Annotated in this window: 376 protein-coding genes and 19 pseudogenes (1 of these 395 only partly in view); 193 read left to right on the forward strand and 202 right to left on the reverse strand. The window is 70.1% G+C overall.

What is annotated here, in order from left to right:
- Positions 1-105: 105 nt before the first annotated feature.
- Together OHS59_RS01025 and recA are read left to right on the forward strand one after the other, a co-directional pair.
- On the forward strand, positions 106-879 hold the full coding sequence (locus OHS59_RS01025) for an alpha/beta fold hydrolase (RefSeq protein ID WP_328491473.1): 774 nt from the start codon (positions 106-108) through the stop codon (positions 877-879).
- Between the two features lie 646 nt (positions 880-1,525).
- Positions 1,526-2,602: a recombinase RecA gene (recA, locus tag OHS59_RS01030; protein ID WP_328491474.1), complete on the forward strand. Its 1,077-nt coding sequence runs from the start codon at positions 1,526-1,528 to the stop codon at positions 2,600-2,602.
- A gap of 133 nt (positions 2,603-2,735) precedes the next feature.
- On the opposite strand, the pseudogene OHS59_RS44425 reads toward recA, so the two are convergent.
- Positions 2,736-2,975, reverse strand: a pseudogene (locus OHS59_RS44425) (IS5/IS1182 family transposase); the annotation flags it as partial.
- 360 nt (positions 2,976-3,335) lie between these two features.
- On the opposite strand from OHS59_RS44425, the gene OHS59_RS01040 reads away from it, so the two are divergent.
- The 3 genes from OHS59_RS01040 (at position 3,336) to OHS59_RS01050 (ending at position 4,726) form a co-directional block, all read left to right on the forward strand.
- On the forward strand, positions 3,336-3,656 hold the full coding sequence (locus OHS59_RS01040) for a hypothetical protein (RefSeq protein ID WP_328491475.1): 321 nt from the start codon (positions 3,336-3,338) through the stop codon (positions 3,654-3,656).
- Positions 3,657-3,683: 27 nt separating this feature from the next.
- Positions 3,684-4,025 (forward strand): hypothetical protein, encoded by a 342-nt coding sequence (locus tag OHS59_RS01045; protein WP_328491476.1) that lies wholly within the window; start codon positions 3,684-3,686, stop codon positions 4,023-4,025.
- Positions 4,026-4,090: 65 nt separating this feature from the next.
- A complete protein-coding gene (locus tag OHS59_RS01050; RefSeq protein WP_328491477.1) occupies positions 4,091-4,726 on the forward strand; it encodes a DUF6461 domain-containing protein in 636 nt (211 codons plus the stop codon).
- 255 nt (positions 4,727-4,981) lie between these two features.
- On the opposite strand, the gene OHS59_RS01055 is transcribed toward OHS59_RS01050, so the two are convergent.
- Positions 4,982-5,485, reverse strand: coding sequence for a hypothetical protein (locus tag OHS59_RS01055; protein WP_328491478.1), 504 nt, complete (start codon positions 5,483-5,485; stop codon positions 4,982-4,984).
- Between the two features lie 829 nt (positions 5,486-6,314).
- On the opposite strand from OHS59_RS01055, the gene OHS59_RS01060 reads away from it, so the two are divergent.
- Positions 6,315-7,244, forward strand: a complete 930-nt coding sequence (locus tag OHS59_RS01060; RefSeq protein WP_328491479.1) for a LysR family transcriptional regulator — start codon at positions 6,315-6,317, stop codon at positions 7,242-7,244.
- 627 nt (positions 7,245-7,871) lie between these two features.
- On the opposite strand, the gene OHS59_RS01065 is transcribed toward OHS59_RS01060, so the two are convergent.
- Positions 7,872-9,032, reverse strand: a complete 1,161-nt coding sequence (locus OHS59_RS01065; RefSeq protein ID WP_328491480.1) for a serine hydrolase domain-containing protein — start codon at positions 9,030-9,032, stop codon at positions 7,872-7,874.
- A gap of 85 nt (positions 9,033-9,117) precedes the next feature.
- On the opposite strand from OHS59_RS01065, the gene OHS59_RS01070 reads away from it, so the two are divergent.
- Positions 9,118-9,654 (forward strand): helix-turn-helix domain-containing protein, encoded by a 537-nt coding sequence (locus OHS59_RS01070; RefSeq protein ID WP_328491481.1) that lies wholly within the window; start codon positions 9,118-9,120, stop codon positions 9,652-9,654.
- A 440-nt stretch (positions 9,655-10,094) separates the two neighbouring features.
- Here the strand turns inward: OHS59_RS01070 and OHS59_RS01075 are convergent, their stop codons facing one another.
- Positions 10,095-12,479: an Orn/Lys/Arg decarboxylase N-terminal domain-containing protein gene (locus OHS59_RS01075; RefSeq protein ID WP_328491482.1), complete on the reverse strand. Its 2,385-nt coding sequence runs from the start codon at positions 12,477-12,479 to the stop codon at positions 10,095-10,097.
- Positions 12,480-13,329: 850 nt separating this feature from the next.
- Positions 13,330-13,779 carry a winged helix-turn-helix transcriptional regulator gene (locus tag OHS59_RS01080; protein ID WP_328498995.1) on the reverse strand — a complete coding sequence of 150 codons (450 nt, stop codon included), beginning with the start codon at positions 13,777-13,779 and terminating at the stop codon, positions 13,330-13,332.
- 94 nt (positions 13,780-13,873) lie between these two features.
- On the opposite strand from OHS59_RS01080, the pseudogene OHS59_RS01085 reads away from it, so the two are divergent.
- Positions 13,874-15,155, forward strand: a pseudogene (locus tag OHS59_RS01085) (MFS transporter).
- Positions 15,156-15,455: 300 nt separating this feature from the next.
- On the opposite strand, the gene OHS59_RS01090 reads toward OHS59_RS01085, so the two are convergent.
- Entirely contained in the window at positions 15,456-15,992 is a 537-nt protein-coding gene (locus OHS59_RS01090; protein ID WP_328491483.1) for a TetR/AcrR family transcriptional regulator, read from the reverse strand.
- Between the two features lie 75 nt (positions 15,993-16,067).
- On the opposite strand from OHS59_RS01090, the gene OHS59_RS01095 reads away from it, so the two are divergent.
- From OHS59_RS01095 to OHS59_RS01105, 3 genes are read left to right on the forward strand one after another with little or no spacing between them, the layout of a single operon-like run.
- A complete protein-coding gene (locus tag OHS59_RS01095; protein WP_328491484.1) occupies positions 16,068-17,117 on the forward strand; it encodes an aldo/keto reductase in 1,050 nt (349 codons plus the stop codon).
- Positions 17,114-17,833, forward strand: coding sequence for a DUF998 domain-containing protein (locus tag OHS59_RS01100; RefSeq protein ID WP_328491485.1), 720 nt, complete (start codon positions 17,114-17,116; stop codon positions 17,831-17,833). The genes OHS59_RS01095 and OHS59_RS01100 overlap by 4 nt, the downstream gene beginning before the upstream one ends.
- Positions 17,834-17,843: 10 nt before the next feature.
- Entirely contained in the window at positions 17,844-18,878 is a 1,035-nt protein-coding gene (locus tag OHS59_RS01105) for an NAD-dependent epimerase/dehydratase family protein (protein ID WP_328491486.1), read from the forward strand.
- Between the two features lie 120 nt (positions 18,879-18,998).
- Here the strand turns inward: OHS59_RS01105 and OHS59_RS01110 are convergent, their stop codons facing one another.
- Positions 18,999-19,679 (reverse strand): TetR/AcrR family transcriptional regulator, encoded by a 681-nt coding sequence (locus OHS59_RS01110; RefSeq protein ID WP_328491487.1) that lies wholly within the window; start codon positions 19,677-19,679, stop codon positions 18,999-19,001.
- 108 nt (positions 19,680-19,787) lie between these two features.
- Between OHS59_RS01110 and OHS59_RS01115 the strand changes: the two genes are divergently transcribed.
- A complete protein-coding gene (locus OHS59_RS01115; protein WP_328491488.1) occupies positions 19,788-20,753 on the forward strand; it encodes an NAD(P)-dependent alcohol dehydrogenase in 966 nt (321 codons plus the stop codon).
- Between the two features lie 21 nt (positions 20,754-20,774).
- Here the strand turns inward: OHS59_RS01115 and OHS59_RS01120 are convergent, their stop codons facing one another.
- The 3 genes and pseudogenes from OHS59_RS01120 to OHS59_RS01130 all read right to left on the reverse strand — a co-directional run bounded on the left by OHS59_RS01120 (position 20,775) and on the right by OHS59_RS01130 (position 22,022).
- Positions 20,775-20,960 carry a hypothetical protein gene (locus OHS59_RS01120; RefSeq protein ID WP_328491489.1) on the reverse strand — a complete coding sequence of 62 codons (186 nt, stop codon included), beginning with the start codon at positions 20,958-20,960 and terminating at the stop codon, positions 20,775-20,777.
- Positions 20,917-21,085, reverse strand: a pseudogene (locus tag OHS59_RS44430) (IS5 family transposase); the annotation flags it as partial. The gene OHS59_RS01120 and the pseudogene OHS59_RS44430, both read right to left, overlap by 44 nt.
- Before the next feature lie 256 nt (positions 21,086-21,341).
- On the reverse strand, positions 21,342-22,022 hold the full coding sequence (locus tag OHS59_RS01130) for an NAD(P)H oxidoreductase (protein WP_328491490.1): 681 nt from the start codon (positions 22,020-22,022) through the stop codon (positions 21,342-21,344).
- A gap of 110 nt (positions 22,023-22,132) precedes the next feature.
- On the opposite strand from OHS59_RS01130, the gene OHS59_RS01135 reads away from it, so the two are divergent.
- Positions 22,133-23,062, forward strand: coding sequence for an AraC family transcriptional regulator (locus OHS59_RS01135; RefSeq protein ID WP_328491491.1), 930 nt, complete (start codon positions 22,133-22,135; stop codon positions 23,060-23,062).
- A gap of 372 nt (positions 23,063-23,434) precedes the next feature.
- On the opposite strand, the gene OHS59_RS01140 is transcribed toward OHS59_RS01135, so the two are convergent.
- The gene (locus tag OHS59_RS01140) at positions 23,435-23,995 is read right to left on the reverse strand and encodes a TetR/AcrR family transcriptional regulator (protein WP_328491492.1); all 561 of its coding nucleotides are present in this window, start codon (positions 23,993-23,995) and stop codon (positions 23,435-23,437) included.
- A 95-nt stretch (positions 23,996-24,090) separates the two neighbouring features.
- Here OHS59_RS01140 and OHS59_RS01145 point away from each other — a divergent pair, with 95 nt between their 5' ends.
- From OHS59_RS01145 to thpR, 3 genes are all read left to right on the forward strand, one after another.
- On the forward strand, positions 24,091-24,834 hold the full coding sequence (locus OHS59_RS01145) for an SDR family oxidoreductase (protein ID WP_328491493.1): 744 nt from the start codon (positions 24,091-24,093) through the stop codon (positions 24,832-24,834).
- 258 nt (positions 24,835-25,092) lie between these two features.
- Positions 25,093-25,233 carry a hypothetical protein gene (locus tag OHS59_RS01150; RefSeq protein WP_328491494.1) on the forward strand — a complete coding sequence of 47 codons (141 nt, stop codon included), beginning with the start codon at positions 25,093-25,095 and terminating at the stop codon, positions 25,231-25,233.
- Between the two features lie 412 nt (positions 25,234-25,645).
- On the forward strand, positions 25,646-26,242 hold the full coding sequence (gene thpR, locus OHS59_RS01155) for an RNA 2',3'-cyclic phosphodiesterase (RefSeq protein WP_328491495.1): 597 nt from the start codon (positions 25,646-25,648) through the stop codon (positions 26,240-26,242).
- A 91-nt stretch (positions 26,243-26,333) separates the two neighbouring features.
- On the opposite strand, the pseudogene OHS59_RS44435 reads toward thpR, so the two are convergent.
- Positions 26,334-26,466 (reverse strand): annotated as a pseudogene (locus OHS59_RS44435) (IS701 family transposase); the annotation flags it as partial.
- 157 nt (positions 26,467-26,623) lie between these two features.
- Here OHS59_RS44435 and OHS59_RS01165 point away from each other — a divergent pair.
- Positions 26,624-27,028: a type II toxin-antitoxin system PemK/MazF family toxin gene (locus OHS59_RS01165; protein ID WP_328491496.1), complete on the forward strand. Its 405-nt coding sequence runs from the start codon at positions 26,624-26,626 to the stop codon at positions 27,026-27,028.
- A gap of 122 nt (positions 27,029-27,150) precedes the next feature.
- On the opposite strand, the pseudogene OHS59_RS01170 reads toward OHS59_RS01165, so the two are convergent.
- Positions 27,151-27,568, reverse strand: a pseudogene (locus OHS59_RS01170) (hypothetical protein); the annotation flags it as partial.
- A gap of 977 nt (positions 27,569-28,545) precedes the next feature.
- On the opposite strand from OHS59_RS01170, the gene OHS59_RS01175 reads away from it, so the two are divergent.
- On the forward strand, positions 28,546-28,716 hold the full coding sequence (locus OHS59_RS01175; RefSeq protein ID WP_328499586.1) for a hypothetical protein: 171 nt from the start codon (positions 28,546-28,548) through the stop codon (positions 28,714-28,716).
- A 78-nt stretch (positions 28,717-28,794) separates the two neighbouring features.
- On the opposite strand, the gene OHS59_RS44440 is transcribed toward OHS59_RS01175, so the two are convergent.
- The gene (locus tag OHS59_RS44440; protein WP_443061362.1) at positions 28,795-29,205 is read right to left on the reverse strand and encodes a transposase; all 411 of its coding nucleotides are present in this window, start codon (positions 29,203-29,205) and stop codon (positions 28,795-28,797) included.
- Between the two features lie 1,112 nt (positions 29,206-30,317).
- On the opposite strand from OHS59_RS44440, the gene OHS59_RS01185 reads away from it, so the two are divergent.
- A complete protein-coding gene (locus tag OHS59_RS01185) occupies positions 30,318-30,653 on the forward strand; it encodes a hypothetical protein (RefSeq protein ID WP_328491497.1) in 336 nt (111 codons plus the stop codon).
- 384 nt (positions 30,654-31,037) lie between these two features.
- Here the strand turns inward: OHS59_RS01185 and OHS59_RS01190 are convergent, their stop codons facing one another.
- Together OHS59_RS01190 and OHS59_RS01195 are read right to left on the reverse strand one after the other, a co-directional pair.
- Complete coding sequence (locus tag OHS59_RS01190) at positions 31,038-32,300, reverse strand: DUF6357 family protein (protein ID WP_328491498.1); 1,263 nt, start codon at positions 32,298-32,300, stop codon at positions 31,038-31,040.
- Between the two features lie 251 nt (positions 32,301-32,551).
- The gene (locus OHS59_RS01195) at positions 32,552-33,205 is read right to left on the reverse strand and encodes a TetR-like C-terminal domain-containing protein (protein ID WP_328491499.1); all 654 of its coding nucleotides are present in this window, start codon (positions 33,203-33,205) and stop codon (positions 32,552-32,554) included.
- Between the two features lie 290 nt (positions 33,206-33,495).
- Between OHS59_RS01195 and OHS59_RS01200 the strand changes: the two genes are divergently transcribed.
- Positions 33,496-34,419 carry an NmrA family NAD(P)-binding protein gene (locus tag OHS59_RS01200; RefSeq protein WP_328491500.1) on the forward strand — a complete coding sequence of 308 codons (924 nt, stop codon included), beginning with the start codon at positions 33,496-33,498 and terminating at the stop codon, positions 34,417-34,419.
- 606 nt (positions 34,420-35,025) lie between these two features.
- Positions 35,026-35,761, forward strand: a pseudogene (locus tag OHS59_RS01205) (transposase family protein); the annotation flags it as partial.
- Between the two features lie 271 nt (positions 35,762-36,032).
- Here the strand turns inward: OHS59_RS01205 and OHS59_RS01210 are convergent.
- A complete protein-coding gene (locus tag OHS59_RS01210) occupies positions 36,033-36,641 on the reverse strand; it encodes a hypothetical protein (RefSeq protein ID WP_328491501.1) in 609 nt (202 codons plus the stop codon).
- Between the two features lie 610 nt (positions 36,642-37,251).
- Between OHS59_RS01210 and OHS59_RS01215 the strand changes: the two genes are divergently transcribed.
- The 4 genes from OHS59_RS01215 (at position 37,252) to OHS59_RS01230 (ending at position 39,421) form a co-directional block, all read left to right on the forward strand.
- Complete coding sequence (locus tag OHS59_RS01215; protein ID WP_328491502.1) at positions 37,252-37,656, forward strand: FKBP-type peptidyl-prolyl cis-trans isomerase; 405 nt, start codon at positions 37,252-37,254, stop codon at positions 37,654-37,656.
- Between the two features lie 233 nt (positions 37,657-37,889).
- On the forward strand, positions 37,890-38,111 hold the full coding sequence (locus OHS59_RS01220) for a hypothetical protein (RefSeq protein WP_328491503.1): 222 nt from the start codon (positions 37,890-37,892) through the stop codon (positions 38,109-38,111).
- A 404-nt stretch (positions 38,112-38,515) separates the two neighbouring features.
- On the forward strand, positions 38,516-38,890 hold the full coding sequence (locus tag OHS59_RS01225; RefSeq protein ID WP_328491504.1) for a hypothetical protein: 375 nt from the start codon (positions 38,516-38,518) through the stop codon (positions 38,888-38,890).
- A 165-nt stretch (positions 38,891-39,055) separates the two neighbouring features.
- Complete coding sequence (locus OHS59_RS01230; protein ID WP_328491505.1) at positions 39,056-39,421, forward strand: ArsR/SmtB family transcription factor; 366 nt, start codon at positions 39,056-39,058, stop codon at positions 39,419-39,421.
- A gap of 129 nt (positions 39,422-39,550) precedes the next feature.
- On the opposite strand, the pseudogene OHS59_RS01235 reads toward OHS59_RS01230, so the two are convergent.
- A pseudogene (locus tag OHS59_RS01235) lies at positions 39,551-39,898 on the reverse strand (FadR/GntR family transcriptional regulator); the annotation flags it as partial.
- Between OHS59_RS01235 and OHS59_RS44445 the strand changes: the two are divergent.
- Complete coding sequence (locus OHS59_RS44445) at positions 39,898-41,322, forward strand: IS5 family transposase (protein WP_443061363.1); 1,425 nt, start codon at positions 39,898-39,900, stop codon at positions 41,320-41,322. The pseudogene OHS59_RS01235 and the gene OHS59_RS44445 overlap by 1 nt on opposite strands.
- Positions 41,323-41,412: 90 nt before the next feature.
- Here the strand turns inward: OHS59_RS44445 and OHS59_RS01250 are convergent, their stop codons facing one another.
- From OHS59_RS01250 to OHS59_RS01260, 3 genes are all read right to left on the reverse strand, one after another.
- A complete protein-coding gene (locus OHS59_RS01250) occupies positions 41,413-41,853 on the reverse strand; it encodes a hypothetical protein (protein ID WP_328491506.1) in 441 nt (146 codons plus the stop codon).
- A gap of 360 nt (positions 41,854-42,213) precedes the next feature.
- Positions 42,214-42,975: an alpha/beta fold hydrolase gene (locus OHS59_RS01255; RefSeq protein WP_328491507.1), complete on the reverse strand. Its 762-nt coding sequence runs from the start codon at positions 42,973-42,975 to the stop codon at positions 42,214-42,216.
- A 311-nt stretch (positions 42,976-43,286) separates the two neighbouring features.
- Positions 43,287-43,895, reverse strand: coding sequence for an NAD(P)-dependent oxidoreductase (locus tag OHS59_RS01260; RefSeq protein ID WP_328491508.1), 609 nt, complete (start codon positions 43,893-43,895; stop codon positions 43,287-43,289).
- A gap of 54 nt (positions 43,896-43,949) precedes the next feature.
- Between OHS59_RS01260 and OHS59_RS01265 the strand changes: the two genes are divergently transcribed.
- Both OHS59_RS01265 and OHS59_RS01270 read left to right on the forward strand, forming a co-directional pair.
- A complete protein-coding gene (locus OHS59_RS01265; RefSeq protein WP_328491509.1) occupies positions 43,950-44,309 on the forward strand; it encodes a Tn3 family transposase in 360 nt (119 codons plus the stop codon).
- A gap of 7 nt (positions 44,310-44,316) precedes the next feature.
- On the forward strand, positions 44,317-44,463 hold the full coding sequence (locus OHS59_RS01270) for a hypothetical protein (RefSeq protein WP_328491510.1): 147 nt from the start codon (positions 44,317-44,319) through the stop codon (positions 44,461-44,463).
- Between the two features lie 156 nt (positions 44,464-44,619).
- Here OHS59_RS01270 and OHS59_RS01275 read toward each other — a convergent pair.
- Positions 44,620-45,151 (reverse strand): annotated as a pseudogene (locus tag OHS59_RS01275) (FadR/GntR family transcriptional regulator); the annotation flags it as partial.
- Between OHS59_RS01275 and OHS59_RS01280 the strand changes: the two are divergent.
- The 3 genes and pseudogenes from OHS59_RS01280 to OHS59_RS01290 all read left to right on the forward strand — a co-directional run.
- Positions 45,132-45,794, forward strand: a pseudogene (locus OHS59_RS01280) (IS5 family transposase); the annotation flags it as partial. The pseudogenes OHS59_RS01275 and OHS59_RS01280 overlap by 20 nt on opposite strands.
- Before the next feature lie 110 nt (positions 45,795-45,904).
- Entirely contained in the window at positions 45,905-46,780 is an 876-nt protein-coding gene (locus OHS59_RS01285) for a GNAT family N-acetyltransferase (RefSeq protein WP_328491511.1), read from the forward strand.
- Between the two features lie 334 nt (positions 46,781-47,114).
- Entirely contained in the window at positions 47,115-47,954 is an 840-nt protein-coding gene (locus tag OHS59_RS01290) for an IS5 family transposase (RefSeq protein WP_328491512.1), read from the forward strand.
- Between the two features lie 273 nt (positions 47,955-48,227).
- Here OHS59_RS01290 and OHS59_RS01295 read toward each other — a convergent pair whose 3' ends face one another.
- A complete protein-coding gene (locus OHS59_RS01295) occupies positions 48,228-49,361 on the reverse strand; it encodes a hypothetical protein (RefSeq protein ID WP_328491513.1) in 1,134 nt (377 codons plus the stop codon).
- Between the two features lie 2 nt (positions 49,362-49,363).
- Between OHS59_RS01295 and OHS59_RS44450 the strand changes: the two genes are divergently transcribed.
- Positions 49,364-49,972: a DUF1931 family protein gene (locus tag OHS59_RS44450; protein WP_443061364.1), complete on the forward strand. Its 609-nt coding sequence runs from the start codon at positions 49,364-49,366 to the stop codon at positions 49,970-49,972.
- A gap of 368 nt (positions 49,973-50,340) precedes the next feature.
- On the opposite strand, the gene OHS59_RS01305 is transcribed toward OHS59_RS44450, so the two are convergent.
- The 9 genes from OHS59_RS01305 to dnaK all read right to left on the reverse strand — a co-directional run bounded on the left by OHS59_RS01305 (position 50,341) and on the right by dnaK (position 60,449).
- Positions 50,341-51,324, reverse strand: coding sequence for an AraC family transcriptional regulator (locus OHS59_RS01305; RefSeq protein WP_328491514.1), 984 nt, complete (start codon positions 51,322-51,324; stop codon positions 50,341-50,343).
- Between the two features lie 150 nt (positions 51,325-51,474).
- Positions 51,475-53,256: an FAD-dependent oxidoreductase gene (locus tag OHS59_RS01310; RefSeq protein WP_328491515.1), complete on the reverse strand. Its 1,782-nt coding sequence runs from the start codon at positions 53,254-53,256 to the stop codon at positions 51,475-51,477.
- Positions 53,256-53,516, reverse strand: coding sequence for a UBP-type zinc finger domain-containing protein (locus tag OHS59_RS01315; protein ID WP_328491516.1), 261 nt, complete (start codon positions 53,514-53,516; stop codon positions 53,256-53,258). Before OHS59_RS01315 ends, OHS59_RS01310 begins: the two co-directional genes overlap by 1 nt.
- Positions 53,513-53,980 (reverse strand): thioredoxin, encoded by a 468-nt coding sequence (gene trxA, locus OHS59_RS01320; RefSeq protein ID WP_328491517.1) that lies wholly within the window; start codon positions 53,978-53,980, stop codon positions 53,513-53,515. Before trxA ends, OHS59_RS01315 begins: the two co-directional genes overlap by 4 nt.
- The gene (gene clpB, locus OHS59_RS01325) at positions 53,977-56,616 is read right to left on the reverse strand and encodes an ATP-dependent chaperone ClpB (protein ID WP_328491518.1); all 2,640 of its coding nucleotides are present in this window, start codon (positions 56,614-56,616) and stop codon (positions 53,977-53,979) included. Before clpB ends, trxA begins: the two co-directional genes overlap by 4 nt.
- Positions 56,607-56,975 (reverse strand): chaperone modulator CbpM, encoded by a 369-nt coding sequence (locus OHS59_RS01330; RefSeq protein WP_328491519.1) that lies wholly within the window; start codon positions 56,973-56,975, stop codon positions 56,607-56,609. Before OHS59_RS01330 ends, clpB begins: the two co-directional genes overlap by 10 nt.
- Positions 56,975-57,934, reverse strand: a complete 960-nt coding sequence (locus OHS59_RS01335) for a J domain-containing protein (protein WP_328491520.1) — start codon at positions 57,932-57,934, stop codon at positions 56,975-56,977. Before OHS59_RS01335 ends, OHS59_RS01330 begins: the two co-directional genes overlap by 1 nt.
- Before the next feature lie 6 nt (positions 57,935-57,940).
- Positions 57,941-58,522: a nucleotide exchange factor GrpE gene (locus tag OHS59_RS01340; protein ID WP_328491521.1), complete on the reverse strand. Its 582-nt coding sequence runs from the start codon at positions 58,520-58,522 to the stop codon at positions 57,941-57,943.
- A 10-nt stretch (positions 58,523-58,532) separates the two neighbouring features.
- The gene (gene dnaK / locus OHS59_RS01345; RefSeq protein WP_328491522.1) at positions 58,533-60,449 is read right to left on the reverse strand and encodes a molecular chaperone DnaK; all 1,917 of its coding nucleotides are present in this window, start codon (positions 60,447-60,449) and stop codon (positions 58,533-58,535) included.
- A gap of 458 nt (positions 60,450-60,907) precedes the next feature.
- Here dnaK and OHS59_RS01350 point away from each other — a divergent pair, with 458 nt between their 5' ends.
- A complete protein-coding gene (locus OHS59_RS01350) occupies positions 60,908-62,668 on the forward strand; it encodes a PucR family transcriptional regulator (protein ID WP_328491523.1) in 1,761 nt (586 codons plus the stop codon).
- 94 nt (positions 62,669-62,762) lie between these two features.
- On the forward strand, positions 62,763-62,903 hold the full coding sequence (locus OHS59_RS01355) for a hypothetical protein (RefSeq protein ID WP_328491524.1): 141 nt from the start codon (positions 62,763-62,765) through the stop codon (positions 62,901-62,903).
- A 99-nt stretch (positions 62,904-63,002) separates the two neighbouring features.
- Here OHS59_RS01355 and OHS59_RS01360 read toward each other — a convergent pair whose 3' ends face one another.
- Complete coding sequence (locus tag OHS59_RS01360) at positions 63,003-64,121, reverse strand: acetate/propionate family kinase (protein ID WP_328491525.1); 1,119 nt, start codon at positions 64,119-64,121, stop codon at positions 63,003-63,005.
- A gap of 512 nt (positions 64,122-64,633) precedes the next feature.
- Here OHS59_RS01360 and OHS59_RS01365 point away from each other — a divergent pair.
- Positions 64,634-64,957, forward strand: coding sequence for a hypothetical protein (locus tag OHS59_RS01365; protein WP_328491526.1), 324 nt, complete (start codon positions 64,634-64,636; stop codon positions 64,955-64,957).
- Between the two features lie 287 nt (positions 64,958-65,244).
- On the opposite strand, the gene OHS59_RS01370 is transcribed toward OHS59_RS01365, so the two are convergent.
- Both OHS59_RS01370 and OHS59_RS01375 read right to left on the reverse strand, forming a co-directional pair.
- Positions 65,245-65,706, reverse strand: coding sequence for a mycothiol transferase (locus OHS59_RS01370; protein WP_328498999.1), 462 nt, complete (start codon positions 65,704-65,706; stop codon positions 65,245-65,247).
- 22 nt (positions 65,707-65,728) lie between these two features.
- The gene (locus tag OHS59_RS01375) at positions 65,729-66,406 is read right to left on the reverse strand and encodes a TetR family transcriptional regulator (RefSeq protein WP_328491527.1); all 678 of its coding nucleotides are present in this window, start codon (positions 66,404-66,406) and stop codon (positions 65,729-65,731) included.
- Between the two features lie 210 nt (positions 66,407-66,616).
- On the opposite strand from OHS59_RS01375, the gene OHS59_RS01380 reads away from it, so the two are divergent.
- From OHS59_RS01380 to OHS59_RS01390, 3 genes are all read left to right on the forward strand, one after another.
- The gene (locus OHS59_RS01380; protein ID WP_328499000.1) at positions 66,617-67,519 is read left to right on the forward strand and encodes a quinone oxidoreductase family protein; all 903 of its coding nucleotides are present in this window, start codon (positions 66,617-66,619) and stop codon (positions 67,517-67,519) included.
- Between the two features lie 2 nt (positions 67,520-67,521).
- Entirely contained in the window at positions 67,522-67,827 is a 306-nt protein-coding gene (locus tag OHS59_RS01385; protein WP_328491528.1) for a hypothetical protein, read from the forward strand.
- A 131-nt stretch (positions 67,828-67,958) separates the two neighbouring features.
- Positions 67,959-68,873: a transposase family protein gene (locus tag OHS59_RS01390; RefSeq protein ID WP_328499001.1), complete on the forward strand. Its 915-nt coding sequence runs from the start codon at positions 67,959-67,961 to the stop codon at positions 68,871-68,873.
- Between the two features lie 66 nt (positions 68,874-68,939).
- Here OHS59_RS01390 and OHS59_RS01395 read toward each other — a convergent pair.
- Positions 68,940-69,739, reverse strand: a protein-coding gene (locus OHS59_RS01395) for an IS5 family transposase (protein ID WP_328499002.1) whose coding sequence is annotated in 2 segments (ribosomal slippage) — positions 68,940-69,401 and positions 69,404-69,739 — 798 coding nt in all. Because the reading frame shifts where the segments join, the coding sequence is not laid out codon by codon here.
- 107 nt (positions 69,740-69,846) lie between these two features.
- Here OHS59_RS01395 and OHS59_RS01400 point away from each other — a divergent pair.
- The 3 genes from OHS59_RS01400 (at position 69,847) to OHS59_RS01410 (ending at position 72,893) form a co-directional block, all read left to right on the forward strand.
- Complete coding sequence (locus OHS59_RS01400; protein WP_328491529.1) at positions 69,847-70,038, forward strand: hypothetical protein; 192 nt, start codon at positions 69,847-69,849, stop codon at positions 70,036-70,038.
- Between the two features lie 71 nt (positions 70,039-70,109).
- Complete coding sequence (locus OHS59_RS01405; protein WP_328491530.1) at positions 70,110-70,340, forward strand: hypothetical protein; 231 nt, start codon at positions 70,110-70,112, stop codon at positions 70,338-70,340.
- Between the two features lie 60 nt (positions 70,341-70,400).
- Positions 70,401-72,893: a DEAD/DEAH box helicase gene (locus tag OHS59_RS01410; protein WP_328499003.1), complete on the forward strand. Its 2,493-nt coding sequence runs from the start codon at positions 70,401-70,403 to the stop codon at positions 72,891-72,893.
- Between the two features lie 15 nt (positions 72,894-72,908).
- On the opposite strand, the gene OHS59_RS01415 is transcribed toward OHS59_RS01410, so the two are convergent.
- Entirely contained in the window at positions 72,909-73,382 is a 474-nt protein-coding gene (locus OHS59_RS01415) for an ATP-binding protein (RefSeq protein WP_443061365.1), read from the reverse strand.
- Positions 73,383-73,544: 162 nt separating this feature from the next.
- On the opposite strand from OHS59_RS01415, the gene OHS59_RS01420 reads away from it, so the two are divergent.
- The 3 genes from OHS59_RS01420 to OHS59_RS01430 all read left to right on the forward strand — a co-directional run bounded on the left by OHS59_RS01420 (position 73,545) and on the right by OHS59_RS01430 (position 75,438).
- Positions 73,545-73,910 (forward strand): STAS domain-containing protein, encoded by a 366-nt coding sequence (locus tag OHS59_RS01420; protein ID WP_328491531.1) that lies wholly within the window; start codon positions 73,545-73,547, stop codon positions 73,908-73,910.
- A gap of 59 nt (positions 73,911-73,969) precedes the next feature.
- Positions 73,970-74,284 (forward strand): hypothetical protein, encoded by a 315-nt coding sequence (locus OHS59_RS01425; protein ID WP_328491532.1) that lies wholly within the window; start codon positions 73,970-73,972, stop codon positions 74,282-74,284.
- Positions 74,285-74,739: 455 nt separating this feature from the next.
- Positions 74,740-75,438 carry a tectonin domain-containing protein gene (locus OHS59_RS01430; protein WP_328491533.1) on the forward strand — a complete coding sequence of 233 codons (699 nt, stop codon included), beginning with the start codon at positions 74,740-74,742 and terminating at the stop codon, positions 75,436-75,438.
- Between the two features lie 251 nt (positions 75,439-75,689).
- Here OHS59_RS01430 and OHS59_RS01435 read toward each other — a convergent pair whose 3' ends face one another.
- The gene (locus OHS59_RS01435; protein ID WP_328491534.1) at positions 75,690-76,547 is read right to left on the reverse strand and encodes an SDR family oxidoreductase; all 858 of its coding nucleotides are present in this window, start codon (positions 76,545-76,547) and stop codon (positions 75,690-75,692) included.
- A 92-nt stretch (positions 76,548-76,639) separates the two neighbouring features.
- On the opposite strand from OHS59_RS01435, the gene OHS59_RS01440 reads away from it, so the two are divergent.
- Positions 76,640-77,104 carry a winged helix-turn-helix transcriptional regulator gene (locus tag OHS59_RS01440; RefSeq protein ID WP_328491535.1) on the forward strand — a complete coding sequence of 155 codons (465 nt, stop codon included), beginning with the start codon at positions 76,640-76,642 and terminating at the stop codon, positions 77,102-77,104.
- A gap of 672 nt (positions 77,105-77,776) precedes the next feature.
- On the opposite strand, the gene OHS59_RS01445 is transcribed toward OHS59_RS01440, so the two are convergent.
- A complete protein-coding gene (locus OHS59_RS01445) occupies positions 77,777-79,021 on the reverse strand; it encodes an esterase/lipase family protein (RefSeq protein ID WP_328491536.1) in 1,245 nt (414 codons plus the stop codon).
- 287 nt (positions 79,022-79,308) lie between these two features.
- Here OHS59_RS01445 and OHS59_RS44455 point away from each other — a divergent pair.
- A pseudogene (locus OHS59_RS44455) lies at positions 79,309-79,420 on the forward strand (IS5/IS1182 family transposase); the annotation flags it as partial.
- A gap of 72 nt (positions 79,421-79,492) precedes the next feature.
- Here OHS59_RS44455 and OHS59_RS01455 read toward each other — a convergent pair.
- The 5 genes and pseudogenes from OHS59_RS01455 to OHS59_RS01475 form a co-directional block, all read right to left on the reverse strand.
- Positions 79,493-79,828: an ankyrin repeat domain-containing protein gene (locus OHS59_RS01455; protein ID WP_328491537.1), complete on the reverse strand. Its 336-nt coding sequence runs from the start codon at positions 79,826-79,828 to the stop codon at positions 79,493-79,495.
- Positions 79,829-79,957: 129 nt separating this feature from the next.
- Positions 79,958-81,361 carry a sensor histidine kinase gene (locus tag OHS59_RS01460; protein WP_328491538.1) on the reverse strand — a complete coding sequence of 468 codons (1,404 nt, stop codon included), beginning with the start codon at positions 81,359-81,361 and terminating at the stop codon, positions 79,958-79,960.
- Complete coding sequence (locus OHS59_RS01465; protein ID WP_328491539.1) at positions 81,358-82,044, reverse strand: response regulator transcription factor; 687 nt, start codon at positions 82,042-82,044, stop codon at positions 81,358-81,360. Before OHS59_RS01465 ends, OHS59_RS01460 begins: the two co-directional genes overlap by 4 nt.
- A gap of 466 nt (positions 82,045-82,510) precedes the next feature.
- The gene (locus OHS59_RS01470) at positions 82,511-85,291 is read right to left on the reverse strand and encodes a DUF6493 family protein (protein ID WP_328491540.1); all 2,781 of its coding nucleotides are present in this window, start codon (positions 85,289-85,291) and stop codon (positions 82,511-82,513) included.
- Positions 85,292-85,350: 59 nt separating this feature from the next.
- A pseudogene (locus OHS59_RS01475) lies at positions 85,351-85,605 on the reverse strand (SWIM zinc finger family protein); the annotation flags it as partial.
- 849 nt (positions 85,606-86,454) lie between these two features.
- Here OHS59_RS01475 and OHS59_RS01480 point away from each other — a divergent pair.
- Complete coding sequence (locus tag OHS59_RS01480; RefSeq protein WP_328491541.1) at positions 86,455-86,631, forward strand: hypothetical protein; 177 nt, start codon at positions 86,455-86,457, stop codon at positions 86,629-86,631.
- Positions 86,632-87,152: 521 nt separating this feature from the next.
- Here OHS59_RS01480 and OHS59_RS01485 read toward each other — a convergent pair.
- On the reverse strand, positions 87,153-88,676 hold the full coding sequence (locus OHS59_RS01485; RefSeq protein ID WP_328491542.1) for a carboxylesterase/lipase family protein: 1,524 nt from the start codon (positions 88,674-88,676) through the stop codon (positions 87,153-87,155).
- Positions 88,677-88,697: 21 nt separating this feature from the next.
- Positions 88,698-89,612 carry an MBL fold metallo-hydrolase gene (locus OHS59_RS01490; RefSeq protein WP_328491543.1) on the reverse strand — a complete coding sequence of 305 codons (915 nt, stop codon included), beginning with the start codon at positions 89,610-89,612 and terminating at the stop codon, positions 88,698-88,700.
- 502 nt (positions 89,613-90,114) lie between these two features.
- Between OHS59_RS01490 and OHS59_RS01495 the strand changes: the two genes are divergently transcribed.
- The gene (locus tag OHS59_RS01495; RefSeq protein WP_328491544.1) at positions 90,115-91,002 is read left to right on the forward strand and encodes a helix-turn-helix domain-containing protein; all 888 of its coding nucleotides are present in this window, start codon (positions 90,115-90,117) and stop codon (positions 91,000-91,002) included.
- Between the two features lie 137 nt (positions 91,003-91,139).
- Here the strand turns inward: OHS59_RS01495 and OHS59_RS01500 are convergent, their stop codons facing one another.
- On the reverse strand, positions 91,140-92,471 hold the full coding sequence (locus OHS59_RS01500; protein WP_328491545.1) for an MFS transporter: 1,332 nt from the start codon (positions 92,469-92,471) through the stop codon (positions 91,140-91,142).
- Between the two features lie 55 nt (positions 92,472-92,526).
- Between OHS59_RS01500 and OHS59_RS01505 the strand changes: the two genes are divergently transcribed.
- The gene (locus OHS59_RS01505) at positions 92,527-93,288 is read left to right on the forward strand and encodes a helix-turn-helix transcriptional regulator (protein WP_328491546.1); all 762 of its coding nucleotides are present in this window, start codon (positions 92,527-92,529) and stop codon (positions 93,286-93,288) included.
- Positions 93,289-93,528: 240 nt separating this feature from the next.
- Here OHS59_RS01505 and OHS59_RS01510 read toward each other — a convergent pair whose 3' ends face one another.
- Positions 93,529-94,275, reverse strand: a complete 747-nt coding sequence (locus OHS59_RS01510; protein ID WP_328499005.1) for a sulfite exporter TauE/SafE family protein — start codon at positions 94,273-94,275, stop codon at positions 93,529-93,531.
- A 558-nt stretch (positions 94,276-94,833) separates the two neighbouring features.
- Here OHS59_RS01510 and OHS59_RS01515 point away from each other — a divergent pair.
- The 3 genes from OHS59_RS01515 (at position 94,834) to OHS59_RS01525 (ending at position 97,099) form a co-directional block, all read left to right on the forward strand.
- Entirely contained in the window at positions 94,834-95,472 is a 639-nt protein-coding gene (locus tag OHS59_RS01515; RefSeq protein WP_328491547.1) for a hypothetical protein, read from the forward strand.
- A 211-nt stretch (positions 95,473-95,683) separates the two neighbouring features.
- A complete protein-coding gene (locus OHS59_RS01520; protein ID WP_328491548.1) occupies positions 95,684-96,883 on the forward strand; it encodes a cytochrome P450 in 1,200 nt (399 codons plus the stop codon).
- 12 nt (positions 96,884-96,895) lie between these two features.
- Entirely contained in the window at positions 96,896-97,099 is a 204-nt protein-coding gene (locus OHS59_RS01525) for a ferredoxin (RefSeq protein WP_328491549.1), read from the forward strand.
- Between the two features lie 86 nt (positions 97,100-97,185).
- On the opposite strand, the gene OHS59_RS01530 is transcribed toward OHS59_RS01525, so the two are convergent.
- From OHS59_RS01530 to OHS59_RS01540, 3 genes are all read right to left on the reverse strand, one after another.
- Positions 97,186-97,968, reverse strand: a complete 783-nt coding sequence (locus OHS59_RS01530; RefSeq protein ID WP_328491550.1) for an HD domain-containing protein — start codon at positions 97,966-97,968, stop codon at positions 97,186-97,188.
- 293 nt (positions 97,969-98,261) lie between these two features.
- Positions 98,262-100,130 (reverse strand): leucine-rich repeat domain-containing protein, encoded by a 1,869-nt coding sequence (locus OHS59_RS01535; protein ID WP_328491551.1) that lies wholly within the window; start codon positions 100,128-100,130, stop codon positions 98,262-98,264.
- Positions 100,131-100,586: 456 nt separating this feature from the next.
- Positions 100,587-101,084 carry a peptidoglycan-binding domain-containing protein gene (locus OHS59_RS01540; protein WP_328491552.1) on the reverse strand — a complete coding sequence of 166 codons (498 nt, stop codon included), beginning with the start codon at positions 101,082-101,084 and terminating at the stop codon, positions 100,587-100,589.
- A 301-nt stretch (positions 101,085-101,385) separates the two neighbouring features.
- On the opposite strand from OHS59_RS01540, the gene OHS59_RS01545 reads away from it, so the two are divergent.
- Positions 101,386-102,354: a helix-turn-helix domain-containing protein gene (locus OHS59_RS01545; protein ID WP_328491553.1), complete on the forward strand. Its 969-nt coding sequence runs from the start codon at positions 101,386-101,388 to the stop codon at positions 102,352-102,354.
- Between the two features lie 71 nt (positions 102,355-102,425).
- On the opposite strand, the gene OHS59_RS01550 is transcribed toward OHS59_RS01545, so the two are convergent.
- Both OHS59_RS01550 and OHS59_RS01555 read right to left on the reverse strand, forming a co-directional pair.
- Entirely contained in the window at positions 102,426-103,127 is a 702-nt protein-coding gene (locus OHS59_RS01550) for a response regulator transcription factor (RefSeq protein WP_328491554.1), read from the reverse strand.
- On the reverse strand, positions 103,124-104,302 hold the full coding sequence (locus tag OHS59_RS01555) for a sensor histidine kinase (protein WP_328499006.1): 1,179 nt from the start codon (positions 104,300-104,302) through the stop codon (positions 103,124-103,126). The genes OHS59_RS01550 and OHS59_RS01555 overlap by 4 nt, the downstream gene beginning before the upstream one ends.
- A gap of 200 nt (positions 104,303-104,502) precedes the next feature.
- Here OHS59_RS01555 and OHS59_RS01560 point away from each other — a divergent pair, with 200 nt between their 5' ends.
- Entirely contained in the window at positions 104,503-106,008 is a 1,506-nt protein-coding gene (locus tag OHS59_RS01560; RefSeq protein WP_328491555.1) for an alpha/beta hydrolase, read from the forward strand.
- 12 nt (positions 106,009-106,020) lie between these two features.
- A complete protein-coding gene (locus OHS59_RS01565; RefSeq protein ID WP_328491556.1) occupies positions 106,021-106,674 on the forward strand; it encodes a hypothetical protein in 654 nt (217 codons plus the stop codon).
- A 288-nt stretch (positions 106,675-106,962) separates the two neighbouring features.
- Here the strand turns inward: OHS59_RS01565 and OHS59_RS01575 are convergent, their stop codons facing one another.
- Entirely contained in the window at positions 106,963-107,784 is an 822-nt protein-coding gene (locus OHS59_RS01575; RefSeq protein WP_328491557.1) for an APH(3'') family aminoglycoside O-phosphotransferase, read from the reverse strand.
- 307 nt (positions 107,785-108,091) lie between these two features.
- Here OHS59_RS01575 and OHS59_RS01580 point away from each other — a divergent pair, with 307 nt between their 5' ends.
- A complete protein-coding gene (locus OHS59_RS01580; RefSeq protein WP_328491558.1) occupies positions 108,092-108,358 on the forward strand; it encodes a hypothetical protein in 267 nt (88 codons plus the stop codon).
- 528 nt (positions 108,359-108,886) lie between these two features.
- Here the strand turns inward: OHS59_RS01580 and OHS59_RS01585 are convergent.
- Entirely contained in the window at positions 108,887-109,474 is a 588-nt protein-coding gene (locus tag OHS59_RS01585; RefSeq protein ID WP_328491559.1) for a TetR/AcrR family transcriptional regulator, read from the reverse strand.
- Positions 109,475-109,548: 74 nt separating this feature from the next.
- Here OHS59_RS01585 and OHS59_RS01590 point away from each other — a divergent pair, with 74 nt between their 5' ends.
- Complete coding sequence (locus OHS59_RS01590) at positions 109,549-110,595, forward strand: aldo/keto reductase (RefSeq protein WP_328491560.1); 1,047 nt, start codon at positions 109,549-109,551, stop codon at positions 110,593-110,595.
- Positions 110,596-111,498: 903 nt separating this feature from the next.
- On the opposite strand, the gene OHS59_RS01595 is transcribed toward OHS59_RS01590, so the two are convergent.
- Positions 111,499-112,446, reverse strand: coding sequence for a LysR family transcriptional regulator (locus OHS59_RS01595; protein WP_328491561.1), 948 nt, complete (start codon positions 112,444-112,446; stop codon positions 111,499-111,501).
- 88 nt (positions 112,447-112,534) lie between these two features.
- Between OHS59_RS01595 and OHS59_RS01600 the strand changes: the two genes are divergently transcribed.
- Positions 112,535-113,863, forward strand: a complete 1,329-nt coding sequence (locus tag OHS59_RS01600) for an aspartate aminotransferase family protein (protein ID WP_328491562.1) — start codon at positions 112,535-112,537, stop codon at positions 113,861-113,863.
- Positions 113,864-113,953: 90 nt separating this feature from the next.
- Here the strand turns inward: OHS59_RS01600 and OHS59_RS01605 are convergent, their stop codons facing one another.
- Complete coding sequence (locus tag OHS59_RS01605) at positions 113,954-114,976, reverse strand: hypothetical protein (protein WP_328491563.1); 1,023 nt, start codon at positions 114,974-114,976, stop codon at positions 113,954-113,956.
- Positions 114,977-115,093: 117 nt separating this feature from the next.
- Between OHS59_RS01605 and OHS59_RS01610 the strand changes: the two are divergent.
- Positions 115,094-115,681 (forward strand): annotated as a pseudogene (locus OHS59_RS01610) (GlxA family transcriptional regulator); the annotation flags it as partial.
- A 131-nt stretch (positions 115,682-115,812) separates the two neighbouring features.
- Here the strand turns inward: OHS59_RS01610 and OHS59_RS01615 are convergent.
- The 3 genes from OHS59_RS01615 to OHS59_RS01625 form a co-directional block, all read right to left on the reverse strand.
- Positions 115,813-116,922, reverse strand: coding sequence for a hypothetical protein (locus OHS59_RS01615; protein ID WP_328491564.1), 1,110 nt, complete (start codon positions 116,920-116,922; stop codon positions 115,813-115,815).
- A 264-nt stretch (positions 116,923-117,186) separates the two neighbouring features.
- The gene (locus tag OHS59_RS01620) at positions 117,187-117,909 is read right to left on the reverse strand and encodes an alpha/beta fold hydrolase (RefSeq protein WP_328491565.1); all 723 of its coding nucleotides are present in this window, start codon (positions 117,907-117,909) and stop codon (positions 117,187-117,189) included.
- 115 nt (positions 117,910-118,024) lie between these two features.
- Complete coding sequence (locus tag OHS59_RS01625) at positions 118,025-118,996, reverse strand: alpha/beta hydrolase (RefSeq protein WP_328491566.1); 972 nt, start codon at positions 118,994-118,996, stop codon at positions 118,025-118,027.
- A 299-nt stretch (positions 118,997-119,295) separates the two neighbouring features.
- Between OHS59_RS01625 and OHS59_RS01630 the strand changes: the two genes are divergently transcribed.
- Positions 119,296-120,912, forward strand: a complete 1,617-nt coding sequence (locus OHS59_RS01630; RefSeq protein ID WP_328491567.1) for an MFS transporter — start codon at positions 119,296-119,298, stop codon at positions 120,910-120,912.
- Positions 120,913-120,947: 35 nt separating this feature from the next.
- Here OHS59_RS01630 and OHS59_RS01635 read toward each other — a convergent pair whose 3' ends face one another.
- From OHS59_RS01635 to OHS59_RS01665, 7 genes are all read right to left on the reverse strand, one after another.
- Entirely contained in the window at positions 120,948-121,412 is a 465-nt protein-coding gene (locus tag OHS59_RS01635; RefSeq protein WP_328491568.1) for a DUF5709 domain-containing protein, read from the reverse strand.
- A gap of 170 nt (positions 121,413-121,582) precedes the next feature.
- Positions 121,583-122,554 (reverse strand): helix-turn-helix domain-containing protein, encoded by a 972-nt coding sequence (locus tag OHS59_RS01640; protein WP_328491569.1) that lies wholly within the window; start codon positions 122,552-122,554, stop codon positions 121,583-121,585.
- Positions 122,548-123,576: a helix-turn-helix domain-containing protein gene (locus OHS59_RS01645; RefSeq protein WP_328491570.1), complete on the reverse strand. Its 1,029-nt coding sequence runs from the start codon at positions 123,574-123,576 to the stop codon at positions 122,548-122,550. The genes OHS59_RS01640 and OHS59_RS01645 overlap by 7 nt, the downstream gene beginning before the upstream one ends.
- Before the next feature lie 79 nt (positions 123,577-123,655).
- A complete protein-coding gene (locus tag OHS59_RS01650) occupies positions 123,656-124,624 on the reverse strand; it encodes an alpha/beta hydrolase (protein WP_328491571.1) in 969 nt (322 codons plus the stop codon).
- Positions 124,625-124,658: 34 nt separating this feature from the next.
- Entirely contained in the window at positions 124,659-127,499 is a 2,841-nt protein-coding gene (locus tag OHS59_RS01655; protein ID WP_328491572.1) for a helix-turn-helix transcriptional regulator, read from the reverse strand.
- 296 nt (positions 127,500-127,795) lie between these two features.
- Positions 127,796-128,533: a dienelactone hydrolase family protein gene (locus OHS59_RS01660; protein ID WP_328491573.1), complete on the reverse strand. Its 738-nt coding sequence runs from the start codon at positions 128,531-128,533 to the stop codon at positions 127,796-127,798.
- A gap of 167 nt (positions 128,534-128,700) precedes the next feature.
- Positions 128,701-129,495 carry a leucine-rich repeat domain-containing protein gene (locus OHS59_RS01665; protein ID WP_328491574.1) on the reverse strand — a complete coding sequence of 265 codons (795 nt, stop codon included), beginning with the start codon at positions 129,493-129,495 and terminating at the stop codon, positions 128,701-128,703.
- Positions 129,496-129,535: 40 nt separating this feature from the next.
- Between OHS59_RS01665 and OHS59_RS01670 the strand changes: the two genes are divergently transcribed.
- Positions 129,536-129,820: a hypothetical protein gene (locus OHS59_RS01670; protein WP_328491575.1), complete on the forward strand. Its 285-nt coding sequence runs from the start codon at positions 129,536-129,538 to the stop codon at positions 129,818-129,820.
- Here the strand turns inward: OHS59_RS01670 and OHS59_RS01675 are convergent.
- The 3 genes from OHS59_RS01675 to OHS59_RS01685 all read right to left on the reverse strand — a co-directional run bounded on the left by OHS59_RS01675 (position 129,776) and on the right by OHS59_RS01685 (position 132,195).
- A complete protein-coding gene (locus tag OHS59_RS01675; protein WP_328491576.1) occupies positions 129,776-130,159 on the reverse strand; it encodes a hypothetical protein in 384 nt (127 codons plus the stop codon). The genes OHS59_RS01670 and OHS59_RS01675 overlap by 45 nt on opposite strands.
- 447 nt (positions 130,160-130,606) lie before the next feature.
- A complete protein-coding gene (locus OHS59_RS01680) occupies positions 130,607-131,509 on the reverse strand; it encodes a hypothetical protein (protein WP_328491577.1) in 903 nt (300 codons plus the stop codon).
- A 182-nt stretch (positions 131,510-131,691) separates the two neighbouring features.
- Positions 131,692-132,195 (reverse strand): peptidase inhibitor family I36 protein, encoded by a 504-nt coding sequence (locus OHS59_RS01685; RefSeq protein ID WP_328491578.1) that lies wholly within the window; start codon positions 132,193-132,195, stop codon positions 131,692-131,694.
- A 155-nt stretch (positions 132,196-132,350) separates the two neighbouring features.
- Between OHS59_RS01685 and OHS59_RS01690 the strand changes: the two genes are divergently transcribed.
- Positions 132,351-133,295: an ArsR/SmtB family transcription factor gene (locus tag OHS59_RS01690; RefSeq protein WP_328491579.1), complete on the forward strand. Its 945-nt coding sequence runs from the start codon at positions 132,351-132,353 to the stop codon at positions 133,293-133,295.
- 29 nt (positions 133,296-133,324) lie between these two features.
- Here OHS59_RS01690 and OHS59_RS01695 read toward each other — a convergent pair whose 3' ends face one another.
- Positions 133,325-133,990, reverse strand: coding sequence for a TetR/AcrR family transcriptional regulator (locus OHS59_RS01695; RefSeq protein WP_328491580.1), 666 nt, complete (start codon positions 133,988-133,990; stop codon positions 133,325-133,327).
- Between the two features lie 110 nt (positions 133,991-134,100).
- Between OHS59_RS01695 and OHS59_RS01700 the strand changes: the two genes are divergently transcribed.
- Positions 134,101-135,072, forward strand: coding sequence for an SDR family NAD(P)-dependent oxidoreductase (locus tag OHS59_RS01700; RefSeq protein WP_328491581.1), 972 nt, complete (start codon positions 134,101-134,103; stop codon positions 135,070-135,072).
- A gap of 78 nt (positions 135,073-135,150) precedes the next feature.
- On the opposite strand, the gene OHS59_RS01705 is transcribed toward OHS59_RS01700, so the two are convergent.
- Positions 135,151-135,597, reverse strand: a complete 447-nt coding sequence (locus tag OHS59_RS01705; protein WP_328491582.1) for a MarR family winged helix-turn-helix transcriptional regulator — start codon at positions 135,595-135,597, stop codon at positions 135,151-135,153.
- Positions 135,598-135,721: 124 nt separating this feature from the next.
- Between OHS59_RS01705 and OHS59_RS01710 the strand changes: the two genes are divergently transcribed.
- Positions 135,722-136,711, forward strand: coding sequence for an NAD-dependent epimerase/dehydratase family protein (locus OHS59_RS01710; protein WP_328491583.1), 990 nt, complete (start codon positions 135,722-135,724; stop codon positions 136,709-136,711).
- 70 nt (positions 136,712-136,781) lie between these two features.
- On the opposite strand, the gene OHS59_RS01715 is transcribed toward OHS59_RS01710, so the two are convergent.
- From OHS59_RS01715 to OHS59_RS01805, 19 genes are all read right to left on the reverse strand, one after another.
- Positions 136,782-137,609 carry an ABC transporter ATP-binding protein gene (locus OHS59_RS01715; protein WP_328491584.1) on the reverse strand — a complete coding sequence of 276 codons (828 nt, stop codon included), beginning with the start codon at positions 137,607-137,609 and terminating at the stop codon, positions 136,782-136,784.
- A 4-nt stretch (positions 137,610-137,613) separates the two neighbouring features.
- Positions 137,614-138,579 carry a FecCD family ABC transporter permease gene (locus OHS59_RS01720; protein ID WP_328491585.1) on the reverse strand — a complete coding sequence of 322 codons (966 nt, stop codon included), beginning with the start codon at positions 138,577-138,579 and terminating at the stop codon, positions 137,614-137,616.
- Between the two features lie 65 nt (positions 138,580-138,644).
- Positions 138,645-139,685, reverse strand: coding sequence for an ABC transporter substrate-binding protein (locus OHS59_RS01725; RefSeq protein WP_328491586.1), 1,041 nt, complete (start codon positions 139,683-139,685; stop codon positions 138,645-138,647).
- A gap of 93 nt (positions 139,686-139,778) precedes the next feature.
- Complete coding sequence (locus OHS59_RS01730) at positions 139,779-144,185, reverse strand: amino acid adenylation domain-containing protein (protein WP_328491587.1); 4,407 nt, start codon at positions 144,183-144,185, stop codon at positions 139,779-139,781.
- Positions 144,172-144,429, reverse strand: coding sequence for a phosphopantetheine-binding protein (locus tag OHS59_RS01735; protein WP_328491588.1), 258 nt, complete (start codon positions 144,427-144,429; stop codon positions 144,172-144,174). The genes OHS59_RS01730 and OHS59_RS01735 overlap by 14 nt, the downstream gene beginning before the upstream one ends.
- Before the next feature lie 62 nt (positions 144,430-144,491).
- Positions 144,492-146,087 carry a long-chain-fatty-acid--CoA ligase gene (locus tag OHS59_RS01740; RefSeq protein ID WP_328491589.1) on the reverse strand — a complete coding sequence of 532 codons (1,596 nt, stop codon included), beginning with the start codon at positions 146,085-146,087 and terminating at the stop codon, positions 144,492-144,494.
- 30 nt (positions 146,088-146,117) lie between these two features.
- A complete protein-coding gene (scoD, locus tag OHS59_RS01745; protein WP_443061366.1) occupies positions 146,118-146,666 on the reverse strand; it encodes a (2E)-enoyl-ACP glycyltransferase in 549 nt (182 codons plus the stop codon).
- Complete coding sequence (gene scoE, locus OHS59_RS01750) at positions 146,663-147,553, reverse strand: (3R)-3-[(carboxymethyl)amino]fatty acid oxygenase/decarboxylase (protein WP_328491590.1); 891 nt, start codon at positions 147,551-147,553, stop codon at positions 146,663-146,665. Before scoE ends, scoD begins: the two co-directional genes overlap by 4 nt.
- Positions 147,554-147,625: 72 nt before the next feature.
- Positions 147,626-147,865, reverse strand: a complete 240-nt coding sequence (locus OHS59_RS01755) for an acyl carrier protein (RefSeq protein ID WP_328491591.1) — start codon at positions 147,863-147,865, stop codon at positions 147,626-147,628.
- On the reverse strand, positions 147,862-149,031 hold the full coding sequence (locus tag OHS59_RS01760; RefSeq protein WP_328491592.1) for a beta-ketoacyl-ACP synthase III: 1,170 nt from the start codon (positions 149,029-149,031) through the stop codon (positions 147,862-147,864). The genes OHS59_RS01755 and OHS59_RS01760 overlap by 4 nt, the downstream gene beginning before the upstream one ends.
- Before the next feature lie 142 nt (positions 149,032-149,173).
- Positions 149,174-150,538, reverse strand: coding sequence for an MFS transporter (locus OHS59_RS01765; RefSeq protein WP_328491593.1), 1,365 nt, complete (start codon positions 150,536-150,538; stop codon positions 149,174-149,176).
- 207 nt (positions 150,539-150,745) lie between these two features.
- Positions 150,746-151,498: an aspartyl/asparaginyl beta-hydroxylase domain-containing protein gene (locus tag OHS59_RS01770; RefSeq protein WP_328491594.1), complete on the reverse strand. Its 753-nt coding sequence runs from the start codon at positions 151,496-151,498 to the stop codon at positions 150,746-150,748.
- 143 nt (positions 151,499-151,641) lie between these two features.
- Complete coding sequence (locus tag OHS59_RS01775) at positions 151,642-152,181, reverse strand: copper chaperone PCu(A)C (protein ID WP_328491595.1); 540 nt, start codon at positions 152,179-152,181, stop codon at positions 151,642-151,644.
- Positions 152,178-154,472, reverse strand: coding sequence for a heavy metal translocating P-type ATPase (locus OHS59_RS01780; protein ID WP_328491596.1), 2,295 nt, complete (start codon positions 154,470-154,472; stop codon positions 152,178-152,180). The genes OHS59_RS01775 and OHS59_RS01780 overlap by 4 nt, the downstream gene beginning before the upstream one ends.
- Complete coding sequence (locus OHS59_RS01785; RefSeq protein WP_328491597.1) at positions 154,472-154,723, reverse strand: hypothetical protein; 252 nt, start codon at positions 154,721-154,723, stop codon at positions 154,472-154,474. The genes OHS59_RS01780 and OHS59_RS01785 overlap by 1 nt, the downstream gene beginning before the upstream one ends.
- Before the next feature lie 276 nt (positions 154,724-154,999).
- A complete protein-coding gene (locus OHS59_RS01790; protein WP_443061367.1) occupies positions 155,000-155,734 on the reverse strand; it encodes a DUF1775 domain-containing protein in 735 nt (244 codons plus the stop codon).
- A 135-nt stretch (positions 155,735-155,869) separates the two neighbouring features.
- Positions 155,870-156,094: a heavy-metal-associated domain-containing protein gene (locus tag OHS59_RS01795; protein WP_328491598.1), complete on the reverse strand. Its 225-nt coding sequence runs from the start codon at positions 156,092-156,094 to the stop codon at positions 155,870-155,872.
- A gap of 225 nt (positions 156,095-156,319) precedes the next feature.
- Positions 156,320-156,613, reverse strand: a complete 294-nt coding sequence (locus OHS59_RS01800; protein WP_328491599.1) for an RNA polymerase sigma factor — start codon at positions 156,611-156,613, stop codon at positions 156,320-156,322.
- Between the two features lie 181 nt (positions 156,614-156,794).
- Positions 156,795-157,529 carry a hypothetical protein gene (locus OHS59_RS01805; RefSeq protein WP_328491600.1) on the reverse strand — a complete coding sequence of 245 codons (735 nt, stop codon included), beginning with the start codon at positions 157,527-157,529 and terminating at the stop codon, positions 156,795-156,797.
- A gap of 466 nt (positions 157,530-157,995) precedes the next feature.
- Between OHS59_RS01805 and OHS59_RS01810 the strand changes: the two genes are divergently transcribed.
- The 5 genes from OHS59_RS01810 (at position 157,996) to OHS59_RS01830 (ending at position 162,553) form a co-directional block, all read left to right on the forward strand.
- Positions 157,996-158,403, forward strand: coding sequence for a hypothetical protein (locus OHS59_RS01810; RefSeq protein WP_328491601.1), 408 nt, complete (start codon positions 157,996-157,998; stop codon positions 158,401-158,403).
- A gap of 294 nt (positions 158,404-158,697) precedes the next feature.
- Positions 158,698-159,726, forward strand: a complete 1,029-nt coding sequence (locus OHS59_RS01815; protein WP_328491602.1) for a S66 family peptidase — start codon at positions 158,698-158,700, stop codon at positions 159,724-159,726.
- Positions 159,727-160,542: 816 nt separating this feature from the next.
- A complete protein-coding gene (locus tag OHS59_RS01820) occupies positions 160,543-161,043 on the forward strand; it encodes a lamin tail domain-containing protein (protein ID WP_443061368.1) in 501 nt (166 codons plus the stop codon).
- A 447-nt stretch (positions 161,044-161,490) separates the two neighbouring features.
- Complete coding sequence (locus tag OHS59_RS01825; RefSeq protein WP_328491603.1) at positions 161,491-161,904, forward strand: DUF6086 family protein; 414 nt, start codon at positions 161,491-161,493, stop codon at positions 161,902-161,904.
- Between the two features lie 109 nt (positions 161,905-162,013).
- Positions 162,014-162,553 (forward strand): hypothetical protein, encoded by a 540-nt coding sequence (locus tag OHS59_RS01830; RefSeq protein WP_328491604.1) that lies wholly within the window; start codon positions 162,014-162,016, stop codon positions 162,551-162,553.
- Positions 162,554-162,912: 359 nt separating this feature from the next.
- Here the strand turns inward: OHS59_RS01830 and OHS59_RS01835 are convergent, their stop codons facing one another.
- Positions 162,913-163,368, reverse strand: coding sequence for a MarR family transcriptional regulator (locus OHS59_RS01835; protein WP_328499010.1), 456 nt, complete (start codon positions 163,366-163,368; stop codon positions 162,913-162,915).
- A 147-nt stretch (positions 163,369-163,515) separates the two neighbouring features.
- On the opposite strand from OHS59_RS01835, the gene OHS59_RS01840 reads away from it, so the two are divergent.
- The gene (locus OHS59_RS01840; protein WP_328491605.1) at positions 163,516-163,878 is read left to right on the forward strand and encodes an HGxxPAAW family protein; all 363 of its coding nucleotides are present in this window, start codon (positions 163,516-163,518) and stop codon (positions 163,876-163,878) included.
- Positions 163,879-164,124: 246 nt separating this feature from the next.
- On the opposite strand, the gene OHS59_RS01845 is transcribed toward OHS59_RS01840, so the two are convergent.
- Together OHS59_RS01845 and OHS59_RS01850 are read right to left on the reverse strand one after the other, a co-directional pair.
- The gene (locus OHS59_RS01845) at positions 164,125-165,105 is read right to left on the reverse strand and encodes a helix-turn-helix domain-containing protein (RefSeq protein WP_328491606.1); all 981 of its coding nucleotides are present in this window, start codon (positions 165,103-165,105) and stop codon (positions 164,125-164,127) included.
- A gap of 802 nt (positions 165,106-165,907) precedes the next feature.
- Entirely contained in the window at positions 165,908-166,375 is a 468-nt protein-coding gene (locus tag OHS59_RS01850) for a hypothetical protein (protein ID WP_328491607.1), read from the reverse strand.
- Positions 166,376-166,805: 430 nt separating this feature from the next.
- Between OHS59_RS01850 and OHS59_RS01855 the strand changes: the two genes are divergently transcribed.
- Together OHS59_RS01855 and OHS59_RS01860 are read left to right on the forward strand one after the other, a co-directional pair.
- Complete coding sequence (locus OHS59_RS01855) at positions 166,806-167,498, forward strand: TetR/AcrR family transcriptional regulator (RefSeq protein WP_328491608.1); 693 nt, start codon at positions 166,806-166,808, stop codon at positions 167,496-167,498.
- A 55-nt stretch (positions 167,499-167,553) separates the two neighbouring features.
- The gene (locus tag OHS59_RS01860) at positions 167,554-169,077 is read left to right on the forward strand and encodes an FAD-dependent monooxygenase (RefSeq protein WP_328491609.1); all 1,524 of its coding nucleotides are present in this window, start codon (positions 167,554-167,556) and stop codon (positions 169,075-169,077) included.
- A gap of 512 nt (positions 169,078-169,589) precedes the next feature.
- Here the strand turns inward: OHS59_RS01860 and OHS59_RS01865 are convergent.
- From OHS59_RS01865 to OHS59_RS01890, 6 genes are all read right to left on the reverse strand, one after another.
- Positions 169,590-169,964, reverse strand: a complete 375-nt coding sequence (locus OHS59_RS01865) for a hypothetical protein (RefSeq protein WP_328491610.1) — start codon at positions 169,962-169,964, stop codon at positions 169,590-169,592.
- An 81-nt stretch (positions 169,965-170,045) separates the two neighbouring features.
- Positions 170,046-171,161: a hypothetical protein gene (locus OHS59_RS01870; RefSeq protein ID WP_443061369.1), complete on the reverse strand. Its 1,116-nt coding sequence runs from the start codon at positions 171,159-171,161 to the stop codon at positions 170,046-170,048.
- Positions 171,162-171,216: 55 nt separating this feature from the next.
- Positions 171,217-171,669, reverse strand: a complete 453-nt coding sequence (locus OHS59_RS01875; protein WP_328491611.1) for a hypothetical protein — start codon at positions 171,667-171,669, stop codon at positions 171,217-171,219.
- 629 nt (positions 171,670-172,298) lie between these two features.
- Entirely contained in the window at positions 172,299-172,955 is a 657-nt protein-coding gene (locus OHS59_RS01880) for a hypothetical protein (protein WP_328491612.1), read from the reverse strand.
- 101 nt (positions 172,956-173,056) lie between these two features.
- Positions 173,057-173,452 carry a hypothetical protein gene (locus OHS59_RS01885; RefSeq protein ID WP_328491613.1) on the reverse strand — a complete coding sequence of 132 codons (396 nt, stop codon included), beginning with the start codon at positions 173,450-173,452 and terminating at the stop codon, positions 173,057-173,059.
- Positions 173,453-173,673: 221 nt separating this feature from the next.
- Entirely contained in the window at positions 173,674-174,249 is a 576-nt protein-coding gene (locus OHS59_RS01890) for a hypothetical protein (RefSeq protein ID WP_328491614.1), read from the reverse strand.
- A 1,018-nt stretch (positions 174,250-175,267) separates the two neighbouring features.
- Between OHS59_RS01890 and OHS59_RS01895 the strand changes: the two are divergent.
- The 4 genes and pseudogenes from OHS59_RS01895 to OHS59_RS01910 all read left to right on the forward strand — a co-directional run.
- Positions 175,268-176,131, forward strand: a pseudogene (locus tag OHS59_RS01895) (chitinase); the annotation flags it as partial.
- A 36-nt stretch (positions 176,132-176,167) separates the two neighbouring features.
- A complete protein-coding gene (locus OHS59_RS01900; RefSeq protein ID WP_443061370.1) occupies positions 176,168-176,944 on the forward strand; it encodes a polysaccharide lyase family 7 protein in 777 nt (258 codons plus the stop codon).
- A 502-nt stretch (positions 176,945-177,446) separates the two neighbouring features.
- Complete coding sequence (locus tag OHS59_RS01905) at positions 177,447-178,094, forward strand: dihydrofolate reductase family protein (protein WP_328491615.1); 648 nt, start codon at positions 177,447-177,449, stop codon at positions 178,092-178,094.
- Between the two features lie 90 nt (positions 178,095-178,184).
- Positions 178,185-178,547, forward strand: coding sequence for a cadmium resistance transporter (locus tag OHS59_RS01910; RefSeq protein ID WP_328499013.1), 363 nt, complete (start codon positions 178,185-178,187; stop codon positions 178,545-178,547).
- Positions 178,548-178,734: 187 nt separating this feature from the next.
- Here the strand turns inward: OHS59_RS01910 and OHS59_RS01915 are convergent, their stop codons facing one another.
- A complete protein-coding gene (locus OHS59_RS01915) occupies positions 178,735-180,198 on the reverse strand; it encodes a sensor histidine kinase (protein WP_328491616.1) in 1,464 nt (487 codons plus the stop codon).
- The gene (locus OHS59_RS01920; protein WP_328491617.1) at positions 180,185-180,865 is read right to left on the reverse strand and encodes a response regulator transcription factor; all 681 of its coding nucleotides are present in this window, start codon (positions 180,863-180,865) and stop codon (positions 180,185-180,187) included. Before OHS59_RS01920 ends, OHS59_RS01915 begins: the two co-directional genes overlap by 14 nt.
- A gap of 311 nt (positions 180,866-181,176) precedes the next feature.
- On the opposite strand from OHS59_RS01920, the gene OHS59_RS01925 reads away from it, so the two are divergent.
- On the forward strand, positions 181,177-182,544 hold the full coding sequence (locus OHS59_RS01925; RefSeq protein ID WP_328491618.1) for a glycosyltransferase family 39 protein: 1,368 nt from the start codon (positions 181,177-181,179) through the stop codon (positions 182,542-182,544).
- 92 nt (positions 182,545-182,636) lie between these two features.
- Here the strand turns inward: OHS59_RS01925 and OHS59_RS01930 are convergent, their stop codons facing one another.
- Positions 182,637-183,581: an alpha/beta fold hydrolase gene (locus tag OHS59_RS01930; RefSeq protein WP_328491619.1), complete on the reverse strand. Its 945-nt coding sequence runs from the start codon at positions 183,579-183,581 to the stop codon at positions 182,637-182,639.
- A gap of 89 nt (positions 183,582-183,670) precedes the next feature.
- On the opposite strand from OHS59_RS01930, the gene OHS59_RS01935 reads away from it, so the two are divergent.
- Positions 183,671-184,261 (forward strand): TetR/AcrR family transcriptional regulator, encoded by a 591-nt coding sequence (locus tag OHS59_RS01935; RefSeq protein WP_328491620.1) that lies wholly within the window; start codon positions 183,671-183,673, stop codon positions 184,259-184,261.
- 184 nt (positions 184,262-184,445) lie between these two features.
- On the opposite strand, the gene OHS59_RS01940 is transcribed toward OHS59_RS01935, so the two are convergent.
- Positions 184,446-184,871: a Rid family hydrolase gene (locus tag OHS59_RS01940; RefSeq protein ID WP_328491621.1), complete on the reverse strand. Its 426-nt coding sequence runs from the start codon at positions 184,869-184,871 to the stop codon at positions 184,446-184,448.
- Between the two features lie 128 nt (positions 184,872-184,999).
- Between OHS59_RS01940 and OHS59_RS01945 the strand changes: the two genes are divergently transcribed.
- Both OHS59_RS01945 and OHS59_RS01950 read left to right on the forward strand, forming a co-directional pair.
- On the forward strand, positions 185,000-185,509 hold the full coding sequence (locus tag OHS59_RS01945; RefSeq protein ID WP_328491622.1) for a MarR family winged helix-turn-helix transcriptional regulator: 510 nt from the start codon (positions 185,000-185,002) through the stop codon (positions 185,507-185,509).
- 215 nt (positions 185,510-185,724) lie between these two features.
- The gene (locus OHS59_RS01950) at positions 185,725-186,192 is read left to right on the forward strand and encodes a hypothetical protein (protein WP_328491623.1); all 468 of its coding nucleotides are present in this window, start codon (positions 185,725-185,727) and stop codon (positions 186,190-186,192) included.
- Between the two features lie 61 nt (positions 186,193-186,253).
- Here the strand turns inward: OHS59_RS01950 and OHS59_RS01955 are convergent, their stop codons facing one another.
- Positions 186,254-187,117 carry an SDR family NAD(P)-dependent oxidoreductase gene (locus OHS59_RS01955; RefSeq protein WP_328491624.1) on the reverse strand — a complete coding sequence of 288 codons (864 nt, stop codon included), beginning with the start codon at positions 187,115-187,117 and terminating at the stop codon, positions 186,254-186,256.
- Positions 187,118-187,132: 15 nt separating this feature from the next.
- Positions 187,133-187,861: a dioxygenase family protein gene (locus OHS59_RS01960; protein WP_328491625.1), complete on the reverse strand. Its 729-nt coding sequence runs from the start codon at positions 187,859-187,861 to the stop codon at positions 187,133-187,135.
- A 110-nt stretch (positions 187,862-187,971) separates the two neighbouring features.
- Here OHS59_RS01960 and OHS59_RS01965 point away from each other — a divergent pair, with 110 nt between their 5' ends.
- Entirely contained in the window at positions 187,972-188,418 is a 447-nt protein-coding gene (locus OHS59_RS01965; RefSeq protein WP_328491626.1) for a MarR family winged helix-turn-helix transcriptional regulator, read from the forward strand.
- A gap of 411 nt (positions 188,419-188,829) precedes the next feature.
- Here the strand turns inward: OHS59_RS01965 and OHS59_RS01970 are convergent, their stop codons facing one another.
- The 5 genes from OHS59_RS01970 to OHS59_RS01990 form a co-directional block, all read right to left on the reverse strand.
- A complete protein-coding gene (locus OHS59_RS01970) occupies positions 188,830-189,591 on the reverse strand; it encodes an isocitrate lyase/PEP mutase family protein (protein WP_328491627.1) in 762 nt (253 codons plus the stop codon).
- A gap of 107 nt (positions 189,592-189,698) precedes the next feature.
- Positions 189,699-191,030: a glycoside hydrolase family 125 protein gene (locus OHS59_RS01975; RefSeq protein ID WP_328491628.1), complete on the reverse strand. Its 1,332-nt coding sequence runs from the start codon at positions 191,028-191,030 to the stop codon at positions 189,699-189,701.
- A gap of 60 nt (positions 191,031-191,090) precedes the next feature.
- Positions 191,091-192,134 carry a LacI family DNA-binding transcriptional regulator gene (locus OHS59_RS01980; protein ID WP_328491629.1) on the reverse strand — a complete coding sequence of 348 codons (1,044 nt, stop codon included), beginning with the start codon at positions 192,132-192,134 and terminating at the stop codon, positions 191,091-191,093.
- 55 nt (positions 192,135-192,189) lie between these two features.
- A complete protein-coding gene (locus OHS59_RS01985) occupies positions 192,190-193,113 on the reverse strand; it encodes an ROK family protein (RefSeq protein WP_328491630.1) in 924 nt (307 codons plus the stop codon).
- Between the two features lie 26 nt (positions 193,114-193,139).
- Positions 193,140-194,861, reverse strand: a complete 1,722-nt coding sequence (locus tag OHS59_RS01990) for a class I mannose-6-phosphate isomerase (RefSeq protein WP_328491631.1) — start codon at positions 194,859-194,861, stop codon at positions 193,140-193,142.
- 292 nt (positions 194,862-195,153) lie between these two features.
- On the opposite strand from OHS59_RS01990, the gene OHS59_RS01995 reads away from it, so the two are divergent.
- The 5 genes from OHS59_RS01995 (at position 195,154) to OHS59_RS02015 (ending at position 202,797) form a co-directional block, all read left to right on the forward strand.
- Positions 195,154-196,467 carry an ABC transporter substrate-binding protein gene (locus OHS59_RS01995; RefSeq protein ID WP_328491632.1) on the forward strand — a complete coding sequence of 438 codons (1,314 nt, stop codon included), beginning with the start codon at positions 195,154-195,156 and terminating at the stop codon, positions 196,465-196,467.
- On the forward strand, positions 196,464-197,420 hold the full coding sequence (locus OHS59_RS02000; RefSeq protein ID WP_328491633.1) for a carbohydrate ABC transporter permease: 957 nt from the start codon (positions 196,464-196,466) through the stop codon (positions 197,418-197,420). Before OHS59_RS01995 ends, OHS59_RS02000 begins: the two co-directional genes overlap by 4 nt.
- Positions 197,417-198,238: a carbohydrate ABC transporter permease gene (locus tag OHS59_RS02005; RefSeq protein WP_328491634.1), complete on the forward strand. Its 822-nt coding sequence runs from the start codon at positions 197,417-197,419 to the stop codon at positions 198,236-198,238. Before OHS59_RS02000 ends, OHS59_RS02005 begins: the two co-directional genes overlap by 4 nt.
- Before the next feature lie 44 nt (positions 198,239-198,282).
- Positions 198,283-199,506: a glycoside hydrolase family 76 protein gene (locus OHS59_RS02010; protein ID WP_328491635.1), complete on the forward strand. Its 1,224-nt coding sequence runs from the start codon at positions 198,283-198,285 to the stop codon at positions 199,504-199,506.
- Between the two features lie 90 nt (positions 199,507-199,596).
- Positions 199,597-202,797 carry a glycoside hydrolase family 38 C-terminal domain-containing protein gene (locus OHS59_RS02015; protein WP_328491636.1) on the forward strand — a complete coding sequence of 1,067 codons (3,201 nt, stop codon included), beginning with the start codon at positions 199,597-199,599 and terminating at the stop codon, positions 202,795-202,797.
- A 94-nt stretch (positions 202,798-202,891) separates the two neighbouring features.
- Here the strand turns inward: OHS59_RS02015 and OHS59_RS02020 are convergent, their stop codons facing one another.
- Complete coding sequence (locus OHS59_RS02020) at positions 202,892-203,695, reverse strand: siderophore-interacting protein (RefSeq protein ID WP_443061606.1); 804 nt, start codon at positions 203,693-203,695, stop codon at positions 202,892-202,894.
- 178 nt (positions 203,696-203,873) lie between these two features.
- Between OHS59_RS02020 and denD the strand changes: the two genes are divergently transcribed.
- Positions 203,874-204,896 (forward strand): D-erythronate dehydrogenase, encoded by a 1,023-nt coding sequence (gene denD / locus OHS59_RS02025; protein ID WP_328491638.1) that lies wholly within the window; start codon positions 203,874-203,876, stop codon positions 204,894-204,896.
- A gap of 373 nt (positions 204,897-205,269) precedes the next feature.
- On the opposite strand, the gene OHS59_RS02030 is transcribed toward denD, so the two are convergent.
- A complete protein-coding gene (locus OHS59_RS02030; RefSeq protein WP_328491639.1) occupies positions 205,270-206,094 on the reverse strand; it encodes an SDR family oxidoreductase in 825 nt (274 codons plus the stop codon).
- A gap of 411 nt (positions 206,095-206,505) precedes the next feature.
- On the opposite strand from OHS59_RS02030, the gene OHS59_RS02035 reads away from it, so the two are divergent.
- The 3 genes from OHS59_RS02035 to OHS59_RS02045 all read left to right on the forward strand — a co-directional run bounded on the left by OHS59_RS02035 (position 206,506) and on the right by OHS59_RS02045 (position 210,850).
- Positions 206,506-208,086 (forward strand): flavin-containing monooxygenase, encoded by a 1,581-nt coding sequence (locus OHS59_RS02035; protein WP_328491640.1) that lies wholly within the window; start codon positions 206,506-206,508, stop codon positions 208,084-208,086.
- A 138-nt stretch (positions 208,087-208,224) separates the two neighbouring features.
- The gene (locus tag OHS59_RS02040) at positions 208,225-209,193 is read left to right on the forward strand and encodes an AurF N-oxygenase family protein (RefSeq protein ID WP_328491641.1); all 969 of its coding nucleotides are present in this window, start codon (positions 208,225-208,227) and stop codon (positions 209,191-209,193) included.
- Positions 209,194-209,242: 49 nt separating this feature from the next.
- The gene (locus OHS59_RS02045; protein ID WP_328491642.1) at positions 209,243-210,850 is read left to right on the forward strand and encodes an FAD-dependent oxidoreductase; all 1,608 of its coding nucleotides are present in this window, start codon (positions 209,243-209,245) and stop codon (positions 210,848-210,850) included.
- A gap of 48 nt (positions 210,851-210,898) precedes the next feature.
- Here OHS59_RS02045 and OHS59_RS02050 read toward each other — a convergent pair whose 3' ends face one another.
- Entirely contained in the window at positions 210,899-211,579 is a 681-nt protein-coding gene (locus OHS59_RS02050) for a TetR/AcrR family transcriptional regulator (RefSeq protein ID WP_328491643.1), read from the reverse strand.
- A gap of 181 nt (positions 211,580-211,760) precedes the next feature.
- Between OHS59_RS02050 and OHS59_RS02055 the strand changes: the two genes are divergently transcribed.
- The 3 genes and pseudogenes from OHS59_RS02055 to OHS59_RS02065 all read left to right on the forward strand — a co-directional run bounded on the left by OHS59_RS02055 (position 211,761) and on the right by OHS59_RS02065 (position 213,980).
- Positions 211,761-212,396 (forward strand): GNAT family N-acetyltransferase, encoded by a 636-nt coding sequence (locus OHS59_RS02055; RefSeq protein WP_328491644.1) that lies wholly within the window; start codon positions 211,761-211,763, stop codon positions 212,394-212,396.
- Between the two features lie 40 nt (positions 212,397-212,436).
- Positions 212,437-213,349: pseudogene (locus OHS59_RS02060) on the forward strand (IS5 family transposase).
- Between the two features lie 61 nt (positions 213,350-213,410).
- Complete coding sequence (locus tag OHS59_RS02065) at positions 213,411-213,980, forward strand: hypothetical protein (RefSeq protein WP_328491645.1); 570 nt, start codon at positions 213,411-213,413, stop codon at positions 213,978-213,980.
- A gap of 105 nt (positions 213,981-214,085) precedes the next feature.
- On the opposite strand, the gene OHS59_RS02070 is transcribed toward OHS59_RS02065, so the two are convergent.
- Entirely contained in the window at positions 214,086-214,316 is a 231-nt protein-coding gene (locus tag OHS59_RS02070) for an e9imm peptide (protein WP_328491646.1), read from the reverse strand.
- A 151-nt stretch (positions 214,317-214,467) separates the two neighbouring features.
- On the opposite strand from OHS59_RS02070, the gene OHS59_RS02075 reads away from it, so the two are divergent.
- Positions 214,468-214,905 carry a hypothetical protein gene (locus tag OHS59_RS02075; RefSeq protein ID WP_328491647.1) on the forward strand — a complete coding sequence of 146 codons (438 nt, stop codon included), beginning with the start codon at positions 214,468-214,470 and terminating at the stop codon, positions 214,903-214,905.
- Positions 214,906-214,948: 43 nt separating this feature from the next.
- Here the strand turns inward: OHS59_RS02075 and OHS59_RS02080 are convergent, their stop codons facing one another.
- The 3 genes from OHS59_RS02080 to OHS59_RS02090 form a co-directional block, all read right to left on the reverse strand.
- The gene (locus OHS59_RS02080; RefSeq protein WP_328491648.1) at positions 214,949-215,299 is read right to left on the reverse strand and encodes a hypothetical protein; all 351 of its coding nucleotides are present in this window, start codon (positions 215,297-215,299) and stop codon (positions 214,949-214,951) included.
- Positions 215,300-215,485: 186 nt separating this feature from the next.
- Positions 215,486-215,893: a hypothetical protein gene (locus OHS59_RS02085; protein ID WP_328491649.1), complete on the reverse strand. Its 408-nt coding sequence runs from the start codon at positions 215,891-215,893 to the stop codon at positions 215,486-215,488.
- Between the two features lie 945 nt (positions 215,894-216,838).
- Positions 216,839-217,645, reverse strand: coding sequence for a MerR family transcriptional regulator (locus OHS59_RS02090; protein ID WP_328491650.1), 807 nt, complete (start codon positions 217,643-217,645; stop codon positions 216,839-216,841).
- A gap of 219 nt (positions 217,646-217,864) precedes the next feature.
- On the opposite strand from OHS59_RS02090, the gene OHS59_RS02095 reads away from it, so the two are divergent.
- The 9 genes and pseudogenes from OHS59_RS02095 to OHS59_RS02135 all read left to right on the forward strand — a co-directional run bounded on the left by OHS59_RS02095 (position 217,865) and on the right by OHS59_RS02135 (position 227,448).
- On the forward strand, positions 217,865-218,920 hold the full coding sequence (locus tag OHS59_RS02095; protein WP_328491651.1) for an aldo/keto reductase: 1,056 nt from the start codon (positions 217,865-217,867) through the stop codon (positions 218,918-218,920).
- Between the two features lie 211 nt (positions 218,921-219,131).
- On the forward strand, positions 219,132-219,878 hold the full coding sequence (locus OHS59_RS02100; protein WP_328491652.1) for an SDR family oxidoreductase: 747 nt from the start codon (positions 219,132-219,134) through the stop codon (positions 219,876-219,878).
- A gap of 66 nt (positions 219,879-219,944) precedes the next feature.
- Positions 219,945-220,757: a leucine-rich repeat domain-containing protein gene (locus OHS59_RS02105; RefSeq protein WP_328491653.1), complete on the forward strand. Its 813-nt coding sequence runs from the start codon at positions 219,945-219,947 to the stop codon at positions 220,755-220,757.
- Between the two features lie 350 nt (positions 220,758-221,107).
- Positions 221,108-221,488, forward strand: a pseudogene (locus OHS59_RS02110) (MFS transporter); the annotation flags it as partial.
- Positions 221,489-221,590: 102 nt separating this feature from the next.
- Positions 221,591-222,442: an aldo/keto reductase gene (locus OHS59_RS02115; protein WP_328499014.1), complete on the forward strand. Its 852-nt coding sequence runs from the start codon at positions 221,591-221,593 to the stop codon at positions 222,440-222,442.
- 226 nt (positions 222,443-222,668) lie between these two features.
- Positions 222,669-223,295 (forward strand): flavodoxin, encoded by a 627-nt coding sequence (locus OHS59_RS02120; protein ID WP_328491654.1) that lies wholly within the window; start codon positions 222,669-222,671, stop codon positions 223,293-223,295.
- A gap of 320 nt (positions 223,296-223,615) precedes the next feature.
- Positions 223,616-224,260: a (2Fe-2S)-binding protein gene (locus tag OHS59_RS02125; protein WP_328491655.1), complete on the forward strand. Its 645-nt coding sequence runs from the start codon at positions 223,616-223,618 to the stop codon at positions 224,258-224,260.
- 6 nt (positions 224,261-224,266) lie between these two features.
- Positions 224,267-225,247 (forward strand): FAD binding domain-containing protein, encoded by a 981-nt coding sequence (locus OHS59_RS02130; RefSeq protein ID WP_328491656.1) that lies wholly within the window; start codon positions 224,267-224,269, stop codon positions 225,245-225,247.
- Positions 225,244-227,448, forward strand: a complete 2,205-nt coding sequence (locus OHS59_RS02135; protein ID WP_328491657.1) for a xanthine dehydrogenase family protein molybdopterin-binding subunit — start codon at positions 225,244-225,246, stop codon at positions 227,446-227,448. The genes OHS59_RS02130 and OHS59_RS02135 overlap by 4 nt, the downstream gene beginning before the upstream one ends.
- Before the next feature lie 96 nt (positions 227,449-227,544).
- Here the strand turns inward: OHS59_RS02135 and OHS59_RS02140 are convergent, their stop codons facing one another.
- The 4 genes from OHS59_RS02140 to OHS59_RS02155 form a co-directional block, all read right to left on the reverse strand.
- On the reverse strand, positions 227,545-228,456 hold the full coding sequence (locus tag OHS59_RS02140) for a helix-turn-helix transcriptional regulator (protein ID WP_328491658.1): 912 nt from the start codon (positions 228,454-228,456) through the stop codon (positions 227,545-227,547).
- A 200-nt stretch (positions 228,457-228,656) separates the two neighbouring features.
- Positions 228,657-229,532: a SigB/SigF/SigG family RNA polymerase sigma factor gene (locus tag OHS59_RS02145; RefSeq protein WP_328491659.1), complete on the reverse strand. Its 876-nt coding sequence runs from the start codon at positions 229,530-229,532 to the stop codon at positions 228,657-228,659.
- A gap of 194 nt (positions 229,533-229,726) precedes the next feature.
- Positions 229,727-230,161, reverse strand: coding sequence for a DUF2267 domain-containing protein (locus tag OHS59_RS02150; RefSeq protein ID WP_328491660.1), 435 nt, complete (start codon positions 230,159-230,161; stop codon positions 229,727-229,729).
- A gap of 96 nt (positions 230,162-230,257) precedes the next feature.
- Positions 230,258-230,692 carry an Hsp20/alpha crystallin family protein gene (locus OHS59_RS02155; RefSeq protein WP_328491661.1) on the reverse strand — a complete coding sequence of 145 codons (435 nt, stop codon included), beginning with the start codon at positions 230,690-230,692 and terminating at the stop codon, positions 230,258-230,260.
- Between the two features lie 130 nt (positions 230,693-230,822).
- On the opposite strand from OHS59_RS02155, the gene OHS59_RS02160 reads away from it, so the two are divergent.
- The 3 genes from OHS59_RS02160 to OHS59_RS02170 all read left to right on the forward strand — a co-directional run bounded on the left by OHS59_RS02160 (position 230,823) and on the right by OHS59_RS02170 (position 232,728).
- Positions 230,823-231,497: a type III effector protein gene (locus OHS59_RS02160; protein WP_443061371.1), complete on the forward strand. Its 675-nt coding sequence runs from the start codon at positions 230,823-230,825 to the stop codon at positions 231,495-231,497.
- Between the two features lie 245 nt (positions 231,498-231,742).
- Entirely contained in the window at positions 231,743-231,961 is a 219-nt protein-coding gene (locus OHS59_RS02165; RefSeq protein WP_328491662.1) for a hypothetical protein, read from the forward strand.
- 110 nt (positions 231,962-232,071) lie between these two features.
- Entirely contained in the window at positions 232,072-232,728 is a 657-nt protein-coding gene (locus tag OHS59_RS02170) for a uridine kinase family protein (RefSeq protein WP_328491663.1), read from the forward strand.
- 195 nt (positions 232,729-232,923) lie between these two features.
- On the opposite strand, the gene OHS59_RS02175 is transcribed toward OHS59_RS02170, so the two are convergent.
- The 3 genes from OHS59_RS02175 to OHS59_RS02185 all read right to left on the reverse strand — a co-directional run bounded on the left by OHS59_RS02175 (position 232,924) and on the right by OHS59_RS02185 (position 235,467).
- Positions 232,924-233,496, reverse strand: coding sequence for a helix-turn-helix domain-containing protein (locus OHS59_RS02175; protein ID WP_328491664.1), 573 nt, complete (start codon positions 233,494-233,496; stop codon positions 232,924-232,926).
- A 103-nt stretch (positions 233,497-233,599) separates the two neighbouring features.
- Entirely contained in the window at positions 233,600-235,165 is a 1,566-nt protein-coding gene (locus tag OHS59_RS02180) for a helix-turn-helix transcriptional regulator (RefSeq protein ID WP_328491665.1), read from the reverse strand.
- Complete coding sequence (locus OHS59_RS02185; RefSeq protein WP_328499016.1) at positions 235,165-235,467, reverse strand: helix-turn-helix domain-containing protein; 303 nt, start codon at positions 235,465-235,467, stop codon at positions 235,165-235,167. Before OHS59_RS02185 ends, OHS59_RS02180 begins: the two co-directional genes overlap by 1 nt.
- A gap of 342 nt (positions 235,468-235,809) precedes the next feature.
- Between OHS59_RS02185 and OHS59_RS02190 the strand changes: the two genes are divergently transcribed.
- From OHS59_RS02190 to OHS59_RS02215, 6 genes are all read left to right on the forward strand, one after another.
- Positions 235,810-236,262, forward strand: a complete 453-nt coding sequence (locus tag OHS59_RS02190) for an NUDIX hydrolase (protein ID WP_328491666.1) — start codon at positions 235,810-235,812, stop codon at positions 236,260-236,262.
- A gap of 180 nt (positions 236,263-236,442) precedes the next feature.
- A complete protein-coding gene (locus OHS59_RS02195; protein ID WP_328491667.1) occupies positions 236,443-236,622 on the forward strand; it encodes a DUF6480 family protein in 180 nt (59 codons plus the stop codon).
- A 183-nt stretch (positions 236,623-236,805) separates the two neighbouring features.
- Positions 236,806-237,246 (forward strand): hypothetical protein, encoded by a 441-nt coding sequence (locus tag OHS59_RS02200; RefSeq protein ID WP_328491668.1) that lies wholly within the window; start codon positions 236,806-236,808, stop codon positions 237,244-237,246.
- Between the two features lie 331 nt (positions 237,247-237,577).
- Positions 237,578-237,919: a hypothetical protein gene (locus OHS59_RS02205; RefSeq protein WP_328491669.1), complete on the forward strand. Its 342-nt coding sequence runs from the start codon at positions 237,578-237,580 to the stop codon at positions 237,917-237,919.
- Positions 237,920-238,247: 328 nt separating this feature from the next.
- Positions 238,248-238,496, forward strand: coding sequence for an antitoxin MazE7 (locus OHS59_RS02210; RefSeq protein ID WP_328491670.1), 249 nt, complete (start codon positions 238,248-238,250; stop codon positions 238,494-238,496).
- Positions 238,497-238,498: 2 nt separating this feature from the next.
- The gene (locus OHS59_RS02215; protein ID WP_328491671.1) at positions 238,499-238,882 is read left to right on the forward strand and encodes a toxin Doc; all 384 of its coding nucleotides are present in this window, start codon (positions 238,499-238,501) and stop codon (positions 238,880-238,882) included.
- A 12-nt stretch (positions 238,883-238,894) separates the two neighbouring features.
- Here the strand turns inward: OHS59_RS02215 and OHS59_RS02220 are convergent.
- Positions 238,895-239,032 (reverse strand): annotated as a pseudogene (locus OHS59_RS02220) (IS630 family transposase); the annotation flags it as partial.
- A 708-nt stretch (positions 239,033-239,740) separates the two neighbouring features.
- On the opposite strand from OHS59_RS02220, the gene OHS59_RS02225 reads away from it, so the two are divergent.
- The 5 genes from OHS59_RS02225 (at position 239,741) to OHS59_RS02245 (ending at position 245,842) form a co-directional block, all read left to right on the forward strand.
- Entirely contained in the window at positions 239,741-240,643 is a 903-nt protein-coding gene (locus tag OHS59_RS02225) for a TIGR03619 family F420-dependent LLM class oxidoreductase (protein ID WP_328491672.1), read from the forward strand.
- A gap of 721 nt (positions 240,644-241,364) precedes the next feature.
- The gene (locus OHS59_RS02230; RefSeq protein WP_328491673.1) at positions 241,365-242,456 is read left to right on the forward strand and encodes a sugar ABC transporter substrate-binding protein; all 1,092 of its coding nucleotides are present in this window, start codon (positions 241,365-241,367) and stop codon (positions 242,454-242,456) included.
- A gap of 113 nt (positions 242,457-242,569) precedes the next feature.
- Entirely contained in the window at positions 242,570-243,346 is a 777-nt protein-coding gene (locus OHS59_RS02235; protein ID WP_328491674.1) for an ATP-binding cassette domain-containing protein, read from the forward strand.
- A complete protein-coding gene (locus tag OHS59_RS02240; protein WP_328491675.1) occupies positions 243,343-244,623 on the forward strand; it encodes a sugar ABC transporter permease in 1,281 nt (426 codons plus the stop codon). The genes OHS59_RS02235 and OHS59_RS02240 overlap by 4 nt, the downstream gene beginning before the upstream one ends.
- Positions 244,624-244,636: 13 nt before the next feature.
- Complete coding sequence (locus tag OHS59_RS02245) at positions 244,637-245,842, forward strand: ROK family transcriptional regulator (protein ID WP_328491676.1); 1,206 nt, start codon at positions 244,637-244,639, stop codon at positions 245,840-245,842.
- 145 nt (positions 245,843-245,987) lie between these two features.
- Here the strand turns inward: OHS59_RS02245 and OHS59_RS02250 are convergent, their stop codons facing one another.
- Positions 245,988-246,731, reverse strand: coding sequence for a FadR/GntR family transcriptional regulator (locus tag OHS59_RS02250; protein WP_328491677.1), 744 nt, complete (start codon positions 246,729-246,731; stop codon positions 245,988-245,990).
- Between the two features lie 102 nt (positions 246,732-246,833).
- On the opposite strand from OHS59_RS02250, the gene OHS59_RS02255 reads away from it, so the two are divergent.
- Both OHS59_RS02255 and OHS59_RS02260 read left to right on the forward strand, forming a co-directional pair.
- Positions 246,834-248,570, forward strand: a complete 1,737-nt coding sequence (locus OHS59_RS02255) for an IlvD/Edd family dehydratase (RefSeq protein WP_328491678.1) — start codon at positions 246,834-246,836, stop codon at positions 248,568-248,570.
- 52 nt (positions 248,571-248,622) lie between these two features.
- On the forward strand, positions 248,623-249,810 hold the full coding sequence (locus OHS59_RS02260; protein ID WP_328491679.1) for a fumarylacetoacetate hydrolase family protein: 1,188 nt from the start codon (positions 248,623-248,625) through the stop codon (positions 249,808-249,810).
- Positions 249,811-249,894: 84 nt separating this feature from the next.
- Here the strand turns inward: OHS59_RS02260 and OHS59_RS02265 are convergent, their stop codons facing one another.
- The 4 genes from OHS59_RS02265 to OHS59_RS02280 form a co-directional block, all read right to left on the reverse strand.
- Complete coding sequence (locus OHS59_RS02265) at positions 249,895-252,276, reverse strand: glycoside hydrolase family 3 N-terminal domain-containing protein (protein WP_328491680.1); 2,382 nt, start codon at positions 252,274-252,276, stop codon at positions 249,895-249,897.
- Between the two features lie 109 nt (positions 252,277-252,385).
- On the reverse strand, positions 252,386-253,282 hold the full coding sequence (locus tag OHS59_RS02270; protein WP_328491681.1) for a carbohydrate ABC transporter permease: 897 nt from the start codon (positions 253,280-253,282) through the stop codon (positions 252,386-252,388).
- A 1-nt stretch (position 253,283) separates the two neighbouring features.
- Positions 253,284-254,186, reverse strand: coding sequence for a carbohydrate ABC transporter permease (locus OHS59_RS02275; RefSeq protein WP_328491682.1), 903 nt, complete (start codon positions 254,184-254,186; stop codon positions 253,284-253,286).
- Positions 254,183-255,493 carry an extracellular solute-binding protein gene (locus OHS59_RS02280; protein ID WP_328491683.1) on the reverse strand — a complete coding sequence of 437 codons (1,311 nt, stop codon included), beginning with the start codon at positions 255,491-255,493 and terminating at the stop codon, positions 254,183-254,185. Before OHS59_RS02280 ends, OHS59_RS02275 begins: the two co-directional genes overlap by 4 nt.
- A 474-nt stretch (positions 255,494-255,967) precedes the next feature.
- On the opposite strand from OHS59_RS02280, the gene OHS59_RS02285 reads away from it, so the two are divergent.
- The gene (locus tag OHS59_RS02285) at positions 255,968-256,975 is read left to right on the forward strand and encodes a LacI family DNA-binding transcriptional regulator (protein ID WP_328491684.1); all 1,008 of its coding nucleotides are present in this window, start codon (positions 255,968-255,970) and stop codon (positions 256,973-256,975) included.
- 113 nt (positions 256,976-257,088) lie between these two features.
- On the opposite strand, the gene OHS59_RS02290 is transcribed toward OHS59_RS02285, so the two are convergent.
- Positions 257,089-258,042: a hypothetical protein gene (locus OHS59_RS02290; protein ID WP_328491685.1), complete on the reverse strand. Its 954-nt coding sequence runs from the start codon at positions 258,040-258,042 to the stop codon at positions 257,089-257,091.
- A gap of 459 nt (positions 258,043-258,501) precedes the next feature.
- On the opposite strand from OHS59_RS02290, the gene OHS59_RS02295 reads away from it, so the two are divergent.
- The gene (locus OHS59_RS02295; protein WP_328491686.1) at positions 258,502-259,143 is read left to right on the forward strand and encodes a hypothetical protein; all 642 of its coding nucleotides are present in this window, start codon (positions 258,502-258,504) and stop codon (positions 259,141-259,143) included.
- A gap of 503 nt (positions 259,144-259,646) precedes the next feature.
- Positions 259,647-260,006, forward strand: coding sequence for a VOC family protein (locus OHS59_RS02300; protein WP_328491687.1), 360 nt, complete (start codon positions 259,647-259,649; stop codon positions 260,004-260,006).
- A gap of 65 nt (positions 260,007-260,071) precedes the next feature.
- On the opposite strand, the pseudogene OHS59_RS02305 reads toward OHS59_RS02300, so the two are convergent.
- The 3 genes and pseudogenes from OHS59_RS02305 to OHS59_RS02315 form a co-directional block, all read right to left on the reverse strand.
- Positions 260,072-260,206: pseudogene (locus tag OHS59_RS02305) on the reverse strand (response regulator transcription factor); the annotation flags it as partial.
- A gap of 159 nt (positions 260,207-260,365) precedes the next feature.
- Positions 260,366-261,355 carry a hypothetical protein gene (locus OHS59_RS02310; RefSeq protein ID WP_328491688.1) on the reverse strand — a complete coding sequence of 330 codons (990 nt, stop codon included), beginning with the start codon at positions 261,353-261,355 and terminating at the stop codon, positions 260,366-260,368.
- A 90-nt stretch (positions 261,356-261,445) separates the two neighbouring features.
- Positions 261,446-261,895: a hypothetical protein gene (locus OHS59_RS02315; protein ID WP_328491689.1), complete on the reverse strand. Its 450-nt coding sequence runs from the start codon at positions 261,893-261,895 to the stop codon at positions 261,446-261,448.
- 256 nt (positions 261,896-262,151) lie between these two features.
- Between OHS59_RS02315 and OHS59_RS02320 the strand changes: the two genes are divergently transcribed.
- The 4 genes from OHS59_RS02320 (at position 262,152) to OHS59_RS02335 (ending at position 266,480) form a co-directional block, all read left to right on the forward strand.
- Positions 262,152-262,703 (forward strand): hypothetical protein, encoded by a 552-nt coding sequence (locus tag OHS59_RS02320; protein ID WP_328491690.1) that lies wholly within the window; start codon positions 262,152-262,154, stop codon positions 262,701-262,703.
- A 36-nt stretch (positions 262,704-262,739) separates the two neighbouring features.
- Positions 262,740-263,279, forward strand: a complete 540-nt coding sequence (locus OHS59_RS02325; protein ID WP_328491691.1) for a hypothetical protein — start codon at positions 262,740-262,742, stop codon at positions 263,277-263,279.
- 328 nt (positions 263,280-263,607) lie between these two features.
- Entirely contained in the window at positions 263,608-264,126 is a 519-nt protein-coding gene (locus OHS59_RS02330; protein WP_328491692.1) for an SRPBCC family protein, read from the forward strand.
- 38 nt (positions 264,127-264,164) lie between these two features.
- Positions 264,165-266,480: an FdhF/YdeP family oxidoreductase gene (locus OHS59_RS02335; RefSeq protein WP_328499017.1), complete on the forward strand. Its 2,316-nt coding sequence runs from the start codon at positions 264,165-264,167 to the stop codon at positions 266,478-266,480.
- Between the two features lie 65 nt (positions 266,481-266,545).
- Here the strand turns inward: OHS59_RS02335 and OHS59_RS02340 are convergent, their stop codons facing one another.
- The 7 genes from OHS59_RS02340 to OHS59_RS02370 form a co-directional block, all read right to left on the reverse strand.
- On the reverse strand, positions 266,546-267,058 hold the full coding sequence (locus OHS59_RS02340; protein ID WP_328491693.1) for a GNAT family N-acetyltransferase: 513 nt from the start codon (positions 267,056-267,058) through the stop codon (positions 266,546-266,548).
- 82 nt (positions 267,059-267,140) lie between these two features.
- A complete protein-coding gene (locus tag OHS59_RS02345; protein ID WP_328491694.1) occupies positions 267,141-267,344 on the reverse strand; it encodes an MbtH family protein in 204 nt (67 codons plus the stop codon).
- A 107-nt stretch (positions 267,345-267,451) separates the two neighbouring features.
- The gene (locus OHS59_RS02350; RefSeq protein ID WP_328491695.1) at positions 267,452-288,064 is read right to left on the reverse strand and encodes a non-ribosomal peptide synthase/polyketide synthase; all 20,613 of its coding nucleotides are present in this window, start codon (positions 288,062-288,064) and stop codon (positions 267,452-267,454) included.
- 13 nt (positions 288,065-288,077) lie between these two features.
- On the reverse strand, positions 288,078-307,082 hold the full coding sequence (locus OHS59_RS02355; protein ID WP_328491696.1) for a non-ribosomal peptide synthetase: 19,005 nt from the start codon (positions 307,080-307,082) through the stop codon (positions 288,078-288,080).
- 121 nt (positions 307,083-307,203) lie between these two features.
- Positions 307,204-308,493 (reverse strand): serine hydrolase domain-containing protein, encoded by a 1,290-nt coding sequence (locus OHS59_RS02360; RefSeq protein WP_328491697.1) that lies wholly within the window; start codon positions 308,491-308,493, stop codon positions 307,204-307,206.
- Between the two features lie 189 nt (positions 308,494-308,682).
- Positions 308,683-309,816: a cytochrome P450 gene (locus OHS59_RS02365; RefSeq protein ID WP_328491698.1), complete on the reverse strand. Its 1,134-nt coding sequence runs from the start codon at positions 309,814-309,816 to the stop codon at positions 308,683-308,685.
- A 1,066-nt stretch (positions 309,817-310,882) separates the two neighbouring features.
- Positions 310,883-311,245 carry a DoxX family protein gene (locus tag OHS59_RS02370; RefSeq protein WP_328499018.1) on the reverse strand — a complete coding sequence of 121 codons (363 nt, stop codon included), beginning with the start codon at positions 311,243-311,245 and terminating at the stop codon, positions 310,883-310,885.
- Between the two features lie 25 nt (positions 311,246-311,270).
- Between OHS59_RS02370 and OHS59_RS02375 the strand changes: the two genes are divergently transcribed.
- Positions 311,271-311,585: a MarR family winged helix-turn-helix transcriptional regulator gene (locus tag OHS59_RS02375; RefSeq protein WP_328491699.1), complete on the forward strand. Its 315-nt coding sequence runs from the start codon at positions 311,271-311,273 to the stop codon at positions 311,583-311,585.
- Positions 311,586-311,650: 65 nt separating this feature from the next.
- On the opposite strand, the gene pgm is transcribed toward OHS59_RS02375, so the two are convergent.
- Positions 311,651-313,291, reverse strand: a complete 1,641-nt coding sequence (pgm, locus tag OHS59_RS02380) for a phosphoglucomutase (alpha-D-glucose-1,6-bisphosphate-dependent) (protein ID WP_328491700.1) — start codon at positions 313,289-313,291, stop codon at positions 311,651-311,653.
- Between the two features lie 171 nt (positions 313,292-313,462).
- Positions 313,463-314,092, reverse strand: coding sequence for a CHRD domain-containing protein (locus OHS59_RS02385; RefSeq protein WP_328491701.1), 630 nt, complete (start codon positions 314,090-314,092; stop codon positions 313,463-313,465).
- Between the two features lie 233 nt (positions 314,093-314,325).
- Between OHS59_RS02385 and OHS59_RS02390 the strand changes: the two genes are divergently transcribed.
- Positions 314,326-315,192 (forward strand): outer membrane protein assembly factor BamB family protein, encoded by an 867-nt coding sequence (locus OHS59_RS02390; protein WP_328491702.1) that lies wholly within the window; start codon positions 314,326-314,328, stop codon positions 315,190-315,192.
- Positions 315,193-315,287: 95 nt separating this feature from the next.
- Here OHS59_RS02390 and OHS59_RS02395 read toward each other — a convergent pair whose 3' ends face one another.
- Both OHS59_RS02395 and OHS59_RS02400 read right to left on the reverse strand, forming a co-directional pair.
- The gene (locus OHS59_RS02395; RefSeq protein ID WP_328491703.1) at positions 315,288-315,821 is read right to left on the reverse strand and encodes an RNA polymerase sigma factor; all 534 of its coding nucleotides are present in this window, start codon (positions 315,819-315,821) and stop codon (positions 315,288-315,290) included.
- Between the two features lie 53 nt (positions 315,822-315,874).
- Positions 315,875-317,071: a DUF4185 domain-containing protein gene (locus OHS59_RS02400; protein ID WP_328491704.1), complete on the reverse strand. Its 1,197-nt coding sequence runs from the start codon at positions 317,069-317,071 to the stop codon at positions 315,875-315,877.
- A 290-nt stretch (positions 317,072-317,361) separates the two neighbouring features.
- Between OHS59_RS02400 and OHS59_RS02405 the strand changes: the two genes are divergently transcribed.
- A complete protein-coding gene (locus tag OHS59_RS02405) occupies positions 317,362-320,370 on the forward strand; it encodes an nSTAND1 domain-containing NTPase (protein ID WP_328491705.1) in 3,009 nt (1,002 codons plus the stop codon).
- Between the two features lie 87 nt (positions 320,371-320,457).
- Here the strand turns inward: OHS59_RS02405 and OHS59_RS02410 are convergent, their stop codons facing one another.
- From OHS59_RS02410 to OHS59_RS02420, 3 genes are all read right to left on the reverse strand, one after another.
- The gene (locus OHS59_RS02410; protein WP_328491706.1) at positions 320,458-320,739 is read right to left on the reverse strand and encodes a hypothetical protein; all 282 of its coding nucleotides are present in this window, start codon (positions 320,737-320,739) and stop codon (positions 320,458-320,460) included.
- Positions 320,740-320,829: 90 nt separating this feature from the next.
- Complete coding sequence (locus OHS59_RS02415) at positions 320,830-322,344, reverse strand: family 43 glycosylhydrolase (protein ID WP_328491707.1); 1,515 nt, start codon at positions 322,342-322,344, stop codon at positions 320,830-320,832.
- 365 nt (positions 322,345-322,709) lie between these two features.
- Entirely contained in the window at positions 322,710-323,288 is a 579-nt protein-coding gene (locus OHS59_RS02420) for a TetR/AcrR family transcriptional regulator (protein WP_328491708.1), read from the reverse strand.
- 175 nt (positions 323,289-323,463) lie between these two features.
- Between OHS59_RS02420 and OHS59_RS02425 the strand changes: the two genes are divergently transcribed.
- The 3 genes from OHS59_RS02425 to OHS59_RS02435 all read left to right on the forward strand — a co-directional run bounded on the left by OHS59_RS02425 (position 323,464) and on the right by OHS59_RS02435 (position 326,918).
- Positions 323,464-324,960 carry an MFS transporter gene (locus OHS59_RS02425; RefSeq protein ID WP_328491709.1) on the forward strand — a complete coding sequence of 499 codons (1,497 nt, stop codon included), beginning with the start codon at positions 323,464-323,466 and terminating at the stop codon, positions 324,958-324,960.
- A gap of 202 nt (positions 324,961-325,162) precedes the next feature.
- A complete protein-coding gene (locus OHS59_RS02430) occupies positions 325,163-326,056 on the forward strand; it encodes an SDR family oxidoreductase (RefSeq protein ID WP_328491710.1) in 894 nt (297 codons plus the stop codon).
- Between the two features lie 196 nt (positions 326,057-326,252).
- Complete coding sequence (locus OHS59_RS02435) at positions 326,253-326,918, forward strand: O-methyltransferase (protein ID WP_328491711.1); 666 nt, start codon at positions 326,253-326,255, stop codon at positions 326,916-326,918.
- A 136-nt stretch (positions 326,919-327,054) separates the two neighbouring features.
- On the opposite strand, the gene OHS59_RS02440 is transcribed toward OHS59_RS02435, so the two are convergent.
- Both OHS59_RS02440 and OHS59_RS02445 read right to left on the reverse strand, forming a co-directional pair.
- Positions 327,055-327,585, reverse strand: coding sequence for a DinB family protein (locus OHS59_RS02440; protein ID WP_328491712.1), 531 nt, complete (start codon positions 327,583-327,585; stop codon positions 327,055-327,057).
- Positions 327,586-327,794: 209 nt separating this feature from the next.
- Positions 327,795-328,448: a class I SAM-dependent methyltransferase gene (locus OHS59_RS02445; protein WP_328491713.1), complete on the reverse strand. Its 654-nt coding sequence runs from the start codon at positions 328,446-328,448 to the stop codon at positions 327,795-327,797.
- Positions 328,449-329,096: 648 nt separating this feature from the next.
- Between OHS59_RS02445 and OHS59_RS02450 the strand changes: the two genes are divergently transcribed.
- Positions 329,097-332,381 (forward strand): GH92 family glycosyl hydrolase, encoded by a 3,285-nt coding sequence (locus OHS59_RS02450; protein ID WP_328491714.1) that lies wholly within the window; start codon positions 329,097-329,099, stop codon positions 332,379-332,381.
- 230 nt (positions 332,382-332,611) lie between these two features.
- Here the strand turns inward: OHS59_RS02450 and OHS59_RS02455 are convergent, their stop codons facing one another.
- Positions 332,612-333,307, reverse strand: a complete 696-nt coding sequence (locus OHS59_RS02455) for an alpha/beta hydrolase (RefSeq protein ID WP_328491715.1) — start codon at positions 333,305-333,307, stop codon at positions 332,612-332,614.
- 76 nt (positions 333,308-333,383) lie between these two features.
- Here OHS59_RS02455 and OHS59_RS02460 point away from each other — a divergent pair, with 76 nt between their 5' ends.
- The 5 genes from OHS59_RS02460 to OHS59_RS02480 all read left to right on the forward strand — a co-directional run bounded on the left by OHS59_RS02460 (position 333,384) and on the right by OHS59_RS02480 (position 337,051).
- Positions 333,384-334,034, forward strand: coding sequence for a TetR/AcrR family transcriptional regulator (locus OHS59_RS02460; RefSeq protein ID WP_328491716.1), 651 nt, complete (start codon positions 333,384-333,386; stop codon positions 334,032-334,034).
- A 40-nt stretch (positions 334,035-334,074) separates the two neighbouring features.
- Positions 334,075-334,563, forward strand: a complete 489-nt coding sequence (locus OHS59_RS02465; protein ID WP_328491717.1) for a MarR family winged helix-turn-helix transcriptional regulator — start codon at positions 334,075-334,077, stop codon at positions 334,561-334,563.
- Positions 334,560-335,864: an MFS transporter gene (locus tag OHS59_RS02470; protein ID WP_328491718.1), complete on the forward strand. Its 1,305-nt coding sequence runs from the start codon at positions 334,560-334,562 to the stop codon at positions 335,862-335,864. Before OHS59_RS02465 ends, OHS59_RS02470 begins: the two co-directional genes overlap by 4 nt.
- A gap of 101 nt (positions 335,865-335,965) precedes the next feature.
- Entirely contained in the window at positions 335,966-336,808 is an 843-nt protein-coding gene (locus tag OHS59_RS02475; protein WP_328491719.1) for a DUF3626 domain-containing protein, read from the forward strand.
- Between the two features lie 27 nt (positions 336,809-336,835).
- Positions 336,836-337,051: a hypothetical protein gene (locus OHS59_RS02480; RefSeq protein ID WP_328491720.1), complete on the forward strand. Its 216-nt coding sequence runs from the start codon at positions 336,836-336,838 to the stop codon at positions 337,049-337,051.
- A 136-nt stretch (positions 337,052-337,187) separates the two neighbouring features.
- On the opposite strand, the gene OHS59_RS02485 is transcribed toward OHS59_RS02480, so the two are convergent.
- Complete coding sequence (locus OHS59_RS02485; protein ID WP_328491721.1) at positions 337,188-337,982, reverse strand: hypothetical protein; 795 nt, start codon at positions 337,980-337,982, stop codon at positions 337,188-337,190.
- Positions 337,983-338,355: 373 nt separating this feature from the next.
- On the opposite strand from OHS59_RS02485, the gene OHS59_RS02490 reads away from it, so the two are divergent.
- From OHS59_RS02490 to OHS59_RS02500, 3 genes are all read left to right on the forward strand, one after another.
- Positions 338,356-339,636: an MFS transporter gene (locus tag OHS59_RS02490; protein WP_328491722.1), complete on the forward strand. Its 1,281-nt coding sequence runs from the start codon at positions 338,356-338,358 to the stop codon at positions 339,634-339,636.
- Positions 339,637-339,842: 206 nt separating this feature from the next.
- A complete protein-coding gene (locus OHS59_RS02495; protein ID WP_328491723.1) occupies positions 339,843-340,379 on the forward strand; it encodes a hypothetical protein in 537 nt (178 codons plus the stop codon).
- Positions 340,380-340,462: 83 nt separating this feature from the next.
- Positions 340,463-340,882: an MmcQ/YjbR family DNA-binding protein gene (locus OHS59_RS02500; RefSeq protein WP_328491724.1), complete on the forward strand. Its 420-nt coding sequence runs from the start codon at positions 340,463-340,465 to the stop codon at positions 340,880-340,882.
- 189 nt (positions 340,883-341,071) lie between these two features.
- Here OHS59_RS02500 and OHS59_RS02505 read toward each other — a convergent pair whose 3' ends face one another.
- The 3 genes from OHS59_RS02505 to OHS59_RS02515 form a co-directional block, all read right to left on the reverse strand.
- Entirely contained in the window at positions 341,072-341,530 is a 459-nt protein-coding gene (locus tag OHS59_RS02505) for a PaaI family thioesterase (RefSeq protein WP_328499019.1), read from the reverse strand.
- Between the two features lie 161 nt (positions 341,531-341,691).
- Positions 341,692-342,105: a hypothetical protein gene (locus OHS59_RS02510; protein ID WP_328491725.1), complete on the reverse strand. Its 414-nt coding sequence runs from the start codon at positions 342,103-342,105 to the stop codon at positions 341,692-341,694.
- Positions 342,102-342,998: a sensor histidine kinase gene (locus OHS59_RS02515; protein WP_328491726.1), complete on the reverse strand. Its 897-nt coding sequence runs from the start codon at positions 342,996-342,998 to the stop codon at positions 342,102-342,104. Before OHS59_RS02515 ends, OHS59_RS02510 begins: the two co-directional genes overlap by 4 nt.
- A gap of 143 nt (positions 342,999-343,141) precedes the next feature.
- Here OHS59_RS02515 and OHS59_RS02520 point away from each other — a divergent pair.
- Positions 343,142-343,618 (forward strand): annotated as a pseudogene (locus tag OHS59_RS02520) (ABC transporter permease); the annotation flags it as partial.
- 116 nt (positions 343,619-343,734) lie between these two features.
- The gene (locus tag OHS59_RS02525; RefSeq protein WP_328491727.1) at positions 343,735-344,349 is read left to right on the forward strand and encodes a hypothetical protein; all 615 of its coding nucleotides are present in this window, start codon (positions 343,735-343,737) and stop codon (positions 344,347-344,349) included.
- Between the two features lie 69 nt (positions 344,350-344,418).
- On the opposite strand, the gene OHS59_RS02530 is transcribed toward OHS59_RS02525, so the two are convergent.
- Positions 344,419-345,045, reverse strand: coding sequence for a TetR/AcrR family transcriptional regulator (locus OHS59_RS02530; RefSeq protein ID WP_328491728.1), 627 nt, complete (start codon positions 345,043-345,045; stop codon positions 344,419-344,421).
- A gap of 107 nt (positions 345,046-345,152) precedes the next feature.
- Between OHS59_RS02530 and OHS59_RS02535 the strand changes: the two genes are divergently transcribed.
- Positions 345,153-345,713 carry a TetR/AcrR family transcriptional regulator gene (locus tag OHS59_RS02535; RefSeq protein WP_328491729.1) on the forward strand — a complete coding sequence of 187 codons (561 nt, stop codon included), beginning with the start codon at positions 345,153-345,155 and terminating at the stop codon, positions 345,711-345,713.
- A gap of 45 nt (positions 345,714-345,758) precedes the next feature.
- Here OHS59_RS02535 and OHS59_RS02540 read toward each other — a convergent pair whose 3' ends face one another.
- A complete protein-coding gene (locus tag OHS59_RS02540; RefSeq protein ID WP_328491730.1) occupies positions 345,759-346,229 on the reverse strand; it encodes an MSMEG_6728 family protein in 471 nt (156 codons plus the stop codon).
- Positions 346,230-346,494: 265 nt separating this feature from the next.
- On the opposite strand from OHS59_RS02540, the gene OHS59_RS02545 reads away from it, so the two are divergent.
- Positions 346,495-347,769 (forward strand): NAD(P)/FAD-dependent oxidoreductase, encoded by a 1,275-nt coding sequence (locus OHS59_RS02545; protein ID WP_328491731.1) that lies wholly within the window; start codon positions 346,495-346,497, stop codon positions 347,767-347,769.
- 56 nt (positions 347,770-347,825) lie between these two features.
- Here OHS59_RS02545 and OHS59_RS02550 read toward each other — a convergent pair whose 3' ends face one another.
- Positions 347,826-349,844 (reverse strand): ATP-binding protein, encoded by a 2,019-nt coding sequence (locus OHS59_RS02550; protein WP_328491732.1) that lies wholly within the window; start codon positions 349,842-349,844, stop codon positions 347,826-347,828.
- A 145-nt stretch (positions 349,845-349,989) separates the two neighbouring features.
- On the opposite strand from OHS59_RS02550, the gene OHS59_RS02555 reads away from it, so the two are divergent.
- Entirely contained in the window at positions 349,990-351,138 is a 1,149-nt protein-coding gene (locus tag OHS59_RS02555; RefSeq protein WP_328491733.1) for a P1 family peptidase, read from the forward strand.
- A gap of 57 nt (positions 351,139-351,195) precedes the next feature.
- On the opposite strand, the gene OHS59_RS02560 is transcribed toward OHS59_RS02555, so the two are convergent.
- Together OHS59_RS02560 and OHS59_RS02565 are read right to left on the reverse strand one after the other, a co-directional pair.
- Entirely contained in the window at positions 351,196-353,175 is a 1,980-nt protein-coding gene (locus tag OHS59_RS02560) for an FHA domain-containing protein (RefSeq protein WP_328491734.1), read from the reverse strand.
- 291 nt (positions 353,176-353,466) lie between these two features.
- Positions 353,467-355,491, reverse strand: coding sequence for a serine/threonine-protein kinase (locus OHS59_RS02565; protein ID WP_328491735.1), 2,025 nt, complete (start codon positions 355,489-355,491; stop codon positions 353,467-353,469).
- 663 nt (positions 355,492-356,154) lie between these two features.
- Between OHS59_RS02565 and OHS59_RS02570 the strand changes: the two genes are divergently transcribed.
- From OHS59_RS02570 to OHS59_RS02580, 3 genes are all read left to right on the forward strand, one after another.
- Positions 356,155-357,381: an MFS transporter gene (locus OHS59_RS02570; protein ID WP_328491736.1), complete on the forward strand. Its 1,227-nt coding sequence runs from the start codon at positions 356,155-356,157 to the stop codon at positions 357,379-357,381.
- A 215-nt stretch (positions 357,382-357,596) separates the two neighbouring features.
- Entirely contained in the window at positions 357,597-358,442 is an 846-nt protein-coding gene (locus tag OHS59_RS02575) for a phosphotransferase (protein ID WP_328491737.1), read from the forward strand.
- Positions 358,443-358,568: 126 nt separating this feature from the next.
- Positions 358,569-359,246, forward strand: a complete 678-nt coding sequence (locus tag OHS59_RS02580; protein ID WP_328499020.1) for a 2-phosphosulfolactate phosphatase — start codon at positions 358,569-358,571, stop codon at positions 359,244-359,246.
- A gap of 54 nt (positions 359,247-359,300) precedes the next feature.
- Here OHS59_RS02580 and OHS59_RS02585 read toward each other — a convergent pair whose 3' ends face one another.
- Positions 359,301-360,788: an FG-GAP and VCBS repeat-containing protein gene (locus tag OHS59_RS02585; RefSeq protein ID WP_328491738.1), complete on the reverse strand. Its 1,488-nt coding sequence runs from the start codon at positions 360,786-360,788 to the stop codon at positions 359,301-359,303.
- 420 nt (positions 360,789-361,208) lie between these two features.
- On the opposite strand from OHS59_RS02585, the gene OHS59_RS02590 reads away from it, so the two are divergent.
- A complete protein-coding gene (locus OHS59_RS02590; RefSeq protein ID WP_328491739.1) occupies positions 361,209-362,183 on the forward strand; it encodes an aldo/keto reductase in 975 nt (324 codons plus the stop codon).
- A gap of 158 nt (positions 362,184-362,341) precedes the next feature.
- On the opposite strand, the gene OHS59_RS02595 is transcribed toward OHS59_RS02590, so the two are convergent.
- The 5 genes from OHS59_RS02595 to OHS59_RS02615 all read right to left on the reverse strand — a co-directional run bounded on the left by OHS59_RS02595 (position 362,342) and on the right by OHS59_RS02615 (position 366,339).
- Complete coding sequence (locus OHS59_RS02595) at positions 362,342-362,545, reverse strand: cold-shock protein (protein ID WP_107014587.1); 204 nt, start codon at positions 362,543-362,545, stop codon at positions 362,342-362,344.
- A gap of 228 nt (positions 362,546-362,773) precedes the next feature.
- The gene (locus OHS59_RS02600; RefSeq protein WP_328491740.1) at positions 362,774-363,169 is read right to left on the reverse strand and encodes a hypothetical protein; all 396 of its coding nucleotides are present in this window, start codon (positions 363,167-363,169) and stop codon (positions 362,774-362,776) included.
- Positions 363,170-363,399: 230 nt separating this feature from the next.
- Positions 363,400-364,218, reverse strand: coding sequence for a hypothetical protein (locus OHS59_RS02605; RefSeq protein ID WP_328491741.1), 819 nt, complete (start codon positions 364,216-364,218; stop codon positions 363,400-363,402).
- Between the two features lie 92 nt (positions 364,219-364,310).
- Complete coding sequence (locus tag OHS59_RS02610; protein ID WP_443061372.1) at positions 364,311-365,138, reverse strand: S1 RNA-binding domain-containing protein; 828 nt, start codon at positions 365,136-365,138, stop codon at positions 364,311-364,313.
- A 205-nt stretch (positions 365,139-365,343) separates the two neighbouring features.
- Positions 365,344-366,339 carry an aldo/keto reductase gene (locus OHS59_RS02615; RefSeq protein WP_328499021.1) on the reverse strand — a complete coding sequence of 332 codons (996 nt, stop codon included), beginning with the start codon at positions 366,337-366,339 and terminating at the stop codon, positions 365,344-365,346.
- Positions 366,340-366,477: 138 nt separating this feature from the next.
- Here OHS59_RS02615 and OHS59_RS02620 point away from each other — a divergent pair, with 138 nt between their 5' ends.
- From OHS59_RS02620 to OHS59_RS02670, 11 genes are all read left to right on the forward strand, one after another.
- Positions 366,478-367,338, forward strand: coding sequence for a helix-turn-helix transcriptional regulator (locus OHS59_RS02620; protein ID WP_328491743.1), 861 nt, complete (start codon positions 366,478-366,480; stop codon positions 367,336-367,338).
- A 148-nt stretch (positions 367,339-367,486) separates the two neighbouring features.
- Entirely contained in the window at positions 367,487-367,828 is a 342-nt protein-coding gene (locus OHS59_RS02625) for a PadR family transcriptional regulator (RefSeq protein WP_443061373.1), read from the forward strand.
- Positions 367,825-368,727, forward strand: coding sequence for a hypothetical protein (locus OHS59_RS02630; RefSeq protein ID WP_328491744.1), 903 nt, complete (start codon positions 367,825-367,827; stop codon positions 368,725-368,727). The genes OHS59_RS02625 and OHS59_RS02630 overlap by 4 nt, the downstream gene beginning before the upstream one ends.
- 150 nt (positions 368,728-368,877) lie before the next feature.
- On the forward strand, positions 368,878-369,744 hold the full coding sequence (locus tag OHS59_RS02635; protein WP_328491745.1) for a DUF4184 family protein: 867 nt from the start codon (positions 368,878-368,880) through the stop codon (positions 369,742-369,744).
- A 174-nt stretch (positions 369,745-369,918) separates the two neighbouring features.
- Complete coding sequence (locus OHS59_RS02640; protein ID WP_328491746.1) at positions 369,919-370,413, forward strand: lamin tail domain-containing protein; 495 nt, start codon at positions 369,919-369,921, stop codon at positions 370,411-370,413.
- 117 nt (positions 370,414-370,530) lie between these two features.
- A complete protein-coding gene (locus tag OHS59_RS02645; protein WP_328491747.1) occupies positions 370,531-371,490 on the forward strand; it encodes a bile acid:sodium symporter family protein in 960 nt (319 codons plus the stop codon).
- Positions 371,491-371,708: 218 nt separating this feature from the next.
- The gene (locus tag OHS59_RS02650) at positions 371,709-372,803 is read left to right on the forward strand and encodes a helix-turn-helix domain-containing protein (RefSeq protein WP_328491748.1); all 1,095 of its coding nucleotides are present in this window, start codon (positions 371,709-371,711) and stop codon (positions 372,801-372,803) included.
- A 235-nt stretch (positions 372,804-373,038) separates the two neighbouring features.
- Positions 373,039-373,419: a VOC family protein gene (locus OHS59_RS02655; RefSeq protein ID WP_328491749.1), complete on the forward strand. Its 381-nt coding sequence runs from the start codon at positions 373,039-373,041 to the stop codon at positions 373,417-373,419.
- A gap of 49 nt (positions 373,420-373,468) precedes the next feature.
- Positions 373,469-374,248: a DUF1963 domain-containing protein gene (locus tag OHS59_RS02660; protein ID WP_328491750.1), complete on the forward strand. Its 780-nt coding sequence runs from the start codon at positions 373,469-373,471 to the stop codon at positions 374,246-374,248.
- A gap of 171 nt (positions 374,249-374,419) precedes the next feature.
- Positions 374,420-374,731: a hypothetical protein gene (locus tag OHS59_RS02665; RefSeq protein WP_328491751.1), complete on the forward strand. Its 312-nt coding sequence runs from the start codon at positions 374,420-374,422 to the stop codon at positions 374,729-374,731.
- A gap of 589 nt (positions 374,732-375,320) precedes the next feature.
- Positions 375,321-375,449: an LPFR motif small protein gene (locus OHS59_RS02670; RefSeq protein WP_263973004.1), complete on the forward strand. Its 129-nt coding sequence runs from the start codon at positions 375,321-375,323 to the stop codon at positions 375,447-375,449.
- Between the two features lie 249 nt (positions 375,450-375,698).
- Here OHS59_RS02670 and OHS59_RS02675 read toward each other — a convergent pair whose 3' ends face one another.
- From OHS59_RS02675 to OHS59_RS02685, 3 genes are all read right to left on the reverse strand, one after another.
- Positions 375,699-377,048, reverse strand: a complete 1,350-nt coding sequence (locus OHS59_RS02675; RefSeq protein ID WP_328491752.1) for a hypothetical protein — start codon at positions 377,046-377,048, stop codon at positions 375,699-375,701.
- A 186-nt stretch (positions 377,049-377,234) separates the two neighbouring features.
- Entirely contained in the window at positions 377,235-378,467 is a 1,233-nt protein-coding gene (locus tag OHS59_RS02680; RefSeq protein WP_328491753.1) for a sensor histidine kinase, read from the reverse strand.
- Between the two features lie 255 nt (positions 378,468-378,722).
- Entirely contained in the window at positions 378,723-379,592 is an 870-nt protein-coding gene (locus tag OHS59_RS02685) for a helix-turn-helix transcriptional regulator (protein WP_443061374.1), read from the reverse strand.
- Positions 379,593-379,785: 193 nt separating this feature from the next.
- Here OHS59_RS02685 and OHS59_RS02690 point away from each other — a divergent pair, with 193 nt between their 5' ends.
- Positions 379,786-379,995 (forward strand): tautomerase family protein, encoded by a 210-nt coding sequence (locus OHS59_RS02690; RefSeq protein WP_328491755.1) that lies wholly within the window; start codon positions 379,786-379,788, stop codon positions 379,993-379,995.
- Positions 379,996-380,161: 166 nt separating this feature from the next.
- On the opposite strand, the gene OHS59_RS02695 is transcribed toward OHS59_RS02690, so the two are convergent.
- Both OHS59_RS02695 and OHS59_RS02700 read right to left on the reverse strand, forming a co-directional pair.
- Positions 380,162-381,133: a phosphotransferase family protein gene (locus OHS59_RS02695; RefSeq protein WP_328499023.1), complete on the reverse strand. Its 972-nt coding sequence runs from the start codon at positions 381,131-381,133 to the stop codon at positions 380,162-380,164.
- 148 nt (positions 381,134-381,281) lie between these two features.
- Entirely contained in the window at positions 381,282-381,557 is a 276-nt protein-coding gene (locus OHS59_RS02700; protein ID WP_328491756.1) for a hypothetical protein, read from the reverse strand.
- Between the two features lie 204 nt (positions 381,558-381,761).
- Here OHS59_RS02700 and OHS59_RS02705 point away from each other — a divergent pair, with 204 nt between their 5' ends.
- The 3 genes and pseudogenes from OHS59_RS02705 to OHS59_RS02715 all read left to right on the forward strand — a co-directional run bounded on the left by OHS59_RS02705 (position 381,762) and on the right by OHS59_RS02715 (position 383,977).
- On the forward strand, positions 381,762-382,961 hold the full coding sequence (locus OHS59_RS02705; RefSeq protein ID WP_328491757.1) for a cytochrome P450: 1,200 nt from the start codon (positions 381,762-381,764) through the stop codon (positions 382,959-382,961).
- A gap of 40 nt (positions 382,962-383,001) precedes the next feature.
- A pseudogene (locus OHS59_RS02710) lies at positions 383,002-383,094 on the forward strand (hydrophobic protein); the annotation flags it as partial.
- A 433-nt stretch (positions 383,095-383,527) separates the two neighbouring features.
- Positions 383,528-383,977, forward strand: a complete 450-nt coding sequence (locus OHS59_RS02715) for a spore-associated protein (RefSeq protein ID WP_328491758.1) — start codon at positions 383,528-383,530, stop codon at positions 383,975-383,977.
- Positions 383,978-384,020: 43 nt separating this feature from the next.
- Here OHS59_RS02715 and OHS59_RS02720 read toward each other — a convergent pair whose 3' ends face one another.
- Both OHS59_RS02720 and OHS59_RS02725 read right to left on the reverse strand, forming a co-directional pair.
- The gene (locus OHS59_RS02720; RefSeq protein WP_328491759.1) at positions 384,021-384,440 is read right to left on the reverse strand and encodes an SRPBCC family protein; all 420 of its coding nucleotides are present in this window, start codon (positions 384,438-384,440) and stop codon (positions 384,021-384,023) included.
- Positions 384,441-384,470: 30 nt separating this feature from the next.
- Positions 384,471-385,481, reverse strand: a complete 1,011-nt coding sequence (locus tag OHS59_RS02725; protein WP_328491760.1) for an aldo/keto reductase — start codon at positions 385,479-385,481, stop codon at positions 384,471-384,473.
- A gap of 143 nt (positions 385,482-385,624) precedes the next feature.
- Between OHS59_RS02725 and OHS59_RS02730 the strand changes: the two genes are divergently transcribed.
- Positions 385,625-386,533 (forward strand): LysR substrate-binding domain-containing protein, encoded by a 909-nt coding sequence (locus tag OHS59_RS02730; protein ID WP_328491761.1) that lies wholly within the window; start codon positions 385,625-385,627, stop codon positions 386,531-386,533.
- A gap of 81 nt (positions 386,534-386,614) precedes the next feature.
- Here OHS59_RS02730 and OHS59_RS02735 read toward each other — a convergent pair whose 3' ends face one another.
- Both OHS59_RS02735 and OHS59_RS02740 read right to left on the reverse strand, forming a co-directional pair.
- On the reverse strand, positions 386,615-386,785 hold the full coding sequence (locus tag OHS59_RS02735) for a hypothetical protein (protein ID WP_328491762.1): 171 nt from the start codon (positions 386,783-386,785) through the stop codon (positions 386,615-386,617).
- 27 nt (positions 386,786-386,812) lie between these two features.
- On the reverse strand, positions 386,813-387,169 hold the full coding sequence (locus tag OHS59_RS02740; protein ID WP_328499024.1) for a PRC-barrel domain-containing protein: 357 nt from the start codon (positions 387,167-387,169) through the stop codon (positions 386,813-386,815).
- Positions 387,170-387,353: 184 nt separating this feature from the next.
- Between OHS59_RS02740 and OHS59_RS02745 the strand changes: the two genes are divergently transcribed.
- From OHS59_RS02745 to OHS59_RS02770, 6 genes are all read left to right on the forward strand, one after another.
- Positions 387,354-387,866 (forward strand): NUDIX hydrolase, encoded by a 513-nt coding sequence (locus OHS59_RS02745; RefSeq protein WP_328491763.1) that lies wholly within the window; start codon positions 387,354-387,356, stop codon positions 387,864-387,866.
- A gap of 220 nt (positions 387,867-388,086) precedes the next feature.
- Positions 388,087-389,058, forward strand: a complete 972-nt coding sequence (locus tag OHS59_RS02750) for a pectate lyase family protein (RefSeq protein WP_328491764.1) — start codon at positions 388,087-388,089, stop codon at positions 389,056-389,058.
- 148 nt (positions 389,059-389,206) lie between these two features.
- Positions 389,207-392,770: a substrate-binding domain-containing protein gene (locus OHS59_RS02755; RefSeq protein ID WP_328491765.1), complete on the forward strand. Its 3,564-nt coding sequence runs from the start codon at positions 389,207-389,209 to the stop codon at positions 392,768-392,770.
- Between the two features lie 685 nt (positions 392,771-393,455).
- A complete protein-coding gene (locus OHS59_RS02760; protein WP_328491766.1) occupies positions 393,456-397,436 on the forward strand; it encodes a non-ribosomal peptide synthetase in 3,981 nt (1,326 codons plus the stop codon).
- Positions 397,436-407,125, forward strand: a complete 9,690-nt coding sequence (locus OHS59_RS02765) for a non-ribosomal peptide synthetase (protein WP_328491767.1) — start codon at positions 397,436-397,438, stop codon at positions 407,123-407,125. The genes OHS59_RS02760 and OHS59_RS02765 overlap by 1 nt, the downstream gene beginning before the upstream one ends.
- A gap of 103 nt (positions 407,126-407,228) precedes the next feature.
- Positions 407,229-408,107 carry a TauD/TfdA dioxygenase family protein gene (locus OHS59_RS02770; protein ID WP_328491768.1) on the forward strand — a complete coding sequence of 293 codons (879 nt, stop codon included), beginning with the start codon at positions 407,229-407,231 and terminating at the stop codon, positions 408,105-408,107.
- Positions 408,108-408,251: 144 nt separating this feature from the next.
- Here the strand turns inward: OHS59_RS02770 and OHS59_RS02775 are convergent, their stop codons facing one another.
- The 4 genes from OHS59_RS02775 to OHS59_RS02790 all read right to left on the reverse strand — a co-directional run bounded on the left by OHS59_RS02775 (position 408,252) and on the right by OHS59_RS02790 (position 413,465).
- Complete coding sequence (locus tag OHS59_RS02775; RefSeq protein WP_328491769.1) at positions 408,252-409,838, reverse strand: alpha-1,2-mannosidase; 1,587 nt, start codon at positions 409,836-409,838, stop codon at positions 408,252-408,254.
- Between the two features lie 196 nt (positions 409,839-410,034).
- Positions 410,035-410,739 (reverse strand): ABC transporter ATP-binding protein, encoded by a 705-nt coding sequence (locus OHS59_RS02780; protein WP_328491770.1) that lies wholly within the window; start codon positions 410,737-410,739, stop codon positions 410,035-410,037.
- 7 nt (positions 410,740-410,746) lie between these two features.
- The gene (locus OHS59_RS02785) at positions 410,747-412,132 is read right to left on the reverse strand and encodes an ABC transporter permease (RefSeq protein ID WP_328491771.1); all 1,386 of its coding nucleotides are present in this window, start codon (positions 412,130-412,132) and stop codon (positions 410,747-410,749) included.
- A gap of 31 nt (positions 412,133-412,163) precedes the next feature.
- Complete coding sequence (locus OHS59_RS02790; protein WP_328491772.1) at positions 412,164-413,465, reverse strand: ABC transporter permease; 1,302 nt, start codon at positions 413,463-413,465, stop codon at positions 412,164-412,166.
- 138 nt (positions 413,466-413,603) lie between these two features.
- Here OHS59_RS02790 and OHS59_RS02795 point away from each other — a divergent pair, with 138 nt between their 5' ends.
- Positions 413,604-414,266, forward strand: coding sequence for a response regulator transcription factor (locus OHS59_RS02795; protein WP_328491773.1), 663 nt, complete (start codon positions 413,604-413,606; stop codon positions 414,264-414,266).
- Positions 414,257-415,450 carry an ATP-binding protein gene (locus OHS59_RS02800; RefSeq protein ID WP_328491774.1) on the forward strand — a complete coding sequence of 398 codons (1,194 nt, stop codon included), beginning with the start codon at positions 414,257-414,259 and terminating at the stop codon, positions 415,448-415,450. The genes OHS59_RS02795 and OHS59_RS02800 overlap by 10 nt, the downstream gene beginning before the upstream one ends.
- Positions 415,451-415,520: 70 nt before the next feature.
- Here OHS59_RS02800 and OHS59_RS02805 read toward each other — a convergent pair whose 3' ends face one another.
- The 5 genes from OHS59_RS02805 to OHS59_RS02825 all read right to left on the reverse strand — a co-directional run bounded on the left by OHS59_RS02805 (position 415,521) and on the right by OHS59_RS02825 (position 420,205).
- Positions 415,521-417,038: a gamma-glutamyltransferase gene (locus OHS59_RS02805; protein ID WP_328491775.1), complete on the reverse strand. Its 1,518-nt coding sequence runs from the start codon at positions 417,036-417,038 to the stop codon at positions 415,521-415,523.
- 2 nt (positions 417,039-417,040) lie between these two features.
- On the reverse strand, positions 417,041-417,400 hold the full coding sequence (locus OHS59_RS02810) for a cyclase family protein (RefSeq protein WP_328491776.1): 360 nt from the start codon (positions 417,398-417,400) through the stop codon (positions 417,041-417,043).
- An 89-nt stretch (positions 417,401-417,489) separates the two neighbouring features.
- Positions 417,490-418,047, reverse strand: a complete 558-nt coding sequence (locus tag OHS59_RS02815; protein WP_328491777.1) for a hypothetical protein — start codon at positions 418,045-418,047, stop codon at positions 417,490-417,492.
- A 303-nt stretch (positions 418,048-418,350) separates the two neighbouring features.
- A complete protein-coding gene (locus tag OHS59_RS02820) occupies positions 418,351-419,100 on the reverse strand; it encodes an SDR family oxidoreductase (protein ID WP_328491778.1) in 750 nt (249 codons plus the stop codon).
- Between the two features lie 199 nt (positions 419,101-419,299).
- Positions 419,300-420,205 carry an AraC family transcriptional regulator gene (locus OHS59_RS02825; RefSeq protein ID WP_328491779.1) on the reverse strand — a complete coding sequence of 302 codons (906 nt, stop codon included), beginning with the start codon at positions 420,203-420,205 and terminating at the stop codon, positions 419,300-419,302.
- A gap of 144 nt (positions 420,206-420,349) precedes the next feature.
- Between OHS59_RS02825 and OHS59_RS02830 the strand changes: the two genes are divergently transcribed.
- The 4 genes from OHS59_RS02830 (at position 420,350) to OHS59_RS02845 (ending at position 425,014) form a co-directional block, all read left to right on the forward strand.
- Positions 420,350-420,667 carry a putative quinol monooxygenase gene (locus tag OHS59_RS02830; RefSeq protein WP_328491780.1) on the forward strand — a complete coding sequence of 106 codons (318 nt, stop codon included), beginning with the start codon at positions 420,350-420,352 and terminating at the stop codon, positions 420,665-420,667.
- A gap of 60 nt (positions 420,668-420,727) precedes the next feature.
- Positions 420,728-421,774: an alpha/beta hydrolase fold domain-containing protein gene (locus OHS59_RS02835; RefSeq protein ID WP_328491781.1), complete on the forward strand. Its 1,047-nt coding sequence runs from the start codon at positions 420,728-420,730 to the stop codon at positions 421,772-421,774.
- Between the two features lie 374 nt (positions 421,775-422,148).
- Positions 422,149-424,422: a M4 family metallopeptidase gene (locus OHS59_RS02840; RefSeq protein WP_328491782.1), complete on the forward strand. Its 2,274-nt coding sequence runs from the start codon at positions 422,149-422,151 to the stop codon at positions 424,420-424,422.
- A 223-nt stretch (positions 424,423-424,645) separates the two neighbouring features.
- A complete protein-coding gene (locus tag OHS59_RS02845) occupies positions 424,646-425,014 on the forward strand; it encodes a hypothetical protein (protein WP_328491783.1) in 369 nt (122 codons plus the stop codon).
- 51 nt (positions 425,015-425,065) lie between these two features.
- Here OHS59_RS02845 and OHS59_RS02850 read toward each other — a convergent pair whose 3' ends face one another.
- From OHS59_RS02850 to OHS59_RS02860, 3 genes are read right to left on the reverse strand one after another with little or no spacing between them, the layout of a single operon-like run.
- On the reverse strand, positions 425,066-426,037 hold the full coding sequence (locus tag OHS59_RS02850) for an alpha/beta fold hydrolase (protein WP_328491784.1): 972 nt from the start codon (positions 426,035-426,037) through the stop codon (positions 425,066-425,068).
- Positions 426,037-426,270, reverse strand: coding sequence for an acyl carrier protein (locus tag OHS59_RS02855; RefSeq protein ID WP_328491785.1), 234 nt, complete (start codon positions 426,268-426,270; stop codon positions 426,037-426,039). The genes OHS59_RS02850 and OHS59_RS02855 overlap by 1 nt, the downstream gene beginning before the upstream one ends.
- Before the next feature lie 37 nt (positions 426,271-426,307).
- Positions 426,308-427,348 (reverse strand): beta-ketoacyl-ACP synthase III, encoded by a 1,041-nt coding sequence (locus OHS59_RS02860; RefSeq protein WP_328491786.1) that lies wholly within the window; start codon positions 427,346-427,348, stop codon positions 426,308-426,310.
- Between the two features lie 158 nt (positions 427,349-427,506).
- Between OHS59_RS02860 and OHS59_RS02865 the strand changes: the two genes are divergently transcribed.
- Entirely contained in the window at positions 427,507-428,769 is a 1,263-nt protein-coding gene (locus OHS59_RS02865; protein WP_328491787.1) for a hypothetical protein, read from the forward strand.
- A gap of 40 nt (positions 428,770-428,809) precedes the next feature.
- On the opposite strand, the gene OHS59_RS02870 is transcribed toward OHS59_RS02865, so the two are convergent.
- A complete protein-coding gene (locus OHS59_RS02870) occupies positions 428,810-429,661 on the reverse strand; it encodes an HD domain-containing protein (protein WP_328491788.1) in 852 nt (283 codons plus the stop codon).
- A 110-nt stretch (positions 429,662-429,771) separates the two neighbouring features.
- Positions 429,772-430,515 (reverse strand): TetR/AcrR family transcriptional regulator, encoded by a 744-nt coding sequence (locus OHS59_RS02875; protein WP_328491789.1) that lies wholly within the window; start codon positions 430,513-430,515, stop codon positions 429,772-429,774.
- 244 nt (positions 430,516-430,759) lie between these two features.
- On the opposite strand from OHS59_RS02875, the gene OHS59_RS02880 reads away from it, so the two are divergent.
- A complete protein-coding gene (locus tag OHS59_RS02880) occupies positions 430,760-432,997 on the forward strand; it encodes an MMPL family transporter (RefSeq protein WP_328491790.1) in 2,238 nt (745 codons plus the stop codon).
- A 111-nt stretch (positions 432,998-433,108) separates the two neighbouring features.
- On the opposite strand, the gene OHS59_RS02885 is transcribed toward OHS59_RS02880, so the two are convergent.
- Together OHS59_RS02885 and OHS59_RS02890 are read right to left on the reverse strand one after the other, a co-directional pair.
- On the reverse strand, positions 433,109-434,257 hold the full coding sequence (locus OHS59_RS02885) for an RNA polymerase sigma factor (RefSeq protein WP_328499025.1): 1,149 nt from the start codon (positions 434,255-434,257) through the stop codon (positions 433,109-433,111).
- A 6-nt stretch (positions 434,258-434,263) separates the two neighbouring features.
- Positions 434,264-434,671, reverse strand: coding sequence for a YciI family protein (locus tag OHS59_RS02890; protein ID WP_328499026.1), 408 nt, complete (start codon positions 434,669-434,671; stop codon positions 434,264-434,266).
- A gap of 211 nt (positions 434,672-434,882) precedes the next feature.
- Between OHS59_RS02890 and OHS59_RS02895 the strand changes: the two genes are divergently transcribed.
- The 3 genes from OHS59_RS02895 to OHS59_RS02905 are packed head-to-tail and all read left to right on the forward strand — an operon-like array spanning position 434,883 to position 438,372.
- On the forward strand, positions 434,883-436,085 hold the full coding sequence (locus OHS59_RS02895) for a lycopene cyclase family protein (protein WP_328491791.1): 1,203 nt from the start codon (positions 434,883-434,885) through the stop codon (positions 436,083-436,085).
- A complete protein-coding gene (locus tag OHS59_RS02900; protein ID WP_328491792.1) occupies positions 436,082-436,810 on the forward strand; it encodes a class I SAM-dependent methyltransferase in 729 nt (242 codons plus the stop codon). The genes OHS59_RS02895 and OHS59_RS02900 overlap by 4 nt, the downstream gene beginning before the upstream one ends.
- A complete protein-coding gene (locus OHS59_RS02905; protein WP_328491793.1) occupies positions 436,807-438,372 on the forward strand; it encodes an FAD-dependent oxidoreductase in 1,566 nt (521 codons plus the stop codon). The genes OHS59_RS02900 and OHS59_RS02905 overlap by 4 nt, the downstream gene beginning before the upstream one ends.
- A gap of 36 nt (positions 438,373-438,408) precedes the next feature.
- Here OHS59_RS02905 and OHS59_RS02910 read toward each other — a convergent pair whose 3' ends face one another.
- Genes OHS59_RS02910 through OHS59_RS02925 form a run of 4 tightly spaced genes read right to left on the reverse strand, consistent with a single transcriptional unit; the run spans position 438,409 to position 443,271 of the window.
- Positions 438,409-439,428, reverse strand: a complete 1,020-nt coding sequence (locus OHS59_RS02910; RefSeq protein WP_328491794.1) for a DUF5914 domain-containing protein — start codon at positions 439,426-439,428, stop codon at positions 438,409-438,411.
- Positions 439,425-440,459, reverse strand: coding sequence for a phytoene/squalene synthase family protein (locus OHS59_RS02915; RefSeq protein ID WP_328491795.1), 1,035 nt, complete (start codon positions 440,457-440,459; stop codon positions 439,425-439,427). The genes OHS59_RS02910 and OHS59_RS02915 overlap by 4 nt, the downstream gene beginning before the upstream one ends.
- Positions 440,456-441,988, reverse strand: a complete 1,533-nt coding sequence (locus OHS59_RS02920) for a phytoene desaturase (protein WP_328491796.1) — start codon at positions 441,986-441,988, stop codon at positions 440,456-440,458. The genes OHS59_RS02915 and OHS59_RS02920 overlap by 4 nt, the downstream gene beginning before the upstream one ends.
- The gene (locus OHS59_RS02925) at positions 441,985-443,271 is read right to left on the reverse strand and encodes a polyprenyl synthetase family protein (protein WP_443061375.1); all 1,287 of its coding nucleotides are present in this window, start codon (positions 443,269-443,271) and stop codon (positions 441,985-441,987) included. The genes OHS59_RS02920 and OHS59_RS02925 overlap by 4 nt, the downstream gene beginning before the upstream one ends.
- 429 nt (positions 443,272-443,700) lie before the next feature.
- On the opposite strand from OHS59_RS02925, the gene OHS59_RS02930 reads away from it, so the two are divergent.
- On the forward strand, positions 443,701-445,980 hold the full coding sequence (locus OHS59_RS02930) for a catalase (RefSeq protein ID WP_443061376.1): 2,280 nt from the start codon (positions 443,701-443,703) through the stop codon (positions 445,978-445,980).
- Positions 445,981-446,079: 99 nt separating this feature from the next.
- On the opposite strand, the gene OHS59_RS02935 is transcribed toward OHS59_RS02930, so the two are convergent.
- The 6 genes from OHS59_RS02935 to OHS59_RS02960 all read right to left on the reverse strand — a co-directional run bounded on the left by OHS59_RS02935 (position 446,080) and on the right by OHS59_RS02960 (position 450,691).
- On the reverse strand, positions 446,080-446,646 hold the full coding sequence (locus OHS59_RS02935) for a DJ-1/PfpI/YhbO family deglycase/protease (RefSeq protein ID WP_328491797.1): 567 nt from the start codon (positions 446,644-446,646) through the stop codon (positions 446,080-446,082).
- A gap of 46 nt (positions 446,647-446,692) precedes the next feature.
- Positions 446,693-447,253, reverse strand: a complete 561-nt coding sequence (gene dps, locus OHS59_RS02940; RefSeq protein WP_328491798.1) for a DNA starvation/stationary phase protection protein Dps — start codon at positions 447,251-447,253, stop codon at positions 446,693-446,695.
- Between the two features lie 207 nt (positions 447,254-447,460).
- On the reverse strand, positions 447,461-448,252 hold the full coding sequence (locus OHS59_RS02945) for a glycosyltransferase (protein WP_328491799.1): 792 nt from the start codon (positions 448,250-448,252) through the stop codon (positions 447,461-447,463).
- The gene (locus OHS59_RS02950) at positions 448,249-448,863 is read right to left on the reverse strand and encodes a class I SAM-dependent methyltransferase (protein ID WP_328491800.1); all 615 of its coding nucleotides are present in this window, start codon (positions 448,861-448,863) and stop codon (positions 448,249-448,251) included. Before OHS59_RS02950 ends, OHS59_RS02945 begins: the two co-directional genes overlap by 4 nt.
- Complete coding sequence (locus OHS59_RS02955; RefSeq protein ID WP_328491801.1) at positions 448,860-449,648, reverse strand: PIG-L deacetylase family protein; 789 nt, start codon at positions 449,646-449,648, stop codon at positions 448,860-448,862. Before OHS59_RS02955 ends, OHS59_RS02950 begins: the two co-directional genes overlap by 4 nt.
- Positions 449,645-450,691: an acyl-CoA dehydrogenase family protein gene (locus tag OHS59_RS02960; RefSeq protein WP_328491802.1), complete on the reverse strand. Its 1,047-nt coding sequence runs from the start codon at positions 450,689-450,691 to the stop codon at positions 449,645-449,647. Before OHS59_RS02960 ends, OHS59_RS02955 begins: the two co-directional genes overlap by 4 nt.
- A gap of 380 nt (positions 450,692-451,071) precedes the next feature.
- Here OHS59_RS02960 and OHS59_RS02965 point away from each other — a divergent pair, with 380 nt between their 5' ends.
- The 9 genes from OHS59_RS02965 to OHS59_RS03005 form a co-directional block, all read left to right on the forward strand.
- Positions 451,072-451,983, forward strand: coding sequence for a formylglycine-generating enzyme family protein (locus OHS59_RS02965; protein WP_328499029.1), 912 nt, complete (start codon positions 451,072-451,074; stop codon positions 451,981-451,983).
- A gap of 196 nt (positions 451,984-452,179) precedes the next feature.
- The gene (locus tag OHS59_RS02970; RefSeq protein WP_328491803.1) at positions 452,180-453,412 is read left to right on the forward strand and encodes an ROK family protein; all 1,233 of its coding nucleotides are present in this window, start codon (positions 452,180-452,182) and stop codon (positions 453,410-453,412) included.
- 31 nt (positions 453,413-453,443) lie between these two features.
- On the forward strand, positions 453,444-454,250 hold the full coding sequence (locus OHS59_RS02975; protein ID WP_328491804.1) for an ABC transporter permease: 807 nt from the start codon (positions 453,444-453,446) through the stop codon (positions 454,248-454,250).
- Complete coding sequence (locus OHS59_RS02980) at positions 454,232-455,125, forward strand: ABC transporter ATP-binding protein (protein ID WP_443061607.1); 894 nt, start codon at positions 454,232-454,234, stop codon at positions 455,123-455,125. Before OHS59_RS02975 ends, OHS59_RS02980 begins: the two co-directional genes overlap by 19 nt.
- A gap of 149 nt (positions 455,126-455,274) precedes the next feature.
- On the forward strand, positions 455,275-456,258 hold the full coding sequence (locus OHS59_RS02985; protein WP_328491805.1) for an aliphatic sulfonate ABC transporter substrate-binding protein: 984 nt from the start codon (positions 455,275-455,277) through the stop codon (positions 456,256-456,258).
- Entirely contained in the window at positions 456,255-457,736 is a 1,482-nt protein-coding gene (locus tag OHS59_RS02990) for a sulfatase-like hydrolase/transferase (RefSeq protein WP_328491806.1), read from the forward strand. The genes OHS59_RS02985 and OHS59_RS02990 overlap by 4 nt, the downstream gene beginning before the upstream one ends.
- Positions 457,737-457,741: 5 nt before the next feature.
- Entirely contained in the window at positions 457,742-460,069 is a 2,328-nt protein-coding gene (locus OHS59_RS02995; RefSeq protein ID WP_328491807.1) for a family 43 glycosylhydrolase, read from the forward strand.
- Between the two features lie 106 nt (positions 460,070-460,175).
- The gene (locus OHS59_RS03000; protein WP_328491808.1) at positions 460,176-460,769 is read left to right on the forward strand and encodes a TetR/AcrR family transcriptional regulator; all 594 of its coding nucleotides are present in this window, start codon (positions 460,176-460,178) and stop codon (positions 460,767-460,769) included.
- Positions 460,770-460,902: 133 nt separating this feature from the next.
- Positions 460,903-461,373: the 5' portion of a type 1 glutamine amidotransferase domain-containing protein gene (locus tag OHS59_RS03005; RefSeq protein ID WP_328491809.1), read on the forward strand. The gene runs 219 nt beyond the window's last position; only the first 471 of its 690 coding nucleotides appear in the window; it begins with the start codon at positions 460,903-460,905; its stop codon lies beyond the right edge, outside the window.

The raw sequence follows: 461,373 nt of genomic DNA on the forward strand, positions 1-461,373 counted from the left end.
CGTAGGCATACCGGGAACGCCCTTCTCATTCGCACGGCAAACACGTTGCACGTTCACCCGGCAAACACGTTGCACGCGCAGGCCGCCGTCCTCCAGGCTCGGACCATGCGGATCACCAGCAGTGACGGACTGACGATCGGGTTCGAGACCGTGGGCCGCGGACATCCACTGGTACTGCTGCACGGTTTTTTCGGAGACCGCACCACCTGGCACTCCGCCGGTCACGTCGAAGCACTCACCGAGGACTTTCGTCTCGTCCTGATCGACGCTCGCGGGCACGGCGAAAGCGAAGCGCCCCATGACTCAGGCAGCTATGCGATCAGCCGTCAGGTCGACGACGTCCTCTCCGTGCTCGACACACTCGACATCGGCCAAGCGGCCATGTGGGGCGCCTCGATGGGCGGCATCATCGGCCTGCATCTCCTCGCCAGTCACCCCGAGCGGCTGACCACTCTCATCGTGGGCGGTGCCCACGCCGGCCCGATCACCGTCGAGCAGGCTGCCGCCGAGGCGGAAGCCGCCGTGTTCCGGACCCAGGGCACCGCACCGTTCATTGAGGCGCTGGACCGTCAGGGACCGCTCCCCGCATGGATGCGCACCGTGATGCAAGCCGCCGACCCCAATGCCCTGGCAGCATTGACCCTCGCTCTGGACAACCGCGACAGCGTCCTGGACGCGCTGGCTTCCTCCGCCGTCCCGCTGCTCCTGCTCGCCGGAGACCGTGACCCCCGACTTCCTGCGATTCGGGAGACCGCCGACCGAATACGCAGCTCTACCTTCGCGGAACTGCCCGGCTGCGGGCATCTGGACACTTTCCTGAGGACGGATCTCACCTTGCCCGTGGTCCGGGCGTTCCTTACCGCCCAAAAGGCTCTCTGAACTCCGCTTCGATGAGGCGCGACCAATTCAACGGGCCGAGACACCGGTAGTGATGAACAAGCTGAGAGTTTGCAGCATGACGCCTCAGCGGCCCGGCCCCGGCTGACCACACGTGCGTAAGAATCAGTCAAACCTGGAGGACGTTCACCGCCGTGAGCCAGGCCCGCCTCCGGGTAGGCGTAGCAGTCGACTGCGGTGTCCCGGCCGCGGCCATGAATGCGCCCACGAAACCGCACCCGCACCCGGCAATGCCGTCGGTCTTGGCGCCCTGCCGAGCGGAGGCGAAGGGGTACCGGCAGGTTCTGGCTGTTCTGCAGGTACACAGCTGTCGTCGCATAGTCCATCTGCTCAACTCGTTCGGCGGGGGAACAGGTCGAGCACACCACCAAAGCAGCAGGACTGCGTGACTACGACTTCGCGATCGGCAGTGCTACCCGAGTACGCCTTCAGGGAGGGGAAATGGGTGATGGCGCGATCCGCGTCCGGTGCGCGGCCCGTCCTCTCCCCTCGGCTTGGTACCTTTCACAGGACACGTAAATCGATCGGATGTTCGTTTGCTGGGATCTCCGAGACGTCCGTTGTCGGCAGTAGGCGCTCACGTCCTCCGACGTGCGGCATGCCACTCAATCGGACCGGGTGAAAGCTCATGGCAGGTACGGACCACGAAAAGGCGCTGGACACGGCGCTCGCACAGATCGAGCGGAAATTCGGCAGGGGTGCTGTGATGCGCCTCGGCGAGCGGCCCAATGAACCCATCGAGGTGATTCCCACCGGCTCGACGGCACTCGACGTCGCACTCGGTGTCGGCGGCCTGCCGCGTGGCCGGGTGGTGGAGGTGTACGGGCCGGAGTCCTCCGGCAAGACGACCCTGACCCTGCACGCCGTGGCGAACGCGCAGAAGGCCGGCGGCTCGGTGGCGTTCGTCGACGCGGAGCACGCTCTGGACCCGGAGTACGCGAAGAAGCTCGGCGTCGACATCGACAACCTCATCCTGTCGCAGCCGGACAACGGGGAACAGGCACTGGAGATCGTCGACATCCTGATCCGCTCCGGCGCGCTCGACCTCATCGTCATCGACTCCGTCGCCGCTCTGGTCCCACGGGCCGAGATCGAGGGCGAGATGGGCGACTCCCACATGGGTCTGCAGGCCCGCCTGATGAGCCAGGCGCTCCGCAAGATCGCTGGTGCGCTCAACCAGTCGAAGACCACCGCGATCTTCATCAACCAGCTCCGCGAGAAGATCGGTGTGATGTTCGGCTCGCCGGAGACCACGACCGGTGGCCGGGCGCTGAAGTTCTACGCCTCGGTGCGCCTCGACATCCGTCGTATCGAGACCCTGAAGGACGGCACCGACGCGGTCGGCAACCGCACCCGCGTGAAGGTCGTCAAGAACAAGGTCGCACCGCCCTTCAAGCAGGCCGAGTTCGACATCCTCTACGGGCAGGGCATCAGCCGTGAGGGCGGCCTGATCGACATGGGCGTGGAGAACGGCTTCGTCCGCAAGGCCGGCGCCTGGTACACGTACGAGGGCGACCAGCTCGGCCAGGGCAAGGAGAACGCGCGCAACTTCCTGAAGGACAACCCCGACCTGGCCAACGAGATCGAGAAGAAGATCCTGGAGAAGCTCGGAATCCGGACACCGGCGAAGGCCGTGGTCGCCGAGGACACAGGCGCCGTCCCGGTCCCCGATGCCACCCGGACCCCGGCGGGAAACGCCATCTGACGGGCACAGGCGCGGCCCGGTCGGGAGGGCTGGGAGGGGCCGACTTCCGGGCTTACGACATGTTCGGTATCGCGGCATGTTCCACGGCCCCTGTTCGTTCGCTTGCCTGTTTCTTGCCGAGAACCTGCTGACCTCACCGTCCGTGCCGCGGCTTTCCGTGCGCCGACGTCGCGTCCTGACTCTCGCCAGCATCGATCGCTCGGAAATTCTTGAGGCGGTTGATGGGACATTCGACTTCGTTGCGGCGGCGGTAGTTCGTCATGTCGAACCATGCGGGGCGGCCGCCCCGGCTGCCGCGGCGTCGGCGGGCGGCTCGCTGGTCCCTCGGCTCGGGGATCATGTGCCTGATCTGGCGTCTGCGCAGGTGACGCCGGTTTCGGCTGCGCGGCGCCTCCCCCACTGGCCGGGCGTGATGACAAACCCGAGCCGGCGGCACCCACCTTGCCCGGTGAGGTAGATCTTGCATGTGGGCCGCCCCGCGAGCGCCCGAGAGCCTCATCGGAGCGGTGGCGTGCCGGGCTCTTCCGCCGCCCCGAGATCTTCGGGTCATGAGTGGGGGCGCCTGCCGCGTGCTGATGAGCGCGGGTGGTCGTGGAATCAACGCTGGCCATGCTCCAGTCGATCCGGCCTTCCGCATCGGCGTCGACTCATCAGTTCCTCGCTTTCGGAACCCACTTCGATGCCCCGGCGTCCAACTCCATGACGGACAGCTGCGGATCACCCAGGAGAACGCATGGCGAAGAAGGACCAGACGACGGACGCGGCGCGGGAGAAGGACCGCGAGAAGTGGATGGCACGTTTCCAGGTACGGCTGGCCATGCAGCCGGGCGTTGACCGGGCAGTCGTCCTCCAGGCGGTCAAGGAGGTCACGACGCACTGCGCGGATACGGGAGAGCACCCGCGGACTGCCTTCGGCGACCCGGACGACTACGCCGTGCAGACCGCGGCGCGGCTGGTGCCGGCGGACCGGGCAGCGCGCGCGAGACGGCACGACGGCGTGGTGGACAAGCTGGGCTCCGCTCTGAAAAGGGCCGGGGACGTCGCCGGTCTGTGACCGGTTTAAGAAGCGGAGGCTGAACAGTTGGCGCGCAGGGTCTACCTCGGCCTGCGCGCGGGTTCGCTCGACCCACAGGACGTGGTCGGCCTCGCCTGCGAACCGCTCGACTGGTTCCACTGCGCCGACGCCTTCCTGGAGGTTGTCGAGCGGAACCCGGCCGAGGTGCCGCGGGCGGAGATGACTGCCCTGGCCTGGCGCGCCCTGGACAACGTCGGCTTCGATCCCGGCTTCGACCTCGGCCCCCGAGCGTGTGGGAGACGTTGCGCCCCGTGCTGCGGATCATCGCTCGCGATCTGCCCACACAGCGGACACATCCTGGCACCCGTGGGTGAACTCGCGCATGCTCTCGGCCGCCTCCCCAGGTAAGACCGACGGTGCGGCACGGTGTGAAGACCGGCGGCACGCGGCGGCACGGATCACGAAGGCGGAACATGGCAGCAAACGAGGACACACCCTCGCTCGACTGGGCGACGGCCTGGATGTGCGTCACCTTCACCCGGGACCTGACCGCCGAGGAGGTGTTCACCCGGTACGGGGCCGACGCGTCCCGCTCCCGTCTCCTCGACGCGGACCAGGCGTCCGAACTGCCCACGGGTCAACTCGCCGACAGGGCGGTCTCACTGCAGCGGTCCGGCAGTCTCGGCGACTGGACCTTCTGCTTCGAGGAGGACGGCGTCATCGGCTCCTGGGCCGAACCGCTCGCAGCACTGTCCCGGGGCACCGAGACATACAGCATGCTGACCACCGACGGTCTTGATGTCTTCCAGCACTGGCGCGACGGCGAGTGTGTCGAGAACTTCGAGCCGGGCATGCCGGACACCGAGCCCACCGGCCCCTGGCAGGACCGGGTCGAGACGGCAGTCGCCGCGCACGAGGGCGAGAGCGCCGGGATGGCACCAGTGGTGGCCCTCGTACTCGACCACCTCGGCATCACCCTGGACGACGACGCCGTCGCCGGCCCCTGGCCCAGCCTGACCCTCTCCGAAGACGATGCACCGTCGGCCCCGCGCGGCCACACCTACGCGGGTGAGGGCCCGGTCCCACCCCAATCTCCGACCGGGAACTGAGCACGGTGCAGGTCGCCTACACCCGTGTACCGGTATGGTCCGCGACCGCCCGCCGTTGCCTCACCACTCGACCAGGCCTCAACCGCACACTCGCCGACCGCGTAACTGCCGTCCCTGGAGGGACCGCCACGGTGTATGTGCGAAACGGTGCCGTGCTGTACGGCCTTCGGCTGGACGCTGAGAAGGCTTGCGGCCAACTCCCCATCCCATACGTCAGTGCCTTGTGAGGACAGGTGCGACTTTCCTGCCGGTGGCCTACCACCAGGGGGTGCACGTGATGCTGGTCTGTGTGGCGATACTGGTCAACTGCGCGCAGACACGGAAGGCCCGGCTTGCCGAACTGCTGGTCGGGTAGGCCGGGGTCGTGATCCTGACTCCGGCCGAACTCACTGGGAAGGGGCCGCACTGGATCCACGACTGCTTGTTGTCGTTGGTGACATCCATCCAGAGCCATCCCGTTGCAGTGGGGCCAAAAATGCTGGCGCTGGTGCTCAGGACGCCCCACCCCATCGATGTGCCGCCGACGTTGCCGGTCTGCATCGCGTACGAGACGACGGCGGGGGGAGTGCTTATCGACAGCGCTCCTGCCCCCGCCACCCCCTGGCCGCTGAGGCTGTCGGGGATGTCGGTGAAACCGGCCCTGCCTTCGATGCAGTCCGACGCCGCCGCCTGAGCCGTGCCGGAAGACCCGGCCATAAGCCCTGCCCCGAGGATGAGTGCGGCCGCTCCCATACTGAACTTCCGGCGGTTACTGTGCATGTCTTCTCCTTGGTCGAAGGGCTGACGACTCCCGCGGGTCGGCGACCGCGAGCTGACGCAGCCCGGGGTTGGTCTGGCCTTTTTGCTGACGGGTGCCTTTTAGGGCTGGCCGGGCGGCATACCGCAGCAGGCAACGGTCTGGTTTTGGTCGGAGTTGGCAAGCGGTGCTGCAGCGAGCACGGCTGCCAGGGCTACAAACAGTCCAAGTACGGCTTTGCGCATAGCTGTCTCCTGGCGGGGGCGAGATCGGGTGACGTTCGAAGCGGTGTCTGGTTCACGCGCGTGGCAAGGGAAGTCAGAACCGGTGTTCTTGATTTCCTTGTCTGGTGGGCCGGCGGTACTCCTGCACGTTGAGCGGTGCCCGGGACGAAGCTGTGTGTCCGGGGCTGGGACGCGAAGGCCGGGACATCCACGTTCTGTGGTGAGGTAAGGCCCCTTCGAGTGTGGTTGAGGTACGTGATCCGCCAGGCATCCAGCTCGACGCGCAGGGACCCGCGCCCGACGGGTGCTACGTGCTACCCGCGCCTGTCCGGGCGTGAGTGGGCGCAGCGGACGTCATCGCGGTCAGAACGGTCTGCGAACCCGCCAGGACGAGACTGCGTCGGGTCATCAGGGTCCCGGCTCCGCTGTGCTTTCGGCTCTCGTCTTTCCGCAGGAACATGCTGTGCCTTTCGGGGCCCCTGGGCCGGGAGGAAGATCATGTGTGGCGGTCCGTCGACTATCACACGGCCCGCGCGGGGATGTCATCGATCCGAGGACGCGTGATGCCTGCTGGTTGATAACTTCCTTGTTATCGCAGCAGGTCGAACGATGGATGGGGGATTCTTTCGTGGGGGCGTCCGTATCGAGGGAACCGAGCATTCATCAGCTTCGGCTCTATCTCACGCTGTGCGAGGAACTCCATTTCGGACGCGCCGCCGCACGCTTGTTCATCACGCAGCCGGCACTGAGTCAGCAGATCAGAGAGCTGGAGAAACGCCTGGGGGTGCGCGTGGTGGAACGCCAGGGCCGGACCATCACACTGACCGAGGCAGGGCAGGCATTGCTGACCGAAGCCCGAGCGGCGGTCGCGGCGATCGACCGGCTGCGGCGCGTCGCCGACGCACAGCTGCGGCAGGAATCCGGACGACTTGTCGTGGGAACCATGGGAGCCGAAGCGTCCATGGCACACACCCGTGCCGTACTCGGACTGCTGCAAGACCGGCACCCCGGGACGACCGTGCAACTGGTCAACCTCGGCTTCGGCGATCACATGGCCGCCCTGGCGCAACAGGAGGCCGACGTGGTCTTCCTGCGCCCGCCGGTGACGGACGACATCGAACTGCACCACCTGGCCACCGAGCCGCGAGTGGCCTGCCTCTGCGCCGATCACCCCTTGGCGAGTCGACCCCAACTCACCCTGGCCCAGCTCTCCGGCATCCCGGTGGTCGACATGCCCACGCAGGTTCCGCGGCTGTGGTGGGACTTCTGGGCGGCTGATCCCCGCCCCGACGGCAGCCGCGTTCGCTACGGGCCGGTCGTCACCGACATGGAGTCGTTGCTGCACACGGTGGCCGCCGGCGAAGCGATGTGCTTTCTGCCGACGGCCGCCCGCGAGTACTTTCCACGCCCGGGCATCAGATACATCGATGTGGTCGACCTCAGCCCCTCCACGTCCGCCCTCGCCTGGTTGCGGCGCAGACGTTCCGAAGCCACCATCCAAGCCATCCGGCACGCCGCACGTGAAGCCACGAGCCGAGACTTCGGCGTCGCGATGTGACGTATCCGGGGTTCTCGCGTCGGGGTGGCGCGACTTCTGCAGATGGGTGCGGTTCGTTCGATGGATGGCATGCGGCACCCCGACGGGAGTGGTCTGTGGCTGCGCGGACGAATCCTTGGCGGTGAAGTGTGCACGGCCCGATGACGCACATTTGGTCAGGCGCGGCCGGCTTCCGTCTGATCACCGTTCCGAATGAGAAGAAGGGCCCGCCAACGAGTGGACTGACGGGCCCTACTACAAGATTGAGCTAGCGAGGTGCCCTTTACGGGTGGCCGGGCATGCCGCCGCAGCAGGCGATGGTCTGGGTCTGGTCTGCGTTGGCGAGCGGTGCCACTGCAAGTACCGCCGCTAGTGCAATGAGCAGTCCGAGCACGGTTTTGCGCATGTCGTCTCCTTCGGGAGAGGGGGCGGGTCCGGCTCTATCGCTGGCGGGTGCCTCTTACGGCTGGCCGGGCGTACCACCGCAGCAAGCGGCGGTCTCGGTCTGGCCGGCGGTTGCGAGCGGTGCTACCGCGAGCACGACCGCCAAGGCGACGAACAGACCCATCAGGGCTTTGCGCACTGTCTCCTCCCTTCCTCTATTCCTCTATGTGACGCGGTCCGGTCCCGCTTGATGCGGTCACTGGTTCAGCGGTCCTCGGCGCGGACGCGGTCGGCGATGCCCTGTGTCAGCTCCTCCGCCTGGTCCTCCAGGTTCCACTTGCCGTCCTGGTAGGCGTGGTTGCTCACCCAGAAGGCCAGGACGCCGTCGCGCAGCGACCTGGTGAGATAGGCCAGCGACCAGTCGTTGCCGCCGTTGTGCCAGACGGTCCGTCCGTCGGGGGTTTCGCGGACGGCCCAGCCGTATCCGTACGAGCCGTCCAGCCCGGGTACCCGTACGCGCGGTGCGAACAGTTTCTGCCTGGCCTGCTCCGGCAGCACCTCGTCGCCGGAGAGGGCCCGGTGCCAGCGGAGCATGTCCCCGGCGGTGGAGAGCATGCCGCCGTTGCCCCGCAGGTGCCAGTACGGTCCGTCGGCGGCCCAGGGGTGGTCGACGGGTCTGCCCTGGCTGCGCCCCTCGCTGTCGTACTCGACCGCGATCAGGTTCCGCGGCCACCTGGGGAGGACGTATCCCGTGTGTTTCATGCCTACCGGGGTGAACAGGTGCCGGGCCAGGAACGGTTCGTATCCCTCCCCGGACGCCTCCTCGACGATCGCGGCGAGCAGGCTGTACCCGGTGTTCGAGTAGTGGAACTCCTCCCCCGGGGCCGACCGCGGCTTCGATGCCAGTGCCTGCCGCACCAGTTCGTCGCGCGAGACGGGCTGGTAGTCGTCGCCGAGCGCCTCCACGAGACCCGAGGTGTGCGTGAGCAGCTGGTCGATCGTGATGTCGCGCTTGCTCTCGGGCACCGGCCCCAGGAAGCGGCTGATCCGGTCGCTCACCCGCAGTCGTCCCATCACCTCCAGCTTCAGGATCGCGGCGGCGGTGAACTGTTTCGTGATCGACATGACGTCGTACACGGTGCGGCAGCTCGCGGGAGTGCCCAAGGCGCGGTCCGCTGCCCCGAACCCTCCGCAGTACGCGAGTTCGTCGCCGCGTGCGGCGATCACGGTGCCGCCCGTCCCGGCGGGGAGGACACGGTGGAGGAAGTCGGCGACCGACTCCCCGTCGCGTGCCTTCGAGGCAGCCGCCGCGGACCCGGTGGCCGGCCGGCCGGCATCGCCCTCCTCGGCGCACGCGCCCAGCATCATCAGGGCGACCAGAGCGGTGGCGGTGGTACGGGTGCGACGGCAGCGGGGCAGACCCATATGACCTGTGACCTCCAACATCGGGAATCCGCAACGAGGTTGACGGTCGCCACTGCCGTTCTTCAAGCTGTCAGGGTGTTCGAGCTTGTGCGAGCCCGTGTACGTCCAGCTCATCAGGGGGATCACCGTCATGACCGTCGCGCCGCCCACACCGCCGGACACCGACGCGGCCGCCTTCGTGGCAGCGCTGCGTCGGCTCAAGGACTGGTCGGGGCTGAGCTACCGCCGACTGGAACGCCACGCGGCGGACGCGGGCCACTGTCTGCCGTACTCCACGGCGGCGACCATGCTCGGCAGGCAACGGCTTCCCCGTGAGGAACTCGTCGCGGCGTTCGTCGCGGCTTGCGGGATCCAGGGCGACGAGGCGCAGGCATGGCTGGACGCCCGCACCTACATCGCGTGCGGTCCCGCGCCCGCGTCCGCCACGCCTGTGGACGCCGCGCCCACGAACATCGCACCCGTGGTCGCCGCACCGGCGCGCACCAGGCCCTGGCGGACGCGGTGGGCACTCGTCGGCGCGGCGGCACTCGTCACCGCACTCCTCGGCGGGGCGACGGCGTCCGGTGTTTTCACCGACGACGAAGAAGTGGTGCTGGAGACGCCGACGTCGGCCCGCCTGTGACACGTCGCGCGCGAACACACGCGAACCGGCGGCCTGGCCTCGTCGAGGGCGTACGGGACTGTCCGCCCGAGCCTCTCTGCCGCCCGGCGTGGCAACGGCGCAGCTGCGGGAGGGGCCTCGTCCGAGGCCGACCATCACCTCCTTGCCAAGCACCGATCCACGGCGCGTCAACACTTCCCTTCCCGTCACAAGACACAAACCACCATCCAGGCGTAGGCGCCGTTGCATTCGGTGCTGGTGGCGAACCAATCGAGACCGTCAGGGCCTGAGCTTGTTCAGCTGAGGATCGAAGCAGATCAGGCCCATGGACCGCGCAAGGTCAGCTGCGAGGGCGGAGGCCTCTTCAGCCATGCTCCAGCGCATCGGGAAGTAGATCAGTGGGCCACGAGCCTCGCAGATCGACCCGGGACCAAACACGAACCCCAGGTTCAGACGCCCAGTCAGCGCCGATCAGGCTCCGCCACCCGTGACTCCCGCCGTCGCTGCGCCGGCGTCGTGGCGCCGAGGGGACCGTCCTGCTCGTCCGGGCGCAGGCACTCGATCAGATAGTCGCCGGTGTCGGGAGCACGGGTCACCCCGTGCGTCTCGCTGCCGAAGCCGGGGAAGTGACGGTCGAAGTACTCCAGGGCGCCGAGGTAGCGGAGCAGAGGGCCGTCTACCTCTCCGATGCTTTCGCCCGGCATGAGGACCGGGATACCGGGCGGCGTCACCGTGACCATCGCCGCGGCCACCCGGCCGGACGCGTCCGCCAGGGGGATGCGGTCCGTGCCGCCGCGGATCAGGCGCTCGTAGCACAGCTGGGGCGGGGTGACCGGCTCCGGGAGTTGCTGGAAGGCCATGTCGAGCAGTTCGACCAGGCGGGCGTCGCGCAAGTGGGCGTGCATCTCCTGGCACAGGTCGCGCAGGCTCCGTCCTGCGTACCGCCGCGGATGCTCGGCAACCAGGGCCGGCAGCACCCTCTCCAGCGGGATGTCACCGTCGTAGAGGTCCTTGAAGTCCATCAGTGCGTCCAGCAGTGTGCCCCACTTGCCCTTGGTGATGCCCATGGAGAACAGCACCAGCGTGGTGTAGCTGTCGGTCTTCTCCACGACGATGCCGCGCGTGCTCAGATAGGCGGTGAGGATCCGTGCCGGGATGCCCCAGTCGGACATCACACCGGTCGCGTCGACTCCCGGGCAGGTCAGGGTGACCTTGATCGGGTCGAGCATGCAGTAGCCGTCGGCCAAGCCGGAAAAGCCGTGCCAGTCCGCGTCGGGTTCAAGGTGCCAGCAGGACGCCTCGGTCCGCAGCAACTCCGCCGAAGCCTCAGCGAACGGAAGCCGCGTCCCGTTCGCGGGGTCGGTCACCTCGTCCGGCTGCCACACCCCGAAGAACCAGGGCGGCCGGTCCCCGGCGGCCTCGATCCGCCGCCCGATCCGTACCATCTCCTGGCGGAACCGGACCGCTTCCGTCACCGCCTCGTCGACCAGCCACTCCCCTTGCGGACCGTCCATCATCGCCGTGGCCACGTCCAGCGAGGCGATCATCGGATACGACGGCGATGTCGTCCCGTGCATCATCAAGGCCTCGTTGAACCGGTCGTGCTCCACCGGCGCCCGTGGGGCGGGCCGGACGTGCACCATGGCCGACTGTGACAGCGCCGCCAGCAACTTGTGCGTGGACTGGGTCGCGAAGACCGTCGGCCGGTCGGGGCCGGGGAACGCCTCCTCGTCCACGGACATGCCGTAGCGCCCCGCATAGAGCCGATGGAAGCGCGCGTACGCGAACCACGCCTCGTCGAAGTGCAGCCGGGGAGTACTGGCCCCGAAGGCCCGGGCCGCCGCCGACGCGTCGTAACACAGGCCGTCGTACGTCGAGTTGGTGAACACCGCGTACTGGGCACGCGACGACACCGCGCCCGCCGAGAGAGGGTTCCTCGCGATTCTCGCCGCAACCGAGTCCGCCGCGATCTCGGCGGGCGGCAGCGGCCCGGCGAGCCCGTAGCCGTTGCGGGTCGGGACCAGGTACACCGGTCGGGCGCCGGAGACGACCAGGCCGTGCAGGACCGACTTGTGACAGTTGCGGTCCACCAGGGCGATCTCGTCACGCGTCACACTGAAGTGGCCCACCAGACGGTTGCAGGTGGAATCACCGTGCAGGACGAAGTACGTACGGTCGGCGCCGAAGACCCGCGCGGCGTTGCGTTCCGCCTCACCGATCGGCCCGGTGTGCTCGAACAGTGAGCCGAGCTCCTCCACCGAGATCGACAGGTCGCTGCGCAGCAGCCGCTCCCCGAAGTAGTCGTGGAAGGCCCGGCCCACGGGCGACTTGAGGAAGGCGACGCCGCCGGAGTGCGCCGGGGTGTGCCATGAGTACTCGTGCGCGTCGTCGAAGCGCCGCAGCGCTTTGAAGAACGGCGGGAGCAGGGCGTCCTGGTAGGCACGCGCGGCGGTGGTGATCCGCCCCGCGATGAACGCCGGCGTGTCCTCCAGGGGCCACACGTAGCCCACCACCGACTGCGACACCCACAGCGGCAGCTCGCCCAGCCCTTCGTCCGCCATGACCAGGAACACCGGCAGATTCTGGAACCGGCGTCCGATCCTGTGCAGAACGGTCGCGCCACCCGGCCCTTCCTCGGCCCCGGGCGGAAGATCCCAGGCCACCACCGCGGCGGCGAGACCGGCCTCCGTCCTGAGCACCGCCTCGGCGTCCGAGACGCTCACCACCCACCGGACCTGAAGGCCACTCGCCCGGATCCCCTCGGCGATGCGCGTCAACTGCCCGGCGGCAGCGCACCTGTCCTCCGGATGTTCCGTCACCGCCACCAGAACCGTGCCCTCAGCCATGCCGCCCCCTGCCCGATGACCCCGCGCCACCTGCCACCAGTGTTCGCGGCCCGCGTGCGCGAGATTGGGCAACGGCCGGTCAAACGACTCCAAGAGGTGGCAGCGCGGGCCGCTCATTGACGTGTCACCATGGCGGGTCCAGTAGTGCGGTGGAATGGCGTCCCGATGGCTTACCTGGTCAACAGCCTTGGCAGGCACGCGAAGCTGCGAGGCTGCCGCCCGCATCGTGGAGCGCTTGCGCTGGCTAAGGAGCGATTTGCGGCCGTGCGATGAACGACGCGGACGCGCGTCCCGACCCGCCGGCCACAGGCACTTCCCAGGGCCCACTCATCTCGACGACGGACAGTCGATGTCCCGGTCACCGCACCGGACGGCGCGAACCTCACGGGCAGCCAGGAACCTCGCCGCGTTCCCGCACATCGGTCGACAGGGCGTCGCCTTCGGATCGTTGCGTCTCGCAGCCCTTGAGCCGCAGCCGAGGCGTGTGGGAGCACCCGACGGCCTCCGCGGATGCACCCACCCTGCGCTGTGGAAACGGGCGCGAAGAACGTCCGCCGCCACGTCCGTCCACCACTCTGTCTCACGTGAACGGCGCCGCGGATCCGCCCCGCCTTCAACCGCAACCGCCGGCACAGCCGTTGACCGGGACGGACGCCGAACTCGACCGCGACCTCGGCATTCACGGAACGGCGGTCAGGGCCCTGAATCTCCCCGCACGGTGCTCGGGATGTCCTCAGAGTTGCTCGGTTTGATTCCCCGGGTAGGCCCGCGCCAGCCAGTCAGCGGGCAGGCGGCGCAACGGGGATCCCGCTCCAGCGCCATGTCGGCGCCGGATCTCCGCCCCGGATCACTAGGCGGAAATCTTGTGGACGGTGGTGTCGTCGGGGTTCAGCCGTTGCCCGTCCGCAGACAGCACTTCCAGCGGGCGCAGGCGCTGCCCCTGCCGGCGGTCGACCAACTGTGAGTGGGGTTCGCCGGGGGCGAAGAAGTTCTGTTCGCCCCACTGCCGCAGCGCCACGATGACAGGGAAGAGCGCCTTGCCCTTCGGAGTCAGTACGTACTCGCGGTAGGCGCTGCCGTCCGAGGCGGGGACGGATTCAAGAACACCGCCGGCGACCAGAGTGCGCAGTCGCGTGGCGAGGATGTTCTTCGCCACGCCGAGGCTGCGCTGGAACTCCCCGAAGCGCCGGCTTCCGTCGAAGGCGTCCCGCACGATCAGCAGGGACCACCAGTCGCCGATCGCGTCCACCGACCGGGCTACGGGACATTCACTGTCGTCGAAACGCGTCCTGGTCACCATGGCGTCCCTCTTCCTCAGTGGTTGCAACATGCTACCAAAATAGTTACGGTCGCCGCTGGTAGCAACATAAAACCAAATGTGCGGAGGAGCGCTGATGCCCGGCAAAGCCAAGGCCGTGACACAACGGATCGATCACCGAAGCGGGGAAGGTTCCGAGGTCGTCCTGTCCCGCGGCGTCGTCGTACTGTTCGCCGTCGCCTGCGGGGCCGCAGTGGCCAACGTCTACCTCTCCCAGCCGCTCCTGGTGACCATGGGCCACGACCTGGCCATGAGCCCGGCGCTCGTCGGCAGCGTGGTCACCTTCACGCAGGTCGGATACGGGCTGGGACTCTTCTTCCTCGTGCCGCTGGGCGACGTGGCCGACCGCAGGCGGCTCATCGTCGCCCAGCTACTGCTCCTCGTGGCGGCCCTGGCCGTGGTGGCCGCCGCCCACACGGCGGCGATCCTGCTCGCGGGCATGGCCGCGGTGGGAGTTCTGGCGGTCGTCACGCAAGCTCTGGTGGCTTTCGCTGCTTCACTGGCCTCTCCCGCCGAGCGCGGACGGGTCGTCGGTCTGGTCACCAGCGGCGTGGTCATCGGAATCCTGCTCGCCCGCACCGTATCCGGCCTCCTGGCCGATCTCGCGGGCTGGCGCTCCGTCTACCTCGTCTCAGCGTCGCTCACCGCTCTGCTCGCCCTGGTCCTGTACCGGGTACTGCCACACCACAGTGACGCTCCGCCGACGAGCCTGCGCTACAGACAGCTCCTGCGCTCCACGATCACTCTGTTCGCGACAGAACGGCTGCTGCGGCTCCGAGCCCTGTTCGGTTTGCTGATCTTCGCCGCCTTCAGCACTCTGTGGAGCAGCATCGCGCTGCCCCTCAGCGAGGCTCCGTACTTCCTGTCCCACAGCGCGATCGGAGCACTGGGCCTGATCGGTGTCGTCGGCGCCCTGGCCGCGACCGCGGCGGGCCGCCTGAACGACCGCGGACTCTCCCGGCGGACCACCGGCATCGCCCTGGCACTGCTCACCGCCTCGTGGCTCCCCTTGTCCTTCACCCGCGACTCGCTCTGGGCCCTGATCGTCGGGGGGGATCCTTCTCGACCTCGCCGTGCAGGCGGTCCACGTCACCAACCAGACCCTGATCTACGCGCTGCACCCGGACGCGGGCAGCCGACTGATCGGCGGATACATGGTCTTCTACTCGATCGGCAGCGCCACCGGCGCCATTGCCGCGACCTTCCTCTACACGCTGGCCGGCTGGGGCGCGGTATGCGCACTGGGCTCGGCGTTCAGCTGTCTCGGGCTCGCGCTGTGGGCCTTCACTCGACACACCGTCCCGGACCCCGCTGTCGCGGACGCCTCTCGCGGCAACGACCCGCATGCCACCAAGTGAGCGATGCGGCAAGTACCTGACGGACTACCTCGAACAGGGCTCTCCTCAGCTGACTCGCCGATGCCCCGACCCCGACCGGGCCGGCACCCCCGGGCAGGTCACGGCACAGCCCGGCTCCTACCGGTCGCCGGCACCCTACAGGGCATGCAGTGCAAGCTTGACCAATCTGATTCCACAGAAGAGTCGTTCACCTGGCAGGCCTGTTCTCAGGGCCCGGGACCGACTACGTGCCGGAGGACCCCCGGTCGGCCCGAGCGGGGATGGTCGCCGTGCCCTCCGTGCCGGGGTGCTGCACTGCGTCTACCGGTGCGTGCGGAGTCCGTCGAGGATGAGCGCGAGCATGTGGGGTGCCCGGTCCTCGGGGTCGGCCGCGGCGCGCCACAACGCGCCGGTGAGCTGGAGGAAGTCGCCCGGGTCGGCGTCCGGGCGGACGCTTCCGTCTCTCTTGCCGGCGTCGAGGAGTTCCGTGATCGCGGCGATGACCGGCCCGTAGCTCTGCTCACTGATCGCCTGGTGCGCGCCCGGGCCGAGGGCGTCGCCGAGGCCGTGCTTTTTACGCATGCCCTCGACGAGGTCGGTCGTCCAGTGACGGAGTGCTTCCAGCGGCGGCATTCCGGCCAGCAGGTCGGGCACGGAGTCGGTGATACGTGCGACTTCGTCCTGGTAGACGGCCAGGACCAGCGACTCGCGGGTGGGGAAGTTGCGGTACAGGGTGCCCGCGCCGACCCCCGCGCGCTGGGAGATCTGGTTCATCGACGTGCTGCCGTCCGCCGCGAGCGCTTCGCGTGCGGCGGCGAGGATGCGCGCCCTGTTCTCACGGGCGTCCGAGCGGACCACGAGACCTCACCTTGCTAAGTGGAGAACTCTCCACTACGTTATGCGGAGAGCTCTCCACATACTTTAAGGAGCGTCATGCATTACATCAAACTCGGCACGACCGGACTCGACGTATCCCCGATCGCGATCGGCGCGATGACCTACGGCGAGCCCGACCGCGGACACCCCGTCTGGTCCAAGGGCGAACAGGACGCGCGACCGCTCATCAAGCACGCGCTGGAAGCGGGAATCAACTTCTTCGACACCGCGAACATGTACTCCAACGGCTCCAGCGAGGAAATCCTCGGCCGGGCCCTCAAGGACTTCGCCGACCGCGATGCCGTCGTGATCGCCACGAAGCTGCGCCACCCGATGCGGCTGGGACCCAACGGACGGGGACTGTCACGCAAGGCGATCATGACCGAGGTCGACCACTCGCTGCGCCGCCTGGGCACCGACTACATCGACCTTTATCAGGTGCACCGCAACGACCACTCCACCCCGTGGGAGGAGACCCTCGAAGCTCTCAGCGACCTCGTCACGGCAGGCAAGGTGCGCTACCTCGGCGCCTCATCCATGCACGCCTGGGAGTTCGCGAAGGCGCTGCACCTGCAGAGGCTGAACGGCTGGGCGCGGTTCGTGTCGATGCAGGACCATTACAACCTCCTCGCCCGTGAGGAGGAGCGGGAGATGATCCCGCTGTGCCTGGACGAGGGCGTCGGCACGATCATCTGGTCGCCCCTGGCCCGCGGCCGCCTCACCCGCGCGTGGGACGACGCCCGTTCGACGGTGCGCTCCGAGACGGACGGCGCCTACGCGGACCTGCTCTACTCACCCGCCGAGGAGGCATCCAACCACGCGATCATCGACGCGGTCGGGCAGACCGCGGACGCCCACGGCGTCACCCGCGCACAGGTCGCGCTCGCCTGGCTGCGACGCCGGCCGGTGGTCACCGCACCGCTGGTCGGCGCCGGTTCGCTCCGGCAGATCGACGAGGCGGTGGCCTCTCTCGACATCGAGCTCACCGACGATGAGGTGCGCGCCCTGGAAACCCCGTACACCCCCCGGTACGACTGGCAGGGCGTCTCGGACGAAGCCGAGCTGGAGGCCATCCGCAGGCGCGTGCCCGGCATGGCTCTCGCATGAACCCCATCGTCCGCTCCGGCGCCGCTGCCCGCGCCGGAGCCCTCCTCATCCTTCTGGGACCGCTCGTGTCCTGGGTCACCGAGTTCATCACCGCCGCCGCATGGCAGGACCCGCCGTACTCACCCCTGTACAACTGGGTCAGTCACCTCGGCCTGACCGGTCCCCCGCAGACCGCGTTCGGGCAGGTCGCCAACTCCCCCCTCGGTGCCGTCATGGACGCCGGCTGGGTGATCTACGGCAGCCTCTTGATCATCGGCGCATTCCTCGTGTTCGATCCGCGCAAGGGCTCCCGCCCGATCATCATCATGATCCTCGCCGTCCTCGCCGGCGCCGGGGTGTCACTGGTCGGCATCTTCCAGGGCTCCAACGCCAACGTCGACAACGGCCTGATCTCCTTCCACACATTCGGCGCGCAGGGCGTCATGCTCGCCGGCAACATCATGGCGATCGCCGTCGGCGCCGGCGGGACCGGCATCGGTCTCACCAAGGGCCGGTCGATCGCGAGCATCGTTCTCGGCACCGTCGGACTGATCGCGTTCCCCCTGTTCATGACCGACGCCCTCACCGGCTGGATGTGGAACATCGGCCTGTTCGAGCGCGCCGTGATCTACCCGATCATGATCGGCCACGCCCTCCTCGGAAGCAGTGTGGCCGCCGCCCAGCGGCACCGAGCGACGCACCCGCCGGCACCCCTTACCGCACCAGTCGTGAGCTGAGGAGAGACAGATGACCCAAGTACTGGTCACCGGAGGAACCGGATTCGTCGGAAGCTGGTGCATCCAGGCACTGCTCGACGCCGGGCACACCGTACGCACCACGGTCCGCGATCTGCGGCGCGAGCCGGCACTGCGCTCCTGGCTGCACGCGGCCACACCGTTCGACGACGACCGTCTCACCGTCGTGCGCGCCGACCTCGAACACCCCGACGGCTGGGACGCCGCCGTCGCCGACTGCGACTTCGTCCTCCACGTCGCCTCGCCGACGCTGCGCCATACGCCGACGAACGACGACGATCTGGTGGTCCCAGCACGCGAGGGCGTCCTGCGGGTGCTGCGCGCGGCCCGCGACGCCCGCGTGCGCCGGGTCGTCCTGACCAGTGCCTTCGGCGCCGTCGGGATCGGGCACCCCCCGCGCTCGACCCCCTTCACCGAGGAGGACTGGACCGACGTCGACAGCGACATCCCGCCCTACCAGCGGTCAAAGACACTCGCCGAACGCGCGGCCTGGCAGTTCATCCAGGACGAAGGCGGTGGTCTGGAACTGGCAGCGGTCCATCCCGTGGGGGTCCTCGGCCCTCTGCTCGGCCTGGACGACCCGCCATCCCTGCGTCTGGTCCGCCGAATGATCGAGGGGCAGGTTCCTGCATGCCCTCCCTTCGGAATGGGCTTCGTCGACGTGCGCGACGTCGCGGATCTGCACCTGCGCGCGATGACCGATCCGGCAGCCGCCGGCGAACGCTTCCTGGCAATCGCCGGTCACAGCCTGCGTGTCATAGACATCGCGCGCGTTCTGCGTGACCGCCTGGGAGAGCGGGCCGCGAAGGCCCCGACCCGTGAACTGCCCGTGTGGCTCGCCCGCGCACTGGGCAGCGTGAACCCGGAACTGCGACTGCTCAAGCACCAGCTCGGCCGGGATCTCGACGCCACGAGCAGCAAGGCGGAGAAGCTACTCGGATGGCGAGCGCGTCCCATCGAGGACACCATCGCGGAGACCGCCGAGAGTCTCCTCGCCCACGGCATCGGGACAAAGACCGGCTCGTAACCCTCCGACGCGGCAGCCCTACGAGCCGAAGAGGCGCCGGACCGGTGGCGCGGTGCCCCAGGTGTCGCCGGCCCCGGACCCGCTCGGCGTTCGGTCCGGGGCCGCCCGTTCCCCTTCGTATCAGGCTCCGGGGGACCGCTGTCGCTGGGAGCCATCGGCCGCGAGCGGGAGACTGCGCAGCGACAGTGTGCTCGGCGCCGGCAGCGCTCCGTGGGCCGCCTCGGCGCGGAACGACTGGAGCAAGTACGCCACAAGGCGCCGGGACGCCGCACGGTCACCCGGCAATGCGGTGACCAGACCGCAGTGGGACAACAGGGCCACGGCAAAGTCGGAGGGGTGGAAGTCGGCCCGCAGCGCGCCCGCTGCCTGAGCCCTGCGGACCAGGGTCATGAAGTCCCGCTCGGCCTGTTCGCGTACAGACGCGTGTTCTCGCGTACTGTCCGGAAAGGTTGCGACGAACGCGGCCGGGAAGCCCCGTTCCTCCCGTTGCAGTTCGCAGACCGTCTCGACCAGCCGCTGGAAGCCCTGCCACGGATCGGGGTCGGCAAGCGCCTCGGTGAGCGCCCGAGCACAGATGTCCATCTGGTGCGCGAACGCGGCCCGCACCAGGGCGTCCCGCGTCGGGAAACGCCGGTACAGCGTCGCCACGCCGACCCCCGCCCGCCGGGCCACGGTCGCCATGGGCGCGTCGATGCCGTGCTCGGCGAAGACCACGCGGGCAGCCGAGAGGATGCGCCGCCGGTTGCGCCGGGCGTCCGCCCGCAGACTGTCCTGCCCCGCGATCCGAGAGGATTCCCCCACCGCTGTCTCTCACCTCCGCTCAAGTGGACGATCTCGTCCGTTTGCCAGCCTACGCTCGCCGCCAAGGTCCCCTGCACGGCCACTGGTGGCGAAGGTGAGAACGCAACGATGGACGACCGCACGATGAAAGCCGTACTGTTCGACCGCTTCGGCGGCCCCGATGTGCTGTATGTGGGCCGGGTACCGCGTCCCGGGCCGGCACCCGGCGAGGTCCTCGTGCGCGTGCGCGCGTTCAGTGTGAACGGCGGCGAACTGGCGGCCCGTTCCGGTCGGGCCCGCCTCCTCACCGGCCGGAAGTTCCCGCAGCGCATCGGGCTGGACTTCACCGGCGAGATCGCCGCGCTCGGCACCGGTGCGACCGGCGTAGCGGTCGGCGACCGGGTGTGGGGCGTCCTGGGCCGCAGCTCCGGATTCGGCAGCGCCGCCGAGTACGTGACGGTACGGCCTGAGCGGCTCGGCCGGCTCCCTGACGGGCTGGACCTCGTGGCCGCCGCCGCGCTGCCCGTGGCCACCACGGCCGTCACGGCCCTCCGCGACAAGGCCGCACTGCGCCCCGGCGAACGGCTGCTCGTACGGGGCGCGGCGGGCGGCGTCGGAAACGCCGCCGTCCAGCTCGGACAGGCGCACGGCGCCGAGGTCACGGCTCTGGCCCGCGCTGCCAACCTCGACTTCGTCCGCACGCTCGGTGCCCACCACGCCATCGACCACCGGACCGTATCCCCCGCGGAACTGGGACTGTTCGACGTGGTCCTCGACACGGCGGGCACCGACCTGCGTACCGTACGGCGGACGCTGAAGCCTGGCGGACGCATGGTCACCATCGCCTTCGACCTGACTCGACCCGCCGCCTCGCTGGGCTACATCGCGGCCAGCGCCGTCCACGGACGCCGCCGGGTGCGCTTCTTCAGCGGCAACCCCAAACGTGCGCTCTTCGACGACCTCGCCCGCCAGGTGACGGAGGGGAAGCTGCGGCCGGCGGTGGACACGGTCTTCCCGCTGGAGGAGACAGCGGCGGCACACCGGGCGCTGGAGGCGGGCGGGGTGCGGGGCAAGTACGTGGTCAGGGTCGACTAGGGTTTGTTGGGAAGGTGCTGGTCACAGCCACTCGTCGCGGATCGCGACCGACACGGACGCCTCGCGGTGGACGGCGGGTTTCTCGTATCTCGTGGCCACGGCCCGGTGGCGCTTGAGGCGGTTGATCCCGCGCTCGACGGCATGCCGCTCGCGGTAGCCGGCTGCCCCGGGAGCGTCCGGGACCGTGGTCGGCCGGCTCGACGGCAATGCCGCCGGACGGTTCCTTTACAGATCCCCTTTTTCGAGTCCCCGGCAGCGTGCTGGTGGGCCCGGCAGACGGTGGAGTCGACATTCACGTCCCAGGTGATCAGGCCCTTCGCGTCCGCCTGAGCTTGGAACTGACGGAGTCCTATGGCTGAAGGCCTGAGCGGCCGACTCCACCGCTTTGATCGCTTCACCGTACGCTTTGGAGGAATCCCGGTCGTACCCGTACACACTCTTCCAGGCCGTCGCCACATGGCCGGAAGCAGATCTGCTGCTCGGCGTACGTGACATGACGTGGCGAGCGCGCCGCGTCCGCCCTTGCGAGCCGGGCCATCGGATCCCACCCCGACTGCCGCCGTGTCGGCCCGCGGGATCCGGAGGCCGTCAGACCGCGACGAGTTCGTCCGCCAGGAACTCCTCCACGAACTTCCGTGCCCGCCGGTCGAAATCGCTGTACTGCGCCTCCCGCTCGGCGCCGGCGACCGCTTCGCCGACCAGCAGAACGCCCTCGGCGTCGATGCGCTGCGGCCGCTCCTCCGCGTCCAGGAGCAGGCCTACGGTGGAGCGGGAGAAGCCGCAGTAGTAGGCGATCCCGTCGCTCAGGTTGGCTTCGAGGACGGACTGCATCGACTCCACGATGGGGTCGTCGGCGGTGGCGCCGGCCAGGGCCAGCCACAGCATGCGCCTGCCCGCCAGGCGGGGCTTGCTGCGGCCGTAGGCGAACCCGTAGTTCCATACGCGGTCGATCCAGCCCTTGAGGATGGCGGGCACGCTCTGCCAGTACACCGGGAAGACGGCCACGACGACATCGGCGGCCAGGATCCGCCGCATGTGGGCGCGCGTCTCGTCCGAGTACGGCTTCTCCCGGTTGCCCCAGTCCGGCTGGTCCTCCGCGTTCATCCGCGGATCGAACCCCTCGGCGTGCAGGTCGAGCAGGTCGATGCGGTATCCGGCGGCCTCGATCTGGGCGGCCGCGCGGCGGGCGGTGTGGGCGGTGAGGGAATCGCTGCGGTGGTGCGCGACGACCACGAGGGCTGTCCTGGTGTCACTGCTGTGCTGCGGCACGGTGTCTCCCGAGGGCTCGATCTGTGCAGTGAGTCCAGTACAACCGCGGCACCGTAGATGATCCATGGGAGAAACTCTCCCGGACATAGGAGATCGTCTACGATTACGCTGTGGATCCTCTGAGTTCACTGCTGAGCGGCATCCGGGCCGAGGGCTCGGTCGTCAGCCATGCCGTCCTGACCGCACCCTGGAGCATCACCTTCGCCGACGCCGCTCCGCTCACCATGGTCAGCGTGCTGCGCGGTGGCGGCACGCTGCTGCTGTCCGACGGTACCGAGCGGGCGATCGGCGCGGGCGACACCGCCCTCGTCCGGGGCCCCGCACGGTTCCACCTCGCGGACGAGCCTGCCACCGTCCACCGCCCCCATACCGCGTACGAGATCAACTGCTTCGCCCCGGACGCCGCGTGCACCGACCAGGAACTCGACGGCATCCACTGGGGCACGGGCCCGGAGGGAGCGACCGCGCTGATCGTGGGCGCCTACCGCGCCTCGGGGCACCGCCACGAACGGCTCCTGCGCGCCCTGCCGCCCGTCCTGGTCGTCGCCGAGGACGCCGAGGTCTGCGCCTGGCTGGAGAGCTCCGCCGCCGACGCCGCCCGGCTCTCCGCCGGTTCGCAGGCGCTGATGGACCGGCTGCTCGACTGGGCTCTGGTCTGCACGTTGCGCACCTGGTTCGACCGGGCGGGCGCCGACGCGCCCGGCTGGTACCGCGGCCTCGCCGACCCGGTCCTGGCCCCCGCCCTGCACGCCTTCCACGGGCGGCCCGCCGAGAGCTGGACGGTCGCGTCGCTGGCCGCTCAAGCCGGCGTCTCCCGGGCACTGTTCGCCCGGCGCTTCACCGAGCTGATGGGTCGTCCGCCCCTCACCTACCTCACCGAGTGCCGCATGGACGACGCCGTGGCGCTCCTGGCCGACACCGACCTCAGCATCGCCCAGATCGCCAGGACCGTCGGCTACGCCGACGCCTTCGGCTTCAGCGCCGCCTTCAAACGCCACAAGGGCCTCAGCCCCAGCACGTTCCGCACCACGGCGGCGTGAGTCACGGCACGCGGTCGCGGAGACACGTTCCCACGCTCCGGATCGCGGCATGGCGCCGAGACGTCGTGCCGGAGGAACGCGGGGCGCTGACGGCGTACGTCGACGAGCGGGCCGGCAGCGCGCCGGAGGCGATGGCCGAGATGCGCTCGTGCGTCGAGGAGCCGGTGACCGGGCGGATGCGGTGGACCGGACGGATGCGGTGGACCGGGAGATGGCCATGCGCTTGTTACCCGATATGACCCGGGGTGCGCTGAGTCGCTGGTGGAGCAAGCCGGCGGCGCGGCTGGTGCACGGGACGCCGGGCTCGCACACGGTCCACTACTCCCCCCCCCGCCAGTCCTGTGGTGCCGTCGCCATCGGGATCCGCGACCCTCACCGGTCCGCGTCCCTTCGGCGCAGGCCCTCAAGGACGACGTTCATCAGAGGCCGGGCTGTTGTTCCCCATGCGTCTCGGTCCAGTCGGCCGAGGTAGGCGATGAGCAGGAGGACCCCGGGGGCGCCCACGTCCGTGCGGATGGAACCGGCTGCCTTCCCGGCGTCCAGCAGGTGGCCGAGGGCGTCTTCGATGGGGTTCTGGCTGTGGGTGACAAGGTCTTGCCACGCTGCCGGTTCGAGCGCCGCCAGGACGCCGTATTTGACCTCGGCGTAGTCGATCACTCGGTCGAGCCAGTGGCGCAGGGCTTCGACGGGCTCGTGTTCCGCCAGCAGGGTGGAGGCGGCGGTCACGAGTTCATCGACGTCGCGCCGGTAGACCTCGGTGAGCAGCGCTTCACGGTTGGGAAAGTTCCGGTAGAGCGTTCCCTGTCCCACACCGGCGCGCTTGGCGATCTCCTTGAGATGGACGTGGTCGGACTCGGCGAGGGCCGCGCGGGCGGCCTCCACGATGCGGGTCCGGTTGTGTGCCGCGTCCGGACGGCGTGCCGGTGTGCTCATAGGCGTCTCCTGACGATCCATCCATCACAAGTGGACACGAGTCCGGTAGGGTGGGTCATGCACCGGACACGTGTCCACTTTATCTGGAGGCAGCAATGCTCTCTCTTCACGACAAGATCGTCGCGGTCACCGGAGCAAGCGGCGGCATCGGTGAAGCCACCGCCCGTCTCCTCGCCCAGCGCGGCGCCGCAGTCGTCCTCGCGGCGCGCCGCAGTGAGCGCATCGAGGCCATAGCGCAGGACATCCGGGAGGAGGGGGGCCGTGCCGCCACGTGCGTCGTCGACGTCACCCGGGCCGAGGACCTGCAGCGTCTGGTCGCCACCACCATCGATCGCTACGGCCGCATCGACGTCCTGGTGAACAACGCCGGCATCGCCCCGATCAGTCCGCTGGCCGACCTCGACACCGAGAGCTGGTCGGCCATGATCGACGTCAACCTCCGCGGCACACTCAACGGCATCGCCGCCGCGCTGCCCGCCTTCCGCGAGCAGGGGTCGGGCCACCTCGTGAGCATCATCTCCGTGGCCGGCTTGCACGGCGTGTCCCCCACCATGGCCGTCTACGCCGCGACCAAGAACGCGGTGCGCACCGTCCACGAAGGGCTGCGCACGGAGTCCACCGACGGGGTGGTGCGCACGACGGCCATCTCACCGGGATACATCCGCACCGATCTCGCCGACTCCATGGCCGACCCGAACATCCGCGAGCGGACGCGCAAGAACATGGACGCAGTGGGCATCCCTTCGGCGGCGGTCGCCCGCGCGGTGGCCTTCGCCATCGAGCAGCCCAGCGACGTCGAGATCGGCGAGATCAACGTTCGCCCCACCGTCCAGGCATGACACTCGCCGTCACCGGTCAAGTCAACGGCGGATCCCCGCATGACGGATCACCGCACACTGATCGACCTTCCCTCTGGGTACTGCCGTCTGCGATACGGGCAAAGGCGGGGCAGCCACGTGCGGTACGACCATTGCCCTCCCCCAGGGTGATGTCGTGGACGGGGTGTCGGGTTACGCCTGCCGAGGGCCGGCCACGGCACTGCGCAGCCTGCGCCGCGCGCTGAAAGCAGCCTGTGCCGCGCGCTGAAACGTGAACGCGTGATCTTCCGCAACCCCGCACGGGACCTCCCGGTCGGCGACATCGAGGGCATCCCGAAGTCCATCCCCTCCGACATCCTGATGGAGCTGCTCGATCAGGCGGCGACATCGCTCGGCAGGCCGCAGCAAGTGACGGTCTAGGTCTGGTCGGCGCCGGAGAGCGGTGCTACGGCGAGCACAGCCGCCGGCCAGCGCCACGAACAAACCCAACTCGCCTTTTGAAGGGCCCGTAGGCCTGGGGCCGGGCTCCAATTCGCCGTCCAGAAGGCTTTGATGATCGTGTGCGTAGTAGGCGACAGGCGGAGACTCACCCTCCACTCCGACCGGAGGACGTTATCCACTCGCCGGCTTCGACGCTCACCCTTCACATACAGTCATTAGGTGATCTCCGCCGACCTTCAAGGGCGAGCCCTTACCGAGCGAGACCAGTCGGGAGACTTTCCCTCTACACCCGGCACAGTGATTGGGATGGCGAACAGGGACGCGCAGCGGACGTCCTCGTTGCGGGCAGTCAGGCTTCGGCCCTGCAGACGCATGAGGTAGGAAGACATCCGTGACTGAACCGCCCCAGACCGCCACCCAGCACGCGTTTATCGCCCTCGCGCCGCCCGACGATGCGAAGAACGAGCTGGCGCACGCGCTGAGCCCGGCCTACGCCGCCTGTCCCGACCTGCGTTGGAACCGCATCGAGGACTGGCACATCACCCTGGCTTTCCTGGGCGAGCTGCCGGTGCAGGCCGTCCAGCGGCTTCGTTCGCCCCTCGCCGACCTGGCGGCTGCCTGCTCCTCTCTCGAACTGGCGCTGCTCGGTGGTGGGCACTTCGACGAGCGAGTGCTGTGGAGCGGCATCGAGGGTGATCTCGACGGACTGCACGAGCTGGCCGAAGCAGTCCGGGCTCAGGTCAGGGACTGCGGCATCTCCTTCGCCGAACGTCCTCTGCGCCCTCACCTCACACTGGCCCGCGCTCGCCGCTACGACAACACGGCCGTAACAACGGCAGCCGCCTGCCTCGACGGCTTCATCGGGCGCCCTTGGCGGACCGAACGCCTCCACCTGGTCGGCAGCACGGTAAGCGGCCACCCAGGCCCGCGGCGCTACCAGGACATCGCCTCATGGGCCCTGGCCACCTACTCCAGCCGTAGATCGTGATCTTCATGCTTGAGCGGCTTGTCGTCGGTAGCGGCTGGTCTGGGATCGGGCCTGGTGGCAGCGTCGCCAGACGGACCCGCCAAGTCGGTGGCTGGTGCTCGTCCAAGGCCGCCAAGCCCTTGCCTGACTCGAAAAACTCCTCGCCCCCACCTTGGTCCAGCGACGCGCACCAGGGTGGTCAGCGGCCCTGCGGCCGGCAAGTAGCAGCGGTAGTACGCGACTTCGAACGCCTCCTGCCAGTGGGCAGGGTTTACGCTGTGACCTGCGGCCAACGCGTGATCTTCAGTCTTCGCACACCGATGATCAACGGTGGCCGCACCCATCTCCACAGCGCGTCAGGCTCGCGCAGCGTCTGTCCGCCGTCCTGTGTCCGGAGGACTTGTGCAACGAGGCGAAGTCTGGTGGGTCCAGTTCGACGAGCGAAGGTTGGTCGTACTGCTGTCGGGAGACGACGCGTCCGGGATCCGGGTGATGCAGGTCGTCGCTCCGGCGGGCGTCGACATCAGCGGTCTGGGCATCGAAGTGATGGTGGGCGCCGGTGAAGGAGTGCCGCTCGAAGGCGTGCTGCGGCTCGCGTTCCCGCGTCCAGGCTTCACCCCTTGTACGTGGCTGACCACTGTGTCAAGGGACGACCTGATAGAGCGGGCGGCCGTCCTGTCCTCGGCGAAGCTCAGCGAGATTGACGATGCGCTCCGACTCGCTGAGCAAGCGCAGGAGCAGACCCCGGCGACGACCGCGAAGCTCAGCGAGATGAGGGACGCCCTCCGTCTCGGTGAACTCGGGTAGTGGGAGAAGGAGCCGACGACATGGGCGGTCTCGACCAGATGGTCGACGCTGTCCGACTGTCACCTCGGCGCCCCTCACCGTCGAGATCACGATCTACGGCTGCTGGAGTATTAGCCACGTTTGCCGTGTCGCCGTGGTCGGCCACCAGCCGAGCCACGGCTTGGGCACCGTCCCCGCCTCCTCCCGCCTCCCGCCTCCCGCCTCCCGGCCAGACCGTCGTCCAAGGGGACCTCGACGTCGGGGAAATGTTGGAAGCAGCCTGAGACGCCTTCGTTGCGGGCGGCCGTGGCGTCGTACATACGTCCAGGTCGCAGGGCATCAGTGCGTAATGCGCGGCCCCGCCACCCGGTCGCCGAACACCAGCTGGTGGCGGGCTCCGGCGCCCTCGGCCTGCTTGCGGATTCCGCCCCGCGCAGCATGACGGCGGCCTTCGAGGCCAGCCTGCCACGGTGCTGCCAACTCCTCGATCAGGCAAGCGAGATGACGTCGAGAAGTCCCACTGAACAACTGATGCGCCAGCACCATCGCCTGGTTGACCATGCTCGCGCCAGTCGGATTGCCACCGGCTCCGCACGAAGCCTCACCCGCTACCACGCACCATTCGTCAGCGGAGCAAGGGCAAGCTATTTGGCCTGGGTTGAAAGGAGTTGCTCGTACACCAAGCCGACCACAGGATGAAGCCAGATCCGGTCTACAACGGACCGGAACCGTGCTTCTGATTACTTGTGGGGGACCAATGTTAAAGAAGATCATGCAGACGGCAGCTACGTTGGCGCTTGCCGCCAGCGCTGTCACCGGTGCCGCTGCGACCGCGCAAGCCGGCGAACACGCGTCGCGGCAGGCGCCCTCCAGGGCGAGCGCCGGCATCCAGAGCCTGCAGTGGCAGGGGCCGTTCGGCACCTACTCCTCCTGCTTGACCGTTCAGAACGAGTTCCGGCGCTACTACGACATCACAGTCGCGTGCAAGTACTTCGCGTCCTCCGGCTACTACTTCCAGTACGACAACGGCCGTTGAGAGCCCTGTACACGGTAATGCGGTAGCTCTGTGGGCCAGGCCTTCGCGGACCTGGCCGCAGGGCCAACGACAAGTGGCTGACACGGGCCAGCATATGAACTCTCCTGAGCCAGGCATCGAGCAGATCGAGCAAGAGGCCACCGACCGTCTCCTTGTCCAACGATCCGCACTGCGACGTGAGCGTGGATCTGACCGACCACTGGCGGACGGGATGACCCCCCGTCGCGGGCAAATGCTGTCGCTCGACGCCGACCTGGCGACGGGTTGCCGCTGTACGACAGACCCCTCGTCTTCCCGGCGATGTCAGTGCGTCGTGCCAGGCTGACGGTGCCCGGCGGTGTCCATCACCTCGAAGCCGATGCTGCCGCCGGGCACCCCTCGTCCGGCGGCGCGCAGATAGATGACCCTCCCGAGGGCTAGTACACGTCGGCCTAGTCCGCCGCGGAGCGACCGCCGAGGTGGTGGACTTGCCTGCGAAGGAGGGCGGAAGTATCCGTCCGCCGTGGCCTTCGTCATCGTCTTCAGGATCCTCGACGAGCCGACCGGCGAGATGGACCCGCGAGGCGAGCACCGGGTCTTCCACCAGCTCCGGGAGCGCAAACAGGACCGGATCACGGTCTGTCTGGCGTGGTGCGCCGGCGGCCCGAGCCGAGGCACCCGATGCGTTCCATGACCGGCTCGAACTGCGTGCAGTCCGCCCGCTGGCCTGCCGTCAGCAACATTGAAAGCACGCGGCAACGCCCGTCTGCGCTCAGGTGAATCTTGGTGGTGAAGCCTCCTCGGGAGCGACCGAGCGCCTCACCTCCTGAACCACTTCCGCCAGGCGAGCGCACAGTCGCACCCACGGTCTTCCACGGCCCGTAGCGTTCAGGCGGTCACGCCACTGCACCCCGGTTCGCACCCGGTGCAGGATGTCGTTGACAGCCTGACGGTGATCGCGCCACCGCCCGCAGAGATTGTTGCCTGTGGGTAGAAGAGGCTCCAGACGTCGCCACCCCGCCTCTGTCAGATCCCCCCGCCCAGTCACGTAAGAGTCAACGAACCAGTGGGGCACATGGGTACGGTCAGCACCTGCGATGCCACCACGCCGACTCCGGGTCCTCCGTCGGCTCGTGATGCGTTCGCCCGAGGAGCACCGTGTCCAGGCGCTCGACCTGCACACGGAGTTCGCTGGCAGCCCTTGGCGGAAGCATGAACAGGGCGTCCTGCAGCTTGTCCCGGGCCCAGCCCTCGCCGCAGCAGGAGCAGGTGAACCCCGCCTCCCATTGCCCCCACCGGCGCCCCGTGCCGTGGACGCGCACGGACCACACTCTCAGCGCCACCGCCACGATGCCCGGAGACAATCGCTCTCGTTCAAGGACACGGACAGCGGCATTCGCCGCTCCCGACAGGCCTGGGACATCGCGATACCGAATCCAAGGTCTACCCCAGCCGCGTTCCCGCGATCGAAGTGCAGCAGGTGTTCTACGAGGCACGGCCCCTTCGAATGCAAGTCATGGGCGAAAACCTCCCACAGCCCAAGATCGGCCGGACAGAATCTAGGGCTTGCCCAACGTGCCATACGCCATCGCTCTGTCCCTGTCCCGAAAGACTTGGAAGGCGTCCCCCGCTGGCGGGAGCATCGTCCGTGAGTAGCTCGCCGGTCGCCGGTAGAACAGTTGAAAGGGCCCAGTCGAGCGTTCGGGAGATGTGGGAGATCACCTGGACGCGCCAGGGATCATCCGGCCCAGGTCGGCACCAGATGTCGTGAACGCCGAGGGGCGGCACCTCACCCGACGCCCAAGGGCGCAAGCTCCCCGGCGGTCCGCCGCCCACCATTGCCAGCGTGCCAGAACCTGCTGGGCCACGAGCTGGTCACGCCGCAACAGCAGGACGTCCATGTCACCGTGGCTCCGGAAGGGGTGGCCCACCACAAACTCGATCGCGAAGCCTCCGGCTACCCCCCAGTGGGATTCCGGACCGGAGAACATCGCGACCAATTCGCTCAGCGAGGCGGGGTCCCACCTGCCGAACGGATCCCGGAGACGCGGAGCACCGCTCATTCCCTATCGGAACTTCTTCGATTTCCTGTGGGTTCGCGGCAAGAACTGGGATGAGGCAACCGCCAGTCACCTGTGGGACTTTGAAAAACTGGCGATCGGGCAGCGGATCACCCGGATGCTCGCAGAAGGCTCTGAAAGCGGGCCGTGAGGGACAGAGCCTCGCAGGCTGTGGTCCTCAACACCCTGCAGCCCAGGCGGGGAGCGTGGTCCGAGTCGAGAAACTGCGACTTCCGTGAGCGACGACAGTGCCATCATGCTCAGACAACCGGCCGCACCCCTCACCCAAGAGGTTCAGATGCTCTACCAGAGCCCTGCCGACTTCTGCGCCGAGTACGCCAAGGCACACAACCGCAACAAAACCGATGAGTTCGGAGCCGAGTCCACACTGGAAAAAGTGACCGTAGTCAGCCAGACCCCGGACACGGCGCGGGTCGAGGCGCTCTGGTTCACATGCGGCCACGAACCGGATGCCGGGTACTACGACGTTTTTGAGCGCACCGCCTTCGTCCTGGTCAAGCGGCACGACGGGTGGCACCTGCACTCCGAAGAACATCTCGGCTACGAGTGACAACACTCGGTCCCCTCCTCGTACCGAAAAGAAGGGCCCCCAGATGACGGGACTTGCATTCCGGGGAGCCTCGGGCATCTGGTGGGCGATCTGGGCAGAAGGCCAGTTCATCGCTACTCGTCACTGTTCTGGTCATGCCTCTGCCCCGGCTCGGGACAACAATCGGAACCACAGTGGCCGCAGCCGGGGATCCGCTGGGCGTCTGCACCACACCAGCCGCACCACCACCTTGCCCCGCACGGCCGGCCGCACCGTCACCGGTCTGCTCACCCCGACAGACCCCGGGCATCCGTTGACGGGCTGGTCGTTCTCCGCGGGGTGGGGCGCCCGCGAGACGCTGGACGTCACCCTGGTCCGGCCCGAACTGGTGGGCTCCCGCTGGGGCTACCGGGCGTCGCGCCGTCGACGTGCGCGCTCGAACTCGGCGACATCCGATATCCAGGGACCGTGCCGTTCGAGTGCGGCGTAGCCACTGCGGACGAAGACACTCACCAGGTTCCGGTACCCGCTGATCCCGTCGACCAGGCTGTACTCGACCCGGTACTCCGGGTCCGACCCGCCTTCGCCTTGGCGCAGCGTCGTGATCCGGGCGATGGAGTCCGCGTAGAAGTGGAGCTGGATCCCTTCGCCCATCTCCTCGTCCTCGATGGTGAACACTTCGTTGTCGGCGGCAGAGCGATTGCCGACGAACTCCCAGAACTCCGCGGCGGCCGTGCGGGGACTGTCCCGTTGCCACTTCTTCTCGACGCCCTTGTCGTCGGTGAACGACAGGACCGTCTTGCTCGCACTCCCGCCGAAGTCGGAGTGGTGGTCGGCAGTCTCCTCGTCCTCCTCCATGGGTGTGCTCCTGGAGCGGTTCGCCGCTTCCGAGCACATCAGGAAGCTCACGGTACGCACCGCGTCATCGACGAGTTCAGGGTGTGCACGGCGCACGGCCGCTTCGACCGTCGTCTCCATCCGATGCCAGTCGCGCTTGTCCGTGGCGCGGTTTCCCCGTCGCGGATCGCGGCCGATCCGCATCCCGGCGCAAGCCTGCTCCGCCGTGGCAATCACCCGCATGGCCTCGGGCAGCAGCGCGGGGTCGACGGCATCGGGCATCCGCCCCGGAACCGTCGCGCCATGCAGATACTGGCCCGTGTACCTCAGAATCGCGGCGTCGAGTGGACCGAGTACTGCTCCGCGCTCGGCGCGACGGCGGTTCGCCTGGTACTCCTGAGCTCGTTTGCCGTCTGACGTCTCTGTCGCAGCGCGCATCGCCGCGCATACCTGACCGCGTTCAAGCAGACCGATGTCGGCCCCGTGGGCGATGAGCCGGCTCCTGTCCCACCGGATGCGCTGGAAGAGCGCGTCGACGTCCGCGGGCGCGGCGAGGAGGATCGGGTCCAGGAGCGCGGCGGCAGCGTCTTCGTCGAGCCGGCCTCGGGTTCCGGCGGCGTCGCACAGCGGGAGGACCGCACTCCACAGCAGCAGGTGTCTGGTCAGGTCCTCCCGGATCACCGCAAGATGGGCTTCGCTGATCGAGAACGTGAACGTGCGAGGGTCGTGGTTGGCGTCGGCCCCGGCACCGAGCGTCAGCTTCAGCTCGCCGTCCTCTCGGATCACGTTCGGGATCCAGCCGCTCGTGCGCGTGAAAATGATGTCGCTCATAGGACTCAGTCTTTCCTGGAACGGCACGGGCCGGCAGCACTGCGATGTTGCAGCCCAACCCCGCACCATCTGTTCACGACCACCGTACGAACTCGGCGTCGAGGCGCGTGTCGCTACGCACCCGGACTTCGCCACGAGGGAGCCGGAACCGCTTCTGTAACCTCCCGGCCCGCCTCGGTATCGAAAATGGATCCTGGCCTTCATGGGCCGAGCAGGCGCGGTGGGGTATCGAGGAGCCGGCCGGAAGGGTTTCAGCCGGCAGGGGTGCCGCCGATGAGAGGCAGTAGGACCTGGTCCACCAGGCGGGCTATTCCCTCATTGTCGAGAACGTCACCGAGCAGTTCCTTCTGCAGAACCGTCACCCCGATGGCTGCGGCGATCTCCATCCTGCCCGGCGCCAGCAGAAACTCAACCCTCTCCGCGGTGATCTCGCCGCGCTCTTGAGCGCGGCGAAGACAGGCGGCGATCTCCTCGCGCTGCCCGGCGATGGACCGCTCACGAAGGGTGTCGGCGATCTGAGGATGAGAGACGGTGGCGGCGGCCAGCACGGCTGAGAAACGACGCGCTTGAGGCTGTAGGCACACGGAACTGTGGGCCAGCGTGGCGATGAGGTCCTCGCGCAGTGTCCCGGCGGCAGTCACCTCGCCCGGGACAGCAGCGGGGAGCATGAGGCTTTCGAGAGCGTCGGCGACCAGGTCCTCGCGCGAGGCCCAGCGACGGTAGACGGTGGCCTTGGCCACCCCCGCGCGCGCGGCCACCGCGGCCATGGTGAGATCCGCGTAGCCGCTCTCGACGATCAGGTCCAGGACCGCTTCGATGATGCGGGTATTCCGCGTCTCGTCGCGGACGGGCCCGAAGGCACCACTGGGGCGCTGACGTCCGGCAGGGCGGGTCGACCTGGTCATACGCACGACGGTACTGCATTCCCTTCCCCCGCCATCGGGCCCTCCCGGCCTGTCCACGGGAGGCCGCGGACCGGGTCATGGCGCCGTCTGCATACACCGCGGCGTTGAGCAGGGCCCCTCATCCCGCCACCCCGACTCTTGCCGCTCGTGATCCGCGGGCTACCGGTCGACCTCTGCTCGGCCAAGCCATCAACTAGATACACCTAAGACTCGATACTGTACGGTCTCTAGTTGACGGGCCTTCGTGCCCGTAACCGGCAAGACATGACCAACCCAAGGCAAGGCGTGCTATGACACACAACGGCAAGGCGAAAGTGCTGGTCACCGGGGCAACGGGGATGCAGGGCGGCGCCGCCACCCGGGCACTCCTGCGCGCAGGGCACCCCGTGACCGCGTTCGTGCGCAATCCGTCCTCCGCGGCCGCCCAGGCGCTCGCCCGGCAGGGCGTCACCCTCGCGACCGGAGACATGGACGACCTCGCATCCCTTGAGGTGGCCTCCGCCGGACACGACGCGGTCTTCTCCGTGCAGTTGGCGGGCGTCGACCCGGCCGACCCAGGCGCGGAGCAGCGCAAGGCCCGCAATATCGCCACCGCGGCCCAGCGGGCCGGTATCTCTCAGATCATCCACACGTCCGTGTCGGGGACCGGGTGGCGCAGCCAGCACCCGGGCTACGAGCACTCCGACCTGTGGAAGGCGTACTGGGACGAGAAGGAGGCCGCGGAGGACGCCATCCGTCAGGCGGGCCTCGACCACTGGACCATTTTCAAGCCCGCCTTCTACATGGACAACTTCCTCCCGGCCAAGCAAGACCCCATGTTCCCCGCCCTGCCTCAGGGCAAGCTCGTCACCGCCACGAGCCCGCAGACCAAGTTGGCGCTCATCAACTCGGACGACTTCGGAGCAGCCGTTGCCGCCGCCGTGGCCGCGCCCGAAAAGTTCCACGAAGCCGAGATCGAGTTCGCGGGCGACGCGCTGACGCACCCCGAAATCGCAGACACCCTCTCCAAGGCATCCGGCCGCGAGATCACCGCAGTCTCCGTCTCCTGGGAGGAGCAGGAGCAGCGCCTCGGCGCACCCACGGCAGACAGCCAGATCTGGAACAACCTCGTCGGCTACCCCGCACGCCCCCACCACGCCGCCCGCTACGGCCTGACCACGACCACCTTCGAGCAGTGGGCAGCGCAACAGGACTGGACCCTCCCGGCCGCCTGACATCAGGCAGCCCTCCAGCCTCACCAGCGCAGCGGTGAGGCTGGAGTCGTCCTCGCACGGGAACACCGTCTCCCACGCGAGGGCGATCGTGTCCCTACCGGCAGCCCTACCCGCAGCGTGACCTCGAACTGCAGCGAGTCCCCACGCTGCCCTGCAGTCACCACCAATGACATGGGCTTCAGCCAATCTCGGCGCCAACCACGGTTCGAGTGATCTCCGGGGCCGACATCGGTGCCGTTGACCTCCGAGTGGTTGAAGGGACCGCGCAGCCACTGAACACCATGCCGTCGATGGTGACCGTATCGACGAGCTCAAGTCCCCGCAGGAACCGGGAACAGACCCACGAGAACCTGGTTCCGCGGAACGCCGCGTGCCGCTGCATTCGACCGTGCCGAGGAAGTGGGTGCAGCAGGAGGTGGTCGCGGATTACGCGAACGGTCCAGAGGGCCTCGCGCGCCCGGCGTTGTGGTTAGGTCGGGGCCCCGGGGTATCGGGGTCACAGCCTCGGGAAGAGGTAGAGCGCCGTCCGCACCGCCAGGCCGACCCCTCACGCCTCCTCGACCTAAAGGGTGTTGCACAATGCTGCGAACTGGGCACTTCCTCGGCATGGCTGGGGTGTTGAGTGCTGAACGGGTGTGGGTGGAGACGTTCACGGGGCTGCGGTTGACGCCAGTTTTCGCGGTTGCTCAAAGCAGTGCGGGAGCGCGGTGGCAACGGCACGATGCAGGGGCGCCCGTGGAGCCTGCCGCTGGCCGAGCGGGTACTGATCGTCGCGGTCTACTACCGGACGAACCTGACCATGCGGCAACTGGGACCGCTGTTCGGGGTTTCCTCGTCCACCGTGTGCCGGGTGATCCAACGGCTGGGGCCGCTGCTGGTGCTTGAGCCCCTCTCGCGTCCGACCGACGCCGCGGACCGGTTGTGGATCGTGGACGGCACGCTGGTCCCGGTCCGCGACCGCACGATCGGAGCGTCCAGCCGCAACTACCGCTTCTCCGCGAACGTGCAGGTCATCGTCGACGCCGACACCCGCCTCATGATCGCAGCGGCCCGACCGACACTGTGCACCACCGCCGACGCCCACGCCTGGCGTGCCTCCGTACTCGCCGAACACTGTCAGGACGTGACCGTCCTGGGTGACGGCGCCTACCTCAACTGCGGGATGGTCGTGCCGCACCGCAAACGCCCGCGCCGACCCCTGCTGGCCGGCGAGGAAGCCGACAATGCCGCCCACCGCACGGTGCGCGCCCGGGTGGAGCATGTGATCGGCCGCATGAAAGCCCAGACCGAACTGCAGGCCTGGAAGCAGAAACACAACCACTCCCACAAACGAGTCCGCGCCCGCATCGAGCACACCTTCGCCCCGCACGAAGGGTTGGAAGATCATGAAGTGGACGTCATTCGACTACGTCAACACCTTGAGGGCTGTTGCAGAACAACTTCCGGCCTTGATCTTGGTAAGGCAGGCCGTCTCGCAAGGTCATCGAGTGGAAGGGCGCTTTGACGTTCACGAGTTGTCTTCCAACGGCTCCCTGGGCCCCTCAGGGTTCGACCGGGTCCGGCGCATGCGTTCTCGGCGCTTTCCCAGGCCGAGAACGAGAAGTAACGCCGCTTCAGATGGTCGGGGTGTCGTCAACAACCGGCTTGTGAATCTCAACGACCGGCTTCCACCCCGCGGAGAACTCGATGAAGTCCGCACGGGTGGGGTAGGTGTCGATCGCGCGACGGTCACGCTTGGGGGTGTCGCCTCCCTTGCGCCCCCGGGGAATCTGCTCCTCGAAGATGTCGACCTTAACGTCGGGAACCTCCTTGAGGCCCTGGCGCCAGATCTGCACAACATCGGCGCCGAACGCCTGCCGGGCCGCAGCGTAAAGGGCCGTCAGAGCCCCCTTGTCCCCACCAGGGACGAAAAGGGCCAGGTCCAGGACGACACCGGCGGACTGGAGGACCTCGATGGCCACCGAGCCCTTTTCTTCAGCCACGTAGATTCCGGCTTCGTTCTCATCGTCAGGAAGGCAGGAAACCTCTTCCTGGAATACGGTTCTCGCCGTTACCGAGCCGCCCTCAAAATCCTCACCGGACCTGGTCAGAAAAGCAGGGACATAGCAGTCGGGAATCTTGAGTTCTGCCGTGTCGGCAGAAACGAAGATCCTGTCCTTCACGCCAAGCTTCGTCACCTCCTCCAGCGAGAGGCGGCGAGCGGCGATCTTCTCCGTGTTCACGATTTCCCTTTCAGGTTGCACTGTCCCTCCGACCAAGGACGCTACCACGAAACCCTGAGGTCAACTGCCCAGTCAGATCTGGGCACATGACCTCCGATGGCCTGCACGGAAGGATACCGAAGCGAGTGCGAATCGGTTGGGAACGCACATCCGCCAGGCAGTGGCCCTCGCCATGCTGTAGGGGGATCAACCGACGGTTTCATTTCGGTGCGTTGGGTAGCACAGAGGAACTAAAAAAAGTTTACGGTAGATATCACCCATATCCCCTTCAGGGAGGTGGCGGCGCGGTAAGGCGAACCATTCGTCGTGCATCTCGAAGAGCGCAGCGGAAACCAGCCGGGTGGTTCGACAACGCAACAACGGAGACCCTCACCGGCGACAACTGGATAAAGTGCGAACCGGAAGTCGCGCACTGCCGCGCCCTCTTCGGCTGATGCCGGTCCGACACGTCTGCCCTTGACCGCGGGCACCGAGCGGCGTTGCCTGCAACATGGGAAGTGACCGTCAGGCGGAGTCGGCACTCCCGGTAGCGTGTCCATCTGCCGCATGGGTGCCATGTGTCCGGACAGCCCCGTACGGAGGGCATTCGGCAGCGAGCGATGAGGGTGCAATGAGTGGACTGACGAAGCCCGAGGTCGACGTTCCGGAGGGTGACGCGCCTACCGAGTTGACCATCCAGGACATGGTCGTCGGGGACGGGGCCGAGGTGAAGTCGGGCATGGTGGTCAGGGTCCACTACGTCGGCGTGGTCTTCGAGTCCGGGAAGGAGTTCGATGCCTCCTGGGACCGGGGCCAGCCGTTCAAGTTTGCCCTGGGCAGTGGCAGGGTCATCAAGGGCTGGGACCGGGGGGTGAAGGGGATGAAGGTCGGCGGTCGACGCGAGATCATCATTCCCCCACGTCTCGGCTACGGTAATCAGTCGCCATCACCGTTGATCCCGGCGGGCTCAACCCTCCTCTTCGTGGTGGACCTGCTGGACTTGTACTCCAGCACAGCCGGGTGGAGCAACGCCTAGCGCCCACGCGCCCCGGTGCCCCTGCGCACCTGCGCACCTGCGCACCTGCGCACCTGCGCACCTGCGCAAGACTGTGGCATCGATGGCGTCTGGCACTTCGTGAACAGCGTTTTGCCTCTCTTCGCGGCAGTCTGCCTCGGCCTCACCAGCACGGAAGAGACCGTCGATTCCTTCTCGGACGCTCCTTTAGAACCCGCCGAGAGTGGCCGCGCCTGACGGCATGATGCCGAGGTATGTCGCAGCTCTCCGCCATCCCCCGGTTCAGCAGGCCCACCCAGCTGCTGCTGCCAGGCGTGACACCCTGGATGGAACCCACATCGCAGTCGAAGAGGGACACCACCACAGCCGACGCCCCCGTCCACTCAACAGGGCTCACCAGGCCGCGCGGTCCGGCCTCGGCGAAGTCGGTGACCTGCCAGCCGTCCGTCAACACCTTCGTGTCGTCGATGCCGTGAACCGGGTGCCCGCATGGGCTGGTGCACTTCCCCCGTGTACCGGGCCGTCAATGATCCGAGAACGCGGCTCACCGACTCGAAGTTCTTCGATTCCCGCGCCTGTTCCACTCCGCGCACCCCAGCACGGATACCGGGAAACGCACAGGCCCGCCACCCCCGACAGATGAATGACGTCCGTGCGATCCGGACTCACGGACTGCGATGAGCGCAGGACGGGGCGGCCCGGAGCCCCGATACTCCGGACGCTTCCGAAGATAGAACGATCACATACTTTCAATACATATTACCCAGCTGCAATTTCGCTCAACTGTGCATATGCAGCCCCTTCTGACGGTCCTGCTCCTAGCGTGGCTGGCGCAACGGGGCGGGAACAGCCCGGCCCGGCCTGCGAACGGAGAAGAGCCATGGCCGATGTGGACGTCTCGCTCAAAGAGCTGATGGCCGGCGTGGAAGGTGCCTTGGGGGCCGCCGTCGTGGACTACACAAGCGGCCTGGCGCTCGGCGTGCTCGGCGGCGGTAAGGACCTGGACCTCGAGGTGGCCGCCGCCGGCAACACGGATGTCGTCCGCGCACAGATGCGGACCCTGGAGCATCTCGGCCTGGCCAGCCAGATCGAGGACATCCTGATCACTCTCGACCGGCATTACCACGTCATCCGGCTGATGAACGAACGAGGCGGCAACGGCCTCTTCCTGTACCTGGTGCTGGACAAAGCGCGGTCGAATCTGGCGATGGCGCGTCACCAGCTCAAACGAGTGGAGGAAAACCTCGCTGTCTGACCTTCAATTTCGCATGCCCTCGATGTGAAGAGTTCTGCAACTCGCAACATCCACACATGTCCATTCCGCAGATCCCGGCGGGACGAGGTGCGACACACTGATAGCCCGGACGGGAGCCCCGAGCCCCACCCGGCCTCATCGCCCGCGCGTAGGGAGCCAACGGCTATGCAAGTGCCCCTCTACCAGGCCAAAGCCGAATTCTTCCGCATGCTGGGACATCCCGTACGCATCAGGGTTCTCGAACTGCTGCAGCACGGACCGGTCGCGGTCCGGGATCTGCTCGCCGACATCGAGATCGAACCGTCGAGCCTGTCCCAGCAGTTGGGGGTACTGCGCCGGGCGGGCATCATCGTCTCCACCCGCCAGGGCTCCACCGTCATCTACGCCCTCGCCGGAGGTGACATCGCCGACCTTCTGAAGGCCGCGCGCCGCATCCTCACCGAACTCCTCGCCGGCCAGTACGCGATCCTGACCGAGGCCCACGAAACCGAACCCTCTGCCGGTCCCGTACCGGCAGGCACGGAGACCTGACATCGCCTCTCCGAACGAACCCCGTCCGACTGGGACTTACGCGCAAGCGCCTCCCGAACCGGTTCCACGCAGGACGCGAACAGCCGTTGCCCAAGGGAACTCTGCCGGCCTCCAGACGGTCGTTGTGTGTCAGAGGGATTGGGGGTGAGCAAGTGTGTGCTTCAGCTCCACCCTGAGCGTGTGTCCGGCCGTCTCCGCGTCTCCTCTGGCCACGGCGTCCACGAGGGCGGCGTGGGCGTCGTCGCCGTGGTTCGGGTCGGCCGCGCGCAGGTCGAGCAACTCGACCAGGTCGCGCAGTTTTTGCTGCAGGACGGGTACGAACTCGGTGAACAGGCCCGTGAGTACGGGATTGTGCGCGGCGGCGACCACGGCCTCGTGCAGGGCGATGTCGGCGTCGACGAACGCGGCGTCGCTCCCGAGCGCGGCGTCGCGGCGCTTGGCCAGGGCGGCGTGGAGGGCAACGAGGTCGTCGTCCGATGGGGTTCAAGGAGATCGAAGTCGGCTACCCCTCCGCCAGCCAGACCGACTTCGACTTCGTACGACACCTGGCGCACAGCGGTGCGGTGCCCGAGGACGTGACCATCTCGCTCTTCACGGCGGCCCGCCAGGATCTGATCGACCGAACCCTCGCCGCCGCCGAAGGATTGGACCGCGTTGTCGTCCACCTCTACACCGCGACCGCTCCCACCTGGCGCAACGTGGTCCTGGGACGCTCCCGCGCCGAAGTCCACAACCGCGTCCGGGACGCCGCCGCCCACCTGATGCGGCGAGCCGAGGAGCAGCCCGGTACCGACATCCGGTTCGAGTTCTCCCCCGAGGTCTTCAACCTCGCGGAGCCGGACTTCGTGCTGGAGGTGTGCAACAGCCTGACCGAGCTGTGGGACGCGAGCCCGGACCGGCCGGTGATCCACAATCTGCCGGCCACGGTGGAGATCGCCACCTCGAACATGTACGCCGACCAGATCGAGTACATGGACCGGCATCTCGCACGCCGTGAGTACGTGATCCTTTCCGTACATCCGCACAACGACCGCGGGACCGGAGTCGCATGCGCCGAACTCGCCGTCATGGCGGGGGCGCAGCGCGTGGAGGGCTGCCTGTTCGGCAACGGCGAGCGGACCGGGAATGTCGATCTGGTCACTCTGGCCCTCAACCTCTACGCGCAGGGCGTGAACCCGATGATCGACTTCTCGGACATCGACGCGGTGCGCGAGGTGGTCGAGCACTGCAACCGGCTGCCGGTGCACCCACGGCACCCCTACGGCGGCGACCTCGTCCACACCGCCTTCTCCGGCACCCATCAGGACGCCATCGCCAAGGGCCTGGCCCAGCACACCAGGACAGCCGCCGAACTGGGGGGCCAGCCTGCCGTGGCAAAGCCTGCACGCCCGCCTGGTGGAGGTGGTGCGGGAGGTGGGGGCCTTGGCCGCTCGCGCGGCGGCTTCACTACAAAAATCCACCTGAGCGCGGACGGCCGTTGCCGCCCACTTTCCTTGATCGTCACACCCGGTCAGCGGGCGGACTGCACGCGGTTCAGACCGGTGCTGGAGAAGATCCGCGTCCCGAGGTTCGGTCCGGGCAGGCCCCGCAAGAAGTCGGACAGCGTCGCTGCCGACAAGGCATACAGCAACGGACCGTGCCGCGAGTACCTGCGACACCGGGGCATCCGGCACACGATCCCGGAGAAGACCGACAGCCAGGCCGCCCGCCTGCGCAAAGGCTCACACGGCGGGAGGCCACCTGGCTTCGATGAGAGGCGGTACAAGAAACGAAACACCGTCGAACGGGCTATCAACCGGTTGAAGCAGCATCGGGCGGTAGCCACCCGCTACGACAAGCGCCATTACGTCTACCTCGGCACCGCCACTGCGGCAGCTCTCACGATCTGGCTCCGCACATGATCAACGGGAATGCTCCGTATCACTGATCCGGCAAGGTTCCGCGCTGCCGTAGTCGAGGGTCTGTACCTCACAACAGCGATCGAACCGCCGCTATGCGGGGCGGAGAACAGGATCAATCTCTGCCAGGCTCTCGTGCAGCCGACGGGCCCCCTGGGCAACACGATCGTCGGTGTCGCCCGACATCTCGTCGCAGATCCGTAGCGCCTCGTCCAGATCGTCCGAGAAGATGCTGAAGACATCGACGATCGCGGTGTGGATGTAATCGGCGTGGTTGTCGTTGGCGACTGCCAGTGCGGACGCGACTATCGTCAGTCCGACCCTGTCCTTTCGCCGAAGCAAGCCCTCCGCGGTCCGCCGGGTGACGAAGGTGTCACCACGGTCGAGCACAAGGCCCAGCAGTATCTCTACGGCCTCTGGCATCTCGGCGAACCCTGCCAGGCTGTGACCGGCATCCGCCCGGTCACGCCAGTCATCGCTCCGCCCGAGTTCGCCAAGCGTCACGACCACAGCACGCCGCAGGTCACTGTCCACGCATTCGCCCGCTCCTTCCCACAATTCCGGTCAAAGTATCACCGAGGCGTCTTACCAGATGATCGCCAGGACAGGTCCTAGCTGGTGCGCGGGTTTCCGTCTCCACTCATCCTGGATTCTGCGAACCGCGCGCTTCCGCGTTCGACGCGCTGCGCCCACACCCACACCCACACCCACACCCACACCCACACCCACACCCACACCCACAGCATGGGCGTACGAGCGGCACCGGCCCGTACGTGAGGGACTGTTATGTGAGCACCGCGGCTCGAACGCCCTCAGTACCGGCCCGGAACCCTCGACGGCTTGATTGCGGGCGCTGGCCTGGTTCTCGACGAGGCGGCGTCACTTTGACGAGCCCTAGTCCATGAAGAACTTATCGACGCGCGAGACGAACCACTCCGGTTGTGCCAGGTGCGGATAGTGCGTGCGCGTCGGTGCCTGCTCGGCCACGGCGCCGGGGATGCGGTCGGCCAGCCAGTCGGCGTAGTCATCACCGGGGTCCGTTCCGTGCACAGACAGGTACGGGACACCAGGCGGGAGACTCGTTGTCCGTCGGGACCACGCTGCCAGGGTGTCGGCGTCCCAATCGAGCAACGGGGTCCAAAACCCGCTGAACACGTCCTGGTCGAGGGTGCGGCGGCGCTCGATGTCGGCCACGAGCACGGGGTCCAACTCGCCGTACAGCGAGGCGAAAACAGTGCGGACGAAGTCCGCGAAACCCTCTCCCCGCACAGCGGTGGCTATCTCCGCGGGCAGCGGGCCGACCCGTAGCGACTGGTCGACGTTCACCACACCACGGGTCGGATAACGAGCCGCATAGGCAGTCGCGATCACCCCACCAAGGGAATGGCCGACGATGTACGGGGACTGATCCCCGGTCAGGTCCTCGCCCAGGGAGTCGATCAGGTGGTGGATGTCCTCCACCGACTGGTCGATCCCGAACGGCGAGGTCCGAGGCGAGTCCCCGTGGCCACGCAGGTCGACGCGGAGCACGCGGAAGTGCTGCCGCAGGCAGACAGGATCCCAGAAGCTTCGGTTCTCAGTGATGCCGTGGACCGCCACGAGCAGCGGTCCCGTGCCGTTGAGGTCGTGGGCCAACTGATTGCGTTCCTGGCTCATGGGGTGCTCCTGAGTCGATCGAAGTGGATCTGTGGCTTGTCGAAATTTACGTTCATGCAGCGGGACTTGAATCTGTTGACCGTGCTGGACGCCCTGCTCGAAGAGGGCAGCGTATTGGGCGCGGCCGAGCGGCTGCGCCGTCCTCGCCCGCGGTCAGCCGTTACCCGCAGCCGCATGTGGTGATTCGCCGGTGGCGACGATCCACTGCAACTGGCACCAGCGCTACGATTCCGACCCCGCCCACGCCTGGCTCCGCGAGCAGGCCCGGGCCTCGATCGAGGAGATCACCGGCGGCTGACCGCACCGGCCGACTACTGCGCCAGCGGCAGGGCCACGGCGCCGGGACGGCGGGGCGTCTCGGCCTCGTCGAGCATGGCCGCGGCGACCGTCTCCCGGCTGACCTTCGCGCCCAGGTCGAAGGGCGGCCCGGCCTCCAGGCCGACCGTGCGCCGGTGGGGGCTTTCCGGTCCGTCGGCGAGCATCCCGGCGTGGAAGACGGTGCCGCCGGCGGCGAGGACGGTGTCGTCGGCCTCGACCTTGTCCGCGAGCCGGTCGCCCAGCGCCCTGGCGAGCATGTCCGCGCCCTCCCCGGCGACCGCGGCCGATCTGCCGGTGCCGTAGGCGCCGAGCCAGATGACGCGCCGCGGGCCGGCGGCGACCACGGCCCGGGCGCCGGTCAGCAGGATTCCGGCCCGGTCCGTGCCGAGCGCGGACAGGACCACGGAGTCCTTGTCCACGACGGCGGCGATGCCTGCCGCGTCGGTCACGTCGCCCGCCACCTTGCGCAGGTTCGGGGAGTCGGGAAGGTCGATCCGCTCGGGGTCACGCGCGACGGCGGTCACGGTGTGGCCGCGTTCCAGCGCCTGTCGGGTGAGGGCGATTCCGGTCCGGCCGGAGGCCGCGAGGACGGTGAGGTTCATGCCGAGAACGCTAGAGAGTCACCCACTTAACATCAAGTGCAAGTATCTGACTTGATGAGTTACCCAGACGCAATCGACTCGGGAGTGAGGCCCAGAGTAGGCAGTGGGGAACCATCGAGCGCCCAACTTCCGCCTGTCGCCGAGGTTGCAGAACATCGGCAGTATCCGCCTGTACCGCCCGGACGACGCCCCGCCCGACTGACCCCCGGAGGCCCCAAGCACCTCACCGACCAGGCTCTCGAAGAACTCGGCCGCGCCGTGCGGACCATCTTCGCCTGCGACCACCTCGCCGGCCCGGGCCCACACAGGGAGATCCACGGCGGCCTCCAGGTTGCGGAGAACCGGAACAGCGCAAACACCCTGCTGCATTACGGCAAGGACGCCGCCCTGACCGGCCCAGCCCGGCCCGGCTAAGGGACACGTGGAGACCTCGACGCTCGCCCTGCACCTGCACCACTCCGCGCCCATCCACGTCAACGCCCTCCTGGTACAACAGATCCTGGCCGAACCGACCTGGGCGAAGACGCTCAGCGACGAGGACCGGCGCGGCCTGACCGCCCTGTTCTGACGTCGAGATCCCCGAACACCCTCCGCAGGCACTCCCGCCTCGGTCAGCGGTCTCCGATCCTTTACGAGATCGGCTTCCAAGCGGCAGCAACACCCTTGTCCGGAGCCGCATGGAGGTGTTCAGGATCCAGGGTCAAGATTCAGCCGCGGCCGCCCGCTACCCGAACAGGCGCCGCTGGATCTCCCGCCGGTAGTCCTGGAGCGTCCTGTCGAGATGTGCCGACGTGGCCTCGGCCGCCTGATCGGGCCGGCCGTCGCGGATGGCTCGATAGATCGTCCCGTGTTCCTGAACGGCCGACGCAGTGTTCTCGCCAAGCGTGTCGTGGATCCCGATCGCGCTCGACTGCCGCTGAAGCCGTCGTGCGTCGCGCACGGCGCTGACGAGGAAGGTGTTGTGCGAGGGCCGCCGCCACAGCCATGTGAAAGTCCTCGTCCGCCTGGTTGAACTCCTCGACCTGACAGTGGACAAAGCCGTGCCGACACTGCTGCATGGCGACCTCGATGGTCCGCAGCTCGGCGGGCGTGGCGCGGGTTGCCGCCAGACTGCTGGCGGCCATCTCGTGAACCCTGCGGAACTCGAACAGCATCAGTACGTGGTCGATGCCGACGGGACGGAAGAAGCCTCCCCACCGGCTGGTGATGAGCATGCCCTCGTCGTCCGCGACGAACAAATGGCGGGCTTTGCCTGCGGATTTTCCACCATGGGAGACGGTTTACGGGTTCTTCTGGAGGTGGCACCGGGCTGGGGTCGTCACCTACATCCGTGACCAGCTCCGCCGGAGAATCCGTACTGGCAAGGGCCGCTGCCCGCACCCGGTGACGCTGATCGTGGACTCCCAGTCTGTCAAAGGAGCCTCCACCGTCGGCCGGGGCTACGATGCCGCCAAAAACAACGGCCACAAGCGACATATCACCGTGGACACGCTAGGCCTGCCCGTGATGATCACGGTGACGCCCGCCGACATCCAGGACCGCGACGCCGCCCGCGACGTGTTCTGGCGCCTGCGTCTCACCCAGCCGCAGATCACCCAGGTCTGGGCGGACCGTGGCTATGCCGGCGAACTCGTTGATTGGGCCCGCGACCGCCTCTGGCTCACCCTGCGCATCGTCTCCCGGCCCAAAGGCACCAAGGGCTTCGTCGTCCTGCCCCGCCGCTGGAAAGTCGAGCGCACGATCGGCTGGTGCATGAACGCCCGCCGCAACGCACACGACTACGAGCGTCTGCCCCAGCACTCCGAAGCACACCTGAACTGGGCCCTCATCACCATGATGACTCGACGCCTCACCCGCAAGAGCCCCCGCACCAGCCAGTGGACGAGGAACACTCGTGCCTGATCGGCAGCAGTTACGTCACGTGACTGAAAGGCATCGGCCCAGTCGTGGCTCGGTGCATCTCCGCGCAAAGTACTGAACCGAGTCGAGTACATCCGGGATCATGAACCATGCTTCCGGACACCTGGACCCTCACCGAAGACATCGAGGACTTCCTCGCTCGCGCCAGAGACTTTCTCCGTTCGCACCCAGCTCTGCACAACACGCCGCTCACCAGGCTGGAAAAGTGGCGGACCCAACCGGGCGCGTTCACCCCAGGTTCCGTCCTCTTCGGCCGGCTGGAGTCGGCGGGCGAGACCCAAGCGATCTTCTACCGTCCGCCGACCCGTCGGCTGACCCTCACCCCCCTCTCCTCCGAACGGGCCGACGCCCTCGCCCTCCATCTGGCCGGCCTCGGCCACACCCTCGCCGGCGTCACCGCGGACCACGACACCGCCACCGCATTCGCCGAAGCCTGGCGGCGGTACACCGGCGCGACGCCCACACTCCGCGTCCGGATGCACCTCTACCGCCTCGACACCCTCACCCCGCCGAACCCGCACCCAGACGGCCACGGCCGCCCGGTGGGTGAGCAGGACCACGACCACCTCATGCGCTGGTGCCGTGAACTCGCCGTCGACCTCGGCGAGACCGTCACCATCGACGCCGCCTCCTGGGCCAGCACCCGCTTTGCCGAGAAGACCTACACCTTCTGGGAGACGCCCGACGGCACCCCCGTCTCCATGGCAGGTGTGAACCCGATGATCGCAGGCATGGTTCGGGTGGACCCCGTCTACACCCCAGCCGACCTCCGCGGACGCGGCTACGCGGCCGCCGTCACCGCAGAGGTGAGCCGGGCCGCGCGTGCCGCAGGAGCCACAGAGGTCGTGCTCTTCACGGACGCGGGCAACCCCACCAGCAATGCCCTCTACCAACGCCTCGGATACCGCCGGATCGCCGACTGGGCTCCGTACGACTTCGTTTACGCCGCAGCAGAAGCCAGTTGAGAAGCGGGAGCGCGACAGCTACAGACGACACCACACCATCCCCGGACTTCGCACCCAGCCCTGCCGACCTTCCGCGTTCCGTGGGATAGGTAGAAAAACACCTACTGAGAGGGCGTTTTGGCGTCTTTGGCTAGTTGATGGGGTGAATTCTGGCGAGTGTCTGCAGAGTTAGACGCGGCGTTTTGCTGCTTGAGCGGTGGCTGGGGCGAGCGCCTGGTTGTTGCGCCCGCACTGCTCCTGTTTCGTCGCAATGTGCTCCGCTTGGCTCCCAATGCCCCGGGCGACCGGTCCCGCGCCCTGACCGATGCTCCGGCTGCTGGGCTACCCCGGAGACATGAGCGACCGACGCCGCTACCCCAGCGACCTGTCCGACGCCCGCTGGGCGTTGATCGAGCCACTGCTGACCAGCTGGCGGACCGAGCAGGCCCGGCACGGCCTGAACATCGGACATCCACCCCGCCACGACCTGCGCGACATCCTCGACGCCGTGCTCTACGTGGCCCGCACCGGCATTCCCTGGCGCTACCTCCCGCATGACTACCCGCACTGGAACACCGTTTACCAGTACTTCGGCCGCTGGGAGCAGGCCGGCCTCTTCGAGCACCTCAACGATCTGCTGCGGCGCCGCGTCCGAGAGAACGAGGGCCGCCGACCCGAACCGACCGCCATGGTGATCGACGCACAGAGCGTCAAGACCTCCACCAACGTTCCTGCCTCCGACCAGGGCGTCGACGTCGGCAAGAAGATCGTGGGCCGCAAGCGCAGCATCGTGATCGACACGACCGGCCTGCTGCTGACAGCCCTCGTGACCGCGGCGAGCATCCAGGACTCCACCGCGGGCGAGACCCTGATCAACCGGATCGCCTCGGCCCACCCCACCATCCGCAAAGGATGGGCGGACCGCGGCTATCGCGAGTACCTCGTCGACCACGCCGCCCGACTCGGCATCGACCTTGAGATCGTCCGCCGTTCTCCCGGCACTCGGGGCTTTGTCGTGCAACCACGCAGGTGGGCGGTGGAAAGAACGCTCGGCTGGCTCATGCTCCACCGCCGCCTGGCCCGCGACTACGAAGCCCTCCCGGCCCGTTCCACCGCCATGATCTACATTGCGATGATCTCTCTGATGGCCCGCCGCCTCACCAAAGAATCCACTCCCACCTGGCGAGGACTCTGATACCGCATCAAAGCCACATCCCGGGATGAAACATTGAGGGAAAACGCTCTCTCAGCCAGCCCCAGTGGCTCGACGTCGTACTCGGGGCCGGTCCAGGGCGGCCGAGGAAGGTCGCGAAGCGGCTGAAGAAGGGTGACGGACCTGCCCTACCGGGACTCCCCCGCCCCGTCATCGCTGAAGGGCCGCCGCGGAGTGTGAACGCCCGGTACGCCGACCAGCCGGGAGCGGCGATACCGCCCGCGCGGTCCTGGAGCCATCGGTGCCGGTATCGGTTCACTTCGAGGGCGGGTCACCGTCATTGTCTTGGAGGGTGTGACGACGTTCCTGTTCGCGCTTGGAGTAGGCCGCGGCCCGGATCGCCTCGTCGCTCTCCAAGCCTGAGCCCAGCGCGCCGCCCACGGTGGCGACCGAAGCGACGAACCAGGACAACGTCCAGTACTCCGCGGCGTGCAGCGGGGTTCGTGTCGTAGCGGCGAACACTCGGTCGTTGAGGATGAACAGGGCCCACACCAAGTTGATGACCATCAGACCCACGTAGCAGACGAGCACTCCGATTCCCACGGTCACGACCGTCGAGGCGTTGTAGAGCCGCGCCCTCTGCCTCGCCTCCAGCGAGCCCTCTGTTGATCGATGCCACAGCTGCGCGTCCACGATCAGCCAGCCGATCATGATGCCGACCGATCCGACCATGGCGATGACGAGGCGTGGCGCGCTCAGCGCCTCGGCCAGGATCCAGACGGTGGAGTTGACGGTGGCGACTGCTCCCGTGGCGAGTGCGGCCGCCAGGGCTTTGGACAAGCCCGGTACCAACCGCCACGGCCGGTTGGCGCGGACCATGCCGAAGAGCACCCGCAGGTAACCGCGCGGCCCGCTGGTGACGTACCGGAGGTCAGGGGTCTCCTCCTCACCGACCGGGCCCGGCTGGGTGGGCGTGAGGCGACGGGCGAAGGGCCCCAGCAGCGACCGGCTCTGCGGAGATTCTTCAGTTCCGTTGGCCGACAGTCCCGCCAGGCCGAGCACGGCTTCTTCCACGGCCTGCCGGGCCCTCGTCTGCAGCCGCAAGCCCCCCAGGGAAGGAAGAGACAGCAGCGCCAAGCCGTGTTCGTGATTCAGATCCACAACGAGCTTGCGGCCGTGCAGATGCAGCGGAAGGTCGGTGAGGGCCACGACGATGTCCCAGTTCTCCGCACTTCCACGGTCCATGATCCGGCGCATCAGGGTGGGCGGGTCCTCGGCCCCCGCGGTGAACGGCTCACTGATCACCTCGATGTCGAACCGTCGCTCCTGGCCCGACTTGTGGGCGAGCCGAGCAGGAAGTGTCCGGGCCATGCGCTGCGCGATTTCCGTCGGCGCGTCCGGATCCGCCAGGAGAGCCACGACCGTAACGCCCTGAGACGACACCCGCATGAATGGACCTCCTTGTGGCTGCCCCGCGATCCCCAGCGCCCGCAGATGCCACTGAGGGAACGTTGGGCTTCGCAGTCAGCCTGTCCGAAAACGCGGCGCGAACGCATGCGCATGTCGGGCCCGATCGGCCTCCCTGTATTGCCCTGCCAGGCTCAGGCGTCCCACTGCTCCTGGGGAGTCGGACGGGCGCGTGGATCAGCGGCAGGGTGGACACCGCGTCACGGAGTGGCCCCACGCGACGGGTGACCCCGGACGCCGCTGCCCGTGAGGCCGAACGGCGTGGTGGCGAACATGCCTGGAACCGGGAGTCGCCCCGGCGCCCGCAGCCGGAGACTGCCGTCTTGGCCCGGACCCGTGACCTACCCATCACGATAGGCGTGCGGGAGAGCATGCACCACTTCCGGAAGATCGATCAGGAAGCAGAACTCAAGCCGATCCCGGAACAGCTCGCCCCCGCCCCGCCCTGGAACGCACGCCCGGCTGGGAGATCGGGGCGGCCGGTCCGGACACCACCGGCGAACCCGGGCTGGCCCTTGCCCAGAGCTTCGAGATCCTCCGCATCGACCTCGGAATCGTCCAACGCACCCCAGAGTCCAGGGGATTCACGGTAAAGGTCCGGGCCGGCGCCGACTCCGGCCCGGACCTTTACCAATGTCGGTCAGCACACCGCGGCGGGGTCCAGGCCACATGTGCGCTGCCGACCCGTCCGCGGCTGTTGGGGGGTGCCGACGGACGGTGACCGGCCCGACGGAGCGGAGATGGGCCGGCCGATGTCCGCGCGGCGGACCGAACCGGGGAACGCGCGAACACCAGAACCCTAGGGCGCAGGCGTCGTCGCGCACGATCCACTGAGCGCGGCCGTTGTCCGCACAGCGCGGGGCGATGGCGTGGCCAGCCGATCCGCCGCCGCGCGGGCGCCGCGCGTTCACCCGAGGCCGGGGTCACCACGCACAGCGCGGGGCGATGGCGTGGGCCATGGTCACCCGGAACGCAGTGTCTGCGAGGGCAGCTCGCCGAAGCGCGCCCGGTAACGGGACGCGAACCGGCCCAGGTGACCGAAGCTCCAACGATGGGCGACCTCGCTCACGTTCACTTCGCCCGGTGTGCCGCGGCGCAGTTCGTCGTGGGCGCGGGTGAGACGGACGTCGGTGAGGTAGGCCAGCGGGGTCATGCCGACGTACTGCTGGAAGGCTTCTTGCAGTCGCCGCACGCTCACCCCGGCGAGCACGGCCAACTCCCCGACCGTGAAGGGGTGTTGCGGCATGCTGTGCATGGCCTCGACGGCACGCTTGACGGGGCCCGGGCGCAGGGCGGGTTTCGGTCGGTCGAGCTCGTCGCGGTAGCGGTGGCCGGTGGCGAGGAGAAGCCCGGTCAGCAGTGCCTCCTGGATCGGGCGGGCGACCATCGGCCGGGCCAGCAGCCCGCCGGTCTGCATCCCGTCGAACACGGCGCGGATCATCCGTACCCAGCTCTGACCCGCTCCGTGCGCGACGTCGAGTTCGGGCGTGAGGGCGACGGGGGTGCGCAGCGGTCGGCCGAGAAGGCGTTCGAGTTGATCGTTGAGGGCCTTCGAGTCGATCTTCACGGCCAGCATGGAGCAGTCGGTGCTCACTCGCTCCAGGGTCGTGTCGCCGTGCGGCTGGAAGACGGCGGCGTTCGCTGTGGTCGCCACCGCATGGGTGTGCCTTCCTTGACGCCAGGCCAGGTGGCCGTCCAGGGGGATGTCCACGTGGTAGGAGCCGAGTTCCCCGAACTGTATGCGCACCTCCGCGCCGAAAGAGAGCCGTCCGAGTGTGAGCGGGCCGAGTGCGGCGATGTCGTACCGGGCCATGAACTCACTGCTGCCGTCGGGTACGTCGATGAAGTTGGCGTAGAAGCGTTCGTGGATGACCTGCCGGGCCTCGTCCACATCCGTCGTCCGGAACTTCAGCAAATCCTGGCCCTGGTCGGGCGAGTGGTGCATACCGCGATCTCCTGCGCCTTTGGGCCGTACGAGGGATGGTGCAGATCATCGTCACCCATTGTCCGCTGCCACACCCCTGTTTTTCCTTGTCCCGGCTGATCGGGTGGGAACGGGACGTCGCCTCAGGCCGATCTCGTCGCCTGCTGGGTGTCACGCGAGCCAAGCGGACTCTTGGGGACGGGTGTGCGGTGAGGTGTCGGTACCGCCGGGCGTGGCCGTGCGACCCAGGTAGCGGTGCACGAAGTGGATGCTCATCGCGCCCTCGCCGACCGCGGAGGCCACGCGCTTCACCGAGCCGCTGCGGACGTCGCCGACGGCGAAGACGCCGGGCAGACTGGTCTCCAGCGTCAGGCAGTCGCGGCCCAGGCTCCGCCACAGCTCGGGAACGGAGCAGGCTTGAGCCTCCGCTCCGGTGAGCACGTAGCCCCGTGCGTCGAGGGCGAGCGCGCCGGACAGCCACTCGGTGTGAGGGTCGGCGCCGGTGAAGACGAACAGGGCCCGTACCGCGAGGTGGCGGTGCTCGCCCGTACGGTGGTCGACCACGTCGACCGCCTTGAGCGCCTGCTCGCCGAGTACCTCCGTCATCTCGGTGTGCAGCATCACGCGCACCTTCGGGTGGCGCTCGATCTGATCGATCAGGTAGCGGGACATGTGCGCCTCGATGCTCGGCCCACGGATGAGCAGATACACCTGTGGCGCGTACCCGGCCAGGAAGAGCACGGCCTGGCCGGCGGAGTTGCCACCTCCGACCACCGCCACCGGGTCGGCACGGCACTGCTGGGCCTCGTAGAGGGTCGCCGAGTAGTGGACGCTCGTGCCCTCCAACGGCTCGATGCCGGGCACCTGGAGGCGACGGTAGCGGGCGCCGGTGGCCAGGACGACGGTACGGGCGGTGATCTCGCTGCCGTCGGCGAACCCGACGGCGTAGTGGCCGTCCCGCCGTTCGAGCCGGGCCGCCTCCGCGGGGACGCTGATCCGGGCGCCGAACTTTTCCGCCTGCAGCACGGCGCGCTCGGTGAGTTCGGCGCCGGAGATGCCGGCGGGGAAGCCGAAACAGTTCTCGATGCGGGACGATGTCCCGGCCTGGCCGCCGGTCGCCATCGACTCGGCCACGGTCGTGCCGAGGCCCTCCGAGGCGGCGTTCACCGCGGCGGCGAGTCCGGCCGGGCCGGAGCCGACGATCAGGAGATCGTCGCGGCCGTTGCCCGACGGCAGGGGCGGCAAGCCGATCAACCGGGCCAGTTCGGCGTTGCTCGGATTGCGCAGCAGGGTCGTGTCCCGCCAGATCACCAGCGGCGTCTGCTCCGGACCGACCGCGAAGCGGCGCAGCAGCGCCTCGGCCTCCTTGTCCGTCTCCAGATCGATCCAGCGGTGCGGCAGCCGGTTGCGGGCGGCGAACTCGCGCAGCCGCCGGGTGTCGGGCGAGTAGCGCGAGCCGATGATGCGGAAACCGGCGCCCTGCCCGACGAGCAGGGCACGGCGGCCCAGGCAGGCGCGCAGCACCACATCAGCGAGGAGGGAGTCCCGGGTCACCAGGTCACGCAGCTGATCCATGGGCAGGGCGAGGACCTCGCCGGGGTCCCTGACCACGGCGGCGTAGAAGGCCACCTGTCCGTTCAGGAGGCCGAGTTCGCCGATGAAGCGGCCGGGGCCGTGCACCCGCAGCAGGCGTTCATCGGGTGTGCCGTAGCCCTCGACGATGGCGATCGAGCCACTGAGGACGACGTAGAACGTCTCGCACCGCTCCCCCTCCCGGATCAGCACGTCACCGGCGTCGACCGCGCGCCGCCAGCCGTGCTGCGCCAGGCGGGCCGTCTGGTCGTCCGACAGGCGGGGATAGGCGCCGTAGATGTCGGGGGTCTCGAAGGGGACGCTCTCTACCGTCTCGTCCGCCACCGGCGCCGAGCCCGGCCGCGTCTCGTCGCCGGCCATCACACGAGCGCCTCGTGGACGAAGCACCATCGCCAGTCCTCGCCGGGCTCCAGTGACGCCACGATCGGATGGCCGTCGGCGGCGGCGTGACGGCGGGCGTGCCGGTTCGGCGACGAATCGCAGCAGCCGACGTGGCCGCAGGTCAGGCAGAGCCTGAGGTGGACCCAGGGGGAGTTCGTGGCCAGGCATTCCTCGCATCCCGGGGCGCGCGGGGTGACGGGGCGTACGAGGGCGAGGTGGGGGTCGGTCCGTACGGTCATGGCCGTTCATCCTTTCCAGCCGGTTCGCGGCCGGCGATCGACTGCTCCACCCACCGCCGCAGGGCAGGGGCAGGTGCGGCACCCGCCTGTCGGGCGATGGTCCGTCCTTTGTCGAGGATCAGCAGCGTCGGTACGGCCTGGACCTCGAACCGCCGCGCCAGGCCGGGGTTCTTGTCGATATCGACCTTGACCAGCTTGATCGTTCCCGCGAGATCGGCGGCGACCTTCTCCAGCGCGGGGCTCACCATGCGACAGGGGCCGCACCAGGTGGCCCACAGGTCCACGACGACGGGCACGGTGGCCTGCTCGACGACCTCGGTGAAGTCGTCGTCGCCCGCGTCGGCCGTCCACGGCAGCGGCTCCTTGCAGTTGCCGCACCTGGGTCGGCCCCCGGCGGCCGCGGGTACCCGGTTGGCGCGCCCGCAGTGCGGGCAGGTGACGGTGGTGGCCCGCACGGTACTCATGCCGCCTTCGCCCCCTCCACGTCCTCGGGCAGGTCGTAGGCGACCACCAGTTCTCCGTGCTGGGCGTCGACGCGAACCCTCGCGCCCTCCTGGACGTCACCGCGCAGCAGGGCGCGCCCGACCAGAGTCTCGACCTCGTGGGAGATGTAGCGCCGTAGCGGCCGGGCCCCGTACACCGGGTCGTAGCCCTGGTGGGCGATCAGCTCCCGGGCCGCGTCGGTGAGTTCGACGGTGATGCGGCGTTCGGCGAGGCGGCGGCGCAGTTCATCGAACTGCAGTTCCACGATCCGCTCGATCTGCCGCTCTCCGAGCGGCTTGAACAGCACGATGTCGTCGACGCGGTTGAGGAACTCCGGCCGGAAGTGCCCGCGCAGCTCACCCATCACCAGGGCGCGGGCCTCCGGCTTGATCTCCCCCTCCGCGGTGGCTCCGTCGAGGAGGTGGTGCGAGCCGATGTTGGACGTCATGATGATCACGGTGCTGCGGAAGTCGACCGTGCGGCCCTGGGCGTCGGTGACGCGGCCGTCGTCGAGGACCTGCAGCAGGGTGTTGAAGACGTCGGTGTGCGCCTTCTCGATCTCGTCGAACAGCACGACCGAGTACGGCTTGCGGCGCACCGCCTCGGTGAGCTGGCCGCCCTCCTCGTAACCGATGTATCCGGGCGGGGCCCCGAGCAGCCGGCTGACGGTGTGCCGCTCCTGGTACTCACTCATGTCGAGGCGGATCATGTTGTCCTCGGAGTCGAACAGTGCTGCCGCGAGCGTCTTGGCCAGCTCGGTCTTTCCCACGCCGGTAGGGCCGAGGAAGATGAACGAGCCGATGGGCCGGCGCGGGTCGCGGATGCCGGAGCGGGCCCGGATGACGGCGTCGGCCACCAGCTGGACCGCCTCGTCCTGGCCGATGACCCGCTCGCGCAGGATCTCGTCCAGCCGCAGCAGTTTCTCGCGCTCTCCCTCCTGGAGGCGGGCGACGGGGATGCCGGTCCAGGCGGCGACGATCTCGGAGATCTCCTCTTCGGTGACGACTTCCCGCAGCAGCCGGTTCTGGCCCTGTCTGGCGGTCAGTTGCTCCTCCTCGGCGGCCAGTCGGCGCTCAAGGTCCTGCAGCCGGCCGTAGCGCAGTTCGGCCGCGCGGTTGAGGTCGTAGCTGCGCTCGGCCTCCTCCGCCTCGTGACGGACCTGCTCCAGTTCCTTCCGCAGCTCCTGTACGCGCCGAATGCCCTGCCGTTCCGCCTCCCACTGGGCGTGTTTGGCGTCGGCCTCGCCGCGCAGGTCGGCCAGTTCCCTGCGCAGTTCCTCCAGGCGGGCCTTGCTGGCGGGGTCGCTCTCCTTGGACAGGGCCGCCTCCTCGATCTCCAGGCGGGTGACGCGGCGGGTGATCTCGTCGAGTTCGGCGGGCATGGAGTCGATCTCGGTACGCAGCCGGGCGCAGGCCTCGTCGACGAGGTCGATGGCCTTGTCGGGCAGGAAACGGTCGGCTATGTAGCGGTGGGCGAGCGTTGCCGCCGCGACCAGCGAGGTGTCCTGGATCTTGACGCCGTGGAAGACTTCGAGGCGCTCACGCAGGCCGCGCAGGATGGAGATGGTGTCCTCCACGCTGGGTTCGTCGACCACCACCTGCTGGAAGCGGCGTTCGAGGGCGGCGTCCTTCTCGATGTGCATCCGGTACTCGTCCAGGGTGGTCGCACCGATCATGTGCAGCTCGCCGCGCGCCAGCATGGGCTTGAGCATGTTGCCCGCGTCCATGGCTCCCTCGGCGGCGCCCGCTCCGACGACGGTGTGCAACTCGTCGACGAAGAGCAGGATCCGCCCCTCGGCGGCCTTGACCTCGCTCAACACGGCCTTGAGGCGTTCCTCGAACTCGCCGCGGTACTTGGCGCCCGCCACGAGTGAGCCCATGTCGAGGGCGAACACCGTCTTGTCGCGCAGGCCCTCGGGAACGTCACCGCGCACGATGCGCTGGGCCAGGCCCTCCACGATGGCGGTCTTGCCGACGCCGGGGTCGCCGATCAGGACGGGGTTGTTCTTGGTCTTGCGGCTGAGGATCTGGGTGACGCGGCGGATCTCGGCATCCCGGCCGATGACGGGGTCGAGCCGCCCGGACCTGGCCTCGGCGACGAGATCGCGGCCGTACTTCTCCAGGGCCTCGTAGGCCACCTCGGGGTTGGCGGAGGTCACGCGCTGGTTGCCGCGGACCTGGGTGAGCGCGCCGAGGAAGGACTCCCGGGTCACGCCGTGCTCCTTCAGCAGGCGCCCGGCGGCGGTCGCCGAGCCCTCCTCGGCGAGGGCCAGCAGCAGGTGCTCCACGGACACGTACTCGTCCTTGAGGCGTTTGGCCTCACGCTCGGCCGCGTCCAGTAGCCGGGACAGGCGCTGGGTGACGAAGACCTGGCCCGGCGAAGCTCCCGGGCCGGTCACCTTGGGCCGGCGGGAGAGCTCCTCGCGTACGGCCGCGCGCAGCTCCTTGGGCTCGGTGCCCGCCTGCTGCAGCAGGCGCGGGATCAGGCCCTCCTCCTGGTCGAGGAGGGCGAGCAGCAGATGCTCGCCGTCGACCTCGGTGTGGCCCAGGTGGCCGGCGGCACTCTGGGCCTCCTGCATGGCTTCCTGGGACTTCTGGGTCAGGCGGTTCATGTCCATGGTGGAAGATCACTCCTCACGCCCGCACGCCGCAGCGCGGCTTCGAGCAGGCTGATGCGGTCGAGCAGGTCGAGCACCAGACCGATGGATGCGTAGTTCAGGCACAGCCCGGTGCGCAACCGCTGGACGCGAGCCAGGGCGGCCGGGGCGTCGGGGGCGAACACCGGCCGTCCGGAAATGTCACGGCCGGCGTCCACGAGCCCGAGGGTGACGAACTGACGGATGAGGTCGGGATGGAGGCCCGTGCGGCGGGCCACGGTCTCCAGGGAGAGCGCGGGCACGGGCACGATCGCGTACCGGACGCCCACCTCGGTCGTGTGGGCGGGGGACGGGCGGGCCTCGGCCGGTCTGTCGTTCATCAGGTCCTCCTGGGATCGAACGAGGAGACGGCGGCAAGTTCCTCCAGCAGCTCGCGCTCCCGGTCGCTCAGCCGGGGCGGCACCATGATCCGCAGCTCCGCGTACAGGTCTCCGTTCGCGCCGCGCGGATTCGGCATGCCCTCCCCGCGCAGCCGCAGGCGCCGTCCGCTGGAGGATCCGGCGGGCACGGTCACCTTCGCCGTGTCCCCGCCCGGAGTGGGCACCGGCACCGTCGCGCCGAGCGCCGCCTCCCACGGGGTGACCGGGAGCCGCACGTGGACGTCCCGGCCGTCGAGGCGGAACTCGGGGTGCGGCTGGATCCGCACCCTCAGGTACAGGTCCCCGGCGGGGGCGTCGTGTCCGCTCCCGCGGCCGCCCTCCCCGGCCAGCCGGATGCGCTGCCCGTCGGTGGTGCCGGGCGGTACGTCGACCTGGTAGCGCCGCTGCCCGGCCGGCCCGGCGAGGGTGACGGTACGGCGGCCGCCCCGATAGGCCTCGTCGACGGTGAGCGGCAGTTCGGCCTCCTGGTCGGCGCCGGGAACGCGCATACGCCCGGCGCCGCCGAACATCGAGCCGAACAGATCTTCGACGTCGACCCCCTCGCCGTCGAAGCCTGCCGTGGAGTAGCGCACCCGGGGACCGCCGCCGGTGGCCCACCGGAAGCCGCTGCCTGCTCCGGCTCCGGCCCCTGCTCCTGCTCCTGCTCCTGCTCCGACCCGCTCCTCCCAGTCCTCCGGGATCTTCCGGAAGTCCTCGCCGAAGCGGTCGTACTTGGCTCGCTGCTCCGGATCGGACAGGACACTGAAGGCCTCGTTGATCTCCTTGAACCGCTCCTCCGCCTGGGGGTCCTTGTTGACGTCGGGGTGGTGCTTGCGGGCCAGGGTGCGATAGGCCCGTTGAATCTCGTCCCGGTCGGCGGTGCGCGAAACTCCGAGCACCTCGTAGAAGTCGCGTGCCATGGCCGCTCACTCCCGCTTGGCGACGGTCACGGCGGCAGGCCGCAGCTGCCGGTCGGCCTCCCCGTAACCGGGTCGCAGTACCTGGACCACGGTGTTCGGAGCGGCGTCCGGATCCTGGATCACGCCGACCACCTCGTGCCGGGCCGGGTCGAACGACACGCCCCTCTCCGCGTGGCGCGGGTAGCCCAGCTGCTCCAGGACGTTCACGGCCTGGTCACGCACGGCCCGGACGCCTTCGACAATCGCGTCGGGGTCGGCGGCCGCGTGGCTCAGGGCGAGTTCCAGGTTGTCGATGACGGGCAGGAAGGCCGCAGCCGTACGGGCGCGTTCGGCCGCGGCCTCCCGCTGCAGCTCCCTGGCGTGGCGTTTTCGCAGGTTGTCGAGGTCGGCCAGGGCGCGGCGCCAGCGGTCCTCGGCCTCTCGCAGCGCGACGGCGTATTCGTCGTCGGGTGCGGGGGCACCGGTTGCGGCGTCGGGCCCCGGCTCGGCCTCCTCGGTCGGCGGTGGCTGCGCAAGGTCCCCGCGCGGCGGCTGTACGGCGCCTTCCGGCGGCGGGTCGGGCTCCGGGCCCCGGGGTGGGATGGACATGGCCGGCACCTCAGCCCTTGTCGAACTCGGCGTCGATGACATCGTCGTCGCCTCCGTCGCCGCCCGGTGCGGCCCCGCCGGGCGGTGGTCCGTCCGGTGAGCCGGTGCCCGCCGGACCGCCCGCGGCGGCTCCCGCCTCGTGGGCCGCGAGACCCGCGAAGATCTGCTGGAGTTCGGATGTCAGGGGCCGGACCTTGTCCACCCCGGCCTCGTTCTTGACCGCGTCGCGGGCCTCGGCCACCAGCATCTCGGCGCGGGCCTTCTCGTGCGCGGGCGCGGCGTCCCCGAGCTCGCCCAGACGCTTTTCGACCTGGTAGGCGACGGCGTCCAGTTCGTTGCGGGCGTCGACCGCCTCACGCAGGGCCTGGTCCTTGTCTCGGTTGCTGTCGGCCTCCTGGACCATCCGCTCGATCTCGCCGCGGTCGAGGTTGGAGCTCTCGCTGATGGTGATGCTCTGCTCCTTGCCGGTGTCCTTGTCCCGCGCGGTGACGTTGAGGATGCCGTTGGCGTCGACGTCGAAGATGACCTCGACCTGCGGCTCGCCGCGCGGCGCGGGGCGGATGTCGGTGAGCTGGAAGCGACCGAGGACCCGGTTGTCGGCGGCCAGCTCCCGCTCGCCCTGCAGGACGACGACATCGACGGCGGGCTGGTTGTCCTCGGCGGTGGAGAAGGTCTCGGTGCGGCGCACCGGGATGGTGGTGTTCCGCTCGATGATCTTTGTCATCACCCCGCCGCGTGTCTCCACGCCCAGTGACAACGGGGTGACATCGAGCAGCAGGACATCCTTGACCTCGCCCTTGAGGACCCCGGCCTGGATCGCGGCGCCCATCGCCACGACCTCGTCGGGGTTGACGCTCATGTTGGGTTCCTTGCCGCCGGTCAGCTTCCGCACCAGCGCCTGGACGGCGGGAATGCGGGTGGAGCCGCCGACGAGGATGACCTCGTCGATGTCGTTGTCACTGACCTTGGCGTCGTCCATGGTCTGCCGCACCGGGCCGAGGCAGCGCTCCACCAGGTCGCCGGTGATCTGCTCGAACGTGGACCGCATGATCGTCGTGGTCAGGTGCTTGGGCCCGGAGCCGTCGGCCGTGATGAACGGCAGGTTGACCTGCGTCTGGGTCACCGAGCTGAGCTCGGTCTTGGCCTTCTCGCTGGCCTCGAACAGACGTTGCAGGGCCTGCGCGTCCTGACGCAGGTCGATGCCGTTCTCCTTCTGGAAGCCGTCGGCGAGGTGGTCGACCAGTCGGCGGTCGAAGTCGTCGCCGCCCAGATGGCTGTCGCCCGCCGTGGACCGTACCTCCACCACGCCGTCGCCGACGTCGAGGATGCTGACGTCGAAGGTGCCGCCGCCCAGGTCGAAGACGAGCACGGTTTCGTGCTCCTTCTTGTCCATGCCATAGGCCAGAGCGGCCGCGGTCGGCTCGTTGATGATCCGCAGCACTTCCAGGCCGGCGATCCGTCCGGCGTCCTTGGTGGCGGTGCGCTGGGCGTCGTTGAAGTAGGCGGGCACCGTGATGACGGCCTCCGTGACCCGCTCTCCCAATTGCTTGGAGGCATCGTCGGCGAGCTTGCGCAGCACCTGCGCGCTGATCTCCTCCGGCGCGTAGAGCTTGTCGCGCACCTCGAAGCGGGCGGCGCCGCCGTCTCCCTCGACCACGTCGTACGTGACGGCCTTGGCTTCTTCGGAGATCTCGTCGAAGTGCCGGCCGATGAACCGCTTGGCCGAGTAGATGGTGCCCTTGGGGTTGAGGATCGCCTGGCGGCGGGCCAGCTGGCCCACCAGGCGTTCGCCGGTGTCGGTGAAGGCCACCACGGACGGCGTCGTACGGTTGCCCTCGCTGTTGGGTACGACCGTCGGCTCGCCGCCCTCCCAGACGGCGATCACCGAGTTCGTGGTACCCAGGTCGATGCCTACTGCTCTGGCCATGAGGAACTCCTTCCGCGTCGAGCGGTTCCTGTTCGCTCTCGGAGCCGCGCCCGGTATTCCGCACTCGCTCAGATGACTACGGGACCGCCAGGCGGGCACTGTCCTTCCGAGCCTCGCCGCCGGTGCCGGCGCGGGGCCTGCTGCGCAGCCCGGGCGACATCCGGTCCCGCTCGCCGCGCCTTGGGCCTGCTCGTTCGTCAGCCGGTCCCTACTGCCACGGCCACCGGTGCGTCGGTGATTCCCGACGAGCCCACAGTGGCAAGAGAGCAGCGTGCTCCGCCTGCGCCTGGCAGGTCGGAAGTCGGCGCCGTCGGTCGGTCCACGAGAACAAGGCTCAAATACAGACAAGACGGATGTTCCTGCCTAGGCTGGTGCTCACAGGGCTCACCCAGGCGTGGATCCCTCCATTTGATCGATCACCTCGGACGACCGCAGACCGCAGGAACGGAGTGGCCCCTATGGCCCGCCATCCGTCACAGGCGCTGTCCCCCAACGTCTCCGACCAGGAAGTGACCCGTCGTCCGAGCAGCCCCGCGGGCACCGAACGGCCCGATCCCCGTCCGTTCGCGGCGCTGGACCCACACGGGCTGCTGGAGCTGTCCCACACCCTGTTCACCTGCGCGGAGCCGAGGGAGATCCTGCGGTTGGCCATGCGGCACGTCAGTGCCCTCGGTCCCTACCGCGCCGAGGCCGGATACCTCGCCACGGTCGACGGTTTGTCCCGCGTCCCCGGCCACGACGCGGGAGCGCCGACGGTCGACGACGCACGGATGAAGGACCTGGGCGAGGCCGACGGCTCCGTATCCCTTCCGGAGCGGTCCTGGAACTGGGCGTTCGGCCTGCGCCGGGTCGGCTGTCTGCTCGGCTACATCGTGGTCTCCTCCGCCTCCGGGCCCGATGAGCAGGGGTGCTTCCTCCTGTCGACCCTCGTGGGGCTCACATCGGCGGCCCTGCCACTGGCCGCCACGCTCCCCGCACGCCACGACAGCGCCGGCGAACTGCGCCGATCCCGTACCGAACGGGACACCGCACTGCGGCAGTTGGACACCATGCGCTCCGAGCTGTACCAGCAGCAGACCGTGCACGAGACACTCGCCCGTGTCGCCGACCGGGGCGGGGGCGAGAACGCCATCACCCAAGCGCTGTACGAGCTCACCGGGTTGTCGGCGCTCATCGAGGACCGGTTCGGCAACCTGAGGTCCTGGGCCGGTCCCGACCGGCCCGACCCTTATCCGGTGCGGTCCTCGACCCACCAGGAAGAGATGCTGCGGCAGGTCGCGCGCTCGGCGGACCCCGTCAGAGTCAAGGGCCGGCTGATCACCCTGGCCCGTCCGCACGGCGACCTCCTCGGTGTACTGGCCCTCGACGACCCCGAGGCGACGGCCGACGCGCACACCGTGTTCGCCCTGGATCACGCCCAGCGGTTGCTCGCCCAGGAACTCATGCACCTGCGCGAACTCACCGAGGTCGGACTGGGGCTGCGCCGTCGGCTGATCGACGACCTGTTGGAGGGCACTGACGAGACGAGTGCCTACGCCCGGGCCGAGGCCGTCGGCCACGACCTGCGCCGTACCCAGTACGTGGTCGTGGTGTGCTGGCCGTCCAACGCCCCTGACAGCTCCTTCGCCCGTGCCGTCGAGCAAGCGGCGACCGCCACGGTGACCCGTCCTCTGATCACCCGTCGCGGCGACCGGGTGGTCCTGCTGACCGAAGCAAGGCCCAACGACCACGCCGTGCACGCGGCGCTGGCCCATGAGCTCGGGACGCCCGACGGAGCGATCGGGGTGAGCACCCGCTGCGACTCCCCGGACGGCGTTCCCCGCTGCTATCAGGAGGCAGTGCGGGCTCTGGAGGTGCGGCAGAACTCCCGCCGGCACAGCGGGACGACGTTCTTCGACGAACTCGGGCTGTACCGGATCCTGGGGCCCGGCAACGATCTCCGGGAGCTCGAAGGCTTCGTGCGGGAGTGGCTCGGTCAGCTGATCGACTACGACGCGGGGCACGACACGGAGTTGGTCGAGACCCTCTCGCGTTACTTCGACTGCGGAGGCAACTACGACGATGCGGCCGCCGCGCTGACGGTCCACCGCAGCACTCTGCGCTACCGGCTGCAGCGCATCCGTGAGATCAGCGACCACGATCTGACGGATGTGGACACCCGGCTCAATCTGCAGGTGGCAACGCGCGTCTGGAAGATCATCCTGGGCGGGCGGCGCTGACCGCGGCCGCTCGGAGGGCCGGCGCGGAGGGTCGGCCCGGCACTCCGACAGGTCGCCTTCGGCATCTCCGGGCGCCTCGAACCGGTGGAAGTCGATGTCCAACATCCTCGCCCACGCCAAGGGCACCGAACGCTTCCATCACCAAGTCGTCGGCGACCTCACCCTCGACCACGTGGTCCTGACCGTGAAAGCGGGGCCAGCTTCAGTGACGTGGTCCAGCTGGCCAGGAGGCTGATGGCCTCGGCGGAGGGGGAGGCGGGTTCGGAGGTTGGATGACGAAGGTCCGTTCGGGCGCGAACGCGCCGAAGCGCGCGGCGTCAGGCACGGATGCGCCTTACGGGCCACGGAGAAGGTTTCGGGTCTCGTGGTCGATCTGCTGGGCCTCTCCGGTGGGTACGACCACGACCGGGATGTCCGCCCCCGGTCCGCTGACGATCGCGGGACGGCTCACGTCGTCGGGCGTGCGCAGGCCGCCGGTCAGGCCGAGGGTGGTGAGCCGGGTACACACCTCTTCGCGGACCTCGGGCTGGTCCTCGCCGATCTCCCCGGTGAAGACCAGGGCGTCGAGCCGGTCGAGGGACGCGGCCATCGCGGCGATGCCACGGCGACAGTGATGAGTGAAGACGTCCAGGGCGAGAGCGGCGCGCTCGTCGCCCGCTGCCCGGCTGCGGACGAGGTCGCGGGTGTCGTCAAAGGTGCCGGAAAGGCCGAGCAGACCGGAACGGTGATTCAGCACGTCCTCGATTTCGTCAGCGGACAGACGGTGCCGCGTCTGCAGCCAGGTCAGGGCGCCGGGGTCCACACTTCCGCTGCGGCGGCACATCACCAACCCCTCCAGCGGCGTGAAGCCCATGGTGGTGTCGACGCTGGTCCCGTTGCGCACCGCACTGGCGGAGCAGCCGCCACCGAGGTGGGCGATCACCAGGTGGAGCTGCTGGGGGCGCCGACCGAGCAGCTCGGCCGTCCGGCCGAGTGCCCAGGCGTAGGACAGCCCGTGGAAGCCGTAGCGGCGCAACCCGTAGTCCTCGCGCCAGGTGGCGGGCACCGCGTACTCACGGGCGGCGGCGGGCAGGCCGGCGTGGAAGACGGTGTCGAAGCAGGCCGCGTGCGGGATGTCGGGCAGCAGGTTCCGGACGGTGTCCAGGACAGCGAGGGCCGGAGGGACGTGCAGCGGTGCCAGGTCGGCCACGTCCCCGAGGACGGCCCGGACCTCGTCGTCGACCAGGACGTGGCTGCGCAGTGCGGCTCCGCCGTGGACGATGCGGTGACCCACGGCATCGGGCGATGGCGCTTGGGCCAGCAGTTGCCGCAGAGCTTCGGACACGTCTTCGCCGGGTGCGGAGGCGCTGTGGTGTTCGGCCAGGACCTGCCCGTCGTCGCCGAACACGGTCAGCCTCAGGCTGGACGAGCCTGCGTCGGCCACCAGGACTGGGCCGATGTCTCCTGCCGACACGGTGCTCCTTCCCCGCGGTCCCGGACCGCGTCGCACGACTGTGCCCACAACGCCCGCAACGGCTCGGCGTGCGTACCGGGGTCGGACGGGTACCCGTCCGACCTCGCAGGAAACGAAAACACGCACCGGCTGAGCTCGGCATACCGGGAAGGTTCGGTGTACCGGCGGGCGGCCGCCACGTGGCCGCATCAGTGATCTTCCTGCGCGGCGACGTGCTGCTACCGGAGCCGCTGCGGCCGGAACACATCAAGCCGAGGCGCTCGGCCGCTGGGGCTCATGCCCGGGCACCGGCGTACGCGGGCCGACCTCGTGTACCTGCGGAGGCACGGCACGCTCGCGCGGATCGCCGCGCGTCGAGCAGCATCACTCCCCTCCCCGCACGGGCCACGCCTCCCGCCTGCGACGGTGCAGCCGCCTGGTGCCCGTCTCGCTGCGTAAACTGTCGGCTCGCATGCCCGTCTGTGATGGTTGCGCGCGCACTGACGGTTCCCCTCGACCCGAAGGACCGAGCCGTGCCCGACCGACCCGAGATTGTCTGTATCTGCGGCTCTACCCGGTTCGTGGACGAGATGAGTGCGGCGAACCGTGATCTGACCTTCGCAGGTGTCATCGTCGTCGCGCCGGGCGTCTTCCTGCGCGCCGGGGATCACGAAGCAGACGAGTCGATCACCGACGAGCAGAAGAGCGCGCTGAACGCTCTCCACCTGCGCAAGATCGACCTGGCCGACCGGATTCTGGTCGTCAACCCAGGCGGGTACATCGGCGAGTCCACGAGCAGGGAGATCGCATACGCGCACGCCACCGGCAAGCCGGTCTCGTTCACCGATCCCTTCTGACCAGTGGACGCTTCGTGGTGTGCGCGGGCAACGAGTCCCGGTCAGCCATGGAGCGTGTTGCTGGAGGGTCGTCGAATTCGTCGGCGCGGCCTTGTACTTGTGTCGCGTGACGTGATCTCGGATGAGACGTGGGTCGTGCTCGGGCCGTTGTCCCCGGGCGTGAAGGCCACGGGCCGTCCGCCAAGGGCCGGACTTGATCGGCGTCTCCCGGCTCTGCCGGGCGGACTCAGGCCTCGCCGCAGTCTTGCGGGCACTCACGTGTGCAGCAAGGCTTCAAGCAACACACCCTAGGTCAGGACCAACCAGCGCCGGTCATCGATGAGTTCTCGTGCCGCATCGAGATGCCCGGCGTGGCATGCGGTCTCAGTGATGACGTGCGACAGGACGTCCCGCAGGGTGTGCAGATGCGGTTCGCCGAACAGGTCGTGAGGCCACCGACCCAGGACGCCGTCGGCAGGAGTACTGGTGATGACGGCGTCGGAGAGCGCTGCCTCCTGCCGGTATCCGTCCAGCACGTCGACGGCCAACGTTTTCGGAGCCACGTTCCAAGCTTCGTCGCCGCTCGTCAGGCCGCGGATGATCTCCTCGTCCCCGGCGACGACAGCACGGAACCAGAAACGCTCAACGTCCAGGGCAAGGTGCTGGACCAGCCCGAGGCAGTGCCATCCGGATGGCAGCACCGGCCGTCGCAGAGCCTCCGCGTCGAGCCCGTCAAGGACGCCGAGAACAGGTCTGCGCTGCCCGGCCAGGACCCGAAGAAGCGCGCTGACCTCAGTTCACCTCCGGAGTGGGGCCGGCGCCTGGGACGACGACATGCAGACCGACCGCGAGTGCGGTCAGGAGCAGCTTCAGCCGGGGGGCGAAGTCGAACGCGACGTGCCCCCACTCGGGCACTTGCTTGTAGAGCGCGGCGAGGGTGGGCGTCGGGTGTGACACCTGCCAACCGGCCGATGCCAGCGCGAGGGTGGCCGCGAGGAGTCCGCGCAGCTGGTCCGGGGTCATCGAGCTCACGCGGTCGAGATGGTCCACGATCGCGTCGTACGCGGCGAACGACGCGGTCTTGTACCGGCGTGCGCGTTCCATGTCGACGTCGCCCTCCAGCGTCAGCGTGACGTGGGTGAGGAGGTCGCAGAACACCGGCAGCGTGGTGATCGTGTCCGTGACGACGCCGGCGACGTCCTCCGGTCCGAGGCCTGCGCGCGGGGCCACCACCTCGGAGACCGCGGCCCGCCACTGACTCCATCCGCGCTCTGCGAGCTCAAGCAACAGCTCTTCCCGGTTCGCGTAGTACCGGCGTACGCCAGTGCGGTGCAGGCCCGCCCGCTCGGTGACTGCCTGCACGGTGATGAACCGGACGCCGCCTAGTTCCGTCGCCAGTGCCTCGGCGGCACGCAGCAGATCCTCCGACCGTTGCGCCTTGTCCCGCGCGGACCGTGCTCGCTCCTTCATGACAGGAACTATAACGCGCACCGTGATGCGCTAAACGGGTGGCCGTGCTACGTTCGCCGTAACACATCACAAGGTGCGTTAAACCACCAGGCGACAGCCATCCACTGGAGAAGGAAGATCCATGCAGGCAGTACAGGCCACGCAGTTCGGTGACCCGGCCACTCTCGAACTCGTCACCGGTCTCCCGGACCCGACCCCGGGCCCGGAGAGATCGCGATCGACGTCTCGCACTCCGCGGTCGGCCTGATCGACGTGTTCTTCAGGCAGGGCCGGTACAAGGACCAACCCGGCACGCCACAGCCGCCGTTCGTCCCCGGACTTGAAGTCGCCGGTACGGTCCGCGCGCTCGGCGACGGCGTGGTCGGGCCGGCCGTCGGGGAGCAGGTGGTCGCTCTGTCCGCGGGCACCGGCACCGGCGGGTACGCCTCCGTCTACATCGCCCAGGCAGCGCTGACCGTCTCGATCGAGGGGCGCGGTATCGACCCCGCCCTCGCCGTATCGGTGATACCGAATGCCGCCATGGCGCACGTGGCGCTGACGCGGGTCGCGCATCTGGTCGACGGTGAGAGGGTCCTCGTGCATGGCGCTCTCGGCGGCCTGTCCGCAGGTTTCCCGGGCGTCGCGAAGCGGCTCGGCGCGTCCCGCGTCGTCGGCACGGTCCGGCCGGGCAAACTCGCCGCCGCCGAGGCGACGAAGCTTCCCTACGACCGGATCGTGGACTCCACAGACCTGCACGGCGCGCTCGGTGACGAGAAGTTCGACGTGGTCATCGACCCCGTCGGCGGAACACTCCGCACCCAGAGCCTCGACGTGATGGTCCCGGGCGGCCGTCTCATCGCCGCGGGCAACGCGTCCGACGACTGGGGCCACCGAGTGGACACCAACCAGCTCTGGTTCCGCAGTGTCACCGTCAGCGGCTACAACGCCGGCGCGTTCCTGCCCACCCATCCCCAGGTGGTTCCCGCCGCCCTCGCCGCGGCCGTCGAGGCGACCGCCGCCGGCCTGGCGAACACCGACGTCACAGTCCTGCCGTTCGGTCAGGCCGTCACCGCCCACCGGCGTATGGAGAGCCGCGCCCTCGACGGCCGCATCGCGCTCACCCCGGAGGCCTGACCATGACCGCGATCGGACGCCTCGCGGCACGCATGGCCCCGCTCCCGCCCGCGACCTCGCGCCGGGTCCAGGTCGAACGCGGCCTGAAGATACCGATGGACGACGGCGCCACGCTCGTCGCCGACCACAGGGCCCCGCGCGACACCGTGCGGGACGTACTCGGCCCCCGCCATGACGTCGGGTTCCTGAAGGGCCTCGTCTGCACAGGCCGGACGGCGCGGCGGCGCCGCGCCGTCCGGCCTGTGGGCACGCGGATACCGGCCGAGGAAGCCAGGCACCGCACGGCGGGGCTATTTCGCAAGGCATGAACCGTGCCCCCTCCCCCACGGCGGACGGCCCGTTCAATTGGCCCCGCCAGCCGACGACGCTTTACGAGTTGGTGCGTGATAGCGGGTGAGGTGTCGTGCCTGGCTGGTGGCATGATCCGACTGTGGCGATCATGGTCAATCGGGCGGTGCTGGCGCATCAGCTGTTCACGGGGATCTCGCAGGATCATCTGGCCTGTCTGATCGAGGAGTTGGCGGCGCCGTGGCAGGCTGGTCTTGACGGTCGCCGTCATGTTGCGCGGGGCGGGGCCAGGAAGCGGGCCGAGGGCGCTGGCGCCCGCCATCAGCTGGTGTTCGTCGACCGACTGGTGGCCACGCTGATTCATCTACGCCACGACCTGCCGCACGCCGTGCTCGGCCTACTGTTCGGCGTCGACCGCTCCACCATCACCCGCGCGATCACAGAGATACGACCTCTCCTGGCCGCGCGGGGGTGTGCGGTCCCCGACCGTCCCGGTCTGCGGCTGCGGACACTGACAGATGTTTTCGCCTACGCCCAGGCCGAGGGAATCGAGCTGCGGCTGGACGCCACCGAGATCCAGGTTCGCCGGCCACCAGCCGGCCGCAGCGGCCGGCGTGCATTCGTGTCGGGCAAGAAGAAACAGAACACCATGAAAGCCACCGTCATCGCGGACTGGCAGGGTCGCACGTTATGGACCGATGCCCTGCGACCTGGACGGATGCACGACGCCACGGCCGCCCGCAACGAAGGCATCGCCGACTGCTTCCAGCACTTTCCCGACGTCGAGGTTCTCTTGGACGACGGCTACCTCGGCCTGAGCCGCGACCACCGCGGACAAGCCATCACCCCGCCCAGAAAACCGCGTCCCGGAGCACCGCCCAGCAGGGTTGAGCAGTGGGAACGGGACCGTCACTGGCACTCATCCGATCGCATCACCGTCGAACACGCCCTGGCTGATCACAAACGCTGGAAGCAACTGACGCGCTGGACCCACCGCCGTGACCGCCTGCCCGACACCTACCGCGCCATCGCCGGCCTCGTCTCCGACCGCACCAGCACCATCTGAAAATAAGCCATGAGCAGGCCAAACACGCCTCGCCCGCTATCACGCACCAACTCGTTAGAAGTCATCTCATTTGGTGAGTCTGCGGTAGCAAATCAAGGTGCAGGCGATGCTGGTGAAGGCGAGGAAGTGGTCGGCTTTGCGTTCGTAGCGACGGTGCAGGCGTCGGCATCCGGCGAGCCAGGACATCGTGCGCTCCACGGTCCAGCGGTGGCAGCCCAGGCGGGCCGAGGACTCGATGCCCCTGCGGGCGATGCGGTGCCGGATTCCTCGGCTGGATAACCATCGTCGCAGGTGGTTGTAGTCGTAGCCCTTGTCGGCGTGGAGTTTGTGGGGTCTGCGTCGCCGGGGTCCCCGGCGGGAGCGGATCGGCGGTATGCCTTTCACCAGTGGGATCAGTGCCTGGCTGTCATGCGTGTTGGCGCCCGAGATGCCGATGGACAGGGGCAGTCCGGTCCGCTCTGTGATCAAGTGGATCTTTGACCCGTACTTGCCCCGGTCTACAGGATTCGGGCCTGTCAGTTCCCCCTTTTCAGGGCCCGCATGTTGACCGAGTCGATCGCGCACCGGGACCAGTCCAGCTCGCCACGGGATCCGAGCTCGTCGAGGACCAGGCGGTGGAGTTTGGCCCACACCCGGGCCTTCGTCCACTCGGTGAAGCGCCGATGGGCCGTCGCGCCGGACGGGCCGAACGACGCGGTCGGCACCTGCTGCCACGTGCAGCCCGAGGTCGCCACGAAGACGATCGCGGCCAGCACTTCACGGTCGCCGTGCCGACGCCGGCCACCGCCCTGGGGCCGCGACGGTGCGTCGGGCACCACCCGTTGGAACAGCTCCCACAACTCGTCCGGCACCAGCCGCTCAACGATCTTTGACACGCCACAAGTCTAGTCACCCAAATGAGATGGCGTCTTATCCCCCGGCAGACATCCGCACCCTGCTCCGGCTGCTGAGCGCCGGCCGCCATAATGAGGCCGTGGCAGTCAGTCGGCAGTCCTCGCCGCCCGGACCGGACAGGGCAAAGGATCTTGCGCTCTGCCAGGAGAACTTCCGGCGGCGTCTTCCCACCACCCTGGAGGACCTGCACGGACCGGTGACCGGTGTGGTCGAACTCCCCATGCAGGGCGCCTTCCCGGTGCTGGCCGTCCGGGGCCGGTCGGCCGTGTGACGGACATGCCTCAAAGGAGACCTTCCGAGGGCTCAGCCCCCCACACACCGTGTACGGACCCGTACTCGCCTATGAACGACGCCCTGCGCGCCCGGGCCGTCCAACGGGCAGACAGCCTCGCAGCCCGTCTCCTCGAAGGCACCAGCAGTCCGACGCCGACCGACCCGGCCGCCGGCACGACCCGCCCGGCCGAGGCCTCCTTCTTCCTTCTCCTGCCCGCAGAAGCAGGGACACGACGGGTACAACTGGTCCGTACGCAGGACGGCTCCGCCAACGCACCCGCGGCCGCCCGCAAGCAATGACCAACAGCGCTGCACAACTCGTCGTCGGAGCAGAGAACAAGGAGACCAGGCGTGACGCGCATGGAACTACGACCGCATCAGGTCGAAGCCGTCGACGCCGTCCTGCGGCACCTGTCAGCACCTCCCGGTGGCCGCATGCCTCCCGACGGCCTGAGGACTCAGGTAATCGCGGCTACCGGCTCCGGCAAAACCCTGATCGGCGCGGAGTCCGCGCGCCGTCTTGCGGCCCGGCGTGTGCTGGTGTTGGTGCCGACGCTGGATCTGCTGACGCAGATGGCCGCCGCCTGGCGCGGGGCGGGCCGTTCCGGGGCGATGGTCGGGGTGTGCTCGCTGCGGGCGGAGGAGAGCCAGGGGCTGCCGTGCACGACCGACCCGGATGAGCTGGTCGCCTGGATGGCGGGGCTGGAAACAGTCACGGTGTTCGCCACGTACGCGGCTGTCGGCATGGGCGTCTTGCAGCGCGCGCACGTCGCGGGCTTGAGCGTGTGGAGCCTGATGGTCGTGGACGAGGCGCACCGGACCAGCGGCGACGGCTTGAAACCGTGGGCGGCCGTGCACGACCAGGCGCAGTTGCCTGCCGAGCGCCGTCTGTACATGACGGCGACCGCGCGGGTGTGGGAGGCCGAGGGTGAGCGGCCACGGTTGGTGGCGTCCATGGAGGACGGCTCGCCGGTGTTCGGGCCCGTGGCGTATCGGCTGACGCTGTCCGAGGCGATCGGTCGGGGCATCGTGGCGCCGTACCAGGTGCTGTGTCTCGACATCCGCGATCCCGACCTGTACGCGGCGCTGGCCACAGAGGCCACGGGGTCGGACGCGGTGCGTGGGGCGCGGCTCGCGGCCGTGCAGACGGGGCTGATGCACGCGGCCGTGGAAGAGCGGTTCCGTCGGGTGCTGTCGTTCCACAGCCGCGTCAGCGAGGCCGAGGCGATGGCCGTGTCGGTGCCGGCGGTCGCGGCCCGTCTTGCCGAGGACGCCCCCGGCACCTATCCGCCCGCGGAGCAGGTGTGGGCGGACTGGCTCTACGGCGAACACGCCCCCGGACACCGCCGTCAGGTGCTCGATGAATTCGCTTCCGATTTCCTCACGGGGACCGAATTCGAAGGCCGTTCTGTGCGCGCCGAGTTGCGTGTTCTTTCATCGGTTCGGGTTCTCGGTGAGGGTGTCGATACTGCCGAGTGTGACGCGGTGCTTTTCTCGGATGCGCGTGGCTCGATGGTGGACATTGTGCAGATGGTCGGGCGTGCTCTGCGGTTGAAGCCTGATCAGGGGAAACTCGCCACGCTGGTCGTTCCGGTGTTCCTCGGCCCGGGTGAGGATCCGAATGAGTTGCTCACCTCGGATGCCTATACGACCTTGAGCAAGATCCTCACAGCCCTGCGGGCACACGACTCGGACACGATCGACGCGCTCGCGGACCCTCGGCTGCGCAACAGCCCACCCACCACCGACGACGGCAGCGGCGACGACGACGGCCCGCTGGACGATGACGACCACGACCAGGACGACGTCGACCGGGAAGCGGCGCGAATCTCCGAACGAGCCGCAGGAGTGCTGCGGTTCAGCGAGGAACGCGACCCCGCCGCGCTCACGCGTTTCGTGCAGCTGCGCGTCATCGACCCCGAGGGCGCCTACTGGCGGCGCGGCATCGAGGTCGCCACCCGCTGGCTGCGCGAGACCGGTGCCGACGAACTGCGGGTGCCGTTCACCTACGTCACCCCGGACGACTGGGGATCCGCCGGCTCGCATCCCCTGGGGGTCTGGACGGCCGATCAGCGCCGGTACTACACAGCCGGAACACTGGAAGCCTCGCGCGTCGCGGAACTCGAACGGCTGGGCATGGTGTGGTCGGTCCACGCGTCCGCGTGGGACGCCGGCCTCGAAGTAGCCCGCTCGTACGCGGCCGTGCACGGGCACTGCCTGCCCGCCGCGTCGGTCGTCTGGGAGTCGTTTCCGCTGGGGACCTGGATGAAGAATCAACGCGGGGCGGCCCGAAAAGCGGCGGAGAACTCCGCACGGCGCGACGCCGGGGAAACGGGTATCCCTTACGCCGGAGAGTTGTCCGAGGCCCGGCAGGAGGCACTGGCGGAGGTCGATCCGGGATGGTGTCCGGCGTGGGAGATCGGCTGGCAGCGCTGCTACCGGCTCGCCCTCGCCCACGTGAAGGCCGACGGCGCCCTACCTGCCGGGTCGGGCGAGCTGGTCGTGCAGGGCGAGGACCTCGGAACCTGGATCGCCGGGCAGCGCGCCGGATGGGATCGGCTGATGCCCGCGCAGCAGTATCTGCTGGAGACCCTCGGCATCGAACCGCCCGCGGACGGCGAGACGCCAGGGCCGGTACGGCGATCGCAGGACGAGCGGTGGACTGCCAACCTCGCAGCCGCCCGCCAGTTCCACGCGCGGGAGGGGCACCTACGCCCGGCCCGCCAGCACCTCGAACTCGTGAACGGCGAGCCGATCAAACTCGGAGCCTTCCTCGACAACACCCGTCGCCGGGCCGCCAAGCTCGGCCCGGCACGGCGAGCGGCGCTCGATGAGTTGGGGATGCGCTGGTAGCCCTGTCAGTGGTCCTCAGCAATCCTCGCCGGAGTCGTCCAGCAGGGCGATGCGGGCGGTGATGCGTTTGCCGACCGGCTCCTGCTGTATCTCAAAATCCTGGGCGACGGCTTTGACGATCTCCAGGCCGTGCTGCCCGACTCTGCCCGCATCAGCGGCCCGGGCCACCGGCAGGACCGGATCGCTGTCCCACACGGCCACTTCCACCAGATTCCCGGCGATGCGCAGTTGCATCCTGACCGGGCCCGGGGCGTACTTGTATGCGTTGGTGACCAGTTCGCTGACAACCAGCTGGGTCAGGTCCATCGTGCGCGCGGACACCGACAGACCGTGCTCGCCCTGGACGCGGGCAAGGAAGTCGGCCGCGCGGTGACGTGCCTCAGCGATGACGGGCCCTTCGCCGCCCAGGAGGACCGTCTCCTGCATCGGACCGTCGCCGGGCACCGGCATCACGCCGCCCTCCCCCTCTGGTCCCGCAGGCTCCACCATGTGCTCCCTCATCCTCACAGCGCGCGTACCCCGCGCCCTCCCTCGCATGTTCTCTGGGACGCCAACCAAAGGCGAACGGTTGTACCCCACAGCACCTGGGCAGATTCGCGACGCTCTATCGTGTCGATGCCCGACTCCTCAGCGAACGCAGGTGAGAGACCCTTGACAGAGATCCACGGCACAGCGCCGTCCGGCCGACTGTCGATCGACCACGACAGCGTCAACGGCATCCGGGTGGTCACCCTCCACGGCGAGATCGACCACCCCGTCACCCACCGGCTCAGCGACGCCCTGGCCTTCCCCGACGACGCGACGCCGCTGCGGATCGTGGTCGACCTCGGCGATGTCACCTTCATGGACTCAAGCGGCATCAACATCCTCATCACGACCTATCAACGGGCGAACGACACACAGGGATGGCTGCGCATCGCCGGCGCCCAGGAAGCCGTCCAGCGCGTCCTGCACATCGTCGGCGTCGACGAACTCATCGACAGCCACCCCACCCTCGAACAAGCCCTCCACGACTGACCACCCGGCACCTGGCCGTTCAGCCACTCGCCCCGGCGCGTTCTGGAAGAGTGAGCCGCATGGACGATGGAGCCCTCCCGATACTTCACGTCACGGATGCGCCCGGTGCGGTCGCGCGGTACGGCCGGCTGGGTTCCACCAAGCATGCGCAGAGATACGTGATTGTCCTTCTGGTTGTTCCGTTGCTGCTCGTATCCGGGTGCAAGGGCAGATACCAGCAGCAGTACGAGGAGGGCTACGAAGTCGGCCAACACGAATCAACGGTGTGCGTGGAGTACGAGACACGGGACGGAAGGCAACCGTCCCGGCACTGGATGGCAGGCTGTGACGACGCCGCAGCGGGCCGGCCGGCCGATCCACCGAAATCTCGGTGAGGCCGCACCGGGCGACACGATCTTCGCCTTCCGGCGTTCGACAGGCTGCCGAACGCGGCCCGGCACCGTGGCCGGCCGGACAGCAACATCGGTACCCCCCAGACTCCGGACTGTCAGGAAGGCAATTCGAGGTCTTACGCGCCCCTGCACCACGAAGGTGGTCGCCCGTGCTTCGGACGTACCCGACCCTCACGCAGTGCGGTGTGTGCGAAACGACCCGGTAGTTCGAGGATCGGTCAACTTGCAGCCCGCGGTCTTACGTCGTGTGGGTTACGGAGCTTCCGGCCGTCGCGGCGATGCGCTGGCCGCGGGACGCCATGTGCCCGGGGCATGGTCCGGAGTCAAACGACGATTTTCGGATCATTTGCCTATCCTGTTGACTTTCCGTCCCGTTTGATGCCCTTCGGTAGTCGCCAAGTAGCCGGGTGACAGTTCCGAGCGGAAGGACAACAGACATGGCTGACTGGAAGAACATCTCGGGTGGTCTCGCAGCGATCTCCGTGGGCTCCAGAACCCACGTGTGGGGCGTCAACTCGCTGGGACAGATCTATCGATACACCGGCCACGACGCGAATCCGTGGATCGGGATCCCCGGCAAGGCCGTCGACATCGGCGTAGCCGCCGACGGCACGGTCTGGCACGTCAACTCGGGCGGCGGAATCTTCCGCTACACCGGCGACCAGGGCTCCACCGACTGGGTCAGCGTCGCCGGCGGCCTGACCCGCATCTCCGTCGGCTCCAGAACCCACGTGTGGGGCGTCAACTCGCTGGGACAGATCTACCGTTACACCGGCCACGACGCGAATCCGTGGATCGGGATCCCCGGCAAGGCCGTCGACATCGGCGTAGCCGCCGACGGCACGGTCTGGCACGTCAACTCGGGCGGCGGAATCTTCCGCTACACCGGCGACCAGGGCTCCACCGACTGGGTCAGCGTCGCCGGCGGCCTGACCCGCATCTCCGTCGGCTCCCGGACGAACGTCTGGGGTGTCAACGCCTCCGACCAGATCTACCGTTACACCGGCCACGACGCCAACCCCTGGATTGGCATTCCCGGTGCCGCGGTCGACGTCGGCGCGGCTGCGGACGGCACCGTGTGGGTCGTCAACGCCGCGGGCGGCATCTACCGGTACACGGGAGACCAGCCCAGCTGAGTCTCCGCCGTACGGCTGCACGAGCTGCCCCGCTCACTGGGCGGGCGGCACGCGCAGGTACCCCGCACCCACCAGCACGGGTGCGGGGTAACCGCTTGCGGGTGTGCCGACGTCGGCCGCCAAGTGGGCGCTCGAACAACTGCCGCAGTGCTGTCAGGTCACTCGGGGTCCTGAGTTCTGGATGGTGGTGGGTGGTGGCGCTGTGGGGCAGCCCCGTGCGGCCTGAGTCACACGGGGCTGCCCGGTCCGCCTCAGCCGAGTTGTGCTCCTCGGCGATAGGCGGTGATGCTCCGGGCGACCCAGTCGCTGAAGGGACGCGGAGCGCGACCGAGGACTCGTTCCACGTCCGGGCTGATCCGCAGTTCGTCGGGGTTCGGGGCGGAGATGATGTCCAAGGTGTCGTCGGCGAGCTCCGGCGGCACGAACTGGGTCATCGCGGCCTTGGCCTCCTCGCGGGTGAGTTCGTGGAACCGCACCGGTGAGCCGAGCGCCGCGGCGATGACCTCGGCCTGCTGACGGGGTGTGATCACCTCGGGTCCGGTCAGCTCGAAGATTCCGCCGGTGTACCGGTCGTCCAGCAGGCAGGCCGCCGCGACCTCGGCGATGTCCGCCGGGTCCACGATCGGAACCCCGACATCCCCGAAGGGTGCGGCGACCGTCCCTTGCGTGCGGACGGACTCCGCCCACGCCAGGGCGTTGGAGGTGAAGCCGCCGGGTCGCAGGACAGCCCAGTCCAGGCCGGACCCCCTCAACGCGTCCTCCACCGCGCGCATCACGATCCGCGACGGGCCGACCGGCCTGGTCGCCACGCCCTGCGAGGACAGCAGGACGACTCGGCGGACCCCGCCGGCAGCGGCCAGGTCGATGACGTCCGTCGGCCTGGCCTCGGAGGCGTGCAGGTCGCCGGACAGCAGGATGAACAGCGCCTTCGCCCCGTCCAAAGCAGGGGTGAGGCCCTGCGGATCGGCCAGGTCGGCCGACACGTGCCGGACGCCGTCCGGCACTGCCGCCGCGTGCCGTGACACCGCCGTCACCTGCTCGCCCGCATCGGCCAGAGCCTGCGTCAAAGGCCGGCCCACATTCCCGGTAGCCCCGGTCACCACGATCATGTTCAGCTCCTAGTCCGTTGTGCACTGCGGTAATTGACACTAGGAGGTGGGCTTACTTTTCGTAAGAACATACCTAGAGGTAAGCTCCGGACATGAGGGAAGGTACGCAGCTGACGCAGGCCGAGGCCGGCAATCGCTATGAGGTGTTTCACACCGACTGCCCTGCGCGTGACATGGTCGACCACGTGACCAGCAGGTGGGGTATCTGGGTGCTGATCGCCTTGCGGAGCACCGACCTTCGGTTCTACGAGCTGCGCGACAGCATCCAGGGCATCAGCGAGAAAATGCTCGCTCAGACACTGCGCGCCCTGGTCCAGGACGACCTGCTCTGGCGGAAGGTCGAGCCGACGACGCCGCCCCAAGTCACCTATGGGCTGACTGAGTTCGGCCAGGACGTCGGTGAGCCGCTGACGGACTTGTTCGACCGGATCACACAGCGGCTGGCAGCCGACGGGACGTCCGCCAGGGAGCGGCTGAGCGCACCAGGTCAAGCGAGGCAGCTGACCACCCCAGGCCGTCAACAGCTTCATCATCCCGTCGACGAACAGCGACCGTGACCGTAGAAAGGTCCATGCGTACCCCCAGCACGGACCCGAGGCAGAAAGGCCGCGCCACCAGGACACTGCCCATAGAGGCCCTGCCCGACCTGTGACTCAGTCCAGCGAGCCAACGGCAGCGAAAGCCTGCCGTCATGACCGACGAGGGCGTTGGTGAGGCCGGAACTCCGGGGCTCTCGATCGAGGTCTGCGGCTCACCCGCTCCCGCGCGGTGCGGGGCGTGGGAACTCCGGCGTGGCCGGGGCGCTTCGGGTCCGGCGGTGCGTGCCCAGCCGTGTGCACGCGTGGTCTCTGTCTCCCGTCCTCGAACAGCTGAGGCAGGATGCCCGGCTCGCGGTCGGGGTCGCGGTGCCGGTCGAGGAAGACGCGGGCGCGCAGCCCGCGAGGCACCGCAGGCGGGTTGTCCTGGTGGTGCAGGAGCCGCAGCGCGCTGCAATCCCTCGCGGGCTGTGGCGCGGGGCCAGTTCCTCCACGTGCGTGAAGGGCTGACCACTGAGGAGGGCTTCGGCGCCGGTGTCATCGCTCAGGGTGCCCAGGCCCAGGTGCAGGGAGGTGGGCCGGGACAGTCCGCGGGGCCTGTCTTCAAATTTCCGACCAAATCCTGGGGCCCGAAACCACTATGGTCCCGGGCCCACGCAGATTCGCGCTTGCCGAGGCTGTTACGGCCTGCGCTCACGCTTCCTTGAGCTTGGTCACGATCCACTCTCCGAGTTCCTGGGTCATGACGGTGTGACCTTCGTTGGCGGTGGCGCAGAGGAAGTCGTGGAGTTGGCTCTCCTCCCGGTCGACCTTGCTGTACAGGGTGTCGTGGTTGTCGATGTCGCCTGCCGCGACGGCGCTGACGGTGGGGACGAAGGTGGAGGCGTTGTACGTGGGTTGCGTCGCGGCACTGTTGATGAGGTTGGCCAGCAGGGCGGCCACGCCGAAGTTGGAGGCGCCGCCGAGGAGTTCCGGGAAGAGGCCGCCCGGAGCGCCGTCGAGTTCGGGGAAGCCGGTGGTGTTGATCGTGATCTCGGTCTGCTCCGGTTGCCGCATCCGGGCGACAGTCCCGCTTCCCCGGCCCTGGGTGCGCAGTTCCGCAGCCACCTTCGGCCCGGAGGCTTCCAGCGCGGGTGTGTCGGCGGGGATGTTGTTTCCGGCGCCGGTTCCCGTTCCGTTGGAGACGCCGAGCAAGCGGGGGATCTGCGGCCAGTCGCCCATCCGCTCCAGTGCGTCCAGGAAGTCGGTCCGCGCCTGGTCCTGGCCGGCGGCGACGTCGAGGGTGGTGTCGGCTCCGGTCGCGAGGTGCCAGCGCAGCATCTGGCGGGCGGCGGGGCTGTTGATCAGGTCGGAGTAGAGGTTGTAGAGCGGCTTTCCTTCTCCTCCCCAGTGGTCTTTAACGTAGTGGGCGAAGGCCTGGACCCCCAGGGGCAGCCACGCGCCGCGATGCGGAGTGTCGTAGGAGAGGTAGGTGGCGGTCTCGTGCTGCATCCGCTGGCGCTCCAGCTTGGCCAGGGCGTAGCGCGTGACCAGCCCTCCCATACTGAAGCCGCCCACTGTCAGCGGGGCGTTGCCGTCGCGGTCGGCGATCGTCCGCATGATGCACTCGATCGCGACTTCGGCGTTGTCGGGGATGGCCGCGCTGCGGTCGTCGTAACCCAGCAGGATGACGTCGAAGCCGCTGTCACGCAGCGTGGAGACGAACGGGTAGGCCCCGTTCTCCAGGGCGTCGTACAGCAGGTCGACGTTGGTCCCTCCGGGGGAGAAGCCGTCGGATAGGATCACCGGCCGCTTGACGTGCTCCTGGTCGGATGAGCTGTGGAAGACCCAGGCGGTCCCGTTGCGCAGATCCCACGTGATGTCCGAAGGGGCGGCTTGCGTGGCTGCGGAGCCACTCCCCGGCGGGGTACCCCAGATACTGACGACAGGCTTGGACATACTTCGACGTCTCCTTCGTGCCGCGGCGATCATGCCGAACACAGCCATCGTCCCGACGCGAGCCCTCATGTTCCGCCCAAATCAGGTGAGGTCACCCTTACGGGGACACACGGTTCTTTTCGCTCCCTCGTGCGCGCCTCTCGTGAACGGACACGCCCCCCGACTCAATGGGATGACCACTCGACAGACCTGCGATCAGAGCCTGGCTGTCGTGAGGTTCGCACCCGAGACTCTGTCGATCGCGCAACGGAAAGCGCTACGACGGCTGCTCCCACCTGCGGCGAGGGTTGCGCGAGCGTGGCATTACGCACCGCATCGCACGCAAGGGCGTCGAGTCCTCGCAGCGGCTGGGCAGGCGCCGCTGGACCATCGAACGCACCATGTCCTGGCTCGCCGGCTGCCACCGACCGCACCGACGCTACGAACGAAAGGCCGAGCACTTCCCGGCATTCACAGCCACCACCTGCACGTTCATCCCCCTGCGCCGTCCTGCCTGCTGATGTGTCGGCGCAACAGCTCTGCCGCCAGGGTGTGGTCGTACTCCTCGGCTATGTGTATGGGCGTGTGACCGTCGGGATCCGCGAGCTGTGGGTCGGCGCCGAAGGCCAGCAGGATGGCCGTGGTGTGCACGGTCAGCGGGCGCCCAATCTGCAACGTGCTGTCTCCCTCGACGTCGATGGCGTGCGTCAAGAGCGTCGAGTTGCCCTGCACCTCGTTGGGATCTGTACCGGCGGCCAGCAGGCGCGCCAAGGTCTCGGCATCCTCGTGCTCCACCGCGAAATGGGCGGGCGTCCAGTAGTCGCTCACCTGGCCATTCAACCCACTTCACCCGCATCCGCCAACGAGTTTCGTCCTGCGCACACTGCCAGTTGGATGACGTCCAACAGACAGGTTGAGTGCCTGTTCCTGATCCGGACACGTCGTCTCGGACACGCGTCAGGGCAGGCAAGCGGGCAGGCGGAGAGTGAAATGGGCGCCGCGGGCACTCGGCGTGATCTCAAGGGTGCCGCGGTGGGCGATGGCGATGCGCTGGGCGATGGCCAGGCCGAGGCCGGCACCACCGGTGTCCTGCGCGCGGGCGTCGTCGAGGCGGGTGAAGCGTTCGAAGATCCGCTGGTGGTCCTCGGGTGGGACGCCAGGGCCGTCGTCGAAGATGTCGATGACCGCTACGCCGTGGTGGGTGTCGTGGGTCAGACAGACGGCGATCGTGCTGGTCGCGTAGCGTTCGGCGTTGTCGAGAAGATTACCGATGACGCGGGCCAGCAGAGCCGGGTGGCCCTGCACGGCGACAGGGCCGGGCCCTGTGTGCAAGTCGATGTCAAGGCCGTTCGGCGGTCGGCGACGGACGGTTTCCTCCCGTACGACGTCGGTGAGGTCGACGGTTCGCCGCGGTTGCCGGTCGCCGTGCTCGGCGTCCAGGCGGGCCAGAAGCAGCAGGTCCTCGGTCAGTTCCTGTACGCGGATGGTGTCTTCGTGGGCCGCGTGGACGACCTGGGGCCAGTCGGCGGCGTCAGGCCGGTTGAGGGCAAGCTCGAGTTCGGTGCGCAGACAGGCGAGCGGAGTGCGCAGTTCGTGCGAGGCGTCCGCGGTGAACTGCCGCTGCCGGTCGACGGCGGTCTGCAGCCGGTGCAGGGTGGTGTTCATCGTTGTGGCGAGACGCGCGATTTCGTTGCCCGCTCGGGGAACGGGAACGCGCCGGTCGAGATGACGCGCGCTGAGTTCGGCGAACTCGGCACGGATGGCCTCGACCGGGCGCAGTACCCGGCCGACCACGAACCATGTGCCGCCCGCGATCAGGGCTACGAGTGCCAGTGTTCCGCCGGCCAGGGACCACACGATGGTGTTCAGCCGGGCCTGTTCGACTTCGAGCGAATAGATCAGCACGACGTAACCGGGGAATTCGGGATAGGCGTTGGGCCGCTGTATGGGTACCGCGGAAGTCCAGGGTTGGAGGGACAGCGCTCCCTGGTTGTCGAGGGCGTCGTACATCGCTTCGTGACCGGACGGTCCGGGCCGGCCGGAACTCAAGTCGTAGGGCTTCCTGCAGAAACTGATGCGCTGATGGCTCTGGGAGGCGTGTGCGGCGGAGCGGCATCGCGGTACTTGTTTGCCGTTGTCGGTCGCCTGATCACGTTTCACCTGTATGCGCAGCCAGTGGTCGGGCTCCGCGCTGCGCTGCTGGGCGTTCTGCAGGATCGAGGCCTGTACCGCGAGCGCCGTACCGGTGGCGGCCGCGGCCAGGGGCACCGCGGCGAGCACTGCGGCCAGGAGGGTCAGCCTCATGCGGATGGTGGCGGGGCACAGCCGCCGCAGCAGGGCCATCAGGCGTATCCATTTCATTGTGGTGTGCCTTCGCCTGCGTCCAGTCGGTAGCCGGAGCCCCGGACGGTGCGGATCGAGCGCTGCTGGAAGGGAGTGTCGAGTTTGCGGCGCAGGGCGCTGATGTAGACCTCGACGATGTTGACGTCGCCGTCAAAACGGTCGTCCCAGACATGTTCGAGGACCTCGCACTTGGACACCGTCTGGCCCTTGCGGCCGGCCAGATACTCCAGAACGGCGAACTCACGGGCGGTCAGCGCCATTTCGCGGCCCCCGCGTCGGCAGTGGCGGCCGGCCGGGTCGATCTCCAGGTCTCCGATCCGGATCACGCTGGGCCGCTCGGGACGGCCTCGGCGGATCAGGGCACGCAGCCGGGCCGCGAGCGCCACAAAGGAGAACGGCTTGGTGACGTAGTCGTCCGCGCCGGTGTCCAGGCCCTCGGCCTGGTCGTACTCGCCGTCCTTGGCGGTGAGCATCAGGACCGGCGTCCACACTCCCTCCTGACGCAGTTGTGCGCACAGCCGCAAGCCGTTCAGACGAGGCAGCATCACGTCCAGTACGAGCACGTCGTACTCGTTCTCCAGCGCCAACTCCAGGCCGCGCGGGCCGTCATGGGCCATATCGACGGCGTACCCCTCGCCGACCAGGCCCCGGCACAGCAGCTCCGCCAACCGCCGGTCGTCCTCGACCACCAGTATCCGCATGCCTCCCAGCATGACCGCTCGGTCCTGTGGGGAACCTGAAGGGCCTTCAGAAACCTTCAGGTTCCCCACAGTCCTGTCATGCCACTGTCTCTTCACGGCCCGCCGAGGAGGGGGATCCACGGATTCGGGACGAGGGGAAACAGGGTTCCGGAAGCCCGGGACTCAGGTGGGAAGGGGCCGGCCGGGCGGACTACCGGCCCGGTCCCGGGAGGACGGTCGGCCTCGGCGCCGTCCGTGATCCGCCCGTGGTACGTCCTGCCACGAAGTCGGCAGGGAGACGAGAGGGGACCCACGGGTGTGGGCCGAGGGGTGCAGGTCTCCGGAGGGGGGCCGGACCTGCACCCCTCGGCCTCTCCGCACCCGGTCCCAAGCGCACGCGGTGACGCTGCCTACGGAGTGACGGTGAGACTTCAGTAGGCACGGTCAAGGGAATCTGCCCCGGGCGGGCAGCGCGAGGGAGGGCCGGTCAGCCCAGTACCTCGCGCAGCAGTCGCGCGTTCTTCACCACCTGGCTCGATCCGGTGCGTCCCGCGGCATTCGTGACCTCGGGTATCTCGCCCTTCGCCGCGCAGCGGGAGGCGCAGTCGACACCGAGGGCGAGCAGCGCTCCGGCGCTCCGGACGACGGGGTCACGCAGCAGGTGGGGCAGGAGGGCTTCCAGCACGGACCAGACGGTGGCGTACGCGCCCGTGTCGGCCGCAGACCGCAGGGAGGCAGTCACACGGCTCGCCTCGATCCGCCTGCCGCGCAGCATCAGGGTGAGTTGTCGTCCGAGCAGGTCGGTGTCCAGCTGTCCCCGCGCGGCGAGCACGAGCAGCGCGTCCACCGCCGCGTCGCGTTCGCCCTGCTGGTCGTAGGCAAGGGTGTACGCCAGTGCCAGATGCAGCGCGAATCCCGCCGGGCCGCCCGATTCCGCGGCGAACGGCAGAGCGTGGGCCCAGCCCCTGTCGGACACGCGGTACCCGAAGTAGTCGCGGACCATCACGAGTTCGCGGTGGTGCGGCAACTGGGCCAGCCAGAAGGGGACCATCGGGTGGTGGAGGACCTCCTCGTGCGGCTCGACCAGGGTCGCGGCGGCCGGGAGCAGTGCGGGACCCGGGGCCGGCTCGGGGGGCAGGTGGCTCAGCCAATCCGTCGGGTGCTTGCGCCAGTGGGCGTCGGGCCAGCCGGCCGGCATGGAGTCCCGGTGCGGCAGGCCGCCCCCGCGCAGCCACCGCGTGAGCCGATGCCCGGCGTCGGATCCGAGCTGCCCGGCCGCGGCCAGCACCCTCTCGTCGGCGGTCGGGGTGACGCGCAGCAGCGCTTGGGCCAGGTCGACCGGCGCGGGTGTGATGCCGAGCCCGTCGAGCACCGCGAGCCGCTGCACGAGTACGGCAGCCGCCAGCGCACCCGTGGCATCGGTCGGCACGGAGAGCAGGAACGGCTGCGCGTCGGTGTCGATGATGTCGATCGCCTCGGCCAGGCGCGCCCGCAGCAGCTCCCCCGCCGGGGAGGGGGCGTTGTGCCTGAGGCGGGCGGTGAAGTGGGACTTCCTCGGCTCGTCGCCCCGCAGCGCCCTGGCCACGTCGTACACGTCGGACTGGGTGAAGTCGAGGACCTCACGGGGTTCCTTGCGCATGACCGGCTTCAACGCCCGGGCCAGCGCTTCCCGGTCGAGGCGGGCGTGGCGGACCAGCCCGTCCAGGGCACGTTCGAACGCCACCACGTCCTTGTCGTTCGCGACGACCGCGGCAAGCTCCTCGGCGACCTCGACGACCGTCTCGATGGGACCCGGCACCGGGCGGGGTTCGGGCACGGCGGGCAGCAAGTCGGCGTACCGGCCGGTGAGTCGGTCCGATTCCTCGGTGAACTGGTTCGATTCGTCGGTGAACTGAGCCTGCGCGTCGGCGAGTTGGTCCGGCGCGGTGCCAAGGAGTTCCGCGGCCCGTGCCGCGAGACCGGGGCTGATCCGTGCGGCGGCCGTGCGCAGCTCCGGCAGTACGGAGTAGCCCGCGGCCTTGAGATGCCGGGCGATCACGTCGAGGGCCTGTTCCTGGAGGCCGACGTCCTGGTGGCCGAGGGCCGCGGACGCGTGGAGAACGGTCCGGGCGGCGCGCGCGGGGTCCTTGCGCGCCGCCCGGTCGAGCCGTACGAGCTGGTTGCGGACCAGTTTCTTCTCCGGGCGGAGCAGGACCCTCTCGCACACCTCGGTGAACACGTCGGACTCCAGCAACCCGGCCTCGTCCAGGCCGATCATGACCTCCTGGGCGTAGGAGGCCACCGGCGACGACAGGTCGAGCAGTGCCACATGGTCCCGGAGGGCGAGCGCGCTCTCGGCCGGGGTGAGAGCGAGGGCGCGCAGATACGCGAGCGGCGGCGCGGTCTGTGAACGTGTGCCGTTCTGGAGCAGCCGCGCGAGCAACGGCTCGGCCAGCGCTACGCGTTCGCGAGTCAGGGAGGCGTGCTCCGCCGGTGTGAGGGCGAGTTCTGTCAGTATCGCCGCGGATTTCCACGCCCATGATTCGGAGTCGGTCAGGTCGGTGAAGACGCGCCGGATCAGCGCGGCACGGTCGACCAGCCCCTCCTCACCGAGACTGATGAGGGCGCCCAGCATGGTGTCTTCCCTGACGTACGACCGGCCTCTGGTGGTGAGCAGGCTGTGGAACGATTCCGCGCCGAGGTACACGCCCGGTCGTTCCAGCGCCAGCGGGAGGAGCGTCGGTGACAGGTCGTCCGTGCGCAGCCGTTCCAGGATGGTGGCGCCCGGCCGGGGACCGCCGCGCAGGTGTGCCGGATGCTCCCAGGTGTTGTCGCGCCAGCGCAGCCAGCTCTGGATGAACCCGTCGGACGTCGGGACGGGACAGCCGGTGTCGTGGACGAGGTGTTCGACGAGGTCCGACCTGACGGTCCTCCCGGGCGTCGACCGGTCGGCGAGGTGTGCGGCGAGCTCGGCCCGCCAGGCGACGGGGTGGAGGTTCACCGCGTCGAGCATCCAGGCGCCGCCGAGGGGCAGAAAGAGCAAGTGGCCGCCGTTCTCGGGCCGCAGGATCCAGTCGGCCGCGGTCGCGGGATCGGTCCGGCAGCCGAGTTCGGCGGCGAGCTGGGCGGCCTTTTCCTCGTCGGACAGGGAAGGCCAGCCGGCCTGCACCGTCGCGCGCCGGGCCGCAAGGTCCTCGGTCTGGGCCGCGCGCGCGTCCGGCGTCAACGCGCCGAGTTCCCGGAGCACTCCTTCGACGTCGGCGGCTTCCGCGAGTTGAACCAACTTCATCGTGCCGCCTCCGATCGTGCCGGGTCCCCGACCGCTTCGGCCCTCGTGTCGTCGTCACTGTCGAGCCGGGCGTACACCCCGCAGCAGCCGGAGAAGAACTCGAAGCGCGGCCGGTCCCCGTCGGCCGTCACGACCGGGTCGAGCGAGGCCCCCGCGTTCGACCGGTAGGAGCGGGCCGCCGCCACATCGGCGACCGCCGGCAGAGCCGTCGCGGCGGCGGCCGACGCGCTGGTCGGTGCGGTCAGAAACCCGGCGGTGGGTCCACGCACGGCCGAGGGGTGTAAGTGGGAGTAGGACTGCACGAGTTGGGTCACGCACACACGCTACGACCAAGGACTGACACCGGAGATCAGCGACCACGGTTCGTCCGACACGATCCACGACCGCGACTGACGCCTCCACCTCTCCCAGACCAACGGTTCGGACGGGCAGTCCCGCATCCTGCCGGTCCTGAACTCCTACAGAAGGGTCGGCGCCATCCACGACGCCGGAGTTCCGGGGCAGGGTGGGGTCGGCCGTGACGGCGTCGAGGTCGCGCGGGAGGTGCTGAGCAAAGTGGCGGAGGCTGGGCAGTTCGGCGGTGACGCTGTCTGCTTCGATCCCCGCACCAACTGGGTACGGCCCCGCCGTCCCCCACGCCGCCGATCTCTGTCCGTTGTGCCCGCCGGCAGTGAGCGCTCTTGGAGCATGCGGGAGGAGGGACGCTCGATGGTCCACCGGTCGATGCGCAAGACGATCCGACGCCCCGGGGTGGGACGCCTCGTCCTGGACTGCGTCACGCTGCTGCTCTACGGGCTAACGTCATCGACGCTTACCTCAGCCGGGACACCGATGGCTTGTGGGCCTTGTCCCTCCTCGGCCACCCGACGCTTCCGCGCTGACATCGGCCGCTCACCCGGCCGGCTCCTCACCCGACCGGTGGCTGACCCGACCGGTGGCTCACCCAACAGCGCATCGGGCGAGCCCACGCCCTTCCTGGACCGCACCGACCTGCCCACCGACGAGGTCGCCTCCACCGCAGCTTCGGCACGGTCGGCTCACTGCGATTCGCCTACCCGCCGAACTGGGAGTCTCCCCTCGCCACCCGCCCGCGCGACTCGACGTGCGCTGGAGCGGCAGCTGATGAACAGTCGTACCAAGTTCCCCACCAGAAGGAGATCCTCATGCTTCGGCGTATCTCACTCGTTGTAGCCGGTGTGCTCGCGGTCGGCTTCATGGCCGCGGCCCCTGCCGCCGCTCACCCCTCGGACATTGAAGGCTGCTGGGCGTCCGGCGGCTTTGTGAAGGTCGACGACGTCAAGGTCGCGGACTTCGACGCCACCTGCTGGTCCGTCGACTGACAACGAGCCACAGACGGACCGGTGACCAGCCGTATGCGCAACTGCGCATGGCACGCGTCCCGGCCGTCCGCCGCCGGAGACGTCGTACGGGCCGCTGACCGCGGCCCGTACGACGTCGACGCGGCGGCCCTCACCGAGCAGTGGGCGGTGCGGCACAGCTTGTGTGGCGCGCCGAGGGCGGACCCGGGACCGACTGGCAATCCGGCGTCCGCTACGAAAGCGCGAACCCGCCCAGCGCACCCGCCCGCGGACGCGTGACTCGAACGTCGCCCGGCAGCCGTGGGACGAAAGCGAGCACGTGCCGGCGCTCCCCCAGGGACAGTCGCTACCGGTTTGGGCCGACACTCCGCCGCTCACGCGCGCGGCGCCTGGAAGCCGAGAGCTCGTCCGCCTCGCGCCTGTCCTACGGCGGCGCCGATGTCTCCTCCACGCGTCACGCTGCCGGGAACCCGTACTACGCCGCGCAGCGGGGAGCCCTCGGGTCTCGCCGCCCAGGTCGAAGCGAGTGCGGTCACCACACCTCATGACGGGGAGCGAACCACATGCGGGTCGGGTCGAGCCCACGCCTGTCGTTCCTGGCCGTGAGGGTCGTCGATCTGGGTCCACTCCGTGTCGATACGCATGGTGGTCCGGCGCTCGGGGTCGTAAGGGTCCCAGCCCGCATCACCCGTCGATGCGAACCGGATCCATGTCTCGTGCATGCGAGTGGCAAGGTCGGCGGGCGGCCCGTCGGGGCCGAGCAGAGCACGGGCACCGCGCAACCGGGGCAGCCGGGCGAGATCAAAGACGAAAGGCAACTCCACCGCGTGGGCGGCACCGAGCTGACCGTCCAGAGCGTGGGAACGCCACGCGAACTCATAGCCGAACGTGGCGGCCCCGGACCGGCCGGCGTGTGCGTCTGCCAGGGCCCGGCTGCCCGCACCGAACAGCGCGTCGCCCATGATGGCCGACCGCAGCTCGCCGAAGGCCGCTCCCGGGCGGGCCCTGCGGTACGTGTCCACGAGCCGGGCCGGATCGGGATGAGCACGTACCGCGACGGCTTCCACGTCCTGGCTCGTCGAGGTGGCGTAGGTGCCCACCGGGACCAGGTAGAGGTTTCCCTCCTCCGTGTTCGTCCCGATGAGCAGGTCGACGTCGGCACCGAGGCCCGCCACGACGGTATCGGCGGGCTGGGTGTCCAGGACCAGGCTGAAGGGGCTGAGCCCGACCAGCGGGTCGTGGTGGGTCGCTGTCCGCAGGTCGATGCCGGCGAGTGCGGAGGCCGCTTCGACCAGGCGGTCGTCCGGGATCCTCGCGAAGGCGTCGACGTGCGGCTCGATGCCCAGGTGCCGTGCGGCAGCCCCGGTGACACGGGCCGCCTGCTCGGTCGTGAACGCGCCCAGGCCGTTGCCGCTCTGGACGATCGCCCGGCGGAAGAGGCCCGCGGCCTCCGGAGTCGCCAGAATCCCGCCGACGACGGTCGCCCCCGCGGACTGACCGAAGAGAGTGACATTGTGCGGGGCCCCGCCGAAGGCGGCGATGTTGTCCCGCACCCAGCGCAGCGCGGCCACGACGTCGAGCAGGCCGCGGTTCGCGGGCGCCCCGGGAATGTCGAGGAACCCCCCTATACCCAGGCGGTAGTTGAGGGTCACGAGGACGACACCGTCACGGGCGAAGGCAGAACCGTCGTACAGCGCGGACCGCGTCGACCCGGCGACGAATCCACCGCCGTGGACGAACACCATGACGGGCAGGTCGCCGTCCGCGTGGGCGGGTGTCCAGACGTTGACCGTGAGGTAGTCCTCCCCATGGCTCCAACCGGTCCCGAAGTAGGGGGACATGTCCACGCTGCCGAGGCTGCGTTCGGACTGCGGCGCGTTGGGTCCCCGCGCCGTGGCGTCCCGGACCCCGTCCCACGGTTCGTGCGGTTGCGGCGCCGCGAAGCGGCCGGCGCCACGGGGCGGAGCGGCGTAGGGGATGTTCAGGAAAGCCGTGGTGCCGCCCTGGCTCAGGCCGCGGACGGATCCCCTCGTCGTGGTCACGACAGGGTCGGTGTGATCGTTCACTGATGTGCCTCTCCGCAGGGCTCAGCCCTGCTCGGTGTACGGGGCGAAGGCGGCCCAGCCTGTGATGGCGAACCTGCTGCCGTCGCGCACAACTTCCGCGGCGCCGTGGCCGCCCAGGTGCGCGGGAACGACGAGGGCGTTGTTGTCCGCCGCCCAGCCCAGCACCTTGCGGCGGGTGGCGCGCGCCTGCGCGGGGTCCTCGCAGAAGCAACTGTTGGAGTCCGGTTCGAGGATCTGCACAGGACTGTGCAGCAGGTCGCCGACGAGGACCGCTCGGTCCGACCCGGAGGTGAGGGTGAGTACGCAGGATCCGGGGGTGTGTCCCGGGGCGGTGTCCAGACGCAGACCGGCGTCGATCTGGTGGCTGTCCTCCCACAGCAGCGTCTGGCCGGCCTGGTGAACCGGGGCGACACTGTCCTCGAACACGTTCTGGTTGCCGCGTCCGAGTACGGTCCTGTGGCCGTTGTCCGGGTGCCAGAAGTCGAAGTCGTCCTTCGGCATGAGGTAGGTGGCGTTGGGAAAGGTGGGGACCCAAGTACGCCCGTCGAGGTAGGTGTTCCAGCCGACGTGATCGATGTGCAGGTGCGTGTTGATCACGATGTCCACGTCCTCGGGACGGACACCGGCGCGGGCGAGGTTGTCGAGGAAAGCGGTGTCCATCCGGCTCCACACAGGCGCGTACGGGCGCTCCTTGTGATTGCCCACGCCGGTGTCGACGAGGATGGTCCTGCCCTCACTGCGCAGCAGCCAGGTCTGGATCGCCGAGTTGACGATCCGGGTGTCGTCGTCCAGGAAGTCCGGAACCAGCATTCCACGGTTCTCTTCCCATGCCTTCGCGGGGCTTTCCGGAAAGAACGTCTCGGGCGTCATGTCCACGGGCCCGGAGTACTCCCAGACGCGGGTGAGTGAGATGTTCCCCAAGGTAATGGTGTTCATGGCCGGTCTCCACTGTGTCGTCTCATCAGGTGTCTTGCCTCATCGGGTGTGTCGTCTCATCGGGTCGGTCCGTCCGGCGGGACGGCTGCTGTCGGTGACGCGGCGGGAAGGGCGACGCCGGTGGCCATGTGGTCGCGGAGTGCGTCGCGGCGCGTGCGGCCGAGCACCGGGTCCAGGCTCTGGTGAACGTGTGCTCGGCCGTCTCGGACCCGGGGGCGGAGCCGGTCCGGCGGGTGGTGTTGTGCAAGAAATGCTCCTGGATCGGACGGACGGCGGACGGCGGACGGCCGATCGGGTAAGGGCTGAGGGCCGACCGGGCCGGGGAGCCGCCCAGGGCTCAGGCCCACTGCCGACACGGCCGACGGGCGGCCGGGACGGGGTCGCCGGGGGTGAACGGTGCTGAACCCATGTCAGCGGCATCGCGGCGGCCCAGCCAGACCAGGCCGTGCCTATCCCTGGCCGGGGCAGGCTGCCGTTCGGCGGGGCTCGCATACTGGACCCCATGCGCGGACAGCGAGAACTCGGGAACTTCCTGCAGATCCGGCGGGCTCGGCTCCACCCCGAGGACGTCGGCCTGCCGGACTACGGCGACCGCCGCCGCGTACCCGGCCTGCGACGTGAGGAACTGGCACTGCTGGCCGGCGTGAGTGCCTCGTACTACACGCGTCTCGAGCAGGGCCAGTCCGTGGGCGCCTCACCGGAGGTCCTCGACGCCATCGCCCGGGCGCTGCACCTGGACGACGCCGAGCAGCGTCACCTCCACGACCTGGCGGGCAGCATGAAACGACGTGCGGTCGTCCACCACCCGCCCGCCGAACACGTCGACGCGACGACCTTCAACCTGCTGGAGGCCCTCGGTGACGTTCCGGCGCTGGTCAGCGGACGGCGCAGCGACGTGCTCGCATGGAACCGGATGGGGCACGCACTGTTCGCCTCTCACATCGACCCGGCCGCCCCGGCGGATCCCGGCAACCGCCCCAACCTGGCCCGCCTGATCTTCCTCGACCCCCACACCCGCGCCCTCTACGCCGACTGGCCGAGCAAGGCGAGGGCTGTCGTCGAGAACCTTCGTATGACGGCCGGCCGGCACCCCGACGACGCGCTGCTCACCTCTCTCGTCGGCGAGTTGACCATAATGAGTCCGGAGTTCGCCGCCATGTGGGCCGACCACGGTGTCAGCCCCTGCGACTCCGCCGTGTACGAGATGCACCACCCGCTGGTCGGCAGCCTCACCGTGACGCAGCAGAGCCTGCGGCCTCCGCAGGACGAGGAACGGCACATCGTGCTCGCCGTCGCCGAACCCGGCTGCGCGTCGCAGGCCGCGCTCCACCTGCTCGCCCAGGCGACAGCCCCGTCGGCCCGTCTGGAACGCCCTACGGACCACATCTGACCGGGCCACCACGACACGACCGGTTTCGTTGACCAGCCGCTGCACGCTCAACGGTCCGGGCCGGTCCGCCGGGCGGGAGAGGGGACGGTGTGTCGCCTCGTAGACCTGGAGAAACTGCCAGGCCTTGCCATGACCCCCTAGCTCTGCCGAGTCGTGTGGTCGGCTTGCGTGGAGGCGGTGTCGTAGTGCCAGAACGGCCGGACGAGCAGCGCTCCGCCGAGGACGACGACGAGGCACAGCAGCGAACTGCCGCTCCATGCGAGGCCGAGACCGGTGGCCGAGGCCATTGCACCGGCACGCAGGTCGCCGAGCCGGGGCCCGCCCGCGACGACGACGGTGAAGACACCCTGCAGACGACCGCGCAGGGCATCGGGAGTGCAGGTCTGCAGGATCGTCTGGCGGTAGACCGCGCTGACCAGGTCCGCCGCCCCGGCCGCCGCCAGCAGGACCACGGCGGCCAAAAGATGGTCGACCATGCCCGCGAGCGCGACGGCCGCCGACCAGACGGCCACCGCGAGAGCCAGCGCCCGCCCCTGACGGCGTACCCGGCCGATCCATCCGCTGAGGAGTCCGGCTGCGACCGAGCCGATCGCGATGGCCGAGTACAGCAGGCCCGCTCCTCCGTGGAACCGCAGCGCTGCGGCTTCCGGGAAGAGGGCGGTCGGCATCGCCAGTGTCATGGCCGCGATGTCGACCGCGAAGGACATCCACAGCACGGGGGCGGCCGCGATGAAGCGCAGCCCGTCCAGGACCGGACGCAGTCCGCCGGCGCGGATCCGCGTACCGGTCGGCTTGACCGGAGGGAGGCGGAAGGCTGAGTACAGCAGGAGGGAGAACAGCAGAGCGTCGGCACCGTAGGCCCAGCAGTAGCCGTTCGGCAGGGCGATCAGGGCGCCGGCCACCAGCGGTCCGGCGATCTGCCCGACGTTGCCCGCGGTGAAGTACAAGGTGTTCGCGGCGGGCACCAGGTGGGTGGGGACGACCCGGGGGATGATCGCGCCCCGGGCCGCGGACGACATGGCGAACGCACCGGCCTGGACGGCCACGAGAACCAGGATCAGCGGTACCGATCGCACCGCCGCGACGGCCTGGAACAGCAGCGCCAGCGTCGTCGCCCATGTGACGAGCGCCGACGCCAGGTACAGCACGCGGCGGTCGAACCGGTCGGCGACGACGCCTCCGTACAGCCCGAAGACCACGAGCGGCACGAGTCCGGCCAGTCCTGTCAGGCCCACGGACAGGGACGACCGCGACAGCGCGTAGACCTGCACGGGGATGGTGACTCCCGTGACCATGGTCCCGATGTACGCCGCGCTCTGCCCGATCAGCAGGCGTCGGAAGACGGGATGCGCCAGTGGGCGGGTGTCGAGCGCGGCGCCACGCAGACCGGAGGTGATCCGTGATTTCAAAGGGTGAGGGGCGACGGAAGGTCGGTGGTCGGAGGGCGGGATCTGCGGCGTCGTGGGCATGGTCGTCACGCTCGCAGGGCCGTGCAGTGTGCCGCTTCCGTTATTCTGCCGTCATATGTCGGAAAACGGTCAGGCAGCAGGGACGGACAGGGAGCCCAGGGACTCCACCCACGCACATCTCGCGGGTGAGGTCATCGGGCGTCATCAGCACGGCTATCACCAGCTCCTGTACGTCAGCGCCGGTGTCCTGGCGGTCCAGACGGGCGAGGCGTCCTGGGTGGCGTCCAGTGCCCGCGGTATGTGGATCCCGGCGGGGACCTGGCACCAGCACCGGGTGCACGGACACAGTTCCGTGCACACCCTCGGATTCCCCGTCCACGACGTTCTGCTCGACTCCGTGACGCCGGTCGTCGTGGCCGTCGACGCCCTGGTCCGCGAACTGATCATCGCGTGCAGTGAACCGTCCCTCCCGATACCGGAGGCGAACCGCCTCCGTGCCGTCCTGCGGGACCGGTTGCGGCGCGCGCTCATCGAGCCGTTGACGCTGCCCGTGCCCGGGAGCCCTCTCCTGAAGCAGGCCTGTGCGCTGGTGGCCGACGATCTGCAACACCCGCGCACCGCAGTCTGGTTGGCGAAGCGTATCGGGGTGAGCGAGCGCACCCTGGCCCGGCTGTTCAGGACCGAGCTGGGCATGACGTATCCGCAGTGGAGGACCAATGTGCGGGTCTTCCACGCCATGGTGCTGTTGGCGGAGGGCGCCAACGTCAGCGAGACGGGACGGCGATGCGGCTGGGCGACGACCAGCGCCTTCATCGACACGTTCAACCGCACCATGGGACAGACGCCGGGGACCTACCGTGCCCGATCCGGCGCGTGAGGCACATGAGATGAAGGAACGAATGCCGGCCTTCCAAAGGGCCGTTGCGGTCTGTGCCGGAGGACGTGGCGAAGGAGTACCCCCCCCCACCCAGGCTGACGGCGTGCGTGTACGCGGTGGCACCGCCGCATTCTCGACCGCGGGCTTCGGGACCCCCGGCATCTGCGGGGGTACAGGAGTCCGCACCGCACTGTGGAGGCCGACAGACGGGTGCGGCGCCGGGGAGGTCGATCGAGCAGGTCAGCGCAGTGAGTTGACCGCGTAGAGCGTGCCGAGCGCGGCGGCCAGGATGCCGAGCAGGAGGCGTAGGTACATCTCGGGCAGGCGCGGCTGGAGGCGGGCGCCGACGTAGCCGCCGATGAGACCTCCCAGGCCGCAGACCAGGCCGAGGAACCAATCGGGTGCGACGCTGCCGCTGCCGGCCAGGGACAGCAGGGCGTAGGTCGAGGCGCCGACCACAGAGGTGGCGAAGGTGGAAGCGAGCGCGGCCGGGGCGACCTTGGCCACGGGAACGCCGCGCCCGACGAGGACGGGGCCGAGGATCGAGCCGCCACCGATGCCGTAGATGCCGCCCACCACACCGACCGCGAGCGCCAGGGCGGTGACCGTGCGGGGCGAAGGCCCGGAACGTCGAATCTCCGCAGGCACAGATCGCAGAGTCCGGGCGATGAGCCAGATGCCGAGCGGCAGCATCAACGCAGCGACCAGGAGGCGGAAGACGCCCGGGCCGGGAAGGGCGAATACGCGGATGACTGCCCCGAGGACTACGCCGGGCAGGGTGCCCAGCACGAGGTGGCGTACGAGTGGCCCGGTCAGGACGCCGTCGCGCCGGTAGCGCAGCAGGGCACCTGGCCCCGCGACTACGTTGTAGAGGAGGTTGGTAGGCGTGACGGCCGGGTTGGGCACGGCGAAGACGCTGAGCTGCACCGGGAGCAGGAACACCGCCCCGGACACTCCGACCGGCGCGGTCACCACGGCTATCAGCATTCCGACCGCGAGGCCGGCCGCTCCCAGCTCCCATCCCACCCAGTGCCCCCATGTCGCCGTGCCCCCGTGTCGCCGTCGGCTGATGCCGGCCTGTATCGCTCGTCCTGCCGCGACAGCCTAGATCGCTCGCGTCTCGCTGCCTCAGCACGCTCCACGCCCCCGCGATCGAGGTGTGACGGCACACGCGGACACCCTTCGCTGCGACAGGGCAGAGGCAGCCGTATCCGATGGCTACGAGAACCGCGTTGGACGGGTGACCGTCACGCGGCGACGCCTACGGCATCCGTCGGCCGGAAGGGTTCGGGCCACGGTCATGGTTTCGCGGCGTATCCCCCATGTCCTCGTGCGGCACGTCGGCGAGCAGCACACCGTCGTGGCGCTTCGCCCGTCGCCAGTGCCGGCTCCGGCACGTCGTGTCGAAGTACCGCCGACGAGCGCCCGCACACGTTTCGAAGGCACCTGAGGCCGTGTGGGGTGACGATCCGGATGCTTCTCCTGTTGAAGGCCCAGGTGGCAGCCGAGAGCATCAGGTGTTCGCGTTCAGGAGATGATCGCCTCATGAGCTTCGCCGGTTGTGCCGAACGCGTTCGTGACCGAAGCCTTCCCCACGGGCGGCGCCACACCGCCCTGCGGTGCGCTGTCGGCCACTATTGCCCACTCGGATTCAAGGCGACGTGGTCGTACCTGAGCACGGCCGGCAGCCTCAGGCACGACGAAGCGGCCCTACTGCGGGCCCTGGACATGCTGGAGCTGAGCCGAAACGTGTGGCTCACCGAGTTGGAGGCTTTCGCCGACCGGCGCCGCACGGAGAAACGTCAGAATCGACGAATACCCTCGGCGACGGATCTCCTCCATGTGCACGGCCGGCGGTGGCCCGGCCCTCAAGGGCATCACGCGATGTTCCGGGAGGTCGAACTCTTCTGGGCCGCGCACGCCAAGATTCCGTTCCCTGAAGTACCACATGCTGACAAACCTGACCTTGTCCACCTGGACTCATCGATTGCCGGATGCATCTCGACCTACCTTGGCAATGGTGGGTCGGCAGGACCGGGCCACCGAGACATCCTCCTGAACTGTCTGCCCGAACTCGACAGACGTTGTGCTCAATTGGGATACCCGACGACCTTCACCGAGGCCTTCGCCTACTTCCGCCGCCTGGGGAAGGCGGCCGAGCTGGTAGTCAACGACAGGCCATGAGAGCGGCAGCAACAGCGGACCTACCGTCGGCACAGGACCACCCCCGCACAGACCGGCGGCTCGGTCGTGGCGAGACCGGGCTGTCCCGGGGCGACGGCCTCCAGCCATATCGCGCCCGCCGACAATCTGGCCGAACAAGTCGTCGCCCTATAGATGCCCCAGGCATCTAATGAAGGTCTGTACGTCGCACCCTTCGTCTGCGAGGTCTTCCATGACAGAAGCGGAACCTGTCGCCTTCCCCCAGGACCGGACCTGCCCGTACCACCCGCCCGCCGCCTACGCCCCTCTGCGGGCGACCCGCCCACTGTCCCGGGTCACCCTCTACGACGGTCGTCCGGCCTGGCTGGTCACCGGACGAGACACCGCCCGCGCCCTGCTCGCCGATCCTCGCCTGTCCTCCGACCGCGCCCGCGACGGTTTCCCGGCGCCCACGGCTCGGTTCGCGGCGATCAAGAACCGGAAGACCGCCCTGCTGGGCTTCGACGACCCGGAGCATCGCGTCCAGCGACGCATGGCCGTTCCCGGTTTCACGCTCCGGCGGGCCGGCGAGATGCGCCCGCGCATCCAGCGGATCGTGGACGAACGCATCGACGCGATGACCGCCCAGGGGCCGCCCGTCGAGCTGGTAGGCGCTTTCGCGCTGCCGGTCCCCTCGACCGTGATCTGTGCCCTGCTCGGCGTGCCGTACACCGACCACGACTTCTTCGAAGGACAGTCCAGGCGGTTGCTGCGCGGCCCGAAGACCGAGGACGTCATGGACGCCCGAGATCAACTGGAGGAATACTTCGATGAGTTGATCGACCGCAAACGCAATCAGCCTGAGCCGGGCGACGGCATGCTCGACGAACTCGTGCAACGACAGCTGCGGGACGGGGAGCTGAACCGTGAGGAACTGATCGCCCTGGCGATCATCCTGCTGGTCGCCGGCCACGAGACGACCGCCAACATGATCTCACTCGGCACCTACACTCTCCTCCAACACCCGGACCGGCTGGCGGAGTTGCGCACCGATCCCGCGTTGATTCCGGACGCGGTCGGGGAACTCATGCGGATGCTGTCGATCGCCGACGGGCTGCTGCGGATGGCGCTGGAGGACATCCAGGTGGCCGGGACGACCATCAGGGCGGGCGACGGCGTCGTCTTCTCCACCTCGGTCATCAACCGCGACGAGGACGTCTACGCCGACCCGGACACCCTGGACTGGCACCGGCCCGCCCGCCATCACGTCGCGTTCGGCTTCGGCATCCACCAGTGCCTCGGCCAGAATCTCGCCCGCGCCGAACTGGAGATCGCCCTGCGCACCCTCTTCGACCGGCTGCCCACTCTCCGCCTCGCTGCCCCCGCGGACGAGATCCCCTTCAAACCCGGCGACACGATCCAAGGGATGCTGGAACTCCCCGTGACGTGGTAGGGGCGCCGTTCCATGTCTGATGACATCGAGATCGACCGCGACGTCTGCATCGGTGCGGGTCAGTGCGCCCTGACCGCCCCAGGTGTCTTCACCCAGGACGACGACGGCTTCAGCACGCTTCTGCCCGGCCGGGAGGATGGCGGCGGCCCCCTGGTCCGGGAGGCCGCCCGGGCCTGCCCCGTCTCCGCCATCACGGTGTCCGGGACGGCCGGCTGACCGCCTGGTGACCCGCGCGAAACGAAGAGCGCGGCCTTCTCCGCAAGGCGGCCCGGATATTGCGCGGCGGAGACGCCGAGTCCGCGTCAGTCGTCGCCGGTGTCTGTCCGTGTGGTCCTGGCCTGCTCCTGATCAGCCGGTCGTGCCGGGGACGACCCAGTCGAGTGCGGATCCAAGGAGGACATGGAGGTCTCGCCCGGTTCGGAGGTCTCGGTGGCCGGGACGGTTGTCACCGCTGCCGAGGTCCACGAAGTCGAGTCCGGTCGAGACCCGCTCCTGGCTGTCGGGTGGGACATCTGGAAGGCCAGGCGCTCATCGGCCTGGTCACCGATGCGGGTGAGCACACTGTCCAGTTCGAGGAACTCTTCCCAGACCGGCCTTCCGCTCGTCGCCGCGAGTCCGGCGACCACAAGGTCCTCAAGTTCCGGGACCCGCTGGTTTTTCCAGATCTTGTCGGCCAAGCTGACCAGGCGGTCTTCCATCCCGGCCCCTTCGGTGGTCCAAGCGGCGTGTGTCGCTGCGAAGCGTGCCCTGGCGGGATCGACGCCTCGGGCCGAAAGCAGCTCACGGCCGGCTTCTTCGTGCTGTGAGCCGGCGGCAGACAACTCGGCGGGGTGCAAAGTCTTGCCGATGTCGTGGGTGGCCGCCCCGAAGAGAACGGCCTGCGGGCTGATGCCCAGATCGAGATCGCGGGTGTCGATCCATTCGAGGAGCTGCCCCGCAACGTCGTGGACTGCTCGCAGATGCGCGACCAGCCGCGGCGGAGCGTCCACACTGTGCAGCAGTTCGGCTGCTTCGAGCGGCAGTGGACGCAGCGGAGGTCGGCCGGTGTCCTGGAGGGCGATCGACAGTACTCGCGAGAGCGTCATCGCGACAGGTTAGCCGCCACGGGTGGACGGGCTGGTCGTCCAGTGCCGGGTGAGGGGCGCCCGGGAGACGCTGGACGTCACGCTGTGGCGGCGCATTGAAAGCCTGTCGAACGCCGCGTCGTTGAGACGGGCAGGCGGAAGCGGTCGGCAACGCCGCTTCCGCCTCCGCCGCAGTGCGCTCTACGCACTGCTACAACGGGCGACCGGCAGATGTACGCCGAACGACGGCCTCCGTCGGTGGGGTCGGGGACAGGTGGCCGGGGGTTGGTCAGCTGTTGCCGGGACTCCGACGGTCAGCGCTGGTCGATCGCGAGCCCGCGTGCCGCGAGTTCGGTCAGGACTGGATCGCGTCGGCCCTGCAGTATCTGCGCGTTCATCTGCAGGGACTTGTTGAGCCGTCGCAACGACTTCATGTCGAGCAACGGTCCGAACTCGGTGAGGGAATGCAGGCCACCGAGGAAGAGTTCGGCGAGGTCGGGCAGATCGGCCAACGTACTGATGTCCGCCACTTCGTCCAAGTAGCCCATGCGCAGGGACTGGAGCGATGCGAGGCCGGCCAGGGGCGAAAGATCCCTCCACGGCAGGTGGGACAGATAGAGCCGGGTCAGGGAGCCGAGGGCAGGGAAGTCGATCAGCCGCGGGACCCGTTCCACGCTCAGTACGCGCAGGTCGGGGCAGGTCTCCAGGATGCCGAGCGAGTCGAGGCTCGTGACCGTGTCGAGTGTGAGGTGGGTGACCGGGACGCCGGCCAGCCCGCTGATGTCCTTGAGCGCACGACAGTCCCGCACACTGACCTCGGTGAGGGCGGTCAGGCCGTCGAGGTGCCCGAGGTCGGTGAGCAACGGAAGACCGCTGAACTCCAGTTCACGCAAAGTCGGCAGATCTCCCAGGTCACCCGGGCTGCTCAGGCTGTCCGTACGGCTGACGGACAGTTCCTCCAGTGCGCGATGGGAGCCGAGGCCGGTGAGGTCCAGAAGCCCGGGACATCTGTCGAGACTGAGTCCGCGGAGACCGGGGAGGGACGCGAACGGGGAGAGGTCCCGGATCAGGCCCAGCCCGTCCAGGTGAAGCCTGAACGCCGCGGCGAGGCCCGCCAGGTGCTCGAAGTCCGCCAGCGCGGGGCAGTTTTCGAAGGTGATCTTTTCCAGGGAACGCAGGGACCCGACTCCCGCGACGGAGGCGAACCGTTCGCTGTCCACGATCCGCAGTTCCGTCAGGTTCGTCAGCGCGGAGACTCCGCGCAGGTCGACCAGTTCCGGGCAGCCCTTGATCTCCAGCCTCGTCAGCCGAGGGTGGTGGCCAAAACCGGTGAGGGACTGGAAGCGAGGGCAATCCTCGATGACCAGTTCGGAGAGGTCCGTTGCCGTGGCGATGCCGGTCAGGTCACGAAGCTGCTTGCAGCTCGCCAGGCGCAGGGAGACGAGCGCGGGCACGTTGGTCAGACCGGTCAGGTCGCGGACGGCCGTCCAGCCGAGATCGAGGTGGGTGAGACGGGTCAGGCCGGAGAGCTGCGCGGGGGATTTGAATGACCGGCAGCCGCGCAGGTTCAGGTGCCGAAGCTGGGGAAACGCAGCTGCGAAATCAGTCACGGAAGCGACCCTGGTGATGCTCAGGTCGAGGTGGTGCAGTTGGCTGAGGGACAGCAGCGGCTTGACGTCGGACACCGGACGGCAGCGGTGCAGGCTCAGCCAGGTGAGCTGTGCAAGGCCGCTGAGAGGGGCCAGGTCCTCGACTCCCGCGCAGCCGTTCAGGTCTAGATGGCGCAGGTCGGTGAGCGCGCCGAGTTCCGTGAGGTCGGTTATCTCCTTGCAGCGGTCCACCGTCAGCGTGCGCAGCATGGTGAGGTGCCGCAAGCCCGACAGTGAGGTCACGCGCTTCAAGGTCAGCTCCGTACGGCCTTCACGGTGAAAGGCCGGCGCCAGCAGCGCCTCGGCGAATCCGTCCGGATCGGCGGCCGTCGGCCACAGCCGCAGCAGCGTGTCCAGGGCGAGGTCCGCGACCGGCGCGAAACGGGCGGCCAGCTTCAGCGCGGCGCCGTCGTCGGCGACCACCGTCAACTCGCGCACCGCCTTGCGAGCCTGAGCAGGCTTCGCCGTTGAGAGCAGGACGGAGTAGGCCACGACGAGTTCGTCCGGGCTTCCGCCACCGGTGATCGAAGTCATGCCCGAACCCTACAACTCCGTTTCCACCGGCCCCTGAACACCGATTTCTGAACTCGTCGGAGGGCTCGGGTTCGACGTGGCGCACGGCCCGGGCGAGCATCATCGCGTCGACCATTTCGCTGAGCAGGCGCGTGGCTCTGTGACGGGGCTCGCCCGGGCGGCACGTTTCCGCACGATGTCGGTCGCGAGTTGCTCGTACGCGGCCCGCGCCGGCGCGATCCGATGGGGCCGGCGATGATCGGTCCATGGCCACCAGGACACGGGCCGTGGTGATCGGGGCGCGTATGAGCGGCCTGCTGACGGCTGGGGCGCTCAGCGATTCGCTTGATCACGTCGTCGTGGTCGAACGGAGCCGCTTGCCGACCGGGCCCGGTCACCGCCGGGCCGTATTGGCCCGCAAGGCCGAGGGCGACGCCGGCCTCAGGTACAGAGGTCGGCATCGGCACATCGCGTCGGCTAGAACCCGGTGTCGAGGCAGGCGATATAGGTACCGCCCGGGGTATACAGCGGCCACCGCATCTCTCCACGGGTCGCCGGCCCGTAGACGCCGTCGGCGGTCACGCCGAGGCGGTTGGCCTGGAGCCACTCGACGGCATCCACCGTGCCGGTTCCGTAGACCCCGTCCGCCCCTCCGGTGTTGATGATCCGATTGGCGGCATAGGTGCCGGGGTAGCAGGAAACGATGGCTCTCTGCAGCGCCGTCACGGCGTTCGAGCTGCCCGTCTGATATTGCATGTAACAGCTCAGACCGTTGCCGGTGCGCGCGGGGACCGTGAAGTGGTTGCCGGAGCCGTTCAACCCGTCGGTGCGCTTCACCGTCGTGTTGCACGGACCGTAGGCGGCGTGGGCCGGCGCGGTCATCACCGGGCTGGCCGTCAGGCCGGCGGCGAGGAGAAGAGCCAAAGCCCCCACCGCTCCGACGCGCATGCGGAGCGTCGTCGATACTCGTTGCACGATGCAATCCTTCCGGTCGTTGACGTCGTCTCGGTGACGGCCTCGACCATGGACCTTAGGGACGCCGTGACCTTCGGACTTTGTCATCCGTGCAAGGAAATGTGTCAGTAGCGCACCACCCCACGCTGACGCCACATCAGGCGAGGGAAGCCTGAACACGCCGGTCGAAGCCGTTGCACGGCGAGATCGAATCCTGCCAAGCTGAAACCGGGAACTGTCCGTGTCGGGGGGCGCTTGTGGGGGAACGGGCCGAGGTACGGCCAGGCCGGATGCATGACCGACGCGGACGAGGGTCTGCTTCATGAGCCCGGTTCTGGACACCGCGTTCATACCGCCGCGCGACCGGGAGGAAGTGGTCCGGCACGCCGTGTGGGAATCCGTGGTGGCGGTCGACATCGATCACCGTCCGCCCCCTCAGGACCTCTCCGTCCGTATAGGGCTCGGCACCGTCGGACCCCTGAGGATCCTCTCGGCGCGGGCCACCGCGGTCACGATCCGTCGTACGCGACAGCTGACCCGGCAGGACGAGGAGCCTGCCGTCTTCCTCGGCCTTCAGGTGACGGGCACCAGCCTGGTGGCGCAGAACGGACGCGAGTGCGTGCTGGGACCGGGGGAATTCGCCGTCTACGAATCGATCGCTCCCTACACACTTCTCTTCGACGAGGGAGTCGACCACCACTTCCTGCGTTTCCCCCGCGCCGCACTCGCGCTCCCCGACCGGCTGTTACGAGACACCAGCTCAGTCACCCTGGGACCCGACAACCCCATTGCGCGTCTTGCCTCCACCTACTTCTCCCAACTGGCCGGCAGCGACGAGCTGCACCAGGGTGCGCACGCGGACGCCGCCGTGGAACCCAGCGTCGAACTCCTGCGGGCCGTGCTGACGACCCAGTACGGCAACTCCGGCCTTGCCAAGGATCCGTTGGAGGCAACACTCAGCCTGCGGATCACTCAGTACATCCGCGCGCACCTGGCTGAGCCGGATCTGTCGGCGGCACGGATCGCCGCCGCACACGACATCTCCGTACGTCATCTCTACGCCGTGCTCTCCCGGTCCGGCATCAGCCTCGGAGACTGGATCCGCACGCACCGTCTGGCGGAGTGCAGGCGCGAGTTGGCCGGCCCGGGCGGCCGGCTGCGGACCATCGCGGCCATAGGACGAAGGTGGGGCTTCGTGGACGCGACCCACTTCAGCAAGGTGTTCAGACAGGCATACGGGCTCTCGCCCCGGGCCTGGCGCGACCAGCACACCCCCCGCTCCCCCGCGTGACGGTCTCCGCGCGGACAAGTTTCGCGTGACCGACCTCGGAAAGAACCCGACCTTGGAAAGAACTCCCCCGCTCAGTCCTCCGCGTCGCGGATCAGGAGCGCGATCTGCACCCGGTTCTCGACCGCCAGCTTGGCGAACAGGCTGCCGGTGTGGGCCTTGACCGTCGCAACCGTGATGCCCAGCCGTTCGGCGATCTGCGCATTGCCCAGTCCGTCCGCGACGCCCCGGGCGGTCTCCCGTTCCCGTTCGGTCAGCGTCGACAGCCGTTCGCGCGCGGCAGCGCGGGAGTGGTCACGGGTGTGCGCGGAGTCCGGGCCGGTGGCCGCGGCGATCACCCGTGCGGTGGCCGCCGGGGACAGCACCGGCTTGCCGTCCGCGACGGTCCGCACCGCGTCGAGGATGCGTGCGGGCGGGGTGTCCTTGAGGACGAAGCCGAGCGCTCCGACGCGCAACGCCCCGAGCACCAGGTCGTCGGAGTCGAAGGTGGTCAGCATCAGCACCCGGGGCGGCGCCGGCCGGGTGAGCAGCTCCCGGGTCGTGTCCAGACCGTCCCGGCCCGGCATCCGTACGTCCATCAGCACGACGTCGGGCCGCTGCTCGTCCACCACGGCGAGCGCGGCGTTCCCGTCGGCCGCCTCCGCAACGACGGTCAGGTCCGGTTCGCCGTCGATGACGAGCCGCAGGGCCATACGCACCAGCTCCTCGTCATCGACGATGACGACCCGCACGGGATCGTGTCTGCTCTCCGGCGATGTGCTCCTGTCGTGGCTCATGCGCTCTTTTCGTGACTGTGGGCGGGGCCGTCCGGCCAGGGCAGTCGTGCGGTGAGAACGTACCCGCCATCGGGCGTGGAACGGTGGTCGAGTTCGCCGCCGACCAGGGTGATCCGCTCGCCGACTCCCAACAGGCCGAAGCCGGAAGCGGGTGGCCGTGTGGTGTGCAGGGGGGCCGGTCCGTTGCGGACGCCGATGTCGAGGGTGCCGCCCTCGGTGCCGTCGAGGGTGACCTCCACGACCGCGCCCGGGGCGTGCTTGGTGGCGTTGGTCAGCGCTTCCTGGACGATCCGGTAGCAGGTCCGTCCCAGGCCGCCGGGCGGAGTCGCGGCCACGGTGTCGGTCAGCCGGACATCGAGCCCCGAGGCGCGGGCGTCTGCCACCAGGTCGGGGATCCGGTCGAGTGAGGGCTGCGGCGGTTCCGGGCGGCCGGGGTCGGCGCGGAGGACACCGAGCACCTCCCGCAGCTCTTCGAGTGCCTGGTGGGAGCCCTCGGCGATACCACGGACCAAGAGACGGTTCTCGTCGGCCGAGAGGTCGCGGCGGTGGTCGAGCACCCCGGCCTGCATGGCGACCAGAGAGATGCGGTGCGCGAGGACGTCGTGCATCTCGCGGGCGATCCGGTTGCGCTCCATGGCCCGTGCCTGTGCCGCCCGCGCGCTCTGCTCCCGCTCCGCGCTCTCCGCCCGCTCCCGCAGGGACCGCACCTCGACCCGCCGCGCCCCGACGGCCATGCCCGCGGCCACCGCGATCCCCGCTGTCAGCGCCGGCACCACGACCTGGACCCACCACTGCACGTCGGCCGAGCCCTGCATCGGGAACATCCCGACGGCGATCTGCGACGCGATGACGTAGGCCAGGACGACGGCCCCGATCTCCACCGGACGGCGGCGGGTGGCGACCGAGCACAGTGCAAGCAGGGCCGCGCCGGTGGCGAGGGCCGAAGCGGTCGAGGCGACCGTGACCGCCAGGGCCACCGTGAGGGGCCACCGCCGCCGCCACAGGAGCACCGTCAGGCAGCCCAGGGCGACCAGCGGATCACCGAAGAGGATCCAGGTGTCCGGGCCGCCGGGCTGCTTCCGCATCAGCGCGAGGGTCGTCAGCCAGATCGGCACGCTCACGACCGCGGCCACCATCAGCCGCCAGGCCTGCTGCCACACCCCGAGCCGCGGCATCACGTCCGTGTTCACCAGGCCATTGTCGCCACATCGGGCGACCCGCGGATCACGCCCAGGGCCGATGCGCCTACGACCCAGGTCTAACCGGCTCCTCTCCCCCGGTCCAGGCCGGGTCGGTCCGTCGGGCCGATGTGCCGGCCGTTCCTGATCAACAGACTCGTCGGCGTGCCGGTAGAACCCCCACAGGAGGACACCTCATGCGCAGAAGTCTGTCCCTCGCCCTCACCGCCGCAGCGTTGGCGGTGACCGCATTTCCGGCGTCGGCGTCCGCACCGACATCTTCAGCATCCGCGACGACACCATCGTCCGGCGCCCTGCGGTGGGGCCCGTGCCCCCAGGGAGCCTCCGCGCCCCGTCTGGAGTGCTCGACGCTCGAAGTCCCGCTGGACCACCGCCATCCGGACGGCCGGCAGATCGATGTCGCCGTCTCCCGGCTGGCGAGCGAGAAGCCGTCGCAGCGACGCGGCATCCTGCTGACCAACCCGGGCGGCCCAGGCGGTTCCGGCCTGATCTACCCGGCCGTCCTCGCCGCGTCGGGGCTGCCGCAGGAGGTGCTCGACTCCTACGACATCATCGGCTTCGACCCACGCGGGGTGGGCCGTAGCACTCCGGTGACCTGCGACCTGACGAAGGACCAGCAGTGGCGCGGCAACTTCCCGCCGTACGCGCACACCGCGGCCGACGTGGCGCGGGAAGCGGGGTACGCGCGAAAGATCGCCGGGCAGTGCGGGAACTCACGGACGGCGTGGATGCTGCCGCACACCACCACCGCCAACACCGCACGCGACATGGACCGCCTTCGCATCGCACTGGGCGAGCCGAAACTGTCGTATCTCGGCGCCTCCTACGGCAGTTACCTCGGCGCGGTCTACACGACGTTGTTCCCGCGGCGGGGCGACCGGATCGTGCTCGACAGCAACCTGGGTCCCGGCGGCTACGACGTCACGGCCATGCGGTCGTTCGCCCGGGGGCTGGAGGACCGCTTCCCCGACTTCGCCGCGTTCGCCGCCGGACACCCCGAGTACGGTCTGGGTTCCACGCCGAAGCAGGTCACCGCCACGTTCTACGAGCTCGCGTCCCGGCTGGACGCGAAGCCGGTCCAGGGCGTCAACGGGACCGCGTTCCGCGCGTTCACCTTCGAGCAGTTGTACGCCGACAGCTCCATGCCCCTGCTCGCCGAGTTCTGGCAGGCGGTGGACACGGGCGGGAAACTGCCGCTCCCGGAGCCGCCCGCCGACCTGGAGAATCTCCTGGCCTCCCGTTTCGCCGTGGTCTGCGGTGACTCGCGCTGGCCGGGAACGGTCCGGGAGTACCAGCGCAATGTCGCCGTCGACCGGCTGAAGTACCCGATGCTGGGCGGCTCCACGGCAAGCATCAACCCCTGCGCGTTCTGGCCGCGGGGGCGGACCGAACCGCCGGTGCGCATCACCGGCCGGGGTCCCTCGAACGTGCTGATGATGCAGAACGAGCGCGACCCGGGCACGCCACTGGCCGGCGCCCGCGAGCTGCGGCGGGCCTTCGGCGGGCGGGCCACGATGGTGACGGTCGACCAGGGCGGCCACGGTGTCTACCCGTACGGCGGCAACACGTGCGCCGACGATGCCGCGACGACGTTCCTGACCACCGGTGAACGCCCCGCACGGGACCTCGCCTGCGCGGCTCAGCCCGGTGACGCGGCGCACCCCGGCACAGTGAGCGACTGAGGGGCGCCGGAGATGTTCAAGGAGACGCGAAGCCGCCGGGCCGCCCGGCGGATCACCCCCGGGGACGGACGGCCGCTGAAGCGGTTCCGCTGGTGGCAGCTGCCCTACCGCTCCCTCTTCTACCTGCCGCTGCCCGGCGGTGACGGCGGGAAGGCGGTCTACGCCGTGGACGTCAGACGCGGTCAGGACCAGACGTCCTCGAAGGCCGGGGCCGACCTGTACCTCGACGGCAGGCACCACGCACGGTCGATGCTTCCCGCCGCCTTCCCGGTCCCCGGCGGCACCGTCGAGGTACGGCTGAGCAACTTCGGGCTGCGGCGCTGTCACTACGTCACGGCCGGGGGCACCGCACATCTACTCGTCCCGGACCGCGACTCCGCCGAGGGACGCCGTGCCCACCTCGACCGCGCGCATCCGGCACTGAGCCGCTGGATCGGCACCGTCTCACTGACGGTGCTCGTCGTCGCCCTGGTCATGCTGGGCACGCAGCTCGCCGAACAGGTCGCCGAGGTACCCGCGGTGGCCGCGCGCGTCGGAGCCTTCACCGCGCCGTTCCATCCACCGGCCTGGTGCAACGTCGCCCTGACCCTGGTCACCCTGGCGGCCAGTACCGAGCGGGCGCTGCGGCTGCGGTACAGCCGCCTGCTCGACGGCGTGGCGGGCTGACACCGCGGGGCGGCCCGAGCCGCCGCACAGCCGGACACGGCCGTCTGGAAGCCAGAGAGGGAGTTCGAGTCCGGCGGGGTCGGGGTCGTCCCCAGTGACCCGGTGACCCGGTGACCCGGTGATGACGTTCTCGAACCGCGTGTCGGCGTCGCCGTCGGTGGTCTTGGCATCGACCCGTGTACGGGACGACGGAGCCGGTGAGCTTGATCGGGTCGCCGCCGCCCTGTCCGACGGGGGAGGCAACGCCCTCGGCGCCGGAGCCGACGGACAGGCTGCGGGTGGTGGCAATCAGCCCCAGGTGAGCGGGTCGAGGTGGAGGTAGAACCGCCGGCGGTCGTGGTCGAGGGTGATGCCGTACCTCTCGGCGAAGGCCATGTCCGCATCCCGAGCCTGCTCCTCGTCCGTCCACGTTTCTCGCGCGTTGGCGAGCAGCAGCGACAGGTCGGCGTAACGGTCGGCCAGTCCGAGGCGGCCCAAGTCGATGAAGCCCGACACGTCCAGGGTCTGCGGATCGAGGATGATGTTGGGCAGGCACAGGTCCCCGTGGCAGACGACCATGTCGACGGCTTCCTGCTCCCGTCGGCGTGCGACCTGCCGGGTGAGGCGGTCCAGCAGCTCCGTGGCGGGCGTCTGCCGCTGGTCGGCAGGGAGGAACTCGGGATTTACGGCGTCACGCGCCACGACGTCGCGCGCCACGGTGACCATGGCGTCCACACCCCAGCGAAAAGGGCACTGGGACACAGGCGTCTCGTGCAGTCGGCGGACCGCGTCCGCGATACGTTCCCAGGCGACCCGCAGTTCCTCAGCGGGCACCTGATCAGCGGGCACGCCGGAGACAGCACTCGTCACCAGACAGACGCCGTCGTCACCGGACCGCCAGTCGAGCACTCGTGGACCGGGTACACCCTGCTCGCTCAGCCATGTGCCCCGATCACGCTCGGCTTCCAGTTCGGCTGCATCCGCGGCAGGCACGCACTTGGCATACCGAGTGCCGTCCGCGCTGCGAAAGACAGCCGCTCCCGACTCGCCCGCGGTGACAGGCGACCAGCCGCCGTCATCCACGCCGAGCAGCACCGGTGACACGGTCCGAGTTCCAGGGCGATCACTCATGACTGGGACTCTAGTCAGCCTGGCATGGGGACTTGCACCGCAGATCTCCGCCCCAGCCACGGACATCTGCCTGTGTCCGGCCCAACCACTCGTCTGAGGCGTCGGCCCCGCAAGCGGTGCCTTACGAACCGCACGAATTTGGGCTGCCCGGGGCCGATACACAGTACCGATGACCATGGGGCTTCCCTGGTGGTCATGGTGACCGCGACGTCAAGTACCGGTGTTTCTACGGGAATCGCGGGCAACCGTACCGTGGCTGATCCATGTGGGGATCGAGTCTGAGTGCGATCACTCGAAGGAGAGACAGATGACCACGCAGTATGGCGACCGACCGACCGGGCAGCAGCCCCACGGTGCACCGCAGGGCACGGCGACCGGCAACGTGCTGAGCATCATCGCGATGGTGCTGGGTGTGATCTCGTTGCTCTTCTTTCCGATCGTCTTCGGTGTGATCGGCCTGATACTGGCCATCATTGCCAAGACCGTCCGGCATGAGCGACTCGCCGTGCCCGCCCTCGTGGTCAGCGCTGTCGGCCTGATCGGCGGGCTGCTCCTCGGTGCTCTGCTGGCTTAGGACGTCACGCTTCCTCGGGATCGTGTCGGACAGGGCCGCGGTGTCCGGTTAGGTGGGTCGCAAGGCGGAGTACGACCCCTGTACGAATGCGCTCGGATCGTGCGGCACCGCCGCGAGACACCTTGCCGGGCGCCATGGACTGGGGCTGATCCAGAAGAACGCCCCAACGACCGCGTGCACGACAAGCGGTGAGGCGTCGAGAGATCTCGGTGGGAATGTCACCACCCGGCCGCCCGTCCGAGGGCCCTGGCCCTGACGGTCGGCGCCTGCGCCTGCGTCGGTGTCTGCGTTCAGACGTGTACCTCATGGCGCGGCACTCATCTTGAGAAGTCAGTCACCGGCTCACGCCGAGCCCTTCGACCCGCCGTGCTTCCTCCCACGGCTTCGACGAGGACACCCGAAACGTGGTACCGGCTGTCGGTAGGCCGTCGTGCGCAGGTCGTCCCCGTGCGCGGACGCCTCAGGCAAGCGAGGCGTCTCCTCCCCCACCGTCCCGCTCGCGGGCCTTGGACGCACTCCAAACAGGCCTTACTCCGAACCGGACTTGCTCCGCGCGGGATGTGCCCGGTCGGCTCCTGGCTGTCCGTTGACGATCGACATCAATGCTGCGGTGAAGGGCGCGGGGTCCAGGTCGCCGCGGATGGCCAGTTGCTGGCTGTAGCTGATGCAGACGGCCGTGAACCCTTCGGCAATCTGCTCGGCGTGCCGTCTCCGCCGATCGGGGACCAGTTCGGCCACGGCGGCCCTCATGGCGGCAAGCTGCTGTCCCACCACGGCCGCCAGCTGCGGCGACACCGATGCTTCGGCGTAGATCTGGGCTACCAGCCTGGCGTGACCCGTCTCACGCGCACGGACACGTACGTGTTCGAGGAAGCCCGCGACAGCCTCGACGGTGAGCGCCTTCGGCAGTACCTCACTTCCCTGTTCGCAGACTGCGACGACGATCTCGTCCTTGCTGGTGAAGTGCCGGTAGATGGCCCCGTTGGAGAGCCCGGACTCGGTGACGATGTCGGCCATGGACGTGCGGGCGAAGCCGTGACTGGCGAACCGGGCCCGCGCGGCGTCCACGATCTGCCGACGGCGGGCGTCCATGTGTTCCTGGCTTACCTTCGGCATAAAAAAGAGTGACCCCTCGTTTTTCTTTGTTACGGTGGGCGAGCCTACCGCACCACCACATCCCAGGAGCTGCCATGCGTTACCGGACCTTCGGCCGACTGACCGGACTGCGCGTGTCGGAGTACGCGCTCGGGACAGCCAATTTCGGCATGTCGGACACCGGCGCAGGCCCCGAGGGCTCTCGCCAGATCTTCGAGGCCTTCGTCGCCGCCGGCGGCACCACGTTCGACACCTCCAACCTCTACCAGGACGGACAGGCCGAAACCGTGCTGGGCGGGCTGCTCGGCGACCGGCGCGACGACTTCGTCGTCATCACCAAGTACAGCGGAACGCGGCGGCAACATCCCCGGCCCGGCACCACCGGCAACAGCCGCAAGACCATGGTCCGCGCCCTGGAGGCGAGCCTCCGTCGCCTCGACACCGACTACGTGGATGTCTTCATGCCGCACTTCCCCGACGGAACCACCCCGATCGAGGAGATCCTGGCCGGGTTCGACGACCTGATCCGCTCCGGCAAGATCCTCCACGGCGCCCTGTCCAACTTCCCCGCCTGGCGGGTCGCCGGCGCGGCGGTGCGGGCGGACCTGCACGGCCTGGCTCCACTGGTCGGTATCCAGACCGAGTACAGCCTGGCCGAACGCTCCGCCGACCGGGAACTGCTGCCGATGGCGCAGGCACACGGCTTGGGCGCGTTCCTCTACTCCCCGCTCGCCGGAGGGCTGCTCACCGGCAAGTACCGACAGGGCGGACAGGGCCGGTTGAGCGCTCGCGGCGACACCGTCGAGGGCACCGTACAGCGCACCGCCGTCGTGGACGCCGTACTCGCCATAGCCGACGAGAACGACGCAAGCCCCGTCCAGGTCGCCCTGGCCTGGCTCCGCCGCCGGGCCGCACAGGCCCACACCGCCCTGATCCCGGTCGTCGGCCCGCGCACCCTGACGCAGTGGGAGGACTACCTGCGCTCGCTCCAGGTCGAACTCAGCGACCAGCAGTATCAGCATCTGGACCGGATCAGCGCAGTCCGCATGGGCACCCCGCACGAGGACGTCGCCGCCGCCCTGGAACACGGCTTCGACGGCGATCGCACACTCCTCGAACCTCTCACCGTTCCCGTCGCGTGACACCGACGGCTCAGAGGGTGCCGGTGAGGTAGCGCTCGCGCACCCCACTGGACCACGACCTGAACGCCGCCATCGCGCCGCCGTCAATGAGATGACCGTACGACGGCAAGTCAGACCTGTTGCTCGCGTCCACCGGAGCCGACCTGGCCGACCTCACCTCACTCGCCGATCGCCCATCCCTAGCGAGTCCTGAAGAAACAGAGCGTCCGGCCGTTCTCATCCGGCGTAGCGTCCGCGCACGCCGACCGCCATCCCTCGGGGAGCGACGGTGTCGGGACGGGCTCTTCCCTCCCGTGTCGCTGCGGCTCCGCCGAGTCCTGCGAGTCCTGCAACCACAAGGTCAGGCCGCCTGCGGCTGCCACGAGGATCAGCCATACCGCCACGGCCCACCGCCATGCCCAGCGACGGCCCGTCACCACCACGGCTCCCTCTCGACCACCGCGTCCATTGCGTCCATTGCGTCCATTGCGTCCACCGGGATCGGGCCGCACACGTACCGGTACTTCTCAGCCGCGGGTTCCCGCGCTTCGTATCGCATCAGCGCATCCAGTCCAACGGGGCGCATGTCGAGCGCCACCTGTGCGTCGGGGCCCTCTGAGAAGTCGTACAGGGCCGCAGCGGAGGGGAGTTGAGCGAGCGTCCCACAGTGGAGGGAGGCCTTCCTGCTCAACGGTGCGGCCGCGTGTCGACCTGCGATACGCGCCGTACCGGCGAGCCATGTCCCGCTGGACGTACGCTGCGAGGTGGAGTGTGTGGTGCGTTCGGACATGAACCCACGCTACGACCTCGGCCGCGTCCACCGTCACAACCGCCTTGCCCTGGGCAGCTGTTGTGGTGGTCCCACAAGGTGTGCCGTTCGTCGAGGACTCCACAGAAAGCGGGCCGAGGGTACGTGGCGAGCCGTCACGCCGTACCGCTCGGCGGCATCGCGGTACCCCGCTCGGTGGGCGGAGTGAGGGGCGGACGCGTCGGATCGTGACGCAGGGCGTCGAGGACGACGCGGACGGCCGCGCGGGTGGGGGTACCGCGACGGACGGCGGCGGTGATGGTGCGGGTGACCGGGGTGGCGAGTCCGCGCGTGGTCACGTCGTAGCGGCTGTGGGCGACAGCGAGGGCCGGGAGAAGGGAGATCGACAGTCCGGCCTCGACATGCTGCAGCGCCATCATGTAGTTGCTGAAACGGCACACGACCCGTGGTTCGAAGCGGGCCTGCCGGCACAGCCGCCGGGCGAGGTTGGCCATGTAGGACTGGGGCATGTCGAAGGACCAGGCCTCGTGCGCGAAGGCGGCCAGGTCGGCGGGGCCGCGTCCGGCGGAGTGGCCGGGAGGCAGGACCAGCAGCACCGGGTCCTCGGCCAGCGGCACCAGTCCGAGGTCCGGGCCCAGCGGAAGTTCGTCGAAGTCGGTCGTGGTGATGACGATGTCCGCGTCGGCCATGCGCAGGGCGGGCATGCTCGCGTGCGGTTCCAGTTCGAGGATCTCGACGTCCAGGTGCGGGTGGACGGCCGCGAGCCGAGTCACCGCCGGGACGGCCAGCGTGTGGATGGCGCTCTGGAAGGCTCCCAGCCGCACCAGCCCCGAAGGCTCCTCACCGAAACCGCGCAACTCGCTCTCGACGCTGTCCATGTGGTCGAGGATCGCGCGGGCCCGCTGAGCGAGGATCAGCCCGGCGGACGTCAGCCGTACCCGCCGCCCCGTGCGTTCCAGCAGCTTGGTGCCGGTCTCGGCCTCCAGAACGGCGAGTTGCTGGGAGACGCTCGACGGGCTGAGATGGCCGGCCTGCGCCACCGCGCGCACCGTACCGAGCGTGTCCAGCCGGCTGAGCAGCCTCAGCCTCCACGGGTTCATCATCCAGGGGATTCTTGTACGGTTCTTCCGCACAGGAAAGCCGACATCGTGTGATGGACGCGAACCTCTACCTGTCCCTACCGTCGACGTCATGGCAGACGACACGACCGGCACGGACCGCGACGCACAGTTCTGGCACGACGCACGGCGCCATCTGCTGCGCTACGGCGTCGCCTTCACCCCCGAGATCATCGAGCGCGCGAGCGGCAGCTTCGTGTACGCCGCCGGTGGCCGCCGGATCCTCGACTTCACCTCCGGCCAGATGAGCGCGATCCTGGGGCACAGTCATCCACGCATCGTGGAGTGCGTCCAGCGGCAGATCGCCGGCCTCGACCACCTCTTCAGCGGCATGCTCAGCCGCCCCGTCATCGACCTCGCGCGGCGGCTGGCCGGCACGCTGCCCGACCCGCTCGACAAGGTACTGCTGCTCACCACGGGCGCGGAGTCGAACGAGGCAGCGGTACGGATGGCGAAACTCGTGACCGGCCGCCACGAGATCGTGTCGTTCGCCCGGTCCTGGCACGGCATGACCCAGGCCGCCGCGTCGGCGACCTACAGCGCGGGACGCAAAGGCTACGGACCGGGCGCGCCGGGCAACTTCGCCATCCCCGTGCCCCACTCCCACCGCCCCGACATCACTCACCCCGACGGGACCCTCGACTGGCAGCGCCAGCTGGACCTCGCCTTCGACCTCATCGACGCCCAGTCCACCGGCAGCCTGGCCGCGTGCCTGGTCGAGCCGATCCTCAGCTCCGGCGGGGTGATAGAGCCGCCCGCCGGCTACTTCGCCGCCCTGCGCCACAAGTGCCGGGAACGCGGGATGCTGCTGATCCTCGACGAGGCGCAGACCGGCCTGTGCCGCACGGGCACCTGGTACGCCTTCGAACGCGACGGGGTCGTCCCCGACATCCTCACCCTGTCCAAGACACTCGGCGCGGGGCTCCCGCTCGCCGCGGTGATCACCAGCGCGGAGATCGAGGAGCGGGCCCACGAACGCGGCTTCCTGTTCTTCACCACCCATGTCTCCGACCCGCTCGTCGCGGCGGTCGGCAACACGGTCCTCGACGTTCTCGAAACCGACCACCTCGACGAACAGGCCCGTAGCCGCGGGGAGTTCCTGCGCAAAGGACTCGACGAACTCGCCGCACGCCACCCGGTGATCGGCGACGTACGCGGCAGGGGTCTGCTCCTCGGCGTCGAGTTCGCCACGGGCGACACCGACACATCGGCCGGGGACGCTCTGGGTGCGCGTGTCACCGGCCGCTGCCTCGAACTGGGCCTGCACATGAACATCGTGCAGCTGCCGGGCATGGGCGGCACCCTGCGCATCGCCCCGCCCCTGACCGCCACCGAGGAGGAACTGACCCTCGGCCTGGAGATCCTGGACCAGGCCCTCACGGAGGCGGCCCGCACGGCGTGAGCCCTCGCTCCTCCCCCGCCGGTTCCCGCGGCCACCGGGGCCTCCGGCGGGTTCGGGTGGGCGCGATCACGCTTCATGCAGCGAGCTGGATCACGGGAGCGTGATGAAGGCGATGCTGTCTGTCTGCGCGATGGCCAGCCGGGTGCCGTCGGGGTGGAGGGCGGCCACGGGAGAGGGGACGTGGGTGACGCCGAAGCATGTGGTCTTGGCCGGTACGCCGACCTCGGGCCATTCCGCGACGAGGCGCCCGGTAGCGGTGTCGAGCAGTCTTGGGTGGCCGAGGAGAGAGATCACGTGATCGCCGCGGGGCAGGAGCAGGACACCCGGCTCGGCATCGGCGATCGGGTTGCGGTGGAGCCACCGTCTCTCGGACACCGACCACACACCGAGGTGGCGAGCCGGAAGCGTGGAGTCCTCTTCGCCGCTCGCTGCTTCGCCCCCTGTCGCCAGCACCAGCCGATCGCCGTCGAGCCAGCAGCCCGCTGTCACCTCGCCGTTCATGACCGCCGCCGCAGGCAGCAGACCCTCGCCGTCCAGAGTTGCGGGGTCGGCGAGCGCGAGCGCCGTGTCGTAGACCATGGCGACCCCGAAGGGATGCCAGAACCATCCGACCGCGAGCAGGTACCGGCCGTCCGGACTCAGGCTGAGCCTGGAGTGGAAGACGTCCCTCGGCTCACGGCTGCCGACGGTCAGCCGCTCGCCGCTCGCCGCATCATCGATCTCAAGCACGTTGTACTCGTCGGGGCAGTGCACGACGACCTCGCGCCCGTCACCCAATGCGCCCAGGGCGAGCGGGTAGTCGTAGTTCTCCGCCTGGTAGTCGCTGCGGTTCAGCTCCCGCACGACGCGTGCTCGTTCGAGCAACACCCCCTCGACGCCGCGTTCCTGGTACACGGCGGAGTACGGCCCTGAGACCGAGGTGACCCCGGCGTCAAACGGAAAGCTCCACGCGAAGTCCACCTTCCGTTCCACCCCGTCGCGACCCCAGCGCCGACCGCATCCGGAGACCAGTTCGTCGCCTTGCCACACCAGCGCTCTCGGCGCGGCCTCTACCGGTATCGACTCCACGGTCATGGACGACCACCCCATTCCGAGAACCCTGGACAGGCCCATCGCCAGGAATCTACGGGACTCCCTCGGCGGGACAGCGGCCGGGATCACACGAATTGCTCACTTGCAAAGTGTCGGGGACCTCGACGCGAAGTTGGAAAGGGCTCAGTGGCCAACTGAAACTGGAAGATCGCGGGCGAACTCGCCGCCCGGTACCCCAAGACCCGTGTCGAACCCGACGCCATCTACGTACGTGACGGCACTGTGTACACCTCCGTGGGTGTCACCGCGGGTATCGACCTCGCGCTGGCCCTCGTCGAGGAGGATCACGGCCCCGACATCAGCCGGTTGGTGGCCCGCGCTCTGGTGGTCTACCTGCACCGGGAGGGCGGTCAGTCACAGTTCTCCGCTCCCCTGCAAGGGCCGCCGCCCCGGTCCCCCGCCCTGCGCAGGGTGGTCGACCTGGTCACGGCGGAGCCCGCCGGTGACTACTCCCTCGCCGGACTGGCCGCGCACCTCAGCGTCAGCACGCGTCATCTCACGAGGCTTTTCCGACAGGAGCTGGGTACCACGCCTGCCCGGTACGTCGAGTCGATGCGGTTCGGCATCGCGAAGTCGCTGCTCGACCAGGGGCACACCGCGACGCACGCGGCGTCGTTGGCCGGGTTCCCGAGCTACGAGAGTCTTCGCCGGGTCTTCGCGCGGGAGATGTCCATCAGCCCTGCCGCCTACCAGCGGCGCTTCACCACCGCACGCCGTCCTGAGTAGCGGTCTGCCGGATCGCGCCCCGGGTCTGCTTCCGCGGTCTCGGCTTCCGCTGCAAGGCAAGCCGGAGACCGGGATCCAACACCTTCCGCCGGCCGGCTGGAACCGGGGATCCAACACCTTCCGCCGGCCGGCTAGAAGACGCGGGCGCGCATCTGCAGTGCGGAGTTTTCGAGGATCTCGCGCAGCCACGGACTACGAACGGCCGGCAGCCGGACCAGGGTGTGGCGGAACGCTTCCGGGTCGGTCCGGAACAGATGACCGGGGTGCGGCGCGGGCGGGTCGTCGCGAAGGACACCGTCGGGCATGCCGCCCGAGGCGGGGACGGGCAGGTACTGCTCGGGGAGGGCAAGCCACAGCCATACCCCGAAGGGCAGCGGCACCGGGTAGGCCGAGGCGGCCGGGCCGGCCGGGGTCCAGGTCTTCCCCGTCTGCGGATGGACTGGCACGAGGAGGATGTCGGCGTCCGTGTCGGGGGCGTCCTGTCCCGGTCCTGCCAGGATGGCCCGCCGCGCCGGCGGACCTGCGGGCAGCAGGGCGTCGAGGGCGCGTTGGAACACTTCCGCGGTCAGGCCGTCCGGGACCGTCACCGGGCGGCCCTCCGAGGCAACCAGCAGGTGGGCGAGCGCCCGGCCCGCCGCGGCCTCCCACTGCGGACTCCAGGACCACCAGTGGTCCGGGCCCACCCGCGATCCCCATCTGTCGACCGGCTCGAACGGGGGCGTGCCCTTCCCCTCCGCCGGCAACTCCGCCCAGGAGAGCGGCACGGTGTCGGCGTCATCGACACGGTGGCGACGTACGGCGTTCGGGGCGAGCCACACCGCCTGCCAGAGCGAGCAGTCGTCGATCCGGCTCGCCACGGGCAGGCCACACGTCGCACAGGCCATGTTGGGGCCATCGGCCCCGCTGAGGCCGCAGCAGCAGCCGCTGCCTCTCATCTCCGGCACCAGCACGGTGCCGCGGGTGTCTCCGGGTGCGATGACGATCGCGCCGGGCGGCCCGTCGGACAGGGCGTGGACCGGCGCGTGGATGCCGCGGGCCGCCGCCTCGTCCGGATCGGTCTCTTCCCACCTCCGTCGCGGCGGCCCCCAGGGCTCGGGATCCACCGCGAACGTCCCCGGCTCCATGAGCACCGGGAGCTGAATCCCGTTTCCCCACGTCTGATGGGCATGAACCGGCAGGACGACCTGGGACAGCGAGGTGGTCAGACCGGCACCGCACCTCGCACACACGAAAACGAACAACAATCCTCCGCTGGGAAACCAGCAGCATCGTCGCAGTTCGCCGGTGGCCTGCCAACGCGTTTTCGTCCACCGCCGCCGACCCGCGCCACCCGAGGGCGGGCCGTCCTGCTCGGCCTCGATGCCGGCGGGGTCCGGGCCGGGTGCTGGGAGCGACCGACAGGCCCCCTTCCGACCTGCGCGTCACCGAAGAGGGCGTCCGTTCCAGGAACATTGGCCTTTGTCTCCTGGAACGGACGCCCTCTCACGTGTCAGGCAGGAGCCCGGTCAGGCGGAAACGCTCCGGACGGCTTCACGGATCAGATCCGCGACCTTCTTGGGGTGCGCGAGCATGACCAGGTGGGAGGAGTCGACCTCGGTCGTGGTCATGCCGGCACGCTCATAGCCGAAGCGCTCGACGTCGGGGTTGATGGTGTGGTCCGACGACGACACCAGGCCCCAGGACGGCTTGGTCTTCCAGGCCGCGACCGGCGCCGCCTCGGCGAATGCCGCGCCGGCCAGCGGACGCTGGGAGACGGCGAGCACCCTGGCCAGGCCCGGGTCCACGTCGGCGGCGAAGATGGCGGGGAACTTGTCGGTCTCGACGGTCACATCGGTGCCGGGCTCGTCCGAGCCGTCGACCGGGAACGGCGTGTACACCAGGGCCGAGGCAAGGTCGGAGTCCGGGAAGCGACCCTGCAGCTCGCCGAGGCTCTCGCCCTCCTCCAGCGCGTAACCGGCAAGGAAGACCAGGGCCTTCACGTTGTCCTCGACGCCCGCGACGGTGATGACGGCACCGCCGTAGGAGTGCCCCACCAGGACGACGGGGCCGGGGACGGCGCGGACGACCGAGGCGATGTAGGCGGCGTCGCCGGTCAGACTGCGGTTGGGCACGGCCGGGACGAGCACCTTCAAGCCGTCGGCCAGCAGCTCCGGGACGACCCGGGCGAAGCTGGACGCGTCGGCGAAGGCACCGTGCACCAGGACGACGGTGGGCGTGGAGTCACTCATGGGATTTCCTTGTCGGTTGTGTGTGGTCCGCGTCGGACGTGTGCGGTCCGACGGACGCCGGTACGCGTGGCCCGTCGTGCGCGGACGGTTCGTTCGTGGTGAGGCCGTCGCCGGTTCAGTTCGTGTGCAGGGCCGCGTGCAGCGTGCGTACGGCCAGGGTGATGGCGGTGTCGGCGGCGTGCGTCTCGCGCAGGGCGTTGAGCATCACGAAGTCGTGGATGACGCCCTGGAATCGGACGGCGGTGACGGGCACGCCGGCCTCGCGCAGCTTGTTGGCGTAGGCCTCGCCCTCGTCGCGCAGCACGTCGGCCTCACCGGTGATCACCAGGGCCGCGGGCAGACCCGTGAGCTGCTCGGTGGTGGCGCGCAGCGGGGAGGCCGTGATCTGGGCGCGCTCGGTCTCGTCGGTCGTGTACTGGTCCCAGAACCACTGCATGCCGTCGCGGCGCAGGAAGTAGCCGGTGGCGAACTGGTGGTAGGAGTTGGTGTCGAAGCTCGCGTCGGTCACCGGGTAGAACAGCACCTGCTGGACCAGCGGTACACCGCCGCGCTCCTTCGCCATCAGGGTGAGGGCGGCGGCCATGTTGCCGCCGACCGAGTCACCGGTGACCGCGATCCGGCTGGGGTCCAGGTCCTTGGTCGCGCCCTGTTCCACGACCCAGCGCGCCACGGTCCAGTTCTGCTCGATGGCGACCGGGTAGCGCGCCTCGGGCGAGAGGTCGTACTCGGGGAAGACGACCGCGGCATTGGCGCCGACGGCGAGTTCCCGCACCAGGCGGTCGTGGGTGTGGGCGTTGCCGAAGACCCAGCCGGCGCCGTGGATGTAGATGATGACCGGCAGGGTGCCCGTGGCACCGGCGGGCTTCACGATGCGTGCCCGGACGGTGCCCGTGGGGCCGCCCGACACCGTGATCCACTCCTCGTCGACCGCCGGCTTGGCGATCTCGCCGGACTGCACCTCGTCGACGGCCTTGCGGCCGTCCGCCGGCGCGAGGTCGAAGAGGTAGGGCGGGTTGGCGGTGGCCTCGGCGAAGGCCTGGGCGGCGGGTTCGAGCACCGGCTCGACGGGAGTGAAGGCTTCGGACATGTGCGTCTCCTGGGGCTGAGTGGGGCACCCCGGTCGGTCCGGCGCCCTTGAGGCCCACCGTAGAAGCGCTGTGCGCCGGACAGTTGTCCCCGAGCGCACTGGCATCGGCCCCGCAGCGCACGTACGGCCATGGTGCGCACGTACGTAAGGCCGTGGTGCATTGCGGAGTCGGTGCGCTGCGGGGTCCGTGCGCTGCGGGGTCGATGCCGGTGCGCGCACGGAACACACCGCGGCCGGGACCGGACCTACCGTGACGGCTCGGCGGGCGACGGCCCCGCCCGGACCCACACGGGAGCATCATGAACAGCGCCACCACCGACTCCCCCTGGGCGCCGCTCGCGGCACGTGTCTTCCGGGCGCTGTGGATCGCCCAGTTGGTCTCCAACATCGGCACCTGGATGCAGACGGTGGGCGCCCAGTGGCTCCTCGTCGGGGACAGTGCCGCGCTGATGACGCTGGTGCAGACGGCCGCCGGCCTGCCGGTCGTCCTGCTGGCGCTGCCCTCCGGGGTGATCGCCGACCGGTTCGACCGGCGGGTGGTGCTGGTGACCGCGCAGTTCGCGATGCTGGCGGTGTCCGGGGCGCTGGCCGTACTCGCGTTCCTGGACGCCCTCTCACCGACGGTCCTGCTGCTCCTGACGTTCCTGCTGGGCTGCGGCACCGCGCTGATGGGCCCGGCCTGGCAGGCGATCCAGCCCGAGCTGGTGGAGCGGGAGCGGCTCGGTCAGGCGGCGGCGCTCGGCGCGGTGAACATGAACCTGGCCCGTGCCGTCGGCCCGGCGCTCGGCGGGGCGGTGGTCGCGGCGGCGGGCGCGGGCTGGGTGTTCGCCTTCAACGCCGCGTCCTATCTGGGCATCGCGACCGTCCTCTTGCTGTGGCGGCGCCCCGCCGTCGCGACCGCGCCGCGCGCCGGGAACGAAGGACTGCTGGCCGCCCTGCACGCAGGCCGCCGCTACGTCTGGAACGCACCCGGCGTCCGACGGGTCCTGCTGCGCACGCTGCTGTTCATACCCGGTGGCGCCGCCTTGTGGGCCCTGCTGCCGCTGACCGCGAGCCGCTCCCTCGGCCTCGGCTCCGGCGGTTACGGACTGCTCCTCGCGGCGGTGGGCGTCGGTGCGGTGGGCGGCGCCTTCCTGCTGCCCCGGGCCCATCGGCTGCTGGGCGCCAACGGCACCCTCACGGTCGGCGCCCTGATGTTCGCCGGGGTGCTCGCGGTGCTGGCCACGGTCCGCATCCCGTGGGTGGTCGCGCTCGCCCTGCTGCCCGCGGGCCTCGCCTGGATCGCCGTCCTGTCCACGCTCAACGCGGCCGTGCAGACCCGGCTCCCCGGCTGGGTCCGAGCCCGCGGCCTCTCCGTCTACCTCCTGGTCTTCCAGGGCGGACAGGCACTGGCCGCACCCCTGTGGGGCTCGGTGGCCGACTGGCTCGGGCTGAGCGCCTGTCTGCTGATCGCCGGCGCCGTCATGCTGCTGAGCGCGGCCAGCGTACGGCGGTGGCCGCTGCGTGACGCCGAAGGCATCAACCCCACGCCGTCCGACCACTGGCCGGCTCCTCCCCTGGTGTTCGCGCCCGGGGAGGCCGACGGCCCGGTGGGCCCGGTCCTGGTCTCCGTCGTCTACCGGGTCCCGGCGGAGCAGTGGGCCGAGTTCACGGACCGTATGCACCGGGTGGCCCGCTCCCGGCGCCGTACCGGAGCCCTGTCCTGGGGTCTCTTCCAGGACGGCCACGTCCCGGAGCGTTTCGTCGAGAACTACCTCGTCTCCTCCTGGGCAGAGCACCTGGCCCAGCACCACGTCCGGCTGACCGCCACCGACCGGCGGTTCGAGGAGGAGGCCCGGGCGCTGCTCACCCCGGGCACCGCGCCCGAGGTGACGCACGCCTTCGACACCTCGGCGGGACCGCCGGTACGGCCCTGAGCCCCGAGGGGCCCTGACGCCCGAGGGCGGGCAGGTCAGAAGCCGTCGGCCTCGGGGATCACGTGCATCGCGGCCTCCTCCGCCGAGGCCCCGGCGCCGTCCAGGCCGCGGTCGGAGGCGAACAGATCGGACTCGGTGACCTCGTGCGTGCCCTCGTCCGGCGCGAGGAGCCGTCCGGCACGGGTGTCGCCGACCTCCTCGTCGAGGAGTTCGCCGTCCGTGTCCGGGGTGTCGCCGAGGTCGTCACCCTCCGGGACGCCGATGTCCGGCACTTCCTCGGCCAGACGCTCGTCCAGGGTCTCCCCGCGCCGCGCCTCCGCCGCCGTCACGCCCGTGTGCTCCACGGCCCAGGGCCGCTCCGGCGGCGAGTAGCCCTCGTCCAGGGCTTCCTCGCCGGCCCGGTAGTCCAGGGTGTCCGAGGCGTCCAGCAGACCCGCGTCGTCCTGCACCTCCGAACCGTCCGGCTGGTAGACCTCGTCACCCATCGCCTCGTCACTCATGTGCGCTCCATCGTTGTTCGGGCCGTCAGTTCGGCTCGTCGGTTCGGGCCGTCAGTGCAATCCGGCCGTCGACCGGAAAGGGTAAAGGTTGCACGCGTACTCGTAGTTGCGCTCGCAGTCGCGGTCACCGGCGCGGTCCGGGGAAGGCGGCCGGCAGACAGTCGCCGGTGTCAGTCCGCCCGGTCCGCGCCCGCCGCCCCGCGCCACTGCGCCGGCGACATCCCGTACATGTCGCGGAACGCCCGGCTGAAGTGGGAGGGGCTGGTGAACCCCCAGCGGGTGGCCACCGCGGCCACGGAACGGTGGGCCGTCGCGGGATGGACGAGTTCCTCGTGGGCCGCTTCCAGTCGCCGGGTGCGTACCCAGGCGACGACGGTGGTGTCGTGACGCTGGAAGAGCTGGTGCAGATAGCGCAGCGAGATGCCGTGCCGGTCGGCGATGGTCCGGGGGCCGAGGCCGGGTTCGCCCAGCCGGGTGCGGACGGACTCGGTGATCCGTTCCCACAGGTCCGCCGGTCCGTGCGGTCGGCCGGCCTGTTCGAGGGCCACTGTCGCCAGGATGTCCACGACGGTACGGGCGAGTTGCTCACGCCGGGCGGGGCCGGCCCGCGCGACCTCGTCGACGAGTCCGTCGAGCAGCGGCAGCAGCAGGCCGGCCGCGCCTTCCGCGGACTCGTCCACCACCGTGGCCGTGAGGGCGTGCAGTTGCCGTTCCTCCAGGCGCAGCAGGGCCCGGGGCACCATGAGGATCCGTGCTCGCTGCCGCTCGGGGAGCACGATCCGAAAGGGCCGCCGGGCATCGAGGAAGGCCAGGTCACCGGGGTGGAGTTCGGCGGTGCGGCCGTCCTGGAGCAGTCGGGCGGTGCCTTCCAGCTGACGGCGGACCAGGAGGTGGGTCCGCGGGTCGGCGGCCACCGAGCGGGCGCCGCGCAGCACGGTGCCGGGGCCGAACTCCTGGGTGGCGATCTGGAGCACACCGAGTCGGTCGGCGGTCAGTTCGCCGTCCCACGGACGGTCCTGCTCCACGGTGACCTCGACGTCCACGAAGGTCCGTGAGAGGGCGCGCTGCCAGGAGGGGAGGCGGTCGCCGGGCACCAGGTCCCGGGTGGAACAGGACACCCAGGGGGCATGGCCGGTCAGCATGACGCCGTTCCTGCCCATACGCGGTCCCGCCAGTCCGTAGGTGACAGCCCGAAGGAGCTGCGGAAGGCCTTGCCGAGGCCGGCCGGGCCGGTGAACCCCCAGCGCCGGGCGACCTGGCCCAGGCTGACGGAGCCCGGCGGCTGCGCGGCGAGCTCCTTGCGGCACTCCTGCAGTCGCTGCTCGCGGATCCACTGGCACACGGTGCTGTCCTCGGCCTCGAACAGCCGGTGCAGACAGCGGACCGAGATGCCGTGCGCGTCGGCGATGACGGACGGGGTCAGGCCGGGGTCCGACAGGTGCCAGCGGATGTACGTCCGGATGCGCAGCAGCAGGACGCCGTCGGCGCCCGGCAGTTCGGCGGGATCCGCCCCCAACTGGTCCGCCGCGGTCGCCGCCATCAGGTCGATGACGCTCTCGGCCAGCCGAGCGGCCGTCGGCGTCGCATACGAGGCTGAGGTGTCCGCCAGCCGGTCCAGCGTCGGCGCGAGCAGGGCGGGGAGCCCGCCGCCCGGGCGTATCGAGCGGCCGGTGAGCTCCCGCAGGACGGCGTCGGGGAGTTGCAGCAGCGCGCGCGGGACCGCGAAGATCTTCATCCGGAAGCGTTCCGGGTAGACGGTCCGGAAGGGCCGGCCGGTCTCGAAGAACCCGATGTCCCCGGTCCGCAGTTCGGTGGTGCGGCCGTCCTGTTCGACCTGGGCCCGGCCGGGTCCCTGAACGGCCACGAAGACCTGGCGTCCGTCGCCGCGGGCGATGGAACGCGGCGACCGGTGGACCTGGCCGGGGTCGCACTCCACCGTGGTGATCTGCAGGTTCCCCAGGTGATCCGTCCGCATGGTGGCGTCGTAGGTGCGGCCCTCGGTGGTGATGTCCATCCCCACCAGGGTGTCGAGCACGACGTCGTGCCAGTAGTCCAGGCTCTCGCCCGGCGCGACCGAGCGGGTGGTCAGCACGGTGCCTCGCCCACTCTCCGGTACGGCCGGGCGCAGGCGTCTCTCCTCGTGGGAGTCGATCGCGGTTGGCATACCGTCAGCATGTCGCGGGGGTACCGGTCCACGCATCAGTCGGCCGACTGCTCTGTGGCCGTCGCACTGTTCGCGCTGTTCAGTCGCTCGAACGAGCACGCAGGAAGGCGCATCCGGTCAGGATCGCCGTCCGGGTGGGCTCGCTGTCGGCCAGGGCGTGCAGCGCCACGAAGTCGTGGATCGTCCCGAGGAACCGCAGGGACGCCGCCTCGACCCCGGCCTCGGACAGCCGGACCGCGTACTGCTCGCCCTCGTCGCGGGCCACGTCCGCCTCGGCGGTGACGACCAGGGCCGGCGGCAGCCCCGCCAGTTCCTCCGGTCGTGCCCGCAGCGGTGCCGCGGTGGGTTCGCTCCGCAGGGCGGGGTCGGCGACGTACCGCGTCCAGTAGGCGCGCAGCGCCTGGCGTGTGAGGAGGTAGCCGGTGGCGAACCGCCGTTGTGAGGCACTGTCGCAGCGGTCGTCGGTGAGCGGGTAGTAGAGCAGCTGCGCACCGATCCGCGGACCGTTCCGGTTCTTCGCCAGCATGGTCACGGCGGCGGCCAGCGTGGCCCCGGCGCAGTCCCCCGCCACTGCCAGGCGGTCCGGATCCAGGGCAAGTTCGTCGGCTTGGGCAACCGCCCAGGTCAGCAGGGAGTAGCACTCCTCCAGGGCCACCGGGTAGCGGACCTCGGGGGCGCGGCTGTACTCCGGGACCACGGCGCACATCCCCGTACCGGTGACGAGTTCGCTGATGAGACGGGCGTGGGTCTGTGCGTCGCCGAGCGTCCATCGGCCGCCGTGCAGATACAGGAGGGCCGGCAGGGGGCCGTACACCCCGGCCGGGCGGACGGTCCAGAAGCCGAGCAGTCCGGACGGGCCGACCGGTGCCACGCGGAAGACCGCGTCCACGTCGAAGTCCTCGAACCGGTCGGGCTGGGTCTCCCGCAGTGCCCGCCGCGCCGTGTCCGGGCCGAGGTCGTCGAGGGAGGGCGGGGTGGCGGAGGCGGTGATCAGGCGCTGCACCACGTGGTCGAGGATGACGGCCCCACCCGGTTCTCCGGGGCTCATGGACTCTCCTCCGACCGTTCTGCCGCCGCCGCTCTCACCGGTCCTGTACCAGGTCACGGAGCTGATGACGGCTGCTGATGCCGAGCTTGGGATACACGTTGTACAGGTGCGAGCCTACGGTGCGCGGCGAGAGGAAGAGCCGCTCCCCGATCTCACGGTTCGACAGACCGCTCGCGGCGAACTGGACGATCTGCCGCTGCTGTGCCGTCAGCTCCTCCAGCGGGCCCACGCTCGTGGGGTCCGGCGCGGCGCCGCTGGCGCGCAACTCGATCCGCGCGGCGGCCGCGAGGGCACCGGCACCGAGGCGTTCGGCGGTCTCCAGGACCGTGGTCAGCTGCCGGCGCGCCTCCAGGGTCCGGCGCCGACGGCGCAGCCGGATGGCGTAGTCGAAGCGGACCTGACCGCGTTCCCACGGCCACCGGGCGGCCCCGTGATTGACGAGGGCGAGCTGGAAGTGCTCATCGGCCTCGTCTTCCGGGCCGACCATGGCGGCGGCGTGGTGCAGAAGGAGCGTCATCCTGGTGCTCGGCCGCTCCCCCTGTTCCGCGCGGACCCGTTCCAGGATCGGCAGTGTCTCGGCGGACCGTCCGGTGCGCTGGGCGGCGACCGCGAGTTCGGCGATGCTCCGCGCGGACAGATGGGGGTGCAGGGGCGCTCCGTCGTCGGTGAACAGGTCGCGCAGCTGCCGCCAGGCTCCTTCCACGTCGCCTTGCGCGAGGGCGGCGAGTCCGCGGGCGCGCAGCAGTCGGGCGTGTGTGGCCCGGTTCTCGTCCAGGCAGACGGCCCGCCAGACGGCGGGGGTGAGCCGGGGCGCTTCCGTGAGGGTTCCGCGCAGCGCCTTCACGGTGAGGGCCTGTGCCTCCAGATCGGCCTGGAGGCGGGGCAGTCGCAGCACCTCGGCCTCGGTCAGGGCGTCCTGGATGACGGTTTCGGCCTCCGGGAACCGCCCGATGGCCAGGAGGGTGTCGACGAGCGGGAGGACCGACCAGCCGCGCAGTCCGAAGGCCCGGGCGGTCCGCAGCCGGTCGTCGGCCGTACGCGACTGCCCCAGGTCCACGTCCGCCTCGTCCGCGTGGCGGGCCACCGCGGCGAGGACCGTCCGGGCGGCGGGCGCGTCCGGTCCGGCGGGCGGCACGTCCCGTCGGGCGCGCGGGGCGTCCGGGCCGACGGACAGGACGTCCGGACCGGCGGCCGGGACGCCGTGCGGCCGGGCGAGGCCGGAGTGTGAGCCGGTGGCGGACTCCGGCCGGGCCACCGCGGTGACCAGCGCCTCCAGGGCCCGCCGCGCATGCGGTGTGTCCAGGCGGACCAGTGGCCCGGCCGCGGCGAGATGCCACCGCTCGGACTCGTGGGCCTGCCGGGCGCGGTCGAGCAGTGTGGACAGGGCCGCCGTGTGCTCCGGCAGCCCGGACTGGTCGGCGATGGCCGCCGCCAGGCCCGCGAGCGCGAGCGCGTGGGTCCGGTCGATCGCCGGAAAGTGTTCCGCGACGTCGGCCAGCACCTCGAAGGCCTCGCGCTGGGCGGACTCCTGGGAGAGGACGGAGGCGAGGGCACCCGCAGCGGCACAGACGAGTGCCGGGTCGGTGGACTCCTGGACGAGCCGTGCGTACAGCTCCCGTACCCAGCCGGGATCGCCCACCATGTGCGCCGCCGTCAGAGCCTCGGCCAGCCGACGCGCCCGTTCCGGCTGTTGTGGGCTGAGCCGGGCCGCCTGCTCCAGGGCGGTGGCGGCCGCCACCGCGTCCCCGCGCCGCCAGGCGGAGTCCGCCAGCAGCGCGGCGACGAACGCGTTGGGTCCCACGGTGGTGGCGGCCAGGTGACGGGCCCTGGCCTCGGGCAGTACGGCGATCTTGGCGAGGTCACGGTGCGCCTGCTGCCGCTCTCCGGCCGGACGCCTCAGATACGCGGCCGACCGTGCCAGCGGATGCCGGAAGTCCAGCCGGTCCTCGACCAGTACGACCAGAGCGGCCGCCTCCGCCGGCGCCCACACCGCCAGGTCGTCGGTGCCAAGGGCGGCCATGACGGCGCCGACGGTCTCGCCCGGCCCGGCGGCCGCCGCGTACAGCAGGGCCCGGCGTGTCCGCGCGGGCAGCGCGTCGAGTCGTACGCCGAAGACGTGCTCCGCGGGCGGGTGCCGCGTCACTCCGGTGGGTCCCGGCACACCGCGGCTCAGTTCCATGAGGGCCAGCGGGTTCCCCTCGGCCTGCGCCAGGGTCTCCAGCCGGTGCCGGCCCGTGGGCGCCGTCGGCTGCCGGTCGAGGAGTGCGGCGGCCGGGGCGTCGCCCAGCGGGCCGAGGCGCAGGGTCTCGGAGCCGGGCGGCGGGCCGGGCAGATCCGCTTCATGGCGTGCGGCGAGCAGCACCGTCAGCGCGCGGCCGGGCAGCAGCCGGGCCGCGGTGAACAGCGCCTCCAGGAAGGTGCGGTCGCACAGGTCGGCGTCGTCCACGCACACCAGCACCGGCCGGTCCACGGCGAGCCGGTCGAGAAGCGCCGTCACCGCCGTGTGCAGCTCCGCCCTGTCCCCGTCGTCCGCTCCCGGGACGGCCGTCAGCACCCGTTGCTGCGCGGCGGGCAAGGCGGCTATCTCGCCCCGCGCCTGCGGTGTCAGCAACTGCCGCAGACAGGCTTGCGCATGTCCCGGGTCCTCGCTCCAGCCTTGTGCGGACAGCACGAGTACGCCGCTGTCAGCGGCCCGCTCCCGGACGTTCCGGAGCACGGTCGTCCGCCCGATCCCCTCCCCGCCGAGGAGCAGCACGGTCTGAGGGGTGCCGGGCTCGCGTGTCACGCACCGCAGGATCCGCTCGATCTCGTCGTCCCGGCCCAGGACGGTGGCCTCGTGGCCGGTCATGGGCTGCTGGGGCGGTCGGACCGTCATGCACGTACTCCTGGGGCGGTGCGTTTTCCCTGACCAGGGGATTGTCGCCGAGACCGGGGCGACACCGCTTCTGTCACGTGACTGGTCACCAGGCCGGTGACTGGTCACCGGGCCCCGTCGTCGGGCCGCCTCGACCGCGCCGAGTCTTTGTCCGGGTTCTGACCGAGCGCGACATGAGCGTCGGCCGGGCTCTGTTCGTGCTGGTCACTCCGGCCGGCATGCACGACAGCGCCGCCGCTCGGTCGAGTCAACGCACCGACCACGGGCCGACCGGGCGAGGCGGCAGTCTGCCTGGGTCAGGCCCTCAGATCCTCCCTCACGGGCAGACACTCGGCGAGCAGGTCGACGACGTCGCGCCAGGCTCGCCGCGCGTGCCGCGGGTGGTAGCCGACGCCGGGGACGACGGGGTGGTCGACCGGCGGATGGTGGAAGGCGTGCAAGGCGCCGCCGTAGACCGTGAGGCGCCAGTCGACGCCCGCGGCCTGCATCTCAGCGGTGAACGCACCGCGTTGCGCGGGCGGCATGATCGGGTCCTCCGACCCGACCCCGGCCCACACCGGGCACCGAATGCGCGCTGCCTCGCCCGGTCGGCCCGTGGTCAGTGCGTTGACCGTCCCGATCGCGCGCAGGTTGACGCCGTCGCGCCCGAGTTCCAGCCCTACGGCGCCCCCGGTGCCGTAGCCGACGGCGGCGATCCGGTCGGAATCGGTCCGCGGTTCGTTGCGCAACACGTCGAGCGCCGCATGACCGATGCTCCGCATCCGGTCGGGATCAGCGAGCAGTGGCATGCAACGGGCCAGCATCTCCTCGGGGTCGCCCAGATAGCGCCCGCCGTGAAGGTCGAAGGCCAGCGCTGCATATCCCAGCTCGGCGAGAGCATCGGCCCGGCGGCGCTCGACGTCGCTGAGCCCCATGCCCTCCGGTCCGACCAGCACCGCGGGCCGGCGGTCGACACCGGCCGGGAGCGCGAGGTGCCCGATCATCGTCAGACCGTCGGCCGGATACTCGACCGTACGCGTCGTAATCGTCGTCATGAGACCGGACTGTAGTGATCGTGGAGCCCGGCCCGGCCGCTGTTCTGCCACTGGCAGAGCGGCTCGGGCCTCCCCCTGAAATACAACCCGTATCTCGGTAGGGCCTCTCACCGGTTTGAAGAAGGGGTCTCAGGCGCCGGTCCCTTCCTGTCCCGGGGTGACAACGGTCAACGTGGTGGGGGCTGTTCGAGCGCGCCGCCCCGATGAGGTGTCGGAATGTAGCCCTTCGCCCCAGGTGGCAGCGCGTCGAGGCACGCCTGGGAGCAGGCGTTGACCAAGAGCGGCAGGACGTCGGTCGCCACCACCTGTGAGAGCCACGCCTGGTGAGGGCCTGTCACCGGGATCGGCCCGGTGCAGACACTGCAGGTGCGGGCCGCGGTGGTGCCCCAGCGGGAGGGAGCCAGGCTGTCGAGGTCCAGGACCGTGTCGCCGGGCGGAAGGAGCTGCGGAAAGGGCGGCCGGTACTTGTGGTTGCCGTAGATCGAGCGCGTGCTCACCGTGCTGTCCGCCAGCCGAGCGCACCGCGTGATTTCGTACGGGAACCAGTGCAGGCGTCGCGACGTGTACGGGCTGAACTCCTCCAGGCTCGTCATGTCGCCGATCTCCGGAGGTATCCGCACCAGGTTGCTCCCGTACAGCACAAGGGTCCGCACCGCCGTCAGTCGCGCGATCGACGGCGGCAGTGTCACGATCTGCCGCCGCTCCTCAGGGCTGAGTTCCGGCAGCGGGCGGAATTCCTCGCGTCCGTCGGCCGCCGCCTCTTCGATCAGCTCCAGCAACCGGAGCCAGCCCGGAGCGTTGGTGTCCTGGACATCGGCGTGGAAGGACGGAGCCGCGTCGAGGGAACTCACCCGGATCGGGCTGAAGCAGTGACAGCGGTCCTGCGGCACCCCTGGCCGGGAGTCCACCGCCTCGGGAAAACGGTTCGGGTAGACCTGCGCGGGGAGTTGTTCGTCCGTCATGGCGCAACGATAGGGACGCGGCGTCCGGTACGGCACCTCTGTGGTGGCGCTCCTCGACAACGGTGTTGTTCTCGTCGGAGAGTTCGAGGCTGTACTGCCGGCCGAGGCCGGCAAGGAGCGTGGCCAGGTCGTCGATCCGTCTAGGGTCGATCACGCCATCGATCAGGGTTGTCCCGTCGTCGGTCTGATCGATCTCGATGCGGCACCAAGCGGTTTCGGCTTCGACGGATGCGGATCGTCGGGGCGGCGCTCGCGGGCGGCGGCCGGCAGTTCGTCGAGGTCAGAGGAAGAGAAGCGCGACGTCTTTCTCGATGCAGAGGCGTAGGACGAGCGCCAGTTGTCGGGCGTCTTCGATGTGCCGCTGGAGCACGAGGTCGGCGGCCTGCTCCTGCCATTCGCCGGTGATCGCTTCCAGTCGGGTCAAGATCGCGTTGCACTCGGCAGACGAGAGTTCACCGCCCCCGTCGTCCGGACGGTCGAGGAAGCACTCCAGCGTGGTGGAGACATCGCCCCAGCGACGCTCTCCGCCGAAGCCCCACATCTCGTCGAGCACGAAGCCTTCCGCTTGTGCCAAGCGGCGGCGGAACGCGCTGAAGCCGGTGCAGGACCAGGCGGCGTCCGGGCTGGCGGTGTCCCCGTCGCCCGGGAACAGAATCAGCCCCATGCCGTCCTCCTCATCAGTCGAGTACACAGGCTCGGCTGGAGAGAGCCACCCGTGCAACTGATATGCCTGCGTCGTCTCACCTGCCGACGTGCCGTCGCAGCGGCTCGACCGCCAGGTCGTGGCCGTAGTGAACGGCAAGGTTCAGGGGTGTCTGCCCGTCGGGTCCGGGGAGCTGCGATCGGCACCGAAGGGCAGCAGCACCGCGGTGGTGCTTGTCAGGGAGCGCTCGTGGTCGCCCAGGTACGGGACAGTGTGAGGACCTCGGTGAGGTTTCCGGGGCCGCACGCGGCGTGGAAGGTCCTCTCGGCGGAACCCGACCACAGACGGGCAGGGCACCAGATCACTCACCCGGGCCTTCACCAGGGAGCGGGTGACGAGAAGCGAACTGGCACTGTCAGCTCGGAAGACGGCCTATCAGCGCGGGAGGGTGGCCGAACTCTCACGGCGTCACTGGACTCCGTCGGCGGCCGTCTTCCAGATGGCTGTGAGCCGCCGTAGCTGGAGCTTGTCAGCGGTGGGCAGCGACTGGGCGTAGGCGCGTCGCAGGGCCAGGACGGTGGAGGGAACGTGGGCTTCGGCGCCGCACTCGCCGTCCGCCACCGCGACGGCGATCTCCCGGTCACGTAGAGCAGTGGTGACGCCCTGCGCGCGGTAAGCAGCCTTCAGCTGATCATAGGCCGTGTCGGGGGACGCATAGGTGTATCCCTCACCGCGCATGCATGTCCGCCAGTCGTTCATGGCGTTGCGGTACTTCGGGGACTTCTCCACGCGGGGAGTGAGCTCGCTGTTGAGATTCTGCGGGAAGTAGGAAATGGCTACCCAGTCGTCCAGGTTCCCGTAAAGAGACGTACGACTCTGTGCCTCGCAGCCACGCGCCGAGAAGGTGATGTTCCGACCACCCTCGAACCTCATCTCACGGAAGTCGGTGGCTTTTCCTCGCAGGGCTGCATTGTATGCGTCGGCGTTCTTCTTCGAAAGCCCTGCTACATAGGCGTCGTTGGTCGCGGTGCCGGCCGCTTCCTTTTCGTCGCCGTACTGAGCGGCGAGACCATAACCCCGTTCGTGGCGCTCCTTGATGTTCAGAGAACGTTCCTCATCGGATTCGTCCGTCGGGGCGGACGTCTCGGCGCGATAGCGGAATCCCTTCGCTGTCATGCATGCCGATATGAGCTCGGATTCCGCGTTCGCGAGATCGACGTTGGTCCGGGTGAAGGAACCGGAACGGGTGAGGAGGTCGAGTTCGAGCCTGGTGAGTTCAGCACTGGTGACGTCACCGTCGGTGGCGGAGGTCCCGCAGGCGCTCAGTGTGAGAACGCCCACCACCGCGCAGGCGAGCGGAGCAAGTCGCATGGTGCCCGGACCCTCTCGGTCGTTGAGTGAAAGGCGGGGGGGGAGAGAGGTGCGGTGTCCGCGGGGCGCTCACCCGCGGACACCTTGGAGCCACCTTGGAGCCACCTTGGAGCCGCCTTGGAGCGGCCTTGGAGCCGCCTTGGAGCGGCCTTGGAGCGGTAGAAGCTTTTCGAGCGCCGGGGCTACGGCACAGGGCCGCCGCATGCCGAGCTCGTACCGCCGGAAGCAGTGCTCCAACTGTTCGAGGAGACCGCGTTGTTGAACGTGGAGTTGAAGTCTCCACCGGTACCGCGATACACGATGCCTGCGCTGCCCGAGTAGGACTTCCCGGTCCAGACGATGGCTTCGCAGCTGTTTCCGTTGTTGTAGTCCGAGGACGCGCAGTTGTCCCAGTTGCCGTTGGGACAGGCGCTGCGGCTGAAGACGGACCAGTCGGCGTTCCTGCCCGAGAGTTCACCCGGATTACCCGCCGGCGAGTAACCGGCGTTCGGCCAGAAGCAGAAATTACCCGAACCGCATCCGGAAGGTGCCGCGGCGACCTTTACCGACTTGAATGCCGGCGCGGCCACCTGATTCTGCTCCTCGGAACTGTTTGCCGAGCTGTTCGCCGAACTGGCCGCCGAGGTGCCGGCCATAGCACCGAGCAGGAGAACCACTCCCGCGATCATGGCCAATATGCGTCTCATCTTTCCCCCTTACTGCTCGATTTGGTCGCCATCACTATTGCCACCGCCCGTCCTGCCTGGCCATGCTGTGTCGCCAGGAGGAAAAAGCCGTGGTCGCAAGGGGGAACGGCGTGCTCCGAATTCACTTTACAGATGCCGACCTGGCGAGAACCCGGATGGCCACAGCACCTGACGCGCTCTGGGAGGTGGCCGCGAGTCTGCACCGCTTTCAGACCCGCGCGGGCCGTTGGGCATACGCCGGGTGGTACCGCACCACCCACGCCCGACTACGTGAGCAGAGACTCGACCGCGTCGTGCGCGAAGTCCTTCTGCCACTGTTTCCGAGAGCCCGGTACTTTCCTGATTTCCTGACGCCCGACCAGTCGAGTTGTACCGACGAGGGACTGGACGCCGCACTCGACGCCATCGTGTCCACACCCTCCGGCCGGGTGAGCCGTGAACTGGCCGTGCTCTATCGGCACGTCCGAGTTCCGGCCTGGGTGCGACGGCTGACCGACACGCAGGAACGCCGGGACTTCGTCGCCACGATCCGCTCGTACCACGAGGTTGCCGTACGCCCGTTCGCCGACCAGATCCATGCCCATCTGGAAGCGGGGCGGTCGTCGTCCTGCCGCGAACTGCTCCATGGAGGTGTCCAGGGGATGCTGGCCGGACTCGGACCGGCCATGCGCTGGCAGCCCCCGGTCCTCCATGTCCGCTACGCCGTGGACCGGGACCTGCACCTGGGCGGCCGGGGCATCCGGCTCGTACCGTCCTACTTCTGTTGGGACAACCCGGTCAGCCTGGCCGACCCCCGGCTACCGCCCGTGCTGATCTACCCCTTGCTGCACGAACCGGCCGCGGCGACCCCGTCCACCTCGCCCACCCCGTTGACCGCACTGCTCGGACGTACCCGGACGACCGTGCTGCGCGTCGCGGCGTCGGGAGCGGGCGCCACCACCGGGGAGATCGCCCGCGCGGCGGGGATCTCCCCGTCCTCCGTCAGCAAACACACCGGGGTACTACGCGGCGCGGGCCTGCTGATCAGCAGCCGGCACGGCGGAAACGTCCTGCACACTCTCACCCCGGCCGGCGCGTCCATGCTCCGCACCGACATCTGAGCCTCAGCGTCCGTCCATCGCGACTCAGGTCAGTCGCGGGGCAGCACGCCCAGGAGGGCTGCGGACAGGGCCAGCTTCAAGGAGTCCTTCAGCTCCAGGTGGAAACGGGCCAGCTCGGGCTCGGCCTGGTAGGCCGCCCGCAGGCTGGGTGGGGGTGTGCTGTACGCCGACAGCGCGCCGGCCATGACCATGGTCTGCAGGCTGAACAGTGTCGCGTTCTCGCCCAGCTCCGGCAGGTACTTCTGGATCAGGACGGTCATGGTTGTCAGCCGGTCCAGGGAGGCGCGCTTGTAGCGCGCCACGACCTCGACGGAGACGTTGTGTTCCAGGACGCCGCCCTGTGCGCCGAAGAGGTCGCACAGCACCACTCGGCCGGACAATGAGCCGCTGAGGATCTCGGCCACCGCCGCCGCTCGCTCGGCCATGGGCAGTTTCTCGTCGACGCCGGCGGCCAACTCTCCCGCCAGTGCCGCCAGCCACTCCTGCAGGAAGCGGTCCAGCAGTTCCAGCAGCACCGCCTCGCGGGACTCGAAGTAGCGCAGCACGTTCGGCTTCGCCAGGCCAACCCGGCGGCTGAGTTCGTTCAAGGTGACCGCGGCCACGGGCATCTCGTCGAGCATCGCCGACGCCATGTCGAGGATTGCCCGTCGGCGGATCTCCCGCTGCTCTTCGGTCCGCGCCCGCTGGAAAGTCACGATCACCAGCCTAACTTAAGTACCTGCGGTACGTTGACAACGTACCGGAAGTACTTTAACGTCGAAGGCACAAGATACCTTCGGTACGTTAAATAGTCAGGAGCCTGGACATGAGCGACAAGTGGACGACGGCGAACATCCCGGACCAGCGCGGGCGGGTGGCCGTGGTGACCGGGGCCAACACCGGACTGGGGTACGAGACCGCCAAGGCGCTCGCCGAGCGCGGGGCGTCCGTGGTGCTCGCCGTGCGCAATGTGAAGAAGGGCGAGCAGGCAGCCGCCCGCATGACCGGCGACGTGAGCGTGCAGGCCCTGGACCTGACCTCGCTCGAATCCGTCCGGACCGCGGCGGCGGCGCTGAGGTCCCGGCTCGACCGGATCGACCTGTTGATCAACAACGCCGGCGTGATGTACACCCCGAAGCAGACCACCCGGGACGGCTTCGAGATGCAGTTCGGCACCAACCACCTCGGCCACTTCGCGCTCACCGGGCTGCTGCTGGACCTGATGCTGCCGGTGCCCGGCTCGCGCGTGGTGACGGTCAGCAGCACCGGCCACCGCATCCGGGCCGCGATCCACTTCGACGACCTGCGGTGGGAGCGGTCGTACAGCAGGGTCGCCGCGTACGGCCAGTCCAAGCTGGCCAACCTGATGTTCACGTACGAGCTGCAGCGCCGGCTCGCCTCGCACGGCACCACCGTCGCGGTGGCCGCGCACCCCGGCCTGTCCAGCACCGAACTCGCCCGCAACACCCCAGCGGCCCTCCGGCTCCCCCTCACCTGGCTCGCGCCGCTGATCACCCAGACTCCGGCGATGGGCGCACTGCCGACCCTGCGCGCCGCCACCGACCCCGCCGCACTCGGTGGCCAGTACTACGGCCCCGGCGGACGCTACGAGGTCAAGGGCCACCCCCGACCGGTCACCTCCAGCCCGGAGTCGTACGAGGCAGCCGTCCAGCAGCGCCTGTGGACCGTCTCCGAGGACCTCACGGCGGTGACGTTCCCCGTCACGCGGTCCGAGCAGACCTCGTTCCCCTCCGGATCGGCCACCACGACGGCCCCGACGGGCGGATCCCACGGGTGACGCCCAGGCAGCGAGCGCGACGCCTCAAGTAGAGCGCGCCCGGCGAGCCGATGGGTTCAGTCCGCAAGGGGCCGCAACCTACTCCTCACCGCCCAGTACCGTCAGAAGATCGGCGAACTCCGGCCAGCGGGATCGCGGCAGCGCGGCGAACAGGTCTTCGGCGGCAGCCTCGTAGGCCTGCAGCCACGCATCCGCCTGCCGCGCGCCCTCCGAGGTGGCGAGGACCTTGGTCACGCGGCGATCGGCGGGATCCTGCGCTCGCGCCACGAGCCCGTCCCGGACCAGCGCCTCAAGCAACGTCGAGGCCGTCCCCTGCGCGATGCCGACCGCGGCGGCAACATCCGTCACGCGTATGGGGCCCAGTCGTGCGACCTCCACCAAGACACGTGACCGAGGGAGAGATGCGCCGCTTCCGTCGAGTCGTTCCTCGAACTTGCGGGCCAACACCTTGGCCGCGCGGCTGAACACGTCGGCGAGTTCCGCGGCCGTGAGTCCCCCGGCGGCACCATCCGCTCGATCTTCCATCCCTGCGGAACCCCTCATCCCCAGTCGCCTTGACGCGAATATACATTGATGCCAATGTATTCACATCAATGTATCTACGTCGATGCATCCAGGCGATGCAGCGCCTGACCATGAGGAGTCTTTCATGCGCGTCTTTCTGACCGGCGGTAGCGGTTTCGTCGGGCAACATCTGATCCGCCAGTTGCGAGCCGAGGGGCACACCGTCCTTGCCCTGGCCCGCTCGACCGGGAGTGCGCGGGCAGCGGCGGACGCCGGCGCCCAGCCCGTACGCGGCGACCTGGCACAGCTGTCCGGTCGGAGTGATCCGGCGGTCCGCCCGACATGGCTGGAGCACCTGCGCGAAGCCGATGCCGTCATCCACGCGGCGGCCCGCATGGCGTTCTGGGGCACCGATGCCGGATTCCGCGCCGACAACCACGAGCCGACGGTGGCCCTGCATGCCGCGGCCGTCGAAGCGGGGGTGTCCCGCTTCGTGCTCGTGAGCGCCGCAAGCGTCTCCACCGGCAGCCAGCGCGCCGCCGTCGTGGACGAGAACTCCGACGACGGCAGGCCCAACATCGCCTACTCCCGAGTCAAACTCGCGACGGAGCATGCTCTGCGCGGCTCGGATTCCCCCGGAATGACCTTGATCATCCTGCGCCCTCCTTTCATCTGGGGTCAGGGAATGACCACCCTCGCCGAGGCGGTCGAGACGGCTCGCAAGGGACGATTCGCGTGGATAGACAACGGTCGCCACATCATGGACTTCGTCCATGTCGAAAACCTCGCCGATTCTGTCGTGCTGGCCCTGTCGCACGGGCGCCATGGCGTGCCCTACTACGTCACTGACGGCAGTCCCATGCCGATCCGCGGCTTCTTCACCGCCCTGCTGGCAAGCCACGGCATCGATGTCTCCGGAAGTCGCAGCGTGCCGTTGGCTGTGGCATCCCCGATGGCGGCGGTCATGGACAGCGCCGCCCGCCTGCTCCGCAGGCGCACCGCGCCACCCCTGAACAACTGGCTGGTGTCCTTCATGGGCCGCGACCGCTCCTACGACATCAGTGCGGCCCGCACCGATCTTCGCTACGAGCCGCGCGTCAGCCTCGACACCGGCCTGCTCGAAATGACGCGATGACACCCATGCTGGGTCATGTGACTCGGGCGAGATTCTCGTAGGCGTCGTCCACGTCTAGGCGTGGTCCACGTCAGCGAACAGCCCTCTCCGTGATGGTGTCGTCCTTGATCAGGGCGGCCCGCGCGTGGGCGAGTGGTTGCGCCTCATAAGTGATGCGGACGACTCCGTCGGCGTGCCGTTCGGTGCTCGCCCGTACTCCGAAGACGTCTCCGAGGATGTCGGGGGTCAGCACATCGAGGACCGGTCCCGCGGCGACCACAACTCCCTCGTGCAGGACGACCAGGTGGTCGCAGAGCCGTGCGGCCAGGTCGAGGTCGTGCAGGACCGCCAGGGTGGTGATCCCGGTGGCACGGATCAGGTCCAGGAGCTCGAACCGGGCCCGGATGTCGAGGTGGTTGGTGAGCTCGTCGAGAACCAGGAGCTGGGCGCTCTGAGCCAATGCCCTTGCCAGCAGCACGCGTTGCCGCTCCCCGCCGGACAGTGAGGCGTAGTCGCGGTGCGCGTACGGTCGTACGCCGCAGTGCTCGATGGCCTCCTCCACGGTGCGGTGGTCCTCGGCGCCGTCGCGTCCCAGCAGACCGTGGTGCGGGGACCGGCCCAGGGCGACGATCTCGGCGACGGTCAGGCCGGTGGTGTTGCCTCCGGCGTCCTGGAGGACCGCGGCGGTGCGGCGGGCCGCGGCGCGGGCGGACAGCGCCCACACGTCGTCGTCCCCGACCCTGACGACTCCCCCGGCCGGGCGCAGGGAACGGTAGACGGCGCGCAGCAGGGTCGACTTGCCGCTGCCGTTGGGGCCGACGAGGCCGACGATGTCGCCCTTGTGGGCCTCCAGGCTCACGTCGCGCAGGATCGGCGTACGGTCCAGGGTGACGTGGAGTTGGTCGACGGTGAGTTTCATTCAATCAGTCCAGGCCCTTGTTGTGGCGCAGCAGCCACAGGAAGAAGGGGGCGCCGAGGAGGGCGGTGAGGATGCCCAGCGGTAGTTCGTTGGGGCGGTTGACGGTGCGGGAGAGCAGGTCGACGAGGACCAGGTAGACCGCGCCCAGCAGGGCCGTCAGGGGCAGGAGCCGGCGGTGGTCGGCGCCCGTGGTGAGACGGACGAGGTGCGGGATCATCAGGCCGACGAAGCCTATGCTGCCGGCGACGGCGATGACGGTCCCGGTCAGCAGCGCGCTGAGCACCAGGAGCACGGCGCGCAGCCGGTTGACGTTGACACCCAGCGCGGTGGCGGACTCGTCGCCGGCCAGCAGGACGTTGAGCCGCCGCCCGAAGAGGGCAAGGAGCACGGTGGTGACGAGCACGACGACGGTGACGGTGGGGATCTGGTCCCACTGGGCGCCGGCCACGCTGCCGAGCATCCAGAACATGACCGTGCGCAACTCGGTCGGGGTGGCCTGGAGTTGGACGAAGCTGGTCGCCGAGAGGAAGACGTAGCCGACGGCGACGCCGGCCAGCACCAGCCGGGTCGGGGCCAGTCGTCCGCGTCGCTGCCCGAGGGCGAACACCAGCGCCCCTGCGAGCACCGCGCCGACGAACGCCGCCGCCGACACCCCGAGCCCGGCCAGCGCCGCTCCCCCGCCCAGGGTGATGACCAGGACCGCGCCGAGCGTGGCGCCGTAGGAGAAGCCCAGCACGATGGGGTCGGCGAGCGGGTTGGACACCACGGTCTGCAGAACCGCGCCCGACACGGCCAGGGCCGCGCCGACCAGGGCGGCCAGGACCACGCGCGGGGTGCGGAACTTCCAGACGATCTGGTCGAGCGCGACATCGGTCGGTGGCGTTCCCGCGCCGGTGACGTGGTGCAGGACGATCGCCCACACGTCGCCGAGCGGAATGGTGACCGCCCCGATGCTGATCGCCACGATCATCGTGACGACCAGCGCGACGGGCAGCAGGGCGAACGCGAGAGCGGCCTTCAGCGACCCGGGCTTGTTCAGAAGGCGTCGGGGTGCAGCATCTTGGCGATCTTCTCCACGGCGAGGTCGTTGCTCGGGCCGATGTACATCGAGTCCGACAGCGTCACGTACGTGTTGTTCCTGGCGGCCGGCCACTGGGGGAACTCCTTGAGCAGTTTCTTGGCGTAGGCCGCCGGGTTCGGGTCGTTGTACGCGACGACGACGAGGGCGTCGACGTCGGTGGCGGCCACCTTCTCCTTGCTCAGATCGGCGAAGGAGGTCTTGGAGGCGTTCTCGAAGGGGTTGGTGCCGCCGGCCTTGGCGAGGATGTCGTTGTAGATGCCCTTGGCGACGACCGAGCTGAAGTCGTTGCTGCCCATGGACATGTTGGAGAACAGCACCATGACCTTCGGTGTCTTCTTCCCCTTCACCTTCGCCGAGACGGCGTCGATGTTCTTCTTCGAGGCGGCGATCACCTCCTCGGCCTTGTCACCGACGTTGAAGACCCTGCCCATGTCGCGCAGCAGTGTGTAACTGTCGGCGATGGTCATCTTCGAGTTGTCCTGGCCGCAGCCCTCCGGGGAGATGTAGCTGTTCGCGGCGACGTCGCTCAGCTGGTCCCGGGTGGCGAAGCCGTTCTTGCCGTCGAAGCCGTACGAGGTGGTGGACAGCACCAGGTCGGGGCGCAGCCCGAGCATGGCCTCGCGGGGGATGTCGAAGGCGTCGTTGGGCTTCACGTCACCGGTCGGCAGGGCCTTGATGGCAGCGGCACGGCCTTTCACCTCGGACATCCCGTAGCTCTGCTGGTTGGCGACGATCCGGTCCTGGACGCCGAGGGCGAGGAGGGTGGAAACCTCCCCGACGGAGGCTCCGTTCATGACGACGACCCGGCTGGGGGCCTTCTCGAACGTCGTCTTCCGACCACAGTTCTCCAGCGTCACCGGGTAGCCGGATCTCGCGTTCGCGGCTTCGGTCGTCCTCGCGCTCGCCGTGTCGTTGTCCGAGGAGTCGCCGCATGCCGCTGTGAGCAGACACAGGGCTGCGGCCAGGGCGGTGACGACCGGCCGGTTCATCGACATGCGGGCTCCTTGCATACGGAAATGCGCTGGTGGCTGAGGGGTTCTGTTGCAGTAGTCGGGGCGGCGCGGCCGCGAGTTCCCGGCAAGTCACGGTTATTTTCGGGACGTTGCGTGCGAGGGCCGGCGGCCGGCCGGAGCGGGCAGCACTCCTGCGGCGACGCAGTGGTCCAGGTATCCGAAGAGCAGGTCGCGGTCCAGGGGCGGGGCGGTGATGTCGCCGCCTTCCAGGCCCGCGCGGACGTTGTCGGCGCGAACGTGGCCCAGCCGCAGGTCGGTTGCGGCGGCTTGTTCGGTGGAGTCGAAGAAGGCCAGGGTCGTGGCGGCGGCATCGGCCGAGCGGGGCAACTGCTCCCGCCACCGGGCCAGCGGCAGTCGCCGTATCGGATAGCCGTACTCCTCCACCCAGGTGTAGACGTCGGCGAGCCGTACCCGGGGCAGGGTCGCGTGATTGAAGACGGGACCGGTGGCCCGGGGGTCGGCGGTGAGACAGAGACGGACCAGGGAGCGGGCCACGAAGTCCACGGGCGTCCAGACCTCGTCCTCGAACAGGTCCGGGACGATTCCTGCGGGGACACCGGCCCGCAGCACGCTCCACAGGAAGTCCCGCTCGTTGACGTATCCCGTGCCGGACGGGCCGACCACCCGGCCCAAGCGGTGCACCGTGACCGGCAGACCACGCTCGGCGGCTTGTTCGAGCAGACGTTCGGAGGCCCATTTCGACTGCTGGTAGCCGTACCGCAGTCCCTTGTGCGGCGGTAGGAACGTCTCCGGTACCTCCCGGCTGTGGCTCGCGGGTGGAGCCACGGACAGCGTGGACACGTAGTGCAGAGGCGTCGTGCGTACGGCGGCCAGGTGCAGCAGGTGACGGGTGGACTCGGTGTTGACGGCGCGCAGGGTGGCGTAGTCACGCATGATGCTGACCGTCGCCGCGTTGTGGAAGATCGCGTCGCAGGTCGTGGCCAGATCCGCGAGTGTGTCCCGGGGCAGCGCGAAGTCGGGCCGGGCAAGGTCGGCGGCAAGGGCGACGACTCGGCGGAAGTCCCGTTCGTCCAGGGCGATGGCGTGCCGGTCGAGGGCCTGGCGGGTACGTGCGGTGGCCTCGGCCCGGTCGCGGGCGCGCACGGTGCAGACGATCTCGGCGGACGTGTTGGCCAGGAGTTCCGCCAGCAGGTGGACGCCGACGAAGCCGGTCGCGCCGGTGAGCAGGATGCGGCGGGGCACGTCGTGGGGGTCGCGGCTGATGCCGGGCCGTATGCCCGGGGCCAGGGGGGCATCGGTGAGGACGGTCGGTGGCAGCCCTGTCGGTGCTGTCAGGGGCTGGGCGTCGTCTCCCAGGAAGCGGGCCAGTCCGGCAGCGGTGGGGTACTGGAAGAGCCAGGCGACCCGGATGTCGCGGCCGAGTCGGGCGCCCAGCCGGTTGGCGGCCTGGATGGCCTGGAGGGACTGGGCTCCGAGGTCGAACACGTCGTCGTCGACGGTGAGGGTGTCCGTGCCGAGGATCTGCCGCCAGACACCGGTGACGGCCTGTTCGAGGACGTTGCCGGTCGTGGATGCCTGTGGCGCGGACGTGCGGCTCAGGACAGCCCGGTCGATCTTGCCGGAGCCCGTGCGGGGCAGCCGGTCGAGGAGCTCGATCCCGGAGGGGACCATCGCCGCGGGCAGCAGCGTACGCAGATGTGCTCTGGCCTCGGACGCGGTCGGTGCGGGGGGCGTTGTGACCAGGTGGGCGACCAGGCGCCGGGTTCCGTCGGCGAGGGTCTGTCCCACTACGGCGGCCTCCCGGATACGGGGATGGGTGAGCAGCGCGCTCTCGACCTCGGCGGGCCGGACACGGTGGCCGCTGATCTTGAATTCGTCGTCCGCCCGGCCCAGGAAGCGCAGTTGTCCGTCCTCGCCGACACTCACCAGGTCCCCGGTGCGGTAGGCGCGGGGTGTGCCGGGAAGCGCGGCGAGGGGGGCGAAGCGGGAGCTGTCCGGGAGATCGCCGCGATAGCCGCGCGCAAGGGTGTCGCCGAGCAGGTACAGCTCGCCGTCGACGACAGCGGCCCGGGTGCCGGCCAGCGGCAGGCCGATGGGAACGTCGCCGGGGGCGAGCGTGGGGTCGTGCAGGTCGGCGACGGTGGCGACCACGGTGGCCTCGGTGGGGCCGTAGGTGTTCAGCAGCCGCACCGAGGGGCCGGCGGCCTCGCGCCAGCGGTCGACCCGTTCGGGCAGGGCCGCCTCGCCGCCGACGATGACGGTCCGGACGGTCTCGGGAAGCGTGGCGGTGCCGGTCGAGATCGCGTAGGACACCTCGTGCCAGTAGGCGGTGGGCAGGTCCAGCACACTCACGCGCAGGCGGGCCGCCTCATCGAGGAAGTGAGGTATCGACTCGGTCATGTCGTCGGCGCGGATGACGAGGGTGCCGCCGGCGCACAGGGTGAGGAACAGCTCTTCCACGCTGGTGTCGAAGTGCAGCGGGGCGAACTGCAGCACACGGTCCCGCTGTTGGATCCCGTAGCGGTGAGTGGCGGCTGCGACGAAGTGTGCCAGGGCGCTGTGGCCGATCTCGACGCCCTTGGGACGGCCGGTGGATCCCGAGGTGTGGAGCACGTAGGCCAGGTCGGCCCGGCCGGGCGCCCACGACGCGGTACGCGCGGCGGGCCCGGATTCCGGCTGGCCGAGCTGGCCGAGCTGGCCGGGATCGTCGAACTGGTCGAGCTGGCGGGGATGGTCAAGCTGGTCGAGCAGAAGTACCGTCCGGTCCGGGAAGTCGGCTCCGCGGTCGCTGGTGGTGACGACGAGCGCGGGAAGGGCGTCGGCCAGGAGATGCGCCGTGCGGTCGGCGGGTGCTTGCAGGTCGAGTGGGCAGTAGGCGGCGCCCGACAGCAGGACGCCGAGGATGCTGGTGACGGCGTCGACACCGCGAGGCAGGGCCACCGCCACCACATCGCCCTCGCCGACTCCATGGGCGGTCAGGCCGCGCGCGATGTTCCGTGCGGCGCCGAAGAGTTCGGCATATGTGCTGGTGATTCCGGCGTGCTCCACGGCGATGGCGCCGCCCCGTCGTGCGGCATGGTCGGCGATCAGGCTGAGCACCGGGTGTACGGGGCCCGGCAGCGGTCCCCCGTCCAAAACCGTCGGCAGGGGCACGAGGGCGGGGCCAGGTACGGGGGCGGGACCGGGCACGAGGGCGGGACCGCCAGGAAGTTTCCGCAGCGGCAGATCGGGGGTGCTGACCGCCCCGTCGAGGAGGCTGAGCAGGCCTTCCTGGAAGTCGGCCACCTCGCTCGTCGTGTACAGCTCGGGGTTGGCGTCGACGGCGATGCGCAGGCCGGTGCCGTCGGAGCGGTCATAGACGTTGACGGCCAGGTCGTCGACGGGTCCCGCGGATACGTTGTGGACGGTGCTGTGGTGTCCGGCGAACCGCAGGTCGTACTCGAACGGCATGATGTTCACGCCGGGGCCGGACAGTCGGCGCCGGCCGCCGACCAGTTTCAGGTCGCGGCGCATCTGCTCGTAGCGGTAGCGCTGATGGGGCAGCCCGGCGCGCAGTTCGCGCGAGACCCGGGCGGTGAGGTCGCGCAGGGTGTCGTCGGGAGTGACGGGCACCCGCAGGGGCAGGATGTTGCGGACCATGGCCGGTACGCGCAGGGACACGGAACCTAGGCGGCCCATCGCGGGCAGGCTCAGGACGATCTCCGGCGCGCCGGTGATCCGGTGCAGGTGAGCGGCGGTCACCGCGAGCATCGCCTCGGACCACGTCGCTGACAGGTCGCGCGCGACGGCGCGCAATGTGGTGGACCAGGCCGCGTCGAGGTCGCTGACGTGGCGGTGGAAGGTGCGGGCGGGCAGGGCGGAGTGGCCGGCCGGGCCGGCCACCGGGGGCCGGTCGGCGTACCGGCCGCTCCAGTAGGCGCGGTCCTCGGTGTGGCGGTCGGACCGCTGGTAGGCCCGTTCTTCGGCCCGGACGGATTCCAGGGTGCCGAAGCCTGCCGCGGGGACGGCTTCACCGGTCGCGAGGGCGGTGTAGACCTCGGCCACGCGGCGGGCCACGAGGGAGAGGCCGAAGCCGTCCAGGGCTATGTGGTGGACCCGGTGGTACCAGAGGTACTGGTCCGGCCCGGTTCTGAGCAGGGCGTGTCCGAAGACGGGGCCGCGGGTGAGGTCGACGGGGCGGGCCATGTCCTGGTCCATCCAGGCCAGGGCCGCGGCGTGCGGGTCGGGGTCGGTGGTGAGGTCGGCGATGTGGGTGTGCCACTCGCCGGCCGGGGTGCCGAGTTGCCAGGGGCGGCCGGTGTCGTCGGTGACGAAGGTGACGTTGAGGGCTTCGGTCTCGGCGACCACCTGGTGCAGGGCGGTGTCGAAGACCGTGGTGTCGATGGGTCCGTCGATGCGGACGTATTCGGCGGTGTTGTAGGCGGGGCTGTCCGCGTCGAGCTGCTGGCCGGTCCAGATGCCCTCCTGGGCGGCCAGCAACGGGTGACGCCCGCCCGTCGGCGTACGGTCAGGTGTCGGCACGGGCCGCTGCCTTCCGGCGTTGCTCCAGCAGCTGCCACCACTGGGCGAAGGATGTGCGCTCGGCGAGGTCGACGAAGCTCACGTCCACGCCGGTGGCCTGCCATCGCTCCACAAGGGTCACGATGCGCAGGGAGTCCAGGCCCGCGTCCAACGGGCTCTCCGCGAGGTCGACTTCGTCGGGCCGGAGGTGGAGAAATTCCGCGAGGTCGGCGCGGAAGGTGTCCTGGGTGAGGGGTTCGGGCATGCGGGTTCTCTCTCGGAAGCTCGACGACGGCGTGCGGGATGGTGCGTGCGGTGTCCGGTGCGTCAGTTGACCTTGCGGTCGGTGTCGGTCCAAAAGCGGTCGCGCAGTTCCCGGCGCAGGATCTTGCCGCTGGGGTTGCGCGGGACGCTGTCGATGAACTCGTAGCGGGCGGGGAGCTTGAAGCTCGCCAGCTGCGGCACCAGGTGCGTGTGCAGGTCACGGAGCGTGGGTTCCTCCCCGGAGGCGGGGACGACGAAGGCGTGCACGTACTCGCCCCAGCGTTCGTCGGGAGCGCCGACGACGACCGCCTCGGCCACACCTGGATGACTCTCCAGGACGTTCTCGATCTCGGCGGGGTAGACGTTCTCCCCGGCGACGAGGATCGCGTCCTTGATGCGGTCGCGGATGAAGACGTAACCGTCCTCGTCGACGTAGCCGGCGTCCCCGGTGTGGATCCACCCGTCGACCAGGGTCTCCGCGGTCTTCTCGGGCAGTCTCCAGTACTCGACCATGCGGGCCGGGGTGGCCAGGCAGATCTCTCCGACGGCGCCCGGCGGCAGTTCACGGCCCTCGCCGTCGATCGCCTTGGCGCGCACACCGGGATAGGGGCGGCCTGCTGCCTGCATGCGCGGGCCGCCGGGGACATGGTCGGCGGGTGGCAGGCAGACCGCGGTGTTGCCGGTCTCGGTGAGGCCGTAGATCTGGGCGAACTCACAGTCCAGGACGGCGAGGCTCTCCTCAAGGAGTGCCTCGGAGATCGGGGAGCCGCCGTAGACCGTCTTGCGCAGGGTGGTGAAGTCCTCGGCCGCGACGCCGGGTTCGGTCAGCATCATGCGCAGCATGGCCGGCACGACACAGGCGGTGGTGATGCCCAGGTCCCGGATGAGGTCGACGGCGCTGCGGGCGGCGAAGGCGCGCATGGCGACCACGGTCGTACCCGCGTTGAAGTTCTGCGTGGCCCACCACAGCCCTCCGACGTGGAAGCCGGGGATGCCGATCAGGGCGATGTCGCCGGTGCGCCAGTCGATCCAGTCCAGCCCTTCGCTCGCCAGGGCGTCCCGGATCGCGAAGAAGCTGCGGTGGGCGAGAACGACGCCCTTGGGCAGTCCCGTGGTGCCGCTGGTGTAGAGCTCGGCGACCGGAGTGTCCGGGGTGGCCTCGAACGGTGGCTCGGCGTCGGAGTGACCGGCTTTCCAGTCCGCGCAGCCGTCCGTCCCGGTGAGGGCGACGACTGTCTCCGGCGGCGTACTCCGTATGGCGTCGACGATCGACGCGAACTCGTCCTCCACGAAGAGGAGTCGGGTGCCGGAGTCCTCAAGGACGTGGCTGACCTCGGGTGCGGTGAGGCGCCAGTTGACGGGCACGAGGACGGTGCCGCTCTTGGCACAGCCGAAGAGGATCTCGTAGTAGTGCTCGGACTCCTTGCCGAGGTAGGCGACCCGGTCGCCCTCCTTGAGCCCGGCGGCGCGCATCGCGTGGGCGACCTGGTTGGCCCCCTGGTGCAGTGCCGCGTACGTGAGGGTGCGCCCTTCGCAGAGCACTGCGGCCTGCTCGGGGCGATGCTCTGCGTGGAAGCGGGCGCTGTGCACGAGGGTGCTCAGTTCGGGATGGTGGATACGGTCGGTGGCCGGCGGTGGTGTCGCCGTGGATGACCCCATGGGCGGTCCTTCGGAGATCGGGGAGGCCGGTCAGGGAATGTTGACGAAGGCCAGGGTCGCCTCGCCGTCGCAGCGGCCACGATCGGCGTCCCGGTACCGGTACGACGTCTCGGCGTGCAGGAACGGGCTGCCGCCGCCCACGGAGCGCCGGGTGACGGACCGGAACCGCATCTCCCCGTGGAAGGAGCGGGGGTCGACCGGGCGGCGGAAGTTACTGGCGAAGCGGGCGATGAGGACGTCGGGGAGCTGGTGACGCCAGAAGTCGTCCAGGGTCCAGGTCTCGAACCCGGCCAGCAGTCCTTCCTTCACGGACTTGGCGACCAGGTAATACATCATCTGGTTGTAGGCGATGTTGACCTCGACCGCGTTCAGGTGGCCGGTGTCGTCGATGTAGCAGGACTCCGGGATGGCGAACTCGCAGCGCACCGAGGCGAGTCCGGCCTCGGCCGTGACCACGCCGGTCCTGAGGTATTTGCAGTGCGCCTTGTAGGGCATGAGGACGCGGGCCAGCAGTTCCTCGTCCGTGGAGTAGGAGCGGTCCGGCGGCGCCTCGGTGCGGTCGGCGGGCGGCGCGGTCACGCGGTCCGGATCCCGTCGTGCAGGGGGTGCTCGTCGTGGACGGTGACGCGGTACGAGACGGTCGGCTCCGGAGTGACGGTGTGCCGGGCACGGTGGATGAGGCTGCGGTTGTCCCAGACCAGCAGGTCGCCCTTCTCGAAGCTCTGCAGGTGGATGTCGTCGTGCTCGAAGGCCTCGTCGAGCTGGCCCGTGGCGTCGAACAGCCGCTTGAGGAGCTCGTCGTCGAGGGGGTTGCCGTCCGCGTCCTCCATGCCGACGGTGAAGCCCTCGCTGATGTAGAGCACGGTCTCGCCGGTGAGGGGGTGGGTGAAGGTGGTGGGCTGCCGGACGGCGGGGGTCCTGGTCTCGACCTCGTCGATGATCTCGGAGATGGGCCGGTAGACGTCGTGCGGACGGATCTTGAAGTACTTGCGGACGGAGTGCTTGCAGAAGGTCCCCTGAATCTCCCGCTTCAGCTCGGTGGGCAGCTTCGCGTAGGCACGGCCCATGTCGATGAAGTACGTGCCACGGTTCTTCTCCGGCACGACCTGGGGGTGGATGAGGGTGATGCCGAAGGGGTCGGGCATGAACTGGTAGTCGGCGTGCCAGAACTTGCCGGTCTTCGGCACGCCTATCTGCTTGCCGTTCTCGGGGACGTTGGAGGAGACGAACACCTCCGGAACCTCGGGGTGTCGGTACATGGGCTCGTAGTAGGTCTCGGGACGGCCGAGCCGTTCACCGAGCGCCAGGAACTGCTGCGGGGAGAGGTCCTGGTGCTTGAGGACCGCGATCTTCTTCGTGTAGACGGTCTGCTTCAGCGTGGCGATGTCGTCGTCGGAGGCGGTGGTGTGGTCGAAGCCCTCGACGCTCGCGCCGAGATACGAGCCGGACTGATCGGTGATCTGCATAGCGGTGATCTTCAAAGCGGTTGCCTTCTGTGCGTCGGGTTGCGGAACTCGGGTTTGTGCAGGCGGGGTTGTTCAGGCGGCCTGTCCGGCGTCGATCAGCTCGGCCACCCCGGCGATCGTGAGCGTGGGCCGCAACTCGCTGTCGTGGACGGTGACTCCGAGGTCGCGTTCGATACGGATGCTGATGTCGACCAAGGTCAGCGAGTCGACGTCGAGGTCGGCGAAGGTCGCCTCGGGCGTGACCCGTTCGGCCGGGATGTCGTGGAGTTTCGCGACGATCTCCACCAGTCGGTCGTAGGTGGTGGTGCTCATGACGGGCTGTCCTCTCCGGTGCCGTGCGGGACGAGGGGGGCGTAGGGGTGAGGGGGCGGTGACAGTTCCGGCCAGGTCAGCAGGCAGGAGCCCCAGGTGAGCCCGCCGCCGAAAGCGGTGAGCAGGAGCCGGTCGCCGGGGCGGACCACTCGCTGTGCGGCGGCGTCGGCGAGGGCGAGCGGGATGGAGGCGGCACCGGTGTTGCCCACTGCGTCGACGTTGGCGACGCAGCGTTCCCGGGGCAGACCGAGGTCGTCCGCGACGGAGTGCAGAATGCGCAGGTTGGCCTGGTGGGGTACGAAGTGGTCTACGTCGTCGGTCTTCCAGCCGGCTGCGGTCAGGGTGGCGCGGGCGGATGCGGCCATGCGGGTGAGCGCATGGCGGTAGACCTCGTTGCCGCGCATCGCGAAGTACCGCTCCGCGCGGGCGAGTTCGGGACCGACCCCGGCTTCGGTCCCAGCGCCAGCCCCGGCCCCGGCCCCGGCCCCGGCCCCGGCCCCGGCAGAGCGTCGGCGTGAGCCGCCCGCGGCCACCATGATCAGGTCCTCGTGCGTGCCGTCGCTGCCGAGGTCGAAGTGGCCGACCGCGCCCGGCTCGTCGGGGTGTCCGCCGCGCAGGACGACGGCTCCGGCGCCGTCTCCGAAGATGATCGCGTTGGCCCGGTCGAGGGGGTCCACGATGGTGGAGTAGGTGTCGGCTCCGATCAGCAGGACCCGCTGTGCGACGCCTGCCGCTATCAGTCCGGCGGCGGTGGCGAGTCCGTAGACGAACCCGGTGCACACCGCTCCGACGTCGAAGGCCGCCACCCGGTCCAGGCCGAGCCGTGCGGCGACCGCGGGTGCGGTGGCCGGGCAGGGCCGGTCCGGGGTCGTGGTGGTGACGATCACCGTGTCGACCGGGCTCTTGCCGACGGTCGGCGATCCGGCCGGGGCGAGTCCGGCGCTGTGCAGAGCCAGCCGCCCCGCTTCGACCGCCAGGTCCGAGGTGGCCTGGCCGGGTCCGGCGACATGCCTGCGGCGGATACCCGTGCGGGTGCGGATCCAGGTGTCGTCGGTGTCCAGCCGCTGTGCCAGCTCGTCGTTCGTGACCACACGGGGTGGCACCCAGCCGGCCACCGCGCACAGAACGGCCGCGGGAGCCTGCCGGCTCGGGGTGGGTACGGGCACAGCGGTCCTCCTGAAGGTGCGGTACGGGTACGGGTGGCGAAGGGCCAAGCGGCCACGACGAAGTCGACGGTTCGGCTTCGGCTTCGGGCTCGAGCTCGGGCTCGGGCTCGGCTCCGGCTCCGGCTCCGGCTCCGGCTCCGGGCTACACGGGCACGGCCGCTCCGCGCAGGTTGGACGTCAGCAGCACACCGCAGCCCATGCCGGCCGCGATCGCGAACACCGCGACCCGGATCCCGGCCAGTTCGCCCGACGGCCCCTGCACCACTGCGCCCGCGAGGGCCACGAGCAGGGCGAGGCCCACCGCTCCGCCCACCTGGAGGCTGGTGGAGGCCATTCCGGATGCCACGCCCTGGTCCTCGGGGGCCACGCCGGAGGCGGCCACGATCCACATGCCGGTCCACGTGGCGCCTTGTCCGAGCCCCAGCAGCACGATCCCGGGCAGCAGCAGCGGGTACGGGCCTCCCGCGCTGAGGGCGAGTCCCAGGCAGGCGGCTCCGGTCGCGCCCAGTGCCATGCCCCCGGCCAGCATGCGGCGTACGCCGACCGCGGCCACTGCCCGTTCGCCGATCTGGGTGCCGATGGCCGTCACGACGGCGGGCAGGAGGAAGGCCAGGCCGGTCGTCCATGCGCTGTAGCCGCGCACGGTCTGGAAGTAGAGCGTCAGGAAGTAGGGAAGCGAGCTGAAGGTGGCGCTGTAGAGCGCGGTGACGGCCATCGCGAAAACGAGACCGCGATGGGCGAACAGCCGTAGCGGTACCAGGGGGTTGAGGGAGCGCTTCTCGACAGCGGCGAACAGGGTGAGGAAGACCAGTGACAGGACGGCGCTCGCCATGGTGAGCGGGCTGGTCCAGCCGGCTTCGGGTGCGTTCACCAGCAGGAACACCAGCAGGGTGACCCCTGCGGTCGCGGCCAGGGCGCCGGTCACGTCGAACTGCCTGGTGCCGGTCCGCCGCGGGTCCGGGGGGAACAGCTTCCATCCCGCCCAGGCGATCCCCGCCGCGACGGGCACGTTGACCAGGAACACGGAGTGCCAGCCGAACGCTTCCACCAGCACGCCACCGAGCAGGGAGCCGAAGCACAGGCCACCGGCGCCTGCCGCGCCCCACACCGCCAGAGCCCGGTTCCGGGCGGCGCCTTCCGCGTAGATCGTGTTGATCAGGGAGAGGGTGGCCGGGAACAGGAGCGATCCGCCGATGCCCTGGAGAGCCCGGACCGCGATGAGCGCTCCGGGTGATTCCGCGAACCCGCCCACCAGCGAGGAACCGGCGTAGACGAGCGCTGCGGCGGCGAATGTCCGACGGCGGCCGAGCAGATCCGCCGCCCGCCCACCCAGCAGCAGGAAGCCTCCCGTCGTCACGACGTAGGCGCTCACCACCCATTGCAGGTCGTGGGCGGCGAAGCCGAGGTCTGCGCCTATCTCGGGCAGTGCCACGTAGACGATGTTGTAGTCGAGCGCGATGACCAACTGGGCGAGGGCCAGGACGAGCAGGGAAAGCCGGGCGTGCATGAGTCGATCCCTCCTCCACGCGTGAACGAGAAACGCAGACGGATATGGAATCCGTCGAGCAATTTCGGCCACGATAACAGTTCGAAGAAGCCTTGAGAATGCACGTATGAGAAAGTTGAAATCGAGCGAGAATTGGGCTTTCGGGCAGCCCTCGGAACCGACAGTGCGAAACCGCCGGTTCCTTTCACCGAGTGTTTCAGGTGCCTCCTAATCCCCCATCAGGCGCCGTATCTCTTCGATGAGGACGGTCAGCGCCTGCCGCTCGGGGGGCGTTGTTTCTGGATGCCAGAGGTCTATGAGCAGACAGGTCCGTGGTCGGTTTCCGTCATTGCGCGCCGCATGCTCGAAGGAATAGTCGAAGAGCAGGCAGCACCCCTCCTGCCAGGAGCGGGTCTCCCCCGCGACCGTAAGAGTGCATCCGTCCGGAATGTCGACGGCGAGGTGCAGATTGATGCTGAAGTTCCACAGATCACAATGCGGAGCGATCGAGGCTCCGGGCAGCAGTGTGGAGAAATGAGACTCCAGCAGAGGGCAGATCTTCTCGGTGTCTACGGCGAACTCTTTGAGCACTTTGTGCGCCGTCGGCACCGTGTCGGCCGCTTCCTCGACCAGACGTCCGCCCCGGTAGAGGTAGAGGGCTTTCCAGTTCTCCTGGCGCGCAAGATAGTGCTCGTAGTCGGAGAACGCCTCGCGCTGAACCGTCCACGCGGATTCCAGTTCTTCCTTGATGGCTGAATGAGCTGATTCCAGGGCCTCGACCACCGGGACCAGCTCGGGGTGGGCATAGGAGTCGTGCCAGGGAGTCGGGGACAGTCCCGGCAGGATCCACTTGGCGCCCTTCTGGAGTGGGTGCCGCGGCCCGCCTCCGCCAGGCTCCAGCATCCGCTCCACACGGCCGATCGAGTCCGCGCCGTGGTCTCTTCTGATCGCCGCGAAGGCGTCCTCTATCTCTGGCGTCATACGGGCCTCCTGACTGGTGCCGCGACCGGGCGCGGGGCCGAGCCGTCGCACCAGTAGTCGGACGTGGGGGGCGATGAGTTCCCGCCATGTGGCATCAACTTGCCTATGAACAAAGCGAGTTGACGAATGTCGGCCCGGCGCGGCTACTGGAACGAGATGTTTCCAGCGGACTGGACGACGGCGAGCACCGTGACCGGGTCGGCGTACCGGAACTCGAAGGTGAAGTTGACGACGTCGCCCGCACGCCACTTTCCCGAGACTGTGGAGACGGTGAGGTCCACTCCGTTCGGTGTCATGGCGAGGCTGCCTCCCGCCGGAACGGTGAGGGAGTCGATCGTGGACCGGGAGGCACCGTTGTTGTCGTTCATCCGGTGCCGGGTGAGCGTGATGCCGCCGGGGGCCTTGGGCGAGGTGATCCTCGTCAGGCGGTCGGCCGAGCCGCCCTCGTTGGCGAGGCGGAAGAACGCCGCCGTCTCCGGCACCCCCGCGGAAGGCAGCAGGACGCGTCCGTCCGTGACCTGTATACGCGCCGGGGTGCCGGCTCTTCCGGTTCCGGTCCAGGTGGTCAGGCCGGCAAGGGCCACACTGCACGCCGCGAGGGGCACGAGCACGGTCAGTGCGGTGTCCCGCAGCCGCCCCCGGTCGCCGAGCCGGGACCTCGTACGGGCCAGGGACTGTCTCATCGAGCACCGGCTTTCCCGGACCGCGGTACGCGTCCTCGTGCGGAGGAAGGCTGCCAGGCGCGCAGCCGCAGACTGTTGCAGACCACGAGCACGGAGCTGGCGGACATCGCGGCGGCGGCGACCATGGGGTTGAGCAGGCCGACCATGGCGAGGGGCACGGTCACGGCGTTGTAGCCGAAGGCCCATATCAGGTTGACGCGGATCGTCCTGAGGGTTCGCCGGGCCAGCAGGGCGGCGTCGGCGAGTGCCTCGATGTCCCCGCGGACCAGGGTCAGGTCGGCGGCTCCGATGGCCACGTCCGTGCCGCTGCCCATGGCGATCCCCAGGTCGGCACCGGCGAGCGCGGCGGCGTCGTTCACGCCGTCGCCGACGACCGCGACCCGGTGACCGTCCTCCCGCAACTGGCTTACGAGGTCAGCTTTGTCCTCGGGTGAGCAGCGGGCGCGCACCTCCTCGATGCCGAGAGCATCGGCCACCGCCTGGGCGGGGGCCCGTCGGTCACCGGTGGCGAGCACGGGGCGGATACCGAGCCGGCGCAGCCGGTCCACGGCCCGGTAGCTGCCCGGCCGTACGAGGTCTCCGACGGCGATCAGCGCCTCGGCCCGGCCGTGCACCCGCACCAGGACGGGCGTGTGCGCGGCGCTTTCCGCGGCATCCAGGGCGTCCGCCAGTACGCGCGGCAGCTGCCCCTCCGGCGAGATCGCTTCGACCGTGCGTCCGTCCACGTTCCCGCTGACTCCGCTCCCCGGAGTGGCGGTGAAGTCCCGCACGGGGGGCAGCGGTTCCTTGGGCAGCGTTCGGCGTGCGTACGCGGTGATGGCCCGTCCGAGCGGATGTTCCGAGCCCTGCTCCACCGCTCCCACCAGCCGCAGTACCTCCTCCTGCCCGAGCGTTTCCGACAGGGTGGTCATCCGCGCCACGCTCATGTGACCGGTGGTCAGCGTGCCGGTCTTGTCCAGGACGACCGTGTCCACGTGCTGCAGCGCCTCCAGCGTCTGCGGACCGCTGACCAGCACTCCGAGCTGGGCACCGCGTCCGGTCGCGGCCATCAGCGCGGTCGGGGTGGCCAGCCCCAGGGCGCACGGACAGGCCACGACCAGGACGGCGACACAGGCGGTGAGCGCGGACTGCGGATCGGCTCCGGCGCCGAGCCAGAACCCGAGGACGGTCACCGCGATGGTCAGGACGACGGGCACGAACACGCCGGCCACCGCGTCGGCCAGCCGCTGTGCCCGCGCCTTTCCTGCCTGCGCGTCGGTGACCAGCCGGGTGATACGGGCCAGTTGGGTGTCGGCGCCGACAGCGGTGGCGCGCACCAGCAGCAGCCCGCCGGCGTTGACGGCACCGCCGACCAGCGCGGAACCGGGGCTCACCTCCACGGGGTCGCTCTCCCCGGTGACCAGGGACAGGTCCACGGCGGAACTGCCCTCCGTCACCCGCCCGTCGGTGGCGACCCGCTCACCCGGCCGCACCACGAAGATCTCTCCCACACGCAGCTTTTCGATGGGGATGGAACGCTCCCCGTGCTCGTCGCGGACCGACACCTCCCTGGCGGCCAGTTCAGCCAGCGACCTCAGCGCCGCGCCGGTACCGCGTCGTGCGCGCGCTTCCAGGAACCGGCCCGTGAGCACGAACAGCGGTACGCTCACCGCCGCTTCGAGGTAGATGTGCGCCGTTCCGTCCGACGCGGACGGCAGGAGGCTGAACGGCATCCGCATCCCGGGATCGCCCGCGCCCCCGAGGAACAGCGCGTAGGCCGACCAGAGGAAGGACGCGACCACGCCCAGGGAGACGAGCGTGTCCATGGTGGCCGTGGAATGACGCAGGTTCCGTACCGCCCGCTCGTGGAAGGGCCAGGCGCTCCACACCGCCACCGGGACGGTCAGCGCGAAGCACAGCCACTGCCAGTTGCGGAACTGCAGCGCCGGCACCATCGACAGGACCAGGACCGGCACCGAGAGCAGCACGGTCACAAGGAGCCGTTCGAGCTCCTTTCCGGCAGCGGTTCGAGTTTCGTTTGTGCCGTCGGTCGCCCTCTGCTCGTCCTCGCGTACGGGCGGCGCGGGCAGGGCCGCCTGATAGCCGGCCTGCTCGACAGCCGTGACCAGGTCCTGGGGTGCGACCTCCGCCGGATGACTGACCCGGGCAAGTCCCGTGGCCAGGTTCACCGTCGCCGTGACGCCGTCCAGTTTGGCGAGCTTCTTCTCCACCCGGCGGACACAGGCCGCGCAGGTCATCCCGCCGACCGTGATGTCCGTGACCACCAGGCTCATCGCCGGTTCGGCCGCCATCACTCACCGCTCCCGTGCATCCCGGGCATGTCCTGCGTGCTGTCGCCGCCGTCGTCCTCTCCCCCGCCGTCCGTCCCGGCGTTCCCGGTGCCGTGCATGCCGGGCGCCACCGGCCCGGAGACTGACCCGACGGCGTAGGACATGGAGAACACCAGAGCGAGCAGCAGCAGGAATCCGCAGAGCGCGGGCGGCGGCAGCAGCCTGCGGGCAAGCCCGTCCGGGAGAGGGGAAGTTTGTCGGGACTCGGCCATGCTCGGCCTTCCTGGTCGCGTCGAACCGTCCTGGAGGACACGGCACTTGCAGCCGTACCGCTTCAGGAGTCGGCCGCGCACGGCACCGAGTTCCGGCCCATGGTCATGACGTGGGTCACATCGAGCGCGAGTGCCCCTCTCGTCCAGTACCGGCCGGGGCGGTCGAGGCGCCGGAAGGCCCAGCATGACGGCACAGTTGAGCGCGCCGGGCCGAAGAAGCCCGGCGCGCTCAAGAGTGATGACGTGTCCTGGGATAGGGAGTTCGACCGCTGCGGCTCAGGCCGAGCCGGTACGGCGTTTCCGCGCCCACCAGACTCCGCCGCCGAGCAGGAGCAGCACCACTGCGATTCCGACGGGCACGGCGAGGGACATACCGTCGTCCTCCTCCGTGGTGTCCGCCGCGGGATCGGCCGACGGCGTCGACGCTTCTGTGCTCGGCTTCGCGGACGAGGAAGCTTCGGTCGTGGGCTCGGCCGAAGGGCTGGGGCTCACGAGCTTCGCGCCCGGGGCCGCGGCCTTCAGCGCCAGGCGCGGAGCGGGATGTCCGTGCCCGTGGTCGTCGCCGCCGGTGTCCTCCAGTTCGATCCATCGGTCGACCTTGCCGTCGCTGTAGGTCTGCAGGGTCTTGAAGACCAGCGAGGTGGCATCGGGCAACTGCCGTACGGTGACGACGTACTCGACGTCCTCACCCACGGGCAGCTTCGGTCCTGAGACGGTGTAGCCCTGGTCCGCTGGGGCGAACTTCCAGCCTTTGGGGCCCTCTTCGTAGGTGATGTCACTCGTGGCGATCCCTTTGGGAAGGACCACCTCCAGTTTCGTGATGCCGGCCGAGCCGGACTCCGATTCAGCGGAGAACGTCAGTGCCACGTTCTGGTCGAGCGCCCTAGCGCCCTCCGCTTCGACCTCCGCGTGGGCCCACGCGGGCCCTGCGGTGGCGACAGCGATCGCCAATGCGGCGGCTGAAAGAGCGCAGGCGTGGCGCAGTCGACGTGCCGGGATCAGGCGATACACGGAAGGCTCCCTGGTTTTGACGGCATGAGGTTTCGATGGCGTGGGCGTGGGGCGTTGTGATGGGTGGGGTGCTGCGTCCGCCGCCGCTCGCTGTGGCTCACGGCGGCCGTCTTGTCGGTCATCCGGGGGCGGCGTTCAGGCTGCGGCACCTTGTACGGTTCGTGTCACCTCGTAGCCCGCCTCGACGATCGCCGCACGTACGGCGTCGTCGTCCATCGATTCTCCTCGTACGGTCACCAGGCCGGCCGGGACGTCGATGTCGATGTCGGTGACACCGGGCACTTCCTCCACCTCTTCGGTGATGCTCGCCGCGCAGTGGCCGCAGCTCATACCTTTGACGGTGTAGGTCTTCTCAGCCATCTTCAGTGCTCCTGCTTCCTTGTTTTCCCGAAGCCGCGCTTCGAGGAGTTCATGAGTGGGAGGCCGCGTGACACGGGATACGGCACGAGACCTCCGGTCTTCAGCAACCCTGCCGGGCCGCTGCCGTCCGGGAACACCCCTGACGGCAGCGGCCCACGGCCCGTCAGGCCGCGGCAGCCGTCGGTACGCGGCGCTCTGCGCTGTCCAGCGCCTCGCTCAGTGAGCTCAGGGCGCGGGCGACGCGTGACCGCACGGTTCCGGCGGCGCGGTCGCTGATGCCCGCTGCCTCATGTACCGCGACCCCGGCCCCTTGGTGAGGACGAAGGTGTCCTGGGTCAGGTCCTCGGCACCCTGATGGTCGGCGCCGAGGAATCGCACATGACGGCGGACGTCCGGGTGCAGAGCACGGACGAAGAGGTCGAAGGCGTCGGAGTCGCCACCGCGGGCGGCGAGTGCCCAGCCCGTGATCAAGTCGTCTCTCGACTCGTCGCGCACGGCAGGCAGAACGGAAGTGATCACCTGGTGTTGCTCCTTCTCGGGAATCCAGGAGGACCGGCGTCCGTGCCTGCCCGCGCTCAATGACGGGGCGGCACGGCGAAACCGGTGAGGAAGGGACGGCGGCGTCCGGAGACACGCGGCCGCTGCCCGAGGCGAGGGAGCCGATGGCTCCACCATCGCAGCGTCGGGAAACAGGCTGTCGTCAGGCGACAGCGGTCCCTTCGGGCGGTCCCCGAGAAGTGAGCGTATGAGTGAGAAGGAGTTGCCGCAGCACGCGGACCGTGTGACCCCGCCGAACCCGCGGGCGCGGCCGGTGCGGTGGCGCGGGCAGCCGCAGGATCAACCGCAGCGGCACCACGGCCCATCCGGCGAGAGCCCGCAGGATGCGGAAGGCAGCCCGCTCCCCGTGCGCGAGCCACAGGCCACACAGCAGTGCGGCCACCAAGTGGGCGGCGAGCATGCCGGTCGTGGAGAAGCCGCCCATGTCGTGGTGCAGGGAATCCATGGCCCCCATGTGGCCCGTCGACCCCATGGAGTGCATGGCGTCCATCCCGTGATCCATGGAGCCCATGGACGTCGACATGGTGGCGTGTTCCGAGCCCGGCGCCGAGGGCGAACCGCACAGCAGCAGGTCCACCCATCGCTGGACGAGCGAACCGCTGCCCGATGTTTCCGGTTGCGCGAGCGCCTGGGTGAGCGAGAACGACGAGTGCAGTACGGCCTGGGCCGCGACCACTACGGAGCCGACCAGCACCGGTCCTCGCTCCCGGCTCGCCAGCCCCCACGCCGCGCCGCCGGTCACCAGCGCTCCCGCGGCCATGGCCCACCAGGGAACCGCGGTGCCCGACATCATGACGTGCCCCAGGGAGGCGAGCAGCACGCAGACGGCCGCGAACACGGCGGCCCTAAGCGCGCGAGAACACCACCCAGCAGTCATGGCCGCCTCATCCTCGCAGTCCGGGAATCACGCGTCACGAGAGGGTACGGAAACGACCCCGGTACGCCACTCAAGACACGCTCCGTGATCCACGCCACACCGGGCGCCGGGAGGGCGCCCGGGTGCTCACCACACGGCGCACCGGGCGCCCTTCTCGCCCTGCGCGCCGAGTTTTGATCAGACTGACGGCTGAACCGCCGTACGCCACGAAGCGCACCGCCATCAGTCCCCGGTGCTCTGCCTTTCTGGTACCGCGAGGGGCTGACGTGTGCCTCCCCCTGCCGCTTCCGCCGAGTGGGAAACCGTGCCGTCCCATCGGGCGCCCTTGGCCACGTTCCGCGCTAACGTCCCGACATGGAGGCCCGGAGCGACCGGCTCAGCGGTTCTCACGTTCGCTGCGGCGGCCCACGGGGTCCCGGCCCGCCTACGCACGCCTTCCCGCATACGCACGCCTTTCGGAGATGTCATGCTCCAGACCCGTGAACTGCTGGACAGCCTGTCCGCGAAAGCGCCCCTGAGCGGTGAGACCCTCGCCTTCACCATCGACGTCCTCTCCGTCTGCGAGGAGGCGGTCACCGCCTGCGCGGCGGGAATGACGGCAGAGCACAGCAACCCGTCGATGGCCTCAGCCATCACTCTCGACCTGGACTGCGGCGACGTGGTGCTGGCCACGCGACGGGTGCTGACCGGGGCGACGGGCACTGACGCCGGTCTGCTCGCGGCGCAGTTGGAGGCGTGCATGATCGCCTGTCAGCTCAGTCACGACGCGTGCGGCCTGCACGCGGCACACCATGAGCACTGCCGCCTGTGCGCGGAGGCCACCCAGCAGGCGGCAGACGCCTGCCGCACGGCGCTGGCCGGCCTACGCGGCTGAGTCGCTCACGCAAGAACACTCAGCTCGGCGCAACCAACCGGCACAGCCTTGAGCGGGACCTGGCCGCTCCTCGACCGGCACCTCCGGGTGGGCGAGCGGGCAACGAGCTGTCTCGGCCGCCATCAGGAGTGGATCGACAATCGTGTTGCGTACGTGCGCACAAGAGGTGCACCAGGGCCAGGATTCACTCACAAGGCGTTCTTGAACCAGGTGAACAGGCACCGGCATCCGGACTGTTCGGAGCGCATAGAACTCGCTGTCCTCAGGACACGGCGCTATGTCAAAATCCGGCGCATGGCTGTTCGATACCCGTCCCCCCTGCGCCCCGGTGACCGCGTTGGTGTCACCTCTCCGTCGAGCGGAGTCGCGAAGGAACTGCGCGAGCGCCTCAATGTCGCCGTTCGTGACGTTCAGGACCGTGGGTACGAGGTCGCCATCGGCCGGTGCATGGACGGCTCCGGGCACGTCAGCGCTTCGGCCGCTGACCGCGCGAGCGAGCTGATGTCGATGCTGATCGACCCCGCTGTCAGGGCCATCGTGCCGCCGTGGGGCGGAGAGACAGCGATTGACCTGCTACCGCTGCTCGACTGGGACAGGCTGCGGGAGGCGGAGCCAACCTGGCTTGTCGGTTTCTCCGACATGTCGACTCTGATCACGCCGATGACTCTGCTGACCGGGACGGCGACCGTCCATGGCAACAACCTCATGGACACGCCCTACCGAGTGCCCGAAGGACTGCGATCGTGGCTCGACATCGTCGCGGCGCCCCAGGGGCACCCGTTCACCCAGACCCCGCCCGGTCGCCACCGGACCACCGGCTTCGACGACTTCGCCGCCTGCCCCGACATTCGCGAGTACACGCTCGACTCCGCGGGCTCCTGGACCCGGCTCGACGGCGGCGGTGACATGGAGGCCGAGGGAAGACTGATCGGCGGCTGCATCGACACCCTGTGCAATCTCGCGGGGACGGCCTACCTCGACGCCTCGGCCTTCGCTCGCCACGAGTCCCCGGATGGGCTCCTCGTGTATGTGGAAGCAGCCGACGACAATGCCTTCACCATCTGCCGGAACCTGCACGGCATGAGGCTCGCCGGGTTCTTCGACCGGGCGAACGCCGTTCTCGTCGGCCGGACCAACGCACCCGACAACCGTTCCCTCAGTCAGCACGAGGCCGTCCTCGACGCCCTCGGTTCGCTCAATGTGCCGATCATCGCCGACATCGAGTGCGGCCACGTCCCGCCCTACATGCCGATCGTCAACGGAGCGTACGGCCGTATCGTTCACACACGGAGCCGGAGCGAACTGACGCAGACCTTGAACTGACGTTTCGGTCGATTGCATCAGCCGGCGAGGCTCAGTCCCGGGCCTTCACACGGACTCGGCCTTCCTCGCGGCGATGTTCGGGTATCACGGCGCCGGCACCCCTTGATGTCGTCGGTGTCGGCCAGGGCGTCGGTGGGGGTCTCCCACTGGCGGTGTCCGCACCGCCACCGGCGGGGGTGCCCCTCCCTCCGGGTGAGCGGGTACAGAGTGCGCCACGCGGGAGGTTCGCGGCCTGGTGGTTCCTTGCCTTCTGGCGAAAGCGCAAGAAGCGGCGGTAGCAAGAGAGCCGGTGTCCGATCCATCGGTAGGGCAACGATGACCTGTCCCCGCGCTCCCCGCTCGGCAGGACCGAGCGTCTGCCGTTCGCTCCACCAGCACCCGTACGCGGGCAGGCCGACGGACTGCCGGACAGCCGCCTCGCGCTCATGCCCCGCAAAGGAATCGAACGCTTCCGCGTGCGAGGGAACAGCCAAGCGACACCACGGACACCTGACCCGTTACGGAAAATCGGAGCCGCCGGGCAAGGGCTCGGAGAGCGTGGGCCGGGGGCGCACGCGGAGCTGGAAACCGCTTTCACGCTGATCTTCGGCTGTGGGTGCGGTGGGCACCCAACTGCCTCCAGCGGTCTGTAAGTTGGTTGAGAGTTACATCCGACAGTCACTGAAATGTCCGCATACGGCAACACCGAGCAGGACGCCTGCCGTGACTGGCGGGATGTGGCCAAGCTGTGGGTCCTCGGCACTCGCCGGGAACGCACACTGCCCTCGGTGGCCGGTCAGGGCCGGCCGCCGGGACGCGCACCATTGGGGGATTTTCGTGTCGTCACGCTCTACCCGCCGAATCGCCGCCGCGGTCCTCGCCGCCGGCGCAGCCCTCGGCGCCACCGCCCTGCCCGCCACCGCGGCGGACAGCGACCGCCAGCAGGCCCGCCGCTCGCACGTCGAGATCAGCGCCGTGCAGTACGACTCGCCCGGCTACGACAACGGCTCCAACCGCTCCCTGAACAAGGAGTGGGTCGAGATCACCAACGACGGCCGTCGCGCCGTCAACCTGGAGGGCTGGACACTGGCCGACGAGGACGGCAACACCTTCACCTTCCGCCACTACCGCCTGCGCGGCCACGAGAGTGTCCGCGTCCACACCGGCGAGGGCCGCGACCGCGACGGGCACCTCTTCCAGGACCGCGACGAGTACGTGTGGGACAACCGCTCCGACACCGCCACCCTGCGCAACGACCACGACCGCCGGGTCGACCGCGAGTCCTGGGGCCGCGGCCACGGTGGTGGCCACGGCGGTGGCGGCCACCACCGCCGCTGATCCTCACCCACCCCGGCCCGAGCCAAGACCCTGAAGTAGCGGATTCCAGTACGGCTTGACCCACAGCGGCATCCCCAACGGCTTGATCAACCGCCGGGGATGCCGCTGCTCACGTGGGCCGGCACGCTGACGCCTGACGACTTGGGGCCACCCTGCCGGGACTTCGGCGTTTGCGGTTTTTCGCCACAACCACGAACAGGACCACAGCAACGAAGACGACGCCCAAAATGATGCTGATCACCGTGCTGCCGCTACTCGCACCACCGCCCGGCGGAACGAAGGGAACCTGCGCTGCCCGAGATTGGGCCGGTGTCGTGCGGCTGCCGGACGCCACGGCCCTGGACAGCGTTGTGAGATCTGTACGGGGGTCTCGGCTCTGGCTCACTTCTCATCGAGGGCTGACCGACCGTAATGTCGGCCTCCTGTGACCAGCGGTGAAAGGCTGATGTGAGCCAGTACTACGACTTGGGCGACCAAACCCTGTGGAACCCGTCCAACGGGGCGTCCCGGCTGTTCATGAGCCAAGTCATGGTCTGTCAAGCCGCAGTGGGTCTGCCGTCCGGCATCGGCCCCATGGAATCCGATGAGTGTCAGATCGACCCCATCGCATTCGCAGTGTTCGTCGACGCCCTGCTCGCCTGGCATGGCAGAACTAGACACGCCATCATGGCCACGCTGTCCGAAGGGTTCGTTGCCACGGTGCTGGCCCTGGCCGAGAAAGCGAACATCGAGGTGAACTGGCAGGCCGCCGAGCGCGCCGAGAGCCACTGCCTCAAGACGGCTTCGGACCCCCATGCAAAGGAGTGGGCAGCCGCACTGCAGCAGAAGTCGAGGGAGCTCGTCCGACACATGTCGTCCTGAGCTTCATCTGCGGTTCGTTGTCATGGCTTGCGCGTGGATCTCCGGTCGCGCAAGAGTTCGGCCAACTACGGAGTTCAAGGTGTCTTGCGGCAGGACGGGGACAGGCAAGGTGTGCAGTACGGATCTGGCAGCCAAGGAGACGGCGATAGCTCGGTTCCTCCAGGAGTACCCGCGGGCGGTTGAAGCGGGCCGTGGCCATCCCGCCCTCCACGGGTGTGAAGATGTCCGCTGGTCCGAGTTCCCGGAGTGCCCGGCGGCGATCCCGGTCCTGCTGCACGGTCTTCTCGATCAGGCTGCCGCGCCAGAGGCCGAGCGCGTACTCACCAACTCCATTCTCAACAGCGTCAGGGAGATGAACCTGGCCATGCCGACAGTGCTGCCGTTCCTGCTTCGCCTTGCCAGCGACCCGCAGGTTCCTGTGCAGTCCGACCTGCTGCATCTCCTGGTCTCGATCGCCGGCTTCTCCGAACCGATCGACGGACGCAACGAAGCTATGGTGCACTGGTTCGGCAGTGACAGCGATCATCCCGAGCGTGAACAGTGCCGGGCCGTGTTCGCGGAGAACGCGAGCGTAGTAACGCTGCTGGCGGAGGAATTGACCCGTCCTGACGATCGAGCGCGGCTTCGACAGGCTGCCGGGCTCATGTGAGTTCCCGCGTTCAGACCGCTTCCATGACCGCGGGCGGGGTTGGGGTGGTCAAGGAGGGGCCCAGAGGTGGCCGACGGCGTACAGACGGTCGTTCTTCACCCACTGGGGTCTTCCTCACCCGGCCCGCGCTTCTCCCTGGACGTGGGCCGGCCATCTGCCGCGGTGCGTGCCACGCCGCGTGCGTGCTGACCAGCCGTGGTCGGGGCAGGCGCGGCACGAGGGGGCCCGTGGAAGGAGCACCTCGACAGCGCCGACCGCCTGTGAAACAGCGAGGCTGCGGACGATGTGGACGACGTCGCAGCACCGGTGCCCCCCACTCCGATCCCGGTGGGGCATAGCCATCAGCCTCGGCGAAGGTGCTATTCACCTGCCGGTGGTGAGGCTGTCACGGCCTGCCGGATTTCATTCAACTCCTCGTCGAACAGGGCCCGGGCGCGGGTGAACCAGTCCGTCAGCACGGCGATCTCATCGGCTTCGTAGTCACCGAAGAGCAGGGCCAGACGCTGGTAGAAGGGACCGTACACCTCAAGGATGCGTCCCTGAGCCGTCTCCTCCATGACCACGTACACGCGCCGACGATCGCCCGGGTCGGCGGTACGCCGGATGTAGCCGGCCTTCTCCAGACGGTTCAGTACTCCCGTGACGGCGCCCGTGGTCAGTCTGGCCCGTTCCGCGAGATCGCCGGCGACCAGCGACTCGCCTGCCGTGGACGCCTCGATGAGGAAGCCCAGACAGGTGAGGTCCGTGACATTGAGACCGAGCCGTCGGGCGATGTCCTGTTGCCCGAACTGAGCGGTGGCGATCATCCGGTCCATGGCGTAGAGCGCCTGGTCGGCCGTCGCGGCCGGGCGCGCCTTGCGATCGCTCACAATATCCCCTTACCATCTAAGTAACTTAGCTCGCGAGATAAAATATAGCTGGCGGCTGCTTCGGTTCATCCTCACAGCTCTCAAGGAGTGATCATGTTCATCCACGGTGACGACGACTACGACATGGGCCACACAGTCGCAGGCTGGACCGGCATGGGCACCGCGTCACTGGGTTTCGGACTGTGCGGCCTAGGAGTGATAGCGGCATCAGGACTCCTCCTGCTTGCGGGTGCGGCAGCGCTCGTCCTGGCGCTGCTGGCCACTTGGATGCTTCACCTGACGGGCTGGGGCAAGCCGAGCGGCCCCCGCCCGGTCGCTCAGGGGGACTGGCGAGTCAGAGACCTCAGCGCCCGCAGCGACCACCCCGACTGCCTCGGCTGCCGCCTCGCGGGGCGGCAGGCAACTCACCAGCCAGCCGGAGACCGTCCGGTGGAGCCCGCCCTTGCAGACGCCTGAGGGAGAACCACCACCTGACCGAGGGGTCGCGCCGACGCGGCGGACGGATCGGCGGCCAGAATCCATCCGTGCGGCTCGTGCGATCTCGTACACGCGCCACGGTGGAGAACTCACGTCAGCGCGGAACCCCGATCCGAGGTCAGTCATGCGCCGCCCCGTCCCTCTGGCCATAGCCACGAGCCCACCCAGGGTCTGGTCGGGTCGCGTCACGCACTCTCAAAGCGACTCGGACCGTAAAGCACAAGCTCAGCCCGGGGGCAGGACGTGACTGCGCCGGCGAAACTGGCGTGGAGAGACGCCGTAGACGCTGCGAAACGCCTGGCTGAAATACGCGGGGTTGGTGAAGCCCCACCGACTGGCGATCGCGTGGATCGGGCGGGCCGCCAGCCGGGGGTCGGCAAGGTCGCGCCGACACCGCTCCAAGCGGCACTCACGGATCCAGCCGGCGACGGTGCGTCCGTCCTGCTGGAACAGCTTGTGCAGGTAGCGCAGGGAGATGTGGTGGGCCGCGGCGATCGTGGCCGGGCCGAGCTCCGGCCTGTGGAGGTTGTTCCGGACAAAAGCATGGACCTGGGCCATGAGCGCTCGCTGCCGGGTATGGGGCGGCACCGTGGACTGCGTGTCCAGCGCATCGGCGAGTGCCGTGGCCAGCACATCGAGGATGAGGGTGGAGAGCCGGGAAGTCCGGGACGGACTGAGCACGGGCAGTTGCTGGGCGAGTTGCACCAGGAACTGGGACGACAGCGCACCGATGCCTTGGGTTCCGGGGATACGCATACCGCTCAGGCGGCGCAGGTCCCGGTCGGGCAGTGACAACAGGGAGCGCGGGAAGTGCAGCAGCATCACTTGGCTCCCCCGCGCGTACGGCGCATGCTCGACCTGATACGGACGCGAGGTGTCGACCAGGACCATATCCCCTGCGCCTTGCTCCGCGCGCTGACCGTTGTGTGTCACGGTGGCGGCCCCGCGCACGGTGCACGCCAGCTCGAACACCTCGGGGTCTGCCTGACGGATGAGTTGGTGGGTGCGGTGCGCAGAATGGGGGGTCACGGTTACCAGGCTTGCCCGCACGGGGCCGAAGGCACTGAAACCGACATGCGCCCGAAACGCGCTCTGCATCTGCGCGTCGCACCGTAACTCGAAGGGCACATGGAGCTTCGTGTTCATCTCGCGCCAGAAGGCGAACCGCTCATGCGCCGGGATCTGGTCAGTGCTGACGACGTCCATGGGCTCAGTATTGTCGCGGCGGGTCGCAGCGGCAGCATGCGAATGAGTCAAACGGTTGAGGTTTGTCCATAGGAACACCTAGATCTTTGGCCCAGGATTTCTGGGTTGGCCACCCATCCTGTGGTCGTCCCAGTCGATACCGTCGTCGTGCTCCTTGCTTCCTGCGAGTCCGAGGAACCCCAGAAGGGGCAGCAGAATGAGGACAATCCCGCATATGGCGCCTACAGCGACGTATGCCATGGCTGCGGCGATGACCCAGAACGTGACGTCACACGAGAGGCGAGCCCATCGCGGGAACGGTGAACGCCACGCATGGTAGCGGCGATACGTGCGCCTGATCCGGCCAAGCCTCACCCGGCCTGCAGCCTTGCTCATGAAATTAGCGTGTCCTTTCGAGACGGTCGACGGAGTCATAATGCACTTGTTCGTCGTTTCTTGCGTGGATCAGAAATATGCCCAGGCAGCCGCGCACCCTCGACAAAGAGCACCGCCGCGTCCATCCGGCTGTCGAAGCACACTTCACTAACTCGTCACCAAGAAGAGCAGGAAAGCCAAACACCACGGAGGCTCACGAGTCAAATTCTAAGAAATCACCATGAAAGAAACCTCAAGGGGAACCATTCTCGATCAACCCGCAACACTCATCAGTCACAGAGGAAGCAATTTGAGAATCGACTCACCAAACAGGTACACCTGAATCGTTTCCCGCCGTCAATCGCTCAACCCGCGAAAGGTTCGATCAATGACCGAGTAGCTCGTGCTGCTGACGGTTGAGTGCCCGGGACGGCTTCCCGGCGCCGGGTCAGCCCAGCTTCTCGTGGGCCGCGTCGAGGAAGGTGTTCATGGGTCCGCGTATGTGGTTCCACGCGGCCTCGGACCCACCGAGGTCCTCCCACAGGACGTGATGCACGGCGCCCGCGTAGTCCCAGGCGAGTTGGTAGAGCTTCGGGCCGATCAGGACGAGGATCATCCGCTCGCAGATCCAGAGGCGTTCGATGAGTGCCCGCTCGGCGGCGAGCCACTCGGGTGTGCGGCCGGAGGACCAGTCGGAGGCCTCGTAGCGTTCTTCTGCGAGGCGTACGCCTTGCTGCGTGAGCTGGATGAACTCCCTCATCACGTCGAGCCGTTCGGTTCGGCGGGCCTCGGCCAGTTGCGTGGCCTGGCGCTTGTCCTCGGTGCGGGCGGCCTGGCGTGCGGTGGTGAGTTGGGCCAGGTAGGACATGCCGCCGCCAAGTACGACACCGATCAACGACGCCCAGAGCTGATTCACTCGTACACGTTAGCCTCAGGGCTGATGTTGTTACCTCCGATGCGCCGTTGAACATGTGAGGGCGGTCTCGTCGAACCGCACCTCGCCACCATCCAACCCTCAGATCCGGGACACGGTCTCAACTCTGCCCTCCATGGACGCAGCCCACGGATGCCGCCGATCAAGGCGTCAACCAAGACGCCATCCGCTTGTCGGGTACGGAGCTGACCCGGTCGAACAGGGGTCCTGAGCGAGTGATCGTGTGAGGGTCGGCTCGTGGCGACGGGGCCTGTTGGTGGTTCCGAGGTGCAATCACCCACCGAGTACCGAAAGCCTCCGCCACGCCGCTCGTACGCACTCGGTTCGTCGCGGCAGGATGCGACGTCGCCGGAACCTGTTTGGAGCGATGAACCAATTTGGTTCGGCGCTCCACATATGTCAGGGTGGACGCATGCCGACTGCAAGCGGCCGCCCCGGGCGGCGTAACCAGGTGCTTTCCCGAGAGCTGATCATCGAGACCGCTGTGGAGCTGCTCGATGCGGGCGGTGAGGGCGCGCTGACGACTCGGGCGCTGACCGAGCGTCTGGCCACCGGGTCCGGGGCGATCTACTACCGCGTGGGAACCCGCGACGAGTTGCTGGCCAGCGCGACGGAATCGGTCGTCATTGCCGCGCTGGCCGCCGTACCGGCCGGAGCCGCGGCCACGCCCTCGGAGGAGATCCGTACCGTCGCGCTGGCTCTGTTCGATGCGATCGCCGAACACCCGTGGCTGGCGACGCTGTTGACCCTGCAGATCGTCCGCAATCCGGTCGGCCCTGTGACAGTGGAGATCTTCGAGCGGATCGGTCGGCAGGTGGGTGCGCTGGAGGTGCCACAGGTCTCTTGGTTCGACGCGACCTCGACGCTCGTGCATTTCATTCTCGGAGCGATCAGCCAGAACGCCCGCATCGAGGGAGACACCTCCGGCGTCGAGCCCGATCGCGAGGACTTCATCGATGCGACGGCGACGGCGTGGCGGGAGCTGGACCCCGTCGACCACCCGTTCATGCACGCCGTCGTCGGCCAGATGAGCGAGCACGACGACCGCGAGCAGTTCCTCGCCGGGATCGCCATCGTCCTCGCCGGTCTCCCCCGCCTTCACTGACCCGCCGACACCGGCCGGGCGCGCCCCGTGTGTTCGTATCGGAAGGGAATCTCTCATGCACGACGTAGTGATCGCGGGCGGCGGCCCGGTCGGCCTGTTCCTGGCCGGCGAGCTCGCCCTGAAGGGCTGTTCCGTTCTGGTCCTGGAGCGCGATGAGAAGCTCAGCTCGCCGTGGAAGGCGCTTCCCCTGGGCATGCGCGGTCTGAGCACCGGATCCGCCGAGACGTTGTACCGGCGCGGACTGCTCGACGCGGTGATCAGCGCTTCAGGCGCAGATGTGACGAAGGTCGGCGCCGCCCCCGACGCGGTCGAGACACCGGACCCCCGCGACGTGAGTCACTTTGCGGGCATGGGCCTCAACGCGGCCGACATAGACGTCGGTGCCCTTCCGTTCCGGCTGCCCGGTCCGGCGATGGAAGGCTTCATGACCAGCCTCGAAGCCGTCAGCACGGTCCTGGCCGAGCGCGCCGGTGCCCTCGGCGTCCGGATCGTCCGGAGTTCCGCCGTCACGGCCGTGGCCCAGGACGACGACAGCGTCGTCGCCACGGCGGGCGGTCAGGAGTACCGGGCGCGCTGGTTGGTGGGATGCGACGGCGGCCGCAGCAGCGTACGTGTGCTGGCCGGCTTCGACTTCGTCGGTACCGAGCCTCTGTTCACCGGCTACGTCGCGAAGGTCACGTTCGCCGACCCAGAGAAGTTGTCGCTCGGATTCAACCTGACGCCCAACGGCATGTACCTGCGCACACCCTTCGACGGGCACCTGGGCATGATGGACTTCGACGGCGGCACGTTCGACCGTTCCCTGCCGCTGACCCGCGAGCACCTCCAAGAGGTACTGCGGCGTATCTCCGGCACCGATGTGACACTGCCCGAGGTTCATCAGGCGTCCACCTTCACCGACCGTGCGATGCAGGTGACGTCCTACCGCAAGGGACGCGTACTGCTGGCCGGCGACGCCGCGCACATCCACTCTCCGCTGGGCGGACAGGGCCTCAACCTGGGCCTCGGCGATGCCATGAACCTCGGCTGGAAGCTCGCGGCCACCGTGCACGGCAGCGCTCCCGAGACACTGCTCGACACCTACCACAGTGAGCGCCACCCCGTCGGCGCCGAGATCCTCGACTGGTCACGCGCCCAGGTGGCGACCATGAAGCCGGGCCCCAACGCCCCCGCGCTGCGCCAGTTGGTCCACGACCTGATGCGGACCACCGACGGAACGACCCACGTCTACCGAAGGACATCGGGACTGTTCCATCGCTACGACCTGGGCAGCACGCACCCGCTCGTCGGCAGCACCGCTCCCGACTTCCGCTTCGAGGACGGTCTCCGTCTCGGCGAACTCCTGCGTGAGGGGCAGGGCGTAGTGCTCGACTTCGGCAGCGACCACGCCCTGCGGACCGCGGCCAAAAGGTGGCAGGGCCGTATCGTCTACGCGGCCGGCCCGGCACGCAATGACCTCGGGTTCGATGCCCTGCTCATACGCCCGGACGGCGTCGTCGCCTGGACCGGTGGGCCCACTCTCGACTGCGAAGCGTTCGAGCAGGCCGCCACCTGCTGGTTCGCCGGCCCGGAGAGCTAGAGCCACCAGACCGCCGCCAGACCTGCTGTGCCGGGCACCGCAGCAGGTGCCGCTTCGCCGTCGCGTCCGGGAACGGGACCTGCTGCACAGCAGGACAACGCAACGAGTGGCTCCGGGCGCACGACATATGCGTCGAAGCTCCGGCCGGCGCAGGCGACTTGATCGGTCGCCTGCGCCAACCGGAGCTTCGCTTCGTACGTGGTGGGTCGCCGGCGCGATATCGGGATCCGCTACCAAGCGGCCACGTCCAGCCAGTTGATGGACCCGCCCAGCCCGTTGTCGGCGCTCTGACTTTCCGGAGTCACTTACGGATCGGTCCGCCGGCTCTCAGCAGTGCCGCGGGCCGTGCGTGCTTGGATCGGCATCGAACGAGCCCGTCGTGTGCACCCGGTCCGCCGGAACACAGCCCCGCCCGTCGTGGTCATGATGGACCCGATCGGCGGCGGTTCTCGATCTCAGTCGAAAGACGCCGTGGGACGGTCCGGCTCTTTTCCGTACTGTCCCTGCCTGGGCTAGCAGTCACGCACCGGGTTCGTCTCGCTGTAGATGGCGGTGTCCTTCATCCAGCCCAGACGCCCGTTGTCGGCGACGGTCATGAGCCAGCGCGTCGGGTGGGGTCCGCCCACGTAGGCCTGTCCGTCGAGCTTGCAGTAGAACCAACTCGGGTTCGAAAACATGGTTCCGACCACGTCGTTGGGATTGGGATACAGGTGATTGTTGCCTATCGAGCCGTAGACCGCGGCGCCGGAGACGTTCGCGCACCAGTGCCTGATGCCGTCACCGTCCTGCCAACAGCCGTCAGCAGCAGACGCGGACGGCGCTGCAACGGTTGCGCCGAGTGCTGCGGCAATGCCGGCAGCGGCGACCATCAGCTGTCGAAATCGCACGTGGGTGTTCCTCTTCTTTCCAGGGCATGTGTTCACGCCGGGCATGAAGGACCGAGGGGCGCTGTCCGAGGGTCCCGGGAGTCACCGTTCACTTCGACACAGTGGGACGCCGGGCAGTTGATTGTCCGGACTGCTGATGTAGATGTTGCTGACATAGCCTCCGTACTGAGGCAGGTAGGCCCACCACTGGTTGGTGTACGGGGGGACCGAGACGGTCTGGCCCTCCTTCTGGCAGCCGACCAGCACCTCGACCCCCGCGGGGAGTTGGGTGAGCGCGTCGTTGCCGGTCGTGGCACCGGGGCGGACGTTGACGCCGGAGCTCCAGGTGCCGAACCACGTGCCTGTCGGGCGCACTGCGCCCGGAACGTTCAGTGAACGGGTCAGCCTGCCGATGTCGGTGTAGGCCTTGCCGTAGGAGGTGCCGGTGGGGTGCAGGGTGAAAGCGACCACGATGGAGCGGTCCCCGGAGCCCACCGTCCCGGTCGTGTGCAGCGCGGGGTGCGTCACGTCGACGTCAGCCGCCTCGGTGCCGCGGGCCGACGTGTCGGAGGGACACGTACCGTCGTCGCGGTCGCCGAAGCCCGACCAGCCCTGCTTCACCGCCCAGGGGCGGTCGAAGGCGCCCGCGATACCGAAGTGCTGGTCGAAGAGGTCGGTGGTGGAGCAGCGGGTGGACTGCCTCAGCTGGCCCATGATCAGTTCGCGTACGGTGGCGGGCGCCGTGTCGAGCAGGTAGCGGTAGACCTTCACGGTGTCGGCGGCCGTCGTGGCCGAGTAGCCCCACATACCGTCCTGGCCGTCCGGTGGCCGGGTCGTGTTGTCGAGCTTCAGCTCGCGGGACATCCGGTCGACGATCGCGCCGCCGCCGTTACGCACCCAGAAGTCACTGGCCGCGTCGTCGTCGCTGCTGCGGAGCATGGAGTTGAACTGGGCCCGGTCGCCGGCGGGGATCTCGTAGGCCGGGCCGCGCTTCCACAGATAGTCCAGCGCGATCAGGAGTTTGACCACGGAGGCCGATCTGAACTGCATGGTCGTGTTCAGTTGCTCGGTGAAAGTGCCGGTCTGCCGGTCGAAGACGGCGACTCCTGCCGTCACCCCCGCCGGCACCGTGACGGTGGCCGCGGCGCGCGGCGCGGGCGATGCCGTGTCCGCTGCCGCCACTGCCGTCGGGCTCAGCATGGCCGTCATCACTGCCATGGCCACTGCACACCATGCCGCTACGAGACGAGGGCTGCTCCATCGGGGCATGGGCTCAGTACCAGTTCGTGCGGTCGAGGACGCCGCCGTCGCACACCAGCGCCGCGCGGGACACCCGCCCGTTGAGGTTGTTGCCGATCTTGGTGTACGCGTAGGTGAGTCCGGCCTCGACCGGTTCGGACGTGTTCACCCAGCTGCTACCGCCGTCGTCCGAACGGTCCAGGTAGGCCGAGCAGTTGCTGGGGGCGTTCTCGATCCGGGCGAAGGAACCGCAGCCACCGTTGTAGAAGTACTTCAGCGTGATGGTGCGACCGCCGTAGCTGACGGTGCGGTTCGCGACCGGGGAGTAGTAGGAGCCGGAGCACGACGTGGACTCCGGATAGAGGCCCTCGTTCGCGTAGGAGCCGTAGCCCTGGCTGGCCGCGTGGGCCGCGCCCGGCGTGGTGAGCAGCAGTCCGCCCGCCGCCGCGGCGGCACCGAGTAACCGCAGTGAAGGTGAGGTGCGCATGGTGGTCTTCCCGTCCCGAGTGGTGACTCGGCCGTGTGTGCCGAGCCTGCGGGGAGGAGCGTCGCCCGGATCGCGCTCTCGGAGCAATCTGTTCGACGTATATCGAAAGGCCCTCGCGGAGAGATTCGATGTGCAGGTCGCTGGCTACGGAGCCCGCTCAGCCCTTTCCGGGCAGCCGCGGCGGCGCCCAACGGCGTGACGTGGTGAATGACCGCACCGCCACTCGTCGGCGCCGGAAGTCGAGCAGTCGTGCCTCGCGGAGGATCCCGGCGTGGTGGCTCGCACTGACCGAGGAGACGCCTGAGCGGCTTGGCCAGATCCGTGGTCGTACAGCTGTTGGCGGTGGTCCGAAGGATCATGGCCCGTGTCGTGCCCATCAGCGCGCCGAACACGATCTCTGGGGCGCCCGGCGGCGCGCCGGCGTCTCCCGCCAGCCAGAGCGGATCATGTTCGATCGCGTGCACGAGCCCCGGAGTCAGCGCCGGGTCCTTGAAGCTTCCGCTCCACCGAAACGCCCTCAACTACGGATCAGGTCCACCGGGTTGTCGGCTGGGACGGTTGGCTCGGTGCGCTCTCGTCGCCGTACGGGCCCGGTCATCAGGCTGAGCGCGGCGGCAGTCGCTCCGCGCCTACGGCCGCGGCGTGCTGTCCCAGCGCCATGTGGTGAGACGAGGGTGCCCGGGCAGTTCCGTGCGCCCGGTGGCCCACAACAGCGTGAGCCAGGGATCCGCGCTGCCCGGGGCTTCAGGGAACAGACGGGCGAGTACTCGCGAGCAGAGAGCGGATGGCGGGGTCCAGGTAAGCCCGAAGCCTTCCGCCAGATCGTGCGTGTGAACCAGTGTCTCCACTACCCCCATGGCCGCGAAGCCCTCGGGGTCCGACACCCCGCTGGCGTGGTGGGCGCGGACCTGGGGCGACGTCGTACGCACCATGGCGACCAGCAGCGCGCCGCTCGCCTCCAGCACCTGAAGCAGGCCGGCCGGGCCCGCGTCGCGGTCCGCGAAGAGGAAGTTCCAAGGTCCGCCCGGCCTCTTCTGGGTCAGCGCGATGGGCACATGGGTGTCCAACGGCGGGCTCTGCGGCCCCAGTTGGACGGCGTAGTAGAACAGGTCGTCGGCGAGGTGTTCGAGGGTCTCCCAGCAGTCCCACTCCAGCGAACCGGCCTTGCCGTCCCACCCCGTTGCGGGTGCCTCACGAAGGACGCCCACGGCGAGCCGTACGGCAAGGTCGATGTCGTCCGCGGTGACGGGAGACAACACTGATCCGGTTTCGCCTGATCGTGACATGCCAGCACCGTATCGCGATGGGAGCGGGCAGCCCTTTCCAACTGGTCACTTCGGGAACCGAGATCGTCACACCGACCCGGCCCACCACCACGGACGACGCACTAGCTGGTGGGTGATTCAGCGGGCAGTAGAGGCACGGTGATGGTGAGGTGTTCGTCGGTGGTCGGCAGGGCGGTGGCAAGAGCGTTCATACGAGTTGCGAGGTGGCCGATCACCCGGCTGGTCAGTTCCTCGTCCCATACCGCTGTGCCTTCCGGTGGCAGGCGCATCTCCTCCCTGACAGGTGGGTTGTCACCGAGATAACGTGCGGTGTCCTTGTTGACGACCCAACAGGCCAGTGCGATCTTCACCTGCCCGGGTGCCGCCCACTGCGCCCGTACGTGGGCGCACATACTGAAGTCGTCCCCGCCGAATGTGACCGTCGTGGAGAACGCCCTGCCACGGGGATACTGCCGTAACAGCTTGAGCACTGTTGGTTCCACAACGGCTCGCGCCATCGGTTCCGTGTACACCGTCCGCCCCCCCTGTCGAGCCTGGCCTTCAGCATCCCAGACGGGGCCTGCGACGGACAGATCGGCCGCCGCCCAGCCGTTTCCCCCTCCAGGCAAACGCTGTGTACCTCGTGAGCATGCGAACGGCGCCGCACCCTGGGGGTGCTGATCGCCGATTCGGTAAATGTCGCGCCTTTCGGCATCGGACGCTCGCAGCGCGGCCCGGCCTACGCGAAACCCTGACCGTCACGGTCCGTTGAACAAGCTCGGGCGGCCGCCGTCAGCTCCTGAACCGCGTCGATCACGCTGCCCACCACCTCGGGCAGCGGCCTGGACGCGTCGACGACCGTCGCCCCACGGCCTTCATAGAGCGACCGCATCAGAGGATTCCACTTCAGGGCCGCCGCGAGCTCTTCGGGATGGCGGCCGAAAGTGTTCGTGGTGCGGGTCGCGAGCCGGTGGCGGAGGGTGTCTTCGTCGATCAACAGGCACACAGTCATGTCGAAGAGATCGAGGACGTCTGCCTCGTTCTCCGCCGACCCGCACAAGAACGCGATCCGGGAACGTGACTCCTCGGCAAGGGCCTCAACGCGCTCGCGCACGATCGCCCACCCGTATCGATCGAGCCAGCCCCCGGGAACCGGATCCGGAGGATCCACCACGACCTCGCCCGTGGCCCGGTCGATCCAGCGACTGAAACCGTCGTCGTCGGCGTCGAGCGCGACGTAGCCGCGGGCTCTCAACACCCCGCCGACCGTGGATTTTCCAGTGCCCGAGTTGCCCGTCACCCACACCAGAGTCATGCCGCCAGCGTAGACATGACCATCCCGGACCGGCGACGCTTTCGCCGCAATCAGGCACGGCATGGCTTCGGCCGAGTGACTGCTTCCGAGACGATCGGTGGATGGCCGGGGTTCCAGCTCAAACCGGCCGCCCACTTGCGGACGCCTGGACGGTGAACGTGCGACAACTCTGACCCGGCAGGCAAGGGCCGGAACTGTCTATGCGGCTCTACTCCGTTTCGCCCGAAGGCTCGGGGTGCTTCCACTTCCGCGGACTCACCGCGGCCGACCGTCATGGACCAGCACACCGATGAGGGGCCATGGACCGAGACTGTGCCCTTCTTCTCCACCCCGGCGACGCCGACCTCGTTGTAGATGGCGCTCTCTTCGCTGTCGACGCACCTCAGGGGGAAGCCGACGTTCACCGGCTTCACGGAGACCTTGATCTGCCCCTTGCCCCGGCAAAGGACGGCGACAATCAGGGCATCGCCCTTCTTGCCCGCACCGAGCGGGGTCCATCGGTCATGTCGCCCCCGTTCGCAGTCGCTTGATCTTGCAGCACGTCCCATCAGCGAACAAGATCTCCGCGAAAACCCTGAGCGGGACATGAGCTTTCCTTTCATGTCCGGAAGCGCAGTGCTGTACCCGTCCCGGCACGCAGTGCTGCACTCTTCCCGGCGCGAGGACCGGTTCACCGTCGGGCTCACGGGCGGGCCCACGGGCGGGCTCAGCGAGCTCGCGAGTGGCACGGCCGGAGTCGCGGCCGATGCGGCTGCCGCTCCGCACCTCTTGACGCCGTTGGTTCAGACCTTTACGTTCTTCCGCACACCGCATGTTCACAGGTGAACTCATTGTTCACTGACATGAACGAGCCTCCCCCACCGTCTGCTTCTGACGAAAGGCTGCGATCACCCCCATGACCGTACGAATCCGTACTCGTTCCCACGCCCTGCGCGCCGGACTCGCCCTGGCGGCCCTGCCCCTGACGGCGGGTCTCCTCGCCGCCCCGCACGCCGATGCCGCCCCGGCGGCGACCTCGCCAGCCGTCGCCCCGTACCTCTACAACGGCTGGGGCAACCCGCCCAGTCCGACGACGATCACCCAGGCCACCGGCGTGAAGTCGTTCACCCTCGCCTTCATCCTCAGCAACGGCTACTGCAACCCGCAGTGGGACGGCAGCCGTCCGCTCACCGGCGGCGTCGACCAGCGCACCATCACCACGATCCGCAACGGCGGCGGCGACGCCATCCCGTCGTTCGGCGGATACAGCGGCAACAAGCTGGAGAGCTCCTGCTCCAGCGCGGGCGAACTCGCCACCGCCTACCAGAAGGTCATCGACGCCTACGCGCTCAAGGTCATCGACATCGACATCGAGGCCGCCGCGTACGACAGTCCCGCCGTGCAGCAGCGCACCGTCGACGCGCTGAAGACCGTCAAGTCCCGCAACCCGGGCCTGAAGGTGCACATCACCATCGGCACCGGCCAGAGCGGCCCCGACACCAGCCTGATCAAGCGCGCCGCCACGTCGGGCCTCACGGCCGACAGCTGGACCATCATGCCCTTCGACTTCGACGGCGGCAGCCAGAACATGGGCACCCTGACCCTGCGCGCCGCCGAGGGTCTGAAGACCGCACTGAAGCAGGCGTACGGCTACAGCGACGACCAGGCCTATCGGACCATGGGCATCTCCTCCATGAACGGGGTCACCGACCAGAACGAGAAGGTCACCGTCGCCGACTTCCGCACCATCCTCGGCTACGCCCAGCAGCACCATCTGGCCCGGCTCACCTTCTGGTCCGCCAACCGCGACCGGCCCTGCACCGGCGGCGACTCCGAGAGCTGCTCCGGCGTCGGCCAGGCCGCCTGGGACTACACCCGTGTACTCGCCCAGTACACGGGCTGACCCCCACCGTCCCTCCTCGTCGCCGAAGGACCTCACATGATGCGCTTCAAAGCCCTGGCCACCGCCACCGTCGCGGGCCTCGTCGGTACGATCGCCGTCCTGAGCACCGGCAGCGCCGCCGCGGCCGACCCGAACAAGGCTCCGGGCGGCAACTTCGACCTCTCCGTATGGCAGTTGCAGGAGCCGGTCGGCTCGCCCGGCTCACCGACCACCATCTCCTCGTCCCGGCTCCAGGGAGCAAACGGCTTCCAGGACTCGTACTTCTACACCGACACCCGGGACGGAGCGATGACCTTCTGGGCGCCCGAGAAGGGCGTCACCACTCCCAACTCCAAGTACGCCCGCTCCGAACTGCGGGAGATGAACCGCAACGGCGGCGCCGCCGACTGGTCGCTCAGCGGCAGTCACCGTATGAACGCGACCCTGCGTGTGGTGTCGGTGACCTCCAACGTGTGCGTGGGCCAGATCCACCTCGGCTCCGGAGGGTCCTCCACCAAGCCGCTCATCGAGCTGTACTACCGCGCTAACGGCGACATCGTGGCCGGTATCGAGAACTCACCCGCCGGCGGCCAGACCCCGCACACCGTCGGCCACGTCTCGCTCGGCAAGACCTGGACGTACTCCATAGCCGTCTCCGGCGGCCGGACGATCGACCTGACCGTCAACGGAAGCACCACGCATTACACGATCCCGACCTCGTTCGACCCGTACAAGCAGTACTTCAAGGCCGGTTCCTACAACCAGTCCTCATCGGACAGCACCACCAAGGGGGCCCGTGTCGCCTTCTACGGCCTGACGGTCTCGCACAGTTGAGCCTGGGGGTGCGCACCCCTGCCATGGTGCGCACCCCGGTCAACTCAGCTGTGGGGCACCCGGGACGGCCGCTGTCCCCGTCGTCTCACCAACTCCTCACCAGGTCACGGCGCCGGGCACGGCGCCACTCCTCCCGAACGCCGGAGTACGACACGGAAACACCCCCAGGAGTGTGATCGGTCTCCACACCTTCCTGACAGAGGATCCCCATGGGCGACAACGGAGGCTCGGGACCTCGTCTTGGCGGGAAACCACGGGGTGCACACGCGGCGCTGCGTGGGGCCCGTCCGCGGGCGCCCACTGTGCTCCACTCGATCCGGCCCTCGGCGTCGGCCTGGATCGCCACGTTCCCTGACCGGCGAGCCGGTGGCCCCCGTAAGCGGCCACGCGGGGCACGCTCGGGAAGAATATGGGCGCCACTGTCGATCCAGCCCTCTGTCGTTCGACGTCGTGATGTAGGACGCATCACCAGAGGATGCGACAGGACCTGATGAGGGAAGACATGGCACAGCTGCTGCGCGTACAGAATTTCAGCATCTCCAGCGACGGTGTCGCCGCCGGCGAGGACCAGAGCCTGGAGCGGCCTTTCGGCCATCACATCGATCCGGGCAAGCTCTTCGCCTGGGCCGGCGCCACGGCGAGCTGGCCCAACCGCACCGAGCCCGGGGGAAGCCGGGGCCTGGACGACTACTTCACCCGGGATTTCAGTCACAACATCGGCGCCGAGATCATGGGCCGCAACAAGTTCGGACCCCAGCGCGGCCCCTGGCAGAACCATGAGTGGTGCGGCTGGTGGGGTGACGAGCCGCCCTTCCACACGCCGGTGTTCGTCCTGACCCACCACCCGCGTCCATCCATCACGCTCTCCGACACCACGTTCCATTTCGTGGACGCTGACCCGGCCACCGTCCTCGCCCAGGCACAGGAGGCCGCGCAGGGCAAGGACGTCCGGCTCGGCGGCGGCGTGAGCACCGTCCGGGAGTTCCTCGACGCCGACCTCGTCGACACCCTGCACGTGGCCGTCGCACCGGTGAAACTCGGCTCCGGACTACGCCTGTGGGAATCCCCCGACCAACTGCGGGACCGCTTCCACCTGGAAGTCGTGCCCAGCCCCAGCGGCGTCACCCACCACCTCTTCTGGCGCAAGTAGGCAGGAGAGGCAGCCCGGGAACCTCGGCACGGGTGACGGGAGTCGGTAAGGGCTCCCTGTAGCGTCCTGCGGGATCTGTAGCAGCTCGCACTGGGCCTCAAGGCCGCCTGGCAGGCGTGGCAGGACCACCGTAACGGCGAGGACGAGGAGGAGACGCAAGCCAAGGAGGGCGGACCGAGCCCGCTGGAGGTCGCGGCGGTCACCTTCGCCAACGGCGGCGACAACATCGGCGTCTACGTGCCCGTCTTCGCCACCGCCGGCGTCGGTGGGATGAGCGTGTACGCCGTGGTGTTCCTGCTGCTGGTGGCAGTGTGGTGCTTCGCCGGCCGGTTCTTCGCCACCCGACCCGTCATCGCCGAGGCACTCGCCCGCTGGGGCCACATCCTGCTCCCCGTGGTCCTGATCGCGATCGGCCTGCTCATCCTCGTCCAGGGCGGCGCCTTCGGCCTGTGACGCCTCCCTCGCCTGAGAGACGACCGAGGCCAGGCACGTGCAGCAGTGGTGTTCCTCCGCTCACGCCGCCGCTCGGGACATACAACACATGCTCCCGGGCACACGTCGTGCCGCGCGCCTCACGTGCGGAGGTGCGTCATGTGCAGAAGTGCGTCAGGTGCGAAGGTGCGTCATGTGCGGAGGCGCGTCATTTCTCGGCTGGAGTGGAGGCTCGGGGAAGGCGTAGCTGGAAGCATGCCCCGAGGGTCCGGGGGGTGAGTGTGAGGGTGCCTCGGTGGCGGTGGGCCAGGTCACGGGCGATGGCCAGGCCCAGGCCGGTGCCGCCCTGGTCGCGGGAACGGGCGTCGTCGAGCCGGACGAAGCGTTCGAAGATGCGCTCGGCGTCCTCGGTGGGCACACCAGGTCCGTCGTCGTGCACCGTGAGGACGACCCAGTCGTCCTGGTTCCGGATGGTGATCTGAATGCGGTGAGCGGCGTGGCGGGCGGCGTTGTCGACGAGGTTGCGCAGCAGCCTTTCGTATTCCTCGGGGTCTCCGTGTGCGTGTGCGGGGGCGGTGCTGTCGCAGGTGAGGGTCAACGGCCTTTCGGTGAGGGGGTATTGCTCGGCCAGCCGGGAGGCGAGGGCTGTCACGTCGACGGTTTCGGGCTCGGCTGTGGGGCTGCGGGTGTCGAGGCGGGCGAGGAGCAGCAGGTCCTCGGCGAGGGCCTGGAGGCGGCGGGTCTGTCGTGCGGCGGTGGTGACCGCGGTGGGCCAGTCGGTGCGTTCCGGGTAGGCGAGCGCGACTTCCAGGCTGGCCAGCAGTGTGGTGAGGGGACTGCGTAGTTCGTGGGCGGCGTCCGCGACGAAGCGGCGTTGCCGGGTGGCGGCGCTGTCGAGACGTTGGAGGGTGGTGTTGATGGTGGTGGCCAGGGCGGTGATCTCGTGTCCTGCGGCGGGTACGGTGACACGTTCGCGAGGGTCGCTCGCGGTGACCGAGGCGGTGAGGACACGGATGGCTTCGACCGGTCGCAGCGCGGTGCGGACGGCGAAGTAGACGGCGGCGGCGATCAGTACGAGGCCGACGAGCCCGGCCCGCAGCAGCACGCCGTCCGTGATCTTGGTGTTTTCGTCGGCCGTGTACGGGAGCACCACCACATAGACCCGCAGCTTGGCATCGGCGGCGACGCCCAGAGCGGCGATCTTGTCGCTGCTCAGTTCATCGGCCTTGATATCGGCCGACATGACTCGATGTGTCCCGCCGGCCACATCGCCTCTGAGTCCGGAGTTGTAGTCGCGGTTCACGGGCAGGCGCACGAAATTGGGCGCCCCTTGTCCGACCGGAGTGGGCATCACGTGGTGGGTGCCGGGATCGAAGTCGTCCATGCCTCCGCCGTAGGCGACAGCGGTGCGCCGGCCGGTGGCGACGACCTCGTACGGTACGGCGCTCCTGCGAGGGGGAACCACACCTTCCTTCAACTGGTCGACGAGAGTCCCGAGTTGGTCCAGGGCTTGTTCTTGGGCGATCTGCGTGTTCTGGCGGTGGACGTCACGGTGGATCCACCAGCCGATGCCGGCCAGGATGACGGCGGCGGTCGAGGCGGCGGCCAGGGCCGCGACGGCTCGTACCGAACGCGGCCACCACCAGCGGCGTCGTGACTCAGTCGCGTTCACGGTCGTCCACCAGTCGGTAGCCGGTACCCCGTACGGTCTGCAGGGACTGCCGGTGGAACGCCGCGTCCACCTTCTTGCGGAGGGCGCTGACACGCGCCTCCACCAGGTTGGGATCCTCCGCTTCGTCGGGCCACGCGTGGTAGAGCAGATCAGATTTGGAGACCGCCTGGCCCGCCCGGCGGGCCAGCAGTTCCAGCACCGCGAACTCCCGGGGTGTGAGTTCCACTCGGGCTCCGGCCCGGCGGCAGACCCGGCCGGCGACATCCAGCGAGAGGTCGCCCACGGCGAGGACGGGCGGGGCGACCGCGGCGGCTCGTCTGACCAGGGCCCGCAGCCGTGCGACGAGCACCATGTAGGAGAAGGGTTTGGCCAGGTAGTCATCGGCCCCCGTGTCCAGTGCCTCCGCCTGGTCCCAGTCCCCGTCCTTGGCGGTGAGTACCAGGATGGGGGTCGCGTTGCCCTCCCTGCGCAACTGGGCGCAGACCTTGTAGCCGTTGAGTCCGGGCAGCATCAAGTCCAGTACGACAAGGGCGTATTCGCCGGTACGGGCCATCCACAGTCCCTGCCGGCCGTCATGGGCGAGGTCGACGCTGTAGCCCTCTGCGGTCAGACCGGTGTGCAGGGTGTGGGCAAGGTCCACCTCGTCTTCGACCACCAGGATGCGCATGGGGTGCAGCCTCGCACAGCGTCGGGCCGCCTTCCTGATCGGCCGGTCAGGTTGGGTCAGCAACCGGTCAACGAGGTCCGGGCACGCTGGCGGAACGTCTTCGCCACTGCTGAAGGGCCCTGCCGCCGATGTCCCTTGACGAGCTCGAAATCATCGATGATACGGAGACTGCTCCTCAGGGACGCTCTCCAAGAGTTTCCTTGCTCTCACGTCGAGGATTCCTCGCTCCTCTGCTCCTGCCCGTTCTACTGGCCACCCTCCTCGGCGTATGGAGGATTCGCAGAGATGGAACCTTGTGGCATGACGAGGCGGTGACTCTCGATCTGGCTTCCCGCAGCCTGCCGGACCTGTGGCAGACGCTGGGCAACATAGACGCCGTGCATGGAGCGTATTACCTTCTCATGCATGCGGTGTTCGGCCTCTTCGGGACTGACCTCCTGGTGCTGCGCCTCCCCTCTGTTCTCGCCGGTGCGCTGGCGGCGGCAGGAGTCACGGCGCTCGGGGTCCGATTGTCGGGGACGCGAGCCGGCATACTGGCAGGCCTTTCCTTCGCTCTGCTCCCGGATGTTCAAAGATATTCGCAGGAGGGCCGCTCGTACTCATTGGTCTGCGCTCTTGTGGTCTGGGCCATGTATTTTCTTGTGAGTGCGGTACTCGGCTGCCGAGTCCCGGTGATCACCGGGCGTAGAAGTTCGGTGGTGCCGTGGATCGCCTACGGCACCCTCATGCTGATGGCGTGCATTCTGCATCAGTTTGCCGCCCTCGCCCTGGTGGCACACGCGTTCGCCCTGCCGGCTCATGCGCGGCGCCCTTGGGTGTACACCGCGCTTTTGGTCGCGGCGGGAGTCGCGCCCCTTGCGGCTCTGGGCATGTCGCAATCCGGGCAGGTCGCGTGGATCGACGGTGTCACCGGCGGCGAATACCAGCGCTTCGCGCTACTGGCTCTTTTCGCGATCGCGCTGTCCTGCTTCGCTTCACCGGGGAGCGTCGGAAAAGTTTCCCCGGAAGCGCCTTTCAGCCTACGGGCGATCGCCCTGCCCCTGTTCGTGGTCCCCACCGCACTCCTCATGCTGGTTTCTCTCTACCAGCATTTCTATGTGGAGAGGTACGTGCTCTACGGACTCGTCGGCCTTGCGCTCCTTCTGGGGGCGGTACTTGATCGCATGCTGGCACTAGGAATCGGTCTGCGAGCAACCGCAACGGTTGCTGTCGTGCTGGCGATCACCCTGCTCGTACCCGAGTCCTTTAAGCTGCGAACGCCGGAAAGCCGATCGGACAACGTCACCGATCTGGCCATAGTTTTGTCCAGGGAATACGCTCCTGGCGACGGGATTCTCTACCTGTCCGTGAAGAGGCGCGCATGGTCGCTGGCCTACCCATCGGTGAACAAAGGGATGTCCGACCTTGCCCAGGAGCTCACTCCGGCAGCATCGCACGACCTTTACGGGACCGAACTTCCTTCCGCCCAGATTCGCGCACGCATGCGCAACAGCGCACGAATTCTCGTAGTGGCGGAACCGAAAGGCGTTCGCGCCGAAAGCAACGGGACCGAGGTGGTGAAGAAGAGGGTGCTGGCAGAGTATTTCACCAAGGAAGCCACCATACGAATCGACGGGGCTCAAGTCACTATTTACGAGGCCCGCACAGCGGCTGCCGCGGCTGAACGCGTGGGGTCGTAGGAGCTGACGGCGGGCAGGAGTGGTGGGTCATGCCGAGGCACAACCGCTGGCTGGTCTCGCCGACGTCACCGGCCCGACCAGCACGTCGCGAACTACTCGGCGCACTCGTGATCGATGAACGCGGTCAACGCGTCCACGGTTGCCTCGGGCTGCTCGTCGGGAATGAAGTGTCCGGCCTGTGCGATCAAGACGCCGGTCGCGTTCTCCGCCCACGGGCCGAGGGAGGCGGCCATGTCGGGGATCGAGCCATGGGAGCTGGAGATTCCCAGGACCGGAACGGTCAAGTGTCCTCGTTCGAGGGCGTCATGATTCTTGCGCGCTGATTCCGCGGCGTCGCGGTAGTAGGCGAGTGACGCCGAAAGACCTCCCTCGGCCGCGAGGGCGGCGGCGTAGTGGTCGATCTCGACGCTGTCGAAGGTGTCCGGGGACAGCGTCTTGGCCTTCAAGAACCAGTCGACGTAGTCGCGCTCGCGGCCGGTGAGCAGCGTCTCGGGCAGTTCGGACACCAGGTGGAAGGCGAAGTGCCAGGTCTTCCAGGCCCGGTCGGGATCCGTCGGGATGGAGTCCGGGAGGGTGATTCCGGGAATGCCGGCGTCCAGCAGAGCGACACCGTGCAGGCGCTCCTCGTACTTCAGGGCCAGCGAGAAGGCGACCCAGGCCCCGATGTCATGGGCGACGACCCAGTACTTCGGCACGTTGAGCGCGGTCAGCGCGGCCTGGACACGCGAAGCGACGGTGTGTGTGTCGTAGCCCCTTCGAGGGCGGTCGGAATGGCCCTGCCCCGGCAGGTCGATCGCGATCACGTGGAATCGCTCGGCAAGGCCCGGCATCACCTTTCGCCAAGCCCACCAGGTCTGCGGAAATCCGGCGAGCAGGACGACGGCGGGACCGTCCGGCCGACCGCCTTCCACGGCGTGCAGTCGGATTCCTTCGGCGTCGACCCAGCGGTGAGTGAAACCCGCAAGGTCGTACAGCGGCAACCCGGGCACCGGGTTCCGGTCGCGGAAGCGGTTCGGGGCTACGGCGTCGTCGGTCATGTCCTGAGCGTACTGCATCTTGAACTGGTTGGTTCAAGATAGGATGGGCGGTGCCACAACGGCTGGTCCGAGAACGAGGTGCATGCGTGATGGCCGGGAAGAAGCAGTTCGACGTGGACATCGCGCTCGACGCGGCGATGGTCCAGTTCTGGCGGGCCGGATACGCCGACACGTCCCTCGACGACCTCTCCAGGACGACCGGACTGAACCGCAGTTCCATCTACTCCTCGTTCGGCGACAAGGACGCGCTCTACCTGCGCTGCCTGGACCGCTACGCCGCGCGGTACGGAAACAGGTACGACCAGGCGCTTTCCTGCGCGTCCGAGGAACCGCTGCAGGCGGTACGGGCGTTCTTCGAGGTCACCCTGCAGCGCATCGCCGACCCTGACGTACCTGATGGATGCCTGATCGCCCAGACCGCGATGGCGGCACCGGTGCTCAGCCCCGCCATCGCCGCACGCGCGACGGAAGCTCTGGGCTTTCAGCATGCGCGGCTGCGGACCGCCCTGAACGCCGCGCAGTTGACCGAAGGCGATGCCGACGACTTCGCGGTTCACCTGACGGCCGTCAACCAGTCGCTGGCCGTGATGAGCAGGACCAGGGCGAGCCAGCAGCAGCTCCGCACGGTCATCGACATCAGCATGAGCACGCTCTCGCACGCCTTGCGTGCCCGGAGCTAGCCTCGCCGTTTCGCCTGGGTACGGTGACCGTGAGGCTCCCCATGGCTCCCCACCGCCTCACCGCACCGCACCGCCTCGTCCCGTCCCGTCCGCCCGAGCAGTGAAAACACCCCGCCCACAGGACGGCTGACGATCAACGGCACCTCATCGCCCCAGTCGAAACAGCGGGGCTGGAGGTGATGGTTCAGTTCCCGGAGCCGACGATCGCGGTGACGCGGATCTCCACGCGCATGGCGGCCAGGCCGAGAACCGTGACGCCCGTCTCGGTCCAGATCGGCGCGCGGCCGTCGAGGCGGCGGCGGAACTGCTCGGCCATGACCGTGTTGTGGTCGTCGCCGATGGCGTCATCTCCCGGTGCGACCTTGTGGTACGAGTTGACGTGGATGACGTCCTTCCAGGTCGCGCCGACCGTGGCGAGCGTGCGCTCCACGTTGTCGAAAGCCTGGATGATCTCTTCCTCCAGCGAGTCGGGGATGACCAGGTCGTCATCCACCCCGGCCTGACCGGAGGTCTCGACCCGGTCGCCGACGCGGACGGCCGCGCTGTAGCCGAGAGCCTCGTGCAGCTTCTCGCCGTAGCCCGGAGTGATGCCGAAGGTGACGGTGCTCATGATGCTCCCTCTTCCAGTGCACAGGGGTGCGTCTCCTCACCGATGAGTTCACGCGTAAAGTGAAACTAACACGCAACGACTTCAAGCGTAAAGTAATGGCGGACTTCGGCGGAGAGGCGGGAAGATCCATGACCAGCACGGGAGAGCCCTTGAGCGGGACCGGCGAACACGAGGACGACGAGGAGCTGCGATGGCTCGACGAGCAGGAGAAGGCGGCGTGGACGGGGATGATCTCCCTTGTCCTGCTGCTGCCGGGCAAGCTGGAGTCGCCGCTGCGGCAGGAACACGGCCTCACTCTGTTCGAGTACCTCGTGCTCAGTCACCTCTCCGAGGCCCCGCAGCGCAGGCTGCGGATGGGAGAACTCGCCTTCCTCGCCAGCGGGTCGCTCTCCCGCCTGTCCAACGTCACCAAACGCTGCGAACAGCGCGGCTGGGTCGTACGGACACCTGACCCGGCCGACGGCCGCTACACCCTCGCCGAACTCACCGACGCAGGCTTCGACATCGTGCACCAGGCAGCGCCCACACACCTGCGCGCCGTACGCCGCATGGTCCTCGACTCGCTCAATACCACCGACCTGAAGGCGCTCGCCCGCATCGCACAAAAACTCCGCATCGTCCCCGACGACTTCGGCTGACAGCCGTCCCACACGACGATCCGAGACGAGTAGGCGCCGATATGAGAGTCAGCATGCGACAGCACGGCATGAACCGCGGGGCGCCGTCGCGTTGTTCGGGAATTGTTTGTTCGGCGCCCGTACCCCGAACGCGAACAACGGCGGGGTCTCTACACCTGGAGGGGATGTTCCGGCCGCGACAGTCACGTTGCGGCCTGTTCGGGAGGAGAGAGCACATGAACATGGTGAGGACATACCGCCGCCGGGCAGCGATCCTGGCGGCGACCGTGCTTGCTGCCGGCGCGCTGCCGTTGGGCGCCGGCGCCGCGGCCTCGACCGCGGTAGCCCGGGACACGGCCTCCGACCAGGCCGCGGCTCTGGAATGCGGTACGGGGCAGGTGTTCCTCGACGGCATCAGGGCCATCGACGTCCTCGAAGAAGGCGAGGCCGACGAGGTGTACATCGTGAACGACGCCGGCGCGAAGATCTGGCCGGTGACCGCGTCCTACATTCCGATGGTCGAGGGGGCGCGGGCCGAGGTGGACAAGTGTGTCGCGGTCGGCGAGACACTCAGGCTCTGGGATGACGATGGCGCCCTCAATCCCAACGACTTCATGGGCATCATCTACATCCTCACCGAGGAGACCCTCGACAAGTACTTCGACAACGGCTCCAGCAGGTACAGGCTCGGGATCATCGCCTGATCCAGCCCGTCGCACACCCCGTCCGCGGCTGCTCCTGCTCGCGGACGAGGCGCGGGTCCGCTCAACTCGTCGGCAGGGGGACGAGATCCAGGGTGCGTGCCGTGTGTTCGTAGACTCTCGACGCCAGCGCCGCGTCCCGCGCCGGTCCGGGTCTGGTCGCGGCTGCCTTCTTGGCGAAGAATCCGCCGTTCGGAGCCGGAGGTGTAGGGGCCGAGGCGAGGAGGACCGGGGTGCCGGCCGCCTTCTCCGGCGTCTGGGCGAACACGCCGACCAGTGACGCGGCCTTCAGCAGTCCGCCGGACTTGCTGTTGAACGCCGTTCTGACGACGCCGGGGTTGGCGCTGTAGGCGTGCATTCCAGCGGGCAGCCTGGTCGCGAGCGCGGCGGTCGCGAGCACGCCGGCGAGCTTGGCCGTGCCGTACACGGCGATCTGCGAGAAATGGTCGCGCCAGGAGACTCCGGTGACGTCAGGGGCGTCGGTATCGATGCGTCCGCGGGTCACGAGGTCGCTGGAGATGTTGATGACGCGGGCCTCGGGTGCGAACAGCGCGTCGGCGAGCAGCAGATGGGTCAGCTGGAACGGCGCCAGGTGGTTCAGCGCGTGGGTGCGCTCCACGCCCTCGGCGGTCTCCGCGTAGCGCGAGAAGGCCGCGCCCGCGTTGTTGACGAGTACGTCGACCTGGGCGACGGTGCCGCGCAGTCGAGTGACGAGCGCTCGGATGGCGGCGCGGTCCATGAGGTCCGCGTGCAGGGCGTGGACGGTGCGCTCCGGCGCATGTGCCGCCAGCGTGTGCAGAGTTGTCTGCGCGCTGGACGCATCGCGGGTCACGGCCACGACATCGAATCCGGCGGCCAGCAGTTGTCGGGCCGTGGCCTGTCCGAGGCCGCCGGCCGCGCCTGTGATGACGGCAGTTGGGGTGTTCACGGCAGTGCTCCTCGTTCAGGTACGGACTTGCAGGGTGACGTCGGCCTGGTGGCCGTCCGCGGTCGGCCGTACGGTCGGCCAGCTTCCGGGCGAGCCCTTGGCCAGCCGGATCTCGACATCGTTGGTGTTGACGAACGGGCTGCGCCCGCGGTCGGCGTAGGGCGGCAGCGACTGTATGTGCGCGGCGAAGTCGTCGGAGAAGTACAGCTCGGTCGTCAGCAGGGGCTTGTCGGCACGGCTGACCCGGACATGGATGTGGACGGTGCGTGGGGTGTACCAGCCGGGCACGATGGTCTGGAACTCGGCCTGACCGTTCCCGTCGGTGGTCTGCTCGCCCCGCAGGAAGGTCGCACTGTCCGTCGGCCGGAACCGGCGCAGCGTCAACGACACGAGGGCGGGGAACTTGTCCGCGCCGTAGCGCTGGTAGCCCGAGTAGACCCCGTGCGCGTCGCAGTGCCAGACCTCGACGGTCGCGTCCGGCAGCGGCGCCAGCGTGCCCACCTCGACGGCACGGATGCGCAGCAGCAGTGGGGCGCCGTCGAGGCCTTCCCGGATGTCACGCCGGTGCGGTGAGCCGCTTACGTAGTACGGCCCGTTGCCCGAGTTCGCGGTGCTCCGGTGGGCGTCGATGGTGGTCGCGTGCCGCATGTACGCCTGGTTGTCGATCCGGCCCAGTACGGCGGTCAGGACCCGTCGACGCACTCGGTCGCGCATCGTCCGCGGCCGTTCCCCGGTCACGTTCATGACCGTCCCTCCACACATGTATTGCTTGGACGCTCCAAGCATTGCTCCGTCATCCTGCTGACTAAAGCTTGGAGTTGTCAAGCATTGGAGTGTCCAAGTAGTGTGCTGGAATGGACGGTGAGGCTTTGACGTATCAACTGCTGCGGCTCGTACACGCCATGGACGGGGCGACGAACACCGCGATCCGTGACGTGATGGCCGAACTCGGCCTGACCCACCCCCTGGCCGACGCGCTGTGGCAGCTGGATCCGGACGCGCCCGCCCCGTCCATGCGTCAGATGGCCGCCAGGCTGCACTGCGATCCGTCGACCGTGACGTTTCTCGCCGACCGGCTGGAGCAGTTGGCCTACGTCAGCCGTGCTCCGGCCCTCAATGACCGGAGGACCAAGGTGCTCCACCTCACGGAGCAGGGGCGCACGGCGAGGCGACAGCTCGTCCACGCCGCCTCCACGCGCACGCCCATCACCCACTTGACCCTTGCCGAGCAGCGTCAGCTGCACCGGCTGATGACCAAGGCGATGGCCGACGAGAACGCACGCGACGACGACGGCCGCTGAATTTAATTTCGGCTCGGCATGCCCGACGGCACGTGGACGGGGCATCGGGAGCGTCGGCGGTGAGCCCGCGCAGCGGAACAGCCGCCGGGGCCACTCCGAGCGAAACGGGCGGCCCGGCCCGGGCCGGGCCGCCCGTCGTGGGGCCTGGGTACCACCAGCGGGCTGAACCCGTGTGGTGCACCTGCCGGTCGCTTCGCTCACCGGCCCGGCGGGCGGCACGCGTGCCGGGCGGCGGCAGACCGAGCGCAGCGGCCCGGCGCGCGGCAACGGGCGCCTTCCCCCACCGCCCGCCTCTGCGCATGTGGGTGTCGGCCTACCCGGTTGACCGCCCGCACAGGCAGAGCCGCCGAGCAGCCGTCAGGTGAGCGTCAGACGCCCGGCTTCCGGGGCGCCCGACGCTCGATCGACTCGTCAGGGCGCCCACGGGCCGAGCGCGGTCTTCATCGCATCCGTCATCGCGAACTGCAGCAGCGGGCCGTAGGTGATCCGGCCGACGCCGAGGCGGCGGAAGCGCTCAAGATCGTGCTTGACGGGATGGGCCGTGGAGTTCACGGGAACGGCCACGGCACCGGTCACCGCCGCGAGCAGGTCGTCGTTGTCCTGAATGGCCACCGGATAGACACTGTCGGCCCCGGCCTGCTCCATGGCCCGCAGCCGCTCGACCGCCTCGTCGAGGACACCCGCGGCGTCCTTCGCGTGCAGGAAGAGGTCGGTGCGCCCGTTGACCCAGACCGGGACCCCCGCGTCGTCAGCAGCCGCGCGCAGGCCGGCGATGTAGCTCGCGTGCTCCTGTGTGCTGCGCACACGTCCGCCGTCCGAGTGGACGGTGTCCTCGATGTTGAGACCCACGCCGCCGACCTCGATGAGTCCGGCGACAAGGTCCGCGGGCTTCTGTCCGTACCCGGCCTCCAGGTCCACGGACACGGGGACGTCGACCGCCGCGATGATCGGCCTCACCGCGGCCAGTACCTCCTCGAAGGTCTGCCCCTCGTTGTCCTCGGCCCCCCGGGAGTCGGCGAGCGGATGGCTGCCGATCGTCAGCGCGGGGAACCCGGCGCCGACCGCCGTCCTCGCCGACCACGCGTCCCAGACGGTCGGCAGCACGAGCGGCTTGTACTCGGCATGCAGCTGCTTCAGGCGCTCAGCGCGCTCAACTGTGGTGCGAAAGTCCATGTCGAGAACGCTACCCCCGGATCGCCGACAACGTGCCGACGGGACGTGACCCGGTGATGAAGAGGTGCGGCCCGGTCCCCCTCACGGCCTCCGGGGCACGGTGTGGTTCACGCCAAAGGCGCGGACGGGTCCGGAGAAGGGCGGGACCACAGGGGGCGGGTCCCGAGGCCGGCGACGTCCAGGGCGAGTTCCGCGTACATCGCGTTGGCCCAGGAGAACCAGTGGCGGGTGAACCGGTGCGGATCGTCCTTGTGGAAGGACTCGTGCATGGCGCCGGTGCCCGCGTCGGTGTCCGTCAGCGTGCGTAGCGCCGCGTGTCGCGCCGCGTCGTCGTCGCCGGTCAGACCCTCCACCGCGATGGCGATCGGCCAGATGTGTTCGTCCGGGGTGTGCGGGCTGCCCACTCCCTCGGCCGCGGTTCCCCGGTACCAGGTCGGGTTGGCCGGGGAGAGGACGAACTCGCGCGTGGCGCGGTACAGCGGGTCGGCGGCGGACACGTTCGCGACCAGGGGCAGGGAGAGGAGGCTCGGCATGTTGGCGTCGTCCATCAAAAGGGCGTTGCCGAGTCCGTCGACTTCGTAGGCGTAGATCGTGCCGTGGTCGGGGTGGTCGACCGTTCCGTGGCGTGCGACCCCTTCGCGCAGTTCGGCCGCCAGTGCGGTGGCGTCCTCGGCCAGTGCCGTGTCCCCGGCGCGGTGTGCCATCTCGGCCGTTGCGTCGAGGGCGGCGGCCGCGCACAGGTTCGCGGGCACGTTGTACCCGTACGTACAGGCGTCGTCGCTCGGTCTGAATCCGCTCCAGGTCATTCCGGTCCGGGCGACGGGCGTTCCCCTGCCCGCGTTGGGCAGCGTGTCGCTCGCCGGGCCGGACGACCGGGAGAAACGGTAGGAGGACAGGTGCTCGTGGTCCTGCTCGGTACGCCATACGGCGAGCACGGCGTGGGCGGCGCTCACCGCCCGGCCGAGGTGGTCGGTGCGGCCGGTGGCCCGCCAGAAGCGGTGGGCGAGCAGGAGCGGGAAGGCCAGGGAGTCGACCTCGTACTTCTCCTCCCACACCCAGGGGTCCTCGCACAGGTCGTCGCCGTCGTGGGCGCGTCCCGACGGTTCCGGGTTGAAGGCGTTCGCGTACGGGTCGCACATGATCTGGTCGAACTGGCGCTCCAGCACGGCCACCACCAGATCCTGCAGGCCCTTGTCGTCCTTCAGGAGCGCGAGGTAGGGCATCAGCTGGGTCGACGAATCCCGCAGCCACATGGCGGGGATGTCGCCGGTCACCACGAACGCGCTGCCGTCGGGCATGGGCCGGACCGTACGCGCGAGGGTGTCGTCCAGGCAGCGCACCAGCAGCTGTCCGTAGCGCGGGTCACCGAGGGCGTCGAGGCGTCGCACCGCGCGCTGAACCAGCGGATGGTCCTCGACACTCGTGGGGAACTGCATCATCGACCCTTCTTCTCAAGTGACTTGACGCGTGTCCTGCTACGTGTCCTGATGCGTGTCTCGTTACGAGTCGGCGTGCGGTGTGCCGAGGGGGCGTTCACCGGTGTGGACGCCGTGGCGGACGACGCGCGTGGGGATCGTGACGCGGCGGGGAGCGGGCTGCTCCGCGTCCTTGTGGCCCAGGCGGTCGATGAGCAGGCGTGCGGCTTCCCGGCCGATCTCGTCGGCGTCGTAGGAGACGAGGGTCAGCGGCAGGCCGAGGACGTCGGACAGGTCGAAGTCGTCGAAGCCCGCCAGGGGCAGGGTGACTCCCGACTTGTGCAGGGCTCGGATGGCGCCCTGGCTGATGCGGTTGTTGGTGCAGAACAGCGCCGCGGGGGCGTCGGCCCGGCCCAGCAGTTCGAGGGTCACCGCCTCCGCTGTCGCGGCGTCGACGAGGCCCTGCCGGATGAGCGCGTTGTCGGGCTCGACGCCGGCCTCGTCATGTGCCGCCCAGAAACCGCGCAGCCGCTCGGCCCCGGTGTAGAGCGAGGGCGGATTGCCCAGGAAGGCGATGCGGGTGTGCCCGTCGGCCAGCAGGCAGGCGGTGGCCTCGCGGGCCCCGTGGAAGTCCTCGACCAGCACGCAGTCGGTGTCGAGTCCCGCGGGCGGCCGTGCGGCGAGTACGACGGGTACGTGGCGCATGGCGGCGGCCAGGTGCTGCTGGCGACTGCCGGCGGGGACGACGATGAGCCCTTCGACCTGGTGGTCGATGAGACCGTCGACGAGGCCGGGTTCCCGGTCGGCCTGCTCGGCGGAGTTGCTGAGCACCATCCGGAAGCCGTACTCGGTGGCGACTTCCTGGACGCCGAGCGCGAGACGCGAGTAGAACGGGTTGGCGAGGTTGGTGACGACGAGGCCGATCATCCCGCTGCCGCCGAGCCGCAGGCTGCGCGCGGTCTCGTTGCGGCGGTAACCCAGCCGGTCCACCGCGGCGAAGACGCGTTCGCGGGTCGCTTCGGACACACCGGGGTCGTTCTTCAGTACGCGGGAGACGGTCATGGCGCTGACCTGCGCGAGTTTCCCGACGTCATGCATGGTCGGCCCGCCGGCTCGACGAGCGGTCATGCCCGTTCCCCCTTCTCCGTCGGCCCGCGGCGGCGACCTCGCCCCGGTCCGATCCTCATGAAGTGCCCGCCGTGCTCCGGACCCAGTGCGCGGCCCCGATCAGCGGTGCCGACGCGGGCTGCCGGGCCGGCAGAACGAGTACGCCCGCCCTTTCGGCCTGAGCCAGTCCCCGGACGAAGGTGGGATGGATCAGGTCCCACGACTGCGCCATGGAACCGCCGACGACGACCGCGGTGGCCTCGAAGCGGTCGATCCACGGGGCCAGGGCCCTGCCGAGGGCGTCGAAAGCGTAGCGGAAGGCCTCCGCGGCGGCGGTGTCGCCCTGCTCGGCCGCCATGGCGAGCTCATGGACGTCCGGCAGGGCCGACTCGTGGCGCGGGTCCGGCTCCCGGTGCGGAGCCGCGAGCCGGGCGTGGTGGAGGCGGATGGCGCGGCGCGAGACCGTCTCCTCCAGCGGACGGCCGTCGATGTCCAGCCGGTGCACGTGACCGCCGGGCGGCACGTCGGGGCCGTCGTGCACGGGCCGCCCGGTCCGCAGGAAGGACGAGCCGATGCCCGTGCCGAGCGTCAGGCAGACCACGCGGTCGTGTCCTTCGGCGGCCCCGGCCCGGTGCTCGCCGAGGGCGAAGGCGTCGGCGTCGTTGAGGAAGCACAGCCGCTCGGCCCGGTCGAGCAGCCGCCGGCGCAGCCCGGCGCCCACGTCCACGCCGGACAGGGACTCGAACTTGCCGATACCCGTGAAACGGCCGATCCCGGTGTCGTAGTCGAAGGGTCCGGGCATCGCCACGCCCCAGGACGGGCCGTGTCCGACGGGCAATTGGAGCGCGGTGAGGGCGATGTCGTCGAGGATGCCGTCCGCGGCCGCGTGCGAACCGAGCGGCCTGCGGATCACCGAGGACGGTACGGGAGTGCCGGTCGCGGGGTCGACGAGCGCGGCGGTGACGTGCGTACCGCCGACGTCGAGGACGGGGACCGGCACGGCCGACCTCCCCGTGGGGACCACGGTCACGGCTCGACCACCAGCGCCTTCACGATCCGCACCTCGTCGCCGCCCACGGAACGCACCCGGTAGGAGCCCACCGCGGCGGGGACCGTGAGGGTCTCCGCGAAGGCCAGGAAGTGGCTGCGCCCGTCCTGGGTCTCGACGACGGCGCCCTGGCCGGCGGCGACGTTGAGGATGTGGAAGCGCCCCGCGGTGTCGTCGGGGATGCCGGCCCCCGGCGCGACGACCAGCCGGTGGACCGCGTAGAACATCTCGGGCAGCGCGCCGATGACCTCCTCCCGCCAGCCCTCGCCGGTGCGCAGGGTACGCGGCTGCTGGATCAGGTCCTTCACCACGTCCTCCCCGCGCCGGGCCGTGTCCAGGTTGGCGAAGCCGTGCTCGTAGGGCAACGGCCGGGACGCGCCGGCGGCGTCCTTGCGCAGCCAGTCGTACAGGCGCAGCGAGTACAGGTACGGGGTCGCGCTCACCTCAAGCACCAGGTTGCCCGCGCCGGAGGCGTGCGGGGTGCCCGCCGGGATCATGAACAGCTGGCCCTCGACCGACGGGTGCGTCTGGATGTGGTCCTGGACGGGCAGCGGGGTGCCGTCGGCGATGGCCTCCTCCACCTGGCAGCGCATGGCGTCGGGGTCCGCGTCCTCGGTGAGTCCGAGCAGCACGCGGGCGCCCTCCTCGCTCGCGGTGACGTAGTACGTCTCGTGCTGGGTGTACGGCCAGCCGAACACCTCCCGCATGTACTGCTCCCGCGGGTGGAGGTGCAGGGAGAGGTTGCCGCCGCCCATCGTGTCGAGGTAGTCGAAGCGGATCGGGAAGGAGGTGCCGAACCGGCGGTGCACCTCCTCGCCGAGCATGGCCTCGGGGTGCTCGACGCACAGCAGCTGGAACGGGATCTCGACCTGCGCTCCGCCCCTCTCGCCGACGAGCACACCCGCCTCGGGGGCGATCAGTTCGTAGCCGAGGGCGGTGTTGCCGGCCTGCGGGGTGAAGCCCAGTTCGCTCGCCGCCCACTGGCCGCCCCAGGGCGTGGAGTTGAAGTACGGACGGGTGCGGACGGGCCCGTGGGCCAGGTGGCGCAGCGTGCCGCGCAGCGCGGTGCCGTCCAGGGACGCGGGAGCCGCCGGGTCCTGCGTGTCGATCCACCGGTCGATCCGGCCGACGATCGCGTCGCGGTGGCGGTCCACCACGGGCCAGTCGGTGTAGAACAACCGCACCAGGTCGCCCGGTTCGCCGGGGCGCCCCAGGTTGGCGCCGACCGGCAGCTCCCCCTTGCTCACGGCGGCTTCGGCGTACCGCTTCGGCAGGTCGGCGTACCAGAGCGCGTCCGGTTCGCAGAGCGCCGCGCCGGGTCCGAAGACCAGCAGCACACCGTCGCCCGCGGGCGTTTCCGGCCGGGGCACGGAGTCGAAGAGGTCCGCGGCCCGCGCCTGCGACAGCGGGGCGAAGAACGGGTCGTCGGCGGGGTGGGGCGGGGCCGCGATCCGTTCGGCGGCGGACGGTGCGTAGTGATCGCGTACGTCCGACCGCTGTGCCTCCCGCCCCGCGAGGCGCAGCGCCGCCGTGAGGCCGTCGGCCAGGGCGTCCCAGTCCAGCGCGGCAGGACCGTCCACGGCCAGGACGAGCGGACCGGGCGGCAGCGCGGCGACCGCGGCCGGCCACCCCTCGGTCACCTGCCCGTCGACCGGTTCGTAACTGGGGTGGGGGTCGTACGAACGAGACGCGGACTGCACATCTGCTCCTCAGTAGGCTCTGTCGGTGCGTTAACGATAACAACGCATGTCCGAGAGAGTCCATCCTCGATCGGTGGTCAATTTTTCCGACACAGGCTTCTACGAACTGGCCTTTTGGCAGGCCATGAGTCCGTTCCCGCTTCTTCCGTCCGACAGACCCTTGCCACTGCGGAGATGTTGTCGTTAACTTCCACGCAACAACCACTCGGCAGCCCCGGGCGTTCCGGGACACAGTTGCGCCCTGTGGTCCATATCCGGCCATGCACATGGCTCGCTTCCGTGAAGGTGATCAATGTCAGCATCGGGCAGGACCCGAAGTGCGGCCGTGCCGCTCGCCCGGCGCCGCCTTCTTGCCGGGATGGCCGCGGGCGCGGCCACGCTCGCCGCAGGGGGCTGCGCTCGCGGAGACAGCACGTCGGCGCAGCCGGGGACCACGAGCATCTCCAACGACAACGCGACCTGGGACGACGGCTACCGGGCGGCCGGGCGTGAACTGGAGAAGATCACCGGGTACGCGCTGCGGCCGCTGTCGAACCCCTCGGTGACGTCGTACCAGCAGGTCGTGCAGATGACGCTACAGACGTCGAAGGCCACCGACCTGGTCAAGTGGGCCTCTGGCTACCAGCTCAAGCGGCTGGCCCGGGCCGGCGGCCTCACGGATCTGTCGGGTGTGTGGCGGAAGTACCAGGCCAAGAAGTGGGTGCGCGGCGCCTCGCGGGACGCGGTGTCGTACCGGGGGAAGGTGTACGGCATCCCGCTGTACGAGTCGTACTACGTGCTCTTCTACAGCAAGCCGGTGTTCAAGAAACTCGGGCTGTCCGAGCCGAAGACCTGGGACGAGCTGCTGCACTGCGCCGAGGTCCTCAAGCGCAACAAGATCACGCCGTTCCTGGCCAGTCAGGTCGGCGGCTGGCCCGCGATCGAGTGGTTCCAGGAGCTGGTGACCAAGGTCGACCCGCGGTTCTACCAGAAACTGGTGACCGGGGAGGCCTCGTACACCGACGACGCGGCCCGCGAGGCGATGGACATCTGGCACGACTTCATGCGCAAGGGCTGGATGACGTCGCCCGACTTCGACCAGGCGCGGGGCCCCGGGGCGCTGAAGGCCGGGACGGTCGGCATGTTCCTGCACGGCACCTGGCAGGCCCAGGGAATGACCGCGGCGGGCATGAAGCCGGGCGTGGACTACGGGGCGTTCATCCTGCCCACGGTGCGGTCCGCCACGCCGAAGAGTGTGATCGCCGAGTCGGGCGTCTTCACGGTGCCAGCCCGGGCCTCCTCGCACGACGCCGCCATGGCCAACGTCGGCCAGTGGCTTGCTCCGCCCGTCCAGCGGGTGTGGAGCGACTTCCTTCAGGACAGCTCCGCCAATCCGACGGTCCGGTCGGACAACCCGGTCGTGGCCGAGCTGCAGCGTGACGTCGCCAAGGAGCGCCGGATCCCGCTGATCCGCTACTGGGAGGCCAGCCCGCCGAGCCTCATCCAGGGCAACACCAACGACCTGGGCGGGTTCATGGCCGGGCAGACCTCGCCGGCGACCACGCTGCGCCGGATGCAGGAGCGTGCACAAGACGAATGGGCAGCCTGGAGGCGCGACGAGGCATGAGCACTTCTACGACCGACCGACCCGCCACCGGCGGGAGCAGACGGACACCGCCCGTCGGCGGGGAACCGCGTCCCGCGCAGCGGCACGCCTGGATCAGCACACGCGAGCGCCTGGCGGCCGGGGGGTTCATGGCGCCGGCCGTGCTCCTGGTCTCGCTGTTCCTGCTCGCCCCGTTCGTGTGGACCATCCACCGCAGCTTCTTCGCCGACACCAGGACCTCCTCCTTCAGCTGGTTCGACAACTACACCCGGTTCGCCTCCGACCCGGCGCTGACCCGCTCGATCCAGAACACGCTGCTGTGGGTGGTGGGCACGGTCGTGCTCCCCTTCGTGCTCGGGCTGGCCATCGCCTGCATGACCGACGCCACCCGCTTCTCGCGCCTCGCCCGGCTGTGTGTCGTCCTTCCCTACGCGCTGTCGGGCTCCGCGGTGGCGGTGGTCTGGAACTTCATGCTCACCACCGACGGCGCCGTCAACCAGGTACTGACCACGGTGGGCCTGGACTCGTTCGCCCAGGGGTGGCTGCTGACCTGGCCGGGCAACACCCTCGTGATGATCCTCGCCAACGCCTGGCAGGCGACCGGTGTGGCCGTCATCCTCTTCCTGGTCGGACTGCAGTCCATCCCACCGGAGACCCTCGAAGCAGGCTCCCTGGACGGGGCGGGCAGCTGGCAGCAGTTCCGCCACATCGTCCTGCCGCAGCTCAGGCCCGTGTCGATCATCGTGATCGGCATGAGCCTGGTGAACGGCCTCAAGTCGTTCGACCTGATCTGGGTGCTCACCCAGGGCGGCCCGGGAAGGGCCACGGAGACCCTCGCGGTGTCCATGTACAACGAGACCTTCCTGGAGCTGCGGCCCGGCGCGGGAGCGGCGATCGCCGTCGTCCTGACCGTCATCGTCCTGGCGGCCTCCTGGCTCTACCTGCGCCGTCAGCTCGACGTGAAAGGCGAATGACCATGTCCCTCGGCCGCGTCCTGCGCACCGGCACCGTCACGGTGCTCGCCCTGCTCTGGCTGGTCCCGACCTGGCTCCTGGTGGTCAACGCCCTGGTGCCGGCCGAAAGCTACTCGGGCAGCCCGCACTGGCTCCCGACGGAGTTCGGGCTGTTCGACAACATGTCCCAGGCCTGGGACCGGGCCAACCTCGGGCCGGCGTTCGGCAACAGTCTCCTGTACTCCGTCGTCAGCGCGCTGGCCTCCGCCGTGCTGGCCGCGGGCGCCGCCTTCGCCACGATCATCATGCCCGTGAAGCACCGGGCGCTGTGGTTCTGGGTGATCTACTCCGGCACTCTGCTGCCCCTCCAGGTCTTCATCCGCCCGCTGTTCCTGTCGTACGCGGAATCGTCCCTGTACGACACCCAGTTCGGGCTCGTCCTGATCTACACGGCGATCGCGATCCCCTTCGCGTTCTTCGTCATGCGCAACTACGCCCTCACCCTGCCGAAGGAGGTCGTGGAGGCCGCGCGCATGGACGGCGCGTCCTGGTGGCGGCTGTTCTGGCAGATCCATGTGCCGCTCACCCGGTCCGCCATGGTCGCCGTGTTCGTGTTCCAGTTCGTGGCCGTGTGGAACGACCTGATGTTCGGCATCACGCTGACCACGAGCCGCAACATCCGGCCGGTCATGGCCGCGCTCGCCGATCTGCAGGGCAACTACTCCAACGTCGGTCCCCCGGTCGTGCTGGCCGGCGCCCTCCTCGTCTCCCTGCCGACCCTGGTGCTGTTCTTCTCCGCACAGCGCTTCTTCATCAGCAGCCTCAAGATCCACCGCTGACGTCTGTACGCCGCCTCCTTCCTCCTCTTCGCGAAGGGTGAACCATGCCGCGATCGCTGCTCCGCCGTGCCACCGTGACCACCGTCTGCGCGGGCCTGCTCTGGACCGCCGTCCCCGCCCATGCCGGGTCCGCTCACCCCGTCCGGCCCCACCCCGTCCCGCAGTCCCTGTGGGCCGACCGCGCCACCGACGCCTACCGGTCCCTGCAGACCCATCTCTACGAGGGCGCGGACCAGCACGGTCTGTACCTGGAGCACACGCCGCGGCAGGCGGCCGACCCGGCGCACTCCTACCTGTGGCCGTTCCGCGAGGCCGCGGCGGCGGCCGTCGACATGCAGGAACTCCCACGCGTCGGAGGGGACTTCCGCCAGGACGCGGCGGAGCGCTTCGACACGGTCGAGCTGTACTTCGCCGGCGGCGACCGACCGGGCTACCAGTCGTATCTGCCCGCGCCGCTCGGTTCGGGCGGCGACGTCTACTACGACGACAACGCCGTGGTCGCCCTGAGCCAGCTCGACCAGTACGAATCCACCGGCGACCGCACGTTCCTGCGACGGGCCGAGCAGGTCATACCGGTCGTCACCCGCGCCTGGGACGGCGACACCGCCAAGGCTTGTCCGGGCGGCATGGACTGGGTCGACTCCCCCAACAACAACGTCCGGGCCACCAACGTCACCTCGCTCTCGGCGCAGCTCGCCGCCCGCCTCTACGAGCACACCCACAAGCGCGCCTATCTCGAAAAGGCCGAGCAGTGGTACGGCTGGGTGTCCTCGTGCATGCGCAAGGCTCCGGGGCTGTACGTCAACGACCGGGGCGACGACGGCTCCACCAACGAGACGCTGTGGACGTACAACTCGGGCGCCATGATCGGCACGGCCACCGCGCTCTACCGTGGAACCGGCAAGGCAGGCTGGCTGACCAAGGCCGTCACCGACGCCGACGCCTCTCTCGCGTACTGGGGGCAGGGCACCCGTCTGCACGACCAGCCGGCCGTGTTCAACGCCTTCTACTTCAAGGACCTGCTCGACCTGGACGCCGTCCGCCCCGACTCCGCCTACCGGCAGGCCATGAGCGGCTACGCGGACAGCACGTACAGGACCAACAGGGACAGCTCCACCGGACTGTTCCGCTTCCAGCCGTCGAACGGCGGCGACTACGACCCGCAGGCACCGGCCGCGACCCTCAACCAGTCGGCCATGGTGCAGATCTTCGCCACCTTGGCCCGGGGCGACCAGCGCGGTCACGGCGACGGCCACGGGCCGAACTAGGGTCGCCGTCCCGCAGCAGTAGCGAGCCGCACCCGGCCCCGTACCGCCCACTCCTGACCCTGACTCCGACACGAAGGACGATCACGCACCATGCCCAAGCCACCGCTGACCCGGCCGTCCTGGTGGGACTCCGACATCGCGCGCGACATCCTGCGCGACCGCGTGGTCACCACCACCGTCGGCGTGGGTGACCTGCAGGTACGCCTGTCGGGTGAACCCCTGCTGCGCCACGACGGCTCCGGCGGACTGCTGCAGTCCATCCGGGTGCGGCTGCACCGCGAGGGCGCGGCGGCCGGCACCGGGGCGCCGCGTGTCACGAGGGTCCGGGTCACCACCGGCGGTGGCACACCGGTCCGCAGCGAACTCCTCTCCGGCCCCGGGACGGACCTCCGCGTCCTGGTGCCGGAGGTGGACGCGCCGACTCCCCTGCGGATCGAACTCCCCGACCTGGCCGAAGGCACCTGGCTCGACTTCGAGGCCCGCCCGCAGCGCCACTGGACGCTGCACCTGGTGCAGCACTCCCACCTCGACATCGGCTACACCGATCCGCAGGGCCGGGTCATGGCCGAGTCCCGCGCCTACCTCGACTCGCTCCTCGAACTGTGCCGGGACACCGACGACTGGCCGGAGCCCGCCCGGTTCCGCTGGGCCGTCGAAGGGTTCCACTCCTTCCAGGACTGGAGCGCCAACAGGCCCGCGCGCCAGGTCGGGAACTTCCTGGACCGGGTGCGCGAGGGACGCGTCGAGCTGACGGCGATGCCGTTCAACCTCCATACGGAGACCTGTTCCACGGACGAACTGCACGAACTCCTGCGGCCGATCACGGAGTTGCGCGACCGCCACGGCATCGACATCACCACGGCCATGCAGACCGACGTGCCCGGGCAGGTGGTCGGCCTGCCCGACGTCCTGGCGGACAACGGCATCCGCTACCTGTCCGTCGCGCACAACTGGGCCGGACGGGCCGTACCGCACCTCGTCGGCGGGGCACACCTGCCGCGGCTGTTCCGCTGGCAGACGCCCAGCGGCAACAACGTCCTGGTGTGGCGTACGGACACACCGCACGGTCTGGCGTACATGGAGGGCTCGATCCTCGGTTTCGACGAGTCCTACGACAGTGTCGACGACCTGTTGCCCGCCTACCTCTCCGCCCTGGCCCGGTTCCCCCATCCGCACGAGGGCCGCGGGATTCCCGGCTTCCCCGTACTCGACCAGACCTCCGCGGCCATCGCCGACGTCGACCCCTATCCGTGGGACGTCCTGCACCTGCGCGTGCTGGGCAAGTTCGCGGACAACGGCCCGCCGCGCCGGATCATCTCCGACACGGTGCGCCGCTGGAACGAGCAGTGGGCCTACCCGCAGCTGCGGGCCTCCCGCAACGAGGACTTCTTCGCCGACGCCGAGCAGCGCGTCGGGGACCGCCTGGAGACCTACCGGGGCGACTGGAGCGACTGGTGGGTCGACGGGGTCGGCGCCGGAGCGGTCCCCCTCGCCGCCACGCGCCGCGGTCAGGCGGCGCTCGCCGAGGCCCAGACCGTGGCCGGGTACGCGCACCTGCTGGGCGTACCCGGCAGCACGGCGGTCACGGCGAAGGCGCCGGCCGTCTACCGGTTGGCTTCGCTGTTCAACGAGCACACCTGGGGTGCCGGTGATCCGTGGACGCACGGGGATCACGGTCACGGGTCCGGGGAGCAGCAGTGGCACTGGAAGTACTCGCAGGCCATGCGTGCCCATGACGACGCGGAGACGCTCCTGGACGCCGCGTCCGCGCTGCTCGGGGAGGCGTTCGCCGCGCCCGCCGACGCGCTGGCGTCCTTCCACGTCGTCAACACGTGCAGTTGGCCGCGGACGGAGACGGCACGGCTGTTCCTGCCGGAGAGCACGGTCGCGCTGAGCGACGCGGTCCAGGTCCTGGACGCCCGCACCGGTGCCTCCCTGCCGTTCGTGGAGGAGGCCCAGAGCAACGACCGCCACCGGGCGGCCGGCCGGTTCCTGCACGTGCCCGTCGCCGACGTACCGGCCTGCGGCTCGCTGCGCCTGGACATCGTCCCCGGCACCGCCTCTGACCCCGCGCCGGGGGACGACGACCGAGCGGGTACGTCCCTGGCGGACACGTCCGCGGATCCGGTCGTCCTGGAGAACGACCACCTGCGGGTCACCGTCGACCTGCGCGAGGCGTGCATCGGCTCCGTCGTCGACAAGCGCACCGGACGCGAACTGGTCCGGCAGGACGCCGTCATCGGCTTCAACGGCTATGTGTACGACGAGTACGCCACGGCCGGCGCGTTCAACCACCAGTCCAGCAAGACGGTCGCCGACGACTCGATGCACCTGCTCGCCTCGCGCAGCACGGCGCCGCCCGCGGCACTCGTCGACCGCACCTCGGACTCCACCGGCCAGACCCTCGTCTACGAGTGTGCCCCGGCCGGAACGCGCCGGCTCCGGGTGACCGTGCGCCTGCCGCACGACGCGGCCCGTATCGACGTGGAGAACCGCATCGACAAGACGGCGACGCTCACCAAGGAGAGCGCCTTCTTCGCCTTCCCGTTCGCCCTGGACCACCCCACCGTGCGTACGGAGGCCACCGGCGGCGTGCTCGGCACCGACCGGGAGACCGTGCCGGGGTCCGCCACCCACATGCGCGCGATCCGCCGCTGGATCAGCCTGAGCGACGCGACCCACCACGCCGCCCTGGCGACGGCCGACGCCCCGCTCGTGCAGCTCGGCGGTATCGCGGTCCCGTACGCGCCCTATCCGCAGTCGCTGCCGCAGGAGGAGCCGGGCACGGTCTTCTCCTGGGTGCACAACAACATCTGGGACACGAACTTCCCCTCCCAGCAGGCGTTCCACCACACGTTCCGCTACAGCGTCGCCTTCGCCGGGGCCGACGACAACTTCGAAGGGTTCGGCGAGCAACTGGCCGTGCGCACCGCGGCCGTCACCAGCCATCCTCTGGTACCGGTCCGCGCCCGCGCCGGAGTCCGCGTCGGAGCCGAGGCCGAACTTCCGCCGCAGACAAGGTTCCTGACCCTGGACGACCCCCGGGTACGGCTCGTCGGGCTCACCGTCCCCGGTGAGGGACAGCTCATGATCCGCCTGCAGTCCCTGGCGGACGCTCCGGTCACCTGCCGCGTCACCGCCCCGCTCGCCGTCGGGCGGGCGTTCCGCACCAACTACCTCGGCCTGGCCCCGCGCCCCATCGACGTGGAACCGGAGGGAACCGTCCCGGTCACCGTGCCGGCACTCGGAACGGCGGCGGTCGTCCTCCACCTGCACCCGTCCGCCGAGTGACGCCGAGTGACGCCGACGGGAGGCCGTACAGGTAGCGGAGAGTTGCGCCGGCGGAAACGGGCGCGGCAGGGGATTGCCTGGGTCGCGGGGCCGGTCAGGCGGTGGCCTTCTCGTGTGTCTCGCGCTTCCAGAAGCCGGAGAAGGTGATGCGTGACTTCGGCAGCCCCGAGCGGTGCAGGTGCCGTCTGCCCTCGGTGGCCAGTGTCGACTCCCCCACGACGAAGGCGTAACCCGCCGGACCGGCCGGCACGTGCCGGCGCAGCTCCGCGAGTGCGGCGGCGCCGGGAACCGCGAACGGGTCGTCGCGCACCACCCAGGTGATGCTCATTCCGTCCGGGGCGTCCAGGTCGCGGCGGTCGCCCGCGGTCGGGATCTCCTGGATGACCCGGCCGACCGCTTCACGCGGGAGGGAGCGCAGGATGCCGGCCGTCGCGGGCAGACCACTCTCGTCGGCGACGAGCAGTACCTCGGAGGCGTCGTCGGGGCAGTCGAACAGCAATCCCTGGTCGAGGAGGGCGAGTTCTTCGCCGGGGGTCACCCCGCAGGCCCAGATCGCCGCGGCGCCCTCCGGATCACCGCCCGGACCGCAGTGCACGACGAAGTCGATGTCGAGTTCCGCCGTGTCCGGACGGAAGTCCGCCACGGTGTAGTTCGCGCAGTGCGCCCGCTCCTCCTCCGGTACGGCGAGGAACGGCTTCCACCAGGTCGGCCCGGAGATCTCCGGGAGGACGAACTCCTGTTGGTGCGGTTTGCGCAGGAACAGCCGAAACCACTGGTCGTAGCCCTGCCACGGGAACGAGGAGAGGTCCGGCCCGGTCACCGTGACCCGCTGCATCGAGGACGTGTAGCGCTCACTGCGCACGACGTGACAATGGAACAGCCGGGGCTGCCGGGGCATCAACTTCGGGGTCTTCGACACCTGGTAAGGGTAGCCTCAGCTTACTTGGATGCCAATCCTGGCCTCATGCCTCATGCCTCATGCCTCATGCCTCATGTCTGATGACCTCCTGACCTCATAGCCTCGTACGACGGCGAGTGCGAGGCCCGGCCGGCTCACGCAGCACGAGGAGGACCCCATGAGGATCGTCATCACCGGTGGCTTCGGCTTCCTGGGACAACAGGTCACCGACGTCCTGCTCGCACGGCGGACCTTGTGCGGGGCGCCCGTCGACGGGCTGCTGATCGTCGACCGGCACGTGCCGACCGCGGCGCCGGTGGCGGACCATCCGCTGGTGGACGTCGTCCAGGGCGATGTGAGCGAGCGCCTGGACGACATCTTCAGGCAGCCCGTGGACACCCTCATCCACCTCGCGTCGGCCGTATCGGCCGAGTGCGAGAGCGACTTCGACCTGGGGATGTCGGCCAACCTGGACACGACACGCGCGTTGCTCGACGCCGCCCGCGCACAGTCGGCCGCCGGCGGGCCGACACCCCGGGTCGTGTTCTCCAGCAGTGTCGCGGTGTACGGCTCCGACCCGGCGGCACCCCTGCCGCCCGTGGTCGACGAGTGGACGCTGCCGACGCCGCAGTCGAGTTACGGAGCGCAGAAGCGCGTCTGTGAGCAGTTGATCGCCGAATACACGCGCCGGGGCTTCATCGACGGACGCGTGGCGCGCCTCATGACCGTCGCGGTTCGGGCGGGCGCACCGAACGCGGCCGCCTCCGGCTTTCTGTCCGGCATCATCCGCGAGCCCCTGTCCGGGCTCCCGGCCGTCTGCCCGGTCGATCCCGGCCTGCAGGTCGCGCTGGCCTCACCGCGGCGCACCGTCGAGGGCATCCTCCGCATCACCGAGGCCGGACGCGACAGGGGCCCCGGGTCCCTCGAAGGCGGGCTTCCGGTCAATCTGCCGGCGCTCACGGTCACGGTCGCCGAGATGCTCGACGCGCTGCGCCGGGTGGCCGGCGACGCCGTCGCCGACCTGGTGACCGTCGCGCCCGATCCCGCCATTGAGGCGATCGTCGGTTCATGGCCCGCCTCGTTCGACAACGCACGCGCCGCGGCGCTCGGCCTGCGCCCCGACGATGGCTTCGAGTCGATCGTCACGGCGTACATCAAGGACCACCCCGACGCCGTCACCGTCGGAACGAGCCGTCCCTGAGGGGGAGTTGCCGACGAGCGGCGTACGGGACTCGACGTGTGCGGGTCTGGACGTGCACGGGGACTGGACGTGCACGGGGACTGGACGTCTGCGGCGAAGAGGCACACCACGAGACGGGCCGGGCCGGGCTGTCGCGCGACACGGCGGCTAGCGCTTCCCGGCCCGCCGTTGCTCCGGAGCGCCGTTGGCCGACACGACAGTCAAGGCGGTGGTCCTGCCGTCGGGGGCAATACGGAGGACGGGGATCACCTTGATCACCGGAGCGCCGTCGTTCCCGAGGCGTCGTCGGGCTCCGTGTCGGAGGGGCGGACCCGGAAGCGGTCGGCGGAGCCGGAGAAGGCGATTTTGGGCCCGGACCGCTTTGTCAGCCCTGTCAGCCCTGGGCCAGCTCCGCCACCGGCTGCCACTTCTCCCATGTCGCCAGGCGTCCCTCGTAGTCGGCCCTGGCGATGCCCAGCGGTGCCGTGCCGAAGAAGCAGCGCAGCGGCGGCTCCTCGGCGTCCACGATCTCCATCACGGCGGCGGCGGACGCGTTCGGGTCTCCGGGGGTGCCGACACGCTTGCGGCGCTGCTCCTGCACCTGCTTGTGGAACTCGGCGTACGCCGGCAGGGGCTCGGACGTGCTCGACGAGGAGCCGGCCCAGTCGGTGGCGAAGCCGCCGGGCTCGATCAGGGTGACCTTGATCCCGAACGGCGCGACCTCCTGGGCGAGCGCCTGGCTGATCCCCTCAAGCGCCCACTTCGACGCGTGGTAGATGCCGACCAGCGGGAACGCGCTGATCCCGCCGATCGAGGAGACCTGCAGGATGTGACCGCTGCCCTGCTCACGCAGGAACGGCAGGGCCGCCTGGGTGACCCACAGGGCCCCGAACAGGTTGGTCTCCAGCTGCGCGCGGGCCTCCGCCTCGGAGATCTCTTCCACCATGCCGAAGTGGCCGTAGCCGGCGTTGTTGACCACCACGTCGAGCCGGCCGAACCGCTCGTGCGCCTGCCGTACGGCGGCGAAGTCCGCCTCGCGGTCCGTGACATCGAGTTGCAGGGGCAGGAACCGCTCGCCGTAGGTCGCGACGAGTTCGTCCAACGTAGAGAGGTCGCGTGCCGTCGCGGCCACGAGGTCGCCGCGGTCCAGCGCGGCGATCGCCCACTCGCGCCCGAAGCCGCGGGAGGCACCGGTGATGAACCAGATCTTCTGTGTCATGACGTGCTCCTCAGGAAACTCATTGGCCGCCCAGTCATGCCGCAACGCATGGCGGAGCGGGGCCCATGGCTCCAGCGAACACCTTCGAGTGCGCTCCAGCGCAAGTCGAGAACCTGTAACGCGAGTGCTCGCCGCAGATCCCGACCGACCGCGCAAGACCCGTCCGGGCCACGTCCATGTCGTCACCGGCGCCTCGGAGGCCCGACCGAACCCCATACGGACGTACCTCAAACCCATTTCGAAGTGATCTACAACACGTTACCGGGGGTATCTGAAACAAGGTGTCGCAGGTAAGTTGCCGGTAGCGCGCTGAAGTCGCACCACCCTTCTGAGTACCCGTCAGTGCCCGAACGCGGGCCCCTCCCCCCTGTCTCTCCCCGGGGGCCCGCGAGCCAGAGTGAGGACCCTGCAATGGAGCAGCAGCACGTCGACGTCCTGGTCATCGGTGCCGGCATATCCGGCGTCAGCGCCGCATGCCACGTACTGCGTGCCGTTCCCGGTGCTTCGCTGGTCGTACTCGAACGCCGCACACGTGTCGGTGGCACCTGGGACCTCTTCCGGTACCCCGGTATCCGCTCCGACTCCGACATGCACACCTTCGGATTCGGATTCCGCCCGTGGCACGATGCCCGCATCCTCGCCGACGGCGCGAAGATCCAGCAGTACGTCGAGGACACCGCGGCCGACGACGGCGTGCTGGAGCGCGTCCGCTTCCGGCGACGGGCGATCAGTGCCGACTTCTCGCATGCCACCGGCCGGTGGACCGTCGAGGTCGAGGACGAGAGCACCGACGAGCGCGAGTCGTACAGTGCCCGCTACCTCATCGGATCGACCGGGTACTACGACTACGACACCCCCTATCGCCCTCAGTTCCCCGGCGAGGCGGACTTCCGGGGCACCCTGGTGCATCCGCAGCGCTGGCCGGAGGATCTCGACCACACCGGCCGGAACGTGGTCGTCATCGGTTCAGGGGCCACCGCCATCACCTTGCTGCCCGCGATGGCCGACGACGCAGCTCACGTCACCATGCTGCAACGCTCCCCCACCTACGTCCTCGGGCTGCCCGAGGTCGACCCGCTCACCCGCGTCCTGCAGCTACTGCGCGCCCCGGCCCGGCTGACGCACAAGATCGTCCGCGCTCGCAACATCGCCCTTCAGCGCGGGAGTTACGCCTTCTGCCGCAAGTACCCCCGCCTCGCCCGCAGGATCCTCCTCGGCCTCGTACGAGCCAGGGTCGGCAAAGACGTCGACATGCGCCACTTCAGTCCGAACTACAAGCCCTGGGACCAGCGACTGTGTGTCGTCCCCGGCGGCGACCTGTTCAAGGTGCTCAAGAGCGGCAAGGCGTCGATCACCACCGACCGCATCGACACCTTCACCGCCGACGGCATCCGTCTGAAGTCCGGCGAGGAACTGAAGGCAGACATCGTCATCACCGCCACGGGCCTGACCGTCCAGCTCATGGGCGGCATGGCACTCACCGTCGACGGCCGGCCGGTGGACGTCACGAACCGTGTCCTCTACAAGGCCGTCCTGCTGGAGGGCGTCCCCAACATGTCCCTCGTCATCGGCTACACCAACGCCTCCTGGACCCTGAAGGCGGATCTGGCGGCCGACTACACCGCCCGTCTGCTCGCTCACATGCGGCGCCACGGGCATGACATCGCCACCCCGCTGGCCTCCCCCGGCGACCGCTCGGAGTTCTCCGTCATGGGCGAGGCGCTGACCTCCGGCTACATCGCCCGGGCCAACGAGGTCATGCCGCGCCAGGGCACCCGCGACCCGTGGCGGCTGTGGAACAACTACTACCGCGACCGCGCGCTGCTCCGGGACGCCCCCATCGACGACGGTCCCCTGCGCTTCGACAAGGCGGGGACGCCGACCTCCGCGCGCACGTTCCCCGCGGACACCGCGGACACCGCGGCTGGCTCGGCTGACGAGGCCGACTCGGCTGACGCGGCCGGCGCCCAGGAAGCACCGCGCGTCGCCTGACCGTCCGGCCCGCACAACCAGCCCCGCACCACCGCACCACCGCGCCATCGCGCGACTGCACCATCGCACCGCTGCACCACCGCACCGGCCCGCGCACCCGCCTCCCCCTGGCGGCCGAGCAGACAACCGAGGACGAAGATGCCCGCGAACTTGACCAGGAAGCTCTACGACGAGCGCCTGCGGACCCTGTCCGAGGGCTCCGTGAACGTCAACTTCAACGCCTTCATCGACATCAAATGGGACGACCCCGAGTTCGCCGTGCACACCGACGACCCGCGCTGGGTCCTCACCAGCGCGGACGCCCTGGGCGCCCACCCCTGGTACCAGGAGCAGCCGCTCGAAGCCCAGATCCGTATCGGGATCTGGCGCTGGGCGGTCATCGCCAAGGTGGGGATGCAGTTCGAGAACCTCCTCATGCGCGGAGCCCTGGACTACATCTACCAACTGGGCAACCAGAACCAGGAGTTCAGGTATCTCACCCACGAGATCACCGAGGAGACCCACCACACCCAGATGTTCCAGGAGCTGGTCAACCGCACCGGCGTGGACACCGCCGGCGGCAAGCGCTGGTTCCGCCAACTCAGCCGTGTCCTGCCGCTGGCCGGTTCCCTCTACCCCGAGGCGTTCTTCACCGGCATCCTGGCCGGCGAGGAGCCCATCGACCACCTGCAGAAGGGAGCCCTGCGCAGCGGCGAGCCCGTGCACCCCCTCCCGCAGCGGATCATGCAGATCCACATCGCCGAGGAAGCCCGCCACATCTCCTTCGCCCACGAGTTCCTGCGCCTGCGCGTCCCGCGCTTCGGCAAGGTCCGCCGCGGCGCCCTGTCCGTCCTCTTCCCGCTGATCATGCGGTCCCTGTGCGACGTCATCATGATCCCCGACCGGAAGTCCGCCGCGCAGGTCGGCATCCCTGCCTGGGTGATCAAGGACGTCTTCTGGAAGTCCGAGGCCGGCCAGAGGATGCTCCACGAACTCTTCTCCGACGTGCGGATGCTCGCGCAGGACATCGGCCTGATGAACAAGGTGTCCCGCCCGCTGTGGAAGGCCCTGCGCATCGACGGACGCCCGGCGCGCTTCCGCGGCGAGCCCGCCCTGCACACCGACTGAGCTCCCGCCGGCTCCACACCGCCTTTCCCCGAACGGAGACCAGCCCGCCGTGCCGTACGTCGTCACCCGATCCTGCTGCGCCGACGCCTCCTGCGTGCTGGCCTGCCCGGTCAACTGCATCCACCCCGCGCCCGGGGAGCCCGGCTTCGGGACCACCGAGATGCTGTACGTCGACCCACGCACCTGTGTGGACTGCGGCGCCTGCACCACGGCCTGCCCGGTTGACGCACTCAAGCCCCATACGGCCCTCGGCGAGGGCGAGTTGCCGTTCCTGGAACTGAACGCCGCCTACTACAAGCAGAACCCGCACGACGACCGTACGCCCATGTACGTCGTACCCAGACAACGCAGCCTCCCCGCAGGCGAGTTGTCCGTCGCCGTCATCGGCGCCGGCCCCGCCGGCCTCTTCGCCGCCGACGAACTCCTGCGCCACCCAGGCGTGCGCGTCACCGTCTACGACCGGCTCCCGACCCCGTACGGCCTCGCACGGGCCGGCGTCGCACCGGACCACCAGGACACCAAGCAGGTCACCGAGCTCTTCCGGACCATCGAGTCCCAGCCCGGCTTCACCTACCGACTCGGCGTCGAGGTCGGCACCCACCTCACCCATACCGACCTCCTGCGCGAGCATCACGCGGTGATCTACGCCGTCGGCGCCGCGACCGACAAGCGCCTCGGCATCGAGGGCGAGGAGCTGCGAGGCAGCGTCTCCGCGACGGACTTCGTCGGCTGGTACAACGGTCACCCCGACCGCGCGCACGACGACCACACCCTGGACACCGAGCGAGCCGTCGTCATCGGCAACGGCAACGTCGCCCTCGACGTCGCCCGCATCCTCACCGCCGACCCCGATGTCCTGGCCCGTACCGACATCTCCGACCGCGCGCTCGCCGCCCTCCGCAGCAGCAAGATCCGGGAGGTCGTCCTCCTGGGCCGGCGCGGCCCCGCCCAAGCGGCGTTCACCCTGCCCGAACTCCTCGCGCTCTCCACCCTCAAGGACGTGGACGTGAGCGTCGAAGGCTGGCCCGAAGACCTGCAGCCCGAAGCCACCGACAAGACCCGGCTGCTGGCACAACTGGCCGCGCGATCACCGGTACACGGCCGCCGCCGTATCGTGCTGCGTTTCCTGGCCAGTCCGGCACGGCTCACCGGCGAGGCCTCCGTACGAGCCATCGAGATCACCACCACCGCCCTGCACACCGACGAGGACGGCACCGTACGCGCCCTGCCCACCGGCGACACACAGACCCTCGAAACCGGGCTGGTCCTGCGCTCCGTCGGCTACCGCGCCCGGCCCGTCCCCGGCCTGCCCTTCGACGAGGACAGCGCGACCGTCCCCCACGAGGGCGGCAGGGTCGAACCCGGCGTCTATGTCGCGGGCTGGATCAAGCGCGGACCCACCGGCTTCATAGGTACGAACAAAACCTGCGCCCACGAGACGGTCGAGTCCCTTCTGGACGACTTCGCCGCCGGTCGCCTCACGCAGCCGGTAAGCGGCGTCGGCATGACGGCGGGCGCTCTGGGAGTGGACGCCTGGTATGCGATAGACCGCGCGGAACGAGCGGCGGGCGAGGAGCAGGGCCGCCCGCGCGTCAAGTTCACGGACACCGAGTCGTTGCGCCGAGCCGGGCAAGCCGCTTCGGCGGTACGCGGCTGACAACCACGAGGCCCGGGACCCAGGGCCCGGGGAGCACGCTCGAGCCTTCTACAGATCCGCCACCCGCTGCTGGGGCGACAGTTCGAGGCCCAGGTCTCGCAGTGTCGCGTCCAAGACCGCCCAGACCGAGCGGCAGAGCATCTCGCGCAGCTCGTCCTCGGACAGCTCGCGCTGGTCATCGCGTACCCACTGGTTAACGCAGGTGTCCACGAGGCCCACGACACCGACCGCCACCGAACGGATCGGCGCCTCCGGCACCCCGAGTGCTTTGAGTACGTCCCCGAACCGCTCGCCGAGCATCAGCGCGATGGCGGTCTTGGTGTCCGCCACCAGCGATCCGTCCCCCATCGCATGTTCACCGACACCCATGTAGGCGTACAAGCGCGGATGCTGGGCCACCCAGTCCAGGTGCGCGCCCACCACACGTCGCACGGCTTCTTCGATGGTCCCTTCGAAGAGGAGAGTGGGCTCTATGCGCCGCATGAACGACTCCACGACCCGCCGGCGGATCAACTCGTCAAGCGTGGCCCGGTCCTTGAAGTGCCGGTAGAGCACCGACCGCGGCAGCCCCACACGCTCTGCCAGCCGCTGCAGCCCGAAACGCGTGCCCTCCTCCTCGATGAGGGTCACCGCCGCGTCCACCAGGTCGACCTGTCGTTGCGCCTTGTGGTCGTCCCAGCGGGTGGAGCGCCCGTCGATCTGCGGCTCGCCGTCCGTTCTGTCAGCCATCTCGCCACAATATCGGCGTCGCGGACGGACACGGCGCCCGAGTGGCCGGCTTCGAGCACGGCACCGTCCTGCGCGTCTTCCGCCACGTCGTCGGCCGTGCGTGATGTGACCGTCAGCGCCGTAGGCATGGCTGTCACAAATCGATGGCCTCGCGAGTGCTCAGCCAGCAGAATCACCGCCCATGGAACCCGTATCCCTGACGACACGGCGTCTGCTGTTGCGCCCCCATGATCTCAGCGACGAGGACGCGGTGTTTGCCGCGTGCCAGGATCCGGAAATCCAGCGGTGGACGGACCTTCCGACGCCTTACGAACGCCGGCACGCCGCCTTCTACCTGGGAGAGCTGGTGCCGCGTGGCTGGCGCGACGACACGATGTACCACTTCGCGGTCGAGAAACGGGATGCCAACCGGGACGGTGCGGCCCTGGTGGCGTCCGTCAACATCCACCGGCACGCCGAGACATGGGGAATCGGGTACTGGACGGTGGCTCAGCACCGAGGAGAAGGCTATGCCACCGAGGCTGTACTCGCCCTGGCGAGGTGGTCCTTCGCCGACCGCGGTGTCCAGCGTCTGGAGTGGCGGGCGGAGGCGGGCAACCGCGGCTCGTGGGCTGTGGCGCACAAGGCCGGCTTCGTCATGGAGGGCATCCTGCGTGCGGCGCAGACCAGCGACAAGACCCTGCGGGATACGTGGGTCGGTGCTCTGCTGCCTGGGGACCTCGGACTGCCGTCCGCGCTCCCGTACCACCCCGCACGGGACGGTCTTCTCACCACCTCGTCCGCTAGGAGTTGTCCGCCTGATCATGTGACCTGCTGATTGCTGGCTCGTTGTCTCAGGCGTGGGGCGGGGTGACTTGATGGATGCCGAGTGGGAACGGCTGCGTCCGTTCCTGCCGGTCAGTAACGGACGTTGTGGCCGATGGCGGGATCATCGGCAGGTGATCGACGGGATTCTGCACCGAGTTGGGACGGAGTGCAGTGGCGGGATCTTCCCGAGCGGTTCGGCCCCTGGAAGACCGTCTACGAACGCCACCGGCTGTGGTCGGCCGACGGCACGTGGGAACGTCTGCTGCAGCAGGCCCAGGCCGCCGCCGACGCAGCTGGCGAGATCGACTGGGACGTCGCGGTCGACTCCACCATCGTGCGGGCTCACCAGCACGCGGCCGGTGCCCGCATCGATCCGCCACCGGCACCCGCGTCAAAGGGGGCCGAAGCAGCAGAACACCAGGGCGAAACTCCCTGGCGAAGCCTTCTTTCCCGCCTGGTGGAGGTGGTGCAGGAGGTGAGGGCCTGGGCCGTTCGCGGGGCGGGTTCACCAGCAAGCTCCACCTGAGCGCCGACGGCCGCTGTCGCCCGCTATCCCTGGTTGTCACTGCGGGGCAGCGGGCAGATTGCACTCAGTTCCAGACAGTGCTCGCAAAGATCCGCGTTCCGCGGGTCGGTCCGGGCCCGCCTCACACGAAGCCCGACAGCATCACGGCCGACAAGGGCTACAGCAACGGCCCGTGCCGCGAGTACCTGAGGCGCCGGGACATCCGGCACACGATCCCGGAGAAGAGCGACAGCCAGGCCGCCCGCCTGCGCAAAGGTTCACGCGGTGGACGGCCACCCGGCTTCGATGAAGAGCGTTACAAGAAACGCAACACGGTGGAACGGGCGATCAACCGACTCAAGCAGTCGCGAGCGGTGGCCACGCGGTACGACAAACGCGGTTACGTCTTCCTTGGCACCGTCACCGTAGCGTCACTTGCAATATGGCTCCGGTCCTGATAACTGCGAGGCAGGTCAAAACCGCTCGGCCCGTCTGTGAGTGCCGTCTTATGGTTCCGGGATGAGTAACTCTGCTGCGGCTGCTGTCCTCACAACCGCCGACCTGCCTGAAGCGATACGTGCGGTGCGCGCCTTGCTGGACATCGCAGACATCGGTCAGGGAGAGGTCGACCTCGAAGCCGTGATCAGGTCGCCGGATGTCCTGGCACAAGTACGTCACGTACTGCCCGACCTCGAATGGTGGGCGTCGGCTGGCAAGGAGCACGGCTCGTCGGAGGCCGGCGACAACCCTGCAGACTGCCTGCCGATCCAAGTGTTCGACTGGGGTCGTCCGCTAGACCTCGCCGAGCCCTTCATCGCCGCTCTGGGGTCAGATCCCGCGGCTGTTCGGTGGGATCTAGACGCGTGGCCTGCGGTTCCCGAAGCGGGCCTGGAGGCGATCTCGCAGAAGTACGCATACCTCACGCTGACAGTGAATTCCCGGGACTTCTACCAGGATGAGCCGTCGCAGGACCACACCGTCCACGTGCACGCCCGGAACCGGAACGGTGACCAGACAGCCCGCGTCCATTGGCTCGCCAATCAAGTAGGCGGCCGGTTCACAGGCAGGGTGGAGTCGGCGTACCTGTAACCCCTCCGCAAACAGGCAATACCGCCGTCTCTATCTGCCTCTGTCACATGATCGGCCGGACAACTCCTAGTCGACAAGTCTTTCAGTGCACCTGAAGGGCGTGTGTCACCACGCGATCGCCCGATAGGCCAAAGCCTGATCGACCACCTCGTCGGCAGAGAGCTCGCGCTCTGGCGGCCAGAAGATCAGGCCACTGACGTGGCCGGACGGGCAGGCCAGGGCTCTGTCAAGCCTGTCCAGCCACCCGTCCACCTCATCCTCGGATGCATGGTCCGCATCCATGATCCGCTGCACCAGCGTGACGGCTTCAGCCCGGCTCATCTCTACGGCACTCATCACACCCTCCCTCGGCACCAGCGTAATGAACAGCATGAGCCGGGGTGCTGGCGATCTACCTGAGCGCAGTCTGCGATTTACGGGCTACAGGCTACGGTCTGCGCGCTGACAGCAGATGGACCAAGTTCGGTCGAGCAGGCATCATGCCTCGGTGAGCATCATCATCAAGTTCTTCGTGGCACCGAGTCACAGAGCAGCGGCCGCGGTCGTGGATGGCGGCCCCGACGGGACTTTCGAGTCGCTGTCGTTCGGCAACTTCGACGTCGAAGAGGCGTTGATCGAGTGGGAAGGCATCTTCACCGGTCGGAGCTTCGATGAGCTCATCGCTGTTGATGAGCCCGAAGTCGTCGCAGATCCTGACGATGGCGAGGGCCCGGTGCTCCTCGTCGCCTCTACAGCCCTTCAGGACGCACTTGCCGCTGCCGACCGGTCCCGGATCATCGAAGTCAGCCAGTTGTGGGTACGGGAGCGAGCGGCGGACGGCGAAGTGTTCGCCCCGGAGATCGCGACCCAGATCCTGAACGATCTGGCCGGGCTTGCTCACGGCTTCCGCGGGCGGGAGCACCGCCTGTACTGCTGGACGGCGTAGGCGGGCCACGGCGTAGGCCTTGGGGACGATGAGAAAGGGCAGCTCACGGCCGGAGGCATTCTCCTTGCGGGTCGAAGCAGACAAGTCCGTGCTCGCGAGCCAGCGCAGCCGCGTACTCGGACACTTCCTCAGCATGGCCGTAGGACATGGGCAGGTACACGATCGGGCCCGATGCCTCCTCCATGACCGGCGGGGACGCCCATACGACACTGCTGTCGGGATCGTCCGGGTACCGCGCGACGAGAGCGTCCACGTAGGCCACGACGCGCGGAGCCGGAGGCACGACGACATCTTCCGACTCCAGATAGCGCTCGTACAGCTCGTCGTAGACGGAGCCCGCTTGGTCGTTGTCGGCTGGACGGTCGCCGTCCCACACAGCAAGGTCGTAACTCACAGGCGAATCGTCGCAGGCAGCAGCACGGCCGACGCCGGCAGGTTCTGAGATCAGCGGCTGCTTCGAGTGACTGCGGCCCGGCTGGTGATGTCACAGCCGGGCCGCAGCAGTCGCTCAACTCGTCATTCCGGCCCTTTCACCCTCACGTACTCGGGTGACCGGATGACCCGATGACCGGGTGGGACTCTACAGGTTGCGGCAGAGGGAATTGGTCTTCGCCAGACCCCGGATCTCGTAATTGATGCCGCTGGAAAGCGGTTCGGTCTTTGGTCCCTGCACGATCCTGGGATCAGAAGTACCCCCACCGCTCAACACGCGACGAATCCGCAGGCAGTGGTCCGGTCCGACGTAGACACCCCCGGTGAACGGGTACCCCGAGTACTGCCCGGGGGGAATCAGATCGTCGTAGGGGCGCCCGGGAGGAGGAGAAGTCACGTTCCTGAGTGCGCCGATGGAGATAGTGCCCGTGTTCAGGACGGTGTTGGTCGGCGCCGCTGCCGCTGTTCCGGCGCTTGACAGCGGCAGCACACCGGCGGCTATCACCGTCGCCGCTAAGAGTGCCGCACGGTGAGGCCATTTCCTTGCTTGATTCATGATTTCTCCTTGAATGCGATGCGATGGCTGACAGGGATCGTGTTTGCGGCGGGCCTCGTCCCGCCACGCCGATCAGTGCCTCGCCGCGGGCTGTTGCCCCCTCGATGCCCTTGAGCAGAAGGCGCGGTGGCAGAGATTTCCCTCCACAACGGCTGAGGACCATGACCTGAACGGTCCTCGCCGTCCTTTGGCATCGCCAAAGCAGCGTTCCATTCGCCGTTCCCGCTTAGAGAATGCGCGCCGCCACCGGGATCTGTCGTTATGGATCCGTGCACAGACGTTCAGTCAGCGTGCACTCTCGCGCGCCGCCACTGGCCGCCGACGCCTCGACGTCCTCTGAGCCATGATCCGCGACAGCACCTCTCCGGACTCCGGCCTCCAAGCCCGACCGCCGCTCGGCGACGGCTATGGGGAAGTTCTTCTTCAACCTCTTGACCAGTCAGCCATCCTCACAACAGGGCCGCCACTCGGTCAGATGAAGGCCCGGCAGGAGGCGGTGGCCTGTTCGGTGACGCCAGGCAGTTCAGCGCGCTCCTGCACCGCGATGGCCGCGATGGCCGCGTTGGCGTCGTGCAGGCTTCGCAGCAGGCTCCACCTGGATCGTCTGCCCCGGAAGCAGGTCCGCGTGGATTCGAACTCCGCCGCGAGCGAGCCCTGTTGGCGTGAGCCGACGCCGACGCGCCACAGGAAGTGGACTGCAACTCATGGATCCCCACGTCCGCGCCTCGCGAACCAGTGATTGGTCGACTCCCCCTGGATGAGCAGCTGGACGTCCTGCGGACGGTCCTCTCCCGCAATGAGGTCCTGACGGATGTGCTGGCCAGAACCGCGACGCTGGACCTGCCCGGTTGGTACGTGACCGCCAAGGCACTGCGGTGGAGGAGCCAGTGGCCTGGGCTCTCCGTGCTGCCATGGCCGAGCTGATGTCCGGTCGATGAGCCCGCCCTACTGAGCGTCCGCCATGACGGGCCAGCAGATTTCGGTGGTCGAGGGGCTGGCGCCGTCCATCGACATGTAGTGCTCGCGGACCGGCCCCGACACACCGATGTGCCGCTCCGTGACGTAGCTGCCCAGGGCGCCGCACGTCACGTCCGAGCCGGCGCGGTCACCGCTGTGCACCGCGATGGCGTAGCGGGCGGTCGGCAGGTGGCTCTCCACCAGCCGGGTGCCGGCCGGCACCGGCAGGTCCGTGGGGACGAAGAGCGTAGCCCTGCCCGTGTCGTCGGTGAACAGCTCTCGCGTGGTGAGCCCGCCCAGCGGGCCGAGCGGGGCCTGTCCGACACGGGCCAGGGCCGCACGGATCTCCTGCAGAGCGTCGGCGTACCACGTGTAGTAGTCGCTCAGCTCGATCATCTCGGTCATGGCCCACACCCGTGCGCGGGGCAGTGTGCGGAACTCGACATCGATGTCCGTGGTCTTCTCGGTCAGGAGTTCACGCAGTGTCTGGACGGCTCTGCTGGTCTCGCGGAGCTGGTCCTCCATGCGTGTCAGATGCGCGGCGACGATCGCGTTTCGGTCCTCCGTGCTCTCGGCCCCCAGCACCGCCTTCACGTCCGGCAACGGCATGTCCAGCCCACGGTAGCACCGGATGATCTGTGCCTGGGCGACCTGGTCGGTGCCGTAGTGCCGGTATCCGGTGTGCGGGTCGGTATGAGCCGGCTCCAGCAGGCCGACCTCGTGGTAGTACCGCAGCGCCTTCTTGCTCAGATGCGTCATGAAGGCGAACTCCCCGATGGTGAGGCGTGCCGTCACGTCTTCTCCTTCGCGAACATCCTGCGGAACTCGGGGACCCAAGGGTAAGGGCGGCGCGCCCTGGCCCGAGGCAGTGACCGGAGTGACCGATCCAGGTCTGTTGCGTCACGGTCACCGGGCCAAGATTTGACCTTCCCCCTACAGGAAGGTCAACCGTCGGATGAAGCGGGACCGCCTCACGGCGATCCATCTGTTCGGTCCATTCAGGAGAAGAGCTTCATGCGCTACACGACATTCGGGCGACGATCGGGCCTGCGGGTCTCCGAGTACGCCCTCGGTACGGGGAACTTCGGGACGACCTGGGCCAGCGGGACGAACGGCGCCGACGCCCGCGTGATCTTCGACCGCTTCGCCGAGGCCGGCGGCACGTTCCTCGACACGGCGGGCATGTACCAGGCGGGAGAGTCCGAGGCGATCCTCGGTGAGCTGCTGGGTACCGATCGCGAACACTTCGTCGTCTCGACGAAGTACGGCGCGAGCGACGCCGCTCAGCCGCATGTCTCGCTGACGGGCAGCGGCCGGAAGAACCTCGTCTCGTCGGTGGAGGCGAGCCTGAAGCGGCTGCGCACGGACTACCTGGACCTGCTGTGGGTCCACTTCCCCGACGGCGTCACACCGATCGACGAGATTGTGCGCGGGATGGACGACCTGGTGAGCTCCGGGAAGGTCCATCACGTCGCGCTCTCGAACTTCCCGGCGTGGCAGGTCTCGGCCGCGGCGACCCTGGCTGATCTGCGCGGCTGGGCGCCGATCGTCGGTATCCAGACGGAGTACAGCCTCGTCGAGCGGACCGCCGAGCGCGAGCTGCTGCCGATGGCCGAAGCGCTCGGGCTGGCCGTGAACCTGTGGTCACCGCTGTCCGGCGGACTGCTGACCGGCAAGTACCGCACCGGAGGCGAGGGCCGGGCGACCGACCCCAGCCGGTTCGTGACCCCGGAATCCACCCATCAGCGCACCGCTGTCATCGACGCCGTCCTGGCGGTGGCCGAGGAGACGGGCGCGAACGCCGCACAGGTGTCCATGGCCTGGCTGCGTGAACGGGGTACGCGATCCGCCGCGACCCTCATCCCGATCGTCGGGCCACGCACCCTGGCCCAGTTGGACGACTACCTCGGCGCCCTCGACGTGACGCTCACCGATGAGCAGTACACCAGGCTCGACCAGGTCAGCGCCGTCGAACCGGGCGTCCCCCACGGGATCAACAACATGATCCGCGAAAGCCTCCTGGGCGGTGACGCGAGCCGGTTCACCGGCCCCCTCACCCCGATCGCCTGATCACCTGATCGTGATCACCTGAAGGCCTGATCACCGGACGCGTCGGCAGCGCTCGACCGTCCGGTCACGCCCCACGAAGTCTGTTCCCGTACGACAGGGCTAGGGGGTGTAGCGCACTCCCCTTCGCACGGCCTTCCTGCTCCCTCCCTCAGGACGAAGACTCATCTCGTCGGCACAGGCCGGCGAAAGATTCTTCTGAGGAAGGCCCTTCATGAACGCCTCTGTCACCCGTACCAACCGCAAGATCGTTCTGATCACCGGGGCGTCCAGCGGGATCGGCGAGGCCACGGCCCGCCACCTGGCCGCCGCCGGCCATCACGTGGTTCTCGGCGCCCGCCGGACAGACCGATTGGCCCTGCTCGTCAACGAGTTGGAGGCGGCCGGATACAGCGCCGAGTACACGGAACTGGACGTCACGGACCGCGCGAGCATGACCCGCTTCACGGAAGGCGCCCTCGCGCGGCACGAACGCATCGACGTGCTGGTCAACCACGCGGGCGTGATGCCGCTCGCGCCGATGTCGGCGCTGCACGTGGCCGAGTGGGACCAGATGATCGACGTGAACCTGCGGGGTGTGCTGCACGGGATCGCCGCGGTACTGCCGTCGATGCTGGAGCGCGCGAGCGGGCACATCGTCAACATCGCCTCCACGTCGGCGCTGCGGGTGGACCCGTCGGCCGCCGTGTACTGCGCCACCAAGTACGCCGTACGCGCCCTGTCGGAGGGACTGCGGCAGGAGAACTCCGACGTCCGCGTCACCGTCGTCTGCCCCGGTTTCACCCAGTCGGAGCTGGCCGACCACGGCGGGGCCGCCGAGGTGCAGGACGCGGTACGTGCCGCAACGCAACAGATCGGTCTGCCGGCCTCCGCGAGCGCCGAGGCGGTCGGCTACGCCATCGCGCAGCCCGCGAGCGTGGACGTGAGCGAGATCGTGGTGCGCCCCACCGCACAGAATTGACCCCCGGTGGTCCGACGTCCGCATATTCGCTGTGAGGGTTCACGACACCGTCCGTATCTTGGCGCCATGACGGATGAGGGAGCGCCGCAGCCCCACGTGAACCGCTGGGGCGACACGTCGGGCCAAGCGGCGGGTGCGGGAGGGCACCCGAGGGCGGACGCATGCTCGTGCTTCGACCAGTCCAGGCCGCGCCCGCGGGCCCGGGTCGGGTTCCACTCCGAACGGCAGGACACCTCCGCGCCAGGCTGGCAGCACCTGCTGGACCTGGTCGAGGAGGCCGCGGCCGACGGACGCGAAGAGTTCCGCCCTCTGGTCGAGCTCAGCCCCCAAGAGCGGCGACAGATCGTCACCCTGCCGCCGAGCATCGCCAGGCTCACCACCGTCAAGCACCTGGTGCTCTACGGCAGCAACCTGGTCCGGATCCCGCCCGAGATCGGGGCCATGAGCAGTCTGGAGGAGTTCACCCCTTACACCTCCTACCGGCTGCACTGGTTCCCCTACGAGATCACTCGATGCCGCAAGCTGAACCGCAGCACGGTGAGCACGCGCGCGTTGTTCGGCAACTACAAGCTGCGACCATTCTTCCCGCGGCTTCCAACGGCCTCGGGCCCCGTCGCGGGACTCGACCCGGGAAACCTGGATCCGCGGCGCTGGGGCGCTACGGCCATCCACAGGTGCAGCGTCTGCGACCGCCCGGTCGCACCGGGCGGACTGCATCAAGTGTGGATGTCACTGCGTGTGGCCACCGATGTGCTCCCTCTGCTGGTCAACGCCTGTTCGACGGAGTGTGTCACCGCACTGCCCGTCGGCTCCCAGGGCTCCATCCCCACGCCGCACCAGGGTGGCCGGGTCGAGCAGCCGGAGTCCGACTGGGATTGACCCAGCCGGTATGTCGCAGCGTGATGGGCGGTCGCCCCTGGACCCGGCCTTTCGCATGTCGGCGAGCGATCTGATCGCTTTTCCCCGGGCCGGTGGGCGCGGTCCCGCGTTGGCGCGTCGGCGCGCAGGTCGAGGGATGGGAACGTCTCTGACCTGCGCGGCGGGCGTGTGGGGGGCCCTGTCACACCACTGAACGCCGCTCCCCTGCACAACTCGCCCTGCCACCTGGTGCGGAAACGCGCGAGGCTCGGTAGCTGTCAGCACCAAGCCTTCCCCCGTCCAGGAGACAACCCCTTGTCCACGTCCGCCCTGCCCGCATCGGTCCAGTCCGGTGTGGTCGGCCCGCCGCGGTGGAGGCGGTCGCGGATCTGCTCGCGATGGTGGCGGTGCCCACCGACGCGCCGGTGTGGCTGTCGGTGGTGCTGATGGTGTCTGTCAGCGCCGGTAGCGCGGTGGCGGTGACCGCGATGACGGCACTGCTGCTGGAGAAGACGCCCGCCGAGCGGACCGGCGTCGCCGGTGGTGTGCTGAGTGCGTCCCGTCAGCTCGGTGGTGCCCTGGCCGTCGCCGTCTTCGGAGCGTTGGTCGCCGACCGGGCCCGATGCGTCTCCGGCCCGCGCACCAGTTCGCTGATCGCCGCGGTGCCCGTGGCGGTGAGCGTCCTGGCCATCGTGCTGTTGCGTACGCCGGTCACTGCGCAGACCCGGCGTCCGGAGCCGACACCCGAGCCACCGAGGGGAGCCCCCGGCCCACCGCCCGCTGACCGACCGCCCGCTGATCGGTCACCCGCTCGCCCTCCCCGTTCGTCCCACCCCGCACCAAAGGAAGACCTCATGCAGACCGTCACCCTCAACAACGGCGTCGAGATGCCGATCCTCGGATTCGGCGTCTACCAGATCCCGCCGGAGCAGACCGAGCGGGCCGTCACCGAGGCCCTGGCCGCCGGATACCGGCTGCTCGACACGGCCGCCGCGTACCAGAACGAGGAAGCCGTCGGCCACGCGATCAAGAACAGCGGCATTCCGCGGACGGATCTGTTCGTCACCACCAAGCTGTACGTCCAGGGCGCTCCCGCCGAGGAGAACACGAAGCGCGCCTTCGACACGTCGCTGAACAAGCTCGGCCTGGACTACGTCGACCTGTACCTGATGCACCAGCCCTACGGGGACGTGTACGGCCAGTGGCGTGCCATGGAGGCGCTGCACCGCGAGGGCCGGAGCAAGGCGATCGGAGTCGCCAACTTCTACCCCGACCGGCTCCTCGACCTCGTCATCAACAACGAGGTCACTCCCGCGGTCAACCAGATCGAGACGCACCCCTTCTTCCAGCGGACCGCCGACCAGGAACTGATGCGCGAGCACGGGGTTCAGATCCAGTCGTGGGGCGGGTTCGCCGAGGGCAAGAACAACATCTTCACCCACCCCGTCCTGAGCGGTATCGGCGAGAAGCACGGGAAGTCCGTGGCACAGGTCGTGCTCCGCTGGCTGACCCAGCGCGAGGTCGTCGCGATCCCCAAGTCCGTCCGTGCCGAGCGCATGGCGGAGAACCTCGACATCTTCGACTTCGAACTCACCGACGACCAGATGGCGGCCATCGCCACCCTGGACACCGGGAGGACGCTGTTCTTCGACCACCACGACCCGGAGATGGTCAGCTGGCTCAGCGCGCGGCGCCTCGACGGCTGACCCGGCGGACGACACCCACTTCACGGACCGGGGTCCGATCATGTCCCAGAACCACCACATCACCGATGCACTCGTGGTCGGCGCGACCGGCGGATCCCGACGCCGTCCGTTCCCTTCACGGGAGCGGCGGGTGACAACCGGTGCGCTCGGCACCGGGGAGGGCAGCCCCGTGCCTCCGGGACGACGTTCAGTCCTTGGCGGCGTACTTCTGGGAGGAGTGGCTTTCATGACCGGTGCCCAGATCAGCGGCTGCTCGCCGTCGCAGTCGGACGGGGCGGGGCCGACTCCGAAGTCCAGCGGGCGACCGGCCGCGACGGCCTCCCCCGGGAAGCGCGTCCTGCTGGCCTACTTCTCCCGGCCCGGCGAGAACTATTACTACGGCGGGCGCAGGAATCTCAGGACCGGGAACACCGAAGTGCTCGCCGGGATGATCAGCGAGCGCATCGCGTGCGACGTACACCGCATCGAGGCCGTCGATCCGTATTCCGACGACTACGACGAGACGGTCGCGCGCAATGTCCGCGAGCAGGAGGCCGACGCGCGGCCGGCCGTCGTCGATCCCCCGTCCTCGATCGACCGTTACGACACCGTGCTGCTGGCCGGCCCGATCTGGAACCTGCGAGCCCCCATGATCATGTCGACCTTCGCCGAGAGGTACGACTTCCGCGGCAGGACAATCCACCCGGTCACGACCTACGCGATGAGCGGGCTGGGCACCACCGAGCGCGACTACGCGCGGTCCTGCCCGGGCGCGACCATCGGGGAAGGGCTCGCGGTGCAGGGCGAGAAGGTCCGGGAGGCCGATGCCGAGGTCCGGTCCTGGCTGCGGCGCATCGGCGCTCTCCGGGACTGACCCGCTCAGCACTGCGGAACCGGCCCGCTCCGCACTGCGCAGGTGACCCGCTCAGCGCTGCGGAAGTGATCCGTTCAGCGCTGCGGGACCGATCCGCTCAAACGATCCAGTCTGGCAGCGCCGTGGCCCGTGGGACAGGTGAGAGAGGGGCCCTGTCACAACCTGGCTGGCTGTTCCGCGGCACAACCCGCCCTCCCACAGGGCCAGTTGACCCACCAGGCTGGACGAACGCCACCTGCCCCACGGGCCACGGTGTATCTCCGTCCTGAGCTCACGCCGATCAGCAAGTCCCCCACATTCCTCGTGTCGAGAGAGTGAGCATGTCTACCGAAACTCCCGAGTCGGCCGCGCCTCCTCCCACCACCAGGCCCCCGTCGGCACCGTCGCGCCGTACCTTCATCGCCACCACCACCGCGGCCGGCGGGGTCATCGCGGCAGGTGGCCTGGTCGCCGGTCCGGGGCTGCTCGGTGCCGAGGAGGCCGCTGCCGCCGAGGCATCGCCCAGCAGCCGCGTCTCGTTGACCGTCAACGGCGAGCGGCGCACCGTCACGGTCGACAACCGCACCTCGCTCCTCGACCTGCTGCGCGAGCACCTCGGCCTGACGGGCTCGAAGAAGGGCTGCAACGCCGGCGCCTGCGGGGCGTGCACGGTCCTGGTCGACGGGCTCCGGGTCAACTCCTGCCTCACTCTGGCCGTACGCCTGGACGGAGCCGAGGTCACCACCATCGAAGGGCTGGCCAGGGGCGAGCGCCTGCATCCGCTGCAGCAGGCGTTCATCGACCAGGACGCCTTCCAGTGCGGCTACTGCACCCCCGGTCAGATCATGTCCGGCGTCGGCTGCGTCAAGGAAGGACACACCGGCTCCGCGGCGGAGATCCGCGAATCGATGAGCGGCAACATCTGCCGCTGCGGCTGTTACGTGAAGATCGTGCGCGCGGTCCAGCAGGCCACGGGCCGGAAGTGAGTGGCGATGTATCCCTTCTCCTTCACCACGGCGCCCAGCACACGTGAGGCTCTTGAAGCCGGTCGGCGCGGCGGGCGTTACATCGCCGGCGGCACGACGCTGGTCGACCTCATGCGTGAGACCGTCGAACGCCCCGACACCCTGGTCGACATCAGTCGCCTGCCCCTGCGGGAGGTCACCGTCACCGAGCGCGGCGGGCTGCGCGTCGGCGCGTTGGTGACCATGACCGACGCCGCCGCCCACCGCAAGGTGCGCACCCTGTACCCGGTCGTCGCACAGGCCCTGGAGCTGAGCGCTTCCGCCCAGCTGCGGAACATGGCCACCATCGGCGGCAACATCATGCAGCGCACCCGCTGCACGTATTTCCGTGATGTGACCGCCGCCTGCAACAAGCGGCAACCGGGCACGGGTTGCGCGGCCCGGGAAGGCTTCAACCGCACCCACGCGATCCTGGGAACCTCCGACGACTGTGTGGCCGCCCACCCCTCCGACGTGGCCGTCGCCTTCGCCGCCCTGGAAGCCCACGTGCGTCTGCTGGGCCCGGACGGGCAGCGAGCGGTGCCCTTCGCGGACTTCCTGCTCCGGCCCGGAGACTCGCCGAACCGCGAACAGGCCCTGCGACAGGGCGAATTGATCACCGCTGTGGAAATACCCGCGTACCCGCGCCCGCTGAAGTCCGGCTACCTCAAGGTCCGTGACCGCCAGTCCTACGAGTTCGCCCTCACCTCCGCCGCTGTCGCCCTGCACGTCCGCGGCGGCGTGATCCGCGAGGCCAAGGTGGCCGCCGGAGGAGTGGGCACCGTCCCGTGGAAACTGCCCGCCGTCGAGGAAGTCCTCATCGGTGAGCGCCCCTCCGACCGGCTCTGGGCCCGGGCCGCCGCGTCGGCCACGGAGGGGGCGCGCCCTCTCACGCACAACCGCTTCAAGGTCGAACTGCTCCAGCGGACCGTCGAACGCCAGCTGCGCATCGTAGGAGACATCGCATGAGCCCTCAGCCGCAGGCAGCCGTCGGCGCACCGCTCTCCCGGGTGGACGGACGCCTGAAGGTGACCGGCCAGGCGAAGTACGCCGCCGACCAGGAGCCCGACGGCCCCGAGGGGGTGGTGCACGCCGTCGTGGTCGACAGCAGCATCGCCCGTGGCCGGATCACCGGCATCGGCACCGCCGCCGCCGAGGCACACCCCGGCGTGCTGAAGGTGATCCACCACCGCAACGCCCCCAGGCTGCCGTACGGGCCCAATCCGGGCTCACTGAACCTGCCGGGTGAGCGGCTGCGCGTCTTCCAGGACGACCAGGTCCGCTTCCACGGCCAGCCCGTCGCCGTCGTCGTCGCCACCACCCTGGAGGCCGCGCAGCACGCGGCGGGTCTGGTGGACATCGACTACGACGTGGAGCCGTCCGCGACGGACCTGAGCGACGCCCCGGCGACGGGCGAACCCGTCACCTACACGCGCGGCGACGCCGAGGCCGCTCTCCGATCGGCCGCCGTACGGCTGGAGATGACCTACCGGCCCGCCCGCAACCACCACAACGCGATGGAGCTGCACGCCACCGTCGCCCGATGGGAGGGCGACCGGCTCACCCTGTGGGACAAGACCCAGTGGGTGCAGAGCCCGCGGGCCGAACTCGCCGCCAACTTCGGCATACCCGCGGAGTCCGTCCGAGTCATCTCCCCCTTCGTCGGCGGCGCGTTCGGCAACGCCGCCCGGGCCTGGCCGCACATCACCATCGCGGCCCTCGCCGCCCGCGAGGCGGGCCGCCCCGTCAAACTCGTCCTGACGCGGCGGCAGTTGTACTTCGGGGTGGGCTACCGGCCGACGTACGAGTACAAGGTGCGCCTCGGCAGCGACCGGCGCGGGCGGCTCACCGCGATGACCCACGACCTGCGCGGCGAGACCTCCCGCTACGAGAGGTTCTCGGAGCGCGGCGTCCTCGCCCCCGGACAGATGCTCTACACCACGCCCAACGTCTCCCAGACGTACCGGACGGTGGCGCTGGACGTGAACACCCCGACCCCGATGCGCGGCCCGGGATATTCCACCGCCGCCTTCCCCATCGAGAGCGCGATGGACGAACTCGCCCACGAGCTGGGCATCGACCCGATCGAGCTGCGCCGACTCAACGAGCCCGAGAACGACCAGGCCGGCGGGCGGCCGTTCTCCACCCGCAGGCTGCGCGAGTGCTACACGGTCGGCGCCCGCGAGTTCGGCTGGAGCGGCCGCGATCCCCGGCCCCGCTCCACCCGCGAGGGCGACTGGCTCGTCGGCACCGGCATGGCCACCGCGGTCTACGACACCCTGCGGGCCCCCGGTCAGGCCAGTGTCCGGCTGGACGCCGACGGCACCGCCCTGATCGAGTCCTCGACGAGCGACATGGGGCCCGGCACGTACACCTCCATGACCCAGGTCGCCGCCGACGCCCTGGGCCTCACGGTCCGCAACGTGACCTTCCGGCTCGGCGACACGGACATGCCCACGGCACCCCTCCACGGTGGCTCGTTGACCATGGCCAGCGTCGGTTCCATCGTCCAGAACGGCTGCGGCACAGTGCGGCAGCAGGCGATCCGGCTGGCCGTCGAGGACGAGGACTCCCCCCTGTCCGGCGCCGACCCGGCCGCCGTCGTCGTACGAGGAGGACGCCTGCACCTGCGGGACGACCCCGCGCGAGGCGAGACCTACCGGCAGCTCCTCACCCGCAACGACCGTACCCGTCTCGAAGCCCTCGGCTCGTGGACTCCGGGGCAGTCCCGGTCGTCCATGTACGCCTACGGCGCGGTGTTCGCCGAGGTGGCCGTCGACGCCCTTCTCGGTCTGGTCCGGGTGCGGCGGATGCTCGGTGTCTTCGACGCGGGCCGCATCATCAGCCCCACGCTGGCCGACAGCCAGGCCATCGGAGCCATGGTCGGCGGTATCGGTATGGCCCTGCTGGAGCACACGGTCACCGACCACCGCGACGGACGGATCGTCAACGCCAACCTGGCCGACTATCTGGTCCCGGTCAACGCCGACGTCGTCGATCTCAAGGCGCTCTATGTCGACGGCCGGGACGACGAGGCCGATCCTCTCGGCGTCAAGGGCCTCGGCGAGGTCGTCCTGGTCGGTGTGGCACCCGCCATCGCCAACGCGGTCTTCCACGCCACCGGCCGACGGGTCCGCGACCTGCCCATCACCGCCGAGTCACTGCTCTGAGCCTCGCCCCGGGCTGCGGGGCACCGCCGCGCCGCGGGCGGATCGACCCGGACACGAACGGTACGGTCGGCCCGCCGGCCCGCCGGCCTTACGCACCTATCGGCCGCGGTCCGTCTCGTCTGCCTGGCCCGTCCGGTCCGTCCGGTCCGCCTGCTCCGTCCGGTCGAGGAGGACCAGTGCGTCGTAATCGGGAGTGCCGGGCAAGGCGTAGTACGTCACCATGCGGTGTCCCGGGGTGCCTTCGATCAGCATGGACTGGAAGCGGAGCGTGAGAAGGCCGACCGCAGGGTGCTGCAGGGTCTTGCTCCCCTGGGCGAACGCGTTCACGTCGTAGGACTCCCACAGCTGTGCGAACTCCGTGCTCTTGAGGAGCAGTTCGTCGACGAGCTCGGCGAGGTCGGGGGCGTCGGGGTCGATGCCCGTGAGAGCACGCAACCGGGCGACACAGCCACGCGTCACCTCTTCCCGGTCCGGGAACAGCTCACGGGCCGTGGGGTGGAGGAAGACGTACCTCGCGATGTTGCGCTGCTCGATGGGCCAGCCTTCGATTCCGGCCAACGTCCGTAGACCGCCCGGGTTGCAGGCGAGCAGGTCCAGGGTGCGGCTGAGCACACGAGAGGGGAAGGGACGCAGCTGCTCCAGCAGCAGTTCGGTACCGGGATCCACGGTGCGGCTGGGCACACTCCGGTTCGCCGGCGGTCTGCGGGCGGCACTCACACCAAGGTCGTGCAGGTGCCTGTGCTCGGCTTCCCCGAGGCGCAACGCACGTGCCAGGGCATCCAGGACGGCAGGGCTGGGGTGGCTCTCCCTGCCACGCTCCAAGCGGGCGTAGTAGTCGATGCTCACCCCGGCGAGGGTGGCCAGCTCCTCCCGCCGCAGCCCCGGCGTCCGGCGCAGTCCCGGGCCCGCCTTGAGGCCTGCCTCTTCCGGGGTGACCTCCGTTCGGCGGGCGCGCAGAAAGCGCCCCAGTTCGGTTCCGCTGCTTCTTTCCTGCTGCTCGCTCGCCACACCCCTCAGTGTGACAGCCACCGCCCACAACCGGCCTGTACGGGATCGGCCGGCTGCACCGACAGCCAGGCCACCCGCCTGCGCGAACGATCACGCGGCGGGCGGCCACCCGGCTTCGACAAGCGTCGTTACGTCTGCCTCGGCGGCGCCACCGCCGCGGCCCTCACCCTCTGGCTCCGTACATGATCGGCCGGACAGGCCTAGTCGGTGGCCAGCAGGCCGGCGCGGAGCTTGCCGAGGACGCGGGTGATCAGCCGCGACACGTGCATCTGCGAGTAGCCCAGTTCGTCGGCGATCTGCTGCTGGGTGAGCTCGTCGACGAAGCGGAGGTGGATCAGCCTGCGGTCACGCTCGTCGAGTCCGGCGACCAGCGGGGCCAGAGAGTGGAAGTTGTCGATGAGGTCGTAGGAGTTCTCCTCGAAGCCGATGAAGTCGGCGAGCGCGGTCTCGGACTCCTCGTCCTGGTTCATCACGGCGGCGTCCAGCGAGGCGGCGTTGTAGCCGTTGGACGCCATCTGCGCCTGGGCGACCTCGGAGGGCTCCAGCTGCATCAGCTCCGCGAGCTCCGCCGTCGAGGGAGACCGCCCCAGACGGGTGCGCAACTCCTCGGTGGCCTTGGACAGTTCCAGCCGTGCTTCCTGAAGGCGGCGCGGAACGTGTACGGCCCAGCTCGTGTCGCGGAAGAACCGCTTGATCTCGCCGGTGATGTAGGGAACGGCGAAGGACGTGAACTCGACCTCGCGGGACAGTTCGAAGCGGTCGATCGCCTTGATCAGGCCGATGGTGCCGACCTGGACGATGTCCTCCATCTCCTGCGGGCCGCGGTGCTTGAACCGCGAGGCCGCGTACTGCACGAGGGAGAGGTTCATCTCTATCAGGCAGTTGCGCACGTACTGGTACTCGTGCGTGCCCTCTTCGAGCTGCGTGAGACGGTCGAAGAACCGCTTGCCTACTTCCCTCGCGTCCCTGGGCGCGATGGAGGAAGGGGCCGCGTACGCGCGCTCGACGAGGTCCTGCTCCACCCGGGTGGCCCGGACGCCGGACCGGGTCTGTTCCTGCGCCGTCACGATGGTCATGGGTCTCGCTCCTTGTGCCTTGAGCCTGGTTGTCCTGGTGCGTTCAGCCCGGCTGCCGTTTCGATCCTGCCCGTGCGTACCCAGGGAACGGACTCGTACACCCGCGGTCTTCACCCGAGTACCGGTAAGGGCGACGAGGCTACGACGCGGGCCGTTGCCGGTCCCGCTCCCCGCTCGGCCGCGACCTGCGAAGGTCAGGCGGCCTGGATGAGTTCCGCGCGCCCGAAGAGCAGCGCGTATCCGGGCGGGAGCTGGGCGAGGACGCGGTCCAGGAGGACGGGACCGGCGAGGTCTCCGACGGCGGCGAGGACGGCTCCGGTGTCCCAGCGTGTGGTGGCCGGCGTGCCTCCCGTGCGGCCGGCGAGATCCTTGACGAAGCCCCAGCCCGTGAGCGGTCGGGGGTCGGGGTCCTGGCCGGTGAGGACGAGGGCCGCCTCGGCCGGGAGGCAGGCGGCGAGTTGGGTTCGCTCCTCGCCGGTGAGCTGACGGCCCAGCGCCGCCAGCACGGCATGCGTGACTTCCTCAGCCCGCTCCCTGGTCGGGTACGCGCCCTCGTACCGGATCCTCTCCAGCATCCGGTGAAACGTCGTGCCGGGCCGAGCGGGAGCCGGTTCACGCAGCTGAATCATCGGAGAATGTCGCCTTTCTCGCCCGTCGGGCGTTGTGCCGGTGGGGTGGGCCGACCTGGTGGGCCCTGGTCGGCCCCGCTGTTCTTCGAAGGTCCCTCAGCCGCGGATCTGCTGGTGCCCGGACCCTCCGCCGATCGCGACCTTGCGCGGCTTGGCGCGCTCGGCGATCGGGATGCGCAGGGTCAGCACCCCTGCCTCGTAGTCGGCTGTGATGCGCTCGGTGTCGAGGGTGTCCGCCAGCACCAGCTGACGCGAGTAGACGCCGACGGGCCGCTCGGAGAGCTCCATCTGTACGTCCTCGGCCCCCACGACCGGGCGGCGCTCGGCCTTGACTGTGAGCATGTTCCGCTCGACATCGACCTCGACCGCGTCCTTCGCCACACCGGGCAGGTCGAGAGCGATCACGTACTCCTCACCCTCCCTGTAGGCGTCCATCGGCATCACCGAGGGCCTGGACCAGGTGCCCGTGACACCCGTCAGCTGCTGAGCGAGCCGGTCGAGTTCGCGGAACGGGTCAGTGCGCATCAACATCGCGAAAACACCTCCACAGGTCTGGCAGTAACTGCCAATGCGCTTCGTCTGACACCGTTGTAGCATGTCATCCAAACGATGACAACTGGAGTGTCATCCACAGGGCGACATTGGAGATGTCATCCCAAGGATGACGGCCGAGAGGATGCTCATGCCCCCTTCCCCCGACTCCCGTGACCCCGCCGCGTTCCTCGCCGCCAGGGCAGCACTCGACGCGATCGAGGAGGCCGTCCGGACCTCGCGGACGGAGCCGCTGCCGGAGGACACTCAGCCCGGCGCCGACCAGGCCTTGGCCGCGCTCCTGCTGTTGCGTGAACTGCGCGAGCAGCTCGCAGGATGGGAGCCGGGGCTGATCGAGGCAGCCCGTGCCGCGGGCTCCAGCTGGGCGGACCTCGCCCACCCCCTCGGCGTCGCCAGCCGCCAGGCAGCCGAGCGCCGCTACCTGCGTGTACGACCCGGGACGCCCGGTTCCACCGGCGAACAGCGCGTACAGGCGACCCGGGACCACCGCGCCGCCGACCGCACCGTCTCCGCCTGGGCCCGGACCAACGCGACCGAACTACGCCAGCTCGCGGGCCAGATCACCGCCCTCACGGACCTTCCCGCCCAGGCGAGCGCTCCTCTGGCCCGCCTCGCCGACGCCCTCGCGGCCGACGACGCCACCCACCTCATCGGCCCTCTGACCGAAACGCACACACATCTCAGAGCCGATCACCCCGACCTCGCGGACCGTATCGACGCCATCACGCACAACACCACCCGGCTCCGCCGGGCCCGCAGCGACCGCCCTGGCACCACCTCCTGACAGCCGAAGCCGACAGGGCAACCGCGGCAGGGTGACGACACGCATGGCGTAGTGCGCAGGGAACGACTCTGTGCTCAGCGGCAGCGGTCACAGCCGCGGCCTCGGTCGCGCCGCGGAGGGATCGCGGCTGACACGAGCTGTGCCGCACCCACCGACCGGCCCCCGCCGAACCGCAGGATCTCCGCTCTCACCAGCGCACCCGTCCCGCCAGGCATTCGTCCGGGAAGAGCGGGAACATGGGCTGTATGACAAAGCCTGATGACGACTCGCACACGCCCCACGCGCCCGGATCCCAGCCGAGCGTCAGCCCCGGTTCCGACACACCGCAGACGGTCCCGGTGCCGACACCGCCCGTCGCGTGGGACAGCGAACCCACGGACCCGGCTGACGTGACCGACGAAGAGGACAAGCCGGAGCAGCCCGCCGCGCACGAAAAGCGGAAGACAACGTCACAGGAAGACTGACCCCTGTCGGGGATGCCGCCCGCAGGCGGCAGGTGACGAGCCGGGCCGGAGCTCCGAGCGGGCTCCGGTCCGATGCCCCTACCTGCGGCCACCTGCGGAGACGACTTCCGATGCATCTGCGTCCGGGCGAGACCGAGGCCGTCGGCTGGCGGGTGGCGACCGTGCTCGACGTCGTCCGGCAACTGCGCGACGCATCCCCCGAAGCCACCGGACGTCCGCGGGTGATCGCGATCGACGGCCGCGGCGGCGCCGGCAAGACGACCCTGGCCGAGCGGCTGCGCCAGGCGGTGCCCGACTCCGCCATCGTGCACACCGACGACATCGCCTGGAACCACGCCTGCTTCGACTGGGGCGAAGTACTCGCCGAGAACGTTCTGCGCCCTCTGCACCTAGGTGAGGCGGTGGACTTCCGCCCCGGCGCGTGGGTCACTCACGACCGGCCCGGATCGATCACCGCCCCCGCCGGCGCCGACTTCATCTGGGTCGAGGGCACCGGCATCATCCGCGAAGAGCTTGCCCCCTGGCTGGACGCCTCGATCTGGATGCAGGGTGACCTCCACGAGCAAGAACGCCTGCTGACCGCCCGCGACGGTGACTCCCCCGAGCAGCTGAAGCACGTGGCGAACTGGCTGCTGGAGGAACTGCCGTTCATGCTGCGCGAACAGCCATGGGCCCGAGCCACCATGATCGTCGCCGGCCCTCCGCAGATCGACCACGCCCCTGACACGGAGCTGGTCGTCGCCCCGCCGACCAGCCACTGTTCATGATCCGGCTCACCTCAGCCAGGGAGACGCCGGGGAAAGTCATAGCCGATGCCGTCCGGAGGCACGTCGCGTACCGTGGGAGGCCCGCCGCTGACCGTGTTGAGGGCCCACGATCGCAGGTGGGTGGGCCCTCTCCCGGCGTGGCAACCTGGTCGGCCGTTCGCCTGCCTGCCTCCCTGTCCGCCTACCGGCAGAAGGTCAGGCGGCGAAACCGATGTTGGTGACGTACTCGTACTGGCCCCACTGCGAGCCGAGGTCGACGACCTGGTCCACCCACGCCTCGTCCAGTTCCCGCTCGTCGTCGGCCGCCCACGCGGCGACGATACGGTCCCAGCGGCGGACGTTCATGGTCCGGAACTCCACCGCGCGCTGGCGGGGCCGCTCGACCTGGGACTGGTTGAGCGGGTGGATCTCCACGCGGGTGCCGCGGCCCTGACGGTTGAGGCGGGCGGTCAGGTAGCGGGCGACGTTCTCCCGCCGCACGGTGCGATACGCCTGCTCGATGCGTTCGAGGTTCTTGCGTGAGGGCGCTCGGGTGCCGGCCAGCCAGGCGCGCAGGGTGCGGTCCGTGACGGTCAGTCCGGCCGCACGGGCCGCCTGGCGGGCGTGGATGCTGCGAGTGAGGTAGTGCAGGCGGGCCGTCAGACCGCGGCGGGCGGTGACGGGGGTGGCGATGTAACCGGCGAGGTCGTCCAGCTGACGGGCGACGGCCTCGTGACCCTTGAGGCCGCGAGCACCGTACTTACCGAACTCGATGTTCCGCTCAGGCATCGTCTCTTCCGAATCCCTCGGGTTGCTGGATCACTGTACGGGCCGTGGGCACCGTTCTGCCGCCCCGGCGGGGAGGCGTTTGACGCCGGGAGGAAGGACGGCGCTAGGAAGCGTCTTCTGAGGGTTCGTGGGCGACGTCAGGGTCGGTGCCGACGGTGTAGATGTCCTTGACCTTCACCTCGGTGACACCGCGACCCTCCGGGAAGACGGCTCGCCAGTCGCCGGCCACGTGGAGTTCGTCGGTGCCCATGGCGCGAACGACCACGAGGCCTTCGTCGTAGGCGCGGTGGGCTTTCCACCACAGGTTGGCGAAGGCCTGCGAGCGGATGAGGTGCATCCAGTCGGTGCGGTAGAGCTCCCGGTTGTAGTTCGACTCCCCCAGTGTCGAGACGAACTTCGAGTACATCGCCTTCACGTACTCCAGGGTGACCGTGTCGTCCTCGCCGATGGCCCGGTCGCGGGCGTCCTTCAGCGCGATGCGGAACTTCTCCAACAGCCCTTCGGTCGCCCCGGACGTCCACGACTCGTGGATCTGCGGCGGGTCGCACAGCCCGTACTTCGGACCCGACACCCGCAACAGGAGACGCAGGGTCGGTTCGGTCACCCACAGAGGGCCGGGCTCGTCCCGGTCGCCGATCGGATCCGGCAGGTAGGCGCCGTGCTCCCAGACCGCAGGAGTGATCAGGTGCAGGCCGGCACGCCGCCGGTCGTGATGGTCGCCCGTGGAGTGTTCCAGCTGGCCGATCGGCAGATGCGTCTTCAACGCCGACAGATAGGCGCCGTTGATGTCCAGCGCGGTGATCTCATGCTCGCCCGCGGGCAGTTCCGGCCGGGTCCATTTGGGGCGGGCCTCCCACACCTGGTCGGCGCCGCGGGCACTCTGCTTGCGCAGGATGTCGGGCAGCCACGGGTGGGCGACCACGTCGTAACGCCCGCCCTTACGCGTGTGATCCAGCAGCGCCATCGCGTCCGGGATCGCCCGCTTCACCAGCGCGGCCGTGGCCGCTTCGACGTCACCGGTGTGTTCGGCGAGCGCGGCCGTGACCGCGGAGCCGATCCGGTCGGGGGTGTCGGCGGTCTGCAGTCGACGGCCGACCGGCACCACCTTCACACCGGACGCCGCGGGGCGCGGCTTCCCGGCGGGCGCCGACTGCCGCGGAGCCGTGCGGACCGCGGGCTCGGGCTTCTCCGGCTGCGCGGGTACAGGTACTGCCGGGGCCGGGGCGCACTCGGCTGGGTCCAGGTGCTGGGGGAATCCTTCGACCTGGTGGCGGGCCGGCTGTCCGCACAGCACACACGGCTGCGCGACGGCCAGCACGTCGCCGCCACCGTCCTCGTCGTGCGGTTCGGCGGGCGGCTCGACTTCCGTCGGCTCGACTTCCATCGACTCGTCGTCGCTGGGCTCCACAACGGTCGCAGTAGCGGCGTCCAGCTTGGTGCGGGCACCCTCAAGGAAGTACGCGTATTTCTCCCGCACCTCCCCGCTCGGGTCCCGCCCGGCCTCCCAGCCGCCAACCGTGGACGGACCGACTCCCAGGACCTGCGCGAGCTGCGCGCGCGAGAGGTACAGGCCCTCGCGCAGTCGACGCCGCTCCTCGGCGGACGGCAGCGGCGTCCGCTCCGACGACGCGGTGGCGAGCAGGGCGTCGATCGCCTTGAAGTCCGCCATCAGATCTTCCCCTCCACGGGCGCGGAGCGAGCACCGGCAGCCGGGCGGCCGGGCACCCGGCGGCGCTCCGCAGGGAGTGCCTCGACGGCCCGGGTCGGGCCGGCCAGGAGGTCGTGCGCGGTGATGCCGTAGTGCGCGGCCACCGCTTCGCAGTCGGCCAGACTCCACGCTGCGGTCCCGGACTGACGACGGCTCACCTGCGCCTGACTCACCCCCAGTGCAGCGGCGAGCTCGGTCTGCGACTCGCCCGCCGCATGAAGGAGCGCGGCGACCGCGGAACGCATCCGCTCCTCAAGGCTCATACTCACGCCGACACCTTACCACGTAAAGCCCACGAAATATTCGTAATCTGCATCAATAATGCGTACGGGTACGCCGATCGAATGCGAAGCGATTGCCGATGTCGCGCCGGGGACCGGGGTGTCGGCCACGCTCCGCCTCCGGCCGCCGTCCCGTCTGTGGAACGCCTGGGGACCGCGGGTGCGCTCGGTGCGAATTCCGGTGGTGCCGGACCAGGCGTCGCGAAGCCCTTGCGCGGTCGGGCAGGTGCAGAGCATCAGGTGACGCGCCGTCTTGGGGACGGCGGCGGGGCTGTAGCGTTCCCACAGGTGACGTCCCGTCTGTTTCCGACTGACCGAGGCCCCGTGCGACGACTCCTTGCCCGCCTCTGGCGGCTCCTGCGCCCCGTTCAGAACCGCATCGTGTGGTCCCTGAACGCCAAGTTCGTGGTCGGCGTGATCGGTGTCGTTCGCGACGACGACGGCCAGGTCCTGCTGCTCCGGCACCGTATGTGGCCGCCGAACCGCCAATGGGGCCTGCCGAGCGGTTTCGCGCACAAGGGTGAGGACTTCCGGCAGACCGTGGTCCGCGAGGTCAGGGAGGAGACCGGTCTCGATGTGGAGGTGGGCCGCCTGGTCATGCTGAACAGCGGCTTCCGCACCCGCATGGAAGTGGCCTACGAGGCACGTCTCCTCGGCGGTGAACTGCGCCTCGACCCTTTCGAGATCCTGGAAGCCCGCTGGTGCCGCCCCGACGACCTCCCTCAGGGCATCCAGCCCGTGTGCCTGCCCCTGGTACGCGGCGAGACGATCCCCTGAGCGCGTCGCGGGACGCCGGGGCGGACGTCGGCGTATTCCGCGACCACGCTCTGCGGGTGGATGTCTGATCGTCTGCTGCTCGCAGCGGCTGACCGGCTCCGCCGCCGCGCTCTCAGCAGATGCGGGGCGCCAGGAGAATCTGCGGATGCGCGCACACGTGATCTGCGTGAGCCTGAAGTCATGACGGATCCGCGCGTACCCCCAGAGGAGACGCCCCCGGCCGAGGGCTCGATCGCCGAGGCACACGAGGAACGCGCTGATGGAGGAATCTGGGAACACCCCGGCGTCTGGGTCTGGCTGATTGTCTTCGGCGCCGTGATCGTGGCGGCCTTCTTCATCGCCCGTATCTTCGCCCTCTAACCCTGTCCTTCAACCTCTGGGGTCGGCGCGCTCGATGATGCTCTCGGGCGCCTGGTCGCTTTCCCGACGTCACGTGGGTCGTGGGGCGGCGGTTCCTCGAACCAGGCGGCTCTGTCGGCCGGTGTCGAGACTTTGCCGGGCCCTGGTGCGCGAGGTGGTGGCCGCGCAGGCTAGTTTGCTCGGGTGAGTCTCCTTGATGATGTGGCCAAGCGCGACGGCTGGCTGTGCTGGGTATGTGACGAACCGGTCGACCCCGACGAGTCGGTGAACGACGCGCGGGGCCCCAGCGTCGACAGCCGGACCGCCGACCGGAAGGCCAAGGTCGCCGAGCGGCTCGCGCACCGCGGGTGCAACACCCGCAAGGGTGCGGTCAAGGTGGTCATCGCCTGGCCGGACCGCCTGTACGTGGTCGAACCCGCGCCGCTGATCACGGTTGCCGGGAGGCTGGAGCGCAAGGGCGGCCGCGAGATGGTGGGCCGTTGTCCGACCAGGCGGGACGCCCAGGAGGCGGCGGATTGGCTGGTGGACCGGTTCTCCCGACTGGTGCCGGGGCTGCCGGTGACCGCCGACATCGAGCCGGGCGGCGGCCAGTTCCTCGTCATCCTGTCCACCGGCCGCCGCTGACCGGACATCACCGGCGCACACTCGCGTCGAGTCGACCGGGCCGCCCACCCGGCTCCAGAAATCGGCGTCCCGACACTCGCTACGACGTCGGCTCAGTCCTCGCCACCGGGCAACCCCACCGACGACCGACCCACCACCTGTACAGGCCGATGTAGGCCTACGGTTGACCCGGGCCGGGGTGGATTTGCCCGGTGGGGCTGGGCCTTCCCTCGATTCCCGCTTTGGGTGACCGGGTTCGAGTGACCAGCTTCGAGTGACCGAGTAACCGAGTGACCATTCGACCGACCGACATGCACACCGGCGTCAGGCGTGACCGGGAGAGAATCAGGTCATGGGGATCGACCTGCAGTTGCATGACAGTCGCCCGCACTGGCCCAACCGACGCTCGAAGCGCAAGCCGACGTTGATGCACCAGTCGCACGAGCACGGTGAGGCGTTGGCTCAGCTGATCGTCAAGCTCCCCCTCAACACGTCGGGGAAGCTCTGGACCGTCGACCCGTACAACGACACGGTCCTCAACGAGCAAGAAGCCGAGGCGGCGCTCCGCGAGATTCCAGCTCTTCTGGGCCTTTGCACTGACGAAGCCCAGACAGAAGCCGTCCGCGACCTCGCCGTATACCTGAAGGACTGTGCTGCCACTCCCGGGAGCTACCTCGTCTTCGTCGGAGACTGACTGGCGGGAGGAGGGTCATGGACGGCCGTCCGCGGCCCGGGACGTCGTGCAGGACGCGTCCTACCGCTTCGCGGGGGTGCAGCATGGCTTCGTCGGGCCGGCGCCGCCGGAACCGGGCGCCCGCCGCCCACCGCACGCCGACTCGCACCCCTCGGCGCACTGCCCGGGAGCCGCGTTCCAGGCCTGGGCTGGCCTGGGCTGGCCTGGGCTGGCCTGGGCTGGCCTGGGCTGGCCTGGGCTGGCCTGGGCTGGCCTGGGCTGGCCTGGGCTGGCCTGGGCTGGCCGCACCAGGTATTCATAAAGGTAGTCATGGGTGCATACTCAGGGCATGGCTGATACCACCGTGAAGATCGACACCGAGACCCGGGACCGCCTCAACGCGATCGCCGCCGCCCGCAAGACAAGCGTGCGCGCCCTGCTCGCCGAGCTGGCCGTGGAGCAGGAGAACCAGCTCAAGCTGGGCGTGGCGACGGACGCGTTCCGTGAAGCCGTCTCCCAGCCGGGCATCGCAGAAGCCTTCGACCGTGACTTCGGCGGACTGCCCCGGCCCACCCGCACCGCGCGCCGGGCGGCCTGACCTTGGACCTGCACATCGACATCCGCTGGCTCCTGGACCGACAGGAGGAACTGCTCGGCAAGGATCTGGGCGTACTGGACTACTCCGCGCTCGTGGCCGCCGTGGCACGCCACCGGGTGAACACCCCGCAGCTGGCGGAGGGCTCGCCGGACGCGTACTGGCGGGCGGCCGCACTCATGGAGCAGATCGTGCTGCTGCGGCCGCTGCCCGCCCGCAACGAGTTCTTCGCCTACGGCGTCGCCGTCGCCTACCTCAAGGCGTCCGGGGCGAACGCCGACACCTCCGCGTACGAACCCTGGCACGACCTGATCACCGACATCCGCGCGCTGCGCCTGACCGTGTACGACATCGCCGACCGGCTGCGCTCCCTGAGCCCGCCCGCCTGAGCGTCGGTCCGTCCGTAGGCTTCGGTCGTCGGCGTGGCGGTTTTGCCGGATGATGTAGCGGCGGATCATGCCGCCCTGCTCTTTGTGGTCGGCGTGCTCGGTGCCGCCGAGGGTGAAGTGGCGCAGGGCAGTGAACCGGGCTTCGATGCGCCCACCCGCGCGGCGGACCGTCACGAGCCAAACGTTGTCAGCGCGCGGGTCGGTTCGGCGTCGTACTGATCGGCGTCGAAGTGAAAAGCCGGAGGGCGCGCACCGTCAACGGGTACCTGCCAGTCGGACCACTCCACGATCCCACCGTGACGCTGCACGAACACGGACAGGTAGCCACAGCATCCGCCCGTGCACTCGGGCTCACCCAGTACTGCGCGACACCCCTCGGCCGTCGCCCACAGTGGCCCCTGGCCCTCGACCGGCAACGCCTCCTCGGCAAACGGGCCGCGGCCTCCCTCCCCGGTCGCCGCAGCCACCACTTCCTCGCCGTCGATCCGGATGGACAGCTGGGCAGCCCATCGGGGTCCCGGTGGCACACGCTGACCTCAAGCCGATTGAACACCCAGGCACTTTAAGTGAGTACGGGCCGGCCTGGTTCCGTTCCTACGACTGGGTGCGGGTGTCTGGCCGACGGCGGGCGACGCCCGAACGGGAACAGAACCTGACATCCACCGCGAGGCGAACCCCGTTCGGGACCAACCTGGAAAGAGGTGCCCCGGCGCGTCTCCGTGGTCGTTGGTTGCAGGGACAACTACCTTGTGTGGACGCCTACTTGGCGACGGGTGCCCGGTGACCAGAGCCGGTCGCTCGACCGTTCCGGGCATCCGCCGGCCCGCCCGGCCGTGCCTCAGCAAGGAAAGACAGAACATGAAGATCGGCTTCGCGCTTCCGCAGTTCCACAAGCAGGCTTTCGGCATCTCCCGCATCGCCCGGTTCGCCCGTGAGGTCGAGCAGGCGGGCGCCGCGAGCGTGTGGGTCGGCGACCGCAACCTGGCCGCGGTGTCCCCGAAGATCGGTTACGGCGGCCAGGGCGACACCATCCCGGCCGAACTCAACCCGGCCGCCGACCCCTTCGTCCTGCTGGGTGCGGCCGCGAGCGTCACCGAGCGCGTTCAGCTGGGTATGCACGTACTGATCGCGCCGCTGTACCCGCCGGTCCAGCTCGCCCGTTCGCTGACGACCCTCGACCTGGTGAGCGAAGGACGCCTGCTGCCCGGGTTCGGCATCGGCTGGTCCCCGGAGGAGTACGAGGCGGCCGGACTCGACTTCCACAAGCGCGGCGCGCGCATGGAGGAGCTGCTCGACGCCCTCGACGCCATATGGACCACCGACCCGGCCGAGTACAAGGGCACCCACATCACCGTGCCGCTGCACCACGCCCCGCTCAAGCCCCGGCAGAGCCCCCGTCCGCCCCTCTACCTGGGAGCCATGTCCGAGCGCGCCCTGCGCCGGGTGGCCCTGCGAGGCGACGGCTGGCTGCCGTTGTGCGTGGTGCCCAGCTATGTCGACATCGACGGACTCGTCGCCCAGCGCGCCCTCATCGACAGCCAGGCCCACGAGGCCGGCCGCGACCCGGAGAACATCGACACGGTTCTGCGCGTCAACATCGACGCCGGTACGCCGACCTCGGTCGTCGTCGACACCGTCAAGTCCGTGCACGAGCGCACCGGGATCGCTCACTTCATGGTCGACTCCCTCTACACCGCCGACACCGTCGAGGACTCGATCGAACTGGCCGCCGAGATCCTCACCCTGGTGAAGGAAGGCTGAGAGGCCGAGCCAGGCCCTGCCCACCGCTATACGCACCGCCCGGCCCCCGCCCTCTCCCCCGCCCTCCCTCTCCCTCTCCCTCTCCCCTGACGATCCCAGCCTGCAACCGGTCTGAGGCCCACCCCAGTTCGATCAGCAGCACGTCTGTCCACTGCAGGATCGACAGTGTCACGGTGCCGTTGTCCCTCACCGCCGCTCGGTGGTGCGAGACAACGGCACCGCGCCGTCACGGGCCGTACCCGCGCGCATCTGCCGCCTGCGCACACCGAGCCGCAGCAACCGTTCCGTCGCAGCTCATACGCCCCCGAACGCCCCCGGCTTGAGGCACCTCCGCGTCAACGCCCTGCCGGGGGAGGAGTTCGGGCCCCGTTCGCCGCCACGCAGCCACGCAGCCACCCCCATGCGCCGCCACTCCCCGGCCCCTGCCGCGCCCCGCCCCCGCCCCCGCCCAACCGCACGAAGTCTCCGGACTCATGAGGCGCAAGAGGCGGTGAGCTCACCGCGTTGTGGCAGCGTCACCTAATTGTTATGGCGGATGACAAATAGCGCTTCCCACGGTCTGGGCACAGGGTCCGGAGCGCCGTAAGTTCCCGCTCACAACATTCAGCCCGGGCGGATCAACCGACACCCGGCATTTCCCCCGAGGGCACGCTTCTCGGCTCCTTCCCGCCACCCTCGTACGTCCGGTCGTCCGGCCGTAACACCAGAAAGGACCCTGCCCATGCGCAAGGGACTCGTCCTCACTGCCGCCTCGGTGGCACTGGTCAGCTCACTCACCGCCTGCGGCGACTCCTCGTCCGGCGACGGTGATTCCGGCTCCGACGCCAAGCCGAAGATCGGCGTGATCCTCCCGGACAGCAAGTCCTCGGCCCGCTGGGAGACCGCGGACCGCAAGTACCTCTCCGAGGCGTTCAAGGCGGCGGGCGTCGAGTACGACATCCAGAACGCGCAGAACGACAAGCAGGAGTTCCAGACCATCGCGGACCAGATGATCACCAGCGGTGTGAACGTCCTGGTGATCGTGAACCTGGACAGCGGCACGGGCAAGGCGGTTCTGGACAAGGCCAAGGGGCAGGGCGTCGCCACGATCGACTACGACCGGCTCACCCTCGGCGGCTCCGCCCAGTACTACGTGAGCTTCGACAACGTCGCGGTCGGCAAGCTGCAGGGCGAGGGCCTCAGCAAGTGCCTGACGGACATGAAGGCCAAGAAGCCCATCATCGCCACCCTCAACGGCTCACCGACGGACAACAACGCCACTCTCTTCGCCGAGGGCTACAACAGTGTCCTCGATCCGAAGTACAAGTCGGGCGAGTACGTGAAGGGCCCGGACCAGTCCGTCCCGGACTGGGACAGCGCCCAGGCCAGCACCATCTTCGAGCAGATGCTCACCAGCCAGCCCAGGATCGGCGGCGTGCTCGCCGCCAACGACACTCTCGGCAACGCGGCCATCGCCGTCCTGCGCAAGCAGAACCGCAACGGTGAGGTGCCGGTCACCGGTCAGGACGCCGGCGTGCAGGGCCTGCAGAACGTCCTTGCGGGCGACCAGTGCATGACCGTGTACAAGGCGGTCAAGAAGGAGGCGGACGCCACGGCCAGGCTCGCCGTCTCCCTCGCCAAGGGCGAGAAGGGCGAGACGAACGCGACCGTCGAGGACCCCGAGGGCAAGCGCAAGGTCCCGTCCGTGCTGGAGACGCCGGTGGCCATCTACAAGGAGGACGTCCAGGACGTCGTGGACGACGGCTTCGTCGCCAAGAAGGACCTGTGCAAGGGCAAGTACGCCGCCCTGTGCACCGAGGCCGGCATCAAGTAGCCCTGCACCGGCCGGCCGGACCGTTGCCCCCCGGTCCGGCCGGCCGGCCGCGGGTCCCGGGGCTCCCGCTTCCCCGGGACCCGCGACCTAACGACCCTAAGGAGCCGTCTTCCATGACAGCGACCCCGATCCTGCGACTGCGCGGGATCGACAAGAGCTTCGGCGCCGTGCAGGTCCTGCACGACGTGTCCTTCGACGTCCGTCCGGGGGAGGTGACCGCCCTCGTCGGAGACAACGGCGCGGGCAAGTCCACCCTGGTCAAGTGCATCGGCGGGATCCACCCGTTCGACGGCGGCGAGTACTGGTTCGAGGGTGAGCAGGTGCAGGTGCACAGCCCGCGCGAGGCGGCGACCCTGGGCGTCGAGATCGTGTACCAGGACCTGGCGCTCTGCGACAACCTCGACATCGTGCAGAACATGTTCCTCGGCCGCGAGAAGCGCCGGGGGCTCGTCCTGGACGACGCGACGATGGAGGAGATGGCCGCCCAGACTCTCGAAGGGCTGTCGGTGCGCACCGTCAAGTCCATTCGCCAGCAGGTCTCCAGTCTCTCCGGCGGCCAGCGGCAGACCGTGGCCATCGCCAAGGCCGTGCTGTGGAACAGCAAGGTCGTCGTCCTGGACGAGCCGACCGCCTCGCTCGGTGTCGCCCAGACGGCACAAGTCCTCGAACTGGTCCGGCGAATGGCCGACAACGGTCTCGCCGTGGTCCTGATCTCGCACAACATGAACGACGTCTTCGCGGTGTCCGACCGGATCGCCGCCCTCTACCTGGGACGGATGGCCGCCCAGGTCAGCACGTCGGACGTGACGCACTCCCAGGTCGTCGAACTCATCACCTCGGGCCGCAGCGGGGACCTCGGCCTCGCCCACAGCAACGGAGTCACCGCATGACCGCCGCAGTCGCCCCCGAGAAGCCGGAACTGCCGCGCGGTTCCGGTACGCCGAAGAAGAACGGAGCGCCCGGACCCGCGAGTCTGCGCTCGGTCGCCCGGAACTACGTCGATCGGGTACGGGGCGGCGAGTTGGGCGCCCTCCCCGCCGTACTCGGTCTGATCGTCCTGTGCGTGTTCTTCGCCGCCCTGCGCCCGGTCTTCCTGTCCGAGCTGAATTTCGCCAACCTGCTGACGCAGGGCGCGGGCAGCATAGCCATCGCCATGGGGCTGGTCTTCGTCCTCCTCCTCGGCGAGATCGACCTGTCCGCGGGGTACGCCAGCGGGGTCTGCGCCGCCGTCCTCGCCATCCTGCTCACCGACCACGGATGGCCCTGGTACGGCGCGGCCGGCGCGGCGATCCTCACCGGCACGGTCATCGGTCTGGTGCTCGGCCTGCTGGTGGCGAAGGTCGGCATCCCCTCGTTCGTGGTCACGCTGGCCGCCTTCCTGGGGTTCCAGGGCATCGTGCTGATGCTGCTGAAGGAAGGCACCAACATCTCGATCCGGGACGACACGATCCTGGCCGTCGCGAACAACAACCTCTCTCCCGCGCTGGGTTGGGTACTGCTCGCCGTCAGTGTCGGGGCGTACGCGGCGATCCAGTTCCGGCAGAGCAGGAACCGCAGGCGGCGCGGGCTCGCCCCCGCTCCACTCGCCCTGCTCGCGGTCAGGATCGGCGGCATGGCGGTGCTCGGCGCCATCGCCGTCCACCTGCTCAACCAGGAGCGCAGCCGCAATGTCATCGTCGACTCGCTCAAGGGCGTGCCGATCGTGGTGCCGGTCATCGCCGTCCTGCTCATCGCCGGTACGTTCCTGCTCCAGCGCACCTCGTTCGGCCTGCACATCTACGCGGTGGGCGGTAACGCCGAGGCGGCCCGCCGGGCCGGCATCAACGTGGCGGCCATCCGGATCTCCGCGTTCGTCATCTGCTCCTCGCTGGCCGCGGTCGGCGGCATCATCGCCGCGTCCCGGGGCAACTCGGTCGACCCCAACACAGGCGGCAGCAACGTGCTGCTGCTGGCGGTCGGCGCCGCCGTGATCGGCGGGACGAGCCTGTTCGGCGGGCGGGGCAGGGTCGTCGACGCCGTGCTCGGCGGCATGGTGGTCGCGGTCATCCAGAACGGCATGGGCCTCATGGGGTACAGCTCAGGGGTCAAGTACGCTGTCACGGGTTCGGTTCTGCTGGTGGCCGCAGGCGTGGACGCCCTGTCCCGTCGCCGGGCCGTACAACGATGACGTCTGGGGTTCCATGAAAGCCGGTCCCTCGCAGGAGGAGATTCGCCGGCACAACCTCGGCACGGTGCTCCGTCATGTGCACATCGGCGGATCCATGTCGCGGGCCGTCCTGGCGGAGCGCATGGGGCTCAACCGCAGCACCATCCTGGGTCTGGTGAGCGAGCTGGGCTCGGCCGGCCTGGTCCGCGAGGAACTGCCCCGTGACACCGGCAGGGCCGGCCGGCCGTCCCTGGTCGTACGGCCCGAGTCCGACCGTGTGTACGTCCTCGCCTTCGACGTGGGTGTGGACCGGGTGGCAGCCGCCCGCATCGGCCTGGGCGGGGTCTTCCTCGACCGCAGGGAGATCGCCGTCGGTCCCGACCGTCGCGACGCCGGCAAGGTGGCCGAGGTCCTCGCCTGCTCCGCGCTGGACATGGTGGGCACAGCACGGCCCGACACCTACTGCGTCGGCGTGGCCGCCGCCGTCCGCGGGATGGTGCGCCGATCCGACGGCCTCGTCCGCGCCGCCCCCTACCTCGGCTGGCAGGACGAGGAGTTCGGCGAGGACCTCATGCTCCGGCTGGGTCTCGGCCTTCCCGTCTCGGTGGGCAACGAGGCCAGTCTCGGCGCGCTCGCTGAGCACCTGCGCGGTGCCGGAACCGGCTGCCAGGACCTCGTGTACCTGCACGGCGACATCGGCATCGGCGGCGGTGTCATCACCGGTGGCCAGCTGCTGGGCGGCGACGCGGGATACGGCGGCGAGATCGGGCACATGATCGTCAACCCGCGCAACGGCAGGCCCTGCGGCTGCGGGGCGCGCGGCTGCCTCGAAGCCGAGGCGGGGGAACGCGCCCTGCTGGAGGCCGCGCGGCGCGACCCGTCGGCCACCGGCCGGGAGGCCGTGCACGCCGTCGTCGAGGCGGCCGACCGGGGCGACATCACCGCCCGCGCCGCCCTGCACGACGTCGGTGACTGGCTCGGCATCGGCGTCGCCAACCTGGTCAATGTGCTCAACCCGCGCACGGTCGTCTTCGGCGGGACGCTCCGCGAGGTGTTCCTCGGCTCGGCCGCTCAGATCCGCAGCCGTATCAACCGTCTCGCCCTCACGGCCTCCCGCGAGCACCTGCGGCTGCGCGTGGGGGAACTCGGTGACGACGCGGTGCTCATCGGAGCCGCCGAACTCGCCTTCTCCGAGATCCTGGTGGGCCCTCTGGAGATGCTGGCCCGCGCCGGCGCGTAACCGGTACGGCGACGCGGCCGGCCCGAAGCCCGGACCGGGGGTCAGAGCCGGGGCCGGGGCAGGGGCAGGGGCAGGCAGCGGAGCGAAGTGGTCGTCCCTGGCACCGCAGGTCGCACGTCGGGTCGCAGGTCGCGGCCGTGACAGGTCAAACGGCATCGTTCGGCAGTCCGGGTGACTGGGCGATCTCCTGTTCGGCGGCTTTGATGATGGCGAGTACGGCGGTCGCCGCGGCCTCGGGATCGCGGGCCTCGACGGCCCGCACGACGGCGCGGTGCCCCGGCAGCGAGGCTTCCACCGCGCCGGGCGTCCGGGTGCTGACGAGGAAGCTGTGTTCCAGCGCGATGTCGACAGCGCGGCCCAGTGAGCCGAGGAGACGGTTGCCGCTGGCGTCGAACAGGGCCCGGTGGAAGGCGATGTCGGCCTCCACGTAGCCGCCGCGGCCGGGTTCCGCCGCCGCGGCCTCCATCGCCGCCAGGGCGTCGTACAGGACTCGTACGTCGTCGGGTCCGGCCCGGTCGGCTGCGAGGCGGGCCGCCTCGGGCTCGACGATCCGGCGCAGTTCGCCCGTGTCGTGCAGCAGAGCTGTGGCGTCCTCGGACTGCTTCCAGCGCAGCACGTCACGGTCCAGGTGGTTCCAGTGCTCCGGGGGCAGCACGCGCGTGCCGGTACGCGGGCGTACACGCAGCATCCCCTTGGCCACCAGCGCCTTCACCGCCTCCCGCAACACCCCTCGGCTGACGCCGGCCTCGGCCGCGAGCGCGTCCTCGACCGGCAGCGGGTCCCCCGGCTCCCACGCGCCCCCCACGATGCGCCGCCCGAGCTCGTCGACCACGCGCTGGTGCATGGTCAGAAAGTGCACCACGATCTCCGCCCACCCCCTGGACGCCATTCATCGAATCATTTAATGATTGAGTCACAGAGTACGGCCTGCGGATCCTCACCCGACAACGCCCAGCGCGAAGCCGACGACCCCACAGCCGGGAGTGCCTACATGACCGACGGTCAGAAGACGAGTCGCCGCAGCCAGGCATGGTTCGGCGCAACGGGCCGCAGCGGGATGGTGTACCGCTCCTGGATGCGCAACCAGGGGTTCGGGCACGAGGTGTTCGACGGGCGTCCCGTCATCGGCATCGCGACCAGTGCCTCCGAACTCGCCCCGTGCAACGCCCATCTGACGCGTGTCGCCGAAGCCGTCAAGCGCGGCGTGTGGCAGGCGGGCGGCCTGCCGCTCCAGTTCCCCACCATGGCCACCGGCGAGACCCTGATGCGTCCCACCGCCATGCTGTACCGCAACCTCATGGCCATGGAGGTCGAGGAGCTGATCCGGGCCAATCCGCTCGACGGTGTCGTGCTGCTGTCCGGCTGCGACAAGACGACCCCCGCCATGCTCATGGGCGCCGCCAGCGTCGACCTGCCCGCCGTCATGGTCACCGGCGGACCCATGCTCAACGGCAAGTACCGGGGCCAGGACGTGGGATCCGGCACCCACGTGTGGAAGTTCGAGGAGGACCTGAAGACCGGCCGGATGACCGAGGAGGAGTGCTTCTTCGCGGAAGGCTGCATGGCCCGTTCCAACGGGCACTGCATGACGATGGGGACCGCCTCGACGATGGCCTGCATGGCCGAGGCGCTCGGCATGCAGCTGCCGGGCTCGGCGGCCTGGCCCGCGGTCGATGCCCGGCGGATGGAGACCGCGCAGACGGCCGGGCAGCGCATCGTACGGATGGTGGAGGAGGAGCTGCGCCCCTCGCGGATCCTCACCCGGAAGGCCTTCGAGAACGCCGTCCGGGTCAACGCGGCCATCGGCGGCTCCACGAACGCCGTCATCCATCTGACCGCCATCGCCGGACGTGTCGGCGTCGACCTGAACCTGCGGGACTTCGACGACCTGGTCCGCGCGGTGCCGACCCTGGTCAACTTGATGCCCAGCGGCAAATACCTCATGGAGGACTTCTGCTACGCGGGCGGCCTGCCCGCCGTCATGGCCGAACTGCTCGGCGGCAAGCTGCTGCACGGTGAACAGATCACGGTCAACGGGCACACCATCGCCGAGAACACCGAGAACGCCGAACGGTTCGGCTCCGACGTCATCACCGGCCTCGACGCCCCCTTCCAGCCGGCCGGCACCGGTATCGCCGTCCTCCGCGGCAACCTGTGCCCCGACGGCGCTGTGATCAAGCAGTCCGCCGCGTCACCGCACCTGCTCACCCACCAGGGCCCCGCGCGCGTCTTCGACTCCCCCGAGGCATATCACGAGGTGTCCGACGACCCGGACATCGACATCGACGAGAACACCGTCATCGTCATCCGCAACGCCGGACCCAAGGGCTACCCCGGCATGCCCGAGGTGGCCAACGTCCCACTGCCCGCCAAACTGCTGAAGGCCGGCGTCAAGGACATGGTGCGCGTCTGCGACGGCCGGATGAGCGGTACCGGGTACGGGACGGTGGTCCTGCACGTGGCGCCCGAGGCCGCCGTCGGCGGGCCGCTCGCCCTGGTGCGCGACGGGGACCTCGTCGTCCTGGACGTCCCGAACCGCACCCTGCGCCTGGACGTGGACGACGCCGAGCTCACGCGACGCCGGCAGGCATGGAGGGCACCCGCCCAGCGGCACGCCGGCGGCTACGCCTGGCTCTACACCGACAACGTGGAACAGGCCGACCGGGGCGCCGACTTCGGCTTCCTGCGCGGAAGCCGTGGACACGAGATCCCCCGCGACTCGCACTGAGTCCCCGGGCGACCGCACCCCCTCGAATCTCGAATCCAGGAGAGCATCGATCGTGGAATCGGCAGCAGCGCTCCCTCGTCCGGTCCTCACCGCCGGCTCCGTCCTGCCCGCGGACGCCGGCCGAGCCGCCCTCGTCGCGCGCGTCCACGACCCGGAGTGCGACGGACCGTGTGTGGCCGCGGTCCGCGGCGAGCGGGTCGTCGACCTGACAGGCGTCGCACCCACCGTCGCCGACCTGATGGAACGCGACGACGCTGCGGCAGTCGTCCGCGAGGCCGACGGCGGACAGGTCTGGCGCCTGGACGAACTGCTGGAGGCACCGGCCGGCCACCGGGACGTTCCGCATCTGCTCGCCCCGATCGACCTGCAAGTGATCAAAGCCGCGGGCGTCACCTTCGCCGGGAGTCTGCTGGAACGCGTCATCGAAGAGCGCACGGGCGGCGACCCGGCGCAGGCCGCGCGCGTGCGCTCCCGCGTCACGCGGGTGGTGGGCGGCACGCTCGACGGCATCCGTCCCGGATCACCGGAAGCGGACAAGGCCAAGGAACTGCTCGTCTCCGAAGGACTGTGGTCGCAGTACCTGGAGGTCGGCATCGGGCCGGACCCGGAAGTGTTCACCAAGGCCCCGGTACTGTCCGCGGTCGGCACCGGCGCCGACATCGGAGTGCTCGGCGCCTCGGTGTGGAACAACCCCGAGCCCGAGGTCGTCCTCGTCGTGGACTCGCGCGGCCGGGTACGCGGCGCGACGCTCGGCAACGACGTCAACCTCCGCGACATCGAGGGACGCAGCGCCCTGCTGCTGTCCCGCGCGAAGGACAACAACGCCTCCTGCGCGATCGGCCCTTTCCTGCGCCTGCTCGACGAGGGCTTCGACCTCGACACCGTACGCGGGCTCGACATCGGCCTGCGGATCGACGGCACGGACGGCTACGTACTGCACGGCAGCAGTTCCATGCGCGAGATCAGCCGCGACGTACTGGACCTGGTGGCCGCCACGCACGGTCCGCACCATCAGTACCCGGACGGCTTCGTGCTGTTCACCGGCACCCTGTTCGCCCCCACCGAGGACCGACAGGCACCCGGCGCGGGCTTCACCCACGAGTACGGTGACGTCGTGCGGATCTCCAGCCCGCGACTCGGCGCGCTGGTCAACACCGTCGTCCCCAGCGAGCAGGCCGCACCGTGGACGTACGGCGTACGAGCGCTGATGCACAACCTCGCCCGGCGCGGCGTGTTGTGACATCACGAGGATCCGTACGGCCATGACGGAGCCGCTCGCCCCGTGTGCGCGGCGCTGTCACTCCGTGCGCCGCGCACACCCGGTTCATGCCCGGACGGCAGGCTCCTGTTCGATCGTGGCGTGCAAGCGCCGCGTGTGATCGACATGGCGCTCGGCGCCGGTCAACGTGACCCTGGCCGTCAGGCGCGGATCCGCGCTGGAGGCGGCCAGCCGCACCTCCAGCTCGCCCGGTTCGACGACGCGCCGGCCGTCGCGTCCGGTGAAGGAGGCGAGGTCGGCCGGGAGCGTGACACGAAGGCGCCGGGCCTCACCCGGTTCCAGTTCGACCCGGGTGTAGCCGACCAGGCGCTGCACCGGCTGGACGACGGAGGCGACCGGGTCGTGCAGATAGAGCTGGACGACCTCGGTCCCGGACCGCCCGCCTGTGTTGCGGACGGTGAGGGCGAAGGTGAACTCCCCGTCCGTGGCGGCCTCCTGGACGTCCACGGTCAGGTCTGTCCAGTCGAACCGCGTGTAGGACAGGCCGTGACCGAAGGCGAACGCCGGGGTCGGGTCGATGTTGGACACCGCGCTGTCGTGAGCGAGCCGCGCCCCGAGGTACGTGGCCGGCTGGGAGCCCGGCCCGCGCGGCACGCTGACCGGGAGTCGTCCGGAGGGATTGGTACGGCCGCTGAGCACCCCGGCGATCGCGTGCGTGCCCTCCTCACCCGGGAAGAAGGACTGCACGATCGCGGCGGACTCCTGCACGGCGCGGCCGAGGGCGTACGGTCGTCCCGCGAGCAGCACGGTGACCACGGGTGTCTCCAGGTCGAGCAGGGCGTCGAGCAGTTGCTGCTGCGCGCCGGGCAGTTGCAGCGTCTCGACGTCGCATCCCTCGCCGCTGGTGCCCCGCCCGAAGAGCCCGGCGCGGTCACCGAGCACCACCAGGGCGATGTCGGCCTCGCGTGCCACCCGGGCGGCCTCGCGGATGCCGGAGAGGTCTCCGTCGTCGATCCCGGTGCCGCGGGCGACCGTGATCTCGGCGTCGGGGAACTCGGCGGCGAGAGTGTCGCGCAGCGTGGGCAACTCGATGCCGAGCGGGGTACCGGGGTGGCGGACGCCGATGTGCTGGGGGAACGAGTAGCAGCCCAGTACGGCGACGGGCTCGTCGGCGTTGGGACCGAGCAGGGCGATGCGGCGCGGCCTCTTGAGCGGCAGGGTGCCGTCGTTGCTCAGCAGCACGACCGCTTCCTCGGCGACCGTGCGGGCCAGCGCGCGGTTCTCCGGGCTGTCCAGGTCGATCCGGCCGCGCAGAGCGGTCGGATCGGCCAGGTCCGCCCCGTCGAGCGCTGCCGGCACGGGGTCCCAGTCCGGGTCGAGCAGGCCGAGCGTCGCCTTCTGGGTGAGGATCCGGCGCAGGGCGCGATCGACCAGCGCCTCCGGTACGCGGCCGTCGGTGACGGCCTCGGTCAGGGGCACGCCGTAGGTCTTGACGTTGGGCAGTTCGACGTCGACGCCCGCCCGCAGCGCCGTTCCGGCGGCACCGGCCCAGTCGGCCGCGATGCCGTGCAGGGTCTTCAGGAAGGCGATGGCGAAGTAGTCGGCGACGACGGTGCCGTCGAAGCCCCAGGTGTCGCGCAACAGCCCGGTGAGCAGGTCCTCGTCGGCCGCGGAGGGAATGCCGTCGGTGTCGGTGTAGGCGTTCATCACCGACCGGGCGCCGCCTTCACGGATCGCCATCTCGAAGGGGGGCAGCAGCACGTCGGCGCGCTCGCGCGGGCCCACCGAGGAGGGAGCGAGGTTGCGGCCGGCGCGGGAGGCCGAGTAGCCGGCGAAGTGCTTGAGGGTGGCGACGATTCCCGCGGACTCAAGGCCTCGCACATATGCCGTCCCGATGGTGCCGACGAGGTACGGGTCTTCGCCGATGGTCTCCTCGACCCGGCCCCAGCGGGCGTCGCGCACGACGTCCAGGACGGGCGCGAGTCCTTGGTGGACGCCGACGGCCCGCATGTCGCGCCCGATGGCGGCGGCCATGCGCCGCACCGTGTCCGGATCGAAGGTGGCGCCCCAGGACAGCGGAACGGGGTAGGCCGTCGCCCCCCAGGCGGCGAAACCGGCCAGACACTCGTCGTGCGCGAGAGCGGGAATGCCGAACCGGTTCATGGCGGCGATACGGGTCTGGGTGCGGGCCAGGGAGAGCGCGCCCAGGGCTGGGTCGACCGGGACCGTGCCGAAGGGCCGGGTCAGCTGGCCCAGTCCGGTGGGCAGCAGCGCGTCGAGATCGACGGCCTCCTCCATGTCGTGCTGGTGAGGCGCCACTTCACCGCCCTGATCGGAGGCGCCCACCCACACCCCGTACAGCTGGGCGGTCTTCTCCTGAAGGGTCATCGCGCCGATCAGGGCGTCGACTCTCGCCGTGACGGGAACGGTGGGGTCGTTCCAGAGGGAGATTCCAGGGGTGTTCTCTACAGCCACGTCGGCGTTCACTTTCCTCCTACGCTTGGCGGACCCTTGACCAGGGCGCGACGGGCGAATTGTCGGACCGAAGGTCGGCCATCGGCCCCAGCGTCGGCGTCGGCGTCGGCGTCGGCGTCGGTCAACGGCTGAATCCGGCGGTCAGGCCGCTCAGCAACTGGCGGCGGCCGAACGCGTACAGCACCAGGACGGGCAGGGTGGTGAGGACGACGGCGGCGAGAACGGCGGGGACATTGACTCCGTACTGGCCCTGGAAGGTCCACAGTGCGAGCGGCAGGGTTCGCTGGTCGGGGCTCTGGGTGAGGATCAGGGGCAGCAGGAACCCGTTCCAGATGGTCAGTGCGTTGAAGATGGTGACGGTGAGGATGGCCGGACGGGTGAGGGGTGCCGCCAGGCGCCACAGTGTCGTCCATTCGGTGGCGCCGTCGACCCGCATCGAGTCGAACAGCTCTTTGGGCACGTCGCGGATGAAGTTGGTGAGCACCAGCACGGACAGCGGGATGGCGAAGGCGATCGACGGGAGGATCAGCGCCAGCAGGCTGTCGTACAGCTGCAGTTTGATGATGATCAGATAGACCGGGATCACCGTCGCCTGCAACGGGATGGCCAGGCCCATGAGGAACAGCCCGTTCATCGCGCGAAGCACCCGCATGCGCCGACCGCGGACGATCGCGTAGGCGGCCATGAAGGAGAACAGGACCGCCGGCACCACGGCACCGGCGGTGACCACGACGCTGTTCACGAAGTAGCGAAGGAAGTCGGACTCGACGACCAGCCGGTAGTTCTCCAGCGTCGGGTCGTCCGAGGGCACCAGCGGGTTGCTCGCGTAGTAGCGGTTCTGTGCCTTGAAGCTGGTGATGAGGGTCCAGTACAGGGGTACGGCGACGACGACGAGCCAGAGCCATCCGGCCAGGCCGCCGGGCCAGTTGCGTCGGCGGTCGGCCCGACGGGAGCGGTGTGGCCGCTCGCGGTGGGTGTCCTTCTGCGGTCGTCGCGGCTCGGTCAGCGTGGTGGTCACGTCAGGCCCCCTCAAGTTGGCTCGCGCCGGCGTCCCGGCCCCCGAGCCGGCGGAGCAGCAGGGCGAGGGCCAGCCCCACCAGGACCAGGATGACCGCGATCGCGCTGGCCGGGCCCATCAGGCTGGCCTGGAAGCCACGCTTGTACATGTCCAGTGCGAGGACCCGGGTGGCGTCGCCGGGGCCGCCCTCGGTCAGGACGTAGATGAGGTCGAAGAAGGTCAGCGACCCGACGACCATCAGCGTGGACGAGGTGATGATGGTGTATTTCAGCTGGGGCAACGTGATGCTGAAGAACTGCCGGATGCGTCCGGCTCCGTCCAACTCCGCCGCCTCGTAGAGGGACTTCGGAATCTGCTGGACGCCACCCTGGTAGATCAGGGAGTGGAACGGGATGAACTGCCAGGAGACGACGAAGACGACGACCCCGAACGCGAGCCCTGGCCGCCCCAGCCAGTCCTGACTGAGCGCCCGGATCTTCAGCCCGGCACCCAGCCCGAAGTTGGGGTCCAGCAGAGCCTTGTACGCGATCGCGATCGCGGCGGAGCTGAGCATCAGCGGGATGAAGTACACCACGCCCAGCACCGCCCGGTAGCGCTGGCTGCCGGCCAGGAACGTGCCGAGCAGAATACTCAGCGGTGTCTGGACGGCCCAGGACACGGCCATCACCATGAACGTCACCCCGAGGGCGTGCGGCAGCCCGGGGTCGGTGAGCACCGCACGCCAACTGGTCAGCCCCGAAGGGTGGATGTCGCCGATCCCGTCCCAGGTGGCGAAGCTCAGCGCGAAGACACCGACGAGCGGGATCACGGCGAAGCCGACGAAGACCACCAGCGCCGGCGCCGCCAGCCACGGCAGTATGCTGCGCGGTCCGCGACGCGGTGGATGGCCGGTGAGTGAGGTCATGTGCCGGTGACCGCGTTGAGGTTGCGGGCGAACTCCTTGGGTGTGACGGACAGTTGGAACAACTTGACGATGTTGTCCAGCAGGGTCTCCGCAGCCGTCGGACTGAGCGCCTGGTCCCAGGACTGGGCGAACACCTTGGCCTTGGTGGCGATGTCATAGGTGAACTGCAGGAAGTCGGCGCTCTTGGAGGCGGCCAGGAGCTTCTCCGTGCCCAGCCGGATCGGCACCGATCCGTTGCCGATCCACTTCTCCACCTCCTCGTCCTGGAGGACGCCTGTGGCGAAGAAGTCCTTGGCGACCTTCTTCTGCTCGGCGCTGGCCTTCGAGGAGATGGACAGGTACTGGGCGGGATTGCCGACCGTGTCGCTCGGATCCCCCTTGCCGCCCTCCACGGGCGGGAAGGTCATGTAGCCCAGGTCGCCGCTGGAGACGAAGTCCCCGCCCCGTTCCTGCTGGATGCCGTACGACCACGCGCCGTGCAGCATCATCGCGGCCCTGCCGGTGTAGAGCAGCGCCTGGTCGGCGTTGGAGTCCGCGGTAATCGAGGAGAAGCCCTTGATGAACCCGCCGGCTTCGACCAGCTCTTGCACCTTGGTCAGCGCGGCGATGGAGTCCGGGTTGGACCAGGCGTTCTTCTCGCCGTCGATGATGGCCTGGAACACCTCGGGACCGCCGATGCGGTCGAACAGGAACTCCAGCCACATCATGTTCGTCCACCGGGACTGGCCACCGAGGGAGAACGGCGCTATACCCTTCGCGTTGAACTTGGGCACCAGCGCCATGATGTCGCCCCAGGACTCCGGTGGTTTCACACCGACCTGAGCGAAGACCTTTTTGTTGTAGTAGAGGATGATCGGCTGCACGGTCTCGCCCGGCATCGCGTAGATCTTGCCGTCGACGGTCGCCGCTGCGAACGAGGACTGGAGCAGCCGCTTCTTGACCTCGGGGTGCTCGTCGAACCACGAGGTGAGGTCCTCGACCTGGCCCGCTTTCGCATAGGTGCGCAGTGTCCCGCCGCCCCAGCCCCAGATGATGGTGGGCGCCTTCCCGGCGCCGATGGAGGTCTTGATCTTCGTCTTGTACGCGTCGTTCTGGAAGGTGGTGTCCTTGATCTGCTCCTTGGGGTGGGCCTTGTTGAACGCGTCCACCGCGCCGGCTCTGACGCCTTCCTGCGGCTGGCCGTTCAGATACCAGTAGGTGGCCCCACCGCCGCTGTCGCCGGGGCCGGACGAGCCGCAGGCCGCCAGCGCCGCCGAGACCGGCACGCCGGCGGCCAGACCGAGGAGAGTACGTCGGGAGAGCGCCATGTTCTTCTCCGCACCCGAGAGCCATCGGCTTCTCGTGAGTGATGGTGAAAGGTTTTCGAAACGGTCTTCCTCTTGCTCTGTTCGTGCAAATTAGGTTTCGGGCTGACGCCCTGTCAAGGCGTGTGCACACACATTATGGGGACGCGGACATCCCCGTAACAGCAAGGCAGAATGATCCTCCGGGAGTGCATGACAGACGCCGAAAACATTTCGAAAAGTGCTGGGTGCGATGGACGATCGAAGTGGCGGATGCGGCTGACACACCGTTGTTGCAGGTCATGCCGTGTCGGCAAAGCCTGGCGCCGCTCGTGCCGGGCCGGGTCGACGAACTCCCGGCTGAGATGGCGGTGACGGGCAAGGCCGGGCCCGGACGGGCCCGGTGCCGGGGTTGCCGTACGGTTGACCGGTTCCACCCGCGTTGCCGGCCCGACCGGCAGCTCACCACACCGGTGGACGTACAGCTGGGAGGAACCGATGCGACCGAACGCCAGGCGCACCACTTTGGCGGACATCGCCCAAGCGGCCGGGGTCTCCGTCGCGACCGTGTCCAAAGTGGTCAACGGTCGTGGTGACGTGGCGCCGCACACCCGTGTCCGAGTGCAGGAACTGCTGCATCAGCACCACTATCTCGCGCCCGTGTTCCGGCACACCGAAACCGTCCAGAGCCCGACCATCGAGGTGCAGTTCAAGGGCGGCCTCAAGCCGTACGTGGCGGAGACCCTGGAGGGCATCATCGACTCCGCCGCCGAACTGGGGGCCTCGGTGGTGATCAGCAAGGCGACCAGTGCCCCGCACTGGGCCCGCGACCTGGTCTCGGCCGGGCGCCGCGCCGTCATCGCGGTCACCAGCGTGTACACCACTGCGCACCTGAACGAACTGGCCCGGTCCGGGCTGCCGTTGGTCGTGCTGGACCCGCTGCACCTGCCGGACAGCCGGGTCCACAGCGTCGGGGCGACCAACTTCGCCGGCGGCCTGGCCGCGACCCAGCACCTGCTCTCCCTCGGCCACCGCCGCATCGCCTATCTCGGCGGCCCGACCATGGCTGTGTGCAACCAGGCACGCATGCACGGCTATCGCGCCGCCATGGAGGCGCAGGGAGCGCAGGTACCCGAGGCCTACGTCCGGCCCGGTGAGTTCACGTACGAGACCGGGTTGCTCGGCGCCACCGCGCTACTGGGCCTGCAGGAGCCACCGACAGCGATCTTCGCGGGCAACGACGAGATCGCCGTCGGGGTCATCGAGGCCGCCCGCGCCCGAGGCCTGCGCACCCCCGAGGATCTGAGCGTGGTCGGCTACGACGACACGAGCCTCGCCCAGATGGCCTCACCGCCGCTGACCACCGTGCGCCAGCCCCTACGGGAGATGGGTGGTGCCGCCCTGCGCACCGCACTCCGACTGGCCAACAGCGAGAAGGTCGAGTCCCACCACATCGAACTCGCCACCGAACTGGTGGTACGCGCTTCAACGGCGCCGTCCCGCTGAGAGGTTTGGACAAGACCATCGAGTCCTACGACGCCGCTGTCACCCTCGCATCACTCCTGGTGCGGGCGTGACATCTGCCAAGTGGACCAACTCTTCGCCGTCGGCACGGTTCTTCAAGTACCGCTCGCCGTACCGCTGATGACGGGCCAGTCCTGGCCGGCTGTCGCCTCGCGTGCGATGCGGCGCCACTCGTTGTCCCCGCCGGGCAGGGGCCAGGCCCAGGTGGGCTGTTCCGCGGTGTCCAGGTCCTGGATGAGGCGGGCGAGTTGTGGGCCGGCGGTGGCCGCGCCGTCCGGGACGGTGGGACCGTGGACGGCTCGGAGTTCGGCGAAGCGTGCCAGTTCACCCTCGTAGAAGCCCACGGCCTCGTCGACGCGCGCAGCCAGGTCGTCGCGTGGCACCGTGCGGTGCACCTGCAGCAGCGGAGGCTCGACGGACTCGGCGATCGCCGCGGCGAGCCGCGCGTGACCGTCCAGGATCAGATGGCAGTCCAGGCCACTGACCCACCACAACAGGACGGGTGGCAGCGTGCCCTCACGAGCCTGCTTGCGGTACGCCTTGACCCGGCTGTCGTCGGCATCGGGCATCGGCCGCAGCGGAAGGACCTCCCACGAACCGGAGTGGACGAACCAGTCGATGTATCCGTCCGGATGACCGTCGACGAGCATCGATCTCCAGTACTCGGCATGCGAAGTGCCGGGGTGGCGCCAACGCCGGAACGGACTCTCACCCGAGAGCAGCCAACGGCCCTCGTGCAACGGGCTGTCCGGAGAGTCGACGAGGTACCGCGCGAAGCGGTGGGCCCACCGTTCCGCACTGCCCGCCAGGGCGCGTGCCGCATCGGCACGCAGCGGCGGGACAAACGAGCGGTACGCGCCGGTGCGCCAGAAGTCCACGCCCTGGAGCGGCTCTTCGACGGCGGCGAGCAGCACAGGCCGTGACTGCTGGGCGATCAGCAATCGGGGCCCGGCGCTGAACACGCACAGTCCCGGCCGGGGCCTGACCTGGACGTCCAACGCCAGTCCCACCCATGTGCCGTCGTCCCGCGTGACATTGCTGCGCCGCATATCAAGAGAGCGTAGACGGCCACCGCATGGCAGGATGACGGCCGTCGACCCGAGAGGTCGACCTCGGGCAGGCATGCCAAGGGGCGGCGCGCGAAGCTGACGGGGCGGAGAGCTGAGGCATGGTCGCTTTCCACTCCTCCGCCCTGGACGGAGTCGCCGCCAACCCGGCCCTCCCCGCACCACTGCTGTTGCGACTGCTCGCCTTCGACGGCGAGGGCCACGGCCCGCCCTTCCAGGCCCTCCACCGGCCCGGGCTGCCCGAGTCGGCCGTGGCGGTTGTCCTCACCCATCCGGTCCCGGACACGCGAATGCAGTTCGCGACGAGCGGCCAGGCGGAGCCGGAACAGCGCGCTCGTCTCGCGGACGACCTCTCGCCGAGGGCGTGCATCTGGCCGAGCTGGCCGGCAATCCGTCCCTGCCGCCCGACCTGGTGGACCGGCTCGCCGTCGACCCCGACGTGTGGTGCGGCTCGCTGTCTCCCTCCGGCCCGAGCTGACCGAGGACCGGCGCAGGGCGATCGACTTCACGGTGGCCCCGCACGCACGGGGCGACGTGGACTGGGTGGCGGCCGGTATCGCCGATCAAGGCGTGCTGCGGAGGGCGGCGACCTCCGCCCATCCTCTGCTGCGCCGCGCCGTGGCCCGCAGCCCTCATCTACCGCCCGATCTCCTGCGGATTCTGTCCGCGGACACGGACGCCGTCGTGCGCACCCACCTGGCCGTACATCACCCCGACACCTCGGAGGAGGTCCTGCTGAGCGTGTACGCACGGCTCGGCGGGACGTTCTCCGCCTGGATGGCGACCGGCCACCCGCGCTTTCCCCGCGAGGGACTCGCCGCCCGTTACGCGGACCACGCGGAGGGGATCCACCGACAACTGGCAGTCCGCGATCCCCACGCCGGCCCCGAGCTGATCGAGCGGCTCAGCCACGACCCGGACGTCCGGACGCGCCAGGCGGCGGCCCGCGACCCGCGCCTGCCGCTCCCCCGGCTCCTCGCGGCCCTCACCCAGCCCGAACTGGCCTCCAACGCGGGCGCCAACCCGGCACTTCCACCGGGTGAGACGGCTGCGGTCATGGACGGGGCCGGGGTACCCGCCTGACGGGCACCACAGTGTGAGAGGCAGGCAATGCAGGACAACTACCCAAGCTTCTCCGGGTTCGAGAATGTCAGCCTGGAGGACAGCTACGTACTGGACATCGTGGTCCGTCCGACTGTCCTGACCCTCAAGCTCGATGCGTTGCTCCTGCCCGGTCATCCTGAGCACCGGGCCCCCGCACCCGGAGAACGCGCCTGCTTCCGCCAAGCCACCGTCGTCTTCTCAGCCATCCGTGACCTGCGCTGGACGGACCAGAGTGTCGTCAAGCCTGCGATCGACGCGAGCGGGACTGCCGACTACGGATCAGTCGACTCCCTGACCAGGGACGGCAACAGCTACAAGATCCTGGGCGACTGGGGCGAAATCAACCTGCGGTCGGACGCCCCGTCGTTGTCCATCGATCCGGCTCCCGTCCTGGATCCAAACGGAGCCTGTCCACGGTTTCACGGCGCCTCTTCCGGATCACCTGACCACCCGGATGCGGGTGCGACGCTAGTCTCGGGACCATGGGACTTGAATGGGAGCAGCTCGTCATCGACGCCGCCGACCCGGTGGCCCTGGGCCGCTGGTGGCAGGAGGCGCTCGGCTGGACCGTGGTGAACGACTCGCCCGAGGAGTACGAGATCAGGGCGGAGCCCGACCGGCTGCCCGGCCTGCTCTTCGGGTCGGTTCCGGAGGGGAAGACCGTCAAGAACCGTCTCCACCTGGACTTCCGCCCTGACGACCGGGACGCGGAAGTCGAGCGCTTCCTGGCCCTCGGCGCCCGCCACGCGGACGTCGGGCAGCGCGGGGACGAGCCGTGGGTGGTGCTCGCGGACCCTGAAGGAAATGAGTTCTGCGTGCTGGGGGAACGCTCCGGCGGCTGACTCTTGGGCTGCGGCGCCCGAGAGCTCCGGCCGACGCCCGCGTGCCGACACCTCCCGCCCCGGGGCTATGGCTTCGCCCTGACCAGCCCGGCGTCGTACGCCATGATCACGGCCTGGATCCGGTCTCGCGCCCCGATCTTGGCGAGGACCCGCCCGACGTGCTTCTTCACGGTGGACTCGGTGAGGACGAGCCGTTCCGCGTTCCCGCTCCGAGCCCTACGGGCGGACGTGCCGTGGTGTCTGTCCTCGAAGCTACGAGCGCCGCAGGCCGGGACGCTTGGACCCGAGGGGAATCTTCGGCGCCCGAGTCGTACCGCGGTACCACCTTCACTGTCACCGGCCGAAGCTGCGGCAACTCCTCAGCGTCGCCCGGCCAGGGCCTGGTCGGCGTTGGCCAGTTGCGCGCGCATGTCCTTCTTGACGGCGGCGAACTCCCGCTGTTTCTCAGCCATCGCTCGCCGCTGGTACGCCGCGTCGACCGACGACCAGACGCCGATGACGTTCGTCTCCCGTTTGCAGGCCACGTCCGCGCTCGCGAGCGCGAGTTCGGCCCGGCCTGCCTTCGGACCGCCGAACTCGGGGTCCTTGCCGGGCGCTCGGGTCGGGTCCGCGTACGTGTAGTCCTGGTTCTGCCGCTCCATACACCGTGACCAGGCACGGAAGACCGCCACGACACGAGGATCGCGTTGTGAGTCACGGTAACTGCCGATGTTGATCGCGCCGACGAGTTCAAGGTTCCCCAGCTTCTGCGGGTCCCCCGACAGCGCCTTGGTGGCCTCGCCCTGGCAACCGCCCGCAGGCAGGCGGCGACCGCGTGAGTCGGCGTCCGCTGGTGTGCCGTCCTTCTTCAACCCACGCAGGACGAGCATTGCCTCCGGCCCCGGCTGTGGCCCCGGCTGTGGTCTCGTGGGCTTGTTCTTGCCCTGCGGCGGCACCGAGCCGGGAATCGGGTGATAGCCGTAGCGTGCCGCCTTGGCCGCGTCGGTGATGCCGTACCGGTGCGCCGTGTTGGCCGGGTTCAACGTGCCCGTCTCCGGGATGGGACCGGTGGGGGCGGGCAAGGAATGACCGAAGCGCCGCATACACGCCTCGGTCAGCACCGCCTTGGCCCGGAACAGGCGGCCGACCTGGCGATCGGTGAACAGGTAGGGCTCGATGGGAAGTACCAGGGAACTGACATCGAGCATCTTCGGCACCGCGACGGCGGGAAGCGGCCCTGATGCCGTCAGTGTGCCGGACGCGGTGACAGCCGGTGTGGGGTCTACCCCCTGCGCGCATCCCGCCGTGACGGCGAGCAGGATGACGGCCGCCCCGAGACGCCTGGCCCTGTGGAGTTTTCGCGCCGTCATGCTGTCGTATCCCTTCCGGGGCGCGGGTGCGGGTGCGGGTAGTCGGTGCGGTCCGGCCCGCCCGCCGTGTGCGGGCGGGCCGGACCGGCATCAGCCGGCGTAGTACCAACCGAGCGAGGCGTTGTTGTTCTGTACGCCGGAGTTCAGCGGGCGGGACTCTCCGGGCCAGATGTCGTCGTAGGGGGCGTCGCCGCTGGCGTTCTTGTTCTCGTTGTAGAAGATGCGGGCCCTGAAGCTCGGATCGTTGTTCCAGGCTCGGTACACGTTGTTCTTCACGTTCTGGCCGTGGCCCTCGCCGCCGGCCGCGAAGGTGTGCCCCGCGAAGTCGTCGACCCCGGTGCCGTACTTGCTCCAGGAGCTGTTGCTCGACTCGCTGTAGTAGAGGTAGACGTTGTTGTCCCAACTGGCCGGCTGGGCCTGGGCGGGCGCTGCCGCGGGTTCCCCCTTCGCGGCAGCCGGCGCGGTGGCCAGGACGGTGCTGCCGGCGATCAGTGCTGCGGTGACCGCGATGGATCCCCACACACGACGTGCAGTTGTCACGATGCTCCTCCGTCGGCGTACGGAACGGGGAGAGGCCTCCTCAGCAGTCGGCCGCCTGCGCGAGCCTCCCCCGTGTTGATCGGCCCCGAGACTAGGCCGGGCGCGCCACCTCCCGGTCCTGACAGATGTCAGGACCGGGCAGCTGCCGGGACCGTGTCCGATGCGACAGCGTCCTTGCGGAAAAGACTCGTCGTGGCGGGTGCCGTGATGGCAGGCTGAGAGACATGGCCAAGAGAATCGAGTCTTCCGTCCGCCTGTGAGCGAGACGCCCGGGCCCGCGCTGCCCGGACCCACGACCACACTGTTCGACCATGCGCTCGGGCTGCACCGCCTGACGCCGGACCAACCCCTGCCGCGCCAGGGGGCGTTGCCCGATGCGGTACGACGCCGACGCAGGGCACGGTCGACACGCCTGCCCGACCACGGGCGCGTCGGTATGGACGCCGCTGCCGTCCTCGACGGGTTCTTCGCCGAACCGAGCACCTCACCGCGCGAGTTGGCTGCCAGGCTTCACGGTGTCCACGTGCCGGTCCGCAGCAACGAGCACGTCGGTGCCGCCGTCCTGAGAGCACCGGCGGCCAGGGCCCGGGAGACCGGACGGTGGCTGATACGACACGGGAGAGACCCTGATGCCGTGGCCCTCGGACTGGCTCTGCTTGCCGAGGTCGCCACGGTGGACGACATCCCCGCAATCCAGACGATCGGCCTCTTCTCCAACGACTTCGGACCGCTCGCCGTGCAGGCCCTTGAACGCCTGCCGGGCAGTGCCGAGGCGCTGATCTGGCTCGCGGAGCGGGTGACCGCCTAGGGCCGGGTCCATGCCGTGGAGACGCTGTGCCGACACGTGGACGACCACCCGGCCGTCCGGCCATGGCTGCTGCGGCGAGCCGCCGACGGCGACTTCCTCAACAGCTACTTCGCCCACCTCATCGCCCGAACCGTCGGACTCCCCGATGCCATCGCGGAGTCCGGGGCTGACGCCGCACTCGTGGACCACACAGGACGCATCCTCCACGTCATGACGTATTGCGAGGGCATGGGCACATCCCTGCGCCACTACCCGCAGGCGGTCGACGTGCTGGAGGCTCACGTGCAGCACCTCGGGCATCTCGACCCGACATCCGAGCGCTGTTTCGTCGCAGCGACAGTCGCCGCCTATCTGGCCAGGGAGACGCCGCTGTGGTCCGACGATGTCGAACTCACGGCGCGTTGGCACCGGGTCGGGACGTCGTACCTCGCGCTGGCCCGCCACGCCGCCTGGTGTCACGTCATACGGGAGGGCCTCGTGGCAGGAGACAGCCGGATGACGTGGCTCGCGGACCACGTGGCGGCGGACCTCAGCCTACGGATCCTCTCCGACCACGAGTCGGGAGAAGAGGAATAGCCCGAACAGTGCACTCGCCGCCTTCGGCAGGGCGACAGCTGAGGTGCTCCGGTTCGGGCGGGCGGCCGCGAGATTCCCGACCGTCTCCTCTCAGACGGGGGCGAAGCGGGGCCTGTCGCGTGTTATGCGGCCTGGATGGCGGGTACCCGCCTGCCCGGCAATGAGCAGGGTCGGCAATGGACAGGGCGGGGGCCGGAGGAAAGGGAACCGTCGGTCCGGGCGGAGCATGAATCCGATTCGTGGATCGGGCGGCCGGCAGGACGACGTGTGGCGACCGGCTGGACCTGCGGTGACACTGGGGCGAGCGGCGCCTGACGATGGGTGGACCATGTATTTCGTTGAGGAAACGATCGAGGTCGCGGTCCCGGTGCGGGCCGCGTACAACCAGTGGACCCAGTTCGAGAGCTTTCCCCGGTTCATGACCGTGGTGAAGAAGGTCGAGCAGGTCCGGCCGGCCCTCGTCACCTGGACGCTCGCGGTCGGGCCACTGCGGCGCGAGTTCCAGGCCGAGATCGTGGAACAGGAGCCCGACTCCTATCTGACCTGGCGAAGCCTTGAGCGGCACACCGTTCATAGGGGCGAAGTGTCGTTCCGGCCCACCTCGGCGGACGGTACGGCCGTCACCGTCCGGATCGAGGTCGATTCGCCCGGCGCCACCGGTCTGCTCGGCGGTCTGCCCAGGCTGGTCGGCCGGGTCGTGCAGAGGGAGCTGCGGCATTTCAAGGCATACATCGAGGGGCTCGGCGCGGAGAGCGGGGCCTGGCGGGGAACCATCCGCGACGGACGCGTACGGCCCGAAGAACCGAAGCCTCCCAGGAGCCGGGTGGCCCACTGGCCCGTCGGCTGATGCCGCGGGCCACAGCAGCGTAGGTGAAAGGCAAACTGATGAAGAAGGCGCCCGGCGAGGAACCGAACGAGGCTCTGCGCGTCACCCCGCCGAAGAAGTGGGCCGCGGGCGTACCCGCGGTGATGCACGCATTGGAGTACTCCCTTGAGGAGACTTCCCTCCGGCGCACCGGCGAGACACTGCTGACCATGAACCAGGTGGGCGGCATCGACTGTCCCGGGTGCGCGTGGGCGGATCCCTCGCCGGGCCACCGGCATCGCAACGAGTACTGCGAGAACGGCGCCAAGCACATCAACGACGAGGCGACGTCGCGGCGCGTCACCGCCGACTTCTTCCGCGAGCACACGGTCTCCGAGCTGGGCCGGCGCTCCGACAAATGGCTGAACCAGCAGGGACGGCTCACCGAGCCGATGGTCAAGCGGCCCGGCTCCGACTCGTACGAGCCGATCAGCTGGCACGACGCCTTCGACCTGCTGGCTTCGGAGCTGAAGTCGCTCACCTCCCCCGACGAGGCGGTGTTCTACACCTCGGGCAGGGCCAGCAACGAGGCCGCGTTCATGCTGCAGCTGTTCGCCAGGGCGCTGGGGACCAACAATCTGCCCGACTGCAGCAACATGTGCCACGAGTCCAGCGGCTACGCGCTGCACGAGACGCTGGGTACGGGCAAGGGGACGGTCAGCCTCGACGACCTGCACCATGCCGACCTGATCTTCGTGGTGGGGCAGAATCCCGGGACCAACCACCCGCGCCAGCTGTCGGCCCTTGAGCAGGCCAAACGGAACGGCGCCCGCATCATCGCGGTGAACCCCCTGCCCGAAGCCGGGCTGCTGAGGTTCAAGAACCCGCAGAACCCCCGCGGGGTCATCGGACAGGGCACCGAGATCGCCGACCGGTTCCTGCACATCCGCAACGGTGGCGACCTCGCGCTGTTCCAGGGGATCAACCGGCTGCTGCTGGAGGCCGAGGACGCCCGGCCGGGCCAGGTGCTCGCCCGTGACTTCATCGACAGCGACACCAAGGGTTTCGAGGAGTTCGCCGAGCACGCCCGCACCATCGAGTGGAACGACATCCTCGCCGCGACCGACCTGACGCGCGAGGAGATCGAGCAGGTACGGGACGAGGTGCTGCGCAGCAAACGCGTCATCGTCTGCTGGGCGATGGGAATCACCCAGCACAAGCACGCCGTCCCCACCATCCGGGAGATCGTCAACTTCCTTCTGCTGCGCGGGAATGTCGGCCGGGCAGGCACCGGCGCCTGCCCGGTTCGCGGGCACAGCAATGTGCAGGGCGACCGCACGATGGGCATCTGGGAGCAGATGCCGGACGATTTCCTCGACTCGCTCCAGGAGGAATTCGGTTTCGATCCGCCGCGCGAGCACGGCCTCGACTCCGTGAACGCGATCAGGGCGATGCGTGAAGGCCGCGTCAAGTTCTTCCTCGCGCTGGCCGGCAACTTCGTCCGGGCCGCTCCGGACAGCGAGATCACCGAAGAGGCCGTGCGCAACTGCCGTCTGACGGCCCACATCTCCACCAAGCTGAACCGGTCCCACACCGTGTGCGGCGAGACCGCGCTCATCCTGCCCACCCTCGGCCGCACGGAAGTGGACGTCCAGGTCGACGGGGAGCAGTTCGTGACCGTCGAGAACTCGATGAGCGAGGTGCACACCTCTCAGGGCCGGCTGCAGCCGGCCTCGCCGCTCCTGCTGAGCGAGATCTCCATTCTGTGCCGGCTCGCCCGCCGCACCCTCGACGGCACGGCCGCCGGCATCCCGTGGGAGGAGTTCGAAGCGGACTACGGCGCGATCCGTGACCGCATCGCCCACATCGTCCCCGGACTGCACGACTTCAACCGGCGCGTGACCCGTCCCGGCGGTATCCAGCTGCCGAACGCGGTCAACGAGGGCGTCTACCACAACGACGTCGGCAAGGCGCTGTTCACCGCCAACGACTTCGCGATGCTGCGGGCCCCCGAAGGGCACCTGTTGCTGCAGACTTTGCGCTCCCACGACCAGTGGAACACCGTCCCGTACACGTCCAACGACCGCTACCGGGGTATTCACGGAAGCCGCAAGGTGGTGCTCGTCAACCCGGAGGACGTGGCCGGACTGGGCCTCTCCGAGGGGCAGCACGTCGACCTCGTCAGTGTGTGGACCGACGACGTCGAGCGGCGCGCCGAGGACTTCCGCGTGGTCCCCTACCCCACCACCCGGGGCTGTGCCGCCGCCTACTACCCCGAGACCAACGTCCTGGTGCCGCTGGACAGCGTGGCCGACAAGAGCAACCAGCCGACGTCGAAGGGGATCGTGGTCCGCCTGGAGCCCGTCGCGGCCCGGGTGGCCGCGTCACCGAGGTGAACCCTGCTGGTTGACAGCACTGGCCTGACGGCAGGACTCGCTGCGAGTCTCGGTGACAGTTGCCGTCAGGTCGCCTCCGTGGTGGGGATGACGACCATCCGGGTCACCGTGCCGTCCTCGCCCACCACGTCACGTACGTGCCGGAAGCCCAGCCGTCGGCACAGGGCGAGGCTCGCCTCGTTCTGGGCGCCCACCATGCCGTACGCCTCCTTCAGGCCGAGGTTGTCGGAGGCATGGCGCAGCAGGCCGTGGACGGCCTCGGTGCCCATGCCACGCCCCCAGTAGTCGGGGGCGAGGGCGAGGATGAGTTCGTGGCCGTCGACGTTGCCGGTCTTCTTCACCTCGGCGTGGCCGATGTACGTCCCCTGCCACCACACCCCCCACACGTCGAACCGCTGTGTGGGGTAGACGTCGTCGAGGATCTCCCGGAACGCCGTGCGCAGGTCGGCCTCGGGCACCATGTCCTGGCCCATCCAGTGGCACACCTCCTCGTTGCGCAGCAGGGCGACGAAGTGGTTCTCGTCCTCGGGGCGGTAGGCCGTGAACTCCAGCCGCTCGGTCTTCAGGGTGGGTGTCATCGGTGGGCTCCTGAGGGGTGGGGCGGTGGCAGGGGGCGTCGATCGCCGCCCCCTGCGCCCGTGGCTCGGCTTCGTGGGCGGGTCAGGCCTCCGCGTTGTCCATCCGCTCGCGCAGGCTGCGCGGACGCATGTCGGTCCACACCTCGTCGACGTAGGCGGAGCACTCCTCTTCGGTGCCCTCCTTTCCGACGGGCTGCCAACCGGCGGGCACCTCTACGTCGACCGGCCAGAGGGAGTACTGGTCCTCGTCGTTGCGCAGCACCTGGTGGCGGGTGTTCTCGTCCATGTCGTTCTCTCCTGTCGTGGGTCGGGGCGTGCACAGGGTCGTGAATGGGCTGGTGGTTGGGGTTCGTCCGTGGGTGTGGGGTGCCGGGGCACCGGGGCGGTGTGCGGTCACAGGCTCTCCCTGGCGTGCCGGGCGATGTGGCTCAGCGCTTCGGCGAACTCCCCCGCGACACGGCGCACGGTCGCCGGGTCGTGTGTGCCGGGGTGGTGGTGCCAGGTGAAGGCGAAGCGCCCGTCCCGTACCGCGCCGACCACCTCCAGCGGATGCGAACCGCTGTCCCTGGGGTCGTGGTCCTGGCCGAAGGAGCCGTGTTCGGTACGCACCAGGCCGCTGCCGGATGCGGCGGGGCGGGCGTCCCACTGGCCGAGGTAGTTGAAGACCACCTGCCCGTGTGCCGCGGCGCCGAGCCGTTCGCGCACCTCGGGCGGTCCGAAGGTGCGCAGGGCGCCGAAGCCCAGTCCGTTGCCGGGTACGGAGCGCAGCTGGCGGCGCACCGACTTCACCAGGGCACGCCAGTTCCGGGCGGAGCCGGGGCGGTCCGGTTCGGGCACCTGGAGGGCGACCGGGTGGATGGTGGTGAACCAGCCGACCGTGCGGGAGAGGTCCACGTCGTCCAGCAGGTCCTCGCGGCCGTGCCCTTCGAGGTCCAGGCGGACGCGGTCGCTCCCGGTCCAACGGGCCAGGGCCAGGGCCAGCGCGGCCAGCAGGACGTCGTTGACACGGGTGCGGTAGGCGGCCGGTGCGGCACGCAGGAGCACCGCCGTGTCCTCCTCCCCCAGTTCGAGGGTGAACGTACCGGCCTCCTCCGCGGCCGGGTCTGGGGTGGCTGTGGTTGAGGTTTCGGTTGCGGCCGGGAGTTGTTCGGCGGTCACGGCCTCCTCCCAGTAGGGCAGTTCGTGGTCCAGGCCGCCGTCGGCGACGTACCCGGCGAGCTTGTGGGCCCAGTCGCGGAACGAGGTGGTGCGCTCCCCCAGGCTCACGGGTTCGCCGCGCACGGCCTGCCGGTAGGCGGCCTCCAGGTCGTCGGCGAGGATCCGCCAGGACACGGCGTCCACGACCAGGTGATGGCCGACCAGGAGGAGAAAGGCCCGGCTGCCATCGTCGTTGCCCTTGTCCTTGCCGCCGCCATCGCCATCGCCCGCCGAGGCTTCGCCCAACGGGACGTCGCACGACTGGACTTCGCCTGACGGGGCTTCGTCCGCTGAGCCCTCCTCTGTCCGGGCCGCGTCCACGCCGGTGAACAGGGCCGCTCGCAGCAGCGGGCCCCGGCCGAGGTCGAAACCGGTGTGCAGATCGTCGGCGGCCTTCTTCATGGCCGCGTCGGCCTCCTCCGCCGACAGGTCCGACAGGTCGTACCGCACGAGGAACTCGTCCTTCTCGCCCCTCCTGCTCCCCTCGCCCTTCTCACCCGGCGGCGGGTTGAACTGATGCCAGCCTTCGGCGTCCTGGGTGAAACGCATGCGCAGCGCGTCATGGTGTTCCAGCAGGGCGTTCAGACCGCTCTCCAGGGCGGCGGGGTCGGGCTCGCCGTCGAGTTCCAGCAGCGCCGACTGGTTGAAGTGGGTGTGGTCGGCGCGCGGGGTCGTCAGGAACCACTCCTGGATCGGGGTGAGGGGCACCGCGCCGGTCGCCGGGCCGTCGCCGGTGTGCTGGGGAGCGGTGCCGACGACGGTGGCCAGTTCGGCGACGGTCTGGTGGGTGAACAGGTCCCGGGTGGCCAGGTGCAGCCCCTCGCGCCGCAGCCGGGAGACCACCTGCATGCTCAGGATGGAGTCACCGCCGAGGTGGAAGAAGTTGTCGTCCACGCCGATGTCCGCCACGCCGAGGACGTCCGTCCAGACGCCGGCGATACGGCGTTCGGTGTCGGTACGGGGTGCGGTACGCGGGCCCGTGGCGGCGCCGGTGTGCGCGGGGCCGGGGGCGGGCAGGGCCCGCCGGTCCGTCTTGCCGTTGGCGGTCAGCGGCAGCCGCTCCAGCGGCACGAACACGGCTGGGACCATGTGCGGCGGCAGCAGGGCGGCGAGGTGCTCGCGCAGTGCGGCGACCGGCAGGCCGTCCGCGCCGCCGCCGACGTCGCCGTTGGCACCGGCACTGTCACTGGCCAAGGAGTCGCCGTCGGCACTGGCATCGGCGCGGGCGGGGACGACGTACGCCACCAGCCGTCCGGGGCCGTCGGACGGCTGTCCGTCCGGGCCGTCGCTGCGTACGACGACCACCGCGTCGCGCACATGCGGGCTGCGGCGCAGCGCGCTCTCCGTCTCTCCCGGCTCGATGCGGAAACCGCGCAGCTTGATCTGGTCGTCCGCGCGGCCGACGAAGCGCAGTTCGCCGTCGGCGCCGCGACGCACCAGGTCGCCGGTGCGGTACATGCGTTCTCCCGCCGCGCCGGACGGGTCCGCGACGAACCGCCGGGCGGTCAGACCCGGTCGGTGGAGGTAGCCGCGGGCCAGTCCCGGACCGGCCACGTACAGTTCCCCGGTCACGCAGGGCGGGACGGGGCGCAGGGCGGCGTCGAGGACGTACACGCGGGTGGCGCCCGCCGGGCGGCCGATCGGCGGAGGGCCGCCCGCCGGGCTCAGCGGGCCGGTCCAGGTGGCGACGACGGTGGCCTCGGTGGGTCCGTAGGAGTTGATCATCCGGCGGCCGGGCGCCCATCGCTCCACGAGATCGGCGGGGCAGGCTTCGGCGCCGACGATCAGGGTGCGCAGGTGCGGCAGGTTCCCGGCGGTCTCCGGCGCCACGGTGGCCAGCGCGGCCGGCGGGATGAGGGTGTGGCTGATGCGGCGCTCGGCGAGCACCTGCGCCAGCCGTTCACCGATCAGCGGCCCCTCCTCCCCCGTGATCAGGGTGGCGCCGCTGAGCAGGGACACGCACAGTTCGAGGACGGAGGCGTCGAAGCTGGGCGAGGCGAACTGCAGCACCCGGTCGCCGGGGCCCGCCGCGTACCGTTCGGCGGCGGCCTCCACGAACCCTGCCAGACCCCGGTGCGTGACCGTGACTCCCTTCGGCGTCCCGGTGGACCCGGAGGTGTAGATGACGTACGCCGGATGGTCGGGGGTGAGGGCGGTGGTGCGGTCGGCGTCGGTGGGCGCGGTGTCCGGGCCGTCCGGCAGCCCCGTCGCCCGGCCGTCCGGCACCCCCGTCGCCGCGCCGTCCGCCGCCCATATCTCCGCCGGATCGTCGATGACCACCCGGGCGCCCGCATCACGGATCATGAACTCCCTTCGCTGCTCCGGGTAGTTGGGGTCGACGGGCAGGAACGCGGCGCCCGCCTTGGCGACGGCGAGCTGCGCCACCACCGTCTCGGCGCCCCGGGGCAGGGCGAGGGCCACGACATCCTCCGGGCCGACCCCACGGGCGATGAGCCGGTGGGCGAACCGGCCGGCGGCGCGGCCGAGTTCGGCGTACGTCAGCTGCCGTCCCGCGTCCTCCAGCGCAACCGCGTCGGGGGTTCCGGCCACCTGCCGCTCGAAGAGATCCGGCAGTGTGGCCACCGGTACCGGACGGGGCGTGCCCCGCCCTTGGTCCAGAAGGGCTTTCAGGTCCTCGTCGGAGGCGAGCGGCAGGGCGCCGAGCGGGCGGTGCGGGTCGTCGGCCACGGCGGTCAGCAGTGTGGCGAGCTGGTCGGCCAGGTGCCCTGCCGTGGCCTCGTCGAACAGGTCGGTGTTGTAGGTGAGCAGGCCGTGCAGCGCGCCGGAGTCCGCTTCGGCGAACTCCAGGGTGAGGTCGAACGCGGCGTGCTGGAGCTCCGTCTCCACGCCGGACACCGTGAGGCCCGGCAGATCGAGGTCGGCGGCCGGGGTGTTCTGCAGGACGACCATCACCTGGAACAGCGGGGTGCGGCTGGTGTCGCGCACCGGGCCGACCTCGTCCACCACCTGCTCGAACGGCACCTCCTGGTGGGCGAAGGCGTCCAGGACGGTCCGTCGGACGTCGTCGAGGAACTCGGCGAACGGACGCTCGGGCTCGACCTCGGAGCGCAGCACCAGGGTGTTGACGAAGAAGCCGATCAGCTGCTGGATCTCGGCCTGCTCGCGGCCGGAGGTGACGGTGCCGACCGCGATGTCCCGGCTGCCGCAGAGCCGGGCCAGGAAGGTCTGGGCGGCGGCGACCAGTGTGGTGAAGAGGGTGGCTCCCCGGTCCCGGCCCACCTGCCCGAGACGGCGCGCGGTGCGGGGCGGCAGCGACAGCCGGGCACTCGCACCCGAGCGGGTACGGATCGCCGGGCGGGGCCGGTCGGTGGGCAGGTCCAGCGGCTCGATGTCCGCCAACTGCTCCTTCCAGTAGTCCAGTTGCCGGTCGTGCCCGCTCACGGTGCGCTGCCAGTGGGCGTAGTCGGCGTACTGCACCGGCAGCGGCGGCAACGGCTCGGTGGCCGGGTCCAGTTCGGCCCGGTAGAGGTGGGCGAGATCGCCGGTGAGGACGGCGGTCGACCAGCCGTCGGTGATGATGTGGTGGAGCGTGAGCGTCAGGACGTGCTCGTCGCCGGCCAGCCGGATCAGGCCGGCCCGCAGCAGGGGGCCCTCGCGCAGGTCGAAGGGGAGGGCGCGGTCGGCCGCGAGCCGCTTCTCCAGGCGGACCGTGCGGTCGCCCTCGGGCAGCCCCGAGAGGTCGTCGAGCGGCAGCGGCACCTCCATCGGCGGCCCGACGACCTGCACTCCCCGGCCGTCCACGGTGTCGAAGGTGGTACGCAGCGACTCGTGCCGGGTCACCAGCTTCCTCAGTGCCGCCGCGAGGGCGCGCGTGTCGAGCCGGCCGCGCAGGCGCAGCGCCAGGGCGGTGACGTACTCGGTGCCGCCGGGCGCGAACTCCTCCAGGAACCACAGGCGCTGCTGCGCGTACGACATCGGTGCCGCCGCGTCCCGGTCCACCGGACCGATGACGGGACGCCCCTGGTCCGCGGTCCGGTCGCCGGTGAGCAGTTCGGCGAGCGCGGCGGGCGTCGGGTGGGTGAACACGACACGCGGCGAGAGGGTGGTGCCGAACTCCTCGGCCAGGCGGGAGGCGAGGCGGATGCTGAGGATGGAGTCGCCGCCCAGCGCGAAGAAGTCGTCCTCCACGCCCGGCGGTCGCCCGCCCAGCACGTCCGCGAAGACCTCGACGGTACGGCGTTCGGCGTCGGTGCGCGGTTCGCTCCGCCTGCCCCGTCCCGGGCCGGTGTCCGCCTCCGGGGCCGGGAGGGCGGCGTGGTCCACCTTGCCGTTGCCGCTCAGCGGGAGGGCCGTCAGCGCGACGAACGCGGTGGGCACCAGGTAGTCGGGCAGCGTGCGGCCGGCGTATGCGCGCAAGTCCTCCGTGTCGTGTCCGGCCGGGCCGACGACGTAGGCGACCAGGCGGCGGGCGCCGGGCCGGTCCTCGCGGGCCACGACCGCCACGTCGGCGACGCCCGGGTGGGCCGCCAGTACGGCCGCCACCTCGCCGGGCTCCACCCGGAAGCCACGGATCTTCACCTGGTCGTCGGCGCGGCCCAGGAACTCGACCGTGCCGTCCGGGAGGCGCCGGGCCAGGTCGCCCGTGCGGTACATCCGGGTGCCGTGCGGCCCGAGGGGGTCCGCGAGGAAGCGGCGTGCGCTCTCGCCGGGGCGGCCCAGGTAGCCGCGTGCCACGCCCTCACCGGCCACGTACAGCTCGCCCGCGCAGCCCGGCGGGACGGGGCGCATCCGCGCGTCCAGGACGTGGACCCGCTTGTCGTCCAGCGGTCGGCCGACGGGGACGGTGTCGGGGACGGCCGCCGCGTCGTCGAGGGCGTGCGACGTGGCGAAGGTCGTGGTCTCGGTCGGTCCGTAGCCGTCCACCACGGTCAGGCCGGGGCAGGCGGCCAGTACGCGTCGTACGGCCGCGGCGGGGACCACGTCGCCGCCGGTCCACACCTGGCGCAGGCCCGCGAAGCAGTCCGGCGCGTCCTGCGCCAGAAGCCGGAAGAGCCCGGCCGTCAGCCACAGGGAGGTCAGGCCTGCGTCGGCGGAGTGCCCGGCGTCCCGGGCTCGCCCGCCCTCACCGACTGGGCCGCCCGGCCCGCCCGGTTCGTCGCCCCCGGCTCGTACGCTCCTGCCGATCAGTCGGCGCAGCAGGTCCGCGTCCACCGTCCGGCCGGGGGTCACGACCACGCAGCCGCCGGTCAGCAGGGGTGCCCACGCCTCGAAGGTGGCGGCGTCGAACGCGACCGGTGAGTGCAGCAGCACACGGGCGCACATCCCGTCGGCGAAACGGCTGTCGGTGGCCAGCGACGCCACGTCGCGGTGGCGCACCGCCACGGCCTTCGGCAGGCCGGTGGATCCGGAGGTGAACATGACGTAGGCCAGCCGGTCGGGATCCGCCGCCACGGCGGCCGTTCGCACCGGGGGATCGTGGCGGGCCGCGGTGACGTCCTCGGCGGTGAGCCGGGCCCTGACCCCCGCCTGGGCCAGCATCATCCGCCGCCGCTCCTCGGGGGCACGGGCGTCGACGGGCACGTACGCGCCGCCGGCCTTGAGGACGGCGAGCTGGGCGACGACGAGTTCGGCGCCGCGGTCCATGAGCAGCGCCACTCCGTCCTCGGCGGCCAGTCCGTCCGCGAGCAGGCGTGCGGCCACGCGGTCGGACCAGTCGGCGAGTTCGCGGTAGGTCACCCGCCGGTCGCCGTCGTCCAGGGCCGGGGCGTCCGGGGTACGGCGGGCCTGCTCCGCGAACAGGCCGACCGGGCTGCGCGGCTCCGTCCGGCGGGCGGTGGTGTTCCACTCCTCCAGCAGCCGCCTGTCCTCGGTGGTGAGCGGATCGAGGTCGCGTACGTCCGCGTCGATGCCGTCGGCGAGTCGGGTGAACAGGGTCGCCAGACGAGCCGTCGCCTGTTCCATCGTGCCGCGGTCGAAGAAGGCGGGGTCGTAGGCCAGGTCGAAGCCGAGCCGGTCGCTCAGGTGGGCGCGCAGGCACAGCGGGAAAGTGGTGGCGTCGTCGGCGCGCACCTCGGCGACTCCCACTCCCGTCCGGGCGGCGGCCGACTCGTCGACCGGATAGTTCTCGAACACCACCATGCTGTCGAACAGGGCCTGCCCAAAGGGGACTTCGGTCAGTGTCTGGATACGGGCGAGGGAGAGGAAGTCGAAACGCCGGTCCTCGCTCTGCGCCTCCTGAAGACCGCGCAGCCAGCCCAGGACGCCGTCGTTCCGGACCCGTATCCGGGTGGGCACGGTGTTGATGAACATGCCGATCATCGTGTCGACGCCCGGCAGTTCGGCGGGCCGTCCGGAGACGGTCGTACCGAACACGATGTCGTCGCGTCCGCTGTAGCGGGCCAGCAGCAGGGCCCAGGCTGCCTGCACCACGGTGTTGACGGTCAGTCCGGCGCGGGCCGCCGTCTCCCGCAGCCGCCGCGACACGTCCGCGTCGAGCGCGTGGTGGACGGACTCGGCGGAGCGGGCCCGGTGGGCCTCGGCGGGGGTGCGGTCGTAGGGCAGCGGGGTGCGTTCGGCGAATCCGGCGAGGGCATCAGCCCAGTGGCGTTCGGCCGCGTCCTCGTCCTGCTCGCGCAGCCAGCGTACGAAGTCCGCGAACGGCCGCCGTACGGGCGGCGCGGTGTCCTGGCCGCCGGTGAGCGCGGCGTACCGCTCGCACACCTCGGTGAGCAGCTGTCCGGTGCTCCAGCCGTCGAGGATGAGGTGGTGCGAGGACCACAGCAGCAGGACCTCGTCGCCGGGCAGGGCGGCCAGGGTGATCCGGGTGAGCGGCGCGGCGGTCAGTTCCATGCCCGCCGCACGGTCCTCGGCGAGCAGCCGTTCCGTCGCCTCCGCCCGCTGCCCGGGCGTCAGTTCGCGCCAGTCCAGGTGGGTCACGGGCAGTTCCACACGGTGGTGGACGACCTGCACGGGGTGCGGCAGGCCCTGCCAGTGGACGCCGGTGCGCAGGACCGGGGTGCGGTCGGCGACCTGCTGCCAGGCCGCCGCGAACGCCCTCGGGTCGGCAACTCCGGTCAGCCGTACGGCCGTACGGTCGAAGTAGGCGCCGGCCGTGTCGACCAGCCCGTGGAAGAGCATGCCGGACTGCAGGGGTGTCAGCGGCAGGACGTCCGCCACGTGCCGACCGTCGCCCACCAGCCGGTCGAGCTGCTGCTGGGAGAGGTCGGCGAGGGGGAAGTCGGAGGGGGTGCGGCCGCCCGCGTCCGGGTCGGCGCAGTGCGTCGCGATGTCGCGGAGCGCCGCGCACATCTCCTCGGCGAGGTGCCGCACGGTGGACTCGTCGTAGACGGCCGGCGGGTAGGTCCAGCCGAGTTCGAGCCGGCCGTCCTGGACCACGCCTGTGATGTCCAGCAGGTAGGGGCGGGGTTCGTCCGGGTCGCTGTCGCGGCCGGCCGGCGGGAGCGCCGCCCGGTACAGGCCGTCCTCGGCGGCGCTCCCCGCGTCCCAGCGCCCGTGGTAGTTGAACCCGACCTGAGGGTGCGGGGTGTGGGCGAGCGGACTGTCCGGCGGCAGGTGGCGCAGGGCGCCGTGGCTGAGGCCGTGCAGCGGCACCGCGCGCAGTTGCTCCTTGACCGAGCGCAGGGTGGCCCGCCAGCCGGCGTCCGGCGCGACGGTCAGCGCGAGGGGGAACTCGGCGGTGAACCAGCCGACGGTCCGGGACAGGTCCACGTCGTCGAACAGGTCCTCACGACCGTGCCCCTCCACCCCGACGAGAACGGTGTCGCGGTCGCACCAGCGGGCCAGCGTGCGGCCGAGCGCGCTGAGCAGCACGTCGTTGACCTGGGTGCGGTAGACGTCGGGGACCCGGCGCAGCAGCGCCCCGGTCTCCTCGGGTGCCAGCGTCACGGTGACGGTGGCGGCGGTGCCGTGGGTGTTGGGGCCGGGTCGCCCGGCGGGCAGGTCGGCCGGGGCCGCGGCGGTGCGGGTCCAGTGCGCGAGGTCGGCGTCCAGGGCACCGGCTCGTGTGTGCTGCTCCAGCCGCGCCGCCCAGCGCCCGTACGCGGTGCCCGTCGGGGGAAGTTCGACGGGCCGACCGGCAGCGGCGGCGCGGTGAGCGGCCTCCAGGTCGCCGAGCAGGATGCGCCAGGAGACGCCGTCGACGACCAAGTGGTGGACGATGAACAGTAGTTGGGCGGGGCGCTCCGGACCGCGGTCGAAGAGCAGGACGCGTACGACGCGGCCCTCGGTGGGATCGAGCGCCCGCTGTGCGGCGTCCGCCGCGCGCTGCACCTGTGCATCCAGCTCCGGTGCGTCCAGGTGGGCCATGTCGTGGCGCGTGAGGACGCCGTGCGGCGCTTGCGGCAGCACCCGCTGGCGCCAGCCGTCGTCGGTGTGCCGGAAGAGGGTCCGCAGGGCCGGGTGATGGCCCACGAGGACGTCTACCGCTTGCTCCAGCGCCGACAGGTCGGTGCCGACGGCGAGTTCCAGCCGCTGGGTCATGGTGAAGCGCAACGCGTCACCGGGACGCCGGTGGTCGAGGTACCAGCGCTGGATCGGCGTCAGCGGGGACTCAGCAGGCGGGGATTCATCCGTGTCGGCCGTCGGCCGGGGCGCCGACTCGGACACGCGCAGGGCGAGTTCGGCGACACTCTGGTGGCGGAAGACGTCCTTGGTGGTCAGGGCGAGGCCCGCCCGGCGGGCGCGGGAGACGATCTGGATGCTGAGGATGGAGTCGCCGCCGAGCGCGAAGAAGTTGTCGCGGGCGCCGACCCGCTCCACGCCCAGCACCTCCGCCCAGATGGCCGCCAGCCGCTCCTCCGTGCCGGGGCGGGGTGCCACGTACGGGGTGCCGCTGTCGGGCTGTGCCAGTGGCGCGGGCAGCGCGCGGCGGTCGGTCTTGCCGCCGCTGGTGCGCGGTATGCGGGTCAGCGGCACGAACGCGGTGGGCACCATGTGGTCCGGCAGCGTCCGCCGCAGCCGCACGCGCAGGTCTTCGGCGGAAGCGGGTCGGTCACCGGTGGGCACGACGTAGGCCACGAGCATCGTGCGTCCGCCGTGCTCGCGGGCGGCCACGGCGGCGTCGGTGACGTCCGGCAGCGCGAGCAGGGCGGCCTCCACCTCGCCGGGCTCGATTCGGAACCCACGGATCTTGACCTGCTCGTCGGCCCGGCCCAGGAACTCCAGTTGCCCGGACGCGTCCCAGCGGGCGCGGTCGCCGGTGCGGTACATCCGCTCCCCCGGCGCCCCGAACGGGTCGGCGAGGAAGCGGGCGGCGGTCAGGCCGGGCCGGTTCAAGTAGCCGCGGGCCACCTGCGCCCCGGCGAGGTACAGCTCGCCCGGTACGCCGGGCGGGACCGGACGCAGGGCGCGATCGAGGACGTGGGCCCGCAGGTTGCGGCCCGGGCGGCCGATGACCGGGCGGGCGCGATGGTCGGCGCAGCGGCCGTAGACGGCGTCGACGGTGGTCTCGGTGGGGCCGTACATGTTGTACGCGGTGACACCGAAGTCGGCCTGTGCCGCGCACAGTTCGGCCCAGGTGTCGGGTCCGACCGCCTCGCCGCCCACCAGCAGCAGGCGCGGGTGGTGGCGGCCGGGGGCGAGGAGTCCGGCGGCGGTGAGTTCACGGAGGAAGGACGGGGTGACGTTCACCAGGTCCAGTTCCCGCTCGTCGACCTGGGCGCAGAACGCCTCCGGGTCCAGGCGTACGTCCTCGTCGACGAGGTGGACCTCCTGGCCGAGGGCGAGCAGCAGCGGCCCCTCCCACGAGGTGTCGAAGGAGAAGGAGGCACTGAGCGCGGCCTTGAGCCGTCGCCCGTCGGCGGTGTGCGGGGCGACGAGCCCTTCCTGGTGGTCGTGGCAGAGGTTGACCAGGTGGCGGTGTTCCACGGTCACACCCTTGGGGCGGCCGGTGGAGCCGGAGGTGTAGATGATGTAGGCGGCGTTGTCCGGGTGCAGCGGGGCCAGCCGGTCGCCGTCGGTGGGGTCGTGGGCGGGCAGTCGGTCCCAGGGCATCGCGTGCAGGGTGTCGGCCGTCAGGACCGTGTGCGGCGCCGCGTCCGCGAGGAGGAACGCGACGCGCTCCTCGGGCAGGTCCGGGTCGACGCAGAGCAGGGTGCCGCCCGCCTTGAGCACGGCGAACACGGCCACCACCAGCTCCGGGGTGCGCGGCAGCCGTACGGCGACCACGCGCTCCGGGCCGACGCCCTGGGTGATCAGCTGGTGGGCCAGCCGGTTCGCCCGCTCGTTCAGGTCAGCGAAGGTCAGCGTCTCGTCGGCCGGCGTTTCATAGTTCAGCGTCTCATCGTTCAGCGTTTCGCCTCGGGCCACGAGGGCGGTCGCGTACGGCGTGCGCGCGGCCTGTGCCTCGAACAGGGCGGGGAAGTGGGTGTCAGGCGTGGCCAGTCGTCCGCCCTGCCACTCGTCGAGCACCTGCCGCTGTTCGTCGGCCGTCAGCAGTGGCAGCGCGTGGGCGTCCCGGTGCGGTTCCTCGACCGCCGCCTCCAGCAGCATTCGCAGCCGTACGGCGAGGCGTTCGGCGGTGTGCGCGTCGAACAGGCCGGTGTCGTACTCCAGGTAGCCGGTGACACCGCCGTCGTTCTCGACGAAGTCGAAGGCCAGGTCGAAGGCGGCGTGCCGGACGGGCGGCGTGAGCGGTTCCACGTCCAGGCCCGGCAGATCGAGTGTCTCGGCGCCCAGGTTGTGCAGCGCCACCATGACCTGGAACAGCGGGGTGCGGCTGGTGTCGCGTTCGGGCCGGAGTGCGTCCACCAGCTTCTCGAACGGCACGTCCTGGTGGGCGAACGCGTCCAGGACGGTGGCGCGGACCCGCTCAAGCAGCGCGCGGAACGACAGTCCGGGCTCCACCCGGTTGCGCAGCACCAGGGTGTTGACGAACATGCCGACCACGTCGTGGAGTTCGGACCGTTCCCGGCCCGCCGTGACCGTACCGACGGCGATGTCCTCCTGGTCCGCCCAGCGCGAGAGCAGGACCGTGCAGGCCGTCAGGAGGGTCATGTAGAGGGTGGCGTCGGCCTCGCGGCCCGTCGCGCGCAGCCGTTCGGTGAGCGCGGCGGGGAGGGTGAAGGTCACCAGGGCGCCGTCCCGGTCGCGCACGGCGGGGCGCGGCCGGTCGGTGGGCGGTTCGAAGGGAGCGACTCCGTCCAACGTAGCCCGCCAGTAGGCGAGTTGCTCGTCCTCCTGGTCGGTGCGGGCGCGCTGCCAGGCGGCGAAGTCCGCGTACCGCACGGGCAGGTGCGGCAGCCGGGGCGTACGGCTCTCGATGGCGGCCGTGTACAGCTCGCCCAGGTCCCGGCCGAGCACGCCGACCGACCAGCCGTCGGTGACGATGTGGTGGACGGCCAGGACGAGGACGTGCTCGTCCTCGGCGAGGCGTGCGAGCCGGGCGCGCAGGAGAGGTCCGGCGCCCAGGTCGAAGGGGACGGACGCCTCGCGTTCGACGAGGGCGTCCAGAGCCTGTACGGCATCCAGGGAGTGCAGGCGGTCGCGGGCGCCGGTGAGGTCGTCCAGCGGCAGGTCCACCGGGTACGGCGGGTGGGCCACCTGCCGGGCCTGGCCGTCCTGCCCGGCTCCGGCTCCAGGTCCGGGGCCGGGGCCGTATCCGGGGCCGTATCCCCGTCCGGGTCCGGCTTCGGCGAAGGTGGTGCGCAGCGCCTCGTGGCGGGCCACCAATCCGTCGAGGGCGGCCCGCAGGGCGTCGATGTCGAGCGGGCCGCGCAGGCGCAGCACGGACAGGGTCGTGTACTCGGTGCTGCCCGGCTCGAAGCGGTCGAGGAACCACAGCCGCTGCTGCGCGTACGACAGCGGCGCCGGGGTGCCCGGGTCCACGGCCGGGATGACGTCGACCGGCGGGGTGTCGTCATCAGCCAAGTCGCCGAGGGCGGCGGCCAGGGCGGACAGCGTCGGATGGGTGAACAGCAGTCGGGGCGAGACCTCCTCGCCGAAGGCGGCGCGCAGCCGTGAGACGACCCGGACGGCGAGGATCGAGTCGCCGCCGAGGGCGAAGAAGTCGTCGTCGGCACCCACCTCGTCGGTGTCGAGGACGTCCGCCCAGGCGGCGGCGACCGCACGCTCGGCGGGTGTACGCGGCGCGACACGCTCGGTGTCCGTGGCGAAGCCGTCCGGTCCGGGCGCGGGCAGCGCGCGCCTATCGAGCTTGCCGTTGACGGTCAGCGGCAGGGCCGTCAACGGTACGTAGGCGGCGGGCACCATGTGCGCGGGGAGGAGCCGCTCCAGGTGAGAGCGGAGGTCGGCGGCGGGCGGTGGTTCGGCCCCGCCCCGCCCGACGACGTGGGCCACCAGCCGGCGGGTCCCCGAGCCGTCCTCGTACACGCCCACCGCCGCCGCGCCGACGCCCGGGTGGGTGTGCACGGCGGCCTCGATCTCGCCGGGTTCGATGCGGTAGCCGCGGATCTTCACCTGCTGGTCGGCGCGGCCCAGGTATTCCAGCGTGCCGTCGGCCCGGCGGCGGGCCCGGTCGCCGGTGCGGTACATCCGCTCCCCCGGCACTGCGAACGGATCGGCGAGGAAGCGCGTCGCGGTCAGGCCGGGCCTTCTCAGGTAGCCGCGGGCCAGGCCCTCCCCCGCCACGTACATCTCGCCCACGGCTCCCGGCGGTACGGGGGCCAGGTCGTCGTCGAGGACGTGGACGCGCAGGTCGGGTATGCCGGTGCCGATGGGGCTCGCGGCACCCGTGCGGGATGTCGTGCGGTCCAGCGGCTCGTATGTGACGTGCACGGTGGTCTCGGTGATGCCGTACATGTTGACCAGGCGTGGCGCGGTGTCGGGGTGGCGTGTGTACCAGTCGGCGAGCCGGTCGACGTCCAGGGCCTCGCCGCCGAACACCACCGTTCGCAGGGCGAGTTGGGCGCCGAGTTCGGGGTGTTCGGCGTCGGCGCGGGCCAACTGGTGGAAGGCGGACGGGGTCTGGTTGAGGACGGTGACCCGCTCCTCGGCGAGCAGGCGCAGGAAGTCCTCCGGGGAGCGTGCGGTGTCGTCGGGGACGACGACGAGCCGGCCGCCGTGCAGCAGGGCGCCCCACAGCTCCCACACGGAGAAGTCGAAGGCGTAGGAGTGGAACAGCGTCCACACGTCCGTCCCGTCGAAGCCGAACCAGTGGCGGGTGCGGGTGAACAGGCGCACGACGTTGGAGTGCGGGACGACCACGCCCTTGGGCCGGCCGGTGGAGCCGGAGGTGTAGATGGCGTAGGCGGGGCTCTGCGGCAGAGGGCGGCGGGGGTGGTCCGGGCCGGTGGCGGGGCGGCGGGCGAGGTCGGACAGTACGTCGGGGGCATCCAGTACGAGGAGCGGGACGGCGGTGCCCCGCGTGCGTTCGGCGGCCTCGGTGGTGGTCACCAGGATCACGGGGGTGGCGTCGTCCAGCAGGTGGGTGACGCGTTCGGCGGGCAGGTTCGGGTCGATGGGCAGATAGGCGGCGCCCGTCTTCAGTACGGCCAGGATCGCCACGACGAGGTCCGCCGAGCGGGGCAGGGCGAGGGCCACGAACCGCTCGGGTCCGGCGCCGGCCGCGGCCAGCCGGTGGGCGAGACGGCCGGCGGCGGCGTCGAGCGTGGCGTAGTCGAGGTGGTCACTGCCGCAGGTGACGGCGGTGGCGTCGGGGGTGCGGGCGGCCTGGGCCTCGAAGAGGTCCACCAGGGTGTCCGCCGGCCGGCCGCGCTCGGTGCCGTTGAAGTCGACGAGCATCCGCCGCCGTTCCTCGGCGGTCGTCCAGGCCAGGGCTCGCAGCGGCCGGTCGGGGTTCTCCGCGATCTCGGTGAGGAGAAGGCGGAGGCGTCCGGCGAGCGCCCGGACGGTACCGGCGTCGAACAGGTCGGGGTCGTAGGCAAGGTCGAAGCCGAGCCGCTCCCCCTGGTAGGCGCGCAGCACGAGGGGGTAGTTGGTGGCGTCCCGGGAGGTGACGTCCACCAGACGTACTCCGGAGCCGGAGGTACGGGCCGCGTCGAAGGGGTAGTTCTCGAAGGCGACCATGCTGTGGAAGAGCGGGGTGCCGGACGGCACGTCGCTGAGGGCGGTCAGTTCCGCGAGGGAGGCGGCCGCGAAGCGCCTCGACTCGGCCTGTACGTCCTGGAGTTCGCGCAGCCAGTCGGCGGCCGGGCGGTGGCCTTCGACCCGGACGCGGGTGGGCACGGTGTTGATGAACATGCCCACCATCGACTCCACGCCGGGCAGTTCGTCGGGGCGCCCGGAGACGGTGGTGCCGAACACCACGTCCCGTTCGGCGCTGTGGCGGGACAGCAGCAGCGCCCAGGCACCCTGGACCACGGTGTTCACGGTCAGCCCCGCCTCGCGCGCGGTGCGGGCCAGCGTCGCGGACACCGCGTCGGACAGCTCGGCCGTGTGGACGTCCGCCGACCGGCTCTCGTGCGCGCCGGTCAGGGGTCGGTCGACGGGCAGCGGTGTCGGAGTCGCGAACCCGCCGAGCGTCTCACGCCAGTGCGCACGCGCGGCCTCGGAGTCCTGGTCGGCCAGCCAGCGCACGTAGTCGGCGAAGGACCGGCGCACGGGCGGGCTCGGCGCGCCGCCGACTGTGAGCGCCGCGTACTCCTCGAACACCTCCGTCAGCACCTGGGCCAGGCTCCAGCCGTCGAGTATGAGGTGGTGGGAGGTCCACAGCAGGTGCAGCCGGGCGTCGGGCAGCCGGACGAGGGTGAGCCGCATCAACGGTGCCGAGGCGAGGTCGATGCCCTGCGCGAGGTCGTCGGCCCGGAGCCGGTCGAAGCGGTCGGCGCGCTCCCGCGGCTCCGTCTCCCGCCAGTCGTGATGGGTGACCGGTACGCGTACGTCCCGGTGGACGACCTGGAGCGGCACGGGCACGTCCTGCCACACCACCGAGGTCCGCAGCGCGGGTGTGCGGTCGGTGACCCGCTGCCAGGCCGCCGCGAAGCCGTGCGGGTCGGATACGCCGTCCAGGAGCAGGGCGGCCTGGTCCACGTACACGTCGTCGGGGCCGCCGACCAGGCGGTGGAAGAGCATGCCCTCCTGGAGCGGGGTGAGCGGGAGCAGGTCCTCCACCGCGCGGCCGTCGCCGACGAGGCGGTCCACGGCGGCCTGGTCCAGGCGGGCGAGGGGGAAGTCGGACGGGGTCCGGCCACCTGTGCCGGGGCGCGCGCAGTGTTCGGCGATCGCGGCCAGCGCCGCCGTCATGCCCTGCGCCAACTCCCTTACCGTGTCGGCCTCGTGGGCCTGGTCGCTGTAGTGCCAGGTGATCTCCAGCTCGCCGTCGGCGACCACGGCGGAGATGTCGAGCAGATGGTCGAGGGGTTCGTCGGCCGCCATGTCGAGGCCGGGCACGTCGGCGGCCGGTGCGAAGTCCGTTCCGGCGGTGGTGTCCCACTGCCCGTGGTAGTTGAAGCACACCTGGGGCAGCGGCACGTCCCGCAGGGCGCGGGCAGCCGGGTCGGGCGAACCAAGGCGGGCCAGCGCCTCGTAACTCAGTCCGCGCCGGGGCACGGCCCGCAGCCGCTCCTTCACGGCCTTCAGCGTGCCGCCCCAGTCGGGTGCGTCCGGCAGTCCGCCCGGAGTGAGGGTGACAGGGTACTGGGAGGTGAACCAGCCCACCGTGCGGGACAGGTCCGGCCCCTGGCCGAGGTCCTGTCCCCCGCCCACGGCCAGTTCCTCGCGTCCGTGGCCCTCCAGTGCGACGGTCACCCGCTCGGTGCCGGTCCAGTCGGCGAGGACCCTGCCCAGCGCGCCGAGCAGGACGTCGTTGACCTGTGTGCGGTAGGCGGCGGGAACCCGGCGGAGCAACGCCTCGGTGGTGGCGCGGTCCACCCGGGTGCGGACGGTGTGCACGGTTCCGGCGAGTGGGACGCCGGGGCGGTCCACGGGCAGCGGAGTACGCGGCTGGGTGGCCTCGGCCGTCCAGTACGGCAGGTCGTCGTCCAGGTCGCCTGCCCGTACTCGGCGGGAGAGGTGTGCGGCCCAGTCGGTGAACGGCGTGGCGACGGGCTCCAGTTGGATCGTCTCGCCCGCCGACGCCTGCCGGTAGGCCTGCTCCAGGTCGGTCAGGAGAATCCGCCAGGACACGCTGTCCACGGCCAAGTGGTGCGCTGTGACGAACAGTTGGGGGCGCCGGCCGGGCGGGGGCAGGAGCAGGGCGGCGCGCAGCAGGGCACCGTTCGCCGGGTCGAGGGCGGCGCGGGCGGAGTCTGCTGCCGCACGGCGGGCATCGGCGAGGTCCAAGTCCGCGACACGGAACAGGTCATGACGGTCCATCAGCTTGGAGGCCGGGCCTTCGCCGGGGTGCTGACGCCAGGTGTCACCGGCACCATCGGTGTCACGGGTGTCGCCGGAAGCACCGATGCCGCCGGTGCGGGCGAAGCGCGTACGCAGCGCCGGATGGTGGACGGCCAGCGCCTCCACGGCGCGCTCCAGGGCGGGCTCGTCGACGTCGTACGGCAGGTCGAGCAGCATCGACATGCTGAAGTGCCGTGGGTTGCCCTGCGGGTCGGTGTGTGTGGCGAGGTACCACTCCTGGACCGGGGTCAGCGGCGCGGGCCCGTCCTCGCTCGGCCGTCGGGGTGCGGGCACCTCGGCGGTGCGCAGGGACGCGGCGGCGACGAGGTCGGCGACGGTCTGGTGGCGGAAGACGTCCCGCGAGGTCAGGCGCAGACCGGCCGCGCGGGCGCGGGAGACGGCCTGGATGCTGAGGATGGAGTCGCCGCCGAGTTCGAAGAAGTTGTCGGTGACGCCCACGCGCGTGACGCCCAGCGCCTCCGCCCAGATAGCGGCCAGCTTCTCCTCGTCAGGGGTGCGCGGTGCGACGAACTCCCTTTCGCGCAGGACCGCTTCGAGGTCGGGGGCGGGCAGGGCACGGCGGTCCAGTTTGCCGCTGGTGGTCAGCGGCAGCGCGTCCAGGACGGTGAACGTGGACGGAACCATGTGGTCGGGCAGGACGTGCCGGCAGGCGGCCCGCAGCTCCGCGGGGGCGGGCGGTTCCGTGCCCGGGCCGGGTACGACGTAGGCGGCCAGGCGCAGGTGGCCGTGCGTGTCGGCGACCGCGACGACCGCCGCGCCGGTGAGGTCCGGCAGGTCGAGGAGGGCCGCCTCGACTTCGCCCGGCTCGATGCGGTGGCCGCGTACCTTCACCTGGTCGTCGGCGCGACCGAGGTAGTCGAGACGTCCGTCGGGGGTCCAGCGGGCCAGGTCGCCCGTGCGGTACATGCGGGTCCCGGGCGGACCGTACGGGTCGGCGAGGAAGCGCCGGGCGGTGAGCCCTGGCCGTCCCGCGTACCCGCGGGCCACCTGCTCGCCCGCCAGATACAGCTCGCCGCCGACGCCGGGCGGCACCGGCCGGAGGCGGTCGTCGAGAATGTACGCGCGGACGTTGGGCAGCGGACGGCCCACCAGAGGGCGCCCGTCGCCCTCGATGCGGCAGGCCAGGGCGTCGACCGTGCATTCGGTGGGCCCGTAGAAGTTGTACGCGGCCACGTCCCGGTGGCCGGCCAGCTCGCGCCACAGGCCGGGGCCGATGGCCTCGCCGCCGAGCATCAGGACGCGCGGGTGGTGGCGCGGGTCGGTGAGCAGTCCGGCGGGCAGCAGCTGGCGCAGGTAGGAGGGGGTGAGATCGAGGAAGTCGACGCGGTGCTCGACGACGTACTCGACCAGGGCGGCGGCGTCGAGCCGGGTCCTCTCGTCGACCAGGTGCAGCGGGTGGCCGTCGGCCATCAGCAGCACGCCCTCCAGCGAGGTGTCGAAGGAGAACGACGCGGTCAGCGCCACCCTCAGCGGGCCGCCGCCCGCGTCGGCGACGAAGCCCTCGCGATGCCCGGCCAGCAGGTGGGCGAGCGAGCGGTGGGTCACGGCGACACCCTTGGGCCGGCCGGTGGAGCCGGAGGTGTAGATGACGTACGCGGTGGTGTCCGGGTCCAAGGGAACGGCCGGGTCGGTATCCCGATCCGGGGCGGCCGGGCCCGTCTCCGGGTCTGGAGCGGACGAACCTGCCTCCGGGTCCGGAGCTGTTCCCCCGCCGATCCCCGCCCCGGTCGCCCCCGCGGACCCGAACAGCTCGCGCAGTACCGCCTCGTCCAGCACCAGCGTGGGCCGCGCGTCGTCCAGGAGGAAGCTCACGCGCTCCTCGGGCAGGGCGAGGTCGAGGGGCAGATAGCCGGCGCCGGACTTCCAGACGGCGAGCATCGCCACGATCATGTCGGCGGTACGCGGCAGACGCAGCGCCACCAGGCGTTCGGGGCCCGCGCCTTGGGCGATGAGGTGGTGGGCGAGCCGGTTGGCGCGCGTGTTGAGCGTCGCGTAGTCGAGGCGGTCGTCCCCGGCGACCAGGGCGGTGGCGTGCGGGGTGCGATGCGCCTGCCGGGCGAAGAGTTCCGGGCAGGTGACGGCGGGGACGGGCAGCGCGGTGCCGTTCCACTCCTCAGTGATCCAGCGGGCCTCGTCGGGGCCGAGCAGGGGCAGCGAACCCAGCGGGCGGTCCGGCGCGGTGGCCGCACCCTCCAGGGTGCGCAGCAGTTGGTCGGCCATCCGATGGGCGGTGCCCGTGTCGAACAGGTCGGTGCGGTACTCCAGCAGGCCGGTCAGCCCGTCGCCGTCGGGGACGAACTCGACGCTGAGGTCGAAGGTGGCCGCCTGCCGGGGCACGGGGACCGGGGTGGCGGTCAGTTCGCGCAGGGCGGGGGCCGTGGGCGGCGCCGGGTGGAGAAGGACCATCACGTCGAACAGGGGGTTGCGGCCCGCCTCACGGTGTACGCCCACGGCCTCCACCAGCCGCTCGAACGGCGTGTCGCCGTGTGCGAAGGCGTCGTTGACGGTGGTGGCGGCGGCCCCGAGCAGGTCGCGGAAGGAGCCGTCCGTGTCCACGGGGGTGCTCAGGACGACGGTGTTGGCGAAGAAGCCGACGGTTCGTTCCAGGTCCGTGCGGGAGCGGCCCGGAGTCAGGGAGCCGACGGTGATGTCGTCCTGTCCGGACCAGCGGGCCAGCAGGGACTGGCAGCCGGCGACCAGGGAGGTGAACAGGGTGGTGTGCTGCTCGGCCGCCAGCTTCCGCAGCCGTGCGGTGGTGTCCGCGGGCACGGTGAAGGTGTGCACGGCGCCCGCACCGGACTCCTCGCCGTCGCGGGGGTGGTCCAGCGGCAGCCGCGTCGGAGCGGCGCCCGACAACTTGTCCGTCCAGTAATCGAGTTGGCGCTCCATGCGAGGGCCGGACAGCTGTTCGCGCTGCCAGGCCGCGAAGTCCGGGTACTGCGTCGCCACCGGCTCCGGCGCGGGCGCCGCGCCCCGGGCGCGGGCGTCGTAGGCGGCGCACAGTTCGTCCAGCACGATCCCCATCGACCAGCCGTCGGTGATGATGTGATGGGCCGTCAGTAGCAAGGTGTGCGCGGTGTCCGACTCGCGCAGGAGCAGGGCACGCAGCAGCGGACCGGTGCCCAGGTCGAAGGGCCGGTCGTACTCCGCGAGCAGGGCCGCCTCCAGGGCGTACGACGGCGTGTCGGTCACCGGCAGTGGCACCGGGGCCGCCGGTCGTACCGTCTGCGCGGGGCGCCCGTCGCTCTCCTCGAAGGTGGTGCGCAGCGCCTCGTGCCGCTCGACGACGGTGTCCAGGGCGCGGGAGAGGGCGGTGCGGTCGAGCGGGCCGGTCAGCCGCAGGGCGACGGCGCTGTTGTAGCGGGAGTCGCCCGGGCGCAGCCGGTCCAGGAACCACAGCCGCTGCTGGGCGAAGGACAGGGGCAGCGGCCGGGTGCGGTCGGCGTGCGGGATGCCCCGGCGGGCGGCGGCTGCCCGGCCGGCGAGCCGGCGGCGCATCGCCTCCTGGAGGTCCTCGGGCAGGGCCTCGGTGCGGTTTCGCTTCGAAGACGTCATGGTCTGCCGGTCCTCACCGTTCGTCGTGGTCGCTGTCGCCGCGTGCGGCGTCTTCGAGTTCGAGTTCGTTGAGCACCTGTTCCTCCACCAGGTCGGCCAGGGCGGCGACCGTGCGGTGGACCAGGACGTCGCGGGGTGTGAGGTCCACGCCGAAGACGTCGTTGGCCCGCGAGGCGATGAGCAGGGCGCGCAGGGAGTCGCCGCCGAGGTCGAAGTAGTCGTCCTCGACGCCGACTTGGGTGAGCAGTGCCTCCGCCCAGAAGTCGGCCAGGATCTCCTCGGTGGGGGTGCGCGGAGCGATGTGTTCCGCTGTCCGTGGCGCCTGCGGTGCGGGCGCGGGCAGAGCGGCCCGGTCGGTCTTGCCGTTCTCGGTGAGCGGGAAGTGCTCCAGTACGACGTACGCCGTGGGCACCATGGGGCCGGGCAGGCTCGCGGCGGCCAGCGCCCGCAGTTCGGCGGCGGTGGGTGCTTCGGCGCCGGGTGCGCGCAGCAGGTGGGCGACCAGCCGCGGCAGGCCCGGTTCGTCCTCCCGTACGCCCACCACGGCGTCCAGCACGGCCGGGTGGCGCGCGAGTGTCGTCTCGACCTCGCCCGCCTCGATGCGGTGGCCGCGCAGTTTGAGCTGGTGGTCGGTGCGGCCCAGGTAGTGCAGTTCCCCGTGGGCGTCGCGCCGTACGAGGTCGCCGGTGCGGTACATGCGGGTGCCGGGCGGCCCGAACGGGTCGGCGGTGAACCGGCTCGCGGTCAGGCCGGGCCTGCCGAGGTAGCCGCGGGCCAGCGCCGGTCCGCTCAGCCACAGTTCGCCCGCCACTCCGTCGGGGACCGGGCGCCGTCGGGTGTCCAGGACGTAGGCGCCGGTGGCGGGCAGCGGGCGGCCGATGGGCGGTGCGGTGCCGTCCGCCTCCAGGGTGTCCGACCAGGTGGCGACGACGGTGGCCTCGGTCGGCCCGTAGGAGTTGACCAGTCGGTGATGCGGGGCCCAGCGGGCGACCAGGTCGGCGCCGCACGCGTCGGCGCCGACGGTCAGGGTCAACAGGTCGGGCAGGGTGCCGGGGGTGTCCGGCGGCAGGGTGGCGAGGGCGGCCGGGGGCAGCAGGGTGTGGGTGATGCGTTCGTCGCGCAGCACGTCGGCGAGTGCGGTCCCGAGCAGCGGGCCGGGGCGGGGTACGACCAGGCGGGCGCCCCGCGGCAGGGACATGCACAGTTCCAGCACGGAGGCGTCGAAGCTGGGCGTGGCGAACGCCAGTACCCGGTCGCCCGGCGCCACCTGGTAGTGCGCGGCCTCGGCGGCGGCGAAGCCGGCCAGACCCCGGTGGGTGACGACGACGCCCTTGGGGGTGCCGGTGGAGCCGGAGGTGTAGATGACGTAGGCCGGATCGTCCAGGTCCAGCGGGCGGTGGCGGTCGGCGTCGGTGGGCCGATGGCAGGGCGTGCCGGTTGGCCGGGCCGGCCAACCCAGCTCGTCCGTCCCGTCCTGCCCGTCCCGTGCATCCCGTCCGTCCGACCCGTCCGCGAGCAGCGCGGACACCTCGGTGGCGTCGAGGGTGACGGCGGGCGCCGCGTCCCGCAGCATGAACTCGACCCGCTCCCGCGGGTAGTCGGGGTCCACCGGCAGGAAGGCGGCACCGGCCTTGGTGACCGCCAGCTGGGCGAGGACCATGTCGGCCGAGCGCGGCAGGACCAGGGCGACGAGGCTGCCCGGCCCCGCGCCGCGCGCGATGAGCCGGTGCGCCAGCCGGTTGGCCCGCGCTTCCGTCTCGGCGAAGGTCAGCGACAGGCCGGGCGCGCTCAGTGCCGTGGCCGTCGGACTGCGGTCCGTCCCCGCCTCGATGAGAGCGGGGAGGGTCGCCGGGGTCACCGGTGCGAGCCGCGGGCGGGCGGGGCCGCGCAGCAGTCGGGCCCGTTCCGCGGCGGGCAGGATGTCGATCGCGTCCAGGCGGTCGGCTTCCTCGGCGGCCGCCAGTTCGGCCAGCGTGTGCAGGAACTGGGCGGCCAGCGAACGGGCGGTGGCCTCGTCGAAGTGGCGCGGGTCGTAGCCGAGTTCGACGCCGAGCCGTTCGCCGGGCGAGATGACCACGGTGAGGGGGTAGTTGGTTGCCTCCCGGGCGTCGAGGTCGCGCACGTGGACGCCGTGGGCGCCGGCCGTGGCGTCGCCGACCGGATAGTTCTCGAAGACCAGGAGACTGTCGAACATCGGTGTCCCGGCGGGCAGGCCGCTCCACGCCTGGAGGTCGGTCAGCGGTACGTGGTCGAAGCGGCGGTCCTCGGCCCGCGCGGCCTGGGTGTCCCGCAGCCAGGTGCCGCAGGCCCTGCCGCCGTCCACGGTGACCCGGGCGGGCAGGGTGGTGATGAAGAGGCCGGTGATGGTGTCGGCGCCGGGCAGGTCGGCGGGGCGCCCGGAGACGGTGGTGCCGAAGCACACCTCCTGTTCGCCGCTCCACCGTGACAGCAGCAGCGCCCAGGCGCCCTGCGCGACGGTGTTGAGCGTCAGGCGGTTGCGGCGGGCGAAGTCCTCCAGCCGTTTGGTCTCCTCCGTCCCCAGCCACTGGGACAGCCAGGTGTCGGAGCGGGCCGCGCTGCTCCGGGCGGGCCTGCGGTCGTACGGCAGCGGTGTGGGGGCGGTGAGCTCGGTGAGGACGCTCCTCCAGTGCTCCTCGGCCGGCGCGGTGTCCCGGGCGGCCAGCCAGGCGGCGTAGTCGGCGAACGGGCGGCGGTCCGGCAGCCGGGGTTCCTCGCCCCGGACGAGCGCCGCGTGCGCGGCCAGTGCGTCGGCCAGGACGTGGAAGACGCTCCAGCCGTCCAGGAGGACGTGGTGGAAGGTCCATACGACCCGCACCTGGTCCGGGCCGAGCCGGATCAGGGCGAGGCGCAGCAGCGGTGCGTGGTCCAGGGGAAGGCCGCGGGCCTTGTCCTCGGTGAGCAGCCGTTCCAGTGCCGTGTCCCGCGCGTCCGGGCTCAGGGCGCTCCAGTCGTGCTCGGTGACCGGCAGCGCGGCGGTGCGGTGCACGGCCTGGAGCGGGACGGGGACTCCGCTCAGCACCACGGTGGTGCGCAGGACGGGTGTGCGGTCGACGACGTGCTGCCACGCGGCGGCGAGCAGGCGCGGGTCGCGCACTCCGTCCACGACGAACGTGATCTGTTCGACGTACATGCCCGTGCCGGGCTCGTCCAGCCCGTGCACGACCATGCCGGTCTGGGTGGGGGTGAGCGGGTAGAGGTCCGCGATGTCGCGGCCGGTGCCCACCAGCTCGTCCACCGCCGTCCGGTCCAGCGGCACCAGCGGGAAGTCCGACGGAGTGCGGCCTCCGGCGCCGGGCTCGGCGCAGTGCCGCACGATGTGCCGCAGCTCGTCGGCCAGTTCGGCGGCCAGCCGGGCCACCGTGTCCCGCCGGTGCACCTCGCGGGAGTACGACCAGGTGAACTCCAGCCGCTTGTCGACGACTTGGCCGAGGACGTCGAGGAGGTGCGGCCGGTCCGCCGTGCGGTCGATGCCGCCGGCGAGTCCGGCGTACGGCGCGTGCAGCAGGCCGTCCGCGGTGGCGTTCCAGTCCTGCCTGCCCAGGTAGTTGAAGCCGACCTGCGGCAGTTCCGGCAGGCCGAGCCGGTCGCGTTCGGGGTGCAGGTGGCGCAGGGCCCCGTAACCCAGTCCGCTCCTCGGTACGGCTCGCAGGCCCTCCTTGACGGACTTCAGTGCGGCCCCGGTGCCGGTGTCCCTGGGGACGTCCAGTGCGACGGGGAACATGGTGGTGAACCAGCCGACGGTCCGGGCCAGGTCGACGTCGTCGAAGAGTTCCTCGCGGCCGTGGCCCTCCAGTGCCACGGTGACCCGGTCCTGTCCGGTCCAGCGGCCCAGTACGCGGCCCAGGGCGCACAGCAGGACGTCGTTGACGCGGGTGCGGTAGACGTCCGGTACGTCCTGGAGCAGTCGCCGGGTGTCCTCGTCGTCCAGGCTCACGGTCACCGTCTCCTCGCAGGCGGCGGTGTTGAGGCCGGGGAGGTCGGTCGGCAGGGGTGCGGCGTCGGCGGACAGGGCCTGCCAGTGGGCGAGTTCGTCGTCGAAGCCGCCGGCGGCGGTGTGGGCGGCCAGCCGCTGGGCCCAGGCCCGGAAGGAGGTGCTCTTCGGTCCGAGGTCGGCCCGCTCGCCGGCGCGCAGTGCCCGGTAGGCGCTCTCCAGGTCCTCCAGGATCACCCGCCAGGACACGGCGTCCACGACCAGGTGGTGGGCGGCCAGCAGCAGGACCGGCGGCCGGTCGTCGCCGGTCCGGCACAGGGCGGCCCGGAGCAGAGGCCCGTCGGCGAGGTCGAACCCGGCGCACAGCCGGTCGGCCAGGACACGTATCGCCGCGTCGGAGGTCTCGGGCGGCTCGCCCGCGGTCGAGGTGATGCCGCCGGGAAGGTCGTGGACCTCCAGGTTCGGCGCCTCCCCGGGGGCGGTGCCGTGTTGCCGCCACCGTCCCTCGCCGGTCGGCTCGAAGCGCAGGCGCAGGGCGTCGTGGTGCTCCAGGACGGCGGCCAGGGCGGCCCGCAGCAGGGTTTCGTCGGTGTCGGCGGCCAGGTGGAAGGAGACCGCCTGGGTGAGGTGCGCGGGGTCGCCGGTGAGGATGTCGAACAGCCAGTGCTGGACGGGGGTCAGCGGTGCGTCCCCGACGATCGGGCCCTGTTCCGCCGTGGTCCGCGGGGCCGTCGGTTCCTCGGCGGCGGCGGCCAGTTCGGCGACGGTCTGGTGGCGGAACAGGTGCCGGGGTGTCAGGGCGAGTCCGGCCCGGCGGGCGGCGGAGACGATCTGGATGCCGAGGACGGAGTCGCCGCCGAGCGCGAAGTAGTTGTCCCGCGCGCCCACTTCGGGCACGCCCAGCACCTCGGACCAGATCGTGGCGAGGACCCGTTCGGCGTCGGTGCGCGGCGGGCGGTCGCCGGTCCCGCGGGGCGCCGACCACACGGGGTCGGGCAGCGCGCGCCGGTCCAGCTTTCCGGTGGCCCCGAGCGGCAGCCGCTCCAGCGGTACGACGAGTGCGGGGACCAGGTGGTCGGGGAGCGTACGCGCGAGGAAGGCCCGCAGGTCGGCGGGCTCGGGCAGTGCGGTGCCGTCGGGGACCGCGTAGCCGACCAGGCGTTTGTGGCCGTCGTGTTCGACCACGCGGGCGGCTGCCGCGGACACCCGGGGGTGCCGGGTCAGCGCGGCCTCGACCTCGCCCAGTTCGATGCGGAAGCCGCGGACCTTGACCTGGTCGTCCGAGCGGCCGAGATAGACCAGGTCGCCGTCGGCGGTCCACCGTACGAGGTCTCCGGTGCGGTACATACGGCTCCCGGGCGGCCCGAACGGATCGGCGGCGAAGCGTGACGCGGTCAGCCCCGGCCGGTTCAGGTAGCCGCGGGCCACCCCGGTCCCGGCCAGGTACAACTCCCCCGGCACCCCGGTGGGCACCGGGCGCAGCCGGGTGTCCAGGACGTAGGCGCGGGCGCCCCCGACGGGCCTGCCGATGGGCGGTACGCGGTCGGGTTCGGCCGGGTCGCAGGTGAAGGCGGTGGCGTAGACGGTGGCCTCGGTGGGGCCGTAGATGTTCATCACCCGGCAGCCGGGGACCGCCGAGCGCACCTGGCGCACGGTCCGTACGGGCAGGGCCTCCCCGGCGAGGACGACGGTGTCGGCGCGGACCTGGACGGTGTCCTCCGCCAGCAGCCGCCCGAGCGCGGAGGGCACCGCGCTGAGCAGTCCCGCCTGCCAGGGCTCTTCGCGTTCGGCGAGGGCCAGCAGGTCGTGGACGATCTCGACGCGGCCGCCCGCCAGCAGCGGCGAGAAGATCTCGAAGACCGACACGTCGAAGTTGAGCGAGGTGGAGGCCACCACGTGCTCCAGGCCGTGCCCGCCGAACTCGGCGGCGGCCCAGTCGGTCAGGGCCAGGACCGAGGCCTGGGCGACGACGACACCCTTGGGCCTGCCGGTCGAGCCGGAGGTGTGGATGACGTAGGCGGGGTGGTCGGGCAGCAGCCGTCCGTGCCGTTCGTCGTCGGTGAGGTCGCCGCCGGGCAGGGCGGCCAGGCGCGCGGCGCAGGCGGGGTCGTCGAGGGCGATCCGCGTGAACTGCCCGTCGGGCAGCCGGTCGCCCGTCTGCGCGCAGGTGACGACCGCTTCGGGCCGCACGTCGTCGAAGAGGAACGCGATGCGCTCGGCCGGGTAGCCAGGATCGACGGGCAGGTAGGCGGCGCCGCTCTTGAGGACCGCCAGCAGGGCCACGATCAGGTCCGGGGTGCGCGGCAGGGCGAGCGCGACGAACCGTTCGGGCCCGGCCCCGGCCTCGACGAGCAGCCGGGCCAACCGGTTGGCGCGCTCGTCGAGCTGCCGGTACGTGAGCTGTTCCCTGCCCCCGACCATGGCGTCCTTGAGCACGGCGTCTCCGAGCACGGCCGGGGCGTCGGGGGTGCGCGCGGCCTGGGCGCGGAACGCCTCGGGCAGCGTCCGGTACGGGGCCTCGGTCACCGGGCCGCCGAAGCGGTCCAGCAGCTCGCGGCCCTCTTGGACGGACACCAGCGGCAGTCCGGCGAGTTCACGGTCCGGGTCGGTGGCCATCTCGGTCAGCAGGGTGCGCAGGCTCGCGCCGATACCGTCGACGGTGGCCGCGTCGAAAGCGGCGGGGTCGTAGTCGAGGGTGACCGTCAGGATGTCGCCGGGCGCGACCACCACGCTGAGCGGGTAGTTGGTCGGCTCCACGTCGCGTTCCTGCTCCATGGCCAGGCCGTGCCGGGCCAGGGCGTCCGCGTCGAACGGATAGTTCTCGAAGACCACGATGCTGTCGAACAGGGCCGTGCCGCCCGGTGTCTCGCTCCAGGTCTGGAGCTGGGCGAGGGACACGAACTCGTGGCGCCGGGACTCCGACTGGGCGGCCTGGAGCTCGCCCAGCCAGTCCAGCAGCCGACTCGCGGCGTCGATCCGTACCCGGGTCGGCAGGGTGTTGATGAACAGGCCGACCATGGAGGTCACGCCCGGCAGGTCGGCCGGACGCCCGGAGACGGTGGTGCCGAACACCACGTCGTCCCCGCCGCCGTACCGGGACAGCAGCAGCGCCCAGGCGCCCTGGACAACGGTGTTGAGGGTCAGACCGGCCGCCTGTGCCGTCTCGCGCAGCCGCGCGGACACGTCGGCGTCGAGCGTCACCCGCACCGACCCCGAGGAGGAGGTGCGGTGCGCCTCGGCGGGCCGCCGGTCGCGCGGCAGTTCGGTGGCGACGGGGAAACCGGCCAGCGCCTTACGCCAGTGGCGTTCCGCCTGTTCGGTGTCCTGCCGGGCCAGCCAGCCCAGGTAGTCGCCGAAGGGGGCACGGTCGGGCACGGTCGGCGGGCGTCCGGCGACGAGCGCCGCGTACCGCTCGCACACCTCGTCGAAGACCTGGGCCGCGCTCCACCCGTCGAGCAGCAGGTGGTGGAACGTCCACAGCAGCCGCACCCGTTCGGGCGAGAGCCGGATCAGCGCCAGGCGCATCAGCGGGGCCGTCTCCAGGTCGATACCGGTCTGCCGGTCCTCGTCGACCAGCCGCGCGAGTTCCGTCTCGCACCGCTCGGCGGACCACCCGGACCAGTCGTGGTGGGTGACGGGCACGGTCGCCCGTCGCCGCACGGCCTGGAGGGGTTCGGCGGTCTCCTGCCAGAGCGGGCGGACGCGCAGCATCGCGTTGGCGTCCACCGTCCGCTGCCACGCCTCGGCGAGGGCTCGCGGGTCGGTGACGCCGGACAGCACCAACTGCACCTGGTTGACGTAGGTGCGGCTGTCGGGGTCCATGAGGCTGTGGAACAGCATGCCCGCCTGCATGGGCGTCAGCGGGTACAGGTCGGCGACCGTACGGCCGTCGCCGACGACGCGGTCCACTGCCGCCTGGTCGATCCGGACCAGCGGGAAGTCCGACGGCGTACGGCCGCCCGCCGCCGGGTCGGCACAGTGGGCGACGATGTCCTCCAGGGCCCGCAGCATGCCGGACGCGAGGCCTGCGACGGTCTCCTCGCGGTGCAGGTGCCGGCCGTAGTGCCAGGTGATCTCCAGTTCGCCGTCCTGGACGCGCGCGACCACGTCCAGCAGGTGCGGGCGTACCGACTCGGGTGCCTCGGCGCCGTCCAGGCCGCCCGGTACGGAACGCACCAGCGCGCCGCCCCCGGCGGACCAGTCGAAGCGGCCCAGGTAGTTGAAGCTGACGCCCGGCATCGGCGCGTCGGCCGGAGCCGTGCCGGACGCCGGCCCCTCGCCGGACCCCAGACGCTCGTCGGACGCCGGACCTTCGTCGGACGCCAGATGGCGCAGGGCGCCGTGGCCGAGGCCGCGTCCGGGCACGGCCCGCAGCTGCTCCTTGACGGACTTCAGGGCGGCCCCCCAGTCCCCGGTCCCGTCCCGGTCCCCGTCCGGGAGGTCGAGGGCGACGGGGAACAGGGTGGTGAACCAGCCGACCGTACGGGACAGGTCCACGTCGTCGAAGAGCTGGTCCTCGCGGCCGTGGCCCTCCAGTCCGACGGTGACGGTCCGCCGTCCGGTCCACCCGGCGAGCACCCGGCCGAGCGCGGTCAGCAGAACGTCGTCGACGCGGGTGCGGTAGCTGCCGGGCACCTTCCGCAGCAGGTCGTCGGTGCGGCGCCGGTCCAGGCGTACGGTCACCGCGGCCACGTCGGCCATGGTGTTGGTGCCGACGCCGTCCACCGGCAGGGGTGCGGCGCAGTGCTCTGCCACCGCCTCCCAGTGCTCGCGCTGCGCGGTGAAACCGCCCGACACGGTGTGCGCGTGCAGGCGTCGCGCCCACTCCTGGACGGAGGTGGTCCGCTCCGGCAGGCGTATCGGTTCCTCTGCTCGCGCCTGTCCGTAGGCGGTCTCCAGGTCCTCCAGCAGGACGCGCCAGGAGACACCGTCGACGACCAGGTGGTGCACGACGAGAAGCAGACGGGAGCCGGTCGCGCCGGATGCACGCAGGGAGTCGGGCGTGCCGGTGAACAAACGCGCGGTGAGCGGCGGGCCGCTCGCGAGGCGGAAGGAGGCGTGCGCCTCTGCCGTGACGCGGGCCCGCGTCTCGTCGGCCACCGCGGGCTCCGCTCCGCTGAGGTCGCAGACCTCCAGCAGTTCGGGGGGCTGCTCGTCGGCCCCCGGGCAGTCCTGGTGCCAGGAGCCGTCGGCGGAGCGGACGAAACGGCAGCGCAGGGCGTCGTGGTGGGCGTACACGGCCACCAGGGCGCGGCGCAGGGCGGCAGGGTCGACGTCGTCGGGTGTCTCCACGACGACGGACTGGTTGAAGAACTCCGGCCGCCGCGGCCCGGGATCGAGGAACCAGTGCTGGATCGGGGTGAGCGGGACCTCGCCGCTCACCGGGCCGGTCCCCGCGACGGGCGCGGCGTCGCCGGTGGCCGCCGCGGCGGCCAGGGCCGCGACCGTCGGGTGCCGGAACAGGTCCCTCGGGGTGAGCGCGAGTCCGGCGGCGCGGGCCCGGGAGACGACCTGGATGCTGAGGATCGAGTCGCCGCCCAGCATGAAGAAGTTGGCGTCGGCGCCGACCCGTTCCACTCCGAGCAGTTCCGCCCAGATCCCGGCGAGCATCCGTTCGGCCTCGGTACGCGGCGCGCGGTACTCGGCGTCGCCGGCGGCTGTCCAGTCGGGGGCGGGCAGCCGGCGCCGGTCGACCTTGCCGTTGGCCGTCAGGGGCAGCTCGGCCAGGGTGACGAAGGCGGCGGGCACCATGTAGTCGGGCAGTTCGGCGACGACGTGTGCGCGCAGCTCGCTCGCGGAGGGCACGGCGGCCGAGGGTACGGGCACGAGGTGGGCGGCCAGCCGCTTGCGTCCGGCGTGCTCGTACACCGAGACCACTGCCTCGGCCACGGCCGGGTGGGCGGTGAGCCGGGCCTCGATCTCGGTGGGTTCGACGCGGAATCCCCGGATCTTGACCTGGTCGTCCGCGCGTCCCACGAAGTGCAGTTCACCGTCGGCGCTCCACCGCACGATGTCTCCGGTGCGGTACATCCGGCCGCCGGGCGGGCCGAACGGATCGGCGAGATAGCGTGCGGCGCTCGCGCCGGGCCGCCCCGCGTAGCCACGGGCCAGTCCGGCACCCGCGATGTGCAACTCCCCCGGCACACCGGGTGGTTGCGGCTGAAGAGCGTCGTCCAGGACGTACACGCGGGTGTTGTCGAGCGGTCGCCCGATGGGCAGCACCGGCGGCAGCGGGTCCCCGGCGCGGAAAACCCGGCGGGTCGCGAAGGTGGTGGTCTCGGTCGGTCCGTAGCCGTCGACCACGGTGAGGCCGGGGCAGGCGTCGAGCACCCGGCCCACCACCGCGCCCGGTACGGCCTCGCCGCCGGTCCACACCTCACGGGCGCCGCGCAGGCAGGTGGGATCCTCCTGGGCGAGCAGCCGGAACAGACCTGCGGTCAGCCACAGGCAGCGCACCCCCTGCTCGGTGATCGCGTGACGGACGACGGCGGCGTCCACGTCGGCCGACGGGGCGAGTACGGCCGTTCCGCCGTGCAGCAGCGGCACCCACACCTCGTAGGTGGCGGCGTCGAAGGCGTGCGGGGAGTGCACGAGGACCCGGTCGTGCCCGGCGAAGTTGCGGTCGAGGGCGAGCGCGGCGACGTCCCGCTGGCGTACCGCGACGCCCTTGGGGATGCCGGTGGAGCCGGACGTGAACATCAGGTACTGGACGTTGTCGGGGTGCACCGCGCGCAGGGCCGGGGCCTCGCCCGCCAAGTCGGCGTCCTCGCCCGGGATCTCGGCGGCGAGGAGGTCGGCCACGCGCAGGACGGTGCCGTCGGGCAGCGCCTCCCCCGCGGCGGCCTGCCGGCCCGAGTCGGTGAGCAGCAGTCGCGCGTCCGCCTCGGCGAGCATCCTGCGCAGCCGCTCGTGCGGCGCCCTGCCGTCCAGCGGCACGAACACTCCGCCGGTACGGACCAGGGCGAGCTGTACGACGACGAGGTCGGCCGAGCGGTCCATCAGCACGCCCACCGGAACCTCGGGCGCCACGCCGAGCGCGGTGAGCCTGTCCGCCAACAGGGCTGCCCGGGCGTCGAGTTGCCGGTAGGTGAGCCGCTCCTCGTCCGTCTCCAGGGCCACGGCGTCCGGCGTGCGCCGCACCTGCGCGGCGAACAGCTCCGCGACGGTGGCCTCGGTACTGCCGGTGGCCGTGTCGTTCCACTCCTCGACCACCTGTCGGCGGCGGGCGGGCGAGAGCAACGGCACGCGCGCCGGGGCGAGTCGGGGCGTGGCGGCCATGTTCGTCAGCAGGACGGTGAGGTACTCGACCATGCGCCCGACGGTGTCCGCGTCGAACAACTGCGGGTCGTAGCCGAGCCGCAGACCCAGTTCGGCGCCCGGATAGGCCACCAGGCTCAGCGGGTAGTTGGTGGTCTCGATGCCGTCCAGGCCGTTGAGCCGCAGTCCGTGGGCGGCTGCCAGGCCGTCGTCGACCGGGTAGTTCTCGAAGACGACGATGCTGTCGAACAGGGCGACGCGCTCGGGGAGTTCGGTGAATCCCTTCATCCGGGTGAGCGGCACGTGATCGAAGCGGCGGTCCTCGCTCTGCTCCTGCTGGAGGTCGCGCAGCCAGTCGAGCAGGGGCCTGTCGTGCGGCACGGTGACCCGGGTGGGCAGGGTCGTGATGAACAGGCCGGTCATGGTGTCGGCGCCCGGCAGCTCGGGGGGCCGTCCGGACACGGTCGTGCCGAACACGACGTCGCTCCGGCGGGCCTGACGGCTCAGCAGCAGCGCCCAGGCTCCCTGCACGAGGGTGTTGAGGGTCAGCCCCGCCGTCCTGGCCAGCTCCTCCAGTGCCCGGGTGGTGGCCGTGTCCACGGTGCCACGGACGGCGGCCACGGACTCGGCGCGGTGGCTCTCGCGCGGCTCCCGGTCGTACGGCAGCGCGGTGGCCTCGGCCAGGTCGGCCAGGCGGCGGCGCCAGTGCCGTTCGGCCTCCGCCCCGTCGCGGTCGCGCAGCCAGGCCACGTAGTCCCGGAAGGGGCGCCGGTCGGGCAGCGGTTCCCGCCCGGCCGTGGCATGTCCGGCGAAGACGTCGGACAGCACCTGGAACAGGCTCCAGCCGTCCAGGACGAGGTGGTGGAACGACCACACCACCCGCACGCCGCTGTCGGAGATGCGGGCGAGCACCAACCGCTGGAGCGGGGCCCTGTCCAGGTCGATGCCCTGCGCCCGGTCCCGGTCCAGCAGGTCCCGCAGCCGTCGCTCGCGCTCCTCCTCGCTCAGGCCGCGCCAGTCCAGGTGCGTCACGGGTAGGGCCGTGTGGCGCTGCACCACCAGCAGCGGTTCGGGTACGTCCTGCCAGACGACTCGGCCGCGCAGCACGGGCGTGTGGTCCGTGACGCGCTGCCAGGCCGCCGCGAGCGCGGCCGGGTCGGGCACGCCCTCCAGGTCGAAGGTCAGCTGCTGGAAGTAGACGCCCCGGTCGTCCTGGGAGAGCCGGTGGAAGAGCATGCCGGTCTGGGTGGGGGTGAGCGGGTGGATGTCCTCCACCGCGCCCGGGTCGTCCCCGACGATCCGGTCCACGGCCGCCTGGTCGAGCCGGGCCAGGGGGAAGTCCGAGGGGGTGCGTCCGCCGCTGCCGGGCCGGCCGGCGTGCCGTGCGATGCCGGTCAGCGCGTCGGCGAAGTGTGCGGCCAGTTCGGTGACGGTCGCCCTCGCGTGCAGTTCCTCGGAGTAGAACCAGGTGAACTCCAGCGCGTCGCCGTCCAGTCGGCCCACGACCTCCAGCGGGTGGGGGCGCGCGGCACCGGGGTCGGCGTCGAGTTCCAGCGTTCGGAACTGGCCCTCGTACAGGCCTCCGGTGGTGTCCGGGAGTCCGAACCTGCCCAGGTAGTTGAAGCTGACCTGCGCCTCCGGTGCTCCGGCCAGGGCCCGGGGGTGGGCGAGGTACCGCAGGACGTCGTGCCCGACACCGTGCCGGGGCACCGCCCGCAGTTGTTCCTTGACCTGCTTGAGCACGACGTCCCAGTCGGCGTCGGGGGGGACGGCGAGGGCGACGGGGTGGCGGGTGGTGAACCAGCCGACGGTACGGCTGGTGTCCACGTCGGCGAACAGGTCCTCGCGGCCGTGTCCCTCGACGTCCACGAGCACCCGCTCGTGCCCGGTCCACGCGCACAGCACCCGGCCGAGCGCGCTCAGCAGCACGTCGTTGACCCGGGTGCGGTAGGTGTCCGGCAGGGTGCGCAGCAGGGCGGAGGTGTCCTCGGGCGTGAGGCGGACGGTCACCGAGCGCGCGGAGGCGTAGGTGTTGGCGCCCTCGCCGTCACCTCCACGGCCGTCGGTGTCGCTGTCGCTGTCGATGGGGAGGTCCGCCGAGGCTCCGGCGACGGCGTCGGCCCAGTACCCGGCCTCGTCGTCGAAGCCGCCGTCGGCCGCGTGCGCGGACAGGCGCCGGGCCCAGTGCCGCAGCGGTGAGGATTTCGGGGGAAGCGCCGTCCGCCCGTCCCGGCCTTCCCGGCGGGCGCGGTAGGCGCGGTCGAGGTCCTCCAGGAGTACGCGCCAGGACACGCCGTCGACGACGAGGTGGTGGACGGCCAGGTGCAGCACGCGGGACCGTCCGGGGCCCCGGTCGTGCAGCACTGCGCGCAGCAGCGGGCCGTGGCGCAGGTCGAAGGCGCCGTGGTGGGGCGTGTCGGTGTCCGGGCCGGCGTGACGGGCCAGGTGGACACGGGGTGTGCGGTCCTCGATGCGCCAGGCGGCGAGGGGTTCCGCGTTCGAGGTCACGTCCGAGGTCTCGTCCGTGAGGAAACGCGAGCGCAGGGCGTCGTGATGGGTGACGAGGTCGTTGAGGGCCTCCTCCAGCGCGTTCGCGTCCAGGTCGTCGGGGACGTGGAACGACAGGGTCTGGGCGAAACGGCCCGCGCGTCGGTCGGCGCTGTCGAACAGCCAGCGCTGGATGGGCGTCAACGGCGCGTCGCCGGTGGCGGGGACCGGAGCCGGTGCGGCGGGCACGCGGTCGCCCGCCGCGTCGGCGCAGCGGGCGAGGGCGGCGATCGTCTGGTGGCGGTAGACGTCCCGGGAGGTCAGCGTGAGGCCCGCCTGCCGGGCCTGGGCCACCACCTGGATGCTGAGGATGGAGTCGCCGCCCAGCATGAAGAAGTTGTCGTCCACGCCGATACGGTCCACGCGCAGGATGTCCGCCCAGACGGTGGCGAGGATCCGCTCGGTGGGCGTGCGCGGGGCCACTCGGTACGAGCCGCTGCGGGTGGGCCCCGGGTCCGGAAGGCGGTCCCTGTCCAGCTTGCCGTTGGGGTTGAGGGGCAGGTCGGCCAGGACCATGACGGCCGTCGGCACCATGTAGTCGGGCATGCTGCGGCCGAGGGTCCGGCGCACCTCCTCCGGCTCGACGCGCGCGTCCGGAGCGGGCACGACATAGCCGACCAGCCGACGGTGGCCCTCGCTCTCCCGGACGGTGGCCGCAGCCTCCGCCACACCGTCGAGACGGCGCAACGCCTCCTCCACCTCGCCCAGTTCGATGCGGAAGCCGCGTACCTTGACCTGCTGGTCGGTGCGGCCCAGGTACTCCAGTTCGCCGTCCGTGTTCCACCGCACCAGGTCACCGGTGCGGTACATGCGGCCACCCGGTCCGCCGTAGGGGTCGGCGACGAAGCGGGACGCGGTCAGCCCCGGGCGCCCCAGGTATCCGCGTGCCAGACCCTCGCCGCCCAGGTACAGCTCTCCCGTCACACCGGGCGGCTGGGGGCACAGCAACCGGTCCAGGACATAGGCCCTCGTACGGGCCACGGGTTTGCCGATCGGCGGCGCCTGGTCCGGGTCCGCGTCGCCCGCGAACCACGCGGTGGCGTAGACCGTGGCCTCGGTGGGGCCGTAGATGTTGGCGATCGCGCAGCCCGGCATGGCCCGCCGCAGGTCGTGCACGGTCTGCGCGGGAAGCGCCTCGCCGGCCAGGACGACGGTGTCCGCCCGCACGGGCGCGCCGCCCTCGGCGAGCATCCGGGAGATCACCGACGGTACGCCGCTGACAAGTCCGGCCCGCCGGATCTCCGTGGCGTCCGCGGAACTCCCGGTGTCTGCGGTGTCCACGAGAGCCGGAAGGTCCGCGACCACCTCGATGCCGCCGCCCACGAGCAGGGGGCAGAGCATCTCGAAGACCGACACGTCGAAGTTGAGCGAGGTGGAGGCCACCACGTGGGCCAACTGCCGCGCCTCGAAGTGCTGTCCGACCCACGCGGCGAGTGCCGCGACACTGCGATGGGTGACCACGACGCCCTTGGGACGCCCGGTCGAACCCGAGGTGTAGATGACGTAGGCGGGATGCTCCGGGTGGAGTGGGCGCACCCGGTCTGCGTCGGTGAGGTCTGTGCCGGTGAGGTCGCCGTCGGAAAGATCGCCTGTCCTGAGGCCGCTGTCCCCGAGTTGGCTGTTCCTGGGGTCGCTGTCGGCGGTGGCTTCCCGCGCTAGGCAGTCCTCCAGGAGCAGCGGCACGCAGTCCTCGGGCAGCGCTCCGGCGGTCTCGCGGGTGGCCAGGACCAGGGCGGGAGCGGCGTCGGCGAGCATGAAGCGGATGCGCTCGACCGGGTAGCCGGGGTCCACCGGAAGGTAACCCGCGCCCGCCTTGAGCACGGCCCACAGCACCGGCAGCAGGTCCGCCGTCCGCGGCAGGCACAGGGCGACCAGCGTCTCGGGCCCGGCGCCGCGGGCGGCCAGCAGCCGTGCCAGCCGGTTGGCACGCCGGTTGACCTCGGCGTAGTCCAGGCGTTCGGGTCCGCAGACCACGGCGGTCAGGCCGGGCGTCCGGGCCACCTGTTCCTCGAACAGCGCGGGCAGCGTAGAGACCGGCGCGTGGTCGGCGTCCGCCGGCCGGGGGTTCCACGACTCCAGCAGCGTGTGCCGTTCGTCCCGGGACAGCAGGGCCAGCTCGCCCACCGTACGGTGCGGCCCGTCGGCCATGCCCTCCAGCAGTCGTCGCAGCTGGCGGGCCATCCGCGCCACCGTCCGCGCTTCGAACAGGCCGGTGTTGTACTCGACCGTCAGCTCGCAGCCGCCGTCGGCACCCGGTACGAATTCCAGCACCAGGTCGAACCGCGCGGCAGGCCGGGGCAGCGGCTGCTGCTCGATCCGTACCCCGCCGGCCTGCGGCAGGTCGCCCGGGGCGGTCTGCTGCACCACGAGCACCTGCACCAGCGGGGTGCGGCTCGGGTCCCGGGTCGGGGCCAGCTCCTCCACCACCCGGTCGAACGGCACCGATTCATGGGCGAAGGCGTCAAGAACCGTCGCCCGCATGCTCTCCACGAACCGGTCGACGGTCATGGCCTCGTCCACCTCGCCGCGCAGCACCACGGTGTTGGCGAAGAACCCCGTCACCTCCTCCAGCTCGCGGCGCCCCCGCCCGGTGGTGACGGTGCCGAAGGCGATGTCCCGCTGCCCGGAGTACCGGGAGAACAGCACCGCCGCGGCCCCGGCGAACAGGGTGAAGACAGTCGTGCCGCGGCCCCCGGCCAGGTACCGCAGCCGTGAGACCAGTTCGGCCGGGAGATGCTGCCGGTGGGCGTCGCCGTCGGTGGTGCGCACCGCCGGGCGGGGCCGGTCGGTCGGCAGTTCCAGTTGAGGCATGCCGCTCAGGTGCCGCTTCCAGTACGCCAGGTCCGAGGCGTCGTCGTCCCCGGTGCGCCGCTGCCGCTCCCACACGGCGAAGTCCGGGTACTGCACACCGGGTACGGGCAGGCCGTCCGGCGTGCCGGACGTCTCGGCGCGGTACAGCGCGGCCAGGTCGCGGGTCAGGATGCCCACGGACCAGCCGTCGGTGACGATGTGGTGCTGGGCCAGCAGCAGCACATGGTCGTCGTTTCCGCGGCGGACGAGCAGAGCCCGGGTGAGCGGGCCGGTCGCGAGGTCGAAGGAGCGGCCCAGTTCCTCGGTGAGCTGCCGTTCGACGGCCTCGTCGCGCCGGGCGGCGGGCAGGTGGGTCACGTCGGCGGTGCGCAGGGGCAGTTCCACGTGCGCGTGGACGCGTTGCACTCCCTGGCCGTCCGCCGTGGCGAAGGTCGTGCGCAGGGAGTCGTGGCGGGCGGCCAGCCGGTCCAGGGCGCGGCGCAGCGCCCCGGCATCCAGCTCGCCGCGCAGCCGCAGCGCGAGGCCGGTGTTGTACTCGGTGCCGCCCGGCGTGAGGTCGTCCAGGAACCACAGGCGTCGCTGGGCGCTGGAGAGCGGAAGCGGCCGGTCGCGCGGGACGGCCGGGATCGGGTCCGGGGGTGCCGCGAGGGTCGACTCGCCCAGCAGCCGGGCCAGGGCGGCGACGGTGCGCGCGGTGAACACGTCCCGGATCGACAGCCGGGCGCCGAGTTCCTCGCGGATACGGGCGAGGGCGCGGGCGGCGAGGATCGAGTCGCCGCCCAGGTCGAAGAAGTCCTCCTCGACTCCGACGGCGTCGGCCCCCAGGACGTCCGCCCAGACGTCGGCGAGCACCCGCTCCTGCGAGGTACGCGGCGCCACCTGGCCCGGGGCTGCCGCGCGGACGGGTGCGGGCAGCGCGCGCCGGTCGATCTTGTTCTGCGGGGTGAGCGGCAGGGCGTCCAGGACGACGACGGCGGAGGGCACCATGTGCGGCGGCAGAGCGGCGGCGGTGATCGCCCTCAAGTCCTGCGGGTCCGGGGCGTGTCCGGGGTCGGCGGGGGTGACGTACCCGACGAGTTGCCGGCGTCCGGGCTCGTCCTCGCGCACCACGACCACGGCGTCGCGCACGCCGTTGTGGCGCCGCAGAGCCGACTCGATCTCGCCGGGTTCGATGCGGAAGCCGCGTACCTTCACCTGCCGGTCGACGCGGCCCAGGTACTCCAGTTCGCCGTCGGTGTTCCGGCGTGCCCGGTCGCCCGTGCGGTAGAGCCGGGCTCCCGGCGGGCCGAAGGGGCTGGCGACGAAGCGTCCGGCGGTGAGTCCCGGCCGGTCGAGGTATCCGCGGGCCACTCCGGCACCGCCGACGTACAGTTCGCCGTCGGTTCCCTGTGGCACCGGGCGCAGGGCCGCGTCGAGCACGTGCGTCTCGGTGCCGGTGAGGGGTCGGCCGATGCTCGGTGTGCCGCCGCCCGCGGACAGCGGTCCGGTCCAGGAGGCCACGATGGTCGTCTCGGTGGGACCGTAGGAGTTGATCATCCGGCGGCCGGGCGCCCAGAGGTCGACGAGTGCGGCGGGGCACGCCTCGGCTCCCACGATCAGCGTGCTCAGCCGGCCCGGGTCGAGCCGTGCGGGGTCTGGCAGGGTGGCCAGGGCGGCCGGTGGGATCAGTGCGTGGGTGATGCGGTGCTCGTTCACCACCGAGGCGAGTTCGTCGCCGAGCCACGGGCCGTCGGGCGGTACGACGAGGGTGGCGCCGGACAGGACGGAGATGAACAACTCCAGTACGGAGGCGTCGAAGCTGGGTGAGGAGAACTGCAGGACCCGGCCGCCCGGGCCCACGGCGTACTGCCGGGCGGCGCCCGCGGTGAAGGCGGCGATGCCCCGGTGGGTGACGGTCACTCCCTTGGGTGTTCCTGTCGAACCCGAGGTGTAGATGACGTACGCGGCCTGGTCGGGGGCGACCCGCGGGCCCGGCCCCTGGGCGGGCCCGGCGGTCTCCATGACGGCGCGCAGGTCGGCCGGATCGTCGAGGACGACGGCCGGTGCCGCGTCCTCCAGCATCAACACGCGCCTCTCGCGCGGGTATCGGGGATCCACGGGCAGGAAGGCGGCACCCGCTCGGGCCACGGCCAGTTCGGCGGCGATCAGCTCCAGTGAGCGCGGCAGGACCAGGGCCACCGTCCGATCCGGGCCGGCTCCGCGCCGTACGAGCTCGGCGGCCAGCCGCCCGGTCCGCTCCGCCAGTTCCCGGTAGGACCACGTCCGCCGGCCGTCGGTCACCGCCGGCGCGTCCGGCGTACGGCTCACCCATGCCTCGAACAGTTCACCGAGCGGCAGCGGCTCCTCCGCGCTGCCCGTACCGCCTCCGTCAGGAGCGACGGCGGTGGCGGTGGCGTCGTCCGCCCGGACCGGAAGGGACGTCGACGCAGGCTCGTTGTGCAGGTCCGTCATGAGGGGGGTCCTTCGAAAGCGGTGGCAATGCGGGTGGGCGCGGGCACGGGGAGCCGCCCGGGCGCGCCGGGGCCGTGGGGCGGCCACCGGCACGGGAGAGGTTCGGCGGACGGGCGCGGGGTCAGCTGGTGCCGACGCGGCGGGCCGTACGGCCGGAGATCTGTACGCGGTCGACGCTTCCGTCGACGGGATCACGGTGGAAGTGTCCGCCGGGTTCCCGGTGGCCGGTGGCCGGGTCGACCAGATCGCAGCTCAGGTCGGGGTAACAGATCAGGGGCAGTGACAGGTCGCCGTCGATGGACAGCGCGGGAAGGCCGTCGCTGTCGAGGCTGATCCGGTACTCGCTCGTCCCGTTGCGATAGGTCCCCGCACACTGGGGGAAGGCGATGGGACCGCCCCGGTCCGGGCGCGCGGGAGCCGTCGGCACTCGCATGCCGGTGAGCCGGGTGAGCTGGTCGGCCAGATCTCGCCACAGGGCGGTGGCGCCGCCGGCGTTGCCGGTGAAGGCGACCACGACGCCGCTGCGCGGCTCGGCGCGCAGATGGCAGGAGGTGCCCTGGGCGTTGCCGTCATGACCGCACCACCAGCGGTCGTCCTGTTGGTAGAGGGCCACGCCCAGGCCCCAGGCGTCCGCCAGGGCACCGGCTTCGGTGCCGTCCTCGGGGCGCCGCATCAGCGCGGCGGTACCGGACGGGAGGACAGCCGACCGGCCGATCAGGGTTCTGCCCAGGGCCAGCAGATCCGGGGCGCTCGCCAGGAGAGCGCCGGCCGGCGCCTCGACGGGGGCCAGGCTCTGCTGGGCCGGCCGCACGGCGCCCGTCGCCGTGTTCAGCGCGTGTCCGCCGGCGGTCGGCCGGCCGGGGGCGCTGTCGCCGAGGAAGGCGGGCGTGATGTCCAGCGGTTCCAGCAACAGGACGCGGACGGCTTCGTGCCATGTCATGCCCGTCACGGCTTCGATCAGCCGCCCCGCCGCCACGTAACCGGCGTTGGAGTAGGAGAAGTCCGTCCCGGGGTCGAACAGCGCGTCCTCGGCGGTGCAGACCGCCGAGAGATAGCGGGAGGCGGTCATGCCTGCCGCGGTGTCCGAGTCGAGGCCGGTGGGGAGGCCGGCCGTGTGGGAGAGGAGGTGACGCACGGTCACCTTGGGTAAGTCCTGGAATTCCGGCAGGACGTCGGCGACGGCCTCGTCCAGATCGAGATCCTCATCGTCGATCAGGAGCATGACAGTGGCGGCCGTGTACGTCTTGGTGACGCTGCCCAGCGGCACGGCCGTATCGGCCGTGAAGGCGGTGCCTCGGACGGCGTCGGCCGTGCCGGTGTGCACGCTGACGATCTCCGTCCCGGTGTCGACGGCCAGATGGGCGCCGGGCACACGGCGGGTTCGCGCGAGGGCGTCAAGGGTGTCCTGCAACGTTCGGCGTAAGGGGGACGGTTGCGGGGCGACTGGAGCGGAGGTGGGGTAGGGCATGTGAAGGGGACTCCCAGTGATGCGTTCTGTGACGGTGACTTGAGGGGCCGATGGGGAAGAGCGGAACGGCCCCCGCGTCGGTGCGGGTGATGCGTTCTTGCTTGCCGGTGCTTGCCGGTCAAGGCTTGCTCGCTAAGGCCTTTTGACCTCGATCGGCAGATGGCGTACGCCGACGATGACGGCCGGGTTCTGGAAGGTGACCTCGTCGTAGGCGGGGACGTTCAGGTCGGAGAAACGTTCAAGCAGCATCCGTAGCGCGATACGCGCCTCCAGCCGGGCCAGCGGTGCGCCGAAGCAGAAGTGGATGCCGTGACCGAAGGTCAGGTGGGGATTGGGGCTGCGGGACGGATCGAAGACGTCCGGCGCCTCGAAGCGGGCGGGATCGCGGTTGGCGGCGGCCAGATGGGCCACCACCATCGCGCCGGCGGGAATGTCCTGCTCGCCGATCACCACGGGTCGCGTGGTGCGTCGGCCGAGTTCCGCGAAGGGAGGCAGCCAGCGCAGTACCTCCTCGATGGCGTCCGGGAGCCGGTCGGTGTCGGCTCGCAGCGCCTGGAGGGTGCCGGGGTGCCGGTCGAACGTGACGACGGCGCTGCCCAGCAGCGCCGTGGTGGTGATGTGCCCGGCGACGAGCAGCAGGGCGACGAACCCGACGATCTCCTGGTCGTCCAGACGGACCCCGTCCACCTCGGCGGCCAGCAGTTTGCTGGTGAGATCGTTCCCCGGATTCGCTCGGCAGCGCCGGATATGGTCGAGGACGTAACCGTTCATCTCTCGTACGGTCGGGGCGATGGCATTCAGCGCGCGTTCGAGGTCGTCCATGCTGGGCATCTCGCCGAGTTCGTCACCGCCGAAGAGGGTGGCCGCCCACTCCTGGAAAAGCGTGTGGTCGGATGCCGGTATGCCCAGCAGTTCGGCGATGACGATGATCGGCAGCGGGTAGGCGAGTGTGTCGACCAGATCGAACCGGTCATGGTCGGCGACGCCGTCCAGCAGCCGGGCGCACACGCTCTCGATGCGTGGTTGCAATCCGCTCACCACACGGGGTGTGAATGCCTGGCTCACGAGAGTTCGGAGCTTGCGGTGCTCCGGAGGATCCATACCGACGAAATTGCCCTGCCGGAAGACCTCGAAGTCCTCCTGGGTGGGCCCGACGGACGAAAAGTCGGACGAATACGTCGCCGGGTCCGCGAGAATCGCGGCCACCGACTGGTGATCCACCACCTGCCAGGCGTCCTGCTGTTCTTCGTAATGCACAGGTCTCATTGCACGTAAGGACTTCCATCGATCACTCAGCGCGTCGAAGGGTAAGTACTCCTGATTCGATGCGTTGCCGGTCACCTATTCTCCTTCGTGCGGAACGCGGGGACAGCGAAACCACAAGCGGGATAGTTGACTTCGAGCCCCAGGCGCGGACGTGGATCCCGGGCGTGACCTGGTGCGCTCCCGACGCGCGGCAGCCCTGAGCGGACGCGGAGCGGCTCGGTCGAAGTTCCTGATCACATGTCTCGATCACCGGCGTGGCCCGCGCCGGCCCGTACGGCAAAGTGCCGCGGATCATCGGTTCCGGTCGTACGCGTCAACATATGCGGCGTGGACCGTATCGGTGCCACGCCCGTCCGCGAACAACCCGCGGCATGCGTCGTGTGCACCAGGTCGGCGTCGCTGACATCACACGTCTCCAATGAGTGAGCGTACCGCGCAGCGGCCGCGCGGCGATTTCTCCTTGCCTTTGCCTCACGTATGCCGGGCCTTTGGATGGGGCCGGTCGTGCTGACGACATACGCGAGGCCGCACATACCCGCCGGGTGGGGCGGATCGCACTCGGAACAAATATTCTCGGCCCGATCGAACCGGCGTCAGTCTTCATGGTGGGTCAATCGAGGGCAACCCCCTGCAGTTGAATGGAGGGTATACCGGCTAGCCATCTCGCATTGTCTCCGAACAGCCAGAACTAAACCCATCGACCATGGTCCTGGCTTGCTTCACCGCCACCACGCGTGCCCCGGAAGCAGATGGCTAAACAGCCGATTGTGCAGAACCTGAAATTCCCCTTGAGCACACACGGGCCGCAACTCCTCCCACCTGCGCAGAGATTGCCCGAGAGAGTCCCGCAAGCGTGGGCGTAAAAAAGCGGAACACCCCATTCGAAGCCGACCCGAACGCTTGGGGCGTTCGCCGCCGTGCCCGGCGACCGGCTCCCCGTCCCTTCGGACACCGGGCCGGTAAGCCACCAACTTCGGCCGAATCCCGCCCGGAGCACGCGGGGCGCACTCCCCCGGCGTGTACGCGGGTACGCGCCTTGAGGTCCATGGCGGGGCCGAGGTGCGCGTCAGAAGGCGCGCGGCACGAACCGCGCCCAGGCCACCAGCGCGGCTGGGATGAACAGCACCAGGTTCAGCGCCATGTACGAGAACTCGCGGCGCCGCGCGTGCACCACCATCGCGCCGGCCATCGTGACCACCAGACCTGTCGCGGCGAGCGGCACCAGGATCGGGGCGACGCCGGTCGCCACCGGGAGGATCAGTCCGATCGCGGCCAGCACCTCAAGGACGCCGAGCGCCTTGATCACCCCGGGCGGCCGGCCCTCGTACAGGCCAAGGCCGGAAGCGATCAACTGCTCCCGTGACTGCGGCAGTTTCGTCGCGCCGGAGAACAGGAACACGGCAGCGAGCAGCCCGGCTGTCCTCGCCAGCCTGTCCGAGGCCCCGGAGCGCGGGTTGCGGACGAGCGTGCCGGCCCTGCTCTCCGAGGGCTCGCTCCCCCGCCTCTCGCAGGCCGTCGGCCGCCTGGAGAAGCGCGGCTGGGTACGCCGCACGCCGGACCCGACCGACGGCCGCTACACGCTCGCGATCCTCACCGACGAGGGCCGGGACAAGATCGTCGAAACGGCGCCGGGCCACGTCGCCGAGGTCCGCCGTCTGGTCTTCGACCCGATGACCAGGACGCAGGCGAAACAGCTGCGCGAGATCGGCGCGCGGGTGCTGCGCGCCGTGGACCCGGACGGCCCGCGCCCGGGAACCCACCCCTTCTGACCGACACACCACCGTGCTCCAGGGCGCTTGGGCGGCCCTGAAGACGAGGAGTTACGCGGCGGGTGTCAGGTGTTCAGGGCCGCGAGCACCATGGACCTGGCCTCCTCCTGGATCTGCCGCAGGTGCTCCGGCCCGCTGAAGGACTCCGCGTAGATCTTGTAGACGTCCTCGGTGCCCGAAGGGCGGGCCGCGAACCAGGCGTTGGCGGTGGAGACCTTGACCCCGCCGAGGGCGGCGCCGTTGCCGGGGGCCTCGGTGAGGACCGAGGTGACCGGCTCGCCCGCCAGGGTGTCGGCGGTGACCTGACGCGGCGACAGCTTCGCGAGCAGCGCCTTCTCCTCGCGGGAGGCCGGGGCGTCGATGCGCGCGTAGGCGGGGGCACCGAAACGGTCGGTGAGCTGCGCGTAGTGCTGCGAGGGCGTCTTGCCGGTGACGGCCGTGATCTCGGAGGCGAGCAGGGCCAGGATGATGCCGTCCTTGTCGGTGGTCCACACCGAGCCGTCGCGGCGCAGGAACGACGCTCCCGCCGATTCCTCGCCGCCGAAGCCGAGCGTCCCGTCGGACAGGCCGTCCACGAACCACTTGAATCCGACCGGGACTTCGACCAGTTTCCGGCCGACGTCCGCCGCGACCCGGTCGATCATGCCGGACGACACCAGGGTCTTGCCGATCCCGGCCTCGGCGGGCCACTCCTTGCGGTGCGAGAACAGGTAGGAGATCGCCACGGCCAGGTAGTGATTGGGGTTCAGCAGGCCGCCGTCAGGGGTGACGATGCCGTGCCGGTCCGCGTCGGCGTCGTTGCCGGTGGCGATGTCGAACCGGTCGCGCTGCTCGATGAGCGAGGCCATGGCGTACGGCGAGGAGCAGTCCATCCGGATCTTGCCGTCCCAGTCGAGCGTCATGAAACGCCAGGTGGGGTCGGCGAGGGGGTTGACCACCGTCAGATCGAGCCGGTGCTGTTCGGCGATCCGGCCCCAGTAGGCGACCGAGGCGCCGCCCAGCGGATCGGCGCCGATCCGTACGCCGGCGGACCGGATCGCGTCCAGGTCCAGCACGTTCGGCAGGTCTGCCACGTACGTGCCCAGGAAGTCGTGGCGCCCGGTGCCGGGCGCGGCCAGGGCGCGGGTGTAGGGGATGCGCCGTACGTCCTTCATGCCCGCGGTGATGATCTCGTTGGCGCGGTCCTGGATCCAGGAGGTCGCCTCGGAGCCGGCCGGTCCGCCGTTCGGGGGGTTGTACTTGAAGCCGCCGTCGGCGGGCGGGTTGTGCGAGGGGGTGACCACCACACCGTCGGCGAGGCCGGAGGTGCGGCCCAGGTTGTGGGTGAGGATGGCGTGCGAGACAGCCGGGGTGGGCGTGTAGCCGTCGGCCTGGTCGATGAGGACGCTCACGTCGTTGGCGGCGAACACCTCCAGTGCCGTGACCCGCGCGGGCTCGGACAGGGCGTGGGTGTCGGCGCCCAGGAAGAGAGGGCCGTCGGTGCCCTGCGCGCTGCGGTACTCGCAGATGGCCTGGCTGGTGGCCGCGATGTGGTCCTCGTTGAACGCCGTCGTGAGGGACGAGCCGCGGTGTCCCGAGGTGCCGAACGCCACCCGCTGCCCGGGCTCGGCCGGGTCGGGGTGCAGCGCGTAGTACGCCGTGACCAGGCGTGCCACGTCGACGAGATCCCCGGGTCCTGCGACCTGCCCTGCTCGCGCGTCCTGCATGTCCCGCTCCTCCGCAAGGTCGACCGTTGGGTACCGGCTCATTCTCCCCTGCCCGGCCTGCGGGAACGCACACCGCGCGGGGCGTGCCGGTGAGGGCCCGGCTGCCTTCTCGGAGTGCCGGGCCCTCGCACCGTCTGTTCGACGTCCGTCTGCTTGGCGTCCCCCTGCTTGCTACTTGTCCTGGAGGACGGCGGTGAGGGTGTCCTCGTTCATGGTGTCGGGGACGTGCACGCCGGAAGGGAGCTTGTAGCCCTGGCCGCGCACGGCGCCGCCGGGGAACTCGCCGGTGTGGATGTTGAAGTACCAGTTCCCGGGATTGGCCTTGATGCCTTCCAGCAAGTCCTTGTCAGCCACGGTGACCGTGCCGTAGACGAACTTCTTGCCGTCCTCCAGCTTCTTCGTGAAGAACGGGATCTTCACATCGCCGTTGACACCCTTGACGCCCTTGTGGAGGTGGCCCAGGGTCGGCGTCTGGATTCCGGTGAAGGTGAACGCGTAGGAGACCTGGTCTCCCTGGATCCGCATCAGGGCCAGCGCGTGCCCGTCCTTGTCCCCCACCGCCGGACCGCCCTCGACCGGGACCTCGTCGGCACCGGTGAGGACCGAGCCGAAGAAGGCCGCGTCCCCCTTGTTCTTCTCCCACCGGCCCACGCCCTGCGCACCTCCGCCCTCGGCGCCGGCGTGCTCCGTACCGGAAGACGCGTGCCCGCTGCCCGCCTCGGCGCCGGCGCTGGTCGCGGCGTCCTCGCCGTTGCAGGCGGTCAGCAGAAGCGCACCGGCGACGGCGGATACGGCGATCATCCCAAAACGCTTGCTCTTCATGAGAGTTATGCCTTTCAAGTGCTGCGACCACGGCTGTCGCGTGGTCCGTCACCCACAACACGAACTGCCCCGACGGCACGCCTCACCCGATGACAGGCCTGAGACATTCCTGAGACGACTCCCGATCACTCGCAACGCGACCCGGACACCACGCCCAGCGGGCAAGATCCCCAACTCCCGGAAAACGACCAGCGGTTGGGATCTCGGAGCCGGTGGACCTGGGTGGCAGCTACTGGTGGTCCGCGCTCGCCTGCGGAAGCGGCCGGCTCTACGCCCAGAACCACGACGGCGTGCTGACCGCGTTCGACCCGGCCACCGGGAAGAAGATCTGGACCGTCGAGCTGCCTGGGCAGTACTCCTTCACCTCGCCGCCCACCTTCGCCGCCGGCGTGGTGTACACGGGCGGCGCCGGCTCGGGCGGCACCTTGTACGCGGTGGACGCTGCCAGCGGTGCGGTGCTCTGGACCCGGTCGGTCGCGAACGGGGACAACAGCTCGCCCGCCGTCACGGCCAACGGGGTCTACGTCTCGTACGCCTGCGAGCAGACGTATGCCTTCGGTCCCGAGTCGGGCGACCCGATCTGGCACCACGACACGGAGTGCTCCGGCGGCGGGGGCCGTACCCCCGTTGTCGCCGACGGCGGTGTCTGGGTTCGCGACGATGCCGGGATGACCCCCACGGTCCTCGACGCCACCGACGGTGCGGTACGCGGCACCTACGAGGCCGCGAACTGGTCGCCCGCGCCGGCCTTCGACGGCCGGCAGGGCTACTTCGTCGACGACGGTGTCCTTCAGGAGCGGCACAGCCGCACTCTGGCCACCCGCTGGAAGTTCGAGGGCGACGGCCGGATCAGCACGGCGCCGATCGTCGTCAACGGCTACGTCTACGTCGGCTCGCTCAGCGGTCGGCTGTGGGCGCTCAACGGCGCCACCGGCCAGTCCGTCTGGTCCACCGACGTCGGCGCGCCGATCAACGAGCCCGACGAGCACAACGTGTCCGAGCCGCTGACCGGTCTCGGTGCGGGCGGCGGGCTGGTGGTGGTTCCGGCCACCGACCTGCTGGTCGCGTACGGGCAGTGACGTGCGGGCAGTGACGCACGGACAGTGAGCGGTGGGGTGGCCGCCGGGGCAGGGCGGCCACCCCTTGCCCCGGCGGACGTCGACCGCTCCGGCGTCTACCCCTCCCGCCGCGCCCGTTCCTGGATCCGGTTGCGGAGGCGGTCCAGGGCGCGGGACCGGCTGCGGGCGACCGTCCCGCGGTGCACCCCGAGGATGCGGGCCGCCTGGTCCAGGGTGTGCCCGTCGAGGTCCACCAGGATCACCGATCCCGCCTGCCTCGGGGTCAGCTCCGTCAGGAGTTCCAGCACGTCCAGCTCCGCCGCCCGCCGCTCCACTCCGCCGTCCCACCCCGCGGCACCGGACGGGTCGACCTCGGCCGTCGGTACGAGCCTGCGCTCGCGCCGCCCGCGGTCGCGGATGACACTGAGCAGCGCGCGGAACGCGTAGGCGTACGGCTCCGGATGGTCCAGGAAGGCCCGCGGGCGGGCGGACAGTTTGAGATAGGTGTCGTGAACGGCGTCCTCGGCGGCCTGCGTGCTGCCGCCCGTCAGCTGCGAGGACCTCCGGTACAGGCGGGGCAGCAGTTCGCTGAACGCCGCGTCGAAACCCTCGTCCGTGCGCGCGGTGCCGGCCGGGATCGGTGTGCTCATGTCCGGTGACTCTCCTGCTGGTCGTGGGGCTACGGTGGCTGCCGGGGTGTGGGTCAGACGGGTCCCAGGCCCCGGACGCGGAACTGCATGACCCGGTAGGGCCAGCCCTTCGCGGTGTTCCACTGGCTCACCGCGAGGTGGAGGTCGTCGAGCGTGGACCCCGGGACGACATAACCGCCGTACAGCTGGGCCACGTGGGTGTCGTCCTCCTTGCCCCACTCGGTCCCCCACAGCAGCGTGCGGCGGTGGGCGCCGCGCAGGTCCGCCGCCGGGTGGTCGGCCACGAGACCGTCGATGCGGTAGCCGCCCTGGTCGAACCAGGTCAGCACCCACCGGCCGCCGAGCGGGCGCAGGCACATCTCGCCGAACCGACCGTCGAGGACGGGCGCGGGCGGGTTGCCCCACGCCCAGCCGCCGCCGGAGTACCCCCACGGCTCGTACGCGGCCGGGTCCGTCAGCCGGGACGCGCGGACCCGGTGCAGGATGACCGGCTTGTCGCGCTGGAAGCCCGTCGACAGCACGTAGACATACCCGTCCTCGCCGAGAGCCCAGGTGAGGAGCTGGAACATGCCGCCGTGCAGCCCCGGCGGGAACACCGCGCCGGTACGGGTCCAGCTCGACCCCGAGTCGTCCGAGCGCCAGATCTCGGTGCGCACCACGTTCCCGAGCCCTTTGTTCACCATGACGTGCAGGTACACGGTGCCGCCGATGGTGATCGCGTCGGACGGCAGCACGGTGGTGTACTCGGGGCCGTCGTGGTCGTACGGCCACAGCTGGCGGGCGTGCCGTCCACCGACGGCCCCCGTCCAGACCACCCGGCCGCCCGGCCCGCCGAAGCGCCCGTAGAGCGCCGTGGGCGAGCGCCACCAGCCGCCGCCGACCCGGCCCTCCTCGAAGGTGTCGCCGAACACGAACATCAGCCTGCCGTCGGGCACCCGGACCGGCACACCCAGGTCGGTGGCCTCCATCCGGAACCGTGTGGTGATGCCCGGGCCGGTGAGATCGGCGACCTTGGTGACCTGGAGGGGTCCGGTTCCGTAGACCGGGCGCGGCCGACCCGTTGCGGGCCCCGGCTCCGTCGCGTACGCGCTCCGGCCTAGCAGGGAGGCGCCGGCGAGGTCGGCCGCGCCCACGGTGCTGGCTCTGAGGAACGTGGCCCGGCTCAGGTGCACCGGACGGGGCACTGCCGTCCGAGGGGTGTGGGGGGAGTCGGGGGTGTGGGGGCTGCCGTCGGATACGCCGTCGTGCATGAGTACTCCTGGGTGCGTGGGTGATCGGTGCGTGGGTGGTGGAGGGGCGCAGGGCGTGAGGTCCTGTGGGGCGGGAGGTCGTGGGGTCGTGGGAGTGGGGCCGGGGGCCGTTCGTCAACTTCTGTCTTTCGTCGCGGTTCCTCTTTTCTGCTGGTCTTCGACGGCTTCTCAGGTGCCTGCCGCGAAACCTGATGCACCGTTTGTAGCGGCGGCGCGTTGTTCACGATCGGCGCGCCGGAACTGAACAAACGCATGCTGAACAATGCGGTGACCTGGGAGGACGGGCGCGCGTGCCACGAGGAGAACGGCCCCTGGACGCGGCGGGCGGCCCGCTGCCGGAATTCGCGGGAAAACTGCGGAAGCTGCGCGAGGAGGCGGGCGGCCCCACTTATCGGATCCTCGCGGAGCGCGCCCACTACTCGATCGCGGCGCTCTCCGGCGCGGCGGGCGGCCGCCAGTTGCCAACGCTGGCGGTGACGCTCGCCTATGTCCGCGCCTGCGGCGGCGACGAGCGGGAATGGGAGCGGATCTGGCGCAGGACGGCAGCCGACTGCGCCACGCCGGCCGAGGAGGAGTCACCCGGCTCCCGGCCCTTGGCGGCGTCCGCGCCCTACGTCGGTCTGGCCGCCTTCCAGCAGGCGGACGCCGACGCGTTCTTCGGCCGCGAGAAGCTCACCGGCCGCCTGGTCGGGCATCTCGCCGAGAAGAGGATGCTCGTGCTGTTCGGTCCTTCGGGTTCCGGAAAGTCCTCGGTCCTGCGCGCCGGTCTGTTACCCCGGTTCCCCGGCCGGCCGGTCCTGTTGATGACTCCGGGCGCGCACCCACTGGAGGAATGCGCGATCCACCTCGCGGCCCGCACCCGTACACCTGCTGGAGCGCTCGTCGCCGACCTCACGGCCGACCCCCGCAATCTCCACCGGACCCTGCGTCAGGTCCTCGTAAGTCCCCCGCGTTCGACGGACTCATCGCATCCGCACGGGGCGGATTCATCACGCCGGACGGATCCACCCCTCCCGAACCCACCCCTCCCACCGGACCCCGAGGGCGAACTCCTCCTCGTCGTGGACCAGTTCGAGGAGGTGTTCACCCTGTGCGCGAGCCCCGGGGAGAGGGATGCCTTCATCGCCTCGCTGCTGCACGTCGCGCAGGTCCCGGAAAGCCGCTGCCGTGTGGTCCTCGCCGTACGGTCCGACTTCTACACGCACTGTGCGCAGTACCCGGACCTCGTCGAGAGGCTGGCCGAGGCTCATGTCCCGGTCGGTCCCATGACCACCGACGAGCTGCGCGCGGCGATCGTCCGGCCCGCCGCGCGTGGCGGGCTGACCGTCGAGGGCGCCCTCGTCACCACGCTCACCGCCGACGCGCAAGGCCGGCCGGGTGCGTTGCCCCTGCTCTCCCACGCCCTCCTGGAGACCTGGCACCGCCGGCGTGGCAACGCCCTCACCCTCGCCGGGTTCCGGGCGGCCGGCGGGTTCGAGGGCGCCCTCGCCCAGACCGCGGAGGAGTTCCACACGCGTCTGAGCGACAGCCAGCAGGAGCTCGCCCGGCGGCTCTTCCTCCGGCTCGTCGCCCTCGGTGAGGGCACCGAGGACACCCGGCGCCGCGTGCCCCGCACCGAGCTCGACGCCGGCCCCGACTCGGGGTTCGTCCTCGAACAGGCCACCCGGGCGCGTCTGTTGACCGTCGACCGGGACCACGTCGAGCTCACCCACGAGGTCCTGATCGGCTGCTGGCCCCGCCTCGGGCACTGGCTGCACGAGGACCGGGACCGGTTACGGCTCCAGCGCAGGCTCACCGAGGCCACCGCCCTCTGGGAGTCGCTGGACCGCGATCCCGACACGCTCTACCGCGGCCTCCGTCTGGCCGTCGCGAGGGAACTGCCGAGGGATGCGCTGACCGCCCCGGAACGCGCCTTCCTCGACGCAGGCGAGGACGCCGAGCGGGAGCAGGCCCTGCGGGTGCGCCGCCGGGTGCGCCGGCTGCGGCGACTGGTCGCGGCGCTCGTGGTGCTGCTGGTCTGCGCGGTCACCGCCGTCGGCCTCGCGCTCGACGCCCGTCTGACGATCACCGCACAGCGCAACCACGCCCTGGCCCTCCAGGCGGCCGACGCCTCGGTGGACCTGCGTACCCGTGACCGGTCCCTGGCGGTGCAGGTCGCCCTGGCCGCGTACCGGCTGGCACCGGCCGCGGGCACCCGGGACGGTCTGCTCAGCGCGCTGACCGTCCGGCTGGCCGACCGCTCGGATCCGAAGGACGCGCCCGGGCCGGACGGCCCCTCCCCGGCGGTGCACGCCCTGGCGGTCACCCCCGACGGCCGTACTCTCGCGACCTCCGACTCCCGGCGCAGGATCGTGCTCTGGGACATGCGGGACCCGCGGCGGCCGGTCCGGCTGTCCTCCGTCGGCGGCCTCGTCGACCACGCCCACTCGCTGGTCTTCGGCCCCGGTGGCCGCACTCTCCTGGGCATCGGCGCCGAGCCCGTGATCCATGTGTGGGACACCAGTGATCCCCGAGACCCCGAGTTCGTGTCGCGGACCGCGACGGGGCATCGCGACTTCGTCTACGCCCTCGCTGTCGGACCGGGCGGCCGGCTGGCCGCCACCGGCAGCTACGACGGCACCGTCCGCCTGTGGAACGTCGCCGACCCGGGCCGCCCCCGCTTGAGGTCCGAACTGACCGGCCACTCCCGCAACGTCAAACCGGTGGCCTTCAGCCCGGACGGCCGCGTGCTCGCCTCGGGCTCCGACGACCGGACCGTACGTCTGTGGGACGTCACCGACCCGGACCATGTCACCCTGATCTGCGGCTTCGAGGCCCACCGCAACTTCGTCGACACCCTCGCCTACAGTCCCGACGGCCGCACGCTCGTCACCGGAAGCGACGACCGCACGGCACGCCTGTGGGACGTGACCGACCCCCGCCGCCCGCGTCCTCTGGCACAGCTCACCGGCCATATCGACGTGGTGAACAGCGTGACCTTCGCACCCGACGGACGGACGGTCGTCACGGCCGCGGAGGACGGGGCGGTACAGCAGTGGGACGTGAGCGACCCCTCCCACCCACATCTGCTGGCCCAGCTGACCAGTCCGGCGGGCGCGGTCACCGTCGTACGCCATCTCGCGGCACGCGGCGCGCTGGTCACGGCGGGCGTCGACCGTACGGCCCACGTCTGGAACACCGACCTGTCCTCCGCGCTCGTCGACGCCTGCGCACGGGTGCAGGGGGTGATCGGCCGGGCCCGGTGGTCCCACCACTTTCCGGGACTGGAGTACCTGCCGCCCTGCGCCGAGGGCACGTGAAACGGGGGCGGGCCCGGCGCCGAAGCACCGGGCCCGCCCGCGGTCACCGCTCGGTCACCGCTCACTCGGCTGCCGGCCGACCGCCGGTCAGCGGTTGGTCCACAGCACCCACTTGAGGTCGCCGTTGGCGCACTGGAACTCGTCCCAGTGCCGCCGCTGGACCCCGTCCTGCCCGGCCTCCAGGCAGCCCCCGCGCGTCCAGTACTTGTCGCGCAGGATCCAGCCGGGCGGAGCGGCCATCGCCTGCGCCCCGGCGGCGACCTGCCGGGGAGTCTCGGCGGAGAGGGCTGTCGCCTGGGTGGTTCCGAGGCCCAGGGTTCCCGCGAGGACGGCGGCGGTGAGCAGACCGGATGCGAAACGCTTGCGCATTTGTACCAACTCCTACTGGTATAGGCGGCATTGCATCCTTCACACGTCCCGGGCGCCTCTCCCGTATGACCCAGAGCGATGTGACGTGCGTCACCCTGCGGGCGCGACGGCCACATTGTCGAAGCTGGCCGCGGTGTCGAAGACCCGCACGCCGTTCGCGCCGCTGCGGTAGGTGCCGTCACTGACGGAGATCTTGGGTGTCGTCATGTCGCCGACGTACACCTTGATCGAGGAGCCGACGGCGGTGACTCGCATCCGGTAGGTCGAGCCGGAGCTGACGGCCGTGCGGGCACTCGCCAGCTCGGTCCAGGAGCCGTTCGCCCGGCCGAGGACCACCTTGCCGCTCGGGCTGATGCCCGCGTAGTAGCCCGCATAGCTGTCCCAGCCGACCGACGGCCCGCTCACCCTGAACGTCAGCCCCGCGTCCCCGCCGCCCGAGGTGACGCTGACGTCGGCGTCGTAGGTGAAGTCGGCGAAGTTCGTGTCGAGCAGCGCCTTGCCACCCAGGTCGCGCCCCACCCGGTACCGTCCGCCGCTGGCGGACCACGTCCCGCCGTACGTCTTCCAGCCCAGCGCGTTGTCGTCGGCGAAGTTGTCCTTCACCTGCATCGCGACACGCCGAATGGTGCCGTCAGCGTTGAAGTACAGGCGGTCGTAGGCCAGTTGGCGATGGTTGCCGTCGGTCTCACCGAGCGGACGACGGTGGTAGACGATGTACCAGATGTCGGTGCCCGGCACGTTGACGACGGAGTTGTGGCCGGAGCCCTTGGCGACCGCCGGATCCTGGGCGAGTACTTTGTCGATCTTCCTGAAGGGTCCGGTCGGCGAGTCGGACATCGCGTACGACACCGAGTAGTCGGGGCCGGTCCAGCCGCCCTCCGACCACATGAAGTAGTACTTGCCGTTGCGCTTGAACATGTAGGAGCCCTCGGTGAAGTTCTCGGGGGTGATCTCCTTGTAGGTGGTTCCGTCGTCGAACGTGCCCAGACTGGTCATGTCCGGGTTGAGCTTGACGACGTTGGAGTGGTGCCAGCCGCCGTAGTACATGTACGCCTGGCCGTCGTCGTCGATGAAGACGTCCTGGTCGATCGGCTGGGCCCCGTTGTGGAACTGCGAGATCAGCGGCTTGCCGAGGGCGTCCTTGTAGGGGCCCTCGGGGCGGTCGGCGACGGCCACGCCGATCCCGCCGAGCTCGGAGTTGTTCTGGATGTCGTTCGCGGCGAAGTACAGGTAGTACTTGCCGTTCCGTTCGACCGGCGCCGGGGCCCAGACCGCGTACTTGGCCCAGGAGACGTCCGCCGTCTTCAGGACGTTGCTGTGCTTGGTCCAGTGCACCAGGTCGGTGGAGGAGAACGCGTCGAGGTAGGTCTGCTCGGCGTAGGTCTTCGACGCCGTGGGATAGACCCAGTACTTGCCGTCGTAGACCGCGACGTCGGGGTCCGCGTACCAGCCGTCGACGAAGGGGTTGCCCGCCTCGGCGGTCGGGTAGTCGGGCGCCGCGACGGCGGTCGAGGGCGAGAACATCGCCACGAGGCCGCCGACCAGCAGCGTGGCCCAGGACTTGGCCCAGAAATTGGCGACGTACCCGGTCGATCGGACAGTCACGAGAACCTCCGTGGGGGGTGAGGCTGCCGGCGGCAGACAACGTTGTCCAGAACTCGCTGCACTCGCTGTACTTGATGCACTTGACGCGATCGCTGTACTTGATGGCTTGATGCACTCGATGCCGAGAAGTGGCTCGTGAGATCGCTGCAAGCAGGTGTTTACATCGTTGCAAGGGGGGCTGTAAACCCTTTGCACACGGATCGTCAGCGGCCGGGTCGTCTCTGGAGGGCACATCAACTGGGCGGCCCGCGCCATCAGATGAGGGACAGACCGCGCCTGGACCGACTCGACGATCATGACGAGCGGTCACATCTGACCGGGTGCCCGCATCCGGGGCCCTGCCCGCCCGGCGCAATGGAGGCGCCTCACGCCCCCGGATGGTTCAGGGTGCGCACGAACTGCTCCGCGAGCAGTTCGGTGTCGATGCCGTCCGCGCTGCGCCCGGACAGGATGTGGAAGAAGGGCGGGCCGATCAGGAGTGCCGTCGCCTGTTCGAGCGAGAGGGTGGTGCCGCTCGACTTCCGCGCCGCCTCAACCACCTCCGCGGCGCTCTCGCCCAGGATGTCGCGGGAGGCGAGCAGCGCGGCGACGTCCGCGTCGTGCTGCGCCTCCCCCATGAGGGCACGGTAGGCCGTGCCCGCGTCGGAGCGGGACAAGAAGGTGACGAGGGCGTCGAGGTACGCCTTGAGGTCCTTGCGGGGGTCGTCGCCGAGGGACACGGACAGCTCGTGCCGGGCGTCGATGGCGCTGGCCTCGTATAGGACCTCCGCCTTGTTCGACCACCATCGGTACACGGTCTGACGGCCCACACCCGCCCGCTCGGCGATGCCCTTCATCGTCAGGGCCGCGTACCCGACCTCGACCAGGAGGTCGTCGACGGCGTGCAGCACGGCGGCGCGTGCGCTTTCACTGCGGGGCCGTCCGCGGCCGCTTCCATCCACCATGCCGCCACTGTATACGAGGCACGGCGTCTCGCATGTGTTACGTTAACGGTGCACGGTGACTCGTAAATGAGTGCCCGGCTTTCCCTCGCCCTGTCCGGGACGAGCCTGCCGGGCGGTGTCGTCCGGCCGTGCTTCGTGCGACGCAACCCCGCAATCCCCCAAGGAATCGAGAGCAATGGCTCCCACACTGGAAGTCACCCTACGCCCGACGCAGCGGTCGGGCCCGGTGCTCGCCTGCGTGAGTGTGTGCACTGCCCTGGTCGTCGGATTCGTCGCGGCGATCAACCTGGCAGTACCGCAACTGGCCGCGAGTTCACTGCGGCCGACCTCGTCGAACCTGCTGTGGATCGTCGACGCCTATGTCGTGATCTTCGCCTGCCTGGTCATCCCTGCCGGTGCGGCGGGGGACAAGCTCGGCCGCAAGGGCGTCCTCATGGCGGGGCTCGGCATATTCGCGTTCGGCGCCGTCGTGTCGGCCGTGGCGCCGAACGTCGCGATCATGCTGGTCGGGCGCGCCGTCACGGGCCTCGGCGCCGCGTGCGTCCTGCCCAACTGCGTGGGCATCCTGCTGTACGCGACCGCCCCCGAGCGGCGCCCTCACGCGCTGGCCGTCTGGGCTGCGGCCACCGGCATCGGCGGCGTCGTCGGCAACGTCGGAGGCGGCGCGGTGCTGAGCACCGGCTCCTGGCGCGCGCTGTTCGTGGCGGTCGCCCTCATCGCGGCCTGCTGCCTGGCGTGGGCCGCACGGTCCGCGCCACGCGGTGTTCGCCTCGATCGCACCCTCGACCTGCCCGGCACGCTGCTGTCCGTGGCAGCCGTCGTGGCACTGCTGATCGCAATCATCGAAGGGCCCGAACAGGGCTGGGGCAGCACGGTCGTCCTCACGGCCTTCGCCTGCAGCGTCCTGCTGAGCCTGTGGTGGGTGCGTGTCGAACTGCGCGCCTCCCATCCCATGCTCGACCCGCGGCTGTTCCGCGATCCGGCCCTCAGCAGCGCCTGCCTGGGCATGACCATCACGTTCTTCGGGAACTTCGGACTCTTCTACGTCAACGCCTCACTCCTGCAGTACGGGCGCGGCTTCTCCGTCCTGCAGGCAGGGCTCGGGATCATCCCGCTGACCGTCCCGCTCCTGCTGGGCACCCGCTACGTACCCGGGCTCATCCACCGCATCGGCATACCCGCGACGCTCTCCGCGGCCTTCGCCCTCACCGGCTCCGGCCTGCTCGGCCTCTCCTACGCCTCGACCATGGCCTACCCCGTGTACGCGGCCGGTCTGTTCGTCATCGGGCTAGGCATCATGCTGGCCGCGCCCTGTCTGACCGCTCAGATCGCTTCGGCCCTGCCCGTGGAGAGGGCGGGTGTCGCCGGAGGCCTGCAGTCCGCGACCCGCGAACTGGGCAGCGCTCTGGGGGTGGCCGTCGTGGGCACCATCCTCACAGCCGGGTTCACACGCCATCTGCCCGCCGACCTGAGCCGGCACACGCCGCTCCCACGGACGGTGCGGGAAGCGCTCACGCTGGCTCCGGCCGACCATGGCGCCGTCACCGAAGCGTTCATCCACGGCGCCAACACCGCGCTGCGGGCCGCGGCCCTCGTCGTACTCCTGACCGGGGCCCTCGTCGTCGCCGGCAGCCGCCGCACCCAACGGACCGGCGTGCCCGCCCCGCGGTAGCAGCGGGGCCACACGCCACCTGACTCGGCATCGGCATCGGTATCGGTATCGGTATCGGTATCGGTATCGGCGCCAACGCAGACGCCGCGGTCAGGGCACTCCCCTCCCTCCCCATGACCCACTTTCCATCTCCCATCTCCCATCTCCCATCTCCCATCTCCATCATTCGCATGCCCTTTTCAGGGCGAAGGAGGTCACGCTCATGCGTGCATTTGTCACTGGAGCCACCGGTTGGATCGGATCCGCCGTTGTCGACGAACTCGTCTCGGTGGGCCACCAGGTCATCGGCCTGGCCCGATCCGACCAGGCCGAGCAGGCTCTCGCGGCCAAGGGCGTCGGCGTCGTCCGCGGCGACCTGGACGATCTCGCCTCGCTACAGCGAGGTGCCGCCCGGGCGGACGCGGTCATCCACATGGCCAACAAGCACGACTGGGGCAACCCCGCCGAGTCCGACCGCTCGGAACGCGCCGCGATCCGGACCCTCGGCGACGTCCTGGCCGGCACCGACCGCCCGTTCGTTGTCGCCGCGCCGCTCTCCGGCCTCGTCGAGGGCCGGCCCGCCACGGAGGACGACGTCTCCCCGGCCGTCGGCCCGGACTCCAACCGGGGCGGCAGCGAGAACCTCGCCCTGGACTACGTGGCCCAGGGCGTGAGGACCGTGATCACCCGGTTCGCACCGAGCGTGCACGGCCGCGGCGACTGGGGGTTCGTCAACTTCCTGACCGCTGCTGCCCGCAAGCAGGGAGTCTCCGGTTACGTCGGCGACGGCTCCGCTGCCTGGTCGGCGGTGCACCGCGACGACGCGGCCCGGCTCATCCGCCTCGGCATGGAGCGGGCACCCGCAGGGACGCGCCTGCACGCCGTCGCCGAGGAGGCCGTCACGACCAAAGCGATCGCCGAGGCGATCGGCCACAGCCTCGGCCTGCCGGTGAGCTCCGTCGCCCCGCAGGACGCCGGAGCCCATTTCGGTTTCGTCGGCAGCTTCTTCGCCTCCACCATGACCGCGTCCAGCGACGCGACCAGGCAACTTCTCTCCTGGGAGCCCACCGGGTTGCCCTTGCTCGCGGACATTGCTGCGGGTGCCTACACGCCCTGACGAGACGGCCCGGCCGGGCCGAGTCCGGCCGGCCCAAGTCCGACCGGGCCGAGCGGGGGAGGACGGACCGTAGCGCCTCCCTCCCCCGCCCCCCCACTCCCACCTGTCACATGTGTCTGTCCTGTCACATGTGTCTGTCTGATCCGCTGTCTAACTGATCCGCTGTCCGTCTGATCCGCCTGGAGGAGCCAGCACCGTGCCCAAGCATCCGTACACCCTCGCGGAACCACGTGTTTCCGCCACCCTGACCCGTATGTTCGAAGCCGCCGCCCGTGACGATGAGACCGCGGCACGGCTGCGGAGCCTCCAGCCCTCCCACCGGGAGTCACTGACGGCTCAGCAACTCGCCGACGCGGCGCAGGAGATCTACATGCCGGTCTCCGCCGACGGCGGCAGACTCCTCTACAACCTCGTCCGCGCCACCAGGCCGACCAATGTCGTCGAGTTCGGCACGTCGTACGGCATCTCCACCCTGCACCTGGCCGCCGCCGTGCGCGACAACGGCGCGGGCCAGGTCATCACCACGGAGATGAGCCGGACCAAGGCGGCCGCCGCCCGCGAGACCTTCGCGGCCACCGGCCTCGACGACGTGATCAGCGTGTGGGAGGGCAACGCCCTGGAGACGCTCGCCGAGATCCGGCAGCCGGTCGGCTTCTTGTTCCTGGACGGGTGGAAGGATCTCTGCCTGCCCGTCCTGCGGCTCCTTGAGCCGCACATCGCACCCGGCACCCTTGTCGTCGCCGACGACGTGGACCTCCCGGACCTCGGCCCCTACCTCGACCACGTCCGCGACACCGCCAACGGCTACCACAGCGTCACGTTCCCCGTCGAGGACGGCCTCGAAATCAGCTGCCGCCTCTGATCACCCCCTCCGGACAGCTTCGGCTGCCCGGAGGGGACCTCAGCCCGTCGTGCCGGGCAGAGGCAGACCACGGGCATGCCCCGCAAGAAGGAGATGTGGCCGTTCGCGGGGCACCTCCCAGCCGCGCAAGTCCGTCTCAAGTGCCGGTAACTCCGTCGATCTGTTCGCGGACGAGATCGGCGTGGCCGTTGTGACGTGCGTACTCCTCGATCATATGCACCATGATCCAGCGCAGTGAGATTCCCTGATCGCCGCCGACGTGACCCGCATCCTCTTCAGACAGGTGTCCCGAGTCATCCAACGACGCGTCAGCGATCACCTCACGGCCGCGCGCGACCTCCGCCTGCCAGGCAGCCGTCGCCTCGTCGAGTCCGCGGTCCGAATCCAGGGCAAAGCCGTCGGGATTGTTCTCGCCGAAGACCGGTGCCACGTCCTGACCTGCGAATACCCTCTGGAACCAGTTTCGCTCCACTTCAGCCATGTGCTGAACGAGACCGAGCAGTGTTATCGACGAGGGTGGCGCCGCGGCAAGTCGTAACTGCTCGTCCTTCACACCCGAACACTTCAGCACGAGAGTCGCGCGGTGAAAGTCCAGCCAGGCTTCCAACATGGTGCGCTCGTCGGCATGCGCGGGCGGGACGGGCCGTCCATCCGGTGTCGTAGTCATGGCCCCACCCTGGCGACAGCGGCCGGGACCCACGACCGTCTTCGCCGACGACGAACACGCCCGCCCCGCACCGTTCCCGACGATCGCGCCCTGGGCGAACCGGCGTCCGCCGGGGGCGCGGCTCCCAACTCAGCGATCCGACCGCCCACCCTGTGATCGTCGGCGGCCCAGCTGAGCAGCCTCACCCGGGAACCCTGGAACGCACCCCGTCAGGGCGTTTCGGGCTTGCGGGCCAGGAGGCAGGCGTGCGGTCTGTTCACGCGTACGCCGGGCTCCTGTTGCAGTCTCGCGGTGACGACGAGTCCGGCCTGCTCCAGCAGGTCGACCATGCGGGCCAGGGGCAGGAGGTACGACTCGTAGGACACCGGACGGCCATAGCTGTGGGTCGGCCGGAGCCGCTCATCGCCGACGTAGTCTCCCCAGAGCAGGTAGCCGCCGGGCGCGAGCGTCCGGTGGAATTCGGCGAACACGTCCGGTAGCCACCGCGGGGGCGTGTGGTGGGTGGAGTACCAGGCCAGGATGCCGCCGAGCTCGTCGTCCCTCATCTCCAGCGCGGTCATCGAGCCCTCGGTGAACCGCAGGTCCGGATAGGCGTGCCGGGCCAGCCCGACCATCTTCGGCGACAGATCGACGCCGAGGACGGACACGCCCAGCCCTGCCAGGTGCGCCGTCACGCGGCCGGGGCCGCACCCCAGGTCCGCGACCGCCCCCAGACCGGCCGTCCGCACCAGTTCGGCGAATCCCGCCAGCATCGCGCGTGACAAAGGGTCCAACTCGGCTGGATGCGGGACGCGTTCGAGGTAATCGGCGGCGACCGTGTCGTACGACTCGCGGACGGCGGTCAGAAAGGAGGGCTCAGCCATGCGGGCGACCCTAGACCGGGCAACCGACAGACCACGGCACGCCCTTCAGCCGAGCTGCACGACATCCACCGCTGCCGACGCCCAGCCGTCACACCCGGCCCGGTGATCACCGTGGGCACGGCACTGGCCGCAGCTCCCAGCTGCCACCAGCGGCTGATGCCGAAGACTCAAGTCTGGAGATCGACGCGTCGGGGACGGGCATCCTCCCGGTCGGTGTCAGAAGTCTTGACAACGATGTCAGACGCGTGATCTAGTCCGCTTCCATCCAGCCAGGTGCCGCTGATTGCGCTGCGAAGGGGGCTCACCGCGATGACCTGCACACCGCCTCCCTCCCGTGCATGAGACACGTAGACGCCCGAGCGCCTCGCCCGGTCGCCCACGGACGACGTCTTCGTCGACGGGCTGTCACCGGCGACGCGGAGGCGTGCGCGGCCGGGCGTCTGCGAACCCGTCTCGCTCGCCTGGGCCGTGGAGGAGCCGTATGCCCGGCGAACACGGCGACCACCTGCGCACAGGCCCGTCAGCCAGACCTCAACTGCCCGAGCCCCGCCCGTGTGACCGATCGAACGTGGCCACTCCGCCCGCCACTCGGAAATCACCTCTCATGTCGTCCCGCACATGACGGATGAGGAACAGGAGACCGCTTCCATGCACAGACCCCTCCACCGATTGCGTAACCGCGCATCGACCGTCCTCGCCGCACTGCTCGTCGCCGGCGGTGCCCTGGTCCCGGTTCCGGCCATCGCCCAGGGCCCCGCCGCCGCTCCCCAACTCACCTCCCTGGTCAACCCGTTCATCGGCACGCAGAACTTCGGCAACACCTTTCCCGGCGCGAGTGCCCCCTTCGGCATGGTCCAGGTCAGTCCGGACACCGGTGGCCAGGGCGGCTACGACTACCAGCAGGACAAGATCCTCGGCTTCAGCCAGACCCACCTCTCCGGCGTCGGCTGCTCCGTCATGGGCGAGCTGCCGATCATGCCGACGACCGGAGCGGTCGACAACGTCGACCCCGATGCCTACCGCTCGACCTACTCGCACGACGACGAGGACGCCGAACCCGGCTACTACCGCGTCGGGTTGAAGACGTACGGCATCGACGCCGAGCTGACCGCCACCCCCCGCACGGGATGGCAGCGCTACACCTTCCCCTCGACCGACCGCGCCAACGTCCTGTTCAACACGGGCAGGGCCAACCAGAAGGTGTTCGGCTCGGAGGTACACGTCGTCGGCGACCGGACGGTCGAGGGCCGTGTCGAGGCCGGCAACTTCTGTGCGGGCAAGGACAAGCACACCATCTACTTCACGGCGACCTTCGACAGGCCGTTCACCTCGCACGGCACCTGGCGCGGCAGCACTCCCACCCCCGGTGAGCGGGACGCGGCCGGCGAGGGCGGGAACGGCGGCTGGGTGACCTTCGACGCCGGCACCGATCGTGACGTCGTCGTCAAGGTGGGACTCTCCTACACGGGTGCCGAGGGCGCCCGGCAGAACCTGAAGGCGGAGACGGACGACTCGTACGACTTCGACGCCACTCGCGCGGCGGCGCATACGACCTGGGAGCAGCAGCTCGCCGCCGTCAAGATCGACGGTGGGTCGACCGAACGGCGGCGCGCCTTCTACTCGGCCCTCTATCACGCGCAGTTGCACCCGAACCTCGCCGGAGACGTCGACGGCCGCTACGCGGGCTTCGACGGAAAGACCCATGTCGCCTCGGGGTTCACGCCGTATCAGAACCTGTCACTGTGGGACACCCACCGGCCCCAGAATCAGCTGCTCCAGATGCTGCAGCCGAAGGTCGCCCGTGACGTCGCGTTGTCGGTCGTCGCGATCGGACGGGACGGCGGCTGGCTGCCCCGCTGGTCGCTCGCCAACAGCGAGACCAACATTATGACCGGCGACCCGGTGACCCCCTTCCTCGTCGAGGCATGGTCCAAGGGCCTGCTGGCCGGCCACGAGAAGGAAGCGTACGCACTTCTCAGGAAGAACGCCCTCAGTACGCCGCCGGACGACTCCCCCTACAACGGCCGTGCGGGAGTCGACGAGTACCAGAAGCGCGGTTACATACCCAGCGGGCTGGAACCGGGGAAGGACTGCCCGGACAAGGGCGGCGACAACGACTGCCGTCATCCCGCTTCGGCGACCATGGAGTACGCGGCGGCCGACGCGTCACTGGCACTGATGGCCAAGGGACTTGGGCACACCGCGGACGCCCGCGTGTTCGCGGCACGCGGCCAGTGGTACCGGAACCTGTGGGACTCCTCCATCAAGCAGTTCCGGCCGCGCACGACCGACGGCACCTGGCTGACTCCGTACGATCCCGTCGAGGCGGGCCACCAGTTCCATGAGGGCGGCGCCTACCAGTACCAGTGGCTGGTCCCGCAGGACCCGGCCGGGCTCGTCTCCCTGATGGGCGGCAAGCGGGAGACCGAGAAGCGGCTCGACTCCTTCTTCGCCTACGACAAGCTCCTCGCCGACCCCGCCAAGACCGCCCGCGAGGACTGGATCTCGGCACCGTACGACTACTACGGGAAGCCGACCTACAACCCGAACAACGAGCCCGATCTGCACTCCCCGTACATGTACTTGTGGGCCGGCGCACCCGCCAAGACCGCCACCGTGGTCCGTGCCGCGATGACGCTCTTCACGGACGGGCCCGACGGTATGACCGGTAACGACGACCTGGGCACCATGTCGGCCTGGTACGTCTTCTCGTCCCTGGGCATCTACCCGACGACGAACGGCGGCGACTTCCTCGCCGTCTCCAGCCCGCAGTTCCCGTCGGCGGTCATTCGCATCGGCGCGTACGGGAAGAAGCAGGGCGGCACCCTGACCGTCAAGGCTCCGGGCACGAGCGACACCCAACGCTATGTGAAGCGGGCGAAGTTCGGCGGGAAGAACCTGAGCGCGACCTGGCTGGACTGGGACGCGGTCGCCAAGGGAGGGAACCTCTCCTTCGAGATGGGCGACAAGCCGTCGGCATGGGGTACGGGCAAGGGCGCCGAGCCGCCGTCCGTGAACCGCGCGGCGGCCGATTCCCGCCGGCACCTCGACGCGTCGCTCCGCACCAGCTCCGACGTCCTGCCCACGGCTGACAGCGCGCAGAGTGTCCGTCTCAAGCTGGACGTGCTGGGCCAGTCCCCCGGCACACTGCGAGTGACCGTCGGCGCGAAGGCTCCCAGCGGCTGGACCGCGAAGACCTCCGAGCCCTTCTCCCTCGCGTCCCACCGGCTTCCGGTCCAGCGGACCGCGGCGGTGGACGTGAACGTGCCTGCCGGGACCGCGCCGGGTTCGTACACCGTGCGGATCACGGCGACCGCGAAGGGCGTGAAGAGCGTGGAACGCGTCGCGACCATCGAGGTGCGCGCCGCGGCCCGCTGCGCGGCGGACACCGAGGAGCAGTGTGCCGTCGAGCTCGGCAAGGAGGCGAACCACGACGGAACCGCGACCGTCGCGGCCTCCGACGCGGGCGACTTCGACGGAGGCGGGTGGAGCTACGACGGTGATCTGCTGCCCGCGGCGGGTCCGGTCGTCTGGGACGGCGTGACCTACGACGCTCCCGATCCGTCCGGGACGGCGGCGAACTTCGTCGAGGCGCGCGGTCAGGCCATGCTGCTCCCGGCCGGGTCGTACGGCGCGCTGCGTCTCGTCGCCGCGTCGCACCACGGCCCGGTGACGACCATGCTCACCGTCCGCTACACCGACGGGACCACCGCCGAAGTGCCGGTCACCGTGGGCGACTGGGCGGGATCGACACCGCAGGGCAGCACCGTGGCGCTGGAGATGCCGCACCGGATCAAGCGCGGGCAGGGCGTGGACGGCCCACCGGTGCGTCTGTTCGGTTCCTCGGCGGACCTGGACTCGTCGAAGACGGTGCGGTCTGTCGGCCTGCAGAACGATCCTCGGGTGCAGGTCTACGCGATCACGCTCAAGTAGCACCCGTTCGTTCGTAACTCGCGCGTGGCGCCTCGCGTCTCTCGCCTCTCGATCGGGATCGGGAGAGCGTCGGTGGCAGCGTGACCATGACGGTCACGCTGCCACCTTGGTGTGGGGTACCGCGAACGACGACAGCGGCTTCACACTCTTCCGAATCCATCGCGTCATGCCCGAGCGGTGGAGCCCGGCCGGGCCGCGGACACCGCCGTCCGGTTCGTCCGCGGCTGCCGTCACAGACTCAGCAACAGGTCCCGGACCGCAGCGGGCCGGGACAGGAACGGGTGGTGACCGGCGTCGAGTTCGACGACGCTGCCGGCCCGGCGGGCGAACTCGCGTTGCAGGCGCGCCGGGGTGCCACGGTCCTGGGCGCACACGAGGTACGTCGAGGGCACCTTCTGCCATGCGGCCGCCCCGACCGGCTGCCCGGTCACCCGCACGCTCTGCCGGGCGAGATGGTCCGCCGCATGTGCCTGCACCCCGGGATCGCAGTCCTGCAGGAACGTGGTTACGAGCAGCTCGGGCCGGACCCCGAAGGTACCGGCGGCGGGGTCCACGTCGAGGAACGGGGCGGGACCGCCGTCCCCGAACTCCGACAGGCTCTGCCCGACCTCGGGCAGGTAGCTGGAGACCAGCAGCAGGTGGCGTACCGAGTCGATTCCCGCGGCGGCTTCCGCGGTGACGATGCCGCCGTAGCTGTGGGCGACCACGACGGTCGGCTCGTCCCCGGCCTGCAGCACCTCCCGCACCGCGGCGACGTCCTCGGGCAGCCCCGGACCGCCGGCGCCGCCGGGCAGGCCCGCCTCGCCGCAGCTCGGCAGCGCCGGGGCCACGCTCGACACACCCCGCTCCTCCAACAGTTCAGCGGTGCGGTGCCACCACCACGCCCCGTCCCGCACGCATGCCCCGTGCACGAACACAACTCTCATCGCCACCTCCACGTCGGCCTCGACTGCCTCCCTGTCGACGATAGACGTAATGGCTGTTACGTGAAAAAGTAGGGCGATGGGCAGACGGCCACAACCACACATCAAGGAGAGGCTGCTCGACGCCTGCGCCGATCACGCCCTGGCACACGGCCTCCCCGACCGGCTCGAACCGCTGGCCACCGCCACCGGTACCTCAGCCCGCATGCTGATCTATCACTTCGGCACCCGCGACGACCTCCTGCGGGCCGTCCTCGGGCGCGCGCGGCAACGTCAGCTCGACACCTTCGGCGACCTCCTGCGGGCGCGACCCGACGAGTTGTACACGGCCACCCTGAGCCGCGCCTGGACCTCCATCACCGGCCCGGACGGGCAGCCGTACCTGCGGATGTTCGGCCGGCTGCGCGAGAGTGCGGAGCAGCAGTTGTGGCCCGACTTCCGGCGCACCGCGACAACCGACTGGCTCAAGCCGCTCGAGGACGGCCTGCGCAGCATCGGCCGGCCGGATCTCGCGACGCTCGTTCTCGCCGTCATCCGTGGCCTCCTCATGGACCTGGACGCCACCGGTGACACCGCCCGCACCGGCCAGGCGTTCCGCGACTTCCTCGGCTCAGTCGACCACCTGGCCGGCGGTGATCACCCAACCGTCCACCGCTCGCGGGGGCACGCCGGCAACAGCACGAGCAGCCCCGACGCGGCCCCCCTTCCCGGGAAACCACCAAGCGTCTGATCATGTGCTTCAAGTATCACAGCGCTGTTATATTAGCGCTGTGACATCTTCAGATCCCACCGCCGTACCCGATCCCTGGCACTCCCTGCACGCGCTTCTGGCAGCCATGGACGCCGAGATCGAGCAGGTCTACGTCGAGCGGGGCATCGAGGGGGTGCGGCCTCGGTTCGCCTATCCGCTGATCCGGCTCGCCCACACCGGACCCCTGACCATTCGCGAGCTTGCGAAATCCCTGGACCGCTCGCACTCCGCGATCAGCCAGACCGTCGCCGCCATGCGCAAGGAGGACCTGGTCACCTCCGAGCCGGGGCCCGACGCCCGCACCCGGCGGATCGAGCTGACCGAGCGCGGCAGGTCGCTGGTGCCGTTCCTGGAGGCGGAGTGGCGCGCCACCCATGAGACGGTCGCCGAGCTGGACGGTGAGGTCCCGTACGCGATGACCGCCGTGGTCGAGGAGGTGCGGCGGGCGCTGGAACGCCGGTCGATGCGGCAGCGGATCCTCCACCACCTCGTCGAGCCACCGCGATGAAAGGGCGCCTCCGCGTCCGGTTCCTCGACATCCGCCCGCTGCGTGGCAGTAGGTCGTTCCGCGGCCTGTGGATCGGCACCTCGGTCTCTCAACTCGGCAGCCAGATAGCCAACATGGCGGTACTGGCCCAGGTCTGGGACCTGACCGGCAGCCCGGTGGGCACCGGTGCCATCGGGCTCGCCACCGGCCTGCCGATGGTGCTCTTCGGGCTGCTCGGCGGCACATTGGCCGACACCGTCGACCGCCGTGCGCTGGTGCGGGCCACCACCGCCGGCCAACTGCTGGCCGCCGCGGGGCTGTGCGCCCAGGCCCTGGCGCACAACCGCGACGTGCTGCTCCTGCTCGTTCTCGTCGCCGTGGGGACGAGTTTCAGCGCTCTGGGCGCTCCCGCCCGGCGCACCTTCCCCGTCCGGCTGTTGCCGGGGGACCAGGTCGCGGCCGGGCTCGCGCTGACCAACGTCTCCTTCCAGGCGGCGATGCTGACAGGTCCCGCCGTGGCCGGGCTGATCATCGCCCGCTGGGATTTCCCTGCCGCGTACGCGACCCAGGCAGCGGCCGTGGCGGTCTCGATGCTCGCGGTGATCCGCCTGCCCGCCATGCGGCCCGAAAGCGCCATGGCAGGCGGCAGACGACGGCCGGAGCGCGGCGGTTGGCGGATCCTCCTGCGCCGTCCGACGCTGTGGGGTTCGATGGCCACCGACCTGTCCGCAACACTGCTCGCCATGCCCATCGCGCTCTTCCCGCTCGTCAACGAGGTCCGCTTCGGGGGAAATCCGCAGACCCTCGGGCTGTTCCTCTCCGCCGTCGCGGTCGGCGGGATCACGGCCGGTCTACTCTCCGGAACAGTCACGCGCCGGCGTCGCGGCGGTCTCGTACAGCTGTCCGCGGCCGGTGTCTGGAGTCTGGCGCTGGCCTGTTTCGGTCTGGCGGGGCCGTTGTGGACGGCGCTCGCCTGCCTGGCCGTGGCGGGCGCCGCCGACACCGTGTCCGTCGTCACCCGCAGTGCCCTGGTCCAGATGGAGACCCCGGACGCGTACCGGGGACGGGTCTCCTCGGTGGAACACGTCATCGGTGTCGCGGGCCCCGAACTCGGCAACTTCCGTGGTGGCCTGCTGGCTTCGGCGACCTCCGCCTCCTTCTCCCTGGTCTTCGGCGGACTGTCCGCCATGCTGGCGATCGCCGCCGTGGCCGCGACCAACGCCCCGCTTCGCGCCTACCGCACGCCGCCTGCTGCCGCGACCCCGAAGGCTTCCGGGCCCGTCGACACGGCGGCGGCACCAGCAGCGGCGGCTGCCGACTAGCTGTATCGATCCGCGGTGCTGCTGATTCGAGTGACCGGGCGGACGTGACCATCGGACAAACCGAGGTGCGGTTGCGCCTGCCGTCCGGGCACACTCTGCGTATGGAAGCTGACTTGGCCGTGTCGCTTCAGGAGAGGGCCCTGCGGCATGTCGCCGCTTCGCCCAGGGGAGGGCCGCTCGCTCCTGACCTGCGGGTGACGATGCACTTCCATCCCGATCGTGTCGCGGGGAGCCGCCCCATCCTGGTCCAGATGGCGAAAGACGGTGTCTACCGGTCGCAGTTCGCGACGGGCACGAGCAACGGTGGCCTGACCGCTCATCCTGGTGGGGACCGGTGGCGCTGGGAGAGTCGCATCTTCGCCGGCGCGTACGACGGCGCGGCTGCTGAACAGCGCCCTGTGTACGGCGCGTTGAACTACCGTCGTGATCCCTTCGGTGGCGCACCGCGGTTCGGCTCCTCGTACTTCAGACTCAGCCACGGGGCCGGTACGCGCGCTACGTTCTGCTACCCCGACAGTTCCGCCGAGCCTTCTTCCTTCGGTGTCGCCGACCGCTGCTCGCTCGTCGAGATGGCCGAGGCGGATGATGTGGACGCCTTGGACCGTCACATCGAGGCACAGATTCACGGGCCTGTCAGGTTCGAACTCGATTTAGAGGCACTGGTGTTGGATCCCAGCTATCGCGGCACGGAGGTCGAGTCCGACGCTCGCCGCCTGTCATGCCCGATCGAATGGCATCCAGGTTTTCGGCTGAACGTGGATGAACTGCGACGCCACCCGACCTACCGCGGACAGGAATACGTCGACTTGGGAGTCGAGATCGCCGTGGACGGCCGGCTCGACCCCAGAATCATCGGAGACGCCGCCCGCACGGGCCGATACGCCCTCCAGGACCTCAAGAAGGTCTGGCACTGCCTGGCGCGCTTCGGCAATGACTCGGCTTGAGATCCAACCCGTAGGAGTCCTCGGTTCATGGGGCACGGGTGGGTGTGGGCCCACGACTTGGAACACCTGGACCTGATCGGACGATTCGTGCAGGCGCCGCTGCGTGAGGAGATCCCCTGGTACGACCACGGCCGAAGGATGACCGTGGTGGCCCGCCTGCCCGCATGGATACAGCAAGCCAGGAACCGTGACGAGGCGCTGCGGGCCATCGCTCGGATCCGCGCTTCACTGCTGTGCACCTGAGCCAGGAACATCGGGTCTGTCGCTGGTGGCGTCCCCGTCGCCGAGCCCTCTTCGGGACAGCCGCCCCTTCTTCGGGCCGGCCGTCCCCTCTTCGGGCTGCTTGCCTCCCAGGGGCCCGCTCCAGGGCCCGCCCCGTTCAGGCCAGCAGGACGTCGTCGCCCATGGTCCCGGGGACGACCAGCTCTGCCGACGGGGCCTCGGCCTCCACCGGCGTGCCGAAGTCCGACAGTGTCATCGTCGTCTCGGCCTTCATACCGCCGAAGTAGGACAGTCGGGCCTGGACGGCGCGTCCCTTCCCGTCGACCCACACGTCCGCGTAGACGGGCACGTCGTCGCCCAGTTCCTCGCGCACGCCGTCCAGCGCCTGCTTCGTCTTCGTCGTCATCCGGAGCGTCGCGGTGGCATGGTCGATCGTGCCCCGGTAGTGCACCGCAGGGGCGTCGTTCACCTGCTCCTTGCCCTCCTTCGACACCTGCCGCATCGCCTTCATCTGGCGGAGCAGGTGCTCCGGGTCGTTCAGCGGCGCCCGCAGGAAATAGCGGGTCAGGGCCTCGCTCCGGACGACCGAGGCCCACTTGCCCTCGCCGACCGCCCGCATGCCCTTCACATAGACGGTGTCGCCGACGAAGCGCTCCTCGACGGGGTCCATGCCGCTGCCCGTCAGGTCCACCGTGAGCCGGCCCCTGTCACCCGCCAGGTCGAAGGCGCCCTCGATCGTGAACGCGTACGTGGTGGGGCTGTCGGTGGACCGCATCTCGATCTTCTCGTCCACGCGGACGCTGTCCGCGCTCGTCCTCTCTATCGCGGCGCGCACGGCCGCCCCGTGGTCCACGGCCTTCTTCGCGCTCTCCCCCGAGTCACCGTCCAAACCGCCGGAACATGCCGTGCAGAGCAGGAGGACGGCGGCCGAGAAGAAGCGGGCACGGCGCATGGGCTCTCCGAGGAATCGTCGCTGCGGTGGGGTGGAGCCCGACAGGGCCCGTAGATCTTCGCACGAAACCGGTGAGGGGGCCCGAGAGTTTCGGCCGTGCGGCCCCGCCCCTCGGCTTACCGCCGGCTTGCCCCCGGCTCGGCGTCCACCTCCGCGTCGGTCACGAAGTTGTTCGCTTCCGTACGCCCTTCCTCTACGATCGAACGAAGTCAGCAACTACCGCATGACATCTGCCCGGTGACGGAGTCGGCGTGGGGTGCGCGTCCCCGCTCCACGCCACCATTGGACGGCTTCAGGCGCAGCCATGGGTCGGTGTTCCGGACGCCGGCGACCCCGTGTGGCGCGTCCCGCCGGGCGGCGAAAGGGATGCGTCGTGCCTTCGGCTTCGGCGAACTACCGTACTCTGCTGCGCACTTCCGGTGCTGCGGCCTTCTTCCTGCCCGCGGCTGTCGGGCGTCTGGGCATCGCCATGACGGGGATCGGTATCGTCTGGCTGGTGCACGCCCGCACCGGGTCGTACGGCGCCGCGGGTCTCGTCACCGGCGGGTTCGCTGTCGCGGATGCCGTCGCCGGGCCACAGATCGGGCGGCTTGTGGACCGGTTCGGGCAGACGCGGGTGCTTCCCTGCGCGCTGGGCGCACACGCCGGGGCTGTGGCGCTGCTGCTCGCCGACGCGGTTCCGGACCTCGTCGCCGGAGTGCTCGTCGGGGCAACACTCCCCCAGCTCAGCGCCCTGTCCGCCGCCCGCTGGTCGGCACTGCTGTCCGGCGAACGGGCCGCCGCGCTGCCCACGGCGTTCGCCCTGGAGGCCCTCGCCAACGGCATGTCGTACCTGGCCGGTCCGGCCCTGATGAGCGCTCTCGGTGCGGCGGGCCACCCGGGCGCCGGGGTGCTGCTCGCCGCCGCGCTCGTCGTCGGCGGCGGGCTTGCCCTCGCCATTCAGCGCCGCACCGTGCCGCCCCTGACCGGCCACGCCGAACGCCTGCACGCCGGACGCGCCCTGCTCCGTTCCGCGTTCCTGCGGCAGGCCGCTCTCGGCCTCGCGCTGGGCGTGTTCTTCGGTGCGACGCAGGTGTCCGTCGCCGCTTACGCCGTCGGACGTGGCACTCCGGACATGGCAGCACTGCTCTACATCGCCTCCAACTGCACCAACCTGGTAGGTGGTTGGGCGTACGGAGCCTGGCGCCACGGCGGTTCACCCCGGCGCCGCCAGGCGGCGGCCACCGCCTGCCTCATGCTCGCGAGCCTTCCGCTGACCTTCATCGACGCACCTCTCGCGGTCGGCGCCACCCTCGCGTCGACCGGTCTCGCCGTGCCGGTCCTGCTGATCCTCTCCTCCGTCCTCACCGAGTCGTCGGTCCCCCGCGCCGTCCTCACCCAGGCGTTCACCTGGGGCAACTCCGCAAGCGCGGCAGGAACAGCAGGCGCCGCGGCGATCGCGGGTCGGGTGGTGGACACGGGCGGTGCGCACGGCGGTTTCGGTGTGGCGGCGGGAGCCGCGGTGGTGATGACGCTCCTGACGCTCGGCGGCCTGCGGGCCTCAACACCGGACGAGCCGAAGCGGACCGCAACCGCTGCCGCGCCCGTGGAAAGGACGGCGCCACCCCCGCCGCCCGCACGGCGGGATTCGTCCACGAACCGCGGGTCCCCCTGAGCTCCATGACCCGCGCTCCGCGACCCGCGACGTGCGCCCAGCCTTTGCCGTACGTCGCCACTGCTGTCGCGCCGGTCTCGGCGGGGCGTGGTCACGTCGGGCGGATGGCGTACCGGGTGACACATCGACACGTCGAGATGCCTGTCCGCCTGGGCAAGGACTCGTTGGGGTAGAACGTTCGGAAACCAACGAAAGGGGCGCGCCAAGTGGACGCCGGCGTCGCAGCGATACTTGGCGCAGCGATCGGTGCTGCCGGCGGTGTGGGCGGCGGACTGCTCACCCTCAGCACGCAGCTCCGGAGTCTCGACGCTCAGCATCGCGCAGAGGAGAAGCGTTGGCTAGCGGATGTGCGCCGCGAGACCTATACAGGCTTCGCCGCCTGCGCGAAGCAGCTTTCCAATGCCGTCTGGAAGGCGTCCGATCTGCTTCACGGTGCAGGCGGTGTCGAGGACTGGGAGAGCGCCCGCTCCGACGTGCACGACGCCTGGACTGAGTTCAGTGCCGCGGCAGCGGCGGTCACGATGGCCGGCCCGCACACTGCGGCTGCGGCCGCTGAGGATCTGCGAGAAGCTCTGCGGCAGTGGGAGCTGGTGACCGGCACCTGGATTCGAGCCGCGATCCAGCAGGGTACTGGCCATCTAGCGGAGTACGACCGGCAATTCATGGCTGGGTTCGAGGCCAAGAAGCCTCTGGAGGTCGCGTTCCAGGTCGCCGCACGGCGGGCGTTGGGAACCGACACCTGAAGCGCCAGTTTCCGCGCTGCCACGCGGGCTTCCCCGCCCAGCCGTGTCCTGCGGAATTCGATGGCAGTCGCTAGTGTCGGCCCATGTCCAGCCCTGGAGATGTGCCGCCGGAGACCCTGAACCGGTTGCGGTCGATCTGTCGGCAGCTGCCCGAGTCGTACGAGGAATCGGCCTGGATCGGGGTGCGATGGCGTATTCGTACGCGGACGTTCGCCCATGTCTACGCGCCGGACGTGGATCGCCACCCGGTCTACGCCTCGTACGTACCCGCGGATCAGGAGCCGGTCGTGATGACCTTTCGGGCGCCCGTCGACGACCTGCTCGGCCTGACCGCCGGTGGGTTCCCGTTCTTCCGTGCCGACTGGGGTCACAACGTCGTCGTCGCCGTTCTGGGTGACCACACCGACTGGACCGAGCTTGCCGAGCTCATCACCGACAGCTACCGCGAGATGGCCCCGAAGTTCCTCGCCGCGCGGGTCCCCCTGCCGCCACCGATCAGCTGACCGGCGGGGGTACCGCACCGGCCCGTCCGCGCCGGTACCGGTGGGAACAGCGGTGCGTCGATGCGGAACTGCGCCGCGGAGCCGCCTGAAGGCACGTAGCGGGTGAGTCCGGTGCAGCCGGGGATCACATGAGGGTGGCAGTGGCGGCTTCGGCGGGCGCTGCCACGCGGCGGGAAGCCGGTGATGGGCTCACTCGGTGGGCCGGTTCATGCGGATCAGGGTCTGCTGGCCGTTGGCGACCAGCTTCCGGACACCGTCGCCGTGGACGCCGTACACCTCGAACTGGCAGACGGTCAGGGTGCGTCCGGACTTCAGCACGGTGCCGACCGCCTGCAGGTGGTCGCCCGTCGCGGGCGCGATGAGGTTGATCTTGTACTCGACGGTGACGACGTCCGAGTCCTCGTCGAACAGGGTGAGCGCCGCGTAGCCGCCGGCGCTGTCCGCGATGGCACTGGTGGCGCCGGCGTGAACGTAGCCGTGCTGCTGGGTCACCTCGGGGCGGGCCGGGAGCACGATGTGCACGCGGCCGGGGCCGATATGGGCGAGGCGTGCGCCGAGGTGCCCCATCAATCCCTGCCGGTCGAAACTGTCCTGGATCCGCTTCTGGACCGAAGGGCTCGCCTGCTCCAGCTGCGCCTGGTCTTCCACGTACATGTTCTCCTTCGTGTCCGTGCCGGGTGGAGCGGAGCGCGTTCCTCGGCAGGCCAGGCGTTCCGCCAACGGGAACCCGCCGATGGCGAGCATCATGGCACCGCTGGTCCGGATGACGGCCCGGGCGGCCGAGGGCCGTCCGCCGCCCGCGTCAGCGTCTACGTCCGCGTCCGCATCTGCGTCTGCGTCTGCGTCTGCGTCTGCGTCTGCGTCTGCGTGAAGTCGTGCAGCAGGGACCACGCCCGATCGATGTCCACGACGAAGTCGCCCGTGAACGCGGCGAGGTCGTCCATGATCGGGACTTCGACCTCGGTATCCGAAGGTACGGTGCCGTCTCCTGCGAGCAGCGACATCCGCTCGGTGTCGCTCATCAGGTGGACGACCGCGTGCTCCTCCCGGAAGGCCAGGAGCAGCACCGGGAACTCCCTGTTCGGCGACCGGACCTCGATGTACCCCTGGCCACGGGTCCGCAGTTCGTCGAAGCGGTCCGACAGATCCTGCACCTCTGAGTGTCTCTCGACCGGATGGAAGAGTCCCGATTCCGGCGACGTCGCCGCCCACACCGCGCTCATACAGCGCCCTCTTCCGCCGAGTGAGGTTCCTGTCCGCTCCGGGGAAGCGTGATCGTGAAGGTCGCGCCGCGTCCGGGCGTGCTCCCAGTCGACAGCATGCCGCCATGCGCTTCGGTGAGTTTTCGGGCGATGGACAGGCCCAGACCGCTGCCGCCTGTCCTGCGGTTGCGGGACTTCTCCGATCGCCAGAATCGTTCGAAGACGTAAGGCAGGTCCTCCTCCGCGATACCGGCGCCGGTGTCGGTCACCTCGATGACGGCCGTGGCATCGTCCCCGCTCGCCCGGATGGTGACCCGGCCGCCGGGCGGCGTGTGGCGGACGGCGTTGGAGACGAGGTTGCCGACGATCTGACGCAGCCGCAGCGGGTCGGCCCACAGGTCCGGTCGGCCCGCGCTGTCGACCAGCAGCGTGACCCCCGCCTTCTCCGCCGCGGCACGGTGGGCGGCCACAACGTGCCGCAGTACGGCCTCGGCCAGGATCTGTTCCGCGTACAGCCGCAAGGTGCCCGCGTCGGCGGCGGCGAGGTCCTGCAGGTCGTCGATGACGTGCTGAAGCAGCAGGACCTCTTCGAGGAGGGAGTCCGTCAGGTGCTGGTCCGCCTCGATGACGCCGTCCTGGGTCGCCTCCAGGGCGCTGCGGATGGTGCTCAGCGGAGTGCGCAGCTCGTGGGCGATGTCGCTGACCATGACCTTGCGTTGCTGTTCGGTGCGTGCCCGGTGCTCGGAGAGTTCGTTGAACGCCGCCGTGAGCCGGCCGATCTCGTCGTGCCGGGCGACCGGTACCGGAGGCAGGTGTTCGTCGCGGCCCTGCGCCGCCCTGGTCAGGGCTCGCAACGGGCGGACCAGGTGGATGCCGGTCACGACGGTGACGAACACGGCGATCAGCAGGACCACCGCGGTGACGACGAGTGTCCGCGGGGCGTTGGCCGGCGAGAGGTCGAAGGGCGCGGCGGCCGAGCCGGAGGTGTCGCTGACGTACAGGAGCGCCGAGGGGGCGACGTAGGGGGCATGTCCACCGACTCCTCGGGCAGGAGTAGCTGCCCGACACGGTCGATCCCGGCCTGCCGGGCGTGATCATGGTCAGCCGCCCCTCGGACGCCCTCACCGCGAAACGCGACACCCAGACCACCTTCTCCGCCCTCTTCCTCGGCCTTGCCGGAGTGGCCTTGGTGGTCGGCGGGGTCGGCGTGGCCAACACCATGGTCGTCTCGGTGCTCGAACGGCGGCGCGAGATCGGTCTGCGGCGGGCCCTCGGCGCCACTCGCGGCCACATCCGGCTGCAGTTCCTCACCGAATCCGTCGCCCTGTCCACGCTCGGCGGCCTGGCCGGCACCCTGCTCGGCGTCCTGACCACCGTCGCCTACGCCGCGTACCAGCACTGGCCCCTGGTCATCCCGCCGACCGCGGTGTTCGGCGGCGTCGCGGGGACCGTCCTGGTGGGAGTGATCGCCGGGCTGTACCCCTCCCTGCGCGCCGCACGCCTGTCCCCGACCGAGGCACTCGCCTCGGCATGAAGCCCGGACGGACCCCATGATCCCGGCTCACCCCCGCTCCCGGCCCCCTTCCGATGCCTCGCCCCCGCTCCCGGCCCCCTTCCATTGCCCCTGCCCTCGCAGAGAAACCAGGAGACATGAATCCTCACCGCTTCCAGCCCGACACCCGGCCACGGCCCCGGATCCGGCGGGTACCGGTCCTCCTCGTACCGGCCACGGCGGTGCTCGCGCTCGCCACCCTCACCGCGTGCGGCGGTGACGCCGACTCCGGCACGGACGTGGCATCCGTCATCGAGACGGGGACCGCATCGTCCGCGAAAGCGCGGGAGAAGCAGGCCCAGGACCCCGAGGCCGGACGGCCCCAACTTCGCCTGGACACGAGCGAAGAGGAGGAGACCCGCCTGTTCAACGTCTGGTCGGCCTGCGTCCATGAGCACGGTGTGCCCCAGCAGAGCATCGTCAAGGACGGCAAGAACGTCCCCGACCAGTCCCACCGCGCCTTTCCCAAGGCGTCCAAGGCGTGCATCAGCAAGCTGCCTCTCGGTCCGCCCGAGCTGGACCGCGCGAAGAACCCGCACTACATGGACGACTTCCGGGCCGAGATCGCCTGCATGCACAAGGCCGGTGTCAAGGTGAAGCCGATGGCCGACGGAGAGGGCTACAGCTGGCCCGCGGGCGAGATCGACGTGCCCAACCTGCCGGAACTGGAGAAGCGCTGCCGCATCGAGGCGTTCAGCGACAAGGACGAGTGACGAGCCCGAGCCGCTCACGGCGCCATGCCTCGTGACACGGGCTTGGCGCCCCCGGCGACCCGCCGTCGTTCAGTCCTGTCCCCGTACCGGTGTCGGTGCCGATGCCAGTCCCCGGCGCCAGAGTTCGGTGACATGCGTCCGTAGCCGTTCCGTGTCGACGCGGCTGGGGTCGATCAGCCGTTGCATGCCGATCCCGCGGAGTTGCGCGACGACGGCGATCGCTGTCTCGTCGGGTGCCACGCCAGGGTGAATCGTGCCGTCGGCGATCCCGGCGACGAGATCCTCGTACAGGTCCGCGTGGAACGCCTCGTTGCGCTCACGAAAGAGCTGAGTCAGTTCCGATGCGGTCGCGGACTCGGCCCACAGTTTGAGGAAGACCCTGTTCAGCACACCCATACGGCCGAGTCCGCCGATGTATCCGTCGATCAGCCGCAGGAGGCGGTCCAGTCCGGGCGGCAGGCCTTCCAGTCCGGGTACGAATCCGGCCTGGGCCGAGCGTGCCAGGCGTTCGACGAGCGCCTGCTTCGACCCGAAGTGGTGGGTCGCGAGCCCGCGGCTGTAACCGGCGCGCTCCCCCACGCCGGCCAGCGTCAGCGCGCGGACTCCCTGCTCGTCGACCAACTCGGCGGCAGCCGTGAGCAGAGCGGCTTCGGCCTCTTCACGGCGTTGCTTCTGGGTGCGGGGGGCGGTGGTCATGGAGCGGACTCTACAAGAAACTTGTCATACGACCAACAAGTGCATAAGAATGGCGGCGTCGGCGGCCCGAAGGCAGGCAGGCCGCAGACCGGAACGGAAGGCATCGGATGATGCGAACCCCTCGACGCGCGCCGCGATCCGACGCTCTGGAGAACCGCGCCCGCATCATCGAGACCGCGCACGCCGCCTTCACCGGCGACCCCTCGGCAAGCCTCCAGGCGATCGCCAGGGCGGCCGGAGTCGGCCAGGGAACCATGTACCGGCACTTCCCCGACCGCGAGGCCCTGCTACTGGCCGTCTACCGCGAGGAGTTGGAAGTGCTCGCCGCCGCCGCTCCGCTCCTGCTGGACGAGTACGGGCCGGTGGAAGCCCTCCGTCTCTGGTTCGAGCGCCTTGGCGCGGACGGTCGCCCCACCGGCGGAACGTCCTTGGCGGTGGAGGCCGCCACCCGCGCCGGCCGGCTCCACCCGCCGATCATCGCCGCCCTGGACCTGCTGCTCAACGCGGGGAAGGCGGCGCGGCAGGTGCGAGCGGACGCCGAAGCGGAAGAGGTCCTGCTCCTGGGGTCCTTCCTCTGGAGGGCCGACTGCGGACCTTCCTGCCCGGAACGCAGCCGGCGGATGCTCACCGTGATCATCGACGGTCTGCGCGCCGACGCGCACCGCTGAGGCCGCTCCCTACGGGGTGACCTCGTCCTACGAAGTGACCTGGCCCTACGGGCCGACCCGGTCGGAGGCCGGCCAGAGGTAGGGCAGGTCGTCGGGAACGTCCGGGAAGAACGGCGTATACGCCTCCGGCGCCTTGCGCACCAGCGCCGACTGGTGGCTGCGATGGAAAACGGGGTCCCCCAGCCAGGGCGGCAGCTCCCCGTCGTCGGCGAGCTGCTCCTGGACACGTACGGCGGCCCCGGGTCGGAACGACGCGAAGTCGGTGGCGAGCGTGGTGGCGCAGGTGTCCGCGCGGCCCTCCGCCACCCACATGGCGCACACGTCCAGGCCGTAGCGGACCAGTGCCTCCTCGTAGCCGATCCACATACGGACCGCCGGATGGTGCCGCCATCCGTAGCCGGGCACGGTCAGGCCGCGAAGCACCTGAAGGGCCTCGACCCGCTGCTTGCCCAGGCGTGCCTGGTCCAGGACGGCCGCGGACCGCGTGAAGTCGGGGTACGGAAGAAAAGTCTGCACGCCCCATGCCTACCGCGGCCGCCCCCTTCCCATACTGGTTCCAAACGGGCGATTGCCTCGCCCGAGCCGGTGAGCCCGACGCGAAGATCGGTTGTGGAATCCGTGTACGCGGGTACCGGGGGTAGGCGGCGTCGGGGTGGCAGCGACGGTCACGTCGGCGGGTCCCGTGCGGCACGTCGCACACCGCTCGCCGCGTGTCCGTACTTCGAGCGCCACATGTCGCGTAACGCATTCGTATGTCGCATGTCTAACAGGGAGAGTGCCCATGCCCGCTACTCGCGGTGGACCGGATGTCCTGGTGGTCGGCGGGGGCCTCGCCGGGCTGGCCTGCGCTCGCGATCTGGTGGATGTCGGTCTCGACGTGAAAGTGCTGGAGGCGTCCGACGAGGTGGGCGGGCGCATGCGGTCGGACCGGCATGAGGGCTTCGTCGTCGATCGCGGCTTCCAGGTCTTCAACACCGCCTACCCGCAGGTCCGCCGTCGGCTGCCGCTGCGGGAACTGCGGCTGAGGCCCTTCACCCCGGGCGTCCTCGTGCACACCGACGACGGGCCGCTGCGCTTCAGCGACCCGACCCGCAGGCCGCACAGGCCGTCCGAGCCGTCCAGGTCCCGCAGCCTTCGCGACCTGCGTCCCGGACACCTCGCGGGCACCCGCGACCTCATCGCGCTGGGCGCCCTGTCGGCCCGGGACATGTTCGCGCCCGTCCGGCTGCTCAAACGCGAACGCGCCGAGGAGCGCACCACCCGGACCGCGCTCGCTGCGGCCGGTTTCTCCGAGGAGTTCGTGGAGCGCTTCTTCCGGCCCTTCCTCTCCGGCGTCTTCCTGGAGGACGAGCTGGAGACCTCGGAGCGCGTCTTCCACCTCGTCTGGCGCAGCATGCTGCGCGGCACGCTGTGTCTGCCGGGCGAGGGCATCGGAGCGGTGCCGCGCGCGCTCGCCGCGGCGCTCCCCCGGGCGACCGTCCGTCTGGGCACCCCGGTCGCCCGGCTCACGGACAACGGCGTCGAACTGGACACGGGCGCCGAACTCCCGGCCCGCGCCGTGGTGGTGGCCACCGGCCCCGGTCCGGCCGCCCGTCTGCTGCCGGGGCTGGACGTGCCCGAGTACCGCGTGGTGACGACGTACTACCACGCCGCGACACGGTCCCCGCTCGCCGAGCCCACCCTTCTCACCGACACCCGAAGGCGTTTCCTGAACTCCTGTGTCCTCAGCGAGGTCGTCCCCTCCTACGCACCCGTGGGCATGTCCCTGATCGCCACCTCGGTGCTCGGTGAGGACGGGGAGGGCCGCGAACCGGAGGTCCGGAAGGCACTGGCCGACGCGTACGGCGTCGACACCGGCGGCTGGGACCTGGTGACCGTGCGTACCGTGCCCGACGCACTGCCCGTCATGGCGCCCCCGCAGCCTCTCAGCCGTGCCGCCCGGGTCGCACCCGGACGGTACGTGTGCGGGGACCACCGGGCCACCGGATCGGTGCAGGGAGCACTGGCGTCGGGCTCCCGCGCGGCCCGCGCGGTGGCCCGGGACCTCGGCCGGTAGCCCGTCGTCGCACAGCCACCCGCGGCGCCCCGCGCAACCGCTCGCCGAAGCGTCCCTCAGCCGGTTCTTTCCAGGAGCTCCTTGAGCACCGACTCGGGGTCACGGAGCACCGAGTCGAGCAGGGCCTTGTCGTACGCGGAGTCACCCAGCAGGGATCTGGCCATCGACTCGTACTGCTCCCGTACGGGCCCGAGTTCCGGGGTGCCGCGCTGCGGATGGCCGACGGCGGCCCAGTAGTTCTCGCCGGCGCCGTACGCGGCGACCGCGTGCTCTCCGGCGCCCTGTGCGGCGAGCGCCGAGGCGAGCAGGTCCAGGCCGAGGGCGATGCCGAAGCTGTCGCCGATGCGGCGCTTGCCGTCGAGCATGGAGGCCGCGTGTCCGACGGCGTCCTCGGCACGGTCCTCGAACAGCGAGAGCAGCGCCAACTGGTAGTCGGCGTACGACCGGGCCCACCACTCGCCGCGCACGGTGCAGCCCCGGTGCAGCTCACCGGCCTCGCGGCGGGCCTCCTCGCGCAGTCCCCCGGCCGTCAGGGCGAAGACCCGGATCAGACGGCACAGCACGCGGCCCTCGGAGGCGAAGGGCCCGCCTTCCGCGCTTCCCAGGGCCGCGTCGACCACGAACCGCGCGGCCATCGGCCGGCCCCGCAGCAGATGGACCAGCCCCAGCAGATAGGCGGCGTGCAGCGCGCCTTCGGCCTCCTCCTGCGCCGCGGCCTGCCGCTCGCACGCGAGGGCGAGCCGCTGCGCCGCGTCGTGTTCGCCGCACAGCACCCGGGCGACGCCCAGGGACCACAGGGCCCGCGTACGCACCGCCCCCGGCTCCTCCGTCAGCGCCAGGGCCTCCTCCAGATAGCCGGTGGCCTCCCGCAGATGACCGCAGCAGCTCCAGAAGAAGCCCAGCAGCCCGGCCATTTCGAGCGCCTGCTGCGGCCGGGTGGCGAGGAAGTGGTCTAGCGCGGCGCACAGGTCGGAGTGGGCCGCGGAGACCCACCGGTACGCGTCGATCTGTGTCGGGCCGAGCCAGTCCGCGTGGGCCCGCCGGGTGCGGCGCAGGAAGTACGCCGCGTGCCGCTCCGACAGCACCGTGGTCTCGCCCAGCTCCCCGAGCCACATACGGCCGTACTCGCGCACGGTGTCGAGCATCCGGAAGCGGCCCTCCGCGCGGGACACCACGGACCTGCGCTCCAGCCCCGCCAGCGCCCGCTCGACGTCCGAGGCGCGCAGGGCTTCGTCGGCGCACACCGCGCGCACCGCGTCGGCGTCCACGGCGTCCCGGAACACCGAGAACCTGGCCCACAGCAGACGCTCCGCGGGCTCGCACAGCTCGTGGCTCCAGCCGATCGTGGTGCGCAGCGTCCGATGGCGGAAATGGCCGGGGCCCGGGTTCCGCGCGGAGAGGTCCAGGCGTGAACGCAGACGTTCCTCGACCTCGCCGAGCGTGCGGTGGGCCAGCTGACCGGCCGCCAGCTCCAGCGCGAGCGGGATCCCTTCCAGTTTCCGGCACAGGCGGGCGGCGATCCTGATGTCCTCCGGGCCCATCGGGCCGGTTCCGGTCGCGGCCGCGCGACGGCGGAAGAGTTCCACGGCGTCGGACGCCGGGGGCAGCGGTTCCACGATCACGCGGTGCTCGCCGTCGACCCCCAACGGCTCCCGGCTGGTGGCCAGCACGGTCACTCCCGGGCAGTCGTCGAGGAGCCGGGCGAGCAGTTCACGGCAGGCCGCCGAGAGGTGCTCGCACGAGTCCAGCACCAGCAGGACCTCCTTGCCCGCCAGCCATGCGCACAGCGCGTCCAGCGGTTCGGCCGTCGCGTGATCGGCGAAGTCGAGGGCGTCGGCGACCGTGGCGAGCAGCAGGCGGGCGTTGGTCAGCGGCCACAGGTCGGCCCAGGCCACTCCTCGGGTGCCGGCGCTCATCACCTGCTCCGCCGCGTGCAGCGCGAGCCGGCTCTTGCCCACGCCGCCCACGCCGGTGAGGACGACCAGGCGGTGCCGGTCCAGGGCGTCGGCGACATGTGCCAGTTCCCGGTGTCGTCCGACGAGGTCGTCCGGGGGTTCGGGCAGGTTTCTCAGCACGGTGATCGTCTCTCGTCGGCATGGCTCGGACAGTGCCCGCCGTGGGGTCGGGCGCGCTTCCCACCCTTGATTCCGGACCACCGGGTCTTTCGGACGCACCCCCGTCCGCGAAACCCGGGGCGCGGGCTCCCGATAGCGTGCCGACATGCGCGAGTCACTGTCCGAACCGCCCCCGCCCGCCGCCGCCCGCAGAGCCCATGAGCTGGGTCTCTCCGTCGGGGGCCTGCCCACGGGAACGCACAACGCCCTGACCGATGTGCCCGGTGTCCGCGTCGGGCACACGACGCTGGTCCGGCCGCCGCTCGTACACAGCGGTGTCACCGCGATCGTGCCGGACGGGGTGGGCCCCGGCAGCCCGCTGCCCGCCGGGGTGTTCGCGGGCAACGGCTACGGCAAACTGCTCGGCACCACTCAGCTCGCCGAACTGGGCGCGCTGGAGACGCCGGTGCTGCTCACCTCGACCCTGTCCGCCTTCCGGGTCGCGGACGCCCTGGTCGGCTGGGTCCTGGAGCGGCCCGAGGGGGCGTCCGCGCGGAGCCTGAACCCGGTCGTGGGGGAATGCAACGACGGGCTGCTGTCCGACATCCGCTCGCGTCCGGTCCGTGAGGAACACGTCCGGGCCGCGCTCGACACCGCGTGCGGCGGGCCGGTCGCCGAGGGCAGTGTCGGGGCGGGCACCGGGATGACCGCGCTGGGGTTCAAGGCCGGCATCGGCACCTCGTCACGGCGTGTGCCGCTGGCCGGCCGTGAGGTGACGCTCGGGGTTCTCGTCCAGGCCAACTTCGGCGGCACGCTGCGGGTGTCGGGCCGTGTCGTCACACCGGCCGACGTCGGCGTCCCCACCACGGACCCGGACGTCGGCCCGAACACCTACTCCGACAACGGCCCGGAAGCCACCCGGGAGGCCGGTTCCTGCATGATCGTGGTCGCCACCGACGCGCCGCTGGACGCCCGCCAGTTGACCCGTCTCGCCCGGCGCGCCGTCTTCGGGCTCGCCAGGGCCGGAGCCGCGTACGGCCACGGCAGCGGCGACTACGGCCTCGCCTTCGGCACCTCTCCCCTGGGCACGCCCGCCGGGCCCGCCGTGGTGCCCGACGACCGGCTGGACCCGCTCTTCGTCGCCGTCCTCGACGCCGTGGAGGAAGCGGTTCTCAACTCGCTGCTCACCGCCACCACGACCACGGGCCCGTACGGCCACACCCGGCGTCCCCTGCCCGCGGCACCGCTCCTCGCCCTGCTGAACCGCAGGGATCCGGGCGCCGCGGGGAGCCTCAGCGGTACTCGTTCTCCTTGAACTCGATCACCCGGGCTCCTTGAACTCGGTCACCCGGGCACGGCGTTCACCGAACTCTCAGGGCTGGTGGCTGGGTACCGCGTCCTGGGGCCCGGAGTCGGGACCCGCCAAGCGTGGGTCCGCGGGGCGGGGGGCGTAGATGGGAGCGTCGGCCTGGTAGAAGAGGTCGATGTCGGCCTCCTCGCCGCCGACGATCAGGGTGTCCCACGCACCGCTCTCCTGGAGCGTCCGCAGGGTCGACGGCGCGAGCGTGGCGAGGTGTTCACGCAGTTCCTCGTCGCTCGGCATGCCGGGAAGCCGGGTCTCAAGCCGGTCGCGTATCGCGCGCATCCGTTCGAGCAGCGCGCCCAGGTCGGGCTGTTCTGCCTTGGATTCGGCCTCGGCGGAGCCGGTGGCCCGAGCCGGGACCGCGACGGGCGGCGCCTGGTCCTGCTCCATGCTGCGGGCGATGATGTCCTTGATGGCGCGGGTGGCACCCTGCTCGTCGGTGGTGACCATGGCGTTCCACGCGCGGCTCTTGTGCCGGTACTGCAGCATGGACATCGCCGCCTCGTGCCGGATGAAGTCGGCGTCGCGCAACGGCCGGCCCTGCCAGGTGCGGCTGAGCGAGCGGGCGAGGGACACGGCGGAGGCGAGACCGCTGTTGAGACCGCGCCCCGGCCAGAAGTGGATGGCGTTGGCGGCATCGCCCAGCAGGAAGCCGTACGTTCCCGGGGTCGTCGCGGTGGCGCGGGTGAGCTGTGCCGTGAACCTGGGGCGCTGCACCATGTCGAGCCGGAACGAGGTGATGGCGCTGAGGTCGTCCTCGGCCACGCCGAACAGCTTCAGGCCCTCCCGGATCCGCTTCCACAGATGCGAGCCGCGCAGCAGGGCGGGCAGGAAGAGGGTGCCGTGGGTGGGACAGACGAACTCGTTGTCCTCGTGGCGGCTCATGACGCAGGGGCGGGCGGCGATGCACTCCTCGAAGACCTGGCGGACGGGATCGATGCCGATCACGGCCTTGGTCTCGTCACGGGTGAGCCGCATGTTCAGGAAGCCCTCGCCGCGCAGCGAGTTGAGCAGGAACCTGTTCTGCGACACGGTCAGCAGGACGCTCATCTGGTCCGTGAGCGGCGACTTGACCCGCAGCCCCAGCACCACGTCCTGGAGGTGTTCGCCGTCGAGGGAGTAGATGGACGCGTCGGCCGCGCCGAAACGGTCGGCGTAGTGCTCGCGGGTGCGGGAACGTCCGCCGTCGCAGATCGCCAGAACATGGTCGTTGGCGACCCGGTGCGCGTGCTCCGTGGGGTCGAAGCGCTTGGGCACGAGCCGGATCGCCGACTTGCTGTTGGCCAGTTCCAGCAGCTGGTCCTCGACGTAGGCGATCCGGATGTTGCGGGGAGGCCGGCCTTCGACGGAGTCCGGCCCGACGGGCCACATCTCGGAGAACTGCCCGGAGCCGAACAGCGCGGACTGCATCTCCTCGGTCAGGGCGAGGTACTGCCGGCTCTGGATGGTGACGACCTGCTGGCGGCGTACGTTCCCCTGTGTCTCGTCCTTCCAGGCCACCGTGGAGCCGGTCTTTACCCACCGTCCCTCGTAGACGGTGATGAACACGCGTCCCTGCAGGGCGTTCTCCAGCAGCAGCGCGAAGGCGAGGCCGACCGGGCCGCCGCCTGCGATCGTGACGCGGAGGGCGCTGGGGTTCGCCAGGGCCGTGGGGCGCGGCACATCGAGCTGGGAGAGGTCCATGACCGTCTCCAGAGCCTCCTGCGTCTCGAACAGGAAGGTCTCGTCGCCGATCCGGATGACATCGCCCGGGGCCAGCGCGTGCCGTGTGACGCGCTGTTCGTTGACGTAGGTGCCGTTCCTGCTGTTGCGGTCGTGGAGGACGAACGTGTCGTCCTCCACGACGATCTCGGCGTGCAGCCGGGAAGCGCTGGTGCTGACGATGATCACATCGTTGTCGCTCTTACGACCGAACCGCAGGGGCGCGGTGCCCAGCACCACGCTCTGACCGCTGAAGGGACCCGTGCGTCCCACGATGACCGACGACACTCAAACTCCTTGCAGACACGCCCCGTTGCCGGAACGGGACCGCGCCGGGGCGGCCGATCCGGCACAAGAGCCAACTGGACAGACTGAAATAACTGAACCGACCGGACCGACCGCACCGACGGGCCTGTCCGGACCGCGTGGACCGACTGGACCGACTCGGCCGTCACGAAAAGGGAACCCGGGTGCGACGGACACACCGGGTTCCTGGTCCCGGAACGGTACGGGCCGCATCGAGCCGGTCCGGTCAGTGGGCGGCGGCGGGCCGCGGGCTAATGGCCACCGCCCGGACCGTCACTCGCATGTCAGTGTGAACGGCACCGTGTCGGAGATCGTCTGCTGCGACGACTTGATCTCCACGCCCATCGCGCTCGCCAGCGTCCCCTGCTGCGCGTACGTCGTCACACGTATCGTCTCCTGGTGGGTGCGGGGGCCGCCCTCCGAGAACGACAGCGCCCGCCAGGTCTTGTCGACCACCGAGCCTTCCGCCGAGACCCATCGGTAGGTGAACCGCACCGGCAGCTCCGTCACCTCGAAGGTGGCCGTGAACGCGGGTGCCTCCCCCTGCGGTGGCGGGCAGCTTCCCGCGTAGGTCGTGTTCGTGCCCTTGACCGACACGTTCACCGGCGGCTGCCCCGCGGGGGCCGGGCTCTCGCCTCCCGCGGAAGGGGAGCCGTCCTGTGCCTGCTGTGCGGGCGAACTCTCCTTCGCCGTGGCTCCCTTGCCGTCCGCCTTGTCGCCGTCGCGCGTCAGGGCGTACCCCAGTCCTCCCACGAGCAGGGCGCCCACGACCGTCAGCGCCGCCAGCATGTACGTCTTGCGCCGACCGCGCCGCGACTGGAGGGGGGCGCTCGTCTCTGTGGTGACCGGGTCTGTGGTGACCGGGCCGGTCACCGTCGGGAGCGAGTCCGGAGACAGAGCCTGCGGGGGTGTGACGGGAGTCGCCGGGTGCGCGAGAGGTGCTGCCTGGTGTGTCGGGGCTTCGGACGTTCCGGCGGCGGCGTTCACGGTGTCGTCCGAGGACACGGATCGTGAAGGGGCGGGGTGTGTATCGCCGGCGGCCGTCGCCGAGGTGCCGGAGGAGGTCTGCCCCGGAACGGCGGGCGTGCCGCCTGTGTCCGTCGCCGTGGCGTCGAAGGACGCGGCCTGCGGTGAGTGGGGCGCTGATCCGGTGGGCGCGTCGGCGGTGGTCGCCGCCGTGGTGTCCGCGTAGGAGGACTGCGCCGTCGCGATGCGTGGGTCGGCGGTCCGCTCGGAGCCGGTCGCCGTCGGTGCGCCTTCCGCCGTCGTGACGTCGGAGGACGAGGTCCGCGTCGAGGAGTCCGCCTCCCCGGTGGGCGCGTCGGCGGTGGTCGCCGCCGTGGTCTCGGCGAAGGGGGACTGCGCCGTCGCGATACGTGGATCGGCGGTCCGCGCGGAGACGGTCACCGTCGGTGTGGACTCCGTCGCCGTGGAGTCGGCGTCGGGCGTGCCACCGGCGGCTATGAGCCGCAGGTCCCGTGCCGTCTGTTCGGCGGAGGCCCGCTCGGCGGGGTCCTTGCGCAGGAGGCCGTCGATGACGGAGGCCAGCGGACCGGCCCGGTGCGGGGCCGGCGGGTCGTCGTCGACGACGGCGCGCAGGGTCCCGAGGGCACTGTCCTGCCGGAAGGGCGAACGGCCCTGGACGGCGGTGTGCAGCAGGACGCCGAGGGACCACAGGTCCGTCGCGGGACCCAGAGCGCGGCCCAGTGCCTGTTCCGGCGCGAGGTACTCGGGGGAACCGACGACCTCGCCGGTCATGGTGAGCGCGGTGTCGCCCACCACCATGGCGATGCCGAAGTCGGTGAGGATCACTCTCTGGCCGTCGTCGGCGAGCAGGACGTTGGCCGGCTTCACGTCGCGGTGCAGCACATCGGCGGCGTGCGCGGCGCGCAGTGCGCCCAGGACCTCCGCGCCGATCCGCGCGGTCTCCTGCGGGCTCAACGCACCCTGTGTCGCGATCAGTTCCGCGAGCGAGCGGCCCCGCACCAGCTCCATCACGATCCAGGGGCGGTCGCCGTCGGTGACCACGTCGTGAACGGTGATCACGCTGGGGGCGGTGATACGTGCCGCGGCCCACGCCTCCCGCTCCAGCCGGGTGTACATGCGCTGGATCTTGTCGGCGGACAGCCCGGAGGGGGCGCGCACCTCCTTGATGGCGACCTCGCGGCGCAGCACCTCGTCACGAGCACGCCACACGGTTCCCATGCCGCCCTCCCCGAGGGTGGACAGCAGACGGTAGCGATCAGCGACCAGCCGCTCAGGGCTCGCATCCGGAGACACTGTGTCCTGGTGGTCCATCGGGGAGGATCTCCCTTGTCTTCTAGGTGTGAATGAGCGCCCGGACGTTGTGCGTCCGATCGGCACCTCTCGCCACCCCGGTGCTCTTGACTACCAACTACGTGCAAGGCAGGGGCCGTTCGGTTGCTGCAGTCTAGCCCTGCCGTCAGTCGCATTCGGACAACGTCAGTCGTAAATTGTCCGTATCTGTTCAGACCACACCGGTTGGCACTTCGGATTGCGCGTGGGGTGGGGACCGGGGCCACCGGATGGCTGCCCACTGGGCTTTCGCGCCGCGCATCGCGCCTGGTGACGCGCCCCAACCGGCCGCTGTCCCGGCAGGTGGACCACGTACATGAACGGGTCAGACCGCGCAGGCGGCGCATCGGGGAGCCCTGCCGTCCGGTTCCGCGCGTTCGGCGCGTTCGGCGCGTTCGGCGCGTTCGGCGCGTTCGACCGGCGAGTCTTGCCGCCCGGGTTCGACCTGTGCACGACAAAAAGCTTGCATACGGCAACAACGCCGGAATCCTGGACCAGATGCCTCTTATAGGCTTGGCCTGTTCTGGGGCTGCCGGGCAATGGTGCTCAGCGCGACGGACCAGGGACCAGGGGGACTGGAGATGCCCCCGGGCCCGGCCTCGCCTCCCATTGCCGGACCACCGTCTTTGAAAGGTCTCCCGCACCATGCCCCTGGCCCTGCTGGCCCTTGCCGTCGTCGCGTTCGGCATCGGCACCACCGAGTTCGCCACCATGGGGCTGCTGCCCCAGATCGCCGACGGGGTCGGAGTGTCCGTGCCGCACGCCGGCAACCTCGTCTCCGCCTACGCGCTCGGGGTCGTCGTCGGCGCCCCCGTCCTCACGGGCATCGGTGCGCGCATACCCCACAAGCGGCTGCTGCTGCTCCTGACCGGGCTGTTCATCCTCGGCAACGCCGCGTCCGCACTCGCCCCCAACTACGGTCTGCTGTTCGCCGCCCGCTTTCTGGCGGGCCTGCCGCACGGAGCGCTGTTCGGTGTGGGAGCGGTCGTCGCCTCCCGGCTGGTGGCTCCCGATCGGGCGGCCCGCGCCGTCTCGAAGATGTTCCTCGGGCTGACCGTCGCGAACATCGTCGGCGTCCCGGCCAGCACGGCGCTCGGGCAGCAGCTCGGCTGGCGCTCGGCCTACTGGGCGGTCGCCGTCATCGGCCTCCTCGCCTTTGTCGCGCTGGCCTTCTTCGTCCCTCATCAACCGCGCGCGCAGCAGTCGGGCATCCGGCACGAGCTGCGGGCGATGGGCAACAAGCAGGTCGCGATCGGCCTGGCCACGGCCGTCGTCGGATTCGGTGGCTTCTTCGCCGTCTACAGCTACCTCGTGCCCATGCTGACGAACCTGACGGGCATCTCCGACACATCGACCACCCTGGTGCTCGCGCTCTACGGCGTCGGCATGACCGCCGGCACGCTGATCGCGGGCCCGCTCACGGACCGTGCCCTGCGGCCGACGCTGTACGTGGGACTCGCCCTGCTCGCCGCGGCACTGGTGGTGTTCTACTTCACCGTCCACAGCACCGTGCCCGCCCTGATCACGATCACCTTCATCGGCGCGATGGGTTCCCTCATCACCACGCCCGTCCAGATGCTCCTCATGGCCAAGGCGAAGAACGCTCCGACCATGGCGGCGGCCTCCAACCACTCCGCCTTCAATCTGGCCAACGCCGGCGGTGCCTGGCTCGGCGGCCTGGTCATCTCGGCGGGCTGGGGCTGGGCCGCGCCCAACCTGGTCGGCGCGGCCCTCGCCGTCGCAGGCCTCGGCCTCGCCTTCACCGGGGGCCTCATGGACCGGGGCGGCCCCCGCTCCGAGACGATCACTTCGTCCGTCGGGAAAGCGGAGGTCACGACGGTGGGAGAGGGTACGGAGTCCCGGCGTACGTAGCCCCACGGCTCAGGTGGCTCCGCACAGGGCCCGGGGATGCGGACGATCTCTCCACGGAGCGACTCACGTGGGAGCCCGCTCGGCGGAATAAATGCAGGGCGTGTGCGGGGCCTGCTTTGCGATGCTTGTCGCCGGGTCGGGGTTTCGGTCCCGGCTCGGGTTCGGGCCGTTGTCCCCGGACGTGTACGTGTACTCAGAGGCGAGGGGAGAACGGCATGGAGCCGGCAGAGCTCCGCCGCGCGATCGCGGCAGGCCGCACGGCCGCTGCGGAGCTGGGCCTTCAGGTCGACGACGCGATCGTCGTCCAGAACTCGGACCGCCTCGCGCTGCGCCTGATCCCCTGCGATGTTCTGGCTCGGGTCGCCCCATCGGGGCATCTGACGGGATCCGAGTTCGAGGTGGAGGTTGCTCGGCGCCTCACCGATGTCGACGCTCCGGTGGCCGAGCTCGATCCCCGGGTCGAGCCCCGGGTCCATGTGCGTGACACCTTCGCCGTCTCGCTCTGGACCTACTACGAGCCGGTGGGGCCGCCAGAGATCGCACCGGCCGACTACGCCGACGTATTCCTGCGGCATCATGCCGCCCTGCGTCGGATCGAGCTGGACGCACCTCATTGCACCGATCGAGTCGCCATGGCGCTGAAAGCGGTGAACGACCGGGAGCAGTCCCCCGAGCTGCCCGACCACGACCGGGACTTCCTCAGCAGCACGCTCAGTGGACTGGGTGCCGCGATCGGCATCGACGGAGCCGGCGACCAGTTGCTGCACGGCGAGCCCCATCCGGGCAACCTCCTGAACACGCGAAAAGGGCCGCTTTTCGTAGACCTCGGCACGGCCTGCCGTGGGCCGATCGAGTTCGACCTCGCCCACGCGCCCGAAGAAGTGGGCGAGCACTATGCGGGGGCCGACCACGGCCTGATCCACCGGTGCCGCGCCCTGAACTGGGCGATGTTCTCGGCCTGGCGGTGGCGCCGAGACGACCAACTGCCTGACCGGGCCCACTGGCGAGTCGAGGGCCTCAGGCGGGTCGGTGCCGCACTCGATCGCTGCGGACCGAACTGATATCGCGACGGAGGGACCGGCTGACCGACAGCGGGCCGACCGACCCTCGGTCCACCGTCTCGACGCCGATGTGACGCGCACCACTCTCCGGGCGCTTCGGGTGGAGCATGCACGATCATGATCCGAATGGACGCTCGTTTCGTCGGCATCGCCGACCTGGCCGAAGCCCCCTCCGTGGCGGTCGTGGTCGACGTCATGCGTGCTTTCACCGTGGCGGCCTGGGCATTCGCCCAGGGCGCGGAAAAGATCGTTCTCGCCGAGTCGCTGGACGAAGCCCTGGCACTCAGGGCTCGCCACCCGGATTGGGCGGCGCTCAAGGACGGTCCACCCGCGCCCGGATTCGACATGGTCAACTCACCGGGCCTGCTGCGGTCTGTCGACCTCGGCGGACGGACCGTCGTGCAGAAGACGACGGCAGGGACGGTCGGCGCCCTTGCGGTCAAGGAGGCGGCGCTGGTGCTGTGCGCCGGCTTCGTGGTGGCGGAGGCAACGGCTCAGCTGTTGCGGACACGCAAGAGCGACAGTGTCACGTTCGTGGTCACCGGCGAGGACGGGCAGGCCGAGGAAGACCTGGCGTGCTCCCAGTACATCGCTCGCAGGGCCACCGGCGCTCGGACGGACCCTGCCGAGTTCCTCCGCCGTGCCGCCGAGTCACGTGCCGCCGCCGAACTGGCGGCGGGGGTGCGTCAAGGGGTCCACCCTGATGACGTTGCGCTCTGCCTTGAGGTCGACCGGTTCCCCTTCGCCATGGTGGCGGCCTTGGAAGACTCACTCATGGTCCTGCGTCCGCACGGCAGGACGTGACGGTGGGGCGGCGCTCGTCCGCCCCACCACACCCCCGCTGTACGGCTCGGTCGGTCAGCGCAGGTTCGCGCCGAAGTGCGCGTCCGTGCTGGGCGCGCCGAGGTCGTCGGCGCCGAACGCGAAGGACGAGGTGGCGGTGAGGCCGCTCGCCGTGCCGTTGAGCACCCAGACCGCGCCGTTCTCGCTGTTCTCGGCCGTGGAACCGGCCGCGAGGTCGCGGTGACCGTCGCCGTTGATGTCCAGCAGGGCGCTGCTCACGCCGAACCGGTCGTTGTTCTCGGCCACTCCGGGCACCTCGGCGGTGTTCTGGTGGAAGGTCTGCGTACCGGCGCCCGTGACGCCGGTGGCGCTGCCGTGGACCAGGGCGATCGAGCCCGCGTCGGTGAGGTCGCCGATGTCCTCGCCCGGGATACCGAGGGCGATGTCGGCGTAGCCGTCACCCGTGACGTCCGCGACCGACACCGTGGAGCCGAGGCCGTCGCCCTCCTCCTCCACGCCGGGGAAGCCGGGCAGGTCCTGGTCGAAGGACTGCACGTTGCTCTCGGACAGGCCGGAGGCCGAGCCGAAGGCGATCTGGACCTTGGTGCTCCAGCCGCCGCCCGTCACCACGTCGTCGAAGCCGTCCCCGTTCACGTCCCCGATGCCCGTGCCCGCGCCGTTGTCGGTGCCGTCCTGGGGCACCCAGTCTCCTCTGGTGAAGCCCGTGCTGCCGCCGCCGAGCAGCAGACGGTTGCCCCAGCTACCGTCGCCCGAGTAGGCCAACTGGACGATGTCGTCCTTGCCGTCGCCGTTGACGTCGCCGACCTGTCCGTTGACGACGGGGCCGGTGATCGAGGTCGGACCGTTCTCACAGCCACCGCCGGTGGCGCAGGACTCGTCGTCCTCGCTGTAACCCCACCACAGGGACTTGTCCAGGATGGGCAGGGTGGCGGCGGGCGTGCCGGCCCGTGACACCGGGCCCTTCCACACAGCGGCCGGAGCGCCGGAGGGGTCGTCGCCGCTGACGGACTGGGCGGAGAACAGGGCAAGGTCCGTCTTGCCGTCACCGTCGAAGTCACCCGTCTGCGGTGAGGCCCCGTAGCCCGCGAGGTCCGTACCGCCGGTGAGCCCGGTGGCGGAGCCCCAGAGGATGACCGATCCGGCCTTGCCGCCCGCGATCACGAGGTCGCTGAAGCCGTCACCGTCGAGGTCGCCCTTGGCGAAGGTCGCCCCGAAGTGCTGGTTCGCGGTGGCGGAGCCGGGAACGCCGCTGGTGGAGCGGCTGATGAGCTTCTTGTCGGAGGCGGAGACGCCACTGGCGGAGCCGTACGTGACAGCGACGTAGCCCGCCTTGGCCTTGCTCGAAATCGTGGCGTCCGGGGCCGCCACGACCAGGTCGGCGTAGCCGTCGCCGTTGAAGTCGTCCTGCGCGTCCGCGGAGGCGGTGGCCGCCTGCGCCGAGGCCCCGGTGAGGGCCATGGCGCCGAATCCCCCGGCGAGCAGCACCGCGGCTGCCAGGGGTGCGGTGAGCGCGGTACGAGTTCTGCGGTGTGCTCGGGACATACATGAGCCTTTCGAGTCGGTCGTCCGTCGTCGCATTCCGCTCCTGTGCGCGGAATGCCGCGTTCACTGAGTCCGACTCGATCAGGGCACCCCCAGTTGTACGTCCCAATGTCATGGATTCGTAACCGAGGAGACAGGTGTGACCGTGAACTCCCTTCTGATGAAGGGGAGTTCAGCGTGCGGCACCGACCTCTCCGCTGACGACGGGGTCCACGTTTCGCGGTGACTGCAATGCACGGACGGCGGCAACGTGACCGCCGTGATGTCATGTACGAGGTCAGGCAAGGCCGAGATCCGATCGGGGCCAGGGCGTGGGCCGAGCCGTAGGCCGATCGCGTGGAACGCTTCGACGGCGATCCGTTCCGTCCGGGCGGAGAATGACCGGTGGGCGCGACAAGGATCACGAGGAGAGGAACAGCGATGAAGCACGTCGAACTGCGTGACCTGGACGTTGCCCGTATCGGTCTGGGTGCGATGGGCATGTCCCACGGCTACACCGGCGCCGGGGCCGACGACGCCGAGTCCGTCCGTACCATCCACCGCGCCCTGGAACTGGGCGTCACCCTCATCGACACCGCCGAGGTCTACGGGCCGTACACCAACGAGGAACTCGTCGGCCGTGCCCTGAAGGGCCGCCGGGACCAGGTCGTGTTGGCGACCAAGTTCGGCCTGATCTCCCACACCGGCCGCCAAGGCGGCACCGACAGCAGCCCGGCGAACGTCCGCGCCGCCGTAGAGGGCTCCCTCAAGCGCCTCGGCACCGATCACATCGACTTGTACTACCAGCACCGCGTCGACGCCGGCACCCCGATCGAGGACACCGTCGGGTGTTTGGCCGAGCTGGTCGCCGAGGGCAAGATCGGGCACATCGGTCTCTCCGAGGCCGGACCCGACACCATCCGTCGCGCCCACGCCGTGCATCCGGTGACCGCTGTCCAGTCCGAGTACTCGCTGTTCACCCGCGACCCCGAGGCCCGCGTGCTGCCGGTACTGCGCGAACTGAACATCGGCTTCGTCCCCTTCTCCCCCCTCGGGCGCGGCTTCCTTACCGGCGCGATCCGCTCCACCGATCAGTTCGACCCCACCGACTTCCGGGCGGACAACCCCCGGTTCACCGACGAGAACTTCCAGCACAACCTGCGCCTGGCCGACGAGGTCGCCGCCGTCGCGGCCCGGATCGGCGCCACCCCGGCCCAGGTCGCCCTTGCCTGGCTGCTGGCGCAGGGCGACGACATCGCGCCCATCCCCGGCACCCGCCGCGTGAACCGCGTCGAGGAGAACACCGCCGCCGACGCCGTGCACCTCACGGACGAGCAACTCGCCCAGCTCACCAGCCTTCCCCCGGCCGCCGGTGACACCCACACCGAGGCCCAGATGCGGATGATGGAGCGCTGACCCCGCTCGTTGCCAATACCAAGGGTTGGCGGGTACCTGGGGGTCGGCAGGTACCTGGGCGCTCTGAGGCCAGTTCACGCGGCGGCCGCGCAGAGGCTACAAAATGCGGTGGCCCCCGGAACAGGAGTTCCGGGGGCCACCGATGTCCGACGAGAACGTCAGGCGGGCGTGATGTTCTCCGCCTGCGGGCCCTTCTGGCCCTGCGTGACGTCGAAGTTCACGACCTGGCCCTCCTGCAGCTCACGGAAGCCGGAGGCGTTGATGTTGGAGTAGTGCGCGAACACGTCCGGCCCGCCACCCTCCTGCTCGATGAAGCCGAAGCCCTTTTCGGCGTTGAACCACTTGACAGTTCCCTTGGCCATGCTCGTGCCTTCCAGTCGATATCGGACCCGCACAACACGAGCCCGGAGGTGATCGCCCTGGTCCTGCACTGCACAGCAAAATGCCCGCACCGGAGCGCGGGCAGGTACTGCGAACCACGACATCTGACGATGACGCTACACGGAGAAACCGCCCACCACCAGGGAACAACGGCCATGATCCGAACCGCGTCGCGCAGGCTGCCCCGCGGCCCTTCGCGCGACGCCGTGTCAGATGCCCGAGAGCACCGATCGGAAAAGGGCCGGGCCCGGATGGTCGACCGACGTACAACCCGTCGCTTTGAGAACCGACACCGCTCCGGCGCCCGCCCCGGGGTCCGGTCTCACGCTGATGTTCTTGCAGGTCCAGCCGCCGGTACCGTTGAAATACCGGACCCTTCCGGGCCCGTCGTACGTGGTGGGCTGCCCGCAGTCGTAGCCCTCCACTGATGCACCGTCACCGATAACGTAGATCATCTGGCAGTCGAACGTCCGCCCGTCGTCGGCGCGTGCGGTATCGGCAACGGCATCGGCGCGTGCGGTATCGGAAAGCAGCAGCAGCCCTCCCCCGGCAAGAGCGACAGCACCGAACAGGGACGCAGCCTTCGTGACCAATGGAACGCGCATGGGGAGAGACCTTTCGTGCAGGAGCGGCCGGTCCGCTCGGGGACCGGGACACGGGAAGTACCGCGCACTCTGTCTACCGGCAGCCGGGCCGCGCCACGCCTGCCGACGGCGGCACCACCCACACGGCCCTGCACCCCTGACTCCGGCGCGGCGGCCCTCTCCTGAGTCGGCCTCACCCCTGCACGGGCCCGAAGAGTTGTTGAGTCAGCGGGCCCGTGAGTGGCTGGACCTCAGGGAGCGTCCAGACTCACACCCGAGAGCCTGCGCATCGCCCGTAGGAAGTCGGGAACGTCTGTGAGCTCGTTCAGTCCCTCCTCGTACGCCTCGATGCGGCGGCCATGGTCCGCTGTCAGGTCAGCGAGCCGAGGCATCAACCCCACCGGTGAGGCCACGATGAGCGAGTCGTAGTAGCCCAGGTCGCATCCGATCGTCAGGTCGACGAAGACGCCATCGTCACCGAGGACTTCGGCCGGCGTGGGACGAGTCGGGCCGCGCAACGCCGATGCCAGTCGGGTGAAACGCTCAGGGCCGGGAGCGACAGCGAACACGCTGATCTCCGCAGAGGCGTCGCACAGCACGGCGTGCAGGGCGGCCACCAGATCCCGCGGCGTCTCCAGCGGGAACACGCCCGCGCGAGCGGCGTTCTCCGCCTGCCATGGGGTGGGGTTCGGGCCCTTCGTGATCGCCGAACGCCCAGGAACGAAGCCCCGGTCTCTCAGCGCGGCGGTTGTCTGTTCGGCGTCGACCTCATACTCCCAGTCCACCAACGCGGGCGCCCGCCCCAGCAGCCGTTCGGCCTCTTCCCGGTAGTACGTCGGGATCGCATAACGGGCCAGCCCAGCCGTCAGACGCCAGACGAAGCCGAGATAGACGGCGACCTCTTCCATGTTGTTGTTGTTCACCGCCCACTCGGTGAACGGAGTCCTGTCCTGAGGCCAGGCCTCGAACAGCCCTGGCCAGTGCCGACTCACGGCCGTGTTGTCGCCCGGGAGGTAGCGGTGGACATGGACGCCCTCAGTCTCGTCGGCCTCGAAGGCGATCGGATGCACGGCGCCAACCTAACCGCCGCCGCATCGCCGACGCTCAAGGTTTTACGCCCCCCCCGTCGCGCCTCCCCTGACCGCCTTCCGGACTCAAGCGGTCACTCGGGAGCCGAACATGCCTGTCTGCGGGAGAGAGTCAGTCTGCGTCGCTCCCGGTCGATTTCCGTGACGACGACCGTGACCTCGTCACCGGCCTGGACGGCGTCCGCCGGACTCTCCACATGTGTCCATGTGAGTTCCGTCAGATGGACCAATCCCTCGATCCCGTCGGCGACCTGGACGAAGACACCGAACGGGACCAGCTTGGTGATCCGCCCCCGCAGCGTCTGCCCCACCGTGATGGCGTCGAGGAACGTGTGGAACGGGTCGGGCTGCCCTGCCCGCAAGGACAGTCTTGCCTCTCCGTTGCATGTGTCGAACTGCAGGAACTCGCACGCGACGCGCTGTCCCACCTGAACGACGTCCGAAGCTGCCTCGAAGCGCCGCCAGGACAGTTCGGCCATGCTGATGAACCCGACACCGGGGAAGACCGGGTGTGCGGGGCCGTCGTCCAACGCCACGAACACACCGAACCGTTCGATCGACGTGACGGTGCCCGCAAGCATCCCGCCGCGCGGGAGCGATTTCAGGAACGCCCAGAGCTCCGGGTTCTCCGTGGCGGCCATGGACAGCCGGACTCGGCCCTGGTCCGGATCGATGGAGGTCACCTCGGCGGTGATCCGCCGGCCGACCTCCACCGCCGCGTCGGCCGCCTGACGCCAGGACAGGTCCAACGGCCCGACAAACCCCAGCGGACGTGCGGGGAACCCGTCAAGGGTCACCGAGGCCCCTCGAAACACCTCTGCCACGGTCCCACCACAGATGTCACCGACCTGAAGAGCGGCCAGGAACCGCCGTGAAGCCTCATCGCCCACCGCTCCACCCATACGGTCCAGCCTCTCACGCAGGCGGTGACACACCCACCTGGTCAAATCGACCCGATTGGTCACCGTGCCGCTGCTCGCCGCACTGCCTGAAGACCGGTTGCGCGCGCTGTGGTCGGACTCGCTGCCGCCGCCACCGCGGCGGAGAGGTGCTGCGCAGGGTCGCCGTGATCGACGGCCGAGGGCACACGGCCACCCTCACCGGGCCTCAATTCCCCACGCCGAGGCCGGACATGAACGCCGAGGGGTATCGGTCGCCGCGTGCCGCGCCCGGTGGAACCGCCTTCTCGATCTCGGCGAGGTCGTCCGCGGTGAGGCGTACCTCCAGCGCCGGGAGCGCCTCGGCCAGCCGCTCCCGGGTGCGGGCGCCGACCAGCGGCACGATGTCCTCGCCCTGAGCGGCCACCCAGGCGATGGCCAGTTGGGCGACGGTGCACCCCTTCGCCTCCGCGATCCGGCGCAGGGCCTCCACGAGGGTGAGGTTGTGCTCCACATTGCCGTCGGAGAACCGCGGACTGAAGCCACGGGCGTCACCGGGACCCGCGGCACGGCCGGCGGACCAGTGCCCGGAGATCAGGCCGCGACTGAGCACGCCGTACGCGGTCAGGCCGATGCCGAGTTCGCGCAGTGTGGGCAGCACGTCCGTCTCCACCGCGCGGGAGATCAGCGAGTACTCGATCTGCAGATCGGCGACGGGATGCACGGCGTGCGCCCGGCGGATCGTGGCGGCGTCGACCTCCGAGAGGCCGAGGCGCCGCACATGTCCGGCGTCGATCATTTCCTTGATCGCGCCCACCGTCTCCTCGATGGGCACCGCGGGGTCCAGCCGGGCCGGACGGTAGATGTCGATGTGGTCGGTGCCGAGCCGGGCCAGTGAATAGGCCAGGAAGTTCTTCACCGCTTCGGGACGGCCGTCGTGCCCGCCGAACCCGGGGCCCGGTTCCCGCAGCATGCCGAATTTGACGCTCAGCCGGTAACTGTCCCGATCCCGGCCGCGCAGCGCCTCGGCGAGCAGCATCTCGTTGTGGCCCATCGCGTAGAAGTCGGCGGTGTCGATCAACGTGACTCCGGCCTCCAGCGCGGCGTGCACGGTGGCGATGCTCTCCGCGCGGTCGGCCGCACCGTAGGCGCCCGACATCGCCATCGCGCCCAGGCCCAGCGCGGAGACGGCCGGACCGGTGCTGCCCAGGGTTCGTGTCTGCATCGTCATTGCGTTCTCCCTCGTCCTCGTCGTCGGTCTGCCACCCACTGTGGGTCCGCGCCGCGGCGGACGGGAGCGGAGCGTTCATCATGGGAGTGCCGCTCCCTGGCTCGGCTCGCCCGCGCGAGGGACCATGGAGTCATGGAACGTGACCAGCTCGCGCACTTCCTGCGCCGCCGCCGGGAGGCGATCCGGCCGGCCGAGGTCGGCATCACCGACGGCCCCCGCCGCCGCACCACCGGCCTGCGCCGGGAAGAGGTGGCGATGCTCGCCGGTATGTCCGTGGACTACGTCGTACGCCTCGAACAGGGGCGCAGCAGTCAGCCGTCGGCCCAGCTCCTGGTCGCTCTGGCCCGGGCGTTGCGTCTCTCGGACGATGAGCGCGATCACTTGTTCCACTTGGCAGGACACCGGCCCCCGCCCGCCGACGGGGTGGCACGGCTGGCCCGTGCGGGGCTGATCCGCATGCTCGACCTGCTCGGCGACACCCCGGCCCTGGTCCTGTCCGACCTGGGCGAGGTCCTCGCCCAGAACCGGGCCGCCCTCCTGCTGTCGGGCGGCCACACCGACCACACCGGCGACCGGCGCTATGTCGTGTACCGCTGGTTCACCGACCCCGCCGCCCGCGCCGTCTGCCCGCCCGAGGAGCGGGAGCACCACGCCCGCCAGCTGGTGGCAGACCTGCGCGCGGCAGCCGGACGCCGGTCCGGCGACCCCACGGTCACCGGACTCGTCGACCGGCTGCAGGCCGCGAGCCCCGACTTCCGCAAGCTCTGGGCCGAGCACGAGGTGGCGGTCCGGCGTGCCGACCGCAAGACCTTCCAGCACCCGAGGGTGGGTCGCCTGCAGATGGACTGCGAGACCCTGGTCACCCCCGACCAGGGCCAGCAACTGCTGGTGCTCACTCCGGCGAACGCCGAGGCCCGCGAGCGGCTGGACCTGCTGCTCGTACTCGGCAGCCAGGAATTCCCCACCGGGCCCACCGCCCCGCCCGTACGGTGAAGCGGCCGATACCGGGCTGCCTGCCGGCGCACGGACGGCGTCACCGAGGACCGCACAACGGAACCACCGCTCGGCGCCGCAGACCTCGACTGTCCACGACATAGCAGGCCTCGTTGAGATGGTCCGGCGGAGTGACTATCTTCGTGGGGTGAGTGAGCGTGTGATGCAAGAGCCGACCTTGATGGTGCTGACAGCCCTCGCGGACGCACCGCGACATGGATACGCCATCGCCCAGGAGGTCAAGGCGATGACCGGCGGTCGCGTCGTGCTGCGTACGGGCGCCCTGTACGGGGCCCTGGACCGTCTGCTCGCCGACGGTCTGATCGACATCGAACGCGAGGAGGTCGCCGATGGCCGGGCCCGGCGGATCTTCACTTTGTCCGCGTCGGGACGCGAGCGGCTGACGGTGGAGGCCGAGCGCCTGGCCGCGGCGGCGAAGGAGGCCACTCGCCGCCTGTCCGTCACACGGCCGTCGGCGGCGACCACTTGATCGAGCGTGTGCTGCGGCTGTATCCCGCCGCCTACCGGCGGGCTCACGGCGGGGAGATCGCCGCGACCTACCGCGAGATGACCGCGGGCGAACCGCTGGGCTCGCGGCTGCGAGAAGGCGCAAGCCTGGCAGCGCACGCGATGAGGATGCGAACGGGCCTGGTGTCGGCCGCTCGCGCCTCGAAGGTTCTCGCTCCGGCGTATCCCTTCGCCCTGGCCGGTGCGGCCGCCGTCTGCGGCCTGCACCTTCTGCGTTGGTACGCCGGTCTGGTCATTTCGCCCACTCCGCTGTGGGTGCAGCTTCGAGTGGACCTGTCGGGAGCGTGGGGTGCGCTGCTGGTCTCGTCGCTGATCGGGTTCGCAGGAGCGGCGTCGGCGCTGGCCGGTCGGTGGCGCGCAGGGGTGCCCTGCACGGTGGTCGGACTGCTTTCCTTCGCGATGGCCGCGGTGGTCAGCGGGCCGGCCTTCGGTGACCCGGTCGTCACCCCGGCCGCACTGGTCCTGACGGCGGCCGTGGTGCTCGCCTGCCCGCCGGACCGACGCGTGGAGAGCATGGCGGCGGGCCGGGCGGGCATGGCAGGCGCGGTGATCGCGCTCGTCGTCGTACCGCGGGCGGCCGTCGACGCGCACGTCGTGCCGTGGGTCAGCACCGATTACGGGTGCTGGCCGCTGCTCGTCCTCGCCGCGGCCGGTGTCGCGCTGACCTGGCGCAGTGGATCACGAGGCGGCCTTGAGCTGGGAGCGATGGTCCTGGCATCCCCGCCCCTGCTCGCCCACGCCTACACCACGGCGTGGGGTGAGCCGAGCGCTGTCACGGGCCTGGCAGCCATACTTGCGGCCGCCGTCGTGGTCGCCGCGCTGGCCGGTCACCTGAGACGCCCCGAACGCACCCTCCCCTGAGCGGCCCGCCGCGCCCGGCCACCGGCCCGAACGGAGCCAGTGGCGTCCGCTCACTCACCACCCACTCGCCGGACACTCGTCAGCCTTCAATAGTCCGCTTGACGTAGCATTCCGTTCAACGGACTATTGGGTCCGTGTGAGAGGACGCTCATGCCGTTCACCCTGTCCCACCCCGCGGCCGTACTGCCGTTGATGCGACGCCCCTTCAGCCGGGCCGCCCTGGTCGCCGGAGCAGTCGCACCGGACATGCCCTACTTCGTCGTCACCACGGGCCTGCCCGTCAGCGCACAGTCCTGGTACGAACCGTTCACCAACGCCACGACCTCGCACACCGCTCTCGGCGCCGTCACCGTCTCCCTGCCGTACGCCCTCACACTGTGGGCCTTGCTCCGAGCCGGCCGCCGCCCTCTGGAGTCGCTCCTGTCGGCCCCCGCCGTGCCGTCGCCGCCCCGAACGACCGCCGCACTGACACGTCGAGCCGGGTGGGTCGTCCTGTCCGCCCTGATCGGCATCGCCACACACGTGGTCTGGGACGCCTTCACCCACCACGACGGCTTCTTCGTCACCCACGCGCCCTGGCTCACCTCCACACTGGCAGGCAGCCTCACTTGGGCGCGAGCACTGCAACACGTGAGCACGATCGGCGGCCTGGCGACCATCGCGGTGTACGTGTGGCGCGGGCGGCCCCGCCCTCTCGCCGACAGGGTCCACCCCGACCCCGGTAACGCGACGCTGCGCCCAGCCCTCCTCGCAACCACCCTGCTCGCGGCCGTCGGAGCCGTCACCCACGCCTGGTGGCTCACCGACCGCCCGACGGCGACACCCGGACCACCCCTCAGCGTCGTGATCGAAGGGACGCTGTCCGACGCGGCGAAAGGCGCGGGCGCCACCCTCATCGGCACCGCGGTCCTCTACGTCACCGCATGGTGGACCCGGCACGCCGTCACAACAGCCCGCGACGGCAGCGGAAGCAACTCCGTGCGCGACGACGCCGCACGGACGAACACCACCGTTTGACCCACCTCACCAGCAGCAGCGGCAGGCACTGAGCGGCTGATCGCGGACGCGTAGCCGCCGCGCCAAGGACGTACCGCTACTGAACTCCTCCACATTTCACGCACAATGAACACTTTAAGTTCACATTGGATATGCTCCAACAGCTCCATTCGCACCACTGAGGGGGATTCCCGCATGCGCATACGCTTCGTGCTGACCGCAGTTGCCACACTCGGCACCGTCGCCGCGCTCTCCACCGGCACCGCCCAGGCCGCCGAATACTCGTCCGCACTGAAGGTCAAGGGCGTCCAGTACGACGCACCCGGGACCGACTCCAACCGGTGCTCCGGGGGGAACACCAAGGACGAGTACCTGACCATCAAGAACTACTCCCGCACCGCGACGGTCAACCTCAAGGGCTACGTCGTCAAGGACGCCACGGGAAACAAGTTCACCTTCACGGCCAGCCACAAGCTGGAGCCCGGTGACTACGTGAAGCTGCGCGGCGGACGCAACACCGACTCCGACGCCGGCAACGTCGTGTACCGCCAGAACTGCAACTTCATCTGGAACAACGACAAGGACACCATCTACCTGTACAAGCCGAGCGGCTCCAGGGCGGACGTCCACTCCTACACCAAGAGTGCGAACGACCGCGACGGCAACGGCTACATCACGTACCACGGCTGACGCACCGCTTCCGCGCCCTCCTGCCGAACCTGCCGCAGGAGGGCGCTCGGGGGTGTGCAGTGATCACATCGCGAGACAGCCTTGCATCATGCCCCTGACCAGGCGTTGTCTCGCACGGTGAGTACCGAACGACCCCCACACCACGACAGCGACATCACAGGCGATCGCTCCGCGCGCCGTGCCGTCACCATCTTCCCCGTCCTCGTGCTGGCCGCAGGCGCCACGGGGCTGCTGCTCCCGGGCAGCTTCGTCGGCTGGGGCGAGTCGGTGCCCTACCTGCTGGGCGTGGTGATGTTCTGCATGGGCATCACGATGACACCGCAGGACTTCCGCGGTGTCGCCAAACGGCCCTGGGCGGTAGCCCTCGGACTCGTCGCGCACTACGTCATCATGCCGGGACTCGGCTGGGCCATCGCCCACCTCCTCCAACTCCCGCCGCAGCTCGCGGCGGGCGTCATCCTCGTCGGCTGCGCCCCCAGCGGCACCGCCTCGAACGTGGTGACGTATCTGGCGCGCGGTGACGTCGCACTGTCCGTCTCCGTGGCCACCGTCTCCACACTCGTGGCCCCGCTGGTCACCCCGCCTCTGACGCTGCTGCTGGCGGGCGAGTACCTGCCCGTCGACGCCGGATCCATGGTCGTCGACATCCTCAAGACCGTACTGCTGCCCGTCCTCGCGGGGCTCGCCGTGCGGCTCCTGGCAGGCCGCTACGTGCAACGAGCCCTGCCGGTACTGCCCTGGCTGTCCGCCCTGACCATCGCGGTGATCGTGACCGTGGTCGTGGCGGGCAGCGCCGACGCCATCAAGTCGGCCGCGCTGCTGGTGTTCGTCGCCGTCGTGCTCCACAACGGTCTCGGTCTGGCACTGGGTTACGGCGCGGGACGGCTCAGCAGGATGGGCGAACCGGCGAGCCGTGCCATGGCCTTCGAGGTCGGCATGCAGAACTCGGGACTGGCGGCTTCGCTGGCCACCGCCCACTTCAGCCCACTGGCAGCGCTGCCCGCCGCTGTCTTCTCCGTCTGGCACAACATCTCCGGCGCCCTCGCCGCCGCCTGGCTGTCACGCCGACGGGACTGACGTGCGGCGCACGCCTTGACCGTGGGAGTCGGAACGGCTTTCTGACCTCGCTGCCTGCAGAGTGCCTGGGGATGGCCGGTTCCCTCACTTGGTTGTCCAAATGTGCGTTTGTTGCAGAGGGCCGGACAGATGAGCATGTTGGCGTGAGCTGGGACAGGAGTGGGAGTGGGCCGTTCGATCCGCGAGGCGTACGTGACACCGCCGCCCTCGTTGTCCTCTTGCGCGATCTGAAGGAGCGATCCGGCCTGACCCTGCGCGAGTTGGAGGGGCGGGCCCAGGAACGGGGAGAGTTGCTGGCCCGCAGCACGGTCAGCGACATGCTCCGCGGAACCCGTCTGCCAGGCCCCGAGACGCTGGCCGCGTACGTCCGGGCCTGCGGTGCGGCCGAGGCGGACGTGCCCGCCTGGCTGGAGGCCAGGCAACGAGCCGAGGAGGGCGCGGACGGGCGGTCGCCGAACCTCGACCCCAGCCGCAGTTCCATTCCCACCCCGCCTCCCAGTCCCAGTCCCACTCGCAGTCCTGATCCTGATCCTGATGCCGGTCCCGAGCTCGGTGCAGCTCCCGATCCCGGCTCCGATCCCAGTCCTGGCCCCGGTCCCGGTCCCGCTCCCGCTCCCGCAGAGGTCGACAGCTCGGCGCCGCGGACGCGCCCGTGGGTGGCGGCCGTGCGGCTCGGCCGACTGCGGCGGCGGACGAGGCAGTGGGTCCTGGCCGGAGTGGTCGCGGCGGGCCTGGCCGCCGTCTTTGTGTGGACGCTCTCGACGGCCACGGGCTCCTCCCCCTCGGACGCGGACCCGCCCGCCGCCTCCGCCAGTCCGGAGACGGCGGCCACCAAGCCCCTGCGGGGTTTCGCGGAGATCCGCCCCGCCCGCTCGCCCCATCTGTGTCTCACCGAGGGGCGGGACACCCGGGGCGAATACCTGAACGCGGTCGCGGCGCAACTGCCCTGCGAAGAGGCCAGGCCTCCTCACACGTACCTCAGGCCCGTCGACCCCGCCGCGTCGCGGACGACGTACTTCATCGAGTGGCAGCACCCACAGCACGGCCCCGGCTGTCTCACTCTGCGCCGCGAGGGGCCGGGCCGGAACCTGCTGGAACCCTGGCCGTGGAAGAGCTGCGACGCCTCGCGGTCCTACCAGCACTTCAACATCGAGCCCGTCGGCCGAACCGCCTCCCGCTACCTCCTCCGTCTGGAGGGCACCCGTCGCTGCGTGGGCCTGCGGGACGACTCCACCAAGGCCGGAGCCGACGTCACGGTGGAGCCCTGTGACGGAACGGCGGACCAGGAGTTCCTGATCAGCTCGGCCGCCTGAGGCGGGCACCGACAGTCCATGATCGCCCTCCCCAGGTGCGACCGTCACCGTCGAGGGTTTGCTCTTCTGCAGCAGGTAGGCAGCAGGAGCAGGTAGGTGGCAGGCAGGTCTCGCCACGACCGCATCGGACTACTAATTGACATCTGTCGAATAGTGGTAACGTCGAGAGTCGCACCGGGTGACTGCCGGGCGTACCGGCCGAGCACGGGCCGACCTCTTCAACGGGAGTTTCCTGATGACTTCGCAAGCCACATCCAGTCCCGTGGTCCGCTACCTGGCTGTCACCTTCGACTGTCCTGATCCAGCCGCGTTGGCGCATTTCTACAGCGAGGCTCTCAGCGTGCCCGTCACCGTGTCCACGGACGACTTCGTACTGATCGGCCGTGAGGGTTCCCCCGGGCTGGGCTTCTACCGTCTGGACGACTACCGGGCGCCCACCTGGCCGGACTCGTCCGTCCAGAAGCAGGCTCATCTTGAGTTGGGCGTGGACGACCTGGACGCGGCCCAGGCCCGGCTCATCGCGCTCGGAGCTGCCGTGGCCGACGTACAACCGCTGCCCCAGCGACGCCGGATCCTGCTGGACCCCGCAGGTCACCCGTTCTGCATCACCCTCTGAGTGGTCGGCGGTTCGCGGCTTGTCAGTGGCTGGTGGCACGATCTCGGGCATGACATCGACCGACGAGCAGTTCGTTCACGAGACGGCCGCCAAGTACGGCGTTCCGGGCCCCGTCGCACAGGAGTTGACGGCCGGGTCCCGGCCGTGTCTCTATCTGGTGCCGCACAGCCGACTGCCTGCGTCTCGGCAGGAGGACACCCGTCCGGCCGCGCGAACGGGCGGGCTCCCCTCCTTGCCGGACGGGGTGGACTGGCCCGAGGGGAGAGAGCCGCTCGTACTGAGCGTCGACTGCGCGGCTCTGCCCCACGGTGCTCTGGACATCGAACTGCCCGCCGACGGCCACCTGTTGTTCTTCACCGAGATCGAGTACCCGCCGGAGTCGTCCTCGGTGCTCCATGTCCCTGCCGGATCACCCACCACCGAGCGCGCCGCGACGTACGACTTCGACGGTGAACCCATGCAGGTCAGGGTCTATGAACCACAAACCCTCTACCCCCTGCCCGGGCTGACCCTCGACGAGGACAGGCGAGACGCTCCGGCAACCCGCGCTTTCCTGGACGCCGACGGAAACGGCGACGTGCTGGACAGTTTCGAGGAAGCCGTCCTCGACGCGGTCTCCGGCGGAACGCGCCCCGGCGTCTGCGTGCAGATAGGCGGGTTCTCGAACTCGTGGGACGAGGCCCCTGACGAGGGTGACCTCGTACTCCTCGCGCAGATGGCCGGACAGGCGATCGACTACAACGTCTACACGATGAACCTGATCGTGGGCACCCGTCAGGACATCGCCGCCCGGGAGTACGGCAACCTCCAGTACGAGCAGCAGTGCTGAGCCGGTCCCTCGTCACGGGCCCGGGAGCGCCCCGCCCGTCACCGAATTCGGCGTGGGCGGCGACGCGTACGACGCCGCGTCCCGCACCGGTCGTACATCGGGTGGCATGATCCGTGTTCTTGCGGGCACTCGGGGCTCGTGCCACATGTACCTGCGGAGCTCGTTTCGCAAGTGAGGTTTGCTCTGGTTCAGGCCGGCTTCCAGGTGCTGAGCGACACGGAGCTCGGTGTCCCGGGATTGCGGGTGACCGAGGTGTCCGCGGGCGCTCTGGTCAGCTGGACGGCCTCGGAAGAATTCGCCTCGCTGGCTCGTGAGCGAGGTGGCTGTGCCGCGAGTGACGACAGCATACGGGTGATAGTGAAGGTCGCCGTGTCAGGGCTGCTGCTCCGGCTCGGGCACAGCGTCGCCGAAACGGTCGCCGAAGGCGATCTGCTGGTGCTGTCCGGCACGATCAACGCGCCGGACAGCGGTGATCGGAAGTAGCCGATGGGTGGAGATGGCCGACCGTATCGACGGCCTCGGCCCCTCCCCCGGCGCCGGTGTCACGTCCTGGGCTCGGCGCGACCGTGCTGAGGCCGGTGTCCACGGACTGAGTTTTCTCGGGAACGCCGTGGTGAGGGCGTGGAGGGCGAATGCGTCGGTCCGGTGTGCGGACATGTCGCGCCGACGGTGGGACGCTGGTCGTGTCCGGCCGTCGACGCGCGGATGTGCGGCAACGGCCGGAAAGCGCGAGGGACCCAGGTTTCCCCGGACCGGACCTCGCGCGAGGCGCCCTCCTGGCAGTGCGAGACGGCGGGAGTCGCCTCTCTGGGCGCGCCCGGAGAGCGGAGGCCGGAGCCGCGTAGTCGGCGATGCGGCTCCGGCCGACCTCGACAATCCGAAGCCGCCCAGGGACCGGGGGCCCGCGGTGCGGGCCACAGCCGCCTCGAATCGATCTGCACGGACACATCAGTCGTGTGTCCATGGACACGGCCGGTTTCCTCTGCCGGTCACCGGGCACCCGGTTCATGATCGGCCGTACAGCGGCAAGCCAGATCCGGCGCACCGCGCCGGATGAGAACGGAGGACCACCGTGTTGAAGGCAATCGCAGACGTTCTTCGCTCCATCGGCGGGGCCATCGCCACCGTCGTCACCCTGCCGTTTCGGGCCGTGGCACGACTGTTCGGCGGCGCCTCAAGCTCCGCCCACGGCCACCACTGACGGACCGGCTACGCGGCGACGTGGTAACGCGCCGACACCGCTGAAGTCCATGCCCGGTTGGACCCCCGTCCAACCGGGCATGCGCATGTCCGGACGAAGCCGGGGTGCGGCTGCATCCGACCAGGTCGGGTCTTGGACGCAATCTCCGTTCGCGCGGCGCAGAACGGAGGCCCGCAGGATCCCGACGGCCGCGGTTCCGCAAGTGAAGTGCGGGTCGGCAGCCGGTTCAGCAGCTGATCGCCACTCCGCTCACGAGCCTTCGCACGCGGCGCGGACCTCGTCCAACAGGACTTGATAGTCCTCGCCGTAGGTGGCCACCGCCGCGTACACCGCGTCCAGGGCCGCTTGGAGCGGGTCGGCCTCTGCCGCGCCTGTCACCATGTGCGGCTGCGACATCCGCAGGGATGGATCCGGCGGGCCCGACGTGACCGACACGATGCACTCGACCGGTCCGTCGACGGGCGGGCCCGGCAGCTGTGAAAGCCCCGGCAGAACCTGCAGCTCCGACACCTTCGTCAGGCCCGGCCGGGCCGGTGAACCGGGTGCGGTGGCCGCCGGGCCTGTCACGGGAGGCCGTGACACCCACTTCGGCCGGGGTGCGGGTCTGGATACTGCTGCGGGTGATCCGGGGATCGCGGGCGCGTCGAACGGAGGTCGCGCCGGAGGGACGGCTTCCCCGACGGTCCGGGCGGGGACGCTCGGATCACGGCTCAAGGTCTCCCACATATGTGCGGAGTCGTCGAAGGGCGGCGGCAGCGGACGCCGCTCGGCCAGGGCGGTGAGCGCCGCCGCAACCCAGTCCAGGCCGTCGAGTCCCGCCGCCGCGCACGCGCGCCGGGCCGCCAACAGCGCCACGCTGCGCTGGACTTCGGGGCCCGCGGTATCCAGCGCGTGCACAAGGGCGGCGTCGAAGCGGAGCAGGCCGCGGACGTTGCCGCCCACGGTGCGGAGCGCCTCGCTGGGCAACCGGCCGCCCCACCGCCACTGTTCGACGGCACGCAGCCGTTCCCGCTCGGCCTTCTCCCGCGCCTCTCGGGCCTGGCGCTCTGCCTCGGCGCGCTGTTCGGGCGTGGGGGGTGGTGGTTGCTTGCGGGCGTAGTCGTGCCAGTAGGCGGCGACCTCCGCAGTCTGCCGGATCACCTGGTCCGGGCCGGGCGGGGCGGGCCACAGCTGCAGGAGGTAGGAGTCCACCTGCGGCTCCTCGGACATGCGGGTGTCCTTGTTCCGGCCCTGGTCCATGCCCCGCGCGCAGTAGCGCACCCGGTAGCTGATCTCGGCCAGATCCAGCTCCCAAGTGTCCTCCGCCGCCCACTGCATGAGGGTGCTGCGCTCGGACACCGGGTGGAAGGAGACCTCCACCACGTCTTCCCACACCGGATCCACCGGTGGGGCGTCGTCATGGACCTCGACGGCGAAGCCGACCCGGCCCGTGTGCAGGCCGGTGGACAGCCACAGCGCACCGGGGATGGCGGCCCCGCACAGCCCCGCCGTCTGGCCCGCGAACGCTTCGGTCAGATCAGGGCCGAAGCTGTCGGGGTCGCTCTCGACATAGATCTGGCTGTAGTGCACGTACACCTCGCCCTCAACGGGTCTGCGCACCACTACGACCACCTCCACGCCGACGCCGGCCGACAGCGGCCTCTCCGGCCCCTCCGTAAGCGAATGATCATCGAGCCGAGGACGGGGGGACCGAGATCGCCCCCGGGAGACGCGTGCGGGCGCGTCCAGCGGTAATCCATGTCCAGCAGCCTAGAGACCACCACTGACAGTGCCGTTCCCTTGATGTCAGGAGGCGACCGCCGCCGGCTTCTCGTGAAGAGCCGACTGCGGCAGCGGCAGTCGGGCCGCCACCCGGAAGCCGCCGCAGGGTCGCGCCCCGGCGGTGAACTCCCCGTGCAGCAGGGCGACCCGCTCGCGCATGCCGACGAGGCCGTAACCGGCGCCGGACGCGCTGCCCGGCCCGCGGCCGGTATCGGTGATCTCCAGTGTCAACTCCGCGTCCCGGTGGTCGACGCGCACCAGGCAGGAGCGGGCGCCTGCGTGTCTCACCACGTTGGTCACCGCCTCCTGGACGATGCGGTACGCGGACAGGTCGATGTCCGGCGGCAGTGGCCGCCGCCGCCCATGCCACTCCACGACGACCCGGACCCCTGCCGCCGTGGTGGCCGCGGCCAGCCCGTCGACGTCCGACAGGTTCGGCGCTTCGTGCGGCCGGGCGCCCACGGGATCCGCCTGGCGCAGTGCGCCGAGCATCCGGCGCAGCCCGGACAGCGTCACCCGGCTGGCGTTCTCCACCTCGCCGAGCGCCTCCCGTGCCCGGGCCGGCTGCGTGTCGATGACTCGGCGGGCGGCGCCCGCCTGCAAGGCGACGATGCCCATGGTGTGCGCCACGATGTCGTGCAACTCGCGTGCTATGCGCAGGCGTTCGGCGGTGGTGGCCTGAATGGTGGCCTGGGCCTCGGACTGCTCGGCGTGGAGCCGGGACTGCCGGGCGGAGTTGCCGATGAGCCAGGCGACGAGCACCGTGAGGGCCACGGCGAGCTGGGCCGCGGTGTTCATGCTGCCGCCCTGGGACAGCCGTACCGTCAACGGGATCATCAGTACGGTGAGTGCCATCGCGGCCGCGCAGGCCGAAGTCCGTCGCGTTGCGGTGGCCGCGACGAAGTACAGGGCGACGTCCGGTGCCAGGAACTGCACCAGCGGGAACTCGTCGGCCTGGCCGAGCAGCGACGCCCCGAAGACCGAGCCGAGCAGCAGGAGGAGGTAGGCCAGGAGTGGTCGACGCCGCAGGAGCCGACAAGCGGTCAGCACGAGGGCTGCGGCACCCAGCAGGATCGGCCCGCTGATGTACGTCAGGGCGAAGTCGGGGGTGATCTGGTTGTCGCCGACGTAGTCGCCCGGCAGAAGCCAGAACTCGTCGATGTACGCGAAGCCCATGGCACCGCCCCAGACGACCGCCGTCCAGTGGCCGGGCGACAGACGCCTGAGCAGCGGCAGATGACCGGAATGCGCTGACATGGCACGAGCATAGGTGTGCCCGCGCTCCAGGTCATCGGCCCGTGGGCGTACGACCACGGATGACAGACAGCGTTCCCGTTCCTGCCTCAGGTCGACGCGACGGTGGTTCCTGCCTCAGGTCGACGCGACGGTGGCGGCCCGACGGGAGACTCGCGCCATGACGGCACTGCCCGTCGTGGCGGCGGGGACGGACGCCATGCTGCTCGTACCGCGGCCGACCTGCCTTGGCAACGGCGGCCCTCGACATCGCGGTGGTCAGCGCGTCGGTTCGACGACTTCCTGAGTGCCGATGACCGCGAGCAGGTCGAGCAGGTCCGCGCTGTCGGTGCCGACGGCCGGGGCGAACCAGAGCAGCCGCTGTCGGCCGTCCTCACTGAACAGGGTGAGGCAGTTGACCTCGATGAGGCCCAGCGTGCGGTGGTTGAGCCGTTTGCGGTCGTCCCGCCGGAACGCCACATCGTGCACGGCCCACAGGGCGGCGAATTCGGTGGAGGTGTCGAGCAGCGAGCTGATCATCGAGCTGGCTTCGACGTCCTTCTTGTCCCGTCTGGCCGCGGCTGCCCGCAGATCGGCGACGAACGCGCGGGACTGCGCCTCATGGTCGGCTTCCGGGTACAGACGCCGGGTGTCGGGGTCGGAGAACCACCGATGGACAAGGCTGGCCCGGGCACCTCGGAAGCCTGAGTGGTCGCCGAGCAGCGCCACCGCGAGCGGGTTCTGTACGAGGGTGACGTGCAGGTCGGTGATGACCTGCGCGGGTGTCGACGTCAGGCGGTTCAGCAGATCGAGCATGCCGGGATGGACGTGCGAGGAAGGTCCGCCGGGCACGGGCACCGGCCGGTCGGCCAGGTGGTAGAGATAGTCCCGCTCGTCAGCGGTCAGGCGCAGAGCTCTGGCCAGCGCGGCGAGCATCTGCTCGGACGGCTGGGATCCCGCTCCGCGCTCCAGTTCGTTGTAGTAGTCCACCGATGCGCCCGCGAGCTGGGCGACCTCGTCACGGCGAAGCCCCGGCACCCGGCGCCGGGGTCCGGAGGGGAATCCGACGTCGGTCGGGCGGATGCGCTCACGCCGCGAACGCAGAAACGCCCCGAGCTCGGTGTACTTCGCAGAACCCATGTCATCCATTGTGGGCCCGGCCAGGTCACCGACCCAGGGGATGACATCCCCTGGCTCCGCCGGTCGGTGTCGCCCATCGTTGAGGGCATGACCACGAACCACCGGTAGGCCCGGACGCGGCTGCCGTCGAGGAGACAGTGGCGGCGACCGAATGCCTCCGGACCCGCGGACGCGGACATCAGTAATTATCAAGGAGCCAACCATGCCTTTTGCCAACTTCAAGGTTCTCGCCGGCACCATGTCCGCCGAGGACAAGAAGAAGATCGTCGAGCGCACCACCGACCTGTACGCGGAGATCTACGGTGAGCGGGCCCGCGCCACCACCGTCGTCCTCATCGACGAAGTCGTCGACGGCGGCTGGGGCGTCGGCGGCAACGTCCTGACCGCCGCCATGATCAACAGCGACGCCTGACATCGATCACCCGTGTGGGGCCCGGCACTGCGGTGCCGGGCCCCACACGGGCTTGCAGGCGTCCGCCGCAGCGCCTCAGCGCTCAGCCTTCAGCCCTCAGCTCTGCGTGCTGCGTGCTGCGTGCTGCGTGCTCAGTCTTCAGCGCTCCCGCACAGGCCGACGCTGTTCACAGACGGACAAGTTCCAGCGCCTGCTGCAAGTTGTGCTCGGCTATGCCTGCCATGAATTCTGTGCCGGGGAAGTCCCCTTCGAGCAGCCTCAGCGGGCCCGCCGTCAGCGAGAGCCGCTGCGCGAGCGTGTAGAGCGCGAGCCTGTCCTGGTCCAGTCCGTCCGCTCCCAGCGATCCGTACGAGTCGCCGAAGCGGATCCGCAGAAAGACGTGCTCCCACTCGACGTCGAAGTACATCGCACCCTCGATGTCGATCAGAACAGGTCTCCCGTCCGCGTCCACCAGCACATGGTCGGGACCCAACTCGCCGTGCACGATCGCGTACTCCGACCGTGACCGCACCGCTCCTGACAGTTCCCGCAGCCGCTCTTCCAGCAGACCGTGGGCTTCGTCGATCCTCGGATCGCGTGACGCCGCCTCGGCGAGGTCCCGCAGCGCACGTACCAGGACGACCCCCTCGCACGATGTCCCGTGCGACGTTCCCCCTGCGTCCACCACCGCGACTTTGCCGTACGTGAGAGACCGATGGTGCCGCATCGCCTCCAGCGTTTCGCCGAGCCGCCGCATCACCGGAACAGCCGCGCTCGGGTCCCGGGCGAGCAGTGCCTCCAGGCTCTCACCGGGGAGATCCTCGACGATCACGAGACCGGCCGGGCAGTGGGTGCTGTCCCGGTCGATGAGTCGGATCTCCGGAACTCGGGTTCCGAGCGCGTCCAGCCGTATGTGTGCGGCCTCGAACAGATCGAGGCCGAGGCCGGGCGAGAACGGGTCGGCGAGGTCGTCGTCCTCGGCCGCCGGCCAGTAGTTCTCGTCGTTCGCCCACAGGTAGGCGATCGCGGTCGTCGCGTCGTCCATCACCAGGCGATAGACCCCCTTCTTGCTGCCGCCCGCGACCCGCTCGATCCCTGCCAATCTGCGCCCGCCGCCGAGCGCGGCCCGCGCCGCCCCCGCCAGCCGCTCCCGCTTCATCGTGGTGAGGGCCACTTCCTGAACCGCCTTTCCGCCGCGACAACCCGCGCCCCCAGGAAAACACCGTCGTGTTGACTGTCCACGCGTGACGGTTGTCCAGACTTCACGGCTGTTCAGACGTCACGGCTGTTCGTGGGAGCCGCGGGACTCAAGGGCTGTCACCGGACCAGTCGAAACGGCTCGGGTCTCCCGCGCGCGGGTCGTACAGGGCGCGCCCGCCGGCACCGAACCGGCCGAGTTCGGTGGACAGTGCGGCGCCCGCGGCGATCTGATCCGGCGTCCAGTCGGTGACGTCCAGGAGGAGTCCGTCCAAGGGGCCGCCGACCAGGGCGACGTAGGAGCGGCCCGGGCGTGGGCCCGGGTCGGGGTCGTCGTGGTCGTGGCCGTATATCCGGCCGCGCAGCAGCTGCTCGTCGCCATTCACAACATCCAGCTTTCCATCCGCCACTGACAATGGGGCCCCGCCGACCGCCTCAGGGGCGCGGTTCAGCTTTGCGGGCGGGCCGTGCGGCCTTGACGGCCTCGGCTCATCTGAGGACTCTCGGTGGTAGGTGACGGCCCATCAGGTCGATGAACGGATCGAGTCGCGCACACATGAGGGAGGAGCCCAGGAGTGCCGGAGGCCGAGATGCCCCACGATGAGACGACGTTCCCCTTCCCGCCGGGCCCTCACGGCGGCCCGCCCCACGCCTACACCAGTCGGCGAAGCGCCTGCCCGCTGGCCCCCGTGGTCCTGCCCAGCGGTGACGAAGTGCTGCTGGCCACTGCCTACGACGACGTGAAGGCAGTTCTCGGAGACCCGCGTTTCAGTCGGAATCTGCGCTATGCGGGCGCCCCGCGCATGCTGCCGGACGCCGATTTCACCGACGATCCGGACGCCCTGGTCAACATGGACCCGCCCGAACACACGCGATTACGGCGCATCGCGCAGGCGGCCTTCACACCCCGGCAGGCCGAGAGCCGACGGGCTCGCATTCAAGCCGTGGCGGACGAGCTGCTGGCGGAGATGCGAGCCGGCGGGCCTCCGGCAGACCTCATGGTCACCTTCGCCTTTCCGTTGCCGATCAACATCATCTGCGATCTGCTCGGGGTGCCGACTCGGGACAGCCCTCAGTTCCGCCACTGGTCGGACATGTTCTTGTCCACGAGCGCCGCCGCGGCGCCGGAACGCCGCAAGGTCGGCGCGGAGTTCGCCGCGTACGTCGACGGCCTCATCGCCGCCCGCCGCCGCGACCCCGGTGAGGACCTGCTCGACGAACTCATCAACGCTCACGACGAGGACGACCGGCTGAGCGCGGTCGAGTTGGCCCGCATCGTCCGGGGGCTGATCATCGCGGGACATGAGACCACCGGCAACGTCATCGGCCGCGGCATCATCACTCTCCTGCGGCACCCGGAGCAGCTTGCCGCGCTTCGCGAGCATCCGGCACTCCTGCCCAGTGCCGTCGAAGAGATCCTCCGTACGGAGGTGCCGGGCCACGGAGGGCTGCTCCGCGTGGCCACCGATGCGCTCTCGCTCCCCTCAGGGGGCACCGTCGCCCGGGGCCAAGGTGTGCTCGCCCCTGTCGTGGCCGCGAACTACGATCCCGAGCGCTTCCCGGCCCCGGACACGTTCGACGTCCGGCGCGCCGACAACAAGCACGTCACCTTCGGCCACGGCCCTCACTTCTGCCTGGGCGCCAACCTCGCGCGCGTCGAGCTGCAGGTCGCCATCGGTTCGCTGGTCCGGGAGCTCCCCGACCTCGCGCTCGCCGGCAGCGCGCAGGACCTCACGTGGATCGGCGGAAGCCGGGTCTGCGGCGTTTCACAGCTTCCCGTCACGTGGTGAACGCCGTACTTGGGCGCACATGGCCGCCGACGGTGGCGCCATCGCCGTCATCGTGCTGGTGGTCTGGCTGCTGGGCTTCGTGATCCGGCCCGCCGGTCACGGCGGCCGCAAGGGCCGTTGGTACCGCTGGTAGAGAGCACCCCTCCCGAAGAGCCCCGTCGACCATCGTCGACGGGGCCTTTCGGCGTACCCCCGCGGTGCGCGTGTGCCGGGAATTCCATGGTTGACCAATAGAGGCGGATTTGCGGGAAAGAGTATCGATGCGGCCGGAGCGGGCGGCGTTCCACAGGGAACCTTGCGCCTCCAGCGCCACCCGCTCCGGCCGCTTTTCCGTACCCATTCCTTGCGCCCTTTTCCGGACCCCGCCCCCAGTGGCCATTTCAGGGCTCGGAGGGCACGGCGAGCGGGAACGGAGCGCCTGGCCGCGCGGCAGCACGCGGACACCCCTGCGCCGGGTCGGCGTCGCTCAGGCCGCACATCTTCCGTGAACGAAGCACAACCCTTCTCATACCTCGCGTGTCACATCAGGCAGGAGCAACAGACCGCAAAGATCACAAGGGGGAAATATGCGATTGAACCGCTCTGCCCTGACTTTCGTCGCTTTCGCAGCTCTGTCCGTGGGAGCCACGGCCGCCACGGCGGCGCCGGCCTCCGCCGCGCCCAACACCACGCCGCAGAAGGTCTGCGGAAGCGCCTACAAGACCGTGAACTCGGCTCCCGTCGGCTCACTGGGCACCGTGTACCTGACGTACAACGCGTCCAACGGCGAGAACTGTGTCGCGACCATCCGCAAGAACCCGGGCACGGCCGTGGACATGTCCACCTGGGTCTACATCCCCGACACCGACGAGGGCGACGAGGACTACGGGCGGTACACGTCGTACGCGGGACCGGCGTACGTGTACGGCAAGGGCCACTGCGTCGACTGGGGCGGCCACATCAACAACGTGTACGTGCAGGTGACCGGCTCCAACTGCGCCGCCCTCAAGGAGCACCGGGTCACCTCCACCCGCTGACCCGACACTCCTGGCGGCCGTCACATGACCGCTGGAACCCGGGTCAGGCCGCCAGGGTGCCGCTCAGGGCGTCGAGTCCCTCGGTGTAGATGGCGTGGAAGATGCTCTCGGCCTCCGCGTCCGTGACGCCCGCCGGGGTGAACGTACCGCTCCACTCCACACGCGACGTGCCGGGTGCACCCGGCACGTCGCGCACCGCCAGCGTGGACAGGTAGCCCGTCACGGGGAACGGGGCACGCTCAATGGCGTACGAGTAGGAACGGCCCACGTGGTCGAAGGCCATGAGGCGCTCGATGATGACTCCGCCGTCCTGGTTGGTCAGCCGGCGCACGCGGCCGCCCTCGGTCAGCTCACTGTGCGGAATGTAGGGCAGCCAGTCGGGCAGGGAGTCGAAGCCGCCGATGAGGCGCCAGACGACGTCCGGGGTCCGAGGGATGTCGAGGGTGGCACTGGTGGTCGCCATGGTGCATCTCCAGAGAAGAGGTGGTGTTGGTCAGACGGTGGGAACCGGTGCGTCGGAGGCGATGAGCTGTTCGGCGCGCATCGCGGTCCAGAACGCGGCGGGAATCTGCTCGCCGAGCGCGGCCACGTCCTCGGCGATACGGCTGGGGCGGGTGGCGCCGGGTATGACGGCGGCCGTGGCGGGATGGGCGAGAGCGAACTGCAGCGCCGCGGCCTTGACGCTCACCTGGTGCTCGGCGGCGAGCTTCTTGATGCGCTCCACCTTGGCGATGATCCCGGCCGGTGCCTTCTGGTACTCGAAGTGCTGCCCCCCGGCGAGAATGCCGGAGCTGTAGGGTCCGCCGACCACCATGTCGACACCCTGGGCGGTGGCGGCCGGCAGCAGGCGCTGCAGGGCGCGGCCGTGGTCCAGGAGCGTGTAGCGCCCGGCCAGGAGGAAGGCGTCGGGCCGAGGCTCGTCGAGGTCGAGTGTGAGCTCGACCGGCTCCACCCGGTTGACACCCAGACCCCAGGCCTTGATCACGCCTTCCTCGCGCAGACGCCGAAGCGCGCGAAACGCTCCGGTCCGTGCGGTGTCGAAGACCTCAAGCCACCGGTCGCCGTGGAAGTCCTGGGCGACGTCGTGGACCCAGACGAAGTCGAGGCGGTCCGTCCTGAGCCGCTTGAGGCTGTCCTCGATGGACCGCAGCGTGGCATCGGCGGTGTAGACGTCGATCATCTTGTTGGGGCGGCCGTGCTCGAACAGTCCGCCCTTCTCGCCCAGGTCGCGCGCGGCCGGATCCTCGACCTCGTCGAGGATGACGCGGCCGACCTTGCTGCTCAGTACGTATTCGTCGCGCGGCTTGTCGGCCAGCGCGTCGCCGAGCCGGATCTCGGCCAGGCCCGCCCCGTAGAACGGAGCGGTGTCGAAGTAGCGGACTCCCTGGTCCCAGGCGGCCTCGACAGTGGCCCGGGCCTCGTCCTCGGGAAGGCTGCGGAACATGTTGCCGAGCGGTGCGGTCCCGAATCCGAGCCGACCCGGAAGAAGCGGCTTGATACCCATGATGAAGATCCTTCTCCAGAAGAGATGTGCACGGAATGGTTTGGTTCACACCACTCCGCGGCTCTTGCTCCACCGAGGTTAGGATCAGAGGGTCAGACTGTCCAAGACTCGCTTGGACATACTTAAGTCCCTTGAGGTCTCACATGCTTGACCTGCGACAACTTCGCTATTTCCTTGCCGTCGCCGAAGAGGAGCACGTGGGGCGGGCCGCCGAGCGGCTGCACATCTCGCAGTCGCCGCTGAGCCGCCAGATCGCCCAGCTGGAGAAGAACCTCGGGCTCGCCCTCTTCGAGCGCAGCCAGCAGCGCTTGCGCCTCACGTCGGACGGTCGCGTCTTCCTGTCCGAGGCCCGGGCGCTGCTGCGGCACGCGGACCGGCTGGAGAACCTCGGCCGCCGTCTGGGCCGCGGTGAGGAAGGCGGCCTGTGCGTGGGGTACGTCGCCGACGCCATGCACACCGGGCTCCTGCCTCAGGCGCTGCGGGATCTGCAGGCACAGCGCCCGGGCATCCATGTCGCGCTCTACGCACTGCCCACGGCGCAGCAGTTCGAGGGCCTGCGCCAGCGCAGTCTGGACATCGCTCTCACGCCGGAACCGCCCACCGAGGACGATCCGGATCTGCGCGGCTCGCTGCTGTTCGAGGACCCTCTGCTGCTGGCCGTCCCGAACGGCTCCCCGCTCGCCGACCGGGCCGACATCACTCCCGAGGACCTCGCCGACCAGCGGTGGATCGCCGTGGAGGGCACCGACGAGTCCTGGCGGGACGATTTCGTCGCCTCCTGCGTGGCCGTCGGCTTCCGCCCGGACATCCGGCTGGAGGCCCCCGACCCGCTCACGGCCATCGGTCTCGTCGCCTCGGGGCTGGGCATGGCGCTGGTGCAGGAGAGCATGCTTCCCGGCAGGACCGCGGGCGTCACCACCCGGCCCCTCGCCTGGCTCGGGCAGTCGGTCCACCTCTGGGCCGCCTGGCATCACGTCGACCTGCGTCCCGTGGTCGCGTCGTTCAGGGAAACCGTGCTGCGGACAGGCGCCGCCCACGCCGCTCCCCACTGACACGGATCCCGCCCGACACGGATCCCGCGGTCTGCCGGTCGGGCACCGCCCGGATCCGGGCGGGTCGGTGGGCGGCTCCCGTTATCGGATGGGTCGGTTGCCTGCGCGCCGGGACCAGCGCACGGCGGTGAGGGCCAGGGCGACCACGAGTACCGCGATGCCGATCGCCAGCAGGTAGCCCAGCCCCTCCGCGGCCACCCCGATGATGCCGAGCACGAGGGCGATCAGGACGAGAAACAGGAAGAGAGCCATGACAGAACCTTCTGACTGAGTAGGGGGTCAGCGACGCGCGAGTTGCCTCTCTCCACCTGCGCCCGTCTTGTAGGCCATGTCGTAGTGCTGGAAGATCGCTTCCTCCTCCTCCGCGGGAAGAATGTCGTCCATGCCCACCGAGGGTGCCTTCTTCACCAATGCCTTCGCATAGGCGACCTTGACGTAGTCGGGCCCGAGGACCGCTTCGTCGAGCGGCACGAAAGCCAGCCGCTGGCGAGTGGGCAGCCCGATACGGACCGTGGCGATGGCGGACTCGTCGGTTGCGGTGTTCACGTAGATCGATTCGAGCACACCGATCTTGTGCCCCTTGAGGTCGACGACATCGCGATTGCGCCATTCGCGTATGTCGGCCGCGTGGATCATGCTCATGTTGCGCCTCCTGAGCCACTGATCCAGAACGAGTTCCCCCGCTGCCGGACCTGACACCGCAACGACACGCACCGGCTGCGAGCCGTGCGCCTTCACCAGGCGTCATCGGCCACGGGCCTGGCCGCGTCGAAGGTACCGCCGTCCTCGGCTGTCAGTGGCCGGTCGTACTCTCCGGCGGGTGAGAGACCCCATAGAGGCACGCATCCTTGAAGCCGCGATGCGCGACGCGCGGCTGGCTCTGACCGACCACGACGGCACGTCGGAGTGGCTGCTCCGCCCCGATGCGTCCTCGGGAGGCCCACTCGCCGCCGAGGTGTGGGTGTTCGACACCGCGTCGACCCATGTGCTGCTGGTGCGTCACCGTTGGCGAGGGTGGGTGCCGCCGGGCGGCAAGGTGGATCCCGGGGAGACACCGCGAGAGGCCGCTCGTCGGGAACTGTTCGAGGAGACCGGCGTACGGGCCGAACTGCATGCCGTGCCGGCCGCCGCCACAGTGCGGTCGTATCACCCCGACTGGGCGGCCACCGCGGGCATTTCCTACGTGGCGGTCGTCGACCGACGGACGCCGTTGGTGGCCGAGGTCGGGCAGCCGGCTGCCTGGCACCGGCTGGACGAGCCGTGGCAGGGGTGGTTCTCCGGCGATCGTCCTCGGATGCGGCAGTGCGCCCTGCAGCTCGGAGACGGCCCGTGAGGCAGCGCGCGGCGGCTCGGAGATGCCCCCCTGAGGCGGCACGCGGCCGCTCGGAGGCGGCCCCTGAGGCAGCAGACGTACGCAGGACGCAATAGTCCACACACGGCACGTCATTGTCCACATCCGTCGCTCTAGTCTCACAGCGAGCCGACCGCGCGGCCCCGGCGCAGCACCCGCACAGGCACGTCACTTCTCCAAAACCCCACGGACGGAGATCCACATGCGCAGGACGAGCGCACGGTTCACCCTGACCGGAGCCGCGGCCGCGAGTGCCGTCGCACTGGCTGTGATCGGAGCCAACACGGCGAGCAGTTCCACCGCCTCCCAGCTGGAGCCGGCGGTCGCCGCAGCCGCCGCTCCCATCGGCTTCGGAGCCGGCACCACCGGCGGCGCCGGCGGCAGCACGGTGACCGTCACCACCGCCTCCGCCTTCAAGACTGCGGTGCAGAGCAGCGCGACCCAGATCGTCCGGGTCAACGGAACCATCGCGCTGACGGAGATGACGAAGGTCGCGTCGAACAAGACGATCGTCGGCGTCGGCACCGCAGGCAAGATCACCGGCAGCGGACTCAACGTCGCGAACGTGAACAACGTGATCATCCAGAACCTCTCGTTCTCCGGGTCCAACGACGACGCCATCAACGTCCAGTACTCGACGAAGGTCCACATCGACCACAACGACATCTCCGGCGCGTACGACGGGGCCGTCGACATCAAGCGTTCCTCGACGAACATCACGGTGTCCTGGAACCGCACCCACAACCAGGACAAGAACATGTTGCTCGGTCACTCCGACGACAACTCCAGCGAGGACACCGGCAAGCTGAAGGTGACCTACGACCACAACTGGTTCGACGGCACCAACCAGCGCAACCCGCGCGTCCGGTTCGGCAACCCGGTGCACGTGCTGAACAACTACTTCAGCAACGTCGGCTCCTACGGCGTGGCGTCCACCGAGAACGCGGGTGTCCTCGTGGAGGGCAACTACTTCGAGAACACCGACGACCCCTACCACCTCGGTGAGGGTTCCTCCGACGCGGGCTCGCTCGTGGCCAGGAACAACCACTTCGTGAACTCCGGCTCCGGCCAGACCGGTGGCTCCGTGGCCTCGATCCCGTACAGCTACACCGCGCAGTCGGCGTCCAGCGTCAAGGCGAGCGTCACCGCGGGTGCGGGCGTCGGCAAGATCTGATCCCCAACTCCGCACCGCACAGGGCAGGGCCGGTGACCGACGCGTCACCGGCCTTGCCTCGCGTCACCGCCTCCCTTACGTTGCCCAGGGCCTCGTCGGCACCGCGGCTCTCGGGGCACCCCGACGGAGGCCGATCGAGGGGGCGCCGATGGACCCGGGTCCGTACACCACGGGTGGTACGTCGCTCGGGCCGAACCGGCCGCTGACGGTCGGCCTGCTCACCGCCAACATCCACCTGGGCGTCGGAGCCACCCTCTGGTCGGGGGCCCGGGCCGCCGCCGAACGCAACGACGTCAACCTGATCTGCTTCCCGGGCGGGAACCTGCGGCACGGGGACGTGGCCCGCAGCGAGTTGTACGAACTCGTCGGCCCCGCGCGGCTCGACGGCGTCGTCTGCTGGAGCTCGACGCTGGGACTGCCCTCCGCCGGGCCCAGGGCCCGCCGCCTGCTGCGCCGGCTGGCCCATCTGCCGCTGATCAGTCTCAACCAGCCGCTCAGCGACCAGACCGACGTGCTGTCGATCGACTCCCACGCGGGCATGCGCAAACTGGTCGGGCACCTCGTCGTCCAGCACGGCCGCAGACGGCCGGCCTGTATCCACGGCCCACTCGCCAACCCGGTCTCCGAGGAGCGTTACCGCGCCTGTGTCGACGCGCTGCGCCACCACGGCATCCGGAACGAACACGTGGGCGCCGCGGTCGACTTCGCCGCGGCGGCCGGCGCCTCCGCGATGCAGGTGCTCCTGGAGGCCCGCGGACTCACACCCGGCGTCGACTTCGACGTGGTGCTCGCCTGCAGCGACGTCCTGGCCGCGGGAGCCCTGCGCTATCTCACCGAACGCGGCATACGGGTACCGGAGGATGTGGCCGTGGTCGGCTTCAACGACTCGCCCGAAGCCCGCCTCGGCGATCCGCCCCTCACCTCCGTGGCCCTGCCCTTCGAGGAACTGGGCGCGCTTTCCGTGGACACCCTGGTCGCCCGGCTGCGCGGCACCCGCCCGCCGGACCGCACCACCATCCCCGCCACCCTGGTGCCGCGCCGCTCCTGCGGCTGCCCCTACCCGACCTCGTACCGGCCCTCGCCCGTCACCCCGGCACCGGCCGCCGCGCGGCGCCCCGCGGGATGGGACGCGGTGGACGGCGTGCTGCCCTCCGTCGGTCCGCGCCTGGCCTCGGCCTTCCGTGCCGAACTCGCGCGCGGCGACGGCGAGTCGTACACCCTGGCGAGCGGCGACGGCCGAGGCGCCGCCGACGGCGAAGTCCGGCCCGGGGACTTCCTCTCCCTGGTCGAGCGGCTGTTGCGCAGCAACGCCGGGACACAGGCCGAGGTGGACAGGTGGCACCAGGCGTTGGAGAGCGCCCGGCGCGGTGTCGTCGACACACTGCCGGACGCCCTGCGGCGGGCCGGTGAGGTGCTGTTCGGGCAGGCCCGGCTCGTCGTGGCGGAGCGATCGCGTGCGCTCCTTGAGTACGAGCGCTGGTCGCAGACGCAACGCGCGCGCAGACTGCGGGAGTTCGGGACCGCGCTGACCACGGTCGTGGACCTGGAGGGGCTCTCGGACGTGCTGGAGCGCCATCTGGGCCAGTCGGGCGTCCCGCACTGCCGGATCGTCCTGTACGACCGCGACGCCGAGGCCTCCGGTCCCGCGGCTCTGGGCATGGCGCGTCCCCTGCTCGCCCGTGCGGAGGCGGGCCGGGCAGCGCCCCGCGACGCGGGCCGGGAATCCGCGTCCGCCGGTCCGCTCGGCAGCCCCGCGTTCTCTCCTGCCCTGTTGCTGCCCGACTCCCTGCTGCCTCTCGACGACCGGTTCACGCTGGTGCTCGAACCCCTGCACATCGGCGAGGAGCACCTCGGCGTGGCCGTGTTCGAGGCGACCTCGACCCGTGCCGCGTACCACGACGGAGCCGACGGGGCGCTCTACCGTGAACTGGGCGACCAGATCAGTGCCGCGCTGAAGGGCATCGGGCTCTTCGACGAGGTGCGCCGGGCACGGGACGCCGCCGAGCAGGCGAGCAGGTTCCAGACGCGGCTGCTCACGCATGTCAGCGACGAGTTACGCACTCCGGTGGAGGCCATGCTGCACCGGTCCGGCGACCCCGGAGCGGCCCTCGTGGAGGTCCGCCGGGACGCCGCGCGCGTGCTGCACCTCATGGAGAACCTCCTCGACCTCGCGCGTTCGGAGGCCGGTGATCTCCTGCTGACCCGGCGGCTCATGGACCCGCTTCCCGTGCTCTCGCAGGCGTGCGAGGCGGCGGCCTCCGCGCTGCCCGCCGCCGGCCCCGGGTGGCGGCTCGATCTGCCCGTGCGGCTGCCCTCGGTGTGGGTGGACGAGACGAGGTTCCGGCAGATCCTGCACAACGTGCTGATCTCGGCGGCCGCGCGCGCGAAGGACGCGCCACCGCGGGTGGCCGCTGCCCTCGGCCCGGCGGGTGTGCGGATCACCGTCGACGTCACGGACGCCCGCACGTCGGTCGCGCGGCCCGGGCAGCTCCTGGACGTGGGGGTGACCACGGCCCGGCGGCTGGCCATGATGCACGGCGGGGCGCTGACCGTCTCCGACAGCACCGGCTCCGACAGCGCGGGCCGCACGCAGTACGTCCTTGAGTTTCCCCTGCCCTCTCCCGACGGGCAGGCGCACCTGGCCGATGCGGGTGACGCCCCGCTGCTCGTCGTGACTCCCGGGGAGCTCGGCGCGGACCTGATCGAGCACGCCGCCCGGCACGGCCTGGAGGTGTGCAGGCCCGACACCGCGCACGACCCCATGCCGTCGGTCGCGCGGCGCACTCCCGGAGCCGTCGTGTGGGACGCGCTGCCCGACCGGCCCCAGGAGTGGCGTGCGGTGCAGCGGCTGCACGACCATCCGGCGCTGCGCCACACGCCGTTCGTGCTGTTCGGCGCCGACGGCACCGATCTGCCGCAGGCCCTGCGCGCGCTGCGGCCCAACGGATTCGCCGAACCGGTCATCGTCGCGGGCGGCTCGCAGGAGTCCCGGGAGACACTGCGCAGGCTGGCGGAGGCGGCGCTGCCGGACCATCCGGCGCGGGTCTCCACGGACGCGACGACGTTGCTCGCGCTGGTCGCGGAGGAGACCCCGCGGCTGGTGGTGCTGGAGCGGGCCCTGCCCGACCTGCAGGCGCTGGACGTGGTGGACCGGCTGCACGACGGCTCGGGCCGGGCCCTGTGTCCCGTCGTCATCGCCGACCACGAGGGCATGACGGCGGCGGACGCGCGGCGCGGGCGCCAGCACCCGGCGCTGCTCATGCTGGACATGGACGTGTTCGCGCCGGACGAGGCGGCGGCGCTCGTACGCGAACTGGCCGGCCAGCACTCCCGGTTGCCGCCGCGCACCAGGGACGTCCTGGACGAGGCGCTGGTCTTCCTCTACGAGCACTGGCGGCGGCCGATCTCCCGCTGGCAGGTCGCACAGGCCGCCGGTGTCAGCCCGGATCACCTCGGCAAACTCTTCCAGCAGCGGTACGGCCTGACGGTGTGGGAGTACCTGACCCGGCTGCGGATCCGGCGGGCGGCGGAGCGCCTGCGGTCGAGCAACGACAGCGTGCAGAGCGTCGCCCGGGCGGTGGGTTTCCGCGACCGCGCGTACTTCAGCCGGGTGTTCCGCAGGGTCACGGGCGCCGCCCCGCACCACTACCGCGAGAAAACCGCCTCCGGAGAGGGTGTACGGGACATGTCTGTCGGCCCGGGCCGCCACTGAACCGCCGCCGAATCCCCACCGGATATCGCGGAAGCAAGCACCCCCGGTCCGTCAAGTCTCATTAAAAAATGACCCTCTCCGGTTTATTGGCTGCGGACATTTATTGCCCCTTGGGCCGGTTGCCGACTTCTCGGCCAGAACGCGGAGCACACCTGGAAGACCTCCCGATATGGGGCGATCTTTGCAGCTCCGAACGCCTCCACTTCCCGAAAAACCGGTTGCTTAGGTAGCTTTTCGGGCGTTCGGCTCCGCCCACCCGGAGACCGTTGACAGGCTCTGGTCCACTGATCAATTATCGCCGTGCGTCCAGGTGTTCCCAATCGGTACATCAGTCGGACGACGTCTCCGCACCCGTGGGACGCCGTGAGCCAGAAAGCTGGTGGGCAGAATGCCGCACAACGAAGGCGTGAAGTCGTCGCCGTTATCACCTGGCAACGTTGTCGCAATGAATTGCCGCATCACCGGACCTCGCGGACTCCACGCATCGGCTTCCCGGTCCGGGCGCCCCGCCGCCGCTTCGCCCGCCGCCCCCATGAACCACCGACCCGCCGGCCGCCCCGACTTCGCAGCTCCGCCCGGCACCCGGACGTAGAGCAGCATCGGCGGCCCGCCGCACGGGTGGCCGAACTCCCAGCGTGACTCTCGGAACCAGTAATCCTGACGACGGGAAGAACCAGTTTTGTCCGTGCATCAGACCCCCCACGTTCCGTCTCCCCGACAGCACCCCGCCGACCTCCCCCAAACGGGGCACCCGGCCGCCACCGCCCTCGCCCCGGCTTCCTCCGCCCAGCAGCGCCTGTGGTTCCTCGGCCAGCTCCCGGGCGGGAACGAGGCGTACAACGAACCTGTCGCCTACACCCTTCGCGGCCCCCTCGACACGGACGTCCTGCGGCGCGCCCTCGACGCGCTCGTCGTCAGGCAGCAGGCACTGCGCACCAGGCTCGTGGCCGTCGACGGCGAGGTGTACCAGCACATCGGTCCGCCGGAGACCGGGTTCGCCCTCACGGCGGACGATCTCACCGGGCTGCCGGACTCCGCGGCCCGCCTCCTCGACCTGCGTCTCCAGGAAGCCTCGGCCCCGTTCGACCTGGCGCGCGGCCCCCTCTGCCGCGGCCGTCTCATCGCCTTGGCCGAGGACCACCACGTCCTGCTGCTGACGATCCATCACACCATTTTCGACGGCTGGTCCATGGCCGTGCTGCTGCGCGAACTCGGCGTTCTCTACTCGGCTTTTCTGCATGGTGAGCCCTCACCGCTGGCGCCGCTCCCGAGGCAGTACGCCGACCACGCCCGCGCCCAACGGGAGAGTGTCCTGGCGGGCGAGCTCGCCGAGAAGGCCGACTTCTGGCGCGGGCAACTGGCCGACGCCCCGCCGCTGTCCGGCCCCCTCACCGACCGGCCGCGCCCCGCCCAGCAGGATCTGCGGGGCGGCCGGGTGGAGTTCAGCCTCGACGCCGAACTCACGGCGAACCTCAAGGCGTTGGCCCGACTGCACGGCGGCTCGCTGTTCGCCTCCGTCCTCACCGGCTGGTCGCTGTTGATGTCCCGGCTCAGCGGCCGTACCGACGTGGTCGTGGGTACACCCACGGCGAACCGGCGCCACGAGGACGTGTCGGACATCATCGGCTTCTTCGTCAACACCCTGCCCCTGCGGACCGACTTCTCCCGCACGGCGACGGCCGGCGAGGCCCTCGCGCACGTGCGAGGCGTACTGCGCGACGCACTCCACCATCAGGACGTGCCCTTCGAGCGCATCGTCGAACTCGTCAACCCGGTCCGCAGCGCCGCCCACACGCCGCTGTTCCAGACGATGTGCGCCTGGGTGCCCGAGCGGTCCGGACTGCTGGAACTGACCGGCCTGGACGTCACCGCGCTCGACATTCCGCACGCTCCGGCGAAGTTCGACCTCGCGCTGGCGCTGACCGAGTCCGGGGGCCGTGTCGTCGGCGAGGTGGACTACGCGTCGGCACTGTTCGACGAGGACACCGTGCGGCGGTACGTGCGTCAGCTGCGGCATCTGCTCACCGACATGGTGGCCCGGCCCGAGGCGCCCGTCGGCTCGCTGAGGCTGATGGACGACGAGGAACGGCGGCTGCTGCTCACCGACCTCGCCACCGGCGAACCGCTCCCGGGCGAGGCCTCGTCCCGTACGGGCGGACTGATCGGCCGGTTCGACGAGCAGGTCGCGGCCCGCCCCACGCGGACCGCCCTGGTGTGCGGCGACGAGCGGCTCGACTACGCCACCCTGGCCGGGCGGGCGGGTCGTCTCGCCCGTGCGCTCGCCGACCAGGGCGTGGGCCCCGGCGCCGTCGTCGGACTGCACACCGGGCGTTCCGTCGAGCTCGTGGTGGGCGTCCTGGGCATCCTGAGGACGGGGGCCGCGTATCTGCCGCTCGACCCGGCCCAGCCGCCCGCACGGCTCGCCGCGATGGTCGAGGACGCGGCCCCCGCCCTGGTGCTGAGCGATCTGCCCGGCTCCGAGAGGCCTGCCGCGTGGCTCTTTCTGGCGACGGTCGAGGCGTCGGCGGACAACGATGTCCCGCCCGTGCCGGTCCCGGACGACGAGCGGGTGGCCTACGTGCTCTACACGTCCGGCTCGACCGGCCGCCCCAAGGGCGTGGCCGTCACCCAGCGCAGTGTCCTCAACCTGTTCGACAACTGGGTGGCGCGGATGGGCTCGACGCCGGGAGAGGCCACCTCCGCGTGGTCGAGCGTCGGCTTCGACGCCTCCGTCCACGAGTTGCTGCTGCCGCTGACGACGGGCGCCGAACTCCATCTCGTACCGGAGGAGTTGCGCGGTGACCCGGAGGAACTGATGGGGTGGATGCGTCAGCACCGCGTCGTGCAGGCGTTCCTGCCGCCCTCCTACATTCGCTGGATCGACGAGGAGCCCGCCAAGCGGCTCGACGGGCTCGCGCTGCGCCAGCTGCTGACCGGTGTGGAGTCCCTGCCGGAGGCCGCGCTGCACCGCATGCGGGAGCACCTGCCGGGTCTCAAGGTCTGCTTCGGCTACGGGCCGACCGAGGCCACCCTGTACAGCACGGCGTACTACGACCCGCAGCCGCTCGACCGGCAGTGCCCCATCGGACGCCCCCTCGCCGGCACCCGGATGTACCTCCTCGACGAGCGGATGGAGCCGGTCCCGGTCGGTGTCGCCGGAGAGGTGTACCTCGGCGGCGCGAGCCTCGCGGCCGGCTACCTGCACCGCCCCGACCTGACCACCGAGCGGTTCCTGCCCGACCCGTTCCTCCCCGGCGAACGCGTCTACCGCACGGGGGACCTCGCCAAGCGGCTGCCCGACGGCAACGCCGTCTACGTGGGGCGCGTCGACGACCAGGTGAAACTGCGCGGCTTCCGTATCGAACCGGCCGAGATCGAGGCCGCGTTGCTCGCCCGGCCGGGGGTGCGCGAGGCGGCCGTGGTGGCCGACCGGGACACCGGCCCCGAACCCCGGCTGGTGGCGGCGGTGGCCGTCGGCGACGCGCCCGCCCGGCCCTCGCACGAGTGGCGCGCCGCCCTGGCGGACCGGCTGCCGGACTACATGATCCCCGCGGTCGTCGTCGAGCTGCCCGTCCTGCCGCTGAGCCGTAACGGGAAACTGGACCGCGCGGCCCTGCTCCGCGAGGCGGCGGAGACCGACACCGGCCAGGTGAACACCCACAGTCCGCGCGACCACATAGAGTTGACGCTCCATCAGATATGGCGGGGCATTCTCCTCGGCCCCGACTTCGGCATCCGGGACAGCTTCTTCGACATCGGGGGCACCAGTCTGTCGGCCATCAAGATGGCCCACGGCATCCGCGAATCACTCGGCGCCACGCTCCCCGTCCGCGATCTCATGCTCCACCCGACGATCGAAGGGCTCGGCGGCCTCATCCGCCAGGGCCGTTCGGGGACACCGCCGAGCAACCTCATCGAGTTCCGGCAGGGCGGCACCGGCGGAAACGTCGTGTGTGTACACCCCGCGGGCGGCACCGCGTTCTGCTACCTCCCCCTGGCCGGAACACTGCCCACGGACGTCGGCCTGTACGGGATCCAGTCCCCCGGGGTCAATCCCGGCGAGGCGTTCCTGCCCGGCGTCGAGGCGATGGCCGAGGCCTATCTGCGGCTCATCGAACCGTTCGACGACGGCCCGCTCGTCCTCACCGGGCTCTCCTACGGCGGACTGGTCGCGCACGAGATGGGCCGCCGGCTGGCGGACGCGGGCCGCACCGATGTGAGTGTCGTGCTGCTGGACACCCAGGCCACCGAGGACGACGCCGTGCGCGCCGCTGCCACCGAGCCGGTGGACCGTGCCGAGTTCCGGGACAAGCTCGTGAAGTTCAACGGCATGTATCCGGGGATCGACGACGAGCAGATCGAGCAGTACTTCCGGATCTACAACCACAACCGTATGACGGCCGGTGACCACCTGCCGGCGTCTTCGGCGGCCCGCCTCGTCCTGGTCCAGGCCGTGGGCGGTACCACCACCGACCCGGCGTCCCTGCCCGAGGTACGCGACTTCTGGCGGCGCCGAGCGAAGGGCGGCTACCGGGTCGAACCGCTGGACTGCGACCACTGGGAGGTGCTGGAGAGCGGCACTTCGCCGCGGGTGTCCGCCGTCCTCGCGGCCGAACTCGCCGCGCTCTCCGCTGCGCCCGCCCCCGCCGTCACCGAGGAGGCGTGATGTCCGACTCCCCCGTGTCCGGCCCGCTGCTGGCCGATGCCGTCCTCGGCCGTGCCCGTCTGACCCCCGACGCCCTCGCCGTGCTGGACGGTGATCACAGCCTCGACTACGCGGCGCTCGACGCCGCCTCCCTCCGCGTGGCACAAGGTCTGCGGGCACACGGAATCCGTGCCGGGCAGGCCGTCGCGGTCTGCCTGCCGCGGTCCTGGCAGCTGGTGTGCGTCATGCTCGGCATCCGTCGCGCCGGAGCCACCGTGGTCCCTCTCGACGCACAGAGCCCCGCCGAACGCCGCCGCCACATCCTCGACGACTCGGCCGCCGTGGCCCTGGTCCACGACGGCACGGGGACCGCGCTCGGCGACGGCCCCGGCCTCCTGCTGGACGCCGCCGACCTCCTCGCCGCCCCACTCGAAGAGGACGCACGCCCGGACACGAGCCCGAACTCGGATCCGAACTCGGATCCGAACTCGGTTACGGACACGAACTCGGGCATGGGGCCCCTCGGCGAGATCACGCCCGCGACGGACGCGGCGACTTCGTTCCTCTTCTACACCTCGGGCACCACGGGCCGCCCCAAGGGCGTCGAGGTCAAGGACGCCGGGATCCTGCGTCTGGCCGACCCCGGCTTCCTCTCCCCCACCGCGGGCGCACGGTACGCGAGCCTCTCCAACCCGGCCTTCGACGCCCTGAGTTACGAGGTCTGGGTACCGCTGCTGACCGGCGGGACCTGTGTCGTCCTGAGCGACGAACAGGTCCAGAGCCCTCACTTGCTCGCCGAGGTTCTGCGGACCCGGCGGATCGACGCCCTGTTCGTCACCGCGGCGCTGTTCAACGCCGTCACCGACAGCGCGCCGCACTGCTTCGACTCCGTCGGCCATGTCCTGATCGGCGGCGAGCAGCTCAACGCCACCCGCATCAGACGCTGGTACCTGGACAACCCCGACACCACGACGCGCCTGGTCAACGCCTACGGGCCCACCGAGTCCTCGACCTTCGCCCTGCACCACCCCGTGCCCCGTGACTTCGACGGCGACACCGTTCCCGTGGGCCGCCCCCTGCCCGCCACCGACGCTCTGCTGGTCGCCGACGGCTCACGTGCCACGGAGGCGGAGGAGATCGGTGAACTGTATCTGTCCGGGGCCGGATTGGCGACGGGCTACCGTAACCTGCCCGAGGAGACGGCACACCGCTTCGTGACGCTGCCGTGGCACGACTCGGGCCGCGCCGTCTGGTACCGCACCGGTGACCTCGCCCGTCGTGACACCGCGGGACTTCTCACCTTCGTCGGACGGGCGGACCGCCAGGTGAAGGTGCGCGGCTTCCGCATCGAGCCCGGCGAGGTCGAGCAGCAGCTCACCACGCACCCCGCCGTCCGCCAGGCCCGCGTCAGCACCCTGCGCGACGTGGACGGCGCCCATGAGCTCCTGGCCTACCTGGTGCTGGGTGCCGACCTCGCGTACGACGAGTACGAACGCCATCTGACGGCCACCCTGCCTTCGTACATGCGCCCGCACCGCACCCACCTCGTGGACGCCTTGCCGCTCAACGCCAACGGCAAGGTCGACGACGCCGCCCTGCTGGCCTCCGCGACACCGGCGTGGCGCCGTGCCCCGGCCCCGGCCCCGGCCTTGGACTCGGCGTCGGCGTCGGCGTCGGCGTCGGACGCGGTCGTCGAGGTGACCGACGCGCAGCGCGAGGTGCTGGAGATGGCCGGAAGCATCCTGGGGGTGCCCGGTCTGCGGCCCGACGACCACTGGATCCCCAACGGCGGCGACTCCCTCAAAGCGCTTCGCCTACGCTTTCTGATCCGGCGCCGCTGGAACGTGGAGGTGCCGCAGACACTCGTACTGCGGCAGGACTTCGCCGCCCTGACCGAAGCCATCGTCTCCGGCTCCTCCGGCGCAGGGCAGGCGTCGCCGATCCACCCGCCGGTGCCCGAGCCGAGCGGACACCGATCCGCGCCGGCCACGTCCGAGCAGCAGCGCCTGTGGCTCCTCGACCGGAGCGACCCGGACAGCCGCGCGTACGACGTTCCGCTCGCCTTCCATCTCGAAGGAACCGTCGACGAGGGCGCCCTGCGCGCCGCACTCACCCGCCTGGTGGCCGAACATCCCGCGCTGCGCACCGCGTTCCGGTCCACCGTGGAGGGTCTTCTCCAGGAGGTCGGCGCCCCCTTCGACCCCTGGGAGCCGACCGACATCCTCGACGGTGAGGGCTGGGAGCCGGCGGCGCGGCGGTTCTTCGCCACGCCCTTCGACCTCGCCGCGGCGCGGATGCTGCGGGCAGGCCTGCTGCGCACGTCCGAGGGTCCGGTCCTCCTGCTCCACCTGCACCACATCGCCGTCGACGGCTGGTCCCTGAACGTCCTCTTCCGCGGCCTCGCCGGATTCACCGCACAAGCGGCCGACGCCGGTCAGGAGGAGGGTCCACGGCTCACACCGGCCGATTTCGCCCTGTGGCAGCGGCGTTGGCACCTGGAACCCTCCTACGACGAGCAGCGATCGGCACTGCGCCGCCACTACGCGGCCCTGGGTCCGTCCTCACCCCCGCCCGCCCCGGCGGGCACCACCGACAACGGGGCCCGGCTGCTCACCGCGTCCGTCGACCTCGTACGACGCTCCCGTCTCGACCGCCTCGGGGCGGAACTCGGGCTCACCCGTTTCCAGCTCCTCCTGGCCGCCTTCTCCTGGAGCCTGTACGGCGTGACGGGACAGACCCGGCCACTCGTCGCCAGTCCCGTCTCGGGCCGGCCGGTCGGCGAATTCGCCTCCACCGTCGGCATGTTCGCCAACACCGTGCTGCTGCCGCTGCGGCTCCAGCCAGGTGACGGCCTGCGCCGGCAGCTCGGCCGGCAGGCCCCCGAGGTCCAGCAGATCCTGGACCGGCAGGACGTGACGCTCGCCGACGTGCTGACCGACCACGACTTCGGTGGCGGCCCGCTCTTCGACTTCATGTTCGTCCTGGAGAACACGGACTTCGGCGCGCTGTCGCTGCCGGGATGCCGGGTGCGCCCCGCCTGGCCGCAACCCGTCCACACCAAGTGCGCGCTCACGCTCTCCGTCGTCGAGCGGGACTCCGGCTTCGACTGCCTGTGGGAGTACGAGGCCGGGCGCTTCGACGCCGAGGTGGTGGAGTCCGCACATCAGCTCTTCGAGCGAGCGATCGATCTGCTCACCGGTGAGGAGGCCGAAGACGGGGGCGAGGACGGAGGTGAGGACGGGATCGGGAGCCAGGTCCAAGGCGAGGACCGGGTCGAAGGGCGGGGCGAGGACCGGTTCAAGGGGCAGGACGAGGTCCGGGCCGAGGGCCGGAGCGAGCGCACCCTTGCGGCCCTCGTGGCGCCCTATCGCCGCACGCTCCCCGACCCTGGACAAGGGCTGCGGAGCACGCCCGCGTTCACCACCGTGGCCGAGGGCTTCGCCCAGCAGGTGCGCCGAACTCCGCACGCACCGGCCCTGACCACGGACGGCCGCACCTTCACGTACGAGCAACTGGACCTCCAGGCACGGGCGTTGGCGGCCGAGTTGGCGGCCCGGCACCCGTTGCCGTCCGATCCCGGGGCGCCCGCCCGGGTCGCGCTGCACCTCACGCCGTCGGCGGAGCACGTGGTGGCTCTCCTCGCCGCCGCTCAGCTCAACCTCACCGTCGTACCACTCGATCCCGCCTACCCGCCCGCCCTGCTGCGCCGAGTCCTGCGCGATGCCGCCCCGTTGTGCGTCCTGACCGCGGCCGGGGCGGCGGCGGACGTGGACGCGATCGCGCCGCCGGAGCTGCCCCGGCACCCGATCGACCTGTCCGCCGCCGCGCCCGACGCGCAGCGACCGGCTCCCCACGCGGGACTGCGGTCGCTCTACACGCTGTTCACCTCGGGCTCGACCGGCACGCCCAAGGGTGTCGACGTGCCGGACCTGACTCTGTGCAACCTGCTGCACTGGCAGACCGAGTCAGGCGGTCTCGGCGAGGCCGCGGTCACCCAGCAGTTCTCGATGCTGTCCTTCGACGTCTCCTTCCAGGAAATCTTCACCACGCTGTGCTCGGGCGGGCGCCTGCACCTCGTACGCCCCGAGTGGCGGCAGGATCTGCCGGCCCTGCTCGACCAACTGGAGCAGGAAGGCGTCGAGCGGCTGTTCCTGCCCTGCGTGGCGCTGCAGCTGCTGGCCGAGCACGCCGTCCACCTGGGGCGGTTCCCCTCCCGGCTGCGTGAGGTGGTCACCGCCGGCGAGCAGCTCATGTGCACCGACGCCATCCGCCGCTGGTTCACCGGTCTGACGGACGCCCGTCTGTTCAACCACTACGGGCCCACGGAGACCCATGTCGTCAGCGGCCTGTGCCTCGACGGCGACCCGATGCTGTGGCCCACGCGCCCGGCCATCGGGCACCCGGTCGCCAACGCGGTCCTGCGTGTGGTCGACGGCGGCGACGAACCGCTCCCGCCGGGCGCTGTCGGCCAACTGCTGATCGGCGGCCGGATGGCCTCGCCCTGCTATCTCGGGAACGAGGAGCTCAACCGTTCCAGGTTCACCGAGCTGCCCGGTCAGGGAACGTTCTACCGCAGCGGCGACCTGGCGCACTTCGACGCCGACGGGCTGCTGCACTTCGACGGCAGGGACGACGACCAGGTCAAGATCAGCGGTCACCGGCTGGAGCTGGGCCACCTGGAGGCCGCCCTTCTGCGTCACCCTTCGGTCATCGGCGCCTTGGTGGCCCGCGACGGCGATTCCCTCGTCGCCCTGCTGCAGTGCCGTGGTGACGACCCGGATCTGCACGACCTCAACGCGCATCTCGCCGGGCAGTTGCCGCCCTTCGCCCGCATTCGCACCTTCCGCAGGGTGGAGGCGCTGCCGCGCACCCCGAGCGGCAAGCTCGACCGCCGCGCGGTCGCCGCACAGGGGCGTGAACTCGGGCGTGAAGTCGCGCGTGAACGAGGGGCTGAGCTGAGGTCCGAGCCGAGGCCCGAGCTGGGGCGTGAGCTGCGGGGTCCGGAGGTCACGGGACCCGCCGTGTCCGTACGCGAAGCCCGGTTGTGCGAGCTGTTCGCCGAGGTCACGGGCAAGAGGGTGCTGCCGGACCAGCGGTTCTTCGACGCGGGCGCCGGCAGTCTGGATCTGATGCGCTTCCAGTTGCGCTGCGGTGTCGACCTGGGTCTCTCCTTCACGGTCGCGGACCTCTTCGAGCACGTGACCGTGCGCAGCCTGAGCCGGTTCCTCGACTCGTCCGGCCCGGTTGCGGCGGCCACCGCACATGCCCCGGCCGAGCGGAGCAGCGGCGCGGCCCGGCGGGACAGCGGCCCGGACGAACCGATCGCCGTCATCGGGATGGCCGTACGGCTGCCCGGCGCCCCGGACCTGGCGTCGTTCTGGCGCATGGTCGAGGCAGGAGAGCGCGGCATCGAGCACTTCCCGGCGCCCGAGGGACGCGTGGGCGCCCGCAGTCAGATGGACGGCCTGCTGGCCTTCGACCCCCACCACTTCGGCATCAGCCCGCAGGAAGCACGGCTGATGGACCCCCAGCAGCGGCACCTGCTGATGAGCTGTGTCGAGGCGCTGGCCCACGCGGGCATCGCCGACCCCGCCGACAGCCGCGTCGGCCTGATAGCGGGCTGCGGCGAGAACACGTACTTCCAGTCCATGCTGCGCGAGGCGGACCCCGCCGCGCTCCCGGACGGCTTCCGTCTGGCCCTGCACCACGACAAGGACTTCCTCGCCACCAAGGCGGCGTACCACCTGAATCTGACCGGACCCGCCTTCACCGTCCAGGCGGCCTGTGCCAGCTCCCTCGTGGGGGTGCACATCGCTGCCGGACTGCTGCGGCAGGGCGAGGCCGATGTCATGCTCGCCGGTGGAGTGCTGGTCGACACGCTGCTGACGGACGGGTACACCTACCGGCCGCAGCACATCTTCTCGCCGGACGGCCACTGCCGGCCCTTCAGCGACGACGCCGCGGGGACCGTCGGGGCGAGTGGTGTCGGTGTCGTGGTGCTCAAGCCGTTGAGCCTCGCCGAGCGCGACGGCGACACCGTCTACGCGGTCATCACCGGGTCCGCCCTCAACAACGACGGCGCGGCGAAGCTCGGTTACAGCGCGCCTTCCGTGTCCGGGCAGCGCGAGGTCATCCGCACCGCGCTGCGCCGCAGCGGCCGCACGGGCAACGACATCGGATACGTCGAGGCGCACGGCACCGGCACCCGCCTGGGCGACCCCGTGGAGGTCGGCGCACTGCGGCAGGCTCTCGACCTGCCCGACTCCGCCTCGTGCGCCCTGTCGTCCGTGAAGAGCCAGATCGGTCATCTGGGTGCCGCCGCGGGCATCGTCGGCCTCGTCCGCGCGGCACTCGCCGTCCACCACGGGGTGATCCCGCCGAACGTCGACTTCCGGCGTCCCAATCCGGAGTTCGGCGCCGATCTGGGGCCCTTCCGCATACCGACGAGCGCGCAGCCCTGGCCGACGACGGGTCCGCGCGTCGCCGCCGTCAGCAGTTTCGGCATCGGCGGCACCAACGCCCACCTGATTCTGGAGCACCACGCGGGCACCGCACCGGCGCGGACCCCGTCGCACACGGATCGGAGCGTCCACACCGGCCGCCTGGTGCTGTCCGGCAGCAGCGAGCAAGCCCTGCGTACGGACGCCCGTCGAGTCGCCGACCACCTGACCGCCGCCCCGCAGAGCTACGCACAGGTCCTTCGCCATCTTCAGGTCGGGCGGCCGACACGGACGCACCGGGTCGCTGCCGTCTGCCCGGACGCCCGGACGGCCGTGGCATGGCTGCGCACCGTCGCGGACGGGACGGAGCGTGCGACGGCCGCCGCATCCGGTGCGGGCGCCACACCGGAACCGGAAAGGGCACTGTCCGAGCAGGCGGTGTCCGGGCAGTCACTGCCTGAGTCGGCTCTGCGCGAGCCGGCCGGTCCGGGCGGCGATCCGCTGCCGGGTCCGCACTCCGCTCCCCCTCCCTGGGACTTCCCGCCGCCCGCCTTCGCCCTCACCGACCACGACTTTCCCCGCGCCGCCCGGCAGCCCGAGCGCGGTACGGCAGTCGGCTCCGCCGCCGGCACACCATCGGTACGGGTGCCGGTGCGGATGCCGGAGGACGAGTGGCTGCATCAGACCGAGTGGACTCGCATGCGACGGGCCGTCCCGTACACGGGGTCCCTGTCCGGGCGCCCGGTCGTGGTCGTCACCGACGGGGCCTCGACCCCGGTCGACTGGAAGGCCCTGCACTCCGCGCACAGCCGGGTCGTCCACGTGACGACCGGGACCGCGTACGCCAGGTCGGGCACCGACCGGTACGAGGTCGATCCCGGCGACCCCGCCTCGCTGACCCGTCTGCTCCAGGACGTCGGTCACGACGCTCCCGACGGATTCGAGTGGCTCCACGCGCTCCCTCTCACCGTCGAAGGCACCGTCGGCGAAAGGTCGTTGGAGGCCGCGCGACGCGTCTGCCTCGACCACACGGCCGCTCTGTGCCAGGCCGTGGCGGGCCTGCCGTCCGGCGCGCGTCCGCGCGTATGGTGGCTGTCCCACGGTGCGCAACCCGTGACGGGCGATGTATCACGCCCCGAACTGGGCCTGCTGGCCGCCGCGGTGGAGGTGCCGCGTCAGGAACTCGGCCTGGACACACACTGGATCGACCTGCCGGACGCCGACCCGTCCGACTGGGCCTCTCTGCTGCCGCTCGTCCTCGCCGAACCGCCCACGGCGACCGCCCCGGAACGCCGTATCGCCCTGCGCCGGGGCTACTGGTGGCGGCCGGTCGCCCGGCCCGTACCGCGCCCCCTCCCCCATGCCTCGGCCGGGCTCATGGAGGGGGACGGCACCCACCTCGTCCTCGGTGGCACCGGTGGAATCGGAACCGGCATCGCCACCTGGCTGCTCGAACACACCGACGGGCGGGTGGTGTTGCTCGCCCGCCACCCCCAACTGCCGGCCGCGCTCGCCCAGTGGTCCGACCGTGTGACCCTCGTGGCGGCCGACCTCGCCGAGGAACCCGTCGACGGCCTCGTGGAACGCCTCGCACCCCATACCGGCCGCCTCCACGGTGTCGTGCACGCCCTGGGCAGCGCGTCCGGGGCCCTCCTGATCCGCCGCGACAGTGAGACCATGCGCGACGCCGGCCGGGCGAAACTGAACGCCGCCCTGCTCACCGAGCGGCTGATCGCCCGCCACCGACCTCGCTACGCCGTCTACTGCTCCTCCCTGTCGGCCCTCTTCGGCGGAGTCGGCCAGTTCGACTATGCGGCCGCGAACGGTGTGCTCGACGCCTTCGCCCAGCACACCGGCGAGGCGTCCTCGGCGACCGTACGGCTCAGCGTCGGCTGGGACGTGTGGCGGGACGCCGGCATGGCTCGCGGCGCCCTCGTGACCGACGCACGCCATCAGGCACATCTGCGGACGGGACTGTCGACAGCCGAGGGACTGCGCGTCTTCGCCGACGCCGTGGAACTCCAGTTGCCGCACGTGCTCGTGTCCACCACACCGCTGGAGACCTCCCGGTACTTCTACGAGCCCGATCCCGCGCTCCATCCCCAGCCCCAGGCCACCCGGGAACCGGTCGGCGCCGCGGAGCCGTCCGGCGTCACGACGGCGTCCCCCGACGTCACCGAACTGGTGGAGGCGGCAAGGGAGTTGCTCGGCACGGAGACACTGGACCCGGCGGCGTCCCTGTACGACCTGGGCGCGGACTCCCTCACTCTGCTCGACCTGCTCTCAGAGGTGAAGCGGCAGTACGGGGTCGACATCGAACTCTCCCGCCTCAGCCACCAGGTGAGCGTCAACGATCTCCTCGCGCACATCGACCGCCCCACGCAGGCCGAGGAACCCGCCGACGACCCGGTGACCATCGAGACCTGGCAGACCGGCGACGACCAGGACGTCCTGTGCGTGATCCACCCGGTCGGCGGCGACATCCAGGCCTACCGGCCGCTGGTCTCCGCGCTGGACGCGCACACCACGGTCTGCCTCGTCCCCGACCCCGCCCTGCACGATCCCCACCTGCCGCAGTGGTCGGTCGCCGAGCGCGCCGACCGCTACCTGGCCGCGCTGCGCGCCCGTTTTCCGGGACCGAAGACCCGGCTGAGGCTCGCGGGCTGGTCGTTCGGCGCGCTGGTCGCCCACTCCATGGCCGCGACCGCCGAAGCTGCGGGCCGCCCGGTGGACCGGCTGTACCTCCTGGACCCGCCCGCGCCGCACACCCCGCCGCTGTCCGACAGCCTTGGCTCGGACGGTTCAGATGGTTCGGACAGTTCGCACGAGCTGGACGAGAACGCCCTGCGCGCCGTCTTCGAGCACGAGCTGCGAGGCAACAAGAACCAGTCAGCAGCCCAATCACCATCGCCATCCCCGTCCACAGTTACAGCTACAGCTACAGCTACAGCTACAGCTACAGCTACAGCTACAGCTACAGCTACAGGACAGACCTACGCCGAGCGGCTCGCCCACTGCTGCCGGGCCAACATCTGCGCGATGACCGACCACACCGCACCCCGGCTGACCCGCACGCCCACCGCCCTGTGGCTGGCCACCGAGGTCACCGCCGGCCTGCCCCTCGCCCCGCCCGCGCCGACAGCCGCCGAGGAGTGGACGGCGCTGCTCCCGCGTCCCGCCCGCGTGCACCACGTACAGGCCACGCACTACGACATCGTCACCGGACGGCACGTCCAGGACATCGCCCGCGTGATCGACGCCGACCGGTGAAGCCGACCGGTGAACGGGAGCGCGAGGCCGTCACCGTCACGGACCGTTCCCCGCCCCCTCCCCGCCCACTCCGCGCAGTCCGCCCCTCACATCGGAGACACCCATGGACCAGTTCACCCTGGACGCCGTCGAACGCATCACGACAGCGCCCCGTGACACGTACGACAGCTTCACCGTCGATCCGCTGACACCGCTTCTCGGTGCGGAGATATCCGGCCTCGACCTCTCCGAGGAACTGACTCCGGTCCAGCAGAAGGACGTCCGTACGGCCTTCCTGACCCATCACGTCCTCGTCTTCCGCGACCAGCACCTCACCCCTGAGGACCACAAGCGGTTCGCCGCCCTGTTCGGGCCGCTGCACCTGGACTCCCTGCCCGAGGAGGGGGCCGACCCGTACATCCTCAAGGTCAGTGCGAACAAGGACTCCAAGGCCGTCGTCGGCAACGGCTGGCACGCCGACGGGACCGCCGACGCCGAGCCCTCCCTCGGCTCGATGCTCTACGTGACGGAGGTTCCGGAGATCGGCAGCGGAGGCGACACGCTCTTCGCCAACATGCACCTCGCCTACGACATGCTGTCCCCGGCGATGAAGACGTTCCTGGACGGACTGACCGCACTCCACGACGGGGCGCGCCCCTGGCTCACGACGGGGCAGATGCCCCCGGCGGAGTACGACGTGCCGCGCAACGAGCACCCGGTCGTGGTGCGCCACCCCGACACCGGACGCAAGCTCCTGTTCGTGAACGGCCCGTACACCTCGCAGATCACGCAGCTGGCCGCCACCGAGAGCAAGGCCGTCCTGGAGATGCTGTACGACCACGTCGCCCGGACGAACCTGCTGCACTGCCGGGTCCGCTGGCAGGCGAACACCCTGGTGTTCTGGGACAACCGCTGCGTCCAGCACCACGCCACCTGGGACTACTTCCCGTACTCCCGCTACGGGCAGCGCGTCGCCATCGACGGGACCCGGCCCGTGGCATGACCGGGGCGAGCACGTGCCAGGTCCGGAGACATCCCGCTCGTCTCCGGACCTGGCACGCGTACTCGGCGTACGCGGTATCAGGGCGCCCACGTCAGGGCGCCACATCAGGACACCGCGTCAAGACACCGCGTCAGGACACCACTGTCAGGGGCGCAGGTACCGGGTCAGCTGTTCCAGCAGGCGGGCGGCGTCCTGGAGGTTTCGGGCGGTGTCCGAGAAGTCCACGGCGAGCAGTTCCCCGGCGTCGGCGCCCCCTTCCTCGTCCGCCCCGGACAGGGGAGCGGGGATCCTCAGCCCTCGGTATCCCACCGGCTCCGCGTCCGCGCCCTGATGGTGGCCGACGAAGTCGCAGACGCCGGGAGCGGCGGTCGTGGCACCTCCGTCGAAGAAGCGCACCTCCTGCAACTGGGTCTCGTCCGCACCGTGGTTGTCGGTGATCCGCAGGCGGTAGTGCCGGTGGGCCTCGGAGCGGGCGAGCACGAACTCCCTGCTCCGGTAGCGCCCTTGGAAGGTCTCACCCTCGCGGGAGTCCAGCAGCGTCCAGGACCGGCCGTCGGGGGAACCCTCCAGGACCCAGTCCTCCGGGTCCCGTTCGGGGACGTCGTTGGCGGAGGTCAGGCTGTACGCGCTCAGCGCGACCGGAAGGTCGAAGGTGAAGCTCAGCTCAGGGTCCTGCTCGTGAGCGAGCCACTTGCCGCCCGACCTGATCAGGTTCTGCGCCACCTCGCCGAAGTCCGTGAACTCGTCGCTGGCCCACACCTGCGAGACCAGCTCGGTGACGTCACGCCGCTCGCCGGGTCCCGAGGGCCGTCCTGCCGCGACCGGGACCAGTACGGAGAGCGAGGTGGTCGCGCCACTGCGGTCGCTCCACGTCACGCGGTCCACCGGAGCGCCGCCGTCGTCGAGCAGCAGCCGGAGCCGGCCGGCGGGGCTCCACACACCGTCGTGCTCCTCCTCGGTGGTGAAGTGCTGCGCGGCGGATCCGGCGACGCGCCCGGTCTGGGGCAGCGGGCCGGTGAGGGTGCCGCGCAGTTCACCGAGGGAGCCGTCGGCGTCCCTGAAGTGGCCGTGGAACCCTGACAGATCCGAGCGGAACGCCACGGAGGACTCAGCCCCCGTGGTCCCGCGCCACGCCAGCCGGGTGACGGGGTGCCACTCCCCCGCCTTCTCCCGGGTCTCACTCCGGTCGATCCGGAAGCGCAGATCCGCCGCCGGCTGCCAGGCGGAGGCGCCGAGGCGGCGGCGCTCGGTGGCGAAGATCCAGCCGGATCGTTCACCGGCCCCGTACCCGGAAGCGCGCCGAGCCCGGCCGTCGTGCTGGGCGGAGTCCAGCGTGACGGTCCGCAGCCGGACCACGCCGTCGTCCTCGTCCTCGTCCTCGTCGGCGTTGTGTATCGCCAGGACGTTGGCGCCGGGCCGCAGCGCCGTGCCGGGTACGGTCAGCACGTACTCCCGTACGGTGTCGGGGCCTTCGTCGGTGGGCAGCTGGAAGCCCTTGACCACCGGTTCCCCGTTCACCGCGGCGTCGATCGGCGCGGCGGCGCCGAGCACCGACAGGCGCAGTACGGCTTCGGTGATCTCCTCCCCGTCCGGCACCATGAAGTCGACGTCGAGTCGACCACCGGACGCCACCACCACGTAGGACGGGGCGATCACGCATCGGTGCTGGCGGGCGACGGCGTTCGACAGCTTGGCGGGCCGGGTGGCGAAATCGGCGAAGACAGGGTCCATTGTGGTTCCTCACGATCGTCCAGGACACCGCGTCCGGCCGGGCGGCCGGGCAGTGCTCCATGTCGTTCCGGAGACTAGCGGCCGGCACTGACAACGAGCCCTGACCACAAGGCAGTTGGGGGCCACAGTGAGTGTCCGGGCCGTCACGGGACGGGCGGTGGCGGGGACCGCCGGAAGCGGTCCCCGCACGCCTTCGTCAGGAGGTGACCTGCTGCGTCAGCTTGCCTCTGCGCAGGGTGAGAACGCGGTCGGACTGAGCGGTCAGTTGCGCGGAGTGAGTGACGACGATCACGCACTTGCCCTGTTCGTGGGCGAGTTCGCGGAAGGTGTCGATGATGCCCTGGGCGGTGTCCTCGTCGAGGTTCCCTGTCGGTTCGTCGGCGAAGAGGATGTCGACGTCACAGGCGACCGCGCGGGCGATGGCGACGCGCTGCCGCTGTCCGCCGGAGAGCTGGAGGACGTTGCGGGTGGCCATGGCCTTGTCCAGGCCGACGTGCTCAAGGAGTTGCAGGGCCCGTGCCCTGCGGCTTCCTGTCGTGGGTTTGACTCCGGTGATCTCCATGGCTGTGGTGACGTTCTGGAGCGCGGTCATGTAGGTGAGGAGGTTGTACTCCTGGAAGATCGTGGCGGCGTGCTTGTTGCGGTAGCGGCCCAGGCCGAGCTTCGTCAGGTCCTGGCCGTCGAAGGTGACGGTGCCCTTGGTGGGTGTGTCCAGGCCGCTGGCGAGGCTGAGCAGGGTGGTCTTGCCGCTGCCCGAGGGGCCCAGGATCGTGTAGAACACGCCGCGTTCGAAGGAGCAGTCGATGTTCTTCAGGACGGTGGTCATGCGGCGCTGGCCGGAGTAGGTGTGGCTGATGCCGTCGAGTCGCAGGACGGGACCGGTCGCGGTGACGTGGCTCATGGCGGGGTCACTTGCCCTTCGTGAGGATGGAGCGGGGGCTGAGCCGCAGTACGGAGGCGGCGGGAACGGCGGTGGCCAGCAGGGCGATCCCGAGTCCGACGCCGCCGACCGCGGCGAGGTCGGCCCGGTCGAGCCGGACGGTGATCCTGTCGATGGGGTCGGCGTTGTCCACGGGCCTGTCGTCCGGGTCGATGCCCTCGTCGAGACCGGTGCGGCCGGGAGCCGGAGGCTGCCAGGAGTCGATCCGCTGCTGGGCCTCGGTGGCTTCCCTGCCGAGGAGTGCCTGACCGGCGCTCTGCGTCAGGTTCTGGGCGAACAGGGAACTCAGGCCGACGGCGAGAACCGCGACGGCGACGATCTCCACGGCCTGTTGGGCGATGAGCCTGCCCTTGTGTTCGCCCATGGCCAGCAGCACGCCGTACTCCTTCCGGCGCTGCTTCATGGCCAGATCGACCAGGAGGGCGAGGACGGCGGCGCCCGCGACGATGAGCAGCCACATGGCGAGGGTGGCGGTGGAGCGGATGCTCCTGAGGGGTCCCGTCATCTGCTCGATGGCCTTGTCGTTGGTGTCCAGCGCGAATCCGTCGAGTTCGGAGCCCGCGGCCCGTCGGGCCTCGTCCTTGAAACGGCGCAGGTCGTCGGCGTCCCGAAGCAGGAAGGTCGCCTTGCCCACTTGCAGGGGCCCGCCGGTACCGGAGTTGAGGTGGGCGAGGCCGCCCACTGTCCCGTACAGCATGTTGGCCGGGTTCATGCCGTACTCCGGTTCCGCTTCGGAGCCGGGGCGTGGGTCACGGTAGACGCCCGTCACGGTGAACTTCGCCGTGGCCTTGCCCTCGTTGGCGCCCAGGGTGATCGTGGAGCCGACTTCGAGACCGTTCTTCCTGGCCAGTCGCTCCTCGATCAGCAGCCGCTTGTCGTTCTTGTCGGCGGCTGTCAGATGCCGGCCGGACAGGAGGGTGAACCTGCCGCTGCGGAAGTCGGACAGCAGACCGGTGTCGAGAACGCCGATGCCGGCGGTGCCGCCGGGTCCCATGGTGTTCGCCACTCCGTCGGTGACGAGTTCGGTGCCCTTCTTGAGGATCGCGCGGTCCCACATGGAGTAGGTGTACTTCTGGACCTGTGGCAGGGCGCCGAGCCTGTCGACGGTCGAGGCGGCGATCTGCGGTGCCTGGATGCCACCACCACCGCCGCCGCCCAACTGGCCCATGTCGATGGCCAGGGTGACCTCGGCGCCCACGGAGCGCTTGGCCTTCTGCTCGGCCCGGGCCGTCGCGTCGTCGATCAGTACGCCGGCCAGCACCATGAGGGTGATGACGAGGAAGGCGGCGAGGGTGATCAGTGTCCGGCCCTTGCGGGCCCACAGGCTGAGCCCCGCGCGTTTGACGAAGTTCATGAGGTCGGCTTTCTCGGTCGGTGCCGGGGGGCTATTCGTTGTGGGTGAGGATGGAGCGGGGGTGCAGGCGGAGGATCCCGATGCCGGGGACGGCGGTGGAGACCAGCGAGATGCCCAGGCCGATGCCGGCGACCTTGCCGAGGACCACGGGCCCGATGTCCATCGCGGGCGGGCCGACCGCCGCACGGGGTGTCCCGGCCGCCACGGGCTCGCGCTGCCGTTGGCCCGGAGTCACGTCGCCCTGCCGGTGGTCCAGCAGCGCGTCGCCCAGTTCCTGGCCTGCGAGCTGACCCGCGAGGGCCGCGACGGCGACGGCGGGCAGGGCCACGGCCGCCACCTCCACGAGGTGCTGGCCGATGAGCTTCCGCTTCTTCTCGCCCATCGCCAGCAGCACCCCGAGTTCGTCGCGACGCTCCCGGACCTGCAGCATCACGATCAGGGCCAGGATCAGCGCGCCCGCCAGGGCGATGACCCACACGATCAGCCCGGCGAACGTACCGACCTGCTGAATCGGGCGGACCTGGTCCCTGTACGCCCTGTCGTTGACGCGGAAGTCGAAGGTTCCCGCGCCAAGCAGCCGTTCGGCCTCGGCGTGCAGGCGCTCGGCCTGTTCCGGTGAGCCGATCCTGAACACCGCTTCGCTGAGGACCGCCGCCGCGTCGGAGCCCAGTTCCTGAGCGACGCGCACCGGGGTGTAGAGCGTGTTGCCGGGCAGCTCGTGCGACGGTGTCCAGCGCGGCGGATCCGGTGTCGGGTCCCGGAACACTCCGACAATTGTCAGCGGCACCGTGCGCCGGTGGTCGGCCGACCGGACCCGGACGGTGTCGCCCACCTTGAGGCTGTTCCTCTCGGCCAGGCGTCGCTCGACGACGGCGACCTGTCCGCCGCTGTCCTCGGGGGTGATTCCGCGCCCTGCCGTGATCCTGGCCGACCCGTAGGAGAAGGGCAGGAGCATGCTGGAGTCCCGCACGCCGCTCACCGCCAGGAAGTGCCGGGCGCGGTCCCCGGTCCGGGTGCCCGGGGGCTTCGGCCCGTCGGACTCCAGCGGTTGTGCGCCGCGCGCCTCGGCCTTGAGGGGAAGCACCGGGTTGTACCGGTTCACCGGCGCCGACCTCCCGAGTCGGTCCGCGACGGCCGGTCCGAGCCCCTTCCCCCTGACCGTCACGTCGACGCCGATCGTGCGTCGCGCGTCCGCCTCCTGGCGTGCGGCGGCGGCCTGCAGCAGGAAACCGCCCAGCAGCAGGGTGCAGATGACGACGAAGATCCCCGACAACACGACGGTTCTGGCTTTCCTGGCACGCAGGCTGGTCCCGGCGCGCTTCACGAAGTTCATGGCCATGAGAAGAGCAGGCCGCGCTTTGCAGCCGGATAAGGCTGTTACGGCGGTATAAGGTCCGCCGCGGCGCGTGGCGCGAAGGCGCGGCTCCGGAGCCTTATGCCCTTGCAATCCCGGTCTTGCTTTCATGTGGCGATGAGAGTTCTGGTAGCCGAGGACCATCGCGTACTCGCCCGTACGATCGCCACCGGTCTGCGGCGGCAGGCGATGGCCGTCGACATCGCGGTCACGGGGGACGAGGCCGAGCGAAGATGTCTGCTCACCGACTACGACGTGCTGATCCTCGACCGCGATCTGCCCGTCATGAGCGGCGACGAGGTGTGCCGGCGGCTGCGCGAGCTGGCGGACCCACCGCGCATCCTGATGCTCACCGCGGCCGGTGAGATCACCGACAAGGTGTACGGACTGACCACGCTCGGCGCGGACGACTACCTGGCCAAGCCCTTCGACTTCGCGGAACTGGTCGCCCGGACACGGGCTTTGAGCCGCAGGGCGCACCAGCCGCCCCGCACCGTCCTGCGGCAGGGCGGCATCGCTCTGGACCGGGCGCGGCGTGAGGCGTCGGTGGACGGCCGCCGGCTGGAACTGACACCGAAGGAGTTCGCGGTCCTGCAGTTGCTGCTGCAGGCCTCCGGAGAGGCGGTGCCGCACCGCGAGATCGTCCGCACCCTCTGGGACGAGAACCTCGACCCGCGCACCAGCGCGGTCCGGGCCACCGTCAGCCGGCTGCGCGGAAAGCTCGGGGACCCCGGGCTCATCACGGCCGACAAGGGGCAGGGATACCGCCTGTGCGACTGAATCCGCGCGCGCTCCTCGGCAGGCTGCCCTTCCGAGCCCGCCTGGCCGCGGCCATCTCCACCCTCTTCCTGTTCACGGGCGTGGCACTGCTGGCCTTCGTGGTGCTCCTCGCGCGGCACGGAACGGCCCAGCAGGTCGAGGGCATCGCCATCGCCTACGGGAACACGTCGACCGAGGCCCGGCCGTCCTACTCCCCCGTGCACCCCACCGGGCCCCAGGCCACCCGGGGCAGGGGCGACGGCGACTTCGCCATGATCCAGAAGATCGACTGGACCATCCAGGCCGTCCAGGACACCGCGCTGCGCCAGACCGTGCTCTGGTCGGGAGTCGGGCTGCTGATCATGGCACTGCTGGCCGGGCTGATCGGCTGGTGGCTGGCCGGACGAGCGCTGCGTCCCGTCGCCTCGATGACCGAGGCGGCCCGGCGGATCAGCGAGGAGAATCTGCACCAGCGGCTGGCGCTCACCGGACCCGACGACGAACTCCACCGCCTCGCGGACACCTTCGACACGATGCTCGAACGGCTGGAGAAGTCCTTCGAGAGTCAGCGACGCTTCATCGCCAACGCCTCCCACGAACTCAGAACACCCCTTGCCGTCCAGCGCACCAGTCTGCAGGTCGGCCTCGCCGATCCGCTGCCCGAGGGCCTCGCCGAAGTCCGCGAGGACCTGCTCGCCGCCAACCGCGAGGCCGAGCAGCTGGTCAACGCCCTCCTCCTGCTCGCCCGCAGCGACCGTGGCCTGGAGGAGCCCGTCGACGTGGACCTGTCGGCCACCGCGCGGACCGTGACCGCGGAACTCGCTCCGCAGGCCGCGAACGAGCGCGTAGACGTCGCCCTGACGGCGAAAGCCCCGCTGCCCGTCCTCGGCGACCCGCTGCTGCTACGGCATCTGCTGACCAACCTCGTGCGCAACGCGGTCCAGTACAACCGTCCGGGCGGCCATGTCCGCGTACGGCTCGAAGGCCGCACGGTGACCGTGACCAATACCGGCCCCCACGTGCCCGCCGAACGGATCCCCTACCTCTTCGAGCCCTTCCGCCGCCTCGACCGCGACCGCACCGGCGCCGGCGGCCACGGCCTCGGTCTCTCCATCGCCAGTTCCATCGCGGAGGCCCACGGCGCCGAGCTGACGGCCGAACCCGGGGACGACGGCGGATTCAGCATCGCCTTGCGTTTCCCGTGACCACGGCCAGGAACGCCCGGACGGGCAACCCGGTGCCCCTGACCCCCAACGGCCTTTCAGACGGGCCGGTTCACCGAGGCCCGGAACCGGTGAGGACAGCTGTCGTGCCGTCCGCTCTGGGGTCGCTCGCCGCGTCGACCTCCTCCCCGCGCAGCCGTGCCGTCTGTACGTGGCCCGCCTCGTCGTGCGGTCCTGACGTCCGGGCCACCTCCAGGCCCAGGCGATGCGCGACGGCGGTCAGGTGCTCGGCGTCCGGGGTGCCGGGTTCCAGGACGAGGGTGGGGTGCGGGCGGTTCAGGTCTCGGGAGCCGATGACCCAGCGGGGGCGGGCCAGCACGGCTTCCGGGGCCGGGGCGTCGAGCAGGTCCTCGGCCACCTGGGACAGGATCCACGCCTGGGCCCTGCCGCCCTGACAGCCCAGGGCCACCACGCGTCCCGGGGCGGTGGCGAGCGCCGGGCACAGCGTGTGCGGAGGCCGTGCCCCGGGCCGCAGCGCCCCGGGGTGCGCCGGGTCCAGGCCGAACGCCGAGCCGCGGTTGTGGAGCACGATGCCGGTGGCCGGGTCGGCGATGCCCGATCCGAAGCTCTGGAACACGCTCTGGATCAGGGAGACCGCGTTGCCCTGGTCGTCGACGGCGGTGACGGCGACCGTGTCCCCGGCCGGTCTGGGGCCGGCGGGCAGCGCGGCGACGTCACGCTCCGCGCGCAGCAGCAGGCCGTCGATGTCCACGGCGCCGGACCGGGGGTCGCCGAGGAGCGCGTCCCGGCTCAGTTCCGCCTGCCGGGCCGCGGTCAGCGGATCGGTCGGTGGATCGCCCCGGCGTCCGAGGACGGCCAGCAGCGAGGCGCCCTGGCTGGGCGGCGGGGCCGCCCACCAGGTGACGCCGTGCACGGTCGCGCTCAGCGCCGCGGTGTTCTCCGCGCGGTGCCCGGCGAAGTCCTTCGCGTCGAGCAGGCTGCCGCGTTCAGGAAGGCCCGCGACCAGGCGGCGGGCGGTCGGTCCGGTGTAGAAGTGGCGCCAGTCGTCGGCGAGTTCCCGCAGGGTCGCGGCGAGTGCCGGCTGGACGAGGGCGGCTCCGACGGGCAACGGTTCCCCTGCCTCGTCCAGCAGCAGCGCCGACAGCCCCGGGTCGGCCCGTACGGCGTCGAGGCGGTTGCGGATAGCCCGGGCCAGAGCTTCACTCACCGGGACACCCCCGTCGGCCAGGGCGACGGCCGGCGCGAGGCTCCGGGCGAGCGGCAGGCGGGCGCCCAGGCGGGCGAGTTCCGCCCACCCGGCGACCGCGCCGGGGACCGTCACCGTGTGCGGGCCGCCGGGCGGCATCCTGTCTCCCGCCGCGCGCAGCGGTACGGGGTCGGTGGCCGCCGCGGCTGCTCCCGCCGAGAGCACCGAGCGGACGGTGCCGTGTGCGCCGTCGCGGACGAGGGCGACGAGGTCGCCGCCGATGGAGCACTGGTGCGGGTAGGCGACCGTGAGCGCTGCGGCGGCGGCGAGCGCGGCGTCGATCAGACCGCCGCCCGCGGCGGTCACCTGGCGTGCCGCCTCGACGGCGGCGGGATGGGGTGCGGCGATCGCGATCGTGGCCACGGTCAGTCCCGGGTGCTGAGGATGGCGCGGGCGAAGGAGCCGTCGGCGCCGACCAGTTTGGTGGGCAGGCAGGTCAAGTCGTAGGTACCGCCGGGTACTTCGTCGAGGTCGGCGTTCTCCAGGATGAGGACCCCGGCGCCCAGCAGGGAGTGGTGGACGTCCCAGGTGTCGGTGCGGTGGTGGCTCTCGATGGTGAGGTAGTCGATGCCGATGAGTTCGACCCGGTGCTCGATCAGCCAGTCGGCCGCTTTCGGGGAGAGGCCCACCCACTGCGGGGCGCGCTCGGTCTCCTTGAGGGCGCCGGCGGAGTTGGAGGTCTTGAGCAGGACGCGGGTGTGCCCGGCCGCCGGGAGCCGCGGCACGGGCTTCTCCGGTCTCAGTGCCGCAGCACCAACTCCGTTACGAGGTGGGCGACTTGGTTGCACGAGTCACCACCGCCGTAATGCCTGCGTCAGGGCGGCCCGAGCATGACGGCCGTGGCGGTGACCATGAGCGCGCCGCCCGCCTCTCCCAGCAGAAGCGCGCGCCTGCCCGGAGAGACCGTGGCGATCCGGGGCGGCCAGGCCAGCCGGACGAGCACCACACCCGCCCGGGACACGCTCCAGACGGCGACGGAGAACAACACCGTCCAAAGCGCGAGGCCGGAGGGCGCGAGATCGGCCGACATGGCCGGCACGGTCGGCACGAGGCCGTCGGCGGAGCCTGCCCCGCCATGGTGACTTTGTCCTACAACCGCGGCGGCCGCCGTCAGCAGTGCCATCGCGGCCAGGTTCACCGACTCGGCGGCTCTGCGGAACGCGCACCCCGCGCGCATCTCCCACAGACAGGCACCGACGAGCGCGGCAGCCCCCGCCACCAACAGCCCAGGGCCTGCGGCTCCGGGAGTCATCGCCGCCATACGGGCCAGCGCAATCCCGTGCGGCAGCCACTGCCGCACGGGCGACGGCAGATGACCGGCGAGGCACAGCACCCCGCCCACCAGCCCCGTCACCCACAGCACCTCATGCATGGGGCGCGCACCGGGCGGAGTGGTCCACCTCCGGGAGGACATTGACGGTGTCGACGGTAGGGATCAGTTGGGGTGACGTGCTCACGGTCCTCCTGATGTCACTCGCGATGTCACTCGCGCGGGCCGACGCCCTCGCAGATACGGACAAACCTGAGCGATACATGTTTCTTAGCCGACCGCCTCCTGTTTCCCAGCAGTAACAGCTGTAGGCCGCGTCGACCCCCGTGTCTCCGCACGTACGGGGTCGGCTCGCGTGTCATCAGTACGCCACTGGCGTGCGGCGTCGCCCCGTCGGCCGGTCGGTCACTTCGCCTCGGCGAGCCGGACCGCGTCGGGCCCCGCGGGGAAGCGCAGTCGGCCGGTCGTGTCGTGCACGGCCCGCCACACCGTCTCGGCGACATCGCTCTCCTTGGTGAACAGGTCCTGCCCGGTGAAGTCCCCCATGACCTTCTCCGCCCACGGCGCGTAGGGCGCGGGGATCAGCTCGTCCAGTGCCCCGCCGCTCGTCGCCCTGGCCGCGAAGTTCGTCGTCAGGCAGGCTCCCGGCTCGACCGTCTTCGCCCGCACGCCGAAGGGTGCGAGTTCGAGCGCGAGGGACGCGGTGAATCCCTCGACGGCCGCCTTGCTCGCCTTGTAGACGGCCGAGAGGGGCATATGGCCGAGCACGACGCTGGAGGTCACGTTGACCACCACGCCGGAGCCGCGCTCGCGGAACTGCGGCAGCACCGCCTGCGTCGTCGCCATCACCCCGAAGGTGTTGGTCTCGAAGACCTCACGCACGCGGGCCATGGGGGTGCCCTCGAAGACGCTGATCAGAGGGATACCCGCGTTGTTGACCAGTACGTCGACGGTCCCCGCGGTCTCCAGCGCGGCGGTGATGGTCTCCGGCTCGGTCACGTCGAGCTCGACGACACGGAGGCGGTCCGACTCGGGCAGGACGCCCGCACGCGGGGTACGCATCGTGGCGATGACGTTCCACCCCTGCGAGTGGAAGTGGAGGGCCGTCTCCCGCCCGTAGCCGGATGAGACACCGGTGATCAGAACTGTCTTCATGCTGTTCTCCTCGCGATGCGGTGGGAGTGATGACCTCCGCGGGAGGCAGGCATTTTCCTACTCCGCGGAAGAACTGGTACTCCCATTGAATCGCCGTGGGCTGCGACGAAAGTAGAGCTATCCTCGTCCCCCCTTGCACAATCCTCCCGATCAACCCGATCAACCCGATCCATCCGGCCCAGCTGTCCACCCGTGCCCCTCAGGGCATGACGCCCGCCGGACTTCGTACGGTGTCCCGGAGGCGGGCCGCGTCCCGGCTCGGGGGTGCTCCGAACTGACGGCGGTACTCGCGGCTGAACTGCGACGGGTTGTCGTAACCCACGCGTTGGCCGACTCCGGTGACATCGCCCGGGTGGGTGGCGAGCAGCAGCCGGGCCTCCTGCAGCCGGATCTGTTTCTGGAACTGGATGGGGCTCATCGCGGTCACCGCCTGGAAGTTGCGGTAGAAGGCGGAGACGCTCATGCCGGACATCCTCGCCACGTCCTCGACCAGGAACGCTTCCGCGTAGTGCTCGCGGATCCAGCCCACGGCCCGGGAGACATGGCTCAAGCTGCTGTCGGCGAGGCCGAGTTGACGGACCGTCGCACCCTGCTCGCCGGTGATCACGCGCCACAGGATCTCGCGTTTCACGAGCGGGGCGAGTACGACCCGGTCACGTGGTTCGTCGAGCAGGCGCAGCAGCCGGACCACCGCGTCGAGCAGCCCGGGTGAAGCGTCGCTGACGGCGATCGCCGACGGCGCGCCTCCGCCCGGGCGGGGGTTGCCTCCGGGGCCTGCCTGCAACAGCAGTTCGGCGACGGCCGACGGTTCCAGTGCGAGACCGAAGCCGAGGGCCGGCTGCTCGGGTTCGACCTGGACGAACTGTCCGGTGACGGGGAGGTCGACGGACGCGACGAGGTACTGCCCGGAGCCGTACTCGTAGACCCGGTCGCCCAGCGCGAGGCGTTTGGCGCCCTGGGCGATGACGGCGAGCACCGTGCCCGACATCGAGGGTGCCGGTGGATCCGGCCGGTCGACCTTCGAGATCAGGACGCCGTCGACGGCGGTGGTCCAGTCGGGCCGGGCGTGCCGGGCCAGCAGGGTCCGCAGCTCTTCGAGATACATGCGTCCATTGCAGCACCATTCGGCATCCTCGCTCCGGCAGCCGCGAGGATCGTGCAAGTGGCGGAGAGCATCGCTCTATCGTTTACGCAGGTCAGCTCGGTTGAATGGAATCACCGCACTCCATCGACCGAGAAGAAGGCCCCAATGATCGCCACGTATGGTTTCAACGCCACGCTGACCGCGAAGCCCGGAATGGGTGACCGGCTGGTCGAGTTGCTGCTGACCGGTCTGGACGAGGGCAGCCCCGGCGCGAGCGAACACTGCGTCGTCTATCTCGTCTCCCGTTCCGCGTCCGACCCCGACGTCGTCCACGTCACCGAGGGGTGGAGCAGCGAGGAGGACCATCACCGGATCTTCGCCGGCGAGGCCGCGCAGGCCATCGTGGCCGAGATCGACGGGCTTCTGGCCCAGGAGTCCACGTACACGGACTACGTCCCGGTCCGTGGAAAGGCCGCTTTCTGAACCCCGGCCCGCTCCCCCGACCATCCACCTGCAGCCCCCAGCCCACGAAAGGCAACCACCATGACCGCAGCACGCCCCGACCTGGACCCCCAACTGCGTGCGCTGCTCGCCGACATGCCGCAGATGCCACCGCTCAGCCCGGAAGTACTCGCGCAGTTGCGCCGGCTCCCGTCGACGCCCGTCGAGTCCCTGCTCGCCGACCGGCGGGTCGACCGGCGTGAGGTCACCGTCCCCGCCAAGGACGGCGCCTCGATCCCCTTGTCGGTCTTCAGCCCCGCCAACCCTGATCGCTCAACTGCCGCGCCCGCACTCACGCCCGCACCCTGCGTCTACTGGATGCACGGTGGCGGCATGATCATGGGTGATCGCTTCTCGCAGATCGACATCCCGCTGGAGTGGCTCGACGAGTTCGGCGCGGTCGTGGTCTCCGTGGACTACCGGCTCGCGCCGGAGGCCACCGGCACCACCCTGGTCGACGACTGCTACCAGGGACTGCTCTGGGTCGTCGAACACGCCGGCGAACTGGGCATCGACCCCGCCCGAATCATCGTCGCCGGTGCCAGCGCGGGCGGCGGCCTCGCGGCCGGTGTCGCTCTGCTGGCCCGCGACCTCGGCACCCCGGCGATCGCCGCGCAGATACTGATCTGCCCCATGCTGGACCATCGCAACACCAGCGCCTCCAGCCTGCAGTACTCCGGCGGTCCCGGCGTGTGGACCCGCGAGATGAACGAGTTCGGCTGGCGTGCCGTCCTGGGCGACCACAACAGCAGGGACCACAACGGCAGGAACCACAGCAGCGGGGACCACCACCACGAGAACCCCGACGGCCACGAGGTATCCCCTTACGTCTCGCCCGCACTGGCCACCGACCTCTCGAACCTGCCGACCGCCTACATCGACACCGGCTCGGCGGAGGTCTTCCGCGACGAGGACACCGACTACGCGACTCGCATCTGGGCCGTCGGCGGCCAAGCCGAACTCCACGTCTGGGCGGGCGGCTTCCACGGATTCGACGCCTTGTACCCACAGGCACACATCTCGGTCACGGCCCGCCGAACCCGTACCGACTGGCTCGCCCGGCACCTGCGCCGCGACCGCACGGCATGACCGTCGGCGGCCCTGAGCAACACAACGTCGGCGCCCCGGGCGACCGCGGCCGAAAACATGTGCCGCCGGTGCTGAACCCGCAGCAAGCAATGGTCAATTCAAGCCGTTGTCTTGTCACATCCATGACAACCCTGTGCATCAGATGTCACTCTGCTGGCGAACGTTCACCCTTCGTTCACACCCTCACACCCCCCACTCATACATCCCCCGTACCCCCACGTCTCACGCGCCGCCGAGTTCTCCGGCGCCTCCGTGTGCACCTCGTGCTGCGCTTCTTCCCGCTCCACCCCGTTCCGTGCCGGGCCGGCCGTACCCCGTCGGCCCGCTCACCGCCGGCTCCCACCAGGCGCCGGCCGTCGCAGGAGGAGAAGACATTGTCCGGGCCCCATCGCTTCACCCACCGGCGCAGACGCGCCGCAGCCCTCGCCCTCACGACCGCGAGCTCGCTGCTCGCCCTCGGCGTCCAGGGCGGACCCGCGTCCGCCGTACCCGCCGACCCCAGCCCTTCGAAGATCGTCGCCATGCCTCGCGCCGGCGCCGCCCAGCCCACCCTGTCACCCGCCGCGCGTGCCTCGCTGATCAAGAGCGCCACGGCCAGGACGGGTGACACGGCGAAGGAACTCGGCCTCGGCTCCCGGGAGAAGCTCGTCGTCAAGGACGTCGTCAAGGACGCCGACGGCACCACCCACACCCGGTACGAGCGCACGTACGCGGGGCTTCCGGTCCTCGGCGGCGACCTCGTGCTGCACCTGAAGAACGGCCGGAGCACCACCTCCAAGGCCACCCGCGCCACCATCAAGGTGCCCACCACCACGCCGAAGATCTCCGCGGACAGCGCCGCCGACAAGGCACTGTCCGTCGGCAAGGCGGCCGACGTCGAGAAGTCCGAGATCGAGGGCAAGCCCCGGCTCGTGGTGTGGGCCGCCGGGTCCTCCAAGCCGGTCCTGGCCTGGGAGTCCGTCGTCGAGGGGTTCCAGGACGACGGCACCCCCAGCGAACTGCACGTAGTCACCGACGCGAGCACCGGCAAGGTCGCCATCGAGTACGAGGGCGTGCACACCGGAGCGGGCCACGGCCAGTACAACGGCGAGGTCTCCGTGGGCAGCACGCTGTCCGGTTCCTCGTACCAGCTCGTCGACCCCGACCGGGCCGGGCAGCGTACGTACGACCTGAATCAGGGCACCTCGGGCACCGGGACCCTCTTCTCGGATGACAACGATGTCTGGGGCGACGGCACCCAGAGCAACCGGCAGACGGCCGGCGTCGACGTCGCCTACGGCGCGGCGGCCACCTGGGACTACTACAAGGACACCTACGGCCGCAACGGCATCCGTAACGACGGTGTGGCCGCGTACAGCCGCGCCCACTACGGCAACAACTACGTCAACGCCTTCTGGCAGGACGCCTGCTTCTGCATGACGTACGGGGACGGCTCGGGCAACGCCAACCCGCTGACCTCGCTCGACGTGGCGGCGCACGAGATGACCCACGGTGTCACCAGTGCCACCGCCAACCTGACGTACTCGGGAGAGTCTGGCGGTCTCAACGAGGCCACCTCGGACATCTTCGCCGCCGCGGTGGAGTTCCACTCCGACCTGGACGCGGACGTCCCCGACTACCTGGTCGGCGAGAAGATCGACATCAACGGCGACGGCACCCCGCTGCGCTACATGGACAAGCCCTCCAAGGACGGCGCCTCCCGCGACTACTGGGACGCCTCGCTGGGCAGCATCGACGTCCACTACTCCTCCGGTCCGGCGAACCACCTCTTCTACCTGCTGTCCGAGGGCAGCGGAGCGAAGACCGTCAACGGGGTGGCCTACGACAGCCCGACCTACGACGACGTCCCCGTGACGGGCATCGGCGTCGAGAACGCGTCCCGCATCTGGTACCGCGCGCTGACGACGTACATGACCTCGTCGACCAACTACGCGGGTGCCAGGACCGCGACCCTGCAGGCCGCGACCGACCTCTTCGGGGCCTACAGCGACACCTACCTCGCCGTGGCCGCCGCCTGGGCGGGCATCAACGTCGGTGACCGCATCGCGATCGGTACGAACCTGTCCCCGATCGACGACCAGCTCTCCGGCGTCGGCCAGGACGTGTCCCTGCAGATCGAGGCCTACACCACCAACGCGGACTCGCCCCTGACCTACGAGGTCACCGGCCTGCCCGACGGCCTGACCGCGAGCGCCGGCGGGCTGATCTCCGGCGTTCCGACCACCACCGGGACCAGCGAGGTGACCGTGACGGTCACCGACAGCACGGGCTCGACCGCGTCGGACACCTTCGAGTGGCGCGTGGCGAACATCTACGGCAGCTCCACCCGTGTCGACATCCCCGACAACGGCGCGGCGGTCGAGTCGCCCATCACCATCACCGGCCGCCCGGGCAACGCCTCGGCGACGACCGAGGTGTACGTCAACATCGTCCACACCTACCGGGGCGACCTGACGGTCGACCTGGTGGGCCCCGACGGGACCGTGTACTCGCTGCTGAACCGCAGCGGGGGTTCGGCGGACAACGTGAACCAGACCTTCACGGTGAACGCCTCGGCACAGCCCGTCGACGGCACCTGGAAGCTGCGGGTGCGTGACGTGGCGGCGATCGACGTGGGTTACATCCAGCAGTGGCGGATCACTCCCTGACGCACTGCCTGCCCCGCATGACCGCCCGCCCGGACCGTGCCATGGTCCGGGCGCGCGGTGCGTGCTCATGGCATCGGCGGGAGAAGGACATCACCCGACTGCGGCAAACCCGGTCGCCTCTCGGGGCAAACCAGGACCGAGTCCGTCCGGATCTGGATCTAGCGTCGTTGAGGACACCGAGTTCTTCGGAGAACTCGGGTTCTTCAGCGGAAGGCAGACTCAGATGCACGGGACGCCCGCACACGACGACAGGTCCGGACTCGCCGAGGCCAAGGACAGGGCGCTGACGGTCCGGTCCCAGTACGAACGGATCGAACAGCACGTACTGGGCAGGACGTGGACGCTGCCGGAGCTCGCGCTCGGCTTCACCAACGACGCCGCCTACGTCGGACGTCTGGTGCTCGCCGCCGAGCGCACCTGGGGCATCGACGGCGACGTGGACGCCGAGTTGCGGCACAAGCTGGCCGAATGCCTGTGGTGGGTCTTCGTGCTCGCCGACAGGCTGGACGTCGACATGCCGGAAGCCTACGCGGCCACGATGGACCGCATCGGCGCGGGCCTGCAGCAAACCCTGGGCGGCGCGGACGCCTGAGGGACGATCACATCCGGCAGGGTGACATCGGTGATGACCTGGACCCGACTCCTACCGACACCACCCGAACCGTTCCGGCGCGGTCGTGTAGTGGAGGCCGTCGAGCGGGAGGTCGGTGAGGAAGCGCAGGACCAGATCGGCGTACTCGGCTTCCCGTTCGAGGTGCACCATGTGGTCGGCGTCGCGGACCAGGAGGAAGGTCGAGTCGGCGATGGCGGCTGCCACGGCACGGTTCTCGTCCGGCGTGCTGACGTCGTCGTGCTCGCCGGTGAACACCAGCGCGCGCACGGCGTCGATGCTCTCGGACGGGAGCGGATCCGAGGCGAGCAGCCGCTGGTGGCAGACGGCGTGACGGCGGGCCGCGGCCGGTGTGATGCGGGCGAACTGCCGGTGCAACATCCTTGCCACGGTGGCCGCCTGGGAGACCTGGCCCTGGAGGGTGGTGTTGAGCAGCGTGGCGACGGCACGGTCCGCGATCTCGTGCGAGCCGGCGTCCGACAGCGTCCCGTCGATGTCGTCCGCGAGCGCGGCACGGGCACGCCACACCTGCTCGCAGTCGGACACCAGCCGCGGGTTCATCCGGTGCGTGGCGCCGGCCAGGACCAGCCGTGCGACCCGCTCCGGCCTGCTGAGGGCGGCGCGGTAGGCGATCGGCGCGCCGTACGAGGCGCCCAGGAGGTTGATCCGGTCGAACCCGAGCCGGTCGGTGACCACCAGGGCGGCTTCGGCGAGCGCGTCGAAGCCCTGCTCGGCGGGCAGGTCGTCGGCCGTTCCGACGCCGGGCAGGTCGACGAAGACCAGGGGCATGTGGGCGCTGAGTCTGCGCTCAAGCCGGGGCCACGCGTACATGTCCTGGAGGGCGCCGCCGAGCAGGAGCAGGGGTTCGGTGACCGGAGGCCGGTCCGAGGTGATGACACGGCAGGTGTAGCGAAGGCCGCGCCATTCCAGTGGCACGAGCTCCTCTCTCGTCTCCTCGGGCGCGTTCCACTCGGGCGGGTTCCACACGGAGGGCGCGATCGACATCAGTGGTTCCCGGCGGCTCGGCTCGCGATGAGGTCGGCCAGGGCGTTGACGGTGGGGGCGCACGAGAGTTCGTCCTCGGTGAGGAACAGGCCCATGCGGTCCTCCAGTTGCATGGACAGCACGGTCACGGCCATGGAGTCGATGCCGGCGTCGGCCAGGGTCGCGTCGGCGGTGATGGGCGCGGGGGGCAGTCCCGCCTGCGCCGTGAGGATGCCTTTGAGTTCTTCCAGCACGTGCTTCGTTTCCTTACGTTCCTGGGCAGATGGATCTCTACAGCTCCGCGGTGACGCCGGGCGGCCACACCAGGGTGGTGGCGGCCCAGGCGAGCCCGCTGCCGAAAGCGACAACGAGCACACGGTGCCCAGGTTTCAACTGGCCCTCGTCCGCGGCGTGGGCGAGCAGCAGCGGGATGGAGGCCGCCGCGGTGTTGCCGACGTGGGCGATGTTGGAGGGCGTGCGCTCGGGCGGGATGCCGAGTGCGTCGGCCACGGAGGCGGCGATGCGCCCGTTGGCCTGGTGGACGATCAGCCGGTCGACCTCGTCGAGCGTCCACCCGGCGGCCTGTGCCGCGTCCCGGGCGGCCTGGCTCATACGGCGCACCGCGTGTCGGAAGACCTCGTTTCCGCGCATGTGAACGAAGAAGTCACCCGGAGGCGCGGTGTCCCGCCGGTCACGCTCCCGGGCCCCGCCGGCCGGGATGACGATGGCGTCGGCGAGCGAGCCGTCGCTTCCCCAACTGAAGGGTCCGAGGCAGCCGTCCTGCCCACCGAGCCCGGCCTCCAGGACGACGGCTCCCGCGCCGTCGCCGAAGAGAGGGGCCGTGGAGCGGTCGTCGGAGTCGATGATCGCGGACATCGTCTCCGCGCCCACGACGAGGACCTTCCGGGCGCTGCCCGCGTGGATGAGTCCGGCGGCGACGGCCGACGCGTACACGAACCCCGCGCATCCGGCGGTGACATCGAAGGCGATCACGTCGCGCAGGCCGAGCCGGTGGGCGACCGCGGGCGCGGTGGCCGGGCAGTGGTGGTCCGGGGTGGTGGTGGCCAGGACGACGGCGTCGACGTCCGTCACGCCGGCCGACCGCATGGCCCGGCGCCCGGCTTCCACGGCAAGATCCCCGGTGGACACCGACGTGTCCGCGCGGCGACGCTCCTCGATGCCGATTCTCTCCCGGATCCATGCGTCGGTGCTGTCCAGCCGAGAGCACAGCTCGTCGTTGGTCACGCGACGGGGTGGAAGATGGGAACCCACACCCGTCACCACTGCGGCCGGCCCCTGCGCATCACGGAGTCCCGCACTCGAAACATTCATTCACTAAGCGTACTTGAGTGAAACCGGAGAGTTACCGGTGAGCCTGGATCCCGTTGGGGCGCGATGCGTTCGGGGGAGTTCGAACCGTCACGAACAGGTTCATATAGGCTGCGTACGCTGCCCTTTGTAGCCTTGTCCTTCCCCAGGAGAGTCTCCCAGTGACCGTAGTGACCGCTCAAACCGAACCGGCCGTTCCGCCCGCCGACCAGGTGCCCGGACAGGCGACTTCAGAAACCGGGGAGTTCTGGGTCGAGCCCGCGACGTCCGTCGACGGGAGCCCTGCGGCAGGGGCGCGCGCCGAGGTTCCGGCCGCCGGGGCGCACGACGAGGCGCTGACGGATGAGGCGCACGACGACGTCGCGGTCGCGCAGGACGACGCGCACGCCGGTCCCGCGCCGGACGACGCGCACGACGACCTCACGGCGGACGACGTGCACGACGATGTCGCGCGGGACGCCCAGGACTTCGGGGCGTACGTGCGGGCGGGCGGCTGGGCGTTCGCGCTGAAGGTCGCGCGCAGCGTGCGGCCCGGCGGAGAGACGGCGGGCGAAACGCCGAAGGTCTCCGCGAAGGCCTTCGCCGGGCTGGCCGGGTGCTCGCCCGAGCGGGTCATGCGCTACTACAAGGCGTGGGACAAGGCGGCCGACGACGGTCTCGTCCCGTACTTCGAGGCGCTGGCGCCGGGCCAGGAGGTGGAACTGCCGGACTCCGACGTGTGGCACTCGTACTACGTCTCGCGGTCCAGCGCCTCCTCCGAGCGCGGCACGGCGATCGCGGCGGCGGCCGAGGCCGAGGGCATCCGGCCGACTAAGGCCCTGGAGGTCGCCGAGAATCCCACCGCGCTGCGGGCGGCGATCCTCGCCGACCCCTCCACCGCGAAGGCGGCCCGGGCGGCGCTCCTCGACCGGATCCAGGAGGATCCGGCGCTGCAGACGGAGATGGCCCGTGACATCGCCCGCACCGACGACCTGAAGAAGGCGGTCGCCTCCGAGACGCAGGCGGCGAGCCGCATCGGCTACGTCCGCCAGATCGTGGAGAACGGCCAGGTGAAGACCCCCGCCGGGCAGACCATCGACGCTCCCGCGGAGCTGCGCGCCGAAGCCGAGCGCCACCTGTCGCTCATCGACGAGCTGGACGAGAACGAGGACACCAGCGAGTGGGCCTCCGAGGCGTTCGACTCGATGAAGGACATCGTCGCCCAGACCATCCAGGCGGACCCCGAACTCCGCCTCCAGGAACGCCGTACGAAGTTCTACAGCAGCCTGCAGAAGGCGACCAAGGTCTTCGAGGAGCTGACCTTCGACGACGTGGACGACCTCGACACCATCTACGAGGACGACATGCTGCAGCGCCTGGAGGAGCTCCAGGCGGCCATCACCACCTGCATCACCGCCCTGCGGAAGGCGGCACCGGGCGAGTGAGTGTCGTGCCCCGGCGGGGGCGGGGTGCCGCCGGCGGCCGTCACTCCTCGAAAGGCGCCGCGAACAGTAGATCCTCCACCGTGGGCACCGGGAATTCGGGGATGTGACGGCGGCCGACTTCGGCGAAGGGGTGCGTCAGCACCGACATGGGCTTGGTGCGGCACAGCGAAAGTATGTTGTCGAGCGCGTCCTGCTTGAATCCTTCCCTGGGGAATACGGCCAGTATTTCCTCAAGGGCGTCGGACGGAATTCTCCGCAGTTCGTTCCCCGTGAAATCCAGTCCCGATCCCACGGAGATCATCGCGATCTCCGGACGCTTCCGGGTCGCGATACCGGCGTTGGTGTGCAGGGCGATCGCATCCCAGACGACCGCCACGCGCTCGGCCGGCATGCGCTGTGCCCGCAGGAACCGCTGTGCGGCGTCGGCGCCGTCGACCTCGAAGCGCTCGGTCGGTGTCCGGTACGCCTCGACCAGCCCGAGGTCGTGCAGGGCCGCGGCGACGAACGCGAGTTCACGGTCGTAGCGGACGCCCTGTCGGTCGAGCAGCAGAGCGCCGAAGAGATACGTCCTCATGACGTGGTTGAAGAGAGTCCCTGAGGACACGCTCCGCACGAACCGCGCGGTGCTGCGGGCCAGTTCGCTGGTGGGGATGCGGACTCCGGCCACTGTTCCGGGCAGCTCGTCGGCGGTGCGGCCCGAAGCGTTGCCGGGCGATGCCGCCGCTCCTGTCGCCGCGGCGGCGGGCGGACCGGACACCGCGGTGGCGAGCGCGGAGGTGGCGCCCATCGCGGCGATGCCGGCACCACGTCCGAGCGCCGCGCGCCTGGTGACGCCTCTCACCGCGTCACCCTTGCCGGAATCGCTCTTACCGAAATCGCTCTTGTCGAACATGTGAAGAGAGCCTTCTCGTCGGCGGTTGTTGCCAAGAGCTTAGGAATGGCACCGAACAGCAAACAGTGGCGAAAGTGCCGATAAACTCCGGATTCTCGCCACTGCGGCGGTCAACGGGCCTGTTCCGCCGGCGGAATCCTGCTGTGGATGTCCTGGATCGTGTTCCGCATCCCCATGCGGAAGATCTCGGCCTGGTGTTCACCGAGGAACGCGGTGTGCCCGAACACCTCCAGGACGACCAGACCGTGCATGTGCCCCCACGCGCTCATGACGAGAGCGGTCACGGCAGTCGGCAGAACCTGTTGGCCTGTCGGTGGCAACTGGCCCAGATATGCGAGGAACTCGGGCGACAGGCCCGGGGTCTCGGTCGCGGCCAGTTGTGCCGGGGTGAACCCGCCGAACAGCTCGTGCTCGAAGATCGCGCTCATCCGGCGCACCGCCTGGGTGGTCGCGCCCTCAACTGGCGCCTCGTAGTACCGCAACGGCGTTCCGTATAGGAGCTGGAACAGCTCGGGATGGTCGATGGCCCACCGCCGGTACCCCTCGGCCGCGATCACCACACGCTCCAGCGGCGAGCCCTCCGGCGTGGTGTCGACGGCGGCCTGGACGGCGTCGGCCAGGGCGTCGTACGACTTGGCGACGAGCGCCGTGACCAGCTCGTCCCGGCTCGGGAAGTAGTGGTAGAGCGCCTGCACGGTCATGCCCAGGTCCCGGGCGACCGCGCGCAGGGACAGGGCCGCGGGACCGTTCTCGGCGATCTGGCGCTCGGCCGCTTCGAGGATCTCCTGAGTGGCGGCCGCTCGGCGCCGCTGGCGCAGGGTGGGCGGGGCGGCTACGTGTTCGTCAACGGGCATGAGGCGACCGTACGACGCCGACTCCGTGCCCGTACGGAGAAGTTGCGAACCGTCAGAAAAATCTAACACTGCCAAATCTTCCTTCTTCTCACTAACGTCGTGGCCGCGACGACACGCGTGTCATTCCCTCGCATCGGCCCCTGCCTGCCGGGGTGAGAACCGATCGCGGGGACCGTGTTGGGCCCCCCTGACAGCGCCTGCTGCTCGACGTCGCTTCCACGTAGGGAAACAAAGGGGATTGTCCGTGTTTGAACGCATAGCCGAGCTGGCGATTCGCCGGGCCCGGCTGATACTCGTCGTCACCGTCGTGGCGGTGGCTCTCATGGGTGTCGCGGGTGCCGGCGCGTTCGGCAAGCTGCTGGGCGGCGGCTACGACGACCCCGCCTCGCAGTCCAGCCGTGCCGGGAAGGTCATCGACGAGAAGTTCGGCGGGGAGTCGAACCTGGTCCTGCTGGTCCGTGCCTCCGAGGGCCGCGCCGACGACCAGAAGGCCCGGGAGAGCGGCCGGACCCTGGTGGCCGACCTCAGGAAAGAGGAACACCTCAAGAACGTGATCTCGTACTGGGACACGGACAGTCCCAGCCTCCTCTCCAAGGACGGCCGGGAGGCCGTGGTGCTCGCCCACGTGGAGGGCGAGGGCACGGAGCGGGACGAGAACGCCAAGAGTGTCATCGACGCCTACGCCGGTCCGTACGAGGACGCGTTCACGATCGAGGCCGGTGGCGGCGCCGCGGTGAACAGCGAGATGGGCAAGCAGTCGGGCGAGGACCTCGTCCTGGCCGAGACCATCGCCGTGCCGCTCACCCTGCTGCTGCTCCTGGTCGTCTTCGGCAGTCTGGTCGCGGCCCTGCTGCCGCTGGTGATCGGGATCGTCGCCATCGTCGGTACGTTCGCGGAGCTCTACCTCCTCGGCAGCATCACCGATGTCTCCGTCTTCGCGATCAACCTGACCACGGCGCTGGGCCTCGGTCTCGGTATCGACTACGCCCTGCTGATGGTCAGCCGGTTCAGGGAACAGCTCGCGGCGGGGGCGAGCGTGGACGACGCCGTCCGGCAGACCATGAGCACGGCGGGCCGTACGATCGCGTTCTCCGCGGCGACGGTGGCTGCCGCGCTCGGGGCGCTCATGGTGTTCCCGCAGTACTTCCTCCGCTCGTTCGGCTACGCCGGGGTCGGTGTCGTCGCCATCGCAGCCCTCAGCACCCTGTTCGTCATGCCGGCCCTGTTCGTCGTCCTGGGAGACCGCGTCAACAGCGGGCGTCTGCCGTGGGCGAAGCGCGGCCGCACCTCGACCCGGGAGCCGATGTGGGGGCGGCTCGCCCGCACCGTCATGCGGCGGCCCGCCCTCACCGCCCTGCCCGTACTCGCCGTACTGCTGCTGGCAGCGGGCCCGTTGCTGGGCATCACCTTCGGCACACCGGACGAGCGCGTGCTGCCCGAGGACGCCGACAGCCGCCAGGTCTCCGCGGTACTGCAGAAGAACTTCGCCGGCAACGACGACGCGGCCCTGCACGTCGTCCTCGGCCGGTCCGTGGACAAGGCCCCGCTGCGGTCGTACGCGGTGGCACTGTCCGAACTCGACGGTGTGGTCCGCGTCGAGGCCAGCACGGGAACGTACGCCGACGGAAGCTCCACCGCGACCGGGCCCGGCAATCCGGCCCTGGGCCGCGCCGACGCGCAGCAGATCAATGTGGTGAGCGCTCTGGCGCCGAAGTCGGACCAGGCACAGGACCTGGTGGACGAGGTGCGGGCGCTCACCCCGCCCGCGGGGGCGGACCCGCTGGTGGGCGGAACCGACGCGGTACTGGTCGACTCGAAGGACTCCATCGCCGGCCGGCTGCCGCTCGCGGTGGCGCTGGTCGCCCTCACCACCTTCGTCCTGCTCTTCCTGTTCACCGGCAGTGTCGTGCAGCCGGTGCGTGCGCTGGTCCTCAACATGATCAGCCTGGGAGCGACTCTCGGCGTCATGACCTGGATCTTCCAGGACGGCCACCTCTCCTCGCTCCTCGGCTTCACCGCGCAGCCGATGGACGTTTCGATGACCGTGCTGATGTTCTGCATCGCCTTCGGTCTGTCGATGGACTACGAGGTGTTCGTCACCAGCCGCATCAAGGAACTCCATGAGGCGGGCGAGGACAACGAGTCCGCCGTGGCCAACGGTCTCGGGCACACCGGGCGCATCGTCAGTGCGGCGGCCTGCCTGCTCGCGGTGAGCTTCTTCGCCTTCGGGACGGCCAAGCTCAGCTTCATGCAGATGTTCGGCCTGGGCAGCGGGCTGGCCATCCTCATCGACGCCGTCGCCGTACGTGGGGTCCTCGTACCCGCCGCGATGCGTCTGCTCGGCCGCTCGGCCTGGTACGCGCCGCCCTTCCTGCGGGCGTTCCACGGACGGTACGGCCTCAGCGAAGGCGGCCCCCGGAGCGCGACGGCACCGAGTCCCGCGGCCGAGCCGGTGCGGGAGAAGAGCCCGACCGAAGTCTGACCGAACGAGCCCGAGTCCCGCTGTACGCGGCCCTGTCGGAGCCCTCCCCGAGTCGCAGGGGGAGGGCTCCTGGCGCTTCACACGCCCTCGTCCACGCCGCTCATTCACCCCTCATGTGTCGCGCAGTTCCATGTGAAGTCTGGCGGCCTGTCGTGTGAGGTGGTCCCGTTCGGGGATGCTGGGCGCCGATCGGGCGGCTTCGACGTAGAGCCGTGCCGCGGTCGTCCGGTCTCCGTCGCGCTCGTGCAGGTATGCCGCGACGGCAGCGTGGCGGGGCAGCGAGGCGTCGAGTTGCGCCAGGGCGGCCAGGCCGGCCCGCGGACCGTCGGCCTCGCCCACCGCCACGGCCCGGTTGAGGCGGGCCACCGGGTTGCCGGTGAGACGTACCAGCTCGTCGTACCACTCGACGATCTGCACCCAGTCGGTCTCCGCGGCACACGGGGCGTCGGCGTGCAGCGCGGCGATGGCGGCCTGGGCCTGGAACTCGCCCAGGCGGTCGCGGGCGAGGGCCGCCTGGAGCACGTCGACACCTTCGGCGATCAGCCGGGTGTTCCACAGACCGCGGTCCTGCTCGGGCAGGGGTACGAGGCTGCCGTCGGGGCCGGTCCGTGCCGGGCGCCGTGCGTGATGGAGCAGCATGAGCGCCAGCAGGCCCGCGACCTCCTCGTGATGGGTCCTGGCCGCGAGGTGGCGGGTGAGCCGGATGGCCTCGGCGGCGAGGTCGACGTCGCCGGAGTAGCCCTCGTTGAAGACGAGGTAGAGCACGCGCAGCACCGTGGCCACGTCACCGGACCGGTTGAACCGGACGCCCGAGACGGTCCGCTTGGCCCGGCTGATCCGCTGGGCCATGGTGGCCTCCGGCACGAGGTAGGCCTGCGCGATCTGCCGCGTGGTCAGGCCGCCGACCGCGCGCAGCGTGAGTGCGACGGCCGAGGCAGGTGTCAGGGAGGGGTGCGCGCACAGGAAGTACAGCTGGAGCGTGTCGTCGGTGGCCTCGCCCGGGCCGGGCACCGGCTCGCGGTCGACGCGTACCTCACGGTGCCGTCGGGAGGTGTCGGCGCGGGCGGCGTCGAGGAACTTGCGCCAGGCCACGGTGACCAGCCAGCCCTTGGGGTCCCGCGGGGCGTCGTCCGGCCACCTGCGCACGGCCTCGATCAGGGCCTCCTGCACGGCGTCCTCGGCCGCCGCGAAGTCGGCTCCGCGGCGGACGAGGACGGCGAGCACGGTGGGGGTGAGGGTCCGCAGCAGGGACTCGTCCACCATGTGTCAGTCCGTGGTGCACGGGTGCGCGGACAGGAACGGGCGTACCTCCAGCCACTCGTGGATCGGCTTCCCGCCCGCGCCCGGAGCCGCCGACAGCTCACCGGCCAGTTCGAGCGCCCGCTCGTAGGTCTCGACGTCGATCACGATCCAGCCGGCGATCAGGTCCTTGGTCTCCGCGAACGGGCCGTCGGTGACCGGCGGCCGTCCCTCGCCGTCGTGGCGCACGAAGGTGCCCTGCGACGAGAGTCCCTGGCTCTCGACGAACTCGCCGGTGCCTTCGAGCCGCGCCGCGAAGTCCTTCATGTACTGCACGTGCGCCGAGACCTCGTCCGGCGTCCACCGGTCCATCGGCACGTCGTTGACCGCTGCCGGCGCGCCCCGGTAGTGCTTGAGCAGCAGGTACTTGGCCATCATGTTCTCCCTGGTGCGGTACGGCCCCTTGTGGCCGTGTTCACTGCGGGGACGGAGCCACGCGCGGGTTCTCGACATTCCCCGAGGATCCTTTTCCTGCCGGATTCCGTCGGGCTTCGGGAAAGCATTGCGACCATACCCGTGCCGGTGCATCCGACAGTCCGCTTCGTACGGAATGCTGGGCATCTGGCAATGACCGGCGAGGGGCTTCATGCACGACACGCAGATCGCCATCGTGGGTGCCGGTGCCGCGGGGCTCTCGCTCGCCTACCACCTGACCCTCGGCGCACCCGGGCGCCGTCCGCCGTCGGTGGTGCTGGTCGACGCTCCGGAGGGTCCGCTGAGACCGGCCGAGCGGACCTGGTGCTTCTGGGAAAAGCCGGACGGGGAGTTCGACGAGGCCGTGTCCGCGGTGTGGGACACCCTGCGGGTGCAGGGCCCTCGCGGTTTCGGCGTGGCCGCGCCGGTCGCGCCGTTGCGCTACAAGATGCTTCGCTCCGGCGACTTCGAGTCGTTCGTCGGCCACCGCCTTGCCGCCGAGCCGAAGGTGACACGGCTCGAAGCCGTGGTCCACGACGTTCGCGAACTCGGCCGTGGTGCCGAGATCCGCGCGCTCGCCCCGGACGGGCGGCCTCGGACGCTGCGCGCCCGGTGGGTGTTCGACTCACGGCCCCCGCGCGTTCTGCCGCCCAGCCGTACCACCTTGTTGCAGCACTTCCGCGGATGGTTCGTCACGACCGAGCGCCCGGCCTTCGATCCGCGGGTGGCGGACCTGATGGACTTCCGTACCCCTCAGCCCGCACAGGGCCTCTCCTTCGCCTACGTCCTGCCCTCCTCCGCCCACCAGGCCCTGGTCGAGTACACGGAATTCTCCCCCCGGACCCTGGACGACGCCGGCTACTCGGACGCGCTGCGCCGGTATCTGACACACGAACTGGCCCTGGAGCACTTCAAGGTGAACCGGGTCGAGAACGGTGTGATCCCCATGACCGACGCGCGCTTCCCGCGCCGCGTCAGCCCGTCCGTCTTCCGCATCGGTACGGCGGGCGGAGCGACCCGGCCCTCCACCGGGTACACCTTCGCCGCCGTGCAGCGGCAGGCGCGTGCCATCGCCACGGCCGTACACCAGGGCCGGACCCCCGAGCCTCCGCCCGTCCACTCGGCGCGGTCGCTGGCCATGGACGCCGTCCTGCTGCGGGCACTGCACACCGGGCGTGTGTCGGGTTCGGACTTCTTCACGGGCCTCTTCCGTCAGGTCCCCATGGAACGCCTGCTGCGCTTCCTCGACGGGCGGACCAGCCGGCGCGAGGACCTGCTCATCGGTCTGCGCACCCCGGTGGGCCCGATGCTGCGCACGGCGGCCGAACTGCCCTGGCTCCCCAGGCGCCGGGTGAACCTCAAGGAGATGCGATGACCCTGCTGCGCGACGAAACGCTGTCCGCCGCGTTCGACCATGCCGCCCGCACCTACGACCGGCTGGTCGCCGTGAATCCCGGCTACCACTCCCACCTGCGGCGTTCCGCCCGGCGGCTTGGGCTGCCGGGAGGCGGTGCCGGGCTGCGGCTGCTCGACCTGGGGTGCGGAACCGGTGCGTCCACCGCGGCCCTGCTCCACGTGGCCCCGCTGGCCGAGATCGTCGCGGTCGACGCCTCACCGGGCATGCTGGCACAAGCCGCGGCGAAGCCCTGGCCCCCCGGCGTCACCTTCGTGCACGCCTCCGCCGAGCACCTGGAACAGGCGGGCGTGCGCGGCCCGTTCGACGCGGTCTTCGCGGCCTACCTGTTCCGCAACCTCGCCGACCCGGACGCCGTGCTCTCCGCGGTGCGCGCACTCCTCGCCCCGCACGGGCGGCTGGCGGTGCACGAGTACACCCTCAGCGGGCGACGGGCCGACAGCCTCGTGTGGTGGGCGGTCTGCAAGGCGGTGGTGCAGCCGGCGGGCACCCTGGCCGGCGACGCGGCGCTCTACGACCACCTGTTCCACAGCGTCACCCGCTTCGACACGGCGGAGCAGTTCGCCGCGCGAACACGACGGGCGGGATTCTCCGGCGTACGGGTCCTGCCGCTGCCCGGCTGGCAGACCGGCATCGTGCACACCGTGCTGGCCTCGGCCGGCCCGGACGAGGAGGCCGGGCGATGATCCCACGCGCCACCTCGACGGACGGGCGGGCCGGGCGCGGACGTGACCGCCGCGCGAAGGTGTTGCAGGCTCCGCCCGGTCTGCCACGCGTCCCCCAGGGGCGGACGCCGACGACAGCCGTCATCGGCGGCGGGCTGGCCGGGCTCGCCGCCGCGACCGCGCTGGCGGAACGGGGTGTACGGGTCACGCTCTACGAGCGCGAACACCAGTTGGGCGGCCGCCTGGCGGGCTGGCCCGTGGAACTGTCCGACGGCTCCACGGCGACCATGACCCGCGGCTTCCACGCCTTCTTCCGTCAGTACTACAACCTGCGCGGCCTGTTGTGCCGGGTGGATCCCCGCCTCGGCATGCTGACCGGCCTGCCCGACTATCCGCTGCGGCACAGTTCCAGCCTCCAGGACAGTTTCGCCAAGGTGCCGCGCACACCGCCGTGGAGCGCACTCGGCTTCGCCGCGCGAAGTCCCACCTTCGGCGGGCGCGACCTGACCCGGATGAACCCACGTGCCGCGCTGCCCCTGATGGACGTACGGGTGCCCGAGGTCTACGAGCGGCTCGACACGGTCAGCGCACAGGAGTTGCTGGAACGGATCCGGTTTCCCGAGGCGGCCCACCACTTGGCGTTCGAGGTCTTCTCCCGCAGCTTCTTCGCCGACCCCCGCCAGCTCTCGGCGGCCGAACTGGCCGTCATGTTCCACATCTACTTCCTCGGCTCCAGCGAAGGCCTGCTCTTCGACGTACCGCGAGAACCCTTCCCGGCGGCGATGTGGCATCCGCTGGCCGCCTACCTGACCGGGCACGGCACGGACATCCGTACGGGGCACGCGGTCGAGAACGTGGAGCCCTCGCCGACGGGCGGATTCCGCGTCACAGCCCAGGACGACGGGCGGCAGTACGACAGCGTGGTGCTGGCCCTGGACACGACCGGTCTGCAGTATGTCGTCGCCCGCTCGCCCCGGTTGGGCGACCGGGGCTGGCGCGAGCAGATCATGCGGCTGCGCACGGCACCGGCCTTCCTCGTCTCGCGGTTCTGGCTGGACCGCCCGGTGGCCCGCGATCGTGCCGGGTTCCTCGGCACCAGCGGGTACGGCTCGCTGGACAACGTGAGCGTCCTGGAACGCTGGGAGGGCGAGGCGCAGCGCCGGCGTGCCCGCACGGGCGGCTCGGTGGTCGAACTGCACGCCTACGCCGTGGAGTCGGGAGCGGACCGGACGGCGGAGCAGGAGCGTCTGCTGGCCCAACTGCACCGCGTGTACCCGGAGACCCGCGCCGCCGAGGTCCTCGACGAGCGTCACGAGTGGCGGGCCGACTGTCCGTTGTTCGCGGTGGGCGGCTACCGCGACCGGCCCACGGTGCGGACCGCGGACCCGGCCCTGACCGTGGCGGGCGACCTGGTGCGCACCGGTCTGCCGGTGGCTCTGATGGAACGGGCCGTGACCTCGGGATTCCTCGCCGCGAACGCCCTGTTGGAGCGGTGGGGCGTGCGCGGCCAGACACTGTGGACCGTCCCGGACCGCGGCAGAGTGCGCGCCCTGCGCACGCTGAACCGGCTGCTGGGTGAGTGAGCCGGCCGAAAGCGACCGGCGTCGTCCTGCGGGTGGTCAGCCGGGGAAGCGGCCCGTGCTGCGCAGTTTCCAGCGGCGTTCCGCGTAGGCGATGTCGTCGCGCCACAGGCGTGCGGCCGCCGCGCGCATGAGCGGCCGCAGCGCCGGTGCCGCGGCCCTCGCGGCGAGGAAGCCCGGGCGCCCGGACGTGGCGATCACCGCTTCGACGACCGCCGTGCGCGGCTGCCCGGCGTCGTCGGTGCCCAGCGGCGTCGCGTGCGTCTCCACGACGGAGCCCGCTCCTTCACCGTGGGTGATGTGCATGACGACGGTGCGGGGTTCGGGCGCGGTGAAGACCGCGCGCACGGGGACCACCACGGTTCCCGCCAGCTTGAAGGAAACGTCCACGGTGAAGGCGTCCTCGTCCTCTTCCACGTCCTCCTTCCCGGTGAGGGGAGCGACGGTCAGGTCGACGAACGAGTAGGGGTGGAACCAGGCTCCGTGCCAGGGGTCGAGCCGATTGGCGACCACGTCCTCGGGTTCGCAGCGTCCGCTGGTCGTGTAGACCGTCGCCACGCTCGCGGCCCGGGCGGGGCGGGAAGGGACGACCGGCCTGTCCAGGGGCGCCTCGCCGCCGACCTCGTCGAGCCTGACCCACGTCAGCACACCGTCGTCGAACACCGGGTAGGGGGTCCAGTCCCCCACGGCCCGTCCGTCGAGGGCGAGCCCGTGCCAGTGACAGATCAGCGTGCCGCAGCGCACCGGGCTGTCCTTGAGCGGGGCTCCCAGGTGCGGGCAGACGCCGGGTCCTGCCCGTAGGACTCCTCGGGTGTCGCGCCAGACGACGACCTCCAGGCCGGCCACGGTGCGGCCCAGCGGACGGTCGTCCTTGATCTCGTGGGTGGCGCCCAGTACGTACCAGTTGCCCGAGGGCCGGCTCTGGGCGCGCTTCAGCGCGGCGGCGATCACCGCGGGTCGTGCCTCCCGCCACGTAGGACGCTGGCGCTCCCAGGCCACGAGCCGACGGCGCAGCCGCAGGGGGTAGCGGCCGGTTCGGGGTGAACGGTCGCCGCTCACACAGGTTCCTTCCGGTGCAGAGGGACACGGGTGCCTTCGGAGGCGTGCGCCGACGCGTGCACGGACCGTCCGGCCGTCGGCGTCGGGGCACCTGTCCCGCGGTGGCGCAGCCGGGCGGCGGCCAGTCGGATCAGGCCGTCGCAGGCGAGGGCGGCCCGGCGGCGGTTCGCGACGACGGCCCGGCGGTGCAGGACCGCGTATCCGTCGTCGGCGACGGCGTCGAGGATGGCGCCGTACAGGACGAACGCGGTACGCATGCAGGGGCGGGACACGGGGTCGAGCATGGCGAGGCCCGGTGCCGCAGTGCGGTACACGTCGCGGGTGACGGCGGCGGCGGCCGTCAGCGCCGAGGTGATGCGGTGGTCCCGGCGGCCGGTGGCGCGGCTCCACTCCAGCAGTGCGCGGTCGACCCCGTGCGCGGCGAGCAGTTCCTGGGGAAGGTAGATCCGGCCGCGGTCGAGGTCCTCCCCCACGTCCCGGAGGAAGTTGGTCAGTTGGAAGGCGACACCCAGTGCGGCGGCGTGCGGGGCGGCCTCTTCGCGGGGGACGACGGTCCCCAGTACGGGCAGCATCTGCAGCCCGATGACGGCGGCCGAGCCGTGCATGTACCGCTCGAGATCCTCGTACGTGGGGTACTGGGTGACGTCGAGATCCTGGCGCATGGATGTCATGAAGTCCGTGAAGTGCCGGGGGTCGATGTCATAGCGGCGGGCGGTGTCGGCCAGGGCCGCGACGACGGGCTCCGGGCTGGTGCCCGTGCGCAGTCCGTGGTCCAGCTGGTGTTGGAGCCGGTGCAGGGCCGTGGCCCGCTCGGCCGGTGCGGCCGTGGACTCCAGGTCGTCGACGATGTCGTCGGCCCACCGTGCGAACCCGTAGAGGGCGTGGACGGCCGGCCGGCGCTCGACGGGCAGCAGCCGCGTGGCCAGGAAGTACGTCTTTCCGTGGCGGGCGTTGAGGCGTCGGCAGTGGCTGTAGGCGGCGCGCAGCGCCGGATCGGTGACGGCCGCCGCGTCCAGTTCCCGGGCGCTCATCGTGTTCCTCTCGTGCCGGTGCGCGATCTCGCGGTGGTGGACGGGGCGGGGCGCGGGCCGGTGATGCGTGCGGCGGCGAGCCTGCCGGAGATGAGCACGGTGGGCACACCGACTCCGGGGGTGGTGCCGCAGCCTGCGAGCACCGCGTTCTCGGTGCCCCGCACCAGGTTGCGGGGCCGGAAGGGGCCGGTCTGCGCGAAGGTGTGGGCGGCGGAGAACGGTGTGCCGGCGGCGTGTCCCTGCGCCGTCCAGTCCGCAGGAGTCACCAGGCACTCCTCCTCGATGGACGAGCCGATGCCGTCCAGCCCGCGCTTTTCGAGCTCGGTGAGGATGCTGTCGCGGTAGCGGGGGGCCAGGTCCCGCCAGTCCTGCGCGCCGGGGCCGATGTCCGTGTTGGGGCAGGGGGCGAGGATGTAGTGCAGGTGCCGGCCGGCCGGCGCCAGGCCGGGGTCGCTGGTCGTGGGCCGGGTGATGAGCAGGGAGGGGTCGGTCATGAGGCGCCCGGTGTGGGTCAGTTCGTCGAAGGTGCCCTTCCAGGCGGCCCCGAAGGAGATGGTGTGGTGCGCCAGTTGCGGCCAGGTCCGGTCGCCGCCGAGGTGCAGGACGACGGCGGAGGGTGAGTGCCGCAGCGGTTTCGCACGCCGTGGGGCGCGGCCGAGGAGTTCGTAGGCGATGGGCAGGTCGGGGGTCAGGACCACCGCGTCGCAGGCGATGCGGCCCTGTTCGGTGATGACGGCGGTGATGCGGGAACCGCTCCGCTCCAGGCGCTGGACGTCGTGCCCGTAGCGGATGTCGGCGCCTGCCCGCGAGGCGGCGTCGGCCATGGCCCGGGGCACGGCGTGCATGCCGCCGCGCGGGAAGTGGACGCCCGCGACGGTGTCCATGTAGGCGATGACCGCGTAGGCGGCCAGGGCCCGGGCCGGGGGCACTCCCGCGTACAGCGCCTGGAAGGTGAAGACGCGCCGCAGCCGCTCGTCGGAGATGAAGGAGGCGATACGCGCGTCAAGGCGTCCGAAGCCCCCGAGTGCGGCCAGCCGGGCCAGGTCGGGAGTGAGCAGGGCGAACGGGGAGTCGAAGTTGGTGTCGATGAACCGGCGCATCTGAAGCTGGTAGAGCTGGTGCAGCCAGGCCCGCAGCCGCCGGTATCCCTGCACCTGACCGGGGCCGGCGAAGCGTTCGATCTCGGCTTCCATCGCCTCGGGGCGGGTGTGGACGTCCAGACTGCTTCCGTCGGCGAACCGGGCTCGGTAGGCGGGGTGCAGAGGGATGAGGTCCAGCCGGTCGCCGAGGTTCTCCCCCACCGCGGCGAGGGCGTCCTCGACGAGTTCGGGCATGGTCAGGACGGTGGGGCCGGTGTCGATCCGGTAGCCCCCTCGTTCGAGGAGTCCGGCTCGGCCGCCCGGGTGCGCGGCCCGTTCGACCAGGGTCACGGCGCGTCCGGAACCCAGCAGGTACAGCGCCGCCGACAGGCCCGCGAGCCCCGCGCCGACCACCACCACGTGGTCGGTGGCCCCTGGGATCGTCCTCACTGGATGCCGCCTTTCGCGAAGGGATCCTGGCCGGCGGGCGGCGGGGCTGCTCCGTCGGCCGACGGCAGCGCCGCGACACGGTGGAAGAGTCCTCGCAGTCTTCGTTCGGCGTGGGGCGCGAACGTGCCGGTGGTGAGATGCCGGCTCGCCTGCCGGGCCAGACGCCGGATTCTCTCCTCGACGATCGCGCGGGCCCCCGTCGTCTCGAACGCCTCGCGCACCTTGCGTACGCCGTCCTCGCCCAGCTCCGCCTTGCCGACGCACGCGGCCAGGAGGGCGAGCGCGTCGCGGTCTCCCGTGGCCTCCGCCCGGTCCGTGGCCACCGCCAGCAGGTAGGTGGCCTTGCCTTCCCGGATGTCGTCCCCGGAGGGTTTGCCGGTCGCCGCGGGCTCACCGAACGCTCCGAGGAGATCGTCGCGCAGTTGGAAGGCCAGACCGGCGCAGCGGCCCGCCCAGCACAGTGCCCGGGTCGCGCCCTCGTCCGCTCCGGCGAGGGCCGCGCCCAGACCCAGTGGGCGTTCCACCGAGTACAAGGCGCTCTTGAGGGATGCCGTGCGGACCGCGCGGGCCATCGACCGGGAACCGGTGGCCTGCCCCTGGAGGTCCAGATACTGGCCGGCCACCATCTCCTGCCGCATGGCCTGCCAGAGATCGCGCACCCGGCTCGCCGTCGGCGGGAGGAGGTCGGCCGAGGCCATCACGTCGTCGGCCCAGCTGAGCGCCAGATCGCCCACCAGGATGGCTGCGGCCCTGCCGAACGACTGGCCCGAGTCGTCCGCGGCGTACTGGTGCCGCAGGTCCACGTGCACGGCGGCCCTGCCACGGCGCAGCGGTGACCCGTCCATGACGTCGTCGTGGACCAGCGCGCACGTCTGGATGAGTTCGAGGCCTGCCGCCAGCCGGAGCGCGGCTTCCGTCTGTCCGGTGTCGGAGCCTCCCTCGCAGGCCCGCAGACCCCACCAGAGAAACTGTGAACGAAGGCGCTTGCCGCCCCGCAGGGTGAACTGGGCGACCCGCTCCGCGATGTCCTCGGCGAACACGGTGTCGATGGCGCGGGCGTCCTTCACCCGCTCCCGCAGGATGTGCTCAAGGGTGCGTCCCACCGCGGCGGCGACGTCGGCGTCGACGGCGGCGGCTGTCTCGGGGGCCGGGCTCTCGGGATCCGGGTTGTCGTGCGCCGGTACCTCCGAGGTGCCCGATCGGCACCCGTGCGCGAAGGACTTTCCGGTAACCGGTCCGTTGTGGTCGGTGGTGAAGGGGAGTGCTTCTGTCCGGGGGCGCACTGCACGTCCTCTCGGCCATTCGTTCAGATCGGTCGACATGGATTACCGGACGATTCGGCTCCGGAGTGCCGCCCGGATGCACCTGGGAATGATCGCCGGACGAGGGGGCCCGCGGGCGGAGGCTCACCGGCCGTCTGACCTGGCCGGACCAACGACTCGACCCTTGTGGCTGTCCCGGCCGCGCGGCGGCACCCGGTGGTGGGGGCCCGGTGCAACGGCGGTGAGGACCGGCGGATTGCGGGTGGGGCCCGGCTGAACTGCGCCACCTGCACGGCGGTGGGCGACCGCTCGGGTGAAGCTCCGCCTTCCCTGGGCCGACCGCCGCGTCGCCTTCAGCAGAAGGGGTACTTGGCATCAGCGGATCTCAGGCGACCCCATTCCTCGTGACGGACAGAGTCGTTCCGCGCTTCCCTCAGAGATCGGAACGCTGTGAGCACCAAGAAGAAGAATCCTGTGAAAGCGGCCAAGGGCAAGGTGGCCAAGAAGGTCCAGGAGGTCGTGCATCCCGGCAACGAGATCCCGGGGGCGCCCGGGCCGGTGGCACCGCCGCTCGACGAACCGACCGAGCCGGCCGCACCGCTGCCGCCAAAGCCGGACCAGCGCGGCCCCGACACGTTCAGCCCCACCGGGCAGGCGACGGACGTCCCGCAGGAGAAGGTGGCGCAGGGCGGCGAGTTCCTGACCACCGCGCAGGGCACGCGGCTGTACGAGACCGACCACTCCCTGAAGGCAGGCCCGCGCGGGCCCGTGCTGCTGCAGGACCATCACCTGCGGGAGAAGATCACCCACTTCGACCACGAGCGCATCCCGGAGCGGGTGGTGCACGCCCGCGGCGCCGCGGCGCACGGCGTCTTCCAGGGGTACGGAACCGCCGGGCAGATCACCAAGGCCACGTTCCTCGGCAAGGGCGTGGAGACCCCCGTCTTCGTGCGCTTCTCCACCGTGCTGGGCTCGCGCGGCTCGGCCGACACCGTCCGCGACACCCGGGGCTTCGCGACGAAGTTCTACACCGACGAGGGCGTCTTCGACCTGGTCGGAAACAACATCCCGGTGTTCTTCATCCAGGACGCGATCAAATTCCCCGACGTGATCCACGCGGGCAAGCCGCACCCGGACCGGGAGATCCCGCAGGCGCAGAGCGCCCACGACTCGTTCTGGGACTTCGTCACCCTGCACACCGAGGCCACCCACCACACGCTGTGGAACATGTCCGACCGCGGCATCCCGCGCTCGTACCGGATGATGGAGGGTTTCGGCGTCCACACCTTCCGGTTCGTGAACGCCGAGGGCGCGACGACGCTGGTGAAGTTCCACTGGAAGCCGAAACTCGGTGTGCACTCGCTGGTCTGGGAAGAGGCGCAGATCACCGCGGGCGTGGACCCCGACTTCCACCGCCGCGACCTCGCCGACGCGATCGAGTCCGGCGCCTTCCCGCAGTGGGAACTCGGCGTCCAGACGTTCCCCGACACCGACGACCAGCTGTTCGAGGGCATCGACCTGCTGGACCCGACCAAGATCGTGCCGGAGGAGCTGGCCCCGGTCCGGCCGATCGGCCTGCTGACGCTGAACGCCAATCCCTCGAACTACTTCGCCGAGACCGAGCAGGTCGCCTTCCATCTGGGCCATCTCGTCCCCGGTATCGACGTCACCAACGACCCACTGCTCCAGGGCCGGCTGTTCTCCTACCTCGACACCCAGATCAGCCGGCTCGGCGGCCCCAACTTCGGTCAGCTGCCGATCAACCGTACCCACGCGCCGGTCAACGACATGCTGCGTGACGGCATGCACCAGACCGCGGTCCACCGCGGTGCGGCCCCGTATCACCCCAACTCCCTCGACGGCGGCTGCCCCTTCCTCGCCGGCGAGGACACCGGCGCGTACATCGAGGTCCCCGAGGCGGTGCCCGCCACCCGCAAGGTCCGTGACGCGGCGGCCTCCTTCGACGATCACTTCAGTCAGGCCCGCCTGTTCTGGCTGAGCATGACTGCCACCGAGCGGGAGCACATCGTCGCCGCGTACACCTTCGAGCTCAGCAAGTGCTGGGAGACGACGATCAAGGAACGGGCGCTGCTGGTCCTGGCCAACATCGACCCCGAGCTGTGCGCCGAGGTCGCGATCGGACTCGGGCTGCCGACCCCCGCGCCCACCGTGAAACTGGCCGAGCCCGACCCCAGCCCGGCGCTGTCCCAGCTCGGCGCCACCTGGCCGCTGGACGGCCGGATCGTCGGCATCGTCACCGTGGGCGACCAGGATCTGGACGGCGTACGGTCGATCCGTCAGGCGGTCCTGGACGCGGGCATGGTGCCCCTCGTCATCGCCCCGGCCGGCGGTGTGCTCGACGCCGACGGCGAGCCCGTCACCGTGCAGCGCACCTTCGCCAACGCCCGCTCCACGGAGTTCGACGCCATCCTGCTGGCCGGTGCTCCCGCGCCGGGCGCCGACGCCTTCGGGGCCCGCGACGCCAAGGTGGACGACGTCGCGGTGGCCTCGGGTATCGATCCCCGTCTGCTGCTCATGCTCTCGGAGGCGTTCCGCCACGGCAAGGCGCTCGGTGCCTGGTCCGACGGGACGGAGGCGCTGGAAGCGGCCGGTGTCGCACTCGACGCCCCCGGCGTGGTGAGCGCGGACTCGGCCGACGCGGTACTGGAACGCGTCACCGGACTGCTGGCGGGTCACCGTGCGTGGGACCGCTTCACCCAGCCCGTCTGAGCCCTGGCCCTGACGCAATCCGCCCCGCGGTCCCTGCCTTGTCGGGCAGGGACCGCGGGGCGGAGCGGGCGGTGGAGCCGGGATACCGCGGTACGGGGCTCAGGAGCCGGCCAGGACCTCGGCGACGGCGCCCACGAAGTCGTCGAGGTCCTTCGGCGTCCGGGATGTGATCAGGGTGTAGCCGTTCGCGCTGTCGGTCACGACAGCCTCGTCCACCCAGTCCTTGGCGCCCGCGTTGCGGATGTCGGTGCGCACGGAGGCGAAGGACGTCAGCGTCTTGCCGTTCAGGACGTCGGCCTCCACCAGGGCCCAGGGGCCGTGACAGATCGCGGCGATCGGCCGGCCCGTCGCCGCGAACGCCTTGACCGTCTCAAGCGCCTTGGACTGCAGGCGGAGCTGGTCGGCGTTGATGGTGCCGCCGGGGATCAGCAGCAGCTCGTACACGCCCGGGTCCAGCGCATCGAGCGTCGTGGTGGGCTCCACCGTCTCCCCGGGGTCCTTGTCGCCCACCAGAGTCCGGATGGGATCCGAGGTCACGGCTGCGACGGTGACGTCCGCTCCGCTCTCCCGAAGTCGGCGGACCGGCACCACCAACTCGTCCTGCTCAACTCCGTAGTTGGTGACGAGCACCAGTACCCGGTGGTCGTTGAGCGGCTTGTCGGACATGATGGTGAGCCTTTCTCTCGTTGCGAAGGTGGCGTGGTCGTGTCCGTCAGGACTTGGCGGCCTTCTTGGCGGCGCCCTTCTCCGTGGTGGCGTCGGCCGTGGTGAGGGTGCCGCCGGAGGTCTCCAGGTGGGCCCGCACGAACCACTGGAACTGCTCCAGGTCACGCAGCTGCTCGATCAGCAGGTCCTCGGTGGCCGGGTCGATGTCGCCCGCCTTCTCGACCGCGGCACGAACGTCCTCCAGCAGGCCGGTATACACGACGTCGAGCGCTCCGAGGTGGGCGATGGCGTCGGCGCGGCCCACGCTGTAGTCCTTCCACGTGCGCTCCTCGACCAGCGCGCCCGGCGTGCCGTACGCGACGCCGCCCAGGGCCGCGAGGCGCTCCGCGACGTCGTCGGCCATGTCGCGGACACGGTCCACCTGCGGGTCGAGCATTTCGTGCACGGCGATGAAGTGCGGTCCCACCACGTTCCAGTGCACGTGCTTGAGCGTGAGGTGGAGATCGTTGAGGGCGTGCAGACGCTGCTGCAGCATGTCGATGAGCGAGCCTGCGTCCTTCACCGTGAGGCCCGGGACGGTGTAGCGGGGGGTGGCCTGAGAAGCCATGACGGTGTCTCCTGTCTCGTACGCCTTGTACGTTGCCGTGCGTCTTGTGCGTCGCTGTGCGTAGCTGTGCGTCTTGTGCGTCGCTCTACGTGGTGTGTGCTTGCCTTACGTCTTGTGCGTCTCGTACAGATCCATCTCGTACTGATTTGCCCCCTCCCGGTACCCCTGGTGTGCGAACGCAATCCACCGCAGCCCCATCCGAACCAGTCAGCGGAGGATGCGCCGCCCCGCTGGTTCACGGGTGAGGGGCGGCCCCGTGGCGGGGTGCAGGGAGGCGAGGAGGTCGGCGAGGCCGCCGGGGGCCCGGCCGTGCAGCCGGGCGGCGGTGTGCACGGGGTTCCGGTCGGTGCGGGCTATGCGATGGCCGGTCGCGGCCAGCCGGGCCGCGAGGTCTCTGTCCTCGCCGGTGGGCAGGGGCGCGAAGCCGCCCACGCGCCCGTAGGCCGCGGCGGACACACCCAGGTTCGCGCCGTGGACGTGAGGGTGCTCCCATGCTCCGTCCGTCCCGCGGAACCGGCGGGTGCGGAAGTAGTCGGCGTCGTGCCGGGCCACCACGAGGGCATTGGCGGTGATGGGGGCGAGACGGATGGTGCCGAGGACCGCGTCGTGGCCTTGCCGCGCCCGGGCGACCTGGTGGGTGAGCCAGGCCACGGGCACGGTGGTGTCGGCGTCCGTCATGGCCAGCCACGCGTCCGGGCCGGCCTCGGCGAGCAGTTCGAGTGCGCGGTCGACGCCGGCGGCCCGCGCGACTCCGACATTGCGACTGCCGACTTCCACCACGTGGGCTCCCCCGCGCGCGGCCAGCGTCGCCGTGGCGTCCGTGCAGGCGTCCGCCACCACCACGATCACCACGGGCAGCGGTGCCACGTGAGCTGCGGCCGCCCGCAGACTGCGCAGACAGGCTTCGACGCGGTGTTCCTCGTTGTGCGCGGGGACGACGACGGCCACGGCCGAGGGCTCGGCGGGAGCCCTCGTACCGGACCTCACTCCAGACCTCACGCCAGGCCTTCCGCGCGGGCCGGAGAGAGCACCGGTCCCCGACCCTGGCCGCGCTCGTGGACGGAGAGGGTGAAGTCCGGGTCGTCGTAGCGCGCCAGCCGTCTCAAGCCGCTCAGGGTGTCGAGGTGGTCGGCGATGTCACGGCCCGTGCAGGTGTGCTCGGCGACCGGATGGTTCCAGTGCACCGTGACCAGGTGACCGCCCTCGCCCAGGCTCTCCACACTCCGGTGGAGAAGTCGCGTACGGGTGCCGGTGTCGAAGTAGTAGAGGAGTTCCGACAGCACCACCAGGTCGAAGGGTTCCTCGGGCCACTCCTCGGGCACCGTCATCCGTCGGACCGTGACGTTGTCCAGGCCGACGGTGCGCCGAGCCGTGGTTTCGACGGCTGAGGCGACGCGGTCGGTGGAGAGCAGACGGTCGCAGCGGGCGGCCAGGAGTTCGGTCAGCACGCCCACCGAACAGCCCGGCTCGAAGGCCCGCGGGTAGCGGGGGCGGGGCAGGGCCGCCACGGTCAGGGTGTACTTGCGTCGGTCGTACCACCGCTCGCCGAGCTGCCAGGGATCGGCGGCGCGGGCGTACTGGTCGTCGAAGTACCGTGCGGGGGTGTTCAACGCATCACCGTCTCGAAGGCGCGGGTGTGGTGGGCGATCTCCGGCGCGGGCAGCACCGGCCCGACACCCGCACCCCGTGGCTCCAGCTGGCTGATGAACCGGGCCAGCGCCGACTTCTTGCGGTCGACCACCGCTTCGGGAAGAGGGAGAACAGCGGCCCGGTGCCACGGCACGCGGGGGTCGTGGGGGCGGGCCCAGTGCCACATCCACACCGGGTAGGACCACAGCGGCGTGGAGCGGTCGCGGCCCGCGCGCCGGGCGGCTCGACCGGCCGCCTCGTGGTCGCTGTGCAGGTCGTTCTCCCACGGCGCCACGCACAGGGTCGCTCCGACGGCGTCAAGGAGCTCGCCGATCACAGCTCGGGCCTCGTTCTCGTGCTCGTCGAGGGCGGTGTCGGGCAGCCCGGCACACACGGGGGCGGGCAGTTCGCCGAGCTCGCCCAGCGCCGCGGTCAGTTCGTCCCGGCGCCGGGCGGCCAGATGCGCCCGCGCGGACGGCGTCGTCGGCCCGTGGGAGGCTTCCCCGTCGGTCAGGCACACGGTGTGCACGGCCACACCGGCGTCGACGAGGGCGGCGATGGTTCCCCCGAATCCCAGGACCTCGTCGTCGGGGTGGGCGGCCACCACTACGACGGGACCCGTCGGAAGGACCAGGTGCGGCAGGCGGTCCGGCAGGCGCGCCTCCTGCCATGCGGCCTCGTCGGTGCCCTGCGCGTCTATCGCCGCGGCGGCCGCCTGCCTCGTACCCCCGGCGGGCCTCTCGCCCACAGCCTTCGGCGTGCTCATCGCGCCGCCTCCGTGGGGGCGCTCGCGGCGGTGGAGTTCGCGCAGGCGACGGGGTCGGTGGAGCCCGAGGTGGCCAGGCGGCCCAGTTCGGCGAGGTTCGCCTCGGCGTGGTGCTGGCGCACGTAGACCGTCAGGTCCGCGACCGCGCGGGCGTGCCGTTCGTCACGGCACAGCGGCCCGGCGCCCGTGGCCCGGCCGACGTGCTCCAGGACCTCGGTGCACACCTTTTCGGCCAGAGCCCGTACGCGCAGACTGCGCACCCGCGCTTCCTCCCGTACGTCGAGGGGGTCGGCGTCGATGTCGTCGCCCGCCTGGCGCAGCACGGTGTCGGCGGTGTGCAGCAGCACGTCGACCGCTCCGAGGTGAGCGGCCGCGTGCCCGTTCAGCTGCCCCGCCGCCGCTCGCCCGTACAACGGCGCGGCCACCGCGTGCGCGCCGCCGAGCCAGCAGGCCGCCACCCCGATTCCCCCGTGCTGGAAACCGGGTCGCCGGACATACCCGTCCACCCCGCCGACAGCTCGCGCGGGGACATCGGTGAACGACATGTCCAGGCTGTCGCTGCCCGCCATCCCGATCGCCGGCCACGTTCCTTCCACGGGCTGTGCGCCCGGGCGGTCCAGGGCGACGGCGAACAGGCGGTAGCCGTCGTCGGCGTCCGCCGTCACCAGGGCATGGGTGCAGCTGCGGGCACCGGAGCAGTAGGGCTTGACCCCGCTGATCCGCCACCCCTGATCACCGCGTGTGGCGTGCACGCCGGGCCCGGGCGGGCGCGCGGCCCACACTCCCCAGCGCTCCCCGTGAGCGGGCGGAGCCTCGTCCAGTTCGTGCAGGATCGCCGCGGCGTCCAGGTGTCCCTCCGCGAGCCGCGCCAGGGACAGGTCCCGGCGTCCCAGAGCGCTCAGGACGGCGAACCGGTGCGCCGTCGACCGTCCCGGCAGGGGCACGCCGGAGGCCTCGCGCTCGACGAAGTGGGCGAACAGCTCCGCCGCCCGCCGCTCCGGGGAGCGAAGGCGGTCGGACACTTCGGGGGGCGTGGTGTTCACGCGGGCCTCCTGCGTACATCGTCCATCTCAAGCACTTCGTCCCGATTGCCCAGCACATCTGCCGACAAACGGCCAAAAGACGACTGGACGGGGCGTACAGGTGGCCTGTAGAGCCCAGCATCAGGCAGCACCCGGACCCCCGCCACTTCGCGGGGTCCGAGGTGTTTCCGTCGGCGTCCCGGGCTTCCCCCGGCTCCGCGAAGGCCGCAACGATCGGCTTCCCCGGGTGCCGTAGCCTCGAACAAAGATCACTTCTTGAGGGGGACCGGGTGGAAGAGGCGGAGTCCGGGAGCTGCTGCGCGCCCTCGGTCGACCGGGGTACGACGGGACTCTCCCTGGGGCCCACTGTCCGCGCCCACGCGGATGACACCGTGGACGAGGTGCGAGACCGGCACCTCGATGGGCACGGGGACCGGGACCGTGCCGCGAGCGTGCCGCTGGACGGCGGCTCCTTCCTGATGGGGACCCGGGACACGGACGGCTTTCCCGACGACGGTGAGGGGCCGGTGCGCGAGGTCGTCCTCTCGCCCTTCCGGATCGACGCCTGCGCGGTGACCAACGACCGGTTCGCCCGGTTCGTCGAGGCGACCGGCCATCTCACCGAGGCGGAGCGCTTCGGCTGGTCGTTCGTCTTCGCCGGGTTCCTGCCCGCCGCTCTGCGGCGCGGCGCGGCCCGGCCACCACAGACTCCCTGGTGGTGCGGGGTCGAGGGTGCGACCTGGCGGACCCCGCAGGGCCCGGGCAGTTCGGTGACCGGCCGCGGCGACCACCCCGTGGTGCATCTGTCGTGGAACGACGCCGCCGCGTACTGCCGTTGGGCCGGGGCGCGGCTGCCCACCGAGGCCGAGTGGGAGTACGCCGCGCGGGGCGGCCTGGTACAGCGCCGCTATCCGTGGGGGGACGAGCTGACGCCGGGGGGCGAGCACCGCTGCAACATCTGGCAGGGGCACTTCCCGACCAAGAACACCGCCGAGGACGGCTACCGGGGTACGGCACCGGTGGACACGTACGAGCCCAATGGCTACGGGCTCTACAACATGTCCGGCAACGTGTGGGAGTGGTGCGCGGACCGGTGGGGCACCCAGCACTCCGACCGGCCCCGCACCGATCCGAAGGGCCCGTCTCAGGGCACGTCGAAGGGCGCATCGAAGAGCACGTCCCGTGTCATGCGGGGCGGTTCCTACCTCTGCCACAGCTCTTACTGCAACCGCTACCGCGTCGCCGCCCGCACGGCCAACACCCCCGACAGCAGCACCGGCAATCTCGGTTTCCGCTGCGCCTGGGACGCCTGAGCGCCCCCTCCCCGCGCGGGCGGCCTTCGGCCGGCGACCGGAACATTGCAGCCTCATGAAACGTAACCGGCTCGCGCGGCGATCCTCACCACCACTCTGACCTGCGTTTTCTTGCCCCAACAGGGCTTGGTCCCGGGGTCTTTGATTTATTCCGGACTGTTGACGTAAAAGCTTCCCGGTCCGCATCCTGTGCCCCATGGCACACGACCACGAGGGTCCCCTGGCGCGGCTTCGCCGGGGTCACGAGGAACTCGTCCTGCGGCAACTGCGCACGCACGGCCCGCTCAGCAGGGGCGAGTTGGGGCGGCTGACAGGGCTGTCCCGGACGACCCTGTACGACATCGTGGCCGCCCTGATCGACGGTGGTGCCGTCGTGGCCGCGGTGCCCGCCGCCGCCGAACGACGCCGTGGCCGGCCCGTCGAGACCCTGAGCCTGCACCCGGGTGCGGGCCAGGCCATCGGCATCGACTTCGCGCGGCGCGCGGTGCACGTCGCCGCGGTCAACGTCGCCCACGAGGTGATCGGTTCCGCGAGCGCCCCGCACGGTGCGGGACTGACCTGGGGGAAGCGTGTCGACCTCGCCGCACGGCTGGTCGGCGGACTCGCCGGGGGCACCCTGCGCCTCGGGTCGCTCAGCGGCATCGGCGTGGGCGTGGTCGGACCGGTGCACGACGCCCCCACCACCGATGCCTCCACCCCTGACACCCCCGCCCCTGGCACTTCCGGCGCCGAGCGGGCCGACTCCCTCGAGGGGGCGTCGCGACCCCACGAGGACCTGCCGGTGCTGCTGCGCAAGCGCTTCGGCGTACCCGTACTGCTCGACAACAACACCCGGCTCGCGGCGCTGGCCGAGGCGACCTGGGGAGCGGCGGCCGGCGTCCAGGACGTGCTCTATCTGCGCCTGTCGCACGGCGTCGGCGGAGGTCTGGTCGTGGGCGGCGCCCTGCACCGGGGTGCTCATGGGCTGTCCGGCGAGTTCGGCCACATCACGGCCGAACCCGGCGGGCGGCGATGTTCGTGCGGCAAGGACGGCTGTCTGGAGACGGTCGCGTCGATCGGTGCCGTGCTCGACGCCCATCCCGCCGCCGGCGACCTCGCCGGTTTCCTCGCGGCGTTGCCCGTGGACCCGGCCGCGCGCCGCGTGCTGGATGACGTCGGCACCCGGGTGGGCACCGTCCTCGCGGCCGTGTGCAACGCGGTCGGCCCGCACGTCACGGTGCTCGGCGGCGAACTCGCCGAGGCCGGACCCGCGCTCTTCGAGCCCGTCGAACGCGCCCTGTCCGCACACCTGATGCCGGTCTCCCGGCCGGGCATCGACCTGCGGCCGGCCACGCTCGGCGAGGTGGGCGGCGCGCTCGGCGCCATCGCACTGGTCCTGCACGACTCCCCCCTGCTCACCCGCTATCAGACACCGAATTCCGTGGAGTGACCGTGACCGTCCCCGTACCGCCGAGGTCGCCATGACCGTGCTCACCGCACCGGACAAGACGCCCGCTCCGGCCGCCCCGCGACGCCGGCCCCGGAGCGTGCCCCCGCTCGTGCTCAACCTGGCGGCGCTCACCCTGGGCATCGCCGTGTGGGCGATCGCCACCTCGACCCGTCTGGTCGACGTGCCGGGCCCCTTGTCGGTCGGCTCCCGCGCCCTGGACATGGCGGGCGACGGCACGCTGGGCGAGGACGCCCTCGCCAGCCTGCGCCGGGTCTTCCTCGGCTTCGCGCTGGGCACCCTGCTCGCCGTGCCCGTCGGCTTCCTCATGGGCTGGTATCCGCTGGCCCGCGGTCTGCTCGAACCGTACGTACAGTTCTTCCGGACCGTGCCACCGCTGGCGATCATCCCCCTCGCGATCGTGACGATGGGCATCGGTGAGACACCCAAGGTCTTCGTGATCTTCCTGGCCGCGTTCCTGTCCAGCGTGGTCGCCGCGTTCCAGGGGGTGATCGGCGTGGACAGCACGCTCGTCGACGCGGCCCGGGTACTGGGCGCCCGGGATCGCGTGATCTTCCTCAAGGTGGTCATCCCGGCCGCCACCCCGTTCCTGCTCGTCGGCATGCGGATCGGACTCGGGGCCTCCTGGGCCACGGTCGTCGCCGCCGAACTCATCGCCGCGGACAAGGGCCTCGGCTACGAGATGATGCACGCGCAGACCTACTACGACCTGCCGACCATCTTCGTCGGGCTGATCAGCATCGGTGTGATCGGCCTGGTCATGGACCGCCTGCTGCTGCGGGCCGAACGCCGCCTCACGGCCTGGCAGGAGCGACGATGAAGCCCGTATCCGGTGCGGCACCGGTCCCATCCAAAGAGTCTGCCGCTTCCGACGCACCTGGCACGTCGGGCGCATCCATCGCGTCGGCCGCATCCGGCGCCAAGATCTCCTTCCGGCGGGCCGGCAAGACATTCCCGTTGAAACAAGGGGAGTTCACCGCCCTCGACGAGGTGTCGCTGGACATCGCCGACCGCGAGTTCGTCACGGTCGTGGGCCCCTCGGGCTGCGGCAAGTCGACGCTGCTGAACCTGGCGGCCGGCCTGGCCGAGCCGACCACCGGCCAGGTCCTGGTCGACGGCGCCGTCGTGGCGGGCCCCGGGCCCGAGCGCGGTGTCATCTTCCAGCAGTACGCGCTCTTCCCCTGGCTCACCGTGCGCGGCAACGTCGAGTTCGGTCTCAAGCTCACCTCCCTGTCCGCCGCCGAGCGTCGCCGCAAGGCCGACCACGCCATCGAGCTCGTCGGACTCACCGAGTTCGCCGACACGCTGCCCAAGACGCTGTCCGGCGGCATGAAGCAGCGCTGCGCGATCGCCCGGGCCTACGCGGTCGATCCCGAAGTCCTGCTGATGGACGAGCCGTTCGGTGCCCTGGACGCGCTCACGCGGGTGCAGTTGCAGGATCAGCTGCTCCACACCTGGACCCAGGAGCGGCGGACCGTCCTCTTCGTCACCCACGACGTCGACGAGGCCGTCTATCTGGCGCGGCGTGTGGTCGTGATGGCTGCCCGGCCGGGGCGTGTTCACCGGGTCATCGATGTGGATCTGCCCTATCCGCGGACGGAGGAGCTGCGGTTGTCTGCCGAGTTCGCGCGGATCCGCAATGAGGTCTGGCACTCGGTGTACCACCAGGAGCCGGTGCCTCCGGCGGTCCGGTGACCTGACCGCGCGGTCGGCTGCAGATCTTCTCGCCCCCGCCGCCCCTACCCTCCCCGTCACTTCATGAGGGCTGCGCCCCCTCGCCCCCTATCGCGCTTCGCGCTCGTCCTCAGACGCCGGACGGGCTTCCAAGAGAAAGGCTCAGCCTCATGAGCATGTCCCGTCGCACCCTCCTCACCTCACTTTCCGCCACCGCCCTCGCACTGTCCGTGTCCGCCTGCTCCTCCGATGACGACGGCGGCGACAGCGGTGGGGCGACAAAGATTCGCTTCGGTTACATCGCCGACTACAACGGGGCCAGTCTCCTGGCCATCGCCGACAAGCAGGGCCTGTGGAAGAAGCACGGGCTGTCCGCCTCGTACAAGACGTTCGTCAATGGGCCCATCCAGATCCAGGCGTTGGGCAGTGGGGATCTCGACTACGGCTACATCGGTCCGGGCGCGCTGTGGCTGCCCGCCTCGGGCAAGGCCCGGGTGGTCGCGATCGACACCCTCACCTATGCCGACCGCGTGATCGCCAAGCCGGGCATCACCTCGATCGCCGGGCTGAAGGGCAAGAAGGTCGGTGTGCCGGAAGGGACCTCCGGCGAGATGATCCTTCAACTCGCGCTGCGCGAGGCGGGGATGACGATGGACGACATCAAGAAGGTCGCGATGGACGCGCCGACCATCGTCTCGGCCTTCTCCTCCGGGCAGATCGACGGGGCCGGCATCAACTATCCGCTCATCGACACCATCAAGCAGAAGGTGCCCGATCTGGTCGAGGTAGCGAGCACCAAGGACATCGGCGGCTCCTTCCCCACCGCGTTCGTCACCGGCGGGAAGAAGGGTCCCGCCGAGGCGAAGGTCGTCAAGGTGCTCCAGGAGGCCAACGACTGGCGCGCGGCTCACCCCGAGGAGTCCGTCAGGCTCACCGCAGCGCTGCTGAAGGTGCCGGAGGACAAGGTGACGGCGGACGCGAGTCATGTCGAGACGCTGACGACCGCCGAACTCGTCGCCAGGACGAAGGACGGCACGGTCGGCGAGTGGCTCGACGGCATGAGCGACTTCTTCGTGAGCACCGGACAGCTGAAGAAGGCACCGGCCGCGACCTCCTTCTACGCGGGCGACGTCTACACGAAGGCCGCCGCGTGAACCTCCTCTTCCTGATGACCGACCAGCACCGCGTGGACACGCTGGGCTGTTACGGCAATCCGCATGTGGCCACCCCGAACCTGGACCGGCTCGCCGCCACCGGGACCCGTTTCGACCGCTTCTACACGCCCACCGCCATCTGCACCCCGGCCCGGGCCAGTCTGCTCACCGGTCAGGCCCCCTTCCGGCACCGGCTGCTCGCCAACCATGAGCGCAACGTCGGCTATCTGGAGGACCTGGCCGAGGACGCCTTCACCTTCCCCGCCGCACTGGCCGAACGCGACTACCAGCTGGGCCTGATCGGCAAGTGGCACGTCGGCACCCACCGCAACGCCGCCTCCTACGGCTTCGAAGGGCCCGACCTGCCGGGCTGGCACAACCCCGTCGACCACCCCGACTACCTCGCGTATCTCAAGGAACGGGACCTGCCGCCGTACCGCATCACCGATCTCGTGCGCGGCACCACGCCCAACGGCAATCCGGGCAACCTCCTCGCCGCGCGCCTCCAGCAGCCGGTGGAGGCGACGTTCGAGTGCTACCTCGCGACCCGTGCCATCGAGTTGCTGGAGAAGTACGCCGCCGACGGCCGCCCCTTCTACCTGGCCACCCACTTCTTCGGCCCGCACCTGCCCTACCTGCTGCCGGACTCCTACTACGACCTCTACGATCCCGAACTCGTCGAACTGCCCGCCTCGATCGCGGAGACCTTCGAGGGCAAACCACCCGTGCAGCGCAACTACAGCGCGCACTGGACCTTCGACACCATGCCGCTGGAGGACACCCGCAAACTCATCGCCGTGTACTGGGGTTACGTCACCCTCGTCGACGAGCAGATCGGGCGCATCCTCACACGGCTCGACGAACTCGGCCTGGAGGACGACACCTCGGTCTTCTTCACCGCCGACCACGGCGAGTTCACCGGCGCCCACCGGCTGCACGACAAGGGTCCCGCGATGTACGAGGACATCTACCGCATCCCCGGAATCGTCCGCGTGCCGGGTCAACCCCCGCAGGAGCGGCGGGAGTTCGTCAGCCTCACCGACTGTACGGCGACCATCCTCGAACTGGCGGGCTGCGACCCGGAGCCCGCCACCGACAGCCGCAGTCTGCTGCCGCTGATTCGGGGCGAACAGTCGCAGTGGCCCGAGGAGTTGCTCGCCGAGTTCCACGGCCACCACTTCCCGTACCCCCAGCGCATGCTGCGTGACAACCGCTACAAGCTGGTCGTCAATCCCGACTCGGTCAACGAGCTGTACGACCTCGACACCGACCCGCACGAGCTGACCAACCGCTACCCCGACCCCGAACTGGAGTCTGTGCGACTGCGCCTGATGCGGCGTCTGTACGACCTGCTCCGGGATCGCGGCGACAACTTCCACCACTGGATGACGTCCATGTACGACATCGGCGCCTCCGACCACGACCCGACCCTGAGCTCGTTCGAGGCTCCTTCGAGCAGTGAGGTCTCACCCCCGTGAACCGAGTGGATCGAACCAACCGAAGAACACGTCGTACCGCGCAGGTCGTCGTCGCGCTCGCCGGCCTCCTCCTCGCGGTCCTCCCGCCCGCCCGGACCGCCGCCGCCTCCCCCGCCCGGGCGGCCACGTACACCAACCCGGTGACCGCGGGCACCGTCGACACGTTCCCCGACCCGGCGGTGATCCGCGGGAAGGACGGCTACTGGTACGCCTACGGCACCCAGAACCCCGTGTTCCAGAGTCGGGGCGAGACCGGCGAACGCATGCTGCCGATCCTGAAGTCGGCCGATCTCACTCATTGGACGTACGCGGGCCAGGTGTTCACGCCCGGGACCCAGCCGGCCTGGCACAGCGGCTCCCGGCTGTGGGCGCCCGACATCCGGTACACGAACGGCCACTACAACCTCTTCTACTCGGTGCCGGACAAGGACACCGTCGGTGTGGCCACCGCGCCCACGCCGACCGGCCCCTGGACCGACGCGGGTGCCGTACTACCGGCCGACAGCGGCTGCGCCACCGGTGACATCGACCAGGCGCAGTTCACCGACGTGGGCGGACAGCCGTACCTGTACTGGGGCAGCTACGACGCGATCTGCGTGGCCCGCATGAACGGCGACCGCACCCGCGTCGAGGGCACGGTCACCGAGGTCGCGCAGGGCCGGCGCATGGAGGGCGGTTTCGTCGTCCGCCGCGACGGCTCCTACTACCTCTTCTACTCGGACGCGGGCTGCTGCGACGGCGCGTACAGCGGCTATCAGGTCAAGGTCGGCCGCTCCACCAGCCCGACCGGGCCCTTCACCGACGACCGCGGTGTCGACCTGATGTCCCCGGTCAGCAAGGGCGGCATCGTCGTCGGATCGAGCGACCGCTGGATCGGGCCCGGGCACAACGCGCTGCAGACCGACCTGTCCGGTCAGGACTGGCTCGTCTACCACGCGATCCCCGCCGACGACCCCGACCTCGGCCTCCTGCCGGGCATCGACCGCACCCTCAGCAGGCGTCCGATGCTGGTCGACCGGCTGGACTGGACAGACGGCTGGCCCGTCGTCCGGGCCGGCGCGGGCCCCTCCTCGGACGGCAGTGAGGTGCCCGTCACCACCTGGAAGGAAGGCGGCACCTTCAACGACGGCTCGCTGCGCGGCTGGCAGGCCCAGGGCTCCGGTACGGCTGCCTGGGCGACGGCCACCGAGCAGGACCCCGGCACCTTCGTCACCCACACCGGCGACGCGACCGACCCGGCCTTCCTCGTCACCTCCGGCAACGCCCCCTCCGAGGTGCGTGCCGAGGCCGACCTCCGGGTCACCGCGGCGGGCGGGTCGGCCGGTCTGGTCCTCGCCTACAAGAACCCCGCGAACCATGTCGTGGCCTGGCTGGACCGGGCCCGCAACGCCCTGGTCACCGATGTCCGGGTGAAAGGTGTCAGCGCCGGGCAGCACGTGACCGCGCTCCCGTCCGGCTACCAGTGGGACGCCTGGCGCAACGTGGCTGCCGAGCTGCGCGGCAACCGCCTCACCGTCGAGGTGAGCGCCGACCGGCTGCGCGACGCCGTGGCCATCCAGACCCGTACCGTGCCCGCGGTGGCCGTCCGGGCCGGGAAGGTGGGCACGGCCGCCCTCGGTGGTGGAGCGGCCGCCGACAACGTGGGTGCCGTGAAGCTGTACGAGCCGGTCACGCGGCGCGTCGCGGACCCGCGGCCCGGTGCGCCGCTGCCCGCCTACAGCGACGAGTTCGACTCCGACTCCCTGTCCTCCGACTGGAGTTGGGTCAGGGGTCCGGCCGCCGGTACCGCGACCGACGAGGGCGTCCTGTCCTGGCCGACCCAGAACGCCGAACTGCATCTGGGCACCAACAGCGCGCCGGTCCTCACCCGGGCCGCGCCGGCAGGTGACTTCACCGTGGAGACCAAGCTCGACCTGGCGAACGGTCCGGGCAACCAGCAGGCCGGGCTGGTCCTGTACGGAGGTGACGACCGGTACTTCAAGCTGGTGCACGCGGTGCTGCCGGTGAGCCACACCGACGGGAAGGTCACCCACGTCACCGAGTTCGCCAAGGAGGGCGCCCGGCCCACGACCACACCGCCGACCGCCGTGGCGTACGGTCCGATGTTCGGCGGGCCGCCCGCGCGGACGCTCTGGATGCGGCTGGCGTATCACGCCGACGAAGTGGGCGGGGAGCACGAGGTGCGGGCCGCGACCAGCACCGACGGGGTGCACTGGACGTGGACGGGCGTGTGGACCCTGCCGAAGGAGCAGGCACTGCGGATCGGCCTGGTGTCCCTCAACACGGCCGGCTCGACGGCCCGCTTCGCCTACGTCCGTACGTATCGCGGCTGATCCGGGGCCGGAGAGGGTTCCGAGGTGGTCCGCATCCCGGGGGTGCGGACCACCTCTTTCACACGCGACTAGACGACCGGTCTAATCATGCGCTACGGTTACCGACATGCCAGCCACCGCACGCACCGCCGACACCCGTCGGAACATCCTCGACGCCGCCCAGCGGATCATGGCCCACAAGGGCTACTCCGCGGTCGGCATCAACGAGGTGCTCGCGGAGGCCGGCGTACCGAAGGGCTCCTTCTATCACTACTTCGCCTCGAAGGACGCCTTCGGAGAAGCACTGCTGAGGCGGTACTTCGAGGAGTACGTCGCCGACATGGATCGCGTCTTCTCGCGGTCCGGCGAGTCGGCCGCCGAGCGACTCACGGCCTACTGGCAGCAGTGGCGCGAGACGCAGAGCCTCGACGACTGTCAGGGCAAGTGCCTCGCCGTCAAACTCGGCGCCGAGGTGTCCGACCTGTCGGAACCGATGCGACTGGCCCTGAAGGAAGGCACGGACGCTGTCGTCGACCGCCTCGAGCGGACGATCGCCGAGGGCCTCACCGACGAGTCGGTCGCCATCGACAGCGATCCCCGCAGCACGGCGCAGGTGCTCTACGACATGTGGCTCGGCGCCAGCGTCATGGCGAAGATCCACCGCAGTCTCGCACCACTCGACACCACCATGGCGATGACCGGCCGACTCCTGCACCTGTAGTCCCGGCCCCGCGTTTTCCACCCCATTACCCAACGGCGTTTCCCGCACGACCGGCAGTACCGGGTTTCTTCCGCCCATTTCTAGACGACCGGTCTACTCATCATCCGTTCACTCGACTCTGGAGCAAGCAGACATGAAGGTTCTTGTCGTTCTCACCTCACACGACGAACTCGGCGACACCGGCCGCAAGACCGGTTTCTGGCTGGAGGAGCTGGCCGCGCCGTACTACCGGTTCCAGGAGGCCGGGTGGGAGATCGTGCTCGCCTCCCCCAAGGGCGGCCGCCCGCCGCTGGACCCGAAGAGCAACGAGCCCGACTTCCAGACCGATCTGACACGCCGGTTCGAGGCCGACGCGCAGGCGACCGCGGCGCTGGCGGACACCGTGCGCCTGGACTCGGTCTCGGCCGAGGACTTCGACACGGTCTTCTACCCCGGCGGCCACGGCCCGCTGTGGGACCTGGCCGAGGACGCCCACTCCGCGCGGCTGATCGAGACGACCCTGCGCTCGGGCAAGCCCCTCGCGGTGGTCTGCCACGCCCCCGGCGTCCTGCGCCACGCGGTCGACGAGGACGGTACGCCGCTGGTGCAGGGCAAGAGGGTCACC

The sequence above is a fragment of the Streptomyces sp. NBC_00414 genome (assembly GCF_036038375.1).
In the GTDB taxonomy this organism is placed as follows: Bacteria; Actinomycetota; Actinomycetes; order Streptomycetales; family Streptomycetaceae; genus Streptomyces.

Bases quoted from the DNA above. Each gene is read 5' to 3' on its own strand.
- OHS59_RS01025 (WP_328491473.1), top strand. From the start codon at position 106: ATGCGGATCACCAGCAGTGACGGACTGACGATCGGGTTCGAGACCGTG.
- recA (WP_328491474.1), top strand. From the start codon at position 1,526: ATGGCAGGTACGGACCACGAAAAGGCGCTGGACACGGCGCTCGCACAG.
- OHS59_RS01040 (WP_328491475.1), top strand. From the start codon at position 3,336: ATGGCGAAGAAGGACCAGACGACGGACGCGGCGCGGGAGAAGGACCGC.
- OHS59_RS01050 (WP_328491477.1), top strand. From the start codon at position 4,091: ATGGCAGCAAACGAGGACACACCCTCGCTCGACTGGGCGACGGCCTGG.
- OHS59_RS01055 (WP_328491478.1), bottom strand. From the start codon at position 5,485: ATGCACAGTAACCGCCGGAAGTTCAGTATGGGAGCGGCCGCACTCATC.
- OHS59_RS01065 (WP_328491480.1), bottom strand. From the start codon at position 9,032: ATGGGTCTGCCCCGCTGCCGTCGCACCCGTACCACCGCCACCGCTCTG.
- OHS59_RS01075 (WP_328491482.1), bottom strand. From the start codon at position 12,479: ATGGCTGAGGGCACGGTTCTGGTGGCGGTGACGGAACATCCGGAGGAC.
- OHS59_RS01080 (WP_328498995.1), bottom strand. From the start codon at position 13,779: ATGGTGACCAGGACGCGTTTCGACGACAGTGAATGTCCCGTAGCCCGG.
- OHS59_RS01095 (WP_328491484.1), top strand. From the start codon at position 16,068: ATGCATTACATCAAACTCGGCACGACCGGACTCGACGTATCCCCGATC.
- OHS59_RS01100 (WP_328491485.1), top strand. From the start codon at position 17,114: ATGAACCCCATCGTCCGCTCCGGCGCCGCTGCCCGCGCCGGAGCCCTC.
- OHS59_RS01105 (WP_328491486.1), top strand. From the start codon at position 17,844: ATGACCCAAGTACTGGTCACCGGAGGAACCGGATTCGTCGGAAGCTGG.
- OHS59_RS01115 (WP_328491488.1), top strand. From the start codon at position 19,788: ATGGACGACCGCACGATGAAAGCCGTACTGTTCGACCGCTTCGGCGGC.
- OHS59_RS01140 (WP_328491492.1), bottom strand. From the start codon at position 23,995: ATGAGCACACCGGCACGCCGTCCGGACGCGGCACACAACCGGACCCGC.
- OHS59_RS01145 (WP_328491493.1), top strand. From the start codon at position 24,091: ATGCTCTCTCTTCACGACAAGATCGTCGCGGTCACCGGAGCAAGCGGC.
- OHS59_RS01190 (WP_328491498.1), bottom strand. From the start codon at position 32,300: ATGAGCGACATCATTTTCACGCGCACGAGCGGCTGGATCCCGAACGTG.
- OHS59_RS01195 (WP_328491499.1), bottom strand. From the start codon at position 33,205: ATGACCAGGTCGACCCGCCCTGCCGGACGTCAGCGCCCCAGTGGTGCC.
- OHS59_RS01200 (WP_328491500.1), top strand. From the start codon at position 33,496: ATGACACACAACGGCAAGGCGAAAGTGCTGGTCACCGGGGCAACGGGG.
- OHS59_RS01215 (WP_328491502.1), top strand. From the start codon at position 37,252: ATGAGTGGACTGACGAAGCCCGAGGTCGACGTTCCGGAGGGTGACGCG.
- OHS59_RS01220 (WP_328491503.1), top strand. From the start codon at position 37,890: ATGTCGCAGCTCTCCGCCATCCCCCGGTTCAGCAGGCCCACCCAGCTG.
- OHS59_RS01225 (WP_328491504.1), top strand. From the start codon at position 38,516: ATGGCCGATGTGGACGTCTCGCTCAAAGAGCTGATGGCCGGCGTGGAA.
- OHS59_RS01230 (WP_328491505.1), top strand. From the start codon at position 39,056: ATGCAAGTGCCCCTCTACCAGGCCAAAGCCGAATTCTTCCGCATGCTG.
- OHS59_RS44445 (WP_443061363.1), top strand. From the start codon at position 39,898: ATGGGGTTCAAGGAGATCGAAGTCGGCTACCCCTCCGCCAGCCAGACC.
- OHS59_RS01255 (WP_328491507.1), bottom strand. From the start codon at position 42,975: ATGAGCCAGGAACGCAATCAGTTGGCCCACGACCTCAACGGCACGGGA.
- OHS59_RS01260 (WP_328491508.1), bottom strand. From the start codon at position 43,895: ATGAACCTCACCGTCCTCGCGGCCTCCGGCCGGACCGGAATCGCCCTC.
- OHS59_RS01265 (WP_328491509.1), top strand. From the start codon at position 43,950: ATGAGTTACCCAGACGCAATCGACTCGGGAGTGAGGCCCAGAGTAGGC.
- OHS59_RS01285 (WP_328491511.1), top strand. From the start codon at position 45,905: ATGCTTCCGGACACCTGGACCCTCACCGAAGACATCGAGGACTTCCTC.
- OHS59_RS01290 (WP_328491512.1), top strand. From the start codon at position 47,115: ATGAGCGACCGACGCCGCTACCCCAGCGACCTGTCCGACGCCCGCTGG.
- OHS59_RS01295 (WP_328491513.1), bottom strand. From the start codon at position 49,361: ATGCGGGTGTCGTCTCAGGGCGTTACGGTCGTGGCTCTCCTGGCGGAT.
- OHS59_RS44450 (WP_443061364.1), top strand. From the start codon at position 49,364: ATGGACCTCCTTGTGGCTGCCCCGCGATCCCCAGCGCCCGCAGATGCC.
- OHS59_RS01305 (WP_328491514.1), bottom strand. From the start codon at position 51,324: ATGCACCACTCGCCCGACCAGGGCCAGGATTTGCTGAAGTTCCGGACG.
- OHS59_RS01310 (WP_328491515.1), bottom strand. From the start codon at position 53,256: ATGGCCGGCGACGAGACGCGGCCGGGCTCGGCGCCGGTGGCGGACGAG.
- OHS59_RS01315 (WP_328491516.1), bottom strand. From the start codon at position 53,516: ATGACCGTACGGACCGACCCCCACCTCGCCCTCGTACGCCCCGTCACC.
- trxA (WP_328491517.1), bottom strand. From the start codon at position 53,980: ATGAGTACCGTGCGGGCCACCACCGTCACCTGCCCGCACTGCGGGCGC.
- clpB (WP_328491518.1), bottom strand. From the start codon at position 56,616: ATGGACATGAACCGCCTGACCCAGAAGTCCCAGGAAGCCATGCAGGAG.
- OHS59_RS01330 (WP_328491519.1), bottom strand. From the start codon at position 56,975: ATGAACGACAGACCGGCCGAGGCCCGCCCGTCCCCCGCCCACACGACC.
- OHS59_RS01335 (WP_328491520.1), bottom strand. From the start codon at position 57,934: ATGGCACGCGACTTCTACGAGGTGCTCGGAGTTTCGCGCACCGCCGAC.
- OHS59_RS01340 (WP_328491521.1), bottom strand. From the start codon at position 58,522: ATGTCCATCCCACCCCGGGGCCCGGAGCCCGACCCGCCGCCGGAAGGC.
- dnaK (WP_328491522.1), bottom strand. From the start codon at position 60,449: ATGGCCAGAGCAGTAGGCATCGACCTGGGTACCACGAACTCGGTGATC.
- OHS59_RS01350 (WP_328491523.1), top strand. From the start codon at position 60,908: ATGGCCCGCCATCCGTCACAGGCGCTGTCCCCCAACGTCTCCGACCAG.
- OHS59_RS01355 (WP_328491524.1), top strand. From the start codon at position 62,763: ATGTCCAACATCCTCGCCCACGCCAAGGGCACCGAACGCTTCCATCAC.
- OHS59_RS01375 (WP_328491527.1), bottom strand. From the start codon at position 66,406: ATGAAGGAGCGAGCACGGTCCGCGCGGGACAAGGCGCAACGGTCGGAG.
- OHS59_RS01385 (WP_328491528.1), top strand. From the start codon at position 67,522: ATGACCGCGATCGGACGCCTCGCGGCACGCATGGCCCCGCTCCCGCCC.
- OHS59_RS01390 (WP_328499001.1), top strand. From the start codon at position 67,959: ATGGTCAATCGGGCGGTGCTGGCGCATCAGCTGTTCACGGGGATCTCG.
- OHS59_RS01405 (WP_328491530.1), top strand. From the start codon at position 70,110: ATGAACGACGCCCTGCGCGCCCGGGCCGTCCAACGGGCAGACAGCCTC.
- OHS59_RS01410 (WP_328499003.1), top strand. From the start codon at position 70,401: ATGGAACTACGACCGCATCAGGTCGAAGCCGTCGACGCCGTCCTGCGG.
- OHS59_RS01415 (WP_443061365.1), bottom strand. From the start codon at position 73,382: ATGGTGGAGCCTGCGGGACCAGAGGGGGAGGGCGGCGTGATGCCGGTG.
- OHS59_RS01425 (WP_328491532.1), top strand. From the start codon at position 73,970: ATGGACGATGGAGCCCTCCCGATACTTCACGTCACGGATGCGCCCGGT.
- OHS59_RS01430 (WP_328491533.1), top strand. From the start codon at position 74,740: ATGGCTGACTGGAAGAACATCTCGGGTGGTCTCGCAGCGATCTCCGTG.
- OHS59_RS01435 (WP_328491534.1), bottom strand. From the start codon at position 76,547: ATGATCGTGGTGACCGGGGCTACCGGGAATGTGGGCCGGCCTTTGACG.
- OHS59_RS01440 (WP_328491535.1), top strand. From the start codon at position 76,640: ATGAGGGAAGGTACGCAGCTGACGCAGGCCGAGGCCGGCAATCGCTAT.
- OHS59_RS01445 (WP_328491536.1), bottom strand. From the start codon at position 79,021: ATGTCCAAGCCTGTCGTCAGTATCTGGGGTACCCCGCCGGGGAGTGGC.
- OHS59_RS01460 (WP_328491538.1), bottom strand. From the start codon at position 81,361: ATGAAATGGATACGCCTGATGGCCCTGCTGCGGCGGCTGTGCCCCGCC.
- OHS59_RS01465 (WP_328491539.1), bottom strand. From the start codon at position 82,044: ATGCGGATACTGGTGGTCGAGGACGACCGGCGGTTGGCGGAGCTGCTG.
- OHS59_RS01470 (WP_328491540.1), bottom strand. From the start codon at position 85,291: ATGAAGTTGGTTCAACTCGCGGAAGCCGCCGACGTCGAAGGAGTGCTC.
- OHS59_RS01480 (WP_328491541.1), top strand. From the start codon at position 86,455: ATGCTTCGGCGTATCTCACTCGTTGTAGCCGGTGTGCTCGCGGTCGGC.
- OHS59_RS01490 (WP_328491543.1), bottom strand. From the start codon at position 89,612: ATGAACACCATTACCTTGGGGAACATCTCACTCACCCGCGTCTGGGAG.
- OHS59_RS01495 (WP_328491544.1), top strand. From the start codon at position 90,115: ATGCGCGGACAGCGAGAACTCGGGAACTTCCTGCAGATCCGGCGGGCT.
- OHS59_RS01500 (WP_328491545.1), bottom strand. From the start codon at position 92,471: ATGCCCACGACGCCGCAGATCCCGCCCTCCGACCACCGACCTTCCGTC.
- OHS59_RS01505 (WP_328491546.1), top strand. From the start codon at position 92,527: ATGTCGGAAAACGGTCAGGCAGCAGGGACGGACAGGGAGCCCAGGGAC.
- OHS59_RS01510 (WP_328499005.1), bottom strand. From the start codon at position 94,275: ATGCTGATAGCCGTGGTGACCGCGCCGGTCGGAGTGTCCGGGGCGGTG.
- OHS59_RS01515 (WP_328491547.1), top strand. From the start codon at position 94,834: ATGAGCTTCGCCGGTTGTGCCGAACGCGTTCGTGACCGAAGCCTTCCC.
- OHS59_RS01520 (WP_328491548.1), top strand. From the start codon at position 95,684: ATGACAGAAGCGGAACCTGTCGCCTTCCCCCAGGACCGGACCTGCCCG.
- OHS59_RS01525 (WP_328491549.1), top strand. From the start codon at position 96,896: ATGTCTGATGACATCGAGATCGACCGCGACGTCTGCATCGGTGCGGGT.
- OHS59_RS01530 (WP_328491550.1), bottom strand. From the start codon at position 97,968: ATGACGCTCTCGCGAGTACTGTCGATCGCCCTCCAGGACACCGGCCGA.
- OHS59_RS01535 (WP_328491551.1), bottom strand. From the start codon at position 100,130: ATGACTTCGATCACCGGTGGCGGAAGCCCGGACGAACTCGTCGTGGCC.
- OHS59_RS01545 (WP_328491553.1), top strand. From the start codon at position 101,386: ATGAGCCCGGTTCTGGACACCGCGTTCATACCGCCGCGCGACCGGGAG.
- OHS59_RS01550 (WP_328491554.1), bottom strand. From the start codon at position 103,127: ATGAGCCACGACAGGAGCACATCGCCGGAGAGCAGACACGATCCCGTG.
- OHS59_RS01555 (WP_328499006.1), bottom strand. From the start codon at position 104,302: ATGCCGCGGCTCGGGGTGTGGCAGCAGGCCTGGCGGCTGATGGTGGCC.
- OHS59_RS01560 (WP_328491555.1), top strand. From the start codon at position 104,503: ATGCGCAGAAGTCTGTCCCTCGCCCTCACCGCCGCAGCGTTGGCGGTG.
- OHS59_RS01565 (WP_328491556.1), top strand. From the start codon at position 106,021: ATGTTCAAGGAGACGCGAAGCCGCCGGGCCGCCCGGCGGATCACCCCC.
- OHS59_RS01575 (WP_328491557.1), bottom strand. From the start codon at position 107,784: ATGAGTGATCGCCCTGGAACTCGGACCGTGTCACCGGTGCTGCTCGGC.
- OHS59_RS01580 (WP_328491558.1), top strand. From the start codon at position 108,092: ATGACCACGCAGTATGGCGACCGACCGACCGGGCAGCAGCCCCACGGT.
- OHS59_RS01585 (WP_328491559.1), bottom strand. From the start codon at position 109,474: ATGCCGAAGGTAAGCCAGGAACACATGGACGCCCGCCGTCGGCAGATC.
- OHS59_RS01590 (WP_328491560.1), top strand. From the start codon at position 109,549: ATGCGTTACCGGACCTTCGGCCGACTGACCGGACTGCGCGTGTCGGAG.
- OHS59_RS01595 (WP_328491561.1), bottom strand. From the start codon at position 112,446: ATGATGAACCCGTGGAGGCTGAGGCTGCTCAGCCGGCTGGACACGCTC.
- OHS59_RS01600 (WP_328491562.1), top strand. From the start codon at position 112,535: ATGGCAGACGACACGACCGGCACGGACCGCGACGCACAGTTCTGGCAC.
- OHS59_RS01605 (WP_328491563.1), bottom strand. From the start codon at position 114,976: ATGGGCCTGTCCAGGGTTCTCGGAATGGGGTGGTCGTCCATGACCGTG.
- OHS59_RS01620 (WP_328491565.1), bottom strand. From the start codon at position 117,909: ATGAGTGACTCCACGCCCACCGTCGTCCTGGTGCACGGTGCCTTCGCC.
- OHS59_RS01625 (WP_328491566.1), bottom strand. From the start codon at position 118,996: ATGTCCGAAGCCTTCACTCCCGTCGAGCCGGTGCTCGAACCCGCCGCC.
- OHS59_RS01630 (WP_328491567.1), top strand. From the start codon at position 119,296: ATGAACAGCGCCACCACCGACTCCCCCTGGGCGCCGCTCGCGGCACGT.
- OHS59_RS01635 (WP_328491568.1), bottom strand. From the start codon at position 121,412: ATGAGTGACGAGGCGATGGGTGACGAGGTCTACCAGCCGGACGGTTCG.
- OHS59_RS01640 (WP_328491569.1), bottom strand. From the start codon at position 122,554: ATGCTGACCGGCCATGCCCCCTGGGTGTCCTGTTCCACCCGGGACCTG.
- OHS59_RS01645 (WP_328491570.1), bottom strand. From the start codon at position 123,576: ATGCCAACCGCGATCGACTCCCACGAGGAGAGACGCCTGCGCCCGGCC.
- OHS59_RS01650 (WP_328491571.1), bottom strand. From the start codon at position 124,624: ATGAGCCCCGGAGAACCGGGTGGGGCCGTCATCCTCGACCACGTGGTG.
- OHS59_RS01655 (WP_328491572.1), bottom strand. From the start codon at position 127,499: ATGACGGTCCGACCGCCCCAGCAGCCCATGACCGGCCACGAGGCCACC.
- OHS59_RS01660 (WP_328491573.1), bottom strand. From the start codon at position 128,533: ATGACGACGATTACGACGCGTACGGTCGAGTATCCGGCCGACGGTCTG.
- OHS59_RS01665 (WP_328491574.1), bottom strand. From the start codon at position 129,495: ATGACGGACGAACAACTCCCCGCGCAGGTCTACCCGAACCGTTTTCCC.
- OHS59_RS01675 (WP_328491576.1), bottom strand. From the start codon at position 130,159: ATGGGGCTGATTCTGTTCCCGGGCGACGGGGACACCGCCAGCCCGGAC.
- OHS59_RS01680 (WP_328491577.1), bottom strand. From the start codon at position 131,509: ATGCGACTTGCTCCGCTCGCCTGCGCGGTGGTGGGCGTTCTCACACTG.
- OHS59_RS01685 (WP_328491578.1), bottom strand. From the start codon at position 132,195: ATGAGACGCATATTGGCCATGATCGCGGGAGTGGTTCTCCTGCTCGGT.
- OHS59_RS01690 (WP_328491579.1), top strand. From the start codon at position 132,351: ATGGCCACAGCACCTGACGCGCTCTGGGAGGTGGCCGCGAGTCTGCAC.
- OHS59_RS01700 (WP_328491581.1), top strand. From the start codon at position 134,101: ATGAGCGACAAGTGGACGACGGCGAACATCCCGGACCAGCGCGGGCGG.
- OHS59_RS01705 (WP_328491582.1), bottom strand. From the start codon at position 135,597: ATGGAAGATCGAGCGGATGGTGCCGCCGGGGGACTCACGGCCGCGGAA.
- OHS59_RS01710 (WP_328491583.1), top strand. From the start codon at position 135,722: ATGCGCGTCTTTCTGACCGGCGGTAGCGGTTTCGTCGGGCAACATCTG.
- OHS59_RS01715 (WP_328491584.1), bottom strand. From the start codon at position 137,609: ATGAAACTCACCGTCGACCAACTCCACGTCACCCTGGACCGTACGCCG.
- OHS59_RS01720 (WP_328491585.1), bottom strand. From the start codon at position 138,579: ATGATCGTGGCGATCAGCATCGGGGCGGTCACCATTCCGCTCGGCGAC.
- OHS59_RS01725 (WP_328491586.1), bottom strand. From the start codon at position 139,685: ATGTCGATGAACCGGCCGGTCGTCACCGCCCTGGCCGCAGCCCTGTGT.
- OHS59_RS01735 (WP_328491588.1), bottom strand. From the start codon at position 144,429: ATGCCCGAACCCCTCACCCAGGACACCTTCCGCGCCGACCTCGCGGAA.
- OHS59_RS01740 (WP_328491589.1), bottom strand. From the start codon at position 146,087: ATGGGGTCATCCACGGCGACACCACCGCCGGCCACCGACCGTATCCAC.
- scoE (WP_328491590.1), bottom strand. From the start codon at position 147,553: ATGCAGATCACCGATCAGTCCGGCTCGTATCTCGGCGCGAGCGTCGAG.
- OHS59_RS01755 (WP_328491591.1), bottom strand. From the start codon at position 147,865: ATGAGCACCACCACCTACGACCGACTGGTGGAGATCGTCGCGAAACTC.
- OHS59_RS01765 (WP_328491593.1), bottom strand. From the start codon at position 150,538: ATGCACGCCCGGCTTTCCCTGCTCGTCCTGGCCCTCGCCCAGTTGGTC.
- OHS59_RS01770 (WP_328491594.1), bottom strand. From the start codon at position 151,498: ATGACGCCAGAGATAGAGGACGCCTTCGCGGCGATCAGAAGAGACCAC.
- OHS59_RS01775 (WP_328491595.1), bottom strand. From the start codon at position 152,181: ATGAGACAGTCCCTGGCCCGTACGAGGTCCCGGCTCGGCGACCGGGGG.
- OHS59_RS01780 (WP_328491596.1), bottom strand. From the start codon at position 154,472: ATGGCGGCCGAACCGGCGATGAGCCTGGTGGTCACGGACATCACGGTC.
- OHS59_RS01785 (WP_328491597.1), bottom strand. From the start codon at position 154,723: ATGGCCGAGTCCCGACAAACTTCCCCTCTCCCGGACGGGCTTGCCCGC.
- OHS59_RS01795 (WP_328491598.1), bottom strand. From the start codon at position 156,094: ATGGCTGAGAAGACCTACACCGTCAAAGGTATGAGCTGCGGCCACTGC.
- OHS59_RS01805 (WP_328491600.1), bottom strand. From the start codon at position 157,529: ATGACTGCTGGGTGGTGTTCTCGCGCGCTTAGGGCCGCCGTGTTCGCG.
- OHS59_RS01810 (WP_328491601.1), top strand. From the start codon at position 157,996: ATGCTCCAGACCCGTGAACTGCTGGACAGCCTGTCCGCGAAAGCGCCC.
- OHS59_RS01815 (WP_328491602.1), top strand. From the start codon at position 158,698: ATGGCTGTTCGATACCCGTCCCCCCTGCGCCCCGGTGACCGCGTTGGT.
- OHS59_RS01835 (WP_328499010.1), bottom strand. From the start codon at position 163,368: ATGGACCGGATGATCGCCACCGCTCAGTTCGGGCAACAGGACATCGCC.
- OHS59_RS01840 (WP_328491605.1), top strand. From the start codon at position 163,516: ATGTTCATCCACGGTGACGACGACTACGACATGGGCCACACAGTCGCA.
- OHS59_RS01845 (WP_328491606.1), bottom strand. From the start codon at position 165,105: ATGGACGTCGTCAGCACTGACCAGATCCCGGCGCATGAGCGGTTCGCC.
- OHS59_RS01855 (WP_328491608.1), top strand. From the start codon at position 166,806: ATGCCGACTGCAAGCGGCCGCCCCGGGCGGCGTAACCAGGTGCTTTCC.
- OHS59_RS01860 (WP_328491609.1), top strand. From the start codon at position 167,554: ATGCACGACGTAGTGATCGCGGGCGGCGGCCCGGTCGGCCTGTTCCTG.
- OHS59_RS01870 (WP_443061369.1), bottom strand. From the start codon at position 171,161: ATGGCAGTGATGACGGCCATGCTGAGCCCGACGGCAGTGGCGGCAGCG.
- OHS59_RS01875 (WP_328491611.1), bottom strand. From the start codon at position 171,669: ATGCGCACCTCACCTTCACTGCGGTTACTCGGTGCCGCCGCGGCGGCG.
- OHS59_RS01880 (WP_328491612.1), bottom strand. From the start codon at position 172,955: ATGTCACGATCAGGCGAAACCGGATCAGTGTTGTCTCCCGTCACCGCG.
- OHS59_RS01885 (WP_328491613.1), bottom strand. From the start codon at position 173,452: ATGGCGCGAGCCGTTGTGGAACCAACAGTGCTCAAGCTGTTACGGCAG.
- OHS59_RS01890 (WP_328491614.1), bottom strand. From the start codon at position 174,249: ATGACTCTGGTGTGGGTGACGGGCAACTCGGGCACTGGAAAATCCACG.
- OHS59_RS01900 (WP_443061370.1), top strand. From the start codon at position 176,168: ATGATGCGCTTCAAAGCCCTGGCCACCGCCACCGTCGCGGGCCTCGTC.
- OHS59_RS01905 (WP_328491615.1), top strand. From the start codon at position 177,447: ATGGCACAGCTGCTGCGCGTACAGAATTTCAGCATCTCCAGCGACGGT.
- OHS59_RS01920 (WP_328491617.1), bottom strand. From the start codon at position 180,865: ATGCGCATCCTGGTGGTCGAAGACGAGGTGGACCTTGCCCACACCCTG.
- OHS59_RS01930 (WP_328491619.1), bottom strand. From the start codon at position 183,581: ATGACCGACGACGCCGTAGCCCCGAACCGCTTCCGCGACCGGAACCCG.
- OHS59_RS01935 (WP_328491620.1), top strand. From the start codon at position 183,671: ATGGCCGGGAAGAAGCAGTTCGACGTGGACATCGCGCTCGACGCGGCG.
- OHS59_RS01940 (WP_328491621.1), bottom strand. From the start codon at position 184,871: ATGAGCACCGTCACCTTCGGCATCACTCCGGGCTACGGCGAGAAGCTG.
- OHS59_RS01945 (WP_328491622.1), top strand. From the start codon at position 185,000: ATGACCAGCACGGGAGAGCCCTTGAGCGGGACCGGCGAACACGAGGAC.
- OHS59_RS01950 (WP_328491623.1), top strand. From the start codon at position 185,725: ATGAACATGGTGAGGACATACCGCCGCCGGGCAGCGATCCTGGCGGCG.
- OHS59_RS01960 (WP_328491625.1), bottom strand. From the start codon at position 187,861: ATGAACGTGACCGGGGAACGGCCGCGGACGATGCGCGACCGAGTGCGT.
- OHS59_RS01965 (WP_328491626.1), top strand. From the start codon at position 187,972: ATGGACGGTGAGGCTTTGACGTATCAACTGCTGCGGCTCGTACACGCC.
- OHS59_RS01970 (WP_328491627.1), bottom strand. From the start codon at position 189,591: ATGGACTTTCGCACCACAGTTGAGCGCGCTGAGCGCCTGAAGCAGCTG.
- OHS59_RS01975 (WP_328491628.1), bottom strand. From the start codon at position 191,030: ATGATGCAGTTCCCCACGAGTGTCGAGGACCATCCGCTGGTTCAGCGC.
- OHS59_RS01980 (WP_328491629.1), bottom strand. From the start codon at position 192,134: ATGACCGCTCGTCGAGCCGGCGGGCCGACCATGCATGACGTCGGGAAA.
- OHS59_RS01995 (WP_328491632.1), top strand. From the start codon at position 195,154: ATGTCAGCATCGGGCAGGACCCGAAGTGCGGCCGTGCCGCTCGCCCGG.
- OHS59_RS02000 (WP_328491633.1), top strand. From the start codon at position 196,464: ATGAGCACTTCTACGACCGACCGACCCGCCACCGGCGGGAGCAGACGG.
- OHS59_RS02005 (WP_328491634.1), top strand. From the start codon at position 197,417: ATGACCATGTCCCTCGGCCGCGTCCTGCGCACCGGCACCGTCACGGTG.
- OHS59_RS02010 (WP_328491635.1), top strand. From the start codon at position 198,283: ATGCCGCGATCGCTGCTCCGCCGTGCCACCGTGACCACCGTCTGCGCG.
- OHS59_RS02015 (WP_328491636.1), top strand. From the start codon at position 199,597: ATGCCCAAGCCACCGCTGACCCGGCCGTCCTGGTGGGACTCCGACATC.
- OHS59_RS02020 (WP_443061606.1), bottom strand. From the start codon at position 203,695: ATGCCCCGGCAGCCCCGGCTGTTCCATTGTCACGTCGTGCGCAGTGAG.
- denD (WP_328491638.1), top strand. From the start codon at position 203,874: ATGAGGATCGTCATCACCGGTGGCTTCGGCTTCCTGGGACAACAGGTC.
- OHS59_RS02030 (WP_328491639.1), bottom strand. From the start codon at position 206,094: ATGACACAGAAGATCTGGTTCATCACCGGTGCCTCCCGCGGCTTCGGG.
- OHS59_RS02035 (WP_328491640.1), top strand. From the start codon at position 206,506: ATGGAGCAGCAGCACGTCGACGTCCTGGTCATCGGTGCCGGCATATCC.
- OHS59_RS02040 (WP_328491641.1), top strand. From the start codon at position 208,225: ATGCCCGCGAACTTGACCAGGAAGCTCTACGACGAGCGCCTGCGGACC.
- OHS59_RS02050 (WP_328491643.1), bottom strand. From the start codon at position 211,579: ATGGCTGACAGAACGGACGGCGAGCCGCAGATCGACGGGCGCTCCACC.
- OHS59_RS02055 (WP_328491644.1), top strand. From the start codon at position 211,761: ATGGAACCCGTATCCCTGACGACACGGCGTCTGCTGTTGCGCCCCCAT.
- OHS59_RS02065 (WP_328491645.1), top strand. From the start codon at position 213,411: ATGAGTAACTCTGCTGCGGCTGCTGTCCTCACAACCGCCGACCTGCCT.
- OHS59_RS02070 (WP_328491646.1), bottom strand. From the start codon at position 214,316: ATGAGTGCCGTAGAGATGAGCCGGGCTGAAGCCGTCACGCTGGTGCAG.
- OHS59_RS02085 (WP_328491649.1), bottom strand. From the start codon at position 215,893: ATGAATCAAGCAAGGAAATGGCCTCACCGTGCGGCACTCTTAGCGGCG.
- OHS59_RS02095 (WP_328491651.1), top strand. From the start codon at position 217,865: ATGCGCTACACGACATTCGGGCGACGATCGGGCCTGCGGGTCTCCGAG.
- OHS59_RS02100 (WP_328491652.1), top strand. From the start codon at position 219,132: ATGAACGCCTCTGTCACCCGTACCAACCGCAAGATCGTTCTGATCACC.
- OHS59_RS02105 (WP_328491653.1), top strand. From the start codon at position 219,945: ATGACGGATGAGGGAGCGCCGCAGCCCCACGTGAACCGCTGGGGCGAC.
- OHS59_RS02115 (WP_328499014.1), top strand. From the start codon at position 221,591: ATGCAGACCGTCACCCTCAACAACGGCGTCGAGATGCCGATCCTCGGA.
- OHS59_RS02120 (WP_328491654.1), top strand. From the start codon at position 222,669: ATGACCGGTGCCCAGATCAGCGGCTGCTCGCCGTCGCAGTCGGACGGG.
- OHS59_RS02125 (WP_328491655.1), top strand. From the start codon at position 223,616: ATGTCTACCGAAACTCCCGAGTCGGCCGCGCCTCCTCCCACCACCAGG.
- OHS59_RS02130 (WP_328491656.1), top strand. From the start codon at position 224,267: ATGTATCCCTTCTCCTTCACCACGGCGCCCAGCACACGTGAGGCTCTT.
- OHS59_RS02135 (WP_328491657.1), top strand. From the start codon at position 225,244: ATGAGCCCTCAGCCGCAGGCAGCCGTCGGCGCACCGCTCTCCCGGGTG.
- OHS59_RS02145 (WP_328491659.1), bottom strand. From the start codon at position 229,532: ATGACCATCGTGACGGCGCAGGAACAGACCCGGTCCGGCGTCCGGGCC.
- OHS59_RS02150 (WP_328491660.1), bottom strand. From the start codon at position 230,161: ATGATTCAGCTGCGTGAACCGGCTCCCGCTCGGCCCGGCACGACGTTT.
- OHS59_RS02155 (WP_328491661.1), bottom strand. From the start codon at position 230,692: ATGTTGATGCGCACTGACCCGTTCCGCGAACTCGACCGGCTCGCTCAG.
- OHS59_RS02160 (WP_443061371.1), top strand. From the start codon at position 230,823: ATGACGGCCGAGAGGATGCTCATGCCCCCTTCCCCCGACTCCCGTGAC.
- OHS59_RS02165 (WP_328491662.1), top strand. From the start codon at position 231,743: ATGACAAAGCCTGATGACGACTCGCACACGCCCCACGCGCCCGGATCC.
- OHS59_RS02170 (WP_328491663.1), top strand. From the start codon at position 232,072: ATGCATCTGCGTCCGGGCGAGACCGAGGCCGTCGGCTGGCGGGTGGCG.
- OHS59_RS02175 (WP_328491664.1), bottom strand. From the start codon at position 233,496: ATGCCTGAGCGGAACATCGAGTTCGGTAAGTACGGTGCTCGCGGCCTC.
- OHS59_RS02180 (WP_328491665.1), bottom strand. From the start codon at position 235,165: ATGGCGGACTTCAAGGCGATCGACGCCCTGCTCGCCACCGCGTCGTCG.
- OHS59_RS02185 (WP_328499016.1), bottom strand. From the start codon at position 235,467: ATGAGCCTTGAGGAGCGGATGCGTTCCGCGGTCGCCGCGCTCCTTCAT.
- OHS59_RS02195 (WP_328491667.1), top strand. From the start codon at position 236,443: ATGACGGATCCGCGCGTACCCCCAGAGGAGACGCCCCCGGCCGAGGGC.
- OHS59_RS02205 (WP_328491669.1), top strand. From the start codon at position 237,578: ATGGGGATCGACCTGCAGTTGCATGACAGTCGCCCGCACTGGCCCAAC.
- OHS59_RS02210 (WP_328491670.1), top strand. From the start codon at position 238,248: ATGGCTGATACCACCGTGAAGATCGACACCGAGACCCGGGACCGCCTC.
- OHS59_RS02225 (WP_328491672.1), top strand. From the start codon at position 239,741: ATGAAGATCGGCTTCGCGCTTCCGCAGTTCCACAAGCAGGCTTTCGGC.
- OHS59_RS02230 (WP_328491673.1), top strand. From the start codon at position 241,365: ATGCGCAAGGGACTCGTCCTCACTGCCGCCTCGGTGGCACTGGTCAGC.
- OHS59_RS02235 (WP_328491674.1), top strand. From the start codon at position 242,570: ATGACAGCGACCCCGATCCTGCGACTGCGCGGGATCGACAAGAGCTTC.
- OHS59_RS02240 (WP_328491675.1), top strand. From the start codon at position 243,343: ATGACCGCCGCAGTCGCCCCCGAGAAGCCGGAACTGCCGCGCGGTTCC.
- OHS59_RS02245 (WP_328491676.1), top strand. From the start codon at position 244,637: ATGAAAGCCGGTCCCTCGCAGGAGGAGATTCGCCGGCACAACCTCGGC.
- OHS59_RS02250 (WP_328491677.1), bottom strand. From the start codon at position 246,731: ATGGCGTCCAGGGGGTGGGCGGAGATCGTGGTGCACTTTCTGACCATG.
- OHS59_RS02255 (WP_328491678.1), top strand. From the start codon at position 246,834: ATGACCGACGGTCAGAAGACGAGTCGCCGCAGCCAGGCATGGTTCGGC.
- OHS59_RS02275 (WP_328491682.1), bottom strand. From the start codon at position 254,186: ATGACCTCACTCACCGGCCATCCACCGCGTCGCGGACCGCGCAGCATA.
- OHS59_RS02280 (WP_328491683.1), bottom strand. From the start codon at position 255,493: ATGGCGCTCTCCCGACGTACTCTCCTCGGTCTGGCCGCCGGCGTGCCG.
- OHS59_RS02285 (WP_328491684.1), top strand. From the start codon at position 255,968: ATGCGACCGAACGCCAGGCGCACCACTTTGGCGGACATCGCCCAAGCG.
- OHS59_RS02290 (WP_328491685.1), bottom strand. From the start codon at position 258,042: ATGCGGCGCAGCAATGTCACGCGGGACGACGGCACATGGGTGGGACTG.
- OHS59_RS02300 (WP_328491687.1), top strand. From the start codon at position 259,647: ATGGGACTTGAATGGGAGCAGCTCGTCATCGACGCCGCCGACCCGGTG.
- OHS59_RS02310 (WP_328491688.1), bottom strand. From the start codon at position 261,355: ATGACGGCGCGAAAACTCCACAGGGCCAGGCGTCTCGGGGCGGCCGTC.
- OHS59_RS02330 (WP_328491692.1), top strand. From the start codon at position 263,608: ATGTATTTCGTTGAGGAAACGATCGAGGTCGCGGTCCCGGTGCGGGCC.
- OHS59_RS02335 (WP_328499017.1), top strand. From the start codon at position 264,165: ATGAAGAAGGCGCCCGGCGAGGAACCGAACGAGGCTCTGCGCGTCACC.
- OHS59_RS02340 (WP_328491693.1), bottom strand. From the start codon at position 267,058: ATGACACCCACCCTGAAGACCGAGCGGCTGGAGTTCACGGCCTACCGC.
- OHS59_RS02345 (WP_328491694.1), bottom strand. From the start codon at position 267,344: ATGGACGAGAACACCCGCCACCAGGTGCTGCGCAACGACGAGGACCAG.
- OHS59_RS02350 (WP_328491695.1), bottom strand. From the start codon at position 288,064: ATGACGTCTTCGAAGCGAAACCGCACCGAGGCCCTGCCCGAGGACCTC.
- OHS59_RS02355 (WP_328491696.1), bottom strand. From the start codon at position 307,082: ATGACGGACCTGCACAACGAGCCTGCGTCGACGTCCCTTCCGGTCCGG.
- OHS59_RS02365 (WP_328491698.1), bottom strand. From the start codon at position 309,816: ATGAGACCTGTGCATTACGAAGAACAGCAGGACGCCTGGCAGGTGGTG.
- pgm (WP_328491700.1), bottom strand. From the start codon at position 313,291: ATGCAGGACGCGCGAGCAGGGCAGGTCGCAGGACCCGGGGATCTCGTC.
- OHS59_RS02385 (WP_328491701.1), bottom strand. From the start codon at position 314,092: ATGATCGCCGTATCCGCCGTCGCCGGTGCGCTTCTGCTGACCGCCTGC.
- OHS59_RS02395 (WP_328491703.1), bottom strand. From the start codon at position 315,821: ATGAGCACACCGATCCCGGCCGGCACCGCGCGCACGGACGAGGGTTTC.
- OHS59_RS02400 (WP_328491704.1), bottom strand. From the start codon at position 317,071: ATGCACGACGGCGTATCCGACGGCAGCCCCCACACCCCCGACTCCCCC.
- OHS59_RS02410 (WP_328491706.1), bottom strand. From the start codon at position 320,739: ATGCGCAAGCGTTTCGCATCCGGTCTGCTCACCGCCGCCGTCCTCGCG.
- OHS59_RS02420 (WP_328491708.1), bottom strand. From the start codon at position 323,288: ATGGTGGATGGAAGCGGCCGCGGACGGCCCCGCAGTGAAAGCGCACGC.
- OHS59_RS02425 (WP_328491709.1), top strand. From the start codon at position 323,464: ATGGCTCCCACACTGGAAGTCACCCTACGCCCGACGCAGCGGTCGGGC.
- OHS59_RS02430 (WP_328491710.1), top strand. From the start codon at position 325,163: ATGCGTGCATTTGTCACTGGAGCCACCGGTTGGATCGGATCCGCCGTT.
- OHS59_RS02440 (WP_328491712.1), bottom strand. From the start codon at position 327,585: ATGACTACGACACCGGATGGACGGCCCGTCCCGCCCGCGCATGCCGAC.
- OHS59_RS02445 (WP_328491713.1), bottom strand. From the start codon at position 328,448: ATGGCTGAGCCCTCCTTTCTGACCGCCGTCCGCGAGTCGTACGACACG.
- OHS59_RS02450 (WP_328491714.1), top strand. From the start codon at position 329,097: ATGCACAGACCCCTCCACCGATTGCGTAACCGCGCATCGACCGTCCTC.
- OHS59_RS02455 (WP_328491715.1), bottom strand. From the start codon at position 333,307: ATGAGAGTTGTGTTCGTGCACGGGGCATGCGTGCGGGACGGGGCGTGG.
- OHS59_RS02460 (WP_328491716.1), top strand. From the start codon at position 333,384: ATGGGCAGACGGCCACAACCACACATCAAGGAGAGGCTGCTCGACGCC.
- OHS59_RS02470 (WP_328491718.1), top strand. From the start codon at position 334,560: ATGAAAGGGCGCCTCCGCGTCCGGTTCCTCGACATCCGCCCGCTGCGT.
- OHS59_RS02475 (WP_328491719.1), top strand. From the start codon at position 335,966: ATGGAAGCTGACTTGGCCGTGTCGCTTCAGGAGAGGGCCCTGCGGCAT.
- OHS59_RS02480 (WP_328491720.1), top strand. From the start codon at position 336,836: ATGGGGCACGGGTGGGTGTGGGCCCACGACTTGGAACACCTGGACCTG.
- OHS59_RS02485 (WP_328491721.1), bottom strand. From the start codon at position 337,982: ATGCGCCGTGCCCGCTTCTTCTCGGCCGCCGTCCTCCTGCTCTGCACG.
- OHS59_RS02500 (WP_328491724.1), top strand. From the start codon at position 340,463: ATGTCCAGCCCTGGAGATGTGCCGCCGGAGACCCTGAACCGGTTGCGG.
- OHS59_RS02510 (WP_328491725.1), bottom strand. From the start codon at position 342,105: ATGAGCGCGGTGTGGGCGGCGACGTCGCCGGAATCGGGACTCTTCCAT.
- OHS59_RS02525 (WP_328491727.1), top strand. From the start codon at position 343,735: ATGAATCCTCACCGCTTCCAGCCCGACACCCGGCCACGGCCCCGGATC.
- OHS59_RS02530 (WP_328491728.1), bottom strand. From the start codon at position 345,045: ATGACCACCGCCCCCCGCACCCAGAAGCAACGCCGTGAAGAGGCCGAA.
- OHS59_RS02535 (WP_328491729.1), top strand. From the start codon at position 345,153: ATGATGCGAACCCCTCGACGCGCGCCGCGATCCGACGCTCTGGAGAAC.
- OHS59_RS02545 (WP_328491731.1), top strand. From the start codon at position 346,495: ATGCCCGCTACTCGCGGTGGACCGGATGTCCTGGTGGTCGGCGGGGGC.
- OHS59_RS02555 (WP_328491733.1), top strand. From the start codon at position 349,990: ATGCGCGAGTCACTGTCCGAACCGCCCCCGCCCGCCGCCGCCCGCAGA.
- OHS59_RS02565 (WP_328491735.1), bottom strand. From the start codon at position 355,491: ATGGACCACCAGGACACAGTGTCTCCGGATGCGAGCCCTGAGCGGCTG.
- OHS59_RS02570 (WP_328491736.1), top strand. From the start codon at position 356,155: ATGCCCCTGGCCCTGCTGGCCCTTGCCGTCGTCGCGTTCGGCATCGGC.
- OHS59_RS02575 (WP_328491737.1), top strand. From the start codon at position 357,597: ATGGAGCCGGCAGAGCTCCGCCGCGCGATCGCGGCAGGCCGCACGGCC.
- OHS59_RS02580 (WP_328499020.1), top strand. From the start codon at position 358,569: ATGGACGCTCGTTTCGTCGGCATCGCCGACCTGGCCGAAGCCCCCTCC.
- OHS59_RS02585 (WP_328491738.1), bottom strand. From the start codon at position 360,788: ATGTCCCGAGCACACCGCAGAACTCGTACCGCGCTCACCGCACCCCTG.
- OHS59_RS02590 (WP_328491739.1), top strand. From the start codon at position 361,209: ATGAAGCACGTCGAACTGCGTGACCTGGACGTTGCCCGTATCGGTCTG.
- OHS59_RS02595 (WP_107014587.1), bottom strand. From the start codon at position 362,545: ATGGCCAAGGGAACTGTCAAGTGGTTCAACGCCGAAAAGGGCTTCGGC.
- OHS59_RS02600 (WP_328491740.1), bottom strand. From the start codon at position 363,169: ATGCGCGTTCCATTGGTCACGAAGGCTGCGTCCCTGTTCGGTGCTGTC.
- OHS59_RS02610 (WP_443061372.1), bottom strand. From the start codon at position 365,138: ATGGGTGGAGCGGTGGGCGATGAGGCTTCACGGCGGTTCCTGGCCGCT.
- OHS59_RS02615 (WP_328499021.1), bottom strand. From the start codon at position 366,339: ATGCAGACACGAACCCTGGGCAGCACCGGTCCGGCCGTCTCCGCGCTG.
- OHS59_RS02620 (WP_328491743.1), top strand. From the start codon at position 366,478: ATGGAACGTGACCAGCTCGCGCACTTCCTGCGCCGCCGCCGGGAGGCG.
- OHS59_RS02635 (WP_328491745.1), top strand. From the start codon at position 368,878: ATGCCGTTCACCCTGTCCCACCCCGCGGCCGTACTGCCGTTGATGCGA.
- OHS59_RS02640 (WP_328491746.1), top strand. From the start codon at position 369,919: ATGCGCATACGCTTCGTGCTGACCGCAGTTGCCACACTCGGCACCGTC.
- OHS59_RS02655 (WP_328491749.1), top strand. From the start codon at position 373,039: ATGACTTCGCAAGCCACATCCAGTCCCGTGGTCCGCTACCTGGCTGTC.
- OHS59_RS02660 (WP_328491750.1), top strand. From the start codon at position 373,469: ATGACATCGACCGACGAGCAGTTCGTTCACGAGACGGCCGCCAAGTAC.
- OHS59_RS02680 (WP_328491753.1), bottom strand. From the start codon at position 378,467: ATGTCAGCGCATTCCGGTCATCTGCCGCTGCTCAGGCGTCTGTCGCCC.
- OHS59_RS02685 (WP_443061374.1), bottom strand. From the start codon at position 379,592: ATGGATGACATGGGTTCTGCGAAGTACACCGAGCTCGGGGCGTTTCTG.
- OHS59_RS02690 (WP_328491755.1), top strand. From the start codon at position 379,786: ATGCCTTTTGCCAACTTCAAGGTTCTCGCCGGCACCATGTCCGCCGAG.
- OHS59_RS02695 (WP_328499023.1), bottom strand. From the start codon at position 381,133: ATGAAGCGGGAGCGGCTGGCGGGGGCGGCGCGGGCCGCGCTCGGCGGC.
- OHS59_RS02705 (WP_328491757.1), top strand. From the start codon at position 381,762: ATGCCCCACGATGAGACGACGTTCCCCTTCCCGCCGGGCCCTCACGGC.
- OHS59_RS02715 (WP_328491758.1), top strand. From the start codon at position 383,528: ATGCGATTGAACCGCTCTGCCCTGACTTTCGTCGCTTTCGCAGCTCTG.
- OHS59_RS02720 (WP_328491759.1), bottom strand. From the start codon at position 384,440: ATGGCGACCACCAGTGCCACCCTCGACATCCCTCGGACCCCGGACGTC.
- OHS59_RS02725 (WP_328491760.1), bottom strand. From the start codon at position 385,481: ATGGGTATCAAGCCGCTTCTTCCGGGTCGGCTCGGATTCGGGACCGCA.
- OHS59_RS02730 (WP_328491761.1), top strand. From the start codon at position 385,625: ATGCTTGACCTGCGACAACTTCGCTATTTCCTTGCCGTCGCCGAAGAG.
- OHS59_RS02735 (WP_328491762.1), bottom strand. From the start codon at position 386,785: ATGGCTCTCTTCCTGTTTCTCGTCCTGATCGCCCTCGTGCTCGGCATC.
- OHS59_RS02740 (WP_328499024.1), bottom strand. From the start codon at position 387,169: ATGATCCACGCGGCCGACATACGCGAATGGCGCAATCGCGATGTCGTC.
- OHS59_RS02750 (WP_328491764.1), top strand. From the start codon at position 388,087: ATGCGCAGGACGAGCGCACGGTTCACCCTGACCGGAGCCGCGGCCGCG.
- OHS59_RS02755 (WP_328491765.1), top strand. From the start codon at position 389,207: ATGGACCCGGGTCCGTACACCACGGGTGGTACGTCGCTCGGGCCGAAC.
- OHS59_RS02765 (WP_328491767.1), top strand. From the start codon at position 397,436: ATGTCCGACTCCCCCGTGTCCGGCCCGCTGCTGGCCGATGCCGTCCTC.
- OHS59_RS02770 (WP_328491768.1), top strand. From the start codon at position 407,229: ATGGACCAGTTCACCCTGGACGCCGTCGAACGCATCACGACAGCGCCC.
- OHS59_RS02775 (WP_328491769.1), bottom strand. From the start codon at position 409,838: ATGGACCCTGTCTTCGCCGATTTCGCCACCCGGCCCGCCAAGCTGTCG.
- OHS59_RS02780 (WP_328491770.1), bottom strand. From the start codon at position 410,739: ATGAGCCACGTCACCGCGACCGGTCCCGTCCTGCGACTCGACGGCATC.
- OHS59_RS02785 (WP_328491771.1), bottom strand. From the start codon at position 412,132: ATGAACTTCGTCAAACGCGCGGGGCTCAGCCTGTGGGCCCGCAAGGGC.
- OHS59_RS02790 (WP_328491772.1), bottom strand. From the start codon at position 413,465: ATGAACTTCGTGAAGCGCGCCGGGACCAGCCTGCGTGCCAGGAAAGCC.
- OHS59_RS02795 (WP_328491773.1), top strand. From the start codon at position 413,604: ATGAGAGTTCTGGTAGCCGAGGACCATCGCGTACTCGCCCGTACGATC.
- OHS59_RS02815 (WP_328491777.1), bottom strand. From the start codon at position 418,047: ATGCATGAGGTGCTGTGGGTGACGGGGCTGGTGGGCGGGGTGCTGTGC.
- OHS59_RS02820 (WP_328491778.1), bottom strand. From the start codon at position 419,100: ATGAAGACAGTTCTGATCACCGGTGTCTCATCCGGCTACGGGCGGGAG.
- OHS59_RS02825 (WP_328491779.1), bottom strand. From the start codon at position 420,205: ATGTATCTCGAAGAGCTGCGGACCCTGCTGGCCCGGCACGCCCGGCCC.
- OHS59_RS02830 (WP_328491780.1), top strand. From the start codon at position 420,350: ATGATCGCCACGTATGGTTTCAACGCCACGCTGACCGCGAAGCCCGGA.
- OHS59_RS02835 (WP_328491781.1), top strand. From the start codon at position 420,728: ATGACCGCAGCACGCCCCGACCTGGACCCCCAACTGCGTGCGCTGCTC.
- OHS59_RS02845 (WP_328491783.1), top strand. From the start codon at position 424,646: ATGCACGGGACGCCCGCACACGACGACAGGTCCGGACTCGCCGAGGCC.
- OHS59_RS02850 (WP_328491784.1), bottom strand. From the start codon at position 426,037: ATGTCGATCGCGCCCTCCGTGTGGAACCCGCCCGAGTGGAACGCGCCC.
- OHS59_RS02860 (WP_328491786.1), bottom strand. From the start codon at position 427,348: ATGAATGTTTCGAGTGCGGGACTCCGTGATGCGCAGGGGCCGGCCGCA.
- OHS59_RS02870 (WP_328491788.1), bottom strand. From the start codon at position 429,661: ATGTTCGACAAGAGCGATTTCGGTAAGAGCGATTCCGGCAAGGGTGAC.
- OHS59_RS02875 (WP_328491789.1), bottom strand. From the start codon at position 430,515: ATGCCCGTTGACGAACACGTAGCCGCCCCGCCCACCCTGCGCCAGCGG.
- OHS59_RS02890 (WP_328499026.1), bottom strand. From the start codon at position 434,671: ATGGCCAAGTACCTGCTGCTCAAGCACTACCGGGGCGCGCCGGCAGCG.
- OHS59_RS02895 (WP_328491791.1), top strand. From the start codon at position 434,883: ATGCACGACACGCAGATCGCCATCGTGGGTGCCGGTGCCGCGGGGCTC.
- OHS59_RS02900 (WP_328491792.1), top strand. From the start codon at position 436,082: ATGACCCTGCTGCGCGACGAAACGCTGTCCGCCGCGTTCGACCATGCC.
- OHS59_RS02905 (WP_328491793.1), top strand. From the start codon at position 436,807: ATGATCCCACGCGCCACCTCGACGGACGGGCGGGCCGGGCGCGGACGT.
- OHS59_RS02915 (WP_328491795.1), bottom strand. From the start codon at position 440,459: ATGAGCGCCCGGGAACTGGACGCGGCGGCCGTCACCGATCCGGCGCTG.
- OHS59_RS02935 (WP_328491797.1), bottom strand. From the start codon at position 446,646: ATGTCCGACAAGCCGCTCAACGACCACCGGGTACTGGTGCTCGTCACC.
- dps (WP_328491798.1), bottom strand. From the start codon at position 447,253: ATGGCTTCTCAGGCCACCCCCCGCTACACCGTCCCGGGCCTCACGGTG.
- OHS59_RS02955 (WP_328491801.1), bottom strand. From the start codon at position 449,648: ATGAGCACGCCGAAGGCTGTGGGCGAGAGGCCCGCCGGGGGTACGAGG.
- OHS59_RS02970 (WP_328491803.1), top strand. From the start codon at position 452,180: ATGGCACACGACCACGAGGGTCCCCTGGCGCGGCTTCGCCGGGGTCAC.
- OHS59_RS02975 (WP_328491804.1), top strand. From the start codon at position 453,444: ATGACCGTGCTCACCGCACCGGACAAGACGCCCGCTCCGGCCGCCCCG.
- OHS59_RS02985 (WP_328491805.1), top strand. From the start codon at position 455,275: ATGAGCATGTCCCGTCGCACCCTCCTCACCTCACTTTCCGCCACCGCC.
- OHS59_RS03000 (WP_328491808.1), top strand. From the start codon at position 460,176: ATGCCAGCCACCGCACGCACCGCCGACACCCGTCGGAACATCCTCGAC.